Source organism: Burkholderia territorii, from assembly GCF_001718335.1.
Classification (GTDB): Bacteria; Pseudomonadota; Gammaproteobacteria; order Burkholderiales; family Burkholderiaceae; genus Burkholderia; species Burkholderia territorii.
This window is the reverse complement of the sequence record NZ_CP013366.1, coordinates 2,618,533-3,070,497: the sequence shown is the minus strand read 5'-3', so window position 1 is coordinate 3,070,497 and position 451,965 is coordinate 2,618,533. Positions and strand designations below refer to the sequence as shown.

At 66.7% G+C, this 451,965-nt stretch carries 416 protein-coding genes, 3 tRNA genes, 2 pseudogenes and 1 riboswitch (2 of these 422 cut by a window edge); of the genes and pseudogenes, 230 read left to right on the top strand and 191 right to left on the bottom strand.

The window, feature by feature from the left end:
• Positions 1–1,553 carry the 3' portion of a phosphoenolpyruvate--protein phosphotransferase gene (gene ptsP, locus WS51_RS24670; RefSeq protein WP_069230037.1) on the top strand. The gene continues 220 nt to the left of window position 1, outside the view, so only the last 1,553 of its 1,773 coding nucleotides appear in the window; its start codon lies beyond the left edge, outside the window; its stop codon occupies positions 1,551–1,553.
• An 82-nt stretch (positions 1,554–1,635) separates the two neighbouring features.
• Here the strand turns inward: ptsP (WS51_RS24670) and WS51_RS24665 are convergent, their stop codons facing one another.
• The 3 genes from WS51_RS24665 to gpmA form a co-directional block, all read right to left on the bottom strand.
• Positions 1,636–2,388, bottom strand: coding sequence for a HesA/MoeB/ThiF family protein (locus WS51_RS24665; RefSeq protein WP_059451514.1), 753 nt, complete (start codon positions 2,386–2,388; stop codon positions 1,636–1,638).
• A 112-nt stretch (positions 2,389–2,500) separates the two neighbouring features.
• A complete protein-coding gene (locus tag WS51_RS24660) occupies positions 2,501–4,042 on the bottom strand; it encodes a S41 family peptidase (RefSeq protein WP_059451513.1) in 1,542 nt (513 codons plus the stop codon).
• 252 nt (positions 4,043–4,294) lie between these two features.
• Positions 4,295–5,041, bottom strand: coding sequence for a 2,3-diphosphoglycerate-dependent phosphoglycerate mutase (gene gpmA, locus WS51_RS24655; protein ID WP_059507804.1), 747 nt, complete (start codon positions 5,039–5,041; stop codon positions 4,295–4,297).
• A gap of 136 nt (positions 5,042–5,177) precedes the next feature.
• On the opposite strand from gpmA, the gene WS51_RS24650 reads away from it, so the two are divergent.
• The 5 genes from WS51_RS24650 to WS51_RS24630 all read left to right on the top strand — a co-directional run bounded on the left by WS51_RS24650 (position 5,178) and on the right by WS51_RS24630 (position 8,115).
• On the top strand, positions 5,178–5,600 hold the full coding sequence (locus WS51_RS24650) for a rhodanese-like domain-containing protein (RefSeq protein ID WP_040142128.1): 423 nt from the start codon (positions 5,178–5,180) through the stop codon (positions 5,598–5,600).
• Positions 5,597–5,857, top strand: coding sequence for a glutaredoxin 3 (gene grxC, locus WS51_RS24645; protein WP_059451510.1), 261 nt, complete (start codon positions 5,597–5,599; stop codon positions 5,855–5,857). Before WS51_RS24650 ends, grxC begins: the two co-directional genes overlap by 4 nt.
• 106 nt (positions 5,858–5,963) lie before the next feature.
• The gene (gene secB, locus WS51_RS24640) at positions 5,964–6,455 is read left to right on the top strand and encodes a protein-export chaperone SecB (protein ID WP_059451509.1); all 492 of its coding nucleotides are present in this window, start codon (positions 5,964–5,966) and stop codon (positions 6,453–6,455) included.
• Between the two features lie 26 nt (positions 6,456–6,481).
• Positions 6,482–7,480 carry an NAD(P)H-dependent glycerol-3-phosphate dehydrogenase gene (locus WS51_RS24635; protein WP_059507803.1) on the top strand — a complete coding sequence of 333 codons (999 nt, stop codon included), beginning with the start codon at positions 6,482–6,484 and terminating at the stop codon, positions 7,478–7,480.
• Positions 7,481–7,590: 110 nt separating this feature from the next.
• Entirely contained in the window at positions 7,591–8,115 is a 525-nt protein-coding gene (locus tag WS51_RS24630) for an O-acetyl-ADP-ribose deacetylase (protein WP_059451507.1), read from the top strand.
• Positions 8,116–8,147: 32 nt separating this feature from the next.
• Here the strand turns inward: WS51_RS24630 and trmL are convergent, their stop codons facing one another.
• Both trmL and WS51_RS24620 read right to left on the bottom strand, forming a co-directional pair.
• A complete protein-coding gene (trmL, locus tag WS51_RS24625; RefSeq protein ID WP_069229884.1) occupies positions 8,148–8,618 on the bottom strand; it encodes a tRNA (uridine(34)/cytosine(34)/5-carboxymethylaminomethyluridine(34)-2'-O)-methyltransferase TrmL in 471 nt (156 codons plus the stop codon).
• Positions 8,619–8,725: 107 nt separating this feature from the next.
• Positions 8,726–9,538, bottom strand: a complete 813-nt coding sequence (locus WS51_RS24620; RefSeq protein ID WP_060329840.1) for a ComF family protein — start codon at positions 9,536–9,538, stop codon at positions 8,726–8,728.
• Positions 9,539–9,621: 83 nt separating this feature from the next.
• Here WS51_RS24620 and WS51_RS24615 point away from each other — a divergent pair, with 83 nt between their 5' ends.
• The 8 genes from WS51_RS24615 to WS51_RS24585 all read left to right on the top strand — a co-directional run bounded on the left by WS51_RS24615 (position 9,622) and on the right by WS51_RS24585 (position 16,674).
• Positions 9,622–10,587, top strand: coding sequence for a methyltransferase domain-containing protein (locus WS51_RS24615; protein WP_059507800.1), 966 nt, complete (start codon positions 9,622–9,624; stop codon positions 10,585–10,587).
• Positions 10,588–10,782: 195 nt separating this feature from the next.
• Positions 10,783–11,307 (top strand): DUF2244 domain-containing protein, encoded by a 525-nt coding sequence (locus tag WS51_RS24610; protein WP_059544961.1) that lies wholly within the window; start codon positions 10,783–10,785, stop codon positions 11,305–11,307.
• Between the two features lie 56 nt (positions 11,308–11,363).
• A complete protein-coding gene (gene coxB / locus WS51_RS24605; protein WP_059544963.1) occupies positions 11,364–12,947 on the top strand; it encodes a cytochrome c oxidase subunit II in 1,584 nt (527 codons plus the stop codon).
• Between the two features lie 43 nt (positions 12,948–12,990).
• Positions 12,991–14,598 (top strand): cytochrome c oxidase subunit I, encoded by a 1,608-nt coding sequence (gene ctaD, locus WS51_RS24600; protein WP_059451501.1) that lies wholly within the window; start codon positions 12,991–12,993, stop codon positions 14,596–14,598.
• Positions 14,599–14,678: 80 nt separating this feature from the next.
• Entirely contained in the window at positions 14,679–14,819 is a 141-nt protein-coding gene (locus WS51_RS32645; RefSeq protein ID WP_006760728.1) for a cytochrome oxidase small assembly protein, read from the top strand.
• 35 nt (positions 14,820–14,854) lie between these two features.
• Positions 14,855–15,463, top strand: a complete 609-nt coding sequence (locus tag WS51_RS24595) for a cytochrome c oxidase assembly protein (protein ID WP_059507798.1) — start codon at positions 14,855–14,857, stop codon at positions 15,461–15,463.
• 13 nt (positions 15,464–15,476) lie between these two features.
• Entirely contained in the window at positions 15,477–15,677 is a 201-nt protein-coding gene (locus tag WS51_RS24590; protein WP_059451499.1) for a DUF2970 domain-containing protein, read from the top strand.
• A 139-nt stretch (positions 15,678–15,816) separates the two neighbouring features.
• Positions 15,817–16,674, top strand: a complete 858-nt coding sequence (locus WS51_RS24585; RefSeq protein WP_059451498.1) for a cytochrome c oxidase subunit 3 — start codon at positions 15,817–15,819, stop codon at positions 16,672–16,674.
• 204 nt (positions 16,675–16,878) lie between these two features.
• Here the strand turns inward: WS51_RS24585 and WS51_RS24580 are convergent, their stop codons facing one another.
• Positions 16,879–17,088 carry a twin transmembrane helix small protein gene (locus WS51_RS24580; protein WP_059451497.1) on the bottom strand — a complete coding sequence of 70 codons (210 nt, stop codon included), beginning with the start codon at positions 17,086–17,088 and terminating at the stop codon, positions 16,879–16,881.
• Positions 17,089–17,172: 84 nt separating this feature from the next.
• Here WS51_RS24580 and WS51_RS24575 point away from each other — a divergent pair, with 84 nt between their 5' ends.
• Genes WS51_RS24575 through WS51_RS24555 form a run of 5 tightly spaced genes read left to right on the top strand, consistent with a single transcriptional unit; the run spans position 17,173 to position 21,255 of the window.
• A complete protein-coding gene (locus tag WS51_RS24575; protein WP_059507882.1) occupies positions 17,173–17,883 on the top strand; it encodes an SURF1 family protein in 711 nt (236 codons plus the stop codon).
• 60 nt (positions 17,884–17,943) lie between these two features.
• Entirely contained in the window at positions 17,944–18,570 is a 627-nt protein-coding gene (locus WS51_RS24570; protein ID WP_059451496.1) for an SCO family protein, read from the top strand.
• A 25-nt stretch (positions 18,571–18,595) separates the two neighbouring features.
• Positions 18,596–19,708: a COX15/CtaA family protein gene (locus WS51_RS24565; RefSeq protein WP_069229883.1), complete on the top strand. Its 1,113-nt coding sequence runs from the start codon at positions 18,596–18,598 to the stop codon at positions 19,706–19,708.
• Between the two features lie 8 nt (positions 19,709–19,716).
• Positions 19,717–20,619: a heme o synthase gene (gene cyoE / locus WS51_RS24560; protein WP_069229882.1), complete on the top strand. Its 903-nt coding sequence runs from the start codon at positions 19,717–19,719 to the stop codon at positions 20,617–20,619.
• Positions 20,620–20,637: 18 nt separating this feature from the next.
• A complete protein-coding gene (locus WS51_RS24555; RefSeq protein WP_059464455.1) occupies positions 20,638–21,255 on the top strand; it encodes an SCO family protein in 618 nt (205 codons plus the stop codon).
• 151 nt (positions 21,256–21,406) lie between these two features.
• On the opposite strand, the gene WS51_RS24550 is transcribed toward WS51_RS24555, so the two are convergent.
• Entirely contained in the window at positions 21,407–21,697 is a 291-nt protein-coding gene (locus tag WS51_RS24550; RefSeq protein ID WP_044848209.1) for a YciI family protein, read from the bottom strand.
• A 200-nt stretch (positions 21,698–21,897) separates the two neighbouring features.
• Between WS51_RS24550 and WS51_RS24545 the strand changes: the two genes are divergently transcribed.
• Positions 21,898–23,466 (top strand): methyl-accepting chemotaxis protein, encoded by a 1,569-nt coding sequence (locus WS51_RS24545; RefSeq protein WP_069229881.1) that lies wholly within the window; start codon positions 21,898–21,900, stop codon positions 23,464–23,466.
• A 175-nt stretch (positions 23,467–23,641) separates the two neighbouring features.
• A complete protein-coding gene (locus WS51_RS24540; protein WP_059451490.1) occupies positions 23,642–24,457 on the top strand; it encodes a MetQ/NlpA family ABC transporter substrate-binding protein in 816 nt (271 codons plus the stop codon).
• Between the two features lie 111 nt (positions 24,458–24,568).
• On the opposite strand, the gene WS51_RS24535 is transcribed toward WS51_RS24540, so the two are convergent.
• Positions 24,569–24,877, bottom strand: coding sequence for a VF_A0006 family four-cysteine protein (locus tag WS51_RS24535; protein ID WP_059451489.1), 309 nt, complete (start codon positions 24,875–24,877; stop codon positions 24,569–24,571).
• A gap of 345 nt (positions 24,878–25,222) precedes the next feature.
• Between WS51_RS24535 and WS51_RS24530 the strand changes: the two genes are divergently transcribed.
• The 11 genes from WS51_RS24530 to nagE all read left to right on the top strand — a co-directional run bounded on the left by WS51_RS24530 (position 25,223) and on the right by nagE (position 41,428).
• Positions 25,223–26,188 carry an ABC transporter substrate-binding protein gene (locus WS51_RS24530; protein ID WP_059451488.1) on the top strand — a complete coding sequence of 322 codons (966 nt, stop codon included), beginning with the start codon at positions 25,223–25,225 and terminating at the stop codon, positions 26,186–26,188.
• A gap of 139 nt (positions 26,189–26,327) precedes the next feature.
• Positions 26,328–27,224 carry an ABC transporter permease gene (locus WS51_RS24525; RefSeq protein WP_059451487.1) on the top strand — a complete coding sequence of 299 codons (897 nt, stop codon included), beginning with the start codon at positions 26,328–26,330 and terminating at the stop codon, positions 27,222–27,224.
• Between the two features lies 1 nt (position 27,225).
• On the top strand, positions 27,226–28,020 hold the full coding sequence (locus tag WS51_RS24520) for an ABC transporter ATP-binding protein (protein ID WP_069229880.1): 795 nt from the start codon (positions 27,226–27,228) through the stop codon (positions 28,018–28,020).
• Between the two features lie 285 nt (positions 28,021–28,305).
• A complete protein-coding gene (gene imuA, locus WS51_RS24515) occupies positions 28,306–29,013 on the top strand; it encodes a translesion DNA synthesis-associated protein ImuA (RefSeq protein WP_069229879.1) in 708 nt (235 codons plus the stop codon).
• Complete coding sequence (locus WS51_RS24510; protein ID WP_059451484.1) at positions 28,946–30,451, top strand: Y-family DNA polymerase; 1,506 nt, start codon at positions 28,946–28,948, stop codon at positions 30,449–30,451. Before imuA ends, WS51_RS24510 begins: the two co-directional genes overlap by 68 nt.
• A 6-nt stretch (positions 30,452–30,457) precedes the next feature.
• The gene (locus WS51_RS24505) at positions 30,458–33,673 is read left to right on the top strand and encodes an error-prone DNA polymerase (protein WP_069229878.1); all 3,216 of its coding nucleotides are present in this window, start codon (positions 30,458–30,460) and stop codon (positions 33,671–33,673) included.
• Between the two features lie 353 nt (positions 33,674–34,026).
• Positions 34,027–34,761, top strand: a complete 735-nt coding sequence (locus tag WS51_RS24500; RefSeq protein WP_059507792.1) for a GntR family transcriptional regulator — start codon at positions 34,027–34,029, stop codon at positions 34,759–34,761.
• A gap of 115 nt (positions 34,762–34,876) precedes the next feature.
• The gene (gene nagA, locus WS51_RS24495) at positions 34,877–35,980 is read left to right on the top strand and encodes an N-acetylglucosamine-6-phosphate deacetylase (protein ID WP_069229877.1); all 1,104 of its coding nucleotides are present in this window, start codon (positions 34,877–34,879) and stop codon (positions 35,978–35,980) included.
• Positions 35,973–36,980, top strand: a complete 1,008-nt coding sequence (locus WS51_RS24490; protein WP_059451480.1) for an SIS domain-containing protein — start codon at positions 35,973–35,975, stop codon at positions 36,978–36,980. The genes nagA and WS51_RS24490 overlap by 8 nt, the downstream gene beginning before the upstream one ends.
• Positions 36,981–36,995: 15 nt before the next feature.
• Positions 36,996–39,578, top strand: coding sequence for a phosphoenolpyruvate--protein phosphotransferase (gene ptsP / locus WS51_RS24485; RefSeq protein ID WP_069229876.1), 2,583 nt, complete (start codon positions 36,996–36,998; stop codon positions 39,576–39,578).
• An 86-nt stretch (positions 39,579–39,664) separates the two neighbouring features.
• Complete coding sequence (nagE, locus tag WS51_RS24480) at positions 39,665–41,428, top strand: N-acetylglucosamine-specific PTS transporter subunit IIBC (RefSeq protein WP_059507789.1); 1,764 nt, start codon at positions 39,665–39,667, stop codon at positions 41,426–41,428.
• A 202-nt stretch (positions 41,429–41,630) separates the two neighbouring features.
• Here the strand turns inward: nagE and WS51_RS24475 are convergent, their stop codons facing one another.
• The 6 genes from WS51_RS24475 to rpoH form a co-directional block, all read right to left on the bottom strand.
• A complete protein-coding gene (locus WS51_RS24475; protein WP_069229875.1) occupies positions 41,631–44,114 on the bottom strand; it encodes a family 20 glycosylhydrolase in 2,484 nt (827 codons plus the stop codon).
• Between the two features lie 556 nt (positions 44,115–44,670).
• A complete protein-coding gene (cydX, locus tag WS51_RS24470; RefSeq protein ID WP_069229874.1) occupies positions 44,671–44,793 on the bottom strand; it encodes a cytochrome bd-I oxidase subunit CydX in 123 nt (40 codons plus the stop codon).
• Between the two features lie 55 nt (positions 44,794–44,848).
• Complete coding sequence (cydB, locus tag WS51_RS24465; protein WP_059451476.1) at positions 44,849–45,985, bottom strand: cytochrome d ubiquinol oxidase subunit II; 1,137 nt, start codon at positions 45,983–45,985, stop codon at positions 44,849–44,851.
• 31 nt (positions 45,986–46,016) lie between these two features.
• Positions 46,017–47,597 (bottom strand): cytochrome ubiquinol oxidase subunit I, encoded by a 1,581-nt coding sequence (locus tag WS51_RS24460; RefSeq protein WP_059451475.1) that lies wholly within the window; start codon positions 47,595–47,597, stop codon positions 46,017–46,019.
• The gene (gene cydP / locus WS51_RS24455; protein WP_059507786.1) at positions 47,587–47,865 is read right to left on the bottom strand and encodes a cytochrome oxidase putative small subunit CydP; all 279 of its coding nucleotides are present in this window, start codon (positions 47,863–47,865) and stop codon (positions 47,587–47,589) included. Before cydP ends, WS51_RS24460 begins: the two co-directional genes overlap by 11 nt.
• Before the next feature lie 327 nt (positions 47,866–48,192).
• On the bottom strand, positions 48,193–49,128 hold the full coding sequence (rpoH, locus tag WS51_RS24450) for an RNA polymerase sigma factor RpoH (protein ID WP_059451473.1): 936 nt from the start codon (positions 49,126–49,128) through the stop codon (positions 48,193–48,195).
• Between the two features lie 360 nt (positions 49,129–49,488).
• Between rpoH and WS51_RS24445 the strand changes: the two genes are divergently transcribed.
• Both WS51_RS24445 and WS51_RS24440 read left to right on the top strand, forming a co-directional pair.
• Positions 49,489–50,058 carry an acyloxyacyl hydrolase gene (locus WS51_RS24445; RefSeq protein ID WP_059507785.1) on the top strand — a complete coding sequence of 190 codons (570 nt, stop codon included), beginning with the start codon at positions 49,489–49,491 and terminating at the stop codon, positions 50,056–50,058.
• Positions 50,059–50,103: 45 nt separating this feature from the next.
• Positions 50,104–50,487 carry a nuclear transport factor 2 family protein gene (locus WS51_RS24440; protein ID WP_059451471.1) on the top strand — a complete coding sequence of 128 codons (384 nt, stop codon included), beginning with the start codon at positions 50,104–50,106 and terminating at the stop codon, positions 50,485–50,487.
• 143 nt (positions 50,488–50,630) lie between these two features.
• On the opposite strand, the gene leuA is transcribed toward WS51_RS24440, so the two are convergent.
• Positions 50,631–52,277 carry a 2-isopropylmalate synthase gene (gene leuA / locus WS51_RS24435; protein WP_060258525.1) on the bottom strand — a complete coding sequence of 549 codons (1,647 nt, stop codon included), beginning with the start codon at positions 52,275–52,277 and terminating at the stop codon, positions 50,631–50,633.
• Between the two features lie 395 nt (positions 52,278–52,672).
• Complete coding sequence (gene ybiB / locus WS51_RS24430) at positions 52,673–53,647, bottom strand: DNA-binding protein YbiB (protein WP_059507783.1); 975 nt, start codon at positions 53,645–53,647, stop codon at positions 52,673–52,675.
• Positions 53,648–53,815: 168 nt separating this feature from the next.
• Here ybiB and maiA point away from each other — a divergent pair, with 168 nt between their 5' ends.
• The gene (maiA, locus tag WS51_RS24425) at positions 53,816–54,460 is read left to right on the top strand and encodes a maleylacetoacetate isomerase (RefSeq protein ID WP_059790989.1); all 645 of its coding nucleotides are present in this window, start codon (positions 53,816–53,818) and stop codon (positions 54,458–54,460) included.
• A gap of 96 nt (positions 54,461–54,556) precedes the next feature.
• Here the strand turns inward: maiA and ftsY are convergent, their stop codons facing one another.
• Complete coding sequence (gene ftsY / locus WS51_RS24420) at positions 54,557–55,717, bottom strand: signal recognition particle-docking protein FtsY (RefSeq protein WP_059544985.1); 1,161 nt, start codon at positions 55,715–55,717, stop codon at positions 54,557–54,559.
• A 202-nt stretch (positions 55,718–55,919) separates the two neighbouring features.
• Between ftsY and rsmD the strand changes: the two genes are divergently transcribed.
• The 3 genes from rsmD (at position 55,920) to WS51_RS24405 (ending at position 57,466) form a co-directional block, all read left to right on the top strand.
• Complete coding sequence (rsmD, locus tag WS51_RS24415) at positions 55,920–56,534, top strand: 16S rRNA (guanine(966)-N(2))-methyltransferase RsmD (RefSeq protein ID WP_059544987.1); 615 nt, start codon at positions 55,920–55,922, stop codon at positions 56,532–56,534.
• A 111-nt stretch (positions 56,535–56,645) separates the two neighbouring features.
• Positions 56,646–57,143: a pantetheine-phosphate adenylyltransferase gene (gene coaD / locus WS51_RS24410; RefSeq protein ID WP_059451465.1), complete on the top strand. Its 498-nt coding sequence runs from the start codon at positions 56,646–56,648 to the stop codon at positions 57,141–57,143.
• Between the two features lie 59 nt (positions 57,144–57,202).
• Positions 57,203–57,466, top strand: a complete 264-nt coding sequence (locus WS51_RS24405; RefSeq protein WP_069229873.1) for a YfhL family 4Fe-4S dicluster ferredoxin — start codon at positions 57,203–57,205, stop codon at positions 57,464–57,466.
• 83 nt (positions 57,467–57,549) lie between these two features.
• On the opposite strand, the gene hisC is transcribed toward WS51_RS24405, so the two are convergent.
• The 8 genes from hisC to WS51_RS24365 all read right to left on the bottom strand — a co-directional run bounded on the left by hisC (position 57,550) and on the right by WS51_RS24365 (position 64,727).
• The gene (hisC, locus tag WS51_RS24400; protein ID WP_059790987.1) at positions 57,550–58,617 is read right to left on the bottom strand and encodes a histidinol-phosphate transaminase; all 1,068 of its coding nucleotides are present in this window, start codon (positions 58,615–58,617) and stop codon (positions 57,550–57,552) included.
• A gap of 130 nt (positions 58,618–58,747) precedes the next feature.
• Positions 58,748–59,347 carry an aminoacyl-tRNA hydrolase gene (pth, locus tag WS51_RS24395; protein ID WP_059451462.1) on the bottom strand — a complete coding sequence of 200 codons (600 nt, stop codon included), beginning with the start codon at positions 59,345–59,347 and terminating at the stop codon, positions 58,748–58,750.
• Positions 59,348–59,467: 120 nt separating this feature from the next.
• Positions 59,468–60,076, bottom strand: coding sequence for a 50S ribosomal protein L25/general stress protein Ctc (locus WS51_RS24390; protein ID WP_059451461.1), 609 nt, complete (start codon positions 60,074–60,076; stop codon positions 59,468–59,470).
• Positions 60,077–60,238: 162 nt separating this feature from the next.
• Positions 60,239–61,201 carry a ribose-phosphate pyrophosphokinase gene (locus WS51_RS24385; protein ID WP_040142028.1) on the bottom strand — a complete coding sequence of 321 codons (963 nt, stop codon included), beginning with the start codon at positions 61,199–61,201 and terminating at the stop codon, positions 60,239–60,241.
• Positions 61,202–61,245: 44 nt separating this feature from the next.
• Positions 61,246–61,322, bottom strand: a tRNA-Gln gene (locus WS51_RS24380).
• 53 nt (positions 61,323–61,375) lie between these two features.
• On the bottom strand, positions 61,376–62,257 hold the full coding sequence (gene ispE, locus WS51_RS24375) for a 4-(cytidine 5'-diphospho)-2-C-methyl-D-erythritol kinase (RefSeq protein WP_069229872.1): 882 nt from the start codon (positions 62,255–62,257) through the stop codon (positions 61,376–61,378).
• 26 nt (positions 62,258–62,283) lie between these two features.
• Positions 62,284–62,904, bottom strand: a complete 621-nt coding sequence (lolB, locus tag WS51_RS24370; protein WP_059451459.1) for a lipoprotein insertase outer membrane protein LolB — start codon at positions 62,902–62,904, stop codon at positions 62,284–62,286.
• Entirely contained in the window at positions 62,904–64,727 is a 1,824-nt protein-coding gene (locus tag WS51_RS24365) for a tetratricopeptide repeat protein (protein ID WP_059507775.1), read from the bottom strand. Before WS51_RS24365 ends, lolB begins: the two co-directional genes overlap by 1 nt.
• An 86-nt stretch (positions 64,728–64,813) precedes the next feature.
• Between WS51_RS24365 and mutM the strand changes: the two genes are divergently transcribed.
• Together mutM and mutY are read left to right on the top strand one after the other, a co-directional pair.
• Positions 64,814–65,641, top strand: coding sequence for a bifunctional DNA-formamidopyrimidine glycosylase/DNA-(apurinic or apyrimidinic site) lyase (mutM, locus tag WS51_RS24360; protein WP_059451457.1), 828 nt, complete (start codon positions 64,814–64,816; stop codon positions 65,639–65,641).
• Between the two features lie 37 nt (positions 65,642–65,678).
• Entirely contained in the window at positions 65,679–66,785 is a 1,107-nt protein-coding gene (gene mutY / locus WS51_RS24355) for an A/G-specific adenine glycosylase (RefSeq protein WP_069229871.1), read from the top strand.
• 120 nt (positions 66,786–66,905) lie between these two features.
• On the opposite strand, the gene WS51_RS24350 is transcribed toward mutY, so the two are convergent.
• From WS51_RS24350 to kdsD, 11 genes are all read right to left on the bottom strand, one after another.
• Complete coding sequence (locus WS51_RS24350) at positions 66,906–67,541, bottom strand: LON peptidase substrate-binding domain-containing protein (RefSeq protein WP_059451455.1); 636 nt, start codon at positions 67,539–67,541, stop codon at positions 66,906–66,908.
• A gap of 26 nt (positions 67,542–67,567) precedes the next feature.
• Positions 67,568–68,476 (bottom strand): RNase adapter RapZ, encoded by a 909-nt coding sequence (gene rapZ / locus WS51_RS24345; RefSeq protein ID WP_059451454.1) that lies wholly within the window; start codon positions 68,474–68,476, stop codon positions 67,568–67,570.
• Positions 68,477–68,551: 75 nt separating this feature from the next.
• Positions 68,552–69,520, bottom strand: a complete 969-nt coding sequence (gene hprK / locus WS51_RS24340) for an HPr(Ser) kinase/phosphatase (protein ID WP_006483133.1) — start codon at positions 69,518–69,520, stop codon at positions 68,552–68,554.
• 119 nt (positions 69,521–69,639) lie between these two features.
• A complete protein-coding gene (locus WS51_RS24335; RefSeq protein ID WP_059598834.1) occupies positions 69,640–70,179 on the bottom strand; it encodes a PTS sugar transporter subunit IIA in 540 nt (179 codons plus the stop codon).
• A 169-nt stretch (positions 70,180–70,348) separates the two neighbouring features.
• Positions 70,349–70,708, bottom strand: a complete 360-nt coding sequence (hpf, locus tag WS51_RS24330) for a ribosome hibernation-promoting factor, HPF/YfiA family (RefSeq protein WP_006477786.1) — start codon at positions 70,706–70,708, stop codon at positions 70,349–70,351.
• A gap of 159 nt (positions 70,709–70,867) precedes the next feature.
• Positions 70,868–72,373 carry an RNA polymerase factor sigma-54 gene (locus WS51_RS24325; RefSeq protein WP_059451453.1) on the bottom strand — a complete coding sequence of 502 codons (1,506 nt, stop codon included), beginning with the start codon at positions 72,371–72,373 and terminating at the stop codon, positions 70,868–70,870.
• Between the two features lie 167 nt (positions 72,374–72,540).
• Positions 72,541–73,317 (bottom strand): LPS export ABC transporter ATP-binding protein, encoded by a 777-nt coding sequence (gene lptB, locus WS51_RS24320; RefSeq protein WP_044847462.1) that lies wholly within the window; start codon positions 73,315–73,317, stop codon positions 72,541–72,543.
• Positions 73,314–73,979: a lipopolysaccharide transport periplasmic protein LptA gene (gene lptA, locus WS51_RS24315; protein ID WP_059507771.1), complete on the bottom strand. Its 666-nt coding sequence runs from the start codon at positions 73,977–73,979 to the stop codon at positions 73,314–73,316. Before lptA ends, lptB begins: the two co-directional genes overlap by 4 nt.
• Positions 73,980–73,999: 20 nt before the next feature.
• Positions 74,000–74,614 carry an LPS export ABC transporter periplasmic protein LptC gene (gene lptC / locus WS51_RS24310; RefSeq protein ID WP_059451451.1) on the bottom strand — a complete coding sequence of 205 codons (615 nt, stop codon included), beginning with the start codon at positions 74,612–74,614 and terminating at the stop codon, positions 74,000–74,002.
• Between the two features lie 3 nt (positions 74,615–74,617).
• Positions 74,618–75,154, bottom strand: coding sequence for a KdsC family phosphatase (locus tag WS51_RS24305; RefSeq protein ID WP_059451450.1), 537 nt, complete (start codon positions 75,152–75,154; stop codon positions 74,618–74,620).
• Positions 75,154–76,137: an arabinose 5-phosphate isomerase KdsD gene (gene kdsD, locus WS51_RS24300; RefSeq protein WP_059451449.1), complete on the bottom strand. Its 984-nt coding sequence runs from the start codon at positions 76,135–76,137 to the stop codon at positions 75,154–75,156. The genes WS51_RS24305 and kdsD overlap by 1 nt, the downstream gene beginning before the upstream one ends.
• A gap of 125 nt (positions 76,138–76,262) precedes the next feature.
• Here kdsD and WS51_RS24295 point away from each other — a divergent pair, with 125 nt between their 5' ends.
• The 5 genes from WS51_RS24295 to purU all read left to right on the top strand — a co-directional run bounded on the left by WS51_RS24295 (position 76,263) and on the right by purU (position 81,407).
• Positions 76,263–78,269 carry a monovalent cation:proton antiporter family protein gene (locus WS51_RS24295; protein WP_059451609.1) on the top strand — a complete coding sequence of 669 codons (2,007 nt, stop codon included), beginning with the start codon at positions 76,263–76,265 and terminating at the stop codon, positions 78,267–78,269.
• Positions 78,270–78,347: 78 nt separating this feature from the next.
• Positions 78,348–78,914, top strand: a complete 567-nt coding sequence (locus tag WS51_RS24290) for an adenine phosphoribosyltransferase (protein ID WP_059545000.1) — start codon at positions 78,348–78,350, stop codon at positions 78,912–78,914.
• A 43-nt stretch (positions 78,915–78,957) separates the two neighbouring features.
• On the top strand, positions 78,958–79,572 hold the full coding sequence (locus tag WS51_RS24285) for a LysE family translocator (RefSeq protein ID WP_059451447.1): 615 nt from the start codon (positions 78,958–78,960) through the stop codon (positions 79,570–79,572).
• A gap of 4 nt (positions 79,573–79,576) precedes the next feature.
• Positions 79,577–80,434, top strand: a complete 858-nt coding sequence (locus WS51_RS24280) for an NUDIX hydrolase (RefSeq protein ID WP_059451446.1) — start codon at positions 79,577–79,579, stop codon at positions 80,432–80,434.
• 88 nt (positions 80,435–80,522) lie between these two features.
• Positions 80,523–81,407 (top strand): formyltetrahydrofolate deformylase, encoded by an 885-nt coding sequence (gene purU / locus WS51_RS24275; protein WP_059451445.1) that lies wholly within the window; start codon positions 80,523–80,525, stop codon positions 81,405–81,407.
• 89 nt (positions 81,408–81,496) lie between these two features.
• On the opposite strand, the gene WS51_RS24270 is transcribed toward purU, so the two are convergent.
• Together WS51_RS24270 and uvrA are read right to left on the bottom strand one after the other, a co-directional pair.
• A complete protein-coding gene (locus WS51_RS24270; protein ID WP_059451444.1) occupies positions 81,497–82,579 on the bottom strand; it encodes an AI-2E family transporter in 1,083 nt (360 codons plus the stop codon).
• A gap of 257 nt (positions 82,580–82,836) precedes the next feature.
• Positions 82,837–85,722: an excinuclease ABC subunit UvrA gene (gene uvrA, locus WS51_RS24265; protein ID WP_069229870.1), complete on the bottom strand. Its 2,886-nt coding sequence runs from the start codon at positions 85,720–85,722 to the stop codon at positions 82,837–82,839.
• A gap of 275 nt (positions 85,723–85,997) precedes the next feature.
• On the opposite strand from uvrA, the gene WS51_RS24260 reads away from it, so the two are divergent.
• The 9 genes from WS51_RS24260 (at position 85,998) to WS51_RS24215 (ending at position 93,788) form a co-directional block, all read left to right on the top strand.
• Positions 85,998–87,185, top strand: a complete 1,188-nt coding sequence (locus tag WS51_RS24260; RefSeq protein WP_059451442.1) for an MFS transporter — start codon at positions 85,998–86,000, stop codon at positions 87,183–87,185.
• Positions 87,186–87,287: 102 nt separating this feature from the next.
• Positions 87,288–87,839, top strand: coding sequence for a single-stranded DNA-binding protein (locus WS51_RS24255; protein ID WP_059507767.1), 552 nt, complete (start codon positions 87,288–87,290; stop codon positions 87,837–87,839).
• A gap of 113 nt (positions 87,840–87,952) precedes the next feature.
• The gene (mug, locus tag WS51_RS24250; protein WP_060023084.1) at positions 87,953–88,504 is read left to right on the top strand and encodes a G/U mismatch-specific DNA glycosylase; all 552 of its coding nucleotides are present in this window, start codon (positions 87,953–87,955) and stop codon (positions 88,502–88,504) included.
• Positions 88,491–89,114 carry a DNA-3-methyladenine glycosylase gene (locus WS51_RS24245; protein WP_059790969.1) on the top strand — a complete coding sequence of 208 codons (624 nt, stop codon included), beginning with the start codon at positions 88,491–88,493 and terminating at the stop codon, positions 89,112–89,114. The genes mug and WS51_RS24245 overlap by 14 nt, the downstream gene beginning before the upstream one ends.
• Before the next feature lie 71 nt (positions 89,115–89,185).
• A complete protein-coding gene (locus WS51_RS24240) occupies positions 89,186–89,950 on the top strand; it encodes a ParA family protein (protein ID WP_059545010.1) in 765 nt (254 codons plus the stop codon).
• A gap of 455 nt (positions 89,951–90,405) precedes the next feature.
• Positions 90,406–90,987, top strand: coding sequence for a TIGR01841 family phasin (gene phaP / locus WS51_RS24235; RefSeq protein ID WP_059507763.1), 582 nt, complete (start codon positions 90,406–90,408; stop codon positions 90,985–90,987).
• Positions 90,988–91,251: 264 nt separating this feature from the next.
• The gene (locus tag WS51_RS24225; protein WP_069230036.1) at positions 91,252–92,433 is read left to right on the top strand and encodes an acetyl-CoA C-acetyltransferase; all 1,182 of its coding nucleotides are present in this window, start codon (positions 91,252–91,254) and stop codon (positions 92,431–92,433) included.
• 212 nt (positions 92,434–92,645) lie between these two features.
• Complete coding sequence (phbB, locus tag WS51_RS24220; protein WP_059447902.1) at positions 92,646–93,389, top strand: acetoacetyl-CoA reductase; 744 nt, start codon at positions 92,646–92,648, stop codon at positions 93,387–93,389.
• 198 nt (positions 93,390–93,587) lie between these two features.
• Complete coding sequence (locus WS51_RS24215; RefSeq protein WP_059948651.1) at positions 93,588–93,788, top strand: hypothetical protein; 201 nt, start codon at positions 93,588–93,590, stop codon at positions 93,786–93,788.
• A 67-nt stretch (positions 93,789–93,855) separates the two neighbouring features.
• On the opposite strand, the gene WS51_RS24210 is transcribed toward WS51_RS24215, so the two are convergent.
• From WS51_RS24210 to WS51_RS24165, 10 genes are all read right to left on the bottom strand, one after another.
• On the bottom strand, positions 93,856–94,149 hold the full coding sequence (locus WS51_RS24210; protein ID WP_059506862.1) for a hypothetical protein: 294 nt from the start codon (positions 94,147–94,149) through the stop codon (positions 93,856–93,858).
• A gap of 22 nt (positions 94,150–94,171) precedes the next feature.
• Complete coding sequence (locus WS51_RS24205; protein ID WP_059799495.1) at positions 94,172–94,708, bottom strand: hotdog family protein; 537 nt, start codon at positions 94,706–94,708, stop codon at positions 94,172–94,174.
• A complete protein-coding gene (locus tag WS51_RS24200) occupies positions 94,705–95,523 on the bottom strand; it encodes a beta-ketoacyl synthase chain length factor (RefSeq protein ID WP_069229868.1) in 819 nt (272 codons plus the stop codon). The genes WS51_RS24205 and WS51_RS24200 overlap by 4 nt, the downstream gene beginning before the upstream one ends.
• Positions 95,520–96,743, bottom strand: a complete 1,224-nt coding sequence (locus tag WS51_RS24195; protein ID WP_059846909.1) for a beta-ketoacyl-[acyl-carrier-protein] synthase family protein — start codon at positions 96,741–96,743, stop codon at positions 95,520–95,522. Before WS51_RS24195 ends, WS51_RS24200 begins: the two co-directional genes overlap by 4 nt.
• Positions 96,744–96,806: 63 nt before the next feature.
• On the bottom strand, positions 96,807–97,694 hold the full coding sequence (locus tag WS51_RS24190; protein ID WP_069229867.1) for a polysaccharide deacetylase family protein: 888 nt from the start codon (positions 97,692–97,694) through the stop codon (positions 96,807–96,809).
• Positions 97,691–100,171, bottom strand: coding sequence for an MMPL family transporter (locus WS51_RS24185; protein ID WP_069229866.1), 2,481 nt, complete (start codon positions 100,169–100,171; stop codon positions 97,691–97,693). The genes WS51_RS24190 and WS51_RS24185 overlap by 4 nt, the downstream gene beginning before the upstream one ends.
• Positions 100,171–100,818, bottom strand: a complete 648-nt coding sequence (locus tag WS51_RS24180; protein ID WP_059790068.1) for an outer membrane lipoprotein carrier protein LolA — start codon at positions 100,816–100,818, stop codon at positions 100,171–100,173. The genes WS51_RS24185 and WS51_RS24180 overlap by 1 nt, the downstream gene beginning before the upstream one ends.
• Positions 100,815–101,789, bottom strand: a complete 975-nt coding sequence (locus WS51_RS24175) for an LpxL/LpxP family acyltransferase (protein WP_069229865.1) — start codon at positions 101,787–101,789, stop codon at positions 100,815–100,817. Before WS51_RS24175 ends, WS51_RS24180 begins: the two co-directional genes overlap by 4 nt.
• Positions 101,786–103,528 (bottom strand): AMP-binding protein, encoded by a 1,743-nt coding sequence (locus tag WS51_RS24170; protein WP_069229864.1) that lies wholly within the window; start codon positions 103,526–103,528, stop codon positions 101,786–101,788. The genes WS51_RS24175 and WS51_RS24170 overlap by 4 nt, the downstream gene beginning before the upstream one ends.
• A 65-nt stretch (positions 103,529–103,593) precedes the next feature.
• On the bottom strand, positions 103,594–104,238 hold the full coding sequence (locus WS51_RS24165; protein WP_059447891.1) for a COG4648 family protein: 645 nt from the start codon (positions 104,236–104,238) through the stop codon (positions 103,594–103,596).
• A gap of 587 nt (positions 104,239–104,825) precedes the next feature.
• Here WS51_RS24165 and WS51_RS24160 point away from each other — a divergent pair.
• The 5 genes from WS51_RS24160 to loiP all read left to right on the top strand — a co-directional run bounded on the left by WS51_RS24160 (position 104,826) and on the right by loiP (position 109,138).
• Positions 104,826–105,086 carry a phosphopantetheine-binding protein gene (locus tag WS51_RS24160; protein WP_059447890.1) on the top strand — a complete coding sequence of 87 codons (261 nt, stop codon included), beginning with the start codon at positions 104,826–104,828 and terminating at the stop codon, positions 105,084–105,086.
• Between the two features lie 113 nt (positions 105,087–105,199).
• The gene (fabG, locus tag WS51_RS24155; RefSeq protein ID WP_059790059.1) at positions 105,200–105,916 is read left to right on the top strand and encodes a 3-oxoacyl-ACP reductase FabG; all 717 of its coding nucleotides are present in this window, start codon (positions 105,200–105,202) and stop codon (positions 105,914–105,916) included.
• A gap of 97 nt (positions 105,917–106,013) precedes the next feature.
• On the top strand, positions 106,014–107,303 hold the full coding sequence (locus WS51_RS24150; protein ID WP_069229863.1) for a chorismate transformation FkbO/Hyg5 family protein: 1,290 nt from the start codon (positions 106,014–106,016) through the stop codon (positions 107,301–107,303).
• A 116-nt stretch (positions 107,304–107,419) separates the two neighbouring features.
• Positions 107,420–108,226: a glycosyltransferase family 2 protein gene (locus WS51_RS24145; protein WP_059506851.1), complete on the top strand. Its 807-nt coding sequence runs from the start codon at positions 107,420–107,422 to the stop codon at positions 108,224–108,226.
• 150 nt (positions 108,227–108,376) lie between these two features.
• The gene (gene loiP, locus WS51_RS24140) at positions 108,377–109,138 is read left to right on the top strand and encodes a metalloprotease LoiP (protein ID WP_069229862.1); all 762 of its coding nucleotides are present in this window, start codon (positions 108,377–108,379) and stop codon (positions 109,136–109,138) included.
• Between the two features lie 118 nt (positions 109,139–109,256).
• On the opposite strand, the pseudogene WS51_RS32925 reads toward loiP, so the two are convergent.
• Positions 109,257–109,409 (bottom strand): annotated as a pseudogene (locus WS51_RS32925) (L-lactate permease); the annotation flags it as partial.
• 125 nt (positions 109,410–109,534) lie between these two features.
• On the opposite strand from WS51_RS32925, the gene WS51_RS24135 reads away from it, so the two are divergent.
• The 4 genes from WS51_RS24135 to WS51_RS24120 all read left to right on the top strand — a co-directional run bounded on the left by WS51_RS24135 (position 109,535) and on the right by WS51_RS24120 (position 114,069).
• Entirely contained in the window at positions 109,535–111,160 is a 1,626-nt protein-coding gene (locus WS51_RS24135; RefSeq protein WP_059868422.1) for a phospholipase D family protein, read from the top strand.
• 251 nt (positions 111,161–111,411) lie between these two features.
• Positions 111,412–112,185: a class II aldolase/adducin family protein gene (locus tag WS51_RS24130; RefSeq protein ID WP_059790079.1), complete on the top strand. Its 774-nt coding sequence runs from the start codon at positions 111,412–111,414 to the stop codon at positions 112,183–112,185.
• A gap of 361 nt (positions 112,186–112,546) precedes the next feature.
• The gene (locus WS51_RS24125) at positions 112,547–112,981 is read left to right on the top strand and encodes a CHRD domain-containing protein (RefSeq protein ID WP_059545341.1); all 435 of its coding nucleotides are present in this window, start codon (positions 112,547–112,549) and stop codon (positions 112,979–112,981) included.
• 125 nt (positions 112,982–113,106) lie between these two features.
• A complete protein-coding gene (locus WS51_RS24120) occupies positions 113,107–114,069 on the top strand; it encodes an alpha/beta hydrolase (protein WP_059799485.1) in 963 nt (320 codons plus the stop codon).
• Here WS51_RS24120 and WS51_RS24115 read toward each other — a convergent pair.
• Complete coding sequence (locus tag WS51_RS24115; RefSeq protein ID WP_069229861.1) at positions 114,039–114,881, bottom strand: EcsC family protein; 843 nt, start codon at positions 114,879–114,881, stop codon at positions 114,039–114,041. The two genes, WS51_RS24120 and WS51_RS24115, sit on opposite strands and share 31 nt — an antisense overlap.
• A gap of 108 nt (positions 114,882–114,989) precedes the next feature.
• On the opposite strand from WS51_RS24115, the gene WS51_RS24110 reads away from it, so the two are divergent.
• Together WS51_RS24110 and WS51_RS24105 are read left to right on the top strand one after the other, a co-directional pair.
• Entirely contained in the window at positions 114,990–116,585 is a 1,596-nt protein-coding gene (locus tag WS51_RS24110; protein WP_060120621.1) for an MDR family MFS transporter, read from the top strand.
• A gap of 34 nt (positions 116,586–116,619) precedes the next feature.
• Entirely contained in the window at positions 116,620–117,066 is a 447-nt protein-coding gene (locus WS51_RS24105) for a MarR family winged helix-turn-helix transcriptional regulator (protein WP_059447877.1), read from the top strand.
• Positions 117,067–117,186: 120 nt separating this feature from the next.
• On the opposite strand, the gene WS51_RS24100 is transcribed toward WS51_RS24105, so the two are convergent.
• On the bottom strand, positions 117,187–117,768 hold the full coding sequence (locus WS51_RS24100) for a DJ-1/PfpI family protein (RefSeq protein WP_057926569.1): 582 nt from the start codon (positions 117,766–117,768) through the stop codon (positions 117,187–117,189).
• A 161-nt stretch (positions 117,769–117,929) separates the two neighbouring features.
• Positions 117,930–119,210: an amino acid deaminase gene (locus WS51_RS24095; RefSeq protein WP_059447876.1), complete on the bottom strand. Its 1,281-nt coding sequence runs from the start codon at positions 119,208–119,210 to the stop codon at positions 117,930–117,932.
• Positions 119,211–119,330: 120 nt separating this feature from the next.
• On the opposite strand from WS51_RS24095, the gene WS51_RS24090 reads away from it, so the two are divergent.
• The 3 genes from WS51_RS24090 to WS51_RS24080 all read left to right on the top strand — a co-directional run bounded on the left by WS51_RS24090 (position 119,331) and on the right by WS51_RS24080 (position 122,260).
• Positions 119,331–120,266 carry a MurR/RpiR family transcriptional regulator gene (locus tag WS51_RS24090; protein ID WP_059447914.1) on the top strand — a complete coding sequence of 312 codons (936 nt, stop codon included), beginning with the start codon at positions 119,331–119,333 and terminating at the stop codon, positions 120,264–120,266.
• A gap of 2 nt (positions 120,267–120,268) precedes the next feature.
• On the top strand, positions 120,269–121,750 hold the full coding sequence (locus WS51_RS24085; RefSeq protein WP_059545345.1) for an N-acyl-D-amino-acid deacylase family protein: 1,482 nt from the start codon (positions 120,269–120,271) through the stop codon (positions 121,748–121,750).
• 123 nt (positions 121,751–121,873) lie between these two features.
• Positions 121,874–122,260 carry a RidA family protein gene (locus tag WS51_RS24080; RefSeq protein WP_009691931.1) on the top strand — a complete coding sequence of 129 codons (387 nt, stop codon included), beginning with the start codon at positions 121,874–121,876 and terminating at the stop codon, positions 122,258–122,260.
• An 84-nt stretch (positions 122,261–122,344) separates the two neighbouring features.
• On the opposite strand, the gene queF is transcribed toward WS51_RS24080, so the two are convergent.
• Complete coding sequence (gene queF, locus WS51_RS24075) at positions 122,345–123,169, bottom strand: NADPH-dependent 7-cyano-7-deazaguanine reductase QueF (protein WP_059447874.1); 825 nt, start codon at positions 123,167–123,169, stop codon at positions 122,345–122,347.
• Between the two features lie 12 nt (positions 123,170–123,181).
• Positions 123,182–124,705: a threonine ammonia-lyase, biosynthetic gene (gene ilvA, locus WS51_RS24070; RefSeq protein WP_059506843.1), complete on the bottom strand. Its 1,524-nt coding sequence runs from the start codon at positions 124,703–124,705 to the stop codon at positions 123,182–123,184.
• A gap of 575 nt (positions 124,706–125,280) precedes the next feature.
• Between ilvA and WS51_RS24065 the strand changes: the two genes are divergently transcribed.
• From WS51_RS24065 to WS51_RS23980, 18 genes are all read left to right on the top strand, one after another.
• The gene (locus WS51_RS24065; protein ID WP_060023406.1) at positions 125,281–129,297 is read left to right on the top strand and encodes a DUF3683 domain-containing protein; all 4,017 of its coding nucleotides are present in this window, start codon (positions 125,281–125,283) and stop codon (positions 129,295–129,297) included.
• An 87-nt stretch (positions 129,298–129,384) separates the two neighbouring features.
• Positions 129,385–129,828: an HIT family protein gene (locus WS51_RS24060; RefSeq protein WP_059447871.1), complete on the top strand. Its 444-nt coding sequence runs from the start codon at positions 129,385–129,387 to the stop codon at positions 129,826–129,828.
• Complete coding sequence (locus WS51_RS24055; protein ID WP_011886002.1) at positions 129,825–130,238, top strand: gamma-butyrobetaine hydroxylase family protein; 414 nt, start codon at positions 129,825–129,827, stop codon at positions 130,236–130,238. The genes WS51_RS24060 and WS51_RS24055 overlap by 4 nt, the downstream gene beginning before the upstream one ends.
• Positions 130,239–130,290: 52 nt before the next feature.
• A complete protein-coding gene (ubiE, locus tag WS51_RS24050; protein WP_044846838.1) occupies positions 130,291–131,022 on the top strand; it encodes a bifunctional demethylmenaquinone methyltransferase/2-methoxy-6-polyprenyl-1,4-benzoquinol methylase UbiE in 732 nt (243 codons plus the stop codon).
• Positions 131,023–131,063: 41 nt separating this feature from the next.
• Positions 131,064–132,095: a Tim44 domain-containing protein gene (locus tag WS51_RS24045; RefSeq protein WP_059846890.1), complete on the top strand. Its 1,032-nt coding sequence runs from the start codon at positions 131,064–131,066 to the stop codon at positions 132,093–132,095.
• A 163-nt stretch (positions 132,096–132,258) separates the two neighbouring features.
• The gene (locus WS51_RS24040) at positions 132,259–132,885 is read left to right on the top strand and encodes a ubiquinone biosynthesis accessory factor UbiJ (RefSeq protein ID WP_069229860.1); all 627 of its coding nucleotides are present in this window, start codon (positions 132,259–132,261) and stop codon (positions 132,883–132,885) included.
• Between the two features lie 12 nt (positions 132,886–132,897).
• The gene (ubiB, locus tag WS51_RS24035; protein ID WP_059447867.1) at positions 132,898–134,475 is read left to right on the top strand and encodes a ubiquinone biosynthesis regulatory protein kinase UbiB; all 1,578 of its coding nucleotides are present in this window, start codon (positions 132,898–132,900) and stop codon (positions 134,473–134,475) included.
• A gap of 17 nt (positions 134,476–134,492) precedes the next feature.
• Complete coding sequence (locus tag WS51_RS24030) at positions 134,493–135,119, top strand: class I SAM-dependent methyltransferase (RefSeq protein WP_069229859.1); 627 nt, start codon at positions 134,493–134,495, stop codon at positions 135,117–135,119.
• A 95-nt stretch (positions 135,120–135,214) separates the two neighbouring features.
• Positions 135,215–135,541, top strand: a complete 327-nt coding sequence (locus tag WS51_RS24025) for an FmdB family zinc ribbon protein (RefSeq protein ID WP_059506837.1) — start codon at positions 135,215–135,217, stop codon at positions 135,539–135,541.
• Between the two features lie 61 nt (positions 135,542–135,602).
• Positions 135,603–136,253, top strand: coding sequence for a DUF502 domain-containing protein (locus WS51_RS24020; RefSeq protein ID WP_059447864.1), 651 nt, complete (start codon positions 135,603–135,605; stop codon positions 136,251–136,253).
• A gap of 67 nt (positions 136,254–136,320) precedes the next feature.
• A complete protein-coding gene (gene aspS, locus WS51_RS24015) occupies positions 136,321–138,123 on the top strand; it encodes an aspartate--tRNA ligase (RefSeq protein ID WP_059447863.1) in 1,803 nt (600 codons plus the stop codon).
• A 156-nt stretch (positions 138,124–138,279) separates the two neighbouring features.
• Entirely contained in the window at positions 138,280–138,774 is a 495-nt protein-coding gene (nudB, locus tag WS51_RS24010; protein ID WP_059447862.1) for a dihydroneopterin triphosphate diphosphatase, read from the top strand.
• A complete protein-coding gene (clsB, locus tag WS51_RS24005; protein WP_059447861.1) occupies positions 138,771–140,045 on the top strand; it encodes a cardiolipin synthase ClsB in 1,275 nt (424 codons plus the stop codon). Before nudB ends, clsB begins: the two co-directional genes overlap by 4 nt.
• Positions 140,046–140,244: 199 nt before the next feature.
• Positions 140,245–140,844, top strand: a complete 600-nt coding sequence (locus tag WS51_RS24000) for a TetR/AcrR family transcriptional regulator (RefSeq protein ID WP_006751498.1) — start codon at positions 140,245–140,247, stop codon at positions 140,842–140,844.
• Between the two features lie 57 nt (positions 140,845–140,901).
• Complete coding sequence (locus tag WS51_RS23995) at positions 140,902–142,689, top strand: acyl-CoA dehydrogenase C-terminal domain-containing protein (RefSeq protein ID WP_059447860.1); 1,788 nt, start codon at positions 140,902–140,904, stop codon at positions 142,687–142,689.
• A 113-nt stretch (positions 142,690–142,802) separates the two neighbouring features.
• On the top strand, positions 142,803–145,238 hold the full coding sequence (locus tag WS51_RS23990) for a 3-hydroxyacyl-CoA dehydrogenase/enoyl-CoA hydratase family protein (protein WP_059545355.1): 2,436 nt from the start codon (positions 142,803–142,805) through the stop codon (positions 145,236–145,238).
• A 70-nt stretch (positions 145,239–145,308) separates the two neighbouring features.
• Complete coding sequence (locus WS51_RS23985) at positions 145,309–146,508, top strand: acetyl-CoA C-acyltransferase (RefSeq protein WP_069229858.1); 1,200 nt, start codon at positions 145,309–145,311, stop codon at positions 146,506–146,508.
• A 90-nt stretch (positions 146,509–146,598) separates the two neighbouring features.
• Positions 146,599–147,366, top strand: coding sequence for an enoyl-CoA hydratase (locus tag WS51_RS23980; protein ID WP_059447857.1), 768 nt, complete (start codon positions 146,599–146,601; stop codon positions 147,364–147,366).
• Between the two features lie 21 nt (positions 147,367–147,387).
• Here WS51_RS23980 and fdhD read toward each other — a convergent pair whose 3' ends face one another.
• Positions 147,388–148,218, bottom strand: coding sequence for a formate dehydrogenase accessory sulfurtransferase FdhD (gene fdhD / locus WS51_RS23975; protein ID WP_167358003.1), 831 nt, complete (start codon positions 148,216–148,218; stop codon positions 147,388–147,390).
• A gap of 114 nt (positions 148,219–148,332) precedes the next feature.
• Between fdhD and WS51_RS23970 the strand changes: the two genes are divergently transcribed.
• Positions 148,333–148,815, top strand: coding sequence for a nitrate reductase associated protein (locus WS51_RS23970; RefSeq protein ID WP_059447856.1), 483 nt, complete (start codon positions 148,333–148,335; stop codon positions 148,813–148,815).
• 28 nt (positions 148,816–148,843) lie between these two features.
• Here WS51_RS23970 and WS51_RS23965 read toward each other — a convergent pair whose 3' ends face one another.
• Complete coding sequence (locus WS51_RS23965; protein WP_006485741.1) at positions 148,844–149,239, bottom strand: acyl-CoA thioesterase; 396 nt, start codon at positions 149,237–149,239, stop codon at positions 148,844–148,846.
• Positions 149,240–149,414: 175 nt separating this feature from the next.
• Here WS51_RS23965 and WS51_RS23960 point away from each other — a divergent pair, with 175 nt between their 5' ends.
• Positions 149,415–151,286 carry an ABCB family ABC transporter ATP-binding protein/permease gene (locus WS51_RS23960; protein WP_069229857.1) on the top strand — a complete coding sequence of 624 codons (1,872 nt, stop codon included), beginning with the start codon at positions 149,415–149,417 and terminating at the stop codon, positions 151,284–151,286.
• Between the two features lie 220 nt (positions 151,287–151,506).
• Here WS51_RS23960 and murU read toward each other — a convergent pair whose 3' ends face one another.
• Together murU and WS51_RS23950 are read right to left on the bottom strand one after the other, a co-directional pair.
• Entirely contained in the window at positions 151,507–152,229 is a 723-nt protein-coding gene (gene murU, locus WS51_RS23955) for an N-acetylmuramate alpha-1-phosphate uridylyltransferase MurU (RefSeq protein ID WP_059506833.1), read from the bottom strand.
• 22 nt (positions 152,230–152,251) lie between these two features.
• On the bottom strand, positions 152,252–153,301 hold the full coding sequence (locus tag WS51_RS23950; RefSeq protein WP_059447853.1) for an aminoglycoside phosphotransferase family protein: 1,050 nt from the start codon (positions 153,299–153,301) through the stop codon (positions 152,252–152,254).
• A gap of 223 nt (positions 153,302–153,524) precedes the next feature.
• On the opposite strand from WS51_RS23950, the gene WS51_RS23945 reads away from it, so the two are divergent.
• Genes WS51_RS23945 through rsmA form a run of 4 tightly spaced genes read left to right on the top strand, consistent with a single transcriptional unit; the run spans position 153,525 to position 159,182 of the window.
• On the top strand, positions 153,525–155,885 hold the full coding sequence (locus tag WS51_RS23945) for an LPS-assembly protein LptD (RefSeq protein WP_069229856.1): 2,361 nt from the start codon (positions 153,525–153,527) through the stop codon (positions 155,883–155,885).
• 51 nt (positions 155,886–155,936) lie between these two features.
• Entirely contained in the window at positions 155,937–157,295 is a 1,359-nt protein-coding gene (locus WS51_RS23940) for a peptidylprolyl isomerase (protein WP_059447851.1), read from the top strand.
• 11 nt (positions 157,296–157,306) lie between these two features.
• On the top strand, positions 157,307–158,296 hold the full coding sequence (gene pdxA / locus WS51_RS23935) for a 4-hydroxythreonine-4-phosphate dehydrogenase PdxA (protein WP_059948706.1): 990 nt from the start codon (positions 157,307–157,309) through the stop codon (positions 158,294–158,296).
• Between the two features lie 55 nt (positions 158,297–158,351).
• Entirely contained in the window at positions 158,352–159,182 is an 831-nt protein-coding gene (rsmA, locus tag WS51_RS23930) for a 16S rRNA (adenine(1518)-N(6)/adenine(1519)-N(6))-dimethyltransferase RsmA (RefSeq protein WP_069229855.1), read from the top strand.
• Positions 159,183–159,305: 123 nt separating this feature from the next.
• On the opposite strand, the gene WS51_RS23925 is transcribed toward rsmA, so the two are convergent.
• Positions 159,306–160,241 carry a DMT family transporter gene (locus tag WS51_RS23925; RefSeq protein ID WP_059506828.1) on the bottom strand — a complete coding sequence of 312 codons (936 nt, stop codon included), beginning with the start codon at positions 160,239–160,241 and terminating at the stop codon, positions 159,306–159,308.
• Positions 160,242–160,607: 366 nt separating this feature from the next.
• Here WS51_RS23925 and gloA point away from each other — a divergent pair, with 366 nt between their 5' ends.
• Positions 160,608–160,997 carry a lactoylglutathione lyase gene (gene gloA, locus WS51_RS23920; RefSeq protein WP_059447847.1) on the top strand — a complete coding sequence of 130 codons (390 nt, stop codon included), beginning with the start codon at positions 160,608–160,610 and terminating at the stop codon, positions 160,995–160,997.
• Between the two features lie 108 nt (positions 160,998–161,105).
• Here gloA and WS51_RS23915 read toward each other — a convergent pair whose 3' ends face one another.
• From WS51_RS23915 to glyQ, 5 genes are read right to left on the bottom strand one after another with little or no spacing between them, the layout of a single operon-like run.
• Positions 161,106–162,023, bottom strand: a complete 918-nt coding sequence (locus WS51_RS23915; protein ID WP_059506867.1) for a M48 family metallopeptidase — start codon at positions 162,021–162,023, stop codon at positions 161,106–161,108.
• A gap of 46 nt (positions 162,024–162,069) precedes the next feature.
• Entirely contained in the window at positions 162,070–162,834 is a 765-nt protein-coding gene (locus WS51_RS23910; protein ID WP_059447846.1) for a lysophospholipid acyltransferase family protein, read from the bottom strand.
• A gap of 43 nt (positions 162,835–162,877) precedes the next feature.
• Positions 162,878–163,441, bottom strand: a complete 564-nt coding sequence (gene gmhB / locus WS51_RS23905; protein ID WP_059447845.1) for a D-glycero-beta-D-manno-heptose 1,7-bisphosphate 7-phosphatase — start codon at positions 163,439–163,441, stop codon at positions 162,878–162,880.
• A gap of 10 nt (positions 163,442–163,451) precedes the next feature.
• Positions 163,452–165,551, bottom strand: coding sequence for a glycine--tRNA ligase subunit beta (gene glyS / locus WS51_RS23900; RefSeq protein WP_059545368.1), 2,100 nt, complete (start codon positions 165,549–165,551; stop codon positions 163,452–163,454).
• Positions 165,552–165,573: 22 nt separating this feature from the next.
• Positions 165,574–166,578: a glycine--tRNA ligase subunit alpha gene (glyQ, locus tag WS51_RS23895; RefSeq protein ID WP_080294533.1), complete on the bottom strand. Its 1,005-nt coding sequence runs from the start codon at positions 166,576–166,578 to the stop codon at positions 165,574–165,576.
• A 345-nt stretch (positions 166,579–166,923) separates the two neighbouring features.
• Here glyQ and WS51_RS23890 point away from each other — a divergent pair, with 345 nt between their 5' ends.
• Positions 166,924–168,549 carry a tetratricopeptide repeat protein gene (locus WS51_RS23890; protein ID WP_059790034.1) on the top strand — a complete coding sequence of 542 codons (1,626 nt, stop codon included), beginning with the start codon at positions 166,924–166,926 and terminating at the stop codon, positions 168,547–168,549.
• Between the two features lie 383 nt (positions 168,550–168,932).
• Here WS51_RS23890 and WS51_RS31450 read toward each other — a convergent pair whose 3' ends face one another.
• Together WS51_RS31450 and WS51_RS32920 are read right to left on the bottom strand one after the other, a co-directional pair.
• The gene (locus WS51_RS31450) at positions 168,933–169,562 is read right to left on the bottom strand and encodes a type VI secretion system amidase effector protein Tae4 (RefSeq protein WP_081053874.1); all 630 of its coding nucleotides are present in this window, start codon (positions 169,560–169,562) and stop codon (positions 168,933–168,935) included.
• The gene (locus WS51_RS32920) at positions 169,562–170,155 is read right to left on the bottom strand and encodes a PAAR domain-containing protein (protein ID WP_236872376.1); all 594 of its coding nucleotides are present in this window, start codon (positions 170,153–170,155) and stop codon (positions 169,562–169,564) included. The genes WS51_RS31450 and WS51_RS32920 overlap by 1 nt, the downstream gene beginning before the upstream one ends.
• 60 nt (positions 170,156–170,215) lie before the next feature.
• On the opposite strand from WS51_RS32920, the gene WS51_RS32210 reads away from it, so the two are divergent.
• The gene (locus WS51_RS32210; RefSeq protein ID WP_155773611.1) at positions 170,216–170,593 is read left to right on the top strand and encodes a hypothetical protein; all 378 of its coding nucleotides are present in this window, start codon (positions 170,216–170,218) and stop codon (positions 170,591–170,593) included.
• On the opposite strand, the gene lnt is transcribed toward WS51_RS32210, so the two are convergent.
• The 8 genes from lnt to WS51_RS23850 form a co-directional block, all read right to left on the bottom strand.
• A complete protein-coding gene (lnt, locus tag WS51_RS23880; RefSeq protein ID WP_069229854.1) occupies positions 170,559–172,220 on the bottom strand; it encodes an apolipoprotein N-acyltransferase in 1,662 nt (553 codons plus the stop codon). The two genes, WS51_RS32210 and lnt, sit on opposite strands and share 35 nt — an antisense overlap.
• 52 nt (positions 172,221–172,272) lie before the next feature.
• Positions 172,273–173,160 carry an HlyC/CorC family transporter gene (locus WS51_RS23875; RefSeq protein WP_059447841.1) on the bottom strand — a complete coding sequence of 296 codons (888 nt, stop codon included), beginning with the start codon at positions 173,158–173,160 and terminating at the stop codon, positions 172,273–172,275.
• A 285-nt stretch (positions 173,161–173,445) separates the two neighbouring features.
• Positions 173,446–173,595, bottom strand: a complete 150-nt coding sequence (locus WS51_RS32640) for a hypothetical protein (protein ID WP_167358002.1) — start codon at positions 173,593–173,595, stop codon at positions 173,446–173,448.
• 52 nt (positions 173,596–173,647) lie between these two features.
• Positions 173,648–174,280, bottom strand: coding sequence for a gamma-glutamylcyclotransferase (locus WS51_RS23870; RefSeq protein ID WP_059447840.1), 633 nt, complete (start codon positions 174,278–174,280; stop codon positions 173,648–173,650).
• 19 nt (positions 174,281–174,299) lie between these two features.
• The gene (gene ybeY / locus WS51_RS23865; protein ID WP_059773177.1) at positions 174,300–175,085 is read right to left on the bottom strand and encodes an rRNA maturation RNase YbeY; all 786 of its coding nucleotides are present in this window, start codon (positions 175,083–175,085) and stop codon (positions 174,300–174,302) included.
• Between the two features lie 152 nt (positions 175,086–175,237).
• On the bottom strand, positions 175,238–176,284 hold the full coding sequence (locus WS51_RS23860) for a PhoH family protein (protein WP_059447839.1): 1,047 nt from the start codon (positions 176,282–176,284) through the stop codon (positions 175,238–175,240).
• 33 nt (positions 176,285–176,317) lie between these two features.
• Complete coding sequence (miaB, locus tag WS51_RS23855) at positions 176,318–177,691, bottom strand: tRNA (N6-isopentenyl adenosine(37)-C2)-methylthiotransferase MiaB (protein ID WP_059506823.1); 1,374 nt, start codon at positions 177,689–177,691, stop codon at positions 176,318–176,320.
• 273 nt (positions 177,692–177,964) lie between these two features.
• Entirely contained in the window at positions 177,965–178,897 is a 933-nt protein-coding gene (locus WS51_RS23850; protein ID WP_069229853.1) for a LysR family transcriptional regulator, read from the bottom strand.
• 148 nt (positions 178,898–179,045) lie between these two features.
• On the opposite strand from WS51_RS23850, the gene WS51_RS23845 reads away from it, so the two are divergent.
• The 3 genes from WS51_RS23845 (at position 179,046) to ribB (ending at position 182,283) form a co-directional block, all read left to right on the top strand.
• Entirely contained in the window at positions 179,046–180,221 is a 1,176-nt protein-coding gene (locus WS51_RS23845; protein WP_059773122.1) for an MFS transporter, read from the top strand.
• 212 nt (positions 180,222–180,433) lie between these two features.
• Complete coding sequence (locus WS51_RS23840) at positions 180,434–181,117, top strand: helix-turn-helix domain-containing protein (RefSeq protein WP_069229852.1); 684 nt, start codon at positions 180,434–180,436, stop codon at positions 181,115–181,117.
• Between the two features lie 188 nt (positions 181,118–181,305).
• Positions 181,306–181,454: riboswitch (FMN riboswitch) on the top strand.
• A gap of 118 nt (positions 181,455–181,572) precedes the next feature.
• Complete coding sequence (ribB, locus tag WS51_RS23835; protein ID WP_059447834.1) at positions 181,573–182,283, top strand: 3,4-dihydroxy-2-butanone-4-phosphate synthase; 711 nt, start codon at positions 181,573–181,575, stop codon at positions 182,281–182,283.
• Positions 182,284–182,388: 105 nt separating this feature from the next.
• Here ribB and WS51_RS23830 read toward each other — a convergent pair whose 3' ends face one another.
• From WS51_RS23830 to glpD, 4 genes are all read right to left on the bottom strand, one after another.
• The gene (locus WS51_RS23830; RefSeq protein ID WP_059447910.1) at positions 182,389–183,075 is read right to left on the bottom strand and encodes an HAD family hydrolase; all 687 of its coding nucleotides are present in this window, start codon (positions 183,073–183,075) and stop codon (positions 182,389–182,391) included.
• Positions 183,076–183,490: 415 nt separating this feature from the next.
• Complete coding sequence (locus WS51_RS23825) at positions 183,491–184,207, bottom strand: MIP/aquaporin family protein (protein WP_059447833.1); 717 nt, start codon at positions 184,205–184,207, stop codon at positions 183,491–183,493.
• 90 nt (positions 184,208–184,297) lie between these two features.
• The gene (glpK, locus tag WS51_RS23820; RefSeq protein ID WP_059447832.1) at positions 184,298–185,800 is read right to left on the bottom strand and encodes a glycerol kinase GlpK; all 1,503 of its coding nucleotides are present in this window, start codon (positions 185,798–185,800) and stop codon (positions 184,298–184,300) included.
• 105 nt (positions 185,801–185,905) lie between these two features.
• The gene (gene glpD, locus WS51_RS23815) at positions 185,906–187,429 is read right to left on the bottom strand and encodes a glycerol-3-phosphate dehydrogenase (protein WP_069229851.1); all 1,524 of its coding nucleotides are present in this window, start codon (positions 187,427–187,429) and stop codon (positions 185,906–185,908) included.
• 162 nt (positions 187,430–187,591) lie between these two features.
• Here glpD and WS51_RS23810 point away from each other — a divergent pair, with 162 nt between their 5' ends.
• Positions 187,592–187,960 (top strand): hypothetical protein, encoded by a 369-nt coding sequence (locus WS51_RS23810; RefSeq protein ID WP_059506817.1) that lies wholly within the window; start codon positions 187,592–187,594, stop codon positions 187,958–187,960.
• An 88-nt stretch (positions 187,961–188,048) separates the two neighbouring features.
• Here the strand turns inward: WS51_RS23810 and WS51_RS23805 are convergent, their stop codons facing one another.
• A complete protein-coding gene (locus tag WS51_RS23805) occupies positions 188,049–188,246 on the bottom strand; it encodes a hypothetical protein (RefSeq protein ID WP_040144790.1) in 198 nt (65 codons plus the stop codon).
• Positions 188,247–188,548: 302 nt separating this feature from the next.
• Positions 188,549–189,328, bottom strand: a complete 780-nt coding sequence (locus WS51_RS23800) for a DeoR/GlpR family DNA-binding transcription regulator (RefSeq protein WP_044846783.1) — start codon at positions 189,326–189,328, stop codon at positions 188,549–188,551.
• A 223-nt stretch (positions 189,329–189,551) separates the two neighbouring features.
• Here WS51_RS23800 and WS51_RS23795 point away from each other — a divergent pair, with 223 nt between their 5' ends.
• The 3 genes from WS51_RS23795 to WS51_RS23785 all read left to right on the top strand — a co-directional run bounded on the left by WS51_RS23795 (position 189,552) and on the right by WS51_RS23785 (position 192,928).
• The gene (locus WS51_RS23795; RefSeq protein WP_069229850.1) at positions 189,552–191,192 is read left to right on the top strand and encodes a gamma-glutamyltransferase family protein; all 1,641 of its coding nucleotides are present in this window, start codon (positions 189,552–189,554) and stop codon (positions 191,190–191,192) included.
• Positions 191,193–191,510: 318 nt separating this feature from the next.
• Positions 191,511–192,338, top strand: coding sequence for a ferritin-like domain-containing protein (locus WS51_RS23790; protein WP_059447828.1), 828 nt, complete (start codon positions 191,511–191,513; stop codon positions 192,336–192,338).
• Positions 192,339–192,418: 80 nt separating this feature from the next.
• Positions 192,419–192,928 carry a hypothetical protein gene (locus WS51_RS23785; RefSeq protein ID WP_059545381.1) on the top strand — a complete coding sequence of 170 codons (510 nt, stop codon included), beginning with the start codon at positions 192,419–192,421 and terminating at the stop codon, positions 192,926–192,928.
• Here the strand turns inward: WS51_RS23785 and WS51_RS23780 are convergent.
• The 3 genes from WS51_RS23780 to WS51_RS23770 all read right to left on the bottom strand — a co-directional run bounded on the left by WS51_RS23780 (position 192,922) and on the right by WS51_RS23770 (position 196,584).
• Positions 192,922–194,373, bottom strand: coding sequence for a DEAD/DEAH box helicase (locus WS51_RS23780; protein WP_069229849.1), 1,452 nt, complete (start codon positions 194,371–194,373; stop codon positions 192,922–192,924). The two genes, WS51_RS23785 and WS51_RS23780, sit on opposite strands and share 7 nt — an antisense overlap.
• Before the next feature lie 128 nt (positions 194,374–194,501).
• Positions 194,502–195,800 carry a c-type cytochrome gene (locus tag WS51_RS23775; RefSeq protein WP_059506813.1) on the bottom strand — a complete coding sequence of 433 codons (1,299 nt, stop codon included), beginning with the start codon at positions 195,798–195,800 and terminating at the stop codon, positions 194,502–194,504.
• A gap of 19 nt (positions 195,801–195,819) precedes the next feature.
• Positions 195,820–196,584, bottom strand: coding sequence for a c-type cytochrome (locus WS51_RS23770; RefSeq protein WP_059447825.1), 765 nt, complete (start codon positions 196,582–196,584; stop codon positions 195,820–195,822).
• Positions 196,585–196,961: 377 nt separating this feature from the next.
• Here WS51_RS23770 and WS51_RS23765 point away from each other — a divergent pair, with 377 nt between their 5' ends.
• The gene (locus WS51_RS23765; RefSeq protein ID WP_069229848.1) at positions 196,962–197,894 is read left to right on the top strand and encodes a CopD family protein; all 933 of its coding nucleotides are present in this window, start codon (positions 196,962–196,964) and stop codon (positions 197,892–197,894) included.
• 141 nt (positions 197,895–198,035) lie between these two features.
• On the opposite strand, the gene dgoD is transcribed toward WS51_RS23765, so the two are convergent.
• On the bottom strand, positions 198,036–199,184 hold the full coding sequence (gene dgoD / locus WS51_RS23760) for a galactonate dehydratase (protein WP_059447823.1): 1,149 nt from the start codon (positions 199,182–199,184) through the stop codon (positions 198,036–198,038).
• A 119-nt stretch (positions 199,185–199,303) separates the two neighbouring features.
• Between dgoD and WS51_RS23755 the strand changes: the two genes are divergently transcribed.
• The gene (locus tag WS51_RS23755; RefSeq protein WP_230944281.1) at positions 199,304–200,023 is read left to right on the top strand and encodes a FadR/GntR family transcriptional regulator; all 720 of its coding nucleotides are present in this window, start codon (positions 199,304–199,306) and stop codon (positions 200,021–200,023) included.
• Between the two features lie 21 nt (positions 200,024–200,044).
• Here WS51_RS23755 and WS51_RS23750 read toward each other — a convergent pair whose 3' ends face one another.
• Positions 200,045–200,290 carry a DUF1272 domain-containing protein gene (locus WS51_RS23750; protein WP_059799465.1) on the bottom strand — a complete coding sequence of 82 codons (246 nt, stop codon included), beginning with the start codon at positions 200,288–200,290 and terminating at the stop codon, positions 200,045–200,047.
• A 140-nt stretch (positions 200,291–200,430) separates the two neighbouring features.
• Positions 200,431–203,538, bottom strand: coding sequence for a biosynthetic peptidoglycan transglycosylase (locus tag WS51_RS23745; protein ID WP_069229847.1), 3,108 nt, complete (start codon positions 203,536–203,538; stop codon positions 200,431–200,433).
• A 396-nt stretch (positions 203,539–203,934) separates the two neighbouring features.
• Between WS51_RS23745 and WS51_RS23740 the strand changes: the two genes are divergently transcribed.
• Together WS51_RS23740 and WS51_RS23735 are read left to right on the top strand one after the other, a co-directional pair.
• A complete protein-coding gene (locus WS51_RS23740) occupies positions 203,935–204,327 on the top strand; it encodes an MAPEG family protein (RefSeq protein WP_059447820.1) in 393 nt (130 codons plus the stop codon).
• Positions 204,328–204,582: 255 nt separating this feature from the next.
• A complete protein-coding gene (locus tag WS51_RS23735; protein ID WP_059506811.1) occupies positions 204,583–204,867 on the top strand; it encodes a PAAR domain-containing protein in 285 nt (94 codons plus the stop codon).
• 9 nt (positions 204,868–204,876) lie between these two features.
• On the opposite strand, the gene WS51_RS23730 is transcribed toward WS51_RS23735, so the two are convergent.
• Entirely contained in the window at positions 204,877–205,188 is a 312-nt protein-coding gene (locus WS51_RS23730; RefSeq protein ID WP_059447818.1) for a cupin domain-containing protein, read from the bottom strand.
• Positions 205,189–205,283: 95 nt separating this feature from the next.
• The gene (locus tag WS51_RS23725; RefSeq protein WP_059506810.1) at positions 205,284–205,967 is read right to left on the bottom strand and encodes a DJ-1/PfpI family protein; all 684 of its coding nucleotides are present in this window, start codon (positions 205,965–205,967) and stop codon (positions 205,284–205,286) included.
• A 116-nt stretch (positions 205,968–206,083) separates the two neighbouring features.
• Between WS51_RS23725 and WS51_RS23720 the strand changes: the two genes are divergently transcribed.
• Together WS51_RS23720 and WS51_RS23715 are read left to right on the top strand one after the other, a co-directional pair.
• Complete coding sequence (locus WS51_RS23720; RefSeq protein WP_059506809.1) at positions 206,084–207,052, top strand: GlxA family transcriptional regulator; 969 nt, start codon at positions 206,084–206,086, stop codon at positions 207,050–207,052.
• A 216-nt stretch (positions 207,053–207,268) separates the two neighbouring features.
• The gene (locus WS51_RS23715) at positions 207,269–208,243 is read left to right on the top strand and encodes a LysR family transcriptional regulator (protein WP_069229846.1); all 975 of its coding nucleotides are present in this window, start codon (positions 207,269–207,271) and stop codon (positions 208,241–208,243) included.
• Positions 208,244–208,352: 109 nt separating this feature from the next.
• On the opposite strand, the gene WS51_RS23710 is transcribed toward WS51_RS23715, so the two are convergent.
• From WS51_RS23710 to WS51_RS23695, 4 genes are all read right to left on the bottom strand, one after another.
• A tRNA-Met gene (locus WS51_RS23710) sits at positions 208,353–208,429 on the bottom strand.
• A 122-nt stretch (positions 208,430–208,551) separates the two neighbouring features.
• A complete protein-coding gene (locus WS51_RS23705; protein ID WP_059447796.1) occupies positions 208,552–210,210 on the bottom strand; it encodes an MFS transporter in 1,659 nt (552 codons plus the stop codon).
• A 223-nt stretch (positions 210,211–210,433) separates the two neighbouring features.
• The gene (locus tag WS51_RS23700; RefSeq protein ID WP_069229845.1) at positions 210,434–211,987 is read right to left on the bottom strand and encodes a sensor histidine kinase; all 1,554 of its coding nucleotides are present in this window, start codon (positions 211,985–211,987) and stop codon (positions 210,434–210,436) included.
• A gap of 17 nt (positions 211,988–212,004) precedes the next feature.
• Positions 212,005–212,739 (bottom strand): response regulator transcription factor, encoded by a 735-nt coding sequence (locus tag WS51_RS23695; protein ID WP_059447794.1) that lies wholly within the window; start codon positions 212,737–212,739, stop codon positions 212,005–212,007.
• Positions 212,740–212,928: 189 nt separating this feature from the next.
• Here WS51_RS23695 and recA point away from each other — a divergent pair, with 189 nt between their 5' ends.
• From recA to WS51_RS23650, 10 genes are all read left to right on the top strand, one after another.
• The gene (recA, locus tag WS51_RS23690; protein WP_059447793.1) at positions 212,929–214,002 is read left to right on the top strand and encodes a recombinase RecA; all 1,074 of its coding nucleotides are present in this window, start codon (positions 212,929–212,931) and stop codon (positions 214,000–214,002) included.
• A complete protein-coding gene (gene recX, locus WS51_RS23685) occupies positions 214,002–214,871 on the top strand; it encodes a recombination regulator RecX (RefSeq protein ID WP_069229844.1) in 870 nt (289 codons plus the stop codon). The genes recA and recX overlap by 1 nt, the downstream gene beginning before the upstream one ends.
• Before the next feature lie 146 nt (positions 214,872–215,017).
• Positions 215,018–215,626: a DUF2889 domain-containing protein gene (locus tag WS51_RS23680; RefSeq protein ID WP_059447791.1), complete on the top strand. Its 609-nt coding sequence runs from the start codon at positions 215,018–215,020 to the stop codon at positions 215,624–215,626.
• 68 nt (positions 215,627–215,694) lie between these two features.
• Positions 215,695–216,861, top strand: coding sequence for an ADP-forming succinate--CoA ligase subunit beta (gene sucC / locus WS51_RS23675; protein WP_059447790.1), 1,167 nt, complete (start codon positions 215,695–215,697; stop codon positions 216,859–216,861).
• Positions 216,862–216,928: 67 nt separating this feature from the next.
• Complete coding sequence (sucD, locus tag WS51_RS23670) at positions 216,929–217,810, top strand: succinate--CoA ligase subunit alpha (protein ID WP_010090788.1); 882 nt, start codon at positions 216,929–216,931, stop codon at positions 217,808–217,810.
• Between the two features lie 158 nt (positions 217,811–217,968).
• Complete coding sequence (locus tag WS51_RS23665; protein WP_059447789.1) at positions 217,969–218,673, top strand: TerC family protein; 705 nt, start codon at positions 217,969–217,971, stop codon at positions 218,671–218,673.
• A gap of 98 nt (positions 218,674–218,771) precedes the next feature.
• Positions 218,772–219,368: a pilin gene (locus tag WS51_RS23660; protein ID WP_059846856.1), complete on the top strand. Its 597-nt coding sequence runs from the start codon at positions 218,772–218,774 to the stop codon at positions 219,366–219,368.
• A 153-nt stretch (positions 219,369–219,521) separates the two neighbouring features.
• The gene (locus WS51_RS23655) at positions 219,522–221,300 is read left to right on the top strand and encodes a PglL family O-oligosaccharyltransferase (RefSeq protein WP_059545395.1); all 1,779 of its coding nucleotides are present in this window, start codon (positions 219,522–219,524) and stop codon (positions 221,298–221,300) included.
• Positions 221,301–221,407: 107 nt separating this feature from the next.
• Positions 221,408–221,710: a hypothetical protein gene (locus tag WS51_RS32710; RefSeq protein WP_208606680.1), complete on the top strand. Its 303-nt coding sequence runs from the start codon at positions 221,408–221,410 to the stop codon at positions 221,708–221,710.
• Positions 221,707–222,057, top strand: coding sequence for a TonB family protein (locus WS51_RS23650; RefSeq protein WP_059506799.1), 351 nt, complete (start codon positions 221,707–221,709; stop codon positions 222,055–222,057). Before WS51_RS32710 ends, WS51_RS23650 begins: the two co-directional genes overlap by 4 nt.
• A 131-nt stretch (positions 222,058–222,188) precedes the next feature.
• Here the strand turns inward: WS51_RS23650 and WS51_RS23645 are convergent, their stop codons facing one another.
• The 4 genes from WS51_RS23645 to moaC all read right to left on the bottom strand — a co-directional run bounded on the left by WS51_RS23645 (position 222,189) and on the right by moaC (position 227,796).
• Positions 222,189–223,364: a WD40/YVTN/BNR-like repeat-containing protein gene (locus WS51_RS23645; RefSeq protein WP_069229843.1), complete on the bottom strand. Its 1,176-nt coding sequence runs from the start codon at positions 223,362–223,364 to the stop codon at positions 222,189–222,191.
• Positions 223,365–223,443: 79 nt separating this feature from the next.
• The gene (locus tag WS51_RS23640; RefSeq protein ID WP_059773152.1) at positions 223,444–224,424 is read right to left on the bottom strand and encodes a hypothetical protein; all 981 of its coding nucleotides are present in this window, start codon (positions 224,422–224,424) and stop codon (positions 223,444–223,446) included.
• Entirely contained in the window at positions 224,417–227,104 is a 2,688-nt protein-coding gene (locus WS51_RS23635) for a type VI secretion system Vgr family protein (RefSeq protein WP_069229842.1), read from the bottom strand. The genes WS51_RS23640 and WS51_RS23635 overlap by 8 nt, the downstream gene beginning before the upstream one ends.
• Positions 227,105–227,307: 203 nt before the next feature.
• Positions 227,308–227,796: a cyclic pyranopterin monophosphate synthase MoaC gene (gene moaC / locus WS51_RS23630; protein WP_059447783.1), complete on the bottom strand. Its 489-nt coding sequence runs from the start codon at positions 227,794–227,796 to the stop codon at positions 227,308–227,310.
• A 282-nt stretch (positions 227,797–228,078) separates the two neighbouring features.
• Between moaC and WS51_RS23625 the strand changes: the two genes are divergently transcribed.
• Entirely contained in the window at positions 228,079–229,773 is a 1,695-nt protein-coding gene (locus tag WS51_RS23625) for a M48 family metalloprotease (RefSeq protein WP_069229841.1), read from the top strand.
• 30 nt (positions 229,774–229,803) lie between these two features.
• Here the strand turns inward: WS51_RS23625 and WS51_RS23620 are convergent, their stop codons facing one another.
• The 6 genes from WS51_RS23620 to WS51_RS23595 form a co-directional block, all read right to left on the bottom strand.
• Complete coding sequence (locus WS51_RS23620) at positions 229,804–230,409, bottom strand: DUF2946 family protein (RefSeq protein ID WP_069229840.1); 606 nt, start codon at positions 230,407–230,409, stop codon at positions 229,804–229,806.
• Positions 230,402–231,439: a hydrolase gene (locus WS51_RS23615; protein ID WP_069229839.1), complete on the bottom strand. Its 1,038-nt coding sequence runs from the start codon at positions 231,437–231,439 to the stop codon at positions 230,402–230,404. Before WS51_RS23615 ends, WS51_RS23620 begins: the two co-directional genes overlap by 8 nt.
• A 33-nt stretch (positions 231,440–231,472) precedes the next feature.
• Positions 231,473–231,919: a nuclear transport factor 2 family protein gene (locus WS51_RS23610; protein WP_006749968.1), complete on the bottom strand. Its 447-nt coding sequence runs from the start codon at positions 231,917–231,919 to the stop codon at positions 231,473–231,475.
• 115 nt (positions 231,920–232,034) lie between these two features.
• Positions 232,035–233,072, bottom strand: coding sequence for a lipopolysaccharide heptosyltransferase II (waaF, locus tag WS51_RS23605; RefSeq protein ID WP_059465704.1), 1,038 nt, complete (start codon positions 233,070–233,072; stop codon positions 232,035–232,037).
• A 137-nt stretch (positions 233,073–233,209) separates the two neighbouring features.
• Positions 233,210–233,404 carry a zinc-finger domain-containing protein gene (locus WS51_RS23600; protein WP_006749970.1) on the bottom strand — a complete coding sequence of 65 codons (195 nt, stop codon included), beginning with the start codon at positions 233,402–233,404 and terminating at the stop codon, positions 233,210–233,212.
• A gap of 50 nt (positions 233,405–233,454) precedes the next feature.
• The gene (locus tag WS51_RS23595) at positions 233,455–234,378 is read right to left on the bottom strand and encodes a branched-chain amino acid transaminase (RefSeq protein ID WP_059447778.1); all 924 of its coding nucleotides are present in this window, start codon (positions 234,376–234,378) and stop codon (positions 233,455–233,457) included.
• A gap of 205 nt (positions 234,379–234,583) precedes the next feature.
• Here WS51_RS23595 and WS51_RS23590 point away from each other — a divergent pair, with 205 nt between their 5' ends.
• From WS51_RS23590 to WS51_RS23580, 3 genes are all read left to right on the top strand, one after another.
• The gene (locus WS51_RS23590) at positions 234,584–235,339 is read left to right on the top strand and encodes an AzlC family ABC transporter permease (protein ID WP_059447777.1); all 756 of its coding nucleotides are present in this window, start codon (positions 234,584–234,586) and stop codon (positions 235,337–235,339) included.
• Positions 235,336–235,659, top strand: a complete 324-nt coding sequence (locus tag WS51_RS23585; protein WP_059447776.1) for an AzlD domain-containing protein — start codon at positions 235,336–235,338, stop codon at positions 235,657–235,659. The genes WS51_RS23590 and WS51_RS23585 overlap by 4 nt, the downstream gene beginning before the upstream one ends.
• 281 nt (positions 235,660–235,940) lie before the next feature.
• Positions 235,941–237,137 carry a phosphoglycerate kinase gene (locus WS51_RS23580; RefSeq protein ID WP_059792112.1) on the top strand — a complete coding sequence of 399 codons (1,197 nt, stop codon included), beginning with the start codon at positions 235,941–235,943 and terminating at the stop codon, positions 237,135–237,137.
• A 157-nt stretch (positions 237,138–237,294) separates the two neighbouring features.
• On the opposite strand, the gene WS51_RS33045 is transcribed toward WS51_RS23580, so the two are convergent.
• Positions 237,295–237,423, bottom strand: coding sequence for a hypothetical protein (locus WS51_RS33045; RefSeq protein ID WP_257785637.1), 129 nt, complete (start codon positions 237,421–237,423; stop codon positions 237,295–237,297).
• Between WS51_RS33045 and pyk the strand changes: the two genes are divergently transcribed.
• From pyk to WS51_RS23550, 6 genes are all read left to right on the top strand, one after another.
• Positions 237,422–238,858: a pyruvate kinase gene (gene pyk, locus WS51_RS23575; protein ID WP_059447904.1), complete on the top strand. Its 1,437-nt coding sequence runs from the start codon at positions 237,422–237,424 to the stop codon at positions 238,856–238,858. The two genes, WS51_RS33045 and pyk, sit on opposite strands and share 2 nt — an antisense overlap.
• A 311-nt stretch (positions 238,859–239,169) precedes the next feature.
• Entirely contained in the window at positions 239,170–240,234 is a 1,065-nt protein-coding gene (gene fba / locus WS51_RS23570) for a class II fructose-bisphosphate aldolase (protein WP_059447775.1), read from the top strand.
• A gap of 234 nt (positions 240,235–240,468) precedes the next feature.
• Complete coding sequence (locus WS51_RS23565; RefSeq protein WP_059447774.1) at positions 240,469–241,359, top strand: phosphoribosylaminoimidazolesuccinocarboxamide synthase; 891 nt, start codon at positions 240,469–240,471, stop codon at positions 241,357–241,359.
• A gap of 15 nt (positions 241,360–241,374) precedes the next feature.
• Positions 241,375–241,896, top strand: a complete 522-nt coding sequence (purE, locus tag WS51_RS23560; RefSeq protein ID WP_059447773.1) for a 5-(carboxyamino)imidazole ribonucleotide mutase — start codon at positions 241,375–241,377, stop codon at positions 241,894–241,896.
• An 87-nt stretch (positions 241,897–241,983) separates the two neighbouring features.
• Entirely contained in the window at positions 241,984–243,177 is a 1,194-nt protein-coding gene (locus tag WS51_RS23555) for a 5-(carboxyamino)imidazole ribonucleotide synthase (RefSeq protein ID WP_069229838.1), read from the top strand.
• An 11-nt stretch (positions 243,178–243,188) separates the two neighbouring features.
• On the top strand, positions 243,189–244,217 hold the full coding sequence (locus WS51_RS23550) for an L-threonylcarbamoyladenylate synthase (protein WP_059447771.1): 1,029 nt from the start codon (positions 243,189–243,191) through the stop codon (positions 244,215–244,217).
• A gap of 123 nt (positions 244,218–244,340) precedes the next feature.
• On the opposite strand, the gene WS51_RS23545 is transcribed toward WS51_RS23550, so the two are convergent.
• The 3 genes from WS51_RS23545 to dacB form a co-directional block, all read right to left on the bottom strand.
• Entirely contained in the window at positions 244,341–245,480 is a 1,140-nt protein-coding gene (locus tag WS51_RS23545) for an SGNH/GDSL hydrolase family protein (RefSeq protein ID WP_059545410.1), read from the bottom strand.
• 94 nt (positions 245,481–245,574) lie between these two features.
• Positions 245,575–246,489, bottom strand: coding sequence for a sterol desaturase family protein (locus tag WS51_RS23540; protein ID WP_059447769.1), 915 nt, complete (start codon positions 246,487–246,489; stop codon positions 245,575–245,577).
• 344 nt (positions 246,490–246,833) lie between these two features.
• The gene (gene dacB / locus WS51_RS23535) at positions 246,834–248,366 is read right to left on the bottom strand and encodes a D-alanyl-D-alanine carboxypeptidase/D-alanyl-D-alanine endopeptidase (RefSeq protein WP_059506788.1); all 1,533 of its coding nucleotides are present in this window, start codon (positions 248,364–248,366) and stop codon (positions 246,834–246,836) included.
• Between the two features lie 182 nt (positions 248,367–248,548).
• On the opposite strand from dacB, the gene WS51_RS23530 reads away from it, so the two are divergent.
• The 6 genes from WS51_RS23530 (at position 248,549) to WS51_RS23505 (ending at position 253,912) form a co-directional block, all read left to right on the top strand.
• Entirely contained in the window at positions 248,549–249,211 is a 663-nt protein-coding gene (locus WS51_RS23530) for a response regulator (RefSeq protein ID WP_040141750.1), read from the top strand.
• Between the two features lie 3 nt (positions 249,212–249,214).
• Complete coding sequence (locus WS51_RS23525) at positions 249,215–250,561, top strand: ATP-binding protein (protein ID WP_059447767.1); 1,347 nt, start codon at positions 249,215–249,217, stop codon at positions 250,559–250,561.
• A gap of 100 nt (positions 250,562–250,661) precedes the next feature.
• On the top strand, positions 250,662–252,146 hold the full coding sequence (locus WS51_RS23520) for a DegQ family serine endoprotease (RefSeq protein WP_059447766.1): 1,485 nt from the start codon (positions 250,662–250,664) through the stop codon (positions 252,144–252,146).
• Between the two features lie 93 nt (positions 252,147–252,239).
• Complete coding sequence (locus WS51_RS23515; RefSeq protein WP_069229837.1) at positions 252,240–252,677, top strand: carboxypeptidase-like regulatory domain-containing protein; 438 nt, start codon at positions 252,240–252,242, stop codon at positions 252,675–252,677.
• Between the two features lie 136 nt (positions 252,678–252,813).
• Entirely contained in the window at positions 252,814–253,173 is a 360-nt protein-coding gene (locus tag WS51_RS23510) for a DUF427 domain-containing protein (RefSeq protein WP_059506785.1), read from the top strand.
• Between the two features lie 28 nt (positions 253,174–253,201).
• The gene (locus WS51_RS23505; RefSeq protein ID WP_059447763.1) at positions 253,202–253,912 is read left to right on the top strand and encodes a CoxG family protein; all 711 of its coding nucleotides are present in this window, start codon (positions 253,202–253,204) and stop codon (positions 253,910–253,912) included.
• A gap of 57 nt (positions 253,913–253,969) precedes the next feature.
• Here the strand turns inward: WS51_RS23505 and WS51_RS23500 are convergent, their stop codons facing one another.
• Positions 253,970–254,971 (bottom strand): helix-turn-helix domain-containing protein, encoded by a 1,002-nt coding sequence (locus WS51_RS23500; RefSeq protein ID WP_069229836.1) that lies wholly within the window; start codon positions 254,969–254,971, stop codon positions 253,970–253,972.
• Between the two features lie 152 nt (positions 254,972–255,123).
• Here WS51_RS23500 and WS51_RS23495 point away from each other — a divergent pair, with 152 nt between their 5' ends.
• Positions 255,124–255,777 (top strand): cysteine hydrolase family protein, encoded by a 654-nt coding sequence (locus tag WS51_RS23495; RefSeq protein ID WP_059773179.1) that lies wholly within the window; start codon positions 255,124–255,126, stop codon positions 255,775–255,777.
• A gap of 126 nt (positions 255,778–255,903) precedes the next feature.
• Here the strand turns inward: WS51_RS23495 and WS51_RS23490 are convergent, their stop codons facing one another.
• The gene (locus WS51_RS23490) at positions 255,904–256,545 is read right to left on the bottom strand and encodes a TetR family transcriptional regulator (protein ID WP_059447760.1); all 642 of its coding nucleotides are present in this window, start codon (positions 256,543–256,545) and stop codon (positions 255,904–255,906) included.
• Positions 256,546–256,943: 398 nt separating this feature from the next.
• Here WS51_RS23490 and WS51_RS23485 point away from each other — a divergent pair, with 398 nt between their 5' ends.
• The 3 genes from WS51_RS23485 to WS51_RS23475 are packed head-to-tail and all read left to right on the top strand — an operon-like array spanning position 256,944 to position 262,960.
• A complete protein-coding gene (locus WS51_RS23485; RefSeq protein WP_059506783.1) occupies positions 256,944–258,221 on the top strand; it encodes an efflux RND transporter periplasmic adaptor subunit in 1,278 nt (425 codons plus the stop codon).
• A 15-nt stretch (positions 258,222–258,236) separates the two neighbouring features.
• The gene (gene bpeB, locus WS51_RS23480; RefSeq protein ID WP_059506782.1) at positions 258,237–261,437 is read left to right on the top strand and encodes an efflux RND transporter permease BpeB; all 3,201 of its coding nucleotides are present in this window, start codon (positions 258,237–258,239) and stop codon (positions 261,435–261,437) included.
• Positions 261,437–262,960: an efflux transporter outer membrane subunit gene (locus WS51_RS23475; protein ID WP_069229835.1), complete on the top strand. Its 1,524-nt coding sequence runs from the start codon at positions 261,437–261,439 to the stop codon at positions 262,958–262,960. The genes bpeB and WS51_RS23475 overlap by 1 nt, the downstream gene beginning before the upstream one ends.
• A 263-nt stretch (positions 262,961–263,223) precedes the next feature.
• Here the strand turns inward: WS51_RS23475 and WS51_RS23470 are convergent, their stop codons facing one another.
• Positions 263,224–264,600, bottom strand: a complete 1,377-nt coding sequence (locus WS51_RS23470; protein ID WP_059540568.1) for a nucleobase:cation symporter-2 family protein — start codon at positions 264,598–264,600, stop codon at positions 263,224–263,226.
• 448 nt (positions 264,601–265,048) lie between these two features.
• On the opposite strand from WS51_RS23470, the gene WS51_RS23465 reads away from it, so the two are divergent.
• Positions 265,049–266,485 (top strand): xylulokinase, encoded by a 1,437-nt coding sequence (locus WS51_RS23465; protein WP_069229834.1) that lies wholly within the window; start codon positions 265,049–265,051, stop codon positions 266,483–266,485.
• Between the two features lie 245 nt (positions 266,486–266,730).
• Positions 266,731–267,579, top strand: coding sequence for an S-formylglutathione hydrolase (fghA, locus tag WS51_RS23460; protein WP_069229833.1), 849 nt, complete (start codon positions 266,731–266,733; stop codon positions 267,577–267,579).
• 28 nt (positions 267,580–267,607) lie between these two features.
• Here fghA and WS51_RS23455 read toward each other — a convergent pair whose 3' ends face one another.
• The 5 genes from WS51_RS23455 to WS51_RS23435 form a co-directional block, all read right to left on the bottom strand.
• Positions 267,608–267,886, bottom strand: a complete 279-nt coding sequence (locus WS51_RS23455) for a hypothetical protein (protein ID WP_069229832.1) — start codon at positions 267,884–267,886, stop codon at positions 267,608–267,610.
• A 91-nt stretch (positions 267,887–267,977) separates the two neighbouring features.
• Positions 267,978–268,763, bottom strand: a complete 786-nt coding sequence (locus WS51_RS23450; RefSeq protein ID WP_059769571.1) for a metal ABC transporter permease — start codon at positions 268,761–268,763, stop codon at positions 267,978–267,980.
• The gene (locus tag WS51_RS23445; RefSeq protein ID WP_059506429.1) at positions 268,756–269,646 is read right to left on the bottom strand and encodes an ABC transporter ATP-binding protein; all 891 of its coding nucleotides are present in this window, start codon (positions 269,644–269,646) and stop codon (positions 268,756–268,758) included. The genes WS51_RS23450 and WS51_RS23445 overlap by 8 nt, the downstream gene beginning before the upstream one ends.
• A 13-nt stretch (positions 269,647–269,659) precedes the next feature.
• Entirely contained in the window at positions 269,660–270,574 is a 915-nt protein-coding gene (locus WS51_RS23440) for a metal ABC transporter solute-binding protein, Zn/Mn family (RefSeq protein WP_059450087.1), read from the bottom strand.
• Between the two features lie 49 nt (positions 270,575–270,623).
• Positions 270,624–271,085 carry a Fur family transcriptional regulator gene (locus WS51_RS23435; protein WP_059450086.1) on the bottom strand — a complete coding sequence of 154 codons (462 nt, stop codon included), beginning with the start codon at positions 271,083–271,085 and terminating at the stop codon, positions 270,624–270,626.
• A 328-nt stretch (positions 271,086–271,413) separates the two neighbouring features.
• Here WS51_RS23435 and WS51_RS23430 point away from each other — a divergent pair, with 328 nt between their 5' ends.
• From WS51_RS23430 to WS51_RS23395, 8 genes are all read left to right on the top strand, one after another.
• The gene (locus WS51_RS23430; RefSeq protein ID WP_059450085.1) at positions 271,414–272,190 is read left to right on the top strand and encodes an L-iditol 2-dehydrogenase; all 777 of its coding nucleotides are present in this window, start codon (positions 271,414–271,416) and stop codon (positions 272,188–272,190) included.
• Positions 272,191–272,259: 69 nt separating this feature from the next.
• Complete coding sequence (locus WS51_RS23425) at positions 272,260–273,216, top strand: sugar kinase (RefSeq protein WP_059792207.1); 957 nt, start codon at positions 272,260–272,262, stop codon at positions 273,214–273,216.
• Positions 273,204–274,556 (top strand): D-tagatose-bisphosphate aldolase, class II, non-catalytic subunit, encoded by a 1,353-nt coding sequence (locus WS51_RS23420; RefSeq protein ID WP_060256938.1) that lies wholly within the window; start codon positions 273,204–273,206, stop codon positions 274,554–274,556. The genes WS51_RS23425 and WS51_RS23420 overlap by 13 nt, the downstream gene beginning before the upstream one ends.
• Positions 274,557–274,659: 103 nt before the next feature.
• Positions 274,660–275,985: an ABC transporter substrate-binding protein gene (locus WS51_RS23415; protein WP_059798885.1), complete on the top strand. Its 1,326-nt coding sequence runs from the start codon at positions 274,660–274,662 to the stop codon at positions 275,983–275,985.
• Positions 275,986–276,095: 110 nt separating this feature from the next.
• The gene (locus WS51_RS23410; RefSeq protein WP_059450082.1) at positions 276,096–277,043 is read left to right on the top strand and encodes a carbohydrate ABC transporter permease; all 948 of its coding nucleotides are present in this window, start codon (positions 276,096–276,098) and stop codon (positions 277,041–277,043) included.
• Positions 277,040–277,891, top strand: coding sequence for a carbohydrate ABC transporter permease (locus WS51_RS23405; protein WP_059450081.1), 852 nt, complete (start codon positions 277,040–277,042; stop codon positions 277,889–277,891). The genes WS51_RS23410 and WS51_RS23405 overlap by 4 nt, the downstream gene beginning before the upstream one ends.
• A complete protein-coding gene (locus tag WS51_RS23400; protein ID WP_059506435.1) occupies positions 277,888–278,631 on the top strand; it encodes an HAD family hydrolase in 744 nt (247 codons plus the stop codon). Before WS51_RS23405 ends, WS51_RS23400 begins: the two co-directional genes overlap by 4 nt.
• Positions 278,632–278,691: 60 nt before the next feature.
• Positions 278,692–279,801: an ABC transporter ATP-binding protein gene (locus WS51_RS23395; RefSeq protein WP_069229831.1), complete on the top strand. Its 1,110-nt coding sequence runs from the start codon at positions 278,692–278,694 to the stop codon at positions 279,799–279,801.
• A gap of 123 nt (positions 279,802–279,924) precedes the next feature.
• Here WS51_RS23395 and WS51_RS23390 read toward each other — a convergent pair whose 3' ends face one another.
• The 4 genes from WS51_RS23390 to WS51_RS23375 all read right to left on the bottom strand — a co-directional run bounded on the left by WS51_RS23390 (position 279,925) and on the right by WS51_RS23375 (position 285,066).
• A complete protein-coding gene (locus WS51_RS23390; protein WP_174905683.1) occupies positions 279,925–280,932 on the bottom strand; it encodes a sugar-binding transcriptional regulator in 1,008 nt (335 codons plus the stop codon).
• A 39-nt stretch (positions 280,933–280,971) separates the two neighbouring features.
• The gene (gene xylB / locus WS51_RS23385) at positions 280,972–282,453 is read right to left on the bottom strand and encodes a xylulokinase (protein WP_069229830.1); all 1,482 of its coding nucleotides are present in this window, start codon (positions 282,451–282,453) and stop codon (positions 280,972–280,974) included.
• A 127-nt stretch (positions 282,454–282,580) separates the two neighbouring features.
• On the bottom strand, positions 282,581–283,975 hold the full coding sequence (gene dalD / locus WS51_RS23380; protein ID WP_059540589.1) for a D-arabinitol 4-dehydrogenase: 1,395 nt from the start codon (positions 283,973–283,975) through the stop codon (positions 282,581–282,583).
• Positions 283,976–284,154: 179 nt separating this feature from the next.
• Entirely contained in the window at positions 284,155–285,066 is a 912-nt protein-coding gene (locus WS51_RS23375; protein WP_059506444.1) for a LysR family transcriptional regulator, read from the bottom strand.
• 99 nt (positions 285,067–285,165) lie between these two features.
• Between WS51_RS23375 and mdlC the strand changes: the two genes are divergently transcribed.
• The 4 genes from mdlC to WS51_RS23355 all read left to right on the top strand — a co-directional run bounded on the left by mdlC (position 285,166) and on the right by WS51_RS23355 (position 290,884).
• Positions 285,166–286,782 (top strand): benzoylformate decarboxylase, encoded by a 1,617-nt coding sequence (gene mdlC, locus WS51_RS23370; RefSeq protein ID WP_069229829.1) that lies wholly within the window; start codon positions 285,166–285,168, stop codon positions 286,780–286,782.
• Positions 286,783–286,812: 30 nt separating this feature from the next.
• Positions 286,813–288,264 (top strand): aldehyde dehydrogenase, encoded by a 1,452-nt coding sequence (locus WS51_RS23365; protein ID WP_069229828.1) that lies wholly within the window; start codon positions 286,813–286,815, stop codon positions 288,262–288,264.
• Positions 288,265–288,277: 13 nt separating this feature from the next.
• Positions 288,278–289,222 carry a ketopantoate reductase family protein gene (locus tag WS51_RS23360; protein WP_059798890.1) on the top strand — a complete coding sequence of 315 codons (945 nt, stop codon included), beginning with the start codon at positions 288,278–288,280 and terminating at the stop codon, positions 289,220–289,222.
• Positions 289,223–289,486: 264 nt separating this feature from the next.
• The gene (locus WS51_RS23355; RefSeq protein WP_059540597.1) at positions 289,487–290,884 is read left to right on the top strand and encodes an MFS transporter; all 1,398 of its coding nucleotides are present in this window, start codon (positions 289,487–289,489) and stop codon (positions 290,882–290,884) included.
• 28 nt (positions 290,885–290,912) lie between these two features.
• Here WS51_RS23355 and kynA read toward each other — a convergent pair whose 3' ends face one another.
• The 3 genes from kynA to kynB all read right to left on the bottom strand — a co-directional run bounded on the left by kynA (position 290,913) and on the right by kynB (position 293,865).
• Positions 290,913–291,839, bottom strand: coding sequence for a tryptophan 2,3-dioxygenase (gene kynA / locus WS51_RS23350; protein WP_059450068.1), 927 nt, complete (start codon positions 291,837–291,839; stop codon positions 290,913–290,915).
• Positions 291,840–291,929: 90 nt separating this feature from the next.
• The gene (kynU, locus tag WS51_RS23345) at positions 291,930–293,183 is read right to left on the bottom strand and encodes a kynureninase (protein ID WP_059450067.1); all 1,254 of its coding nucleotides are present in this window, start codon (positions 293,181–293,183) and stop codon (positions 291,930–291,932) included.
• Positions 293,184–293,223: 40 nt separating this feature from the next.
• Positions 293,224–293,865, bottom strand: a complete 642-nt coding sequence (kynB, locus tag WS51_RS23340) for an arylformamidase (RefSeq protein WP_059450066.1) — start codon at positions 293,863–293,865, stop codon at positions 293,224–293,226.
• Between the two features lie 130 nt (positions 293,866–293,995).
• Between kynB and WS51_RS23335 the strand changes: the two genes are divergently transcribed.
• A complete protein-coding gene (locus tag WS51_RS23335) occupies positions 293,996–294,496 on the top strand; it encodes an Lrp/AsnC family transcriptional regulator (RefSeq protein WP_044844460.1) in 501 nt (166 codons plus the stop codon).
• Here the strand turns inward: WS51_RS23335 and WS51_RS23330 are convergent.
• From WS51_RS23330 to WS51_RS23320, 3 genes are all read right to left on the bottom strand, one after another.
• A complete protein-coding gene (locus WS51_RS23330; protein ID WP_059450139.1) occupies positions 294,483–294,992 on the bottom strand; it encodes a flavin reductase family protein in 510 nt (169 codons plus the stop codon). The genes WS51_RS23335 and WS51_RS23330 overlap by 14 nt on opposite strands.
• 280 nt (positions 294,993–295,272) lie before the next feature.
• Complete coding sequence (locus WS51_RS23325) at positions 295,273–295,938, bottom strand: hypothetical protein (protein ID WP_059506457.1); 666 nt, start codon at positions 295,936–295,938, stop codon at positions 295,273–295,275.
• Positions 295,935–297,341, bottom strand: a complete 1,407-nt coding sequence (locus WS51_RS23320; protein ID WP_069229827.1) for a selenium-binding protein SBP56-related protein — start codon at positions 297,339–297,341, stop codon at positions 295,935–295,937. The genes WS51_RS23325 and WS51_RS23320 overlap by 4 nt, the downstream gene beginning before the upstream one ends.
• A gap of 539 nt (positions 297,342–297,880) precedes the next feature.
• Here WS51_RS23320 and msrA point away from each other — a divergent pair.
• On the top strand, positions 297,881–298,441 hold the full coding sequence (gene msrA, locus WS51_RS23315) for a peptide-methionine (S)-S-oxide reductase MsrA (RefSeq protein WP_059540604.1): 561 nt from the start codon (positions 297,881–297,883) through the stop codon (positions 298,439–298,441).
• 40 nt (positions 298,442–298,481) lie between these two features.
• Here msrA and WS51_RS23310 read toward each other — a convergent pair whose 3' ends face one another.
• The 3 genes from WS51_RS23310 to pdxH all read right to left on the bottom strand — a co-directional run bounded on the left by WS51_RS23310 (position 298,482) and on the right by pdxH (position 301,799).
• A complete protein-coding gene (locus tag WS51_RS23310) occupies positions 298,482–299,780 on the bottom strand; it encodes a DUF72 domain-containing protein (protein ID WP_069229826.1) in 1,299 nt (432 codons plus the stop codon).
• 23 nt (positions 299,781–299,803) lie between these two features.
• Entirely contained in the window at positions 299,804–301,024 is a 1,221-nt protein-coding gene (locus tag WS51_RS23305) for an SAM-dependent methyltransferase (protein ID WP_059506465.1), read from the bottom strand.
• Between the two features lie 130 nt (positions 301,025–301,154).
• Positions 301,155–301,799 (bottom strand): pyridoxamine 5'-phosphate oxidase, encoded by a 645-nt coding sequence (gene pdxH / locus WS51_RS23300; RefSeq protein WP_059450060.1) that lies wholly within the window; start codon positions 301,797–301,799, stop codon positions 301,155–301,157.
• 129 nt (positions 301,800–301,928) lie between these two features.
• On the opposite strand from pdxH, the gene tcdA reads away from it, so the two are divergent.
• Positions 301,929–302,786: a tRNA cyclic N6-threonylcarbamoyladenosine(37) synthase TcdA gene (gene tcdA, locus WS51_RS23295; RefSeq protein ID WP_059450059.1), complete on the top strand. Its 858-nt coding sequence runs from the start codon at positions 301,929–301,931 to the stop codon at positions 302,784–302,786.
• A 101-nt stretch (positions 302,787–302,887) separates the two neighbouring features.
• Here the strand turns inward: tcdA and trxA are convergent, their stop codons facing one another.
• Positions 302,888–303,736, bottom strand: coding sequence for a thioredoxin (gene trxA / locus WS51_RS23290; protein WP_059506467.1), 849 nt, complete (start codon positions 303,734–303,736; stop codon positions 302,888–302,890).
• A 52-nt stretch (positions 303,737–303,788) separates the two neighbouring features.
• The gene (locus tag WS51_RS23285) at positions 303,789–304,670 is read right to left on the bottom strand and encodes a pirin family protein (RefSeq protein WP_059450057.1); all 882 of its coding nucleotides are present in this window, start codon (positions 304,668–304,670) and stop codon (positions 303,789–303,791) included.
• A gap of 253 nt (positions 304,671–304,923) precedes the next feature.
• Here WS51_RS23285 and WS51_RS23280 point away from each other — a divergent pair, with 253 nt between their 5' ends.
• Positions 304,924–305,802 carry an EamA family transporter gene (locus WS51_RS23280; RefSeq protein WP_208606690.1) on the top strand — a complete coding sequence of 293 codons (879 nt, stop codon included), beginning with the start codon at positions 304,924–304,926 and terminating at the stop codon, positions 305,800–305,802.
• A gap of 42 nt (positions 305,803–305,844) precedes the next feature.
• On the opposite strand, the gene WS51_RS23275 is transcribed toward WS51_RS23280, so the two are convergent.
• Both WS51_RS23275 and tsaE read right to left on the bottom strand, forming a co-directional pair.
• Positions 305,845–307,371 (bottom strand): N-acetylmuramoyl-L-alanine amidase, encoded by a 1,527-nt coding sequence (locus tag WS51_RS23275; protein WP_059769606.1) that lies wholly within the window; start codon positions 307,369–307,371, stop codon positions 305,845–305,847.
• Positions 307,353–307,904 carry a tRNA (adenosine(37)-N6)-threonylcarbamoyltransferase complex ATPase subunit type 1 TsaE gene (gene tsaE / locus WS51_RS23270; protein ID WP_059450054.1) on the bottom strand — a complete coding sequence of 184 codons (552 nt, stop codon included), beginning with the start codon at positions 307,902–307,904 and terminating at the stop codon, positions 307,353–307,355. Before tsaE ends, WS51_RS23275 begins: the two co-directional genes overlap by 19 nt.
• A gap of 17 nt (positions 307,905–307,921) precedes the next feature.
• On the opposite strand from tsaE, the gene queG reads away from it, so the two are divergent.
• From queG to xerD, 3 genes are all read left to right on the top strand, one after another.
• A complete protein-coding gene (gene queG, locus WS51_RS23265; protein WP_059450053.1) occupies positions 307,922–309,157 on the top strand; it encodes a tRNA epoxyqueuosine(34) reductase QueG in 1,236 nt (411 codons plus the stop codon).
• Between the two features lie 63 nt (positions 309,158–309,220).
• Positions 309,221–309,688, top strand: a complete 468-nt coding sequence (locus WS51_RS23260; RefSeq protein WP_059506504.1) for a methylated-DNA--[protein]-cysteine S-methyltransferase — start codon at positions 309,221–309,223, stop codon at positions 309,686–309,688.
• On the top strand, positions 309,688–310,650 hold the full coding sequence (gene xerD, locus WS51_RS23255; protein WP_069229824.1) for a site-specific tyrosine recombinase XerD: 963 nt from the start codon (positions 309,688–309,690) through the stop codon (positions 310,648–310,650). Before WS51_RS23260 ends, xerD begins: the two co-directional genes overlap by 1 nt.
• Before the next feature lie 25 nt (positions 310,651–310,675).
• On the opposite strand, the gene WS51_RS23250 is transcribed toward xerD, so the two are convergent.
• Positions 310,676–312,238 (bottom strand): class I adenylate-forming enzyme family protein, encoded by a 1,563-nt coding sequence (locus tag WS51_RS23250; protein WP_069229823.1) that lies wholly within the window; start codon positions 312,236–312,238, stop codon positions 310,676–310,678.
• A gap of 292 nt (positions 312,239–312,530) precedes the next feature.
• Between WS51_RS23250 and ybaK the strand changes: the two genes are divergently transcribed.
• Positions 312,531–313,022, top strand: coding sequence for a Cys-tRNA(Pro) deacylase (ybaK, locus tag WS51_RS23245; RefSeq protein WP_044848566.1), 492 nt, complete (start codon positions 312,531–312,533; stop codon positions 313,020–313,022).
• Positions 313,023–313,187: 165 nt separating this feature from the next.
• Positions 313,188–313,826 carry a glycerol-3-phosphate 1-O-acyltransferase PlsY gene (plsY, locus tag WS51_RS23240; RefSeq protein ID WP_059450050.1) on the top strand — a complete coding sequence of 213 codons (639 nt, stop codon included), beginning with the start codon at positions 313,188–313,190 and terminating at the stop codon, positions 313,824–313,826.
• Positions 313,827–313,919: 93 nt separating this feature from the next.
• On the opposite strand, the gene WS51_RS23235 is transcribed toward plsY, so the two are convergent.
• Complete coding sequence (locus WS51_RS23235; protein WP_040141621.1) at positions 313,920–314,405, bottom strand: YajQ family cyclic di-GMP-binding protein; 486 nt, start codon at positions 314,403–314,405, stop codon at positions 313,920–313,922.
• A 136-nt stretch (positions 314,406–314,541) separates the two neighbouring features.
• Between WS51_RS23235 and murB the strand changes: the two genes are divergently transcribed.
• Positions 314,542–315,591 (top strand): UDP-N-acetylmuramate dehydrogenase, encoded by a 1,050-nt coding sequence (gene murB, locus WS51_RS23230; RefSeq protein ID WP_059769613.1) that lies wholly within the window; start codon positions 314,542–314,544, stop codon positions 315,589–315,591.
• Positions 315,592–315,709: 118 nt separating this feature from the next.
• Here the strand turns inward: murB and argF are convergent, their stop codons facing one another.
• On the bottom strand, positions 315,710–316,639 hold the full coding sequence (gene argF / locus WS51_RS23225) for an ornithine carbamoyltransferase (RefSeq protein ID WP_014896237.1): 930 nt from the start codon (positions 316,637–316,639) through the stop codon (positions 315,710–315,712).
• Positions 316,640–317,053: 414 nt separating this feature from the next.
• On the opposite strand from argF, the gene WS51_RS23220 reads away from it, so the two are divergent.
• The gene (locus tag WS51_RS23220; protein ID WP_006762342.1) at positions 317,054–317,374 is read left to right on the top strand and encodes a DUF3579 domain-containing protein; all 321 of its coding nucleotides are present in this window, start codon (positions 317,054–317,056) and stop codon (positions 317,372–317,374) included.
• Between the two features lie 147 nt (positions 317,375–317,521).
• Here the strand turns inward: WS51_RS23220 and rpsT are convergent, their stop codons facing one another.
• Entirely contained in the window at positions 317,522–317,794 is a 273-nt protein-coding gene (gene rpsT, locus WS51_RS23215; protein ID WP_006482211.1) for a 30S ribosomal protein S20, read from the bottom strand.
• A gap of 304 nt (positions 317,795–318,098) precedes the next feature.
• Here rpsT and murJ point away from each other — a divergent pair, with 304 nt between their 5' ends.
• On the top strand, positions 318,099–319,649 hold the full coding sequence (gene murJ, locus WS51_RS23210; RefSeq protein WP_059540624.1) for a murein biosynthesis integral membrane protein MurJ: 1,551 nt from the start codon (positions 318,099–318,101) through the stop codon (positions 319,647–319,649).
• Positions 319,650–319,657: 8 nt separating this feature from the next.
• Positions 319,658–320,500 (top strand): SirB1 family protein, encoded by an 843-nt coding sequence (locus WS51_RS23205; RefSeq protein ID WP_069230035.1) that lies wholly within the window; start codon positions 319,658–319,660, stop codon positions 320,498–320,500.
• A 78-nt stretch (positions 320,501–320,578) separates the two neighbouring features.
• Here WS51_RS23205 and WS51_RS23200 read toward each other — a convergent pair whose 3' ends face one another.
• The 5 genes from WS51_RS23200 to lpxK all read right to left on the bottom strand — a co-directional run bounded on the left by WS51_RS23200 (position 320,579) and on the right by lpxK (position 324,554).
• Positions 320,579–321,337 (bottom strand): SDR family NAD(P)-dependent oxidoreductase, encoded by a 759-nt coding sequence (locus WS51_RS23200; RefSeq protein WP_059792158.1) that lies wholly within the window; start codon positions 321,335–321,337, stop codon positions 320,579–320,581.
• A 219-nt stretch (positions 321,338–321,556) separates the two neighbouring features.
• Positions 321,557–322,219, bottom strand: a complete 663-nt coding sequence (gene adk / locus WS51_RS23195) for an adenylate kinase (protein WP_059450046.1) — start codon at positions 322,217–322,219, stop codon at positions 321,557–321,559.
• 209 nt (positions 322,220–322,428) lie between these two features.
• Positions 322,429–323,220: a 3-deoxy-manno-octulosonate cytidylyltransferase gene (gene kdsB / locus WS51_RS23190; RefSeq protein WP_059450045.1), complete on the bottom strand. Its 792-nt coding sequence runs from the start codon at positions 323,218–323,220 to the stop codon at positions 322,429–322,431.
• Positions 323,221–323,341: 121 nt separating this feature from the next.
• Positions 323,342–323,545, bottom strand: a complete 204-nt coding sequence (locus tag WS51_RS23185) for a Trm112 family protein (protein WP_006750935.1) — start codon at positions 323,543–323,545, stop codon at positions 323,342–323,344.
• A complete protein-coding gene (lpxK, locus tag WS51_RS23180) occupies positions 323,526–324,554 on the bottom strand; it encodes a tetraacyldisaccharide 4'-kinase (protein WP_059450044.1) in 1,029 nt (342 codons plus the stop codon). Before lpxK ends, WS51_RS23185 begins: the two co-directional genes overlap by 20 nt.
• 451 nt (positions 324,555–325,005) lie before the next feature.
• On the opposite strand from lpxK, the gene xseA reads away from it, so the two are divergent.
• Positions 325,006–326,388, top strand: a complete 1,383-nt coding sequence (gene xseA / locus WS51_RS23175; protein ID WP_069229822.1) for an exodeoxyribonuclease VII large subunit — start codon at positions 325,006–325,008, stop codon at positions 326,386–326,388.
• Between the two features lie 252 nt (positions 326,389–326,640).
• Positions 326,641–327,219, top strand: a complete 579-nt coding sequence (sodB, locus tag WS51_RS23170; protein ID WP_014723511.1) for a superoxide dismutase [Fe] — start codon at positions 326,641–326,643, stop codon at positions 327,217–327,219.
• Between the two features lie 114 nt (positions 327,220–327,333).
• Here the strand turns inward: sodB and chrA are convergent, their stop codons facing one another.
• Together chrA and WS51_RS23160 are read right to left on the bottom strand one after the other, a co-directional pair.
• Positions 327,334–328,545, bottom strand: a complete 1,212-nt coding sequence (gene chrA, locus WS51_RS23165; RefSeq protein WP_069230034.1) for a chromate efflux transporter — start codon at positions 328,543–328,545, stop codon at positions 327,334–327,336.
• Between the two features lie 100 nt (positions 328,546–328,645).
• The gene (locus WS51_RS23160) at positions 328,646–329,353 is read right to left on the bottom strand and encodes a Crp/Fnr family transcriptional regulator (RefSeq protein ID WP_059450042.1); all 708 of its coding nucleotides are present in this window, start codon (positions 329,351–329,353) and stop codon (positions 328,646–328,648) included.
• A gap of 81 nt (positions 329,354–329,434) precedes the next feature.
• Here WS51_RS23160 and WS51_RS23155 point away from each other — a divergent pair, with 81 nt between their 5' ends.
• Both WS51_RS23155 and WS51_RS23150 read left to right on the top strand, forming a co-directional pair.
• Positions 329,435–329,959 (top strand): Mpo1 family 2-hydroxy fatty acid dioxygenase, encoded by a 525-nt coding sequence (locus WS51_RS23155; protein WP_059769621.1) that lies wholly within the window; start codon positions 329,435–329,437, stop codon positions 329,957–329,959.
• A gap of 222 nt (positions 329,960–330,181) precedes the next feature.
• A complete protein-coding gene (locus tag WS51_RS23150; RefSeq protein WP_059540635.1) occupies positions 330,182–330,796 on the top strand; it encodes a methyltransferase domain-containing protein in 615 nt (204 codons plus the stop codon).
• Positions 330,797–330,811: 15 nt separating this feature from the next.
• On the opposite strand, the gene WS51_RS23145 is transcribed toward WS51_RS23150, so the two are convergent.
• Together WS51_RS23145 and mdtD are read right to left on the bottom strand one after the other, a co-directional pair.
• The gene (locus tag WS51_RS23145; RefSeq protein WP_059506494.1) at positions 330,812–332,086 is read right to left on the bottom strand and encodes an EAL domain-containing protein; all 1,275 of its coding nucleotides are present in this window, start codon (positions 332,084–332,086) and stop codon (positions 330,812–330,814) included.
• Positions 332,087–332,266: 180 nt separating this feature from the next.
• Entirely contained in the window at positions 332,267–333,706 is a 1,440-nt protein-coding gene (gene mdtD / locus WS51_RS23140; RefSeq protein ID WP_059450038.1) for a multidrug transporter subunit MdtD, read from the bottom strand.
• Positions 333,707–333,905: 199 nt separating this feature from the next.
• Between mdtD and WS51_RS23135 the strand changes: the two genes are divergently transcribed.
• The gene (locus tag WS51_RS23135) at positions 333,906–334,229 is read left to right on the top strand and encodes a DUF2917 domain-containing protein (RefSeq protein ID WP_059506496.1); all 324 of its coding nucleotides are present in this window, start codon (positions 333,906–333,908) and stop codon (positions 334,227–334,229) included.
• Here the strand turns inward: WS51_RS23135 and WS51_RS23130 are convergent.
• Entirely contained in the window at positions 334,202–335,434 is a 1,233-nt protein-coding gene (locus tag WS51_RS23130; protein ID WP_059506498.1) for a citrate/2-methylcitrate synthase, read from the bottom strand. The genes WS51_RS23135 and WS51_RS23130 overlap by 28 nt on opposite strands.
• 138 nt (positions 335,435–335,572) lie before the next feature.
• On the opposite strand from WS51_RS23130, the gene WS51_RS23125 reads away from it, so the two are divergent.
• Positions 335,573–336,964, top strand: coding sequence for a CoA transferase (locus WS51_RS23125; RefSeq protein WP_069229821.1), 1,392 nt, complete (start codon positions 335,573–335,575; stop codon positions 336,962–336,964).
• 21 nt (positions 336,965–336,985) lie between these two features.
• On the opposite strand, the gene WS51_RS23120 is transcribed toward WS51_RS23125, so the two are convergent.
• On the bottom strand, positions 336,986–337,732 hold the full coding sequence (locus tag WS51_RS23120) for a GntR family transcriptional regulator (protein WP_059450135.1): 747 nt from the start codon (positions 337,730–337,732) through the stop codon (positions 336,986–336,988).
• A 168-nt stretch (positions 337,733–337,900) separates the two neighbouring features.
• Between WS51_RS23120 and WS51_RS23115 the strand changes: the two genes are divergently transcribed.
• The gene (locus WS51_RS23115; protein WP_059798906.1) at positions 337,901–338,746 is read left to right on the top strand and encodes an aldo/keto reductase; all 846 of its coding nucleotides are present in this window, start codon (positions 337,901–337,903) and stop codon (positions 338,744–338,746) included.
• Between the two features lie 25 nt (positions 338,747–338,771).
• On the opposite strand, the gene WS51_RS32915 is transcribed toward WS51_RS23115, so the two are convergent.
• Together WS51_RS32915 and WS51_RS23105 are read right to left on the bottom strand one after the other, a co-directional pair.
• The gene (locus WS51_RS32915; protein WP_081333599.1) at positions 338,772–340,316 is read right to left on the bottom strand and encodes a hypothetical protein; all 1,545 of its coding nucleotides are present in this window, start codon (positions 340,314–340,316) and stop codon (positions 338,772–338,774) included.
• A gap of 289 nt (positions 340,317–340,605) precedes the next feature.
• On the bottom strand, positions 340,606–341,616 hold the full coding sequence (locus WS51_RS23105; RefSeq protein ID WP_069229819.1) for a HoxN/HupN/NixA family nickel/cobalt transporter: 1,011 nt from the start codon (positions 341,614–341,616) through the stop codon (positions 340,606–340,608).
• Here WS51_RS23105 and WS51_RS32630 point away from each other — a divergent pair.
• Complete coding sequence (locus WS51_RS32630) at positions 341,606–341,812, top strand: hypothetical protein (RefSeq protein ID WP_167357977.1); 207 nt, start codon at positions 341,606–341,608, stop codon at positions 341,810–341,812. The two genes, WS51_RS23105 and WS51_RS32630, sit on opposite strands and share 11 nt — an antisense overlap.
• Here WS51_RS32630 and fusA read toward each other — a convergent pair.
• The 4 genes from fusA to WS51_RS23090 all read right to left on the bottom strand — a co-directional run bounded on the left by fusA (position 341,793) and on the right by WS51_RS23090 (position 345,867).
• On the bottom strand, positions 341,793–343,904 hold the full coding sequence (gene fusA / locus WS51_RS23100; protein WP_059508155.1) for an elongation factor G: 2,112 nt from the start codon (positions 343,902–343,904) through the stop codon (positions 341,793–341,795). The two genes, WS51_RS32630 and fusA, sit on opposite strands and share 20 nt — an antisense overlap.
• A 229-nt stretch (positions 343,905–344,133) precedes the next feature.
• Positions 344,134–344,634 (bottom strand): DUF192 domain-containing protein, encoded by a 501-nt coding sequence (locus tag WS51_RS23095; RefSeq protein WP_059465624.1) that lies wholly within the window; start codon positions 344,632–344,634, stop codon positions 344,134–344,136.
• 160 nt (positions 344,635–344,794) lie between these two features.
• Positions 344,795–345,007: a hypothetical protein gene (locus WS51_RS31410; protein WP_006398520.1), complete on the bottom strand. Its 213-nt coding sequence runs from the start codon at positions 345,005–345,007 to the stop codon at positions 344,795–344,797.
• 281 nt (positions 345,008–345,288) lie between these two features.
• Positions 345,289–345,867 carry a pseudouridine synthase gene (locus WS51_RS23090; protein WP_069229818.1) on the bottom strand — a complete coding sequence of 193 codons (579 nt, stop codon included), beginning with the start codon at positions 345,865–345,867 and terminating at the stop codon, positions 345,289–345,291.
• A gap of 275 nt (positions 345,868–346,142) precedes the next feature.
• On the opposite strand from WS51_RS23090, the gene icd reads away from it, so the two are divergent.
• Both icd and WS51_RS23075 read left to right on the top strand, forming a co-directional pair.
• On the top strand, positions 346,143–347,399 hold the full coding sequence (gene icd, locus WS51_RS23080; RefSeq protein ID WP_044845581.1) for an NADP-dependent isocitrate dehydrogenase: 1,257 nt from the start codon (positions 346,143–346,145) through the stop codon (positions 347,397–347,399).
• A gap of 280 nt (positions 347,400–347,679) precedes the next feature.
• Positions 347,680–349,908, top strand: a complete 2,229-nt coding sequence (locus WS51_RS23075; protein ID WP_059508157.1) for an NADP-dependent isocitrate dehydrogenase — start codon at positions 347,680–347,682, stop codon at positions 349,906–349,908.
• Between the two features lie 129 nt (positions 349,909–350,037).
• Here the strand turns inward: WS51_RS23075 and WS51_RS23070 are convergent, their stop codons facing one another.
• Positions 350,038–350,262: a hypothetical protein gene (locus WS51_RS23070; protein ID WP_059450923.1), complete on the bottom strand. Its 225-nt coding sequence runs from the start codon at positions 350,260–350,262 to the stop codon at positions 350,038–350,040.
• Between the two features lie 193 nt (positions 350,263–350,455).
• Positions 350,456–350,986 carry a hypothetical protein gene (locus WS51_RS32190; RefSeq protein ID WP_167358001.1) on the bottom strand — a complete coding sequence of 177 codons (531 nt, stop codon included), beginning with the start codon at positions 350,984–350,986 and terminating at the stop codon, positions 350,456–350,458.
• On the opposite strand from WS51_RS32190, the gene WS51_RS23065 reads away from it, so the two are divergent.
• A complete protein-coding gene (locus tag WS51_RS23065; RefSeq protein WP_059508158.1) occupies positions 350,960–352,558 on the top strand; it encodes a multicopper oxidase family protein in 1,599 nt (532 codons plus the stop codon). The two genes, WS51_RS32190 and WS51_RS23065, sit on opposite strands and share 27 nt — an antisense overlap.
• Before the next feature lie 177 nt (positions 352,559–352,735).
• Here the strand turns inward: WS51_RS23065 and WS51_RS23060 are convergent, their stop codons facing one another.
• Complete coding sequence (locus WS51_RS23060) at positions 352,736–352,939, bottom strand: cold-shock protein (RefSeq protein WP_004196460.1); 204 nt, start codon at positions 352,937–352,939, stop codon at positions 352,736–352,738.
• A gap of 548 nt (positions 352,940–353,487) precedes the next feature.
• Here WS51_RS23060 and clpS point away from each other — a divergent pair.
• From clpS to WS51_RS23040, 4 genes are all read left to right on the top strand, one after another.
• A complete protein-coding gene (gene clpS, locus WS51_RS23055; RefSeq protein ID WP_006398529.1) occupies positions 353,488–353,802 on the top strand; it encodes an ATP-dependent Clp protease adapter ClpS in 315 nt (104 codons plus the stop codon).
• Complete coding sequence (gene clpA, locus WS51_RS23050) at positions 353,799–356,099, top strand: ATP-dependent Clp protease ATP-binding subunit ClpA (protein ID WP_059450925.1); 2,301 nt, start codon at positions 353,799–353,801, stop codon at positions 356,097–356,099. Before clpS ends, clpA begins: the two co-directional genes overlap by 4 nt.
• A gap of 103 nt (positions 356,100–356,202) precedes the next feature.
• A complete protein-coding gene (locus tag WS51_RS23045) occupies positions 356,203–357,582 on the top strand; it encodes an amino acid permease (protein WP_069230033.1) in 1,380 nt (459 codons plus the stop codon).
• 142 nt (positions 357,583–357,724) lie between these two features.
• On the top strand, positions 357,725–358,495 hold the full coding sequence (locus tag WS51_RS23040; RefSeq protein WP_059450927.1) for a COG4705 family protein: 771 nt from the start codon (positions 357,725–357,727) through the stop codon (positions 358,493–358,495).
• 52 nt (positions 358,496–358,547) lie between these two features.
• Here the strand turns inward: WS51_RS23040 and dut are convergent, their stop codons facing one another.
• The 5 genes from dut to WS51_RS23015 all read right to left on the bottom strand — a co-directional run bounded on the left by dut (position 358,548) and on the right by WS51_RS23015 (position 364,764).
• The gene (dut, locus tag WS51_RS23035) at positions 358,548–358,994 is read right to left on the bottom strand and encodes a dUTP diphosphatase (RefSeq protein WP_059450928.1); all 447 of its coding nucleotides are present in this window, start codon (positions 358,992–358,994) and stop codon (positions 358,548–358,550) included.
• A 55-nt stretch (positions 358,995–359,049) separates the two neighbouring features.
• A complete protein-coding gene (gene coaBC, locus WS51_RS23030) occupies positions 359,050–360,261 on the bottom strand; it encodes a bifunctional phosphopantothenoylcysteine decarboxylase/phosphopantothenate--cysteine ligase CoaBC (RefSeq protein ID WP_059769635.1) in 1,212 nt (403 codons plus the stop codon).
• A 67-nt stretch (positions 360,262–360,328) separates the two neighbouring features.
• A complete protein-coding gene (lspA, locus tag WS51_RS23025) occupies positions 360,329–360,829 on the bottom strand; it encodes a signal peptidase II (RefSeq protein ID WP_059508161.1) in 501 nt (166 codons plus the stop codon).
• 2 nt (positions 360,830–360,831) lie between these two features.
• Positions 360,832–363,669: an isoleucine--tRNA ligase gene (gene ileS, locus WS51_RS23020; RefSeq protein ID WP_069229817.1), complete on the bottom strand. Its 2,838-nt coding sequence runs from the start codon at positions 363,667–363,669 to the stop codon at positions 360,832–360,834.
• Positions 363,670–363,771: 102 nt separating this feature from the next.
• The gene (locus WS51_RS23015) at positions 363,772–364,764 is read right to left on the bottom strand and encodes a bifunctional riboflavin kinase/FAD synthetase (RefSeq protein WP_059450932.1); all 993 of its coding nucleotides are present in this window, start codon (positions 364,762–364,764) and stop codon (positions 363,772–363,774) included.
• A 122-nt stretch (positions 364,765–364,886) separates the two neighbouring features.
• Between WS51_RS23015 and purN the strand changes: the two genes are divergently transcribed.
• From purN to nadC, 6 genes are all read left to right on the top strand, one after another.
• Positions 364,887–365,549, top strand: a complete 663-nt coding sequence (gene purN, locus WS51_RS23010; RefSeq protein WP_059450933.1) for a phosphoribosylglycinamide formyltransferase — start codon at positions 364,887–364,889, stop codon at positions 365,547–365,549.
• Complete coding sequence (locus WS51_RS23005) at positions 365,546–366,808, top strand: RsmB/NOP family class I SAM-dependent RNA methyltransferase (RefSeq protein WP_059450934.1); 1,263 nt, start codon at positions 365,546–365,548, stop codon at positions 366,806–366,808. The genes purN and WS51_RS23005 overlap by 4 nt, the downstream gene beginning before the upstream one ends.
• 18 nt (positions 366,809–366,826) lie before the next feature.
• Positions 366,827–368,212: a mechanosensitive ion channel family protein gene (locus tag WS51_RS23000; RefSeq protein ID WP_069229816.1), complete on the top strand. Its 1,386-nt coding sequence runs from the start codon at positions 366,827–366,829 to the stop codon at positions 368,210–368,212.
• Between the two features lie 210 nt (positions 368,213–368,422).
• Positions 368,423–369,619, top strand: a complete 1,197-nt coding sequence (locus tag WS51_RS22995) for a DesA family fatty acid desaturase (RefSeq protein WP_059450936.1) — start codon at positions 368,423–368,425, stop codon at positions 369,617–369,619.
• A gap of 401 nt (positions 369,620–370,020) precedes the next feature.
• On the top strand, positions 370,021–371,157 hold the full coding sequence (gene nadA / locus WS51_RS22990; protein ID WP_059451029.1) for a quinolinate synthase NadA: 1,137 nt from the start codon (positions 370,021–370,023) through the stop codon (positions 371,155–371,157).
• Positions 371,154–372,035 (top strand): carboxylating nicotinate-nucleotide diphosphorylase, encoded by an 882-nt coding sequence (nadC, locus tag WS51_RS22985; protein ID WP_060272984.1) that lies wholly within the window; start codon positions 371,154–371,156, stop codon positions 372,033–372,035. Before nadA ends, nadC begins: the two co-directional genes overlap by 4 nt.
• A 91-nt stretch (positions 372,036–372,126) precedes the next feature.
• Here nadC and nadB read toward each other — a convergent pair whose 3' ends face one another.
• The 4 genes from nadB to radC form a co-directional block, all read right to left on the bottom strand.
• Entirely contained in the window at positions 372,127–373,713 is a 1,587-nt protein-coding gene (nadB, locus tag WS51_RS22980; protein WP_059450938.1) for an L-aspartate oxidase, read from the bottom strand.
• A gap of 160 nt (positions 373,714–373,873) precedes the next feature.
• Positions 373,874–374,041, bottom strand: a complete 168-nt coding sequence (gene rpmG / locus WS51_RS22975) for a 50S ribosomal protein L33 (protein ID WP_006478046.1) — start codon at positions 374,039–374,041, stop codon at positions 373,874–373,876.
• A gap of 17 nt (positions 374,042–374,058) precedes the next feature.
• Entirely contained in the window at positions 374,059–374,292 is a 234-nt protein-coding gene (gene rpmB, locus WS51_RS22970; protein WP_004186391.1) for a 50S ribosomal protein L28, read from the bottom strand.
• A 238-nt stretch (positions 374,293–374,530) separates the two neighbouring features.
• The gene (radC, locus tag WS51_RS22965; protein WP_059508219.1) at positions 374,531–375,310 is read right to left on the bottom strand and encodes a RadC family protein; all 780 of its coding nucleotides are present in this window, start codon (positions 375,308–375,310) and stop codon (positions 374,531–374,533) included.
• A 136-nt stretch (positions 375,311–375,446) separates the two neighbouring features.
• On the opposite strand from radC, the gene WS51_RS22960 reads away from it, so the two are divergent.
• From WS51_RS22960 to WS51_RS22925, 8 genes are all read left to right on the top strand, one after another.
• On the top strand, positions 375,447–375,902 hold the full coding sequence (locus WS51_RS22960) for an FKBP-type peptidyl-prolyl cis-trans isomerase (RefSeq protein WP_059450939.1): 456 nt from the start codon (positions 375,447–375,449) through the stop codon (positions 375,900–375,902).
• A gap of 2 nt (positions 375,903–375,904) precedes the next feature.
• A complete protein-coding gene (gene ispH / locus WS51_RS22955; protein WP_057926066.1) occupies positions 375,905–376,885 on the top strand; it encodes a 4-hydroxy-3-methylbut-2-enyl diphosphate reductase in 981 nt (326 codons plus the stop codon).
• Positions 376,886–377,155: 270 nt separating this feature from the next.
• A complete protein-coding gene (locus WS51_RS22950) occupies positions 377,156–377,992 on the top strand; it encodes a type 1 periplasmic-binding domain-containing protein (protein WP_081060584.1) in 837 nt (278 codons plus the stop codon).
• 211 nt (positions 377,993–378,203) lie between these two features.
• Positions 378,204–379,154, top strand: a complete 951-nt coding sequence (locus WS51_RS22945; protein ID WP_059450941.1) for a branched-chain amino acid ABC transporter permease — start codon at positions 378,204–378,206, stop codon at positions 379,152–379,154.
• Between the two features lie 19 nt (positions 379,155–379,173).
• Positions 379,174–380,343, top strand: coding sequence for an ABC transporter permease subunit (locus WS51_RS22940; protein ID WP_059450942.1), 1,170 nt, complete (start codon positions 379,174–379,176; stop codon positions 380,341–380,343).
• Positions 380,344–380,367: 24 nt separating this feature from the next.
• Entirely contained in the window at positions 380,368–381,144 is a 777-nt protein-coding gene (locus tag WS51_RS22935) for an ABC transporter ATP-binding protein (protein WP_011352945.1), read from the top strand.
• Positions 381,144–381,860, top strand: a complete 717-nt coding sequence (locus WS51_RS22930; RefSeq protein WP_059508166.1) for an ABC transporter ATP-binding protein — start codon at positions 381,144–381,146, stop codon at positions 381,858–381,860. The genes WS51_RS22935 and WS51_RS22930 overlap by 1 nt, the downstream gene beginning before the upstream one ends.
• 358 nt (positions 381,861–382,218) lie before the next feature.
• Positions 382,219–382,890 (top strand): DUF2278 family protein, encoded by a 672-nt coding sequence (locus WS51_RS22925; RefSeq protein WP_059945329.1) that lies wholly within the window; start codon positions 382,219–382,221, stop codon positions 382,888–382,890.
• Between the two features lie 21 nt (positions 382,891–382,911).
• On the opposite strand, the gene WS51_RS22920 is transcribed toward WS51_RS22925, so the two are convergent.
• From WS51_RS22920 to WS51_RS22910, 3 genes are all read right to left on the bottom strand, one after another.
• Positions 382,912–383,367 (bottom strand): GNAT family acetyltransferase, encoded by a 456-nt coding sequence (locus tag WS51_RS22920; RefSeq protein ID WP_059450945.1) that lies wholly within the window; start codon positions 383,365–383,367, stop codon positions 382,912–382,914.
• Between the two features lie 13 nt (positions 383,368–383,380).
• Positions 383,381–384,565, bottom strand: coding sequence for an acetylornithine transaminase (locus WS51_RS22915; protein ID WP_069229815.1), 1,185 nt, complete (start codon positions 384,563–384,565; stop codon positions 383,381–383,383).
• A gap of 294 nt (positions 384,566–384,859) precedes the next feature.
• Positions 384,860–385,891: a CDP-6-deoxy-delta-3,4-glucoseen reductase gene (locus WS51_RS22910; RefSeq protein ID WP_059450947.1), complete on the bottom strand. Its 1,032-nt coding sequence runs from the start codon at positions 385,889–385,891 to the stop codon at positions 384,860–384,862.
• Between the two features lie 105 nt (positions 385,892–385,996).
• Here WS51_RS22910 and WS51_RS22905 point away from each other — a divergent pair, with 105 nt between their 5' ends.
• Positions 385,997–387,031, top strand: a complete 1,035-nt coding sequence (locus WS51_RS22905) for a Rossmann-fold NAD(P)-binding domain-containing protein (protein WP_059508169.1) — start codon at positions 385,997–385,999, stop codon at positions 387,029–387,031.
• On the opposite strand, the gene WS51_RS22900 is transcribed toward WS51_RS22905, so the two are convergent.
• A complete protein-coding gene (locus tag WS51_RS22900) occupies positions 387,014–387,202 on the bottom strand; it encodes a hypothetical protein (protein ID WP_059450949.1) in 189 nt (62 codons plus the stop codon). The two genes, WS51_RS22905 and WS51_RS22900, sit on opposite strands and share 18 nt — an antisense overlap.
• 105 nt (positions 387,203–387,307) lie before the next feature.
• Positions 387,308–388,024: a pseudouridine synthase gene (locus WS51_RS22895; protein WP_060296121.1), complete on the bottom strand. Its 717-nt coding sequence runs from the start codon at positions 388,022–388,024 to the stop codon at positions 387,308–387,310.
• A gap of 195 nt (positions 388,025–388,219) precedes the next feature.
• Between WS51_RS22895 and WS51_RS22890 the strand changes: the two genes are divergently transcribed.
• From WS51_RS22890 to WS51_RS22880, 3 genes are all read left to right on the top strand, one after another.
• Positions 388,220–388,720, top strand: coding sequence for a DinB family protein (locus WS51_RS22890; protein ID WP_069229814.1), 501 nt, complete (start codon positions 388,220–388,222; stop codon positions 388,718–388,720).
• A 193-nt stretch (positions 388,721–388,913) separates the two neighbouring features.
• Entirely contained in the window at positions 388,914–389,687 is a 774-nt protein-coding gene (locus WS51_RS22885; RefSeq protein WP_059450952.1) for an SDR family oxidoreductase, read from the top strand.
• Positions 389,688–389,864: 177 nt separating this feature from the next.
• Positions 389,865–390,797 (top strand): LysR family transcriptional regulator, encoded by a 933-nt coding sequence (locus WS51_RS22880; protein ID WP_069229813.1) that lies wholly within the window; start codon positions 389,865–389,867, stop codon positions 390,795–390,797.
• 125 nt (positions 390,798–390,922) lie between these two features.
• On the opposite strand, the gene WS51_RS22875 is transcribed toward WS51_RS22880, so the two are convergent.
• Positions 390,923–391,813, bottom strand: a complete 891-nt coding sequence (locus tag WS51_RS22875; RefSeq protein WP_069230032.1) for a LysR family transcriptional regulator — start codon at positions 391,811–391,813, stop codon at positions 390,923–390,925.
• A gap of 106 nt (positions 391,814–391,919) precedes the next feature.
• Here WS51_RS22875 and WS51_RS22870 point away from each other — a divergent pair, with 106 nt between their 5' ends.
• On the top strand, positions 391,920–392,810 hold the full coding sequence (locus WS51_RS22870) for an alpha/beta fold hydrolase (protein ID WP_069229812.1): 891 nt from the start codon (positions 391,920–391,922) through the stop codon (positions 392,808–392,810).
• Between the two features lie 39 nt (positions 392,811–392,849).
• On the opposite strand, the gene WS51_RS32625 is transcribed toward WS51_RS22870, so the two are convergent.
• Positions 392,850–393,017 (bottom strand): hypothetical protein, encoded by a 168-nt coding sequence (locus tag WS51_RS32625; protein WP_167358000.1) that lies wholly within the window; start codon positions 393,015–393,017, stop codon positions 392,850–392,852.
• A 950-nt stretch (positions 393,018–393,967) separates the two neighbouring features.
• Positions 393,968–394,885, bottom strand: a complete 918-nt coding sequence (locus WS51_RS22865; RefSeq protein WP_059450955.1) for a LysR family transcriptional regulator — start codon at positions 394,883–394,885, stop codon at positions 393,968–393,970.
• Positions 394,886–395,045: 160 nt separating this feature from the next.
• Here WS51_RS22865 and WS51_RS22860 point away from each other — a divergent pair, with 160 nt between their 5' ends.
• From WS51_RS22860 to WS51_RS22840, 5 genes and pseudogenes are all read left to right on the top strand, one after another.
• Positions 395,046–395,987: a hydroxymethylglutaryl-CoA lyase gene (locus WS51_RS22860; RefSeq protein WP_059450956.1), complete on the top strand. Its 942-nt coding sequence runs from the start codon at positions 395,046–395,048 to the stop codon at positions 395,985–395,987.
• 8 nt (positions 395,988–395,995) lie between these two features.
• Positions 395,996–397,147 carry a CaiB/BaiF CoA transferase family protein gene (locus WS51_RS22855; RefSeq protein WP_059450957.1) on the top strand — a complete coding sequence of 384 codons (1,152 nt, stop codon included), beginning with the start codon at positions 395,996–395,998 and terminating at the stop codon, positions 397,145–397,147.
• A 112-nt stretch (positions 397,148–397,259) separates the two neighbouring features.
• Positions 397,260–398,336: a 4-hydroxyphenylpyruvate dioxygenase gene (gene hppD / locus WS51_RS22850; protein ID WP_059450958.1), complete on the top strand. Its 1,077-nt coding sequence runs from the start codon at positions 397,260–397,262 to the stop codon at positions 398,334–398,336.
• An 84-nt stretch (positions 398,337–398,420) separates the two neighbouring features.
• Positions 398,421–399,863 carry an MFS transporter gene (locus WS51_RS22845; protein WP_059450959.1) on the top strand — a complete coding sequence of 481 codons (1,443 nt, stop codon included), beginning with the start codon at positions 398,421–398,423 and terminating at the stop codon, positions 399,861–399,863.
• Between the two features lie 248 nt (positions 399,864–400,111).
• Positions 400,112–400,510 (top strand): annotated as a pseudogene (locus WS51_RS22840) (fumarylacetoacetate hydrolase family protein); the annotation flags it as partial.
• Positions 400,511–400,601: 91 nt separating this feature from the next.
• Here the strand turns inward: WS51_RS22840 and WS51_RS22835 are convergent.
• Positions 400,602–401,039 (bottom strand): winged helix-turn-helix transcriptional regulator, encoded by a 438-nt coding sequence (locus WS51_RS22835; RefSeq protein WP_059450961.1) that lies wholly within the window; start codon positions 401,037–401,039, stop codon positions 400,602–400,604.
• Positions 401,040–401,133: 94 nt separating this feature from the next.
• Between WS51_RS22835 and WS51_RS22830 the strand changes: the two genes are divergently transcribed.
• The gene (locus WS51_RS22830) at positions 401,134–401,949 is read left to right on the top strand and encodes an oxidoreductase (protein ID WP_069230031.1); all 816 of its coding nucleotides are present in this window, start codon (positions 401,134–401,136) and stop codon (positions 401,947–401,949) included.
• A 244-nt stretch (positions 401,950–402,193) separates the two neighbouring features.
• Here the strand turns inward: WS51_RS22830 and WS51_RS22825 are convergent, their stop codons facing one another.
• Positions 402,194–402,769, bottom strand: coding sequence for a recombinase family protein (locus tag WS51_RS22825; RefSeq protein WP_069229811.1), 576 nt, complete (start codon positions 402,767–402,769; stop codon positions 402,194–402,196).
• 550 nt (positions 402,770–403,319) lie between these two features.
• On the opposite strand from WS51_RS22825, the gene WS51_RS31395 reads away from it, so the two are divergent.
• From WS51_RS31395 to WS51_RS22795, 9 genes are all read left to right on the top strand, one after another.
• Positions 403,320–405,998: a type I restriction endonuclease gene (locus tag WS51_RS31395; RefSeq protein WP_081333597.1), complete on the top strand. Its 2,679-nt coding sequence runs from the start codon at positions 403,320–403,322 to the stop codon at positions 405,996–405,998.
• Between the two features lie 591 nt (positions 405,999–406,589).
• Entirely contained in the window at positions 406,590–406,781 is a 192-nt protein-coding gene (locus WS51_RS31390) for a helix-turn-helix transcriptional regulator (protein WP_009964270.1), read from the top strand.
• A complete protein-coding gene (locus WS51_RS22820; protein WP_069229810.1) occupies positions 406,778–407,302 on the top strand; it encodes a hypothetical protein in 525 nt (174 codons plus the stop codon). The genes WS51_RS31390 and WS51_RS22820 overlap by 4 nt, the downstream gene beginning before the upstream one ends.
• 327 nt (positions 407,303–407,629) lie before the next feature.
• On the top strand, positions 407,630–407,806 hold the full coding sequence (locus tag WS51_RS32185) for a hypothetical protein (protein ID WP_155773607.1): 177 nt from the start codon (positions 407,630–407,632) through the stop codon (positions 407,804–407,806).
• Positions 407,799–408,101 carry a hypothetical protein gene (locus WS51_RS22815; RefSeq protein WP_069229809.1) on the top strand — a complete coding sequence of 101 codons (303 nt, stop codon included), beginning with the start codon at positions 407,799–407,801 and terminating at the stop codon, positions 408,099–408,101. Before WS51_RS32185 ends, WS51_RS22815 begins: the two co-directional genes overlap by 8 nt.
• Positions 408,094–408,306: a hypothetical protein gene (locus WS51_RS22810; protein WP_059656041.1), complete on the top strand. Its 213-nt coding sequence runs from the start codon at positions 408,094–408,096 to the stop codon at positions 408,304–408,306. Before WS51_RS22815 ends, WS51_RS22810 begins: the two co-directional genes overlap by 8 nt.
• Positions 408,299–408,646 (top strand): hypothetical protein, encoded by a 348-nt coding sequence (locus WS51_RS22805; protein ID WP_014722320.1) that lies wholly within the window; start codon positions 408,299–408,301, stop codon positions 408,644–408,646. The genes WS51_RS22810 and WS51_RS22805 overlap by 8 nt, the downstream gene beginning before the upstream one ends.
• Before the next feature lie 9 nt (positions 408,647–408,655).
• Positions 408,656–408,982 carry a hypothetical protein gene (locus tag WS51_RS22800; protein WP_069229808.1) on the top strand — a complete coding sequence of 109 codons (327 nt, stop codon included), beginning with the start codon at positions 408,656–408,658 and terminating at the stop codon, positions 408,980–408,982.
• A gap of 127 nt (positions 408,983–409,109) precedes the next feature.
• Positions 409,110–411,974 (top strand): DUF927 domain-containing protein, encoded by a 2,865-nt coding sequence (locus WS51_RS22795; RefSeq protein WP_069229807.1) that lies wholly within the window; start codon positions 409,110–409,112, stop codon positions 411,972–411,974.
• 610 nt (positions 411,975–412,584) lie between these two features.
• On the opposite strand, the gene WS51_RS22790 is transcribed toward WS51_RS22795, so the two are convergent.
• A complete protein-coding gene (locus tag WS51_RS22790; RefSeq protein ID WP_069229806.1) occupies positions 412,585–413,799 on the bottom strand; it encodes a tyrosine-type recombinase/integrase in 1,215 nt (404 codons plus the stop codon).
• Positions 413,800–414,180: 381 nt separating this feature from the next.
• Between WS51_RS22790 and WS51_RS22785 the strand changes: the two genes are divergently transcribed.
• Both WS51_RS22785 and WS51_RS22780 read left to right on the top strand, forming a co-directional pair.
• Positions 414,181–415,458, top strand: coding sequence for a tyrosine-type recombinase/integrase (locus WS51_RS22785; protein WP_060304629.1), 1,278 nt, complete (start codon positions 414,181–414,183; stop codon positions 415,456–415,458).
• A 625-nt stretch (positions 415,459–416,083) separates the two neighbouring features.
• Positions 416,084–416,797 (top strand): hypothetical protein, encoded by a 714-nt coding sequence (locus WS51_RS22780; protein WP_069229805.1) that lies wholly within the window; start codon positions 416,084–416,086, stop codon positions 416,795–416,797.
• 130 nt (positions 416,798–416,927) lie between these two features.
• Here the strand turns inward: WS51_RS22780 and WS51_RS33240 are convergent, their stop codons facing one another.
• From WS51_RS33240 to WS51_RS22770, 3 genes are read right to left on the bottom strand one after another with little or no spacing between them, the layout of a single operon-like run.
• Complete coding sequence (locus WS51_RS33240; protein ID WP_081085726.1) at positions 416,928–417,278, bottom strand: ubiquitination-like system serine protease family protein; 351 nt, start codon at positions 417,276–417,278, stop codon at positions 416,928–416,930.
• A gap of 3 nt (positions 417,279–417,281) precedes the next feature.
• The gene (locus WS51_RS22775) at positions 417,282–418,688 is read right to left on the bottom strand and encodes a ThiF family adenylyltransferase (RefSeq protein ID WP_060304623.1); all 1,407 of its coding nucleotides are present in this window, start codon (positions 418,686–418,688) and stop codon (positions 417,282–417,284) included.
• On the bottom strand, positions 418,685–419,431 hold the full coding sequence (locus WS51_RS22770; protein WP_060304620.1) for a multiubiquitin domain-containing protein: 747 nt from the start codon (positions 419,429–419,431) through the stop codon (positions 418,685–418,687). The genes WS51_RS22775 and WS51_RS22770 overlap by 4 nt, the downstream gene beginning before the upstream one ends.
• Positions 419,432–419,585: 154 nt before the next feature.
• Here WS51_RS22770 and WS51_RS22765 point away from each other — a divergent pair, with 154 nt between their 5' ends.
• Positions 419,586–419,921, top strand: coding sequence for a helix-turn-helix domain-containing protein (locus tag WS51_RS22765; RefSeq protein WP_060304617.1), 336 nt, complete (start codon positions 419,586–419,588; stop codon positions 419,919–419,921).
• A gap of 175 nt (positions 419,922–420,096) precedes the next feature.
• Positions 420,097–420,486 (top strand): ImmA/IrrE family metallo-endopeptidase, encoded by a 390-nt coding sequence (locus WS51_RS22760; RefSeq protein WP_230964609.1) that lies wholly within the window; start codon positions 420,097–420,099, stop codon positions 420,484–420,486.
• 167 nt (positions 420,487–420,653) lie between these two features.
• Here WS51_RS22760 and WS51_RS22755 read toward each other — a convergent pair whose 3' ends face one another.
• The 5 genes from WS51_RS22755 to WS51_RS32910 all read right to left on the bottom strand — a co-directional run bounded on the left by WS51_RS22755 (position 420,654) and on the right by WS51_RS32910 (position 430,273).
• Entirely contained in the window at positions 420,654–423,767 is a 3,114-nt protein-coding gene (locus tag WS51_RS22755; RefSeq protein WP_069229804.1) for a type I restriction endonuclease subunit R, read from the bottom strand.
• Positions 423,768–423,822: 55 nt separating this feature from the next.
• Positions 423,823–424,755: a DUF5655 domain-containing protein gene (locus WS51_RS22750; RefSeq protein WP_060304608.1), complete on the bottom strand. Its 933-nt coding sequence runs from the start codon at positions 424,753–424,755 to the stop codon at positions 423,823–423,825.
• Positions 424,752–426,098 carry a restriction endonuclease subunit S gene (locus tag WS51_RS31370; protein ID WP_081085725.1) on the bottom strand — a complete coding sequence of 449 codons (1,347 nt, stop codon included), beginning with the start codon at positions 426,096–426,098 and terminating at the stop codon, positions 424,752–424,754. Before WS51_RS31370 ends, WS51_RS22750 begins: the two co-directional genes overlap by 4 nt.
• Positions 426,095–427,936, bottom strand: a complete 1,842-nt coding sequence (locus WS51_RS22735; RefSeq protein ID WP_060304601.1) for a type I restriction-modification system subunit M — start codon at positions 427,934–427,936, stop codon at positions 426,095–426,097. The genes WS51_RS31370 and WS51_RS22735 overlap by 4 nt, the downstream gene beginning before the upstream one ends.
• A gap of 468 nt (positions 427,937–428,404) precedes the next feature.
• Positions 428,405–430,273: a site-specific integrase gene (locus WS51_RS32910; protein WP_236872375.1), complete on the bottom strand. Its 1,869-nt coding sequence runs from the start codon at positions 430,271–430,273 to the stop codon at positions 428,405–428,407.
• Between the two features lie 285 nt (positions 430,274–430,558).
• Between WS51_RS32910 and WS51_RS22725 the strand changes: the two genes are divergently transcribed.
• From WS51_RS22725 to WS51_RS31360, 7 genes are all read left to right on the top strand, one after another.
• Positions 430,559–431,440: an SMODS domain-containing nucleotidyltransferase gene (locus WS51_RS22725; protein WP_060304598.1), complete on the top strand. Its 882-nt coding sequence runs from the start codon at positions 430,559–430,561 to the stop codon at positions 431,438–431,440.
• Complete coding sequence (locus WS51_RS22720) at positions 431,418–432,005, top strand: SLATT domain-containing protein (protein WP_060304596.1); 588 nt, start codon at positions 431,418–431,420, stop codon at positions 432,003–432,005. The genes WS51_RS22725 and WS51_RS22720 overlap by 23 nt, the downstream gene beginning before the upstream one ends.
• 676 nt (positions 432,006–432,681) lie before the next feature.
• Positions 432,682–435,234 (top strand): type VI secretion system Vgr family protein, encoded by a 2,553-nt coding sequence (locus WS51_RS22715; protein ID WP_060304592.1) that lies wholly within the window; start codon positions 432,682–432,684, stop codon positions 435,232–435,234.
• 10 nt (positions 435,235–435,244) lie between these two features.
• Positions 435,245–436,048: a DUF4123 domain-containing protein gene (locus WS51_RS22710; protein ID WP_060304589.1), complete on the top strand. Its 804-nt coding sequence runs from the start codon at positions 435,245–435,247 to the stop codon at positions 436,046–436,048.
• Between the two features lie 30 nt (positions 436,049–436,078).
• Positions 436,079–438,655 (top strand): T6SS effector BTH_I2691 family protein, encoded by a 2,577-nt coding sequence (locus WS51_RS22705; RefSeq protein ID WP_060304586.1) that lies wholly within the window; start codon positions 436,079–436,081, stop codon positions 438,653–438,655.
• A 12-nt stretch (positions 438,656–438,667) separates the two neighbouring features.
• Positions 438,668–439,636 carry a DUF6708 domain-containing protein gene (locus WS51_RS32700; protein WP_060304584.1) on the top strand — a complete coding sequence of 323 codons (969 nt, stop codon included), beginning with the start codon at positions 438,668–438,670 and terminating at the stop codon, positions 439,634–439,636.
• Positions 439,633–439,917 (top strand): PAAR domain-containing protein, encoded by a 285-nt coding sequence (locus tag WS51_RS31360; RefSeq protein ID WP_081085724.1) that lies wholly within the window; start codon positions 439,633–439,635, stop codon positions 439,915–439,917. The genes WS51_RS32700 and WS51_RS31360 overlap by 4 nt, the downstream gene beginning before the upstream one ends.
• A 50-nt stretch (positions 439,918–439,967) precedes the next feature.
• Here WS51_RS31360 and WS51_RS22695 read toward each other — a convergent pair whose 3' ends face one another.
• From WS51_RS22695 to WS51_RS22665, 8 genes are all read right to left on the bottom strand, one after another.
• Entirely contained in the window at positions 439,968–440,474 is a 507-nt protein-coding gene (locus WS51_RS22695) for a protein-tyrosine phosphatase family protein (protein WP_060304580.1), read from the bottom strand.
• Between the two features lie 10 nt (positions 440,475–440,484).
• The gene (locus WS51_RS22690; protein WP_236872374.1) at positions 440,485–441,018 is read right to left on the bottom strand and encodes an HAD domain-containing protein; all 534 of its coding nucleotides are present in this window, start codon (positions 441,016–441,018) and stop codon (positions 440,485–440,487) included.
• A gap of 13 nt (positions 441,019–441,031) precedes the next feature.
• On the bottom strand, positions 441,032–441,439 hold the full coding sequence (locus WS51_RS32180; protein ID WP_060304574.1) for a hypothetical protein: 408 nt from the start codon (positions 441,437–441,439) through the stop codon (positions 441,032–441,034).
• A 1,224-nt stretch (positions 441,440–442,663) separates the two neighbouring features.
• Positions 442,664–443,491 (bottom strand): replication protein C, IncQ-type, encoded by an 828-nt coding sequence (gene repC, locus WS51_RS22685; protein WP_063808378.1) that lies wholly within the window; start codon positions 443,489–443,491, stop codon positions 442,664–442,666.
• Positions 443,488–443,682, bottom strand: a complete 195-nt coding sequence (locus WS51_RS22680) for a helix-turn-helix transcriptional regulator (protein WP_060304570.1) — start codon at positions 443,680–443,682, stop codon at positions 443,488–443,490. The genes repC and WS51_RS22680 overlap by 4 nt, the downstream gene beginning before the upstream one ends.
• Positions 443,683–444,047: 365 nt before the next feature.
• Positions 444,048–444,132 (bottom strand) — tRNA-Leu (locus WS51_RS22675).
• Between the two features lie 94 nt (positions 444,133–444,226).
• Positions 444,227–445,384, bottom strand: a complete 1,158-nt coding sequence (locus WS51_RS22670) for an ABC transporter substrate-binding protein (RefSeq protein ID WP_059508177.1) — start codon at positions 445,382–445,384, stop codon at positions 444,227–444,229.
• Positions 445,385–445,448: 64 nt separating this feature from the next.
• Positions 445,449–446,390, bottom strand: coding sequence for a CysB family HTH-type transcriptional regulator (locus WS51_RS22665; RefSeq protein WP_009689198.1), 942 nt, complete (start codon positions 446,388–446,390; stop codon positions 445,449–445,451).
• A 216-nt stretch (positions 446,391–446,606) separates the two neighbouring features.
• Here WS51_RS22665 and WS51_RS22660 point away from each other — a divergent pair, with 216 nt between their 5' ends.
• The 5 genes from WS51_RS22660 to WS51_RS22640 all read left to right on the top strand — a co-directional run.
• The gene (locus WS51_RS22660) at positions 446,607–448,286 is read left to right on the top strand and encodes a nitrite/sulfite reductase (protein WP_059508179.1); all 1,680 of its coding nucleotides are present in this window, start codon (positions 446,607–446,609) and stop codon (positions 448,284–448,286) included.
• Between the two features lie 25 nt (positions 448,287–448,311).
• A complete protein-coding gene (locus WS51_RS22655) occupies positions 448,312–448,854 on the top strand; it encodes a DUF934 domain-containing protein (protein WP_059450971.1) in 543 nt (180 codons plus the stop codon).
• Complete coding sequence (locus WS51_RS22650) at positions 448,851–449,594, top strand: phosphoadenylyl-sulfate reductase (RefSeq protein ID WP_059508181.1); 744 nt, start codon at positions 448,851–448,853, stop codon at positions 449,592–449,594. Before WS51_RS22655 ends, WS51_RS22650 begins: the two co-directional genes overlap by 4 nt.
• A gap of 75 nt (positions 449,595–449,669) precedes the next feature.
• Positions 449,670–450,632 (top strand): sulfate adenylyltransferase subunit CysD, encoded by a 963-nt coding sequence (cysD, locus tag WS51_RS22645; protein WP_059450973.1) that lies wholly within the window; start codon positions 449,670–449,672, stop codon positions 450,630–450,632.
• Between the two features lie 22 nt (positions 450,633–450,654).
• Positions 450,655–451,965, top strand: partial view of a sulfate adenylyltransferase subunit 1 gene (locus tag WS51_RS22640; protein WP_059450974.1) — the 5' portion only. The gene runs 6 nt beyond the window's last position; only the first 1,311 of its 1,317 coding nucleotides appear in the window; the start codon lies at positions 450,655–450,657; its stop codon lies off the right edge, out of view.

Below are 451,965 nucleotides of genomic sequence, written 5' to 3'. Positions count from 1 at the left end.
CGTTCATCGACGTCCACGCGATGATCCTGGGCGACGCGATGCTCGTGCAGGAGACCATCGACCTGATCCGCACGCGGCGCTACAACGTCGAATGGGCGCTGACCGAGCAGCTCGAGCTGCTCACGCGCCACTTCGACGACATCGAGGACGAATACCTGCGCGAGCGCAAGGCCGACATCGAGCAGGTGGTCGAGCGCGTGCTGAAGGCGCTCGCCGGTGCGCCGTCGGCGTCGCAGGCGCTCGATCGCGCGGCCGCGCATGGCCAGAACGAGATGATCGTCGTCGCGCACGACATCGCGCCGGCCGACATGATGCAGTTCAAGTCGCAGTCGTTCCAGGCGTTCGTCACCGATCTCGGCGGCCGCACGTCGCACACGGCGATCGTCGCGCGCAGTCTCGGCATTCCGGCGGCGGTCGGCGTCCAGCATGCGAGCTCGCTGATCCGGCAGGACGACCTGATCATCGTCGACGGCGACCAGGGGATCGTGATCGTCGATCCCGCGCCGATCGTCCTGGAGGAATATTCGTACCGCCAGTCCGAGAAGCTGCTCGAGCAACGCAAGCTGCAGCGCCTGAAGTTCTCGCCGACGCAAACCCTGTGCGGCACGAAGATCGAGCTGTACGCGAACATCGAGCTGCCCGACGACGCGAAGGCGGCGGTCGCGGCCGGCGCGGTCGGCGTCGGGCTGTTCCGCTCCGAGTTCCTGTTCATGCATCAGAAGGAGATGCCGGAGGAGGAGGAGCAGTTCGCCGCGTACAAGCGCGCGGTCGAATGGATGAAGGGTATGCCGGTGACGATCCGCACGATCGACGTCGGCGCGGACAAGCCGCTCGAGGCGCTCGACGAAGGCTATGAGACGGCGCCGAACCCGGCGCTCGGCTTGCGCGCGATCCGCTGGAGCCTGTCCGAGCCGCAGATGTTCCTCACTCAGCTGCGCGCGATCCTGCGCGCGTCCGCGTTCGGCCAGGTGAAGATCCTGATTCCGATGCTCGCACACGCGCAGGAGATCGACCAGACGCTCGACCTGATCCGCGAGGCGAAGCGCCAGCTCGACGACGCGGGGCTCGCTTACGATCCGAACGTGCGCATCGGCGCGATGATCGAGATTCCGGCCGCGGCGATCGCATTGCCGCTGTTCCTGAAGCGCTTCGATTTCCTGTCGATCGGCACGAACGACCTGATCCAGTACACGCTCGCGATCGATCGCGCGGACAACGCGGTCGCGCACCTGTACGACCCGCTGCATCCGGCGGTGCTGCACCTGATCGCCTATACGCTGCGCGAAGCGAAGCGGGCGGGGGTGTCGGTGTCGGTGTGCGGGGAGATGGCGGGCGACCCGGCGCTCACGCGTCTGTTGCTGGGAATGGGCCTCACCGAGTTCTCGATGCATCCGAGCCAGCTGCTGGTCGTGAAGCAGGAGATCCTGCGTGCGCACCTGAAGGCGCTCGAGAAACCCACGGCCGACGTGCTGGCCGCATTCGAGCCGGAGGAAGTGCAGGCGGCGCTCAAGCGCCTGGCGGTCGCCGAGCCGCGCGCGGACGCAGCCGCCTAGGCAGCACGGGCCGCGCCGCGGCAGTTTCGCGAAGGTTGCGAAACGTCACGCATGCGCGCCCGGCGCATGCATGCTGCGCGCGTCAGTGCCGGCCCTGGCACACGGGGCAGTCGGCCTGGCGCGCGATCTTCATCGTCGTCCATTCCATCCGCAGCGAGTCGAGCATCATCAGGCGGCCGTTGAGCGTCGTGCCGATCGCGCCGATCACGCGCAGCGCCTCGGCGGCCTGCATCGCACCGATGATGCCGACCGTCGGCGCGAACACGCCCATCGTCGCGCACGCGACTTCCTCGAACGGTTGATCCTCCGGAAACACGCATGCATAGCAGGGCGCGGCCGGGTCGCGGAAGTCGAACGTACTGATCTGGCCGTCGAAGCGCAGCGCGGCGCCCGACACGAGCGGCACGCCGTGCGCGACGCACGCGCGATTGATCGCATGGCGCGTCGCGAAGTTGTCGGTGCAGTCGAGCACGACGGTCGCACGCGGCACATGTTCGTCCAGCCACGCATCGTCCGCGCGCGCCGCGACGGCATGCACGGTCACTTCGGGGTTCAGCTGCGCGAGCGTGTCGCGCCCCGATTCGACCTTGCTGCGGCCGACCGATGCGCTCACGTGGAGGATCTGCCGCTGCAGGTTCGTGAGGTCGACCGTGTCGGCGTCGACCAGCGTGATCGTGCCGACGCCCGATGCCGCGAGATACATCGCGGCAGGCGAGCCGAGCCCGCCGGCGCCGACGACGATCGCATGCGCGTCGAGAAAGCGCTGCTGCGCCTCGATGCCGATTTCGTCGACGAGGATGTGGCGGGAGTAGCGAAGGAGTTGATCGTCGTTCATGGGGAAGTCGTGAGCGGGGCGCAAGCGTGGGCGTATCGATCCATTCTAGGCGCACATGAAAAACGGGCCATCGCGGTCTTCCCGCGATGGCCCGTCGGATGCCGGCCGGCGCTTACTGCGGCGCCGACGCGGCCTTCGGTGCGGCCGCCTTCGCGCCCGACGCCTTCGCGGCGGACGCGGCCTTCGCTGCCGGGCTCTTCGCCGTGCTCTCGGCGAGCAGCGACTTCGACTCCTGCACCGGCTTGCCCTCGAGCTTGTTGAGCGCCTGCTGCATCATGAAGTCGTCGGTGCTGCCGAACTCGATCGGCTTGCGATCGCGGTCCTTCTGGCGCTGCTCCGGCGTCTTCTTGTCGTTCTGCTCCTCGAGGACGCGCAGCTGATCCATCCGGCGCTGCTCGCGCTCTTCCTGTTCCTTCTTCTCGTTCGGATCCTGCGTGTTCGCGAGGTGGTTCGTGTAGTCGACTTCGCGCGTCACGAGCACGTCGTCCGGATCGCCGTCCGCGTACTGATCGACCGGCACGTCGGGTGTGATGCCCTTGTTCTGGATCGAACGGCCGCTCGGCGTGTAATAGTAGGCCGTCGTCAGGCGCAGCGCGGTGTCCGCCGTCATCGGACGGACCGTCTGCACCGAGCCCTTGCCGAACGTCGTCTTGCCCATGATCTGCGCGCGCTTCGAATCCTGCAGCGCGCCGGCGACGATTTCCGACGCGGACGCCGAATACGCGTTCGTCAGCACGACCATCGGCACGGTCTTGAAGATCGGCGGCAGGCTCTTCAGCGGATCGCCGTCGAAGGACGGCAGGCGGTAGTTGTCGTAGGTATCGCGGTAGACCTGCTTCGAATCCGGAATCTGGCCGTTGGTCGACACGACGACGGAGTCGGGCGGCAGGAACGCGCCGGCGACGCCGACCGCGCTCTGCAGCAGGCCGCCGCCGTTGTTGCGCAGGTCGAGGATCAGGCCCTTCAGGTTCGGCTGCTGGCGTGCGATGTCCTGCAGCTTCGCGGCGAGATCGGGCGTCGTGCGCTCCTGGAAGCTCGTGATCCGGATGTAGGCGTAGCCCGGGTCGAGCAGCTTCATCTTCACGCTCTGGACCCGGATGATCGCGCGCGTGACCGTGACCGGGAACGTGCGGTCGTCGCTCTTGCGGAAGATCGTCAGCGTGACCTTGGTGCCCGGCTCGCCGCGCATCTGCTTGACGGCCTTGTCGAGCGTCATGCCGCGCACCGGCTTGTCGTTGATGCGGGTGATCAGGTCGCCCGGACGAATGCCGGCGCGGAACGCGGGCGTGTCTTCGATCGGGGAGATCACCTTGACGAGGCCGTCTTCCTGCGAGATCTCGATGCCGAGACCGGCGAAGCGACCCTTGGTCTGCTCCTGCAGTTCGTCATAGTCGGTCTTGTCGAGGAACGACGAATGCGGGTCGAGGCTCGATACCATGCCCTTGATCGCCGCCGTCAGCAGCTTCTTGTCGTCGACCGGCTCGACGTACTCGCGCTTGATCTGGCCGAACACCTCCGCGAACAGGCGGAGCTGGTCGAGGGGAAGCGGCGCCGTGGCGGTCTGCTCGGCCGATGCCGAAACCTGCAGCGTGGCGAATACGCCCGTGGCGAGGCCCGCGGCAATCAGGCCGATGTTCTTCAATTTCATTCGCATAGAGAGTCTGGTGCGGTCGGGAAGCGCGTGGCGGTAGCGGGGATGTAGCGGACAAGTATAACTGTTCGTCCGATTGCTCAGTGGAACGGTGCGAAATGGCCCCGGAGCCCTGGTTCCCGGCGGGGTGCCGCCGCGCGCGCAGCGGATTCGAAAGCCGATTCGACAGCACCGGGGCCGCGAAGGTTCGCGCCGCACGGCGGCGGCGCGGGCCGGGCAGCGCCGCGCGCGGCGGCATGCCCGGCCTCGCGGGGTTCAGCCCGCCTTGCCCTGCTTCGCGACGGCGGCCTGCGCCTTCGCGATCGCGTCCTGATCGCCCAGGTAGTAGTGCTGGATCGGCTTCAGGTTTTCGTCGAGTTCGTACACGAGCGGCACGCCGTTCGGGATGTTCAGGCCGACGATGTCGCTGTCCGAGATGCCGTCGAGGTACTTGATCAGCGCGCGCAGCGAGTTGCCGTGAGCGGCGATCAGCACCTGCTTGCCCGCACGGATGGCCGGCGCGATCGATTCGTTCCACAGCGGCAGCACGCGCGCGACCGTGTCCTTCAGGCACTCGGTGAGCGGCAGTTGCTCGCGCGGCACCTTCGCGTAGCGCGGGTCGTTGAACGGCGCGCGTTCGTCGGTCGGCTCGAGCGCCGGCGGCGGCGTGTCGTAGCTGCGGCGCCACACGAGCACCTGGTCGTCGCCGAACTTGGCGGCCGTTTCCGCCTTGTTCAGGCCCGACAGCGCGCCGTAGTGGCGCTCGTTCAGACGCCACGAATGGACGACCGGCAGATACATCAGGTCCATCTTGTCCTGCACGTGCCACAGCGTGCGGATCGCGCGCTTGAGCACCGACGTGTACGCGATGTCGAACGTGTAGCCAGCCTCCTTGAGCAGTTCGCCGGCCTGGTAGGCCTCGTTGCGACCCTGTTCGGTCAGGTCGACGTCGACCCAGCCGGTGAAGCGGTTTTCCTTGTTCCACGTCGATTCGCCGTGGCGGATGAGAACGAGTTTGTACATGGATCTTGCGGTCGGTAGTGATAGGGAAGCGGGGCGCGTCGCGCGGCACCCGTTCCGGGTCCGCCATCGCGCAAGACGGTTATTTTATAATGGCGGGATTGTCCTTTTCCGATTTCTCTTTTTCCGGCGGCTTTCCGTGACGTTCTTTACCAATTACACGAACCTGGCCCTTATCGCGATCCTGCTGGTTTCCGGCGGCCTGCTCGCATGGCCGGCGCTGCGCCGCGGCCGCGGCGGCCTGTCGGCCGCGGAGGCCACGCAGCTCATCAATCGCCGCAACGCGGTCGTGATCGACCTGCGCGCGCCGTCCGACTTCGCCGCCGGCCACCTGCCGTCCGCGCGCCAGGTCGCCGCCGGCGAGATCGGCGCGAAAATTGCGCAGGTCGCGAAGAACAAGAGCACGCCCGTGCTGCTCGTCTGCCAGAATGGCCAGCAGTCGCAGAAGGCGGCGCGCGAGGTCGAGGCGGCGGGCTATGCCGAGGTGCACGTGCTCGAGGGCGGCGTCGCCGCCTGGCAGCAGGCCGGGATGCCGGTCGTCAAACAAGGAGTGGCGAAGTGAGCAAGGTTTTGATGTACAGCACGCAGGTGTGTCCGTATTGCATTCAGGCCGAGCGCCTGCTGAAGCTGCGCGGCGTCGAGCAGATCGAAAAGGTGCTGATCGACCGCGATCCGGCTCGCCGTGAGGAAATGATGGCCCGCACGGGCCGTCGCACGGTGCCGCAGATCTACATCGGCGACACGCACGTCGGCGGTTACGACGATCTGTCGAAGCTCGACCGCGAAGGCGGGCTCTTGCCGCTTCTGCAAGCGGCCTGATTAGGGCAGAATGGCCGCCGGTCGCGCCGCGGCTCGAGCGCGCAGGATTCAACCGAGGCGGCCGGCGTGAAGCCGGCCGCCCCGTCACCACTTTTAGGGAAACACCATGTCCGACGTCGAAAACCAACCGTTCTTCAACATCCAGCGCGTCTACCTGAAGGATATGTCGCTCGAGCAGCCGAATTCGCCGGCAATCTTCCTCGAGCAGGACATGCCGTCGGTTGAAGTCGAAGTCGACGTCAAGGCCGAGCGTCTCGCGGAAAGCGTGTTCGAGGTCGTCGTGTCCGGTACCGTCACCGCGAAGGTGAAGGACAAGGTCGCGTTCCTGATCGAAGCGAAGCAGGCCGGCATTTTCGACATTCGCAACATTCCCGACGAACAGCTCGATCCGCTCGTGGGCATCGCGTGCCCGACGATCCTGTTCCCGTACCTGCGTTCGAACATCGCCGACGCGATCACGCGCGCGGGCTTCCCGCCGATCCACCTGGCGGAAATCAACTTCCAGGCGCTGTACGAGCAGCGTCTCGCGCAGCTCCAGCAGCAAGCCGGTGCGGCAGGCGCGGCGAATGGCGCGCCGAACGGCACGACGCTGAACTGACGTTTCACTCCGGACCGGTGCTGGGTATGAAAGTAGCCGTTCTCGGCGCCGGTGCCTGGGGCACCGCGCTCGCGGGCCATCTGGCCGCGCGGCACGATACGCTTCTCTGGGCGCGCGACGCCGCGCTGATCGCCGGGCTGCAGGCCCGGCATGAAAATTCCCGCTATCTGGACGGCATCGCGCTGCCCGATGCGCTGCGCTACGACGCCGATCTCGGCGCCGCGCTCGCGCACGGCGCCGCGCATGATGCGCTGTGCGTGATCGCCGCGCCGGTGGCCGGATTGCGCACGCTGTTCGGCGCGATGCGCGACGCAGGCTGCGTGCCTGCGCACATCGTGTGGGTCTGCAAGGGCTTCGAGGCCGACACGCATCTGCTGCCGCACCAGGTGATCGCGGCCGAATTGCCGGAGCAGCACAGCAACGGCGTGCTGTCGGGGCCGAGCTTCGCCCGCGAGGTCGGGCTCGCGCTGCCCGTCGCGCTGACGGTCGCAAGCACCTCCGCCGAGTGCCGCGAGCGCACGCTTGCCGCGTTCCATCACGGCGCGATGCGGATCTACACGGGCGACGACGTGGTCGGCGTCGAGGTCGGCGGCGCGGTGAAGAACGTGCTGGCGATCGCGACAGGCATCTCCGACGGCCTCGGGCTCGGGCTGAACGCGCGCGCCGCGCTGGTCACGCGCGGCCTCGCCGAAATGTCGCGCCTCGGCGTCGCGCTCGGCGGCCGCGCGGAAACCTTCACGGGCCTCACGGGCCTCGGCGACCTGATCCTCACCGCGACAGGCGACCTGTCGCGCAATCGCACGGTCGGGCTGCAACTGGCGGCCGGCCGCTCGCTGAACGACATCCTCGGCGCGCTCGGCCATGTGGCCGAGGGCGTGCGCTGCGCGCAGGCCGTGCTCGCGCTCGCGCGCAAGCAGGGTATCGAAATGCCGATCACCGAGGCCGTATGCGGCGTGCTGTTCGACGGCGTCGCCCCGCGCGATGCGGTCAGCGGCCTGCTGCGGCGCGACGCGCGCGCCGAATAAGCCAGCACCGACGAATTCCACCGATTCTGGCGGCCGAGCGCGCTCGCGCAACGCGGCCGGCGCCAAAGCGCGCTACGCTTGAACAGTCTCCGGCGTATCGGGAGGGTGTCATGCTGCAGATTGGTTCGACCACGTTCGACGCGCAACTCGTCGACATCACGACGCTCGACGTCGACGCGATCGTCAACGCCGCGAACGGTTCGCTGCTCGGCGGAGGCGGGGTCGACGGCGCGATCCATCGCGCGGCCGGCCCGGGCCTCTTGGCCGAGTGCCGCACGCTCGGCGGCTGCGAGACCGGCGACGCGAAGCTCACGCGCGGCCACCGGCTGCCCGCGAAGTACGTGATTCATGCGGTCGGCCCGGTATGGCACGGCGGCGGTCGCGGCGAACCCGAGTTGCTCGCGGCATGCTACCGGCGCGCGATCGAGCTGGCCGAGGAGGTTGCGGCGACGTCGATCGCATTCCCGGCAATCAGTTGCGGCGTGTATCGCTATCCGCCCGAGGAGGCCGTCGACATCGCCGTCGGCACGGTGGCCGAAATGCTGCCGCAGGCGCCGAATCTCGCACGCGTGGTATTCGCGTGCTTTTCATCCGACATCTACGACTTGTATCGCGCGCGGCTCGCGCGCAACTAGTGCTGCGCGGCCGGGTGGTGCTGGCGCGCGCGTCAGGCGCCGCCTTCGAAGCCTGCCTGGCGCCACGCCTCGAACACGACCACGGCCACGGTGTTCGACAGATTCAGGCTGCGGTTGCCCGGCCGCATCGGCAGGCGCACGCGCTGTTCGTTCGGGAAGCGCTCGAGCAATTCGGCCGGCAGGCCGCGCGTCTCGGAGCCGAACACGAACCAGTCGCCGGGCACGAATGCATGGTCGTGGAAGCGGCCCGAGCCGCGGGTCGTGAACGCGAACATTCGCGCGGGATCCGGTGCTTCGCTGGCGACGAATGCACCCCAGTCGGCGTGCACGCGCATTTCGGCGTACTCGTGATAGTCGAGGCCCGCGCGGCGCATCTTCGCGTCGTCGAGTGGAAAGCCGAGCGGCTCGATCAGATGCAGGCGCGCGCCGGTGTTGGCGCACAGGCGGATCACGTTGCCGGTGTTCGGCGGAATTTCAGGGGCGACGAGGACGACGTTGAACATGGTTGAGTCTGGCTGGGCCGGCCGGGGCGGAGCAGTGTGCATTCCGTCCCGGCCGGCCGGTTCGTGACGGCCGGCGCCGCTTGAGGGCGGGCGGCCTCTCTAACTAATTAATCCCTGGCGGTGCGCAGCGCAACCAGATTCGTCACGCGCGCGGCACCCGCCGTCTTCAATGCATTCGCGGCGGCCGCGAGCGTCGCACCGGACGTCATCACGTCGTCGACGAGCGCCACGTGGCGGCCGGTGAGATCGCCCGCCACCGAGAACGCCGCGTGCACGTTGTCGCGCCGCGCACGTCGGTCGAGCCGCGACTGCGGCGCGGTCTCGGCCACGCGGGCAAGCAGTGCCGCGTCGGCGCGCACGCCGAGCCGGCGGGCGAGCGGGCGCGCGATCGCCCACGCCTGGTTGTAGCCGCGCGCGACGAGCCGGCCGCGCGACAGCGGCACCGGCGCGATCACGTCGAAGCCGCCGGCGGCGCGCATCGCGTCCGTGTCGTCGACGCGCTGCGCGAGCCGAGCCGCGAATTCCGCCCCGAGCGCGAGCCGCGCGTGAAACTTCAGGCCGCGCGCGAGCCCGTCGAGCGGCGCGCGGTAATCGGCGAGCGCGAGCGTCGCATCGAACGGCGGCGGAGCCGCGCGGCATGCGTCACACCGGTACGTGGACGCGGACCCCGCGCCACCGCGCCGGCCGCGCGCACCGCGCGGCATCGTCTGCCCGGCGCCCAGCGGCATCGCGCACACATCGCAGCGCAGCCGCGCTTCGTTCCAGTACGCGGCATCGCAGTCGCTGCAAATCACCGTGTGTGACAAATTGCCGCACAGGGCGCACCGATTGGGCAACGCGAGCGCGACGACGCGCGCTGCCAGCGCACGAACCTGCGACAAAACGACGCGCATCGGGCGCGGGGCGAGACGGCTATCCATCGCGAACACTCCTGGCGTCCCCGTCTCGCTGAAGGCAGCGAGGCGAGCGAGTATACTTCGGGCTCTTCGCCAGTGTGCCCGACATGTCCCCAGCTTCGACTTCAACCGGCCGTCCGGCCAATGACGCCCGGCGTTTGCGGCGGATCTTCGATCGCCGCGCCGCCGCGTTCGACGCGGTCGCGTTCCTGCCGCGCGAGATCGCGCAGCGGATGAACGAGCGCCTCGAATACATCAAGGTGAGCCCCGCGGCCGTGCTCGACGCGGGCTGCGGTCCGGGCGACGACCTGCCGGCGTTGCGCGCACGCTTTCCCGAAGCGCCGGTGTTCGGCGTCGACCTGTCCGGCGCGATGCTCGCGCGGGCGGGTGAGCGCGAGGTCGAGCAGACGAGCTGGCGCCGCTGGCTGCCCGCGTCGCTCGGCCGGGCGCTGGGCCAGCGCGGCCCGCGCGTCGCGCAGGCCGACTTCTCGACGCTGCCGTTCGCGGCCGGCGCGTTCGACCTGATCTGGTCGAATCTCGCGCTGCACTGGCATTCCCGTCCCGATACGGTGTTCCCCGAATGGCAGCGCGTGCTGCGCGTGAATGGCCTGCTGATGTTCAGCACGCTCGGCCCCGACACGCTGCGCGAGTTGCGCGCGGCCTGCGCGGACGCCGAAGCGGCGCTCGGCATCGCTTCCCCCGCCGCGCGCGTCGTCGACTTCGTCGACATGCACGATCTCGGCGACATGCTCGTCGAGAGCGGCTTCGAGATCCCGGTGATGGACCAGGAAGTGCTGACCGTCACGTACAAGACCCCCGATTCCCTGCTCGCCGACGTGCGCCGCTGGGGCGCCTATCCGTTCGAGCGCGCAGTGCCCCAGCATGCGGGGCGGCGCTTTCGCGCGGCGCTCGGCGACGCGCTGGACGCGCGCCGGCGCGCGGACGGCACGATTCCGCTGACGTTCGAAGTGATCTACGGCCACGCGTGGAAGGCCGTGCCGCGCACGACCGCCGAGGGGCACGGGATCGTGCGCATCGAAGATATCGGAAAGGGGCGTCCGAAGAATCGGTAAAGCGGTAAAGAGGGGTTTTGTTATGTCTGAAATTAGCGGCGCAAAGCGGGGCCGAATTGATGTGAAAAACGGCCGGGAAGCTTGTGGCGCTTGGCTCGCGGGCCGATAGCCGCTTGCTTGTGGATGCCATTGAACCCGCCTATAATGCGTCAGCTTGTCGTCCCGGGGTCCCCGCAATACGGGCCGGCGAGTCCGATGCAGGCATGCATCGCATGCCATTCGCGTGAGGCGGCGATGGAAGCAGCGAGGGTTTTGGCGGAGACGACGAACGGTGAGCCGGTCCTCGAAGACTGGCTCATGAAACGCAACTGTTCGGTGTCGCCGCGCCAGTTCGTGCTGTTTTACGCGTCGCTCGCGAGCTTCTCGCTGGTGATCGCGGCATTGCTGATGTGGCGGGGGGCCTGGCTCGTCATGCCCTTCACTGGAATCGAATTGCTGGCGGTAGGCGTCGCGTTTGCGGTCTATGCCCGTCATGCGATCGATTACGAGCGCATCAGGCTGTTTCCGCATCGGCTCGTGATCGAGCGGATGGATGCGGAGCGGTTCACGCAGATCGAATTCAACCCGCGCTGGGTGCGGGTCGAGCCGGGTGCGACGCCACGCGATCCGATTCGACTGGTATCGCGCGGGCAGACCGTCGTAATCGGGCAGCATCTCGCGCAGCACAAGCGTGCGCAGTTCGCCGACGAACTGCGCGTGTCGCTCAGGCGCTGCGGCTGACGAAGCGCGGGCATCGGCCGAAACGGGCCGGCGGCTCGCGACGGGGGAGGGTTTGAATGGAAATTTTGGGTAAGGATGCTATGAAAACAATCAAGCGAGCCCTCACGGGCGTGCTGGCATGCAGCGGATTGCTCTTTGCCGGCGCTGCTCTGGCGGTCGGTGATAGCCCGGGCGGCCCCCGCGTCAACGAGATCAACTTTCAGCCGCCGGTCACGAAAATCGCCGAGGAGCTCTACGATCTCCACACGATGATGCTGATCCTGTGTACGGTGATCTTCGTCGGCGTGTTCGGCGTGATGTTCTATTCGATCTTCGCGCACCGCAAATCCAAGGGCCACAAGGCCGCCAATTTCCATGAAAGCACGACCGTCGAAATCATCTGGACGATCGTGCCGTTCATCATCGTCGTGCTGATGGCGCTGCCGGCCACGAAGGCCGTCGTCGCGATGAAGGACACGACCAACGCCGATCTCACGATCAAGGTCACCGGCTACCAGTGGAAGTGGGGCTACGACTACGTGAAGGGCCCGGGCGAGGGCATCAGCTTCCTGTCGACGCTCACCACCCCGCGTGACGAAGTGATGGGCAAGAAGGCGATCAGCGACACCTATCTGCAGGAAGTCGACAACCCGCTCGTCGTGCCGGTCAACAAGAAGATCCGCATCATCACGACCGCGAACGACGTCGTTCACTCGTGGTACGTGCCCGCGTTCGGCGTGAAGCAGGATGCGATCCCCGGCTTCGTGCGCGACACGTGGTTCAAGGCCGACAAGGTCGGCACGTTCCGCGGCTTCTGTACCGAACTGTGCGGCAAGGAACACGCGTTCATGCCGGTGGTGGTCGAAGTGCTGTCGGACGACGACTACGCGAAGTGGGTGAGCGCGCAGAAGGCGAAGCTGGCGAGCGCGTCGGTCGATCCGAACAAGGTTTACACGATGGCCGAACTCGTCGCGCACGGCGAGGAAGTCTACAAGGCGAACTGCGCGGCCTGCCACCAGGTGAACGGCAAGGGCCTCGGCGCATTCCCGGCGATGGACGGCAGCCAGATCGTGAACGGCCCGATCGCCGGTCACGTCGAGCGCGTGCTGCACGGCAAGGGTGCAATGCCGTCGTGGGCGTCGCTGTCGGACCTCGACATCGCATCGGTCATCACGTACGAGCGCAATTCGTGGGGCAACCACAAGAACGACCTGCTGCAGCCGAAGCAAGTGGCTGACGCGCGCAACGGCAAGATGCCGGAAGACGCGGCAGGTGCAGCGGCCCCGGCCGAAGCGGCTTCGGCGCCGGCGCAAGCCGCGTCGGGCGCGGAACCGGCGGCGGCATCGGCTGCGCTGTCGACGATCTACTTCGAGACGGGCAAGAGCGTGCTGCCGGCCGACGCGAAAGCGGCGATCGCCGCAGCGGCCGACTATGCGAAGGCACATCCGGACGCGAAGCTCGCGCTGTCGGGTTTCACCGACAAGACGGGCTCGGCCGACGCGAACGCCGAACTCGCCAAGCATCGCGCGCAGGCCGTGCGCGACGCGCTGAAGGCAGCAGGCGTGGCGGAAGACCACATTATTCTCAAAAAGCCGGAAACGATCACGGGCGGGGCTGACGCCAAGGAAGCCCGGCGGGTCGAGATCGGGCCGGCGGCTTGACGTGTCGCTGAGTTAGTCGACGTATTCGCATTAGGAGATTCTCATGTCTAGCATCGGGCACGACGTAGCCGCGGACCACGCGCACGACGACCACGCGCACGAAGCCCCGCACGGCTGGCGTCGCTGGCTGTTCGCCACCAACCACAAGGACATCGGTACGCTGTACCTGCTGTTCTCGTTCATCATGTTCCTGTCGGGCGGCGTGATGGCACTCGGCATCCGTGCCGAGCTGTTCGAGCCGGGCCTGCAGATCATGCGTCCGGAGTTCTTCAACGAACTCACGACGATGCACGGCCTGATCATGGTGTTCGGCGCGATCATGCCGGCGTTCGTCGGCTTCGCGAACTGGATGATTCCGCTGCAGATCGGCGCGTCCGACATGGCGTTCGCGCGGATGAACAACTTCAGCTTCTGGCTGCTGCCGGTCGCGGCCGTGCTGCTGGTCGGTTCGTTCTTCGCGCCGGGCGGCGCGACGGCCGCCGGCTGGACGCTGTACGCACCGCTGTCGACGCAGATGGGCCCGGGCATGGACTTCGCGATCTTCGCGGTCCACATCATGGGCGCTTCGTCGATCATGGGCGGGATCAACATCGTCGTGACGATCCTGAACATGCGCGCACCGGGCATGACGCTGATGAAGATGCCGATGTTCGCATGGACCTGGCTGATCACCGCGTACCTGCTGATCGCCGTGATGCCGGTCCTGGCGGGCGCGATCACGATGGTGCTGTTCGATCGCCACTTCGGCACGTCGTTCTTCAACGCGGCAGGCGGCGGCGACCCGGTGATGTACCAGCACATCTTCTGGTTCTTCGGCCACCCCGAGGTGTACATCATGATTCTGCCGGCGTTCGGGATCGTGTCGCAGGTGATCCCGGCGTTCGCACGCAAGACGCTGTTCGGCTACAGCTCGATGGTGTACGCGACGGCTTCGATCGCGATCCTGTCGTTCATGGTCTGGGCGCACCACATGTTCGCAACGGGCATGCCGGTCACCGGCCAGCTGTTCTTCATGTACGCGACGATGCTGATCGCGGTGCCGACGGGCGTGAAGGTGTTCAACTGGCTCGCGACGATGTGGCGCGGCTCGATGACGTTCGAAACCCCGATGCTGTTCGCGATCGGCTTCCTGTTCGTGTTCACGTTCGGCGGCCTGACGGGTCTGATGCTGGCGATGGCGCCGCTCGACATCCAGTACCACGGCACCTACTTCGTGGTCGCGCACTTCCACTACGTGCTGGTGGCCGGGTCGCTGTTCGCGCTGTTCGCGGGCTGGTACTACTGGGCGCCGAAGTGGACGGGCTGGATGTACAACGAGACGCGCGGCAAGATCCACTTCTGGGCGTCGATGATCTTCTTCAACCTGACGTTCTTCCCGATGCACTTCGTCGGTCTCGCGGGCATGCCGCGCCGCTATGCGGACTACCCGGCGCAGTTCACGGACTTCAACCAGGTGGCGACGATCGGCGCATTCGGCTTCGGCCTCGCGCAGGTGTACTTCCTGTTCGCGGTCGCGCTGCCGGCCTACCGTGGCGGCGGCGAGCTGGAAAAGGCGTCGGACAAGCCGTGGGATGGCGCGACGGGCCTCGAGTGGACGGTGCCGAGCCCGGCTCCGTTCCATACGTTCGAGCAACCGCCGCACGTCGAATAAGTTTCGCCCGGCGTTCCGCCGCTGCCTGCCGCGCAGGCAGGCGCGGCGGGCGCCGAACTGAAGTCTCAGCAAAGTTCCAGATGAACCGGAATCCACAAGAAAGACGAACGCCCGAGCAGATTCGCGCGGGCAACAAGCGGCTCGGCCTCATCCTGCTCGTCATCGCCGCCGTTTTTTTCGTGGGTGTCGTGATCAAGCAGTGGTGGCTGTCCACTCACTGATGCAGTAACTGACGCAGTAGCGAGGAAGTAGTCGTATGTCGAAGCCGGAAGAGGGCGCCGTCGATCGCGCGTTCAATCGTTCGATGCTGATGAAGCTCTTCGTCGTGGCCGGACTGATGTTCGGCTTCGGCTTCGCGCTGATTCCGATGTATCGCGCGATTTGCCAGATCACCGGCATCAACAACCTGGTGCAGCGCGACGTCAGCGAACGCGAGGCGAAGAACACGCAGGTCGACTACAGCCGCACGGTGTCGGTCGAGTTCGATGCGAATGCGCGCGGCCCGCTCGGGTTCAAGCCCGAGCACAACAGCCTCGACGTGCATCCCGGCGAGCTGACGACGATCGTGTACGACGTGACCAACGGGCAGGGCCGGCCGATGGTGGCGCAGGCGATTCCGAGCTACGCGCCGAAGCAGGCAACGGAATTCTTCAAGAAGATCGAGTGTTTTTGCTTCACGCAACAGACGCTGGCAGCGAACGAGTCGCGCAAGATGCCGGTGGTGTTCGTGATCGATCCGAAGCTGCCGAAGGACGTGAAGACGATCACGTTGTCGTACACGTTCTTCGAACTGAACACGCCGGCCGCGCCGGCGCCGGCGCCGCGCAAGACGGCGGCGCAGGGCGCGGCGAAGCCGGACGCATGACGGAGACGGAGCGGTGACGGAGACCAAGCGGAGCGGGACGTTCGGCCAGGCATTGCGAGCGGTGTTGTGGTCGTTCTTCGGGGTGCGCAAGCGGCGCGACCTGGAGGCCGATGCGACGCAGCTCAATCCGCTGCACGTGCTGATCGTCGCGTTGATCGCGGCCGGCATGTTCATCGGCGTGCTGATCCTGATCGTGCGTGCGGTCGTGGGTTGAGGCCCGCGGCCACGAAAGAATGCAGTGCGTGGCGCCCGGGCGCCGCGTGCGGGAAAGCGCGGCGGCGGCACGCGCCGTGCAAGAAATAAAGCCGGAGCGGTTTCCGGTACACAAATTGGACTGAAGTGGAGAATCAAGCATGAGCGGTCAAAACCAGACCCCGTACTATTTCGTGCCGCATCCGTCGCAGCATCCGATCAGCGCGGCCATCGGCCTGCTGGTCATGCTCGCGTCGGTGGCGCTGTGGATCAACGGTCACGACTGGGCTCCGTACACGGCGCTGCTTGGCCTGCTGTGGTTGCTCTTCACGCTGTATCACTGGTTCGGCGACGCGATCGCCGAGTCCGAAGGCGGTCATTACGGCAAGAACGTCGACAAGTCGTACCGCTGGAGCATGAGCTGGTTCATCTTCTCCGAAGTCATGTTCTTCGGCGCATTCTTCGGCGCGCTGTTCTATGCGCGCGAAATCGCGCTGCACCAGCTCGGCAGCCTCGACTACAAGCTGATTTGGCCGGACTTCTCCGCCGTGTGGCCGAACGAAGGCCCCGCCGCGCTCGCCGGTCACTTCAAGACGATGGGCCCGTGGCCGGTGCCGACGCTGAACACCGCATTCCTGCTGGCGTCGGGCGCGACGCTGACGGTGTCGCACCACGCGCTGCGCGACGATCACCGCAAGAAGGCGATCGCGTGGCTGGCCGCGACGCTCGTGCTCGGTGTCTGCTTCCTGTTCATGCAGGGCTTCGAGTACTACCACGCGTACAACGAACTGAACCTGACGCTGAACTCGGGCGTGTACGGCTCGACGTTCTTCCTGCTGACGGGCTTCCACGGCTTCCACGTGTTCCTCGGCGGCACGATGCTCGCGGTGGTGCTGGTGCGGATGATCCGCGGCCACTTCAAGCCCGATCACCACTTCGCATTCGAAGGCGCCGCGTGGTACTGGCACTTCGTCGACGTCGTCTGGCTCGGCCTGTACGTCGTCGTCTACTGGCTGTAAATGCAGGAACGGCCCGCGCAGCGATGCGCGGGCCGTTTTCATTGGCAAGGACGGGGCAGCGGCTGGTTGCCTGCGCCCGACGCCAGCCCGGCGCCGCCGCGACTCAGTCAGGCGGCGCTTTTGCTTGGTGGCGCCGTTGTGCGGCGAAATGTCACAGCGGGCGCGGAGGTGACAGCGGTCGCGGCGACCGCGGGCACGGATGCATCAACGCCCGATCGGCAGGCCGGTCGAATGAATCCAGCCCATCCAGTTCGCGAACAGGATGAACACGAACAGCGAGATCGACAGCCCGACGCGGGTGGCGAGCGACCACACCATGCGCTTCGTATGGCCGCGGTCTTGCATCATGAAGTAGAGCGCCGAGCCCATGCTGGCGACGATGAGGACGAAGGCGATGGGAACGAGGATGTGCATGACGCGTACCGGACGACGGCAATTCGAAAGGAAGAGGATAATTATCGCACTTCGCTTTCGCGAATGCGCCTCGCGGGTGGCCCGATGAAGATCCGGTTGCTGCCTGCGCTGCTGATACTCGCCGTCGTCGCGGTCACGATTCGCCTCGGATTCTGGCAGCGCGACCGTGCGCACCAGAAGGAAGCGCTGCAGGCGAGCATCGTGCGCTACGAGCACGCGGCGCCCGTCGACATCGGTGCGCAGCCGATTCCGCTCGCATCGATCGAGTTCCATCGCGTGCGGGCGAAGGGCCGCTTCCTGCCGGAGCAAGCGGTGTTCCTCGACAATCGGCCGTATAACGACCAGCCGGGTTTCTACGTCGTGATGCCGTTTAAACTCACGGACGGCGGCGTCGTGCTGGTGAACCGGGGCTGGCTGCCGCGCAATATCGCCGATCGCACGGCGATCGAGCCGTTCTCGACACCGGAAGGCGACATCGAGATCGAAGGTATCGCACGCGCCGATGCGTCACGCGCGTTCGAGCTTGGCGAAGGCGGCTCGGCCGCGCACCAGAAGATCCGGCAGAACCTGGACGTCGCCGCGTATGCGAAGGAAACGGGGCTGCCGCTGCAGCCGTTCGTGATCCAGCAGACGAGCGACGACGGCGACAAACTCGTGCGCGACTGGCCGGCGGCGACGACCGGCGTCGAGCGCAATTACGGTTACATGTTTCAGTGGTGGGCCATGGCGGCGGCCGCGCTCGGTTTCGGCCTGTACGCCGCGCGGCGTGCGGCGAAGAAGTCGGCCGGCGCGTGAGTGCCATGCCAGGACGCGGCGCAAGCGCCGCGGGTTCGTTTCGAGAGGTCTGATTTGTCCATGCAATCTTCCCGTCAGGGTTCGGCCGCAACGCCGATCTCGCCCGCGGCCCGCAAGCGCGGCCGCTGGATGCTCGTGCTGCTGGGTCTCGTGTGCGCAGCACCGATCATCGCGTCGTACTTCACCTATTACGTGATCAAGCCGAAGGGCGGCTCGACCAACTATGGCACGCTGATCGAGCCGCAGCGGCCGATTCCGGCCGACCTGCAGGTGACCGACGAAACCGGCAACACGGTGCCGCTGTCGTCGCTGCGCGGCGTGTGGCTGTTCGTGATGACCGACCGCAGCGCGTGCGACGACGCCTGCGCGCAAAAGCTCTACTTCATGCGCCAGATCCGCGTCACGCAGGCGGGCGAGCGGCACCGGATCACGATGGTATGGCTGCGCAGCGATGCGGGCGCGGTCCCGCCGAAGGTGCTGGAGGCGTACCCGGACACGCGTCGGCTCGTCGCCGATCCGGCTGCGGTCGCCGCGTGGCTGCCGGCCGACGCCGGCACGAAGGACACCGACCACATCTACATGGTCGATCCGAACGGCAACCTGATGATGCGTTTCCCGAAGAACCCGAACCCCAGCAAGATCAAGACGGACGTCACGAAACTGCTGAAGTGGTCGAGCATCGGCTAAGGCGAGACGGCGAGGCAACCATTCGATGTCGTATCTACTGCAACTCGGCCTGATCGGCCTCTGCATCGCGCTGCTGCCGCTGTCGTACGTGTGGGTGAAGGCCGACGACGACAAGTTCCGCAAGCTGGTGTGGATCACCACGTTCCTGACCCTCGACCTCGTGATGTTCGGCGGCTTCACGCGGCTGACCGATTCGGGCCTCGGCTGCCCGGACTGGCCCGGCTGCTACGGCACGTCGTCGCCGTTCATCGCGCACGCGGCGATCACGGCCGCCCATCAGGCGATGCCGACCGGCCCCGTCAGCATGACGAAGGCGTGGATCGAGATGATCCACCGCTATTTCGCGATGGCGATCGGCGTGCTGATCATCGCGCAGGTCGTGATCGCGTGGTCCGCGCGGCTGCGCCGCCGCCCGCTGCACGTGTCGCCGTGGTGGCCGACGAGCCTGCTGCTGCTGATCGTCGTGCAGGGCGTGTTCGGCGCGTGGACGGTCACGATGAAGCTGCAGCCGGTGATCGTCACGACCCACCTGCTGCTCGGCCTCACGCTGCTCGGCACGCTCGGCTGGCTCGCGGCGCGGCAAACGCCGCTGCCGTCGCATGACCCGGAGGCCGGCCGCTACCGCGCGGCCGCGCTCGCGGCGCTCGCGCTGCTGGTCGTGCAGATCGCGCTTGGCGGCTGGGTGAGCACGAACTATGCGGTGCTCGCCTGCACCGACTTCCCGACCTGCAACGGCCAGTGGATCCCGCCGATGAACTTCGAGCAGGGCTTCCATCTGTGGCGCGCGCTCGGCATGACGAAGGATGGCGACGCGATCACGCAGGACGCGCTGGTCGCGATTCACTGGACCCACCGCACGTTCGCGTTCGTCGTCGTCGCGTACCTGGTCGCGTTCGCGCTGAAGATGCGCCGCTTCGAGTCGCTGCGCCGGCCCGCGAACGGCGTGCTGCTGATCGTCCTGCTGCAGTTCCTGACGGGCCTGACCAACATCGTGCTGCAGTGGCCGCTGCCGGTCGCCGTCGCGCACAACGGCGGCGCCGCGATCCTGCTGCTGCTCGTCGTCATGTTAAACTTTCGCATCCTTTCAAGCCGCCCCGGCCGTGTCGTGCAGCCCGCGCGCGACGCCGCCCCGGCGTGACCGTCCCCATGCAAAGCACCCTTTCCCAATCGCCCGGTAACCGGTTCTCGCAGTACATGGCGTTGACGAAGCCGCGTGTCACGCAGCTCGCGGTGTTCTGCGCGGTGATCGGCATGTTTCTCGCGACGCCGGGCATGGTGCCGTGGCATGTGCTGATCGGCGGCACCGTCGGCATCTGGCTGCTGGCCGGCGCCGCGTTCGCGATCAACTGCCTCGTCGAACAGAAGATCGACGCGATGATGCGCCGCACCGCATGGCGTCCGTCCGCGCGCGGCGAGATCACGACCCCGCAGATCCTGCTGTTCTCGGCCGTGCTCGGCAGCATCGGCGCATGGACGCTCTATACGTTCACGAACCCGCTGACGATGTGGCTGACGATCGCGACGTTCGTCGGCTACGCGGTGGTCTACACGCTGTTGCTGAAGCCGATGACGCCGCAGAACATCGTGATCGGCGGCGCGTCGGGCGCGATGCCGCCGGCGCTCGGCTGGGCAGCAGTCACCGGCGCGGTGCCGGGCGACGCATGGATCCTCGTGCTGATCATCTTCGTATGGACGCCGCCGCATTTCTGGGTGCTCGCGCTCTATCGCCGCAAGGACTACGAGAACGCGGGGCTGCCGATGCTGCCCGTCACGCACGGCGAGAAGTACACGCGGCTGCACATCCTGCTGTACACGGTGATCCTGTTCGCGGTCGCGCTGATGCCGTTCATCTCGGGGATGAGCGGCGCCGTCTACCTGACGAGCGCGGTGCTGCTCGGCGCGGTGTTCCTCGCGTATGCATGGAAGATCTATCGCGACTATTCGGACGCACTCGCCCGCAAGGCCTTCCGTTATTCGATCGTCTACCTGTCGCTGCTGTTCGCCGCGCTGCTCGTCGATCACTATGCACGCCCGCTGCTCGGCGTGTAACCGCACGGTTTGAACGCAATGCTCCATTCATGGTTCGGGCGCCGCGCGCGCCAAGGCTGGATGCTCGCGTGCGCATTCGCGGCAGCCACGCTGCTCGCCGGCTGCGACAACGCGCCGAAATTCCAGAATCTCGACATCACCGGCAACACGCAGTTCGGCAGCGATTTCTCGCTGCCCGACACGACCGGCAAGGTGCGCACGCTCGCCGATTTCAAGGGCCGTGCGGTCGTGATGTTCTTCGGCTATACGCACTGTCCGGACGTGTGTCCGACGACGATGGCCGAATTGTCCGAAGCACTGAAGCAGCTCGGGCCCGATGCCGCGAAGCGCGTGCAGGTGCTGTTCGTCACCGTCGATCCGGAGCGCGACACGCCCGCGCTGCTCGGCCAGTACGTGCCGGCGTTCAACCCGTCGTTCATCGGCCTGCGGCCGGCCGATGAAGCGCAGCTCAAGAAGGTCACGAAGGATTTCCGCGTGTATTACGCGAAGGTGCCCGGCAAGACGCCCGGCAGCTACACGATGGATCACACCGCCGCGAGCTACGTGTTCGATCGCGACGGCAAGCTGCGTCTGTTCGTGCGCGACGGTCAGGGCCCCGGCCCGTGGGTGCACGACCTGAAGCTGCTGGTCGACTGAGCGGCGCGCGCGGCATGCTCGTCCGGGCGTTCGCCCGGCGAAGCGCGTGACGGCCGCGACGCGCCGTCACGCATTCCTCCCGTTTCCCCTCGATCCGCATTCGCCGCCTCGGTAGGCGGCGTGCGTGCGCGCATTCGCGCGCCGGCGCGCGTTACGGCAGCGCCGGCACGTTGAAGCCCTGCGCGGCACGCGTGATGCGGAATTCCGTCACGCGGTACGTCGCAAGGCCTTCGGTCACGAACGGATCGGTCTCGAGGATCGCGTCCAGTTCGTCGCGGTCGATGCGGGCCGCGAGAATCACGCCGCCTTCGCGCGGCACCTTCGGCCCCGCGGCGATGAAGATGCCGCGCTCGAACAGCGGCTGCAGATACGCACGGTGGCGTTCGAGTGCATCGTCGATGCGCTCGAGCGACGCGTTGTAGTGGATGTCGATGACGTACATGGATGGCCCTGGAATATCGCCGGCGCGTCGTGTGCCGGTCAGCCGGTCTTTTTAGCACAGCGGCCGCGTCGTGTCGTGCCGGCCGTCGTGCGTGTATTCAAGTTGTAAGTCTCGTTGCCGTAATTACGGGGGCAACCGTTTGCGCGCGACCGGCCGTTCGCGCGCATCGCGGGCATCGAATTTCACAACAAGGCACGCAGATGAGCAGAATGAGTTTGAACCGCAAGCTGTGGCTCGCGCTTGCGCTGGTATGGATCGGCTTGCTCGGCGTCGGCGCATGGAGCGCATACGAGACACGCGCGACGATGCTCGCCGAACGCAAGGCAGGCATCGCCAACCTGGTCGAGTCGGCGGCCGGTATCGTCAACGCGTATCACGCGCTCGCGCAGAGCGGCTCGCTGCCCGAGGCCGACGCGAAGCGCGACGCGCTCGCGAGCCTGGCCGCGATGCGCTACGGCGAGTCGGGATATGTGTTCGTGATGGATTCGAAACCCGTCGTGCTGATGCATCCGACGCTGCCGAAGCTGGTCGGCACGCAGGTCGGCGACTATCTCGACCCGGACGGCAAGCCGCTGTTCGTCACGATCCTGAACGCCGCGAAAACGACCGGCAGCGGCTTCGCCGAATATCGCGGGCGGCTGCCGCACAGCGAGACCGCCGTGCCGAAGATCAGCTACGTCACGCGCTTCGCGCCCTGGGACTGGAACATCTCGAGCGGCGTGTTCCTGAAGGACATCGATACCGTCTACTACCGGACGCTGTTCGGCCACCTTGCGGTCGTGCTCGTGATCGGCTTCGTGATCAGCGCGGCGATGCTCGTGATCATCCGCAACGTGCGCGGCAGCCTCGGCGGCGAGCCGGACGAAGCGGCCGCGCTGGCCACGCGCATCGCGCAGGGCGACCTCACGCGGCCGGTGCCGGTGCGTGCGGGCGACGACACGAGCATGATGGCGGCGATGCGCGACATGCAGGCGCGCCTGCAGGCGACGATCGGCGGGATCCGCCAGTCGGCCGAGTCGATCGCGTCGGCGAGCCGCCAGATCGCGTCCGGCAACGACGACCTGTCGCAACGCACCGAGGAGCAGGCCGCGTCGCTCGAGGAAACGGCCGCGAGCATGGAGCAGCTCACCGCGACGGTGAAGCAGAACGCCGACAATGCGCGGCAGGCGAGCGGGCTCGCGAACAATGCCTCGGAGATCGCGCGGGCCGGCAACGATGTCGTCGGTCGCGTGATCGGCACGATGGGCGAGATCGACGACAGCTCGCGCAAGATCGCCGACATCATCGGCGTGATCGAGGGCATCGCGTTCCAGACCAACATCCTCGCGTTGAATGCGGCGGTCGAGGCCGCGCGGGCCGGCGAGCAGGGGCGTGGCTTCGCGGTGGTCGCGGGCGAGGTGCGCTCGCTCGCGCAGCGCAGCGCGACGGCCGCGAAGGAGATCCGCGAACTGATCGTCGATTCGGTCGAGCGCGTGCGCAACGGCTCGACGCTGGTCGGCCAGGCCGGCACGACGATGGGCGAGATCCTGCAGGCGGTCGCGCGCGTGACCGACATCATGGGCGAGATCGCGGCGGCGTCCGAAGAGCAGGCGAGCGGCATCACGCAGGTCGGGCGCGCGGTCACGCAGATGGACCAGGTCACGCAGCAGAACGCGGCGCTCGTCGAGGAGGCCGCCGCGGCCGCCGCGTCGTTGCAGGAGCAGGCCGGCCGGCTGCGCGAAGCGATCGGCGCGTTCCGGGTGCCCGATGCCGGCGCCCGTGCGCACTGAACGCAACTAACGGCCGAATCATGCGCGTTCCGCCGGCACTGCCGCGGTGCATACCCATATGAGCGGGATGTATTTCACTTCCGGCCGATCCTGTGACACCATTTGCCCCTTTCCTGCGAGTCGGGGCTTACCCGTATCGCGCCCCATTTTCAGTTAGCAAGAAAGCGAGAAACAAATGAAGCGTCGCAGTCTCCTGAAGGTATTTTCCGTGCTGGCCACCGGTGCCGCGCTGACGCTGTCGGCCGCCGCGCACGCCGACGACAAGGTCATCAAGGTCGGCACGGTCGCCGGCCCGGATGCGCAGGTGTGGCAGGTGGTGCAGAAGGTCGCGAAGGAGAAGGAAGGCCTGAACGTGAAGGTCATCGAGTTCAACGACTACGTGCAGCCGAACGCGGCGCTCGATGCGGGCGACCTCGACGCGAACAGCTTCCAGCACCAGCCTTACCTCGACAGCCAGGTGAAGCAGCGCGGCTACAAGATCGTCAGCGCGGGCCTGACCTACATCTCGCCGATCGGCGTGTATTCGAAGAAGTTCAAGGCGCTGAAGGACCTGCCGCAAGGCGCGAAGCTCGCGGTGCCGAACGATCCGTCGAACGAGAACCGCGCGCTGCTGCTGCTGCAGACGCAAGGCGTGATCAAGCTGAAGGCCGGCGCCGGCACGGGCGGCAACAACGCGACGGTGCTCGACATCGCCGAGAACCCGAAGAAGCTGAAGATCTCCGAGCTCGACGCCGCGCAACTGCCGCGCGTGCTGTCGGACGTCGACGCCGCCGTGATCAACACGAACTACGCGCTCGCCGCGAACCTGCAGCCGACCAAGGACGCGATCGCGCTCGAATCGCTGACGAGCCCGTATGCGAACCTGATCGCCGTGCGCGCGAAGGACAAGGACCAGCCGTGGGTGAAGAAGCTGGTCAAGGCGTACCAGTCGCCGGAAGTGAAGGAGTTCATCAACAAGCAGTTCAAGGGCTCGATGGTCGCGTCGTTCTGAGCGCCGCTCACCGGTCGGACCGCTGAAACGAAAGGGCCTGCATCGTGCAGGCCCTTTTTTCATGTGCGCGGCCGGCATGCGACCGCGCGGCGTCTGGTGTTCGACGTCGGCTCACATCTCGCCGCGCCGCGAGCAGATCGCCATGATCTGCTGGATCGCGTAGTTGTCGCGCACGCCCGGCAGCGATTGCACGACGCACTCGTGATAGCGTCGCTCGCGCGGCAGCAGCATCGCGTTGTTGCGGTACAGCGCGTCGCACGAGCGCTGGATCAGCTGCGCGGCCGCGCTGTTGCGGCTCTCGCGCAACGCGCCCAGCATGCAGTCGTCGTATTGCGCGCTGCCGTCGGTCAGCGCGAATGCCGCACCTGGCAGCGCCAGCGCGACGGCCGCGCACGCGATTGCACGGATGCCACGTTTCATGTGCTCTCCGATCGTGTGGATTGGGTCGGCGGACAGCATAACGTAAAGCTGTAAACGCGGCTGACGCGTTGCGCGGGAAGCGGCCCGGAGTGCCGACGGCCGCGCTTGCCGGGCGTTTCGCGGCAGCACGGCGGCGCGTGTGGCGGCCGTCCGACCGAAAGCATGGAGTCAGGCGGTGGTCTGCGGAAATGGTATCCTCGAGCGTTCGCCGCCGCGCGCCTTCCCGGGGCCGCGCGGGGCCGCTGCCGCCCGAGCCGTCACCCGGCTGCGCGCGCACCGGCACCTGCATGACGGCGGCGGGAATCCATCATCCAGAACCGACACAAATACGGGGGAGACTCACCCATGAAGCGTTTCAAGACTTTCGCGATCCGTTCGATCACGGCCGGCGTCGCCGCATTCGCGCTGGCAGGCGCCGCGCACGCACAGACGGTCAAGGTGCTGTCGATCGTCGACCACCCGGCGCTCGATGCGATCCGCGACGGCGTGCGCGCCGAACTGAAGGCGCAAGGCTACGGCGACGACAAGCTCAAGTGGGAATACCAGAGCGCGCAGGGCAACACGGGCACGGCCGCGCAGATCGCGCGCAAGTTCGTCGGCGACCAGCCCGACGTGATCGTCGCGATCGCGACGCCGGCCGCGCAGGCGGTCGTCGCTTCGACCAAGAGCGTGCCGGTCGTCTATTCGGGGGTGACCGATCCGGTCGCCGCGCAGCTCGTGAAGGGCTGGGGCCCGTCGGGAACCAACGTGACGGGCGTGTCCGACAAGCTGCCGCTCGACCGCCAGGTCGCGCTGATCAAGCGCGTCGTGCCGAAGGCGAAGACGGTCGGCATGGTCTACAACCCGGGCGAGGCGAACTCGGTCGTGGTCGTGAAGGAGCTCAAGGAGCTCCTCGCGAAGCAGGGGATGACGCTGAAGGAAGCGGCCGCGCCGCGCACCGTCGACATCGGCCCGGCCGCGAAGAGCCTGATCGGCAAGGTCGACGTGATCTACACGAACACCGACAACAACGTCGTGTCCGCGTACGAAGCGCTCGTGAAGGTCGCCAACGAAGCGAAGATCCCGCTCGTCGCCGGCGATACCGACAGCGTGAAGCGCGGCGGCATCGCGGCGCTCGGCATCAACTACGGCGATCTCGGCCGGCAGACCGGCAAGGTCGTCGCGCGCATCCTGAAGGGCGAGAAGCCGGGTGCGATCGCGTCGGAAACGAGCAGCAACCTCGAATTGTTCGCGAACACGGGCGCGGCCGCGAAGCAGGGCGTGACGCTGTCGCCGGATCTGCTCAAGGAAGCGAAGACGGTCATCAAGTAAGCCGCGGCCCGACCGCCGCGCTTGCAGGCCCGATCCGGGCCTGAACGAAACCATCGGACGGGCGGCCTCCACCCGGGGCCGCCCGTCCGCTTCGCCCGGCCGTACACGCGAGGCCGGGAAGCAACAGGATTTCCCCATCATGTCTCTGTTCTCGTTTCTGGGCGCGCTGGAGATCGGCCTGATCTTCAGTCTCGTCGCCCTCGGGGTGCTGATTTCATTCCGCATCCTCAACTTCCCCGACCTGACCGTCGACGGCAGCTTTCCGCTCGGCGGCGCCGTCGCCGCGACGCTGATCTCCGCCGGCCACGACCCGTTCACGTCGACGGTGCTCGCGATCGTCGCGGGCGCGCTGGCCGGCTTCGTCACCGGCTGGCTCAACGTGCGCCTGAAGATCATGGACCTGCTCGCCAGCATCCTGATGATGATCGCGCTCTACTCGGTGAACCTGCGGATCATGGGCCGCCCGAACGTGCCGCTCATCACCGAGCCGACGCTCTTCACCGTGCTGCAGCCCGACTGGATGCCCGACTACGTGCTGCGCCCGGCGCTGCTCGCGATCGTCGTGGTGGTCGCGAAGCTCGGCCTCGACTGGTTCTTCTCGTCGCAGCTCGGCCTTGCGATGCGCGCGACCGGCGCGAACCCGCGGATGGCGCGCGCGCAGGGCATCGCGACGGGCCGCGCGACGCTCGCCGGGATGGCGCTGTCGAACGCGCTCGTCGCGCTCGCCGGTGCGCTGTTCGCGCAGACGCAGGGCGGCGCCGACATCTCGATGGGGATCGGCACGATCGTCATCGGGCTGGCCGCGGTGATCATCGGCGAGACGCTGTTGCCCGCGCGCCGGCTCGTGCTGACGACGCTCGCCGTCGTGCTCGGCGCGATCGTCTACCGCTTCTTCATCGCGCTCGCGCTGAACAGCGAGTTCATCGGCCTGAAGGCGCAGGACCTGAACCTCGTGACGGCCGCGCTCGTCACGATCGCGCTGGTGCTGCCGGCGACGCGCAAGAAGCTGTTCGCGCGCAAGAACGGAGGGGCATGACATGTTGTCCGCACAAGACCTGAAACTCACGTTCAATCCCGGCACGCCGATCGAGACGCGTGCGCTGCGCGGGCTCTCGCTCGAGATTCCGGACGGCCAGTTCGTCGCGGTGATCGGCTCGAACGGCGCGGGCAAGTCGACCTTCCTCAACGCGGTCAGCGGCGACCAGCGCGTCGATTCGGGACGCATCGCGATCGACGGCACGGACGTCACGCGTCAGCCCGCGTGGAATCGCGCGCACCTCGTCGCGCGCGTGTTCCAGGATCCGATGGCCGGCACCTGCGAGGCGCTGACGATCGAGGAGAACATGGCGCTCGCGATGGCGCGCGGTGCCCGGCGCGGCTTTCGCGCGGCGCTCGACCGGCCGTCGCGCGAGCTGTTCCGCGACAAGCTGCGTCTGCTGAACCTCGGGCTGGAAAACCGGCTGACCGACCGGATCGGGCTGCTGTCGGGCGGCCAGCGGCAGGCGGTGAGCCTGTTGATGGCGTCGCTGCGGCCGTCGCGGATCCTGCTGCTGGACGAGCACACGGCCGCGCTCGACCCGAAGACGGCCGCGTTCGTGCTCGAGCTGACGGCGCGCATCGTCGCCGAGAGCAAGCTGACGACGATGATGGTCACGCACAGCATGCGGCAGGCGCTCGACTACGGCGACCGCACGGTGATGCTGCACCAGGGGCAGGTCGTGCTCGACGTGTCGGGCGACCAGCGCCGCGGGCTCGACGTGCCGGACTTGCTGCAGATGTTCGAGAAGGTGCGGCACGAGCAGCTCGACGACGACGCGCTGCTGCTCGGTTGACGCGCGGCGGGCGGACCGGCGCGGTGCGGGGTGTTGTATCGTGCCGGCTCGCCTGCCGGGCGGCGGCATGTCGGCCCGGCGTGTCGGCCCGACGATTCGGGCCGGGCGGCGATGAAGCGGGTTCGGCCGACACGATCCGGCCCGCCCGCTCGGTGTGGCGTAACATGACGGCCGCACCGGTTTTCCCGTCGTTTTTCCTCTGACGAAACCCCCGTTTCACCTCGGGACTGTGCGGCGTACGCGCATTGCCATATACTGTATATCCATACAGTTGTGGGTGGCGTCATGCTCGCATCCTCCATTTCCCCCGAATCCCTTCATCCGTCGCTCTGGCGCGGCTCGCAGCTCGCGCGCGGCGGTTCGCGCACGATCGACACGGGTTTCGCGCCGCTATCGGCCGAGCTGCCGGGCGGCGGCTGGCCGGTCGGCGGGCTCGTCGAGCTGCTGGCCGCGCAGCCGGGTTGCGGCGAGATGCGGCTGCTCGCGCCCGCGCTCGCGCGTACCGTGAGCGCGCGGCGGCCGCTCGCGCTCGTCGCGCCGCCGCACGCGCCGCATGCGACCGCGCTCTCCAGTCTCGGCGTGCCGGCCGACGCACTGCTGTGGCTGCGCGCCGGCAGTCGCACGGATGCCTTGTGGGCCGCCGAGCAGGCGCTCAAGGCGGGCTGCTGCGGCGCGCTGCTGCTCTGGCAGGACGCGCGGCCCGACGCGCTGCGCCGCCTGCATCTCGCGGCCGCGCGCACCGGCGACACGCTGTTCGTGATGCTGCGCCCGCTGTCGGCCGCACGGCAGCCGTCGCCGGCCGTGCTGCGCGTCGCGCTGCATCCGGTGCCGGGCGGCGTGTCGCTCGACATCGTCAAGCGTCGCGGGCCCGCGCGCAGCGAGCCGCTCGCGCTCGATTTGCCGTCGCCCATCGTGGAGAGCCGCTATGCGCGTCTTGCTCGGCATCCATCTGCCGCGCCTGCCGCTCGACGTGTGCGCCCCGCCGCCGTCTGACGCAGCGGCCGGCGAGGCGAGCGAGGCCGGCGATGCAGGCTGCGCGGTGCTCGAGCAAGGTGTCGTGCTGATTGCCGATGCGCCCGCGCGCCGGCAGGGCGTGCGCGCGGGCATGAAGCGCGGCGGCGTGCTGACGCTCGCGCCCGACACGCGGCTCGTCGAACGCGATCCCGCCCGCGAGGCCGATGCGCTGCGCGCGGTCGCGCTCGCGTTGCTGCGTTTCTCGCCGTGCGTCGCGCTCGACGACGAAGCGACGCTGATCGTCGACGTCGGCCCGAGCCTGCGCCTGTTCGGCGGGCTGCCGTCGCTGTGCCGCCAGGTGCGCGCAACGCTCGCGGCGCTCGGCTATGCGGCGCGCCTGTCCGCCGCGCCGACCGGGCGCGGCGCGTGGCTGCTCGCGCGCACGTCGGCGCGTGCGCGCATTCGGCGTCGCGTGGCCGCACCGGCTTCGCTCGTCCGCACGCTCGATCGGCTGCCGTGCGTGCTGCTGCCCGACGCGCGCCCGTATGCGGGCTGGTTCGACGGCCTCGGCTGCCGCACGCTCGCCGATCTGCGCGGCCTGCCGCGCGCGGGGCTGCAGCGGCGCTGCGGTCCGGCGCTGCTCGCCGCGCTCGATCGCGCGTACGGCGATGCGGTCGAGCCGCTCGCGTGGATGGCGGTGCCGCCCGTGTTCGACGTGCGGCTCGAATTGCCGGAGCGCGTCGAATACGCGCAAGCCGTGCTGTTCGCCGCGCGGCGGCTCGTCGTGCAGCTCTGCGGGTGGCTCGCCGCGCGACAGCTGTCGCTGGCCGCGATGACGTTCGATCTCGAGCACGAGCGAGGCCGCCAGGCCGTGCCGCCGACGCCGCTCGAACTCGCGTTCGCCGCGCCGGTGCGCGACGAAGCTCACTTCATGCGGCTGCTCGGCGAGCGGCTCGCGCGCGTCGAATTGCCGGCCGCGGTGATCGCGGTGCGGCTGAAGGCCACGCGCGTCGAATCGGTCGCGCCGCCGGCCGACGATCTTTTTCCCGAACCGGGCGGCACGAAAGAGACGCGCGCGCGCCTGCTCGAACTGCTGGTCGCGCGGCTCGGCGCGGACAACGTGCTGCGCGCGGCGCCCGTCGCCGATTACCGTCCGGAGGCCGCGAACCGCTGGCTGCCGCTCGATGCGCAAGCGGGCAAGCCGGCCGGCGGGCCGCCTGCCGTGCCGCCGCGTCCCGCGTGGCTGCTGGCCGAGCCGCAGCCGCTCCTGATGCGCGCGAACCGGCCGGTGTTCCATACGCCGCTCAGGATGATGTCGTCGGCCGAGCGGATCGAAGCCGGGTGGTTCGACGGGCAATTGACCGCACGCGATTACTACGTTGCCCAGGACGAAGCCGGTGCGTGCTATTGGGTGTTCAGGGAGCGAGCGGGGAGCGAGGCCGAACCGCACTGGTTCTTGCACGGGCTGTTCGGGTGAACGAAGATGGTTGCGCAATTCAGTTTGTTGCCCGATTACGCGGAGTTGTTCTGCCGCTCGAACTTTTCGTTCCTGCATGGCGCGTCGCATGCGGACGAACTGGTCGAGCGCGCGGCCGAACTCGGCTACCGCGGGATCGCGATCACCGACGAATGCTCGCTCGCCGGCGCGCCGCGCATGCATGTCGCCGCGCAGGCGCACGGGCTGCCGCTCGTCATCGGTTCGTATTTCGACGTCACGCCGGATGACGTCGCACCGGGCCACGATCCGGGCCCCGGTGCATTCGGCCTCGTGCTGCTCGCGCAGAACCGCGAGGGTTACGGCAATCTTTCCGAGCTGATTTCGTGGCGGCGCATGGCCGCGCCGAAGGGCAGCTATACGTTGACGTCGCGGATGCTGTCGGCACCGCCCGCGGAGTTTGCGCACCTGCGCGGCATGCCCGACTGCTTCGCGATTCTGGTGCCCGCGTATCCGGTGCGTGCCGACGTGCTCGATGCGCAGGTCGCATGGTTTCGCGCGACTTTCGGCGAACGCGCGCGGCTCGGGCTCGTGCAGTTGCAGCGCGCGCTCGACGGTGCGCAGCGCGAGGAGATTCGCGCGGCCGGCGAGCGGCGCGGCGTGCGTATCGTCGCGCTCGGCGACGTGACGATGCACCGGCGCTCGTGCAAGGCATTGCAGGATGTGATGACGGCGATCCGGGTCGGGATGCCGGTTGCCGAGTGCGGGTATGCGCTGGCGCCGAATGCGGAGCAGCACCTGCGTTCGCGGCAGCGGATCGGACAGTTGTATGCGCCGGACGAGATCGCGCAGACCTGCGCGATTCTCGACGCGTGCGATTTCGACCTCGGCTCGCTGCGCTACGAGTATCCCGACGAGATCGTGCCGCACGGGCTGACGCCGACGCGCTATCTGGAACAGGAAACCTTCGCGGGCGCGGCCGTGCGTTATCCGCAAGGCATTCCGCAGAAGGTCAAAAAGCAGATCCGCCATGAACTCGGCCTGATCGCGCGGCTGAGCTACGAACCGTTCTTCCTGACCGTCTACGACATCGTCAAATACGCACGCAGCCAGAACATCCTGTGCCAGGGCCGCGGCTCGGCCGCGAACTCGGTCGTCTGCTACTGCCTCGGCATCACCGAGGTCGATCCCGACCAGAGCACGATGCTGTTCGAGCGCTTCATCAGCGAGGAGCGCGGCGAGCCGCCGGACATCGACGTCGACTTCGAGCATCAGCGCCGGGAAGAGGTCATTCAGCATATCTACGAAAAATACGGCAAGGAGCGCGCCGCACTCGCGGCGGCCGTCTCGACGTATCGTCCGCGCGGCGTGCTGCGCGAAACCGGCAAGGCGCTCGGCGTCGATCCGATGCTGGTCGATCGTGTCGCGAAGGGGCATCGCTGGTTCGACGGCAGCCGCGATCTGCTGCAGCAATTCTCGTCGACCGGGCTCGATCCGGCCACGCCGATCATTCGCACGTGGGCCGAACTCGCCGCGCGCCTGCTCAACTTTCCGCGCCACCTGTCGCAGCATTCGGGCGGCTTCGTGATCAGCCGCGGCAAGCTCACGCGGCTCGTGCCGGTCGAGAACGCGGCGATGGACGGGCGGCGCGTGATCCAGTGGGACAAGGACGATCTCGAGGCGCTCGGGCTGATGAAGGTCGACGTGCTCGCGCTCGGCATGCTGTCGGCGCTGCATCGCGCGTTCGACATGCGCACCGCGTGGCGCGGGCCGCAGGAAGACGGCCAGCCGTTCACGCTGAAGGACATTCCGCAGGATGACGAACCAACCTACGACATGATCTGCCGCGCCGATACGGTCGGCGTGTTCCAGATCGAGTCGCGTGCGCAGATGTCGATGCTGCCGCGGTTGAGGCCGCGCAACTATTACGATCTCGTCGTCCAGGTGTCGATCGTGCGGCCCGGGCCGATCCAGGGCGGGGCCGTGCATCCGTATCTGAAGCGGCGCAGGATCGTGGCCGGCGAGGAAGAGGGCGAAGTCACGTATCCGAGCGACGCGCTCAAGGAAGTGCTCGTTCGCACGCTCGGCGTGCCGATCTTCCAGGAACAGGTGATGCAGATCGCGATCGTCGCGGCGGGCTTCACACCCGGCGAGGCCGACGAACTGCGCCGCGCGATGGCCGCGTGGAAGCGCAAGGGCAACCTCGAGAAGTATCACGACAAGATCATCGACGGCATGCTCGAGCGCGGCTACACGCGCGAGTTCGCCGAGCAGATCTTCGAGCAGATCAAGGGCTTCGGCGAATACGGCTTCCCCGAGAGCCACGCGGCCAGCTTCGCGAAACTCGCGTACGCGAGCAGCTGGCTCAAATGCCACGAACCCGCGATCTTCGTCGCATCGCTGCTGAACAGCCAGCCGATGGGCTTCTACGCGCCCGCGCAGCTCGTGCAGGACGCGAAGCGCCACGGCGTGAAGGTCTTTCCGGCCGACGTCACGCGAAGCGGCTGGGAAGCGTCGCTCGAAGCGTTGCCCGGCCAGCCGCCGCCGCACGGGCAGCCCGCGGTGCGGCTCGGCCTGTCGCTCGTGCGCGGCCTCGGCGAGGCCGCCGCGCGGCGCATCGAGGCCGCGCGCGCGGCGGGCCCGTTCGAGAGCGTCGACGCGCTCGCGCGCCGCGCGCAGCTCGAACGGCGCGATCTCGAAGCGCTCGCCGCCGCGAACGCGCTCGCGACGCTCGCCGGCCATCGGCGCGATGCATTGTGGCAGGCCGTCGCCGCGGCACCGGAGCGCGACCTGCTCGCCGCCGCGCCGATCGACGAAACGGAGCAGCCGGTGCTCGGCGCGCCGTCGGAAGCCGACGACATCCTCGCCGACTATCACACCACCGGCCTCACGCTGAACCGCCACCCGGTCGCGCTGCTGCGGCCCGCGCTGCGCGCGCAGCGGCTGTCGTCCGCTGCCGAGTTGCGCGATCGCCCCGACGGCCGGCTCGCGCGCGCATGCGGGCTCGTGATCGCGCGGCAGATGCCGGGTACCGCGAAGGGCGTGATGTTCATGACGCTCGAGGACGAGACGGGCTGCGTGAACGTGATCGTGCGGCCCGAGCTGCTCGCGCGGCAGCGCCGCGAAACGCTCGACTCGCGACTGCTCGCGGCATCGGGCGTGTGGCAGGTCGTCAGCGACGTGAGGCACCTCGTCGCGCAGCATTTCGAGGATCTGACGCCGTTGCTCGGCGGCCTGCGCACGTCGAGCCGCGAGTTTCACTGACGCGGCGCGCCGACACGCCGCCGACCCGCCGCCGACCCGCCGCCGGCATGTCACCCGCGCACCGTCGCCGGATGCATACCAGTCGATCGAATTGGTTCTATTCCGGTATCGTTTCCTGCCTCCCAAGCCAGGCAAATACGCCACGGGAACTGTCCCCTTGCATACCAATCCGGGTAAATCCCTATCCGGCATTTCCTTGTAAACAAAGGCTTTACAGGAACTAAAACGCTTGCCGGACAAGGCTTCTGGCGATTTCCAAGCCGCTAATACCAGTTCGTTGACTGGTATTATGGTGGTTATATAATGCGTTCACTTTCGACGGTCCGAGATCGTCGTCCGACACCCGGAGGCACATGGAAACCGGCTGGCCCGAACTGGCACCCGATCCCCTCGACGACACGCCGCTGTATCTGCAGCTCGCCCGCAATCTGGCGAGCGCGATCCACGCCGGCGCGTGGCGGGCCGGCGAGGCGCTGCCGTCGGAGCGGCTGCTGTCGGGGTCGGTCGGCGTGTCGCGTATCACGGCGCGCCGTGCACTCGCGCTGCTGGTCGAGCAGGGATTGATCAAGCGGGCGCGCGGCGCGGGCAGCTTCATCACGCCGCGCGTTGCCGATCCGCTGTCGCGTCTCGTCGGCTTCACCGCGAAGATGCAGCAGCGCGGTTTCGTGCCCGATTCGGTGTGGCTGTCGCGCACGCTGCGCACCGCGAGTCGCGACGAGATCACGCGTCTCGGTCTCGCGCCGGGCGCGACGGTCGCGCGGCTCGAGCGGCTGCGCCGCGCGGACGGCATCGTGATGGCCGTCGAGCATTCGACGCTGCCGGCCGCGGTCGTGCCCGATCCGCAGGCGCTCGGCGCGTCGCTGTACGAATACCTCGACGCGCGCGGAATGACGGTCGTGCGCGCGCTGCAGCACTTTCGCGCGGCGAATGCGACGCACGAGATCGCGAAGTGGATGTCGGTGAAGCCGGGCTCGGCCCTGCTCGTGATCACGCGCATCGGCTACGGAGTCGACCAGCGCGCGATCGAAGTGTCCGAAACGTATTGCCGCGACGACTACTACGACTTCGTCGCCGAACTGAAACGCTGACGCGCGAGACTGCCCGCGCGCCCCGCGCAGCACGGCGCACCGAAGCACCGAAGCACAACGGAATTGCAAATCGCGACGCGGATGTCCGCGTCACCAGATCATCCAGAGAAACCTCATGCTGACTGGAAACATCCTGACCCCCGACGGCTGGATTCACGGCTCGCTCGACAGCGAGAACGGCCGCATCACCACGCTCCACGGCACGCCCGCCGATCCCGCGAAGAACGACGCGCCGTACATCCTGCCCGGCTTCATCGACCTGCACGTGCACGGCGGCGGCGGCGCCGACGTGATGGAAGGCGGCGACGCGATCGAGACGATCGCGCGCACGCACGCGCAATTCGGCACGACGAGCCTGCTCGCGACGACGATGACCGCGCCGCGCGACGAACTGATGGAGGTCGTCGCGAATCTCGGCATCGTCGCGCGCACCCGCACGCCCGGTGGCGCGCGCGTGCTCGGCGTGCATCTCGAAGGGCCGTACATCAATCCGGGCAAGCTCGGCGCGCAGCCGGACGCGGCCGTGTCGGCCGTGCTCGACGAAGTGTTGAAGTACCTGTCGATCGCGCCGATCCGCGTCGTCACGCTCGCGCCGGAAATCGCCGGCCACATCGAGATCATCGGCGAGATGGCCGCGCGCGGCGTGCGCGTGCAGCTCGGTCACTCGCTCGCGACCTACGACGACGCCGTCGCCGCGCTCAAGCACGGCGCGTGCGGCTTCACGCACCTGTTCAACGCGATGTCGCCGCTGCATCACCGCAACCCGGGCCTGGTGGGCGCCGCGCTCGCGCACGCCGAGTACGCGGAAATCATCCCCGATCTGCTGCACGTGCACCCGGGCGCGATTCGTGCGGCGCTTCGCGCGATTCCGCGCCTGTACGTCGTGACCGACAGCACGTCGGCCACCGGCATGCCCGACGGCGAATACCGGCTCGGCAGCCAGCACGTGACGAAGTGCCTCGGCGGCGTGCGGCTCGCCGACGGCACGCTCGCCGGCTCCACGCTGACGATGGACCAGGCGTTGCGCAACCTCGTGTCGCTCGGCCTGCCGATCGCCGACGTGTCGAACCGGATGTCGCGCTACGCGGCCGACTACCTCGGCATCGCCGATCGCGGCCGCATCGAGCGCGGCGCGTGGGCCGACCTCGCCGTGTTCGATCGCGAACTGAACCTCACCGCGACTTACGTCGAAGGAGAATCGATTGTCGAATATGCTTAAGGAAGCGCGCGAGTCCGCCCAGGTCGTCGCCGCGCAACTCGCCGACACCGCGCGCGTCGAAGCGCTCGCCGGCCAATTGCTCGATCACCCGCCGGCCGTCGCGCTGACGGTCGCGCGCGGCAGCTCGGATCACGCCGCCAGCTATTTCGCGAGCCTGACGATGAGCCGCCTCGGCGTGCCCGTCGCGTCGCTGCCGATGTCCGTCGCGACGCTGCAGCAAGCGCCGCTGAAGGTGCAGGACCAGCTCGCGATCGCGTTTTCCCAGTCGGGCAAGAGCCCCGATCTCGTCAACACGATGGCCGCGCTGCGCGAAGCCGGCGCGCGCACCGTCGCCGCCGTCAACGTGCTGCCGTCGCCGCTCGCCGACGCGTGCGAGCACCAGCTGCCGCTGCTGGCCGGCCCCGAACTGTCGGTCGCCGCGACCAAGAGCTACATCGCGATGCTGTCGCTGTCCGCGCAGATCGTCGCGCACTGGCAGCGCGACGCCGCGCTGCTCGCCGCACTGCGCGGCCTGCCCGACGTGCTCGCGCAGGCCGGCCGGCTCGACTGGTCGCCGGCCGTCGCCGCGCTCGCGGGCGTGGAGCGAATGATCGTGATCGGCCGGGGGCTCGGCCTTGCGATCGCGCAGGAAGCCGCGCTGAAACTGAAGGAAACGTCGGGCATCCAGGCCGAGGCATTCTCGAGCGCTGAAGTCCGTCACGGCCCGATGGAGCTGATCGACCGCGACTACCCGCTGCTCGTGTTCGCGCCGCCGGGCCCGGAGCAGGCCGGGCTGCTGCAGCTCGCGCAGGACATGCGCGCACGCGGCGCGGCCGTGCTGCTCGCGGCGCCCGCCGGCACGCCCGGCGCGACCTTGCCGCTCGCGCAGTCCGCCCATTCGGCGCTCGATCCGATCGCCGCCATTCTTTCGTTCTACGTGATGGCAGCGGATCTCGCCGCCGCGCGCGGCCGCAATCCCGACACGCCGCGCCATCTGAACAAAGTCACCGAAACGCACTGATAGCCGAGACAGCCGATGAGACGCGCCGAGGAGTCCCAGTTGAAGAGTTCCGCCCATGATCCGATCGTCCTGCTCAGCCCGTTGACCGGGCCGATCGTCGCACTGGCCGACGTGCCCGATCCGGTGTTCTCCGGCGGGATGTTCGGCGACGGCATCGGCATCGACCCGCTCGCGGGCAAGCTCGTCGCGCCGTGCGCCGGCGTCGTGTCGCATCTCGCGCGCACCGGCCATGCGGTGACTATCACGACGCCGCAAGGCGCGGAAGTGCTGCTGCACATCGGCATCGACACCGTCGAGCTGAACGGGCAGGGCTTTACCGCGCGCGTCGAAGCCGGCGCGCGTGTCGCGGCGGGCGATTTGCTGATCGAGTTCGACCAGGACGCGGTCGCACGCAGCGCGCACTCGCTGGTCTCGGTGATCGCGATCGCGAATTCCGACGCGTTCGACGTCGTCGAGCGCGCGAGCGGTTTCGCGACGGCCGGCGAGACTCCGCTGCTGACGCTGCGCGGCAAAGGCGACGCCGCCGCGCAGGCGGCGCAGGCCGGCGCGGCGGCGATGAACGAAGTGCGCCGCGAGGTCGTGCTGACGCAGCCCGGCGGCCTGCATGCACGCCCGGCGGCGCGGGCGCGCGAAGCCGCACACGGGTTCGATGCCCACGTCGACGTGCATTTCGACGGCCGCAAGGCGTCGATTGCAAGCGTGGTCGGTCTGCTCGGCCTCGGCGCCGGCGAAGGCGCGACGATCGAACTGGTCGGTCGCGGCGCGCACGCGCAGCAAGCGGTCGAAGCGGTCGAGCGCGAGCTGCTGCGCGAAGCGCACGGCGAGGTCGAGGAAAAGCCGGCGCGGCTCCGGTCGCCCGCCCCGCAGCCGATCGTGCGCAACGCCGGCGCAACGCTCGATCCGAACACGATCGCGGGCGTGTGCGCGGCGCCCGGCATCGCGGTCGGTACGCTGGTGCGTCTCGACGATGCGGACATCGTGCCGCCCGAACAGGCGAGCGGCACGCCCGCGTCGGAAAGCCGCCGGCTCGACCAGGCGCTGACGGCGGTCGACGCCGAACTCGGCGACACGGTGCGCAACGCATCGGCGCGCGGCGCGGTCGGCGAGGCGGGGATCTTCGCGGTGCATCGCGTGCTGCTCGAAGACCCGACGCTGGTCGACGCCGCGCGCGACCAGATCAGCCTCGGCAAGAGCGCGGGCTTCGCATGGCGCGCGACGATCCGCGCGCAGATCGACACGCTGTCGAAACTCGACGACGCACTGCTCGCCGAACGCGCGGCGGATCTCCGCGACATCGAAAAGCGCGTGCTGCGCGCGCTCGGCCATACGAGCGGCGCCGCGCGCACGTTGCCCGACGAGGCCGTGCTCGCCGCCGAGGAGTTCACGCCGTCGGATCTTGCTTCGCTCGATCGCGAGCGCGTGACCGCGCTCGTGATGGCGCGCGGCGGGGCGACGTCGCATGCGGCGATCATCGCGCGCCAGCTCGGCATTCCGGCGCTTGTCGCGGTCGGCGACGCGCTCTATGCGATTCCGGACGGCACGCAGGTCGTCGTCGATGCGAGCGCGGGCCGCCTCGAACACGCGCCGACCGCGCTCGACGTCGAACGCGCGCGCCACGAACGCCAGCGGCTGGACGGCGTGCGCGAAGCGAACCGGCAACTGGCCGGCGCCGCCGCCGCGACCACCGACGGCCGCGCGATCGAGGTCGCCGCGAACATCGCGACGCTCGACGACGCGAACACCGCGGTCGACAACGGCGCGGATGCGGTCGGCCTGCTGCGCACCGAGCTGATGTTCATCCACCGCCAGGCCGCGCCGAGCGTCGTCGAACACCAGCAGAGCTACCAGTCGATCGTCGACGCGCTGCAGGGCCGCACCGCGATCATCCGCACGCTCGACGTCGGCGCCGACAAGGAAGTCGACTATCTGACGCTGCCGCCCGAACCGAATCCGGCGCTCGGCCTGCGCGGCATTCGCCTCGCGCAGGTGCGCCCCGACCTGCTCGACGATCAGCTGCAGGGCCTGCTCGCGGTGAAGCCGTTCGGCGCGGTGCGGATCCTGCTGCCGATGGTGACCGATGCGGGCGAGCTCGTGCGGCTGCGCGCGCGTATCGACGAATTCGCGCGTGCGCAGGGCCGCACCGAGCCGATCGAAGTCGGCGTGATGATCGAGGTGCCGTCGGCGGCGCTGCTCGCCGACCAGCTCGCGCAGCACGCCGATTTCCTGTCGATCGGCACCAACGACCTGACGCAATACACGCTCGCGATGGACCGCTGCCAGGCCGATCTCGCCGCGCAGTCCGACGGCCTGCATCCGGCCGTGCTGCGCCTGATCGACATCGCGGTGCGCGGCGCGGCGAAGCACGGCAAGTGGGTGGGCGTGTGCGGCGCGCTCGGCGGCGATCCGCTCGCGGTGCCGATCCTCGTCGGCCTCGGCGTGACCGAACTGTCGGTCGATCCGGTGTCGGTGCCGGGCATCAAGGCGCGCGTGCGCCGTCTCGATTACCAGCTGTGTCGCCAGCGTGCGCAGGATCTGCTCGCACTCGACTCGGCACAGGCGGTAAGGGCAGCAAGCCGCGAGGTCTGGCCGCTCGACTGAACGTCGACGGCGGGCGCGCGAGCGTTTCACCACGCAAGCAATTAGGTCAACGACGATTAATGACGCGACATGGATTGGAGGACTGAATGGACGGGAATCCGTTTCTGAAGATACAGGGCCTGGGCCGCGCGCTGATGCTGCCGATCGCGGTGTTGCCGGTCGCCGGCATCCTGCTGCGGCTCGGACAGCCGGACGTGTTCAACATCAAGATGATCGCCGACGCCGGCGGCGCGATCTTCGACAACCTGCCGCTGCTGTTCGCGATCGGCGTGGCGGTCGGCTTCGCGAAGGACAACAACGGCGTGGCGGCACTCGCGGGCGCGATCGGTTACCTGATCGAAACCGCGATCATGAAGGATATCGATCCCAAGCTGAACATGGGCGTGCTGTCCGGGATCATCGCGGGCGTGGTCGCGGGCCTGCTGTACAACCGCTACAAGGACATCAAGCTGCCCGACTACCTCGCGTTCTTCGGCGGCAAGCGGTTCGTGCCGATCATCACCGGGCTCGCGTGCGTGATACTCGGCATCGTGTTCGGTTACGTGTGGCAGCCGATCCAGCATGCGATCGACGCGGCCGGCCAGTGGCTGACGACGGCGGGCGCGATCGGTGCGTTCGTGTTCGGCTTCCTGAACCGCCTGCTGCTCGTCACGGGCCTGCATCACATCATCAACTCCCTCGCATGGTTCGTGTTCGGCAACTTCACGCCGCCGGCCGGCGGCGAGCTCGTGCACGGCGACCTGCACCGCTTCTTCGCGGGCGATCCGACCGCGGGCACCTTCATGGCCGGCTTCTTCCCGATCATGATGTTCGGCCTGCCGGCCGCGTGTCTCGCAATGCTGCACGAAGCGCCGAAGGAGCGCCGCGCGATGGTCGGCGGCCTGCTGTTCTCGATGGCGCTCACGTCGTTCCTGACCGGCGTGACCGAGCCGATCGAATTCAGCTTCATGTTCCTCGCGCCGGTGCTGTACGTGATCCACGCGGTGCTCACGGGGCTGTCGCTCGCGATCTGCCAGATCCTCGGCGTGAAGCTCGGCTTCACGTTCTCGGCCGGCGCGATCGACTACGTGCTGAACTACGGGCTGTCGACGAAGGGCTGGATCGCGGTGCCGCTCGGTATCGCATATGGCGTCGCGTATTACGGGCTGTTCCGCTTCTTCATCCGGAAGTTCAACATGGCGACGCCGGGCCGCGAGCCGGCCTCGGCCGATGCGGCGGCCCAGTCGTACGCATCGGGCGGCTTCGTCGCGCCGGCGGCTGGTGCCGCAGCGGCAGCACCGCGTGCGCAGCGCTACATCGCCGCGCTCGGCGGCGCCGGCAACCTGAGCGTCGTGGATGCCTGCACGACACGCCTGCGCCTGACCGTCGTCGATCCGGAGAAGGTGTCGGAGCCAGAACTGAAGTCGATCGGCGCGCGCGGCGTGCTCAAGCGGGGCGGCAACAGCGTGCAGGTGATCATCGGGCCGGAGGCAGACATCATTGCCGACGAGATGCGCGCGGCGATCGGCAGCGGCGCTGCCGGTGCCGCCGTGGCGGCCACGGCCGCCGCCGCCGAGCCGGTCACCGGCGCGGCGGCCGGCCCGCTCGATCCCGATCCGCTGCGCTGGCTCGCGGTGTTCGGCGGCGCGACCAACGTCGCCTCGCTCGACGCGATCGCGACCACGCGCCTGCGCGTCGTCGTGCGCGACGCATCGGCGGTCGATCGCGATCGGCTCGGCGCGCTCGATGTCGCATGGGTGTCGCCGGACACGTTCCACATCGTCTGCGGCAATGCGGCGGCACGCTATGCCGAACAGCTCGGCGCGCGCCTGACGTCGACGGGCGGCGGCGCGGCGCCGCAACCGGCCTGATCCGGCACGCTGCACCGACGCAGGCCCGACGCGCGTGGCGCGTTCGGGCCGCCGGTCGGTAAAACGAAAACGGCTTGCGATGCGTCGCAAGCCGTTTTTTCTTGGGCGGGGCCGGTGCGCGAGCATTCGTCCGCATCGCGCACCGCCTGCATGGATCGGCAACCGCTCACTCAAGTGCCCGGTTGCTCGGGCACTACACCGTTCACGGGTTCGTCAGCGTGAAGGTCGGCTTCCGGTAGCCGATGCCGGCCCGATCGAGCTTCGGCAATTCGCGCTGCGTGAGCAGCGTCGCGAAGCCGGCCCAGTCGCGCTGCAGGGCAGCCTGGTCGACGTGATGCGTGTCGCCGCGCTTGAACCGCACGCCGGCCGCATACGGCAGCTCCCAGTCGGCCCGGTGCCACGCGCGTTCGGCGAGCGCGAGCAGCCGCGGATAAGTCATGTATTCGAGGAAGGTGTCGTTGCGCATCACCTCGCCCCACGCCTGCCCCTGAATGCCTTCGATACGCGGCGCCGGGCCCGTGCCGGTCACCTCGAACGCGTTGCCGTCACGGTCGCCCATCACTTCGGCGTTCTGCGGCAGGTTCTCCGGCGCGAACGAGAACACCTTGTACTCGTCCGTCGCGTGCGAGCCCCAGTAGTAGCCGCGCTCGCGCGGGTTCAGCGTGTACGGGAAGTCGAAGTACAGGTAGTCGGGCAGCGCGAGCACCGTCAGGTAGCCCTTGCCGCTCAGGTCGCGCGCGCTGTCCGACGCACCCCAGAAGATCGTGTCCCACAGCGACACCATCACGTGACGCGTGCTGAAGTCCTGCGGCCCGTTCGCATGCTTGATGCCGTCCTGCCACGCGGCCATCGTGTCGATCCCGTTCGCGGCGACCGCCGCGCTCACCTGTTTCGCGAAACGCGTCGGCAACTCGTCGGTCGACTTGATCTCCCCGCGCTGGAGCAGCGCCATGCATGCGGGCGAACGCGCCCACGGCTTGTCCTGCGCGGCGAGATCGATGCGCCCCTTGTTCGGGTCGGTGCCGTTCAGCGGCTGGAAGCCCCCGCCGAGGAAGATGTTCTTCGCTTCGTCGCCGCCGTAGTGCCAGGTGTGCAGCGGCGCTTGCGCGTCCGCATGCATCGCCGCGATTTCGCGGATCACCTTCGATGCGAAATTGAGCGCGCCCGGCACGCACGGGTTCAGGTCGCTGCGCCGGTCGTAGAACTGCACGGTCGTCAGGTTCGTCGTGTCTTGCGGATCGAGCAGCCGGTACGCGTTCGCTTCCTGCTCGCGGCCGGCCGCGTGCAGCCGCCGGTAACGCGCCTCCATCGTCACGACGGCCGCGCGCGCATGCGCGGGCATGTCGATCTCGGGGATGATCGTGACGAAGCGGGCCGCCGCGTAGCGAACGAGCGCCACGTAGTCGTCGCGCGTCAGGTAGCCGCCGCCCGAGCGGTTGTCCGGCCCGGAGCCGAGTTGCGGCAGCAGGCAGCGCGTCTCGCTCGGGTCGTGACAGCGGCGCGAGCCGATTTCGGTCAGCTCCGGCAGGCCGGGAATCTCGATGCGCCAGCCTTCGTCATCGGACAGATGCAGATGCAGGCGATTCAGCTTGTACGCGCTCATCTGGTCGACCAGGCGGCGCAGCGTCGCCGGATGCTTGAAGTTGCGCGCGAGGTCGACGTGCATCCCGCGATGCGTGAAGCGCGGCGCATCCTCGACGAGCATCGCCGGGATCGGGCCGCCGCCGGCGGGCGCGAGCGAGTAGAGCGTCTGCACGCCGTAGTAGAGACCCGCGCGATCGTAGCCTTCGATCAGCACGCCGCGCGGCCCGATCGCGAGCCGGTAGCCGCCCGGTACCGCAATGTCGGCCGGCAGCCGGCGCGGTGCGACGGCGCCGCGAACCGGCACGCGCGTGCCGTCGAGCCCGAGCGTCGACGCCCGTTCGCGCAGCGCCGCGACCTGCGCATCGGGCAGGTCCGGCAGCGCGAGCTCGACGCCGCGCAGCTCGAGCGTGCCGGGCAGCGGCTGCTCGCGCTTCACGCTCGGCAGCGCGCGGCTCGCGTCGGGGCGTGCCGCCACGGGCGGCGCGTTGCCGGTCGAATTGTTCTGCGCGTCGGCCGGCAGCGATTCGACGTAGCGGAGCTCGTCGTCGGTGTCGTTGTAGCGCAGTACGGCGGGCGGCGCGCCGTCGACGACGACATACGGGCGCGGAATCACGTCGCTGTAACGCAGCAGCCAGTATTCGGCGACGAACGGCAGTTCGATGCGTTCGCCGGGGGCAAGCCGCATCGAGCCCGGCTGCGGCGTCAGTTCGTACAGGTCGCCGGTGAGCCGCCGCAGCGCGAAGCCCGGGCGATCGATCCGCAGCAGCCGGCGGATACTGTGCAGGTACAGCTTCCAGCCGCCGTCGGTAATCGTCTGGTGACCGCGGTTCTGCAGGATCAGGCGGCCGGTCGCGCAGGCCGCCCCGTCGGCGCCCAGATCGGCGCACGGCACGCCGGCCGAGGCCGCGTGATTGTTGTCGACGGCGACGCGCAGCGCGAGACCGTTCGACAGCAGCGTCGCCAGATCGGCTGGCTGCGTGGCCGGCCGGGCCGCGCCAGCGGTCGCGCCAGCGGACATCAGAACGGGCTCGGCGCAACTCGCGGCGGGTAGCAGCGCGGCGATCAGCAAGCCGGTCAACAGGGAAGGAAACGTGCTTTTCATTCGAACTCCTGAGAAAAAATGGGCGTAGCGGCGTCGTTGGCGCGACGTCGCTGCGGTCGGGTCTTTCAATGGAGCTGCGGGACATACCCGCGCACGGGGCGATGCGGCCGCACCGCGCGCATTCGGCACGCACGAGCGTGCGTTACGGAACGGGAGGCGGACACGCGTGCCGATCGGCTCGGCAAGGTGGCTTGCGCGTGCTCATCGGCGACGCACGGCAATCGTTGCGACACCGCCGCGGCCGCGGCAGGCTGCGTTCGGCCGGCCGCGCATGATCGCAACGGCGGCCGCCGCCGCACACGCGTGCCAACCGGGCGCGCGAGCGCGCGCCACACACGGGATTCGCATGTCTCCCCCACCAGATGGATTCGGCCTGTCGGCGGCCGTGTCCAACGATCTTATGAAACCTTTGATTGGTATTCAAGTGGTATCAATCTGGCGCTAAATTGGCATCGAGGAATCGCCGGTGCGCCGGTGGCCCGGACGAAAAAAAACCTCGCGTGACGCGAGGTTCGTTCCGATCGGCAACGGCGGCGCAAGCCGCCATCCGCGCCGCTCAGTCGCAACGTGCGCGCACCGGCGCTTCCTGCGGCTTCTGCCGTGCTTCGAGCCACATCGCATTGACGATGCCGAACGACAGCGCGACGCCGATACCGAGAATCCAGCTGAAATACCACATGATCCGACTCCTTGTGAAACGGTGGGCGAGGCGCGCGCGGGCGCCCCGGCCGGGTTCAGTACATCGAGTGCTTGTTCTCTTCGAGCGACTGATGCGTGACCTTGCCGCGCATCACGCGATACACCCAGCCCGTATAGAGCAGCACGATCGGCAGGAACACGATCACCGCGAACAGCATCACCTGCAGCGTCATGTGGCTCGATGTCGAATCCCACACGGTCAGGCTGCTGCGCGGGTCGAGCGACGACGGCATGATGAACGGGAACATCGAGAAGCCCGCGGTCAGGATCACGCCGGCGATCATCAGGCCGGTGCAGAAGAACGCCGTCTTTTCCTGCTTCGAGCCCGCGAGCAGCAGCGCGAGCAGGCCGCCCGCGATCCCGACGACGGGGGCTGCCATCATCCACGGATATTCGCCGTAATTCGCGAGCCAGAGGCCCGAGCCGGCGGCGACGTCCTTGAGCAGCGGGTTCGCGACCGTATCGTTCGGCGCGGCGTGCGTGACGTGGAAGCCGCCGATGGTCGACGCAATCAGCACGCCGGCCAGCACGAACAGCACGACCGCGAGGAGCGCCGACACACGCAGCGCGACCGACGCGCGGCGTGCGATCGCGCCGTCGGTCTTCATCTTGATGAACGCGGCACCGTGCGCGACCAGCATCGTGAGGCTGACGAGCCCGCAGAGCAGCGCGAACGGGTTCAGCAGTGCCCAGAAGCCGCCGTAGTAGGTCACGCGCAGGTCGCCGTCGAACTTGAACGGCACGCCCTGCAGCAGGTTGCCGAACGCGACGCCGAACACCAGCGCCGGCACGAAGCCGCCGACGAACAGGCCCCAGTCCCAGCCCGCGCGCCAGCGCGGGTCGGGCCGCTTGCTGCGATAGTCGAAGCCGACCGGCCGGAAGAACAGCGCGAACAGCACGAGCAGCATCGCGAAGTAGAAGCCGGAGAACGACGCGGCATAGACCAGCGGCCACGCGGCGAACATCGCGCCGCCGGCCGTGATCAGCCACACCTGGTTGCCTTCCCACGTCGCGCCGACCGTGTTGACGATGATGCGGCGTTCCTCGTCGGTCTTGCCGAGGAACGGCAGCAGCGCTGTCGCGCCCATGTCGAAGCCGTCGGTGACGGCGAAGCCGATCAGCAGCACGCCGACGAGCAGCCACCAGATCAGCTTGAGAGTTGCGTAGTCCATAGCGATTCCTTGTTCCGTTGCGAGGGCGTGCTCAAACCGCGGCACGCTCGCCTGCTGCGGCGAGTTCGTGGTGATAGCGGCCGGTATGCAGCGACGACGGGCCGAGTCGCGCGTACTTGAACATCAGCGTGATCTCGATGACGAACAGCGCGGTATAGAACAGGATGAAGCCGGCGAGACTCAGGTACAGGTCGCTCGGCTGCAGGCTCGACGCGGACAGGTGCGTCGGCAGGATGCCGGCGATGGTCCACGGCTGACGGCCGAGTTCGGCGACCACCCAGCCGAATTCCGCGGCGAGCCACGGCAGCGGGATCGCCCACACCGCATAGCGGAGGAACCAGCGGCGGTTGTCCTGCAGCAACTGGCGGCGCGCGCAGAACCAGAACGCGGCGACGAAGGTCGCGAGGAACAGGAAGCCGAGGAACACCATGATCCGGAACGAGAAGAACACGGGCGCGACCGGCGGGATCGTCTTCTTCGCGGCGGCCTTGATCTGCTCGGGCGTTGCGTCGATCACGTTCGGCGTGAACTGCTTGAGCATCAGCCCGTAGCCGAGATACTGCTTGTGCTGGTCGAACAGTGCACGGGTCGCGGCGCTCGTGTCGCCTTCCTTGATCTTCTGCAGCGCGCCGTACGCGACCATCCCGCTCTGGATGTGCTCTTCGCTATGCTTCGCGAGTTCGCGCAGGCCGATCACCGGTTCGTCGATCGAGCGCGTGGCGATCAGGCCGAGCGCGTACGGGATCTTGATCGCGTAGTCGGTGCGCTGCTCCTCCTGGTTCGGGATGCCGATCAGCGTGAACGAAGCGGGCGCCGGTTGCGTTTCCCATTCGGACTCGATCGCGGCGAGCTTCATCTTCTGCACTTCGCCGGTCGTGTAGCCGGATTCGTCCCCGAGCACGATCACGCAGAGCGTCGCCGCGAGGCCGAAGCCGGCCGCGACCGCGAACGAGCGCAGCGCGAAGTCGACGTCGCGCTTCTTCAGCAGATACCACGACGACACGCCGAGCACGAACATCGCGGCCGTCACGTAGCCGGCCGACACCGTGTGCACGAACTTCACCTGCGCGACCGGGTTGAACAGCACATCGAACAGGCTCGTCAACTCCATGCGCATCGTCTGGTAGTTGAACTCGGCGCCGACCGGATTGTTCATCCAGCCGTTCGCGACGAGGATCCACAGCGCGGACAGGTTCGAGCCCAGCGCGACGAGGAACGTGACGATCAGGTGCTTGACCTTCGACAGGCGGTTCCAGCCGAAGAAGAACAGGCCGACGAACGTCGACTCGAGGAAGAACGCCATCAGGCCTTCGACCGCGAGCGGCACGCCGAAGATATCGCCGACGTAGTGCGAGTAGTACGACCAGTTCGTGCCGAACTGGAATTCGAGCGTGATGCCGGTCGTCACGCCCATCGCAAAGTTGATCCCGAACAGCTTGCCCCAGAACTGGGTCATGTCCTTGTAGACCTGTTTGCCGGTCATCACGTAAACCGCTTCCATGATGACGAGCAGCCAGGACAGGCCGAGCGTCAGCGGCACGAACAGGAAGTGGTAGAGCGCCGTGATGCCGAACTGCAGACGCGACAGATCGACGACTTCGCTACTTATCATGGTGGTCTCCCTCGGTGGATGCAGGCGCCGGCACCGAGAGCAGCTTCTCGGCGACGGCGGCAGGCGGCAGCGACATATGCTCAGCCTGCGGATGATTGAAGAATGCGTATTTGAGCGACATCAAGAGAATCAGCTTGACGATCAGCACCAGCGTGATGTCGCGGGCGAGGGTTGGTCCGCGAGCCCACGCGGCAATGCGCGCGCGCCAGCCGATCGTGCCGGCGGCCTGCGGGGGAGGCGGCGCGGGCTCTTTATTGATCGAGATCAAGGCGATTATCCTGAATCGATTTACATCGGTTTTGGGGCGACTCTACGTCGGATTCATGACGGCAGTTAAGCTGTTTTAATCCTTTTAAGCCGACGTGCCAATTTTAAAATGCCGGCTTTCCGATGCCGAGTGCTGCGCTGCGGCAGACCGTCGCGAAGAGCATGTCGAAACTTGAGGCAGATCAAGGTTATGCGGAAGGTCGCGGAATTCGCGCGAACCCGATCAATAAGGTCGATTAACAAGAGACGATCGAGGCCGAACGACGGACGAAAAAAAACCGCTGCCGGTCGGGCAGCGGTTTTGGGTAAAGCGCTCTAAATCGCGAACTCAGGCGTATTCGGCGAGTGCGGTGCGCATCTTCTTCATCGCGCTCGCTTCGATCTGGCGGATGCGTTCCGCCGATACGCCGAACTCGGCCGCGAGATCGTGCAGCGTCGAGCCGCCCGAGCCGTCGTCGTCGACGTTCAGCCAGCGCGCCTCGATGATCCGGCGGCTGCGCGCATCCAGCGCGTCGAGCGCCTGCGCGATGCCGTCCGTCTGCAGCATGTCGCGCTGACGCGCGGCGAGCACGGCGGTCGGCTCGTTGTGCGAATCGGCCAGGTAGGCGATCGGTGCGTACGACTCCTCGCCGTCTTCGACCTGGCCCTCGAGCGCGATGTCGCCGCCCGACAGACGCGTTTCCATTTCCGTCACGTCTTCGCGCTTGACGTTGAGTTCCTGCGCGAGGCCGTCGATTTCCTCGGGCGTCATCGCCTGCATGCTCTTCTTGTGGCTGCGCAGGTTGAAGAACAGCTTGCGCTGCGCCTTCGTCGTCGCGACCTTCACCATCCGCCAGTTGCGCAGGATGTACTCGTGGATCTCGGCCTTGATCCAGTGGATCGCATACGACACCAGGCGCACGTTTTGCGCCGGGTCGAAACGTTTCACGGCCTTCATCAGGCCGATGTTGCCTTCCTGGATCAGGTCGCCGTGCGGCAGGCCGTAGCCGAGGTAGTTGCGCGCGATCGACACGACGAGCCGCAGGTGCGACAGCACGAGGCGGCGTGCCGCGTCGAGGTTGTTGTGTTCGCGGAATTCGGTCGCGTACTGGCGTTCCTCTTCGGCGGTCAGCAGCGGGATCCGGTTGACGGCCTGGATGTACGCGTCGATGTTGCCAAGCTGGCCCGGCAACATCGATTGGGTCGCGAGCGCCAGCGAGCCTGCCGATTCGGCCTTGGCCGGCGTCGGGCTCAGCGTGTTCGGAAGGGTCAGGGCATGGCTCACTAAAAACTCCTTTGGAATCAGGGACAAACCCGTGGTCTCGGATGAGATTCCGGGGTCCATCTTAGCACTCCCGTAATCCGAGTGCTAAATCCTTAGAGGGGGTGCGGGCATCGAAGTTCCCGGTTCTCTATCGGGATCGTTGAATCGATAGTCTAATTTGCGACAGGGCTGGCCGGCGGAAGTTCCGTAAGCCGTTGTTTCACATGGTAATCAGTAGACGGTTTCGATTTTTGTAGTTTTGGAAGCAAACAATTTCGCTTCGTGATGCCGATCGGAAAAGTCCTTTACCATACCATTCAGTTCGCTCGGGCCCGGCCGTTGCGGCGAGGCTCCATTCAACCCACAAAGTTGGAGTGTCTGATGAACAATAAGAAGAATTGTCGCCCCCGTAGCCGGCTTGCGCTGCATGCGCTGCTGGCGGCGTCGCTGCTGGGCGGATCCGGTGCCGCGTTCGCCGATCGATGGGGGATCCAGGCGGGCGGCGGGTTTTCGGATCGCCACGGGATCGACAAGGCCGATCTCGGCGTCGTGTGGGATCCGGGCTGGAACTGGTGGGAAATCGGCGGCTGGCACTTCGCGTTCGTGATGGAAGGCCACGCCAGCTACTGGCACACGGGCGGCAATGTTCACGGCAGCATCGGCGAATTCGGCGCGACGCCGATGTTCCGCTTCATCAAGAGCGCCGGCCAGGTGCGTCCGTTCGTCGAGGCCGGCGCCGGCATCCGCTTCCTGACTTCCCCGACGATCTCCGACAAGCTGTCGCTTGCGACGTCGTTCCAGTTCGTGGACGTCGTCGGCGTCGGCGCGCAGTTCGGAGAACGGCAACAGTACCAGCTCGGCTACCGTTTTCAACATGTGTCTAACGCGGGTATCAAAGAGCCGAATCCTGGTATAAATTTCCACCAGTTCTACGTGCAGTACAACTTCTGATCCGCACGCCCGCGCATGGCGGGCGCGTTGCCGAGGAGTCAGGCGATGGCGAAGGTGGTCGATGCGATTCGCGCGCTCGAGCGCGATCGGTTCCGGGCGATGGTCGACGGGGACGGCGAGGCGCTCGATGCGCAATTGTCGGACAAGGTGTTCTTCGTGCACACCAACGGCAAACGCGAAACCAAGCAGCAGTTCATCGACGCCATCGTCGGCGGCCGCCGTCGCTATCGCCAGATCGAAATCCAGTCGCAAGACCTGCTGCCCGTCGGCGACGCAACCTGCGTCGTCACCGGGCGCGCACTGATCGAGATGGAAACCAACAACGGCGGGCTGGTGTTTCCGATCGCCTATACCGCCGTCCATACGCACGAGCAGGGGCAGTGGCGCCTGCTGGCGTGGCAGGCGACGCGGTGCGCGACCGAGACATGAGCGCGCGTCGCGCTCCTTTTCATGTCCCGACCGAAGCGGCCTCCTGGGCCGCTTTTCATTGCCCGTGCGGCGCGGATTGCGCGGCGCACGGGCGGTCACGCACCGCTCGCTGACGTTCGAACACTGAAACGAAAACCCGCCGGTCAGGCCGCCGCACGGCGGTCGGCGCACTGCCAGGCCGAGCGGTTGATTGCGCTGACGAGCGCATCGAGCGCGGCGCTGGCCGCGTCGGCATGCACGCCGACGCCGTGCCGCAGCGGCGCATCGCCGACCCGGCAGCCGACCGATACCGCGATTCGTCCGTCCGCCGTGCGCGTGTGTTCGCACGAGGCGACGTCGATCGTCGCGCCGGCTGCCGTCGCGAAGGCCGCGGCAGTGCGTTGCACGACGTCTTCGGGCGTCGCGCCGGCGGGCGGCGTGCCCGCGATGTCGCGGTTCTGCCAGCGCGCGGTGTCGCCGTGGCGCGCGGCCGGGCCGTCGGTCTCGAAGAATTCGCGGGCGAACAGCGCGCAGATCGCGTCGCCGGTCACTTCCTCGCCCGACGCATCGGCGAGCGTCTGCACCGCGTGGCTGAATTCGATCTGCACGCGCCGCGTCGGCGTAAAGCCCATCCCGCGCTCGAGCAGGAACGTCGCGCCGCCCTTGCCGGACTGGCTGTTCACGCGAATGACCGCGTCATAGCTGCGGCCGAGGTCGGCCGGATCGATCGGCAGGTACGGCACTTCCCATACCGCGTCGGGGCGCTGCTGCGCGAAGCCCTTGCGGATCGCATCCTGGTGCGAGCCCGAGAACGCGGTGAATACGAGGTCGCCCGCGTACGGATGACGCGGATGCACCGGAATCTGATTGCAGCGTTCGACCACGCGGCGCACCGCGTCGATGTCGGAGAAATCGAGGCCCGGATCGATGCCCTGCGTATAGAGATTCAGCGCGAGCGTGACGAGATCGACGTTCCCGGTGCGCTCGCCGTTGCCGAACAGGCAGCCTTCGATGCGGTCGGCGCCCGCGAGCAGCGCGAGCTCGGCGGCCGCGACCGCGGTGCCGCGATCGTTGTGCGGATGCACGGACAACACGATGCTGTCGCGATACGCGAGGTTGCGGTCCATCCACTCGATCTGGTCGGCGAACACGTTCGGGCTCGCGGCTTCGACGGTCGCCGGCAGGTTGACGATCATCTTGTGGTCGCGGGTCGGCCGCCACGCCTGCGCGACCGCGTCGCACACTTCGCGCGCGAACGTCAGCTCGGTCATGCTGAAGGTTTCCGGCGAGTACTGGTAGGTCCAGTGCGTGTCCGGGCGGGCCGCCGCGTGTTCCTTGATGAGTCGCGTGCCGTCGACCGCGAGCGCCTTCACGTCGTCCTTCGACATCCCGAACACGATGCGCCGGAACGACGGGCAGATCGCGTTGTACAGGTGCACGATCGCACGCGGCACGCCTTCGAGCGCATCGAAGGTGCGCGCGATCAGGTCTTCGCGCGACTGCACGAGCACTTCGATCGTCACGTCGTCCGGAATGCGCTTGTCGTCGATCAGCTTGCGGACGAAATCGAAGTCGGTTTGCGACGCCGACGGAAAACCGACTTCGATCTCCTTGAAACCGATCGCGACCAGCATGTCGAAGAATTCCAGCTTCTGCTCGATGCTCATCGGCTCGATCAGCGACTGGTTGCCGTCGCGCAGGTCGGTGCTCATCCAGACCGGCGCACGCTCGATGGTGCGGGTCGGCCATCGGCGGCCGTTGATGCGGACGGGTTCGAACGGACGGTACTTGTCTTGCGGGTTGCGCTTCATCTTCTGGACCTCGGGTCTCAAGTCGCGAGCGAAGACGGGCGGCATGGGCGACGGGTGGCGCTGCCTCGCACCGTGGCGCGGCAAATGCGCAACGGATGCGGATGATCTTCGCGAATCGGCCGACGGATAGACGGACGAATGCTGACGACTTCGGGTTGTAAAAACTGCGAGAAGGGTGCTGCGAGGAACTGCAGGGAGGGACCGTGCGGACAGCACACGGCGCTAAGACAGCCTTAGGCTAGTCGTAGCGATAGCGACCGCGCTAGGCGGCCGGAGGTAATTCGGAGGGTGTTCGGAAAGGAACGCATGGCGACAACTCTATGCCAGGATGCGTGCGCGTGTCAAATGGTCGGTTCAAAGCCCGGCGCGACGCCGTGCCGGGCCGGGATGCACGGTCACGGTGCGAGCCGGGCGATCCGCACGATCGTCGCGACTTGCCGCGCAAGCGTGTCGGGTACCGGAATTTCGCCGCGCAGCACGGCGTCCGTCCACGCGGCCGTGGTTGCCGCGTCGCGCGATTCCGGCAGCGCGACGGGCGGCGCGTCGCTCGACGAGCGCTCGGGATCGATCAGCGTGTCGCACACGCCGTCGTGCAGCCAGTCGACCTGCACCTGGCGTCGCGTGTCGGCCACCGCCTCGCCTTCGGTGCCGCGCGCGAGCAGCGCGCCGCCGAGCGCGGCGTCCGGATGATCGCGGAACAGTTGCGCGAGGCTGTCGCGGTACGGCGGATGCGTGTAGTTCACGAGCCGCAGCCCGGCCGGCGCGAACGGCTGCAGGATCTTCACGAGCGTGTGCGTCGAGTTGCGCACGCCGAGCACGCCGCGCAGCGACAGCAGGCGCGCGATGCGCGGCGCCAGCGCATCGATCGGCGCGAACGCGACGCGGCGTTCCGCGAGCGTGTCCTCGATCGCGTCGTGCGATGTCGACGGCGCGATCGACAGCGCCGAGAAGATCTCCGCGCTCGTCACGCGGCCCGGATCGCGCTCGACGCCGTGCACGAGCACCGGCACGCCTTCACGCGCGAGCAATAGCGCGAGCAACGGCACCAGGTTCGGCTGCTTGCGCGCGCCGTTGTAGCTCGGGATCGACACGGGGCGGAACGCGGCGTCCTGCACGCGCACCGGTTCGAACGATGCCTGCGCGGCGGCGAGCATCGCGGCCAGTTCGTCGGCGCTTTCGCCCTTCAGGCGATAGGCGATCAGGATCGCGCCGAGCTCGACGTCCGACACGCGCGCGTCGAGCATCGCGCGATAGAGCTCGAACGTGTCTTCGGCGGACAGCGCGCGTGCGCCGTGCGGGCCGCGGCCGATTTCCTTGATGAAGCGGGCGCAAGGGAACGGCGAGGCTGCGGAATCGTGGGGAGCGGTCATCGGGGCGCGCGGTGAGCGGTGGGGAATGCCCCGAGTATCGCACGGGCGCGGCTCGCCCAAGCACGGCTGCGCGCGCCGACGCGGCGCGGCGCGCTAAACTCGGGTTCCCGGCGGGGTCGCGTGCGCCGCGGCGCCGTTGCCGGCCGAATACGAACAGAGAGACATCCCATGAAGCTCTACAGCTATTTCCGCAGTTCCGCGTCGTACCGCGTGCGGATCGCCCTGAACCTGAAGCAGTTGCCGTACGACACGGTGCCCGTGCACATGCTGCGCGACGGCGGCGAGCAATTGAAGGACGCGTACCGCGCGTTGAATCCGGATGCGGTCGTGCCGACGCTGATCGACGGCGACGCCACGCTGCAGCAATCGCTCGCGATCATCGAATATCTCGAGGAAACGCATCCCGAACCGGCGCTGTTGCCGAAGCAGCCCGTCGATCGCGCGTATGTGCGGGCGATCGCGCTGCAGATTGCGTGCGAGATCCATCCGCTCAACAACCTGCGCGTGCTCAAATACCTGAAGCACACGCTGAATGTGCCCGAGGAAGCGAAGAACGACTGGTATCGGCACTGGATCGAGGCGGGTTTCGCGTCGCTCGAGACGCGCCTCGCGAACGATCCGCGCACCGGCAAGCTCTGCTTCGGCGACACGCCGACGCTCGCCGATATCTGCATCGTGCCGCAGGTGTTCAACGCGAACCGTTTCTCGATTGACACGACCCGTTTTCCGACGCTCCATCGGATCGCCGAACATGCGTCGACGCTCGACGCGTTCAAGGCCGCCGAGCCAGGCGTGCAGCCCGATGCCGAGTGACGCCGCGACGGCGCAAGCGGCCGGCTGAACGGCTGGCCGGCCACGCATGAAAAAGGGCGCCCGAAGGCGCCCCGTCGCGGTACGGGCCGGCTGCGTTCAGCCGAGCAGCGCGTCCGCGAATTCCACTGCGCTGAACGGCTGCAGGTCTTCGACCTTCTCGCCGACGCCGATGAAGTAGACGGGCACCGGGCGCTGCCGCGCGATCGCGGCGAGAATGCCGCCCTTCGCGGTGCCGTCGAGCTTCGTGACGATCAGGCCCGTGAGGCCCAGCGCATCGTCGAATGCCTTCACCTGCGTGAGCGCGTTCTGGCCCGTGTTCGCATCGATCACGAGCAGCACCTCGTGCGGTGCGCCGTCGTGCGCCTTCGAGATCACGCGCTTCACCTTCTTCAGCTCTTCCATCAGGTGCAGCTGCGTCGGCAGGCGGCCGGCCGTGTCGGCCATCATCACGTCGATCTTGCGCGCGCGCGCGGCGCTGACCGCGTCGAAGATCACCGCGGCCGGGTCGCCGCTTTCCTGCTGGACGACCGTCACGTTGTTGCGCTCGCCCCAGACGGCCAGCTGTTCGCGCGCGGCCGCGCGGAACGTGTCGCCCGCGGCCAGCAGCACCGACTGGTCGAAGCTCTGCAGGTGCTTCGCGAGCTTGCCGATGCTGGTCGTCTTGCCGGCGCCGTTCACGCCCGTGATCATCATCACGAGCGGCTGCGCGCGGCCGAGCATCAGCGATTTCTCGAGTGGCTTGAGCAGCTCGACGAGCAAGTCGTGCAGTGCGCTCTTCACCTGTTGCGGATCGGTCAGCCGGCCCGCGCGCACCTTCTCGCGCAGCGCGCCGAGCAGGTATTCGGTCGCATCGACGCCGGCGTCGGACATCAGGAGCGCGGCTTCGAGCTCTTCGTACAGGTCGTCGTCGATCTTCGTGTTGACGAACACGCCGGTGATGCTCGAGCCCGTCTTCGCGAGGCCGGACTTCAGGCGCGCGAGCCACGATTTCTTCGCGGCGGCGTCCTGCGTCGGCGGCGGAACGATCTCGACCGCTTCGACGACTTCGTCGCTGCCGTCGTTGGTCGGCGTGACCGTCATCACGACGGCCGGCGCGGCCGGCTGCGCTTGCGCGGGCGCCTGCGGCGCTTCGATCGGCTGGTGCGCGTCGGCGGCGGGCGCGTCGGACGGTTCGTCCGGTTGCGGCGCATCGATCGATTGCGATTCCGCGGAGTCGGGCTCCTGTGTTTTCTTGAATCGTTTGAAGAAGCTGAACATGGTCTGACGTCGGGAAGAGGGCGGGGCGCCGCCAGGGCGGAGCGCCGGAGGGGCCGTCATGCGTGCGCACGGCGGCCGAAACCGTGCATTTTATCAGCGCGGCGACGCACTCGCGTCAGCCGGTGCCGCCGCTGTGGTAACGTGCGCCTGTTTGGCGGTGCGCCCTCCTGCGCACCCGGTCCTCCGTCGTCGATATTTCCGTATGTCCCGTTCCTCTTCCGGCCGCCCGACGGCCTCCCCTGGCCGCGGCAAGCCGCACACGATCCGCATCATCGGCGGTGACTGGAAGCGCACGCCGCTCGCCGTGCTCGATCTCGACGGCCTGCGGCCGACGCCCGATCGCGTGCGCGAGACGCTGTTCAACTGGCTCGGCCAGGATCTCGAAGGCCGGCGCTGCCTCGACCTGTTTGCGGGCACCGGCGCGCTCGGTTTCGAGGCTGCGTCGCGCGGCGCGACGAGCGTCGTGATGGTCGAACGCCACCCGCGCGCGGCGCAACAACTGCGCGCGATCAAGGACAAGCTCGGCGCGCGCTCGGTCGAGGTCGCGGAAGCCGACGCGCTGCGGCTCGCGGCCGGGCTGACCCCGGGCGCGTTCGACGTCGTGTTCCTTGATCCGCCGTTCGGTGAGCCGGCCGTGCTCGATCGCGCGATCGCGCTGGCGGCGCCGCTCGTCGCGCCGGACGGCGCGCTATACGTGGAGACCGGTGCGGAACTCGACCCGGCCGCGCACGAAGCGCTGGCTGGTTGGCAGGTGGTGAAGCACGGCAAGGCAGGCGCGGTTCACTATCATTTGCTGCGGCGCGAAAATGATGAATAATGCGCGTTCCATACGAGGCGGCGCACCGCAAAGGCGACGCATGCCCATCTCGGCAGCGGCGTGCGCATCGCACGGCTGCCACCCCGTTTGCGTGATGACAGGAGGAGCGACATGGTAGTCGCCGTGTATCCCGGTACGTTCGATCCGCTGACGCGCGGGCACGAAGACCTCGTGCGGCGTGCGTCGAGCATTTTTGATACGCTGGTGGTCGGTGTGGCCGACAGCCGCGCGAAGAAGCCGTTTTTCTCGCTGGAAGAACGTCTGAAGATTGCGAACGAGGTGCTCGGTCATTATCCGAACGTGAAGGTGATGGGCTTCAAGGGCCTGTTGAAGGACTTCGTCCGCACCAACGACGCACGCGTGATCGTGCGCGGCCTGCGTGCCGTGTCCGATTTCGAATATGAGTTCCAGATGGCGGGGATGAACCGCTATCTGCTGCCCGACGTCGAGACGATGTTCATGACGCCGTCCGACCAGTATCAGTTCATCTCGGGGACGATCGTGCGCGAAATCGCGCAGTTGGGCGGCGATGTCAGCAAGTTCGTGTTCCCGTCCGTCGAGAAGTGGCTGACCGAGAAAGTCGCCGCGATGGGAGGCCCTGCCGCGTGACGCGGCGCCGGCCGGTTTCGATGCGAAGCCGGCCGACGGCCTGAAGAAGTGAGATCAGTATGTCTTTGATGATTACCGACGAGTGCATCAATTGCGACGTGTGCGAGCCCGAGTGCCCGAACGGCGCGATTTCGATGGGCCCGGATATCTACGTGATCGACCCGAACAAGTGCACCGAGTGCGTCGGCCATTTCGACGAGCCGCAGTGCCAGCAGGTGTGTCCGGTCGAATGCATTCCGCGCGATCCGCAGCATGAAGAATCGCACGCGCAGTTGATGGCGAAGTATCACGCGTTGATCGCCGCCAAGGGCGACGACGCGTAGTGACCGCGTGACGACGCGCGCCGCTCGCGTCGTCACGGATTGCCCGGCCGGCGCCGCGTGGCGCCGGTTCCTTCCCCTTCGAGTCAGCCGATCAGGTCGCGCAATGCCGCGACGAGCGCGTCGCATTCGGCGTCGGTGCCGACGGTGATGCGCAAATGCTGGTCGATGCGCGGCGCCCGGAAGTGCCGTACGAAAATTTCCCGATCCTTCAGCTTCGCCGCGATCGTGCCCGCATCGTGCGCGGGATGACGCGCGAACACGAAATTCGCGGCCGACGGCACGACGTCGAAACCGAGTGACTCGAGCGCGTGCGTGAGCCGCGCGCGGCTGTCGATCACGCGCCGGCAGGTCGCATCGAAGTAGTCGGTGTCTTCGTATGCCGCTTGCGCGGCGACCTGCGCGAGCCGGTCGAGCGGATACGAATTGAAGCTGTCCTTCACACGATTCAATGCGTCGATCAACGCCGCATCGCCGAACGCGAAGCCGACGCGCATGCCCGCCAGCGAGCGCGCCTTCGACGTCGTGTGCACGACGAGGAGGTTCGGATGGCGGTCGATCAGCGTGATCGCCGATTGCGCGCCGAAATCGACGTACGCCTCGTCGATCAACACGACCGACGACGGGTTCGCGGCCGCGATCCGCTCGATGTCCGCGAGCGGCAACGCGCGCCCGGTCGGCGCGTTCGGGTTCGGAAACAGCACGCCGCCCGCATCGTCGAGATAGTCTTCGACCCGGATCGAGAAGTCGTCCGCGAGCGGCACGATTGCGGTCTCTACGCCGTACAGGCGCGCATAGGTCGGGTAGAAGCTGTACGAGATGTCGGGAAAGCGCAGCGGCCGGTCATGCTTGAGCAGCGCCTGGAATGCGTGTGCGAGCACCTCGTCGGAGCCGTTGCCGACGAAGACCTGCCCGGGCTTGATCCGATGATGCGCGGCGACCGTCTCGCGCAGTGCACGCGCGAGCGGGTCGGGATAGCGGCGCAGCGTGTCGCCGGTGTCGCCGAGTTCGCGGGTGATCGCCGCGACGACGCGCGGCGAGGGCGGATAGGGATTCTCGTTGGTGTTCAGCTTGACGGGATGTGCGAGCGCGGGCTGTTCGCCCGGCACGTAAGGCACGAGTTGCTGAACGACGTCGCTCCAGTAACGGCTCACCGCTTGGCTCCTGACGGGCAAAAACGACCAGATTACCGCATGTGGCGGTTGCGGTGCGTGATCGCGCACGAAGCAGTCGCCGCCCGGCGCCGCCGGACGGCACGTTGCACCATGCCGGTGCGATGCGGATTCAGTTGCGATGCAGCTGCATCGTCGCGCGGTCGAGTTCGCCCTTGACGACCATCGGCATCACGGCGAGCGCGCGCTCGATCGATGCGTCGATCACGTCCTGCTCCTCGCGGCGCGGCGGCTTCAGCACGAAGTTCGCGACGTCGGGCTTCGCGCCGGCGCGCGCGCCTTCCGGGATCAGATCGCGCGGATGGCCGATGCCGATGCGCAGGCGCCAATACTGCTGCGACGACAGATGCGCGGTGATGTCCTTCAGGCCGTTGTGGCCGCCGCTGCCGCCGCCGAGCTTCAGCTTCACCGTGCCGGGCGGCAGATCGAGTTCGTCGTGGGCGACGAGGATCTGGTCGGGCAGGATCTTGAAGAAACTCGCGAGCGCGACGACCGACTGGCCGGAGCGGTTCATGTAGGTTTGCGGCTCGAGCAGGTGCACTTCCTCGCCGTGCAGGCGCGCTTTCGCGTAAAAGCCATGGAAGCGGCGCTCGTCGCGCAGCGTCGCGCCGGCTTCGCGGGCGAGCTGGTCGATCAGCCAGAAGCCGGCGTTGTGGCGCGTCGCGGTGTATTCCGCCCCGGGATTGCCGAGGCCGACGATCAGTTTGATCATGACGTTTCGTAGGCGGCAGCGCCCGCCTGGGCGCAGAAAAAGAAAAACCCGCCGGGCAAGCCGCGGCGGGTTGCGTCGACCGTTTCTCGAAACGGATCGATCGGGCGCGTAGGCGGCCGCTTAGGCAGCCGGCGTTTCGCCTTCGCCTGCTGCGTCCGACACGGCGCCAGCCGGGACCGTCGCCGATGCGATGACCGGGTTTTCCGCGTCGACGTGCGCGACCAGCGTCACGCCCTTCGGCAGTGCGATGTCCTTCGCGTGCAGCGACTGACCTGCTTCGATCTTCGACAGATCGACTTCGAGGAATTCCGGCAGAGCCGACGGCAGGCACTCGACTTCGATTTCCGTCGCGACGTGCGAGACGATTGCGCTCGACAGCTTCACTGCCGGGCTGACTTCAGCGTTCAGGAAGTGCAGCGGCACCTTCGTGTGCAGCTTCTTCTTCGCGTCGACGCGCTGGAAGTCCACGTGCAGCACGAGTTGCTTGAACGGGTGGTATTGCACGTCGCGCAGCAGAACCTGTTGCGACTGGCCAGCGATTTCCAGGTCGAGGATCGACGAGTGGAAGGCTTCCTTCTTCAGTGCGTGCCACAGCGCGTTGTGATCCAGTTCGATCTTTTGCGGGGCTGCTTCGCCACCGTAGACGATACCCGTGGTCTTACCGGCGTTGCGCAGGCGGCGGCTCGCACCCGTACCTTGCTGTTGGCGCTCGAAAGCGACGACTTTCATGTGATTCTCCATTAGCTGCCCGCGACCAGGCAGTAAAACGGGGCCGGCGAAATGGCGGCCCCCGATGAAACGGACGGGGCTTCGTCTATCCCGTCCGATTGTGCAAAAAGCGAAGCGTTGCCGCTTCGCTTTCCGCGCATGCTATATCGTGTCGTTCCGCGATCAGGATTCCGCGAACAGCGACATCACCGAGTCGCCGCGGCGAATCCGCGAGAACGTTTCGGCCAGCAGGCTCGCGCTCGTCAGCGAGCGGATCTTCGAGCAGGCCAGCGATTCGGCCGACAGCGGGATCGTATCGGTGACGACCAGCTCGTCGAGTGCCGATGCGGCGATACGCTCGGCGGCGCCACCCGACAGCACCGGGTGCGTCGCGTACGCGAACACCTGCTTCGCACCGCGATCCTTCAGCACTTGCGCTGCCTTGCAGAGCGTGCCGGCCGTGTCGACCATGTCGTCCATGATCACGCAGGTGCGGCCTTCGACTTCACCGATGATGTTCATCACTTCGGCGACGTTCGCCTTCGGACGACGCTTGTCGATGATCGCGAGATCGCAGTTGAGCTGCTTCGCGAGTGCCCGGGCACGGACCACGCCGCCGACGTCCGGCGACACGACGAGCAGATCCGAGTAGTTCTGCTTGCGCAGGTCGCCCAGCAGGATCGGCGTTGCGTAGATGTTGTCGACCGGGATGTCGAAGAAGCCTTGAATCTGGTCGGCGTGCAGATCCATCGTGATGATCCGCTCGACGCCGGCGATTTCCAGCATGTTCGCGATGACCTTCGCCGAGATCGCGACGCGCGCCGAACGCGGGCGGCGGTCCTGGCGGGCATAGCCGAAGTAGGGGATGGCTGCGGTGATCCGGCCGGCGGACGCGCGCTTGAGCGCGTCGACCATGATCATCAGTTCCATCAGGTTGTCGTTCGTCGGCGCGCACGTGGATTGCAGGACGAAGACGTCCTTGCCGCGCACGTTTTCCTGGATCTCGACCTGGATCTCGCCGTCGGAGAAACGGCTGACCATTGCTTTGCCGAGGGGAATTCCAAGGATATTGACGACTTCCTGGGCGAGCGCGGGATTCGCGTTGCCAGTAAAGACCATCAGGCCATCATGGCTGTGGCTGCTCATCGTGCACCTGCTTCAGGCTTAGGCGGGAAATGCGGGAAAATTTTTGGCAGGGGAGGAAGGACTCGAACCCTCGCATGCCGGAATCAAAATCCGGTGCCTTGACCAACTTGGCGACTCCCCTACACTCAACTGATAACTTCACCGGACTTGTAGGCCATCCGATAAAGCGAAACTTCATGACGCGAAAGCGAAGAGCGGATGCTCGTTCAGACTCTCGGCAACTGCACCGTTCCAACCGGTGGGCAGCTTGGCTTGCGCCGCTTCTGCCTCGTGCCTGCTATGAAACGCTGCAAACACGCTTGCTCCGGAGCCGGTCATCCTCGCGGGGGTCACATTATACAACCATTTGACCACCTGCGCAACTTCCGCGTACTTACTTGTCACAACTTGCTGCATGTCGTTCCGGCCGAAGCTGTCTGGCCATCCCGCATCGCTGTTTTGCTGTGCAAGAAAGTCCGTAATTGTGACTCGCTTCGTATCTCTTGTCAACAACTCGTCTGAAAAAATTTCAGCGGTTGGGACATGAACTCGCGGCGTTACGACCAAGAACCAGCGAGTCGGCAATTCTACCTCAGCTAATTCTTCTCCGATACCCTCTGCGAACGCATTTTTTCCAAACACGAAAAACGGGACGTCCGCGCCGAGTTTCACTGCGAGCGACTGCAGTTCCGCGCGCGGCAGATCGAGCTGCCACAGACGGTTCAGCGCGAGCAGCGTCGTCGCCGCGTCGGAGCTGCCGCCGCCGAGGCCCGCGCCCATCGGCAGGCGCTTGTCGATCTCGATGTCGACGCCGGCCGTGGTGCCCGTGTGCGTTTTCAGCAGGTTGGCCGCGCGCACGACGAGGTCGCATTCCTCGGGCACGCCAGGCACGTCGGTGACGCGTGCGACGCGACCGTCGTCGCGCAGCGTGAAGTGCAGCGTATCGCCCCAGTTCAGCAACTGGAACACGCTCTGCAGATCGTGATAGCCGTTCGGTCGACGGCCGGTGATGTGCAGGAACAGGTTGAGTTTCGCGGGCGCAAGGCAGTTGCGCAGCGAGCGGGTCGAATCGGTCATGCGTATGTCGGGGCTAGGTTGCGTGCTTACTGGTCGAGCACGAGCTTGATGTCGAGCGGCGGCGTCGCGCGCACGAGGTTCACGCGTTTGACGCCCGTGGCCGGTGCGTCCGCGTAGGCAAGATAGTCGATCGTCCAGCCGTCCTGGCGGATCTGTTTCACGTGCGTCGTGTCCGCCGGGTCGCGCACCGTCTGCGCGGGCGTGGCGGGCGCGGGCGTCGGCAGCAGCCAATAGCGCAGACCGGCCAGCGGCAGCGAGAAGCCGAGCGTGTTCTGCATCAGCTCGCCGACGTCCGTCGCGTATTGCGGCTGGCGGTTCGGCAGTTCGAGCGATGCGGCCTGCGGCGTCGATTTCACGACGGCGAGCGTCTGGCCGAGCGGGCTGCGCAGTTCGAGCGATACGTCGTCGCCGTGCTCCTGCCAGTCGAAGTTGCCGTACACGTTTTGCGGTCGGCCGAGGCGGTCGCTGTACTGCACCGCGAAGCGGCCGTGATACGCATGTGTCGCGGCCGTCTGCAGCACGGCGCCCGACGGCGCATTCGCCGACGGCGGCGTGCTCGCGCAGCCGGCGAGCGCGAGCGCGGCGCCGGCCGCGGCCAGCGTGCGCAGCGCGCGGGAAGACGGAGAAGGCATCGGGAACATCCGCATCACAGGCCGTTGACCTGCAGGCGCTTGAGCGTCTGCACGAGCGTGTCGTTGTCGGGTTCGAGCTTCTGCGCGGCACGCCACGCGACACGCGCGTCGTCCTGCGCGCCGCTCTTCCACAGCACTTCGCCGAGGTGCGCGCCGATCTCGGCGTTCGGCTGCAGCTCGTACGCGCGCCGCAGCACCTTCGCCGCGCCGGCCGTGTCGCCCATCCGGTACTTCACCCAGCCGAGGCTGTCCATGATGTAGGCGTCGTTCGGCGCGAGCGACAGTGCCTTGTCGATCAGCTTGCTGGCCTCGGGCAGGCGCTGGTTGCGGTCGGCCAGCGAATAGCCGAGCGCGTTGTACGCCTGCGGGTTGTCGGGCTGCGTGCGGATCAGTTCGCGCAGCTGCTTTTCCATCGCCGCATAGTGGCCGGTTTTCTCGGCCGCCATTGCGTAGTCGTAGCGCAGGTCCGGGTCGTCCGGGAAGTCCTGGACTGCCTGTGCGAGCCGCGCCTCGGCTTCCGGATAGCGCTTCGCGGTGAACAGGATCGATGCATCGGTGCGTGCAACCACGGCCGCATCGCGCGGGTCGCTGATCGGCAGGTCGTCGAGCACCTTGCGCGCTTCGTCGGTCTTGCCCTGTTTCTGCAGCAGCTGCGCGCGCGTGATCTGGGCGGGCAGGTAGTGCTGGCTCGTCTGGTCGACCTTGTCGAGCCATTGCGACGCCTGCGCGTCGTTGCCCTGCTCGATCGCGATCTGCGCGAGGTAGATGTAGCCCTGGCCGACGTCGAGGTTCGGCTGCTTGTCGCCGAGCTGCACGTACTGTTTCAGGTATGCGCTCGCGTCGTCGAGCTTCTTCTGCTGGATCTTGATCAGCGCGAGCGCCATCAACGGTGTCGGATCCTTCGCGTCGAGCTTGCGCATCGTCTCGAACTGCTTTTGCGCGTCGTCGAGACGGTCGTCGGCGAGATAGAGCTGCGACAGCGCGAGCCGTGCATCGCGCGACTTCGGATTCTGCTGAACATATTTCTCGAACGACGCGATGCCCGTCGCGCGCTCGGCGGGGCCCATCTGCGACAGCATCAGCGCCGCCGGCAGATAGTCGGGGCGGATCTGCAGCGCCTGCTTCAGCGACTGCGCCGCGCCTTCCTTGTCGTCGACCGCGAGTTGCTGCCGCGCGATCGCGAGCTGCGCCTCGGGGCGGTTCATGTCGTTCTTCAACATGTCCTTCAGCACCGCGAGGCCGCCGACGCGGTCGGAGCCGCGCACCAGCAGTGCCTGCAGCGCGAGGATCGCGGGGCCGCGCGTCTCGCCGGTCGCGCGGGCCAGTTCGCGCGCGAGCATCGGCTGCGCGTCGGCCGGCTTGCCGGCGAGCACGAGCAGCGCGGCGTCGACTTGCGAAGCGCGGTTCGAATCGGGCGCGTACTGGCGCCACAGATTGGCCGCGGACAGCGCATCGGCCGGACTTTGCGCGCCGAGCGCGATCTCGGTCGCACGCTGCGCCATGCGCGGATCGCGCGTGTCGCGGGCGAGCGCGAGGTAGGTCTGGTAGGCCGGCGCCGGCTGGTTGCGCTGAAGTGCCACCTCGGCGGCCAGCACCTGGTAGACGATCTGGCTCGTCAGCGGGACTCCGGGGAGATCCTTCTTCTCGTCCGGCATGACGTGCTCGAACGCGCCCTGCGGCTCCGCGTCGTCCGATGCCGGATCCTGCGCGTGAGCCGGGAAGGCGGTGAGGGTCCACGCGGCGAACAGCGCGGCGCCGAGCGCACGGCGGACCGGGAAGGCGCGCGCGCCGCGCGCGGCGGCGGGGCGCTTCAGAAGCAGCTTCGAGGGCAAGGTCATGGAAATCCGTTCGATGTTTCAACCGATTGTAACGCGCTCGCTACAATACACGCACGATCGTAAATCCAGCTTAAGACCCGCAGAACATGCCAGAGTTGCCAGAAGTCGAAGTCACGCGCCGGGGCATCGCGCCCTTTGTCGCGGGCCGCCGCGTCGAGCGTGTCGACGTCCGTACCGCGATGCTGCGCTGGCCCGTGCCGGCGGGGCTTGCCGAGCAATTGCGCGCGCGCGAGGTGCTCGCCGTCGAGCGTCGCGGCAAGTATCTGCTGTTCGAGGTCGACGCAGGCTGGTTCATCGTTCACCTGGGGATGACGGGCACGCTGCGCGTGCTGCCCGCGGCCGGCGTGCCGGTCGCCGCGAAACACGACCACATCGACTGGATCTTCGACGAATTCGTGCTGCGGTTCCGCGATCCGCGTCGTTTCGGCGCGGTGCTGTGGCACCCGCGCGAAGCGGGCGACGTGCATGCGCATCCGCTGCTCGCGAGCCTCGGCGTGGAGCCGTTCTCGCCGGCGTTTACCGGCGCGCTGCTGCACGCGCGCACGCGCGGCCGCACGGTGTCGGTCAAGCAGGCGCTGCTGGCGGGCGACATGGTCGTCGGCGTCGGCAACATCTATGCATCGGAGAGCCTGTTTCGCGCGGGCATTCGGCCGACGACCGCCGCCGGCAAGGTATCGCTGCCGCGCTACGAGCGGCTGGCCGACGCGGTGCGCGCGACGCTCGCCGATGCGATCGAGCGCGGCGGCAGCACGCTGCGCGATTTCGTCGGCAGTAACGGCGAAAGCGGCTACTTCCAGCTCGACTGCTTCGTCTATGACCGGGCGGGGCTGCCTTGCCGCACCTGCGGCACGCCGATTCGCCAGATCGTGCAGGGCCAGCGCTCGACCTATTTCTGCCCGACCTGCCAGCGTTGAGTCGCGCGTTGCAACCTCTTTCCAAAGATTCGAACACTTGAAGCCGCCCCGCATTGCTCCCTCTCCGTTCCCCGTCACACCGCTGCATCGCACGTTCGCCACGCGCCTGATCGCGTGGCAGCGCGTGCACGGCCGCCACGACCTGCCGTGGCAGAACACCCGCGATCCCTACCGGATCTGGCTGTCGGAAATCATGCTGCAGCAGACGCAGGTCTCGACCGTCGTCCCGTATTACACGCGCTTTCTCGAACGCTTTCCCGACGTCGTCGCGCTCGCGGCCGCGCCGTCGGACGACGTGATGGCGCTGTGGGCCGGGCTCGGCTACTACTCGCGCGCGCGCAACCTGCATCGCTGTGCACAGGTGGTCGTTGCCGAGCATGGCGGCGTGTTTCCGTCGACGCCGGAAGGGCTCGCTGAACTGCCGGGTATCGGCCGTTCGACGGCAGCGGCGATTGCGTCGTTCGCGTACGGCGCGCGCGCGACGATCCTCGACGGCAACGTGAAGCGCGTGCTCGCGCGGGTGTTTGGCGTCGAAGGCTTTCCGGGCGAGAAGCGCGTCGAGAACGACATGTGGGCGCTGGCGGAATCGCTGCTGCCGGATGCCGCGAACGCGGCCGACGTGAGCGCGTATACGCAGGGGCTGATGGATCTCGGCGCGACGCTTTGCGTGCGCGGCAAGCCGGATTGCGCGCGCTGCCCGTTCGCGGGCGACTGCGTCGCGCAATCGACGGGGCGTCAGCGCGAACTGCCGGCCGCGCGGCCGAAGAAGGCCGTGCCGACGCGCAAGACCTGGATGCTCGTGCTGCGCGACGGCGACGCCGTGTTGCTCGAGCGGCGTCCGCCGGCCGGCATCTGGGGCGGCCTCTGGTGCCTGCCGCAGGCGGACGGCGACGCGGCACTCGCGGAACTCGCACGCGGCTTCGGCGGTGGCGGGCCGGTGCCGCTCGCGCCGTTCACGCACACGTTCACGCATTTTCGGCTCGAGATCGAGCCGCGGCTGAGCGATGTGGCGAACGGCGGGCCGCCGCTCGCGCACGCGCAGGACGCCGAGACCGCGTGGGTGCCGTTGGCCGGGCTCGATGCGTACGGCGTGCCGGCGCCCGTGCGCAAGCTGCTCGATGCGTTGAGCGGGCCGCTGCTGTAGAGAAAGAAGGAAGGGGAAGGGCGCGGCGCGGACCGCGCTTACCGAAGCGCCGGATCGCCGCGCTCATCTTGCCCGCGAGGATGATTCACTCTGCGCGCTGCTGCGATGTGCGGCCGCGGCTTACAGCCATCCGTGCCGGTCGAGCACGTGGTGCACGGCATCGATCCGCGCGCCGACGTCAGGAAATTCCATCAATTTCTGCCGCGCACGCAGGTCGAGCGGCAGCAGTTCAGCGAGGCGGTTCGATACCCAGCTCGGGTCGTCGAGGCGGAACGGTTCGCAAAACGGCATCTTGTCCGGTTCGGATTTCTTCAGCGCGTCGATGATGCGCTCCAGCACCTCGGCGCACGAGCCGAATTGCGCGAGCGCCTGTTCGCCTTCGAGCGGGATGTCGTCGGGTAGCGGTTCCGCGATCCCGACCAGCAGCCCGTTGCCTTCGACGCGATAGGACAGCAGCTCGAATCGCTGCGTACCGATCGCCTGCAGGTACAGCATGCCGAATTCGCCGGTGTCGCACTCGGTGATGCGCGCCATGCAGCCGATCGTCTCGGGCACCGACACGGCGCCGTCCTGCGCGACTTCGGGGCCGCTCTTCAACAGGCACACGCCGAACGGCGCATCGTCGCGCAGGCATGCGCGCGCCATGTCGAGATAGCGCGCCTCGAACACCTTGAGCGGCAGCCAGCCACCGGGGAACAGCACCGTGTGCAGCGGAAACAGCGGCAGGTCGATCAGGGTGGTCGATAGCGTGGACATGGCGCACCGGCAAGAGGGCGGTGTCGCTAAGGTCGTTCGACCTCGGTGACGAGCCGCGACGACGCGTCGACATCCACGGGCGCGTCACGATGCCGCACGATCACGTTCGCATCGTGCGCGAGGCGCGCGGCGAGCGTTTCCGCGATGAACACCGAGCGATGCTGACCGCCCGTGCAGCCGATGGCGACGGTCAGGTAGCTGCGGTTGTCTTCGCGAAAGTGCGGCAGCCATTTCGTCAGGAACGCATGGATGTCGTCGATCATCTGGTGGACGATCGGCAGTGCGTCCAGAAAGGCGATGACCGGCTGGTCCAGCCCGGTGAGCGGGCGCAGCTCATGGTCGTAGTACGGATTCGGCAGCGCGCGCACGTCGAACATCAGGTCGGCATCGAGCGGCACGCCGCGCTTGAAGCCGAACGACTCGAACATCACCATCAGGTCGTTGTTCTTCTGGTCGATGAAGCGCTTGACCCACGTGCGTAGAACGTTCGCGCGCAGCGTGCTCGTATCGATCTGATGGCCGAATTCGGCGAGCGGTGCCACGAGCTCGCGCTCGCGCTCGATCGCTTCCTCGAGCGACGACAGCAGCCCGACGTTCGCGTCGTGCGACGGCGAGCCCGACAGCGGATGGCGCCGGCGCGTTTCGGAGAAGCGCTGGATCAGCGCCTGCGTGCTCGCGTTGAGGAACAGCACGCGGACATCGTGCTCGAGCGACAGCGCGCGGATCAGGCCGGGCATTTCGTCCAGCGACGCGCTCGAACGCGCGTCGATCGCGACCGCAAGCCGGTGCTGGCCGCCGTCGGCCAGGTAGCGGGCGAGTTCGGGAAGCACGTGCGGCGGCAGGTTGTCGACGCAGTAGTAGCCTGCGTCTTCGAGCGCGTTCAGCGCGACGGACTTGCCTGAGCCGGAGATGCCGGTGATGAGGACGATGCGCATGGGAAGCAGAGAATCCTGACGTTTCATCATAGCACCGGCTCGACGCGTCGGCGCTTCGAGGCCGGCGCCGGGGCGTTACACGAGCTTGCCGGGGAACTGGCTGTCGGGATCCTGCATCGCGAGCCGTTGCCGATCCATGAAATCCCGCAACGTGTCGATGCCGCGCAACTGCAGGATCGTGTTCCGCACGGCCGCCTCGACGAGCACCGCGAGGTTGCGGCCGGCCGCCACCTGGATCGTGACCTTGCTGATCGGCAGGCCGAGCACGTCGACCGTCTGGCTTTCCAGCGGCAGCCGCTGGAATTCGCCGTCCGGGCGGCGCACGAGTTGGACGATCAGCTTCAGCTTCATTTTCCGGCGCACCGCGGTTTCACCGAAGATCGTCTTGATGTCGAGCAGACCGAGGCCGCGCACTTCGAGCAGGTTCTGCAGCAGCGGCGGGCAACGCCCTTCGACGAAATCGGGGCCAAGTCGGACGAAGTCGACGGCATCGTCGGCGACGAGGCCGTGGCCGCGGCTGATGAGTTCGAGGCCGAGTTCGCTCTTGCCGAGGCCGGAGTCGCCGGTGAGCAGCACGCCCATCCCGAGGATGTCGAGGAACACGCCATGCAGCGTCGCGCGCGGCGCCAAGATGCGCGACATGTAGAGCCGCAGGCTGTCGATCACCGCGGCGGCCGACATCGGCGTCGTGAACAGCGGCGTGGACGAGCGCGTGCAGCGCAGCACGAGTTCCGGCGGCGCCGCGGCACCGCCGGCGACGACGAGGAACGGAGGCTCGAGGGCAATCAGCTCGGCCATGTGGCGTGAACGGTCTTCGTCGGTCTGCCGCTGGTAGTAGTCGATTTCGGCTTCGCCGAGCACCTGGATCCGGTTCGGGTGGATCAGGTTCAGGTGGCCGACGAGGTCGGCGCTCGACGTTGCGTTGCCGACGGTGTCGGCCGAAAAACCGCGCTCCCAGCCTTCATGCCCCGTCAGCCAGCTCAGCTTCAGCGTGGCCGCGTTGTCGTCGAAGATGCTCTGGGCGTTGATGCTGGACGTATCCATGACTCTCGTCACTCCAATGGGCCGGTGTGCAGGCGCGCGGCGACGGACGTCGCCATGCCGGGCGGCCCTGGACGGCGGCGCGTGCCGCGTCGTACCGGAAAAATTCCGCCCGGATCAACTCAAGGTTGCCACTGAGTGAGCAGGCGATGCAACTCGGCGATATCCGTTTCGTTGTGCAGACGCTCGCGCGCGTCGCGATCGGACAGCAGTTGCGCGATTTCCGACAGGATTTCGAGGTGCTGCTGGGTAGCTTGCTCGGGAACGAGCAGGAAAATCAGGAGACCGACGGGCTGGCCGTCGGGCGCTTCGAACGGGATCGCGTCGGCCAGCCGCACGAACGCGGCGAGCGGGTGCTTGAGCCCCTTGATGCGCCCGTGCGGAATCGCGACGCCTTCGCCGAGCCCGGTCGAGCCGAGGCGCTCGCGCGCGAACAGGTTGTCCGTGACGGTGCTGCGGGCGATGCCGTTCTGATTCTCGAAGATCAGCCCGGCTTGTTCGAAGACGCGTTTCTTGCTGGTGACGGAGAGGTCGATGACGACGTTCTCTATGGGCAGGATTTTGGCTAGGCGATTCATGTTGGCAGGCGATTGGGCGGCCTGGGGTCTCCTTGCGGCGGCAGACTGATTTTCCATGTTCGGCGATATCAAGGCGTTCGGCATCGGAAACCTGCGAGGCAGCTACCGCACCCAACGCCCCCCGGCGATAACCGGGACATTATAGAGCACAGCCGCGTGCATGGCGCGGCATGGACGGACCGGTCGCACCACTGCCGCTCGGACACAAAAAAAACGCCCGGCGAACCGGGCGGCGTGTGTATTGCGGTGAACGTTATTGCGGCGGCAGTTCGATCTGGTCGATCGACGGCTGCAGCTTGATCGGGTCGTGCGCATGCGTCTGCAGACGCTCCATGTGCTTGACGACCTGGCGATCCAGCTTGTCGATCAGCAGATCGATTGCAGCGTACAGGTTGCCGTTTGCGCTTTCGACGAAGATGTCCTTGCCCTTCAGATGCAGGTTGATTTCCGCGCGCTGCTGCTTGTCCTTTTCCTTGTGATTGTCGACCGAGAGGATCACAGTGCCATCGATCACCTGATCGCTATGCCGTAGCACCCGGTCCAGCTTGGTGATCACGTATTCGCGAATTGCAGGCGTGACTTCGAGATGATGTCCACTGATCTTCAGGTTCATAGTGCTTCTCCAAGCGAGTGACCACCCGGCCGCATCGAGGCGGCGCTCCGGTCGACTTGCTCCTGCCGCAGGTCGCGGCAAATTCGCGGACAAGTCGCCCGGCCTGTTCCCCGTATGCGCGGTGGCCGGAACACGCCTGCCGCCGGGCAGGCAGCAGGCTTAAAGAGACTTGCGCAGATTCACTGCCGGGATTTTGAGGGCTTCGCGATACTTGGCAACCGTGCGGCGCGCGACCACGAATCCCTGTTCTGCCAGCAGCTCGGCAATGCGGCTGTCCGAAAGTGGCGATTTTGGGTCTTCAGCTCCTATCAGTTGCTTGATCAGGGCTCGGATGGCGGTCGACGATGCGGCGCCTCCGGTGTCGGTCGAAACGTGTGATCCGAAGAAGTACTTAAATTCAAGCGTCCCGAACGGGGTCAGCATGTACTTGCCGGTTGTCACACGGCTGACAGTCGACTCGTGTAGGCCCAGCGTATCAGCTATTTCCCGCAAAACCAAGGGGCGCATGGCAATTTCACCGTGCGCAAAGAAATTCTTCTGACGCTCGACAATAGCCTGCGCGACACGCAGGATCGTGTCGAATCGCTGCTGGATGTTCTTGATCAGCCAGCGTGCTTCCTGGAGCTGCTGTTTCAGCGATCCGGCCGACGGATCGCCGCGGCTGTTGCGCAGGATGTTCGCGTACAGGTTGTTGATCCGCAGGCGCGGCATCACTTCCGGATTGAGTTCCGCGAGCCAGCCCTGGCCGGCCTTTTTCACGATGATGTCGGGCACGACGTAGTCGGCCTCGGCCTTGCCGTATGCGGCGCCGGGGAACGGCTCCAGCGAACGGATCAGCGCGTGCGCGTCGCGCAGCGCGTCGTCGCTCGCCTTCAGATGCTTGCGCAGCCGCGTGAAATCGCGCGCGGCGAGCAACTCGAGATGCTGCGACACGATCTCCAGCGCGAGCGTGCGGGTGGGGGACGGATCGAGTCGCAGCAGCTGCAGCTTCAGGCATTCGGACGCCGAGCGGGCCCCGACCCCGGGCGGATCGAAACTGTGCAGCAGCGCAAGCGCCGCGTTCAGTTCGTCGCAGTCGATTTCCAGTTCCGGCGGCAGGTCGGCGAGGACTTCGTCGAGGGAGGCGGTCAGGTAGCCGTCGTCGTCGAGCGATTCGATCAGGAACATCACGAGCGCGCGATCGCGCGGGCCGGCCTGCGTGACGCGCAATTGCGCGGACAGGTGGTCGCGCAGCGACGTCGCGGCTTCCTGAACCTGCAGCGGCGGGAGGTCGTCGTCGTCCGACGCGCCGCTCGAGCGGCCGAACTCGTCGAGATTCCATTGCGGGCCGTCGCCGGCGTCGCCCGAGGCGTAGCCGTCGTATTCGTCGGCAGCGGCCGGCTCGTCGCGCTCGGCGCGATCGCCCGACTGGCTGCTGCCGTTCACGGCGCCCGGCTCGGCGTTCTGGCCGGCAGGCGTCTGCGCGATCAGCGACCCGTCCGCCGCGACACGCAGCGGGCTCGCGATCCATTCGTCATCGTTCTCGAGCAGCGGATTCTGCGCGACGGCCATCGCGACTTCCTGCTGCAGTTCGAGCGTCGACAGCTGCAGGAGCCGGATCGACTGCTGCAGTTGCGGTGTCAGTGCCAGGTGTTGCGACAGGCGGAGTTGAAGGCTGGCTTTCATGGCAGAGAGGGAGTCATACCGGCAGTTTGCCACGACCCAAGCGCCTTGAGCCATCCGCGATTACGCGCGGCGCGGCGCATGGCCGCAGGCAGGGCCGCCTTGCGGGGCATGCGGGCGCGCCCCCGCGCGGCGACGCCGGCGCCCGGGGCGGCCAGCCAACGGAGGCGTTACATGCGGAAGTGTTCGCCGAGGTACACGCGGCGCACGCTTTCGTTTTCGATGATTTCGCTCGGCGCGCCGGCGGCGAGCACCGAACCGTCGCTGATGATGTATGCGTGGTCGCAGATGCCGAGCGTTTCGCGGACGTTGTGATCGGTAATCAACACGCCGATGTTGCGCTGCTTCAGGAACTTGACGATCTTCTGGATCTCGAGCACCGCGATCGGGTCGACGCCGGCGAACGGCTCGTCGAGCAGGATGAAGTTCGGGTTGGTCGCCAGCGCCCGCGCGATTTCGACGCGACGGCGTTCGCCGCCCGACAGCGACAGCGCCGGGTTCTCGCGCAGGTGGCCGATCTGCAGCTCGTCGAGCAGCGCCTCGGTGCGCGATGCGATTGCGTCCTTCGACAGCCGCTTGCCGTCTTCGCCGTGCTGAAGTTCGAGCACCGCGCGGATGTTTTCCTCGACGGTCAGCTTGCGGAACACCGACGCTTCCTGCGGCAGGTACGACAGGCCGAGCGACGCACGCTTGTGGATCGGCAACAGGCTGATCGAGCTGCCGTTCAGCGAGATCTCGCCCGCATCGGTCGGCACGAGGCCGACGATCATGTAGAACGACGTCGTCTTGCCGGCGCCGTTCGGGCCGAGCAGGCCGACGACTTCGCCGCTCTTCACGTCGAGCGACACGTCCTTGACGACCGTGCGCGAGCCGTAGCGCTTCTTCAGATTGCGGACGACGAGCGAGCTGGTCGTGCCGGCCGGCTGGCGGTTCGGGAGCGCGTTCATTGGCCCGGCGCTCCCTGGATCGTGGTCGACGGCGACAGTTTCGCCGGCGCGCCGTTCAGCGGCCCGGGGCCGCCGTTCTTCGGCGACAGCATCGCGCGCACGCGGCCGTTCGGGTTGCCCGGCGCGGCGACGTCCTTGCCGCCCTTCGCGGTGTAGAAGTCGCGCTGGCCGTCGTACGTGATCACGCTGCCGTGCACGGTGTCGGCGACCGTCGACGTGCCCTGCAGGCGGCGCACGGTCGCGGCGGTCGTCAGCGTCGTCAGGTCCTGCTTGCCGTCGTAGTCGATGCGCTCGGCGTCGCCGTCGATGTATTCGTCGAGACCTTCGCGCTTCTGGCGGAACGTCGCGTGCTTCTTGCCGCTGCCGAACGACGTCGCGTACTGATAGCCTTCGGGATCCTGGCGCACTTCGACGCGGTCGCCCTTGATGATGATCGTGCCTTTCGTGATCACGACGTTGCCGGTCGCGACCGTCACCTGCTTCAGGTCGTCATAGGTCAGGTTGTCCGCCTCGACGTTGATCGGCTTGTTCTGGTCGGCCTTCTCGGCATGGGCGAGCGGCGCCAGCCCGACGAGCGGGAGCGCCACGAGCGTCGCGGCGAGCGCGGCGCGGACGGCGCGCGCAGCGCCGCCGGAATTCTGTCGAGGGAACGGTTCGTTCATGCAGTCACGTGAGGGATGCGTCACCTGGATTGACCTTTCGAGCCGCCGGACGTGTCCGCCGCGGCGATCGTGCCGCGCACGTTGCCGTAAAGCTCGATGACCCGGGTGACGTTGTTGTACTTCATGCCGTCGGTCGCGTTGACGAGCGACAGGCCGCGCTGAAGTTTAACCGGCTTTTCGGTCTGGATCACATCGTCATTGACGAAGATCCGGAAATGCTGGGAATCGGCCTGCATCTGCGGATCGCCGCCGCCGGCCACGCGCAGGATGCGCGCGTCGTCGTACAAATCGACGATCGACACGTCGCCGTTGACGGTGCCGCGCTTCGCGGTGGTCGTCACGACCGGCTTGCCGGGCTGGAACGCGCGCATGGCCGGATCGGTCAGGTCGCTGTTTTCGGTGTCTTCGTAATGGATCAGCTTCGCGGCCGTCAGCCGGTACTGCGTCGTGCCCGTCTGGTCGAGCTCGGTGACCGAGAAGTTGTCCGCGAAATAGTCGGGCGTGTGGCGCTTCGGCTGCACGGTGCCCTCGCCGGGCGGCGGCAGCGTCGCCTGCAGCAGCCACCACGTGATCCCCGCGAGCGCGGCGACCGCGACGAGCGGCAGCAACTGGGTCCAGCGGAAATGCGTGTTCATCCGTCAGGCTCCGCAGGCAGCCGCGAGCAGCGCGTCGTAGCGGCGCTGCGCGCGCAGGATCGCGTCGCAGACTTCGCGCACCGCGCCATGGCCGCCGCGGGCCTCGGCCACCCAGTGCGCGCGGGCGATCACCTCGGGATGCGCGTTGGCCGGTGCCGTCGCGAAGCCGCAGCGGAGCATCACCGGCAGGTCGGGCCAGTCGTCGCCCATGTAGCCGCAGGCGTCGGCGGTGATGCCGAGCGACGCGATCAGGTCGCCGAACACGGCGAGCTTGTCCTCGACGCCCTGGAACAGATGCGCGATCTTCATTTCCTTCGCGCGCGCCGCGACGATGTCCGAGCGGCGGCCGGTGATGATCGCGGTTGCGATGCCGGCTTCGCCGAGCAGCTTCACGCCGTGGCCGTCGAGCGAATTGAACGACTTCATCGCGTCGCCGGCGGCGGTAAACAGCAGGCCGCCGTCGGTCAGCACGCCGTCGACGTCGAAAATCATCAGCTTCACGCGGCTCGCGCGTTCGGCCGCAGTCAACGCTGCGCTCATCAGATCACCTTCTTCGAAAACAGGTCGTGCATGTTCAGCGCGCCGATCAGCACGCCGTCGGCATCGACCACCAGCATCTGGTTGATCCGGTGGCGCTCCATCAGTTCCACGGCTTCGACCGCGAGGTGGTCGGGGCCGATCGTGCGCGGTTCGCGCGTCATCACGTCGACGATCGGCAGCGTGCGGAAATCGCCGTCGCGCGCGAGCACGCGGCGCAGGTCGCCGTCGGTGAAGATGCCGGCCACGCGGCCGTCGGCGCCGACCACGGCGGTCATGCCCAGCCGCTTCGCGGTGATCTGGAACAGCGCGTCCGACAGCGTTGCGTCGAGCCCGACGCGCGGAATGTCGTCGCCCGAGCGCATCACGTCGCGCACATGGGTGAGCAGGCGCCGGCCGAGCGCGCCGCCCGGGTGCGAGCGCGCGAAATCCTCGGAGCCGAAGCCGCGCGCGTCGAGCACCGCGACGGCGAGCGCGTCGCCGAGCGCGAGCGCGGCGGTCGTGCTCGCGGTGGGAGCGAGGTTCAGCGGGCAGGCTTCCTTCGAGACCGCGGCGTTCAGGTTCACGTCGGCGAGCGTGCCGAGGCTCGATTCCGCACGGCCCGTGATCGCGATCAGCTTCGCGCCGATCCGCTTTACGAGCGGCAGGATCGCGACGAGCTCTTCCGACTCGCCGGAATACGAGATGCCGATGAAGACGTCGTCCGACGTGACCATGCCGAGGTCGCCGTGGCTGGCCTCGGCCGGGTGGACGAAGAAGGCCGGCGTGCCGGTGCTCGCGAGCGTGGCCGCGATCTTGCGGGCGATATGCCCCGATTTGCCGATGCCGGAGACCACGACGCGGCCGCGGCAGCCGAGCAGCAGCGCGACGGCCTGGACGAAGTCGCCGTCGAGCTGGTCGCGCAGCGCGCGCACGGCGTCCGCCTCGATGTCGAGCACGTCGCGGGCGAGCGCGAGCGCCCGGTCATCATTGATTTTCGCTATCATGCGCGGAGTATAGCAAAGGCGTTTGTTCGCCGCGCCGCGCCTTCGGACTTGTCCGATGTCGCTTGCCCACCGCCACCACCCGCGCCCGCATTGCCGTGGCACCGACGAACGAGGACGCTTCGCCCGTGATTTCCCCGCTCGAAATGACCCTGCTGCTGCTGCTGGCCTCGGTGGTGGGCGTCGTCGTATTTCGCTCGTTGAACCTGCCGCCGATGCTCGGCTACCTGACCGTCGGCATCCTGGTCGGCCCGCACGCGTTCGGCGTCGCCGCGGATCTGGAGCGGGCCGAGCATCTCGCGGAATTCGGCGTCGTGTTCCTGATGTTCTCGATCGGCCTCGAATTCTCGCTCGCGAAGCTGAGGGCGATGCAGCGGCTCGTGTTCGGGCTCGGGCTGCTGCAGGTAGTCGCCACGCTCGTGCTCGCGCTCGCGCTGGGCCTGCTGTTCGAGCGCTGGGTACACATCACGTGGCAGGGCTGCATCGCGCTCGGCGGCGCGCTCGCGATGTCTTCGACGGCGATCGTGTCGAAGATGCTCGCCGAGCGGCTCGAGATCGAGACCGAGCACGGCCGCAACATCTTCGGCGTGCTGCTGTTCCAGGATCTGGCCGTGGTGCCGCTGCTGATCGTGATCGCCGCGTTCGGCGCCGAGTCGTCGAAGGATCTCGCGCTCACGCTCGGTTTCGCGGCGGTCAAGATCGTGATCGCGCTGGCGCTGCTGCTGATCGTCGGGCAGCGTTTCATGACGCGCTGGCTCAACGTCGTCGCGCGGCGCCGCTCGCAGGAGCTGTTCGTGCTGAACCTGCTGCTCGTCACGCTCGGCGCCGCGTTCATCACCGACCGCTTCGGGCTGTCGCTCGCGCTCGGCGCGTTCATCGCGGGGATGCTGATCTCCGAGACGCCGTTCCGCCATCAGGTGGAAGAGGACATCAAGCCGTTCCGCGACGTGCTGCTCGGCCTGTTCTTCGTGACGACGGGGATGCTGCTCGACCCGCGCGTGATCTGGGAGCATCCGCTGATCGTGCTCGGCTTCTTCGTCGGGCAGATCCTGTTCAAGGCGACGATGATCGCGGGGCTCGCGCGGCTGTTCGGCGCGACGCCGGGCGTCGCGATGCGCACCGGCATCGGCCTCGCGCAGGCCGGCGAATTCGGCTTCGTGCTGCTGAACCTGATCCTCGACCGGCATCTCGTCGATTCGACGCTGCTGCAGGCGATCCTCGCGTCGATGCTGCTGTCGATGCTCGCCGCGCCGTTCCTGATCCAGAACGCCGACCGGATCGTGATGCGGCTGTCGTCGACGGAATGGATGCAGCAGTCGCTGCAGATGACGCGGATCGCGACGCAAAGCCTCAAGCAGCGCGGCCACGTGATCATCTGCGGCTACGGTCGCGCGGGGCAGAACCTGGCACGCATGCTCGAGCAGGAAGGCATTTCGTACGTCGCGCTGGACCTCGATCCCGATCGCGTGAGCGCGGCGGCGACGGCCGGCGAATCGGTCGTGTTCGGTGACGCCGCGCGCCGCGAGTCGTTGCTCGCGGCCGGCATTCATCGCGCGGCGGCCGTCGCGATCACGTACGCAAATACGCCGTCGGCGCTGCGCGTGCTGCATCACGTGCACGAACTGGAGCCGACGCTGCCGGCGATCGTGCGCACGGTCGACGACGCCGATCTCGAGAAGCTGCTGGCGGCCGGCGCGACCGAGGTGATTCCGGAGATCGTCGAGGGCAGCCTGATGCTCGCGTCGCACACGCTGGTGCTGGTCGGCGTGCCGATGCGCAAGGTCGTGCGGCGCGTCGAGGAGATGCGCGACGAGCGCTACAGCCTGCTGCGCGGCTATTTCCACGGCGCGGACGATGCGGACGACGACGATCACGAGCAGGTGCGGCTACAATCGGTGCCGGTCGATGCGCGCGCGGACGCGGTCGGGCGCTCGCTGGAGGAGCTCGGGCTGTATGCGCTCGGGCTGGAAGTCACGGCGATCCGCCGGCACGGCATCCGCGGCGTCGAACCCGATCCGCAGACCAAGCTGCGCGCAAGCGACATCGTCGTGCTGCGCGGGCTTCCCGAAGCGCTCGCGCTCGCGGAGGAGCGGCTGTCGCGGCATCGGCGCGAGCCGCCGGCCGCAGTCGCGTGAGTCGCGATTCGATAACCTGACCCGTATTTACTCGAAACGGTGCCCGATCTTCGCGCACCGTTTTTTTCGGAGAGTTTCATGCCGCATTCGTCGTCGGGCGCACCGCTCGATCCGGTCGCCTTCATTCACAGCCAGATCCGCACCGTGCCCGACTGGCCGCAGCCGGGCGTGATGTTCCGCGACATCACGACGCTGCTGCAGAGCCCGAAGGCGCTGCGCATCCTCGTCGACCTGTTCGTCGAACGCTATGTCGATGCGAAGCTCGACTACGTCGCGGGGCTCGATGCGCGCGGCTTCATCATCGCGCCGATCGTCGCGTACGAATTGAGCGTCGGCTTCGTGCCGATCCGCAAGGTCGGCAAGCTGCCGTACAAGACGCGCTCGGAGTCGTACGACCTCGAATACGGCAGCGCGACCGTCGAGATCCACGAAGACGCGTGCCGCCCCGGCGACCGCGTGATTATCATGGACGACCTGATCGCGACCGGCGGCACGATGATGGCGGGGCGCAACCTGCTGCAGCGGCTCGGCGCGGTCGTCGTCGAAGGCGCGGCGATCATCGATCTGCCGGATCTCGGCGGCTCGACGCTGCTGCGCGACGCGGGGCTGCCCGTCTATACCGTCACCGAATTCGCCGGCCACTGAACCCACCGAACCATTGGACGCCGGCCCACGCCGCGAGGTCAAGATGCCCAACTTCATGCTGTTTCTCGCCACGTCGATCGCGATCACGTTCGCGCCGGGGCCCGACAACCTGCAGGTGCTCGCGCGCGGCATCTCGCAGGGCCGTGCGGCCGGCTTCGTCGCCGCGCTCGGCTTCACGGCCGGGATCCTGTTCCATACGACGCTCGCGGCGCTCGGCGTCGCGGCCGTGCTGCGCTCGTCGCCGGTCGCGTTCCAGACGCTGAAGCTCGCGGGCGCCGCGTACCTCGTGTGGATCGGCATCAAGGCGTTGCGCAGCCAGGGTCTCGCGAACGCGCACGAGCGGCCGCCGCAGCCGCTTGGCGCGATCTTCCGGCAGAGCGTGATCGGCAACCTGATGAACCCGAAGGTCACGCTGTTCTTCGTCGTGTTCCTGCCGCAGTTCGTCGATCCGCACGGTGTGCAGGGCGTGACGCTGCAGATGTTCGAGCTCGGCGCACTGTTCATGCTGCAGACGGCCGTGGTGTTCTCGCTGTTCGGCGTCGGCGCGGGCGCGATCGGCACATGGCTGAAGCGTCGCCCGAAGGCCGGCGTGTGGCTCGACCGGATCGCCGGCGCGACCTTCATCGCGATCGGCATCCGGGTCGCACTGAAGGATTGAGCCGATGACCTTTCCGTGCATCGCGGCCGCGCGCCGCTTCGATCCGGCCGCGCACCTGCGTTTCGAGATCGCCGGCGAGCAGGTCGGCTGGGTGCGCCGCCAGGACGTCGCGAAGCTCGCGCGCTGGCCCGACGTGTTCGAGCTGACCGACGCGCGCGTCGTGCTGTCGGCGCGTTACGACACGGTCGACGCGCGCAGCATGGCGCTCGCGAGCGCGATCGGCGCGCTGGCGGCCGAAGGCGCGATTCCGGGCTGGCGCGACGAGATCTACGCGATCCGCAACCGCTTCGACGATCCGCCGCTCGCGTATATCGAACGCGCCGCATCGCGCTTCTTCGGCACGCAGACCTATGCGGTGCATCTGAACGGCATCGTAGAATATGCGGTTGCGCCGGGCGAGCCGGCCGTGCCGCGGATGTGGCTCGGCCGGCGCAGCGCGACCAAGGCCACCGATCCCGGCATGCTCGACAACGTCGTCGCGGGCGGCATCGGCTGGGGCCTGGGCGTTCACGAGACGCTCGCGAAGGAATGCTGGGAAGAGGCCGGCATGCCGGCCGAGCTGGCGGCGCGCGCGATCGCGGGCCGCGCGGTGCAGGTGCTGTGCTCGCTGCCGGAAGGCACGCAGTCCGAACTGATCTTCGTGTACGACCTGCCGCTGCCGCGCGACTTCGCGCCGCACAACCAGGACGGCGAAGTGGCCGAGCACCTGCTGGCCGGCGTGCCCGAGGTGATCGGCTGGCTGCGCGAAGGCCGCGCGACGATGGATGCGAGCCTCGCGATGCTCGACACGCTGCTGCGCCATCGCTGGCTTTCGGCGGCCGACGCGGCGGGCATCGACGCGCTGTTCGCGCCGGCCGCGTGACGCGCGGCATGCCGGCGCGGGCCGGGGCCCGGGCGCGGCCGAACGAACGGCCCATTTGACGAATACCGAAACGAAGGGAGTAGCGGTCATGTCGACCGATCACAGCTTTATCTTGAAACTGTCGTGCCCCGACCGGCACGGCATCGTCCACGCGGTCTCGGGCTTCCTGTTCGAGCGCGCCAACAACATCCTCGATTCGGCGCAGTTCGGCGACAGCCGCACCGGCGAGTTCTTCATGCGCGTGCACTTCGTGCAGGACGGCGACGGCGCGGATGCCGCGGCGGCGCTCGACACGCTTCGCCAGGAATTCGCGCCGCTCGCCGAGCAGTTCGCGATGCGCTGGGAGATGCACGACGCGGCCGTGAAGCCGCGCGTCGTGATCATGGTCTCGAAGATCGGCCACTGCCTGAACGACCTGCTGTTCCGCTACCGCACCGGCCAGCTGCCGATCGAGATCCCGGCGATCGTGTCGAACCACAAGGAGTTCTACCAGCTCGCCGCGAGCTACAACATCCCGTTCCATCACTTTCCGCTCGTCGGCGGCTCGTCCGATGCGGCGAAGGCCGCGCAGGAAGCGCGCGTGCTCGAAGTGATCGACGAGCACCAGGCCGACCTCGTCGTGCTCGCGCGCTACATGCAGATCCTGTCGCCGAACATGTGCGAGCAGCTCGCCGGCCGGGCGATCAACATCCACCATTCGTTCCTGCCGAGCTTCAAGGGCGCGAAGCCGTACTACCAGGCGTTCGACCGCGGCGTGAAGCTGATCGGCGCGACCGCGCACTACGTGACGACCGACCTCGACGAAGGCCCGATCATCGAGCAGGAAGTCGAGCGGGTCGACCACAGCATGACGCCCGACCAGCTCACCGCGATCGGCCGCGACGTCGAGTGCGTGACGCTCGCGCGCGCGGTGAAGTGGCACGTCGAGCACCGGATCGTGCTGAACGGGACGAAGACGGTCGTGTTCCGCTGACCGGCCGTTGCCGCAAACGAAAACGCCGCGCTCTTCACGAGACGCGGCGTTTTTTTATCGAGTGATCGGTGACTCGGCCTGCGCGGCCGTCAGATCAGCCGCAGCATGTACAGCTCGCGCTTCAGATACGCATAGAAGATCGGCGCGGCGATCACGCCCGGCAGCCCGAATGCGGCTTCCATGATCAGCATCGCGAGCAGCAGCTCCCATGCGCGCGACTCGATCTGGCCGCCGATGATCTTCGCGTTCAGGAAGTACTCGAACTTGTGGATCACGACGAGGAACGCGAGCGACGCGATCGCGGTGCCCATGCTGACCGACAGCGACACCGCGACGATCAGCGTGTTCGAGATCAGGTTGCCGATCACCGGCAGCAGGCCGACGATGAACGTGACGAGCACGAGCGTCTTCGACAGCGGCAGCCGCTGGTGGAAGATCGGCAGCGCGACGAGCAGGTAGATGCCGGTGAAGATCGCGTTGATCGCCGAGATCTTGATCTGCGCGAACACGATCCGGCGGAACGATTCGGCGAAGCGCGACACGCGCGTGACGAGCGCGGTCGACAGCGGCCGGCGCACCTTGCCGTGCTCGACGCCGATCGCGATCATCGCGCCGATGATCATCCCGAACAGCACGTGGCCGAAGCCGCGCGCGACGCTCTTGCCGCCTTGCTGGAGCTGGTCCATGTGCGAATGCATCAGCAGCGCCGCCTTGGCCTTCATCTGTTCGACGTCGACCGGCAGCACGTTTGCGATCCAGGACGGCGTGCGGGCGCGGGTCTGCTCGACGATCTGCATCAGCTGGTCGAGCAGGCTCTGCAGGTTCGGCACCGTGTGCTCGAAGTGCTCGATGATGCCGATCGTCAGGCCCGTGAGGCCGCCGACGATCGCCACCGACAGCAGCACGACGGCGACCCAGCGCGCGCGCATGCTCGTGGTGTGGCGTTCGACCACCGGCGCGATCGTGTGGATCAGTTGATAGACCAGCATGCCGGCCAGCAGCCCGCCCAGCAGCTTGAGCTCGATGACGAGCACCATCGCGACGAGGGCGAACAGGTAGCTGCCGATCTCGATCGCCGACAGCTTCGGCAGGCTGAAGTCGCTCGTCAGCCGCACGCTGCGCAGGTGCGGCTCGCGGTTCTGCGCGTCGCGCGACTCTTGTTGCTTCTCCATCATGGATTCCTGTCGTTCGGGTGTCGTGCCGCGCGGTGGGCGGCAGGACGGTGGCCGCCCGGCGCCGCACCGGATTGGTGCGGATGGCGAACCTTACGACCGTAAAGTATAGCTGCCATTATGGTCCGCCACGGGGCTGTTTGGCTCGTGGTGTATACGCAGAAGGGAAAACCGCAGAAGGGAAAACGAGGAGGCCGGCGCCGCCGCGGGCGCCGGGCGCGCGCGGCCGGCAGCCGCGCGCGGGAACGGAAAGTGTGTCAGCCGGCCGCCGCCTTGCGGGTCGGGCGCTTGAGCAGCGGCGCCAGATACTTGCCGGTGAAGCTTGCCTTGGTCTTCGCGACCTGCTCGGGCGTGCCCTGCGCGATGATCTGCCCGCCGCCGGCACCGCCTTCGGGCCCGAGGTCGATCACCCAGTCGGCCGTCTTGATCACGTCGAGGTTGTGCTCGATGATCACGACGGTGTTGCCCTGGTCGCGCAGCCGGTGGATCACTTCGAGCAGCAGCGCGATGTCGTGGAAGTGCAGGCCGGTGGTCGGCTCGTCGAGGATGTACAGCGTGCGGCCCGTGTCGCGCTTCGACAGCTCCAGCGACAGCTTCACGCGCTGCGCCTCGCCGCCCGACAGCGTCGTGGCCGACTGGCCGAGGCGGATGTAGCCGAGGCCGACGTCGAGCAGCGTCTTCAGCTTGCGCGCGATGACCGGCACCGCGCTGAAGAATTCGTACGCATGCTCGACCGTCATGTCGAGCACTTCGCTGATGTTCTTGCCCTTGTACTGCACTTCGAGCGTCTCACGGTTGTAGCGCTTGCCGTGGCACACGTCGCACGGCACGTAGACGTCCGGCAGGAAGTGCATCTCGACCTTCAGCACGCCGTCGCCCTGGCACGACTCGCAGCGGCCGCCCTTCACGTTGAACGAGAAGCGGCCCGGATCGTAGCCGCGCTCCTTCGCGGTCGGCACACCCGAGAACAGCTCGCGGATCGGCGTGAACAGGCCCGTATAGGTGGCCGGGTTCGAGCGCGGCGTGCGGCCGATCGGCGACTGGTCGACGTTGATCACCTTGTCGAAGTGCTCGAGGCCCTCGATCGCCTCGTGCGGCGCCGGCTCCGCCGACGAGCCGTACAGGTGGCGCGCGACCGCGTGGTACAGCGTGTCGTTGATCAGCGTCGACTTGCCGGAACCCGACACGCCGGTGATGCAGGTCAACAGGCCGACCGGCAGCTCGAGATCGACGTGCTTCAGGTTGTTGCCGTGCGCGTCGACGATGCGCAGCATCCGCTCCGGATCGGGCGCGATGCGCTCGTCCGGGTACTCGATCGTGCGCTTGCCGACCAGATACTGGCCCGTCAGCGACTGCGGGTTCGCCTGCACCTGCTTCGGCGTGCCTTCGGCGACCACCACGCCGCCGTGCTCGCCCGCGCCGGGGCCCATGTCGACGACGTAGTCGGCCGTGCGGATCATGTCCTCGTCGTGCTCGACGACGATCACCGAGTTGCCGAGGTCGCGCAGATGCTTGAGCGTCGCGATCAGGCGGTCGTTGTCGCGCTGGTGCAGGCCGATCGACGGCTCGTCGAGCACGTACATCACGCCGGTCAGGCCCGAGCCGATCTGCGATGCCAGCCGGATCCGCTGCGCCTCGCCGCCGGACAGCGTCTCGGCGCTGCGCTCGAGCGACAGGTAGTCGAGGCCGACGTTGTTCAGGAAGGTCAGGCGCGCGACGATTTCCTTGATCACCTTGTCGGCGATCTCGCGCTTCGCGCCGTCGAGCGACAGGCCGTCGAAATAGCCGAGCGCATCGCGCAGCGGCCAGCTGCTGATCTCATAGATGCCGCGCGCGTAGTCGCCGGTGCCGACCCGCACGTGGCGCGCCTCGCGGCGCAGCCGCGTGCCGTCGCACGACGGGCACGGCTGGTTGTTCTGGTATTTCGCGAGTTCCTCGCGTACGGCGACCGAATCGGTTTCGCGATAGCGGCGCTCGAGGTTCGGGATGATCCCTTCGAACACGTGCTCGCGGATCGTCGTGCGGCCGCGCTCGTTGATATACGAGAACGGGATCGTCTGCTTGCCCGAGCCGAACAGCAGCACCTTGCGGATCTTCTCCGGCAGGTCTTCGAATGCGGCGTCGATGTCGAATTCGTAGAACGCCGCCAAGCTCTGCAGCATCTGGAAGTAGAACTGGTTGCGGCGATCCCAGCCTTTCACGGCGCCGGCCGCGAGCGACAGCGACGGGTGCGCGACGACCCGCTTCGGATCGAAGAACGTGATCTGGCCAAGGCCGTCGCATTCCGGGCACGCGCCCATCGGGTTGTTGAACGAGAACAGGCGCGGCTCGAGCTCCTGCAGCGAGTACGAGCAGATCGGGCACGCGAACTTCGAGCTGAACAGGTGCTCGCGGTCGGTGTCCATCTCCAGCGCGATCGCGCGGCCGTCGGCGAGGCGCAGCGCGGTCTCGAACGATTCGGCGAGGCGCTGCTTCATGTCCGGGCGCACCTTCAGGCGGTCGACGACGACGTCGATCGTGTGCTTGTCGTTCTTCTTGAGCTTCGGCAGCGACTCGACCTCGAAGATCTTCGCGACACCCTCGTTCGCCGTGCCGCCGCCCGAGCGCACGCGAAAGCGGACGAAACCCTGCGCCTGCATGTCCTCGAACAGCTCGGCGTGCTCGCCCTTGCGGTTCGCGACGACGGGTGCGAGGATCATCAGCTTGGTTTCCTCGGGCAGCGCAAGCGCCGCGTCGACCATCTGCGACACGCTCTGCGCCTCGAGCGGGATGTCGTGGTCCGGGCAATACGGCGTGCCGACACGTGCGAACAAAAGTCGCAGGTAGTCGTGGATTTCGGTGACCGTGCCGACGGTCGAACGCGGGTTGTGGGACGTCGCCTTCTGCTCGATCGAGATCGCGGGCGACAACCCCTCGATCAGGTCGACGTCGGGTTTCTCCATCAACTGCAGGAACTGGCGGGCGTACGCGGACAGGCTTTCGACGTAGCGGCGCTGGCCTTCGGCATAAAGGGTGTCGAACGCGAGCGACGACTTGCCCGACCCGGACAACCCGGTAATCACGACCAGCTTGTGGCGCGGCAGGTCGAGATTGACGTTTTTCAGGTTGTGGGTGCGTGCCCCACGGATACGGATCTGTTCCATGAACCTGGCGAAAATGGAGGGAACCAAACCTGCTACTATAACGGCTTTTCGAGGCCGTCGTTGGGGGCCCCCAGCCTTTGCAGCAGCTGGCAGCAAGGCGATTCCACGCCAGGGAAGCGGCTGCGCCGCACGGCTCGAGGCGGCCCGCAGGCAGCCTGCGTGACGGCCCGGAAAGTGGTCCCGGAACGTGCCCGCCAGGCCTGCCGGGCCAGTGGCCCTGATCTTCCGCCGCCCGCCGCCGGGCGGACATTCCGATCATTCGAAATTCATTCCCGATGTCCAATCCGTCCGCCACGTCTTCCCGCATGAGCGCGCCCGAACTGCGCGCGACCACGTCGCTCGCGGCGATCTTCGCGCTGCGCATGCTCGGCCTGTTCATGATCATGCCGGTGTTCTCGGTCTACGCGAAAACCATCCCGGGCGGCGACAACGTGCTGCTCGTCGGCATCGCACTCGGGGCCTACGGCGTCACGCAGTCGCTGCTCTACATCTTCTACGGGTGGGCGTCGGACAAGTTCGGCCGCAAGCCCGTGATCGCCACCGGCCTCCTGATCTTCGCGCTCGGCAGCTTCGTCGCCGCGTTCGCGCACGACATCACGTGGATCATCGTCGGCCGCGTGATCCAGGGCATGGGCGCCGTGTCGTCCGCGGTGCTCGCGTTCATTGCCGACCTGACTTCCGAGCAGAACCGCACGAAGGCGATGGCGATGGTCGGCGGCTCGATCGGCGTGTCGTTCGCGGTCGCGATCGTCGGCGCGCCGATCGTATTCCACTGGGTCGGGATGAGCGGTCTGTTCGCGATCGTCGGCGTGCTGTCGATCCTCGCGATCGGCGTCGTGATGTGGATCGTGCCGGATGCGGCGAAGCCCGTGCACGTGCCGGCGCCGTTCGGCGAGGTGCTGCACAACGGCGAACTGCTGCGCCTGAATTTCGGCGTGCTCGTGCTGCATGCGACGCAGACTGCGCTGTTTCTCGTCGTGCCGCGCCTGCTCGTCGACGGCGGGCTGCCGGTCGCCGCGCACTGGAAGGTCTACCTGCCGGTGATGGGGCTCGCGTTCGTGATGATGGTCCCGGCGATCATCGTCGCGGAAAAACGGGGCAAGATGAAGCCGGTGCTGCTCGGCGGCATTCTGGCTATCCTGATCGGCCAATTGTTGCTCGGCAGCGCACCGCATACCATCCTGATTGTGGCGGCGATTCTTTTCGTGTACTTCCTCGGCTTCAACATCCTGGAAGCATCGCAGCCGTCGCTCGTGTCGAAGCTCGCGCCGGGTTCGCGCAAGGGCGCGGCCACGGGCGTCTACAACACCACGCAATCGATCGGGCTCGCGCTCGGCGGCATCGTGGGCGGCTGGCTGCTGAAGCACGGCGGCGCGAACACCGTCTTCTATGCATGCTCGGGGCTCGTGGCGGCGTGGCTTATAATCGCGGCCAGCATGAAAGCGCCGCCGCGCAAGGCCTGAACCTTTTTTCGGGCAGGCACCGGCGGCGCTCGCCGGCTTGCCCGGCGGGCCGCCGCGACGACATTCGCGGGCGGCCCGGCATCGAATCTACTGGAGAAACACATGGCATCCGTCAACAAGGTCATCCTCGTCGGCAACCTCGGCGCCGATCCTGAAGTCCGTTACCTGCCGAGCGGCGACGCGGTTGCGAACATCCGCCTCGCGACGACCGACCGCTACAAGGACAAGGCGAGCGGCGATTTCAAGGAAATGACCGAGTGGCACCGCGTCGCGTTTTTCGGCCGTCTCGCCGAAATCGTCAGCGAATACCTGAAGAAGGGTTCGTCGGTCTATATCGAAGGCCGTATCCGCACGCGCAAGTGGCAGGGCCAGGACGGCCAGGATCGCTATTCGACCGAAATCGTCGCCGACCAGATGCAGATGCTGGGCGGCCGCGGCGGTTCGGGCGGCGGCGGTGGCGGCGGTGACGAAGGCGGTTACGGCGGCGGCTACGGTGGTGGCGGCGGCGGTCGCGGCGGCGAGCAGATGGAACGCGGCGGTGGCGGCGGCCGTGCCGGCGGTGCGCCGCGCGGCGGTGCAGGCGGCGCTCAGAGCCGTCCGAGCGCGCCGGCAGGCGGCGGTTTCGACGAGATGGACGACGATATTCCGTTCTGACGGCACGTCGCCATCCCGCACCGGAATGGGCCCGAATGTCCGAGTCAAGCCAGTCGCTTGGCACGGACCTTCGGGTCTTTTTTCGTTTACGCTCCACGCCCCGGAGGCCGATCGTGGCTGATGCGCTACCCGACCTCATCGCGCCGCGGCTCGACGTGCTGTTCTGCGGGCTCAACCCCGGCATGACCGCCGCCGCGACAGGGCATCACTTCGCGGGCAGGAACAACCGCTTCTGGCGCGTGCTGCATCTTGCCGGCTTCACCCCGGACGAAATCGCGCCGACGGACGACCGGACGATCCTCGCGTACGGATGCGGGCTGACCGCGGTGGTGCCGCGGCCGACCGCGAGCGCCGATCAGTTGTCGCACGCGGAATTCGTCGCGCAGGCGGCCGTCTTCGAGCAGAAGATCGTGCATTACGCGCCGCGCTTCGTCGCGTTCCTGGGCAAGGCGGCTTACGCCGCGCTCTCCGGGCAACGCGAGATCGCATGGGGCAGGCAGGCCGAGCGCATGCAGCACGCGGTCGTGTGGATCCTGCCGAACCCGAGCGGCAGGAACCGCGCATTCGGCATCGACGAACTGGTCGACGCGTATCGCCAGCTACGAGAAGCGGCGCACGCCGGTTCCGGCCGCCAGCAGCGCGGGGCGTCCGATGCCGCGCAATAAGCCCGTGCCTGACTGGCCCGGCACGCTGCTGCCGCGCTCGTTCTTCGATCGCGCGGCCCCCGAAGTCGCGCCGCAATTGCTGAACAAGATACTCGCAGCGGCGGACGGCCGCGCCGGCCGGATCGTCGAAGTGGAGGCCTACGCGGGTGCGATCGATCCTGCCGCGCATACCTACCGAGGCAAAACGCCGCGCAATGCGACGATGTTCGGGCCACCCGGGCACATGTACGTCTATTTCACCTATGGCATGCACTGGTGCTGCAATTGCGTGTGCGGCCCGCAAGGCACCGGCACGGGCGTGTTGATTCGTGCGCTGGAACCGTTGCACGGGCTCGAACGGATGCGCGCGGCGCGGCCGCCGCTGACGCGCGATCGCGATCTGTGCCGGGGGCCCGCACGGTTGACCCAGGCACTCGGTATCACGGGCGCGCAGGACGGCGTCGATCTGGTCGCCGGGCTTGAAGGTTTCGCGATCGTGGACGACGGCATGGCGCCGCCCGCGAACCTGGCGGGCGGGCCGCGCGTCGGCATTCGCGTCGGCCAGGACCTCCCGTGGCGATGGAGCGTGCCCGGCAATCGTCACGTGTCGGGACCCGTGCCCACTATCTGATGCATGTCACGCGGCCGCCACGATTGTCCGGCTAAGCTCATCGTTTCGACGTATCGATCGAAGGAGACACCATGCGGCGGGTCGTGTTCAACCAGAAGGGCGGTGTGGGCAAGTCGACGATCGTCTGCAACCTGGCGGCGATCAGCGCGAGCGAAGGACTGCGCACGCTCGTCATCGACCTCGATGCGCAGGCGAATTCCACGCGCTACCTGCTCGGCGAGCGCGCGAGCGACGCCCGCCCCGGCGCAGCGGAATTCTTCGAGACTGCGCTGACGTTCAACTTCCGGCCGGTCGACGTCGCATCGTTCATCCATCCGACGCCGTTCGACGGGCTCGACGTGATGCCCGCGCATCCGGATCTCGACACGCTGCACGGCAAGCTCGAGTCGCGCTACAAGATCTACAAGCTGCGCGATGCGCTCAACGAGCTCGACGCCTACGATGCCGTCTACATCGACACGCCGCCCGCGCTGAACTTCTACACGCGCTCGGCGCTGATCGCGGTCGAACGCTGCCTGATTCCGTTCGACTGCGACGACTTCTCGCGCCGCGCGCTGTACACGCTGCTCGAAAACGTGAAGGAAATCCAGCAGGACCACAACGCGGCGCTGGAGGTCGAAGGAATCGTCATCAATCAGTTCCAGCCGCGCGCGAGCCTGCCGCAGCGCCTGGTCGACGAACTCGTCGAGGAGGGGCTGCCGGTGCTGGCGTCGCGGCTGTCGGCATCGGTGAAGATTCGCGAGTCGCATCAGCAGTCGAAGCCGGTGATCCATCTCGAGCCGGCGCACAAGCTCGCGCAGGAGTTTCGCGCGCTGCATCGGGAATTGATCGGATGAGATCCCGGTGAACGTGTTCGTTAATTGCTCTGATTATTGAAATCGTTATTAATAATCCTGGTAACGATTCCGGAATAAATCTGGAAAAACGATTACATCGGAAAATCGATCCGTCTTCAATGGCTACCTTTTTTCTAATAACGGAAATAATGACGTGGTAAATGTTGCGGATGGCCGCGTCGGGTTATGCTGTAAAAAAGTAAAAGCCACTGCCGGACAACGTGTTGCAGCGTGGCCCCATTGTGGGGCTATGCGATTGAGAAACGGTCATTTCATCGGATAAGGGTTTTCACCTAGTATTGATTCCACATAATCGACAATTAATCAATCTAGAATGGCCTTTCTCAAGCGGTCGCGGTCAATGACATCCGCGGTCATGAATAAGGAAGCGGACTTCGATCCGGCTTCCATTTTCTTTACGTCGTCTCTCGCATTTGCCAACAGGAGCGTGCCCGATGTCCGTATTTGCCCCCGAAAAATTCGCCGCCGATTATCAGTCCGGCATCGCTGCGTGGTTCGCGATTGCCCGTCCGGCCATCAAGGGCTTTGAAGCCGTCGTCGAACTCAACCTGCAAGTGGCCAAGACGGCGCTCGAGGAGTACGAGGACAAGCTGAAGAACGCGTTCAACTCGGGCAACCCGGCTGCAGGCTTCGCGCAGCAGGTCGCCGTCCCGCAGGAGGCCGCAGGCAAGGCGGTCGCGTACGGCCGCCATCTGTTCGATATTGCGGTGTCGACGCAGGCCGAATGGGCGAAGGTCGCCCAGGCTCAGTACGAACAGAACGACAAGCGCGTGAAGGAAGTGGTCGGCGAACTCACGAAGCACGCGCCGGCGGGCTCGGGCGCCGTGGTCGCCGCGCTGAATTCGGCACTGTCGGCGGCGAGCGCCGCGGCCGACTCCGTGCGTGCCGCGACGGGGCAGGCGATCGAGGCCGCGCAGAGCGGCTTCGACGCGGTCAGCGAAACGACGGCCCGCGGTGCCAAGCAGACCGCCGCCGCCGCTCGCAAGGAAGCCGCTTCGCGCGAATCGGCTGCATGAGCGCGTGTCGCGCGCAGGCGCGACATTGACCGAGCGGCGCCGGCAGGCGCCGGCCGCCGCGTGTGCCGCGCGGCGTTCGGCGTATGCCCGGTTCGCCGCATCGTGCCCGGACACCGGACACGGCCGGGGCGGCCGGATGCGCGGCGCGCACGAGTGCGCGAACGTGCAGCCGCGTCGCCGGCCGCACGGCGCTCACGCGCCGCCGCCGCGCCGTACCGGCACGCAATGCGCATCGACCCACTGATTTCAATGCAGGAAGAGAACATGACGGACGTAGTGATCGTATCGGCCGCGCGGACCGCGGTCGGCAAATTCGGCGGCTCGCTCGCGAAGGTCGCGGCACCGGAGCTGGGCGCGACGGTGATTCGCGCGGTGCTGGAGCGTGCGGGCGTGAAGCCCGAGCAGGTGAGCGAAGTGATCATGGGGCAGGTGCTGACGGCGGGCTCGGGACAGAACCCGGCGCGCCAGTCGCTGATCAAGGCGGGCCTGCCGAGCGCGGTGCCGGGCATGACGATCAACAAGGTGTGCGGCTCGGGCCTGAAGGCGGTGATGCTGGCGGCGAACGCGATCATGGCGGGCGACGCGGACATCGTGATCGCGGGCGGCCAGGAGAACATGAGCGCGGCGCCGCACGTGCTGCCGGGCTCGCGCGACGGGTTCCGGATGGGCGATGCGAAGCTGGTCGACACGATGATCGTCGACGGCCTGTGGGACGTGTACAACCAGTACCACATGGGCATCACGGCGGAGAACGTCGCGAAGGAATACGGGATCACGCGCGAGGAGCAGGACGCGTTCGCGGCGCTGTCGCAGAACAAGGCGGAAGCCGCGCAGAAGGCGGGCCGCTTCGCCGACGAGATCGTGCCGGTGTCGATTCCGCAGCGCAAGGGCGAGCCGCTGCAGTTCGCGACCGACGAGTTCGTGCGTCACGGCGTGACGGCGGAATCGCTGGCGGGGCTCAAGCCGGCGTTCGCGAAGGACGGCTCGGTGACGGCGGCGAACGCGTCGGGGCTGAACGACGGCGCGGCGGCGGTGCTGGTGATGTCGGCGCAGAAGGCGGCGGCGCTGGGGCTGACGCCGCTTGCGCGGATCAAGGCATACGCGAACGCGGGCGTGGATCCGAGCGTGATGGGCATGGGTCCGGTGCCGGCGTCGCGCCGCTGCCTGGAGCGTGCGGGCTGGACGCCGGGCGACCTGGACCTGATGGAAATCAACGAGGCATTCGCGGCGCAGGCGCTGGCGGTGCACAAGCAGATGGGCTGGGACACGTCGAAGGTGAACGTGAACGGCGGGGCGATCGCGATCGGTCACCCGATCGGCGCATCGGGCTGCCGGATCCTGGTGACGCTGCTGCACGAGATGGTCAAGCGCGATGCGAAGCGCGGGCTGGCGTCGCTGTGCATCGGCGGCGGGATGGGCGTCGCGCTCGCGGTCGAGCGCGGTTGAGCAGGGTCTGACGATATGCACGCGCGCGGCGCCGGCCAGCGCCGCAAGCGTGCGCGGCAATCTTCGCGCGGAACAAGCAGCCAACAACATGCGTGATGTTCCGGTGCGCCGTGCCTGCGTTGCAGGCGCCGGCGCATCGCAGCGGTGGGGTGGCAGCATGTGCCATGCCGTCGCCCCGCATCATTGACTACTTTTTGTCGGTAACTCATAGGATGACTAAGCGAATTGCAGTTGTGACAGGTGGGATGGGCGGTCTCGGCGAAGCGATCAGCATCCGGTTGAACGATGCCGGGCACCGGGTCGTCGTCACGTATTCGCCGAACAACACCGGTGCCGATCGCTGGCTGACCGAGATGCACGCGGCCGGCCGCGAATTCCACGCGTATCCGGTGGACGTGGCCGACCACGATTCGTGTCAGCAATGCATCGAGAAGATCGTCCGGGACGTCGGCCCGGTCGACATCCTCGTGAACAATGCGGGCATCACGCGCGACATGACGCTGCGCAAGCTCGACAAGGTCAACTGGGATGCGGTGATCCGCACCAATCTCGATTCCGTGTTCAACATGACGAAGCCGGTCTGCGACGGGATGGTCGAGCGCGGCTGGGGACGCATCGTCAACATCGCGTCGGTCAACGGCTCGAAGGGCTCGGTCGGCCAGACCAACTACGCGGCCGCGAAGGCCGGCATGCACGGCTTCACGAAATCGCTCGCGCTCGAGATCGCGCGCAAGGGCGTGACGGTGAATACGGTATCGCCGGGCTATCTCGCGACGAAGATGGTGACGGCGATTCCGCAGGACATCCTCGATACGAAGATCCTCCCGCAGATTCCGGTGGGACGGCTCGGTCAACCCGAGGAAGTCGCGGCGCTGGTCGCGTTTCTGTGCTCGGAGGACGCCGGCTTCGTGACGGGCTCGAACATCGCGATCAACGGCGGTCAGCACATGCATTGACGCGCGACTGGCCCGGGCGGCGTTCGCATGCGCGTCCGGGCCGCGCTCCCGCTGTATCCAGCGCCGGGCGGCGCGCCAGGCGCGCGGTGACGGATCGCGGACTCACGTTCGCCGCGCAGGCGGCGGGCCGTGCGTGCCCGCGTTCCTGCACTGCGTCGCGGCACGCGCGCCGCATCGGCCTCGCATTCCGGAGGAGGCATGGGTGATACCTGGATGGGATTCGCGATCGGCGGCTCGGCACTGGCCGTCGCGCTGACGATGGCGATCGCGCTTCACTGGCTCGAGCGGCGCCGTGCGCGGCTGCTGCGCAACTTCGATCATCGCGATTGCTGGTTCTTCGCGTACGGCAAGTGCCTCGCGCGCAGGCAGGCGCGCCGTACGCGCGGCGGCGCGCGCTGACGGCGACGCTGCGGCACCGGCGTATCCCGCGCATGCGTGTGCTTGTGCGTGCGCGGGACGCCCGCGCTCAGTCGCTGCTTTTCGCGGAGCCTTCGCCCGAATCGTTCTTGTGGAAGATCCGCTTCGTCGTGCGCTTGGTGGCGTCCCAGCCCTCGCGCGACGCATGCGCGATGCCGTGGCCGACCGTCTTCGCCGCACTCGCGGTCGCATGGCCGAAGCTGCGCGCGGCCTCGCCGGTCTTGTGCGCGGCTTCCTTCGAATCGCGCTTGATGTCCTGCTTCACTTCCGACATGTCCGCGTGCGCGATCGGGCAGATCAGCGCGAGAACGAACGCGGTGCAAATGAACTGACGTGCTTTCACGACCTGGTTTCCTTGGGGCTGTTTATCGAATGTCCGCGCGGCCGGCAGGCGGCGGAACGAGGACGCCGGCCGCAGATGCGTCGAGCATCACCACGGCCCGGCCGCCGAGCAGCACGCGCTCGCCGCAGCGCAGCGTGAAGCCGTACAGCACGGAGCGGTCGTCGCCGCCGATGCGCTCGGCATCGACGATCAGCGGCAGCTCGAACGTGTCGAGCCGATCGACGAATGCGTCGACGTTGCGCACGCTCGCCAGATAGCCGGCGCGCGGCCGTGCGAATTCCGTCTGCGCGCATTGCGTACTGAGCAGCGCGCCGTGCACGGCCATCGCCTGCGCCGCGTATTCGATGCCGCAGACCGATGCGAGCCGGCCGTGCGAGCGAAGCGGGTTGCGCGGATCGCGATGGCTCGTCGCGCTGCAGCGGATCCGCGCGGCATCCCATGCTTCGACGCGATCGAGCAGGCACATCGCGCCGTCGTGCGGAATGTGCGCGGCGATCCATGCGCGATCGAGCGTCGCCGCCGTCGGCTCGGGCACGAGCGTCGATACGGGCGTCGTCATTGCGCGCCCTCCGCTGCGGTAGCCGGCAGCGCGATATCGACCTGCACGCGCGTATCGTCGAGATAGTCGAGCACGACGCTCGTCGAGCGTCGCGTCGCGAGCGCATCGAGCAAAGGCAGTGCGCGCGCGGCCGGATTGCCGGTGCGCAGCGCGTCGAGTTCGGGATTCGCGAGCGTCGTTGCAGGCGCGTCGGTGAGCTGCACGTCAATGCGCGCGAGCGTGCGTTCGCTCGCGTCGGGTGCGAACACCAGCGCGACGCCGAATGCGTCGACGATCGGCCGCACCGCGCGCAGCGGCTCCGGATAGTCGGTGTCGTAGGCGTTCAGCAGGCTCGGCACGCGATCGACCGCGACCTGGCACAGGCTCTCGAGCAGGCCCGCGGCAAAACTGCCGTCGTGCGCGCACACCACGTTCGACGTTGCCATCGCGCGGGTCGCGATGCTCCAGTAGCCGGCCGGCGCGTTGTGCACGGAGTTGTGAAAGCGCGTCGGCGACAGATGGCGATCGTCGCTGGCGAGGGTCTCGCAGATCGCGTGGCAGTTCTGGCCGTCGCCGCCGGACGCGCTGAACACGGTCGCGAGCGTGGCCGCATCGCGTCCGCTCGCCGCTGCCGCCTCGAGGCCGACCGCAAGCGCAACGCGCACGACGGGGCCGGTGCGGCGGCGCTCCGCCGGCGGCAGGCCGGCGGGCGGCGGCAGCACGGTGCGTGCGCTCGCATAGGCCGCACGGCCCGCGAGCACGTCGGCCGCGTGCGGCCAGTCGTTCAGTCCCGGCCCGACGAGACCGACGCTTTCGATGAAGGCCGTGAGCGTCATGTCGGCTCCCCGCGACTGGCATGCCCGGCGCGGCCGAGGATCAGGCTGCAGTTCGTGCCGCCGAAGCCGAACGAATTCGACAGGACCGCACGCACGCGCGCGTCGCGGCTCGCGAGCACGTAGTCGGCGGCCAGCGCCGGGTCGGGATGCGTCGTATTCACACCTGCCGGCACGAACTGTTCGCGCAGCGCGAGCGCGGCGACGACCGCTTCGAGCGCGCCGGCCGCACCGAGCGTATGACCGGTTGCGCCCTTCGTCGAGCTGCATGGCGTGCGCGCGAGCAGCGCGCCCACGGCGCGACTTTCGGCGGCATCGTTGCTCGGCGTCGCGGTGCCGTGCAGGTTCACGTAGTCGATGTCGCCTGCGGCGAGGCCGGCCGATGCGAGTGCCTGTTCGATCGCGATGCGTGCGCCGAGCCCTTCCGGATGCGGCGACGACATGTGATGCGCATCGCTCGATTCGCCGATGCCGAGCAGCAGGATCGCGTCGTCGTCGGGCGCGGCACGTGTATCCGGCATGCGTTCGAGCAGCGCGAACGCAGCCGCCTCGCCGATCGAGATGCCGTCGCGCGCGACGTCGAACGGCCGGCACGGCCTGCGCGACAGCAGCTCGAGCGAATTGAAGCCGTACAGCGTCGTCAGGCACAACGAATCGACGCCGCCGACGACGGCCGCGTCGATCAGCCCGGCTTCGATCATCCGGCGCGCGGAGCCGAACACCTTCGCACCGGACGAACACGCGGACGAGATCGCCATGGCCGGCCCGCGCAGCGCGAAATACGCGCGCACGAACGCGGCCGCCGAATACGGGTTGTGCGTGTGTGCATAGCGGAACGCCGCGGGCAGCGCGCCGCTTGCCGGATCGCGTTGCTGGTACGCACGTTCGGTCTCGAGGATGCCGGACGTGCTCGTGCCGATGAACACGCCGACGCGCGCGGCGCCATGGCGCGACACGGCCGCCGCGACGCGCGCGTCGAAGCCGTCCTGGACGAGGCCGAGTTGCGCGAGGCGGTTGTTGCGGCAGTCGAAGTCGGCGAGATCCGGGCGCACGGGGTGCGCATCGACGCCGTCCACGGCGCCGATCCAGGTATCGAGATCCGCGCGTTCGAAGTCGCACGGCGCGAGCCCGCCGCGTGCGTTGCGCAGCGCGTCGAGCGTCGCCTCGAGGCCGCTGCCGATGCAGCTGGTGGCGGTGAAGTGCGAGAGCAGGAGAGGTTTCACGAGGGTCGTATCCGGTAGCCGGAACGGGCGCCGCAGCGAGGCTGGCGGGCGCGCCGGGCGTGGTCAGATTTTATCAAACGGGCATGCCGGCGTGCCCGGCTGGCCGGGCGGTTCGGGCGCGAGCGCGGCGCGCAGCGTGGTCCACTGCAGCTGCGCATCGGCGGCCGCGCGAACCAGCGCGGGGAGCACGTCGAGCACGACCGGTTCGCCGCGCGCGTCGCGCGCCGCATGGCCGTCGTGCACGAGCAGGATGTCGCGCGGCGCGAGACCGTCGAGCAGGCGGCGCGTGACGATGGCCGCGTCGCGCGCGCGCGTGTCGAAGCCGCGCCGTGTCCAGCTGGCGAGCTGCAGCCCGAGCTCGCACAGCACCGGCTCGAGAAACGGATTGCGCAGGCCGGCCGGCGCGCGGAAGAAGCGCGGACGCGTGCCGGCGATTTCGGTCAGCGTCTGCTGCGCGGCCGCGATTTCGCGCCGCAGCGCGGCGGGCCCGGACAACGAGAACGTATGCCGGTGCCGCTGGCTGTGGTTTTCCACCGCATGGCCGCGCGCGACGATCGCTTCGATCCATCGCGGATGGCGGCGCGCGAGATCGCCGATGCAGAAGAACGTCGCGCGCGCATCGTAACGATCGAGCAGGTCGAGCACGCGCGGCGTGACGTCGGGGTCGGGGCCGTCGTCGATCGTCAGCGCGATACGGCGGCCGGCGCCGGCCGGCAGGCGCGTCCAGTTCGGCCCCAGCAGCGCGCTGCGCGGCCACAGGCCGGCGGCGGTCAGCGCGAGATGCGACGCGACCACGCCGCCTGCGGCCCACGGCCACGCGGCCGGCTGCGCGACGACGGCCGCGAGCGCGCCCGCATGCAGCGCGGCCGTGCCCGCGATCAGCGGCGTCGGCTTCCAGCGGCGCGCGTCGGTGCCGGGCTGTCGCGGCGGAACGGATGACGGCGCGTTCATCCGCGGGCTCCTGTCAGATCGGAAAGTGTGCGGCGCGTCGCCGCGCCACGCGGCGCGAGAATCGCAGCGAATGCGAGCGCGAGCATCGCGCCGGGGCCGACGGTCAGCCCGAAGGTTTCGAGCAGCGGCACGCGCGACAGCGCAAGCAGGCCGAAGCCGGCGACCGTCGCGAGGTTCGCGATCAGCAGCGACACGAGCGTGTACGGCGTGACCGGTTGCGCATCGTCGCGCTTGCAGAAGAACAGCGCATAGTTCGAGCCGACCGCGACGATCAGCAGCATTCCGACGAGATGCAGGATGGTCAGCGGCACGCCGGCGAGCGCGAAGCCGGCCGTCACGACCAGCACGGCCGCGATCAGCGGCGCGAGCGCGCGCACGGCGCGGCGCGGCGAGCGCAGCGCGATCAACAGCAGCACGGCGATCGCCGCGAAACCCGCGAGCGACAGGTGCAGATCCTCGCGCACGTAGTTCACGTACAGGCCGTTGGCCTCGGCCTTCATGTCGACGAACAGCGCATCCGGCACGCCGGCGCGCGCGACGGCCGCGCGGATCGGCGCGGCATCGAGCGCCGGTGCCGCCGCCGAAGCCGCGCGTGCGGCATCCGGCGCGCGCAGCGGCAGCATCGCGCTCCAGCGGCCCGCACGCTCGGTCAGCAGCGCGTCGACGGCGAGCGCCATCGACGTGCCGCGCAGGTCCGCACGCGTGAGCAACGGCGCGTGACGCGCGGCCTCGACATCGACGATGAACGGCGCGAACAGCTCGGGTTTGACCGACACGGGCTGGTTCGCGACGGCCTCGCGCATTCTCGCGGCGAGCACGTCGGCATCCGGCAGGCTCGCCTGGCGCGCGCGCTGCGTGGCATTACTCGGCAGATAGCGCGCGGGACTCTCGAAGCCCGCGAGCGTGCCGCGATCGACGAGCGGCTGCAATTGCGCGGCCACCCGTTCCGCGCGTTCGAGTGCGGCCTGTTCGGTCGGCGCGGAAATCACGACGAGATAGCGTACGTCCGGTGCGCCGACATCGGCGCGCAGGCGCGCGTCGAGGGTCTGCGCGCGGGCGGGCACGGGGCTCAGCGCCGCAAGCTCGCGGCTCCACAGGCGGTCGTGATGCCACACGAGCGTCGCGCACGCGGCGAGCACGAGCACGCCGAGCGGCCAGCGCAGTCGCGGCGCCGCAGCGGCCGCGCGCGCGAGCACCGCGCCGATGCGCGACACGTCGCGAATCGCAACGTGCTCGCCGCGCAGGTGAGGCAGCACGAAGCGCGTGACGAGCGCGGCGGCCGTCAGGCCGGCGATCGAGTACAGCCCGAGCTGCACGAGGCCCGGAAAGCCGGAGAACAGCATCGACGCGAAACCGCACACGGACGTCAGCACGCCGAGGCGGATCGTCGGCCAGTATGCGGCGACCCACGCGCGTGTCGCATCGGCGGGCCGCGCGGTGCCGCGCGAGCCGGCCTGCGCCGACTGCACGAAAAGATAGATCGAGTAGTCGACCGCTTCGCCGATCAGCGTCGTGCCGAAACCGAGCGTCAGCCCGTGGACCGTGCCGAACGCGATGCCGACCGCCGCGATGCCGGCCGCGATGCCCGTCAGCACCGGCAGCAGCCCTAGCGCGAGCGTGCGCGGCGAACGGTACAGCGTCAGCAGCAGCGCGACGATCAGCACGACGCTCGCCGTCGACAGCCGTTCGACGTCGTGCCGGATCGTGTCGCGCGTGTCGACCGAGAACACGCCGGGGCCGGTCATCGCGAGCGTGTATGCGGCGCCGTTCGGCAGCGTTCGCGTCGCGGCGGCGAACGCGTGGCGCACCGCATCGATCGCACGCGCCTGCGCGTCGGTGTCGGCGCCGGCGGCGGCCGTCTGCACGACCAGCACCGCGCGCGTGCCGTCGCGCGACGCCCATACGCCGTCGCGCATCGCGGGCTGCGCGCCGCTGTCGAGCCGGTCGATGAGCGCGGTCACTTCGCCGGTCGGGTCGCGCGGCAACATCGCCTTCGCGACGAGGCCGGCCGACGAGCTCAGCAGGTCGAGGCTGTCGCCGAGCGCCTGGTGCAGGCCGTCCGCGCTGAAGCGTTGCGGCGAGACGGCCGGGCTCAGCAGGTAGCGATGGTCGAACACGAATTGCCGGTCGCGCGCGTCGTCGACGGCTTCGCCGTTGTTGACCGCCGAGAATTGCCGGTCGGCGCGCAGCGTGCCGGCGACGCGCCGCGACAGCGCGGCGCGCGTGGCCGCATCGCCGCCGTCGATCGCGACGAGGATCATCCGCGACACGATGCCGTCGCGCAATTGATCGACGAGCACGCGCTGGCCGGCGCTCGGCGCGCTCGGCAGGAACGCGGACAGGTCGGCCGTGAAGTTCGCGCGGGCGATCGCGATCCCGCACGCGACGAGCGCGAGCAGCCACGCGAGCACGGCGCGTTGCCGCCACGCAGGCGTGCGGTGCGCGACGGGGGCGCTTGGCCGGGTACGTTCGTCCATCACTTCGCTGGCACGGGTTGCAGGCGCATCGTCGAATGATCGCCGTCGGCCTGCTGGATCGCGACGCTGCGCAACACGTCGCGCGAGCCCTCGAGCGTGATCGTGCTGACGACCTTCAGCATCCGCGAATCGAGCGGTGTGAGCATCAGCGTCCAGTCGTCGCCGCGGCCGGCGAGCGCGACCTTGTAGACCTGCTCGAGCGCATAGCGATTGCCCGCGAGCGTCGCGCGGATGCTGTCGATGAACGCGCCGAGCTCCGGATAGCGCGCAAGCGCGAGCGTGTACTTGCGGTTGTTGCGCTCGACGGTGAGCATGTCGCCGTCGACGACGAGATGCTCGGGCTTCGGGCTGAGCGTGTGTTTCTCGAGGTGATCCGGCGCGACGAACACGAGCTCGCCCGACGATTCGAGCGGTTGCGCGGCGATCGACAGCGTCTTCGTCTCGGTGAACGTCGCGCGCCCGGACTTGTGCTGCGCGAGCGTCGACATCAGCCGGTCCAGGGTCCACGACGCCGAACCGGTGTCGGCCGCGTGCGCTGGCAACGCGAGCGCGACGGCGGCCGTGATGGCGAACCTGCGCGCCGAGCGGCGCAGCGCGCGCGCGCCCGGCAGCGGAAACGGCAACGTGAAGCGGCGAGCTGCGGTCATGCGTCGGAATCCCTCGTGGCGGGCAGGCCGGCGCACGCGCGCGCATCGTCGCGGTGCGCGGCGGCGGTGCCGGTCTGCCAGAAATCGAAATAGTTGAACCAGTTGTACGGCGCCGCGCGGCAATACTTGTCGAGCAGCGCGACGTAGCGCGCGAGCGCCGCGTCGACGGCCGCCGCGCGCGTGTCGCGGCGCACGTCGGAGAAATCGGCGAGCGTCTCGAAGTGCACGTCGTAGCGGTTGCCGTCGCGATAGAGGCCCGTCATGAACAGCACCGGGCGCCGCAGCATCGCGGCCATGTACAGCGGCCCGAGCGGGAACGCGGCCGGTGCGCCGAGCAGCGGCAACCGCCGCAGCGACGTGGCCGCATCGTCGAGCAGCGTGCGGTCGGCGAGCATGCCGACCATGCAATTCGCGTCGAGGCGTTCGCGCACCTTCAGCATCGAGTCGACCTGCCCGAGCGGAATCACTTCCGGTTTCGCGGCCGGATTCACGGCGGCGAGCGTCGCGTTGATCTTGCGCGCGTTCTCTTCGAACATCGTGACGACGACCCGCAGGTCCGCACGCGTGCGGCCGATCGCGCGCACGACTTCGAAGCTGCCGAGGTGCGCGCCCATCAGGAATACGCCGCGCCCGGCGGCGAGTGCGTCGTCGACGCGCGTTTCGCCATGCAGCCGGATGTCGAACAGATCGAAGCGTCCGTTCATCAGGTAGATGCGGTCGTGGATCGTCGCCGCGAACGTGAACACGTGCCGGTACACGTCGCGCCAGCGGGCGGGACGGCCGAGCACGCGGCGCAGATAGTCGCGCGACGCCGCGCAGGCGGCCGGCGAGAACAGCACGAAATAGGCCGCGATGGCGTGCAGCACGACGCGCGACGGCCGCCGGCCGAGCCGCAGCGAGATCCACGTCATCGCACGCAGCAACGCCGCGTTGCTGCGCTCCTGGCGCTCGGCCCATGCGGTGCGCTTCATGGTTGTGCACCGTCCTGCGCGGCAGCCGGCGCGGACAGCACACCGGTGGCGACGTCGCGCGCGCCGGCGCGCAACGTGAAGCGGATCGGGCCGCCCGCTGCCGCATCGAACGCGAGATCGAGCGGCTCGCCGGGCGCGACCGGGCTCAGGAATTTCGCGGAAGCCAGCCGCCACGTGTGCAGCGGGCGGTTCAGCGATGCGCCGAGTGCCGCGATCGCGTGATCGAGCAGCACGACGCCCGGCACGATCGGATGACCGGGGAAATGACCGGGCAGCGCAGGGTGGTCGGCGGGTATCGTGAACGCAAGCGGCGCATCCGCAACGACGGGCTCGGTCGCGTTGGCTGTCGCGGTGCGCGCGTGCCGTGCGACGAGCGCGGCGAGCACGTCGCGCGGCAGCTTGCCCGTTTCGTTGCGCGGCAATGCGTCGACGAACACGAGCGGACGCGGCATGAATGCGGGATCGATTCGTTCGCGCAGCGCGCGCTGCAGGTCGGCCGCGGCGAGCGTCGGCGCGACCACGAGCGCGACGAGCCGCGTGACCGGTTCGCGGGTCGCATCGGCACCGGCCGGCGCGGCGTCGTCCGGCATGAAGAACACGCCGTCCACGACGCCGGCGATCGCGTTCAACTGGTGATTCAGATAGGTGAGCGACGTGCGCTTGCCGGCGATGTTGACGAGGTCCGCCTTGCGGCCGTGCAGCAGGACCCGGCCGTCGCCGAGCAGCTCGAGCGCGTCGCCCATCGGCACGGGAGTTTCGACGTGGCCGCCCGACGCCCACACGGTCGGGCCGCTGTCGTCGCCTGCGTCATGTGCTGCGCGGGCGTCGAGACGGATGCCGGGGAAGAGCTGCCACGTCGCGCCTTGCGACGTGCGGCGGGTCGCGATCTGGCCGGTCTCGGTGCTGCCGTAGATCTCGACGAGCGGCGCATCGAGCGCGGCCTCGGCTTCGCACGCGAGCTTCTCCGACAGCGGCGCGGTGGCCGACAGCACGAGCGCGGCAGGCGGCAGCGCGTGGCCGGCCGACAGCAGCGCGCGCAGGTGAATCGGCGACGTGACCAGCACGCGCGGCTGCGGGATCGCGGCGAGTTCGTCGCGAATGTCGACCGGGTAGAACGGCTGGCGGTTGCTGAACGCGAGGCCGCCGATCAGCGCGAGCAGCACCGTCGATTCGAAGCCGTACATGTGCTGCGCGGGCACGGTGCCGATCAGCGTGGCCGCGCGGCCGTCGAGCAGGCCGAGGCGGTCGGCCGCCGCGCGCACGCAGCCGACCAGGAAGCCCCAGGTCTTGCGATGCGGCACCGGCGCGCCGGTCGAACCGGACGTGAACACGTACGCCATGATCCGCGACGCGTCGATCAGCGGCACCTCGCACGGCGCGTCATCCGCGAGGTCGCCGGGCGCGGCGTCCGGATACGCGAAGCGCGGCAGGTCGATCGCGCAGTCCGGCGCGTCGTGCAGGCAGAACGCGTCCGGCGCGAACGACGCGAGTTGGCGCACCATCTCCGGCGTGTGCGTCGACGGCAGCAGGCTGATCCTGCCGGCGACGAGCGCCGCGCACAGGCTGACCGCGAAGCGGTAGCGATCGCGGCACACGTTGAACACGTGGCCGCCGGCGGGCAGCGCGGCGGCCACGCGCGCGACGTCGGCGACGAACGCGCGCACGCTGACGGGCGCACCGTCGCGCCAGGCAATCGTCTGATCCGGCGAGGAATGAAACACCAGCGGGTAAGTCGGCATAAATCGTCTGAAGCGGGAGACGGTCACCGGCGCGGCCGTGATGCGGCGCCGCGCCGGTCATGAATTCATCGTGACGGCTGCGTCGACGCACGATATGCGCGCACCGCGTCGACCATTCGCGGCCGCGCGTCATGCGGCAGTGCGAAGCGCCGGCACGCATGCTCGGCGGCGAACATCGCGGCGACGAGCGGCAGCGACAGGTAGTTCGCGAACGTCGACCACGTGACGATCGGCGCGGTCGCGAACAGCAGCGTCGACACGGCGGCGATCGCGACGAAGAACAGCGTCCATGCGAGCGTGATGCGTCGCGTGTAGCGTGCGACGGCCGGCGTGATCGTGCCGTGGATCATCGTCGCGAAGCGCGTGCACAGCGGCACCTGGCCGGCGGCGAGCGTGCGGCCGAACAGCAGCGCCATCGCGAGGTTGAAGCTCGCGTGTTCCAGATACAGGCCCCATTCGAAATGGCGCGCGAGCGCGGTGCGCCCGATCCACAGCGCGACGGCGGCCAGCAGCCATGCGGGCACCAGCCAGCCACGCCGCGGCGAGCGCCATGCCGCGCCGAGCGCAAGCAGCAGCGGTGGCACGAGCGCCATCGCGAGGCCGAAGCCGTGCGCGCCGGGCGTGGCGGCCGCGTAGTGCGCGCCGATCTGGTACGCCGCCACTGCGGCGAGCGCGCCGACGCCGCGCGCGATGCCGAGCGGCGAGCTCATCGCTGCACTCCGCGCACGCAACGCATGCGTGCATTGCCGCCGTTGTTCGCGGCACGGCGGCGAACGGGCGGGCAAACCGGGGCGAGGCGAACGGAAGGGCGCGGCATGGTTGCTGGAAACATCGGGTGAATCGAGGCCGGACGCATTCGCCGGGCCATCAAACATCATATGAATGGCGGCCGCGACGCATGTCCCGGCCGACTGTCGGGCACGCACATTTTAGGGCCGCGGGGCGGCGGTTCGCGCGCGGCGCGCGCGGGTTTTGTAACCGAATGTATGGCAGCGCACTGAACCTTTCGCGGCGGCGATTCATATCCGCCCGAAGCGGCTCAAGCATCTGCTGCGATCGGGTCCCGAAACCGGGTGCGGCGGGGGCCTTCAGTCTGTAACCATTCCGCGTATACGTGCCGATACCCGTTCGTCTAGAATCCGCGTAACTTTTACACACGACCCCCGATAACGCAGGCGGGGAGCCGGCAGACGCCGGAGGGACGGAGATTTGCGCGGGCTTCGCACGCGCCGGTCGCGCACGACGATTGCCGTTTCCGGGCGCCTCCCGCTGCCATGGCCGCCTGCCCGCAAGCATGATGAACGCACTCGAACAAGAGCTCGCCACGCTGATCATCGGCGAACTGAATCTCGAAGACGTCCCGCTCGAAACGGTGACGGCCGAGACCCCGCTGTATGGCGAAGGCTTCGGGCTCGACTCCATCGACATCCTGGAAATCGCGCTGCTGATTTCGAAGAAGTACGGCTTCGAGCTGCGATCGGACAATCCCGACAACCAGAAGATCTTCGCGACGCTCGGCGCGCTTGCCGGGTACGTCGCCGCGCATCGCACGAAGTGACGGCGGCGCGCACGGGCGCGACGCGGCACGAAGACGATGACGGCATGGCGACGGTGGCCGCACGAACCGCCGGCACGGCGATCGAGAGGAAACGCGATGAACGGAGCAATGCGATGCGTGCGCTCGTAACGGGTGGCAGCGGCGCACTCGGGCAGGCGATCTGCACGGCGCTCGCGCAGGCCGGCCACGAAGTCTGGGTGCACGCGAACCGGAATCTCGCGCAGGCGGAGGCGATCGCGCAGTACATCGTCGCGGCCGGCGGCATCGCGCATGCGATTGCATTCGACGTGACCGACGCCGATGCGACGCTCGCCGCGCTCGCGCCGTTCATCGACGACGCGCCGGTGCAGATCCTCGTGAACAACGCGGGCATTCACGACGACGCGCCGATGGCCGGCATGTCGCGCCGGCAGTGGCACAGCGTGATCGACGTGACGCTCAACGGGTTTTTCAACGTGACGCAGCCGTTGCTGCTGCCGATGATTCGCACGCGGCGCGGCCGGATCGTCAACATCGCGTCGGTCGCGGGCGTGACCGGCAATCGCGGGCAGGTGAACTACGCGGCCGCGAAGGCGGGGCTGATCGGCGCGACGAAGTCGCTGTCGCTGGAGCTCGCGTCGCGCGGCATCACGGTGAATGCGGTCGCGCCCGGCATCATCGAATCGCCGATGGCGGACCCTGCGTTTCCCGTCGAACGGATCAGGCAGCTCGTGCCGGCGCAACGCGCGGGCCGGCCCGATGAAGTCGCGGCGATGGTCGCATATCTGGTATCCGACGCGGCCGCTTATGTGACGGGGCAGGTGCTGTCCGTCAACGGCGGGCTCGCATGACGATGCGCACGGCGTCGGCCTGACGCGACGCAACGGCGCGCAACGCGGTGCGTGGCCACGATGGCGCGCATCCGCATCGCATAGTGAGGAAATCGAAGTGTCAGTGCATCCAGTCGACGCCGAACGGCGAGCGTCTTCCGTGCCGTCCGCCCCGGCCGTGCTCGCGCGCGAACCCGTGGCGGGCGCGGCGGCCGCATCGCACGCGGGCATGTCGTCGGCAGCGAACGGCGGCGACCGTGCGTTGCGGCTCGTCCGGATCGATCATGCGCGGCTGGCTGCACTGCTGGACGCCGGGCAGCAACGGGCAGACGCATTCGACCGCGCGTTTCCCGGCGCGCTCGGGGCGGTCTGCATCGGCGCGGCCGGCGCGCCGGCCGACGCGATGGCCCGCATGCTCGCCGCCGCCGCGCCCGACCTGCCGCTCGCACCGGTGCGGATGGCGCTGCTCGACGCCGGCGGCCACGCAGGCGCGGGCGCGGTCTGCGAAATCTGGCAGTGCGACGCGCACGACCTGCGCAGCGAGCGACGCGGCGCGCTGCAGTATCGCTACAGCGAAACGGCGGGGCTCGCGTTCGGCAGCATCGTCGTGCAGGAACAGGCGGAAGCGATCGATGCCGATCGCGATGGCGGCACGCCGCTCGAGCGCGCCACATACGATGCGTACCGCACGCTGTTCGACGTGCTCGATATGCTCGGCATTGCACATGCGCTGCGAATCTGGAACACCGTGCCCGCAATCAACGCGCTGCAGTTCGGGATCGAGCGCTATCGTCAGTTCAATATCGGCAGGCAGCGCGCGTTCGACGCGTGCCGCCGCGCACTGACGGGCAGCGTGCCGGCGGCCTGCGCGCTCGGCTCGATCGCGCCGGTCACGGGCGACGCGCCGCCTGCCGCGCCGCTCGCGATCCATTTCATCGCGAGCCGCACGCCGGCCGATCCGGTCGAGAACCCGCGTCAGGTCAGCGCGTATCACTATCCGGCGGAATACGGGCCGCGTGCGCCGACGTTCGCGCGCGCGGCCGCGTGGCCTGCCGACGAAGCGTCGCCGCTGCTGTTCGTATCGGGCACCGCGAGCATCGTCGGGCATCGCACCGTGCATCGCGGCGACGTCGTCGCGCAAACGCGCGAGACGATCTCGAACCTGGCCGCCGTGCTCGAGCAGGCCGCGCGGCAGGGGCACGGCGCTTTCACGCTGGCCGACCTGAGCTACCGCGTGTACGTGCGCGACGCCGGCGATGCCGCGGCGCTCGCCGCGATCGAACGCGCGCTGCGCGAAGCGGCGGGCGCCGCCGTACGGCTGCTGTTCGTCCACGCGGACGTGTGCCGCGACGATCTGCTGGTCGAGATCGACGCGAGCGCCGGCCATCCGCTGGAGCACCTGTCGTGAAGCGCGCGGGCCTGTCGTTGCGCGAACCGTCGCCCGGCGTCGACCAGTCCGGTCCGCGCTCGTCGGCCGGTCATACACTTTTGTCAGGATCCTTGTCTTCGCAATCGGCCGTTCCCATGTCCAAGCTGCACGCCTCGTCGACCCATCTCGTACTGATTCCGAGCTACAACCCAGGCGTCAAGGTCGACACGACCGTGCGCAACGCCCGCGCGCAGTGGAATCCGGTGTGGGTCGTCGTCGACGGCAGCACCGACGGCAGCGCCGAGCGGCTGCAGGCGATGGCCGAGCGCGACCCCGGGCTCCGCGTGATCGTGCTGCCGGAGAACCGCGGCAAGGGCGCCGCGGTGTTGGCCGGGCTCGACGCGGCGGCCGCGAGCGGCTTCACGCACGTGCTGACGATGGACTCCGACGGCCAGCACCCGGCCGACCTGATTCCCGAGTTCATGGCCGCGTCGCAGGCGGCGCCGGACGCGATGGTGCTGGGCCTGCCGAAGTTCGACGCGAGCGCGCCGCAGCTGCGCGTGCAGGGCCGTCGGCTGTCGAACGGATGGGCCGACCTCGAGACGCTGTGGGCCGGGATCGGCGATTCGCTGTACGGCTTTCGCGTGTATCCGGTCGCGCCGCTCGCCGCGATCATGCATCGCCAGCCGTGGATGCGCGGCTTCGACTTCGACCCGGAAGCCGCCGTGCGGCTATGCTGGGCCGGGGTGCGGCCGATCCGCATCGACGCGCCGGTGCGCTACTTCGGCGCGCACGAGGGCGGCGTGTCGCATTTCCACTACGGCCGCGACAACGCGCTGCTCGTGTGGATGCACCTGCGGCTCTTCGCCGGTTTCGTGGTGCGACTGCCGATGCTGGTCGCACGGCGGCTCACGCGCCGCTCGCATGCCGCGCTCAGCCGATCGTCCGGCCGCGGCGATTGAGGGCCGGATTGTCGTCAATTCGTTGATCGATCGCGTCGTTCATTCCGGATCGTTCGGTAATCAAGTTGTCATTCGATGTAAACATCTGGTAATTTTCTGCCGGATTATGCAAAATCGCCGCTCTCAAATACAACTACCGAGGGATCCGGGATGCATATCAAGAAAGCGGCGGCAGCGTGTGGCATGGCGTTCCTGTTGAGCGCATGCGGCGGGGTGCAGAATCTCGACGCGAACAGCCTGACGTCGGCGGGGACCAGCCTGGTCAAGGCGGCGACGCTGTCGGACAGCGACATCGCGGCGCTGTCGAACGACTCTTGCAAGGCGAGCGACGCCGAATCGAAGATCGCCGCGCCGAACAGCGCGTATTCGAAGCGCCTGGCGAAGGTGATGAAGGGCTTCGGCGACATGACGCTGAACGGCCAGAAGATCAACTACAAGGTCTACATGACCAAGGACGTCAACGCGTGGGCGATGGGCAACGGCTGCGTGCGCGTGTACAGCGGCCTGATGGACATGATGAACGACGACGAACTGCGCGGCGTGATCGGTCATGAAATGGGCCACGTCGCGCTGGGTCACTCGAAGAAGGCGATGCAGACCGCCTACGCGGTCAGCGCGGCGCGCACCGCGGCGGGCGCGGCGTCGCCGGGCGTCGCGGCGCTGACGAGCTCGCAGCTCGGCGACATCACCGAGAAGTTCATCAACGCGCAGTTCTCGCAGACGCAGGAAAGCGCGGCCGACGACTACTCGTTCGATCTGCTGAAGCAGAAGAACATGAACCAGAAGGGCCTCGTCACCGCGTTCCAGAAGCTTGCGCAACTCGATGGCGGCAAGAGCTCGATGATGAGCTCGCACCCGTCGTCGGCGAGCCGTGCGCAGCACATCCAGGATCGCATCGCGAAGGGCAACTGATCGCCGTCCGGTGCGCCGGCCGCGTCCGGCGCGCTGGATAACGAAAGACCCCCACGCTCTTGCGGGCGTGGGGGTTTCGTTTTTCGGCGAACGGGGAAACGGCCGCGCCGCTCGCTTGTGGCACCATCCCGGGCAGCACGCAGGCCTGCCCGAGCGTGATCGGGCCGACGATCATCGCGAACAGCAGGCTGCGGCGAACCGTGAAGCGAAACAGCCCCGATTCGTTGCCGACGAGGCCGGTCGTCGCGCATGCCACCGCGATCGCCAGCGGCGCGCATGCGCGAGCCGCGCGATTGACCGGTTCATCGGGCGCCCACTAGAATCGGTTGGAACCACCGGTCAGCCGCACGTCGCGGCGATTGCGGATTCAACGATCCGCCTGTCGAGGAAGTTTCCGTGCTCACGTCCCTGATCCGGCGCGCGCCGGCCGCGCTGTCGTGGCGCGTCGCCTGCCGCGCGGCCCGCGCGCTCGCCGTCTGCGCGCTGCTGTCTTCGGTCGCCGCTTGCGCGACGCATCCGCCCGCCACCACACTCGATCGCTCCGTCTCGCATGCACTCCCGGCCGATACCGCGACGCCGCTGCGCAACGCGCTGGCCGCGCCGCAAGCCGCGCATCCGGGGCAATCGGGCTTCCGGCTGTTGTCCGACGGCGCGACCGCGCTGCAGATGCGCATCGCGCTTGCGCGCGCGGCGACGAAGACGCTCGACATGCAGTACTACATCGCGACCGAGGACACGACCGGCAAGCTGCTGCTCGCCGCGGCGCTGTATGCGGCCGACCGCGGCGTCCGGGTGCGGATGCTGGTCGACGACCTGAATTTCCGCGACATCGACCGCGTGATGGCCGCGCTGAACACACACCCGAAGATCGAGATTCGCGTGTTCAACCCGTTCGGCGCGTCGCACTACGGGATGGTCGAGCGCACGGCCAACTCGCTGACGCGGATCGACAGCTTCACGCGACGGATGCACAACAAGGCGATGATCGCGGACAACCAGATCGCGATCGTCGGCGGCCGCAACCTCGGCGACGAATATTTCAGCGCGAGCCCGACACTGCAGTTCCGCGATCTCGACGTGCTCGCCGCCGGGCCCGTGACGAACGACATCTCGAGGAGCTTCGACGACTACTGGGCGAGCGCGAGCAGCTATCCGCTGCGGGTGCTGAATCATCAGACGTTCGATCCGAAGGATCTCGACGCGATGCGCGACGAACTGCGCGACCACTGGCGCAAGAACGCCGATCCGTACAACGCGAAGCCGCTGAACGCGACGCCGCTCGCGCAGCAGATCGCGCGTGACGAGCTCGAGCTCGTGTGGGCGCCGGCCGAGTTCAAGGTCGACGCGCCGGACAAGATCGTGCGGCCGACCGATACGTACGTCAGTCCGCCGATGCAGCGCCTCGTCGAGCTGATGCGCGGCGCACAGCAGGAATTCCTCGCGTTCTCGCCGTACTTCGTGCCGCACGACGCGGGCGTGAAGATCCTCGGCGACACGGCCGCGCGCGGCGTGCGCGTCGCGATCCTGACCAATTCGCTCGCCGCGACCGACGCGGTCGCCGTACAAGCCGGCTACGCGCCGTACCGCGTGCCGCTGCTGCGGCGCGGCATCGAACTGTACGAATTCAAGGCGCGGCCGAACCCGCCGAGCGCGGGCCTGTTCGGTTCGCGCTCGCGCGCGAGCCTGCATGCGAAGGCGTACGTGATCGACCGCAAGGTCCTGGTGATCGGGTCGCTGAATCTCGATCCGCGCTCCGCGCACCTGAATACCGAACTCGCACTCGTAATCCACAGTCCGACGATCGCGCAGCAGGCCGCGGCGATCTTCGCGCGCGTGACGCAGCCGGACGAAAGCTATCGCGTGAGCCTCGCGACGCCGGCGGGCGGCGGCCCGGCCGAACTCGAGTGGACCGGCACCGACGACGGCGCGCCGGCGACCTATCACGTCGATCCGCATGCCGGGCTGATGCGCAACCTGATGACCGGATTCTTCATGCTGCTGCCGGTCGACGACCAGTTGTAAGGGCCGGAACGACTCGGGCCAAACCCGCGATACCGGTGCGCGGGGAAAGATGATATGGTTGTGCGCGCAACGATATTCGCATCGTGACGGGTGCCGCGGCACGGCTCGCGCAAGGCGGGCCGCAGCGGTGCCGAACGACGCGTCGCACGCGCGTGCGCCGGACGCAACCGCGCGCCGCGTGCACCGCCAGGAGACGAGGGACGACGCGCGAGCCGCCCGCGCGGCCGCGCCGCCCGCAACCGGAGTGCCCCATGCAACGTGTACCGAACCAGCCGTTCACGCGTCCTGCCCGCTTCTCCGAAGCCGAATGGCAGGCGCGCGTGCAGCTCGCGGCCGCCTACCGGATCTTCGACCATCTCGGCTGGACCGAGCTGATCTACAACCATATCTCGCTGCGCGTGCCGGGCGAGGACGGCCATTTCCTGATCAATCCGTTCGGGCTCCATTACCGCGAGGTATGCGCGTCGAACCTCGTGAAGATCGACATCGACGGCAACGTGATCGGCCATTCCGACTGGCCGATCAATCCGGCGGGCTTCACGTTCCACAGCGCGATCCATGCGGCGCTGCCCGACGCGCACTGCGTGATGCACGTGCATACGACGCCGACGATGGCCGTGTGCTGCTCGCGCGAAGGCCTGTCGTTCTCGAATTTCTATTCGGCGCAGTTGTACGGGAAGGTCGCGTATCACGATTTCGAGGGCATTACCGTGCATCTCGAGGAAGGCAGGCGCATCGTCGAGAGCGCCGGCGGGCGGCCCGTGCTGCTGCTGCGCAACCACGGGCCCGTGACGATCGGCGCGACGCTCGCGCAGACCTTCTCGTTGATGTGGCTGCTCAATCGTGCATGCGAAGTGCAGGTCGCGACCCGCGCGATCGGCGACGCACTGCCGATCGCGCCGCCGGTGCTCGAGGGCTGCGTGCGCGATTCGCTGAACTTCGATCCGAAGCACGGCGCGGGGCAGGATGCATTCGACGCGTTGCAGCGCATCGTCGACCGGATCGATCCGGGTTATCGCGCGTGAGGCGGGGCGCTGGCGCGACGTCGAACGCGATCGCGGCGGCCGCAATTGATTCGTGATGCTTGATGGCCCGCGAAGCGCAGCTTCGCTCGACGCCGCGGGCATGCCGCCCGGGCACGCGCAAAAAAAACGCGGCCGGGTGGCCGCGTGAATACTCGCAGACTCCTTCGGACGAAGGAAACAAGCAACTGTGAGACGAAGTGTAGCGAAAGGCCGCACGCGGATTCAGGGCTTGCGCTGCAAAGGTCTCTTCCAGGTTCCGTCAGGCTGGCGCGCGACGCCCCGGTGCCGGATCGGCGGCGATCGACTACCATCATGGAGCGCCCCCGTCCGGGGGGCGTACCCAGTCGTACAAGGAGGATTCATGCCGAAGCTGCGTTTGCTCCAGATGGCTTTGCTCGCGGGCGTGCTGGTCGCCGGCAGCGCCGCCGCCGAAACGGTGCGCCTGACAGCCAACCTGCAGCCGTCGAGCGAAGTGCCGCCCACCGCGACCAAGGGCGCCGGCGCCGTCGATGCGACCTACGACACGGCCACCCACATGTTGCGGTGGACGGTGACTTACGAACACCTCACGGGGCCGGCCACCGCCGCGCATTTCCACGGGCCCGCGCCGGTCGGCCAGAACGCCGGCGTGCAGGTACCGATTCCGAAGGACGCGCTCGAGAGCCCGATCAAGGGTTCCAGGGAGCTCACCGACTCGCAGGTCACCGACCTGATGGCCGGCAAGTGGTACTTCAACGTGCACACGAAGGAGCATCCGTCCGGCGAGATCCGCGGCCAGATGATGCCGGCGAGCTGACGCTGAAGCCGACGCTAGCCGGGGCCGGCGAACCGCCCGCCGGCGTTTGATATAGAGGCTCCCGTCGAGCGGCGCGGCGACGATCGCACGTACCATCGTCACACTGTGATGACGGAGTGGATTCGATGAGTTGGCAAAGCAAGTTCGCGTGCTGGCTGCTGCGCTGGCAGTTTCGTCCCGAGACCACGCGCCCGGTGCTCGATCCTGCACGCGCGCGGCGCTTTACCGACCTGAGAATGATCGTGCCGCGTCGCCCGCCGTCGGGCTACCGGCTACGCGAATGCTACGGGCCCGGCGACGCGCCGCTGCGCGGCGAATGGCTCGAACGCGCCGACGCGCTCGCCGCTCGCGGGCCCGGCCGCACGCTGCTGTACTTCCACGGCGGCGGCTACTACTTCTGTTCGACGAAGACCCATCGGCCGCTCGTGTTCGGCCTCACGAAGCGCGCGGGCGTGCGCTCGTTCTCGCTCGACTACCGGCTCGCGCCCGAGAACCGCTTCCCGGCCGCGCTCGACGACGCGCTGGCCGCCTACCGGCAACTGCTCGCGCTCGGTACGCCGCCCGAGTCGATCGTGTTCGGCGGCGATTCGGCGGGCGGCGGCCTCGCCCTCGCGACGCTCGTCGCGCTGCGCGATCGCGGCGAACCGCTGCCGGCCGGCGCGATCCTGTTCTCGCCGTGGACCGACCTGGCCGGCACCGGCGGCACGATGCGCAGCAACGACGGGCTCGATCCGATGTTCGCGGCCGCGGCATTGCCGAAGGCGGCGAAGCTGTATCTGGGAGACGAATCGGCGACGCATCCGTACGCGTCGCCGCTCTATGCGGACTTGACCGGGCTGCCGCCGCTTTTCATCCAGGCAGGCAGCACCGAGGTGCTCCTCGACGATTCACGCCGCGTCGCCGACAACGCGAAGGCGGCCGGCGTGCCGGTGGAGATCGAGGTGTGGCCGGACATGCCGCACGTGTGGCAACTGTACGCGCCGATGGTGCCGGAGTCGCGCGACGCGCTCGACCGCGCGGCCGCATTCCTGCGCCGCGTCGCGGTCGAGCGGGCGGTTCAGCGCGTGGGCGAGCCGTCGATCGCCTGATAAGCGGCCTTCACGGCGACCGGGCCGTACTTGCGCTCGAGCCGGCGCACGGTGAAGTGGCCGTGCGCCATCTGCTGGAAGTGGTCGATGAACAGCGTGTTGACGGTCGCGCCGAGCACCGCGCCGATCGCCGGGATCGACTTCGCGGCCATCTGCTCGGTGACCTGTACCGAGAAGCGCGATGCCACCGTCTGCACCAGCTTGAACACCGCCGCCGAGCTGTGCGCGGCGATCCCTTTCGTCGTGATGTCCGACGATGCCTTCGAAATCGCCTGCGCGAGCGCGCCGCGCAGCACGAAATAGCCGAGATCGGCGTTCTCCTCGCGCTTGTCCGCGTTGCCGCCCATGCCGAGCACGGCCAGGCACTGCAACTGCGTATCCACCGAGCCGAGATCCTCGCCCTCGCTGCGCGCGATGTCGCACACCGAGCGGAAGATCAGCGTGGTCGTCACCGGCAGCTCCACCGGCAGCGCGAGGAAACCGAATGCGCCGCCCGCCGCGCCGGTCGTCGCGACCGCGAGCTTGTGCAGCAGATTGCTCGGCTTGTCCGGCTCGGCGTCGGGCGTCTGCGGCTTGCCGAGCGTGCGCAGCGCGATGTTCAGGCACTTGCGCAGCGCCAGCTGCGTCGCGTCGTTGATCTTGCCGGTCGCGAAGTCGGGCAGCCGCGCGATCATCTTCTCGACCGGCGCGCCCAGCACGCCCGTCAGCTTCATCGTCAGCGACGGGCTCTCCAGTACCTGCTTCGCGCGCCGCAGCGCGTCCAGATCCTGCTCCGACAGCGTCGCCGCGGGCGTGATTGAAATCGGTTCCATCTTTCTCCTTTGCGGCGGGTATCGGCCCCGGCCGTCGCCAGCCTAGATTACTCCGGCGTGCTAGAATTTTGAGATTGTTTGACTCGTCAAAAGTTGCATCAACAAAAAATGGCCGTCCATACTGCCGCCCACCATTCGAGCGGGCAAGTCCTGCCGTTCCGCGAATCGCTGCTGGCGATGATCGGGATCTCGTTTGTGACCATGCTCGTCGCGCTCGACCAGACGGTCGTCGGCACCGCGTTGCCGACCATCGTCGCCGAGTTGAGAGGCTTCGACCTGTACGCGTGGGTCGCGACTTCGTATCTGCTCAGTTCCGTGATCACCGTGCCGATCTTCGGCCGGCTTGGCGACTATTACGGGCGCAAGCCGTTCGTGATCGCGTCGATCGTCGTGTTCACCGGCGCGTCGGTGCTGTGCGGGATGGCCAACGACATGCTGTTCCTGGTGCTCGCGCGCGGCCTGCAGGGCATCGGCGGCGGGATGCTGGTCGGCACCGCGTTCGCGTGCATTCCCGACCTGTTCCCCGATTCCGTCGTGCGGCTGCGCTGGCAGGTGTTGATGAGCTCCGCGTTCGGCATCGCGAACGCGGTCGGACCGTCGCTCGGCGGGATCCTGACCCAGTCGTTCGGCTGGCGCTCGGTGTTCTACGTCAACCTGCCGGTCGGCCTGCTGTCGCTGTTCTTCGTGTGGCGCTACCTGCCGCACCTGCGCCATGTCGAGCACGACCGCAAGATGCGGCTCGACTGGCCCGGCGCGCTGCTGATCGCGCTGTCGCTCGGCGCGCTGCAACTGTTCGTCGAGTGGCTGCCGAAGTACGGCGTGACGAGCTGGGCGTCGCTGCTGCTGGTCGTCGCGGTCGGTGCCGGCATCGGCTTGTGGCATTGGGAAAAACGCTGCGCGCAGCCGATCCTGCCGTTCGACATGTTCGGCAACCGCGCGCTGTCGGCGCTGTTCGTGCTCGCGATCCTCGCCGGCTTCTCGATGTTCTCGCTGCTGTTCTACGCGCCACTGCTGTTCCAGGGCGGCTTCGGGATGTCGCCGAAGGAGGCCGGGCTCGTGATCACGCCGCTCGTCGTGTTCATCACGATCGGCAGCATCATGAACGGCCGCGTCGTCACGCGCATCCGCAATCCGAATGCGATGCTGCACGTCGGGTTCATACTGTTCGCGATCGCGTGCGCGGGCATCGTCGTGTCGACGCACACGACGCCGACCTGGGCGCTGATGGCGCTGATGGTCGCCGGCGGCATCGGCCTAGGCTTCGTGCTGCCGAACCTCACCGTGTTCGCGCAGCAGACGGCCGGCCGCGAGCACCTCGGCATCGCGACGGCATTGCTGCAGTCGCTGCGGATGGTCGGCGGGATGATCGGCACCGCGCTGACCGGCACGCTGGTCAACCAGATGTATTCGAGCGGCGTGCGCAATGCGCTGTCGGGCGATCATGCGCTGCAGTGGCATGCGCGGCTCGCCGATCCGCAGATCCTGATCGACCGCGCGGCGCAAGGCGGTCTCGTCGCGGAGCTGACGCGCGCCGGGCATAATGGCGCGCTGCTGCTGGAAGCGGCCCGTGAATCGCTGGTCGGCGCGATTCACCTGGGCGTCGCGATGGCGGCCGTGGTCGCCGTGGTGTCGGTATGGCAGTGTCGCCGCGTGCCGCCGATCGCGCTGCGGCGCAAGATCGAACCGCATGTCGCGGCCGATTGAACGATTCACCGATTGAACGGGTAGGCATCAGCGCATGGAAGAACAGGACCGCGTCGCGATCTTGCAGCAATTCGGACGCACGTATCGCGCGTTCATGAGCGCGTTCGAAACGCACGTGGGGCAGCCGATGCCGCGCTGGCGCATCATGGTCGCGCTGCACACGATGGGCGGCCATGCGTCGCAGAAGAAGCTCGTGGAAGTGCTGCGCATCGATCCGGGCGCGCTCACGCGCCAGCTGAAGTCGCTCGATGCGCTCGGCTGGATCGAGCGCGCGTCCGACGCGCGCGACAACCGCGTGACCAACGTCACGCTGACCGAAGACGGCCGCGCCGCGTTCGCCGCGTGCCTGCCGCGCCGCAAGGCGTTCCTCGACCAGACGATGGCGCAACTGCCGGACGACGTGCTGACTGCGCTGTCGGGTGCGCTGGCGATGCTGGAGTCGCGGATCGCGGAAGCCGGCTCGACGCCGACGCCGCACTGAAGGGCAGCGCGGCAGGCGGCCCGACGGGTGCATCCCTCGGCCGCCAGGCGCCGGCAGGGCATCCGGGTCCTGAGAACCCGCCGCCGGCCGGCGTTTCACTTCATTTCATCCCGCTTCGGTTTACAGCTCGATACGCGTGCCCAGCAGCGCGAGGAACTGCGCGAGCCATGCCGGATGCGCGGGCCACGCGGGCGCGGTGACGAACGGCGCGTCGGTCACGGCCGCATCGACCGGGATGTCCGCGTACTCGCCGCCCGCGAGCTTCACTTCCGGCGCGCAGGCCGGGTAGGCCGAGATGCGCTTGCCGCGGATCACGTCGGCGGCCGCGAGCAGCTGCGCCGCATGGCAGATCGCGGCGATCGGCTTGCCGGCTTCGGCGAACGCGCGCACCAGCGCGATCACCTTCGCATCGAGACGCAGGTATTCGGGCGCGCGGCCGCCCGCGATCGCGAGCGCGTCGTAACCGGACGCATCGACGTCGTCGAACGTCGCGTTCAGCGTGAAGTTGTGGCCGGGCTTTTCGGTGTAGGTCTGATCGCCCTCGAAATCGTGGATCGCGGTCTTGACCTTGTCGCCCGCGCGCTTGCCCGGGCAGACTGCATCGACGTGATGGCCGACGGCCTGCAGCGCCTGGAACGGCACCATCGTTTCGTAGTCTTCGGCGAAATCGCCGGTCAGGAACAGGATCTTCTTCGCGGCCATGGCTTTCTCCATTGAACAGCGTTGGGGGCCTGTTCGCGCCGCGTGCGGCAGACGGCGCTGCGGCGGCGAAGCGGCCCCGAGGACGAAAGCGCAGTGTACTCCGGCCGCTTGAAGCGCGCGTGACGGCCGCCCCGCGCGGCGGCGGGGCGGTGCGCGGGTTGTCAGAAGAAGGTTTCGACGACTTCCGTCACGCGGAACTGCGGATCGAGGACGAGCAGCTGGCGCCACTTGTCGAACGTCAGGCACGGGTGCGAGATGTCGAACGCGACCATGTCGCCGACCTTCACGTCCGCACCCGGCGGGATCTGCAGGTACGCATGCTGGTCCATCATTCCGGTCACGGCCCAGCCTTCGCTCGCGGCGACATCGCGCGGCGCGTCGTCGCGCCCCGGGCGGAAGTGGCGCGCCGGCTCGGGCAGGCCCGCGTCGAACGCCGCGTCGCGCTTGCCGAGCGCGACGATCGCGCGATCCGGCTCCGGCACCGATTGCACGTACGCCCACAGCTGCAGCGCCGGAAGCAGCCCTTCGCCCATCCTGCGGGCGGTCGGGTTGCGCGCGAACACGTCGGTCTGCGCCTTCTTGTAGATGCCGACGTCGTGCGTCAGGTAGCAGCCCGGGCGCAGCACGACTTCCGCGAAACCGGCGTCGGACGCCTTCGCGAATTCCTCCGCGACCACGTCGTACCACGCCGAGCCCGCGCCCGACAGGATCGCCGGCGTGCGCGCGAAACGGCCGGCTTCGGCCAGCGCTCGCGTGAGCGCGACCGCGTCCTGCAGGAACGCGCGGATCTCGCCTTCCTCCTTCAGCACGCCTTCGTAGAGTTCGATGCCGGCCAGCTTCAGCGTGTCCGGATAGCGCGCGATCGCATCGAGCACGGCCTCGCGTTGCGCGGCGTCGCGCACGCCCGCGCGACCGCCCGGCACGCCGAGCTCGATCAGCACGTTCAGCGTCCGTTTCGCTTCGCCGAAGAAGCGGCCGAGCTGGTCGACGCCGTCGGCCGAATCGACGAGGCAGAAGAATTCGAACTCGGGATCGGACAGCAACTGGGCGATGATCGCCATGTTCTGCCGGCCGACCAGCTGATTCGCGAGCAGCACGCGCCGCACGCCGCCGTGATACGCGGCCTGCGTCTGGTGCGCGGTCGCGAGCGTGATGCCCCATGCGCCGGCGTCGAGCTGGCGGCGGAACAGTTGCGGCGCCATCGTCGTCTTGCCGTGCGGTGCGAACTGCACGCCGTATTGCTGGACGAACGCCTGCATCCAGTTCAGATTGTGTTCGATGCGATCCGCATACAGCACGGCGGCCGGCAGGCTGACGTCTTCCGCGAGCAGGTTCCACTCGAGGCGGCCCGCGTCGTCGAGCGGCACGCTCGCGCTCGGCAGGTTGCCGAGGCCCTTGCCCAACGGATTGATTGTCGGTTCCTGATAGTTTGTAACTTTCATGTCATCCCGCTCCATCATCACTATGCATTGCACTGAAGTTGACATGGAAATGGTACAGAAAGTAGCATCGACGCGGTAATGTTATTTAGTAACATGAGCCGCCACACGCCCTTTCAGCAGATGAATTCGCCAGCTACCCCGTCCGCTCCGTTCGCGGCCGAGCCTTCGGCTTCGGTCGCCCAGCCGGTCCTCGACATCGTCGCGCGGATCGCCGAATGCGCGCCGGACCTGCGCGAGGCCGAACGCAAGGTCGCCGCCTTCATCCTCGCCGATCTCGCGCGCGCCGCGCGGGCGAGCATCGGCGCGCTCGCGCGCGACGCGGGCGTCAGCGTCGCCACCGTCACGCGTTTCGCGAAGGCCGTCGGCTGCCGCGACGTGCGCGAACTGAAAGTGCTCGTCGCGCAGGCGGCGGCGGTCGGCCAGCGCTTCCTGGTGCCGGCCGACGCGCATCCCGAACAAGACGCGAGCCCCGCATCGGTCGTCTACGACGAGATCCGCGTGGCGCTCGCGCACAACCACCAGTTGCTACGCAATACGTCGTTCGATGCGGCGGCCGACCTGCTCGCCGGTGCGAAGATGATCTACGTGTACGGGCAGGGCGGCGGCTCGACCGCGCTCGCCGATGAACTGCGCTTCCGGCTCGTGCGCTTCGGCCGGCCGGTGGCGAGCTACCAGGACAGCCTGCTGCAGCGGATGGTGGCGGCGACGCTGTCGCGCGACGCCGTGGTCGTCGCGCTGTCGGTGAGCGGGCGCGTGCCCGAACTGCTCGAAAGCTGCCGGCTCGCGAAGCGCTACGGCGCGAAGCTGATCGCGATCACCGCGCCGGCGTCGCCGCTCGCGAAGCTGGCCGATCATCTGATTCCGGTGGTCGCGTTCGAAACCGATTTCATTTACAAGCCGTCGACGTCGCGCTACGCGATGATGATGGCGATCGACGTGCTCGTCACCGGGGTCGCATTGCGGCTCGGCGATGCGGGCCGAGAATCGCTGCGCCGCATCAAGCATGCGCTCGATGCGCACCGCGGCGGCGGAGACCGTCAACCGGTAGGAGACTGACCATGCATTCGCATCCCGAAGCCGCCGATACGCTGATCGTCGGCGCGCAGCTGTACGACGGCACCGGCGCGCCGCCCGTCACGCGCGACGTCGCGATTCGCAACGGCGTGATCGCGGCGATCGGCAACCTGTCGAACTGGCTTGCCGAGACCGTCGTCGATGCGAACGGCCGCGCGCTCGCGCCGGGCTTCGTCGACGTGCACACGCACGACGACACGCACGTGATCCGCGCACCCGAAATGCTGCCGAAGATCTCGCAGGGCGTGACGACGGTGATCGTCGGCAACTGCGGGATCAGCGCGTCGCCGGTGACGCTCGCGGGCGATCCGCCCGACCCGATGAACCTGCTCGGCGATCGCGCCGCGTTCCGCTACCCGACCTTCGCCGCGTATGTCGCGGCCGTCAACGACGCGCGGCCGGCCGTGAACGTCGCGGCGCTCGTCGGGCACACGGCGCTGCGCAACAACCAGATGGACCGCCTCGACCGCGCGGCGACCGACGGCGAAATCGCCGGAATGCGCACGCAGCTCGAGGAGGCGCTCGCGAACGGCGCGCTCGGGCTGTCGTCGGGCCTCGCATATGGCTCCGCGTTCGCGGCGCCGGCCGAGGAAGTGATGGCGCTCGCCGAGCCGCTCGCGAACGCGGGCGCGCTGTACACGACGCACATGCGCACCGAGTTCGACGCGATCCTCGACGCGATGGACGAAGCGTACCGCGTCGGCCGTCACGCGCGGGTGCCGGTCGTGATCTCGCACCTGAAATGCGCGGGCCCGTCGAACTGGGGGCGCAGCACCGAAGTGCTTGCGTCGCTCGACGGTGCGCGCCGCTACCAGCCGGTCGGCTGCGACTGCTATCCGTACAGCCGCAGCTCGTCGACGCTCGACCTGAAGCAGGTGACGGGCGACATCGACATCACGATCACATGGTCGCAGCCGCATCCGGAAGTCGCGGGCAAGCTGCTGAAGGCGATCGCGGCCGACTGGGGCGTGACCGAGCAGGAGGCCGCGCAGCGCATCCGTCCGGCCGGCGCCGTGTACCACAACATGTCCGAGGACGACGTGCGGCGGATCCTGTCGCATCCGGCGACGATGGTCGGCTCGGACGGCCTGCCGAACGATCCGCTGCCGCACCCGCGGCTCTGGGGCGCGTTTCCGCGCGTGCTCGGCCATTACGTGCGCGACACGAACCTGCTGCCGCTCGAGGAAGCGATCCGCAAGATGACGTCGCTGTCCGCGCGCCGCTTCGGGATTGCGCGGCGCGGCGAAGTGCATGTCGGCTACCACGCGGATCTCGTGCTGTTCGATCCGGCGCGCGTGATCGATGCCGCGACGTTCGAGCAGCCGCAGCAGCCCGCGCACGGGATCGACGCGGTGTGGGTGAACGGTGTGCTGACCTACGAGAACGGCCAGCCGACCGGCGCGCGCGCCGGCGGTTTCGTCGCGCGCGGCGAGCGCGTGCCGGCGAGTGCCGAAGCCGCGTTCTGAGCGCGGCCCCGATCCGATTTGCCGCGTGCGCCATGTCGGCGCGCGCATCCGCAACCGTGCGTTGCATGGAACCGGCACTGGCGCTTGCATGCCGATGCCGGTCGACAACCAAGGAGTGAAACGATGAAGCGATATGGCGTGGGCGAAGCGAAGGGTACGGGCGGCCAGGTGATGCCGTTTGCACGCGCGGTCGAGGCCGACGGCTGGCTGTATGTGTCGGGCCAGACGCCGATGGTGAACGGCGAGGTCGTCGAAGGCGGGATCGTCACGCAGTCGAAGCAGGCGATCGAGAACGTGATCGCGATCCTGAAGGAAGCCGGCTACGGCCTCGAACACGTCGTGCGCTGCGGCGTGTGGCTCGACGACGCACGCGATTTCGCGTCGTTCAACAGGGTGTTCGTGTCGTACTTCGGCGAGCATCCGCCGGCACGCGCGTGCGTGCAGTCGAGCATGGTGATCGACTGCAAGGTCGAGGTCGATTGCATCGCTTACAAGGCGCCGGCGAAGTAACGCGCCCGCGCAGTCCGCTGCGCACAGTGAAACAGCCCCGCGGGCGCGAGCCGGCGGGGCTGTTTCGTTTCCGGCGGGCCGGTGTTACTGCCGCGCGGTCCGCGCGTTGTCCGGCATCGGCTGGTTGTAGTTCGTGCGGAACGGATTGATGTCGAGGCCGCCGCGACGTGTATAGCGCGCATACACGGCAAGCTTCACCGGTTTGCACGCATGCAGGATGTCGAGGAAGATGCGCTCGACGCACTGCTCGTGAAAGCCCGTGTGATTGCGGAACGAGATGATGTAGCGCAGCAGCCCCGCGTGATCGATCTGCGGCCCGACGTAGTGAATCTGCACGCTGCCCCAGTCGGGCTGGCCGGTGACCGGGCAGTTCGAGCGCAGCAGGTCGGACACCAGCGTCTCCTCGACGGGCGCTTCGTCCTCGGCGGCCGACAGCAGCGACGGATCGGGTTCGTACACGTCGGTGTCGAGGTCGAGCCGGTCGAGCGACAACCCGTCGAGCTCTTCCATCTGCAGCTTGCCGAAATCGTGCGGCGACACCAGCTGCACCGACACGCTCGCGCCGCACGCGGCGGACACGTCGCGCTTGAGCACGTCGCGCACCGCGTCGACCGAGTCGAACTTCGATTGCGCGAACGAGCCGAGATACAGCTTGAACGACTTCGATTCGACGATGTTCGGCGATTCGGCCGGCACGAAGAACGTCGCGACCGCGAGCTGCGGCTTGCCGCGCGCGTTGAGCCACGACAGCTCGTAAGCGTTCCAGATGTCGGTGCCGAAGAACGGCAGCGCCGACGTGATGCCGAGCTGTTCGCGCGAGCCGGCGCGCGGGATCGGGAACAGCAGCGACGCGTCGTACTGCGCAGCGTAGACGGTCGCCTTGCCCAGCGGGGAATGTTCGGGATTCATTGCACGAAGCCTTTACGACAGGAAGAGGCGGTAAGCCGGATTGGCGCTCTCTTCGACATACGGATAGCCGAGCGCCGCGAGGAAGCGTTCGAATTCGGCGCGATCGGCCTGCGGCACCTGCAGCCCGACGAGAATCGAGCTGTAGTCCGCGCCCTGGTTGCGGTAGTGGAACAGGCTGATGTTCCAGTCCGGCGCCATCGACGACAGGAACTTCATCAGCGCGCCCGGCCGCTCCGGGAATTCGAAGCGGAACAGGCGTTCGTCCAGCGCGAGCGGCGAGCGCCCGCCCACCATGTAGCGGATGTGTTCCTTCGACAGCTCGTCGTGCGTCAGGTCGACGGTCTTGAAACCGTGCGACTCGAAATTCGCGGCGATCTCGGCCGATTCGCCGCGTCGCCTGATCTGCACGCCGACGAAGATGTGCGCGGACTTTTCGTCGGCGATACGGTAGTTGAACTCGGTCACGTTGCGATCGCCGACGAGCGAGCAGAACCGCTTGAAGCTGCCGCGCTCCTCGGGGATCGTGACGGCGAACACGGCTTCGCGCGCCTCGCCGACTTCCGCGCGTTCGGCGACGAAGCGCATCCGGTCGAAGTTCATGTTCGCGCCGGACGTGACCGCGACGAGCGTCTGGTTCTCGATGCCTTCGCGTTCCGCGTAGCGTTTCGCGCCCGCGACCGCGAGCGCGCCGGACGGCTCGAGCACGCTGCGCGTGTCCTGGAACACGTCCTTGATCGCCGCGCACAGCGCGTCGGTGTCGACCGTCAGCACGCCGTCGAGGAACTCGCTGCAGAGCCGGAAGGTTTCCTCGCCGACGAGTTTCACCGCGGTGCCGTCCGCGAACAGGCCGACCTCGCTCAGCTCGACGCGCGCGCCCTTCTGCAGCGACTGCGCCATCGCGCACGAATCCTCGGCCTGCACGCCGAACACCTTGATTTCCGGCCGCACCGCCTTGACGTAGGCCGCCACGCCGGCCGCGAGCCCGCCGCCGCCGATCGGCACGAAGATCGCGTGAATCGGCCCCTGGTGCTGACGCAGGATTTCCATCGCGATCGTGCCCTGGCCGGCGATCACGTAAGGATCGTCGAACGGGTGGACGAACGTGAGGTCGCGCTCCGCCTGCACCTTGACCGCGTGCGCGTACGCATCGCTGTACGACTCGCCTGCCTGGATCACCTCGACGCTCGGGCCGCCGTGCGCACGTACCGCGTCGACCTTCACCTGCGGCGTCGTCACGGGCACGACGATCACGGCCTTGATGCCCATTCGTGCCGCCGAGAACGCGACGCCCTGCGCATGATTGCCGGCCGATGCCGTAATCACCCCGCGCGCGAGCGCGTCGGCCGGAATGTGCGCCATCTTGTTGTACGCGCCGCGCAGCTTGAACGAGAACACCGGCTGGTTGTCCTCGCGCTTCAGGTAGACGGGGTTGCGCAGTCGGGCCGACAGGTTGCGGGCGGGTTCGAGTTCCGTCTCGAGCGCGACGTCGTAGACGCGCGCGGTGAGGATTTTCTTCAGGTAATCGTGGGTGGCCATGGGCGCTCGCGTGCGGTGCGGAAGCAGACGGTAAAGGATCAATGATAGCGCCAAGGGTCCGTCCGCACGCAAGCGGCATGCCGGGTGCACGGGCGCGCAAGCACGGCGGCGGGCGGGTTTGCCGCGCGGAGCGTCCCTTTTTACCGATTTAACTGCATGGTTACCGACCGGACGGACGGCGAATGCCGGCGCGAAAGCGCGCCGACGCAGGCCCGGCGCGGGTTGCGGCGAAAGCCCCACGACCTGTCCGGCGTCTCACGGGCGGGCCGATCATGGGTTAGAATTCCGTTTTGAATCAAGGATCGGAAGATGCAGAGGCACCCTCGGATCGCCCCGTTGAAGCCGACGCCGCGCGCAGCCAGCCCCGCGGCGGAGCGGCATGCGCGCCGCGCGCGATCGTGCTGATGGCTCCGAGTGCCGCCAGGCTTTGCCGGCCGGAAACGGTGAGTCCAGACCCGCTCCCGCCCGATGCGAGATAGTCGCGCGCCTGGCACCAGAACAGATTTCCCCAAGATTGCGCCCACGCGCTTGCCGACGCCCGTGCACGGTGTATCGGCCCTCCGAGTCGTCCGAACATGAACGCACCACAAGTTTTCGATCCGCATGGCGCGGCCGCCGCCGTCGCCGCCGACCCCGCGCCCCGTCTGCGCGAGATTCCTTACAACTACACGTCCTTCTCCGACCGCGAGATCGTGATTCGCCTGCTCGGCGAGGAGGCGTGGTCGGTGCTCGACGAGCTGCGCGCCGAACGCCGCACGGGCCGCTCGGCACGGATGCTGTACGAAGTGCTCGGCGACATCTGGGTCGTGCGCCGCAACCCGTACCTGCAGGACGACCTGCTCGACAACCCGAAGCGCCGCGCGCTGCTGATCGAGGCGCTGAACCACCGCCTCACCGAGATCGGCAAGCGCCGTCGCGCCGATCTGACCGAGCATCGCGACGACGCGGGCCGTGAACGTGCCGGCCGCGTCGAGATGCTCGAGGCCGCCGCGCAGCGCGCGGTCGACGAGTTCGCCGACGAATTCGACAAGATGGCCGACCTGCGCCGCCGCGCGACCAAGGCGCTCGGCCGCTGCACGCAGAAGGACAACATCCGCTTCGACGGGCTGTCGCGCGTGTCGCACGTGACCGACGCGACCGACTGGCGCGTCGAATACCCGTTCGTCGTGCTGACCCCCGATACCGAAGCCGAGATCGCGGGCCTGATCAAGGCGTGCTTCGAGCTCGGCCTGACAGTGATCCCGCGCGGCGGCGGCACCGGCTACACGGGCGGCGCGGTGCCGCTCACGCCGTTCTCCGCCGTGATCAACACCGAGAAGCTCGAACAGCTCGGCGCGGTCGAGCTCACCGAGCTGCCGGGCGTCGCGCACAAGGTGCCGACGATCTTCTCCGGCGCGGGCGTCGTCACGCGCCGCGTGACGGAGGCGGCCGAAGCGGCCGGCTACGTGTTCGCGGTCGATCCGACCTCGCTCGACGCATCGTGCATCGGCGGCAACGTCGCGATGAACGCCGGCGGCAAGAAGGCCGTGCTGTGGGGCACCGCGCTCGACAACCTGGCCTGGTGGCGGATGGTCGATCCGGACGGCAACTGGCTCGAAGTCACGCGCCACGAGCACAACCAGGGCAAGATCCACGACATCGCGGTCGCGCGTTTCGAGCTGAAGTGGTTCGACGGCGCGTACGCGCCGGGCGAGAAGCTGCTGAAGACGGAGATGCTCGAGATCGAAGGCCGCCGGTTCCGCAAGGAAGGCCTCGGCAAGGACGTCACCGACAAGTTCCTCGCCGGCCTGCCGGGCGTGCAGAAGGAAGGCTGCGACGGGCTGATCACGTCCGCGCGATGGGTGCTGCACAAGATGCCCGCGCACACGCGCACCGTCTGTCTCGAATTCTTCGGCCAGGCGCGCGAGGCGATCCCGAGCATCGTCGAGATCAAGGACTACCTGTTCGAAACATCGAAGCAGGGCGGCGCGATCCTCGCGGGCCTCGAGCACCTCGACGAGCGCTACCTGCGCGCGGTCGGCTACGCGACCAAGAGCAAGCGCAACGCATTCCCGAAGATGGTGCTGATCGGCGACATCGTCGGCGACGACGCCGATGCGGTCGCGCACGCGACGTCCGAAGTGGTGCGGATGGCGAACGGCAAGAGCGGCGAAGGCTTCGTCGCGATCAGCGCGGAGGCGCGCAAGCGCTTCTGGCTCGACCGCAGCCGCACGGCCGCGATCGCGAAGCACACCAACGCGTTCAAGATCAACGAAGACGTCGTCATTCCGCTGAACCGGATGGGCGAGTACACCGACGGCATCGAGCGGATCAACATCGAGCTGTCGCTGAAGAACAAGCTGCAACTCGTCGACGCGCTCGAGGCGTTCTTCCGCGCCGGCAACCTGCCGCTCGGCAAGACCGACGACGCGAACGAAATCCCGAGCGCCGAGCTGCTCGAGGACCGCGTGCAGCAGGCGCTGGAGCTGCTCAAGCGCGTGCGCGCGCGCTGGGAATTCGTGCGCGACCGGCTCGACCAGCCGCTGCGCGAGGCGCAGCACTACCTCGTGCAGCTCGGCTACGAGGCGCTCGCCGAGAAGTTCGCGGATCGCGCCGACGAACAGCCGGGCGCGACCGTGTTCCACGTCACGCAGGACCGCACGGTCCGCATCTCGTGGAAGCAGGAGATCCGCGCGGAGCTGCGCGCGATCTTCAACGGCGGCGCGTTCAAGCAGATCCTCGACGAAGCGCAGGCGATCCACAAGCGCGTGCTGCGCGGCCGCGTGTTCGTCGCACTGCACATGCACGCGGGCGACGGCAACGTCCACACCAACATCCCGGTCAACTCCGACAACTACGAGATGCTGCAGGACGCGCACGCGGCGGTCGCGCGCATCATGAAGCTCGCACGCTCGCTCGACGGCGTGATCTCCGGCGAACACGGGATCGGCATCACGAAGCTCGAGTTCCTGACCGACGACGAGATCGCCGAATTCCGCGCGTACAAGCAGCGCGTCGACCCGAACGGCCGCTTCAACAAGGGCAAGCTGCTCGACGGCGCCGACCTGCGCAATGCCTACACGCCGAGCTTCGGGCTGATGGGCTACGAGTCGCTGATCATGCAGCAGTCCGACATCGGCGCGATCGCCGATTCGGTGAAGGACTGCCTGCGCTGCGGCAAGTGCAAGCCGGTGTGCGCGACGCACGTGCCGCGCGCGAACCTGCTGTACAGCCCGCGCAACAAGATCCTCGCGACCTCGCTGCTGGTCGAGGCGTTCCTGTACGAGGAGCAGACGCGCCGCGGCGTGTCGATCAAGCACTGGGACGAGTTCAACGACGTGGCCGACCACTGCACGGTGTGCCACAAGTGCGCGACGCCGTGCCCGGTGAAGATCGACTTCGGCGACGTGACGATGAACATGCGCAACCTGTTGCGCAAGATGGGCAAGAAGAAGTTCAACGCCGGCAATGCGGCGGGCATGTTCTTCCTGAACGCGACCAATCCGCAGACGATCAACGCCGCGCGCACCGTGATGATGGGCGTCGGCTACAAGGTGCAGCGCTTCGCGAACGACATGCTGAAGAAGGTCGTGACGAAGCAGACCCAGCACCCGCCCGCGACCACCGGCAAGCCGCCCGCCGTCGAGCAGGTGATCCACTTCGTCAACAAGAAGATGCCGGGCAACCTGCCGAAGAAGACGGCGCGCGCGCTGCTCGACATCGAGGACAACAAGATCGTGCCGATCATCCGCAACCCGAAGTCGACGACCGTCGATTCGGAAGCGGTGTTCTACTTCCCGGGCTGCGGCTCCGAGCGGCTGTTCTCGCAGGTCGGGCTCGCCACGCAGGCGATGCTGTGGGAGGCGGGCGTGCAGACCGTGCTGCCGCCGGGCTACCTGTGCTGCGGCTATCCGCAGCGCGGCTCGGGCCAGTACGACAAGGCCGAGAAGATCGTCACCGACAACCGCGTGCTGTTCCACCGGGTCGCGAACACGCTGAACTACCTCGACATCAAGACGGTGGTCGTGTCGTGCGGTACCTGCTACGACCAGCTCGCAGGCTACGAATTCGACAAGATCTTCCCGGGCTGCCGGATCATCGACATCCACGAGTTCCTGCTCGAGAAGGGGATGAAGCTCGATGGCGTCACGGGCACCCGCTACATGTATCACGACCCGTGCCATACGCCGATCAAGACGATCGACCCGGTGAAGCTCGTCAACGAGCTGATGGGCACGGAGAAGGACGGCTACAGGATCGAGAAGAACGACCGCTGCTGCGGCGAATCGGGCACGCTGGCGGTCACGCGTCCGGACGTGTCCACGCAGGTCCGCTTCCGCAAGGAAGAGGAAATCCGCAAGGGCGCGGCGAAGCTGCGCGCGATTCCCGTGGTGGCCGGCGACGCGCCGGCACCGGCCGCGAACGGCCCGGACGTGAAGATCCTGACGAGCTGCCCGTCGTGCCTGCAGGGCCTGTCGCGCTACAACGAGGACGCGAACCTCGAGGCCGACTACATCGTGGTCGAGATCGCGCGCCAGGTGCTCGGCGAGAACTGGATGGCCGACTATGTCGCACGCGCGAACAATGGCGGGATCGAGCGCGTGCTGGTCTAATGCGGGCATGACGCCCGCCCGGCCGGGCCAGGAATGAGAGCGGGCGCCGGTGCGGCAGCGCCGGCGCCCGTGCACATGGGAGCGACGATGGAATGCGTGTTTTGCCGTGAAGACGGCGGCGAGGTGCTCTGGCAGGACGATGCGCTGCGCGTCGTGCTGGCGACGGGCGAGCACGACTACCCGGGTTTCTGCCGGGTGATCTGGGGCGCGCACGTGGCCGAGTTCTCCGATCTCGGCGAGCCCGAAAGGGCACATTTGATGCGCGTGGTGTACGCGGTGGAGCGGGCCGTGCGCCGCGTGATGCAGCCGAACAAGGTGAATCTCGCGAGCCTCGGCAACATGGTGCCGCACGTGCACTGGCACGTGATCCCGCGCTTCTCCAACGACGCCCATTTCCCGCAGCCCGTGTGGGCGCCGCGCCAGCGCAGCGTGTCCGAGGCGCTGTTGCGCTCGCGCGCGGCGCAGGCTTCGCTGCTGCACAATGCGGTGCGCGAGGAAATTCAACAGATGACCGATTCGAGGCAGCCATGAGCGGTTTGACTTCCACGACGCCGATTCCGTCCGGCGTCGTCGTGCACGCGGTGTCGCGCGTGCTCGAATTGCAGTACCCGAACGGCGAGAGCTACCGGATTCCGTTCGAGCTGATGCGCGTCTACTCGCCGTCGGCCGAGGTGCGCGGCCACGGGCCGGGCCAGGAGACGCTGCAGACGGGCAAGCGCGAGGTGACGATCACCGCGCTCGAGGGCGTGGGCAACTACGCGCTGCAGCCGACGTTCTCCGATGGCCATTCGACCGGCATCTACTCGTGGGATCTGCTGTACGAACTGGCGACGCAGCAGGACGCGCTGTGGCGCGACTATTTCGACAAACTGAAGGCGGCGGGCGTCGAGCGCGACGCGCCGATGCAGGCGGCCCCCGCGCCGCACGGCCACTGCCACTGAAATCGACGGCGCCCGCTCGGCGCCGTCTTGCCATTTACTGAGGATCAACGCGATGAGCAAAACCCACTTCGGCTTCGAAAGCGTCGAGGAAACCGAAAAAGCGAAGAAAGTGGCGGGCGTGTTCCATTCGGTCGCGAGCAACTACGATCTGATGAACGACCTGATGTCGGCCGGCATGCACCGCGCGTGGAAGGCGTTCACGATCGCGCAGGCGAACGTGCGCCCCGGCTTCAAGGTGCTCGACATCGCGGCCGGCACGGGCGACCTGACCAAGGCGTTCGCGAAGGCAGCGGGCCCGACGGGCGAGGTCTGGCACACCGACATCAACGAATCGATGCTGCGCGTCGGCCGCGACCGGCTGCTCGACAAGGGCATCGTGACGCCGTCGCTGCTGTGCGACGCCGAGAAAATTCCGTTTCCCGACAACTACTTCGATGTGGTCACGGTCGCGTTCGGGCTGCGCAACATGACGCACAAGGACGCCGCGCTCGCCGAGATGCGCCGCGTGGCGAAGCCGGGCGGCCGCGTGATGGTGCTCGAATTCTCGAAAGTCTGGGATCCGCTGAAAAAAGCGTACGATCTGTATTCTTTCAAAGTATTACCGTGGCTTGGCGACAAGTTCGCGAAAGATGCTGAAAGTTATCGGTATCTTGCTGAATCTATCCGGATGCACCCCGATCAGGACACGCTGAAGACGATGATGGAACAAGCGGGCCTCGACGCCGTCAAATATTACAATTTGTCAGGTGGCGTGGTAGCGTTACACCTAGGAACCAAGTACTAAGGGGTTCTTTCCATACATTCGCCTTACATCTGGAGAAGCTGATGTCCGAATCGCGTTCGCTGTTCAACCGTAGCAAGCCGTCGAAGCCGTGGGCTCGACGGGTCGGCACGCTGCTGATGGTCGGCCTGCTCACGGCCGGCACGTTCGCATCGCTCGACGCCGAAGCCAAGCGCATGGGCGGCGGGCGCAGCATCGGCCGTCAAAACTCCACCGTCACGCAGCGCCAGGCCACGCCGCCCGCGCAGCAGCCGATGCAGCAGGCCGCGCCGGCGCAGGCGCAGCGCGCGAACCCGGCCGCACCGGCGCCGGCCGCGCAGCCCAACCGTTCGCGCTGGCTCGGGCCGATCGCCGGTCTCGCGGCCGGTCTCGGCATCGCGGCGCTGCTGTCGCACTTCGGCCTCGGCGGCGCATTCGCGAGCATGATGGCGAACGTCATCGTGATCGCGCTGCTCGCGATGGTCGGCATCTGGCTGATCCGCAAGTTCATGAACCGCCGCCGTCCGCACGAGCCGGCGTACTCGGTGGGCGGTTCGGCATCGTCGTCGGGCGGCTATTCGCAGAGCCCGTCGTTCCAGCAGGGCGCCGGCAGCAGCTATGCGGGCAGCGGCAGCAGCTATGCGAACGAAGCGCAAGGCGTGTTCGGTGGCGGCGCGGCTGCCTCGGGCGCGGCCGGCGCGATGGCCGCTGCACCGCTGCAGGTGCCGGCCGGCTTCGACACCGAAGCGTTCCTGCGCAGCGCGAAGGTCTACTTCGTGCGGCTGCAGGCAGCCTGGGATCAAGGCAACCTGGCCGACATTCGCGAGTTCACGACGCCGGAAATGTTCGCCGAGATCAAGATCGACCTCGACTCGCGCGGCAACGAGGCGAACCAGACCGATGTCGTGCAGCTCGACGCGGAACTGGTCGCGATCGAGGATCGCGGCATCGAGCAGTCGGCGAGCGTGCGTTTCCACGGGCTGATCCGCGAATCGGCGAATGCGTCGGCGGCGCCGTTCGACGAGGTGTGGAACCTGTCGAAGTCGGGCAGCCAGGGCTGGTTGCTCGCGGGTATCCAGCAGATCAACACGCACTGAGCGTGACCGGCGGCCGGCTTGCCGGCTGCCCGGGCGACGGCCGCCGCGCTGCGACCGCTTGCCGCCCGGGTGTGCGGTTGGCCGCGGTCTGCCGACGATCCGACGTTACAATAGAAACCCGCGTGGGCGCCCGGCCTGCGCGGGTTTTTTCTTTCCCAGCCCGATGACCTTTGCCGCCAAGCCTTTTGCTGCTGCTGTCAATCACCTGCTCGCGCGCGAATCGTGGGCGCGCGATCGCCTGATTCCCTATGCGGGCAAGACCGCCCGGCTCGACGTGCCGCCCGTCACGCTCACGCTGCTCGTGCAGCCCGACGGTTATCTTTCCGCGGTGGAAGCGCACGATGCGCAACACGTCGACGTGTCGATCGCCCTCGCGGGCGACACCGTCGCCGCATTCCTGCAGGGTGGCCAGGCGGCCGTGATGAAGCACGTGAAGATCGACGGCGACGCGGAGTTCGCGACGCAAATCGCGAAGCTGGCCGAGCATCTGCGCTGGGAACCCGAGGAAGATCTCGCGAAGCTGGTCGGCGACGCGGCGGCGCACCGGATCGCGACGGTCGTGCGCGACGCCGGCGCGCGCGCGCGCCGCACCGGCCGCAACGTGCTCGATTCCGTCGCCGAGTACTGGCTCGACGAGAACCCGCAAGTCGTCCGTCGCAAGGTGCTCGGCGGCTTCGACGCCGAACTGGCGCGGGCGCGCGATGCGCTCGCGCGGGTCGAGAAACGGGTCGAGCGACTCGAACAAAAAATCGGCGCGCGCACGGGCTCCGGCCCGCGCGGCGCGCACTGAGGGCCGCAGGGCATGCGCATTTTCCGTTTCATCAAGATTGTCTACACCGTCATCCGCTTTGGCCTCGACGAAGTGATGCTGTCGCGGATCGACGACCGGCGCGTGAAGCTGCTGCTGCGGATCACGACGATCGGCCGCCGCTATTCCGATCCGCCCGCCGTGCGGCTGCGTCACGCGCTCGAAAGCCTCGGCCCGATCTTCGTGAAGTTCGGGCAGGTGCTGTCGACGCGCCGCGATCTGCTGTCGGTCGATTTCGCGAACGAACTCGCGAAACTGCAGGACCAGGTGCCGCCGTTCGATTCGGCGGTCGCGATCGCGATCATCGAGAAGTCGCTCGGCGCGCCGGTCGACGAACTGTTCGACGAATTCGAGCGCGAGCCGGTCGCGAGCGCGTCGATCGCGCAGGTGCATTTCGCGAAGTTGAAGCAGGGCCAGCATGCGGGCAAGGCCGTCGCGGTCAAGGTGCTGCGCCCCAACATGCTGCCGGTGATCGATTCGGACCTCGCGCTGATGCGCGACATCGCGACGTGGACGGAGCGCATGTGGGCGGACGGCCGGCGCCTGAAGCCGCGGGAAGTCGTCGCCGAATTCGACAAGTACCTGCACGACGAGCTGGACCTGATGCGCGAGGCCGCGAACGGCAGCCAGCTGCGCCGCAACTTTGCCGGCCTCGATCTGCTGCTCGTGCCCGAGATGTTCTGGGATTTCTCGACGTCGCAGGTGCTCGTGATGGAGCGCATGACCGGCGTGCCGATCAGCCAGGTCGAGACGCTGCGCTCGGCCGGCGTCGACATCAAGAAGCTCGCGCGCGAAGGCGTCGAGATCTTCTTCACGCAGGTGTTCCGCGACGGGTTCTTTCATGCGGACATGCACCCGGGCAACATCCAGGTGAGCCTCGATCCGAACACGTTCGGCCGCTATATCGCGCTCGATTTCGGGATCGTCGGCGCGTTGTCGGATTTCGACAAGAACTACCTCGCTCAGAACTTCCTCGCGTTCTTCAAGCGCGATTACCACCGCGTCGCGACGCTGCATCTGGAATCGGGCTGGGTGCCGCCCGAGACGCGCGTCGAGGAGCTCGAAAGCGCGATCCGCGCGGTGTGCGAGCCTTATTTCGACCGCGCGCTGAAGGATATCTCGCTCGGCCAGGTGCTGATGCGCCTGTTCTCGACGTCGCGCCGCTTCAACGTCGAGATCCAGCCGCAGCTCGTGCTGCTGCAGAAGACGATGCTCAACGTCGAAGGGCTCGGCCGTTCGCTCGACCCCGAGCTCGACCTGTGGAAAACGGCGAAACCGTATCTCGAGCGCTGGATGACCGAGCAGATCGGCCTGCGCGGCTGGTACGAGCGCTTCAAGGTCGAGGCGCCGCAGTGGAGCAAGACGCTGCCGCAACTGCCGCGCCTGATCCACCACGCGATGGCGGCGCGCCACGACGCGCCGCGTGCGGCGAGCGAAGATCTGATGCGTCAGATTCTCGTCGAGCAGAAGCGGACGAACCGGCTGCTGCAGGCATTGCTGATCTTCGGTCTTGCCGTCGGCGTCGGGGCGCTTGCCGCGCGCGTGCTGCTCGCGCTCGCGTCCGGCGCATGACCGAAAGGAGCCGAGCGATGTCCGAACCCCGACAACCGTCCGCACCGAGCGCCGCCGATTTCGCGACACGCGACCCCGGCAATGCCGCGTTCTGGGACGAGCGCTTCGCGCGCGGCGTCACGCCCTGGGAGTTCGGCGGCGTGCCCGACGGGTTTCGCGCGTTCGCGCAGCGGCGCGAGCCGTGCGCGGTGCTGATTCCCGGCTGCGGCAGCGCGCGGGAAGCCGGCTGGCTCGCGCAGGCCGGCTGGCCGGTGCGTGCGATCGACTTCTCGGCGCAGGCGGTGGCGGCCGCGAAGGCGCAGCTCGGCGCGCATGCGGACGTCGTCGAGCAGGCCGATTTCTTCGCGTACCGGCCGCCGTTCGACGTGCAGTGGGTGTACGAGCGCGCGTTTCTGTGCGCGCTGCCGCCGAGCCTGCGCGCGGGCTATGCGGTGCGGATGGCCGAATTGCTGCCGGCCGGAGCGTTGCTGGCCGGGTATTTTTTCGTGACGACGAAACCGAAGGGGCCGCCGTTCGGCATCGAGCGGGCGGAACTCGATGCGCTGCTCGCGCCGCACTTCGAACTGGTCGAGGATCTGCCGGTGACCGATTCGCTGGCCGTGTTCGAGGGGCACGAGCGCTGGCTTACGTGGCGCCGCCGCTGAAGGCCGGGCGTCGCAGCCGTTGCCGGAGTGCGCCGGGGTTTCGGCTATAATTCAAGGTTTTGCAAGCCGTTTCCAGTTTCTGCGGGAAAAATATCATGCCGATCTACGCCTATCGATGCGAAGCGTGCGGTTTCGCGAAGGACGTGCTCCAGAAGATGAGCGACGCGCCGCTGTCGCAGTGCCCCGAATGCGGGAAGGACACTTTTCGCAAGCAGGTGACCGCCGCCGGTTTTCAGCTGAAGGGCTCCGGCTGGTATGTCACCGATTTCCGCGGCGGCTCGGGCGGCACCAGCGCGCCGGCGACGGCATCCGGCGACGCGGCGGCAGCGCCGGCGGCAGCCGCACCCGCTGCCGCGAGCTCCGAAAGTACGACGACGAGCGCCGCGCCCGCCCCGGCTGCGACGCCCGCCGCCGGCAGTTGACCGTCGCGGCCCGGTCGGGCCGCGACCAACCCGCGCTTCCGGCGCGGTTCATTGACGGCAGATGATGAAAAAGACGACCCTGAAAACGGTGTTCCTGACCGGCCTGCTGGTTCTCGTTCCGCTCGCGATCACGCTGTGGGTGCTCGGCCTCATCATCGGCACGATGGACCAGACGCTGCTGCTGTTGCCCGAATCGTGGCAACCGGAGCGGATGCTCGGCTTCCATCTGCCGGGGATCGGCGCGGTGCTGACGCTCGCGTTCATCTTCGTCGTCGGGCTGGCCACGCAGAATTTCATCGGCCAGAAGCTCGTCACGTGGTGGAACGCGGTCGTGCGTCACATCCCGGTCGTCGGGCCGATCTACACGAGCGTCAAGCAGGTATCCGACACGCTGCTGTCGAGCAGCGGCAACGCGTTCCGCAAGGCGCTGCTGATCGAATACCCGCGGCGCGGCTCGTATACGATCGCGTTCCTGACGGGCGCGCCCGGCGGCGACGTGGTCAACCATCTGACGGAAGAGTACGTGAGCGTGTACGTGCCCACGACGCCGAACCCGACGTCGGGCTTCTTCCTGATGCTGCCGAAGAGCGAAGTCATCGAACTCGACATGTCGGTCGATGCCGCGCTCAAGTACATCGTCTCGATGGGCGTCGTGGCGCCTCCCGCGCCGATTCCGGCGCCCGCCCGCCGTCCCGTCGAGCCGCCGCTGTAAGTAAAGAATCATCGCCCGGGCCGCGCGTTGCGGCACCCGTTGATCAAACCGAACGAAAGCAAACATCATGTCGATGCGTACTGAATACTGCGGTCTCGTGACCGAACACCTGCTGGGCCAAACCGTGTCGCTGTGCGGCTGGGTGCAGCGCCGCCGCGATCACGGCGGTGTGATCTTCATCGACCTGCGCGATCGTGAAGGCCTCGTGCAGGTGGTGTGCGACCCGGATCGTGCCGAAATGTTCGCGACCGCCGAAGGCGTGCGCAACGAGTTCTGCGTGCAGATCAAGGGTCTCGTGCGCAACCGTCCGGAAGGCACGGTCAACGCCGGCCTGAAGAGCGGCAAGATCGAAGTGCTGTGCCATGAGCTGATCGTGCTGAACGCGTCGATCACGCCGCCGTTCCAGCTCGACGACGACAACCTGTCGGAAACGACGCGCCTCACGCACCGCGTGCTCGACCTGCGCCGTCCGCAGATGCAGCACAACCTGCGCCTGCGCTACCGCGTCGCGATCGAGGCACGCAAGTACCTCGACGAGCAGGGCTTCATCGACATCGAAACGCCGATGCTGACGAAGAGCACGCCGGAAGGCGCGCGCGACTACCTCGTGCCGTCGCGCGTGAACGCGGGCCAGTTCTTCGCGCTGCCGCAGTCGCCGCAGCTGTTCAAGCAGCTGCTGATGGTCGCGAACTTCGACCGTTACTACCAGATCACCAAGTGCTTCCGCGACGAAGACCTCCGCGCCGACCGTCAGCCGGAATTCACGCAGATCGACTGCGAGACGTCGTTCCTCGGCGAGCAGGAAATCCGCGATCTGTTCGAAGACATGATCCGTCACATCTTCAAGAAGACGATCGACGTCGAACTCGACGCGAAATTCCCGGTGATGCCGTACTCGGAAGCGATGGCGCGTTTCGGTTCGGACAAGCCGGACCTGCGCGTGCAGCTCGAATTCACCGAGCTGACCGACGCGATGAAGGACGTCGACTTCAAGGTGTTCAGCACGCCGGCCAACGCGAAGGACGGCCGTGTCGCGGCGCTGCGCGTGCCGAAGGGCGGCGAGCTGTCGCGCGGCGACATCGACGGTTACACGGAATTCGTGCGCATCTACGGCGCGAAGGGCCTCGCATGGATCAAGGTCAACGAGAAGGCGAAGGGTCGCGACGGCCTGCAAAGCCCGATCGTCAAGAACCTGCACGACGCGTCGATCGCGGCGATCCTCGAGCGCACCGGTGCTGAAGACGGCGACATCATCTTCTTCGCGGCCGACCGCGCGAAGGTCGTCAACGACAGCCTGGGCGCACTGCGCCTGAAGATCGGCCATTCCGAATTCGGCAAGGCGAACGGTCTCGTGCAGGCTGGCTGGAAGCCGCTGTGGGTCGTCGACTTCCCGATGTTCGAATACGACGACGAAGACGCGCGCTACGTTGCCGCGCACCACCCGTTCACCAGCCCGAAGGACGAGCACCTCGAGTACCTCGAGACGGATCCGGGCCGCTGCCTCGCGAAGGCGTACGACATGGTCCTGAACGGCTGGGAAATCGGCGGCGGTTCGGTGCGTATCCACCGTGAGGAAGTGCAGAGCAAGGTGTTCCGCGCGCTGAAGATCGGTGCGGAAGAGGCGCAGCTCAAGTTCGGCTTCCTGCTGGACGCGCTGCAGTACGGCGCGCCGCCGCACGGCGGTATCGCATTCGGCCTCGACCGCATCGTCACGATGATGGCCGGTGCCGACTCGATCCGCGACGTGATCGCGTTCCCGAAGACGCAGCGTGCGCAGGATCTTCTCACGCAGGCACCGAGCCCGGTCGACGAGCGTCAGCTGCGCGAGCTGCACATTCGTCTGCGCCAGCCGGAACAGCCGAAGGCGTAACGCGTGTCACAGGTCGTGTGCGCGGTGACGCGTGCACGACATCCAGCGAAAAAGGCGCCGTAGTGCGCCTTTTTCGTTTTTTGCGGTACAGTCGCAGCACTTGCCGTACGTTCCGGCACAGGCCCGGCGCCCGGCCCTGTGCCGCATGAAACAAAGATGACGAAGCCGCCGAAAATCCCCGAATCCGTTCTCGTCGTGATCTACACGCCCGAACTCGACGTGCTGGTGATCAAGCGTGCCGACCAGCCCGATTTCTGGCAATCGGTGACCGGATCGAAGGACGCGCTCGACGAGCCGCTCGCGCTCACGGCCGCGCGCGAAGTCGCCGAGGAAACCGGCATCTCGGTCGGTACGCACGACGTGCCGGCCAGCGCGCTGGTCGACTGGCACCACCGGATCGAATACAGCATCTATCCGCAATACCTGCATCGCTATGCACCGGGCGTCACGCGCAACGTCGAGCACTGGTTCGGTCTGTGCGTGCCGCGCCGCGTCGACGTGACGCTGTCGCCGCGCGAACACGTCGACCATGCGTGGCTGCCGTACCGCGAAGCGGCCGCGCGGTGCTTCTCGCCGTCGAACGCCGAAGCGATCCTGCAATTGCCCGTGCGCGTGTCGCTCGCGCGGGCGCCGCACGGCTCGTCCGCATGAATGCGGAAACCCGCAAGCGCTTCGCGCAGTTGCGGCAGATGTTCCTGCAGGAGCGCGGCTCCGCGTCGCGGCTCGCGTTCACCGCCGGCAACACGGTGCGGCTCTGCGAGACCGGCGCCGAATTCTTCCACGCGCTGATCGAACGGATCGATGCGGCGCGCGAGCAGGTGATGCTCGAAACCTACATCTTCTGCGACGACGCGGCCGGCCGCCCGGTGTCGGATGCGCTGATCCGCGCGGCGCAGCGTGGCGTGCGCGTGCGCGTGATCACCGACGGCGTCGGCACCGCGCGCCTGCCGCTGTTCGATACGTGGGCCGGTGCAGGCGTCGAGCACTGCATCTACAACCGCTACCTGTTCGGCCGTTTCGGCTTCTCGCGCACGCACCGCAAGCTCGCGGTGATCGATCACGCGGTCGCGTTCTGCGGCGGCATCAACATCGTCGACGACTACGCGCAGGGCAGCGCGACGCTGCCGTTTCCGCGCTGGGATTTCGCGGTCGAGATGGCCGGGCCGGTGGTGTCGGACGTGCGTGCCGCGTTCGAACTGCAGTGGCATCGCATCCAGTTCGGCCACAAGCCATATGCCCAGTACGCGGCCGGGCTGCACGGCGGCGAAGCGTTCCCGGACATGTTCCGGCGCTGGATGCGCAGCCACCGGTGGATCAAGGCCGGTGCGCTGCGGGTCGTGACGGAGCCGAGCGTCGCGTTCGTCGCGCGCGACAATGTCGTGAACCGCCGCGCGATCGAGAAGGCGTATCTCGCCGCGATCGGCCAAGCGCGCCAGCGAATCCTGCTCGCGAATCCGTATTTCATGCCGGGCCGCAAGCTGCGCCGCGCGCTGACGGGCGCCGCACGCCGCGGCGTCGACGTGCGGGTCCTGATCGGCCGCAACGAGTTCACGGCGCTCGATACGGCGGTGCCGTTCCTGTATCACGCGCTGCTGCGCGCGGGCGTGCGCGTGGCGGAATACGACAAGACGATCCTGCACGGCAAGGTGGCGGTGATCGACGACAACTGGGCGACCGTCGGCTCGTCGAACCTGGACGCGCTGAGCCTGATGCTGAACAATGAGGCGAACGTCGTGCTGGTGCGCTACGATGCAATCACCAACGAACTGCGCGATGCGATCGCGGCCGCGTTCTCCGAAGGCCGCGAAATCGACGCCGCCCGGTATGCCGCGCGGCCGCGCATCGAGCGCATGCTGAACTGGCTCGCGTACAACACGTACCGCATCGTGATGAAGGCGCTGACGGTCGGCGGTTACGACTGACTCCGACTAAGCATTCGCTTCAAAAATCCGTCCGCACGTTCGTGCGGAAAAGCCGCTCAGGTCCCGCCGGAATCGCGCAAAATAGCGGCTCGGTTAGACACCGGTTTCTAATAATTTCCTTGTTTCGCGAGCGGCCGCACTCAATAATAGTACGGCCGTTCGATTTTATTCGAACCCCCGAACGGTTACAGAAATAGCTATGCGAAAAGGCGAACAGACGCGTGCCGCGATACTCGAAGCTGCTTTGGACCTCGCCAGCCGTGACGGGCTGGAGGGGCTGACGATCGGCCTGCTGGCCGAGCGCATGCAGATGAGCAAGAGTGGCGTGTTCGCGCACTTCGGATCGCGCGAGGACCTGCAGGTCGAGGTCGTGCGCGAGTATCACCATCGTTTCGAGAACGAGGTGTTCTTTCCGAGCCTGCGCGAGCCGCGAGGCTTGCCGCGCCTTCGGGCGATGCTGGCCCGCTGGACGGAGAAGCGCATCCAGGAGGTGACGACGGGATGCATCTACATCAGCGGTGCCGTCGAGTACGACGACCGGCCTGACAGCCCCGTGCGCGAGCAGCTGATCGCGAGCGTGACGGCCTGGCGTGCCGCGATGCTGCGTGCCATTTCGCAGGCGAAGGAAGAAGGCCATCTGCGTGCGGATACGGATCCGGACCTGATGCTCTTCGAGTTGTACAGCTTCACGCTCGGCCTGCATCACGACGCACGATTTCTGCATTCGCCGGATGCCGTGCGCCTCACGTGGGCCGCGCTGGAAAAGACGATCGTTTCGTATCAGAGCGAGAGCCGTTAGCGGCGCGTGATCCGCCCGCCAGGAGCTCGAGCCGTTTGCCCACCTTTGGAGAGAGTCATGGGACAGTACGCCGCGCCGCTGCGCGACATGCAATTCGTGTTGCACGAGCTTCTGAACGTCGAAGCCGAGGTCAAGCAAATGCCGCGGCATGCGGACCTCGACGCCGACACGATCAACCAGGTCCTCGAGGAAGCGGGCAAGTTCTGCTCCGAGGTACTGTTCCCGCTGAACCAGGTCGGCGACCGCGAAGGTTGCACGTATGAAGGCGACGGCGTCGTGAAGACGCCGACCGGGTTCAAGGAAGCGTATCAGCAATACGTCGAGGCCGGCTGGCCGGCGCTCGGCTGCGATCCGGACTACGGCGGCCAGGGCCTGCCCGCGTTCGTGAACAACGCGCTCTACGAAATGCTGAACTCGGCGAACCAGGCATGGACGATGTATCCGGGCCTGTCGCACGGCGCATACGAATGCCTGCACGCGCACGGCGCGCCGGAACTGCAGCAGCGCTACCTGCCGAAGCTCGTGTCGGGCGAATGGACGGGCACGATGTGCCTGACCGAGCCGCACTGCGGCACCGACCTCGGCATCCTGCGCACCAAGGCCGAACCGAACGGCGACGGCTCGTACTCGATCAGCGGCACGAAGATCTTCATCTCGAGCGGCGAGCACGACATGTCGAAGAACATCATCCACCTCGTGCTCGCGCGCCTGCCGGACGCACCGCAAGGCACGAAGGGGATCTCGCTGTTCATCGTGCCGAAATTCATTCCGGACGCATCGGGCGAGCCGGGCGAGCGCAACGGCATCAAGTGCGGCTCGATCGAACACAAGATGGGCATCCACGGCAACTCGACGTGCGTGATGAACCTCGACAACGCGACGGGCTGGATGGTCGGCGAGCCGAACAAGGGCTTGAACGCGATGTTCGTGATGATGAACGCCGCGCGTCTGGGTGTCGGCATGCAGGGCCTGGGCCTGACGGAAGTCGCGTACCAGAACTCGCTGACGTACGCGAAGGAGCGCCTGCAGATGCGTTCGCTGACGGGCCCGAAGGCACCGGACAAGCCGGCCGACCCGATCATCGTGCATCCGGACGTGCGCCGCATGCTGCTCACGCAAAAGGCCTACGCGGAAGGCGCGCGCGCGTTCACGTACTGGTCCGCGCTGCAGATCGACAAGGAGCTGTCGCACGCCGACGAAGCGGTGCGCAAGGAAGCGGCCGACCTCGTCGCGCTGCTCACGCCGATCATCAAGGCATTCCTGACCGACAACGCGTTCGAGTCGACCAACCATGCGATGCAGATCTACGGCGGCCACGGCTTCATCTCCGAGTGGGGCATGGAGCAGTACGTGCGCGACGCGCGGATCAACATGATCTACGAAGGCACGAACTCGATCCAGTCGCTCGACCTGCTGGGCCGCAAGGTGCTGGGCGACATGGGCGCGAAGCTGAAGAAGTTCGGCAAGCTCGTCACCGAATTCGCGGAAGCCGAAGGCGTGAAGCCGGAGATGGCCGAGTTCATCAATCCGCTCGCCGACATCGGCGACAAGGTGCAGAAGCTGACGATGGAAATCGGCATGAAGGCGATGCAGAACCCGGACGAAGTCGGCGCCGCGGCCGTGCCGTACCTGCGCACCGTCGGCCATCTGGTGTTCTCGTACTTCTGGGCGCGCATGGCGCGCATCGCGCTCGACAAGGAAGCGTCGGGCGATCCGTTCTACAAGTCGAAGCTCGCGACGGCCCGCTTCTATTTCGCGCGCCTGCTGCCCGAGACGGCGGCGACGATCCGCGCCGCGCGCGCCGGCTCGAAGACGCTGATGGAAGTCGACGAATCGCTGTTCTGACGCGAGTCCGGGCGGCGCGCGCCGCGCGCCGCCCGAACGCAACGGTTCCTGGTACTCACTTCGCCGTGCAGCCCTCACAACCCGTGCTGCACGACATTATCCGGAGACATCCCGTGAGCAATTTCCTGATTCGCAAGGTCGCCGTGCTGGGCGCCGGCGTGATGGGCGCGCAGATCGCCGCGCACCTCGTCAACGCGCGCGTGCCGGTGCTGCTGTTCGACCTGCCGGCCAAGGAAGGCCCGAAAAACGCGATCGCGCTGAAGGCGATCGAGAACCTGAAGAAGCTGTCGCCCGCGCCGTTCGGCGTGAAGGACGACGCGAAATACCTCGAAGCCGCGAACTACGAGGACGACATCGCGAAGCTCGCCGAGTGCGACGTCGTGATCGAGGCGATCGCCGAGCGGATGGACTGGAAGCACGACCTGTACAAGAAGGTCGCGCCGCACATCGCGCCGAATGCGATCTTCGCGACCAACACGTCGGGCCTGTCGATCACGAAGCTGTCCGAAGGTTTCTCGGACGAGCTGAAGGCGCGCTTCTGCGGCGTGCACTTCTTCAACCCGCCGCGCTACATGCACCTGGTCGAGCTGATCCCGACCGCGCATACGCGTCCGGAAATCCTCGACCAGCTCGAGACCTTCCTGACGAGCGTCGTCGGCAAGGGCGTCGTGCGCGCGAAGGACACGCCGAACTTCATCGCGAACCGCGTCGGCATCTTCTCGATCCTGGCCGTGATCACCGAGGCCGCGAAGTTCGGCCTGCGCTTCGACGAAGTCGACGACCTGACGGGCAGCCGCCTCGGCCGCGCGAAGTCGGCGACGTTCCGCACCGCGGACGTGGTCGGCCTCGACACGATGGCGCACGTGATCAAGACGATGCAGGACAACCTCGCCGACGATCCGTTCTTCCCGGTCTACCAGACGCCCGCCGTGCTCGCCGAACTGGTGAAGCAGGGCGCGCTCGGCCAGAAGACGGGCGGCGGCTTCTACAAGAAGGAAGGCAAGGCGATCAAGGTGCTCGACGCGAAGACGGGCACCTACGTCGATTCGGGCGCGAAGGCGGACGAAACCGTCGGCCGCATCCTGAAGCGCCCGCCGGCGGAGCGCCTGAAGTTGCTGCGTGAAACGGACCATCCGCACGCGCAATTCCTGTGGTCGATCTTCCGCGACGTGTTCCACTACATCGGCGTGCACCTCGAGTCGATCGCCGACAACGCGCGCGACGTCGACCTCGCGATCCGCTGGGGCTTCGGCTGGAACGAAGGCCCGTTCGAAGGCTGGCAGGCCGCCGGCTGGAAGCAGGTCGCCGAGTGGGTGCAGGAAGACATCGCGGCCGGCAAGGCCCTCGCGAACGTGCCGCTGCCGTCGTGGGTCCTCGAAGGCCCGGTCGCCGAGAAGGGCGGCGTGCACACGGCCGAAGGCTCGTGGGCGCCGGCGTCGAAGCGCTTCGTGCCGCGTTCCGATCTCGCCGTCTATCGCAAGCAGGTGTTCCGCGCGCCGCTCTTCGGCGAAGCGGGCGCCGATCCGAAGACGTACGGCAAGACGCTGTTCGAAACCGACGCGGTGCGTGCGTGGGTCGACGATCGTGCGGGTGAAGACGACGTCGTGATCGTGTCGTTCAAGTCGAAGATGAACACGATCGGGCCGAGCGTGATCGACGGCCTCGTGCAGGCGATCGAGCTCGCGGAGAAGGATTACAAGGGCGTGGTGATCTGGCAACCGACGTCGCTGAAGCTCGGCACGCCGGGCGGCCCGTTCTCGGCCGGCGCGAACCTCGAGGAGGCGATGCCCGCGTTCATGATGGGCGGTGCGAAGGGCATCGAGCCGTTCGTGAAGAAGTTCCAGGAAGGCATGCTGCGCGTGAAGTACGCGAACGTGCCGGTCGTTGCGGCCGTGTCGGGCATCGCGCTCGGCGGCGGGTGCGAGCTGATGCTGCACAGCGCGAAGCGCGTCGTGCACGTCGAGAGCTACATCGGTCTGGTCGAAGTGGGCGTCGGCCTCGTGCCGGCGGGCGGCGGCCTGAAGGAAGCGGCGCTGCGCGCGGCGGATGCGGCGACGGCCGCGAACGCGACGACCGACATCCTGAAGTTCGTCACGAAGTCGTTCGAGAACGCGGCGATGGCGAAGGTATCGTCGTCGGCGCACGATGCGCGCGCGATGGGCTACCTGAAGCCGTCCGACACGATCGTCTTCAACGTGTTCGAGCTGCTCGATACCGCGAAGAAGGAAGCGCGTGCGCTCGCCGACACCGGCTATCGCGCGCCGCTGCGCGCGAAGGACGTGCCGGTGGCGGGCCGCTCCGCGATCGCGACGATCAAGGCATCGCTCGTCAACATGCGTGACGGCCGCTTCATCAGCGACCACGACTTCCTGATCGCGAGCCGCATCGCGGAAGCCGTGTGCGGCGGCGACGTCGAAGCCGGCAGCCTGGTCGACGAGCAGTGGCTGCTCGCGCTCGAGCGCCGCGCGTTCGTCGAGCTGCTCGGCACGCAGAAGACGCAGGAACGGATCATGGGCATGTTGCAGACCGGCAAGCCGGTGCGTAACTGAGCGAGCGGACAACTTTGCACGGGACCGGAGCGCGCTTCGAAGGCTGCGCTTCGTCCGACAGGAGTTTGAAATGAGCAAACAATTGCAAGACGCATACATCGTCGCCGCCAGCCGCACGCCGATCGGCAAGGCTCCGCGCGGTGTCTTCAAGAACACGCGCCCGGACGAACTGCTGGTTCACGCGATCAAGTCGGCGGTCGCGCAGGTGCCCGGCCTCGACACGAAGGTGATCGAGGACGCGATCATCGGCTGCGCGATTCCCGAAGCCGAGCAGGGCCTGAACGTCGCGCGCATGGGCGCGCTGCTCGCGGGCCTGCCGCAGACGGTCGGCGGCGTGACGGTCAACCGCTTCTGCGCGTCGGGCATCACGGCGCTGGCGATGGCGGCGGACCGCATCCGTGTCGGCGAATCGGACGCGCTGCTCGCGGGCGGCTGCGAATCGATGAGCATGGTGCCGATGATGGGCAACAAGCCGTCGATGTCGCCGCACATCTTCGATCGCAGCGAGGATTTCGGCATTGCCTACGGGATGGGCCTGACGGCCGAGCGCGTCGCCGAGCAGTGGAAGGTGAGCCGCGAAGACCAGGATGCATTCTCGGTCGAGTCGCACCGCAAGGCGCTCGCCGCGCAGCAGGCCGGCGAGTTCGGCGACGAAATCGCCGCGTACACGATCACCGAGCGTTTCCCGAACCTCTCGACCGGCGAAGTCGACGTGAAGACGCGCGAGATCAAGCTGGACGAAGGTCCGCGCGCGGATACGTCGCTCGAAGGCCTCGCGAAGCTGCGCACGGTGTTCGCGAACAAGGGCTCGGTGACGGCCGGCAACAGCTCGCAGACGTCGGACGGCGCGGGCGCGCTGCTGGTCGTGTCGGAGAAGGTGCTCAAGGAATTCAACCTGACGCCGCTCGCGCGCTTCGTGAGTTTCGCGGTGCGCGGCGTGCCGCCGGAAATCATGGGCATCGGCCCGAAGGAAGCGATCCCGGCCGCGCTGAAGGCCGCCGGCCTGAAGCAGGACGATCTCGACTGGATCGAGCTGAACGAGGCATTCGCCGCGCAGTCGCTGGCGGTGATCCGCGATCTCGGCCTCGACCCGTCGAAGGTCAACCCGGTCGGCGGCGCGATCGCGCTTGGCCACCCGCTCGGCGCGACCGGCGCGATCCGCGCGGCGACCGTCGTGCACGGCCTGCGCCGGCGCAACCTGAAGTACGGGATGGTCACGATGTGCGTCGGCACCGGCATGGGTGCGGCGGGCATCATCGAACGCCTGTAAGCGGAGCGCGACAGTAGCGATCACGGTGCGCGAGCCACGAGCTTGCGCACCGTTTTTCATTCCGGAAGAAGAAAGTCAAAGGAGACGGTTGTGGCCGAAATTCAAGTGGAGCGCGCCGACGGCGTGATGACGATCACGATCGCCCGCCCGGCGAAGAAGAACGCGCTGACGGCGGCGATGTACCAGACGATGGCCGATGCGCTCGCCGACGCGCAGGAGGACAAGGCGGTCCGCGTGATCCTGCTGCGCGGCAGCGACGGCAACTTCAGCGCGGGCAACGATCTCGAGGATTTCCTGAAGTCGCCGCCGAAGGACGAGAACGCGTCGGTATTCCAGTTTCTCGCACGCATCAGCGGCGCGGCCAAGCCGATCGTCGCCGCGGTGCCGGGCATCGCCGTCGGCGTCGGCGTGACGATGCTGCTGCACTGCGATCTCGTCTATGCGGCCGACACCGCCGCGTTCTCGCTGCCGTTCGCGCAGCTCGGGCTGTGCCCGGAAGCCGCATCGAGCGTGCTGCTGCCGCGTCTGGCCGGCCATCAGGTCGCCGCCGAGAAGCTGCTGCTCGGCGAAGCGTTCGACGCGCTGGAAGCGCACCGCATCGGCATCGTCAACCGGGTGCTGCCGGCCGCCGAGCTCGACGCATTCGCGGCGAAGCAGGCCGCGAAACTCGCGGCGCTGCCGGCGTCGTCGCTGCGCGTCACGAAGGCGCTGTTGAAGGAGACGGGCGGGGTGGGCGTTGCCGAGCGGATGAAGGAGGAGGCCGGCCACTTCTCCGCGATGCTGCGTGCGCCGGAAGCACGCGAGGCGATGACCGCGTTCTTCGAGAAGCGCAAGCCGGATTTCCGTCAGTTCGACTGACGCCGCGATCGGACGGCCGGCTCAGGCCGTGCCGTAATCGACGTGGCCGGTTTCGCGGCAGAAACTGACCAGCCGCAGGCCGGCCGCCTTCGCGATCTCGATCGCGAGCGACGACGGCGCGGAGATCGTCGCGACCATCGGGATGCCGACCCGCGCCGACTTGCGCACCAGCTCGTAGCTCGCGCGGCTCGACAGGAACACGAAGCCGTCGGTTGCGTCCGCACGCGCGAGCACGAGCGAGCCGATCAGCTTGTCGAGCGCGTTGTGGCGGCCGACATCCTCGAACGCCATCCGGATCGCGCCCGTTGCGTCGCACCATGCGGCCGCGTGCAGGCCGCCGGTGAGACGCGTGAGCGCCTGGTGCACCGGCAGCGCATGGGCCGCGCGCGCGAGCGCATCGGGCGCGAGGCGCGCGAGGAAACCGGTGTCGGGCACGCGCTCGGGCGCGAGATCGAGCAGGTCGATGCTCTCGATGCCGCACACGCCGCAGCCGGTCCGGCCCGCGAGCGCGCGGCGGCGGTCCTTCAGCGCGGCGAACGCCTGCTGGACGACCTCCAGATGCACTTCCGCGTGCGGCAGCGGCGCGTCGGCGTGCAGGATCACCTCGATGTCCTTGATGTCGCTGCCGCGCTCGACGATCCCTTCCGAGATCGCGAAGCCGACCGCGAACGCCTCGAGGTCGCGCGGCGTGCACATCATCACCGCGTGCGAGATGCCGTTGAAGACCAGCGCGACCGGCCATTCCTGGCCGACGTAGTCGTGCGCGGTTTCGACGGCGCCGCCGCGCGTGCGGCGCACGGACAGCTCGATCGCGCCGCGCGGTTCTTCTGTTTCAGTCGGATTCACGAGCACTCCCGTTGATTCGATGCATGTGCGGCGACGATCGCGTGCGCCGCTTGCGCGCAGAGGTTCTAAAATACCTCAGGCAGGCCGGCCGCGCCGGCATCCGCCACTCAGGTAACGACCATGGGACTCAGCGACGCTCCGCTGCTATTCGATTTCGAACACGATTCGTCGGAAAACCTGACGTACATCCCGATGATCGTGCGTTTCAATCTCGACCGTTTCGGTCTGCGCATTTCCCTGGAGCAATGGCAGTTGCTGCCGCTCGAGGACCGCAAGCTGCTCGCGCGCTTTCCGGCCGACGACGACACCGCGATCGAGCCCAATTTCGATCACGCGCTGTTCGAAATGCTGCGCACGCACGCCGATCTCGAACCGTCGTGGTTCCAGCCGGACGAGCAGCCGAGCTGGCGCGTGACCGACTCGGTGCCCGACGCGCTCGTGCAGCAGAGCGCGCTGGCCGGGCTGCCGGCGCCCGCGCTCGCGCAGTGGCAGCGGCTCGCGCCGTTCCAGCGCTACGTGCTGATGAAGCTGTCGCGCAAGCCGACGCTCAATCACGACTTCGTGCCCGCGATGCGCGAATTCGGGTTGACGGCCACCCACTGACGGGCCGCGCGCGGCGCCGCGGCGTGGATCAGAGCGGCGGCAGTTGCCGCGGCTTGCGGTCGGGGCCGGTCGCGACGTAGGTGAGCGTTGCTTCGGTGACCTTCACGACTTCGCCCATCAGGCGCATGCGCTGCGCGTACACCTCGACGTCGACCGTGATCGACGTGTTGCCGGTGCGCATGATGGTGGCGTAGAAGCTCAGCAGATCGCCGACGAACACCGGCTGCTTGAACACGAACGAATTGACCGCGACCGTCGCGACGCGGCCGTTCGCGCGCTGGCTCGCAGGGATCGAGCCGGCGATGTCGACCTGCGACATGATCCAGCCGCCGAACACGTCGCCGTGGACGTTCGCGTCGTGCGGTTGCGGGACGACGCGCAGCGCGGGCTGTTTTTGCGGAAGTTCGAGGGTCGAATCGGTCATGGCGGAGGCTTTCATCCTGTAATAAGTGCGCCGCCACGCGCAGCCCGGCCGGCGAGGGCGCCGGCAGCGGCGCGTAGCGGCTTCTGCGACAATACAACGTTCGCAAATTGTACGAGAAAGCGGGCGAGCCGGCCGTCGCAGCAACGCGTGCCGCACCGCCGCCGATCCTTCCCCCATGCGCCGATATTCCGCTTCCGGCGAGCCCGCGCCGGCTCCGACCGGGCCTCGCAACGACTGGCAGACCATCCGGTCGCTGCTGCCGTACCTGACCACCTACAAATGGCGCGTCGCGCTCGCGCTCGGCTGCCTGATCGGCGCGAAGGTCGCGAACCTCGGCGTGCCGGTCGTGATGAAGCGCATCGTCGATCACTTGTCGGCCGTGCAGCAACTCACCGCGCTCGGGCGCGCGGAGCAATCGGCCGGCATCGTGCTCGCGGGCGGCGTCGGCCTGCTCGTCGTCGCGTATGCGCTCGTACGGCTGTCGACGTCGCTCTTTACCGAGCTGCGCGAAATCCTGTTCTCGAAGGTCACCGAGAGCGCGGTGCGCCAGCTCGCGCTGCAGGTGTTCCGGCATCTGCACGGGCTGTCGCTGCGCTACCATCTCGAGCGCCAGACGGGCGGCATGTCGCGCGACATCGAGCGCGGCACGCGCGGCATTCAGCAACTGATTTCCTATTCGCTGTACAGCATCCTGCCGACGCTCGTCGAGGTCGGCCTCGTGCTCGGCTTCTTCGTCGTGAAGTACGACGCGTACTACGCGTATGTGACGTTCGCGGCGCTCGTCACGTACATCGTGTTTACCGTGAAGGTCACCAACTGGCGCACGCACTTTCGCCGCACGATGAACGAACTGGATTCGCGCGCGAACTCGCGGGCGATCGATTCGCTGATCAACTACGAGACGGTGAAGTACTTCGGCAACGAGGAGTGGGAGGCGCAGCGCTACGACGAGAACCTGAAGCGCTACCGCAAGGCGGCGATCCGCTCGCAGAATTCGCTGTCGCTGCTGAACTTCGGCCAGCAGGCGATCATCGGCACCGGGCTCGTGTTCATCCTGTGGCGCGCGACGCAGGGCGTGCTGGCCGGCAAGCTGACGCTCGGCGATCTCGTGCTGATCAACACATTCATGCTGCAGCTGTACATCCCGCTGAACTTTCTCGGCGTCGTGTATCGCGAGCTGAAGCAGAGCCTGACCGACATGGACCGGATGTTCGGGCTGCTGTCGGCTGCGAAGGAAGTCGCGGACGCGCCCGACGCGCGGCCGCTCGCGGTCGCCGGCGCGCAGGTTCGCTTCGAGCACGTGAACTTCGCGTACGAAGCGTCGCGGCAGATCCTGCACGACGTGACCTTCACGATCGACGCGGGCACGACGACCGCCGTGGTCGGTCACAGCGGGTCGGGCAAGTCGACGCTGTCGCGCCTGCTGTTCCGCTTCTACGATCTGGACCGGCAGACGGGCGGCGCAATCCGGATCGACGGCCAGGACATTCGCGACGTCACGCAGGACTCGCTGCGCGCATCGATCGGGATCGTGCCGCAGGACACCGTGCTGTTCAACGATTCGATCTACTACAACATCGCCTACGGCCGGCCCACCGCGACCCGCGACGAAGTGATCGCGGCCGCGCGCGCCGCGCACATCCACGACTTCATCGAGAGCTTGCCGAAGGGCTATGACACGCCGGTCGGCGAGCGCGGGCTGAAACTGTCGGGCGGCGAAAAGCAGCGCGTCGCGATCGCGCGCACGCTGTTGAAGGATCCGCCGGTGCTGCTGTTCGACGAGGCGACGTCGGCGCTCGATTCGCGCTCGGAGCGCGCGATCCAGCACGAACTCGACCAGATCGCGCGGCACCGCACGACGCTCGTGATCGCGCATCGTCTGTCGACGGTCGTGCATGCGCAGCAGATTCTCGTGATGGATCACGGGCGCATCGTCGAGCGCGGCACGCATGATGAACTCGTGCGCGCGGACGGGCTGTATGCGCAGATGTGGGCGCTGCAGCAGCAGCGCGCGGCGGCGGGCGGGGAGGCGGCCGAGGCCGCGTGAATGCGTGCGTCGATGCCGTGCGGCGCGGCGCGGGAACGGCCGTTTCGCCGGCGATTCGCGATCGGGCGGCGTTGGGCCGTCACGACCGGATGATCGCGCGTCGCGACCGCCACACTATTTCGATGGTCGCCTGACGCCGATCGACCGGGCAATCATCGCCCTTTCCGGCCTTTGGCAGCCGCCGCGTCGCCGGATGGCCCGGCAGCCAGCCGCGAAAGGATCAGCGTGCTGCGGCGCGCAGCCGCGCGTCGAGCTCGCCGAGCTGCGCCGGCGTGCCGACGTTTTCCCAGATGCCTTCGTACAACTCGCCGCTCGCGCGGCCGGCCTCGATGGTCGCCTTGAAGTACGGCGTGAGCGGACGGTGGGTGCCCGGCACGATGTCGCGGAACATCCGCGTGTCGTACACGCCGATGCTGCCGAACGTGACGCGCGGGGCGCCGGCGAGCGCGAGCCGGCCGTCGTCGCAAAGCACGAAATCGCCGTCCGGATGGAACGGCGGGTTCGGCACCATCACGAGATGCATCCCCGGCGCGTCGAGCGCGGCCATCCGCGCGGCCCGGGCGGCGAGCGTCCGGTAGTCGAATGCGCAGTACACGTCGCCCGCGACCGCCGCGAACACCGTCGGACGGCCGTCGCGCTCGAGCAGCGGCAGCGCCTTCGCGATGCCGCCGGCGGTTTCCAGCGCGTCGCCTTCGGCCGAGTACGCGAGCCGCACGCCCCAGCGCGAGCCGTCGCCGAGGGTCGCCTCGAGCTGCTCGCCGAGCCATGCGTGGTTGATCACGATCGTTTCGATGCCCGCGCGCGCGAGTGCCTCGATCTGCCAGACGATCAGCGGCTTGCCGCCGGCTTCGAGCAGCGGCTTCGGGCGGGTGTCGGTCAACGGGCGCATCCGTTCGCCGCGCCCGGCGGCGAAGATCATCGCCGTGGTCAGGGTAGTGCTCATGTTCGGCTGAATGTGAGGGCGGTCAGAACGTATAGCCGACGTCGGCCGCGCCTTTGCCCTCGAGCTCGTCGAGCAGCTTCGCGAACGGCACGAGCGGGCGGTAGCGCAGCGCGACCTTGCGCGCATAGGCGAGGAAGCGCGGCAGGTCGTTCAGGTAATGCGGCTTGCCGTCGCGGTAGTTGATGCGCGCGAACAGGCCGAGGATCTTGATGTGGCGCTGCAGTCCCATCCACTCGAGCTGGCGGTAGAACTCGCCGAAGTCCGGATCGACCGGCAGGCCGGCCTTCTTCGCCTTTTCCCAGTAGTACGCGAAGCAGTCGAGCTCGAACTCCTCGTCCCAGCTGATGAACGCGTCGCGCAGCAGCGACACGACGTCGTATGTGAGCGGCCCGTACACGGCGTCCTGGAAGTCGAGCACGCCGGGGTTCGGCTCGCAGACCATCAGGTTGCGCGGCATGAAGTCGCGCAGCATGAAGCCCTGCGGCTGCGCATGGGCGCTCGCGACCAGCAGCGCGAAGGTGCGTTCGAGCGTGCCGCGCATCGCGTCGGTGACGGGCTTGCCCAGGTGCCGGCCGACGAACCATTCGGGCAGCAGCTCCATCTCGCGGCGCAGGAATGCCTCGTCGAACGGCGGCAGCACGTCGGGTTTCGAGCTCAGCTGGAAGCGGATCAGCGCGTCGAGCGCGTCGCGCATCAACGGGCGCGCCGCAACCGGATCGGCCGGATCGAGCACCGAGATGTACGATGTGCGGCCGAGGTCGGTCACGAGCATGAAGCCCGCGTCGAAATCGTGGGCCAGCACGTCGGGCACGTGATCGCCGGCCGCGGCGAGCAACTGCGCGACCTGAACGAATTCGCGACATTTCTCGGGGGGCGGCGCGTCGACCGCGATCAGCGAGCCGCCGGGGCGCGTGGCCGACGCGACCCGGAAATAGCGGCGGAAACTGGCGTCCGACGACGCGGGCGCGAGGGTCGACAGGTCGAGGGCGAAGCGCTCGGCGAGCGGGCGCAGCCACGCGGTCAGTGCGTCGAGGCGGGCGTCGGGCTGGGATGCGGCGGATGGGGGTGTCATGAAACTCGGCGGAGGGGGGAACGTCTTGCCATATAATACCCCACGACTTTTTTGACGCGCCCCGCGTCAGCTTGCGCCGTGCAGGCCCGCCGCCTGTCGCGCCGTCCGCCCGATCGCCTCCCCGGTTTGCGCTCAGCCGCAGTCGCGGTGCGACGGCGCGGCTCGCCGCGCGCGAATGTGCCGTGCCGGTGCGGTTGACAAGGGGCGATTCGCCAAACGATAGATGCCGCCCAAACCGCTATTCCCGAATGTCTTCCCCGGTGACGGGGCGCCGCGCAAACGGCGGCTCGCGCTCGCGCTCCTGGCCGTGCCCGGCCTCGTGCCGGCCGTGTCGCACGCGCAGCTGTCGGGCGCAGCCGCGCAGCCGCAGCCGCTCGACTCGCCGTGGGACCTGCGTCTCGCCCCGCAACTCGAGAATCATCCGCTGAAGGACGGCGCGAAGCCGGCCACCTTCGTGATCGCCGACCATACGAGCGGCACGGCCGATCAGGACCTGGCCGCGAAGGGTTCGGCCGAGCTGCGTCGCGGCGATGCGGTCGTGAAGGCCGACGCGATCCACTACGATCAGGATACCGACATGGCCGACGCGTACGGCCAGGTCAAGGTGGTCAACGGCGGCACGTCGTTCGCGGGCCCTGAGGCGCATCTGAAGGTCGAGGCGAACCAGGGCTTCATGACGGCGCCGAAGTACCACTTCAACGTGACGGGCGGGTCCGGCAGCGCGGAGCGCGTCGACCTGCTCGACAGCGAGCGCTCGGTGTTCGTCAACGGCACCTACACGGCGTGCCAGTGCGCGACGGACCCGGCGTGGTACATCAAGGGCAGCCGCTTCGACTTCGACACGGGCGCCGACGAAGGCACCGCGCGCAACGGCGTGCTGTTCTTCCAGGGCGTGCCGATCTTCGCGAGCCCGTGGATGACGTTCCCGCTGTCGGGCGAGCGCCGTAGCGGCTTGCTGCCGCCGACGTTCTCGATGAACTCGAGCAACGGGTTCGAGCTGTCGCTGCCGTACTACTTCAACATCGCGCCCAACCGCGACCTGACGATCACGCCGCACATCATTTCGCGGCGCGGCGTGCAGACGGAAGCGACGTTCCGCTACCTGTCGCCGTCGTATTCGGGCACGTTTACGGCCAATTACCTGCCGGACGACCGGCTCGCGCACCGCAACCGCTACGCGATCTACTGGCAGCACCAGCAGAACTTCGGCGGCGGTTTCGGCGGCTACGTCTACTACAACAAGGTCTCGGACAATACGTATCCCGAAGACCTTGGGTCGATGAACCAGTTCGTCAACGGGACGCAGACGCTGTACCAGCAGGAAGCCGGCCTCACGTACAACAACGGCCCGTGGTCGGTGCTCGCGCGCTATCAGCACTGGCAGACGCTGCCGCCGTCGATCGCGCCGTACAGCCGCGAGCCGCAGTTGAACGTGAAGTACACGAAGTACAACGTCGGGGGCTTCGACTTCGGCGCCGAAGCCGACTATTCGCGCTTCCGCATCACGACCGCCGATTCGACCGAAGGCGACCGGATCGCCTTCAATCCGTATATCGCGTACGGCGTGTACGGCCCCGGCTATTTCGTCGTGCCGAAGGTGCAGTATCACTTCGCTTCGTACGACCTGAACCATCTGTCGTCGAGCACGCCGAACAACCCGAAGCGCTTCACCGAGTCGATCCCGACCGTGAGCTTCGACTCGGGCCTGATCTTCGACCGCTCGGTGCGCCTGTTCGGCCAGGACTTCATCCAGACCCTCGAGCCGCGCCTGTACTACGTGTACACGCCGTATCGCGACCAGTCGAACGCACCGCTGTTCGACACCGCGGAATCGGACTTCGGCCTCGCGGAGATCTACCAGCCGAACACGTTCGTCGGCAACGACCGGATCGCCGACGCGAACCGGATCACGGCCGGGCTGACGTCGCGCTTCATCGACCCGCGCACGGGCGACGAGCGCGCGCGCTTCGTGGTCGCGCAGCAGTATTATTTCGCCGATCAGCGCGTGACGCTGAACTCGGGGCAATCGGCCGTGCAGGCCCGCCACTCGGACCTGATCGTCGGCGCGGCGCTGAAACTGGGCTCCGGCTTCATGTCGGAGACGGCGTTCCAGTACAACCAGAACAACAACCAGCTCGTGAAGTCGAGCGTCGGTTTCGGGTTCAGCCCGGGCGAGCGCAAGGTGATCAACGTCGGCTATCGCTACACGCGCGCGAACACCACGCTCGACGGCCAGCCGATCAACCAGTTCCTGGTATCCGCGCAGTGGCCGCTCACGCGTCGCCTGTACGCGATCGGCCGTTTCAATTACGACCTCGCGGGCGATCGCGTGGTCGACGGTCTGCTCGGCTTACAATACGACGCGGATTGCTGGGCGCTCGGGGTCGGCGTGCAGCGATTTGCGAACGGCATCAACTCGTCGGGACAGCAGAACTCGTCGACGCGATTCATGATGCAGCTGACGCTCAAGGGCTTGTCGACGATCGACAACGGCCTCGTGGCCGCATTCCGCGCCGGGGTGCCGGGCTACACGCCGCTGCCGTCCTCGCCGCCGCCGATGTCCCGCTTCAGCAACTACGAGTAACGCCGGCTTGTCTGCACCGGTCAGCACGATTTCAATGGAGTTCCAGTGGCAATGAAGAAAACCCTTCGTTTCGCGGCAGTCGTGTCCAGCCTTGCCGCCGCCGCCGCGCTGCTCGCCGCCGCGCCGGCCTCGGCGCAGGCGCTCGGGTCGCAAGGTGCGCAGCTCGCCGACGAAGTCGTCGCGGTCGTCAACAACGACGTGATCACGGGCCGCGAACTCGACCAGCGCGTCGGCCTGATCGCGCGCCGGCTGCAGCAGCAGAACGCACCCGTGCCGCCGGCCGATCAGTTGCGCGCGCAGGTGCTGAACCAGATGGTGCTCGAACGCATCCAGGTGCAGAAGGCCAAGGACGACGGGATCCGCATCGACGACGCGACCGTGCAGTCCACGCTGCAGCGCCTCGCGCAGGCGAACGGGATGACGCTCGACCAGTACCGCGCGCGGATCGTCGCGCAAGGCGTGCCCTGGAGCGTGTTCACGAGCGACGCGCGTACCGAGCTGATGCTGTCGAAGCTGCGCGAGCGCGAGGTGGACGGCAAGATCACCGTGTCGGACGCCGAGGTCGCGAACTACATCGCGAGCCAGCGCGGGCCGAACGCGTCGCAGCAGCAGGACCTGCGCTTCCAGCACATCTTCATCAAGGCACCGACCAACGCGCCGCAGGCCGAGATCGAAGCCGCGCAGAAGAAGGCCGAAGCGCTGCTGCAGCAGGCCACGTCGGGCGCCGACTTCGAGAAGCTCGCGAAGAGCAACTCGGAAGCGAACGACGCGAAGAAGGGCGGCGATCTCGGCTTCAAGGCACCGTCCGCGTTGCCGGCCGACGTCGTCGAGGCTGCATCGAAGCTGCGCCCGGGGCAGGTCAACCCGACGCTGATCCGCGTGCCGGACGGCTTCGAGATCGTGCGTCTCGTCGACCGCCGCCAGAGCCAGGGCGCGACCGCCGCGGCACCGAAGATCGTCCAGACGCACGTGCGCCACATCCTGTTGCGTGTCGGCGAAGGCAAGTCGGAAGGCCAGGCGCGCCAGCAGCTGCAGGACATCCGCCGCCAGGTCGAGGCGGGCGGCGATTTCGCGAAATTCGCGCGCACCTACTCGCAGGACGGTTCGGCGTCGCAGGGCGGCGATCTCGGCTGGATCAGCCCGGGCGAGACCGTGCCCGAATTCGAGCGCGCGATGAACAACCTGCAGGACGGCCAGATCAGCCAGCCGATTCGTACCGAGTACGGCTACCACCTGATTCAGGTGATGGAGCGCCGCGAGGCGGAAGGCTCGGTGCAACAGCAGATGGATATCGCGCGCCAGGCGATCGGCCAGCGCAAGGCCGAGCAGGCGTACGCCGACTGGCTGCGCGAACTGCGCGATTCGTCGTACGTGCAGTACAAGATCGGCGGCGTCGGCCCGGCGAACTGAGCGAGCTTCACATGACGGCATCCGCGCTGCAGATCGCGATCACGACCGGCGAACCCGCGGGTGTCGGCCCGGAGCTGACCGTGCAGGCGTTGCAGGATGCCGCGCGGCGCTGGCCGGGCGCGCATTTCACCGTGCTCGGCGACGCCGCGCTGCTCGACGCGCGCGCGGCGGCCGTCGGTGCCGACCGAGCGGTGCTCGCCGGCGGCGGGCCGGTGTCGGTCGAGCATCATCCGCTTGCCGTGCCCGCGCGGGCCGGCACGCTCGACGCGGCCAACGGCCGCTACGTGCTCGCGCTGCTCGATGCCGCGATCGACGGCGCGATGGCGGGCCGCTTCGACGCGATCGTCACCGCGCCGCTGCAGAAGAGCACGATCAACGATGCCGGCGTGCCGTTTACCGGCCATACCGAATACCTTGCGGAACGCACGCACACACCGCGCGTCGTGATGATGCTGGCGGGCACGGGCGTGCGGCCGCTGCGCGTGGCGCTCGCGACCACGCACTTGCCGCTGAAGGACGTGTCGGCCGCCCTGACGATCGACGGGCTCGTCGAGACGCTGGCGATCGTCGATCGCGACCTGCGGCGCGACTTCGGCCTCGCATCGCCACGCATCCTCGTGACCGGGCTCAACCCGCACGCGGGCGAGAACGGCTATCTCGGGCGCGAGGAGATCGACGTGATCGCGCCGGCGCTCGCGCGCGCGCAAGCGCAGCGCATCGACGCGCGCGGCCCGTATCCGGCCGACACGCTGTTCCAGCCGCGCTATCTCGAGAATGCGGATTGCGTGCTCGCGATGTTCCACGATCAGGGCTTGCCCGTGCTGAAGTATGCGACCTTCGGCGAGGGCATCAACGTCACGCTCGGGCTGCCGATCATTCGCACGTCGGTCGATCACGGCACCGCGCTCGATCTCGCCGGCACGGGCCGCGCAGATCCGGGCAGCATGGTCGCCGCGCTCGACACGGCCGTTACGATGGCGCGCCATCGCCGCGCGGCCTGACGCGCACGGGCCCGGGCCTGACCTCATTCGTCGTATTTTTCGTTTTTCTCAGTCGATGTCGAACAGCAGACAGCACCAAGGCCACTTCGCGCGCAAGCGCTTCGGGCAGAACTTCCTCGTCGATCACGGCGTGATCGACTCGATCGTTGCGACGATCGGCCCCGCGCGCGGCCAGCGCATGGTCGAGATCGGCCCCGGCCTCGGCGCGCTGACCGAGCCGCTGATCGCGCGTCTCGCAACGCCCGAGTCGCCGCTGCATGCGGTCGAGCTCGACCGCGACCTGATCGGGCGCCTGCAGCAGCGCTTCGGCGCACTGCTGGAGTTGCACGCGGGCGACGCGCTCGCGTTCGACTTCGGCTCGCTCGCGGCACCTGGCGACAAGCCGTCGCTGCGCATCGTCGGCAACCTGCCGTACAACATTTCCAGCCCGCTGCTGTTTCATCTGATGACGTTCGCCCACGTGGTCATCGACCAGCATTTCATGCTGCAGAACGAGGTCGTCGAACGGATGGTCGCCGAGCCGGGCACGAAGGCGTTCTCGCGGCTGTCGGTGATGCTGCAGTACCGCTTCGTGATGGACAAGATGCTCGACGTGCCGCCGGAGTCGTTCCAGCCGCCGCCGAAGGTCGATTCGGCGATCGTCCGGATGATTCCGTACGAGCCGCACGAACTGCCGGACGTGGATCCCGTGCTGCTCGGCGAAGTGGTCACCGCGGCGTTCTCGCAACGTCGGAAGATGCTGCGCAACACGCTCGGCGACTATCGCGAGTCGATCGATTTCGACGGGCTCGGCTTCGACCTCGCGCGACGTGCGGAGGATGTGAGCGTGGCCGAATACGTCGGCGTCGCGCAGGCGCTTGCGAAGGTGCGCAAGCCCGCGGAGTAACCGGACCACGCGGGCCGCGCGCGCGCGGTGCGCGCCGGCCCGAGATTCACGAGGCTGCCCCGATGGGCAGCCTTTTTGTTTGCCGCGCCATGCTCGCCGAGGCCGGAGCGCGGCCTGGCGGCGTTACGCGCGCCCGCGCGGCGGCGCGTTGACGAGCGCGATTCCGGTCAGCACCAGCGCGGCCGCGGACATGAAGCGCCAGCCGACCGATTCGCCGAGCAGCAGCACGCCGAACGCGACGCCGAACAACGGCGACAGGAACGTGAACACCGACAGCCGCGACGCGCTGTAGCGCGTCAGCAACCAGAACCACGACAGATAGCTGACGAACGCGACGATCACCGACTGGTACGCGAGGCTCGCGAGCGCGATCGGCGTGACCTGCGCGAACGACATCTGGCCGAGCAGTGCGGCGAGCGCGATCAGCACGACGGCCGACACCGCGAGCTGGTAGAACAGCGTCTTGCTTGCGCTGGCACGCGCGAGCGACGTCGAGCGCACGACGACCGTCGTCGCGGCCCACATCGCGCCGCCGAGGATGCCGAGCGCGTCGCCGGCCAGCCCGGCCAAGACCGATGCGCCGGGTGTGCGCGGCTTGAGGAAGCCGTCCGCGAATGCAAGCGCGATACCGGCGAACGCGAGGCCGACGCCGGCCCACTGGACGCGCTGCAGCCGCTCGCCCGGCGCGAACAGGTGCAGGCCGAGCGCGGTGAAGCACGGTGCCGTGTACAGGAAGATCGCCATGTGCGACGCGCTCGTCAGTGTCAGCCCGAAGAACACGCAGACGAACTCGCCGGCGAACAGCGCACCGGCCGCGATACCCGCGCCGAGCGTGCCGTCCGCGCGGAACAGCGGTGTGCCGCGCGAGCGCGCCCAGCACCAAAGCAGGAGCGCGGCGATCACCGAGCGCAGCCCGGCCTGAAACATCGGCGGGATCGCCGCGTTCGTGCTCTTGATCGCGACCTGCTGGAAGCCCCAGATCGCGCAGAGCAGCAGCATCACGCCGATGGCGCGCGTGTCGAGCGTGCGGCGCGCGGGCGTGCCGGCGAGCGCGGTCATCGGCGGACCTCCGCGATGCGGCGGCAACGGGGCACGGACATGGGCAGCGGCGGACGGATGTCGCGTCCGGCGCGCTCGATTCGGCGGTTTCGCACGGCAGGGTGTGGCTGAAAGAGAAGGTGGTCGCGTTCGAGCGGCGGACGGGATGCCCGCTTTTGGTGCGAGGTGGGACGATGTTACCCGATCGGCGGACTTGCCGGGGCCGTCGGGCACCCGTGACGACTGGCGCCGCACGCGCATCACGCATCGCGCACGCCGTGCGGATGCCCGCTAGCGGCCATGGCGGCGCACGGGGCGCCGGCGGCGGGATTCACGCGACTCCGGTAGAATTTCCGCTTCTGGAAAGTCCCCACAGGAGTACAACACATGCGTTTGCTGCATACGATGCTGCGAGTCGGCGATCTCGACCGCTCGATCAAGTTCTATACCGAATTGCTCGGCATGAAGCTGCTGCGTCGCGAGGATTATCCGGAAGGCAAGTTCACGCTCGCGTTCGTCGGGTATGAGGCGGAAAGCACGGGCACCGTGATCGAGCTCACCCATAACTGGGATACGCCGTCCTACGATCTCGGCAACGGTTTCGGCCATCTGGCGCTGGAAGTCGACGACGCGTACGCGGCCTGCGACCGGATCAAGGCGCAAGGCGGCAAGGTGACCCGCGAGGCGGGCCCGATGAAGCACGGCACGACCGTGATCGCATTCGTCGAGGATCCGGACGGCTACAAGATCGAGTTCATCCAGAAGAAGGCGCACTGAGCGCGCAATGAACGGCGCGCGACGCACGACAGGCGTCGCGGGCAACGAAAACGGGCGATGCGGAGGAATCCGCATCGCCCGTTCGTATTTTTGGTTTGATCGATCGCGTTACAGCGCCGGCAGCAGCTCGGGCGGGTGATGCTTGAGCGTGTGACGCGCTTCGCGGAATTCCGGGAAGATCGATTCGACGGTCTGCCAGAAGGCCGGGCTGTGATTCATTTCGCGCAGATGCGACAGCTCGTGCGCGACGACGTAGTCGATGATCGACATCGGGAAGTGAATCAGCCGCCAGTTCAGCCGGATCTTGCCGTCGCTCGAGCAGCTGCCCCAGCGCGTCGCGGCCGACGACAGCGCAACCATCGAATACGTGACGCCGAGCTTTTGCGCGTAGACGACGAGGCGTTCGCCGAAGATCCGCTTCGCTTCGCCCTGGAGCCAGCCCTGCACGCGATCCTTGATCTGCTGCATGTCGGCTTGCGCGGGCAACGGCAGCGACAGGCGCTGCGCATCGGCGTCGAATGCGAGCGCACCGGCGCCGAGCGCGATCGTGATCGTCTTGCCGAGATACGGAAGTTGCGCGCCGTCGCGCCAGTCGATCTGCGGCAGCGCGCGCTGCTCGGTGCGGGTCTTCCACTCCGCGAGCTTTGCGAAGATCCAGCGTTGCTTCTCGGCGATGGCGGCTTCGATATCGGCGAGCGTGACCCAGCGCGGCGCGGTGATAGACAGCCCGCTGCCGTCGATCGTGAATCCGATCGTGCGGCGCGCGGAGCGCTTCAGCCGATATTCGAGCACACGGCTGTCGATTGCGAGCGTGCGGACGCGGGAGCGATCGGGCGCGGGGCCAGGATCGAGCGGCGCGGCGGGCATCGCGGGCGCCGCAGCCGCTTCAGGCGGCGACGGCGGTGCGGCGGGCACCGGCGACGCCGGCGGCGCCGACGATGCGGCCGGCCCGTCGAAGAGCGGCAGGTCCATCTGGCGATGATCGAGGGCCACGACGGCAGGCCGTGGCCGCGGACGCTTTTTCATCAGTTCGCTTCGTTTCGTCGTTCGCAACGGCTGCAATCCGGGTGACTCAGACGCGCGCGGCATCGCGCGCGCCGGCATTGCCCGGCTGGCGATAGGCATCGGGATCGATGCGGCGCATTTCCGCTTCGATCCATGCTTCGACCTGCGAGTTCAATACGTCGGGCGTCTTGCCGTCGACCGGAATCGGCTTGCCGATCGACACGGTGACGACGCCCGGGAATTTCGTGAACGAATTGCGCGGCCACACGTGACCGGCATTGTGCGCGATCGGCACGACCGGCGTGCCGGTTTCGATCGCGAAGCGCGCGCCGCCCGTCTTGTACTTGCCCTGCTTGCCGACCGGCGTGCGCGTGCCTTCCGGAAACATGATCATCCACGCGCCTTCGGACAGGCGCTTTTTGCCCTGGCGGATCACCGACGCGAACGCGTTCTTGCCTTCCTTGCGGTTGATGTTGACCATGTGCAGCAGCCCGAGCGCCCAGCCGAAGAACGGCACGTACAGCAGTTCGCGCTTGAACACGTAGCAGAGCGGCTTGGGCATCAGCGCCGGAAACGCGAGCGTCTCCCACGCGGACTGGTGCTTCGACAGCAGCACGGCCGGGCCGTCGGGCAGGTTTTCCATCCCTTCGATCCGGTAGCGGATGCCGTTCAGCCAGCGTACGACCCACAGCGTCGACTTGCACCAGCCGGCCGCCATCCAGTAACGCGCGTCGGGACGCATGAACGGGAACGCGATGAAGCACGCGGTGGCGTAAGGCACCGTGTACACGATGAAGTAGATCAGCAGCAGCAGGGAGCGGACGAAGCGCATCGGCGTGAGTCTGACAGTAGGGAGGATGCGCGCGGCGGCCGCATCACTCGTGTTCGTGTGAAAGGAAGTCGAGCGCGAACGCGCGCAGGTCGTCGTGGACCTTCGTGCCGGCCGGCAGATTGCCCGCGGCGAGCGTTTTCTTGCCCTTGCCGGTCAGCACGAGGTGCGGCTGGAAGCCGACCGCGACGCCGGCCTGCAGGTCGCGCAGGGAATCGCCGACGGCCGGCGTGTGACCGGGATCGGCCTCAAAGCGCTCGGCGATCATCTGCATCATGCCGGGTTTCGGCTTGCGGCACTCGCAGTGGTCTTCCGACACGTGCGGACAGAAGAACACCGCGTCGATGCGTGCGCCGACGGCGGCCGCCGCGCGATGCATCTTCAGGTGCATCGCGTTGAGCGCGGCCATGTCGAACAGCCCGCGGCCGATGCCGGACTGGTTGGTCGCGACGACCACGCGGTAGCCCGCGTGGTTGAGTCGTGCGATCGCCTCGAGGCTGCCGGGCAGCGCGATCCACTCGTCGGGCGTCTTGATGAACGCATCCGAATCGACGTTGATCACGCCGTCCCGGTCGAGGACGACGAGCTTGCGGTTGGGGCTGGTCGGCATCGTTCGGCCCTTATGCGGCGAGCTTCGAGATGTCGGCGACGCAGTTCATCTGCTGATGCAGCGCGGCGAGCAGCGCAAGGCGGTTCGCGCGCAGCGCGGGATCCTCGGCGTTGACCATCACGTCGTTGAAGAACGTGTCGACCGGCGCGCGCAGCGCGGCGAGCGCCGACAGCGCGCCCGTGTATGCCCGCGCCTCGAGCTGCGACTGCACGTGCGGCGTCACGGCCGCGAGCTGTTCGTGCAGCGCCTTTTCGGCGGCCTCGACGAGCAGCGTCGGCTGCACCGCGCCGTTCGCGCCGCCTTCCGATTTCTTCAGGATGTTCGTGATCCGCTTGTTCGCGGCCGCGAGCGCTTCGGCTTCCGCGAGGCGCGTGAACTCGCGCACCGCGTCGAGGCGCGCGACGAGATCGTCGACGCGCGTCGGGTTCAGGCTCAGCACCGCATCGACTTCGCCGGCCGTGTAGCCGCGTTCGCGCAGCAGGCCGCGCAGGCGATCCATGAAGAATGCGAAGATCGCGTCGGTCGATTCCGCGACGCCCGGCACGCCCTCGAAACGCGCATGGGCCGTGCGCAGCAGCGACACGAGATCGAGCGGCAGTTGCTTCTCGACGAGCAGGCGCAGCACGCCGAGCGCGTGACGGCGCAGCGCGAACGGATCTTTCTCGCCGGTCGGCGCGAGGCCGATGCCCCAGATGCCGACGATCGTCTCGAGCTTGTCGGCCAGCGCGACGGCGGTGGACACCGGCGTGGTCGGCAGCGCATCGCCGGAGAAACGCGGCTGGTAGTGCTCGGCGCATGCGAGCGCGACGTCGTCGGGCTCGCCGTCGTGGCGCGCGTAGTACGTGCCCATCGTGCCCTGCAGCTCCGGGAACTCGCCGACCATGTCGGTCAGCAGGTCGGCCTTCGCGAGGCGCGCGGCGCGCTTCGCGTGCGCGGCGTCGGCGCCGATCGCGGGCGCGATCTCGCCGGCCAGCGCTTCGAGGCGCTCGACGCGCGCGAGCGCCGAACCGAGCTTGTTGTGATAGACGACGTTCGCGAGCAGCGGCACGCGTTCGGCGAGCGGCTTCTTCTTGTCCTGCTCGAAGAAGAACTTCGCATCTGCCAGGCGCGGGCGCACGACGCGCTCGTTGCCTTCGACGATTTCCTCGGGCGTCTTCGTCTCGATGTTCGACACGATCAGGAAGCGCGAGCGCAGCTTGCCGGCGATGTCGGTCAGCGCGAAGTATTTCTGGTTCGTCTGCATCGTGAGGATCAGGCATTCCTGCGGAACCTGCAGGAATTCGTCCTCGAAGCGGCACGGATAGACGACCGGCCATTCGACCAGCGACGTCACTTCGTCGAGCAGCGCTTCGGGCATCACGACGGTGTCGCCGTTCGCGTGCTCGTTCAGCTGCGTGCGGATCGTTTCGCGGCGATCGGCGAAGTGCGCGATCACGCGGCCCTTGTCGCGCAGCGTGTCGGCATACGCGCGCGCATGCTGGATCGCGACGAGGCCGTCGGACAGGAAGCGGTGGCCGAGCGTGGTGTCGCCGGCATCGACGCCGAACGCGGTGACGGGCACGATGCGATCGTCGTGCAGCACCGTCAGGCGATGCACCGGGCGCACGAACTTCACGTCGGTGCCGTCCGGACGCTGGTAGGTCATGACCTTCGGGATCGGCAGCTTCTCGAGCGTTTCGTCGAGCGCGGCCTGCAGGCCGTCGGCGAGGGTCGCGCCGGCCGCCGAGTAGTTGACGAAGAACGCTTCGGCCTTGCCGTCCTGCGCGCGCTCGAGATCGGCGATCGTCAGGTTCGGATGGCCGAGCGCCGCGAGTTTCTTCGCGAGCGGGGCGGTCGGCTTGCCGTCGGCGTCGAGCGCGACGGACACGGGCAGGACCTTTTCGCGGACCTGCTTTTCAGGTGCGACGGCGCGCACGTTCTGCACGACGACCGCGAGGCGGCGCGGCGTGGCATAACGTTCGAATACGAGTTCGCCTTCGACGAGGTCGCGCGCCGCGAGGCGTTGTGCGAGACCTTCGGCGAATGCGTCGCCGAGGCGCGCGAGGGCCTTCGGCGGCAGCTCTTCGGTCAGCAGTTCGACGAGCAGGGGGGCGGGATGATTGTGCGTCATGTGTGGAATAAATCTCGTCTCGTCAGTCCTGATCGATCTTGCGTTCGACCTTGAGCGGCGGCGCCCAGGCCGGCTGGGCGGCATCCTGGGCGTCGGTGGTGAGGCCCGGCACGCCCGGCGGGTTGCCGAGCATCGGGAAGCCGAGCTTCTCGCGCGAGTCGTAGTAGGCCTGCGCGACGAGACGCGACAGCGCGCGGATGCGGCCGATGTACGCCGCACGCTCGGTAACCGAGATCGCGCCGCGCGCGTCGAGCAGGTTGAACGTGTGGCCGGCCTTCAGCACGAGCTCGTACGCGGGCAGCGCGAGCTGCGCGTCGATCATCTTCTTCGCTTCCGCCTCGTAGCTGTTGAAGAACGTGAACAGCAGGTCGACGTTCGCATGCTCGAAGTTGTAGGTCGACTGCTCGACTTCGTTCTGGTGGTAGACGTCGCCGTACGACAGGCGGCGCAGCTCCGGGCCGTTCGGGCCTTGCTCTTCCCACTCGGTCCATACGAGGTCGTACACGTTCTCGACCTTCTGCAGATACATCGCGAGGCGCTCGAGGCCGTACGTGATCTCGCCGAGCACCGGCTTGCAGTCGAGGCCGCCGACCTGCTGGAAATACGTGAACTGCGTGACTTCCATCCCGTTCAGCCACACTTCCCAGCCGAGGCCCCACGCGCCGAGCGTCGGGTTCTCCCAGTCGTCCTCGACGAAGCGCACGTCGTTCTGCTTCAGGTCGAAGCCGAGCGCTTCCAGCGAGCCGAGGTACAGGTCGAGGATGTTTTCAGGCGCCGGCTTGAGCACGACCTGGTACTGGTAGTAATGCTGCAGGCGGTTCGGGTTCTCGCCGTAGCGGCCGTCCTTCGGGCGGCGCGACGGCTGCACGTAAGCGGCGCGCCACGGCTCGGGGCCGACCGCGCGCAGGAACGTGTGAACGTGCGACGTGCCCGCGCCGACTTCCATGTCGATGGGCTGGAGCAGGGCGCAACCCTGCTTGTCCCAGTAGGACTGCAGCGTCAGGATGATTTGCTGAAACGTAAGCATGAAGAGCCTTCGTGGCGCTGGCGCTCCGTTGCGGGCGGCGCTCCGGGCGGGGCCCGGAGGGTCGGCTCGCGCGGCGGCGCGGCTTGTTAGTGTGCTGAAACGTGCAATTTTACCGGATCGGCGGGCGGATGCGGCCGGAACGCGGACGAAGGGGCCGCCGGCGCTGTTCCGGCGAGCCGGGCGCAGGCCGTGCGCGGGTTGCCGGCATGCGCGGCGCGCTCGCGCGGGCGACGTGGCGATGCGCATGTTGCGCCGCGTGCCGCGCCGCCTCGCGCGGGCGTTAAGATGCGCGTATCGCGGTGCGCGCGACACCTGCCGCGCGACCGATTTTCCACTCCGGGCCGCATGGACGATTCGAACGACCTCCTCATTCCGTTGATGCCGCCGCTGCTCGCGCTGCTCGGGCAGGCCGCCGACGCGCAAGCGCGCGGCGAGCACGACGCGCACGCACTCTGGCTCGCCGCCGCCGGCCATCTGCACGCGGTCGACATGGCCGCGCTCTCGCAACTCACCGTGACGCTCGTCGCGCGGCAGCGCACGGCCGACGCGCTCGCGCTGGCCGAGTGCGCGGCACGCATCCATGCGGACGCCGGCGCCCGTTTCAATCTCGGCTACGCGTTGCAGATGCTCGGCCGGCACGCGGATGCCGTCGCGCCGTACCGCGCCGCCTATGCGCTCGATCCGCGCTTGCCGTCGCTGCGCAACAACCTGGCGATCGCGCTGCGGCTGTCGGGTGGCGATCGCCGCGAGGAAATCGCGCTGCTCGCAGCGGCCGTGGAAGCCGACCCGCACGACGTGCAGGCATGGATCAACCTGATCGTCGCGCGGCTCGCGGCGCTCGACCTCGACGGCGCGCTGGCCGCTGCGGCGCGGCTCGCGGAGATCGCGCCCGACAATGCGCTCGCATTGAACAACATCGCGATGGCGATGAAGGAGGCGCAGCGCTGGGACGACGCCGAGCGCTACGCGGCGCGTGCGTGCGAGCTGGCGCCCGACGACGCGTCGTTTCGTTTCAATCTCGCGATCATCCAGCTCGTGCGCGGCAACTACGCGGCCGGCTGGCGCGGCCACGAGGCGCGCTGGGACGGCGCAGGCGAGCTGCGCGGCCGCCGCCCGGTGCTGCCCGGCCCGCGCTGGCAGGGCGAGCCGCTCGCGGGCAAGACGCTGCTCGTCTGGGGCGAGCAGGGGCTCGGCGACGTGCTGCAGTTCGCGCGCTTCGTCGCGCCGCTCGCCGAGCGCGTGCACCGCGAGGGCGGCCGGCTCGCGTGGAACACGTTCCCGCAAGTGGGCACGCTGATGCGGCGCAGCCTCGGTTCATGCGCGGATGCGTTCAGTGCGGGCGGCGGCGCCGACGAGCTGCCTGCCTTCGACTATGAAGTGCCGCTCATCGGCCTGCCGCTGATGCTCGGGATGGAGACGTCGACGCTCGGCGCGTCGGTGCCGTACCTGCACGCCGATTCGCGCGCGCGCGACGCATGGCGGGCGCGGCTCGCGGGCGACGGCCGGCTGAAGGTCGGGCTCGTGTGGACGGGCAGCGCGCAGCACCAGCGCAATCCGTTCCGGCGCGTCGGGCTCGAACGCTATGCCGATGCGTTTCGCGGTATCGACGGCGTCGCGTTCCATTCGCTGCAGCCCGGCGCGGACGCGGATGTCGCCGCGGCGCGCGCGGCCGGTTTCCCGATCGAGGACTTCACTGCCGAACTGAAGAGTTTCGACGATACGGCCGCGTTCATCGGCGCGCTGGATCTGGTGATCACGGTGTGCACGTCGGTTGCGCACCTGTCGGGCGCGCTCGGCGCGCGCACGTGGGTGCTGCTCGACGTGAATCCGCACTGGCCGTGGCTGCTCGAGCGCACCGACAGCCCGTGGTATCCGACCGCGACGCTGTACCGGCAGCCGACGTTCGGGGATTGGGCGACGGTGATGGACGCGGTGGCGCGGGATTTGCGCGGTCTGGCCGCGCACGCGTAGCGGGGGCTGACGGCAACGTGATCTCGCTCCCGTTTTGCGCAGAATGCATCATGGCTGCTTCTAAAAAAAGCGAGCGACGTAAGCTTCAAGATAAAGCACGCTTGCGAGCAAGGTCCCGATGCCGAGCGAGATGGCCCATTTCCGTCGCGACCAGCGCCTATAGGCAACTGCATTGACGAGGCCAAAGAGTAAAGCCGGGGCAAGCAAATAGGAAAGAAGAATTGCCCCTTCCCACCACGGGATCGCACATTTGTCGAGCTCGCGGCAGCCACGTGATGCATCGTTCTGGATGTCAGGCCATTTTATGCGGCTGTATATGTAAAGGAAAAAACAGCTCAATATCAGGCCGTAGAGGGTTCCGAGCAGAGATACTACGAATCGCCTCACCTGATTTCCCAAAATAGAATCGACTTTGATTTGCCGAGATCTGAATAACTGATGGCTGGTAGAACGCTCGTGCCTTGTCGGAATGATGATATTCCAATATAGCGTCCGATCGTCGAGAGGCTGCTCCAGAAGCTGTTAATTGGCATCCGTGATCCGTTCCACAGGTCAATATGCCCGCCGCTTGCATTTGCCGGAATTTCGCCCTCGCGCGTCCAGTAACTGTCAAACATGACGATGCCGGTGCGGCCTTTGATCCTCGACTCCCAATCTGGCCCAGTGATGTTTTCGGTTCTTCCCAGACCGGCAAAAGGCTGGAGCGCCAACCATGCTGCAAGTTCGTTGGCCCGCGTAGCCGTTGCTTTTCCGTTCAACAGGATTCGCCCGATGCTCGGCTGCCCGCTACGCGGCTTGACGAGTTTCGAGGAAAACGACTTCATTTCGATGCCGGCGCGATGAAAGGCGACGCTCACTCGAATGGCGCACTGATTGGAGTACGCGGGATTGTCATAGGGATTGCCCCGTGGATAGACGTCCCATAGTTCCTTGAATGTGACCGCACGCAGTTGTACTACCCTTACCGAATTGGGTGTCGTGTTCGTTCTGACCGTTGTTGGGCCATTTGGCATTACGTCCAATCCTTATGTGACAGAGCGTCTTCGCCCCAATAGATTGTGTAGTTGTCGGCGGCGCCGGAATGGATGCGCGGCAACTGGCCGTTAGTGTTGACGCGACCGCTATAGGTGCGGCCGTCGCTCATTTCGATCAGATACGGATAGTTTTGCCGGAGTGTTGTGCATATGCCGGCTCGCACCTGTTCGTCGCAGGTTGCCGAAATATTCGACTGCGTCCCCGTCGACATCTTGGCGACCGTGGTGCCTGCTGCCGGGGTGCTGCTTCCTCCGGGCAGCGTCGCCGCTTCCGGTGACGTGAAGATCATCTTCATGCCGCGCTCGGCATGGAAAACGGGTGGCGGATTGCACCCGCAGACATTGATGTCGCCGCTCAGCGCCCACGGTTTTCCGTTTGGCGCGGTACCGGGCCGGCGTGGTCCTTTTGGCGCGACAAACCCTTCCCGCTTGCATGCCGCGCAGTATGTTTTCATGTAAAGCGTCGCGATATTCACCCGTGGTGGCGGGTTGGAGCACGTCACATTGTCGAGACCCTCGGTGATCACCGCGTTTCCGGCTCGGTCGCCCTTGGCAAGAAAGTAGCGAATCATGGTGCCTCGCTACTGCGCTCGGGGGCCGCGATATGGCTGACGTCGGCAATGGCGAGCCCGATGACCTCCCGGCTGCCGGTAGCGAAGGCCGCTCCATGGCCGCGCTCTGTACGTGATCTGACGGTCGTAGCGCGACCGATCGGTGTTTTCCGCTTGTGGCTCATCCGGGTCTCCTTTCTCGACAAATGGGCGAGGATCATTCCGCACAAATTTGCGCGAACGAGAAAAGAGGATCAATCAGATGAATCCGAAACTTATGCGGATTGCCGTTTTGTGGGTAAAACGCTGCTGCAGATGATTCTGTTCGGCGGGGTTCGTGAATATCGGTTGACCAAATCGGCATGCCGACTACGCGGCGAGCGTCATGCCGCCGCGCATTGCCTGTCACACAGCCGATACGAGTTCAGTCGCGTCGCCGCAGCCCCGGCCCGAACGTGAACCCGAACGCAAGCAGGATCAACGACACCGCAAGCACGATGTTGTTGCCGCTCGTCACGTACGGCGTGAAGCCGCTCGTGCCTTCGATACGCACGTCGAGCGAGCCGACCGTGAACGGCTTCAACTGGCCGAGCACGCGGCCGTGCGCGTCGATCGCGGCTGTCATCCCCGTGTTGGTCGAGCGCAGCATCGGCCGCCCCGTTTCGAGCGCGCGCATCCGCGCGATCTGCAGATGCTGGTCGAGCGCGATCGTATCGCCGAACCACGCGAGGTTCGTCACGTTGACGAGCACACCGGGCGGCTGCGGGTTGTCGCGGATCGTCGCGGTGATTTCCTCGCCGAACAAGTCCTCGTAGCAGATGTCGGCCATCACCGGCTGGTTGTGCACGAGGAACGGCTTCTGCACCGGCGCGCCGCGCGCGAAGTCGCCGAGCGGCATCTTCATCAGGTCGACGAACCACCGGAAGCCCCACGGGATGAATTCGCCGAAGGGCACGAGATGATGCTTGTCGTAGTGATAGATGTCGCGCGAATGCGGCGTCACGCCGTAGAGGCTGTTCGTGTAATCGACGTAGTGGCCGTCCGGCGTCACCGACGCCCCCACCGCGCCGAACAGCACGGCCGAGCCCGTCGTGTCGCTGAACTTGCGGATCGCGACGGCGAACGGCTCGGGCAGCTCCTGGATCATCACCGCGATCGCGGTCTCCGGCGTGACGATCAGGTCGGCGGGCTTCTCGACGATCATCTGCGTGTACATCTTGATCGCCGCGTCGATGCCTTCCTGTTCGAACTTGATGTCCTGCTTCACGTTGCCTTGCAACAGCCGCACTGTGAGCGGCGCGTTCGCGGGCACGGTCCAGGTGGCCTGCGACAGCCCGATGCCGGCCGCGACGAGCGCGACGGCGATGCCGGCCGGCGCGACGACGCGCACGCGTGCAGTGCCGGCGCCGCCGGATCCGGATGCGGGCGACCGGCGCGCGGCGACGAGCGCCTGCACGACCAGCGCCGCGAACAGCGCGAGCACCCACGCGATCCCGTAGACACCGACGACCGGCGCGAAGCCCGCGAACGGGCCGTCGACTTGCGGATAGCCGCTCGCGAGCCACGGGAAGCCGGTAAAGACGGTGCCGCGCAGCCATTCGCCGAGCGCCCATGCGCTCGCGAACGCGAATGCACCGTGCCAGGTCGGCGAGAACGGCCGCGGATCGGCTTCGCGGCGGTGCCATGCATGGCCCGCGCAGAACGACCAGAGCGCGGCCGAGAACGCCGGGTACAGCGACAGATAGAGCGAGAACAACACCAGCGCGCCGCCCGCGAGCGGCGCGGCCATCTCGCCGTACACGTGCATGCTGATGTACAGCCACCAGATGCCGGTGATGAAGTTGCCGAAGCCGAACGCGCCGCCGGTGAGCGCGGCGCCGCGCCAGCTCGACGTGCGTGTCAGCTGCGCGAAAAACCAGACGAATACGGCGAGCTGCAGCCAGCCGCCGTGCGGAGTCGGTGCGAAGCTGAGCGTATTGGCCGCGCCGGCGAGCAGTGCGGCCGGATAGTGCCAGCGCGGCAGCGTGCGGCCGGGGGCCGGCGCGAAAAGGCCGCCAGCCGGGCGGGACGGGATCGGATCGTCCATGTGAAGCGAAAGAGGGCGAGCGGTTGAAGGAGACGCGGCCGGCGCGAGACGGTCAGTCCTCGTGCGAGGTTTCGGCGCGACGGCTCGCGAGCGGATTGCGGCGCACCAGCAGCACGTGGACCTGGCGCGCATCGCCGCGCTGGATCTCGAACACGAGATTGCCGAGCTGCAGCTTCTCGCCGCGATGCGGCACGCGGCCGAAGTGATGGGTGATCAGGCCGCCGATCGTGTCGACCTCGTCGTCGGGGAAGTCGGTGCCGAACGTCTCGTTGAACTGTTCGATCTCGGTGAGCGCGCGCACGCGGTAGCGGCCGTCCGGCCCCGAGATGATGTTGCCGGCTTCCTCGTCGAAGTCGTATTCGTCCTCGATGTCGCCGACGATCTGTTCGAGCACGTCCTCGATCGTGATCAGGCCCGCGACGCCGCCGTATTCGTCGACGACGATCGCAAGGTGGTTGCGGTTCACGCGGAAGTCATGCAGCAGCACGTTCAGGCGCTTCGATTCGGGAATGAACACGGCGGGGCGCAGCATCCCGCGCACGTCGAATTCCTCTTCGGCATAGAAGCGCAGCAGATCTTTCGCGAGCAGCACGCCGATCACGTTGTCGCGGTTCTCCTCGTACACCGGGTAGCGCGAGTGTGCTTTCTCGAGGACGAACGGGATGAAATCTTCGGGCTTGTCGGCGATGTTGATCGCGTCCATCTGTGCGCGCGGCACCATGATGTCGCGCGCGCACAGGTCGGACACCTGGAACACGCCTTCGATCATCGACAGCGAATCGGCGTCGATCAGATTGCGTTCGTGGGCGTCCTGGAGGATTTCCAGCAGCTCGGTCCGGGATTCCGGTTCGGGCGAGATGAAGTCGGTCAGGCGCTCGAGCAGCGAGCGCTTTTCTTGCGGTTTGTCGGTGAGCTTACGACTGGGATACGAATCGTTCATGGTGGTGCGCCCGGGTCATGCCGGAGCGCGCGGTCACGGAGTAGGCAAGGATACACCAAGGGCATGGCGCGGCCGTGTCACACCGGCCGTCCGGCCAGGGGCACGCGGCGCGCGAGCCCCGCTCGGGAACGGCCGCGCCGGGCGCGGCGCGGTCCGTCGTCTCCATCCTATCTCAGAAAGAGGCGGCGGGGCAGCGGCGGCAAAAATGCGCGCGGCGACTGGCCGGCGGGTCAGTCGGCGTCAGCGGCATTTCGTCGCGTACGGGCTGGACCGACGTTCGGACCCTCAAAAACGCATGCCAGCGGAACAGCCGCCCGCTGCCGCGCCGTTGGTCGCGGCGCCGCCGCAGCCGAAGATGCCGCAGCCGGACAGCGCGACGCTCGCGGCGACGAGCAATGCGGCGAGCGTGATGCGCGATGTGCGTGACGGTTTCATGGGTGCAGTGCCTCCTTCGCATGCATGGGCGGTGCGGCCCGCGAGTCGAGCCTCACCGGCATCGCGCGAGCAGCCCTTCCAGCGCGCGATCGGGGATGCCGCTCGCGCGCAACGCGTCGACGGTGCGGCTCACGTAGTCGAGTGTCGTGCCGTAGCGGCCGGCCGCGCAGCTGAACACTTCCTTGACGACGGAGTCGGTCAGCTTGCCGGTGTAAGTGGGCACGTCGCGGCGCATCACGAACGCAAGCGCGTTCACGCGTTCGCCGGTCTCGAGCGAGCACGGCAGCCACGCGGGCCGGTACGAGCCCATCGGCATTTCGCGTTTCCACAACGTCTCGAGATGCGGCCGCGCGGTCGGGCCCGCGAGCCGGAATGCGATGCCCGAACACGAGCCGCCGCGATCGAGCGCGAGCACGAGGCCCGGACGTTCGGGCGTGCCGCGGTTCACGCGCGACCACAGGTAGAGCCCGCGATGGTAGCCGTGCACCTTGCCGCGCACGGCGGCGACGGTCGGCAACCCCGGGTTCCAGATCAGCGAGCCATAGCCGAACAGCCAGAGATCCTGCTGCCCGTCCCAGTCGCGCATCGTGTGCGCGAGCGACGCGGCGAGCTCGTCTTCCGTCAGCAGCCGTCCCTCGCCGATCGACGGCGGGTAGGCGGGCGGCAGCATCGCGGCATGGTGCATGGTGCGGACGGCTTTACTGTTACCGGTACGGGTTCGGAAAGCCCAGTTTAGCGAGGATGTCGATTTCGAGCGCCTCCATCGCGGCGGCGTCCTCGTCGCTCGTCTCGTGATCGTAGCCCTGCGCGTGCAGCGCGCCGTGCACCAGCAGGTGCGCGTAGTGGGCCGCGAGCGGCTTGCCCTGTTCGTGCGCTTCCTTCTCGACGACCGGGCAGCACAGCACGAGGTCGCCGATCACGGTGCCGTCCGGCGCCGGATCGTACGCGAAGGTCAGTACGTTGGTCGGGTAGTCCTTGTGGCGGTAGCCGGCGTTCAGCGTACGGCCTTCTTCCTCGCCGACGAAGCGCACGGTGAGCTGCGCGCTCGCGAACAGCGCCGGCTCGATCCATTCGGCGATCAGCTTGCGCTTGGGCAACGTCTTGCGGACGTCGCCGGTGATTTCGTCGCCGTACTGCACGGACAGGTCGAGCTCCAGCTCGCGCACTTCGTCCGCCATCTCCGCGATTTCCTCGTCGCGCGGCGCGGGTTCGGCACCCACGTGCAGCGTCACGCTGTCGTAGTGCTCGGGCTGCAGCGCGAGCTTTGCGCGCATCGCCGGATCGTTGTGCTGCGCGACGATCGCGACGGCCGCCTCGCCGGAACTGCCCGACAGGTCGAACATCAGGCTGCGGCCGTCGGGGAAGTCGATTCGAAGCCCTTGCGCGTTGACGGCGCGGGCCTTGCCCTTCGCATCGAACAGCGAGAGACGGGGGGAATCGGGCGCGGCGGACTGGTCGCGCCCGGACTTGCGAGAACGGGAAGATTTCATGACGGGTGCGGCGATTGGAACGCGTTGAGGATACACCAAACGGCCGATCGCGCCCGAATTCGAACCGGCCGCGCGCAGGCGAAAAAAAGCCCGGCGCGCCGTCGGGCGGGCCGGGCCGTCGGCCGGTGCGGCGCGCGGGCGCCGCCGGCTCGTCATGCGTCCTTGTGCTGCGCGTGGAAGTCGTCGTACGCCTCGACGATGCGCGCGACGAGCGGATGCCGCACGACATCGGCGCTCGTGAAGCGCGTGAGCGCGATGCCGCGCACGCCACCGAGCACCTGCTGCGCCTCGACGAGGCCGCTCTTGTGCCCGCGCGGCAGGTCGACCTGGCTCGTGTCGCCGGTGACGACGGCCTTCGAGCCGAAGCCGATACGCGTGAGGAACATCTTCATCTGCTCGGGCGTCGTGTTCTGCGCCTCGTCGAGGATGATGAACGCGTGGTTCAGCGTGCGGCCGCGCATGTACGCGAGCGGCGCGATCTCGATCATCTGGCGCTCGAACATCTTCGCGGTCTTGTCGAAGCCGAGCAGGTCGTACAGCGCGTCGTACAGCGGCCGCAGGTACGGGTCGACCTTCTGCGCGAGATCGCCCGGCAGGAAGCCGAGCCGCTCGCCGGCTTCGACGGCCGGGCGCGTCAGCACGATCCGCTTGACCTGGTCGCGCTCCAGTGCGTCGACCGCGCACGCGACCGCGAGGTAGGTCTTGCCGGTGCCGGCCGGCCCGATGCCGAACGTCACGTCGTGCTGCAGGATCTGCTTCAGGTATTCGCGCTGCGCGGGCGTGCGGCCGCGCAGGTCGGCGCGCCGCGTATAGAGCTTCGGCGCGGGCTCTTCGTCCGGCATGTCCGCGTCGAGCTGCACGACGGGCTCGTCGAACGGATGGTCGGGGTCGCCGCGAAAGCGCACGTCGATCGCGTCCTGGCGGCCGTTGCCGGACGTGTGGCGCACTTCGACCAGCGCAAGCTGGATATCGTCGACCGACAGCGGATCGCGCGCGCGGTTGTAGAAGTTCTCGAGCGCCGCGAGCGCGAGCTTCGCGCCGCGCCCGCGGATCGTGATCCGGTGGCCGCGCCGCGCGAGCGTGACGTCGAGCGCCTGTTCGATCTGCCGCAGGTTCTCGTCGAGCGGGCCGCAGAGGTTGGCGAGGCGCGCGTTGTCGTCGCGCGGCGCGGTGAATTCCAGTGCTTGGACGGTCTTCAAAGTAGCGTCGGGCTCCTGTTGAGCGTCAGTCGGTCAATGGGTGGCGGCGCTCGCGTCGTCGCTCACGAGCAGGAGCTCGCCGCGCAACGAGTGCGGGTACGCATGGTTGATCTTCACGTCGATCATCTGGCCGATCAGGCGCGGGTGCGACGCAAGCGGCGCCGGGAAATTCACGACCCGGTTGTTCTCGGTGCGGCCCGACAGTTCGTTCGGATCCTTGCGCGACGGCCCCTCGACGAGGATCCGCTCGACCTTCCCGACCATCGACTGGCTGATGCGCGCGACGTTTTCCTCGATGGTCGCCTGCAGATGTTGCAGGCGTTTGAGCTTGACCTCGCGCGGCGTGTCGTCGTGCAGGTTCGCGGCCGGCGTGCCGGGGCGCGGGCTGTAGATGAACGAGAAGCTGGTGTCGTAGCTCATCTCGTGCACGAGCGCCATCATCTTGTCGAAATCTTCCTCGGTCTCGCCGGGGAAGCCGACGATCATGTCGGTCGACAGCGACAGGTCCGGGCGGATCGCGCGCAGCTTGCGGATCACCGACTTGTATTCGAGCACGGTGTAGCCGCGCTTCATCGCCATCAGGATGCGGTCGGAGCCGTGCTGGACCGGCAGGTGCAGGTGGCTCACGAGCTTGGGCACCTTCGCGTAGGTGTCGATCAGGCGCTGCGTGAATTCCTTCGGGTGCGACGTCGTGTAGCGGATCCGCTCGATGCCGGGGATGTCGGCGACGTATTCGATCAGCGTCGCGAAATCGGCGATCTCGGTCGAACCGGCCGTCAGCGCGCCGCGATACGCGTTCACGTTCTGGCCGAGCAGCGTGACTTCGCGCACGCCCTGATCGGCGAGGCCGGCCACTTCGGTCAGCACGTCGTCGAGCGGACGCGATACTTCGTCGCCGCGCGTGTACGGCACGACGCAGTAGCTGCAGTACTTCGAGCAGCCTTCCATGATCGACACGAACGCGCTCGGCCCCTCGACGCGCGCGGGCGGCAGATGGTCGAACTTCTCGATCTCGGGGAACGTGATGTCGACCTGCGCGCGGCCGCTTGCGCGGCGCGCATCGATCATCTGCGGCAGGCGGTGCAAGGTCTGCGGGCCGAACACGAGGTCGACGTACGGGGCGCGCGACACGATCGACGCGCCTTCCTGGCTCGCGACGCAGCCGCCGACGCCGATCAGCAGGCCCGGCTTCGCTTCCTTCAGCTCGCGCACGCGGCCGAGGTCGGAGAACACCTTTTCCTGCGCCTTCTCACGCACCGAGCACGTGTTGAACAGGATGATGTCCGCGTCTTCCGGGGTATCGGTCTTCTCGAGGCCTTCGGCCGCATTGAGCACGTCCACCATCTTGTCCGAGTCGTACTCGTTCATCTGGCAGCCGAAGGTCTTTACGTAAACTTTCTTGGTCATGGGGATTCGCCGTTCGCAGTGGTTGACCTGGGGGCGTCGTCAAGGGTGAATCGGGACGGCTGCTGCCGGTGCAGCGGCTCGGGCCGGTGCCGCGTGGCGGACCGGGCGCGCGGTGCGCGTCGTGCGAGCCTGTCGCGAATACGCGCGAACGCCTGAAAAGCCGTCGGGAAAGCCTTCCATTATAGCTTTACGCGCTGTTCCGGGCGGCATGCGGGTTGCAGCCGCGCGACGCCAGCGTGGCGCTCCGACCCCCATATGGCGACTACGCAGCCGTCAGCGGCAAGCATTCAGCAGGTCGTCGAGCGCCGCTTCCTCGCGCGCGAAGCGTTCGGCGAGAAAGTCGAGCAGCACGCGCACGCGCGGCGCCATGTAGCGCTTGCCGTGATAGAGCGCGTGCAGCGGCGCGTCCTGGTGGCGCCACTCGGGCAGGAGCACGCGCAGCCGGCCGGCGCGCACGTCGTCGGCGATGTCCCACAGCGACTTCAGCGCGATGCCGTGGCCGCGCAGCGTCCATTCGCGGGTAAGGCCGCCGTCGTTGGTTTCGAACGCGGTCGACACCGGCACCGTGTGAGTCTGCACCTCGTCGCCGCGCTTGAAGCGCCACGTGTTCATCGGGCCCGACGCGATCGTGATCACGTTGCAGGGAAAGCGGGCCAGATCGTGCGGGTCGGTCGGCATGCCGTGGCGCTCGACGAACGACGGCGCCGCGCACAGCACGCGCCGGTTCGCGGCGAGGCGGCGTGCGATCAGCGCGCCGTCGGGCGGGGCGGCGAAGCGGATCGCGAGGTCGATTTCGTCCTGCCACAGGTTCGACGACGAATCGGACGCCGTCAGCGAGAACGTGACGCCCGGATGCAGCGTGGTGAATTCGTCGAGCCAGTCGAGCAGCTGATTGCGGCCGAAATCGGACGTCGACGACAGCCGCACCTTGCCGGCCACCACGTTGCGGCCTTCCTGCAGCAGCGCGTGCGCGTCGTCGAGTGCCTGCAGCGCCTGCCGGCAGCAGTTGAGGTAGAGCCGGCCCTCGTCGGTGAGGCGCAGTTGCCGCGTCGAGCGTTCGAACAGCCGCGTCGCGATCTTCGCCTCCAGCTTCGCGAGGCGCGCGCTCGCGGCGGCCGGCGTGAGGTTCAGCTTGCGCCCCGCCGCCGACAGGCTGCCCAGTTCCGCCGCTTCCACGAACAGCCGGATGTCACCCAGTCGATCCATCGGATTTTCCAGAAATTTTTGAAAATGGTTCAAAGGCCACGCCAATTATCAAAGATAGGCGTATTCGGGACAATGCGCGCACATCCCGCCTTTTTGTGCGGTGCGGTACGGACCGGTTTGCGCGTCCGCCGCCTTTTCGGAGAACGTCATGCCCATTCCGCTCCTGGCGCTTGCGATCAGCGCCTTCGCCATCGGCACCACCGAATTCATCATCATGGGACTGCTGCCCGAAGTCGCGCACGACCTCGCCGTGTCGCTGCCGTCGGCCGGCCTGCTGGTCACCGGCTATGCGCTCGGCGTCGCGGTCGGCGCGCCGCTGCTCGCGGTGCTGACCAGCCGCATGCCGCGCAAGGCCGCGCTGCAGTTGCTGATGGCGATCTTCATCGTCGGCAACGTGCTGTGCGCGACCGCGTCCGGCTACGCGATGCTGATGGTTGCGCGGGTCGTCACGTCGTTCGCGCACGGCTCGTTCTTCGGGATCGGCGCGGTGGTCGCCGCGTCGCTCGTGCCGGCCGACAAGCGTGCGAGCGCGATCGCGCTGATGTTCACCGGCCTCACGCTGTCGAACGTGCTCGGCGTGCCGTTCGGCACGTTCGTCGGCCAGTTGCTCGGCTGGCGCGCGTCGTTCTGGATCGTCGCCGCGCTCGGCGTGCTGTCGCTCGGCGGCGTCGCGCTGCTGGTGCCGAACCGCCACGACAGCGGGCCCGTCGGCCTCGGCCATGAAGTGCGCGTGCTGAAGGAGCCGCAGGTATGGCTCGCGCTCCTGATGACCGTGCTCGGCTTCGGCGGCGTATTCGTCGTGTTCACGTACATCGCGCCGATCCTCGAAACCGTCACCGGCTATTCGCCGCGTGCGGTCGCATTGATCCTCGTGCTGTTCGGCGCGGGGCTGACGGTCGGCAATACGCTCGGCGGCAGGCTGGCCGATCGCAAGCTGATGCCGTCGCTGATCGCGATCCTGGTCGCACTGATGGCCGTGATGGCCGTGTTCGCGAAGACGAGCCACCTGCCGGTCGCGGCCGCGGTGACCGTGTTCGTCTGGGGAATCGCCGCGTTCGCGACGGTGCCGCCGCTGCAGGCGCGCGTGGTCGAAAAGGCCGCGAGCGCGCCGCATCTCGCGTCGACGCTGAACATCGGCGCGTTCAACGTCGGCAATGCGGGCGGCGCGTGGCTCGGCGGCCTTGCGCTGTCGCACGGCTTCGCGCTCGACGCGTTGCCGTGGGTCGCCGTCGCGGTGACGTTCGCGGCGCTCGTCGTCACGTGGCTCGCGATGCGGCTCGATGCGCGCGCACCGGCGCGCGGCGCGGCACCGGCCGCGCATTGAGCGGCGCGTCGGGCGGCGGGGCGCCGACGCGATGACGGCGCGCAAAGGTTCGCGAGAAACGCATTCCTCCGCGATGCTGATAACGGTGTGAAGATAACTTCGTTTGCCGGGTCGGGGCCCGGTGATAGCGTCTCGATACGCGCCGTTCGTGGCGCAACCCGATTCCGGCTTACCCCATTCGCAGGGCCGCACGGCGGCCCGGAGGCCATGCTATGTCTTCACCCCTGTCGCTGGTGCGCGACGTGTCTTCCTTCGAGTCCGGCAATGCCGCCGACGCGCGGACGTCCGCGTCGCTCGACGTCCTCGAGCAGGTCGTCGGCGTGAATCTCGCGCGCCTGCGCGCCGAGCGGCAGTTGTCGCTCGATGCGCTCGCGCGGCTGTCCGGCGTGTCGCGCGCGATGCTCGCGCAGATCGAATCCGCGCGCAGCGTGCCGTCGATCAAGGTGCTCTGCAAGATCGCCGCGGCGCTGAAGGTATCGGTCGCCGCATTCCTGCGCCGCCATGCGGTGAACGGCTTCGAGCACCTGGCGGCCGAGCGCGCGGCGCGCGTCGTCAGCTCGAACGGCCGCTTCTCGGCGCGCGCGCTGTATCCGGAAGGCGAGCCCGCCGCGGCCGAATTCCACGAGCTGCGGATCGCGCCGCTGCACACGGAACCCGGCACGCGCCGTGCGCCGGGCACGACGGTCAACCTGGTCGTCAGCGAGGGCACGCTCGAAGTCAGCGTGCACGATCGCCGACAGTTGCTCGCGACCGGCGATGCGATCGTGTTCGATGCCGATCAGCCGTACAGCCTGCGCAATCCCGGCGACAGCGAGGCGCGCGCGTTCCGCGTGACGGTGAGCCCCGAGGTGCCGCCGCGCTGGCACGTGCCCGACGCCGCGCACGCGGCCGGCTGAGCGCGCGAGGGCGCCACGCCGCCGGCGCGGGTTCCGCTGGCCGCGGGCGCGAAGGCCGGATGCCGGCCGTTCGGACGATGCCGTTAGACAGCGTCGTCGGTAAGGTTTTAGGTGTAGTGCGCTGCGCGGTGCGCGCAGCTGATGTATGCTTGGCCCGCCGGTCACGGGTAGATCCCGGCCGGCAATCAGTGCGTCTTCAGGGCGGGGCGAAATTCCCCACCGGCGGTAGGCTGGCGAAAGCCGGCGAGCCCGCGAGCGCCCGCGCATCCGCGCGGGGTCAGCAGATCTGGTCGAATGCCAGAGCCGACGGTCACAGTCCGGATGAGAGAAGATGTGCAGATAGTCATGTCCGTCAGGGCCGCTTTGCCATGCGTGCGAAGCGGGTTGTCGTTCTGTCTGTTTGCAATGCCCTGAAACGTTTTTCGCCCAAATCATCATTGCGAGGAGCGTTTCACATGTCCTTCATGTCCGTTTCGTCGGCACCCGCCGACGCCTTTGCCGATCTCCCGTTGCTCGATTCCGAACCGGTGCCGCCGCGCATCGCCGCCGCGCTCGACGCGTTGCGCGCGGGCCGCGCGGTCGTGTTGCAGGACGATCACGACCGCGAAAACGAGGCCGACCTGATCGTCGCCGCCGAGCGCATCACGCCCGAGACGATGGCGCTGCTGATCCGCGAGTGCAGCGGCATCGTGTGCCTGTGCCTGACCGACGACAAGGTCCGCGCGCTCGAGCTGCCGCCGATGGTGCAGACCAACGAGAGCCGCAACGGCACCGCGTTCACCGTGTCGATCGAGGCGCGCGAAGGCGTGCATACCGGCGTGTCCGCGGCCGACCGCGTGACGACCATTCGCGCGGCGATCGCCGACGATGCGAAGCCGTACGACATCGTGCGGCCCGGCCACGTGTTTCCGTTGCGTGCGCAACCGGGCGGCGTGCTGGCGCGGCGCGGTCACACCGAAGGGACGGTCGATCTGTCGATCCTCGCCGGCCTGAAGCCGGCCGGCGTGCTGTGCGAGCTGATGAATCCGGACGGCACGATGACGCGCGGCGACGACGTCGAGCACTTCGCGCGTCGGCACGGGCTGCCCATGCTGACGATCGCGGAACTGGTCGAGTTCCGCCAGGCGCTGGCAGCCGCGCGCGAGCGCTGCTGCGAACCGGCCTGAGTATCGTTCGGGCGGGCGCGGTTCGAGCGGGCGCGTCGATGCGCCCGCGATACGGCGTGCGCATCGCGCCGCACGCCGGTCGCGCCGGTTCGGCGCGGACGTCCGTCAGGACTGCACGTCGCCGAATTCGCCGCGCAGGCCGGCCGCGACGAGCGCCGGCAGTTCATCCATCCTTCGCATGATTCGCGTGATGCCCATCGCGCGCAGCGCGTCCGCGTAGTTGTCGGGGATGTGGCTCGCGCCGACGAACGCGATCGTCTTCATGCCCGCCGCGCGCGCGGCGTTCAGGCCCGACACGCTGTCCTCGACGACGATGCAGCGCGCCGGCTCGACGCCGAGCGTCTGCGCGGCGTGCAGGTACACGTCCGGGTAAGGTTTCGGTCGCGCGACCTGCTCGGAGCTGAACACGCGATCGCCGAAGATTTCGGTGAGCGACGCGCGCTTGAGCGAGCTGCGCACGCGCACGAGCCGGCTGTTCGATACCACCGCCGCCGGCAGGCCCACCTTCAGCAGCGCATCGCGCACGCCGGTGATTGGCGCGAGCGATTGGGCGAGACCGGTCTCGATGTTGCGCTCGACGGTCTCGATGAAGTTCTCGGGCATCCGGATGCCGAAATGCGCTTCGAGCCCGGCGAGAAAGCGCGACGTCTGCTGGCCGAAGGCGGACTTCGCGGCGTCTTCGAAATCGAGGTGAGGGAAGGTGGCGGACAGCGTTTCGAACAGCACGCGGTCGGCAATGACTTCGCTGTCGACGAGGACGCCGTCGCAGTCGCAGATAAGGTGATCGAGCATGATGGTGAAGAAGCGGAGTGTCGGCGACGCCGAGCATCCCGCCATGATACGTGCTTTCGCGGTGGCGCCGCGCTACCCGGGACGGCTGGATGCCGGGAGGAATCGTGCAGGCCGGTCGAGCGCGAAATCGACGCGACGCCGGATGCGTTCGCGCTCGCGAACGTGAAGCTGAAGTCGCGGGTGTCGGCCGTGGACGGTCGCCAGCGGCGGTGTGCGGTGCCGGCGCAGCAGCGGCCGTGGGCCGGGGGAAGGCGTTCGCGAACGTGAAGCTGAAGTCGCGGGTGTCGGCCGTGGGCGGTCCCCAGCGGCGGTGTGCGGTGCCGGCGCAGCGACGACCGGGGGGAGGGGATCGGCGCTCGAGCGCGCGGCAGCCGTGGCCGCACGCTCGAGCCCGCATTCTCGAATGAAACGGCGCTCAGGCCATCGCGTGCAGACGCAGATACAGGCCGGCCGCCGCGGCGCCGCCGAGCAGCGGGCCGACCACCGGCACCCATGCGTAGCGCCAGTCGCTGTCGCGCTTGCCGGGGATCGGCAGCAGCGCATGCATCAGGCGCGGCGACAGGTCGCGCGCCGGGCTCATCGCGTAGCCGGTCGGGCCGCCGAGCGAGATGCCGATGCCGAGCACGAGCAGGCCGACGGGCAGTGCGTCGAGCGCGCCGAGGCCGACCTGCGGCGACGCCAGATACAGCACGCCGAGAATCAGCACGAACGTGCAGATCGCTTCGGTCAGCACGTTGTGCGTCGTGCTGCGGATCGCGGGCGCCGTGCAGAACACGGCGAGCTTCAGGTCGGCATCGGCTTCCTTCGCGAAGTGCTGGCGATACGCGAGCCACACGAGCAGCGCGCCGGCCATCCCGCCGAGCATCTGCGCGACGATGTAGCCGCCGACCTTCGACCACGCGAACTTGCCCGCGAGCGCAAGGCTGATCGTGACGATCGGGTTCAGGTGCGCGCCGCTGAACGACGCGGTCACGTAGACGGCGACGAAAACCGCCATCGCCCAGCCCATCACGATCACGATGAGGTCCGCGCCTTTGCCCTTGGTCTTCGCAAGCAGCACGTTCGCGACCGCGCCGTTGCCGAGCAGCACGAGGATCGCGGTGCCGATGAATTCAGCAATATAAGGTGACATGTTGTCTCTCGTAGAGGACGGCGGACTCGCGCGCCGCGCGGTCCGCCGGTGTTGTTTTATTTCGTTCGGATTGCTTCCGGCTGCTTCGGGTTACTGCGTGTCGTCGGCCCACGCCTTGGCGGCGCGCACCGCGCGTTGCCAGCCGGCCATGCAGCGTTCGACCTGCTCCTTGGGCATCGACGGCGAGAAGCGGCGATCGAGCTGCCACTGGCTGCGCACTTCGTCGAGGTTCTTCCAGTAGCCGATCGCGAGACCGGCGAGGTAGGCCGCGCCCAACGCGGTCGTCTCGGTGATCTGCGGACGCACCGCGTCGACGCCGAGCAGGTCCGCCTGGAACTGCATCAACAGATTGTTCGCGCTCGCGCCGCCGTCGACGCGCAGCTCGCCGATGCTGATGCCGGAGTCGGCTTCCATCGCGGCCAGCACGTCGAGCGACTGGTAAGCGATCGCGTCGAGCGCCGCGCGCGCGAGGTGCGCGGACGTCGTGCCGCGCGTGACGCCGAACACCGAACCGCGCGCCCGTGCATTCCAGTGCGGCGCGCCGAGGCCCGCGAATGCCGGCACGAGATAGACGCCGTCGGTGTGCGGCACGCTCGCGGCGAGCGCTTCGATCTCGGCGGCGGTCTTGATGATGCCGACGCCGTCGCGCAGCCATTGCACGACCGCGCCCGCGATGAAGATGCTGCCTTCGAGCGCGTACTGCACGTCGTCGCCGATCTGCCAGGCGATCGTCGTGACGAGGTTGTTCTTCGACTCGATCGGCTTGTTGCCGGTGTTCATCATCAGGAAGCAGCCGGTGCCGTACGTGTTCTTCACCATGCCCGACGTCGTGCACATCTGCCCGAACAGCGCCGCGTGCTGGTCGCCGGCGATGCCCGCGAGCGGAATCTTCGACGCGAACACCGTGGTTTTCGTGTGGCCGTAGATTTCCGACGACGCCTTCACTTCCGGCAGCATGCTGCGCGGAATGTCGAGCAGCTCGAGCAGCTCGCTGTCCCATTCGCGCGTGTGGATGTTGAACAGCATCGTGCGCGACGCGTTGGTCACGTCGGTCACGTGCAGTTCGTGCTTCGTGAAGTTCCACACGAGCCAGCTGTCGACGGTGCCGAACGCGAGCTTGCCCTGGCGCGCCTTGTCGCGCGCGCCCGGCACGTTGTCGAGGATCCAGCGGATCTTGGTCGCGGAGAAGTACGAGTCGATCGGCAGGCCGGTCTTCGCGCGCACCTTCGCTTCGAGGCCCTGCTTCTTCAGCGAATCGCAGAAGTCGGCGGTGCGGCGGTCCTGCCACACGATCGCGTTGTAGACGGGCTGGCCCGTCTCGCGATCCCAGACGATCGTCGTCTCGCGCTGGTTGGTGATGCCGATCGCGGCGATCGACGTGCCGTTCAGGCCCGTGCGCGTGACGGCTTCGGCGGCGACGCCCGCCTGCGTCGACCAGATTTCCTGCGGGTCGTGCTCGACCCAGCCGGGTTGCGGGTAGATCTGTTCGAACTCCTTCTGGGCGATCGATACGATGTTGCCCTGACGATCGAACAGCATCGCGCGGGAGCTGGTCGTGCCCTGGTCGAGCGCGAGGATGTACTGATCCTGCATGTCTCTCATCTCCATCCGTGGATTGGCGTAGTTGTGATGCGCGCCGCATGTTACGCGGCGCGTCGGTGAATCAACGTCGGTCAAGCAACTGCAACTGCAAACGAATCACGCGTGCGGCGCGTGCGCGGCGGCGAACCATGCGTCGAGCGCGGCCGTCACCGCGTCGAGCGTGCCGGGCGCTGCGTGCAGCCCGAGCTTCGAGCGGCGCCACAGCACGTCCTGCGCGCAGGTCGCCCATTCGACGTCGCGCAGGTAACGCAGTTCGGCATCGTGGATGCCCGGCGCGACTTCAGCGCCGAGCTCGGCGAGCGAGGTCGCGCCGTCGATCACGCGTTCCGCGCGCGTGCCGTACGCGCGCGCATAGCGGCGCGCGAGTGCGGCGGGCAGCCACGGGTGGCGCTTCGCGAATGCGTCGGCGAACGTGTCGAACTTCGCGTTCGCGATGTCGCCGCCGGGCAGCGGCGCGCCGGCCGTCCAGGTTTTCGCATCGCGGCCGAGCGCGTGGCACAGCAGGTCGCCGGCTTCTTCCGCGAGCTTGCGGAAGGTCGTGATCTTGCCGCCGAACACCGACAGCAGCGGCGCGCCGGCCCCGTCGTCCATCTCGAGGCGGTAGTCGCGCGTGACGGCCGATGCGTTCGCGGCGTTTTCGTCCTCGAGCAGCGGGCGCACGCCCGAATAGGTCCAGTGCACGTCGGCCGGCGAGATCTTGCGCTTGAAGTAGCGGTTGATCGAATCGCACAGATACTGCGTCTCGTCGCGATCGATCGCGACCTTCGCGGGATCGTTCGTGTATTCGACGTCGGTCGTGCCGATCAGCGTGAAATCGTGCTCGTACGGAATCGCGAAGATGATCCGCTTGTCCGGGTTCTGGAAGATGTATGCGTGATCGTGATCGAACAGGCGGCGCGTGACGATGTGGCTGCCCTTCACGAGCCGCACGCTGTGTTGCGCGCCGCGGCCGAGCGCGCCGTGCAGCACTTCGCCGACCCACGGGCCCGCCGCGTTCGCGACCGCGCGCGCATGCACGACGCGCATCGAGCCGTCCGCGTGCCGCAGCCGTGCTTCCCATTCGTCGCCGCGTCGTTCCGCCGACACGAGCTTCGTGCGCGTCAGGATCTCGGCGCCGCGCTCCTTCGCATCGAGCGCGTTCAGCACGACGAGGCGTGCGTCGTCGACCCAGCCGTCCGAATACACGAAGCCGCGCTTGATCGAGTCGATCAGCGGTGCGCCGGCCGCATGGCGGCGCATGTCGATGCCGCGCGAGCCGGGCAGCAGTTCGCGCTTCGCGAGGTGATCGTAGAGGAACAGGCCGATGCGGATCAGCCAGGCCGGCCGCAGGTTCGGCATGTGCGGCATCACGAAGCGCAGCGGCCACATGATGTGCGGCGCCGCGCGCAGCAGCGTTTCACGCTCCTGAAGCGCTTTGCGCACGAGGCCGAATTCGTTGTATTCGAGGTAGCGCAGGCCGCCGTGAATCAGCTTCGTGCTGGACGACGACGTGTGCGACGCGAGGTCGTCCTGCTCGCAGAGCAGCACCGACAGGCCGCGGCCGGCCGCATCGCGCGCGATGCCCGCGCCGTTGATGCCGCCGCCGACGACGAGCAGATCGTAGCGATTCGGTTGGGTCACCTGCTGTCCTTATCGTCTGAGGGAAATGGGCGAACACGAAATGTTCGAATTCGAAATTTAACGAACGAAATCGAAAAAGTAAAGTTCGAAAAAGCGGGGCCAGTAGCGCGCGGCGCGATCCCGGACGATACTGACGGAATCGACCGTTTCGCGAGGTGAATCATGCGTATTGGGATGTGGGCCGGTGCGTGCGCCGTCGTTCTGGCAGGGTGCAGCGCCGGCATGCCGCCGCTGGCCGGGAACTGGCGCGCGCCGTCGTTCGTCGACCTGGAGACGTCGTGCGGCGGCGCCGCGCGCGACTGGGGCGCGGACGCGCAGCCGGTCTATTCGACGCTTTACGACGCGTACGTGGCGAAACGGTATCGCGGGCTGACGCAGGAGAACTATTGTGCGTTCGTAAACGAACTTTCGGCGCACTACGCGGCACCGGACGCGGCGGGGCGCGCCGGATGGATCGCGTATTTCAACGGCGCACGCGCGCAGGCCATCAGCTGGCGGGCCGCGGTCGATCCGACGCTGCGCGGCGGCTGACGCGGGAAAGCTGCGGGAGGCGGGAAAACCGGAAAAGGCGGCACGGCCGGAAATCCGGCCGGGCGCTCAGGTCAGCAACAGCGGAGCTTTACGAATAGCGGTATTTGATGGATCGCAGCGCGGCGTCGCCGGTCTCGGTCACGCAGTATTTGCGTCCCGATCCCAGCCCTTCCAGCCGAACGAGCTGCTGTTCGAGCAGCGCGTCGAGTTCATCCCGATCCATGTCGCCCTGGTCAGGGGCGTCCTTCACAAGCAGTAGCGTGGCGAATTCATGCGGACTCAGCATCGTTCTCTCCATGGCAATCGGTCTGCCCGCGCGATCGGCGCGAACGCCGGTGCGCGATACCCCGCGGGGTATGGCTTGGGGGGAAAGCTGTATTCGCCGGCCTTGGGATTCGCACACGCCTTGGCACGGGCGTAACGGGCGAACGGGCCGGGGAACTGGAGTCTAGTCGAACGCGCGGGCAACGACAAATCGTGCCCCGTTAATTTTCAGTTTGACAGGCAGGTGTGCCGCAAGCGGTTCAGTCGGCACGCCAACTTCTTGATTTCACTTGAAGTTTCAGGTGCGGTGCAGCAACGCAAACATCATTCCGCGACATACACCTGGGTGCCCGCGTTCGCCACCGCGTCGGCCATCTCCGGCGGCAGCGGCTTGTCGGTGAAGAGCGCATGCACCTGGCTCAGGTGCCCTTGACGCACCAGCGCCGGGCGGCCGACCTTCGAATGATCGGCGACGAGGTAGACCGTGCGCGCATGCTGCATGATCGCCTCGGCCACGCGCACCTCGCGCGTGTCGAAGTCGCGCAGCGTGCCGTCGGCCTCGATCGCCGACGTGCCGATGATCGCGTAGTCGACCTTGAACTGGCGGATGAAGTCGATCGCGAGTTCGCCGACGATGCCCTTGTCCCACGGCCGCACGATGCCGCCCGTGATCAGCACCTCGCAGTCGGGGTAGCCGCTCATCATCGACGCGACGTTCAGGTTGTTCGTGATCACGTGAAGGCCGTGATGGCGGTTCAGCGCGCGGGCGACTTCCTCGGTCGTCGTGCCGAGATTGATGAACAGCGATGCCTGGTCGGGGATGTGCGACGCGGCGAGTGCCGCGATGCGCCGCTTCTCGTCGTGGAACATCCGCTGGCGCGCGGTGTACGACACGTTCTCCGAGCTGGTCGGCAGGCTCGCGCCGCCGTGGTAGCGGCGCAGCAGGTTCAGGTCGGCGAGCCAGTTCACGTCGCGGCGGATCGTCTGCGGCGTGACCGCGAAGTGCGCGGCGAGATCGTCGACGGTCACGAAGCCGTCGCGCTGCACCCATTCGAGCAGTTCCTGCTGGCGCGCGTTGAGGGTGAGGCGGGGATCTCGGGTCATGGCTCGGCGGTCGGGTCGTGAGGCGGAGCGGGTATTGTAAGGGCGCGAAGGGCATTCGACCGGCCTGCGGCATATCGCGGTCCGCAATTCATGCGCGAAGCACATGGATTCATGTCACAAATGAATTTGTGCGATCGCTCGGATCGCGCTGCAATGGCGGACTGTCCGCGCGCGCCGGTGGTGCGCGCGGCGCGTTCATTGAGCTTTCGACGAGGTGGAACCGATGACTGGCTTCAACTGGCACAACCCGTATCCGACGACCCGCATTCCGGTGTTCGCGCGCAACGTCGTGTCGACATCGCACCCGCTCGCGGCGCAGGCCGGGCTGCGGATGCTGTGGAAGGGCGGCAATGCCGTCGATGCGGCGCTGGCCGCCGCCGCCGCGATCACGGTGGTCGAGCCGGTGTCGTGCGGGCTCGGCGGCGATGCATTTGCGCTCGTGTGGGACGGCGCGCGGTTGTCCGGGCTGAATGCGTCGGGCGTCGCGCCGGCGGCGTGGAACCCGGACTACTTCCGCCGGCGCCACGGCGAGGACGCGCGCGGCATCGCGAACAAGCCGACGCGCGGCTGGGACACCGTCACGGTGCCGGGCGTGATCGCCGGCTGGGAAGCGCTGCACGCGAAGTTCGGTTTGCTGCCGTTCGCGGACCTGCTCGAGCCGGCGATCGAGATCGCCGAGCGCGGCTATTCGGTGCCGCCGATCGTCGCGCACAAGTGGGCGGCCGCGGTGCCCGAGCTGCAGGGACTGCCGGGTTTCGCCGATACCTTCATGCCGCGCGGGCGCGCGCCGCTCGTCGGCGAGCGCATGTGCCTGCCCGGTCACGCGCGCACGCTGCGCGCCCTCGCGAAGGACGGCCCGCGCGCGTTCTACGAGGGTGCGCTCGCCGGGCGGATCGCGGCCTTCGCGCGCGACGGCGGCGGCGCGCTGACCGAGGCCGACCTGAGCGCGTACCGGCCGGAATGGGTCGAGCCGATCGGCAAGCGCTTCGGCCGGCACACGATTCACGAGATTCCGCCGAACGGGCAGGGCATCGCCGCGCTGATCGCGCTCGGGATCGCCGAGCATGCGGGCGTGGCCGAATGGCCGGTCGATTCGGCCGACTCGCAGCACCTGCAGATCGAGGCGATGAAGCTCGCGTTCGCGGACGTCTATCGCTACGTCGCCGATCCGCGCGCGATGGACGTGACGCCCGCGCAGATGCTCGACGACGCGTATCTCGCGGAACGCGCGAAGCTGATCGATCGCGCGCGCGCGACGCACTTCGCTGCCGGCCGGCCGCATTCGGGCGGCACGATCTATCTGTCGGCGGCGGACGAGCGCGGGATGATGGTGAGCTTCATTCAGTCGAACTACATGGGTTTCGGTTCGGGGCTCGTCGTGCCGGGTACGGGCATTGCGTTGCAGAACCGCGGGCACGGCTTCTCGATGGACCCGGCGTCGCCGAACGTCGTCGCGGGCGGCAAGCGGCCGTTCCATACAATCATTCCGGCGTTCGTCACCGAGGAAGTCGACGGGCGCACCGAGGCCGTGATGAGCTTCGGCGTGATGGGCGGCGACATGCAGCCGCAGGGCCACCTGCAGACCGTCGTGCGGATGCTCGGCTACGGGCAGCAGCCGCAGGCCGCCTGCGACGCGCCGCGCTGGAAGGTCAATCGCGACTTCACGCTCGACGTCGAGTCGACGATGAATCGCGACACGGTCGACGCGCTCGCCGCGCGCGGCCACACGATCAAGTCGATCGACGATCCTTACATGGATTTCGGCTCGGGACAGTTCGTGTGGCGCCTTGACCGCGACGATCCCGAGTGCGGGTACGTGGCCGCGAGCGACGGCCGTCGCGACGGCCTCGCGGCCGGTTTCTGACGGAACGCTTCCAGTCTCGGTCTCGCGCTCGACGGGCGGCCGCGTGGCTGCCCGTCCTGCTTCATGCGGGGCATCTCGTCGAACGCGCGCAGCCGGTTCGAGCAACCCGTCTAACGAACCGCAACATGCGCGGCGGAACTGCGCCCGTCGGGTATGGTCAGTGCTTTGAAGCACGAACATAAAAGTCCGGCTAAGATGCCTGAATGGTTCGGCCGGACCAACTCACTAAAAACGCAAGCAAAACGTCGCCTGCGGGCGCGCCGGGCCTGTGCCGAAGATCGGGCCGGCCGGCCGCGCGACGACTGGGAGCGCACCACCATGCCTACTGAAACGACGCATGTCATGCCGTGGCGTATCGAGGACATCGACCTGAACCGGATCGATCGTCAGCGCGCCGCCGCGAACGAGGATCTGCTGCTGTTGCTGTGCGCGTCGTCGTTCATCGAGAGCGGCTCGGATCTCTACACGAGCAATCTGAGCGAGTTCTTCAACGACGATCCGGAAGTGTCCGCGTGGCTCAACAATGCATGGGAGCACGAGGAACTGCAGCACGGGCGCGCGCTGAAGGCGTACATCGCGCATGTATGGCCCGAGTTCGACTGGGATACCGCGTTCGCGAATTTCTTCGCCGAATATTCGAAGACGTGCTCGGTCGAAGCGTTCGAAAAGACCCGCGCGCTCGAGATGGTCGCGCGCTGCGTCGTCGAGACGGGCACCGCCACGCTCTATCGCGCGATCAACGAATGCTCGGACGAGCCCGTGCTGAAGGAAATCACCGACAACATCCGCACGGACGAAGTGCGTCACTACAAGCACTTCTTCAAGTTCTTCAAGAAGTACAACAAGCTCGAAGGCAACGGCCGGCTCGCGGTGCTCGGCGCGTTGATGCGCCGCGTGCTGGAAATCAAGAACGAGGATTCCGAGATCGCGCTGCGCCACGTGTTCGCGGTCCGCTACCCGGAGCGGGTCGGCGACGACCAATACAACCGCGAGCGCGCCGCGCGCATCAGCTCGCTCGTGCGGCGCAACCTGTCGGCCGACATGTGCGTGAAGATGCTGCTCAAACCGCTCGACCTTCCCGCGAAGATCCAGCCGAGCGTCCACTATCCGCTGACGAAGATTACGCGGCACGTGTTCATGCGCTGAGTGTCATCGGGTGCCACCGCGGGCCCGGCGGCGCGCGTATGCTTCGGCATCATCGTCCGCTTTTCACCGGGGCCGCCATCATGACCGATACCCATCGCCACGCGCTCGAACAATGGACGTTCGACGCGTGGCCGCCGGCCGTCGTTTCGCTGTTCGACGGCACGGCACTTGAACGCCATGCCGACTTCGCCGCATCGCTGATCGTCGCGACCGACGATGGCCAGTTGCGCACGACGCTGCTCAGCGTCGGCGAGATCCATGCACGCGACGCGCGCACGCTGCTGCTCGCGCTCTGGCCGCAATCGCGTGCGGCGCGCGCGCTGGCGCAACGGCGCACGGCCGCGTTGACGCTTGTCGCGGACGGCGCATTCTTTCAGGCACAACTAAGGATCGACCCGCTCGAAGGAGATTTCGGCGGGCTGGCCGGGTTCGCTGCGACGATCGCGCATGGCGATGCGCAGCGGGTCGGCTATGCGCGTCTCGCGACGGGTGTCACGTTCGCGCTGGAAGGGCAGGCGCGCGCCGAGGTGCTCGCGCGCTGGCAGCGCCAGGTCGAGCACCTGCGGCGCGCGGCCGCGCGGCTTCAGTGACCGCGCTGGCCGCTGCGCGACGAACGGTTGCGGTTCGCATGCGCGGCATTGCCGTTCGCGGGACGCGCGCCATTGCCGCCTGACGGGCGCGCACCGCCGCTGGCGTTGCCGCTCGCGCTGCCGCCCGTGCGCGGCTTGGCCGCCTTCGCGGCCTTCGGCTGCGCATTGCCGTCGCGCTTCGCGGCCGGCTGCCCGGAACCGCCCGCGCGCGGCTGGCGATTGCCGCCGCCGCCACCGCCGCCACCGTTGCCGCCACGCGGTTGCTGCCCGCGGCGTTGCTGGATCGGCTCGGGCTTCGCGTTCGGATCGGGTTCGAAGCCCGCGATCACTTCCTGCGGAATCTCGCGCTTGATCAGCCGCTCGATGTCGCGCAGCAGTTGCTTCTCGTCGACGCACACGAGCGACACGGCTTCGCCCGTCGCGCCCGCGCGGCCCGTGCGGCCGATCCGGTGCACGTAATCTTCCGGCACGTTCGGCAGGTCGAAGTTGACGACGTGCGGCAACTGGTCGATGTCGATCCCGCGCGCGGCGATGTCGGTCGCGACGAGCACCTGCAGCGTGCTGTTCTTGAATTCCGCGAGCGCGCGCGTGCGCGCCGACTGGCTCTTGTTGCCGTGGATCGCCATCGCGCTGATGCCGTCCTTCGTCAACTGTTCCGCGAGCCGGTTCGCGCCGTGCTTGGTGCGCGTGAACACGAGCACCTGGAACCAGTTGTGCTCGCGGATCAGATGCGTGAGCAGTTCGCGCTTGCGGTCGCGGTCGACCGGGTGGATCTTCTGCGCGACGGTCTCGGCGGTCGTGTTGCGGCGCGCGACCTCGATCAGTGCCGGCGAGTCGAGCAGGCTGTCGGCGAGCGACTTGATCTCGTCGGAGAAGGTGGCCGAGAACAGCAGGTTCTGGCGCTGCGGCGGCAGCTTCGCGAGCACGCGCTTGATGTCGTGGATGAAGCCCATGTCGAGCATCCGGTCGGCTTCGTCGAGCACGAGGATGTCGAGATCCGACAGGTCGATCGTCTTCTGCTGCATGTGGTCGAGCAGACGCCCGGGCGTCGCGACGACGATGTCGACGCCGCGCTTGAGCGCATCGATCTGCGGATTGATGCTGACGCCGCCGAACATCACGGTCGAGCGCAGCTTCAGGTATTTGCTGTACGCACGCACGCTTTCCTCGACCTGGGCGGCGAGTTCGCGCGTCGGCGTGAGGATCAGCGCGCGCACCGCGCGTTTCGCGCCGCGATGTTCGGCGTAGAACGTGTGCAGGCGCTGCAGGATCGGCAGCGTGAAGCCGGCGGTCTTGCCGGTGCCGGTCTGCGCGCCGGCGAGCAGGTCGCCGCCGCCGAGGACGGCGGGGATCGCCTGCTGCTGGATGGGAGTCGGCGACGTGTAGCCGAGCTCGTTGACCGCCTTGACCAGCGGTTCGGCCAGGCCGAGAGATTCGAAAGACATAGATACCACTCTTGAGTTTTATGATCGGCGACGCCTCGCGCGGCCCGCGCGGGGAACGGCGTCGCAAAAAGCAAAGGGGCGCGGCTGCGGTTTCCCGCAGCCGCGCCCCCGTTTGTGTCGCGCGTTATTTAGTCAAGCGGCGCGGAACGCAGGTCGCTCACCTGTTGCGGCGAGATCGGCGTACCGTTGTTGCCCCACGACATCCGGATATACGTGACGACCGCCGCGACTTCCTGGTTCGACAGCGACTGCGCGAACGGCGGCATCCCGTACGGACGCGGATTCTTGAACGTGCTCGGCGGATAGCCGCCGTTCAGGACCATGCGGATCGGGTTGACCGCCGATTCCATCACGATCGAATGGTTGCCCGCGAGCGGCGGATATGCCGGCGGCTTGCCCGCGCCGGTTTCGGCGTGGCAGGTCGCGCAGTTGTCCGCGTAGATCTTCTTGCCCTGATCGAACAGCGCGTTGCCGAATTGCTTCGACGGCTCGTACTGCATGTTTTTCGGCGCTTCAGCCTTCTGCGGGATCGACTTCAGGTACGTCGACATCGCGCGCGTATCCTCGTCGCTCATGTACTGCAGGCTGTTGTGCACGACGTCGGCCATCGGGCCGAACACCGCGCCCTTGTTCGACACGCCGGCTTGCAGCAGGTCCGACAGCTCCTGCACGTGCCAGTCGCCGAGGCCGAGTTCCTTGTCGTTCGTCAGCGACGGCGCATACCAGTTCTGCAGCGGAATCAGGCCGCCCGCGAAGGCTGCCGAATTCACCGGGCCGCCCATCATGTTGATCGACGTGTGGCACATCGAGCAGTGGCCGAGGCCTTCGACGAGGTACGCGCCGCGGTTCCATTCGACCGACTTGGTCGGATCCGGCTTGTATTCGCCTTCCTTGAAGAACAGCGTGCGCCAGCCGATCAGCAGGTTGCGGTTGTTGAACGGGAACTTCAGTTCGTGCGGACGGCTCGGCACCGATACCGGCGGGACCGAACGCAGGTACGCGTAGATCGCGTCCGAGTCGGCGCGCGTGACCTTCGTGTAGCTTGCGAACGGGAAGCCCGGGTAGAGCAGGCTGCCATCCTTCGAACGGCCGGTGTGCATCGCGCGGTAGAAGTCGTCCGACGTCCACTTGCCGATGCCGTCCTTGTCGTCCGGCGTGATGTTCGGCGTGTACATCGTGCCGAACGGCGTCGCCATCGGCAGGCCGCCCGCGAACGACTTGCCGCCGCGCACGGTGTGGCACGCGATACAGTCGCCGACGCGTGCGAGGTATTCGCCCTTCTTGATCAGCGCGGCCTGGTCGGCCGGCGTGGCCGCGACGGCGGCATTGCCGTGCAGCGTGTCGCTGGCCGGCCACAGGACCGGCACGAGGGCGGCAGCCGCGACGATCGCGACGGCCGAGAGTGCAAACAGGGACTTGCGTTTCATTGTGTCTGTCTCCCTTGCCTTATTGCGGTTCGCTGCCGCAGGCGAGCGGAGTCTTCATCGAACGCGCCGGGGCCGGCACGGGGTTGGCGGGCGCCGGTTGCGCGGCGAGCCATGCGGTCACGGCCGTCACGTCTTCGTCCGACAGCTTCGACGCGATTTCATGCATGCAATCCGGTGCCTTCGCGTGGCGGTTGCCCGAGCGCCATGCGCCGAGCTGTGCGCTCAGGTAGTCGGCGTGCAGGCCGACGAGGCCCGGGATTGCCGGCTGCATGCCGGTCAGCCCCGCGCCGTGGCAGGCCACGCAGGCCGGCAGCTTGCGCGACGGATCGCCTTGCGTGACGAGCTGCTTGCCGCGCGCGAGCGTGGCAGCCGGCAGCGTCGGCTTGGCCGGCGTCGGGTACGGCGGGCGCTCGGCCGAGAAGTGCTCGGCGATTTCCTTCAGGTAATCGTCGTTCAGGTACGTCAGCAGATAGTTCATCGGCGGGTACTTGCGCCGGCCGTCACGGAAGTTGACGAGCTGGTTGTACAGGTACTCGGCGGGCTTGCCGGCAAGCCGCGGGAAATAGTCGTTGTCCGTGCCCTGGCCGTGGACGCCGTGGCATGCGGTACAGCCGCGCACGCGCTCGGCCATCGTATCGGGTGCCTTGAGCGGCGCCTGCTGGGCGTGCGCTTGCTCCGTGGGCTTGGTCTGCGCTTGGGCAGCGCTCATAAGGCCCGCGCCACCGATCAGGAGAACGGCAAGCAACGGACGGAAGAGGCGTCTTGAAGACACACGAGACTCCATGTTTATTCGTCGGGGACCTGTCCGGGCTACGATCGGCTCGGCGCATGGACGGCAGGACAGCCGGGCTGCTGCGACGCGGCATTCTATCATCGATGGGTAATGACGGCTATTTGGCGAAAGGACATCGGTTCCTGTCTGTTTGCGACTTGCGACAATTTGACGCGCTTTGTGCGCCGATCGTGTGAACCGGCGTGCGCTTTGACCATCGAAGACCGTACACTCGCGGGTCGCGCGGCGCCGCCTCCGCCGCAGACCCAGTCATTTCCCACGTTTCCGGATTCATCGATGACGTTCCCTATCGTGCCGTTGCCATCTTTCCGCTGTCGTTCCACTTGCCGCCGCGCCGCGGGCCGGCCGTTCCCGGGAGGGCGCGCACGATGAGGATCGACAGCTTGTGGATCGGGCAGGTCGCGTTGGCGGCGCTGGTGGACGCGACGTTCGCGATGGCCGTCGGCTCGGCGTTGCTCAAGGCATGGCTCGGCAAGGACGGTGCGCGGCCGGTCGTCGCGCCGTCGCATCCTGCATGGCTGCGCGCGCAACATTCGCTGGTCGCGGCGGCGCTGGCGCTCGTGCTCGCCGATCTCGGCTGGCTGGTGTACGAAGCCGCATCGATGAGCGGTGCGGGGCTCGGCGGCGCGTTCGCCGCGATTCCCGTGATGCTCGCGCAGACGCACACGGGCTTCGCATGGAGCGTCGCGTTCGGCGGCGCCGTCGTGCTCGCGATCGTCGCGCTGGCAAAGCCGGAGGGCCCGGTCGCGCACGCGGTGCTGTGGCTCGCGGTGATCGTGATCGCGGCCGGCAAGGCATCGCTCGGCCATGCGGCCGACACCGGCCCGCTGTCCGCGGCGGTCGGCGTGCAGACGCTGCACCTGCTCGCCACCGCGGTGTGGGGCGGCCTCGTGCTCGCGGGCGGGCTCGCGGTGCTGCCGGTGCTCGGCTCGTCGGTCGCGCGCGGCGCGCTGATTCGGATCGGCCAGCAATTGTCGCGTACGTCGGTGATCGCGGTCGTGTTCGTGCTCGGCACGGGCGTGCTCAATGCGCTGCGCGGGCTCGGCGGCTCGCTCGCGCCGCTCGACGGCAGCACGTGGGGGCGCGTGCTTTTGCTCAAGCTGCTGCTCGTCGCGCTCGCGCTCGTGCTCGGCGGCCTGAACCGCTTCTCCGCGCTGCCGCGCCTGCGTCGCACCGCGTCGACCGAAGACGCGCACACGTTCCGCAACATCCTGCATCTCGAGGCGCTGACGATGATCGGCGTGTTCGTCGCGGCCGCGGTGCTGTCGTTCAGCGTGCCGGGGTTCGCCGCGCTCGGCTGACGGGCGGGCGGCGGCGCGGTGCCGGGCCGGTTGCCCGCGCGTCACGTGCCGCAGATGCGCGAACGGCCGCCTGTCGGGCGGCCGTCTCGAAGCCGTTGCGCGGCATGCGCGCCGCGCAACGCACTTCCCCTCACTTCCTCATCACCATTCGGCGACGCTGCCGTCCGCGTGACGCCACACCGGGTTGCGCCAGCGATGTCCCGTCTTCGCCATCTCGCGCACCTTCTCCTCGTTGACGTCGATGCCGAGCCCCGGGCCCTGCGGGATCGCGACGAAGCCGTCCTCGTAGCGGAACACCTCGGGGTTGCGCAGGTAGTCGAGCAGGTCGTTGCCCTGGTTGTAGTGGATGCCGAGGCTCTGTTCCTGGATGAACGCGTTGTAGCTGACCGCATCGAGCTGCAGGCACGCGGCCAGCGCGATCGGCCCGAGCGGGCAGTGCAATGCGAGCGCGACGTCGTAGCTTTCCGCGAGCGTCGCGATCTTGCGGCACTCCGTGATGCCGCCCGCGTGCGATGCATCGGGCTGGATGATGTCGACGTAGCCGCCCGCGAGGATGTGCTTGAAGTCCCAGCGCGAATAGAGCCGCTCGCCGAGCGCGATCGGCGTGTTGGTCTGGTTGACGATGTCGCGCAGCGCCTCGGCGTTCTCCGATAGCACCGGCTCCTCGATGAACATCAGCTTGTACGGATCGAGCTCCTTCGCGAGGACCTTCGCCATCGGCTTGTGCACGCGGCCGTGGAAGTCGACGCCGATACCGACGTGCGGGCCGACCGCGTCGCGCACCGCCGCGACGTTCGCGATCACCTGCTCGACCTTGTCGTAGGTGTCGACGATCTGCAGCTCCTCGGAGCCGTTCATCTTCACGGCCTTGAAGCCGCGCTCGACCACCGCGCGCGCGTTGTTCGCGACGTCGCTCGGCCGGTCGCCGCCGATCCACGAATACACCTTGATGCGCTCGCGCACCTGGCCGCCGAGCAGCGCGTGCACGGGCACGCCGTGATGCTTGCCCTTGATGTCCCACAACGCCTGGTCGACGCCCGCGATCGCGCTCATCGTGATCGGACCGCCGCGGTAGAAGCCGGCGCGGTACATCACCTGCCAGTGATCCTCGATCAGCAGCGGATCCTTGCCGACGAGGTAGTCGGCGAGTTCGTGCACCGCGGCCTCGACCGTGTGCGCGCGGCCCTCGACGACCGGTTCGCCCCAGCCGACGATCCCTTCGTCGGTTTCGATCTTGAGGAACAGCCAGCGCGGCGGGACGACGAAGGTTTCGAGGCGGGTGATTTTCATGTCGCGAGTCTCCAGGAGTGGCCGGCGCGGACGTGCGGATGCGGCGCCGGTCGAATACGTGACGGTTATCCTAGCGTAGCCCGATAAAAAATAGTATTAATAGCACTATTGTGCAGATAGTGGGCAGCCGCGGCGTTGCCCGTCACCGGAGAACGATCATTCAACGCGACCTGCATGGACAGACGGCCTTCCGGCTGGCGACGGCGATCCTGCGCGGCGACTATCCGCCCGAGTCGTTGCTGCCGCGCGAGCCGGACCTGATGGAGATGTTCGGCGTGAGCCGCACGGTGCTGCGCGAGGCGCTGCGCACGCTGACGTCGAAGGGGCTGGTCGAATCGCGGCCGAAGGTCGGCACGCGCGTGCGCCCGCGCCGCGCATGGAACCTGCTCGACGCCGACCTGCTCGACTGGTACGCGCGCGTCGCGCCGCCGCTCGCGTTCGCGCTGAAGCTGCAGGAGATGCGCGAGATGATCGAGCCGCATGCGGCCGCGCTGGCCGCGCGCACGCACGGGCCGGACGCCTTCGCCGCGATCGAGGACGCCGTGCGCGCGATGGCCGCCGCGCGCAACGTCGACGAATGGGTGCGCGCGGACCTGCGCTTTCACCTGAGCGTGCTGGAGGCCGGCGGCAACGAGCTGCTGGTGCCGCTCGGGGCGCTGATCGACCGCACGCTCGAGGCTCAGCTGCATCTGAACGCGCGTCGCGCGCATGTGTTCAATGCATCGCTCGCCGAGCACACGGCCGTCAGCGATGCGATCCGCGTGCGCGACGAGAACGGCGCGCGCCGCGCGATGGCGTCGCTGCTTGCCATCACGCGCGCGCGAATCGAGATGTCCTGACGGGAAGGGCGGTGCAGGCGGTCAGTGGTTCGCGCAGCCGCCCGGTTTCAGCACGCGTTGCGTCGACGCCGGATACTTCGCGAGCAGGCCCGCCGGGCGGCGCGGCCGCGCGACCAGATCGCCGCCGCAGTTCGGGCAGCGACCCTTCAGCACGTTGTCGGCGCAGCTCGCGCAGAACGTGCATTCGAAGGTGCAGATGCGTGCGTCGGGCGAATCGGGCGGCAGGTCCTTGTCGCAGCATTCGCAGCCGGGGCGCAGTTCGAGCATGGCGGTTTTCCTCTTGGTCGGAACGGATCGGAAGGGCGCTGCGGCACGATGCGCGCGGCGCGGTGCGCGTTACTGTACGCGCTTGGATCGTCCGCGCCAATGTGTGCGGCCGGAGCGTCGCCCGAGCGTGCGGGCTGCCGTCACGAAGGCTCGACCGGGGCGGCCTGCGGCGCCGGCGTTTCCGCCTGCGGCGCGGGGCCTGCCGTGCGCGTGCCGGCCGTGACGGGGCGCTCGATCAGCGGCGCGAGCGCCGGCGCCATCGACTTCAGCAACTGCACCGCCATCGCGCTTGTGAAGTCGTAGCGTGCCGCGTATGGCTCGTGCGCGGTCGCCGTCAGCACGCCGAAGAACCGGTCGCCCAGCACGAACACGAACGTGCCGCTGCGATTGACCTTGCGCGATTCGATCAACCGCGCGCCGCGCGCGTAGACGTTGAAGCGCTGGTCGCCCGTCCCGGTCTTGCCGTACACGTCGAGCGTCTTGCCGTCGGGCAGCGTGAAGCCGCCCGCGAGACGCCGTGCGGTGCCGTTGAGCACGACGTCGCGCAGCAGCGTGCGCGCGACGTTGACGATCTCGGGCGACAGCATCGGTTGCGGCTGCGCGGCGGCGCGCACGAAACGCGTTTCGTACGGCGTGCCTTTCGCGAAGTCGAGGCGCGTGATCGTCTCGGTCGGCGCCTTCTGGCCGCCGTTGGCGATCAGGCCGATCAGTTTCGCGAGCGCGTCGGGCTGGTCGCCCGACGCGCCGATCGCGGCCGCGTACGACGGCGTGACTTCCGCGAACGGGTAGCCGAGCGCACGCCACGCTTTCGTGATCTCCCCGTATGCGCGCAGCTCGACCATATGGCGAATGCGCCGGTCCTGGGTTGCGTGGTAGCGCGTCTTGTACAGCCACGAGTACGTGTAGAAGCGCGCGTCGCGGCTGTCGCGCTGAACGTCACCGAGCGGCGCGTCCGGATGCGCGCGCAGGTAGTTGAGCGTCCACAGCGCGAGCGGGTGGACGCTCGCGATATAGCCGCGATCGTTCAGGTTGAACCGTTCGATCGCATATTTCGCGTAGAGTGCGGCGAGATCGTCGTCCGACAGCGTCGCGGCCGGCGTGCCCTTCAGTTGCGCGCGCATCTGCGCACTGAACCACGCGAGCGATTCGTTCGGCGCGACGCTGCGCAGCACCGTCGCGATCTTCGGCGGCGACTTGCGCACGTCCTTCAGCATCAGCGCGAGCGCGTCGTCGGGTGCCTTGCCCGCATAGCGCGTGTAGTAGCGCTTCACGTAGACCTTGCTCTCGCCGTCGACGAACTGCTCGAGATAATGCTTGCGCTGCTCCGGATCGCCGAGCCACGACGACGACGGGCCGGCCGCCTGCAGCATCTCGTAATGGACGATGTCGCGCATCAGCCGCACGAACACGAGGTTGACCGAGTGCTCGAACGCCGCATGCAGCGTCAGGATGCGGCTGTTGTCCGACTTCTCGAAGTTGGAGAACACCTGCGCGCCGCCGCCCGTGTAGAACACGTCGGGGCTCGCCGAATACTTGCGTTCGACCGCCGCGTCGAGCATCGCCCGCAGCGAGCGATCGCGCGTATGCGACAGGTAATCGAGCGCCCAGCGCGACAGCCCGTCGATCGGATCGGGCTTCACCTTCGCGAGTTGCGCGTTCGACAGGTTGCCGTAGCGCGCATGCAGGTCGGAGACGATCTGCAGGTAGGTGATCAGCGTGCGCAGCTTCGCGGTCGAGCCGAGGTTGATGCGGCCGCCGCGGTTCACGTCGAACGGCTGGTTCACGCTGTCGGTCTGCACGCGCAGCATGTTTGCGCCGTTGCGGTGTTCGTACAGCGTGAAGCTGTACGTGAGATGCGACGGGTCGTCCTTCGGCGCGAGCATCTCGAAGCCATACAGGCCGGCGGCCTGCGCGCCGTCGCGGGTCGACGCCCGCGCGAGCCGTTCGGCGACCGCCTGCTGCACGCCGTTGTCGAGCGTGCTGGTGGCTTCCAGGTCCAGTTGGTCGAGCTGGTAGAGGTCGCTCATCCCGAGTGCCGACAGCAACGAAGCACGCGCGGACGACACGGCCTTGCGCGACACGAACGACTGCACGCGCGCGGCCGCCGGCGGCGCGCTGCGCTCGATCTGCGCGGCGAGCGCAGCATCGCGCAGCGCGGGCGAGATCACGCCGCCGTTCGACAGCAGCCGCAGGTAGCTGTCGGTCAGCTTCTGCAATGCCGGATAGCCGCGATTCAGGAAGTACGACGGCGCGCGCTGCGCGATGATCAGCGACAGCACCTCGCGGAAAGTCTTGCCCTGTTCGTCGACGTTGTCGCCGGTCGTCGGCGCGGACAGGATCCGGTTCACGTCGTTGAAGTCGCGGCCGTACCACGCGGCGAGACCGTCGCCGATGCCCGTGATTTCGCCTACGTGCGGCCGCGCGGCGAGCGGCACCGAGTTCAGGTAGCGCACCAGGATCGCGCGCCGCGCGAGCATCGTCTGCGGGCCGTTGAGATAAGCGAGCACCGACGCCGACGCAATCTGCCGCAGCTTCTCCGGCGGCGTCGCGGTGCGACCGTCGGGCGAGTGGCGGAACTTCTCGATCTGCGTGGCGAGCGTGCTGCCGCCCGGGCGCGCCTGGTGATGGTTGACGACGTGCAGCGCCTGGTCGGCGAGCGCGCGGCTGAAGCGGCCCCAGTCGATCGCCGGGTTGCGGTTCGGCTGGTTCGCGTCGAGCAGGTAGCGATCCTCGATGAACAACAGCGAATCCGCGACCACACGCGGCACCGTGTCGAAGTCGGCATAGACGCGCTGCGGGAACACGGTCGCGAACAGCGGCGAGCCGGTCGAGTCGAACAGCATCAGCCCGGCCTGGTCTTTCTCTTCGTAAGGCAGGAACAGGCCGTGATCGGCGAGCGACAGCATGCGTTGCGAATCGCGCGCCTGCTTGCCGACGACGAAGCCGCGCGCGAGCAGGCGCTGCTGGAACGCGGGAATCATCGAATAGCCGAGGCGCTGGTCGTACGGCCCGTTGGCAGGGAAGCGGATATGGTCGCTTGCGCCGGTCTCGACGGTGTAGCCGACGTCGCGCGTGAGCTCGGACAGGTAGTGCGCCTGCAGGCGCGACGTCTCGATCTCGGTCATCACGAGCCGCGCGAGGATCGCGATCGCGATCACCAGCGCGGCCAGCAAGGACCACTTGATCCACGTCCAGACCGAGGCACTCCCGGTCACGCGCGGCAGGATGCGATTCAGCGGCCGATTCATGGCGGCGTCTCCCTGAAGGCGCAGGCTCCAGCCGCACCTCATTAAGGATTAGTGTAGTCCTCCGCAGCGGGCTGCCAAGGGTGGTTCATTACCGAGATGCGTCGACGCAACGCGCATGCCTGTGACATGCGGCAAGCGGCGTTGCGGCGCGGTGCGCATGGCGTCTTGGCGTAACGTTTGCGCGTGCCGTTTGAGTCCCGGACACGACGGCCGCTGGCGGCGCCGGCGGTCCACGCACCGGCGTCGTGCATTGCCGTGTCGGGCGCAAAACGGGTCAGATCCGGCTGCGATCCACCGCCACATGAGGAAGCTGCGGGTTTCCGCGATAGCCGGCGGCTGCGGCTGCAGGTACGATCGCCGGATGTGCGGCGCACGTCCGCTTTCATCGGGGTTTCCATGTCGATCCATCCCGTCGCGCTCGTTTGTACGGCGGTCCTGGGATTGCTGCTGTTCGGGCTTGGCCTGGTCGTGTCCGTCACGCGCTTTCGGCACACCACCGGTTCCGGGTGTGCGTCCGATCCGACCGACGGGTTGCACAAGGTCGTGCGCGCGCACGGCAACACGGCCGAATACGCGCCGTTTCTCGCGGTGCTGTTTCTCTATTTCGGCGCGCACGACCCGTCGCGCGCGATCGTGTCGTTGATCGTCGCGGCAACCGCGTGCCGCTGTCTGCTCGTGATCGGGCTGCTCGCATGGCCGACGATGGGCAGGCCGAACCCGTTGCGCTTTATCGGCGCGCTCGGCACGTATCTGTGCGGCGCCGCGCTTTGCGTCGCGCTGTTCGTTTGAGCACGCCAGCCGACACGGTCGGGAACGCCTCCTTCATCCGCTCGCGTATCCGTCGACTTCCATGACGACCTTCGGCGCGCACGACACGGCGTCGGCGTGCAACGACAGCGCGAACGCCGCGCCGAACACCGTGCATTCGACGATCGGCCGCGCGGTGATATCCTCGCGAAACGCCCGCGACCGACGGGCGGATACCGACTGCCCGCGCACGGCCCGACGCCGTGTTGCGCGGCGTTTCCGAGGGAGAGCCGAACCATGAGCCGCAAATTCATCCTGAAGGGCGATACGACCGATCACGGCGGCGTCGTGCTCGACGGCATCGCCAATTCGTCATTCGACGGCCGCGAACTCGCGTATCTCGGTGCGCCGGTGTTCTGCGCCGCATGCAAGAGCCAGGGCGTGATCGTGTCCGACGGCGGCGAGCGGACGATGACCGTGATGGGCAAGGTCGTCGCGCTCGAACACGACCTGTGCCAATGCCTGTGCACGCCGCAGCCGAAGCTGATCCCGTCGCAGGGCACGGGCACCATCTCGGGCTGACGCCCGTCGTCAGTCGCTGCCTTCGGTCTCGATCACGAGGATGCGCGCTTCGCCGAGCGGGTGCGCGACGTGTTCGGTGCCGATCGTCGCGTGGAATACGTCTCCCGTTTCGAGCACCGTCGCGTGCTCGATGCCTGCCGAGCGGTAGCGCATCTCGACGCGGCCGTCGAGCACCGCGAAAACTTCCTCGCCATCGTTCACGTGCCACCTGTATGGCCGATCGGTCCAGTGCAGGCGGACCGTGATGCCGTTCAGGTTCGCGATGTCGAGCGCGCCCCACGGGCGTTGCGCGGTGAATGCGGTGCTGCGGATGATCTTCATCGGTCGATCTCGGTGCGTCGATGCGAATGCCATGAAACTCGGGCAGACGGCGTAGCCTGGTGGCTCGCCCGCCCTCGGTTTGCGCGTGCTCGTCTTCAGTGCGACATCGCGCGCAAGGCCGCGTCGATCGTCTGCCGGCGCTTCTCCAGTCCTGCCGCCGTGCGTTCGGTCACGCGCTTCAGTACCGACGCCGGCGCGGTATCCGGCGAGCCCGCATCGAACGGCGGCGCGGGCGCGTATTCGAGCGCGAGCTGGATCGACTGTGCCTCTTCGTCGCCGGCCAGTTCGGCGGCGATTGTCAACGCGAAGTCGATGCCGGCCGTCACGCCGCCGCCGGTGATCAGGTTGCCGTCGCGCACCACTCGCTCGTGCACGGGCACGGCCCCGAGCGGCGCGAGCAGCGAATGAAACGCCCAGTGCGTCGTTGCACGGCGTCCGCGCAGCAGGCCGGCCACGCCGAGCAGCAGCGCCCCCGTGCAGACCGACGTGACGTAGCGCGCGGCGGCCGCGCGCCGTTGCACGAACGCGATCGTTTCGGCGTCGAGCAGCAGGTCGTTGATGCCGATCCCGCCGGGCACGCAGATGACGTCGAGCGGCGGGCAATCGTCGAACGTGCAGGTCGGCGCGAGCGCGAGACCGCTGCTCGACACGACGGTGTCGCGCGATTTCCAGACCAGATGGACAGTCGCGTCGGGCAACGACGCGAGCACGTCGTGCGGGCCGGTGAGATCGAGTTGCTGGACGCCCGGAAACACGAGAAGGCCGATATGCAGGGTCATGCGAATGCTCCGAAGGGAAGGGGATGCGCCGCGGCCGGCGCACGATGGACAGATCGATTCTAGGCGCGTAGTGTTTGGCGAAATTGCCATATCACCCACGTTTTCAGCCAATCGCCATGCCTGCCGCTCCACGTTCGATCGTCGTCCTCGCGTTTCCCCGCGCGCAATTGCTCGACGTGACCGGGCCGCTGCAGGTGTTCGCATCCGTCAACGAACTCGCGCTGGAGCGCGGGCGGCCCGCGCCGTATGCACCGCGCGTCGTCGCCGCCGAGGCTGGGCCGGTCGAGACGTCCTCCGGCGTCGTGGTGATGGCCGATTCGCTGCGCTCGGCCGGGCGGCCCGACACGGTGATCGTGGCCGGCGGCAAGGGCGTGCACGCCGCTTCGCGCGATGCGCGGACGGTGCGCTGGGTCCGGCAGCAGGCGCAGCGCGCGCGACGTGTCGCGTCGGTCTGCACCGGCGCGTTCCTGCTCGCCGAGGCCGGCCTGCTCGACGGGCGGCGCGCGGTCACGCACTGGGCGCGCTGCGACGAATTCGCGGCGCGCTATCCGAACGTGCGCGTCGAGGCCGATCCGATCTTCATCCGCGAAGGCGCGCTGTGGACCTCGGCCGGCGTGACGGCCGGCATCGATCTCGCGCTCGCGCTGGTCGAGGAGGATCTCGGGCGGGCGATCGCGCTCGACGCCGCACGCGAGCTCGTCGTGTTCCTGAAGCGGCCGGGCGGGCAGGCGCAGTTCAGCGCGATGCTGTCGATGCAGCGCACCGACGACCGTTTCGGCGAACTCCACGCATGGATCGCCGAGCACCTGACGGCCGACCTGTCGGTGCCGGCGCTCGCCGAGCGCGTCAGCATGAGCGAGCGCAGCTTCGTGCGCCACTACCGCGCGGACACCGGCCGCACGCCCGCGCGCGCGGTCGAGCAGATTCGCGTCGAGGCCGCGCAGCGTCTGCTCGGCGAAACCGAGTGGCCCGTCAAGCGGATCGCCTCGCGGTGCGGCTTCGGCTCGGAAGAGACGCTGCGGCGCAGTTTCGTGCGTGTGCTCGGTGTGTCGCCGCAGGGTTATCGCGAGCGGTTCGTGCGGTGATGGGCAGGTGAGCGGCGAACGGCGAACGGCGAACGGCGAACGGCGAATGCGCTGCCGCCGGGGCGGAGCCGTCGCATCCGGAGCTGCATGAATCCGCGTCACTTTCCAGTCCGAAATGCCGCGACTATTCAGAAGTTGAGAACAATAGCCTGGGGCTTGTGCCGCGTGGGTGGCGCGCTCTATTCTGTCCCGTTGGCGATTCGAAGGGGGCGCAGCATGGACCGCATCCAGGCAATGGAAGTTTTCACCCGCGTGGTCGACGCAAACAGCTTCACGCGCGCGGCCGAGACGCTCGCGATGCCGCGCGCGTCGGTGACCACCATCATCCAGAATCTCGAGGCGCTGCTCGGCGTGCGCCTGATGCACCGGACGACGCGCCGGCTGTCGCTGACGCCGGAAGGCGCCGCGTATTACGAGCACTGCATGAAGATCATCTCGGAAATCGCTGAGGCCGACGCGAGTTTCCAGACCGGCAACCGCAACCCGAGCGGCGTGCTGCGCGTTCACATGCCGAGTTCGCTCGGGCGGCGCGTCGTGTTGCCGGCGCTGTCGATTTTCCGGCAGCGCTATCCGGACATCACGCTCGATCTCGGCTTGTCGGACCGCTACGTGGATCCGGTCGAGGAGGGCATCGACTGCATGATCCGGGTCGGGCCGCTCGAGGATTCGTCGATGGTCGCGCGACGAATCGGCATGCTCAAGCGCGTGACCTGCGCGTCGCCCGACTATCTTGCGCGCCACGGCGAGCCTCAGGAGATCGCCGACCTGGCCGACCATCATGCGGTGAATTTCCGCGCAAGCCACGGCGCGCGGGCGGTTCCGTGGGTGTTCATGATCGAGGGCAAGCCGGTCGAAGTGCGGATGAACGGCAGCGTCACCGTCAACGATTCGGATGCGTACGTGACATGCGGGCTCGAAGGGTTCGGGATGATCCAGCCGACGCTGTTCATGGTGCTGCCGAACCTGCGCGACGGCTCGCTGGTCGAGGTGCTGCCCGACTGCAATCCGAAGCCCAAGCCGATCTCGATCGTGTATCCGCACAATCGGCATCTGTCGCAGAAGGTGCGCGTGTTCGCGGACTGGATCGCGGAGCTGTTCGAATCGACGCCGGCGCTGGAGGGCGGGGAGAACTGGCGGGGGAAGGTGCGGGCGGAAGTGCCCGATGCGCAGCGCGGGGCGGTGGTGGCTTAGGGCGCTGGCCGCACGTGCTTGATGGACAGGCGACGCGCGAAGGCGCGCACGCCGGGGCGATGCAATGAAAAAAGCCGCTGATCCTTGCGGAACAGCGGCTTTTCGCATTTGGTGGCGAATCAGGGACTCGAACCCCGGACCTGCGGATTATGATTCCGTCGCTCTAACCGACTGAGCTAATTCGCCGAAGACTTGAATTATGTAGATATGCCGCCGGGCTGTCAACACCTTTTTTCGGGAAAGTGAAAAAAGGTGCCGGTAGCCCGTGCCGGCACGGGTCGCGGGCGAGGTGCCGCCCGCCGCGCGCGTCAATCCTGCGCGTAGATATTCGAGTTCTTCGTGTCCTTGACGAACAGCAGACCGATCACGAACGTGACCAGCGCGATCACGATCGGATACCAGAGCCCCGAATAGATGTCGCCCTTCGCCGCGACGATCGCGAACGCGGTTGCCGGCAGGAAGCCGCCGAACCAGCCGTTGCCGATGTGATACGGCAGCGACATCGACGTGTAGCGAATGCGCGTCGGGAACATCTCGACCAGCATCGCCGCGATCGGGCCGTAGACCATCGTCACGTAGATCACGAGGATCGTCAGGATCACGATCGTCATCGGCCAGTTGAGCTGCGACGGGTCGGCCTTCGCCGGGTAGCCGGCCGCCTTCAGCGTCGACGCGAGCGTCTTGTCGAACGCCGCGCCCTGCGCCTTCGCGTCGGCCGCCTTGCCGTCATACGCGGGGATCACCGTGTCGCCGACCTTGATCTGCGCGGTCGTGCCAGCCGGCGCCGCGACGTTCTCGTAGTTCAGGCCGGCCTTCGCGAGCGCGCTCTTCACGATGTCGCACGAGCTCGTGAACTTCGACGTGCCCACCGGGTTGAACTGGAACGAGCAGGTGGCCGGATCGGCGAGGACCGTGATCGGCGCCTTCTGCGTCGCGAGTTCGAGCTGCGGGTTCGCGTAGTGCGTGAGTGCCTTGAACAGCGGGAAGTAGGTGAGTGCCGCGATCAGGCAGCCCGCGAGAATGATCGGCTTGCGGCCGATCTTGTCCGACAGCGAACCGAAGAACAGGAAGAACGGCGTGCCGATCAGCAGCGCGATCGCGATCAGGATGTTCGCGCTGGCACCGTCGACCTTCAGCGTCTGCGTCAGGAAGAACAGGGCGTAGAACTGGCCCGTGTACCACACGACGGCCTGGCCGGCGGTCAGGCCGACGAGCGCGAGGATCACGATCTTCAGGTTCTTCCACTGGCCGAACGCTTCGGTCAGCGGCGCCTTCGACGTCTTGCCTTCCGCCTTGATGCGCAGGAACACCGGCGATTCGTTCAGTTGCAGCCGGATCCACACCGACACCGCGAGCAGCAGGATCGACGCGACGAACGGCACGCGCCAGCCCCAGCTGCCGAACGCTTCCTCGCCGATGAACGTGCGCACGCCGAGGATCACGAGCAGCGACAGGAACAGGCCGAGCGTCGCGGTCGTCTGGATCCACGCGGTGTAGAAGCCGCGACGGTTCGCCGGCGCATGCTCGGCGACGTAGGTCGCCGCGCCGCCGTACTCGCCGCCGAGCGCGAGGCCCTGCAGCAGCCGCATCGCGATGAAGATCACGGGTGCCGCGATGCCGATCGATGCGTAGCCGGGCAGGAAGCCGACCACGAAGGTCGAGATGCCCATGATCACGATCGTCACGAGGAACGTGTGCTTGCGGCCGACGAGGTCGCCGAGCCGGCCGAACACGATCGCGCCGAACGGCCGCACCGCGAAGCCGGCCGCGAAGCCGAGCAGCGTGAAGATGAACGCGGCGGTCGGATTGACTCCGGAGAAGAAGCTCTTGCTGATGTAGGCCGCGAGTGATCCGGCCAGGTAAAAGTCGTACCACTCGAACACGGTGCCGAGCGACGACGCGAAGATCACCTTCTTCTCTTCGCCCGTCATCGGCGAGTGCGAAATTTGCTCGCCTAACGTTGCCATGAATCGTCTCCAAGTCCCTTGATATAAATGTGCGGCCGCCTTGGGAGGGCGGGCCTGTCGACGATTATTGGCACGGAAACTTACGGCGCACTGACTCGCGGGCACAAAACGACTGCGCGTTAACCCGTGTCGAATCGACCGTTTCGCATCCCGATCGTGTCGCAATCGGAAGGAAAACGCCGGTTTCGACGCGATCGCGGCGCGCGGCACGGACCCGCGCGTATCAGGATTGGTTCGGTGCGGTGTCCGACAGCGGCAGCGTGATGCGCACGAGCGTGCCCGCGAGGCGCGGTTCGCTCTGATAGACGTGATCGTCGAGCATCAGCGTGCCGCCGTGCTGCGCCGCGATCTCGCGGACGATCGCGAGCCCGAGGCCGCTGCCGTCGCCTTCGCGGCCGAGGATCCGGTAGAAGCGTTCGACCACGCGGTCGCGTTCCGCGGCCGGAATGCCGGGCCCGGTGTCCTCGACCTCGAGATGCACGCGCCGCGCCGCATGCTCGGCCCGCACGCGCACGGTGATGCGGCCGCCTTCGGGCGTGTAGCGGATTGCGTTGTCGACCAGGTTGCCGAGCATCTCGCGCAGCATCACGGGATTGCCGTCGACCTCGAGCGGCGCGTCGTCCTCCGGGCCTTCGTAGCCGAGGTCCATGCGCTTCGCGAGCGCGGCCTGCACCCAGTCGCGCACCGTGCGGCGCGCAAGCGCGGCAATCTCGACCGGCTCGAACGTCAGCCCGCTCGCGCGGTTCTCGGCGCGCGCGAGCGCCAGCAGTTGCGTGACGAGCCGCGCGGCCTGCTCGGAGCTCGTCGCGATCTGTTCGAGCGAACGCTGCACGTCGGGCGGCACGGGATGGCGCAACGCGAACTCGGCCTGCGTGCGCAGCCCGGCGAGCGGCGTCTTCATCTGATGCGCGGCGTCGGCGATGAAGCGCTTCTGCAGCGCCATGTTCTGTTCGAGGCGCGCGAGCAGGTCGTTGAACGACGTGACGAGCGGCTCGATCTCGGGCGGCGCGCGCTGCGCCTCGACGGGCGACAGGTCGTCGGGCCGGCGTGCGCGAATGTGCGCCTGCAGCGCATTGAGCGGCGCGAGCCCGCGCGACAGCCCGAACCAGACGAGCAGGATCGCGAGCGGCAGGATCACGAACTGCGGCAGGATCACGCCCTTGATGATGTCGTTCGCGAGCGCGTTGCGCTTGTCGAGCGTCTCGCCGACCTGCACGAGCACGGGCTGCGTGCCGTTCGACTCCGGCAGCGCGACCGTCGTATACGCGACGCGCACGTCGTTGCCGCGCAGCAGGTCGTCGCGAAATGCGACGACGCCCGGCGGCGGACGGTCCTCGTCGCGCGGCAGCGGCATGTCGGCTTCGCCCGCGACCAGTTCGCCGCGCGTGCCGAGCACCTGGAAGTAGACGCTGTCGACGTTGTCCGCGCGCAGGAAGTCGCGCGTCTGCTGCGGCAGCGTCAGCTCGGCGACGCCGTTGACCGGATGGATCTGCCGCGCGAGCACGTACGCGTTGGTCTCGAGCGCGCGGTCGAACGGGCTGTTCGCGATCGTCTTCGCGACGAGGTAGGTGACGGCGATGCTCATCGGCCACAGCAGCAGGAGCGGCGCGAGCATCCAGTCGAGGATTTCGCCGAACAGCGAGCGCGGACGCGCGGCCTCGGGCGTGTCGGTTTCGTCTGGCGGCGCGAACGGGTTCTCGTAGCGCGCGTCGCGCGCGGCGTCGGCGGCGGACGGTTGATCGCCGGTCGGATGGCGGGAACGGGCCGGCGTGGCCATCGCGGCGACGGCCGGGTTCAGCGCAGCGGCGTGCCGGCGGCCGCGGACGGGGGCGCGGCCGCGGGCGAGTCGGCCGGCGCCGCGGGCGCGGCTTTCTCGAGGCAGTAGCCGAGGCCGCGCACGGTCGAAATCCGCACGCCGCTCGGCTCGATCTTCTTGCGCAGCCGGTGCACGTACACTTCGATCGCGTTGTTGCTGACTTCCTCGCCCCATTCGCACAGATGGTCGACGAGCTGTTCCTTCGACACGAGCCGGCCGATGCGCTGCAGCAGCACTTCGAGCAGCCCGAGCTCGCGCGCCGACAAGTCGAGCACGCGCTCGTTCGCATACGCGATACGGCCGACCTGGTCGAACGCGAGCGAGCCGTGGCGCACGACGGTCGGGCCGCCGCCCGCGCCGCGCCGGGTCAGCGCACGCACGCGTGCCTCGAGCTCGTTGAGCGCGAACGGCTTGGCCATGTAGTCGTCCGCGCCGAGGTCGAGCCCTTTCACGCGCTCGTCGACGCTGTCGGCGGCGGTCAGGATCAGCACGGGGAGATTGGAATTGCGCGCGCGCAGGCGCTTGAGCACGTCGAGCCCGGACATCCTGGGCAGCCCGAGATCGAGGATCAGCAGGTCGAAGGACTGCATCGACAGCGCGGTATCGGCCTCGACGCCGCTCTTCACGTGGTCGACGGCATAGCCCGATTGGCGGAGTGACCGGGTGAGGCCGTCCGCGAGTATGCTGTCGTCTTCGGCGATGAGAATTCGCATGTTGCTGACCGATGGCCGGCGGGCGCTCACGCGTGCGCGGCTGTCTCCGAAGTTATCCGTGTACAACGCAGCCTGCATTGCGGGCTTGCATAAAACACTGTTTTTTTATACAGTGTCTGCATTCGTGGGCAGCGCTTGAAAGCGGGCGCGCCTCTGACAGACGCTGCTCATCATAGCAAAGGACGATTCATGGAAGATAGCAAGAAGGGCTCCGGGATGACCGCCGAGAAGAGCAAGGCGCTGGCGGCCGCACTCGCGCAGATCGAAAAGCAGTTCGGCAAGGGATCGATCATGCGGATGGGCGACGGCGAAGCGAAGGAAGACATCCAGGTCGTCTCCACGGGCTCGCTGGGTCTCGATATCGCGCTCGGCGTCGGCGGCTTGCCGCGTGGCCGGGTGGTCGAGATCTACGGTCCGGAATCGTCCGGTAAAACCACGCTCACGCTGCAGGTCATCGCCGAACTGCAGAAGCTGGGCGGCACGGCAGCCTTCATCGACGCCGAGCACGCGCTCGACGTCCAGTATGCGGCGAAGCTCGGCGTGAACGTGCCGGAGCTGCTGATCTCGCAGCCGGACACCGGCGAGCAGGCGCTCGAAATCACCGACGCGCTGGTGCGCTCGGGCTCGATCGACATGATCGTCATCGACTCGGTCGCGGCGCTCGTGCCGAAGGCGGAAATCGAAGGCGAGATGGGCGATTCGCTGCCGGGCCTGCAGGCTCGCCTGATGTCGCAGGCACTGCGCAAGCTGACGGGCACGATCAAACGCACGAACTGCCTCGTGATCTTCATCAACCAGATCCGGATGAAGATCGGCGTGATGTTCGGCAACCCGGAAACCACGACGGGCGGCAACGCGCTGAAGTTCTACTCGTCGGTGCGTCTGGATATCCGCCGGATCGGTTCGATCAAGAAGAACGACGAGGTGATCGGCAACGAAACCCGCGTGAAGGTCGTCAAGAACAAGGTGTCGCCGCCGTTCCGCGAAGCGATCTTCGACATCCTGTACGGCGAAGGCATTTCGCGCCAGGGCGAGATCATCGATCTCGGCGTGCAGGCGAAGATCGTCGACAAGGCGGGCGCCTGGTACAGCTACAACGGCGAGAAGATCGGCCAGGGCAAGGACAACGCGCGTGAATTCCTGCGCGAGAATCCGGAAATCGCACGCGAGATCGAAAACCGCATTCGCGAATCGCTCGGCGTTGCCGCCATGCCGGATGGTGCAGGGCTCGACGAAGCCGAGGCGATGGACGAAGAAGAGTGATGGTCGGGCGCCGAGGTCAGGCTGGCGAACCGGAACCGAGCGACGCGCCCGACACGGCGGGTCGCTCCGGCCGGCAAGCCGAATCCTCGGGGGCCCACCGGCGGAGCGCGGGCAGCGATGCCGCGAGCCGCACCGCGACGAGGGCATCCGAGGATGCCCTCGTTTCGTTTGAGATCACCGCGCCGGTCGATCCGTTCGACGACGACGAATCGTTCGACGCGCACGACCGGTCGCGCCGTCGCGTGTCCGGTGTCAATTTCCCGGGCGCGCGCGCGGCCGATGCCTCTGCGTCGGCCAAGGAAGATGTGTATACGCGCAGCAGCCAGCATCCGCGTCGCACGCGCCGTGCGCCCGGTGGTTCCGCGGGCGCTGCGTCCGGCGACGAATCCGGCGCCGCCGAGCGCAAGTCGTCGAAACCGCCGCGTTCGCTGAAGGGCCGCGCGCTCGGCTATTTGTCCCGGCGCGAGTACAGCCGGGCCGAACTCGCGCGCAAGCTCGCACCGTACGTCGGTGAGGACGAATCCGTCGAGTCGGTGCTCGATGCACTGGAAAAGGAAGGCTGGCTGTCCGACGCACGCTTTGCCGAGAGCCTCGTGCATCGCCGTGCGTCGCGCGTCGGCGTCGCGCGCATCGTCAGCGAGCTGAAGCGTCATGCGGTCGGCGACACGCTCGTCGAGGAAGTGAATGCGCAATTGCGCGAGACCGAATGGGCCCGCGCGCAGGCCGTCTGGCGCAAGAAATTCGGTGCACTGCCGCAAACACCCGCCGAGCGCGCGAAGCAGGCGCGCTTCCTTGCCGCGCGCGGCTTCTCGAGCTCGACCATCGTGAAGTTGCTGAAAGTCGGCGACGATTTCCCGATCGACGACTGACCGGTTCGGTCGCGCGCGCTGCGCGCGATTTTGCTGCAATGCAACCGTTTCCCGACAGGCGGGAATACCCGCCTTCGCGGCCGGATGCCTCGAATACCCAATATGCTAAAATCCACGGGTTTTCCTCTTCGGCCTCAACCTCCAGCATGCCGCTATCCGAGCCCGTGCCCCGTCAGTTGCGACATCGACGCGCAATCCGAGCGGAAGCCTACGAGCGCGGCGACGGCTTGTGGGACATCGAAGCCTGCCTGACCGACCACAAGCCGCGCGATGTCGCGCTTGCGTCGGGCATCCGGCCCCAGGGCCTGCCGATCCACGAACTCTGGCTGCGCGTGACCATCGATCGTGACCTCAATGTCGTCGACGCCGAAGCGTCGTCGGAGTGGGTTCCCTATCCCGGTCACTGTCAATCCGCCCCTCCCGCCTATCGGGCCCTCATCGGGCTCAATCTCTTCCGCAATTTCCGCCGCAACGCGAACCGGCTGCTCGCCGGCGTCGAAGGCTGCTCCCATCTCACCGAACTGTGCGCCGTGCTGCCCACGGCAGCGATCCAGGCGTTCGCCGGTGATGTGTGGAACGTGCGCGAGGAGGGCGGCGAAGGGCCGGATCACGACGGCGAGCACGCCGAACCGCCTTTTCAGCTCGGCCGCTGCCGCGCGTTGCGGTTCGACGGCGAAGTCGTGCGGCAGTACTACCCGCGGTGGTATGGGCCGATTCGGCCGGATCTGCCCGGTGAAGGCAGCACGAAGGAATGAACGGAAATCATTCGAAGAAGCGTCTTAAGCGACATTTCATCCAACTCTCAGACTGAAGGGAATCACGCATGAAGATTCACGAGTACCAGGGTAAGGAAATCCTGCGGAAATTCGGAGTCGCGGTACCGCGCGGCAAGCCGGCGTTCTCGGTTGAAGAGGCCGTCAAGGTGGCAGAAGAGCTGGGCGGCCCGGTGTGGGTCGTGAAGGCTCAGATTCACGCGGGTGGCCGTGGCAAGGGCGGCGGCGTGAAGGTGGCGAAGTCGATCGAGCAGGTTCGCGAATACGCGAACCAGATCCTCGGCATGCAGCTCGTCACGCACCAGACCGGTCCGGAAGGCCAGAAGGTCAACCGTCTGCTGATCGAAGAAGGCGCCGACATCAAGCAGGAACTGTATGTCAGCCTCGTCGTCGACCGCGTGTCGCAAAAGATCGTTCTGATGGGTTCGAGCGAAGGCGGCATGGACATCGAGGAAGTTGCCGAAAAGCACCCGGAACTGATCCACAAGGTCATCGTCGAGCCGTCGACGGGCCTGCTCGACGCACAGGCCGACGACCTCGCCGCGAAGATCGGCGTGCCGGCTGCCTCGATCCCGCAAGCGCGTGCGATCCTGCAAGGCCTGTACAAGGCATTCTGGGAAACCGACGCATCGCTGGCGGAAATCAACCCGCTGAACGTCTCGGGCGACGGCAAGGTCATCGCACTCGACGCGAAGTTCAACTTCGACTCGAACGCGCTGTTCCGCCACCCGGAAATCGTCGCATACCGCGACCTGGACGAAGAAGATCCGGCTGAAATCGAAGCGTCGAAGTTCGACCTCGCGTACATCTCGCTCGACGGCAACATCGGCTGTCTCGTGAACGGCGCAGGCCTCGCGATGGCGACGATGGACACGATCAAGCTGTTCGGCGGCGAGCCGGCGAACTTCCTGGACGTCGGCGGCGGCGCGACGACCGAGAAGGTCACCGAAGCGTTCAAGCTGATGCTGAAGAACCCGGGCCTGAAGGCGATCCTCGTGAACATCTTCGGCGGCATCATGCGCTGCGACGTGATCGCGGAAGGCGTGATCGCCGGTTCGAAGGCCGTGAACCTGAACGTGCCGCTCGTCGTGCGCATGAAGGGCACGAACGAGGACCTCGGCAAGAAGATGCTGGCCGATTCGGGCCTGCCGATCATCTCGGCGGACAGCATGGAAGAGGCTGCGCAGAAGGTTGTCGCGGCTGCCGCAGGCAAGTAAGCGCGCTAATGAACACGCATGGCGGCGCGCTTCGCACGCGACGCCAATCGAACAGAGGTCAAAATACATGTCGATTCTGATCAACAAGGACACGAAGGTCATCACGCAGGGCATTACCGGCAAGACCGGTCAGTTCCATACGCGCGCCTGCCGTGAATATGCAAACGGCCGCGAAGCATTCGTCGCGGGCGTGAACCCGAAGAAGGCCGGCGAAGACTTCGAAGGCATTCCGATCTACGCGAGCGTCAAGGAAGCGAAGGCGGAAACCGGCGCGACCGTGTCGGTCATCTACGTTCCGCCGGCAGGCGCTGCCGCAGCGATCTGGGAAGCGGTCGAAGCCGACCTGGATCTCGCGATCTGCATCACGGAAGGCATCCCCGTGCGCGACATGATCGAAGTGAAGGACCGCATGCGTCGCGAAGGCCGCAAGACGCTGCTGCTCGGGCCGAACTGCCCGGGCACGATCACGCCGGACGAACTGAAGATCGGCATCATGCCGGGTCACATCCACCGCAAGGGCCGCATCGGCGTCGTGTCGCGTTCGGGCACGCTGACGTATGAAGCCGTTGCTCAGCTGACGGCACTGGGCCTCGGCCAGTCGTCGGCAGTCGGCATCGGCGGCGACCCGATCAACGGTCTGAAGCACATCGACGTGATGAAGATGTTCAACGACGATCCGGATACGGATGCGGTCGTGATGATCGGCGAAATCGGCGGTCCGGACGAAGCCAACGCCGCTCAGTGGATCAAGGACAACATGAAGAAGCCGGTGGTCGGCTTCATCGCGGGCGTCACGGCGCCTCCGGGCAAGCGCATGGGCCACGCCGGCGCGCTGATCTCGGGCGGTGCGGATACGGCCGAAGCGAAGCTGGAAATCATGGAAGCGTGCGGCATCACCGTCACGCGCAACCCGTCGGAAATGGGCCGTCTGCTCAAGAAGGCGCTGTAATTTCCCCGCGGTTTCGTCCTGCAAAAAACGCCGGCCTTGCCGGCGTTTTTTGTTATGCTCGCGCAATGAATTTGTAAGCACCGGGCATGCGCGATGGCCGTCCCGGTGTTCATCCGGGCACCGAGTCCTGCAACCGCTCCCTCCATCCGATACCGCTCATGCTTGAATTCCTGACGTCGCTCCACTGGGGCGCCGTGTTCCAGATCGTCATCATCGACATCCTTCTCGGCGGCGACAACGCGGTCGTGATCGCGCTCGCGTGCCGCAACCTGCCGGCCAATCAGCGGCTGCGCGGCGTCGTGTGGGGCACGGCCGGCGCGATTCTGCTGCGGGTCGCGCTGATCGCGTTCGCGGTCGTGCTGCTCGACGTGCCGTTCCTGAAGTTCGGCGGCGGCTTGCTGCTGCTGTGGATCGGCATCAAGCTGATGGCGCCGGACGCCGATGCGCACGACAACGTGAAGCCGGCCGACCGGCTGTGGGACGCGGTGAAGACGATCGTGATCGCCGATGCCGTGATGAGCCTCGACAACGTGATCGCGATCGCCGGTGCGGCCGAGCAGGCCGATCCGGCGCACCGGCTGGCGCTGGTGATCTTCGGGCTCGTCGTCAGCGTGCCGATCATCGTATGGGGCAGCACGCTGGTGTTGAAGCTGCTCGATCGGTTCCCGGTCGTCGTGGCGCTCGGCGCCGGGCTGCTCGGCTGGATCGCCGGCGGGCTGATGGTGCACGACCCGGTCGGCGACCGCTGGCCGGCGCTCGATACGCCGGAGGCGATCTACGGAGCGAGTATCGCCGGCGCGCTGTTCGTCGTCGCCGCCGGTTATGCGCTGCGGCGCCGTCGCGGTGCCTCGCACGCGCATTGACGTCTGGCCGTCCGGCCGACTGCCGGGGCCGCGGCCCGCTGGCTACGATCGAAACGCCTGCCTGATTCGGCAGGCGTTTTTCGTTTCCGGAGCCAGTCATGTTCGAAGCCTTTTCCGTTTCCCTGTTCCGGCGCATCGCCGCCGATCTGCGACGCGCGCGCCGGCCGGTGCCGCGTTGGCGGCCACACGGCTTCACGCTGATCGAATTGATGATCGTGCTTGCGATCGTCGGCGTGGTCGCGGCCTACGCGATTCCCGCGTACCAGGATTACCTGGCGCGATCGCGCGTCGGCGAGGGGCTCGCGCTCGCGTCGTCCGCGCGGCTCGCGGTTGCCGACAACGCTTCGAGCGGCGCGAGTCTCGACGGCGGTTACAGCCCGCCGGCCGCGACCCGCAACGTCGAATCCGTCACGATCGACGGCGACACCGGCCAGATTACGGTGGCGTTCACCGCCCGCGTCGCCGCGGCCGGCGCGAATACGCTCGTCCTGGTGCCGTCCGCCCCGGACAAGGCCGACACGCCGACCGCACGCGTGCCGCTCAAAAAGGGCGCGATGCAGGCGGGCGCGATCGCCTGGGAATGCTTTGCGGCCGGCAAGTCCGCGTCGTCGCTTCCGGCGCCGGGTGCGGGCCCGTTGCCGGCCGAAGCCGCGACGTTGCCGGCGCAATACGCACCGGCGGAGTGCCGAGCGTAGTGTCGGGGGGCCGCAGCCGCGTGCGTGGGGCGGCGCCCGCCATGCCCGTGGGCCGGCTGCGCCCGCTCCACCGGCTGGGTGATGGCACGACGGGCCCGCACAGAGGGGGGAAAGTTTTGTATAGTGCGCCGGTTGCTGACATCCGGTTCGCTCATGCCTTCTACTTTTTCCCGTTCGTTGCCGCTCGTTGCACTGGCTGTCGCCCTGATCGTGCCGTACTCGATCACGAATCACACGTATCCGATCCCGACCTTCTATTCCGAGTTCGCCGCGCTCGTGCTGTATCTGCTGGTCGGTCTCTCCGTCGTGCTGCTTGCACGCACGGGGCGCCCGGCAGCGCCGTTCGCCGCGCCGGCCGCGTTCGTCGCGCCGCTCGGGTTCGCGGCGGTGCTGATCGCGCAGGTCGCGCTGATGCCGTTGAAGGTGCCGTCGATGAACTGGCTGGCGGTCGGCTATCTGGCTGCCGCGCTGGTCGCGATGCAGGCCGGCTACACGCTCGCGCGCGAGGGGCTTGCGGAGGCCGCCGCGCAAATGATGTCCGGCGCGTTGTTGCTCGGCGGGATGCTCGCGGTCGCGAGCCAGATCGTGCAGCTGTTCCATCTCGAATCCGCGGTGTCGCCGTTCGTGGTGGTGTACAACATCGCTGTCGATCGCCGTCCGTACGGCAACATGGCGCAGGCGAACCACCTGGCCACCTACATCGCGTTCGCGCTCGCAAGCGCGATGTATCTGGTGCAGACGCGCCGGCTCGCGGTATGGGCGTGGCTTGCGCTGTCGATCGCGCTGTCGGTCGGGCTCGCGCTGACGGTGTCGCGCGGCCCGTGGCTGCAGGTCGCGGTGCTCGTCGTCGCGGGCTTCTGGATGGCATGGCTCGAGTCGCGCCGTGCGCCGGGCAACCGCCGTGCGTGGGTGATGCCGGTCGCGCTCGCGGTGACCTTCGTCGCGGTGAACGTCGCGGTGCGCTGGGCCAACGTGCATTTCCATCTGGGGCTCGCCGAGTCGGCGGCCGAGCGGATGCGCGATGCGGGGCAGATTGCGCCTCGCCTCGCGCTGTGGAAGTACGGGCTCGCGATGTTCCGCGAGCATCCGGTACTGGGCGTCGGCTGGGGCGAGTTCCCGTCGCACCAGTTCGCACTCGTGCGCACGCTCGGCGGTGTCGAGATCGCGAACAACTCGCACGACATCTTCATCGACCTGCTCGCGAAGTCCGGCCTCGTCGGTCTCGGCGTGCTCGTCGTCGCCCTCGTGATGTGGTTCGTGCGCGCGGTGCGCGCGCCGCAGTCGAGCACGCGCGTGTTCGGCCTCGCGCTGATCGGCATCCTGTTGATGCATGCGCTCGTCGAATACCCGCAGCAGTACATGTTCTTCCTGCTGCCGGCGATGTTCGTGATCGGCCTGCTCGACGTGAAGCCGCTGCGCCTCCTGCCGGGCCGAGCGGCGTTCGGGCTGTTCGCGGTGTTGTCGATCGGCGGCGTGCTGGCGGCGGTCCCCGTGCTGCGCGACTACCAGCGCGCGGAAGTGCTGTATTACGGCAGCGATCCGGCCGCGCAGTACCGCGATGCGCCGTCGCTCCTGTTCGGTGCGTGGGGCGATTACGGAGCGGCCACGTTGCTGACGATCTCGCCGGACAACCTGCCGCTCAAGCTCGTCGCGCATGAGCGTGCGATCGCGCTGCTGCCCGGCGAGACGGTGCTGCGCCGTTATGCGGCGCTGCAGGCGCTGGCCGGTCGCGAAGCCGATGCCCTCGATACGGTCGCGCGCCTGCATGTGTTCGCGAAGGAGTTGAAGGACTGGCCGCAGCAGCTCGCGGCGCTGTACAAGCTGTGCGACCAGCAGCCGGCGCTGAAGGCGTTCAAGGCGGCCGTCGTCGCGAAGTACGGGGAAGTCCCTGCCGACGCCGAAGACGACGATACGGACGACGACTCGGAGTGACGCCGGGAGGCGCCGGGCGGGGAATCCCGGCGCTGGTTCGAACACGGTGAGGCACGCGCATGGCGGCGGCCCGGGACGGTGGCGCGATTGCTTCTCGTGGAGAAGGGATGCCCGCCGAACCTGATGCGATTCGCGTCAACCATTGTCAAATCGCCGCCACGCACGAGGCGGCGCGTGCACAATGCGCGAAAGCGTTCGGATGCAAGGTCGCCCGCGCGAACGCAGCCCTGGATTTGCGTGAACCCGCGGAGCAGGACCGCGACCGGGCAGCCATCCGTCGCGCGGTCGTCGCGGGGCGCCCCTCCGCCGGCCGTGGTGTGGGGCAATGCATGCGATGCTGCCGGACGATGTCCACCGGCGCGGCGCTTGTCCGGAACGGAACAGTACTGAAGAACGATATTCGACCATGACCCTTCGCTCGACCATCCTGATCCTGCCTGCCGTCGCCGTGCTGTCGTCCGGCTGCGCGATGCTGTCGTCGTCGCAGGAAAGCAAGCTGACCTGCCACATTCCACGCGCGGTCTATCCCGAAACCGCGAAGCCGCTCACGCGCTCCGTCACCGTGCTCGTGCGCGCGCTGATGACGACGTCGGGCGAAGCGCAGAACGTGACCGTGACGACGAGCAGCCGCAATGCGGCGGCGGACCGCGCGGCCGTCGACGCGATGACGCACGCGACCTGCGCGCAGACGGGCGCCACCGCGAATCCGTTTCTGCTCACGCAACCGTTCGTGTTCGAGCCGCGACGGGGCGAATGATGCGCGGAACCGTGGCCGCCGACGTGCGTGCGGTCAAGGTCGTCAGGCACGACAGAAGATCGCTGCGGCACGCTACCGTGACGGTCGCGCGGCCGCATTGAGGTCCGGCCGCCGAGGCGGCCGGCGCGCGATCAGAACGTCCGCTTCTTCAACGTATAGCCATGCAGCCAGTACAGCGTGTTGGTTTGCGCGTCGAAGTAGCCGCCCTGTGCGGTCTTGTCGGTCGTTTTATTCCACGTTTTGCCGGCGTCGGTGCTGCTGAACGTGAGGTCGATCGGTGCGCCGCCGCCGGTGCCGCCGCTTCCTGAGTTCGGATCGGTTGCATAGACGAGCAGGAGGCCGTTGCGACCGATGCTCATGCTGTCGAGCGTGAGCTTCTCGTCGAACGTGCGCAGTTGCTGTACCGCCTCGGGATGGTTGTTCGTCCACGTGGAAATGGCGCCTGTCCGGTGGCCGTTGTCGCGGCCCTCGCCGTTTTGCGGTTTGTCGAGATGTGATAGCGCGTACAGAGAGTAATGTGGTCCCGGTTCAGGCGTGGTGTCGAGCGCTGTGATGACCTGGTCTGGCACCACGACCTCGTTCACGAACGCGTGCTGCCCCCAGTCGAGCCGATCGACCACGCTGTGGCCCGGTGCTTCTGCCGTCGGTGCGACATAGTAGGCGATCCGCAGAACACCGTCCGGGCCGAGGCTGATGGCATTGAATTCCTGGCGCGTTTCACTGCCAGCGTGTGCATCGGCCGGCACGTCGATCGCCTGCCACGTGTTTCCGCCGTCCGAGGTTCGCCATATGCGGGGGCCCCAGCCTGCCGCGTAGCCCCGCTGCGGATCGAGAAAGAGCAGGCGGCCGATGTTCTGGTTTTCGGGCCACTGGAGTTGCGACCATGTTTGGCCGCCATTACTGGATTTCCACACCTTGGTGATTTGCGGCGCATCGCCGCCTTGCGCCTCGGGGGCCTTGTAGTTCATCCACGATGTGCTGATGAACTGAACGGTCCAGTCCGGCGAGTACCACCAGGCGGCTTCCTGGCCGACCTGCTGGAAATGGCGCTTCATCCCGCCGTCGATGGTGCCGCGGAAGAAACTGATCGTCATGCGGTTCAGCAACTCGCCCGTGTCGTTCATCCATGCTTCGGTCGGCTCGGGCCGCTGCGGCTCGTTCGATTCGACCCGGGGCTTGAACGTCACTTCGGGGTTGGCAAGCTTGACGCTCATCACGTCATTGCCCCTGATGCGGAAGTTGCCGCCGCCATAGGGCGTGTCGTCCCGCATGAAGCTTGTCGAAATCGTCTCCCAGCCCGTCGTCATATTTACGTACCCGTATGTTGCAATGGCCAGGGCAACGAGGCCACCGGCGATCCATGTCCAGCGCTTGAGTTTTCGCATGTCACTTTTTCAGCAAACGTTCGAGCGCGCGGTTAACTTCGTCGGCCGCTTCCGAACTCCACTCGCGTGCTTTGTCGGCGGCATCCGAACCCCACTCGCGTGCTTTATTGGCTGCGTCCGAGCCCCATTCGCGCGCCTTGTCAACCGCATCCTTGCTCCATTCGCGTGCTTTCGCCTTCGCGACGGGAATGCCTGCGTCGATTGCCTGTTTGCGCGTGCGCGCGTCGGCCCATTCCTCTATGTTCGGTCGCCTGCCGATCTTGACGAGGTCGGAGACCGGTAGGCCGGCCAGCCCTCCATCCAGATATGCCAATGGGTGAGTGACAAAGGCGAAGGTCTTGAACGTCTCTCCGTCTTTGTCCAGTTCCAGTTCGTATCGCTTCACCTGCATCGAGAGCTTGCCGTTTCCCGGTTTCGCGCTTTTGAATGCGATCTGGTTTCCCTGCATGTTCTGATACAGCCCGATTTCGATGTATTTCTGAAGCCACCATCGCGCGCTATCGAGCCATTGCTTCCCCTTTGCCGTGAGGGTGGGATAGAGATTGGCGCCGTAATCCGAGCAATAGTAGTAGCCGTAACTCACATAGTAATCGGGCGGTTTATGCCCGCATCCAATATGGCGCATCATGAAATTGCCGTGGCGCGACCAGTCCGAATCGGTACTTTTCGGTTTGATCAGTTCCTCTCGCCGATGCAGCAGTTCATGGACGACTTTCTTGTCTTTCCACGGATCCCATGATGTCGCGAATTTCTTCACGGTTTCCCATGCGCTCGACACGCTGACCTTCTCGACCGTTGCCCAGTACTCGCCGTGAAGCGGCAGGTAGTAGAACGGGCAAGTACCAATGATGGAATCCGCCGCCGGCGTGACATGCTTGTCACAGATCTGGATCGCCACTTTCGGCCGATCCTTGTACCCGGTCGGCGTCAGCATCCCGGCGCCGGTACCCAGCACGTTGTCCTTCTGTTGCACGTCAGCCATTCGATTTCCCTAAAAACTTGACGACGACGTCATGCGGCACGTGGCTCTGCGTGAGTCCCGTCTCGCCGGCCGCGTTGGTGACACCTTCCGAGATCAGCGTGCCGTTCGAGAACATCTGGTATCGCGTATTCGCGACCGGAATGTCGGTGCCGGCCCAGTGCGCGATGAACGCCTGGTCGTAGTTGCCGCTCGAGTTCGGCAGCGTCGGCAGGGTTTGCGACAGGTGCGTGGGGCCGTCGAACACGTGCTGCGCTCCCTTGATGTCGATCTTGCCGGGCGCGTGCACTTCGATGTTGCCGTCCGCGATGCGGATGTAGGCGCCGCCGGACGTCAGCAGGATCTCCTTCGCTGCCGCGCCTTCGATCGACTGCGTAGCCGCCAGCAGTTTCAGCGCCTTTTGCGCCGTCAGTTCGATGTTGTCCGCGTGCGCCTGGATTTCCACCTTGCCCTTGCCGGCGAACAGCTTCATGCCCGCGTTCTGCGCGAACAGGCTGATCCGGTCGAGGACGCTCGCGATGAGCGACTTCCCGGCAGCGACGTGCAGGCTTTGTCCGCTGACGAGGTTGACGTGCTGGTCCGCGGCGAACTGCACGGATTGTTGCGTCGACAGCGCGATGCCGGCCGGGCTGCCGAACAGCATCACCGGCTCCTTGAATGCATTGGCGCTTCCGGTTCCGCCGCCACCGGTTCGCCCGCCCGACGCGCTGCCGCTCACGCTGTTCTGCGTCGCGTCGCTGAACTGCTTCAGCGCCGAATGACCGGCGTCGAGCGACTCGCCCTGATGCTGCGTGCTGAGTTCCGACATCGCTTCCATCAGGCCTTCCGCCCTGACGAGCTGCTGTTGCGTTTCCTTCACGTCGAGCGGCTGGCTCGCCGGCTGTTTCGGATGCGTCGTGACGTACAGGCCGCGGTTCGCGCGGACCGCGCCGAATGCATCGGAGCGCAGGTCGAAGCCGCTGCCGAGATAGCCGCCGCGGTCGTTGCCGGTATGGTCGATCAGGTAGCCGAGGTGCAGGTGCGTGTTGGCCTGGCTGCTGTACAGATGCACGCGGTTCTGCGATGTTGCATCGTCGAGCACCAGCTGGTTGTAGCCCGCGCCTGAATATTCCCTGGATCGGTATCCGGACAGGATCCCGTTACTGTGCCATTGCGGACGCGTCGCGCCGTTGTACACCTTTCCGACGACGATTGGACGATCGCAGTCGCCACCGAGGAAATCGACCAGCACTTCCTCGCCGCTGCGATGCGGATGAACGGCGCCATAGCCATTGCCCGAATCCGACGCGGCGGCGCGCAGCCAGCACGAAGCCTTCTCGTCGCCGTCATTGAGACGATCCCAGTGGAATCGGACCTTGATGCGGTTGAGTTCGTCGGTGTGGACTTCCTCGCCCTGCGGCGCGACGACGATCGCCGATTGCAGATGCATCGGCGGCTTCGGATGCTCGAACGGGCTGCGGAAGGGCACGGTCGTGCGCTGCGCTTCGATGCTGACCTGGAAAATGCCTTCGCTGCCGTCCGGATGCCGGACGTGCGGCAGGTCCGTGCCGCCAGCCCGCACCAGTTCGTCGATTTCGGCCTCCAGGTTGTGCGGGAACCTGGCCTGGCGATCGGCGACGGGCAGGTTGTTGACAATGCGCCAGACCGTCTCGATCACGGCGAAGCGGCGCTGGCCGACATCGTCCTTGTCGTGTTCCGGGTGATCGGCGAGTTCGAACGTGCGACCCGCGTCCATGCGCCGGACGCCGCCCACGCCGTGAAAACGCTTCGCAAGCGACTCTTGCTGCTCCATCCAGATCTTCGACAGATGATCGCCACGAGACTGTTCGGCGTACGTGTAGGCGCCGGTGTATTCGTAGACTTCGAGCTGCTGCGGCAGGTCGCCCTGGTTCGCGATCGTCGGCGTGTGGGTTGCCTTCGGATTCGACGCAGTGGGCGGCTGCTTGTAGTCGAACGTGCGCGTCGTGCGCTCGACACTGCGCAGCGTGCGCGTGCCGGAGAACTGGACGAGCGTGTCGGCCTCGTCGCGCGCGCCGGCGTGATGAAAGCGCACGGTCTGCGGCGACAGCGCGGGCAGCGCGTCGATCGTGTCGACGACGACGAGCTTGTGCGACTTGCCGTCTTGCGCCTGCTCCCAGAAGCCGTACAGGCCTTCCGATTCCAGCAGGCGATGCACGAAGTTCCAGTCGTCCTCGTATTGCATGCAGAACGATCGGGGCGGCAGCGGCCGGTAGAGCCTGAACTCGAAGCAGCCCCTGGCTTGCGGATGCTGGTTCAGCACGTCGGCGATGATCTCGTCGGCCGGCTTGTCCTGCCAGATGCGCTGGTCGCGGCGGAACTTCAGGAAATGCAGGAATGACGCGAAGACGATCTGGTAGTGCGTGAGGCCGCTGTCCGACCCGAGCCGGCGTGCCGCGTGCACGTATCCGTGGTGCGGTGCGTACGACCGGTCGGCCTGCTGGATCCGCAGCGTGACGGGTTGGGCGATCAGTTTCTTGAGCGCGATGTCGTCGGATACCGACACGGCATCGACGGTGAACTCGAAATGACGCCCGAGCCGCGATCGTCCCTTGACGCGATGGGGCAGCAGGACGTCAGGGCCGAGCGGCGTCTCCAGCTTGACGAGTCGTTCGTCCTGGATTGGCCCTGCCTGCAGTGCGTTTCTCAATGCTTGCGAATTCATCACCCGTGCTCGATTTTTTTGTGCTGGGTCGCACGCTCTCCCGTGCGGAATCCGGTAATTGTATGAGAAAAACGACAGTTATCTCGAATTTGCCTTTCAACGATATTTCAAGGATGGTCAGAGCGTCGGCGTGGCGGGGCAGGGCACGCACGCCGACCGGTCGGGCATGGTCGTGCAAGCCGGATCGACCGGCTCTGCGCCGCTCAATCCGCCGCGTCCTCCGCCTTCCAGTCCCCCGACTTCCCGCCGCGCTTCTCCCTGACGCTCACGTCGGTGATCACCATCCCGCGATCCACGGCCTTGCACATGTCGTACACGGTCAACAACCCGACCTGCACGGCGGTCAGCGCTTCCATCTCGACGCCGGTACGCCCGAACGTCTCGACCTGCGCGACGCAGTGCACGCCCGGCAGTGCGTCGTCGAGCTCGAAGTCGACGGCCACGCGCGTCAGCGCGAGCGGGTGACACAGCGGAATGAGCTCGGCCGTGCGCTTCGCGCCCTGGATCGCCGCGATGCGCGCGACGCCGAGCACGTCGCCTTTCTTCGCCTTGCCGTCGCGGATCAGCGCGAACGTCGCCGGCAGCATCCGGATCGTGCCGCGCGCGATCGCGATGCGTTGCGTTTCCTCTTTGCCGCCGACGTCGACCATGTGTGCGTGGCCGGCGGCGTCGAAATGGGTGAGTCCTGACATGTCTTGCTCCAGTGGAACGGAGTACGCGCGCGAGCGCGTCCCTCGCTCCTGCTTCGCGATCGGCCGGGGCGCCGAATCCCGTCTTCGCACCCGATCCGATCCAACGTTTCAACGGGCGCCTATCATAGCAGTGGCGTTCGCGGCACCGAGCGCGCAGATGGCGCATATGCCGCGCGGGACAGTCGCGCTGTCGCCGGTACAATGCCCCGAATATTCAGACCAGACAGACCAAACGCCGCGATGCGCGCCCGGCGCGCGGGACGGCGTCGCTTTCATCCTGCCATGCGTGTCAAACAGTTGGTTGCCGTGCTGCTGTCGGCGTCGCTCGTGCTGCCGCCGAGCGGGCATGCGCAGCGCGCGTCCGCGCCGCCGCTCGAGCCGGCGGCCGGCGCTTCGCCGTCGATTTCCACGGTGCCGTCCGGCATCGCGACCGGCGTATTCGGCACTTACGGCGGCGCGGAGAGCCGGTTTTCCGGCGCCGACGGCGCGTCCGCACCCGTCGCGAGCCTGCGCGCACCGCTGCGCGCGCTGGAGCTGCCCGACCTCGGCGACGGTTCAGGCGGTTCGCTCACGCCGCAGGCCGAGCGCCGTCTCGGCGAGCGCGTGATGCGAGAGGTGCGGCGCGACCCGGACTATCTCGACGACTGGCTCGCGCGCGACTACCTGAACGCGATCGCGAAGCGGCTCGCGGCCGCGGCGGCGGCGCGCTACATCGGCGGCTACATGCCGGACTTCGAACTGTTCCCGGTGCGCGATCCGCAGATCAACGCGTTCTCGATGCCGGGCGGCTTCATCGGCATCAACAGCGGGCTGGTCGTCACGACGCAGACGGAATCGGAACTGGCGTCGGTGGTCGGCCATGAAATGGGCCACGTGCTGCAGCGGCACATTGCACGCATGATCGGCGCGAACGAGAAGACGGGCTACACGGCGCTCGCGACGATGCTGCTCGGCGTGCTGGCGGGCGTGCTCGCGCGAAGCGGCGATCTCGGCAGCGCGATCGCGATGGGCGGGCAGGCGTACGCGGTCGACAACCAGCTGCGCTTCTCGCGCTCGGCGGAGCGCGAGGCCGATCGCGTCGGCTTCCAGCTGCTCGCCGGCGCCGGCTACGACCCGTACGGCATGCCGGGCTTCTTCGAGCGGCTCGAGCGCGCATCGATGGGCGACGCGGGCGTGCCGGCCTATGCGCGTACGCACCCGCTGACGGGCGAACGGATCGCCGACATGGAGGATCGCGCACGCCGCGCGCCATATCGGCAGCCGCGCCAGTCGGCGGAATACGGCTTCGTGCGCGCCCGGCTGCGCGTTCTGCAGAATCGCGCGCCGAACGACATCGCGGCCGAGGCGCGCCGGATGCAGCTCGAGCTCGACGATCGCACCGCGCCGAACGTCGCGGCGAACGAGTACGGGATCGCGCTCGCGAACACGCTGCTCGGCCAGTACGACGCGGCCGACAAGGCGCTCGCGTCGGCCCGCGCCGCGTTCGACGCGCGCGAGCGGCGCGCGGACGATCCGGAGACGAGTTCGCCGAGCCTCGATGTGCTCGCCGCCGACATCGCGCGCCGCGCGGGCGGGACCGACGACGCGGTGCGGCTCGCGGCGCTCGCGCAGCGGCGCTGGCCCGCGTCGCACGCGGCGATCGTCGCGCACCTGCAGGCGTTGATCGCCGCGCGCCGCTTCGCCGAAGCGCAGACGCTCGCGCGCAAGGAGGCGCAAGCGGATCCCGAGCAGCCGGACTGGTGGGACTATCTCGCGAAGGCGAGCGACGGCCGGGGCGACGTGCTCGCGCGGCGCCGCGCGCTCGCGGAGAAGCTGGCGCTCGACGGCGCGTGGCCGTCGGCGATACGCCAGCTGAAGGAGGCGCGCGACGCGAAGGACGTGTCGTTCTACGACCAGTCGATCATCGGCGCGCGGCTGCTGGAGTTCGAGGCGCGCTACAAGGAAGAGCGCGAAGACGAGAAGAACGGCCGCGGATAACGACCGTCAGGCGAGCGGGGAGCGTGCGTGTCAGCCTTCGACGGGACCGTTGCGGCCATCCGATGCGTCGCGCTGCGCCCGCTGCGCGGGACTCGCGACGAAGCCGAACGTCGCCGGAACGTCGGCGCGGGCGAGATTGCCGAGCGCCAGCGTATGCCCGTCGCGCCAGCGCAGCACGGGCGGCGTCGCGTCGAAGTCCGCGTGATCGGCGAACAGGCCGAGGTCGTGGTCGTGCAGCGCCGCGATGCGCGGCGGCGAGCCGGCCGCGCGAAACAGCACGCCACCCGCATCGTCGAGCCACGCGGCGTCCGGCTCGAACGGCGCGCCGGTCTGGTCGGTCAGCGCAAGTTGGCCGTCGCGTTCGGCCAGTCGCACGACCCACGGCGTATAGGCGAGCTCGACGTACACGCGCTGCGGCCCGTTCTGGAAGAACCACTGGCCGTGCGCGTCGCAGTCGTAGTTGCGTCCGATGAACGCGTTCAGTGCCGCATGCCGCACCGGCGAGCCGAGCTCGCCGGCGGCTTGCGCGGCGTCGTCGCGCAGCCGCCACTGGCCGCGCCGGTCGAGCAGCAGCCAGCCGGTGCAGTGCGGCACGTTCGGCCACTTGGCGAGGGCCTGCCTGACGATGTCATCCATGGTCGACGAATTTCGAGCAATAGCCGAACACGCGCGCCGACAGCCAGTCGAGGCGCCCGGGGAACGGCCCGGTCATGAATCCCGCGTGGCCGCCGTGCGCGGGCTGGTCGAGCTCGATGGCCGGCGACACGTCGGCGGCGCTCGGCAGCGCGGATTCGGGCAGGAAAGGATCGTTGCGGGCGTTGAGAATCAGCGTCGGCACGTCGATCGCGGGCAGCAGCGGGCGCGTCGTGGCCTGGGTCCAGTAGTCGTCGGCGTTTGCGAAACCGTGCAGCGGCGCGGTCACGACTTCGTCGAAGTCGCGCATCGTCACGGCCCGCAGCATCGCGTCGCGGTCGAACAGCCCCGGATACTGATCGAGCTTCGCGAGCGCCTTGCGCTTCAGCGTCTTCAGGAAGCTGCGCGTATAGACCATCGCGAAACCCTGCGACAGCGCGCGGCCGCCCGCGTGCACGTCGATCGGCGTCGAGATCGCGGCGGCCGCGTGCACGATCGACGTGTCGCTGCGATGCTCGCCGAGCCAGCGCAGCAGCACGTTGCCGCCGAGCGACACGCCGGCCGCGACGATCGGCCCGCGATGCTGCGCGGCGAGCCGGCGCAGGATCCAGTCGACTTCGGCGCTGTCGGCGAGATGGTAGAAGCGCGGCTGGCGGTTGAGCTCGCCGCTGCAACTGCGAAAGTGCGGGACGACCGCGTGCCAGCCCTTCGCGCGCGCGGCGGCCATCATCGCCAGCGCGTAGTGCGAGCCGGAAGAGCCTTCGAGGCCGTGGAACAGCACGAACAGCGGCGCGTCGGGCGGCGGCGCGGCGCTGTCGAGATGCGCGACCCAGTCGAGATCGATGAAGTCGTGGTCGGGGGTTTCCCATCGCTCTCGTCGGTACGCGACCGCCGGACGCCGTGCGAACAGCGCAGGCACGATGGTTTGGGCATGGCTGTTCGGCAGCCAGCGCGGTGCGCGATAGCGCAATGAATCGTTGTCGGGGGCCGGGGCCCCCGTCAGCGGCGAGGTGGGCGGAGAAGCCGTACTCATGATCGCCCCGCTAATGCGTTGCTTCGTTCTTCGTCAGTGCAGCGGACCCTGCCCGTGACGGATCTTCGCGGCGAATTGTCCGGCCGCTTGTTCGGGAATCGGGCTCGCGTGGATGTGCGCGATGCGCCACTCGCCGCGTTCGTGGATCATCACGTACGTGGCGAAAACCATGTCCGGTTCGGCCGTCAGGTCGGCCTGCTGGTGCGCTTCGGCGATCGTGTAGACGACGGTGCCGAGACTGTCGTACACGCGGATGTCGAGCGGCTCGATCGTCACGGGGCGCGTCGCGAGGCGGTTCGCCAGCCCGCTGCGGATCTGGTCGAGGCCGTGCAGATGCTCGCCGTCGGCCCAGACGCAGCTGGCGAAGTCCTCGTCGATCCACAACCCCAGCAACGCGTCGAGATTGGCATCGGCGACGGCCTGGTAGTAAGCGTTCAGCGTATCGGCAGCGGCTTCGAAGAGGCGGGCAAAACGTGGCATCGGGGTTATCTCTCGCGCGCGTCGCGCGCCGTATTAAGCACGGCGGCCCGGGTGGAGCCGCCGTACACCGGTGAATCGGATTGCCCGGCGCGTCGTGCGACGCTGCCGGCCAGGGTCAGCGCTGCCCGACGAGCATGCCGCGCAAATCGCCGAATACCTGCTCGGGACCGAGTTCGCGCAGGCAGTTCAGATGGCCGAGCGGGCACTCGCGTTGGAAGCAGGGACTGCATTCGAGATGCAGCCATTGTACCTTCGCCAGCTCCGACAGCGGAGGGGTGTGGCGCGGATCCGTCGACCCGTACAGCGCGACGAGCGGGCGGCGCAACGCGGCCGCGACGTGCATCAGCCCCGAATCGTTGGTCACGACCGCGTTCGCGCGCGCGATGAGCGCGCACGCCTCGGACAGCGACGTCTGCCCGCACAGATTGCGCACGTTCGGCGCGTGGTCGGCGATCGCCTGCGCGGCGGCGGCATCCTTCTGCGAGCCGAGCGCGACGATCTGCGTGTACGGGAACGACTGGTGGACGATCGTCGCGAGCGTCGCGAAATGCTCGGGCGGCCAGCGCTTGGCCGGCCCGTATTCCGCGCCGGGGCAGAACACGACGAGCGGCTTGCGCGTATCGAGATTGAAACGTGCGGACACGCGCGCCGTCTCGTTCAGGTCGGCGTCGAGGCGCGGCGCGGGCAACGTCTTCATCGACTCGGGCAGCTTCGCGCCCGGCGCATACGCGAGGGCCGCGTAGTGGGTCGTCATCGGCGCACGCTCGGCCGACTTGTCGGGGTTCGCGTGCCGCACGTTCAACAGCCCGTAGCGGTGCTCGCCCGTGTAGCCGATGCGCAGCGGGATGTTCGCGAGCCACGGGATCACCGCGGACTTCAGCGAATTCGGCAGCACGTAGGCCGCGTCGTAGCCGACGTCGCGCAGGTCGGTCGCGAGCTGCCAGCGGCGCAGCAGCTGCAGCTTGCCGTGCGCGAGGTCGGTCGCGTAGACATCGTGGATCTCGGGCATCCGCTCGAGCACGGGCGCGACCCAGGTGGGCGCGACGGCATCGATCGCGATGCGGGGATGGAGCTTCTTCAGCAGCGCAAAAAGCGGCTGCGCCATCAATGCGTCACCGATCCAGTTCGGTGCGATAACCAGCGCTCGACGCATCAGGTCGACTTCCGATGTCGTAATGAAGCACGGCGCGCATGCGCCGCGTTCGGGTTGTCAGAACAGGAAAAGGGCGGCGCGCCGGGGTTCCGGCTGCGCCGCCTCGCGTGCGGCGGGCCCAAGGGCCCGGTCGCGGCTCAGTGGCCCTTGACCACCTCGCCGTCGCGCAGCTTGTAGCGCGTGCCGCAGTACGGGCAGCGTGCCTCGCCGTGCGACACGTCGATGAACACGCGCGGGTGCGCACTCCAGCGCGCCATGGCGGGGTTCGGGCAGTAGGCGGGGAGATCCTTGGCCGTCAGCTCGACCAGCGGCATTTCCTTGATTTCACTCATGAGACTTTCTCTTATCACTCTTTTGTGGGGCGGTCGGTGGCGCAGCGCGCTCAGACCTTCGTCAGCCAGTGCGCGTACTTCGCGTTCTTGCCCGACACGATATCGAAAAATGCCGACTGGAGCTTTTCCGTGACCGGGCCGCGCGCGCCGCTGCCGATCGTGCGGTTGTCGAGCTCGCGGATCGGCGTGACTTCGGCGGCCGTGCCCGTGAAGAACGCTTCGTCGGCCGTGTAGACCTCGTCGCGCGTGATGCGCTTCTCGATCACCTCGATGCCGGCGTCCTTCGCGAGCGTGATGATCGTGTCGCGCGTGATGCCGTCGAGGCACGACGAAAGATCCGGCGTGTACAGCTTGCCGTTGTTCACGAGGAAGAAGTTCTCGCCGGAGCCCTCCGACACGTAGCCGTCGACGTCGAGCAGCAGCGCTTCGTCGTAGCCGTCGGCGGTCGCTTCCTGGTTCGCGAGGATCGAGTTCACGTACCAGCCCGACGCCTTCGCGCGCACCATGGACACGTTCACGTGGTGGCGCGTGAACGACGACGTCTTCACGCGGATGCCCTTCGCGAGGCCGTCCTCGCCGAGGTACGCGCCCCACGGCCATGCGGCGATCGCGACGTGGATCGTGTTGCCCTTGGCCGACACGCCGAGCTTTTCCGAGCCGACCCAGATGATCGGGCGCAGGTAGCACGACTCGAGCTTGTTCTCGCGCACGACTTCGAGCTGCGCGGCTTCGAGCGTTTCCCGGTCGAACGGCACGTCCATCTGGAAGATCTTCGCCGAATTCAGCAGACGTTTGGTGTGCTCGCGCAGACGGAAGATCGCGGTGCTGCCGTCGGCCGTCTTGTACGCACGCACGCCCTCGAAGACGCCCATGCCGTAGTGCAGCGTATGGGTCAGGACGTGGATCTTGGCGTCGCGCCAGTCGATCAGCTTGCCGTCCATCCAGATCTTGCCGTCGCGGTCGGCCATTGACATAGGATTCTCCTGGGAAGCGGTTGTACAGCGGGTTGTGTGCAGCATTGAGCCGGAAAGACGTTTATTTTAGCGTCATTTGAAGGCGATCCGGTCGGTCGGCAAGGTGCCGGCGCTATAATCGCCCGGTACCGATTCCAATAACGACGGGTCGTACCGGCAGGAGGCGCCGGCGGCCCGGCGAACTGCCCGCCGCGGCCCGCTTCCCATGCTCGCTCGATTGTCCGCCACCGACCGCTTCGCGCTGATCCAGGGCGCGCGCGACTATTCCCCGACACTGATGGCGATCCTGTCCTGGGGGCTCGTGACCGGGGTCGCGATGAGCAAGTCGGTGATGACGCTGGGGCAGGCGAGCGCGATGTCGATCTTCGTCTACGCGGGCTCGTCGCAGCTCGCGGTGCTGCCGCTGCTCGTCGCGAAGCTGCCGATCTGGACGATCCTGCTTACGGCCGCGATGGTCAACCTGCGCTTCGTGATCTTCAGCGCGGGGCTTGCTCCCCATTTTTCCTACCTGCCGCTGTGGCGGCGCCTCGCGATCGGCTATTTCAACGGCGACGTGATCTACCTGCTGTTCCAGAAACAGGGCTTTGCTTACGGCCACGTGCCGGGCAAGGAGGCGTATTTCTGGGGGATGGCGCTCGCGAGCTGGGCGTCGTGGCAGGTGTCGTCGCTCGCCGGCATCCTGCTCGCGAGCCTTTTTCCCGCGAGCTGGGGGCTGGAGCTGGCCGGCACGCTCGCGCTGCTGCCGATCATCGTGTCGGCGGTCGCGAACCGCTCGACGGTCGCGGCCGTTGCCGTCGCGGGCATCGTGTCGCTGATCGCGTTCGACCTGCCGTACCGGCTCGCGCTGCCGATCGCGGTGCTGGCCGCGCTCGCGGCCGGCTGCATGGCCGATTTCTTCGTCGAACGCGCCGACTGGCGCCGCATCCGCACCGAAACCGTCCACGAGAAGGAAGTCGAATGAGCGCGACGGAAATCTGGATCGTGATCGTCGGGATGACGATCGTCACCGCCGTCACGCGCGCGCTGTTCCTGATCGGCGGCGAACGCACCGTGCTGCCCGAGCGCGCGCAGCGCGCGTTGCGCTACGCGCCGGCCGCCGCGCTCGTCGCGGTCGTGCTGCCCGACCTGCTCGAAACGCCGGCCGGGCTGTCGTTCGCGCTGTCCAACCATCCGTTCTATGCCGCGCTCGCCGGCCTCGGCTGGTTCTTGTGGCGGCGCAGCATGCTCGGCACGATCGTCGTCGGCATGCTCGTCTTCACCGTGCTGCGACTGATCTTCTGACGAATCGCCGTGCCGGCGCACCGGGCGCCGGCCGCTCGCGCGCATGGATTGCTGCATTGCGGGAAAAGGTCGGTGGCCGCGCGCGATCCCAAATAGGCGGAATTCGCCGCCGCACGGGTCAGTCTGCCGGATGGATCGGCTAGAATGCCCGTTCGAGATTTTTTACCCGTGCGCGTCATGCGAACCGCCAGCCACGGCCGCATCCGGCGCCCTTTCGCGGCAGCCCGCGCACGTCCAGCGTGAAACCCCCTTTCCCCATCCACTACTTCAATCTGTTCAACATGAGCCAAGTCAAGCGTCTTACCGACCTGATCGCCGCCGGCCAGCTCGCCGGCAAGCGGGTGTTCATCCGCGCCGACCTGAACGTTCCGCAGGACGATCACGGCAACATCACCGAAGACACGCGCGTGCGCGCGTCCGTGCCGGCCATCAAGGCCGCGCTCGACGCCGGCGCGGCCGTGATGGTCACGTCGCACCTCGGCCGTCCGACCGAAGGCGAATTCAAGCCGGAAGACTCGCTCGCGCCGGTCGCGAAGCGCCTCGCCGAGCTGCTCGGCCGCGACGTGCCGCTCGTGTCGAACTGGGTCGACAACGGCGTGAACGTCGCGCCGGGCCAGGTCGTGCTGCTCGAGAACTGCCGCGTGAACAAGGGCGAGAAGAAGAATTCGGACGAGCTCGCGCAGAAGATGGCGAAGCTCTGCGACGTCTACGTCAACGATGCGTTCGGCACCGCGCACCGCGCGGAAGCGACCACCCACGGGATCGCGAAGTACGCGCCCGTCGCGTGCGCGGGTCCGCTGCTGGCCGCCGAACTCGACGCGCTCGGCAAGGCGCTCGGCAACCCGGCCCGCCCGCTGGTCGCGATCGTCGCCGGCTCGAAGGTGTCGACCAAGCTGACGATTCTGAAGTCGCTCGCCGGCAAGGTCGACCAGCTGATCGTCGGCGGCGGCATCGCGAACACGTTCATGCTCGCGGCCGGCCTGTCGATCGGCAAGTCGCTCGCGGAAGCCGATCTCGTCGCCGAGGCGAAGGCGATCATCGACGAGGCGCGCGAGCGCGGCGCGTCGGTGCCGATCCCGACCGACGTCGTGACGGCCAAGGAATTCTCGCCGACGGCCGCGGCCACGGTGAAGCAGGTCGCCGACATCGAAGCGGACGACATGATCCTCGACATCGGCCCGGACACCGCCCGCGCGCTCGCCAGCCAGCTCGAGAAGGCCGGCACGATCGTGTGGAACGGCCCGGTCGGCGTGTTCGAGTTCGACCAGTTCGGCAACGGCACCAAGACGCTCGCCGAAGCGATCGCCAAATCGTCCGCGTTCTCGATCGCGGGCGGCGGCGACACGCTCGCGGCCATCGCGAAGTACGGCATCCACGACCAGGTCAGCTACATCTCGACGGGCGGCGGCGCCTTCCTCGAGTTCCTCGAAGGGAAGAAGCTGCCGGCAGTGGAAGTGCTCGAAACGCGGGCGGCCTGAGCGTGGCGGCGCGCGCAGGGGTGACGAGGGCCGCGCGCTCCGCGAAGGCGGAGCAGCCGGCCGGCGCGGGCAAGCGCAAACGCGCGCCCGCGCGGGCGAACTCGACCCCGCGCGCACCGGCGGCCGCCGGCGACGCGGCCGTGCAGCACCACGAGATTCAGAACAAAGCGATGCCGGACGCAAGCACCGGCACGCCCCCCGGAACGGCCGCCGCTGGGCCCGCCGATTCCGGCTCTCGCAGCGTTTCACCCAGCGCATCCACCTTGATCCAGATGAGGAGTTTCATGCAGCGCGCCACCAAGATAGTCGCCACGATCGGCCCGGCTTCCAGTTCGCCGGAGATTCTGCTGCAGATGATGCAGGCGGGCCTCGACGTCGTGCGGCTCAACTTTTCGCACGGCACGGCCGACGATCACCGCCAGCGCGCCGAGATGGTGCGCGAGGCCGCCCGCAAGGTCGGCCGCGAGATCGCGATCATGGCCGACCTCCAGGGCCCGAAGATCCGCGTCGGCAAGTTCGAGAACGGCAAGACGACGCTCGTGCCGGGCCAGGCCTTCATCCTCGACGCGGGCTGCGAACTCGGCAACGACGAGCGCGTCGGCCTCGACTACAAGGAGCTGCCGCGCGACCTGAAGCCGGGCGACCTGCTGCTGCTGAACGACGGCCTGATCGTGCTGACCGTCGAGCGCGTGCTCGGTGACGAGATCCACACGATCGTCAAGGTGGGCGGCGAGCTGTCGAACAACAAGGGCATCAACCGCCAGGGCGGTGGCCTGTCGGCGCCCGCGCTGACCGCGAAGGACATGGAGGACATCCGCACGGCGATGTCGCTCGGCGCGGATCTCGTCGCGGTGTCGTTCCCGAAGAACGCAACGGACATGGAAATGGCGCGCCAGCTCGCGAACATCGCGGGCGCGCCTTACGGCATCAAGCCGAAGATGATCGCGAAGATCGAGCGCGCCGAAGCGATTCCGGCGCTGCAGAGCATTCTCGACGCGTCCGACGGCATCATGGTCGCGCGCGGCGACCTCGCGGTCGAAGTCGGCAACGCGGCCGTGCCGGCGCTGCAGAAGCGCATGATCCGGATGGCGCGCGAGTCGAACAAGCTCGTGATCACCGCGACGCAGATGATGGAATCGATGATCCACGCGCCGGTGCCGACCCGCGCGGAAGTGTCCGACGTCGCGAACGCGGTGCTCGACGGCACCGATGCGGTGATGCTGTCGGCCGAGACGGCCGCCGGCAAGTACCCGGTCGTCACGATCGAGACGATGGCGGCCGTGTGCGTCGAGGCGGAAAAGTCCGAGCACGTCGAGCTGGACAAGGATTTCCTCGACCGCACGTTCACGCGGATCGACCAGTCGATCGCGATGGGCGCGCTGTTTACCGCATATCACCTCGGTGCCAAGGCGATCGTCGCGCTGACCGAATCGGGCGCGACCGCGCTGTGGATGTCGCGTCACTACACGCACGTGCCGATCTTCGCGCTGACGCCGCGCGTCGGCAGCGAGCGCACGATGGCGCTGTACCGCAACGTGACGCCGCTGCACGTCGACTTCAACAGCGACCGCGACTCGGCGCTGCAGGCCGCGCTCGAGATCGTCGTCAAGCAGGGCTACGTGCAGCACGGCGACATGGTCGTGCTCACCGTCGGCGAGCCGATGGGGCAGGCGGGCGGCACCAACACGCTGAAGATCGTGCGGGTCGGCGAGCATTACTGAGCGCCGGCACGCGCCGGGGCGGCCGGTTGGCCGTCCACCGGCCGCCGGAGCCGATCCGGCACCGTTTTTTTTGACGAAAGCCGCGCGGGGTCCGATGCCCCGCGCGGCTTTTTTTCTGTTTTTTGGCCCGATTGTGCCGTGCGAAGGTAACAAATTGCGAGTACGCGCCACCGGCCGGTCGGAATCGGAGGCGCTTCGCGATAAAATGCGGCTATTCGACGCTCAGCCGCGCCGCGCCGTCCCGGCTCACAAGGGAGCGAGCGCCGCTCCGGCGTCAGGGCGCACCGGTTTTCATTCCAAGGAGTTCCACAATGCCTCTCGTATCAATGCGTCAATTGCTGGACCACGCGGCAGAGCACGGTTACGGCCTGCCGGCCTTCAACGTGAACAACCTGGAGCAGGTCCAGGCGATCATGGCGGCGGCGGATCAGGTCGGCGCGCCCGTGATCATGCAGGCATCGGCCGGCGCGCGTAAGTACGCGGGCGAGCCGTTCCTGCGTCACCTGATCGAAGCGGCGGTCGAGTCGTATCCGCACATCCCGGTCGTGATGCACCAGGACCACGGCCAGTCGCCGGCCGTCTGCATGGCCGCGATCCGCAGCGGCTTCACCAGCGTGATGATGGACGGTTCGCTCGAAGCCGACGGCAAGACGGTCGCCTCGTACGAATACAACGTCGACGTGTCGCGCAAGGTCGTCGAGATGGCGCACTCGATCGGCGTGACGGTCGAGGCCGAACTCGGCGTGCTCGGCTCGCTCGAGACGATGAAGGGCGACAAGGAAGACGGCCACGGCGCGGAAGGCACGATGACCCGCGAGCAGCTGCTGACCGATCCGGAGCAGGCCGCCGACTTCGTGAAGCTCACGCAGTGCGACGCGCTCGCGATCGCGATCGGTACGTCGCACGGCGCGTACAAGTTCTCGAAGAAGCCGACGGGCGACATCCTGTCGATCCAGCGCATCAAGGAAATCCACGCACGCATCCCGAACACGCACCTCGTGATGCACGGTTCGTCGTCGGTGCCGCAGGAGCTCCTCGCCGAGATCCGCGAGTTCGGCGGCGACATGAAGGAAACCTACGGCGTGCCGGTCGAGGAAATCCAGGAAGGCATCAAGCACGGCGTGCGCAAGATCAACATCGACACCGACCTGCGCCTCGCGATCACCGGCGCGATCCGCCGCTACATGTTCGAGAACCCGGGCAAGTTCGACCCGCGCGACTACCTGAAGCCCGCGCGCGAAGCGGCGAAGAAGGTGTGCGTCGACCGTTACCTCGCGTTCGGCTGCGAAGGCCAGGCCGCGAAGATCAAGCCGGTCTCGCTCGACAAGATCGCCGAGCAGTACAAGTCCGGCGCGCTTGCGCAGGTCGTGCGCTGAGACTGTAGTACGATTGCCCCGCCCGGTCCTGCCGCCGGGGCGAGGCTGGCCGCCGCGGCGCCGGATTCGGTCCGGGCCCCGGGGCGGCCGCTCCATCCGGCCGAACGAGGGCCGGCCGGCAGCCGGCGAGCCTGAGCGCCCGCCGGCGCGCCGACGCATTGCAAGACCGCCGTTCCCGCCTGCCGCGGGGAACGGCGTTTCCCTTTTGTTTGGCTCCTTATCTGCGAAAAGACGATGTCTACCCTTTACGAATCCACGCTCCGCTCGCTGCCGCTCCTCGGTCGCGGCAAGGTCCGCGACAACTACGCGGTCGGCAACGACAAGCTCCTGATCGTCACGACGGATCGCCTGTCGGCATTCGACGTGATCATGGGCGAGCCGATTCCGAACAAGGGCCGCGTGCTGAACCAGATGGCGAACTTCTGGTTCGACAAGCTCGCGCACATCGTGCCGAACCACCTGACCGGCGACGCGCCGGAATCGGTCGTCGCGGCTGACGAAGTCGAGCAGGTGAAGGGCCGCGCGGCCGTCGTCAAGCGCCTCGAGCCGATCATGATCGAGGCGGTCGTGCGCGGCTACCTGGCCGGCAGCGGCTGGAAGGAATACCAGCAGTCGGGCGCCGTGTGCGGCGTGAAGCTGCCGGAAGGGCTGCAGAACGCGCAGAAGCTGCCCGAGCCGATCTTCACGCCGGCCGCGAAGGCCGAGCTCGGCGAGCACGACGAGAACATCACGTTCGAGGAAACCGAGCGCCGCATCGGCACCGAGCTGGCCGCGACGATCCGCGACATCTCGATCCGCCTGTACAAGGAAGCGGCCGACTACGCGGCGACGCGCGGCATCATCATCGCCGACACGAAGTTCGAATTCGGCCTCGACAACCACGGCAAGCTGTACCTGATGGACGAAGTGCTGACCGCCGACTCGTCGCGCTTCTGGCCGGCCGACCAGTACCAGGTCGGCACCAACCCGCCGTCGTTCGACAAGCAGTTCGTGCGCGACTGGCTCGAGGCGCAGCCGTGGGGCAAGACCGCGCCGGCACCGGCACTGCCGGCCGACGTCGTCGAGAAGACGGCCGCGAAGTACCAGGAAGCGCTCGAGCGCATCACCGGCCAGCCGCTCGCCTGAAGGAAGGAACGCACAATGAGTGAAGTCCAGACTGCCCACACGCACAGCGCGCCGCTCGTCGGCGTGCTGATGGGTTCGAGTTCCGACTGGGACGTGATGAAGAACGCGGTCGCTATCCTGCAGGAATTCGGCGTGCCGTACGAAGCGAAGGTCGTGTCCGCGCACCGGATGCCCGACGAGATGTTCGACTATGCGGAGAAGGCGCGCGAGCGCGGGCTGCGCGCGATCATCGCGGGCGCGGGCGGCGCCGCGCACCTGCCCGGCATGCTGGCCGCAAAGACCACGGTGCCGGTGCTCGGCGTGCCGGTCGCGAGCAAGTACCTGAAGGGCGTCGATTCGCTGCACTCGATCGTGCAGATGCCGAAGGGCGTGCCGGTCGCGACGTTCGCGATCGGCGAGGCCGGCGCCGCGAATGCCGCGCTGTTCGCGGTGTCGATCCTGTCCGGCACGTCGGTCGACTACGCGAACCGTCTCGCCGCGTTCCGCGTGCGCCAGAACGAAGCCGCGCACGCGATGGTGCTGCCGCCGCTCGAATGACGGTGCACCGGCGGGCGCACGGCGATTCGGCGGCCGCCCGATTTTCCCCACTGCGGCGGGCGTTGCCCGTCGCGACCGACCACTGACATGACCGCAACTCCTGATTCCGTTTCCCCGATCCTGCCCGGCGCGTGGCTGGGCATGGTCGGCGGTGGCCAGCTCGGCCGCATGTTCTGCTTTGCCGCCCAGTCGATGGGCTATCGCGTCGCCGTGCTCGATCCCGATCCGACGAGCCCCGCCGGCGCGGTCGCCGACCGTCACCTGCGCGCGGCCTACGACGACGAAGCCGCGCTCGCCGAACTGGCCGGGCTGTGCGATGCCGTGTCGACGGAATTCGAGAACGTGCCGGCCGCGAGCCTCGATTTCCTCGCGCGCACGACGTTCGTCGCGCCGGCCGGCCGCTGCGTCGCGGTCGCGCAGGACCGGATCGCGGAGAAGCGTTTCATCGAGGCGTCGGGCGTGCCGGTCGCACCGCACGTCGTGATCGAATCGGCGCAGGCGCTCGCCGCGCTCGGCGACGCCGCGCTCGACGCGGTGCTGCCGGGCATCCTGAAGACGGCGCGCCTCGGTTACGACGGCAAGGGCCAGGTGCGCGTGAGCACCGCGCGGGAAGCGCGCGACGCGCATGCGTCGCTCGGCGGCGTGCCGTGCGTGCTCGAGAAGCGCCTGCCGCTGAAATACGAAGTGTCCGCATTGATCGCGCGCGGCGCGGACGGCCGCTCGGCCGCATTTCCGCTCGCGCAGAACGTGCATCACAACGGCATCCTCGCGCTGACCGTCGTGCCGGCGCCGGCCGCCGACGCCGCGCGCGTCGAGGAGGCGCAGCAGGCAGCCGTGCGGATCGCCGACACGCTCGGCTACGTCGGCGTGCTGTGCGTCGAATTCTTCGTGCTGGAAGACGGCTCGTTCGTCGCGAACGAGATGGCGCCGCGCCCGCACAATTCCGGCCATTACACGGTCGACGCGTGCGCCACGAGCCAGTTCGAGCAGCAGGTGCGCACGATGACGCGCATGCCGCTCGGCAACCCGCACCAGCATTCGCCGGCCGCGATGCTGAACATCCTCGGCGACGTGTGGTTCCCCAACGGGGCGGCCGAGGCCGTCACGCCGCCGTGGGACACGGTCGCCGCGATGCCGGCCGCGCACCTGCACCTGTACGGCAAGGAAGAGGCGCGCGTCGGCCGCAAGATGGGCCACGTCAACTTCACGGCGCCGACGCGCGACGAAGCCGTCGCCGCCGCCAACGCGTGCGCGCAACTGCTGCGCGTGCCGCTCGACTGAGGCGCCAGCCGATGTCCATCGATCTCCCGAAGTCGGTGACGCCCGCGCAGATCGACGCGGCCGCCGCGCTGCTCGACGCCGGCCAACTCGTCGCGTTCCCGACCGAAACCGTCTACGGGCTCGGCGGCGATGCGGCGAATCCCGAGGCCGTCGCGCGCATCTACGCGGCGAAAGGGCGCCCGGCGAACCATCCGGTGATCGTGCATCTGCCGCCCGGCGGCGATCCCGCTTACTGGGCCGAAGAACTGCCCGCCGATGCGCAGGCGTTGATCGATGCATTCTGGCCGGGCCCGCTGACGCTGATCCTGAAGCGCCATGCACGCATACCGGACGCCGTGAGCGGCGGCCAGGATTCGGTCGGCCTGCGCTGTCCGTCGCATCCGGTCGCGCAGGCGCTACTGGCCGCGTTCAGCGCGCGGCGGGGCGGCCATGGCGGCGTCGCCGCGCCGTCCGCGAACCGCTTCGGGCACGTGAGCCCGACCACCGCACAGCACGTGCGCGACGAATTCGGCGACACCGTACACGTGCTCGACGGCGGCCCGTCCGAGGTCGGCATCGAATCGACGATTCTCGACCTGTCGCGCGGTTTCCCCGCGCTGCTGCGCCCGGGCCACGTGACGCCGCAGCAGATTGCCGACGTGCTCGGCCGCGCGCCGCGCCTGCCGGACGGCAGCGATGCGACCGCGCCGCGCGCGTCCGGTACGCTGAAGGCGCATTACGCGCCGCGCACGCCGCTCGCGTTGCTGCCGTTCGACTCGCTCGAGCCGCTGCTCGCGGCCGCGCAGACGGACGGCGAACGTGTCGCGCTCGTCGCACGCGCATCGCGCGCGGGACGCTGGGCCCAGGCCGACGGCGTGCATTTCGTCGCGGCGCCGGAAGATCCGCAGGCGTATGCGCGCGACCTGTACGGCATGCTGCGCGCGCTCGATCGTGCGCAGGTCGCACGTATCCTCGTCGAGAAACTGCCCGAGACCGTCGAGTGGATCGCGGTCAACGATCGTCTCGGCCGCGCGGCAGCGGCGTTCGAAGCGCGCGACTGACGTAGCCGCTTTCATCCGGCGAGCCAGCGAAGAGCCGGCAAAAGACCAGCAAAGAACCAGCAAAAAAACGCCTGACCGGCGCGAACCGGTCAGGCGTTTTCGTTTGTGCGCGTGGCCGGCGGCTTACTTGCCGACGCCGGACTTCGCGATCTGCTGCTCGACGTATTGCGCGAACAACGCGTGCAGGCGCGTGGTCGGGTGGACCGTATCGGCGAACATGTACGTCTGGTCCGCGTTGGCGGTCGTGTAGGTCTGCGGCGAGCAGAACAGCGACGAGCCGAACGCGGTCGCGTTCGCGACGCCGTACTGCGTGGCGGCCTGGACCATCGCCTTCAGGTTGCACGCCGTATCGGTATTCGACACGCTGAAGCCGTTCGCCTGGTAGTTGGCCGCGATGCCGTCCTGCCACGTAAACGCGTCGACCACTGCGTATTTCGTCGTGTCGACCTTCAGTGCGGCCAGCGTGCCGACCAGCGTCTTGTTGAAGAGGCCCGACAGTTGCGTGAACGCGGCCTGCGTGCCGCCTTGCAGCGCGAGCGGCGTGCCGCCGATGTCCGGCACGGTCGCGACGAACACGTGCGTTGCACCGGCCGCGACGATCTGCTGGACGATGCCACCGAGCTGCTGGGCGGCGAGGCCGATCGCCTGCGCGGCCGCGAGTTGCGCGGCCGGCGTGTTGCCTTGCGCCTGCGCGACCTGCGCCTGATAGAAGATGTCGTTCGCGCCACCGTTGATCAGCACGATCTGACCGGCGTTGAAGCTGCCGTGCTGCGACAGGTACTGCTTGACCTGATCGGCGATCGGCGTCGTCGTCGCCTGTGCATAGTCCGAGTTCGCGACGCTGGCGTCCGCGTGGCCGATGCCCGGTTGCAGCGTCACGCGCGAGCCGCCCTGCGCGTAGCCGAGGCCGCCCGTGGCCTGCAGCGGAATGCCGAAGCCGCCCTGGTTCGCGGGTTGCAGCGTGTCGCCGTAGTACTGCGCGACGTCCTGCGTCCACACCTGGCCCGGGTTGGTCGTGAAGCGGCCGCCGCCGAAACCGAGCTTGATCTGCGAGTAGGTGCCGACGTCCGACAGGCTGTCGCCGAACGACACGATCTGCATCTTCACGCCGGACGGCGGCGTGTTCGACGCGCTGCTGCTGTTGTTGTCGTCGCCGCCGCCGCACGCGGCGAGCAGCGCGAGCGCGGCGCCCGCGATCGCGACCTGCGCGGTGCGCAACAGGCGTTGACGGTGGCGCGTCGGGATTTGTCGTTGTGACTGCATCGTTCGATCTCCTCGTAGATATGGCCCGATGTGTTTCTCATCTGCCGCGCGCCGGCTCGGATCCGGGCTGCGCGGCGGCCGTTGGCTGAAACGGTTATTGGTCGCGTACGGCCGCAAGCGGCGCGGTGCGCGGATCGTGATTCGCGGCCTCGGCGATCTGCGCATGATAAGCGCTCGCCCATTCGGGCGGGCCGAAAATCGCACGCAGCTTGTTGCGCCATCCTTGGACGCGTAACGCGTCGGCCGCCATCGACACCCACTCGTGAAAGGTCGCGACGAGCGGGTTGTTCGAGCCCAGCGGCTCGACGATTCCGTATTGCGGCGGATCGTCGGGCGACTCCTCGACGTAGCTGCCGAACAGGCGGTCCCAGATCACGAGCACACCTGCGTAATTGCGGTCGATGTAGCGCGGGTTGCGCGCATGGTGCGCGCGATGGATCGACGGCGTGTTGAGCACGTATTCGAGCCAGCCGAGCTTGCCGATCGCCTGCGTGTGCACGAAGAACTGGAACGCGAGGTTGATCAGCACGATGCCGACGATCTGCTGCGGCGGAAAACCGAGGAACGCGAGCGGCAGCCAGAACGCCCACATGCCCGCGACGGGATACATGAGGCTCTGCCGGAACGCGGTCGAGAAATTCATCCGCTCGGACGAGTGATGCACGACGTGCGCCGCCCACAGCCAGCGCACGCGATGGCTCGCGCGATGGAACACGTAGTAGAGGAAGTCCTGGCCGACGAACAGCACGGCGAACGACAGCCAGCCGTCGTGCCACGTGAACAGCCGGAAATGTGCGTAGCAGTACGCATAAACGGGGATCACGAACAGCCACGCGAGCTTGTCGGCGCCCTGGTGCATCAGGGCGAGCACCGCGTTGCACAGCGTGTCGCGCCACGCATAAACATGGTCCTGCGCGCGCGTGCGGGCGAGGTGCCAGGCTTCCCACGCGATGCAGAGCAGGAAGACGGGTGCCAGCGCGAGCAGAAGCAATTCGACGTCGAATCGCATGGGCGTGTCTCCTCCTTTCCCCTGCAAGCCGTGAGGCCGGGCGTACGGCCCGTTGTAGATATCGGTCAGGCCAACAGCCTACGCAATCGCCACGCGCTAGGCGAGGGGGCAGCGTAGAGGGTTCCCTCTGAGGACAGGGTTTCTACGGAAGTCATGCGCAACGGGGCCGCGCGGTGCGGCCCCGTTTTATGGTCGGCGCCAGCGGGCGATGGAACGTTGGCGGGCGGCCGATGCCGTTTCAAACCGTGCCGGCGAGATTCCGGTGCCGTGCGCGGCCCGGCGGATGCTGCCGTGGCGCGATCGACGCAGGCCGGTGGCGAAGCGCTGGGGCGCCGCGTGCGGCGTCAGTGCGCGCCCGCGTAGATCCATTCGAGCAGGGTGTCGTGCGCGGCGCGCGCGGCTTCCGCGTGATCGTCGTTGATGAAACTGACGACGATGTAGCTCTGGCCGTCGGCACCGGCGACGTAGCCCGCGATCGCGCGCACGTCGCGCAGCGTGCCGGTCTTGATGTGCGCGTTGCCGAGCACGCCGGCGTTGGTCAGGCGGTTCTTCATCGTGCCGTCGATGCCGGCGATCGGCAGCGAATCGATGAACGCCTGCGCGACCGGGCTTGCGTTCGCGGCCTGCAGCAGCGCGGCGAGCGACTGCGCGCTCACGTGCTCGTCGCGCGACAGGCCCGAGCCGTTCTCGAGCTCGAGGTCGGGCATCGCGATCCCGCTCTTCTGCAGGAACGCGCGAATCGCGCGACTCGACTGCTCGGGTGTCGCGGGCGGCTTGCCGGCAACCGCGCCGATCGTCAGGAACAGGTTGCGCGCCATCACGTTGTTGCTGAACTTGTTGATGTCGTAGACGATGCTGCCGAGCACGGGGCTGTGATGGACGGCGAGCGGGCGCGCGGAGGTCGGCACCTTGCCTTCGCTGACGGGGCCCGCGATCGTGCCGCCGTCCTGCTGCCACAGCGCGAGGAAGCCGCGCGCGAAGAACGTCGTGTGATCGAGGATCGCCAGGTTGGTCGTGCGCGCGCCGCAGCGCAGCGGGTAGTCGCCGACGAACGACGCGGTCATGATCCCGCCGCCGGCCGACAGCGTCGGACGCGCGGCCGCGGCGGCCGCGCCGCACGACCCCGTGCCTTCGTACAGCTGATTGTCGATCGACAGGTTCGCGAGCGGCGGCAGCACGTCGACGGCGACCTTGCCGTCGTCGCCCGGCGTGACCGTGAACGACACGGCCTTGAACGCGTACAGCAGCGGATCGGGGCCGACGTTGTACGGCGCGCTCGCGTCGTCGTCGAACGACGGCAGGTCGCGCGTCGACGCGGCGAAATAGCTCTTGTCGAGCACGAGGCCGCCGGCCACGCGCTTGATGCCCGCCTTGCGCAGCTTGTCGACGAGGTCGATCAGTTCCTCCGGCACGAGCTTCGGATCGCCGGTGCCCTTGATGTACAGGTTGCCCTGCAGCGTGCCGTCCGGATCGACCGGGCCGTCCGCATACGCCGTGGTGCGCCAGCGGTAGTCGGGGCCGAGGATCGACAGGCCCGAGAAGGTCGTGACGAGCTTCATCGTCGACGCCGGCATCATCGGCCGGTTCGCATTCCATGCGATCAGCGGCTCGGGGTCGCCGACGCGCTCGACGACGACGCTCATCGCCGATGCCGGCACCTTCGCGCGCTGCAGCGCGACGAGCACCGACGCCGGCAGGCCGGCCGCCCGCGCGGCGGGCGACACGACGGCGGTCTTGCGCGCTTCCTTGTGGGACTTCTTGCGGGCCTGCGCGGACGGTGCGAACGCAAGGGCCGTGCAGGTGGCGACGACGGCGGCCGCGCGCAGAAGCGGGCGGGCGCGGGGGGCGAACCGGGTGGAAAGATCGGAAATCGGCATGGGCGAATACGGGAAAAGCACGGAATTCGGGCGGGGCGCGCGCGGCGCCGGAGCGCACATTGTAGAGACAAGTGCGGACATGTCCGTTGAATCCGCCTTTCTATTGCATTGCACCGGGCGCACGCGATTCGCGGCGCTACAATGATCGCCATGTTTGACTCGCCCGATGGGTTCCAGCTCCGATGCGGATTCTGCTTGTTGAAGACGATCGCATGATTGCCGAGGGCGTGCGCAAGGCGTTGCGCGCCGACGGCTTCGCGGTCGACTGGGTACAGGACGGCGACGCCGCGCTCACGGCGCTCGGCGGCGAGACGTACGACCTGCTGCTGCTCGACCTCGGCCTGCCCAAGCGCGACGGCATCGACGTGCTGCGCACGCTGCGCGCGCGCGGGCTGTCGCTGCCGGTGCTGATCGTCACCGCGCGCGATGCGGTCGCCGATCGCGTGAAGGGCCTCGACGCGGGCGCCGACGACTACCTCGTCAAGCCGTTCGACCTCGACGAACTGGGTGCGCGGATGCGCGCGCTGATTCGCCGCCAGGCAGGGCGCAGCGAGTCGCTGATCCGTCACGGCGCGCTGACGCTCGACCCGGCTTCGCACCAGGTGACGCTCGACGGCGCGCCCGTCGCGCTGTCCGCGCGCGAGTTCGCGCTGCTCGAGGCGCTGCTCGCGCGGCCCGGCGCGGTGCTGTCGAAGAGCCAGCTCGAGGAAAAGATGTACGGCTGGGGCGAGGAGATCGGCAGCAACACGGTCGAGGTCTACATCCACGCGCTGCGCAAGAAGCTCGGCTCGGATCTGATCCGCAACGTGCGCGGGCTCGGCTACATGGTCGTCAAGGAAAGCTGACGCGTGAGGTCGATTCGTCATCAATTGCTGATCTGGCTGCTCGCGATCGTCGTCGCGGGCGTGGGCGCCGCGGGCTGGCTCATCTACCGGCAGGCGCTCGCCGAGGCGAACGAGCTGTTCGACTACCAGCTGCAGGAAATCGCGGCGGCGCTGCCGTCCGAGCCGTTCTCGCAGGTGTTCGGTTCGCGCACCAACGGCGACGAAGGCATCGTGATCCAGATCTGGAACCGCAACGGCGTGCTGATGTACTTCTCGCATCCGCGCGCGCCGATCGCGCCGCGCGCGGAGCTCGGCTTCTCGACCGAGCGCACCGATCGCGGTGAATGGCGCGTGTACGGCGCGATCGTCGGCGACAACGTCGTGCAGCTCGCGCAGCCGCTGTCGGTGCGCAACCGGCTCGCGGCGAACGTGGCGCTGCGCACGCTGTGGCCGTTGATCGTGCTGCTGCCGTTCCTCGGCGCGGCGGTGTGGATGATCGTCGGGCGCGGGCTCGCGCCGCTCGGCCGCGTGACGCACGCGGTCGAGGCGCGCCGGCCCGAAGCGCTCGATCCGTTGCCCGATGCGCGCCTGCCGCTCGAGGTGCAGCCGCTCGTGCGCGCGCTGAACGGGCTGCTCGCGCGGCTGTCGGCGGCGCTCGATACGCAGAAGGCCTTCGTCGCCGATGCCGCGCACGAGCTGCGCACGCCGCTCGCGGCCGTGCAGATCCAGGCGCAGCTCGTCGCGCGCGCGAAGGACGACACGTCGCGCCGCGAGGCGCTCGCCGATCTGCAGGACGGCGTCACGCGCGCGACGCGCCTCGCCGAGCAGTTGCTCGCGCTGGCGCGCGCCGAACCGGACGGCGCGACGATGCGCGAGCCGGTCGACCTGCAGGCGCTGCTGGTCGAATGCGTGGCCGCGTATGCACCGCTCGCGCAACGGCACAGCATCGATCTCGGCTTCGAGGACAGCCACGCGGCGACCGTCGTCGCGGACGTCGGCGCGCTGCGCGTGATGTTCGGCAACCTGCTCGACAACGCGGTGAAGTACACGCCGGACGGCGGCCGCATCGACGTGTCGCTGACGCGCGACGCGGCCGGCCGCATCTGCGTGCAGATCGGCGACAGCGGCCCCGGCATCCCGGCCGACGAGCGCGAGCGCGTGTTCGACCGCTTCTACCGCGACAGCTCCGCGCGCGCGCGCGCCGACGTGTCGGGCAGCGGGCTCGGGCTGGCGATCGTCAAGCGCGTCGCGGCGCAGCAGGGCGCGACGGTAACGCTCGGCGACGCGGCCGCGGGCGGCCTGCTCGTGAGCGTCGTGTTCCGCGACGCCGAGACGCCGGCGCCCGTGCCGGAGGCGTCCGAATCGGTATGACGAACGGCGCGGGCGACGGCCTAAGCCTCGTTTAAGGTTGATTAAGCCTCCTTTAAGTCAGGGTCGATACGCTGCGTCCTAACAACGAGGAGGTCCTACGATGAACACCCGATTCCTTGCGCGCGGCGCCGTCGCGGTCGCCGTGGCGGCCGCCCTGTCCGCCGGCTACGTCGCGGGCACCCGCCGTGCCGATCCGCAGATCATCACGCCCGCGCAGGCCGCGGCGCTGATGCCGGCCGAAGCCGCGGCGAAGACCGGCATTCCCGATTTCTCCGGGCTGGTCGAAACCTATGGCCCGGCGGTCGTGAACATCAGCGCGAAGCACGTCGTGAAGCAGGTGTCGCGGCGCGTGCCGCAGCCGCAGCTGCCGATGGATCCGAGCGATCCGTTCTACCAGTTCTTCAAGCACTTCTACGGCCAGGTGCCGGGCATGGGCGGCGACACCCAGCCGGACGACCAGCCGAGCGCGAGCCTCGGTTCGGGATTCATCGTCAGCGCGGACGGGTACATCCTCACCAACGCGCACGTGATCGACGGCGCGAACGTCGTCACGGTCAAGCTGACCGACAAGCGCGAGTACAAGGCGAAGGTCGTCGGCTCCGACAAGCAGTCCGACGTCGCGGTGCTGAAGATCGACGCGAGCGGCCTGCCGACCGTGAAGATCGGCGACCCGGCGCAGAGCAAGGTCGGCCAGTGGGTCGTCGCGATCGGTTCGCCGTACGGCTTCGACAACACGGTCACGTCCGGCATCATCAGCGCGAAATCGCGCGCGCTGCCCGACGAGAACTACACGCCGTTCATCCAGACCGACGTGCCGGTCAATCCCGGCAACTCGGGCGGCCCGCTGTTCAACCTGCAGGGCGAGGTGATCGGCATCAACTCGATGATCTACTCGCAGACGGGCGGCTTCCAGGGGCTGTCGTTCGCGATTCCGATCAACGAGGCGATCAAGGTCAAGGACGAGCTCGTGAAGACGGGCCACGTGAGCCGCGGCCGCCTCGGCGTCGCCGTGCAGGGGCTGAACCAGACGCTCGCCAGCTCGTTCGGCCTGCAGAAGCCGGACGGCGCGCTCGTCAGTTCGGTCGACCCGAACGGCCCGGCCGCGAAAGCGGGCTTGCAGCCGGGCGACGTGATCCTCTCGGTCAACGGTTCGCCGGTTGCCGACTCCACGTCGCTGCCCGCGCAGATCGCGAACCTCAAGCCGGGCTCGAAGGCCGATCTGCAGGTGTGGCGCGACAAGGCGAAGAAGTCGATCACCGTGACGCTCGGCGCGATGACCGACGCGAAGCTGGCATCGAACGACGGCGGCCCCGTCGAGCAAGGGCGTCTGGGTGTCGCGGTGCGTCCGCTGACGCCGCAGGAGCGCAGCGCCACCAACCTGTCGCACGGGCTGATCGTGCAGCAGGCGGGCGGCCCGGCAGCCAGCGCGGGCATCCAGCCCGGCGACGTGATCCTCGCGGTGAACGGTCGCCCGGTCACGAGCCCCGAGCAGCTGCGCGACGCGGTCAAGGGGGCAGGCAACAGTCTTGCTCTCCTGATCCAGCGCGATAATGCACAGATCTTCGTGCCGGTCGACCTGAGCTGACCGGTGGTCGCTGCGGGCCGGCTGCGCCGGCCCGGGCGGGCGCCGCCGGCGGTCGGCCCGCGGTGCTGTGTTCCGACCCGAAAGGAGGGAGCCATGCAATATCTACGCAACGTGTCCCGATTTGCCGTCGCCGCGGTGCTGGCCGCCGGCTTCGCCGTCGCCGCGCCCGGCGCGTACGCACAATCGGACGGCCTGCCGGCGGCGAGCCAGCAGGGCGATGTCAGCTACGTGTCGGGCGGCATCGGCAAGGATCAATCGACGGCATTCGAGCGCAACGAAGCGGCGTGGCCGCTCGCGCTGCGTTTCACCGGCAAGGGCGGCGAATATCTGGCCGACGTCCATGTGCGGATTGTCGACGGCAAGGGCACCGAGCTGCTGGCGACGGACGCGCGCGGCCCGTACATGCTCGTGAAGCTGCCGCCCGGGCGCTACACCGTGCATGCGTCGTACCAGGGAAGCGACGAATCGCGCGCGGTCACGGTCGGCGCGAAGGGCGGCGCGAAGGCCGCGTTCCAGTGGAGTGCGCAGTAGCGCATCGCGCGGGCGCGGCCAGGCCGCGCAATCGGATGCGGTTTCGCCCATAATGAGAGCCACGGCACCTGTGCCGTGGCTTTTTCGTTTCCTGCGCCCGGCCTGCCCGCCGGGGCCGCCGACCGGAGGAGAAACGATGTCCGACGCTGCCGACCCTCGCCTCGAAATCGTGCCGAACCGCCATCGCGTGCGCGTGATCCATCGCGGCATCACGTATGCCGATTCGCACGGTGCGCTGACCGTGCGGGAGACGGGCCTGCCGGACATCCATTACCTGCCGCGCGGCGACGTCAACATGCACCGGCTCGTGAAGTCGAGCGTCACGTCGGTTTGTCCGCTGAGGGGCCGTGCCGTGTATTTCAACCTGCAGACCGAAGACGGCGTGATCGAGAACGCCGCATGGAGTTACGAGGAACCTGGGGAGACGGCGTTCGCGCTCGCGCACTACGTCGCCTTCGACGTCGCGCGGGTCGACAGTCTCATCGAGACGTCCTGATGCGGCGCGCGTTCATCGGGGAGGCATCATGGAACTGAACGACGCGTTACGCGTGCCGCTCGCGCCGGCCGTCGTGCGGGAAGCATTCGAGGACCTCGCCTTGCTGCGGGCGAGCTTCGACCATTGCGAATCGTTCGTGGAGCACCCGCACGGCGAATTCGCGCTGACCATCACGGTGCCGCTCGGGCCGCTGCGTGCGCGCTACGACGTGCGTGCGCATTCGGCGAGCGAGCAGGGCGACGCGGAAGGCCAGCCGCGCCGCCTGCTGAACTTCAAGGCGCGGGCCGACGGCCTCGGCGCGCTGCGCGGGCAGGTCGAGCTGGTGCTGAGGGCGGACGATGACGACGCGGCCGCGACGCGCATCGAATACGTGGTGTGGGCGACCGCGAGCGGGCCGCTCGCCGAACTGCCGGCACGGCAGATCGAGAATGCGCTGCATGAGTGGACCGACGATTTCTTCCGCGAATTCTGCGCGGTCGTGCAGGCGAAGCACGGTCTCGTGCCGAATCGCGCGCGTTCGAGCCCGCACCGTCGCCAGCATGTGTTTCTGCGGCCCGCGTCGCTGCTGGCCGCGGCGAAGCGCCCGCTGCCGCCGCACCTCGGCGGTGCGCTGAGCGGCCGCGTCGCGAGCGCCGTGCATCATCGCGAATCCGGGCCGCTGCCCGTCTGGGCGTGGGCGGCGATCGTCGTGTTCGTCGCGCTGCTGCTGTACGCGGCGCGCTGGATCAACGGCGCCTGAGCGGCTCGTCGGCGTGCCCGGGCGTCACCCGGCCGCGCACCGGCGACGCGACGGCCATCAGCCCCGCGCGTCGGCCCCGGCGCCGCGAAATTCCCTCCGATACGCCGATGGCGACGTGCCGAGCGCTCCCGCGAAATGCTGGCGCAGCGACACGCTCGAGCCGTAGCCGGCCGCCTGCGCGATCGCATCGATCGAATGCCCGGTGGTTTCCAGCAGATGCTGCGCGCGCGCGAGCCGCTCGGCCTGCAGCCACGCGGTGACGGTCGTGCCGGTCGCCTGGCGGAAGTGGCGCGTGAACGTGCGCCGGCTCATCAGCACGCGCTGGGCGAGCGAATCCACGCTGTGCGCGATGTCGAGATGCGCGCGTACCCAGTCGAGCAGGCCGGCGAGCCGCTCGTCGCGCGGATGCGCGGCAACCGGCTGCGGTACGTATTGCGCCTGTCCGCCCTGGCGGTGCGGCGGAATCACGAGACGGCGCGCGATCTGGTTCGCGGCGTCCGAGCCGAAGCGCCGGCGCACGACGTGCAGGCAGCAGTCGAGCCCGGCGGCCGTGCCGGCCGACGTCATCAGGTTGCCGTCGTCGACGTACAGCACGTCGGGATCGAGGTTCACGCGCGGAAAGCGCTGCGCGAAGTCGTCGGCCCACGCCCAGTGCGTCGTGGCCGGGCGCCCGTCGAGCAGCCCGGCCGCCGCGAGCACGTACGCGCCGAGGCACAGGCCGACGACCTGCGCGCCGCGCGCGGCGGCCGCGCGTACGGCATCGACCAGCACGTCGGGCGGTGCTTCGTCGGGATCGCGCCATGACGGCACGATGACGATGTCCGCGTCGTCGAGCGCATCGAGCCCGTAAGGCGCGGTGATCGTGAAGCCGCCCGTCGTCGACAGCGGGCCGCGCTCGGCCGAGCACACGCGAAACTCGAACACCGGCATCGCGGCCACATCGCGTTCCTTGCCGAACACGACGGACGGCACCGACAGGTGAAACGGACTGATGCCGTCGTACGCGATCACGGCGACGACGGTCGGGACAGCGGCAACGGACGACGCAGCGGCGCGCATGATGGGCTCCCGAATGGCGATGGCCCGATTCTATCGAAGAATGGCTATCGGGCCACTGTCCGTCCGCGCGGCGAGATCCGACAATGCATCGCATCGCGCTGCTGGCCGCCCCGTTCCGGAGCGGGGCGGCGCTGCCGAAACCGGAGCCTGCCATGTCGAATGCCAAATTGCCTTCTGCTTCCCGCCGTGCGCTGATCGTGATCGATGTCCAGAACGAATATGTGACGGGCAACCTGCCGATCGAATATCCGCCCGTCGACGTGTCGCTGGCGAACATCGGTCGCGCGATCGATGCCGCGCATGCGGCCGGCGTGCCCGTGATCGTCGTCCAGCACGTCGCGCCGGCCGGTGCGCCGATCTTTGCGCCGGGCACGGACGGTGTCGCGCTGCATCCGGTCGTCGCCGACCGGCCGTATGCGCACCTGATCGTAAAGGCGCAGGCCAGTTCGTTCGCCGGCACCGATCTCGCCGCATGGCTCGACGCGCACGGCATCGACACGCTCACGGTCGCCGGCTACATGACGCACAACTGCAACGCGTCGACCGTCTATCACGCGGCGCATGCGGGGCTCGCCGTCGAGTATCTGGCGGACGCGACGGGCGCGTTGCCGTACGAGAACGAAGCGGGTGCGGTGAGTGCCGAAGAGATTCACCGCGCGTACACGGTGGTGTTTCAGTCGAATTTCGCGGCCGTGATGTCGACCGATGCGTGGATCGCGGGACTCGGCGGCGCGGCGATGCCGGCGCGCGACTCGGTGGCCGCGTCGAACCGGCGAGCCCGCGCGCAACGCGCGAAGGCGGCCTGAAAGAACCGGGGGTAACAGGGGAACCGGGTGCGTCGGGGCAAGCGCGGCGCTGCCGTCCGCGCGTGGCCTCATCGGCCGACCGGCGATGGCCCGGCGCGCGGTATGCGCCGGCGCAGCGGCCGTTGGTCAGTCGCCCGTCTTCAGCATCGCCGGGCTGTAGCGCATCATGTCGAAGCAGCCGTCGACGAGCTGTTCCGCGTGCTGCTCGGCGTCGATCTCGTCGGGCAGCATCAGCATGTCGCGCACGAAACCGCTGACGAGCGTGTGCAGCATCAGCGTCGCGCGCCATGTGTCGAGCCGCTCGGGCAGCAGCTTGAGCCGCACGGCACCCGCGAGATCGGCATCGATCGCATGCAGCGCCTCGCTCATCCCCGCGCGATTGCGCTGCAGCAGCGGCTCCATGTCCGCGACGTACTCGCACTTCATGAACAGGATGCTGAACACGCGCCGCAACTGCGAGTCGCGCTGCACGCCGAGCAGGCACCAGATCACGATCTTGCGGATCTTCTCCAGCGGATTGCCGCCGGGCGCGTCGAGCGGCATCCGCTTGAGCTCGTCGATCGGCAGGAACACGCGATCGAACATCGCGTCGAACAGCTCGCTCTTGTTCGCGAAATGCCAGTAGATCGCGCCGCGCGTCACGCCGGCGTGCTGGGCGATGTCCGCGAGCGACGTGTGCGACACGCCCTTCTCGAAGAACACGTGCTCGGCGGCGTCGAGAATGCGGTTGCGCGTCTCGAGCGCCTCCTCCTTGGTGCGTCTGACCATGTGCAGGCCTGAATGAATCTGTCGTGGATGAATATAGGGTCCGTAACCCTCGTCGCCGACGTGCGGACGGGCTATGCTTGCGACTGGAAATAATTCGTAAGACTTGGCGGTCGGCGATGGGCGGGCGGGCTTTTTACATACATTCGTGAATGTATATACAATACCACCCTACGATCGAATGACCAAAGTGGCAATCAGTTAATATCCCACTCTGCTGATTCCCGCCAAAGTACCAGTCCGCAGTTCGCGGCATCTCGTCGGCATGGAGGTCTCGTGCCGACTTGCTGTATCCAGCAGTCCAGTAATTCAGGTGTTCGATCTGCGCCGCGAGGCGCATCCGTGTTGCGCTCCCGTCGGGTGCTGCACTTATTCCATTGGTTACACACAGAGGTCGCTCCATGCGCGTCGAACGGGTTCCATACCGCTTGATCACTGTCGCGGCAGCCGCGGTTTTCCTGGCTGCATGCGGAAAAAAAGAATCGGCACCTCCGCCGCAAACGCCGGAAGTCGGCGTCGTCACCGTCCAGCCGCAAGCCGTTCCGGTCTTCAGCGAGCTGCCGGGGCGCACCAGCGCATTCCTGGTCGCGCAGGTCCGCGCACGGGTCGACGGCATCGTGCTGCGCCGTGAATTCACCGAAGGCACCGACGTCAAGGCTGGCCAGCGTCTGTACAAGATCGATCCGGCGCCGTACATCGCGGCATTGAACAGCGCGAAGGCGACGCTCGCGAAGGCGCAGGCGAACCTCGCCACGCAGAACGCGCTCGTCGCGCGCTACAAGGTGCTCGTGGCCGCGAACGCGGTCAGCAAGCAGGACTACGACAACGCGGTGGCCGCCCAGGGGCAGGCCGCGGCGGACGTCGCGGCCGGCAAGGCGGCGGTCGACACCGCGCAGATCAACCTCGGCTACACGGACGTGGTCTCGCCGATCACGGGCCGCGTCGGCATTTCGCAAGTGACGCCGGGCGCTTACGTGCAGGCGAGCCAGGCGACGCTGATGTCGACGGTGCAGCAGCTCGACCCCGTGTACGTGGACCTCACGCAATCGAGCCTCGAGGGGCTGAAGCTGCGCCAGGACGTGCAGAGCGGCCGTCTGAAGACGAGCGGCCCGGGCGCGGCGAAGGTGTCGCTGATCCTCGAGGACGGCAAGACCTATTCGGAAGCCGGCAAGCTGCAGTTCTCCGACGTGACGGTCGACCAGGCAACCGGCTCGGTGACGATCCGCGCGGTCTTCCCGAACCCGGGCCGTGTGCTGCTGCCGGGGATGTTCGTGCGCGCGCGGATCGAGGAAGGCGTGAACGAGAACGCGTTCCTCGTGCCGCAGATCGGCGTCACGCATGACCAGAAGGGCCAGGCGATCGCGATGGTGGTGAACGCGAACAACAAGGTCGAGCCGCGTCCGCTGAAGACGGCGGGCATGCGCGGTCAGGACTGGATCGTCGAAGGCGGTCTGCAGGCGGGCGACCACGTGATCGTGCAGGGCGGCGAGAAGGTGCGTCCGGGCGCGACCGTGAAGTCGGTGGAGGCACAACTCGCACCGGCGCCCGGTGCCGCATCGGGTGCCGCCGCTGCCACCGCCGCACCGGCTGCCGCCGGTTCCGGCGCCGCCGCCGCGTCCGGTGCCGCTGCATCGGGCGCCGCGCCGGCGAGTGCCGCCGCTGCTTCGAGCGCGCAATAACAGGGAGCCTGTTTCATGGCAAAGTTTTTTATCGATCGCCCGATCTTCGCGTGGGTGATCGCCATCATCCTGATGCTGGCCGGGGTCGCGGCGATCTTCACGCTGCCGATCGCGCAGTATCCGACGATCGCGCCGCCATCGATCCAGATCACCGCGAACTACCCGGGCGCTTCCGCGAAGACGGTGGAAGACACGGTGACGCAGGTGATCGAGCAGCAGATGAGCGGTCTCGACAACTTCCTGTACATGTCGTCGACCAGTGACGACTCGGGCAACGCGACGATCACGCTGACGTTCGCGCCGGGCACCAACGCCGACATCGCGCAGGTCCAGGTGCAGAACAAGCTGTCGCTCGCGACGCCGGTTCTGCCGCAGGTCGTGCAGCAGCTCGGTCTGTCGGTGACGAAGTCGAGCAGCAGCTTCCTGCTGGTGCTCGCCTTCAACTCCGAAGACGGCAGCATGAACAAGTACGACCTCGCGAACTTCGTGGCGTCGCACGTGAAGGATCCGATCAGCCGGCTGAACGGCGTCGGTACCGTCACGCTGTTCGGTTCGCAGTACGCGATGCGGATCTGGCTCGACCCGACCCGCCTGACGAACTACGGCCTCACGCCGGTCGACGTGAGCTCGGCGATCACCGCGCAGAACGTGCAGATCGCGGGCGGCCAGATCGGCGGCACGCCGGCCAAGCCGGGCACCGTGCTGCAGGCGACGATCACCGAATCGACGCTGCTGCAGACGCCCGAGCAGTTCGGCAACATCCTGCTGAAGGTCAACCAGGACGGCTCGCAGGTTCGCCTGAAGGACGTCGCGCAGATCGGCCTCGGCGGCGAAAACTACAACTTCGACACGAAGTACAACGGTCAGCCGACCGCGGCACTCGGTATCCAGCTCGCGACCAACGCGAACGCGCTCGCGACCGCGAAGGCCGTGCGCGCGAAGATCGACGAGCTCGCACCGTTCTTCCCGCACGGCCTCGTCGTGAAGTATCCGTACGACACGACGCCGTTCGTGAAGCTGTCGATCGAGGAAGTGGTCAAGACGCTGCTCGAAGGTATCGTGCTCGTGTTCCTCGTGATGTATCTGTTCCTGCAGAACCTGCGGGCGACGATCATCCCGACGATCGCGGTGCCGGTGGTGCTGCTCGGCACGTTCGCGATCATGTCGCTCGTGGGCTTCTCGATCAACACGCTGTCGATGTTCGGCCTCGTGCTCGCAATCGGCCTGCTGGTCGACGATGCGATCGTGGTGGTCGAGAACGTCGAACGCGTGATGGCGGAAGAGGGCCTGTCGCCGAAGGAGGCGACGCGCAAGGCGATGGGCCAGATCACCGGCGCACTCGTCGGCGTGGCGCTCGTGCTGTCGGCGGTGTTCGTGCCGGTCGCGTTCTCCGGCGGTTCGGTCGGCGCGATCTATCGTCAGTTCTCGCTGACGATCGTGTCGGCGATGGTGCTGTCGGTGCTGGTCGCGTTGATTCTGACGCCCGCACTGTGCGCGACGATCCTCAAGCCGATCCCGCAAGGCCATCACGAAGAGAAGAAGGGCTTCTTCGGCTGGTTCAACCGCACGTTCAACAACAGCCGCGACAAGTACCACGTCGGCGTGCACCACGTGATCAAGCGCTCGGGCCGCTGGCTCATCATCTATCTCGTCGTGATCGTCGCGGTCGGGCTGCTGTTCGTGCGCCTGCCGAAGTCGTTCCTGCCGGATGAAGACCAGGGCCTGATGTTCGTGATCGTGCAGACGCCGTCGGGCTCGACGCAGGAAACGACCGCGAAGACGCTCGCGAACATCTCCGACTACCTGCTGACGGACGAGAAGGAAATCGTCGAATCGGCGTTCACGGTCAACGGCTTCAGCTTCGCGGGCCGCGGCCAGAACTCCGGTCTCGTGTTCGTGAAGCTGAAGGACTATTCGCAGCGTCAGCATGCGAACCAGAAGGTCCAGGCGCTGATCGGGCGGATGTTCGGTCGCTACGCGGGCTACAAGGACGCCGTCGTGATCCCGTTCAACCCGCCGTCGATTCCCGAACTCGGTACGGCCGCGGGCTTCGACTTCGAGCTGACGGACAACGCCGGTCTCGGCCACGACGCGCTGATGGCCGCGCGTAACCAGTTGCTCGGGATGGCCGCGAAGGATCCGACGCTGCAGGGCGTGCGCCCGAACGGCCTGAACGATACGCCGCAGTACAAGGTCGACATCGACCGCGAGAAGGCGAATGCGCTCGGCGTGACGGCGGATGCGATCGACCAGACGTTCTCGATCGCGTGGGCGTCGAAGTACGTGAACAACTTCCTCGACACCGACGGCCGGATCAAGAAGGTGTACGTGCAGGCCGACGCGCCGTTCCGGATGACGCCGGAGGACATGAACATCTGGTACGTGCGCAACGGCTCGGGCGGGATGGTGCCGTTCAGCGCGTTCGCGACCGGTCACTGGACGTACGGTTCGCCGAAGCTCGAGCGCTACAACGGCGTGTCGGCGATGGAAATCCAGGGTCAGGCCGCGCCGGGCAAGTCGACCGGCCAGGCGATGACGGCGATGGAAGGGCTCGCGAAGAAGCTGCCGGTCGGTATCGGCTATTCGTGGACGGGCCTGTCGTTCCAGGAAATCCAGTCCGGTTCGCAGGCGCCGATCCTCTATGCGATCTCGATCCTCGTCGTGTTCCTGTGTCTCGCGGCGCTGTATGAAAGCTGGTCGATCCCGTTCTCGGTGATCATGGTGGTGCCGCTCGGCGTGATCGGCGCACTGCTCGCGGCGACGATGCGCGGCCTCGAGAACGACGTGTTCTTCCAGGTCGGCCTGCTGACCACCGTGGGCTTGTCCGCGAAGAACGCGATCCTGATCGTGGAGTTCGCGCGCGAACTGCAGATGACGGAGAAGATGGGCCCGATCGAGGCCGCGCTGGAAGCGGCGCGCCTGCGGCTGCGTCCGATCCTGATGACGTCGCTCGCGTTCATTCTCGGCGTGATGCCGCTCGCGATCAGCAACGGCGCGGGTTCGGCGAGCCAGCACGCAATCGGTACGGGCGTGATCGGCGGGATGATCACGGCGACGTTCCTCGCGATCTTCATGATCCCGATGTTCTTCGTGAAGATCCGCGCGATCTTCAGCGGCGAGAAGGAAGACGTCGACGAGGCGCTGCGCCTGGCTCAGGAGCACTCGCACCACGAAGAGAAGCCGGGCAACGGCGACGAAGGCAACAAGGGACAGTGATGATGCAAAAACACGCTTTGACTGCAATCGCGGTCGCGCTCCTTGCCACGGGCTGCACGCTGGCGCCGCATTACACGCGGCCCGATGCGCCCGTCGCGCAGGCGTACCCGGCCGGCGGCGTCTATGCGACGCAGCCGGGCGCTGCCGGCGCGCGCAGCGCGAACGGCCAGGCGGCGACCGCCATCGGCTGGCGCGAATTCTTCGTCGATCCGCGCCTGCAGCGGCTGATCGAGATCGCGCTGAAGAACAACCGCGACCTGCGCGTGTCGGTGCTGAACATCGAGGCGGCGCGCGCGCAGTACCAGATCACGCGCGCGGGCCTGTTCCCGACGCTCGACGGCACGGGCACGGGCAACATCCAGCGCGTGCCGCAGGGCCTGTCGCAGACCGGTGCGCCGTATATCTCGCGCGCCTACAACGTCGGCGTTTCGGCGTCGTGGGAACTCGACCTGTTCGGTCGCGTGCAGAGCCTGAAGGACCAGGCGCTCGCGCAATACCTGTCGACGTCGTATGCGCGGCAGGCTGCCGAGATCTCGCTCGTGTCGCAGGTCGCGGACCAGTACCTGACGCTGCTGTCCACCGACGACCTGCTGAAGGTCACGGAGAACACGCTGAAGACGGCACAGGCGTCGTACGACCTGACGAAGCTGCAGTTCGACAACGGCACGGGCTCCGAGCTCGAGCTGCGTCAGGCGCAGACGGTCGTCGAGACGGCGCTCGCGAACCAGCAGGCTCAGGCGCGTGCGCGTGCGCAGGCACTGAACGCGCTGGTGCTGCTGATCGGCGAGCCGCTGCCGGACGACCTGCCGCCCGGCATGCCGCTCGATGCGCAGAACCTGCTGACGGACGTGCCGGCCGGTCTGCCGTCGGACCTGCTGACGCGTCGGCCGGACGTGATGCAGGCCGAGCAGACGCTGCTGGCCGCGAACGCGAACATCGGCGCGGCACGCGCGGCGTTCTTCCCGCGTATCTCGCTGACGGGCGCGTTCGGCACCGGCAGCCCGACGCTCGGCGGGCTGTTCAAGGCCGGCACGGCGGCGTGGTCGTTCGCGCCGCAGATCACGATGCCGATCTTCGAAGGCGGGCAGAACATCGCGAACCTGAATCTCGCGAACGTGCAGAAGCGCATCGAGATCGCCAACTACGAGAAGGCGATCCAGTCGGCGTTCCGCGAAGTGTCGGACGGGCTGGCTGCACGCGGCACGTACGACCAGCAGATCGCCGCGCTCGAGCGCAACGAGCACGCGCAGCAGCGTCGCTTCGACCTGTCGGACCTGCGCTACAAGAACGGCGTCGACAGCTACCTGTCGGTGCTGACCGCGCAAACCGATCTGTACTCGGCGCAGCAATCGCTGATCAGCGCGCGCCTGGCGCGCTGGACGAACCTGGTCACGCTGTACCGCGCACTGGGCGGCGGCTGGATCCAGCGTGCAGGGGAGACGCCGCGCGCGCCGGACGAAACGGCCGACTACGACAAGGCGGCCGCGCCGGCACCGGCGTCGGCAGCAGCGACGAACGGGTAAGCACGAAGATGGGCAGGCGCGGGCGACCGCGCCGGTCCGTCGAGGTCGCGGTACCCGCGATACGACAACGCCACGGACGAAAGTCCGTGGCGTTTTTTTGCGCCGGTTCGATTGGCAGCGCCCCGCGGATCGTCATCACCGGGCGTCGGCGCGATCGTCGCCCGATCGCTTGCCACGAAGCAAAACGCCACGGCAAGCCGTGGCGTCTTTCTTCTACCTGCGACCTTGTTGCGCCGCACGCCGGCGCATCCGGCGCGGATCGGTCAATGATGCACGTCGGCCGGGCGTCCGTCGAAGTCGTGCCCCGCGCGGCGGATTTCGCAACGCGCGTCCTTCTCGCCCTTCACGCCGTTGAACACGATGTTCAGGATCACCGAGGTGGCCGACGCGAGCAGGATGCCGCTGTGCAGGATCGGGGCGAGCGCGGGCGGCAGCTTCGAGAAGAAGTGCGGCGACACGACCGGCACGAGGCCCATCCCGACGCTGACGGCGACGATGAACAGGTTGTGCGAGTTGTTCACGAAGTCGACCTTCGACAGCACCTTGATGCCGTTCGCGGCCACCATCCCGAACATCACGATGCCCGCGCCGCCGAGCACGAACGGCGGCACCGATGCGACGACTTGCGCCATCTTGGGGAACAGGCCGAGCAGCACGAGGATCACGCCGCCCGTCGCGCAGACGAACCGGCTCTTCACGCCCGTCACGCCGATCAGGCCGACGTTCTGCGAGAACGACGTATGCGGGAACGAGTTGAAGATGCCGCCGATCAGCGTGCCGAGGCCGTCGACGCGCAGGCCGCGCACGAGGCGCTCCTGGTTGACGGGACGATCGACCATGTCGCCGACCGCGAGGAACATGCCGGTCGATTCGATGAACGTGACGAACATCACGGTGACCATCGTCGCGATAGACAGCGGGTCGAAGTGCGGCAGGCCGAAGTGGAACGGCATCACGAAGCCGACCCAGGGTGCGTGCGCGACGCCGTCGGTATTGACGCGGCCGATCGCGAACGCGATCACGAAGCCGGCGACGATGCCGAGCAGCACCGAGATGTTCGCGATGAAGCCGCGCCCGTACTTGTTGATCAGCAGGATCAGCGTGAGCACGAGCAGCGACAGGCCGAGATAGACGGGGCTGCCGTATTCCGGATTGCCGACGCCGCCCGCTGCCCAGTTGATCCCGACTTCCATCAGCGACAGCCCGATCACCGCGATCACGGTGCCGACGACGACCGGCGGGAAGAACCGCAACAGCTTGCCGATCATCGGCGCGAGCACGATGCCGATGATGCCGGCCGCGATGGTCGAGCCGAAGATGTCGAGAATGCCGAGGCCGGGGTTGGTGCCGATCGCGATCATCGGGCCGACGGCCGCGAACGTGCAGCCCATGATCACGGGCAGGCGGATGCCGAAGATCCACAGGCCGAGCGTCTGGATCAGCGTGGCGATGCCGCACGAAAACAGATCGGCGCTGATCAGGAACGCGATCTGGTCTTTCGGCAGCTTCAGCGCGCCGCCGACGATAAGCGGCACGGCGACGGCGCCGGCGTACATGACGAGGACGTGCTGCAGACCAAGCGTTACAAGCTTGCCGGTCGGCAACACCTCATCGCACGGATGGACCGTGTTCGATTGCATCTGTCTCACTCCATGATCTTGTTTTCGAGGTGATACGAAGTTATGCGGAATGCAAACTCGCAACAAGAGCGCTGGGTTCTATTCCGTTCTTTGCTGGTTCGATATGCCATTTCGGCATGAAGCAGGGTGTCGATCATCGGGAAACGCCGCTGGAGTGAGGTTTCCCGGTTTTATAGCCCTCCAAAATAGTGCGGGCCCCCATGTCAAATATCGGCGGCTTTATGGTGTGTATCGCGCGCTCGGCATAGTGGAAAAAACGACCGAAGGAAAATCGCGCCGGGTTAACCCGCTGGCGGCCGTTTTGGCGCGCAGCGTGCGGCCAGGGGGCACCGGTTGCGCGCAGCCGTGTTTTCGCGCCGCCGCGGCGTGAAAAGCGCCGCGCAAATCGGGCCGCATCTCGCGATCCCGCTATCATCGATATCCGTTCACTCGAATACGCCAAACCGTCATGCGCCTGCTCGGAATCGACCTCGGTACCGGCTCCGTCAAACTCGTCACGCTCGATGCCGATGGCGTCGAACGCTCGGTTGCGAGCGAACCTTATGCATTGTCGTCGCCGCAGCCCGGCTGGGCGGAAATCGCCCCCGACGTATGGTGGCAAGCGCTCGTGCGTGCCGCGGCGCGGCTGCCGGCCGGCGAGCGCGCGCAGGTCGCGGCGATCGGCTTCTCCGGCCAGATGCATGGCGTCGTGCTGATCGACGCGGCCGGGCAGCCGGTGCGGCCCGCGCTGTTGTGGCCCGACACGCGCGCGGTGCGTGAAGCGGACGCGGCCGACTGGCCGATGGCGCCGAATCCGGTCGCGCCCGGCATGGCGGGCCCGCTGTTGCGCTGGCTGGCCGCACACGAGCCGCAGGCGTTGACGCGCGCCCGCTGGGCTGTGCAGCCGAAGGACTGGCTGCGCGTCGCGCTGGGCGGCGAGGTCGCGGCCGATCCGAGCGACGCCTGCGCGACGACGCTCGCGACGCCGGACGGTGCGTGGGATACGGCGCTGATCGCTGCGCTGGGCTTGCCCGTCGACCGGTTCGCCCCGCTGCGGGCGTCGGGCGCCCGCTGCGGCGTGCTCGATGCGAAGGCAGCGGCGGCACTCGGGTTGCCGGCCGGCGTGCCGCTCGCGACGGGCGCGGCCGATACCGCGTGCGCGGCGCTCGGCAGCGGGCTCGTCGCGGCCGGCGATGCGCTGTTGACCACCGGCAGCGGCGGCCAGATCGTCGTGCTCGCGGACGTATTGCCGCCCGCACGGCACGGGCTGCATCGTTACCGCACGGCGGCGGGCGGCGGCTATTACACGATGGCCGCGATGCAGAACGTCGGCCTCGCACTCGAAGCCGTGCGCGGCTGGCTCGGCTATCCGGGGTGGCCGGATGCGTACGACGATGCGTTCGCGCGGCCGGCGTCGGAGCGGCTCTGCTTCCTGCCGTACCTGACGGGCGAGCGTTCGCCGTGGATGAATCCGGACGCACGCGGAGGGTGGCTCGGTCTCGGGCTCGGCGACACGCGCGGCGCGATGATGCGCGCCGCGTTCGAGGGCGTCGCATTCGCGTTGCGCGCGGGGCTCGACGCGATCCGCGATGCGAACCGGGCCGATCCGGTGACGACGCTGCGCCTCGCCGGTGGCGGCTCGGTGGATCCGCGCTGGCGCCAGTTGCTCGCGGATGCGCTCGGCGCGTCGCTCGACGCGGTCGATTGCCCGAACGCCGCGACGCGCGGCGCCGCGTTGCTCGCGGGCGTCGCGATCGGACACTGGCGCGAAGATGCGCTGCACACGCTGGCGCCAGCCGCGTCGCCGGTGGCCGCGCCGCACGACGACGGCGCGTTGGACGCACGCCATGCGCGTTTCGTCGATCTGTATGCGCGAACGGATGCGTGGTTCACGGCCGGCGTTTAAACTCGGGCCCTTGTCCGGTCGCGACAGCGGTGACGCATCGCGGCAAGCCGGCGGCTGTTTCCCGCACGCGACGGGCGGCGGGATGGTGAATCATGACGGGCACGCTTCGGTATCGCCGTGCCGTATCGCGCGGGGTCGGCCCGACCCGCACGCGCGGCTGCTTGCGACGCTCCACGGCGACGCCGACCGATGAACACGGGCGAATCGATTCGCCCGATCGTGCTGTATCGAACGGAAGGGAACCCATGCTCGAACTCGTTTCTTCGCATGCTTGCCACGGTGGCGAGCAACGCTTCTATCGCCACGATTCGAAGGCGATCGGCCTGTCGATGAAGTTCTCGGTGTACCTGCCGCCGCAGGCCGCGCATGGCCGCGTGCCGGCGCTGTTCTATCTCGCGGGGCTCACGTGCACCGAGGAGACGTTCGCGATCAAGGGCGGCGCGCAGCAATACGCGGCGCAGCACGGCCTCGCGCTCGTGATGCCCGATACGAGCCCGCGCGGCGCGGGCGTGCCGGGTGAGACCGATGCGTGGGATTTCGGCGTCGGCGCGGGCTTCTACGTCGACGCGACGCAAGCGCCGTGGTCCGCGCATTACCGGATGGAGTCGTACGTGACGGGCGAGCTGCGCGAGCTCGTCGCGGCCGAACTGCCGATCGACGGTGCGCGGCTCGGGATCTTCGGCCACTCGATGGGCGGGCACGGCGCGCTGACGCTCGCGCTGCGCCACCCCGACCTGTACCGGTCAGTGTCGGCGTTCGCGCCGATTGCCGCGCCGACGCGTTGCCCGTGGGGCGAGAAGGCGTTCTCGGGCTACCTCGGCGACGATCGCGAAGCGTGGAAGCAGCATGACGCAAGCGAACTCGTCGCGCGCGCGGATGCGCCGAAGTTCGCGGACGGCATCCTCGTCGACCAGGGCCTCGCCGACCAGTTTCTTGCGAACCAACTGAACCCGGACGTGTTCGAAGCCGCGTGCGCGAAGGCCGGTCAGCCGCTGACGCTGCGCCGCCATGCGAGTTACGACCACGGGTACTACTTCATCTCGACGTTCATCGCCGATCACATCGCGCATCATGCGCGGGTGTTGTCGCGTTAGTGCGGCAAGCCGGCCGCGCCATCCTGCGTCAGCGGGTGGCGTGGCGCTTCCGGTTTCGCAGCATGCGCAACGCGAGCCATGTCGCCGGTATCACGATTGCAAGCGCCATCAGCCGGTGCGCGACGATGACGAGATCATCGCCGGCCTCGCCGTCCCGGAAGCCGGGAACGTGAGTGAAGAGCCAAGCCCACGCGTGCTCGGGAATCGGGAGTGCGAATGATTCGTGAGTAAGGCACAGCCTCGCGAGCGACACGGATGCCACGAGCACCCATGCGATGACTGCGGCTCGGTACGCGACTCGCTTCATTTGACGGCAATCGTGCCGTATGCCTGCACGGAGGAACCGGGGATCGGAACCGGCTTCTGCGTGATCAGCAAGTCTCTCGACCGACCGACGATCACGTGCGTCGCCGCAACAGGCTCATGCCATACACGAACGCCGACAGCGCGGTAATCCAGAAGCTCGTCGGCCAGTCGGTGTGATACGCGAGCGCGATGCCGGCCCACGCTTCGAACAGCGCGAACAGCGCGGCGAGCAGCACGCCGGTCGACAGCCGCGTCGATACGTTCTGCGCGGCCGCGGCCGGCCCGACCAGCAGCGTGAACACGAGCAGCACGCCGACGATCTGCGTCGCCGCGGCCACCGCCAGCGCGCACACCGCGAGGAACAGCATCGACACGGTGCGCAGCGACACGCCCTTGGCTTCGGCCAGTTCGGGCTGCAGCGACGCGAACAGCAGCGGACGCGCGATCAGCGCGAGCGCGACGAGGCTCACCACGCCGATGCCGGCCAGCACCGCGAGCGTGTCGTGGCTGACCGCGAGTACGTTGCCGAACAGCAGAGCCGTGACCTGCGTCGCGAACGACGTGAAGAAGTGCAGGAACAGCAGGCCGAAACCGAGCGCGCCCGACAGGATCACGCCGATCGCGACGTCACGGCCCGCGAGCCGCTCGCCGAGCGCGCCCATGCCGATCCCGGCCGCCAGCGTGAAACCGACCATCCCCCAGATCGGCGACATGCCGAGCAGCACCGCGCCCGTCGCGCCGGTGAAGCCGACGTGCGACAGCGCGTGGCCGGCGAAGGTTTGTCCGCGCAGCACCAGGAAGTAGCCGACGATGCCCGCGAGCACCGCGACGATCCCTGACGCGGCGAACGCGTTGATCATGAAGTCGTATTCAAACATCGTGCGAATGCCCGGAATGAGCGTGTCCGTGGTGGTGATGGCCGTGGCCGCCGCCACCGCCGTGCGCGTGGCCGTCGTCGTCCTCGTGTTCGTGATCGTGCTTTTCGATTTCGACGTCGCCCGACATCACGAAGATCTTGCCGTTCACGCGCATCACGTCGATGGGCGAGCCGTAGAGCCGCGACAGCACGGGCTTGGTGATCACCTCGTCGACGGTGCCGAGCGCCGCGACGCCGTTGCCGAGATACAGCACGCGATCGAGCGCGTTCAGCAGCGGATTCAGTTCGTGCGCGGAAAACAGCACGGTGATGCCGAGCTCGCGCTGCACGTTGCGCACGAGTTCGACGACGCCGCGCTGGTGGTTCGGGTCGAGGCTGATCAGCGGCTCGTCGAGCAGCAGCAGCTTCGGGCTGCCGAGCAGGCACTGCGCGAGCAGCAGTCGCTGCCGCTCGCCACCCGACAGCTCCGACAACGGCCGGCGCGCGAGCGTCGCGCCGCCGACGAGATCGAGCACGCGATCGACGTCGCGCCGCGTCGCGGCGTTCGTGTGCGGCAGCCCCCAGCGATGGCCGTCGGCGGCCATCGCGACGAAGTCGTAACCGCGCATCCGGCGATTCGCGAGCCCGCTCCTGATTTGTGGCATGTAGCCGATCGACGCGTTGCCGCGCACGACCGGCATGCCGCCGACCGACAGTGTGCCGCCCGTGACGGGCACGAGGCCGAGCACCGCGCGCATCAGCGTCGTCTTGCCGGCGCCGTTCGGCCCGAGCACGCCGACGAATTCGCCCGGTTCGATCGAGAAACTCACATCGCGCAGGATCGTGCGTCCGCCCAGTTCGAGCGTGACGCCATCGAGTGCGAGTGCGTGGGGAGTGGCGGTCATGTCGTTGCGCGGGTCATTTCTTGCTGGCGGAAAGCGCGGCCGCGAGCGCATCGAGCTGACCGGCCATCCATTGCTGGAAGGTCTTGCCGGCCGGCTGCGTCTCGGTGACGCTCACGCTCGGCACGCCGCCTTCGCGCGCGATCTTCAGCAGGCGCTTGGTCATCGGCGCTTCGGCCTGGCTGTTGTAGATCAGCACGCGCACCTGCTTCTTGCGCAGGTCGTTCTCGAACGCGGCGACGTCCTGCGCGCTGGCTTCGGTGTCGTTCATCGTCGCGAGCTGGAAGCGCTGATTGCGCATGTCGAGGCCGATCGCGTCGGACATGTAGCCGAACACCGGCTCGGTGGCCGTCACCGGCACGCCCTTGTATTGCGCGCGCAACGCGGCGACCTTGTCGTCGATGGGCTTCAGCGACGCGACGAACTTCTGCAGGTTCGCATCGTAGTCGGCCTTGTTCGCCGGGTCGGCGCGGCCGAGCTCGGCCGCGATCGCGCGCGCGGCGGCCGGCATGGTGGCCGGGTCGTACCACAGGTGCGGGTTGTCGCCGGCCTTCTTGCCGACGAGATCCGCAACGACGATCGTCGCGCGCTTCGCCTGCTTCGATGCGCCGAGCAGCTTGACCATCCACGGATCGTAGTCCGCGCCGTTGTAGATCACGACCTGCGCGTGCTGCAGCGCGCGCGCCGTCTTCGGGCTCGCCTCGAACAGGTGCGGATCCTGGTCGGGATTGCTGAGGATGCTGGTCACCGCGACGTGGCGGCCGCCGATCTGCGACACGACGTCGCCATAGAAATTCTCCGCGGCGACGACGTTGACGGTCGCCGCCTGCGCGAACGCAGGGGCGGCGATCGACAGCGCGGCGAGCGCGGCGGCGAACAGACGGGCAAGCGGCAGGGCGCGCCGCGGCGCGCGCTTCAGGAACATGGACATGAAACTCCTCATTGGAAGGGGCGGCGCCATGCGCCGCGCGGGTGCGGTATCAGCGTGGCGCGGGCTTGCCCTTGCAGTGCCCGCACAGGCCGTTCAGCTCGACGACCTGGTGATGGACTTCGAACCCGTGCGCGGGCGCGCTCGCGGACAGCTGTTTCGCGAGGTCGCTGCCGGGAATCTCGACGGTCTCGCCGCACGCGTCGCAGATCAGGAACTGGCCTTCGTGCGGCACGCCGATCTCGCAGCACGCGAAGAACGCGTTCTTCGATTCGATCCGATGGATGAAGCCGTGCTCGACGAGAAAATCCAGCGCGCGATAGACGGTCGTCGGCGGCACGCGGCCGCGCTGCGGTTCCAGCTCGGCGAGCAGGTCGTACGCGCCGATCGGGCGCTGCGCGGCCAGCACGCGCTCGTAGACCTGGCGGCGCAGCGGCGTCCACGCGAGCCCGTGCTCGGCGGCGAATGCGTCGGCCCGGGACAGCCGGGCATCGATGGGCGATGAAGTGGCCATGGCGTGAAGCAGGCGATGTAACGAAGTATCGCGATGATATAACGTATCTTTCCGGCGTGCAGCGCGAATTCGTCCCGCGCACCGGCTCCGTCCCCTTCATCGCCGTTTTCAGCCGCGCCGCACCCGGCGCGCCGCCCTTTGCCGGGCGTGGTTCTCCGCCCGATGCCCGGCGTCGCCGTTGCGCAGTGCATCATCGAAAGCCGCCGTGCCGCCTTGACACCGTGAATCGCGTATCCGATCATTCGACCAACAACAGAGCAATTGATCGGTCAGCGAGCGTTCGCTCACCTCGCGACCTTCGTACAGCAGAACGAACCGGAGACAACCAGTGAGACTGGAAGACAAGGTCGCGATCCTGACGGGCGCGGCAAGCGGCATCGGCGAAGCGGTCGCGCAACGCTATCTGGACGAAGGCGCGCGCTGCGTGCTGGTCGACGTGAAGCCCGCGGGCGGGTCGCTCGCCCGGCTGATCGAGGCGAACCCGGGCCGCGCCGTGGCCGTCACCGCCGACGTCACGCGCCGCGACGACATCGAGCGCATCGTCGCGACCGCCGTCGAGCGCTTCGGCGGCGTCGACATCCTGTTCAACAACGCGGCGCTGTTCGACATGCGCCCGCTCCTCGACGAATCCTGGGACGTGTTCGACCGGCTGTTCGCGGTTAACGTGAAAGGCTTGTTCTTCCTGATGCAGGCCGTCGCGCAGCGGATGGTCGAGCAGGGCCGCGGCGGCAAGATCGTCAACATGTCGTCGCAGGCCGGGCGTCGCGGCGAGGCGCTCGTTTCGCACTACTGCGCGACCAAGGCCGCGGTGATCAGCTACACGCAATCGGCCGCGCTCGCACTCGCGCCGCACCGGATCAACGTGAACGGCATCGCGCCGGGCGTGGTCGACACGCCGATGTGGGAGCAGGTCGATGCGCTGTTCGCGCGCTACGAGAACCGGCCGCTCGGCGAGAAGAAGCGGCTCGTGGGCGAAGCCGTGCCGCTCGGCCGGATGGGCGTGCCGGGCGACCTGACGGGCGCCGCGCTGTTTCTCGCGTCGGCCGATGCCGATTACATTACCGCCCAGACGCTGAACGTCGACGGCGGCAACTGGATGAGCTGACATGGCGCCGCTCGCACCCGCAACCCGGGCGCGCGCGCCGCGCGCGGCCGCCGCACGAGGGCACGCATGATGGCCGAGATCGTCGTCGCCGGCGAACTGCTGGCGGAATTCGTCGCCGCCGAGCGCGGGCAGGGCTTCGATGCGCCGGGGCTGTTCGCGGGTCCGTTTCCGAGCGGTGCGCCGGCGATCTTCGCCGACCAGGCCGCGCGGCTCGGCGCGCGCGTCGCGTATGCGGGGTGCGTGGGCCGCGATGCGTTCGGCGACGCGATCGTCGCGCGGCTCGAGCGCGACGGCGTCGACGTCACGCGCATTCGCCGCGTCGCGCGTCCGACCGGCACCGCGTTCGTCGCCTATCGCGACGACGGCTCGCGCAGCTTCGTGTTCAGCCTGTCGACCAGCGCGGCCGCGTGCGTCGACGCATCCGACGTCGACACCGCGATGTTCGACGGCTGCCGCTACTTCCACGTGATGGGCTCGTCGCTGACGAGCGAATCGGCGATCGCGGCGGTCCAGCGCGGCGTGATCGAGGCGGCACGCGTCGGCGCGAAGGTGTCGTTCGACCCGAACGTGCGGCCCGAGATGCTGAGCTTCCGGCCGATGCGCGCGGCGCTCGACACGATGCTCGCCGCTTGCCACCTGTTTCTGCCGAGCGAGGCCGACCTGCCGTTCTTCTGCGGGCCGCAGCCGGCCGAGCGCGCGATCGCGGGGTTGCTCGCCACGCATCCGCTGCTCGAGCGCGTCGTGCTCAAGCGCGGCGCGGCCGGCAGCGCCGCGTTCGATCGTGCGAGCCGGGTGGACGCACCGGCCTGGCCGGTCGACGAACTCGATCCGACCGGCGCCGGCGACTGCTTCGGCGGCACGCTGGTCGCGGGCCTCGTCGCCGGCCTGCCGATCGATGTCGCGCTGCGCCGCGCGAACGCGGCCGGTGCGATCGCGGTCACGCGGCGCGGCCCGATGGAGGGCAACAGCAGCGCGGCCGAAATCGACCGCTTCCTGACCGAACGAGGTATCGCATGTCCGGCCTGACGCCCGTCGCCGAGCGCCCGCGCAACGCGCACGCCGGCACCGTGCTGCGAATGATCTTCGACGCGAACCGCGCGGACGCGCAGCGCGGCATCTATTCGATCTGCAGCGCGCACCGGCTCGTGCTGGAGGCCGCGTGCGAGGCCGCGCGTGCGGACGGCTCGCCGCTCCTGATCGAGGCGACCTGCAACCAGGTGAATCACCTCGGCGGCTACACGGGCATGACGCCCGCCGATTTCCGGCGCGACGTCGATGCGATCGCGCAGCGCTGCGGGCTCGCGCCGTCGGCGCTCGTGCTGGGCGGCGACCATCTGGGCCCGAACCCGTGGCGGCACCGTCGCGCGGCCGATGCGATGCGCGAAGCGGTCGCGATGGTCGCCGCGTACGTCGAAGCCGGGTTCGAAAAGATCCACCTCGACGCCAGCATGGCATGCGCGGACGATCCGGAGCGGCTCGACGACCGGACGATCGCCGCGCGCGCGGCCGAGCTGTGCCGCGCGGCCGAGGACGCGGCGGCGCGCGCAGGCGTTGCCCCCGTCTACGTGATCGGCACCGAGGTGCCCACGCCGGGCGGCGAAGTGGCCGGTGACACGGGTAGCGACGCGATCGCGCGGATCGCGGTCACGCGCAGCGACAGCATCGCCGCGACGCTGGACGCGCATCGCAGCGCCTTCACGGCGGCCGGGCTCGACGACGCATGGACACGCGTGGTCGCGATCGTCGCGCAGCCGGGCGTCGATTTCGACGATCGCCACGTGCTCGACTACGACAGCGCGAAGGCCGCGTCGCTCGGTGCGAGCATCCTGCGCACGCCGGGCCTCGTGTTCGAAGCGCATTCGACCGACTACCAGACCGAAGGCGCGCTCGCCGCGCTCGTGCGCGATCACTTCGCGGTGCTGAAGGTCGGGCCCGCGCTGACCTTCGCGCTGCGCGAGGCGCTGTTCGCGCTCACTTTCATCGAGGACGCGCTGATCGACGACGTCGCGCAGCGCTCGCGGTTGCGCGACGTCGTCGACGCCGCGATGCGCGCGCAACCCGAGCACTGGGCGCCGTATTACCGCGGCGACGAGGCCGCGCAGCGGCTCGCGCGCCAGTTCAGCTACAGCGACCGGATCCGCTACTACTGGCTGCAGCCGGCCGTCGCGGCGGCGGTCGAGCAGCTGTTCGACAACCTCGCGCGGCAGCCGGTGCCCGAGACGCTCGTCGCGCAGTGGCTGCCGGACGTGTACGCGGCGTGCCGCGCGGGCGGCCTCGCGAGAGAGCCGCGCGCATGGGTGCGCCACCGGATACGCGACGTGATCGCGCACTACGCGCGCGCGTGCGGGATGCAGCGGCCGGCGTGACGGGCCGCGAACGAAGCGAGGCAACACGAAACACGCAATTCGCAATACCCAATACGCAGTACGCAACATCGCCGACAGTTCGAACAATCACAGGAGACATGCCATGCAACGAAAGATGCTCGATGCCGCCGCACGCTGCTTCGCCACGGCCGCGCTCGCGACGGCCGCGTGCGCGGCGTCCGCCGGCACGCTGACGATCGCGACGCTGAACAACCCGGACATGATCGAGTTGAAGAAGCTGTCGCCGGCGTTCGAGAAGGCGAACCCGGACATCAAGCTGAACTGGGTGATCCTCGAGGAAAACGTGCTGCGCCAGCGCGCGACGACCGACATCACGACCGGCAGCGGCCAGTTCGACGTGATGGCGATCGGCACGTACGAGACGCCGCAGTGGGGCAAGCGCGGCTGGCTCGCGCCGATGACGGGCCTGCCCGCCGACTACGACCTGAACGACATCGTGAAGACCGCGCGCGACAGCCTGTCGTACAACGGCCAGCTGTACGCGCTGCCGTTCTACGTCGAAAGCTCGATGACGTTCTACCGCAAGGACCTGTTCGCGGCGAAAGGGCTGAAGATGCCCGACCAGCCGACCTACGACCAGATCGCCGAATTCGCGGACAAGCTCACCGACAAGGCGAAGGGCACCTATGGCATCTGCCTGCGCGGCAAGGCCGGGTGGGGCGAGAACATGGCGTACGTGTCGACGGTCGTGAACACGTTCGGCGGGCGCTGGTTCGACGAGAACTGGAACGCGCAGCTGACGTCGCCGGAATGGAAGAAGGCGATCGGCTTCTACGTGAACCTGCTGAAGAAGGACGGCCCGCCCGGAGCGAGCTCGAACGGCTTCAACGAGAACCTGACGCTGACCGCGTCGGGCAAGTGCGCGATGTGGATCGATGCGACCGTCGCGGCCGGGATGCTCTACAACAAGCAGCAGTCGCAGGTCGCCGACAAGATCGGCTTCGCGGCCGCGCCGGTCGCCGTCACGCCGAAGGGTTCGCACTGGCTGTGGGCGTGGGCGCTGGCCGTGCCGAAGACGTCGAAGCAGCAGGACGCCGCGCGCAAGTTCATCGCGTGGGCGACGTCGAAGCAGTACATCGAGATGGTCGGCAAGGACGAGGGCTGGGCGTCGGTGCCGCCGGGTACGCGCGCATCGACCTACCAGCGCCCCGAGTACAAGGCCGCCGCGCCGTTCTCCGACTTCGTGCTGAAGGCGATCGAGACGGCCGACCCGAACGACCCGTCGCTGAAGAAGGTGCCGTACACGGGCGTGCAGTACGTCGGGATTCCTGAATTCCAGTCGTTCGGCACGGTGGTCGGGCAGGCGATCGCGGGCGCGGTGGCCGGCCAGATGTCGGTCGACCAGGCGCTCGCCGCCGGGCAGGCCGCCGCCGACCGCGCGGTGCGTCAGGCCGGCTACAGGAAGTAACGCGGGGAGTCACGCGGCCCGCGTCGCGCCGTCGCGCGCGGCACGGGCCGAAGAAGCAGCAAGGCGGGCCGGCCGTTTTCGCCCGCGCGTCAACCGGAGGAACTCCGATCATGCGTCATTTACGTCTTCCCCTGAGCCACGCGCCGTCCGTCGGCGACGCGTCGTCGCCGCCGGGCGCGCCGCGCCGCGCACGCGGCGGCGCGAGCTGGCTCGTGTCGCCGTCCGTCGCGGTGCTGCTGCTGTGGATGTCGATTCCGCTCGCGATGACGATCTGGTATTCGTTCTCGCGCTACAACCTGCTGAATCCGGACGTGAAGGGCTTTGCCGGGTTCGACAACTACCGCTTCCTCGCGACCGATCCGTCGTTCCTGCCCGCGATCGGGCACACGCTCGTACTGATCGGCGCGGTGCTCGCGATCACCGTGGTCGGCGGCGTGCTGATGGCCGTGCTGTTCGACCGCAAGTTCTACGGGCAGGGCGTAGCGCGCCTGCTCGTGATCGCGCCGTTCTTCGTGATGCCGACGGTCGCCGCGCTGATCTGGAAGAACATGATCCTGCATCCGGTGTACGGGCTCGTCGCGAACGCGATGCGCGCGCTCGGGATGACGCCGATCGACTGGTTCGCCGACTACCCGCTGACCGCCGTGATCATCATCGTCGCGTGGCAGTGGCTGCCGTTCGCATTCCTGATCCTGTTTACGGCGATCCAGTCGCTCGACCAGGAGCAGAAGGAAGCCGCGCGCATCGACGGTGCGGGCCCGATCGCGATGTTCTTCTACATCACGCTGCCGCACCTGAAGCGCGCGATCGCCGTCGTCGTGATGATGGAGACGATCTTCCTGCTGTCGATCTTCGCGGAGATCTACACGACGACGGGCGGCGGCCCCGGCAACGCGACGACCAACCTGTCGTACCTGATCTACGCGCTCGGCCTGCAGCAGTTCGACGTCGGCCTCGCATCCGCGGGCGGGATCATCGCCGTCGTGGTCGCGAACGTCGTGTCGTTCTTCCTGGTGCGGATGCTCGCGCGCAACCTGAAGGGGGAGTACGAGAAATGAGCGACCTGACTTTCGAAGGGCGGCGCGCCTCGGCTCCGCTCGACCTCGTGCGGCGTGCGCTGCCGGGCGCGCTCGCGTGGCTCCTCGCGCTGCTGCTGTTCTTCCCGATCTTCTGGATGGCGATCACCGCGTTCAAGACCGAGCAGCAGGCGTACGCGTCGACGCTGTTCTTCATGCCGACGCTCGACAGCTTCCGCGAGGTGTTCGCGCGCAGCAACTACTTCGCGTTCGCGTGGAACTCGGTGCTGATCTCGGCCGGCGTCACGGTGATCTCGCTGCTGCTCGCGGTGCCGGCGGCCTACGCGATGGCGTTCTTCCCGAACCACCGCACGCAGAAAGTGCTGCTGTGGATGCTGTCGACGAAGATGATGCCGTCGGTCGGCGTGCTCGTGCCGATCTACCTGTTGTGGAAGAACGCGGGGCTGCTCGACACCGTGTCGGGCCTCGTGATCGTGTACACGTTGATCAACCTGCCGATCGCGGTGTGGATGACCTTCACCTACTTCAACGAAATCCCGAAGGACATCCTCGAGGCCGGGCGCATCGACGGCGCGTCGACGTGGCAGGAGATCGTCTACCTGCTGATGCCGATGGCGCTGCCGGGGCTCGCGTCCACCGCGCTGCTGCTCGTGATCCTGTCGTGGAACGAGGCGTTCTGGAGCATCAACCTGTCGAGCTCGAACGCCGCGCCGCTGACCGTGTTCATCGCGTCGTACTCGAGCCCTGAAGGCCTGTTCTGGGCGAAGCTGTCCGCCGCTTCGCTGCTCGCGGTCGCGCCGATCCTGATCGTCGGCTGGCTGTCGCAGAAGCAGCTGGTGCGCGGGCTCACGTTCGGGGCGGTTAAATGAGCGCGGCCGGCAAAGGCGCGGCCAGCAAAGGCGCGGCCGGCAATGGCCCGTTCGGTCACGGGACGAACGTGCTGATCTGCGATTGCGACGGCGTGCTGATCGACAGCGAGGCCGTTGCCGCCGACGTGATCGTGCGCGAGCTGGACGCGCGCTGGCCGGGCGTCGACGCGCGCCCGGCGGTGATGCCGCTGCTCGGGCTGCGCATCGAGCGCGTGCTGGCCGGCGCGAGCGAGGCGGTCGGCCGCACGCTGAGCGCCGACGACGTCGACGCGATCCGCCGCGCGGTCGAAGCGGCGGCCGTGAACGCGCCGATGGTCGACGGCATCGACACGGCACTCGCCGCGATCGGCATGACGACCGCATGCGCGAGCAACAGCTACCGCGCATACGTCGAGGCGGCGCTTGCACGCACCGGCCTCGCGCGCTTCTTCGGCGACCGGCTGTTCTGCGCGGACGCCGTCGCGAGGCCGAAGCCGGCACCCGACGTGTATCTCGCGGCCGCCCGCGCGCTCGGCGCGGTGCCCGCACAATGCCTCGTCGTCGAGGACAGCGTGACCGGCATCACCGCGGCCGCCGCGGCCGGCATGACCGTGCTCGGCTTCGTCGGCGGCGGGCATGCGTCGGCCGCGCAGATCGACGCGCTGCGCGGGATCGGCGCGCGTCACGTATTCGACGACATGCACGAGCTGCCCGGCTACGTCGCGCGCTGGCAGGCGACCGGCGCCGTGCTGCCGAACTAGCAACCACGAACGATCGCGCCGCGTCGCACGCGGCGCATCATGAACGAACGGAGACAGATCATGGCAAGCGTGCTCCTGCGCAACATCGCGAAGCGCTACGACGACACCGAAGTGCTGCGCAACGTGAACCTCGACATCGCCGACGGCGAATTCGTCGTGTTCGTCGGGCCGAGCGGCTGCGGCAAATCCACGCTGATGCGGATGATCGCCGGGCTCGAGGACATCTCGAGCGGCGACCTGCTGATCGACGGCGCGAAGGTCAACGACGTGCCGAGCGCGAAGCGCGGCATCGCGATGGTGTTCCAGTCGTATGCGCTGTACCCGCACATGACGCTGTACGACAACATGGCGTTCGGCCTGAAGCTCGCCGGAGCGAAGAAGCCCGAGATCGACCAGGCGGTGAAGCAGGCCGCGAAGATCCTGCACATCGATCACCTGCTCGACCGCAAGCCGAAGCAGCTGTCGGGCGGCCAGCGCCAGCGCGTCGCGATCGGCCGCGCGATCACGCGCAAGCCGAAGGTGTTCCTGTTCGACGAGCCGTTGTCGAACCTCGACGCGGCGCTGCGCGTGAAGATGCGGCTGGAATTCGCGCGGCTGCACGACGAGCTCAAGACGACGATGATCTACGTGACCCACGACCAGGTCGAGGCGATGACGCTCGCCGACAAGATCGTCGTGCTGTCGGGCGGCGAGGTGCAACAGGTCGGCACGCCGAACGCGCTGTACCACGCGCCGGCCAACCAGTTCGTCGCCGGCTTCATCGGCTCGCCGAAGATGAACTTCCTGACGGGCACGGTGGAGTCGGCCGATGCGACGGGCGTGCTGGTGCGTTTCGGCAGCGGCGAGACGCAGCTCGTCGCCGTCGACGCGGCGGGCCTGCAGCGCGGCGCGGCCGTGACCGTCGGCGTGCGGCCCGAACATCTGCTGGTGGGACAGGCGACGGACGGTGTCGCCGCACGGACGATGGCTGTCGAATCGCTCGGCGATGCCGCGTATCTGTACGCGGAGTCGGCCGTCGCGCCGGACGGGCTGATCGCGCGGATTCCGCCGCTCGACACGTATCGCACCGGCGAGACGCTGCACGTGCATGCGCAGCCCGAGCACTGCCACCTGTTCGACGAACGCGGGCAGGCGCTGCGTCGGCTGAGCCCGCACGCGAAGGCGGCGTGACGGGCGCGGGAACGATGCCGGCGGCGCTCGTCGCGCTGCTGGCGGCGGCCCGGATCGGCGCCAGCAGCGCACGCCGGCACGCGTTTGCCGCGCGTCGCGCGGCCGCGTGAGCGTTCGGCGGCGTCAGCCCGCCTTCGCGTCGAGTGCCGCGCGCGCGCAGGTTTCGTCGGTGACGAGCCCCGACAGCCAGCCGCCGCGCAGCGCCGCGATCACGGCGTCGCGCTTCTTCGGGCCGCCGGCGAACGCGATCGTCGGGCGTTTCGGCGGCGTGTCGAGCGACACGCTCGTCACGCGCGCGCTGGTCGACACGTCGACCAGCTTGCCCTGCGCATCGATCGGCACGCCGAGCAGTTCGGCGACCGCACCGAGCGCGGTCATCTCGTCGCGTTCCTGTTCGGTAATGAAGCCGTCCTCGTAGAGCGGACAGTGCGGGCCGATGTTGCCGATCCCGACGAACGCGACGTCGGCCTGCGCCGACAACGCGTCGACGATCCGGTACAGCCGGTGATTGCACCATTGCGCGCGCTCGGCATCGCTGTCGGCGAACAGCGGCGCGGGCAGCAGGAAGTGCTTGCCGCCGGTTTTCTCGGAGATGTACTGCGCGACGTCGTAGCGGTTCGACGAGCCGTCGGCCGCGATCGCGCCGACCATCGACACGAGCCGGTGCTGCGGCCGCTCGATCTGCGCGATCTGCGCGACCGCGGCCTTCAGCGTCCGGCCGCTGCTCACGGCAATCACCATCGGCCGCGTTTCGTTCAGGTAGCGCTCCATCACCTGCGCGCCGGCGACCGCGAGCTTGCGGTCGATCGCTTCGGGCGCGTCCGCATCGACGGGCACGACCTCGCACATCGCGAGCCCGTAGCGCTTCGACAGCTGCGCGCCGAGCTCGAGACAGTCGGCGAGCCGATGATCGACGCGCACGCGGATCAGGTTCTTCTCGACGGCGAACGCGACGAGGCGTTGCGCGACCGGGCGCGACACCTGCAGCTTCTCGGCGATTTCGTTCTGCGTGTCGCCCGCGACGTAGTAGAGCCACGCGGCACGCGTGGCGAGATCGAGTTTTTCTGAGGACTTGGACACGATAGCGGTTCGGTTCGGATCGGGGTCGGCCGTCGGGCGGCGCAACGGCATCCACTGTAACGCATGCCGGACGTGCGGCCGCGGCGGTGCTTACACGAGTCGCGCGCGCGACGGTTCGTAAAGCGGGCGCACGTGGCGGTACAGCGCGCGGAACGCGTCGAGGCGCTCGCGCAGCCGCGCATGACGGCCGGCGTCGGGCGCGTATTCGGCGCGCACCGGCGGCTTGGTCAGCACCGCATGCGGATCGCCGCCGACGGCGAGCCAGCCCAGGCGTGCGGCGCCGAGCGCCGCGCCGGTTTCGCCGCCGCCGTGCTGGCAGGTGCGCACATTCAACGCGTCGGCGATCAGCTGCGCCCAGAACGCGCTGCGCGCGCCGCCGCCGATCAGCGACAGACGGTCGGTTTCGACGCCGGCCGCGTGCAGCGCGTCGAGGCCGTCCGCGAGGCCGAGCGTCACGCCTTCGAGCACCGCGTAGCCGAGGTGCGCGCGTTCGGTCGCATGCGTCATCCCGAAGAACACGCCCTGCGCGTACGGATCGTTGTGCGGCGTGCGCTCGCCGGACAGGTAGGGGAGGAACAGCGGCGCCGTCGCGAGCGCGTCCGCATCGAGCGCCTCGATTTCGGCGAGCAGCGCCGGCTCGTCGGTGCCCGTCAGCTTGCAGACCCAGCGCAGGCAGCTCGCCGCCGACAGCACGACGCTCATCAGTTGCCAGCGATCGGGAATCGCGTGGCAGAACGCATGCACGGCCGATGCGGAGTTCGGCATGAAGCGGTCGCCGACCACGCTGAGCACGCCCGACGTGCCGAGCGACACGAAGCCGTCGCCCGCGTGGATCGCGCCGATGCCCAGCGCGCTCGTCGCGTTGTCGCCGCCGCCGCCGGCCACCACGACGGCCTCCGACAGCCCGAGCTCGCGCGCGAGATCCGCGCGCAGCGTGCCGGACGGCGCGTTGCCTTCGACGATGCGCGGCATCTGCGCGCGCGTCATGTCGCACGCGGCGAGCAGCGCGTCGGACCAGTCGCGGCGCGCGACGTCGAGCCACAGCGTGCCGGCCGCGTCGGACGGGTCCGACACCTTCGCGCCGGTCAGACGGAAGCGCAGGTAGTCCTTCGGCATCAGCACGCACGCGGTCGCCGCGAACACGTCCCGCTCGTGCTTGGCGACCCACAGCAGTTTCGGCGCGGTGAAGCCGGGCATCGCCAGGTTGCCGGCCAGCGCGTGCAGATCGGGCGCGCGTTCGGTGAGCAGCGCGCATTCGTCGGCGCTGCGCATGTCGTTCCACAGAATCGCGGGGCGCAGCACGCGGTCGTCGCGACCGAGCAGCACCGCGCCGTGCATCTGGCCCGACAGGCCGATCCCGCGCACCTGCGCGAATGCCTGCGGATGCCGCTCGCGCAGCGCCGCGAGCGCGGCGAGCGTGCCTCGCCACCAGTCGTCCGGATGCTGCTCCGCCCAGCGCGGGTGCGGCCGCGACACGCTGAACGGCGTGCCCGCGGTGCCGATCACCGTGCCGTCCGGGGCAAGCAGCAGCACCTTCACTTCCGAGGTGCCGAGGTCGATGCCGAGATACATGAGCGATCCGTTGCGTCAGTGAGGAGCCGCTACTTTAGCCGCACGTGCGCGGCCATGCCAACGCAGGTTCGCCCGGATGCGCGACCGCCCGCGGGCGGCCGGCTGGCAGGCCGCGGAGCGCCGCGCGTCAGCGCTGCGCGAGCCATGCGTCCACGCGTGCGAGCCCCGCACGCAGCGCTTCGAACAGCGCCGCGTTGCCGGCGAGCGAGCCCCAGAGCGCGCGGCTCGCGCACAACGCGGCGACCGGGTCGTCGGCTTCGACGATCGCGCGCGCGACGCCGTCGTCCATCACGCCGTCCTGGTATGCATACGGCAGCAAGCCGCGCGCCCAGCGTTCGAGAAAGCGCAGGAACAGCGCCGGCAGCACGGCGGTGGCGACCGGCGCCGCGCCGCGCGTGAGCGATTCGGCGAGCGTCGGCGCGATGAAGCCGGGAAGCTTGGAGAAGCCGTCGGCCGCGACGCGCTGGTTCGTGTCGAGCACGTACGGGTTGCCGAAGCGTTCGAGCACGACGTCGCGGTAGCGTCCGAGATCGAGCGGGCTCGGGCTCAGGCACGGGATCACGTCCTGCGTCACGTAGTCGTGCGCGAACCGGCGGATCGCCGCGTCGTGCGTGCCCTCGTGGATGTACGTGTAGCCCGCGAGCGTGCCGGCCCACGCGATGCAGCTGTGCGTGGCGTTGAGGATGCGGATCTTCGCTTCCTCGTACGGGTGCACGTCGTCGACCAGCTCCGCGCCGGCCAGCTCCCAGCGCGGCCGGCCGGCCGCGAAGCGATCCTCGATCACCCACTGGATGAACGATTCGCCCATCACCGGGCAGGCATCGTCGACGCCGGTGGCCGCGCGCACGCGGTCGCGCACGTCGGCGGTCGGGCGCGGCGTGATGCGGTCGACCATCGCGCTCGGTGTCGCGACGTTCGCATCGAACCATGCAAGCAGTCCGTCTTCGCCGCGCCGTTCGAGGAATTCACGCATGCCCGCGCGAAAGCGCGCGCCGTTGTTGCGCAGGTTGTCGCAGCTCTGCAGCGTGAGCGGGCCCGCGCCGCGCTTCACGCGTTCGGCGAGCAGCGCCGCGAGCGCGCCGTACAGCGTCGTGCGCGCGCCCTGCAGATCGGCCGCGAGATCGGCGTTCGCGAGGTCGAGCCGGTTGTGTTCGTCGAGGTAGTAGCCGCCTTCGGTCACGGTAAACGACACGATCCGGCAGGCCGGGTCGGCGCCCGCGTCGATCAACGCGGCGAGGTCGATCGACCACGGCAGCACGCGCGAGATCGCGCGGATCGTTTCGTACGCGCGCTCGCCCTGCGGCGTGACGGTTTCGAGCGTGTACGCGCCGTGCTGCGCGGCGAGCGCGTCCATCGTCGCGCGCATGTCGTCGCGGATGTTGCCGACGGTCAGCGACCAGCGCTCGTCGGCCGGCACGGCCGCGTTCACGCGATGCAGATACCACGCCTGGTGCGCGCGGTGGAACGAGCCCGCGCCGATGTGCAGCAGCACGGGCGCGCGGGCGGGGGACGATTCGCTCATCCGGTGTCTCCTGTTCGTGCCAGTCTTTCCTGTCGAATATGAATACGATCATTTGCTCTTTGTGTGAGCGAATGATCGTATTCGGGCGAGCGAAAGTCAAGGCGGGGACACGGCATTTCGATGGTGCGTTGCGGCGTTGCGGGGGCAGCGGGCAAGCCGCGCCCGGCCGAGGAAAGGCGTCAGCGCTGCTCGCGCGTGAGCGCGACGAGTTCGTCGAGCAGCTTGCCCGCCGGTCCCGGCAGGATGCCGTGTCGGCGCCGGAATGCCGTGAGCGTGCGCACCGCGACGACCTCGCGCACCGGCAGCGTGTCGATCGTTCCGGCGCGCTGTTCGGCGCCGTACATCGGCTCGGCCATCCAGCTGAGGAAGCCGGCATGCGCGACGAGGCTCTTGAGCGTCGTAACGGAGCGCGTTTCGACCGCGATGTCGGGAAGGGCAAGCCCGTGTGCGTCGAAGGTCGCGCGCATGTGGTCGAACGGCGCGGTGCCGCGCGGCGGAATCGCCCAGCGCGCGTGCAGCGTGTCGGCGAGCGTCGGTGCGCGGCCGAGCATGCGCAGCGGATGGTGCGGCGCCGCAACGATATGGCTGCGATCTTCCCAGCGGCACTCCGGAATCGCGACGATCTCGTCGGTGTCGGGCCCGTGCGCGGACAGCGCGAGATCGATCTCGTGCTTGTTCAGCCCTTGCGCGAGCCGATCCCACACGCCTTCGAGAATCTCGACGCGCAGGTTCGGCCAGCGGTCGAGCACGCGGCCGACCGCGACCGGCAGCACGAGGCTCGCGATGCTGCCCACCGTGCCGACCTTGATCGTGCCTTTCGCGAAGCCGCGCATCGCGTCGAGTTCCTCGCGTGCGTGCTCGGCCTCGTGCTGCAGCAGCGTCGCGTGCGGCAGCAGCGCCTCGCCGAACGCCGTCAGCTGCACGCCTTTCGAATGGCGCTCGAACAGCGGCGCGCCGACCTGGTCCTCGAGCCGCTTCAGGATCCGGCTCAGCGCCGGCTGGGTCACGTGCAGCGCGTCGGCCGCGCGGCCGAGGCTGCCGCACGCGACGATGGTCGTGAAGGCGCGCAATTGTCGGAGATCGAAAGTCATGCCGATCCGTAATGGCTTTTCGCAAAAAATACAGTATCGGTGAATGACTCGCGCTTCGATACTGTGGAAACCGCCAAGCCACCGAGGAGACGCCCGAGCATGACCGGCAACCCGTCCCATTCCGCCGCACCGGCCGCCCAGATCACCGTCCGCGATGCCGTCATCGATCTGTTTCGCCAGTTCGGCATCGATCGCGTGTTCGGCAATCCCGGCTCCACCGAGCTCCCGATGTTCCGCGATTTCCCCGCCGATTTCCGCTACGTGCTCGGCCTGCAGGAGGCCGTCGTGGTCGGGATGGCGGACGGTCATGCGCAAGCCACCGGCAACGCGGCGGTCGTCAACCTGCATTCGGCGGCCGGCGTCGGCAACGCGATGGGCAACCTGTTCACTGCATACAGGAATCGCACGCCGCTGATCGTCACCGCGGGCCAGCAGGCGCGCGCGATTTTGCCGTTCGATCCGTTCCTCGGCGCGACGCAGGCCGCCGAGCTGCCGAAGCCGTACGTGAAATGGAGCATCGAGCCCGCGCGCGCGCAGGACGTGCCGGCCGCGATCGCGCGCGCGTACCGGATCGCGATGCAGGAGCCGCGCGGGCCGGTGTTCGTGTCGATTCCGGTCGACGACTGGGATCAGCCGGCCGAGTTGCTGCCGCGACGCGCGGTCAGCAGCGTCGTGCGGCCCGATCCCGATGCGCTCGCGCGGCTCGGCGACGCGCTCGATGCGGCACGGCGCCCCGCGCTGGTGGTCGGTGCGGCCGTCGATCGGGCCGGCGCGTGGGACGACGTCGTGCGGCTTGCCGAGCGGCACCGCGCCAGCGTGTACGTCGCGCCGATGTCGGGACGCTGCAGCTTTCCCGAGGATCACCCGCTGTTCGCCGGCTTCCTGCCCGCGATCCGCGAGAAGATCGTCGCGCGGCTCGACGGGCACGACCTCGTGTTCGCGTTCGGCGCGCCCGCATTCACCTATCACATCGAGGGCAGCGGCCCGCACGTGCCGCCGGGCGCGATGCTCGTGCAGCTCGTCGACGATCCCGGCGTCGCCGCATGGACACCGTCGGGCGACGCGGTCGTCGGCAACCTGCGGCTCGCGGCACGCGACCTGCTCGCGAGGCCGGCGCCGCCCGAGCGGCCGATGCCCGCGCCGCGGCCGCCGCGCCCGCGCGCCGAAGCGCCGGCCGCCGGCGCGCGGATGTCGGTCGCCTTCGCGCTGCAGACGCTCGCGGACGTGCGCGACGCGCACGACATCGTCGTCGAGGAAGCGCCGAGTGCGCGGCCGGTGATGCAGGCGCACCTGCCGTTCACGCGCAGCGGCACGTTCTACACGATGGACAGCGGCGGGCTCGGCTACGGGATGCCGGCCGCGGTCGGCGTCGCGCTCGCGCGGCCGGGGCGGCGCGTGATCGGCCTGATCGGCGACGGATCGAGCCTCTATTCGATCCAGGCATTGTGGAGTGCCGCGCAACTGAAGCTGCCGATCACGTTCGTGATCCTGAACAATCGGCGCTACGCGGCGCTGCAGGATTTCGCGCCCGTGTTCGGCTTCGGCCCCGACGATCCGGTGCAGGGCACCGATCTGCCGGACCTGGATTTCGTCGCGCTCGCGCAAGGGATGGGATGCCGCGGCATCCGTGTCGCCGATGCCACGCGCCTGCATGACACGCTGACGGATGCGCTGCGGGCCGGTACGCCCGTCGTCGTCGACGTCGAGGTTGCCTGACGCGCGTGCGCGCGTCGTTTCGGAGAATCCATGCAAACCGTATCGATGCTGATCGGCGGCGAACGCCGCCATTCGTCCAGCGGCGCGACCTTCGTGCGCCGCAACCCCCTCGACGGCGAAGTCGCGTCAAGCGCGCCTGCCTGCACGCTCGACGATGCGCGCGCGGCGGCCGACGCGGCCGCCCGCGCATTTCCCGAATGGGCCGCGCTCGGCCCGGGCGCGCGCCGCACGCTGCTGCTGAAGGCTGCCGCCGCGCTCGAAGCGAAGCACGACCAGTTCGTCGCCGCGATGGCCGCCGAGACCGGCGCGTCGGCGCTGTGGGCGGGCTTCAACGTGCACCTGGCCGCGAGCGGGCTCGTCGAGGCCGCGTCGCTGACCACGCAGGTCGGCGGCGAACTGATCCCGTCCGACGTGCCCGGTTCGCTCGCGATGGGCGTGCGGCAGCCGGCCGGCGTGGTGCTCGGCATCGCGCCGTGGAACGCGCCGGTGATCCTCGCGACGCGTGCGCTCGCGCTGCCGCTCGCATGCGGCAACTCGGTCGTGCTCAAGGGCTCCGAGCTGTGCCCCGTCACGCACGGGCTGATCGTCGAGGCGCTGCAGGAGGCCGGCTTGCCGGCGGGCGTCGTCAACTTCGTGACGAACGCGCCCGAGGACGCGGGTGCCGTCGTCGACGCACTGATCGCGCATCCGGCCGTGCGTCGCGTGAATTTCACCGGCTCGACGCGCGTCGGGCGGATCGTCGCCGAAGCATGCGCGCGTCATCTGAAGCCGTCGGTGCTCGAACTCGGCGGCAAGGCGCCGTTCGTCGTGCTCGACGATGCGGATCTCGACGCGGCGGTCGCAGCGGCCGCATTCGGCGCGTTCGCGAATTCCGGGCAGATCTGCATGTCGACCGAGCGGATCGTCGTCGATGCATCGATCGCCGACGCGTTCGTCGCGAAGCTCGCGGCCAAGGCCGCGTCGCTGCCGCTCGGCGATCCGCGCCAAGGGCCGGTCGTGCTCGGTTCGCTGATCGACATGAAGGCCGTCGAGCGCTGCAACGCGCTGATCGACGATGCGCTCGCAAACGGTGCGACGCTGCTGTGCGGCGGCAAGTCGGACAGCACGCTGTTTCCCGCGACGCTGCTCGATCACGTGACGCCCGCGATGCGGATCTACGCGGAGGAATCGTTCGGGCCGGTGAAGGGCATCGTGCGGGTCGACGGCGAGGCCGCGGCGATCCGCTGCGCGAACGACAACGCGTTCGGGCTGGCATCGGCCGTGTTCAGCCGCGACGTCGCGCGCGCGATGCGGGTCGCGGCGCGCATCGAATCGGGCATCTGCCACGTGAACGGTCCGACCGTGCACGACGAGGCGCAAATGCCGTTCGGCGGCGTGAAGGACAGCGGCTTCGGCCACTTCGGCGGAAAGGCCGGCATCGCCGCGTTCACGGATCTGCGCTGGATCACCGTGCAGACCGCGCCGCGCCACTATCCGTTCTGAGAGGCCGCCGACGATGAAGATCGCGATTCTCGGCGCCGGCGCCATGGGCTCGCTGTTCGGCGCGCGACTGGCCGAGCACGGCGAGGCCGTCACGCTGATCGACGTGAACGATGCGCATCTCGATGCGATCCGGCGCGACGGACTGCGCGTCGACGACGATCGCGGCGAACGCCGCGTCCACGCGTTGCAGGCCGTCCGGCCGGAAACGGCGAATGCGCAGGCGAGCGCATCGCCCGACATGCCGTTCGATCTGCTGATCGTCTTCACGAAATCGCTGCACACGCGTGCGGCGCTCGAAGGCGTGCGCGCATTGCTGACGTCGCGTACTTGCGTGCTGACGCTGCAGAACGGCCTCGGCAACGTCGAGACGCTGAACGCGTTCGTGCCGCTCGAACGGATTCTGGTCGGCGTCACGACCTGGCCGGCCGATTTCGCCGGCGCAGCGCACGTGCGCTCGCACGGTGCCGGCACGATTCGCATGATGACGGCAGACGGCGCGGCGCGCCCGTTTGCGGCGGCCGTGGCCGATACGTTCTCGCGTGCCGGCCTCGCGTGTTCGCTCGATGCCGACGTGTGGGCCGCGATCTGGGAAAAGGTCGCGTTCAATGCGGCGCTCAACACGCTGTGCGCGGCGACGGGTTGCACGGTCGACCAGCTCGGCCGCGTGCCCGACGGCCCGCGGCTCGCACTCGCGATCGCGGCGGAGACGGCCGCCGTCGCGCACGCGAAAGGCATCGCGGTGGACGGCGAGCGCATCGCGCGCAACGTCGAGCACGCGATCCACGCGCATCGCGGCCATCGGCCGTCGATGCTGCAGGACGTGCTCGCGGGCCGCCGCACCGAGATCGACGCGATCAGCGGCAGCGTCGTCGCGGCCGCGCGCGAGACGGGTATCGCGGTTCCGCATACCGATACGCTGCTCGCGCTCGTCAGGCTGATCGACGCGCGCGGCGGCTAAGCGTCGCGCCGGCGGCGGGCCACGGCCGCATGACGATACGGGCGCGCCGCATGCAGGCGATGCGGCCGGATCGGAGATGGACGGGACAGGACGCGGGGCCGGCAACGGTGCATGAACGCCGGCCGGCCACGCAGCACGAGATCCGGGCACGCGCCGGTGCGCCAGCCCGGCAACAGGAGACGCCATGAAGGCCATCGAATGCCGTTGTCTTGCCGCGCGCCGTGCGCGCACCTTGCCGCCGACGCGTGCCGAACGGGAGGCCGCGTGAGCACGCGCGACGAATTGCAGCCGCCACCGGTCGACATCGGCACGACGCTCGACGACGGACCGTTCACGACGATGCAGCGTTGCGTGGTGCTGCTCGCCGCGCTCGCGATCGTGCTCGACGGCTTCGACGGCCAGTTGATCGGGTTCGCGATTCCGGTGCTGATCCGCGAATGGGGCATCACGCGCGGTGCGTTCGCGCCGGCGGTGGCCGCCGGGCTGATCGGGATGGGCATCGGCAGCGCGTGCGCGGGTATCGTCGCGGACCGTTTCGGGCGCCGCCAGGCCGTGATCGGCAGCGTGTTCCTGTTCGGCATTGCCACCTGCGCGATCGGCTTCGCGCCGGATGTCGCCACAATCGCGATGCTGCGCTTCTGCGCGGGGCTCGGGATCGGCGGCGCGTTGCCCACGGCCACGACGATGACGGCCGAATACACGCCCGCGCGGCGCCGCACGATGATGGTTACGGCGACGATTGTCTGCGTGCCGCTCGGCGGGATGCTGGCCGGGTTGTTCGCGCACGAGGTGCTGCCGCGCTACGGCTGGCGCGGGCTGTTCTTCGCGGGCGGCGCGCTGCCGCTCGTGCTCGGCTTCGTGCTTGTGCGCGCGCTGCCCGAATCGCCGCGCTTTCTGGCGCGGCGCCCCGCACGCTGGCCGGAACTCGGCGCATTGCTCGCGCGCATGCAGCGGCCGGTCGCGCCCGGCACCGCGTTCACCGATCTTCGCGACGCACGCGCGCCCGGCGCACGCGGCGGGTTCGGCGCGTTGTTCGCCGGCGGCCAGGCACGCGACACGATCGCGCTGTGGTGCGCGTTCTTCATGTGCCTGCTCGCGGTGTATGCGGCGTTCAGCTGGCTGCCGACGATGCTGGCCGCGAGCGGGCTGAGCGTGTCGGTCGCGGGCTCGGGACTCACCGCGTACAACCTCGGCGGCGTGATCGGTGCGCTGCTGTGCGCGTGGGCGATCGCGCATGCGGGTTCGCGCTGGCCGCTCGCGCTGTGCAGCATCGGCGGCGCGGCGAGCGCGGTGTGGCTGCTGGGTGTCGATGCGGGGCGCCACACGGGCTGGCTGATCGTCGGGCTCGGCGTGCACGGCCTGTTCGTCAACGCGGTGCAGTCGACGATGTATGCGCTGTGCGCGTACATCTACCCGACGGCGGTGCGCGCGACCGGCACCGCGAGCGCGCTCGCGTTCGGCCGGCTCGGCGCGATCCTCAGCGCGTTCGCGGGCGCGCTCGTCATCACAGCGGGCGGCGCGACGGCGTACCTGACGATGCTGGCCGTCGCGATGAGCGTGGTATGCGTCGCGCTGCTCGCGATGCGGCGGCACATTCCGCGGCTCACGCGCGAACGCGCGTTGCCGGGCGAAGGGGAGGAGCTGGCCCGCACGTCGTCGTGACGCGCGGGTCGCATGACACGCGCGTCCGTTACAGCGTGGTGCGCACGTGCCAGAGCTCGGGGAACAGCACGACGTCGAGCATCTTGCGCAGATACGGCGCGCCGCTCGTGCCGCCCGTGCCCTGCTTGAAGCCGATGATGCGCTCGACCGTCGTCACGTGACGGAACCGCCACTGGCGGAACGCGTCCTCGAGATCGACGAGTTCCTCGGCCATCTCGTAGAGCTCCCAGTGCTGCTGCGGGTGACGGTAGACCTCGAGCCACGCGGCCTCGACGGTTTCGTCGTGCCGCATCGGCTGCGTCCAGTCGCGCTCGAGCCGCTCGGGCGCGATCGGGAAGCCGCGCCGCGCGAGCAGGCGCACGACTTCGTCATAGAACGACGGCGCCTCGAGCGTCGCGCGCACCTGTTCGAGGATGTCCGGCCGGTGCGCATGCGGCTGCAGCATCTGGACGTTCTTGTTGCCGAGCAGGAACTCGAGCTGCCGATACTGATACGACTGGAAGCCCGACGACTGGCCGAGGTACGGCCGCATCGCCGAATACTCGGACGGCGTCATCGTCGACAGCACGTTCCACGCCTGCACGAGCTGCTCGAGAATGCGCGACACGCGCGCGAGCATCTTGAACGCGGGCGGCAGCGCGTCGCCGCGCACCGCATCGAGTGCGCCGCGCAATTCGAACAGCGCGAGCTTCATCCACAGCTCGCTCGTCTGATGCTGGATGATGAACAGCATCTCGTTGTGATCGGGCGACAGCGGATGCTGCGCGTCGAGGATCGAATTCAGCGACAGGTAGTCGCCGTAGCTCATCGACTTCGAGAAATCGAGCTGCGCGTTGTGCCAGCCGGCTTCGCCCGACGCATCGCCGGGCACGTGCGGGGCTTCGTGCGCCGGGTGGGCCGCGCGTGCGCCCGAGAACGGGCAGCCCGCCGGCGCATCGTCGCCGGGTGGCTGCATATGACCAGAATTCACGACTTTCTCCAGAATTGAATGACGGGGCGCGGCGCGCCATGCGCATGTCGGCGCGGCACGCCGGGCAAGAACCGGTCAGGTCACCGCGCCGCGCTCGGCGAACTCGGGTGCCTTCCACGCATCGGTGGCCAGGATGTCGCGCAGCGTCTCGACGGCATCCCACACGTCGACGAAGCGCGTGTAGAGCGGCGTGAAGCCGAAGCGCAGCACGTAAGGCTCGCGGTAGTCGCCGATCACGCCGCGCGCGATCAGCGCCTGCATCACCTCGTAGCCGTGCGGATGCTCGAAGCTCGCCTGCGAGCCGCGCTGGTGATGCGCGCGCGGCGTGACGAGCTTCAGCGACAGGCCCGCGCAGCGCGCCTCGACGAGCGCGATGAACGCGTCCGTCAGCGCGAGCGACTTGCGGCGGATCGCGTGCATGTCGGTCTGCAGGAACACGTCGAGCCCGCATTCGACCATCGACATCGACACGATCGGCTGCGTGCCGCAGAGGAAGCGCGCGATGCCCGGATCGGGCGCGAAGCCTGGCTGCATCGCGAACGGCGCACGGTGGCCCCACCAGCCCGACAGCGGCTGCGAGAAGTGCGCGTGATGGCGGTGCGGCACCCACACGAATGCGGGCGAGCCGGGGCCGCCGTTCAGGTACTTGTACGTGCAGCCGACCGCGCCGTCCGCGTGCGCGCCGTTCAGGTCGACCGGCACCGCGCCTGCCGAATGCGCGAGATCCCACAGCATCAGCGCGCCCGCGTCGTGCACGAGCTGCGTGACGGCCGGCATGTCGTGCATGTAGCCGGTGCGGTAGTTCACGTGCGTGATCATCGCGACGGCCGTGTCGGCGCCGAGCGCGCCGGGCAGGTCCGCCGGATCGTCGATCAGGCGCAGCTCGTAGCCGCCGCCGAGCTGTTCGATCAGGCCTTGCGCGATGTACAGGTCGGTCGGGAAGTTCGAGCGCTCCGACACGATCACGCGGCGCTCCGGCGCGCGCTCGGCCTGGTGGCGCACCATCGCCGACAGCAGCTTGAACAGGTTGATCGAGATCGTGTCGGTCACGACGGTCTCGCCGGGCGCGCCGCCGATCAGCGTCGCGAGCTTGTCGCCGAGGCGGCGCGGCAGCGCGAACCAGCCGGCGGTGTTCCAGCTGCGGATCAGGCCTTCGCCCCATTCGGCGCCGATCACCTGTTGCGCGCGGGCGGCCGACGCGCGCGGCTGCGCGCCGAGCGAGTTGCCGTCGAGATAGATCACGCCGTCGGGCAGCGCGAACTGGTCGCGCAGCGGGGCGAGCGGGTCGTCGCGGTCGAGGGCGAGCGCGTCTTCACGGGTCTTGATCATGATGTCGGGTCAGTGGTTCTCGGTTCAGTGGTTCGGTGAATCAGGCGGAGCGGCCGGGCAGTGCGCGCAGCACCGCGCGCACGGGGCTCGCGTCGAGCGTCGCGAGCTTCAGCGGCAGCGCGATGAGTTCGTAGTCACCGGGCGGCACGTCGTCGAGCACGATTCCCTCGAGGATCGCCATCCGGTGCGCGCGCACGCGGTGATGCGCATCCATCGTCTTCGATTCCTGCGGGTCGAGCGACGGCGTGTCGATGCCGATCAGCTTCACGCCGCGCGCGGCGAGCAGGTCGACGGTCTCGGGCGCGACCGCGCAGAAGCCGCTGTCCCATTGCTCGACGCTGGCGCGCGCATAGGTGCGCAGCAGCACGCGCGCCGGCACGGCGTCGAGCGCGGCCTCGATGTCGGCCGGGCGCACGACCGGCGACGCGCCGATGCAGTGAATCACGCGGCACGGGCCGAGATACGTATCGAGCGGCACCGCGCCGATCGGCGCGCCGTCGGCGTCGTAGTGGAGCGGCGCGTCGCAGTGCGCGCCCGTGTGCGGCGACAGCGTCAGGCGCGCGACGTTGACCGGCGAGCCGGCCTCCATCCGCCAGACGCGTTCGACGGAAACCGGCGTGTCGCCCGGCCACACGGGGGTGGCGGGGCTGACGGGCGGCGAGATGTCCCAGAGTGTGTCCATGGCATGACGAATCGGTGAATCGATCCTTCGAATGATAGGTGGACGCTCGCAGAAAGTGCTTGCGAAATAAACATGGACAATCCGCCCGATTGGCAGATAATTCGAATCAGAGGGAAAACGGGGACCAAAAATGCACGCGATCACGCTCGATGCCACCGACTGCCGGATTCTGGCGGTACTGCAGGAGGAGGGCAGAATCAGCAATCTCGACCTGGCGGAGCGAATCTCGCTGTCGCCGTCCGCCTGCCTGCGCCGCATGCGCCTGCTCGAGGAGCAGGGCGTGATCGAGCACTATCGCGCATGCCTGAGCCGCGAGAAGCTCGGCTTCGAGCTCGAGGCGTTCGTGCAGGTGTCGATGCGCAACGAAGAAAATCAATGGCACGAGCGCTTCGCGGAAGCGCTGCGCGAATGGCCGGAGGTGGTCGGCGCGTTCGTCGTGACGGGCGAGAGCCACTATCTGCTGCGGGTGCTCGCGCACAACCTCAAGCACTACTCGGATTTCGTGCTGAACCGGCTCTACAAGGCGCCGGGCGTGATGGACATCCGTTCGAACATCGTGTTGCAGACGCTGAAGGACGAAGCGGGCGCGCCGGTCGGGCTGGCCCGCATGGGGGCGATCAAAGCGGTGTGAGGCCGTGGAAGCCGCCGCCGTGGAACACGAGCGGCGCTGCGGCATCCGATGCGGTCCGCACGCCGCAGCGTTCCACTTCGCCGACGAAGATCACATGGTCGCCTTCGTCGTAGCGGCTGCGGTTGTGACATTCGAACCACGCGAGCGCGCCGTCGAGCACCGGCATGCCCGAGTTGCCGGCCGCGTGTGCGATCCCTTCGAAGCGGTCGCCCTTGTAGGTCGAGAAGCGCTTGCACAGGTCGAGCTGCGACGCCGCGAGCACGTTCACCACGTAATGGCTGTTGTTGCGGAACACCGGGGTCGATGCCGATTTGTGCGCGAGGCTCCACAGCACGAGCGGCGGGTCGAGCGACACCGAGTTGAACGAGCTCGCGGTGATGCCGATCAGTTGCCCGGACGGCGCACGCGTCGTGATGACCGTGACGCCGGTCGCGAACTGGCCGAGCGCCTGGCGAAAGGCGGCCGAATCGAAATCCGGCGGGGTGGCGTGGTTCATCGGGCGGCCATCCGGAACGAAACGGACGGGCGCGGCGCGCGGCGAATGCGGGGGGCGCGGCGGACGAAAGGCGGCAAGGCCGGGGCGGTCGGTCGGGAAGTGGTGCGCATGGCGCGATTTTAGCGGAATCGCGACCGCCGGGCCCGTGCGGACGGCATATCGCGGGGCGAGCGTGAGGTAGCGAACACTGTCGCGCGGCGCCGGCGTCGTGCTGGAGCGGGGGTTCCGCGCCTTTCGTTGGGACGCCATCGGCGGGCGCCCTTCGCGAGCGAGCCGGGCGCTATCGCGCCGCCGCCAGCCCGAACGACACCGCACCCGTCAGGATCAGGCTGGACGCCCACACCGCATCGAGATTGAACCAGCTCCGCGCGACGAACTTCAGCCCGAGATAGCGGTACACGAGCCATGCGAGCACGCCGCCTGCGCCGATCATCGCGGCTGCGTGCACGGCCGCGACGACGAGCGCCATCCCGAGATGCGCATCGACCAGCGCGGCCGCCGCGCGGTGGCCGGCGTCGCGGTCGAGTCCGCAGAGCCCCAGATAGATCGGCACCAGCATCAGTCCCGCGCCGTGTGCGAGCGCCACCGCGAACGACCACAGTCCGAGCCGCGCGGGCGCAATCCGCGCGAGCGCACGCGGGTGTCGCCGCCGGATCAGCAGCACCGCGCCGAAGCCGATCACGAGCGCGCTCGCGCCGATCCGGATCGCCGGCTGCCACGCCAGCAGCACGGCAAGCAGACCGAACGGCAGCATCACCATGAACACCGCCAGCGCATGGCCGAGCGCGAGATAGCCGAGCGCCGCGACGAGTGCGCCGCCGCGGCGCGTCATCAGCGCGTTCGACACCGCGAGCGGCCAGCCCATCGCCGGATTGAGCCCGTGATAGACGCCGCTCGCCAGGACGGCCGCCCACAGCGCGAGCGGCGCGGAGAAGGCGGTGTTCAACGCCTGACCGACGGATAGCAGAACGAGTCGGTCGAGCAGTCGCCGCCTTCGAGCCGGATCTGATGGGCGCGATAGCCGTCGGGGAAGTCGACCCAGTAATCGTCGGCGAGCGTCAGCCCGCCATCCGGCCCCGCGTGCGCGAGCACCTGCGCGGCCGGCACGCCGTCCGGATAGAACTGGTCGTCCCACGTCGAGTAGAGCGAGTTGGTCCAGTACACGCGGCGCCCGTCGCGGCTGATCTCGACCATCTGCGGGCCGCCGGCGAACGCGCGGCCGTTCGTGTGCGGCGCGCGGCGCACGATTCCGCCGATGCGCACCGATCCCGCGAGCACCGGACGATACGGATCCGACACGTCGTACTGGCGTATCTCGCCGGTGCCCCAGCACGACACATACAGAAAACGGTCGTCGAGCGACAGGTCGATGTCGGTGACGAGCGGCGGCACCGCGCCGAAAGCCTTGAGCAGCGGCGGCAGCTCGTCGGCCGCGGCCGGCTCCGGCGGAATCGTCGCCGTCTTCTTCGCATGAAACCGGCCGTCCTCGCGCCACCAGGTCCAGATCGATCCTTCGAGCGTGGTCGTATCGACGACGACGCCGACGAACCCGTATTCGCGTACCGGATCGTGTGCGGGCCGCACCTCGAGCGCCATCTGGTGCTGCGCGCCGAGATCGATCGTCTGCACGTTGCGCCGCGCGCGCAGGTCCCAGAAATGCAGCCGGTGGCCGTAGCGGTTCGCGAGCAGGTCTTCCGGCACGATGCCGTTCTCGAATTGCGGCGGCAGCGCCCATTCGCTCGACACCATGTAATCGCGCGGCAGGTTCCACCAGAAGTCGTAATGCTTATCCTGCGGGCCGCGATCGATCTCCCAGCGGCCGAGGACGTCGAACGTCTCGCAGTCCATGATGAAGATGCCGGGCGCACCGTCGGTGCCGTCCTTGCCGGCGCCGCCGAGCGTGCTCACATAGATGCCTTCGGGGCCGCAATGAACCGTATGCGGCCGCGAATAGCCGGTCTTGGCGAACACTTCGTCGGGCTCGATGATCTTGTGGATGCGCGCCTGCGTCGGGTGCGGCTTCGTGTCGATCACGTAGATCCGCGACGAACGCAGGCCAGGGATGATCAGGAAGCGGCGCTCGAGAAACGCGTGGCCGGTCAGCGGCGACAGCGACGACGAACACGCATTCCAGCCGAAGTGGTGAAATTCGTCGCCGGTGTTCGGCATCGTCACCGTGTGCACGATCTTGCCGTAGGTCGGCGAGCCCGGCTTCACGTCGATCACGGCGAGCGCGTCGGGTCTGGAAAAATCGGGGCTCAGCAACAACGTATAGGCGAACTCCTCCGCCGGCGCCTGCATCGCAAGTTCCGGCGAAGCGTGAAATGTCGGGTCAGGCCGCATGCTCATCGTGGTGCCTCTCTCGGTCGTATCGGATCACGGGCGCACGGCCGTTCGCTGCGAACGTGCGGCTCCGAATGCCCTCGCCGCCGCGCGCGATGGGAGAGCGCGCGGCGCGGTGCATCAGGTCGGGAAAACGGGGAAGCGCGGTGCGTCGGGTCGCCGCGCATTGCATGCACGGCGGTGCGAGGGCGTGAAAGCGGCGGCGCGCGGTGCACCGGCGGTCGGGCCCGCAATGCGGGCGGTTTCTGTCAAGGCGTGCATATCGATGTTCCGGCAGATGATGTGGGCATCAGGGCGGGCAGGCATCGGACGCTGCGTGCAGCCGGACGGTGTGACGTCGCGGCGAAGCGTGCCTAAGTGTAGTCGAGAAACGCGCGGCGGGTCGTGCGCGGCGCGCGTGCCGTTCTGCCGGATTCGCGCGCGAGTGAGATACTTGAACGCTGCCGCTGCGCACCGGGCGACCGGGGCCGCGGCCATATGGATCGGCGGGATCGGCGGCGCCCGTTGCGCGTGCCGGCCGTTGTCATCAACGAGGTAATGATTTCATGGTGAACGAGATGCTTGAAACCGCGACTGTGGGCGGCGGGTGCTTCTGGTGCACGGAGGCCGTGTTTCTCGACGTCGACGGCGTGACGGCCGTCCAGTCGGGCTATGCGGGCGGCCATACGCGCAATCCCGGCTATCGCGACGTCTGCGAAGGCGACACCGGTCACGCGGAGGTCGTGCAGGTGACGTTCGATCCAGCGCGCATCGGTTATCGCGAGATCCTCGAGATCTTCTTCGCGACGCACGATCCGACCCAGTTGAACCGGCAGGGCAACGACGTCGGCACGCAATACCGTTCGGTCGTGTTCACGCATTCGGATACGCAGCGCGACATCGCGCTCGACGTGATCCGCGAGCTGGAGCGCGAGCAGGTGTTCGGGCAGCCGATCGTCACGCAGGTCGTGCCGCTCGACGACAACTACTGGCCGGCCGAGGACTATCACCAGAACTATTACGCGCGCAATCCGGGGCAGGGCTACTGCTCGGTCGTGATCGGGCCGAAGCTCGCGAAATTCCGCCAGAAGTTCTCGCACCGGCTGAAGTCGCTGCGCGGCGCGTAACCGTTTCGCCGGCGCGCGAGCGGCGTGCGCGCCGCGATTCTCAGGCCGCCTCGCTGCGCCAGTGCGCGCACGCGGCGGCGATCTCGCGCGCGAGCGCGAGACACGACAGCGGCGCGGAGCCTTCCGCCTTGTTGTTGATCGTGATGATCACGGGCTGCCCGGCCAGCGCGTAGCGCGCGGCCAGTTCGGCGAGTGCCGAGCGCGTGGCCGGATCCTCGTCGACGAGCTTGTCGAACGGCTCGTATTTCGCCTTTGCCTGCTCGTACTTGAAACCGCCATGCAGGCTCCAGCGCACGATCAGCGGGCCCGGCGCATCGCCGTCGAGCAGCGCGAGCGCGGCCGCCTGGCGCAGCGGGTCGGGCATCCGCGCATGCAGGCCGACGCAGTACCGCACGCCCAGCGCCGCGAGCGCGCGGATGAAGCGCGGCGTGAGCAGGCTCGCGTCGCGGATCTCGATCGCATAGCGCGTGCCGTCGGCGTGCGGCGGCAGCGCCGGCAGCGCCGCGAAGAATGCCGACAACCGATCGATCAGCGCGGCCGGTTCGGCGAGTAGTTGATCGGGCATCGGGGAAAACTGGAACACCAGCACGCCGGCCTTTCTGCCGAGCCCTTCGAGGCACGGCTGCACGAATTCGCGCGTGGCGAGCTGCGCATCGAGAAAGGTAGGGTTCGGGCCCGACGCCTCGCCGCGCCGGCCGCGCACGACCGCGTCGGTGACGGACGCCGGCGCCTTCACGACGAAGCGGAAGTCGTCCGGCACTTGCTGCGCATAGCGCAGGTAGTCGGCCACCGACAGCGGCCCGTAGAACGATCGGTCGAGGCTCACGCTCCTCAGCAGCGGATGTGCGCCATATGCCTCGAGTCCTTCGCGCGACAGCTTGGCCCGCGCGAAATCGCCGTCGTACACGATGCCGTCCCAGCCGGGGAAATACCACGACGACGTGCCGAGCCGCACGTTCGGCGGCAGCGCGGCCGCCGCGTCGGCCACTTCCGCGGAAACCGGTGCGGGCGGCACGCCGCGCCGACGCCGGGCCGGCTTCGTCGGTGCGGCCGGTGGCGACGGTTCGTCCCACAGCAGGCCGGAAGCGCGCGCGGCTTCCGGCTCGGCGCGAGGGCGCGGCGATGCACGGCCGGCTCGGGCAGGCGCCTTTGCCGATCGGGCAGCGTCGGGTTCGTCGGCCGTCGCGGGTTCGCTCGCGCGTGCGGACGCGTCGTCAGCGCGCGCGCCGTCGGGCGACGCGCCGAACAGGTCGAATTGCTCGTCGGCGTGCGACCCGTCCGGTACGTCGCGCTGCTGTCGTTGCGGCGCCGTGTTGCGCCGCGTCCTGCCGTCACCCATGCATGCCCAGCGTGAAGTGCCGCCTAGCGCGGCAGCGTGTGTTCGTACATGTAGCGCCGCGACCACGGCAGCGTTTTCGCGCTGCGTCCGGCCTTGCGGCACACGATCTGGAAGATCGACACGTCGTCGTGTTCGAACGCGTACGCGCAACCGGCGAGATACACGCGCCAGATGCGGAATTTTTCGTCGTCGACCAGCGCGCGAGCCTGTTCCGCCTTCGCTTCGAAGTTCTCGGTCCAGATCTCGAGCGTGCGCGCATAGTGCCGCCGCAGGCTTTCGACGTCAATCGCCTCGAGGCCGCCGCGCTGCGCCGCTTCCAGCGCAAGGCTGATGTGCGGCAGCTCGCCGTCCGGGAACACGTAGCGGTCGATGAATTCGCCGCCGCCGAGCGCCGTTTCGCCGCTTTCGGCGTCGGTCGACGTGATCCCGTGGTTCATCGCGATGCCGTCGTCGGTCAGCAGGTCGTGCACGCGGGAGAAATAGAGCGGCAGGTTCTTGCGGCCGACGTGCTCGAACATCCCGACGCTGGTGATGCGGTCGAACTGCCCGTCGATCTCGCGGTAGTCCTGCAGCCGGATCTCGATCTTGTCCTCGAGCCCGGCGGCTTTCACGCGCGCGGTCGCGAGATCGAACTGGTTCTGCGACAGCGTCACGCCGAGGCACGTCGCGCCGAACTTCTGCGCGGCGCGCAGCACGAGCGCGCCCCAGCCGCAGCCGATGTCGAGCAGCCGCTGGCCGGGCTCGAGCCGGATCTTGGTCAGGATATGGTCGATCTTCTTGATCTGGGCGGTCGCGAGATCCTCGTCGCCGTTCTCGAAGTACGCGCACGAGTACACCATGTTCTCGTCGAGCCAGAGCTGGTAGAACTCGTTGGAGACGTCGTAGTGATACTGGATCGCCTTCTTGTCGGTGCTTTTCGTGTGATTGAAGTAGCGCTTCACGCGCGCGAGCTTGCTGGCGCTGGTGACCGTGCTGCGCGCGAGCGCGTAGCTGATGTTGATGATGTCCGACAGCCGGCCCTCGATGTCGATCTTGCCCTTCACGTACGCCTCGCCGAGATTGTCGAGGCTCGGTTCGAGCAGCAGCGGCAATGCCGACGCGCTGTTGACCTTCAGCGTGACCTGCGGTGCGCTGAAGGTGCCGAAATCGAGTTGATCGCCGTTCCACAGCACGAGTCGCGCCGGTATGTTCGCTTTCGCCCGTACTTCGTCCGCCCACTGTGCCAGCTTCTTTTCCCAGAACATTTGGATTCTCCGTTTGTTCGTTGAATCGAATACAGCCAGGTATCCTGACCGGCGCCCGCCTCTCGCGAGGCGGGCGCCCGGATGCAACACGAGACACGGCCGGCGCGCGCCGGCACCGCGGCAGCCGCGCTTACGGCGACAGGCGCGAAATCGTCCAGCCCGACTCCGCCGCGGCATCGCGCGTATAGAGCAGGCGGTCGTGCAGCCGCGACGGGCGGCCTTGCCAGAACTCGATCGCGTCGGGCACGACGCGATAACCGCCCCAGTGCGGCGGGCGTGGCGGGTTCTCGCCGTAGCGCTCGGCCACGGCCTTTTCGCGCGCTTCGAGCGTCGCGCGGCTGTCGATCACGGCGCTCTGGTCGGATGCCCACGCACCGATGCGCGAGCCGAGCGGGCGCGACGCGAAATAGCGATCGCTTTCGTCGGCGCTGGTTTTCTCGATCCGGCCTTCGATGCGCACCTGGCGCTCGAGCTCGATCCAGTAGAACAGCAGCGCCGCGTGCGGATTGGCGGCGAGATCGCGGCCCTTGCGGCTTTCGTAGTTTGTAAAGAAGACGAACCCGCGTTCGTCGACTCCCTTGATGAGCACGATTCGGGCCGACGGCCGGCCGTCGTCGCCGACGGTGGCGAGCGTCATCGTGTTGGGCTCGGGCAGTTTGGCGGCGAGCGCCTCCTTGAACCAGCGGTCGAACTGGACGAAGGGGTCGGGGGCGGCATCGGCTTCGTCGAGCGAAGCACGCGAATAATTGATGCGGAGATCGGCGAGAGTCGTCATGTTATGCAAACGCTTCAATCTGGGGGGCAGTATAGCGAACGCGCGAGAATCGTGCGTGCACAGGAGCGCGTGCCGGCGGGGAGTTCAGGCAAAATAGAGGGCTGCACGACTTACGTTTTCCTTGCTGCCATGCCCGCTGCCGACGCTGCCCCGCACAGTTCCTCTGATCTTACCCCGAGCCCGACAATCCAGCTTGACGTGGATCGCGAGCGCCGCTTCGGCGGCATCGCGCGGTTGTACGGCGCACCCGCGCTCGCGGCGTTCGAGCGCGCGCACGTCGCCGTGATCGGCATCGGCGGCGTCGGGTCATGGACGGCCGAGGCGCTCGCGCGCAGCGCGATCGGCACGCTGACGCTGATCGATCTGGACAACGTCGCGGAAAGCAATACGAACCGGCAGATCCACGCGCTCGACGGCAATTACGGCAAGCCGAAGGTCGACGCGATGGCCGAGCGGATCGCGCTGATCGATCCCGCTTGCCGTGTGAACCGGATCGAGGATTTCGCGGAACCGGACAACTTCGACGCGCTGCTCGGCGGCGGTTTCGACTACGTGGTCGATGCGATCGACAGCGTGCGCACGAAGGTCGCGCTGATTGCATGGTGCGTCGCGAAAGGGCAGCCGCTCGTCACGGTCGGCGGCGCGGGCGGGCAGCTCGACCCGACGCGCATCCGCATCGACGATCTCGCGCTGACGATCCAGGATCCGCTGCTGTCGAAGGTGCGCGCGCAGCTGCGCAAGCAGCACGGCTTTCCGCGCGGACCGAAGGCGCGCTTCAAGGTCAGCGCCGTGTATTCGGACGAGCCGCTGATTTATCCGGAAGCCGCCGCGTGCGACATCGAGGACGGCGCGGAGCCGTCCGCCGCCGCGCATGTCGCGGGGCTCAACTGCGCGGGGTTCGGTTCGAGCGTATGCGTGACCGCGAGCTTCGGCTTCGCGGCCGCCGCGCATGCGCTGCGGGCAATCGCGGCGCGCGCCGCAGGCTGAGCGGCAAACCGGCCGCCGCGCAACGCAATGTCGCGGCGCGGCGGGGCCGCCGCGCGCGGCACGCGATTCGGCCAGGCCATTGCGGCCCGGCCGGTCGTTTCTCAGTTGAGCGCCATGCTCAGCTTGCGCCGCCATGCGGCGACGAGTTCGGGGCGATCGCCCGCCAGCTCGAACACCGAGATCATCGTGCGGCGGCCGAGGTCGTCGCCATACGCGCGGTCGCGCAACACGATTTCCAGCAACTGCTCGAGCGCCCCCTCGTATGCGCGTCGCGCGATCAGGCTCTGCGCGAGGTCGAAGCGCGCGTCGAGATCGGCAGGGTTGGCCGCGATGCGCGCTTCGAGCGCGTCGGTCGGCGGCAGGTCGGCCGTCGCGTCGAGCGCATCGAAACGGGTCTTGATCGCCTGATAGCGCGGATCGGCACCCTGCACCGTCTGCGGCGACAGGCGCTCGGCCTCCGCGCGGGCGGCATCCACGTCGTTGTTCGCGAGCAGCAGTTCGATCAGGTCGAGCCGCGCATCGTCGAAACCCGGGTTCAGCGCAAGCGCCGCCTCGAGGTGAGCGATCGCGTCGTCGTGGCGCGACTCGGCGATCGCGTCTTGCGCGGCGCGGCGCTCGGCTTCGTCGGGCGCCGGCAACAGCCGGTCGAGGAACGCGCGCAACTGGCCTTCCGGCAGCACGCCGATGAACTGGTCCACGGGGCGTCCGTCGGCGAACGCAATCACGTGCGGAATACTGCGCGTCTGGAAGTGCGCGGCGAGTTCCTGGTTCTCGTCGACGTTCACCTTCACGAGCTTCCAGCGGCCTTCGTAGTCGGCTTCGAGCTTTTCGAGCAGCGGGCCGAGCGTCTTGCAGGGGCCGCACCACGGCGCCCAGAAGTCGACCAGCACGGGCGTGTCCAGCGACGCCTCGATGACGTCTTTCTCGAAAGTGGCAAGCGTGGTGTCCATGTCGTTCTCTTCCGTTCGAATGTCGTCAGGATGGGGGCGGCGTGCCCCTTTTTCAACGCGGCTTCGATGCGGGCAGCGGAATCCACTCGGTTTCGCCGGGCACCTTGCCCATTTCCTGGTTCGTCCACGCCTGTTTCGCGCGCTCGATCGCATCGCGGCTGCTGGCGACGAAGTTCCATTCGATGAAGCGCTCGCCGTCGATCTTCGCGCCGCCGAGCAGCATCGCGCGCGCGCCGTTGCCGCTCGCGAGCGTGACGGTGGCGCCGGGCGCGAGCACGGCCATCTGCTCGGCGGGCACCGGCGTGCCGTCGATCGAGAGGTCGCCGTCGACCACGTAGACCGCGCGCTCCTCGTGCGACCCGTCGAGTTCGACGCGGCCGCCGGCCGCGAATTCGGCGGCGACGTAAAGCGTGCGCGAAAACGTCTTGACGGGCGAGCGCAGGCCGAACGCGTCGCCGGCGATCACCGTCAGCGACACGCCGTTCTCGTCGCGCTTGGGCAGCGTGTCGGCCGCATGATGCTCGAACGACGGCTCGGTCGTTTCGTGGGCGACGGGCAGCGCGACCCAGGTCTGGATCCCGTGCACCGTATGGCCGCTCGCGCGCTGCGCGTCGGGCGTGCGCTCCGAATGGACGATGCCGCGGCCGGCCGTCATCCAGTTCACGTCGCCCGGCACGATTTCCTGCAGCGAGCCGAGGCTGTCGCGGTGCAGGATCGCGCCGTCGAACAGGTAAGTGACGGTGGCGAGCCCGATGTGCGGGTGCGGGCGCACGTCGAGGCCGGTGCCGGCCGGCAGCGTCGCGGGGCCCATGTGATCGAAGAAGATGAACGGGCCGACGAGGCGCGCGGCGAGCGCGGGCAGCGTGCGGCGCACCTGCAGGTTGCCGATGTCGCGGATGTGCGGCTTGAGCAGGGCTTTGATCGAATCGGTCATGGCGAGCCTCGTGGGCAACGGCTGGAATGCCGGTCATTGTACTGGCGGCGCGGTGCAGGCGCGCGCGTGCGGCGCGCGAAGAGGCCCGGGTGCCGCCGGCCACGCGCACGTGCGGGCACGCGTCGTGCGACCGTCATGTGGTCGGATCCGTCGCCGATTCCATGCGTGCCGTGCGGGTATCGGGCCGTGCGGCGAAATTCGGTAGACTGGTCCGCTTTCCGAAAACCATCCGATAACCGAGGAGACGCCGATGATGGCCCCGAAGGACTTGCTGCTCGCGCTGGTCGTGATCCTGGCGTGGGGCGTGAACTTCGTCGTGATCAAGGTCGGCCTGCACGGCATGCCGCCGATGCTGCTCGGTGCGCTGCGCTTCACGCTCGCGGCGGTGCCCGCGGTGTTCTTCGTGCGCCGGCCGCAGATTCCGTGGCGGATGCTGATCCTGTACGGCGCGACGATCCAGCTCGGCCAGTTCGTGTTCCTGTTTACCGGCATGTACGTCGGCATGCCGGCCGGCCTTGCGTCGCTCGTGCTGCAGTCGCAGGCATTCTTCACGCTCGTGTTCGCGATGCTGTTCCTCGGCGAGCGGCTGCGCGTGCAGAACCTGATCGGGCTCGCGATCGCGGCGGGCGGGCTCGTCGTGATCGCGGCGCAGGGCGGCCGCGCGATGACGCTCGCGGGCTTCCTGCTGACCCTCTGCTCGGCCGCGATGTGGGCGTTCGGCAATATCGTCACGAAGAAGGTCGGCCGTGCGAACCTGGTGTCGCTCGTCGTGTGGGCGAGCCTCGTGCCGCCCGTGCCGTTCTTCCTGCTTTCGCTGTGGTTCGAGGGGCCGCGGCGGATCCAGGCCGCGCTGGCCGGGCTCGACGGCGCGTCGATTTTCGCGGTCGTCTATCTCGCGTTCGTCGCGACGCTCGTCGGCTACGGCTTGTGGAGCCGCCTGATGTCGCGCTATCCGGCCGCGCAGGTCGCGCAGTTCTCGCTGCTGGTGCCGATCGTCGGGCTGGCCTCGTCGGCGCTGCTGCTCGACGAGCATCTGACGAACGCGCAACTGATCGGCGCCGCGCTCGTGATGGGCGGGCTCGCGGTGAACGTGTTCGGCGGGAAGCTGGTGCGCCGCTTCGCGGCGTCGTGACGCGCCGGCACGCAGCGCGTGCCGGCGGGGAAGGGCAGGCGGTCAGGCCATCCGGCTCTTCGCGAGCGGCGGATTCGCGGCGAAGTAACGCTTGATGCCGCGGAAGATCGCGTCGGCCATCTCGTCGCGATAGCTGTCGTCGTTGAGCTTGCGTTCCTCGTCAGGGTTGCTGATGAACGCGGTCTCGACGAGGATCGACGGAATGTCGGGCGCCTTCAGCACCGCGAACCCGGCCTGCTCGACCGAGCCCTTGTGCAGCTTGTTGATGCCGCCGACTTCCTTCAGCACGTAGTTGCCGTAGCGCAGCGAATCGCGGATCTGCGCGGTCGTCGACATGTCGAACAGCGCGCGGCTGACTGCCGCGTCCTGGGTCTTGATGTTGATGCCGCCGATCAGGTCGGACGAGTTCTCCTTGTTCGCGAGCCAGCGTGCCGCGGCGCTCGACGCGCCGTGGTCGGACAGCGCGAACACCGACGAGCCGCGCGCGGACGGCGTCGTGAAGGCATCCGCGTGGATCGACACGAACAGGTCGGCGCCGACGCGGCGCGCCTTCTGCACGCGCACGTTCAGCGGCACGAAGAAGTCCGCGTCGCGCGTCATCATCGCGCGCATGTTCGGCGCGCCGTCGATCTTCGCGCGCAGCTTCTTCGCGATATCGAGCGCGATGTGTTTCTCGTACGTGCCGCCGCCGCCGATCGCGCCCGGATCCTCGCCGCCGTGGCCCGGATCGATCGCGACCGTCAGCAGGCGCACGGTGCCGCCCTTGCCCGATTTCGGTGCGGTGAACTTGTAGGTGTCGCCGTCGTCTTCGCTGTCGTCGCGGCGGGCGATGACGGGCGGCGGCTTGACGGCCGGCTTCGCGGGTGTGGAAGGCGTCGCGGCGGCCGGCGGCGTGCGCGGGGTGGCCGGCGTGTTCTGCGCGAAGCGCTGGAAGAATGCGTCGCTGTTGTCGCCCGCGGCCGGAGGCGGCGCGGCCGGGCCGGCGAGCGTGGTCGGCGGCTGCACCTGCTGCGCGCGCGCGCTGTCGTTGAGCGCCTGTTCCTTGCGCTCCGTCTGCGCGATCAGGTCGGTCAGCGGATCGGGCGCGACGGCCGGATACAGGTCGAACACGAGCCGGTACTTGTAGGTGCCGACCGGCGGCAGCGTGAACACCTGCGGCTTCACCGAGCCTTTCAGGTCGAACACCATCCGCACGACGTGCGGTTGATACTGGCCGACGCGCACCGACTGGATCTGCGGATCGTTCGGCGCGATCTTCGACACGAGGTCGCGCAGCGCCTGGTCGAGCTCGAGCCCGTTCAGGTCGACGACGAGCCGGTCGGGACCCTGCAGCAGCTGTTGGCTATTCTGCAGCGGCTGGTCGGATTCGATCGTGACGCGCGTGTAATCGCGCGCGGGCCACACGCGCACGCCGAGCACCGACGATGCGTGCGCGAGCCGCGGCGCGACCAGGCCGAGCACCAGCGTCGACGCGCCCGCGCGCAGGATCTGACGGCGCCGCCAGTTGTGCGTCGCGGTGGCCGCCGATTCGATCGAGCGGAACGGTTTGATCAACATCTTTCGAGACATGCCTTTCCTGAAGCGCTGAACGCCCGGACGGTGAGGGCGCGGCCGTCGCCATCCACGTCGAGCGAGAAAACCAGATCGGGCACGCCGAGCAGGGTGCCTGCCTGTTGCGGCCATTCGACGAGGCAGATCGCGCTGGAATTGAAATATTCGCGAAAGCCCGCGTCGGACCATTCGGCCGGATCGTTGAATCGATACAGATCGAAGTGATAGACCTCTAGTTCCCCATCGTCGCGCGCGAATGCGTATGGCTCGACGAGCGTGTAGGTCGGGCTGCGCACGCGCCCGGCGTAGCCCAGGCCGCGCAGGATCGCGCGCACGAGGGTCGTCTTGCCCGCGCCGAGGTCGCCGATCAGCTGGATCTGCAGCCCGTCGAACGCGTGTGCATGGGCGAGTTCGCTGCGTGCCGCGTCGAGCGCGTGCGCGAAGCGGGTGCCGAAGGCCTCGGTCGCCGCTTCGTCGGCGAGTGCGATCACGCGCTCCGCGAGCGGGACGGGCAGCGTGTCGGCATGAGGCGTATGGGACGTGGCTGGCATTCTCGTAAAATAGTGCGATGAACCGATTACCGGAACTCGCCGCATCCGACAGACCTTCGACGCGTGTCGAAGGCGCGACGCCGTGCGCGCTCGATGATGCGACGTTGACAGCGCTCGCCGCTCGCATCAGGGCGTGGGGGCGCGAATTGGGTTTCGGGGCGATCGGCATCAGCGATACCGATCTCTCGGATGCCGAAGCAGGCCTTGCCGCCTGGCTGGAAGCCGGTTACCACGGCGAAATGGATTATATGGCGAAACACGGGATGAAACGCGCGCGGCCGGCCGAACTTGTGGCCGGTACGCGACGCGTGATTTCCGCGCGGCTCGCGTATCTGCCGGCCGAAACGCTTGCCGCCGACACCCGCGATGCGCCGTCCGGCGCACGCGCGCCGCACGACTGGCGTGCACGCGAGCGCGCGCGCCTGGACGATCCGCAGGCGGCCGTCGTGTCGATCTACGCACGCGGGCGCGACTATCACAAGGTGCTGCGCAACCGGCTGCAGACCCTCGCGGAGCGCATCGAGCGCGAGATCGGCGCATTCGGCTACCGCGTGTTCACCGACTCGGCGCCGGTGCTCGAGGTCGAGCTCGCGCAGAAGGCCGGCGTCGGCTGGCGCGGCAAGCACACGTTGTTGCTGCAGCGCGACGCGGGTTCGCTGTTCTTCCTCGGCGAGATCTATGTCGACGTGCCGCTGCCGACCGATGCGCAAACCGCACCCGACGTCGCGCCCGAGACACCCGGCGCGCACTGCGGCAGTTGCACGCGCTGCATCGATGCATGCCCGACGGGCGCGATCGTCGAACCGTATCGCGTCGACGCGCGCCGTTGCATCTCCTACCTGACGATCGAGCTGAAAGGCAGCATTCCGGAGCCGCTGCGGCCGATGATCGGCAATCGCGTCTACGGCTGCGACGACTGCCAGCTCGTGTGCCCGTGGAACAAGTTCGCGCAGGCCGCGCCCGTCGCCGATTTCGACGTGCGGCACGGGCTCGACCGCGCGACGCTCGTCGAGCTGTTCGGCTGGGATGCCGACGCGTTCGACACGCGGATGCAAGGCAGCGCGATCCGGCGCATCGGTTACGAAAGCTGGCTGCGCAATCTCGCGGTCGGGCTCGGCAACGCATTGCGCGCGCCGGCCGATCGGCTTGCGCCCGATGCACGCGCCGCGATCGTCGCCGCATTGCGCGCGCGCGCCGACGATCCGTCGCCGGTCGTGCGCGAGCATGTCGAATGGGCGCTGCGGGCTGCATGAAGGCGGCGTACAGTGTCGTCGTCGCGCAGCGACGCGGCGCGTCTCACCGGTGAGGAGAAGCACATGTTCAACGCAGTCATCGACGCACCGTTCGGCAAGGTCGGCATCCGCGCGGATGCCGCGGTGGTGCGCGAGATCGTCTATCTGCCCGAGTCGGTGAAGTCGGTCGAGCCGGATTCGCCGCTCGCCACGCGCGTGGTCGAGCAGATCGAACGTTATTTCGAGCGCGCGTCGGCGCGCTTCGACCTGCCGCTGGCGGACGTCGGGAGCGCATTCCAGCATCGCGTGTGGAACGTGATCAGCGACATTCCGCCGGGCACGGTGCTCACCTACGGGCAGGTCGCGAAGCGGATCGGCAGCGCGCCGCGCGCGGTCGGCCAGGCGTGCGGCGCGAACTATTTCCCGCTTGTGATTCCGTGTCATCGCGTCGTGGCGGCAGGCGGTCTCGGCGGTTTCGCGAACCACGACGACAATGGCTATTACCAGAAAGTGAAGCGCTGGCTGCTGGCGCACGAAGGCGTGCCGTACTGATGAGTGAACCCTTGCTTTCCCCCGACCCCGCGTCCGGCGCCGACGGCGACGAAGCCGCGGCATCGCCCGCGCTGCTCGCGAGCCGCGCGTCGATCGACGTGTTCTGCGACGCGCTGTGGCTCGAGCACGGGCTCGCGCGCAACACGCTCGACGCGTACCGGCGCGACCTGATGCTGTTCTCGCAATGGCTGGCCGCGACGCACGGTGCGCCGCTCGACTCGGCCGACGAAGCGATGGTGACCGGTTACATCGCCGCGCGCAGCGACGGCAAGGCGACATCGTCGAACCGGCGGCTGTCGGTATTCCGCCGCTATTACGGCTGGGCCGTGCGCAAGCATCGCGCGAGCGCGGACCCGACTCTGCGGATCACGTCGGCGAAGCAGGCCGCGCGGTTTCCGTCGACACTGTCCGAGGCGCAGGTCGAAGCGCTGCTCGGCGCACCCGACATCGGCACGCCGCTCGGCCTGCGCGACCGTACGATGCTGGAGCTGATGTACGCGAGCGGGTTGCGCGTGAGCGAACTCGTCACGCTGAAGACCGTCGAGGTCGGGCTCAACGAGGGCGTCGTGCGCGTGATGGGCAAGGGTTCGAAGGAACGGCTCGTGCCGTTCGGCGAAGTCGCGCACGGCTGGATCGAGCGCTATCTGCGCGACGCGCGGCCGGCGCTGCTCGGCGCGCGCGCGGCCGACGCACTGTTCGTCACCGGCCGCGGCGACGGCATGACGCGCCAGCAGTTCTGGAACATCATCAAGCGCCACGCGCAGCAGGCCGACGTGCGCGCGCACCTGTCGCCGCATACGCTGCGGCACGCGTTCGCGACGCATCTGCTGAACCACGGCGCCGATCTGCGCGTCGTGCAGCTGCTGCTCGGCCACAGCGACATCTCCACCACGCAGATCTACACGCACGTCGCGCGAGAGCGGCTGAGGACGCTGCACGCGCAACATCACCCGCGCGGCTAGCGCGGCCCGGGCCTGCGCCCTCGCATCACGCGAGTTCGCGCAGCTTGTGCTTGAGCACCTTGCCGGTCGATGCGGCCGGCAGCGCATCGAGCACGCGGATGCGCGCGGGCCGCTTGTAAGGCGCGAGCCGTTGCGCGCACCACGCCTGCAGCGCGGCCTCGGTCGCGCTCGCACCGGGCACCAGCTCGACGAACGCGAGCACTTCCTCGTTGCCCTCGACCGCCCGGCCGACGACCGCCGCCTGCACGACATCCGGATGCGCGTTCAGCACCTGTTCGACTTCGACCGGATACACGTTGAACCCCGAACGGATGATCAGCTCCTTGCTGCGGCCCGCGATCGTCACCGAGCCGTCCGCTTCCTGGCGCGCGAGATCGCCGGTGCTGAGCCAGCCGTCCGGCGATACGGCGGCGCGCGTGGCTTCCGCGTTGCGGTAGTAGCCGAGCATCACGTTCGGCCCGCGCACGCGGATTTCGCCCACTTCACCTTGCGGCACGTCGGCACCGTCCGGTGCGACGATGCGCATCTCGACGCCCGGGATCGGCAGGCCGACCGAGCAGTCCGCACGCGGTGCATCGAGCGGTGTCTGCGTGATCGTCGGGCTGCTCTCGGTCATTCCATAGCCGTTGTGCAGCGGCACGCCGTATACGCGCTCGACGCGCGCCTTCAGGTCGGCGTCGAGCGGCGAGCCGCCCGAATACGCGAAGCGCAGCCGCGGCGCGCGCCACGCGTGCGCATGTGTGTGCAGATGCTCGAGCAGCTTCGCGTGCATCGCGGGCACGCCCTGGAAGATCGTCACGCCTTCGTCGGCGAGCGCCACGCGCACGGCCTCCGGCGAGAAGCGCGGCGCAAGCCGCAGCGTCGCGCCGGCGTACAGGCTGCCGAGGCAGACCGATGCGAGCCCGTACACGTGCGATACGGGCAGCACCGTGTAGACGACGTCGTCCGGCGCCACGCGGCGCAGCGTGCTCGACGTCGCCGCGATGAACAGCAGGTTGCGGTGCGACAGCATCACGCCTTTCGGCGTGCCCGTCGTGCCGGTCGTGTAGATGAGCGCCGCGCATTGCGCAGCGCCATCGGCCGCCACCGGTTCGCCGGGCGCGCTCGCGTCGACGCGGTACGACCACGCGCCGATGTCGACCGGCAGCGTCTCGGCCGGCGTCGCGTCGTGGCGTGCCGCGTGTGCGCGCGCATCGGGCGACGCCTCCGTCGCGAATGCGATCAGCTTCGGCCGCGCGTGCGCGGCGATCGCATCGAGTTCGCCGGCCGACAGCCGCGCGTTCGACACGAGCGCCCATGCGTCGATGCGCGCGGCCGCGAACAGCAGCACGATCTGCGCGACGCTGTTTTCCGCGACGATCATCACGCGATCGCCGCCTTGCACGCCGAGGCCCGCGAGCCGCTCGGCCGCCGCATCGACCGCGCGCGCCAGCTGGCCGTACGACAGGCGGCGCGCATCCTCGATCAGCGCCGGATGCGCGGGGGCTTGCTCGGCCCAGCGGGCCGGCACGTCGGCGATGCGGCCGGGCAACGCGGCGAGCAGTGCCGCGACGTCGAGCGGCGCGGATGAGCGGACAGGCGAGGACATGGCGTCTCCAGAAGAAGGGCCGGGCGGCGGCGCGGCGAGTTTTGCGAACGATCGTGCCACGATGGCGGGCGCGCCACAATCGGCCAATCGGGCAATAGCGCTTCGCGATGTCCGCAATGATGGCGGACGGACGCCGACGCAGATGCGCCCGCGCGAGGCGCGCTCGCCCGCGACACCGGTGCAAAAGGGCCGCGAGTATACCGCCGGCGCGCGGCACGCCGCCGCGAACCCGGGCCGTTGCGATCGTGCATTGACGCGCCGTGCGCCGGTCGTTCGCCATTAAAATGCCGCCATGAGCAAATCCAGACACGTGTCCGAGACACCCGCGACCCAACTGCTGCGCCGCCACGGCGTCGCCTTCGGCGAGCATCCGTACGATTATGTCGAGCACGGCGGCACCGGCGAGTCGGCGCGCCAGCTCGGCGTCGACGAACACAGCGTCGTGAAGACGCTCGTGATGGAGGACGAGCACGCGAAGCCGCTGATCGTGCTGATGCACGGCGACCGCACGGTGTCGACCAAGAACCTCGCGCGGCAGATCGGCGCGAAGCGCGTCGAGCCGTGCAAGCCCGATGTCGCGAACCGCCATTCCGGCTATCTGGTCGGCGGCACGTCGCCGTTCGGCACGCGCAAGACGATGCCGGTGTACGTCGAATCCACCATCCTCGAATTGCCGACGATCTACCTGAACGGCGGCCGCCGCGGCTATCTCGTGAGCCTCGCGCCGGCGGTGCTCACGACGCTGCTCGGTGCGACGCCCGTGCAGTGCGCGAGCGTCGACTGAGGGTTTCACCTTCGTGGCAGCCCGTGCCCGTTCGGTAGAATGGGCGCCGTTTCGGCCGGCCGCCACGCCCCGCCGGCGGTTCGCCGCGACGGCGCCCGCCGCAACCGGCCGGCATGCCGTGCCCGGCCGCCCCTTCACCGATACGTTGAAAGAAGAGTTCTCCGCATGCAGATCCTGCTCGCCGCACTTGTTGCCTACCTGATCGGTTCGGTGTCGTTCGCCGTCGTCGTCAGCGCCGCGATGGGCCTGGCCGATCCCCGTTCGTACGGGTCGAAGAATCCCGGCGCGACCAATGTGCTGCGCAGCGGCAACAAGAAGGCCGCGATCCTGACGCTCGTCGGCGACGCGTTCAAGGGCTGGCTCGCCGTCTGGCTCGCGCGGCACTTCGGGCTGCCCGACGTCGCCGTGGCGTGGGTCGCGATCGCCGTGTTCCTCGGCCACCTGTATCCGGTGTTCTTCCGCTTCCAGGGCGGCAAGGGCGTCGCGACCGCGGCCGGCGTGCTGCTCGCCGTGCATCCGGTGCTCGGCCTCGCGACCGCGCTGACCTGGCTGATCGTCGCGTTCTTCTTCCGCTATTCGTCGCTCGCGGCGCTGGTGGCGGCCGTGTTCGCTCCGGTGTTCGACGTGTTCCTGTTCGGCACCGGCCACAACCCGGTCGCGTGGGCTGTGCTCGCGATGAGCGTGCTGCTCGTATGGCGCCACCGCAGCAACATCTCGAAGCTGCTGGCGGGGCAGGAAAGCCGGATCGGCGACAAGAAGAAGGCGGCGTCCGACGGCGGCGCGCAGGACGGCGGGAAGGCCTGAGGAAAGAAGTGACCGCTGCCACCCGCCGCGGCGCCCCGCGCGCGGGGCCCGGCGGCGCGGCGCGACCGGCGGACTGCCGGTCGAGAGCGTCGATCAGTCGCGGAAGTTGTTGAAGTCGAGCGGGGTGTCGGTCACGTCCTTGCGCAGCATCGCGATCACGCTCTGCAGGTCGTCGCGCTTCGTGCCGGCCACGCGCACCGCGTCGCCCTGGATGCTCGCCTGCACCTTGATCTTGCTGTCTTTCACGAGCCTGACGATCTTCTTCGCGAGGTCGCCCGTCACGCCCTTCTTCACGGTGACGACCTGCTTGACCTTGTCGCCGCCGATCTTCTCGACCTTGCCGTAGTCGAGGAAGCGCACATCGACGTTGCGCTTCGCGAGCTTGCTGATCAGCACGTCCTTGACCTGGCCGAGCTTGAAATCGTCGTCGGCGAACAGCGTGAGCTCGCGCTCCTTCTGCTCGACGCGTGCGTCGGAGCCCTTGAAGTCGAAGCGCGTCGAAATTTCCTTGTTCGACTGCTCGATGGCGTTCTTCACTTCGATCATGTTCGCTTCGGAAACGACGTCGAACGATGGCATGGCATTCTCCCTTGAGATGCGGGCGCCCGGCTCGCGCGCGGGCACTCGCTATAATTGCGGACTGTTTGCCATTTTACCGATGCCCCTCCGTTTGCCCAAGGCCGGCCGTGAGCCCGCCCGGCGGACGTGACCGCGAATGCCGATGCCTCCTGACGATTCCGCCCTGTCGCTGCTCCCCGACCATCCGCTCGCCGCGCACAACACGTTCGGCATCGCCGCGAAGGCGCGCTTCGCCGCGCGCATCACGCAGGCGGCGCAGTTCGAGGCGCTGCACCGCGACCCGCGCGTCGCATCGCTGCCGCAGCTCGTGCTCGGCGGCGGCAGCAACGTCGTGTTCACGCGCGATTTCGACGGCATCGTGCTGCTCGACGAGATCGCCGGCCGCCGCGTCGTGCGCGAGGACGACGACGCGTGGTACGTCGAGGCCGGCGGCGGCGAGACCTGGCACGCATTCGTTGCATGGACGCTCGAGCACGGGATGCCGGGCCTCGAGAATCTCGCGCTGATTCCGGGCACCGTCGGCGCCGCGCCGATCCAGAACATCGGCGCGTACGGCCTCGAGATGAAGACGTATTTCGACTCGCTGGTCGCCGTCGAGCTCGCGACGGGGCGTAGCGAGCGCTTCGATGCCGCGCGCTGCGCGTTCGGCTATCGCGACAGTTTCTTCAAGCGGGAAGGGCGCGGGCGCTTCGCCATCGTCGCGGTGACGTTCCGGCTGCCCAAGCGCTGGACGCCGCGGCTCGGCTACGCGGACGTCACGCGCGAGCTCGACGCACGCGGCATTTCGCCCGACGCGGCAACGCCGCGCGACGTGTTCGACGCGGTCGTCGCGATCCGCCGCGCGAAGCTGCCCGATCCGCTCGTGCTCGGCAACGCGGGCAGTTTCTTCAAGAACCCGGTGATCGACGCCGCGCAGTTCGACGCGCTGCGCGCGCGCGCGCCGGACGTCGTGTCGTATCCGCAGCCCGACGGGCAGGTGAAGCTCGCGGCCGGCTGGCTGATCGACCGTTGCGGCTGGAAGGGGCGCGCGCTCGGCGCGGCGGCCGTGCACGACCGGCAGGCGCTCGTGCTGGTGAATCGCGGCGGCGCGACGGGTGCCGAGGTCCTCGCGCTGGCACGCGCGATCCAGGACGACGTGCGCGAGCGGTTCGGCGTCGAGCTCGAACCCGAGCCGGTGTGCCTGTAACGCGGCCTGGCGGGCCGCGCATTGCATTCGCTTTTGCCCCGTACGAACAAAAAGCGCCGATCGTCGATCGGCGCTTTTTTTGCATGCGGCCGGATGCGGCGGCGCGCGGGTGCTGCGATCAGTGCTTGAGGCGGCCGAGCAGCAGGAATTCCATCAGCGCCTTCTGCACGTGCAGGCGGTTTTCCGCCTCGTCCCACACGACGCTCTGCGGGCCGTCGATCACGCCGGCCGTCACTTCCTCGCCACGGTGCGCGGGCAGGCAGTGCATGAAGAGCGCGTCCGGGTTCGCGTGGCCCATCATTTCCTCGTCGACGCACCAGTCGGCAAATGCCTGCTTGCGCGCTTCGTTCTCGGCTTCGAAGCCCATGCTCGTCCACACGTCGGTCGTCACGAGATCGGCGCCCTTGCACGCTTCGTTCGGGTCGTCGAACACTTCGTAGAACGGTGCGCTGTCCGGCGACACGAGTTTCATGTCGAGCGCGTAGCCCGGCGGCGTCGACAGGCGCAGCTTGAAGCCGAGGATCTGCGCGGCTTCGATCCACGTGTACAGCATGTTGTTCGCATCGCCGACCCACGCGACCGTCTTGCCGGCGATCGGGCCGCGGTGCTCGTAATACGTGAAGATGTCCGCGAGCACCTGGCACGGGTGATATTCGTTGGTCAGGCCGTTGATCACGGGCACGCGGGAGTTTTCCGCGAAGCGCGTGATCACGTCCTGCTCGAACGTGCGGATCATGATGATGTCGACCATCCGCGAAATGACCTGCGCGGAATCCTCGACCGGCTCGCCGCGGCCGAGCTGCGTGTCGCGCGTGCTCATGAACACCGCGTGACCGCCGAGCTGGAAGATGCCGGCTTCGAACGACAGGCGCGTGCGCGTCGAGCTCTTCTCGAAAATCATCGCGAGCGTGCGGTCGTGCAGCGGGTGATAGGTCTCGTAGTTCTTGAACTTGCGCTTCAGGATACCCGTGCGTTCGAGCACGTACTCGTAGTCTTCCAGCGAGAAATCCTTGAACTGCAGGTAGTGACGAATGGTTTTGGCGGTCATGAAACGAAATACGGCGGGTCGAAACCGGCAGCAGGGCCGGACGGCGCCGCCGTCGGGTGTGGATAACTCAAAGCAGCATAAAGGATTTTCTGTGCTTTGACGAGCCGCGCTGAAAACCGGGGGAGGATCGCAGCGTGCGCTCGAGCATGCCGGAAGAGGGCCCGCGAGACGACGCGCGATGTCGCGCTGCGGTATAATTCGAAAGTTTTCTCCAGCCCGGCAGGCAAGCGTTTTCACGCTCTGCCGGACACAAGCGATGCGCTGCACAAATCCGGTGCGGCGCGTCGGCGGCACGCGTCGACTACCTGTTTTTCGGGATATCGGAGCGCATGTGTCGCCGTCCACTCCAGCTTTGTGTTCGCGTATCCAGGCGCCGTCGCCTGGGCATCGCCGGGCCGTCACTTGGGTAACCACATGGCTGAAACCCCTCCGACCGAATTCTTCATCCAGGGCATCACGAAAGACGGGAAAAAGTTTCGCCCGAGCGACTGGTCGGAGCGTCTGGCCGGCGTGATGGCCTGTTTCGGGCCGGGTGCGAGCGGGCCGAATGCGCGCCTGAAATATTCGCTGTACGTGCGTCCGACGATGCTCGGCGATCTGAAATGCGTGATCCTCGATTCCCGGCTGCGCGACATCGAGCCGATGGCGTTCGATTTCGTGCTGAATTTCGCGAAGGACAACAACCTCGTCGTCACCGAGGCGTGCGAGTTGCCGGACTACAACGAGAAGAAGTGAGTTTGGCGGGCGACGGAGCATTCCGCGCCCGCACGTGATGGTCACCCGGCGCGATGCGCGGGCGACGCGCAACAAAAAAGCCCGCCTAGGCGGGCTTTTTTGCGATCGCAGGAAACAGGAACGCCCGCGAGAGCGGGCGCACCGGATTTACGCTGCTGCCTGCAGGCCCTTGACGGCTGCGGCGAGGCGGCTCTTGCTGCGAGCGGCCTTGTTCTTGTGAACGATCTTCTTGTCGGCGATCGTGTCGATCGTCTTCACGGCAGCCTTGAACAGCTCGGCAGCCTTTGCCTGGTCGCCGGCTTCAACAGCCTTGCGGACCGACTTGATCGCGGTACGGAATTTCGAGCGCAGCGCCGAGTTGTGCGAATTTGCCTTCGCGGCTTGGCGGGCGCGCTTGCGTGCTTGTGCGGAGTTAGCCATGACGGTTCCTTATCCTGTCCTGTTTCCAGAGCTTGGAGCCTGACGGCCAAGCGCTGCTTTTCGATCCGTCCCCTGAGAACGATTGCCCAGGGGCGCATAAAAAACGGTGATTTTAACCGAGGCCGAGACATGAAAACGACAGCCGCCGTGCATGTAACAGGCTCAGAAACCGGCGATTATAGCAACAAAATCAAGCGCGTGGCAAGGTCAACGTGACGTCGGCCGGACGGGGGCGCCGGCGGCGCCGGTCCTTTTCGGCATCCGTCCGTGCCGGGACACGCAACGTCCGTATAATAAGCGCCCCATGAATCTATTCCGAGCCCTGCTGACGGTCAGCGGCTTCACGCTGCTGTCGCGCGTGACCGGACTGGCCCGCGAGACGCTGATCGCCCGTGCGTTCGGCGCCAGTCAATACACCGACGCGTTCTACGTCGCCTTCCGCATTCCGAACCTGCTGCGCCGCCTGTCTGCCGAAGGCGCGTTCTCGCAGGCGTTCGTGCCGATCCTCGCCGAGTTCAAGAACCAGCAGGGGCACGATGCGACCAAGGCGCTCGTCGACGCGATGTCGACCGTGCTCGCGTGGGCGCTCGCGCTGCTGTCGGCGCTCGGGATCGCCGGCGCGTCGTGGGTCGTGTTCGCGGTCGCGTCCGGCCTGCATACCGACGGGCAGGCGTTCCCGCTCGCGGTCACGATGACGCGGATCATGTTCCCGTACATCGTGTTCATCTCGCTGACGACGCTCGCGTCCGGCGTGCTGAATACGTACAAGAGCTTCTCGCTGCCGGCGTTCGCGCCGGTGCTGCTCAACGTCGCGTTCATCGCCGCGGCCGTGTTCGTCGCGCCGCACCTGAAGGTGCCGGTCTACGCGCTCGCCTGGGCCGTCATCGTGGGCGGCCTGCTGCAGTTCGTCGTGCAGCTGCCGGGGCTGAAGAAGATCGACATGGTGCCGCTGATCGGCCTCAATCCGATGCGCGCGCTGCGTCATCCCGGCGTGAAGCGCGTGCTCGCGAAGATGGTGCCCGCGACGTTCGCGGTGTCGGTCGCGCAACTGTCGCTGATCATCAATACCAACATCGCGTCGCGGCTCGGGCAGGGTGCCGTGTCGTGGATCAATTACGCCGACCGCCTGATGGAATTCCCGACCGCGCTGCTCGGCGTCGCGCTCGGCACGATCCTGCTGCCGAGCCTGTCGAAGGCGCACGTCGACGCCGATACGCATGAATATTCGGCACTGCTCGACTGGGGGCTGCGCGTCACGTTCCTGCTCGCGGCGCCGAGCGCGCTCGCGCTGTTCTTCTTCGCGACGCCGCTCACCGCGACGCTGTTCAACTACGGGAAGTTCGACGCGCATACGGTCACGATGGTCGCGCGCGCACTCGCGACCTACGGGATCGGCCTCGTCGGCATCATCCTGATCAAGATTCTCGCGCCGGGCTTCTACGCGAAGCAGGACATCAAGACGCCCGTGAAGATCGCGATCGGCGTGCTGGTCGTCACGCAGCTTTCGAACTACGTGTTCGTGCCGCTGATCGGCCACGCGGGCCTCACGCTGAGCATCGGCGTCGGCGCATGCCTGAACTCGCTGCTGCTGTTCCTCGGGCTGCGCAAGCGCGGCATCTATCAGCCGTCGCCGGGCTGGCTGCGCTTCTTCGTGCAGATGATCGGCGCGGCGCTCGTGCTCGCGGGCCTGATGCACTGGTGCGCGATCAGCTTCGACTGGACGGGCATGCGCGCGCAGCCGCTCGATCGCATCGCGCTGATGGCCGCATGCCTGGTGCTGTTCGCTGCACTATATTTCGGTATGTTGTGGGTAATGGGCTTCAAATACGCTTACTTCAGAAGGCGCGCCAAGTGACGACCGCAATGACCCGCGTCCTCGACTACTTCAGCACGCTCGTGGCGGACGACAGCAGTCTGCCCGTCACGGAAACCGCGCTGTCGCTTGCGCAGGACGCGTATCCCGACCTCGACCTGCAGGGCACGCTGGCCGAAATCGACATGCTGGCCGCGCGCCTGCGCCGCCGGCTCGCCGACGATGCGAACCTGAAGGACCGCGTCGCCGCGCTCAACGAGTTCTTCTTCCGCGAACTCGGCTTCGCGTGCAATCACAACGACTACTACGACCCCGATAACAGCCACCTGAACGCGGTGCTGAAGCGGCGGCGCGGGATTCCGATCTCGCTGTCGGTGCTGTACCTGGAGCTCGCCGAGCAGATCGGCGTGCCGGCGCGCGGCGTGTCGTTCCCCGGCCACTTCCTGCTGCGCGTGACGCTGCCGGACGGCGACCTGATCATCGATCCGACCAACGGGCATTCGTTGTCAGAGGCCGAGATGGTCGAGATGCTCGAGCCTTACGTCGCGCGTGCGGCAGGCGCGGTCGACAGCGCGTTGCGCGCGCTGCTGCAGCCGGCCACGAGCCGCGAGATCATCGCGCGGATGCTGCGCAACCTGAAGACGATCTACCTGCAGACGGAACGCTGGCAGCGGCTGCTTGCCGTGCAGCAGCGGCTCGTGATCCTGCTGCCGGAACAGCTCGACGAGGTGCGCGACCGCGGCTTCGCCTATGCGCGGCTCGACTATCTGCGCCCGGCGCTCGAGGATCTCGAGCAGTATCTCGGCGAGCGGCCCGACGCGGACGACGCGACCGTCGTCGAATCGCAGGTCAGCGAGTTGCGGCAGCGGATGCAGCGCGACGGCGAGGACTGAGCCGCACCGGCATCGCCGAAACCCCGAACGTGAAAACGCCCGCATCGCGGGCGTTTTCGTTTGCCGTTGCGTGGCCGCTTACTTCGGCTGCATCCGGATCGCGCCGTCGAGGCGAATCACTTCGCCGTTGAGCATCGGGTTCTCGACGATCTGGCGCACCAGCATCGCGTATTCCTCCGGCTTGCCGAGCCGTGGCGGGAACGGCACCATCGCGCCGAGCGCGTCCTGTACGTCCTTCGGCATGCCGAGCAGCATCGGCGTCTCGAACAGCCCCGGCGCGATCGTCATCACGCGGATGCCGCTGCGCGAAAGGTCGCGTGCGATCGGCAGCGTCATGCCCGCGACGCCGGCTTTCGACGCCGCGTACGCGGCCTGGCCGATCTGTCCGTCGTAGGCCGCGACCGACGCGGTGCTCACGATCACGCCGCGCTCGCCGCCGTCGTTCGGCGTGGTCGCAGCCATCGCGGCGGCCGCGAGCCGGATCATGTTGAAGGTGCCGACGAGGTTCACGTTGATCGTCTTCGCGAACACGTCGAGCGGGTGCGCGCCGTCCTTGCCGACGGTTTTCGCCGCGGGCGCGATGCCCGCGCAGTTCACCAGGCCGCGCAGCGTGCCGGCGCGCGTCGCTGCGTCGACGGCCGCCTGCGCATCGGCCTCGCTCGACACGTCGCAGCGCACGAACAGCCCGCCCAGCTCGCTCGCGAGGGCCGTGCCGGCCGCCTCGTTCAGGTCGGCGAGCACGACCTTGCCGCCGGCGTGCGCGAGCATGCGGGCCGTCCCGGCGCCGAGGCCCGATGCGCCGCCCGTGATCAGAAAGACGTTGCCGCGAATCTCCATCACTGTCTCCTTGGTTGGATCCGATGCCGGCCGCCCGGAGCAAACGCCGGTGCGCCGGTCCACGCGTTCGATCGATTGTACGGGGCGCCGTCGTACGCCGGCCAGTGCGGCCAGGCCCGTGCGAATCGATGTCCGACGAAACCAGGTCCGACGAAACCAGCCGCAGCGGACGAAAAAAAGCCGCCCGGAAAGGGCGGCTTGCGGTGCGCGACGCGCTCGTTACTTCAGTGCGTCGAATGCACGCTCGCGGATTTCATCGACGGTGCCGAGGCCCGAGATCTTGCGATACTGCGGGGCCTTCAGGCCGTTTTCCTCGCCGCGCTGCGCCCAGTCGCCGTAGTACTTGATGAGCGGCTTGGTCTGCGCTTCGTACACTTCGAGACGCTTCTTGACGGTTTCTTCCTTGTCGTCGTCGCGCTGGATCAGCGGCTCGCCCGTCACGTCGTCCACGCCCTCGACCTTCGGCGGGTTGAACTTGACGTGGTACGTGCGGCCCGAAGCCGGGTGCGTGCGGCGGCCGCTCATGCGCTCGATGATCTCCGAGAACGGGACGTCGATCTCGAGCACGTAGTCGATCGCGACACCGGCTTCCTTCATTGCGTCGGCCTGCGCGATCGTGCGCGGGAAGCCGTCGAACAGATAGCCGTTCGCACAATCGGCTTCCTTCAGGCGCTCCTTCACGAGACCGATGATCAGGTCGTCCGTCACGAGCTTGCCTTCGTCCATGAAGCGCTTCGCCTCGATGCCGAGCGGCGTGCCGGCCTTGACGGCCGCGCGCAGCATGTCACCCGTCGAAATCTGAGGGATGCCGAATTTTTCCTTGATGAAGTTTGCCTGGGTGCCCTTTCCCGCGCCGGGCGCGCCCAACAGGATCAAACGCATGGTGATATCTCCAGTATGTAGATTCGTGTGGCGAGACGCAAAAGCGTCGGCGACGGCTGGCGCGGGGCTTGCTTTGCATGCGGCGGACCGGTCTGACGCGGCGCGTCGGCGAAGCGCGACGCGCGGCTGCCGGGGGCTGGCCGTTGCAGGGTCAAGCGAGGACGCGCGGGTCGCGGACGGCTCGCACAATCGCCTGATTATGCCACGGGTTATTTTGAACCCGGCCGAAAAAGGGCCTGCACGCGTGCGAGATCGGCCGGCGTGTCGATGCCGGCTTCGGGTGCATGTTCGGTGATCAGCACCGCGATGCGCTCGCCGTGCCACATCGCGCGCAGCTGTTCGAGCTGCTCGGCCTGCTCGATCGGCGCCTGCGCGAGCGACGGATAAGTGCGCAGGAAACGCGCGCGATACGCGTACAGGCCGATGTGGCGATGGACCGGAAAGGCCGGTGCCGGCATGGCCGCGACGTCGGGCCAGTGCGGCTGGTACGCATCGCGGCTCCACGGAATCGGCGCGCGCGAGAAGTACATCGCGACGTTGCGCGCGTCGAGCGCGACCTTCACGATGTTCGGGTTGAACACGTCGGCGGCGGTGTGGATCGGGTGCGCGGCGGTCGCGATCGCGCAGTCCGGATGCGCGGCGAGGTGCGACGCTACGTCGCGCACGAGCGCCGGATCGATCAGCGGCTCGTCGCCCTGCACGTTGACGACGACGGTGTCGTCGCTCCACCCGAACGTCGCGGCGACTTCCGCGAGCCGGTCGGTGCCGGACGGATGGTCGGCGCGCGTGAGCACCGCTTCGAAGCCGTGCTCGCGGGCCGCGTCGAGCACGCTCTGCGCGTCGGACGCGACGAGTACCTGCTGCGCGCCCGCTTCGCGCGCGCGCTCGGCGACACGGACGACCATCGGCTTGCCGCCGAGATCGGCGAGCGGCTTGTTCGGCAGACGCGTCGACGCGAGCCGGGCAGGAATGACGGCGATGAAGGGCTGCGGATGAGTCATCGGGGCTGGGCGGTGAGAAGAGCGGTGCGGGCGGCGCATCGAAGGCGCGCCGCCCGGGGCAGGGGCCGGCACGCGGGCGCGGCGAACCGCGGCCGGGCGCCGGTGGCAGGGCGGTGCGGCCTCAGCTGCCGGCCGGGCCGGCGGGGTCGACCGGCGTGCCTTCGACGGTCTGGCGCGCTTCGTCGACGAGCATCACGGGGATGCCGTCGCGGATCGGGTAGGCGAGCTTGTCCGCGTTGCAGATCAGCTCCTGCGCGGCGCGGTCATAGTGGAGCGGGCCTTTGCAGATAGGGCACACAAGGATTTCAAGCAGGCGAGCGTCCACGGAGTTTCTCCACAACGAGGGCAATGAGGCGAGGATCGAGCGCGGCTTCGACGGGGACGACCCACAGCCGAGCGTCGCGCCAGGAAGCGCCCAATTTTACTGCATCCTTCTCGGTGATCAGGATCGCATCGACCGCGTCGTCCACGAACGGATTGTCGGCGAACGCGTAGTGATCGGGCAGCGCGCGCGTCGCCGGTGCGAGGCCGGCCGCGCGCAGCGTCGCGAAGAAGCGCTCCGGCGCGCCGATGCCGGCCGCGGCGAGCACGCGCTCGTTCGCGAACTGCGACAGCGGGCGGCGCAGCGACGGCTGGTCGAGGTGCCACGCGGCGCCCGGCGTGAGCGCGAGCGCATAGGTGTCGGGCCACGGCGGCAGCGCGCCGCTGTACGGATCGTTGACGAGCGTCGCGTCGCGGTGGCGCGACAGCGGCTCGCGCAGCGGCCCGGCCGGCAGCAGGAAGCCGTTGCCGCCGAGCCGGTGGTCGAACACGACGAGCTCGACCGTGCGGGCGAGACGGTAGTGTTGCAGGCCGTCGTCGCTGACGATCACGTCGACGTCCGGGTGCGCGGCGCGCAGCGCCTGCGCGGCCGCGACGCGGTCGGGGCACACCCACACGGGCGCGCCGGTGCGGCGCGCGATCAGCAGCGGCTCGTCGCCCGCCGCGCTCGCGCGCGATGCGGGCGTGACGGCGGTGGGCGTCTTCACATTCGCGCCGTAGCCGCGCGACACGACGCCCGGCGTGAACCCGGCCGCGCGCAGCGCGTCGACCAGCGCGATCACGGTCGGCGTCTTGCCGGTGCCGCCGACGGTCACGTTGCCGACCACGACGACGGGCACGCCGACGTCGACCGGTTGCTTCCAGCCCTGGGCGTAGGCCGTGCGGCGCAGCGCCGCGCACAGGCCGAACACGCACGCGAACGGCGTGAGCGCCCAGGCGAGGGCGCCGCGTCGCTGCCATTCGCGTGTGAGACGCGCTTCGAGCCGCGCGAGCGGGCCGCCGGGCGCGCTCATCGGGCCGGATGCGGCGCGTGGTGCGCCGCGGCGTGGGACGGTTTCGTCAAATCGGATTCTCCGTTGCGCGGCGCATGCCGCAAGGTCTTCGGAAGGCGGCACTCTAGCGCGCCGCACGCGCACGCGGCAAGCGCGGCCGGGCGACGCATCCGTCGGGGCCGGATCGGAGAGGGTTGTGGATAACTCTGTGAAAAACTCCCCATCCGTTCGCGCCAAACGCCCGCCGGACGGACATCGAATCGATCCCAAACAAAATCGTAAGGTTTAAAAATATATAAAAATCAAAGCGTTACACGGAATTGTCTGGGTTTTTTCGCGGTTTTCAAATCGTTTTGGCGGACGATTTCCAGAGTGTGGACACATTCAGCGCCGGCGCGGCGCATGCGGCCGGCGCTGGACGCCGCGCGCGTGTCGGACTATCGTGTCGCCGCCAGCATTCTTCCGATCGCCCATGCTTTCCGACTCTCCTTTTTCCGCTCCCGGCGCGACGCGCGGCGGCGACGAAGTGATTCCCGTTTCGGCGCTCAATCGCGCGATTTCGACGATGCTCGAGCGGTCGTTTCCGCTGCTGTGGATCTCGGGCGAAGTGTCGAATTTCACGCGCGCCGCGAGCGGCCACTGGTATTTCTCGATCAAGGACCAGCAGGCGCAGATGCGCTGCGTGATGTTCCGCGGTCGCGCGCAGTACGCGGAATTCACGCCGCGCGAAGGCGACCGGATCGAGGTGCGCGCGGTCGTCACGATGTACGAGCCGCGCGGCGAAGTGCAGCTCAACGTCGAGGCCGTGCGCCGCACGGGCCAGGGGCGTCTGTACGAGGCGTTCCTGCGGCTGAAGGCGCAGCTGGAGGCCGAAGGGCTGTTCGCGCCCGAACGCAAGCGGCCGTTGCCCGCGCACCCGCGCGCGATCGGCATCGTCACGTCGCTGCAGGCCGCCGCGTTGCGCGACGTGCTGACCACGCTCGCGCGCCGCGCGCCGCACATTCCGGTGGTCGTCTACCCGGCGCCCGTGCAGGGTGCCGGTTCCGCGGAAAAGCTGGTCGCGGCCGTGCAGACGGCGAACGCGCGGCGCGAGGTCGACGTGCTGCTCGTCTGTCGCGGCGGCGGATCGATCGAGGATCTGTGGTCGTTCAACGATGAAGCACTCGCGCGGGCGATCGCGGCGAGCGAACTGCCGGTCGTCAGCGGCGTCGGCCACGAAACCGATTTCACGATCGCGGACTTCGCGGCCGACCTGCGCGCGCCGACGCCGACCGGCGCGGCCGAGCTCGCGAGTCCGCAGCGCGCATTGCTGCTGCGCGAAGTGGCCGACCGGCAGCGCGCGCTCGCACGCTGCCTGGAGCGCGGGCTCGAACAGCGTGCGCAGCAGCTCGACTGGCTCGCGCGCCGGCTCGTGAGTCCGGCCGAACGGCTGCGGCGGCAACGCACCCACGTGGAACAACTGGCGGTGCGGCTCGCGTCGGCGGCGTCGCGGCCGGTGCGCGACGCGCGTGCGCGTTTCGCGCTCGCACAATTGCGCTGGCAGCGCGCGCGGCCCGACCCGGCGCCCGCGCGTCAGTCGCTCGCCGCACTGTCGCAACGTCTCGCGGTCGCGCTGCAGCGCCGTCACGAGCGCGATACCGCGCGCGTGTCGGCCTGCGCGGCGCGGCTCGAGGTGCTGAGCCCGCAGCGCACGCTCGAGCGCGGCTACGCGGCCCTGATCGACGCGCAAACGGGCCGCGCGGTGCGCGCGCCGAGTGCGCTGAAGCCGCAGCGCCGGCTCACCGTGCATCTCGCCGAAGGCTCGGCCGACGTGTCGCTTGCCGACGTGCAGCCGCGGCTGACCGACACGATCTGACGACGACGGCGCAGCGCGTAAGCGAAACGAAGGTCGCGCGTCCGGCGCACCGGGTGCACTCCGGCTTGCGCGGGGCGCGGGAACGGATGCTGCGCGTCGCCGTCTCGTCCTGCCGGATGAAGCGCCAGCGGCGATTTTCTGCATACCGCGGATAAATGCCCGTGAGTTTGCGGGGATATTCGGACTCGCCTACAATCGGACGCTCGGCAGCATTCAACACAGCCTCCCTACATACTCAACGAAGGAATCGCCATGGCTCATACGCTCCCGCCGCTCCCGTACGCTGAAGACGCACTCGCGCCGACCATCTCGAAAGAGACGATCGAGTACCACTACGGCAAGCATCACCAGGCATACGTGACGAACCTGAACAATCTGATCCCGGGCACGGAATTCGAAAACCTGCCGCTGGAAGAGATCGTGAAGAAGTCGTCGGGCGGCATCTTCAACAACGCCGCGCAAATCTGGAACCACACGTTCTTCTGGAACAGCCTGTCGCCGAACGGCGGCGGTGCACCGTCGGGTGCACTGGGCGACGCGATCAACGCGAAGTGGGGTTCGTACGACGCATTCAAGGAAGCCTTCACGAAGGCCGCGGTCGGCACGTTCGGTTCCGGCTGGGCATGGCTCGTGAAGAAGGCCGACGGCTCGCTCGACATCGTGTCGACCAGCAACGCCGCCACGCCGCTGACGACGGCCGACAAGCCGCTGCTGACGATCGACGTGTGGGAACACGCGTACTACATCGACTACCGCAACGCACGTCCGAAGTTCGTCGAAGCGTTCTGGAACATCGTGAACTGGGACTTCGCAGCGAAGAACTTCGCGTAAGCCCCGGCATCCCGCACGCCTGCGCGGCGTGCGGCACGCCCCGAAAAAAGCCCTCGTCACGAGGGCTTTTTCATTTTCTCGTCGGGCATGACGCGGTGCGCGGCATTCGCCCGATCACACGATCATCGCCGACCACCAGCCGAGCGCCGCGCTCGCGATCACGACGGCCCACGGCGGCACGCGCCAGCACACGAGCGCGACGAACGCGACGAGCGCGGCCGCGAAGTCGCGCGGCGACACGATCGTGTCGCTCCACACCGGGTGATAGAGCGCGGCCAGCAGCAGCCCGACGACCGCCGCGTTCACGCCCGCGAGCGCGGCCTGCATGCGCGTGCTGCGGCGCAGGCGCTCCCAGAACGGCGCGGTGCCCGCGACGAGCAGGAACGACGGCGCGAAGATCGACATAAGCGCGATCGTCCCGCCGAGCCAGCCATTCGGCGCGTCGCGCAGCGACGCACCGAGGAACGCCGCGAACGTGAAAAGCGGCCCGGGCACGGCCTGCGCGACACCGTAGCCGGCGAGGAACGCCGAGTCGCCGATCCAGCCGGGCGCGACGACGGCCGCCTGCAGCAGCGGCAGCACGACGTGGCCGCCGCCGAACACCAGCGCGCCGGTGCGGAAGAACGCGTCGACGACGGCGAGCGTGTTCGAGTGGAGCGCGCTCGCCGCGACCGGCAGCACGACGATCAGTGCGGCAAACACGACGAGCCACAGCACGCCCGCGCGGTGCGACACGTGCAACGGCAATGGATCGTGGGCGCCGCGTTCGGGCTGCGGCAGCAGCACGAGACCGGCTGCGCCTGCCGCGACGATCACGACCACCTGCAGCCACGCGGCCGGGACGAGCAGCGCGATGCAGGCCGCGATCGCCATCAGCGTCACGCGGCGCGCATCCGGACACAGCGTGCGCGCCATGCCCCACACCGCCTGCGCGACCACCGCGACCGACACGATGCGCAACCCGTGCAGCGCGCCGGCCGCGACCGGCATGCCCGTCGCATGGACGCCGAGCGCGAACAGCATCATCAGCAGCGCGGACGGCAGCGTGAAGCCGAGCCATGCGGCGAACATCCCCGCATAGCCCGCGCGCGACAGGCCGATCGCCATCCCGACCTGGCTGCTCGCCGGCCCCGGCAGAAACTGGCACAGGCCGACGAGATCCGCATAGGCGCGCTCGGTGAGCCAGCCGCGCCGCGTGACGAACGCGTCGCGAAAGTAGCCGAGATGCGCGACCGGGCCGCCGAACGACGTCAGGCCGAGCCGCAGGAAGGCGACGAATACGGGCCACGCATGGCGGGACGGAGCAGTGAGGGTCGACGTGTTCAAGAGCGGATGCGGGACGGGCGAACGATCCGCCACGATAGCGCAACGCCGTGACGGCGGGAATGCGTCGTTGCGGCGTCGGCGCGGCGGCGTCGGCGCGCGGTCAGTGCGTTGCGTCGGGCAGGCCGCTCGCGCGGCGCAGCGCGTCGACGTCGACGAGTTCGATTTCGCCGACGTGAAGCCGCACGACACCGTCGGCCTGCAGCGCCTTCAGCAACTGGTTGGTGGTCTGCCGCGTGAGCGACAGCATCGCCGCGAGCTTTTCCTGCGACAGGCGGATGCGCGTGCGGCCGGCGCTGATTCCGCCGTAGCCGTCCGCGATCATTAACAGCCGCGCGGCAAGCCGCTGCGCGGCCGGCATCACGCTCATCGATTCGACGGTCAGGAAGCTCAGCCGGAGCTTTTGCGCCATCAGCAGCGCGAACTGCCGCCAGTATTGCGGCGTCGCGTCGAGCATCGCGAGCAGCGCGGCCTGCGGGACGTGCAGCAGCAGCGTGTCGTCGAGCGCGATCGCATCGTGCGTGCGCGGCTGGCCGTCGAACAGCGCGATTTCGCCGAACCACGTGACCGGTTCGGCGACCGTCAGCAGCGCTTCCTTGCCCTGCGGATCGACCGCGCCTATGGTGAGGGAACCGCTCAGCACCGCGTACAGCCCGCACGGCGGATCGCCGCGGCGGAACAGCGCCTGGCCGGCAGGCAGCTGCCGCAACGCGGCGCGGGCGAGCAGCGCGTCGCGCAACGCGCGCGGCAGCGCGGCGAACCACGGGTGCGCTTCGATCTGCGGCAGGTACGGGGCGAGCGGCGAGGGCATGGGCACGCGATGTCGGGTAGCCGACAGAGGTTGTCGGGCGTGACGCGCATCATAGCGCTCAATGATCGTTCAGGAGACACCATGAAGACGCTCGAGGATCACCTTTCGCAGTACGCGGCCTACCATCGCGACGCGCGCAATATCGCAACGCACCTGGTCGGCATTCCGATGATCGTGTTCGCGGTCGAGGTGCTGCTGTCGCGGCCCGCGATCGGCGTGCTGGCGGGCGTCGCGCTGTCGCCGGCGCTGCTGCTCGCGGTGGCGTTCGCGGCGTTCTACCTGCGTCTGGACCTGCGCTTCGGGCTCGCGATGACCGCGCTGTTCGCGCTCGGCCTGTGGGCCGCGCAGACGCTCGCGCTGCTGCCGACCGCGCAATGGCTGGGAATCGGCGTCGGCGCGTTCGTGGTCGGCTGGATCGTGCAGTTCGTCGGGCACTGGTTCGAAGGGCGCAAGCCGGCGTTCGTCGACGACCTGGTCGGCCTGATGGTCGGGCCGCTGTTCGTCGTCGCGGAAGTCGCGTTCTTCGCGGGCCTGCGCGGCGACGTGCGCCGCGAAGTCGAGCGGCGCGCGGGCCCGGTCCACGGCGGCGCGCACTCGCATGTCTGACCGGTCGCCGCACCGGTCCGCGTGCGCGGCGCGGGGGCGCTCGGCGGCTGTTCCGGCGGCCTGCTCGCGGCGGCGATGCGCCGCGGGTCGAGCTGCCCGCGCACGCGTATCGCGCGGGCAACGCGAGCGCGGCCTGGAACCGCACGCCACGCCACGCGCGATGCGCAACGGCTAAGATGCGGGATGCGTCGCACGACAGGACGCGTACGCGGAGCAATCGCCATGGTGGATCGTCCGACTCTCGATGCCTACGAAGCCCATGCCGCGCAATACGCGCAGGACTGGCTCGACCAGGCCGCCCCCGACGACATGTATGCGCTGCTCGAGCAGTATTTTTCGCGTGGGCCGACCGCCGACGTCGGCTGCGGCGCGGGGCGCGATACCGCATGGCTCGCGTCGCAAGGATTCGACGTGCGCGGCTACGACGCGAGCGCGGCGCTGCTCGCCGAGGCACGCTTGCGCCACCCGTCGCTGACGTTCGAACTGGCCGCGCTGCCGGCGCTCGCGGGCGTGCCATCCGGTGCGTTTCGAAACGTGTTGTGCGAGACGGTCATCATGCATCTCGACGCGGCGGACGCCGCCGCCGCGGCGGCGCGGCTGGCTGACCTGCTGATGCCCGGCGGCACGTTGTACCTGAGCTGGCGGGTGGCGGGCAGCGGCGCGTTGCGCGACGAGCGCGGCCGCTTGTACACACCGCTCGATTCGGCGCGCATGCACGCGGCGCTCGGCGCGGGCATGCATGTGATCGACGAGCACGAGGTGGTCAGCGCATCGTCCGGCAAGCGCGTGCATCGGCTGATCGCGCGGCGGGCCGCCGACGCCGATGGCGCCGCATGAGCGCGGCGCGCGACGTCACTCGCCGTTGAGCGCGGCTTCCCAGTTGATGTCGACGCACAGCACCTGCATGCCGGTCGCGGCCGGCGCGGCGATCGACGCCGTCACGCACAGGTGCGCTTCGTTGATCGACAGGTACGGCGGTGTCAGGTGCACGCGGCCCGGCGCGCGCATCGCGTGGATGAAGTAGGGGCGGCGCTCCCAGCTCGCGCCTTCCGAATGCAGCAGCGGCCGGAAGCGTTTCGCCCGCTGCGATACGCTGCCGCGCGCGAGCACGTTGTCGCCGATCTGGCGGCCCGATGCATCGAGCAGGAAGCAGCGCGCGGTTTCCGGCAATCCGAGCACGGCGCCGGCCGCGTCGATCAGCGTTTCACCCGCGACGAGCTTGCGGCTCGCTTCCTCCAGCGCGGCGACATACGGCGCGAGACGTTCGGCCTGGGTGCGCTCGCGTTGCGCGACGCGCAGCCGCAACGCGGCCGACAGCGTATCCATGCAGCCGGCAGCGGCCTGCGGTTGCACGGGGTCGACGCTCGGCCCCGCGAAGTATTGACCCTGCACGAAATCGACGTCGCACTCGAGCGCGATCAGCGCGTCGCGCTCGGTCGAGAGCCCGCCCATCAGCACGAGCTGGCCGGATTCGTGCAGCAGCGACACGAGCCCCGGCAGCACGCGCTCGAGATGCGAGTGTTCGCTCGCCTGCGCGAGGATCCCGCGATCGAGCGTGACGATGTCGGGGTGCAGGTGCCACACGCGATCGATGTTCGAGTGCTTCGCGCCGAAGCCGCCGAGCGCGATCAGGAAGCCGGCCTTGCGCAGGCCGTCGACGATCGCCGCATAGCGCGGCGTCTCGCCGCCTGCCTGCTCGGGCACTTCGAGCACCACGCGATGCGGCGGCAGGCCGAGCGCCTTCAGGTTCGCGAGCAGCGCGTCGCCGTAGACGGTGTCCATCAGCGCAGCCGGGTGCAGGCTCAGGAAAAGCCATTCGTCGTGACTGTCGAACGCGTGGAAATTGCCGAGATGCAGCGATTCGGCGAGCCGGCCGAGCTCGAGCAGGTCGCCGCGCCGCGCCGCCTGCGTGAATACCTCGTGCGACGCGACCTGGCGGCTGTCCTCGTCGTGCGCGCGCAGCGACGCGTGGTAGCCGATCGCGCGACGGTGCGACACCGAGAAAACGGGCTGGAACACGCTGAACACGGTGTACGCGCCGTACAGCACGGTGCGCCGCTTTCCGTCGTCGCCTGCGACGGGGCGGGGCGGCTGAAAGCCGGGTGGATCGATGTCGATCATGCTCATGATGTCGGCCGAAGGAAGACTGCCAGTTTACCTACAGAATAGGCGAGCAAGAAGCATGCACGGCATCGCGCCCCGTGCGGCGCCCCGTCGCGCATGCCGGCTGTCGCGCGGTGCAGCGGTGCTGCACCGATATGGTGCGCGGTGCGCCGTCGTGGGTTCCCGGCGCGGCGCACGCGCGCGTCACGCGCGCTCGGACGGATCGGTCTTGTGCTGATCGCGGCCGCGGATCTCGGGCGCGAGCTGCGCGAAGATCCACGCGGACGCGGCCGTGATGATCCCGACGCAGATGAACGTCGCATGGAACGCGGGCAACGTGTTGCTCGGCGTCACCGTGCGCAGCATCCCGGTGAAGGTGGCCAGCAGCGCGCCCGCGACCGTGACGCCGAGGCTCATCGACAGCATCTGCACGAGCGAGAACAGGCTGTTGCCGCTGCTTGCGCCGCCGGTGCCGAGATCCTTCAGCGTCAGCGTGTTCATCGCAGTGAACTGCATCGAATTGAAACCGCCGAACAGCGCGAGATGCACGACCTTCACCCACACGGGCACCGTGTCGCGCATCAGTGCGAAGCTCGCCATCATCACGCCGACCATGATCGTATTCGCGAGCAGCACCTTGCGGTAGCCGTGCTGCGTGATCAGACGGGTGATGATCCGCTTCGAGAACATCCCGGCCGCCGCGACGGGCAGCATCATCAACCCCGCCTCGAATGCCGAATAACCGAGGCTCACCTGCAGCAGCAGCGGAATCAGGTACGGCATCGCGCCGCTGCCGATCCGCGCGAACAGGTTGCCGAGCAGGCCCACGCTGAACGTGTGGATCTTGAACAGTTCGAGCGAGAAGATCGGCTGCGGCGCGCGCACCGCGTACAGCCCGTACGCGACGAAGCATGCGAGGCTCAGGATCAGCAGCACGAGCACGGCCGCGTGCTGCATGCCGAGATCGGCGAGCCCGTCGAGCGACAGCGAGATCGCGACCATCCCGATCGTCAGCAGCAGATAGCCCTTCACGTCGAAGCGGCCGACCGCCGGATTGCGCGCGTCGGGCATCGAGTAGAAGGTCGCGACGCAGCCGGCGACGCCCACCGGCACGTTGATCAGGAAAATCCAGTGCCACGACGCGATCTTCACGAGCCAGCCGCCGAGCGTCGGCCCGATCAGCGGGCCGATCAGCCCGGGAATCGCGACGAACGACAGCGCGGCCAGGTAGCGCTCGGCCGGGAACGTGCGCAGCACGGCGAGCCGCCCGACCGGCAGCAGCATCGCGCCGCCCACCCCCTGCACGACGCGGAACACGACGAGCTGCGACAGCGTATGTGCGTTCGCGCACAGCAACGAACCGAGCGAGAACACCAGGATCGCGCTGAAGAACACGCGCCGCGTGCCGAACGTGTCGGCGAGCCAGCCCGAGACGGGGATCATCACCGCCATCGTCAGCGAGTACGCGATCACGACGGACTGCATTCGCAACGGCGACTCGCCGAGGCTCGCGGCCATCGACGGCAGCGCGGTGTTGACGATCGTCGCGTCGAGCGTCTGCATGAAGAAGCCCGTTGCAACGAGCCAGAGCATCACGGTGAGGTTCTTTTCGCCAGGAGCGGCGGCGGGCGGACGTTGGAACATGGGGACGGACCGGTGGCGCGGGACAGCCGCCATTGTAGGCAAAGCCGCCGTGCCGCGCAGGATCGGCGCAGGTGCGCCGGACGCCCGTCCGTCAGCCGACCGGTACAGTTCAGCCGAAAGTGTCCGCAGGCGTATCTGTCCGTGTGTGGACGCCGTCCGAAATACTGGCGTCATCGAACCACGCGACCCGGAGGCGGCCATGCGAGAACTGCGACTCTACGAGATGGACGGCAACGAGCCGGCCGGGCGGTGGCGGATCGTCGATCGCACCGCGCTGCACGTGGCGCACGGCGATCTGTGGGTGACGATCGAGGGCCGGCCCGACGATCACTGGCTGCGCGCCGGCGAGACGCTGGCGTTGCTGCCGGGCATGCGCGTATGGATCAGCGCGGCGGCGGGCGGGGCGGTGTTCGCGTTCGGCCAGCAGGCGGCGCCGGCCGTCCGGGCTGCGCCAATTGCGTGGCAACGGTTCGCCGCATGGTGCGGCGGCCGTGGTCAGGCAGCCGCGTCGCTGCCGACGTAGCGCGCGCGGGGCCGGATCAGCTTGCCGTCTGCATATTGTTCGAGCGCGTGTGCGATCCAGCCGGCGGTGCGGCCGGCGGCGAACACCGTGAACGCGGCGCCGTCGGGTAGCGCAAGCGTGCGTTCCAGCACCGCCAGCGCGAAATCGATCGCCGGCCGCAGGCCGGTCGCCGCTTCGACGCGCGCGGCGAGGGCACGGGCCAGGCGTAGCGGCGTCCGGTCCGGCAGCGTCGCGTGCAATGCGTCGAGCAACGCGCGTGCGCGCGGGTCGCCGTCGGGATAGAGCGGGTGCGCGAAACCGGACAACACCGTGCGTGCGCCGTCCGCCCGTTCGTCATGCGCGACGCGCAGCGCGAGGTAGCGGTCAAGATCGGGCGCACGCGCCGCTTCGTCGAGCAGCGCGCCCGCGCGGAACGTCTCGCCGCCGTGGCGCGGGCCCGACAGCGCCGCGAGCCCGCCCGCGATCGCGCCGAACAGGTGGGTGCCGGTCGACGCGATGCAGCGCACCGCAAAGGTCGACGGGTTCAGTTCATGGTCGGCGCACAGCACGAGCGCGCGGCGCAGCAGGTCGGCTTCGTCGCGTCGTCGCAGCCGCCACGCGGCGGCGAGCTGCAGATGCACGGGCGCGTCGCCCGGCGCGATGCCGGCCAGCGCCGCCGTCGTCACGCGCAGCAGCAGCGTGGCCGCGTCGAACTGCGCGTCGCGCCCCTGCGCCCAGACGCGCGGCAACGAGGCGGCCGCGGCCGGCAGCAGCACGAGCGTGCGCTCGAGCGGCGCGACATGCGCCCAGCGGCGGGCCCAGTCGTCCCACTGCACGGCATCGAAACCGGTCGACGCGAGCGATGCCGCACCGAGCCGCGCGGGCGGACAATCCCACAGCAGTGCGGCGGTCTCCTCGAGCGTCGCGTCGTTCGCGAGCGCGATCGCATCGGCGCCGCGATAGTGCAGGCGCCCGCCGGCGATCTGCGTGATCCGCGATTCGAGCACGGGCACGCCCCAGTCGAGCGAGCGTTCGGCGACGCCGCCCGCGCGTTTCGCATCGGCGCGACGGCGCGCGAGCAGGCGCACTTCGTTGGCGTCGTAGCGGCGGCGCTTGCTCGCGCCGTCGGGCAGCGAACGTAGCAGGCCGCGGCTCACATACGCGTAAAGGGTGCTCACGCTGACGCCGAGAATGCCGGCGGCTTCCGGCGCGCTGAGGGACGTCATGCCGATCGCTCCTGTCGGGGCGCATGAAGTGCGGCCCGGCTACAACTATTCGTTATGCATTGATTCGCGCAATCAAGATTGATCGCGCCCGTCACGAATTCTAGACTCGAATCCGTCTCCTCAACGGCTCGCTTCCACATGACTCCCGAACTCGCATTGACCCGCTTGTGGCAACTCGCGCACGGCGAACCCGGTGCGCTTGCGCGCGCGGCCGTGGCGGGGCAGGACCCGCTGCTGCCGTCGACGTTTCACGTCGGCACGCTCGCCGCGGCGACGATCGCGGCAGCCGGGCTCGCGGCGGCGGAATGCCATCGGCTGCGCACGGGCATCGCACAGCGCGTCGACGTGTCGATGCGCGATGCGCTCGCCGCCTTCCGCAGCGAACGCTACCTGCGCGTCGATGGCGGCCTGCCGCCCGAGCCGCGCCATCCGGTCACGGGTTTCTACGCCACGCGCGACGGACGCTGGATCCAGCTGCATGCGAACTTTCCGCATCACCTGCACGGGATACTCGACGTGCTCGGATGCGGCCCGGCGCGTGACGACGTTGCCGCGGCGATCCGCACGTGGGACGGGGCGGCGCTCGACACCGCGCTGGCAGACGCCGGCCTGTGCGCCGCATTGATCAGAACTCCAGACGAGTGGGCGGCGCACGAGCAGGCACGCGCGCTGGCGTCGTTGCCTTTGTTCGAGATCGAGCGGATCGGCGACGCGCCGGTCGAGCCGATCGGCCGTGGCGAGCCCGACCAGCCGCTCACGGGTGTGCGCGTGCTCGATCTCACGCGCATCATCGCGGGCCCGGTTGCGGGCCGCACGCTGGCATCGCACGGTGCAGAAACGCTGCTCGTCAACGGTCCGCACCTGCCGAACATCGCATCGCTCGTGATCGACAACGGGCGCGGCAAGCGCTCGACATGGATCGACCTGCGCGAGGCGGCCGGCGTTGCCGCGCTGCGTGCGCTCGCACGCGATGCCGACGTGTTCCTGCAGGCCTATCGTCCCGGCGCGCTGGCGGCACGCGGGTTCTCGCCGCCGGCGCTGGCCGAGCTTCGGCCCGGCATCGTGTGCGTGTCGGTGTCCGCGTACGGGCACGCGGGGCCGTGGTCGATGCGGCGCGGATTCGACAGTCTCGTGCAGTCGGCGAGCGGTATCGCATGGCACGAGCAGCACGCCGCGCACGCGGACGGCCCGCGCCATCTACCGTGCCAGGCGCTCGATCATGCGACGGGTTATCTCGCGGCGTTCGGCGCGATGATCGCGCTCGCGCGCCGCGCAACGGAAGGGGGAAGCTGGCACGTGCGGGTCTCGCTCGCACAGACGGGGCGCTGGCTGCAATCGTTCGGCACGGTGCCGGACGGCCTGCATGCGCCGGACGTCACGTTCGACGACGTGCTCGACCGGATCGACCGGGCCGCGTCGCCGTTCGGCACGATCGATGCCGTGCGTCCGGCCGAACACCTGTCGGCGACGCCGCCGCGGTTCACGCTGCCGCCCGTGCCGCTCGGCACGGACGAGGCGCGCTGGCGATGAGCGCCGGCGGCGCTACGCGTGCTACTTGCGCAGTTCGACGACGAAGTCGTAGTAGTCGTTGCGGCAGTAGGTATCGGTTAGCTCGATCGCGCGCTGGTCGGCCGTGTAGCCGATCCGCGTGATCAGCAGCAGCGCGTCGTGCGGCGCGATGCCCATCTGTTGCGCGATCTCGTCGGTCGCATTGACTGCGCGGAAATGCTGCAGCGCGCGCACGATCGGCGTGCCGCGCGCTTCGAGATAGCTGTACAGCGAACCGCCGATCGCCTGCGGATCCGGAATCAGCGTGGCGGGGAAGGTCGAGTTCTCGACCGCCATCACGATGCCGTCGGCCAGACGCAGACGTTTCAGTCGTGTAACGGATGCGGCCGGCGACAGGCCGAGCTGGATGACTTCGTCGCGATTCGCCGGCTGAATCTCGCGTTCGAGCCACTGCGAGCTCGGCTTGAAGCCTCGGCGCTCGAGCATTTCGCTGAAGCTCGACAGCCGCGACAGCGGATCCTCGTAGCGTGGCTGGATGAAATTGCCGGCGCCCTGCGTGCGACGGATCAGGCCCTGCTCGACGAGCAGCGCGATCGCCTTGCGCGCGGTGATGCGCGACACGCCGAGCGCGTCGGACAGCACGCGTTCGGACGGCAGTGCCTCGCCGGCCGCCCAGCGATTGTCGTGAATCGCGTCGCCGAGCTTGCGGGCGAGCTGCAGGTAGAGCGGCGTATCGTTCTCTGGGTCGGGGCGCAGGTCCTGCCAGCGGTCGTCCGTGGGTGCCTTCATGGAATGGGTATCGATCAGATTGCCGGCCATTCTAAGTCATCATGCGGCGCCGTTATATCCGGTTTTTGCCGCGCAACAGGTGGACGCCGCACCGATTGACTACACTGATGCGTCGTATTCGATGCCACGGCCGCGGGTGCGCGGCCACCAATCCGCAGCGAGGAGCGCATGACAGACACGATTGCCACGGTCGTCCTGCCGGACGGCGAGACGATTCCGAAGCTCGGCATGGGCACTTGGGAAATGGGCGAGCGGGCCGGGCGTCGCGACGAGGAGATCGCCGCGTTGCGCGAGGGTATCGCGCTCGGGATGACGCTGGTCGACACCGCCGAGATGTACGGCGACGGCGCGACCGAGTCGCTCGTCGGCGAAGCGCTGACCGGGCTGCGCGACGACGTGTTTCTCGTCAGCAAGGTCTATCCGCATCATGCGAGCCGGCGTGGCGTCGTCGCCGCATGCGACGCTAGTCTCAAGCGATTGCGTACCGACCGTCTCGACCTGTACCTGCTGCACTGGCGCGGTTCGGTGCCGCTCGAGGAGACGGTCGAGGGATTCGAGGCGCTGAGGCGCGCGGGCAAGATTCGCCATTGGGGTGTCAGCAACTTCGATACGGCGGATATGGCGGAACTCGTCGACGACGCGGGCGGCGGCGCGTGCGCGACCAACCAGATCCTGTACAACATCGCGCGGCGCGGCCCGGAATTCGACCTGCTGCCATGGCTCGCCTCGCACCGGATGCCGGCGATGGCCTACAGCCCGGTCGATCACGGACGCCTGCCGAAGCGTTCGCCGCTCGACGAGATCGCGCGGCAACGCGGGGTGTCGGTGATGCGCGTCGCGCTTGCGTGGGTGCTCTCGCGGCCGGGTGTATTCGCGATTCCGAAGGCGTCGCGGATCGAACACGTCCGCGACAATCGCGCGGCGCTCGATCTCGTGTTGAGCGATGACGAGCGCGCGCAACTCGACGGTTACTTCCACCCGCCGCGCAGCAAGCGCGCGCTCGAAATGCTCTGACCGCACCGGTCAGGCGATGTCCCGGTCAGTGGCCATGGCCACCGGCCGAGCCGCCGTTGCCGCCGGCACCGCCATTGCCGTTGCCGTTGCCGACACCGTTGGCACCGCCATTGCCCGCGCCGCCGCTTCCGTTGCCATTACCGTTGCCGCCGCCGTTGCCGTGGCCACCGGTGCCGGAAGCGCTGCCGCCGCCGTTGCCGCTGCCACCGCCGTTACCGTGACCACCGTTGCCGCCGCCATTGCCGCCGCCGTTGCCGTTACCGTGGCCGCCGTTGCCGCCGCCGTTGCCGCCGCCGTTGCCGCCACCGTTGCCGCCGCCGTTGCCACCGCCGTTGCCACCGCCGTTGCCGCCACCGTTACCGTGGCCACCGTTGCCGTGACCGCCGTTGCCGCCACCGTTGCCACCGCCGTTGCCACCGCCGTTGCTGCCGCCGTTGCTGCCGCCGTTGCCACCTCCGTTGCCGCCGCCGTTGCCACCGCCGTTGCCGCCACCGTTACCGTGGCCACCGTTGCCGTGACCGCCGTTGCCGCCACCGTTGCCACCACCGTTGCCACCGCCATTGCCGCCACCGTTGCCGCCACCGTTGCCGTGACCGCCGTTGCCGCCGCCGTTGCCGCCACCGTTGCCGTGACCGCCGTTGCCGCCGCCATCGCCGCCACCGTTACCGTGACCGCCGTTGCCGCCGCCATCGCCGCCACCGTTACCGTGACCGCCGTTGCCGCCGCCATCGCCGCCACCGTTGCCGTGACCGCCATCACCACCACCATTGCCGCCGCCGTGGCCACCATGGCCACCCGAGGTACCGCCACCCGAAGTACCGCCACCCGAAGTACCGCCACCCGAAGTACCGCCACCGGAAGTACCGCCACCGGAAGTACCGCCACCGGAAGTACCGCCACCGGAAGTACCGCCACCGGAAGTACCGCCACCGGAAGTACCGCCACCGGAAGTACCGCCACCGGAAGTACCGCCACCGGAAGTACCGCCACCGGAAGTACCGCCACCGGAAGTACCGCCACCGGAAGTACCGCCACCGGAAGTACCGCCACCGGAAGTACCGCCACCCGAGGTACCGCCACCCGAAGTGCCACCACCCGAAGTACCGCCACCCGAAGTACCGCCACCCGAAGTACCGCCACCCGAGGTACCGCCACCCGAAGTACCGCCACCTTTACCGTCGTTGCCCGATGCCCCGCCGCTACGACCGGTTCCGCTCGTACCACCGGATGTCGCCCCGGTCGATCCACCGACGCCTGCGGGCCCGACAGCGCCGCTTCCACCGTTCGCGCCGTTACCCGGACTGCTACCGCCGGAGGTACTGCCGGCACCGCTTCCCACAGCGCCTCGGCCGGCATAGATGTGTAGCGCGCAAGCAGCGGAAGCGCAGGACGCCGTGTCCTCGGCGAGCATCATGACGGGGTCTGCGCTGGCAGTCGGGATGGACGCGACGTCGGGAATCGAGTCCTGAGCAATCGCGCAGGAACAGCAGCACGCAAACGCAGCTGCGGCCAGCAGGGTCGTGCGACGGCATCGTCCCGCCGTACGGGATGGTTGATTCGTTCTGCTCATTATTGATCTCCCCGATGCGCGCGATGCCTCGTCACGCGCGACCATCAACGTGTGATGCAGGGGACCAGCAACGATGCATTGTCGTATCGACGGCCGATGCGTGTCGGACCGGCGCCAGAGGCCAGCCGGAACACGAATCGGCACGCGGGCCCGCCGTGCGAATCCCTAACTGCGAGATTCGTGCCACCGGCCGGTCATGCCCGTGGCGCAAGGCGCGTACGAATCGCCCGTCAGCGCGTGATACGTCGTCGTGAGCTTTTTGTTTCCGAAATGAAACGTCTGACTACGTCTATCGCGCCGCCGTGTCGGCAGCGCGCGGCCAGCGATGGCAGAGGATCGACGCGATCCAGGCGACGAGAAACAGCGCGACGATGCCGTAACCGATCGTGCCGAAACGCGCGCCAAGTGCATCGAGCGCATCGCGTACGGGGCCCGTCAGCGACAGCTTGTCGGCGAGCAGGCCGGCGGCTTCGATCCCGCCCACCGCCAGCGCGACGGCCGCCGACAGCAGCGTGATGCTCGCGTTATAGAGCAGCTTGCGCCGCGGATCGTCCATCGCCCAGCCGTACGCATGGATCATCAGCACGTTGTCGGTCGAGTCGATCAGCGTCATGCCGGCGGCGAACAGCGCGGGAAACAGCATGACCGAATGGAGCGGCAGCGCGTGGCTCGCCTGCGCGGCCGCGATCGCGAGCAACGCGATTTCTGTTGCAGTATCGAAACCCAGGCCAAACAGCACGCCGACCGGATACATGTGCCAGCTTTTCGACACGAACCGGAACAGCGGACGCAGCAGCCGCGACACGAGGCGGCTCGCGCGATGCGTGTGCGCGGCGCCGTGAGCCGCGTCCGGCGCGCCGCGATAGCGCCGCCACACGTCGCGCAGGATCACCAGGTTCATGCACGCGAGCACGAGCAGGAAGGTGGCGGACACCGCCGTGCCGATCGTGCCGCCGATCTCGCGGAATGCGTCGAAGCGCTCGCGCAGCGCGAACGCGCTCAGCGCGATGCCGAGCGTCGCGGCGACCACGATCGTCGAGTGGCCGAGCGAGAAGAACAGGCCCACCGTCACCGGACGGTGGCCATCCTGCATCAGCTTGCGCGTCGCGACGTCGATCGCGGCGATGTGATCGGCGTCGACCGCATGACGCAGGCCGAGCCCGTACGCGATCGCCGCGGTGCCGAGCAGCAGCGGATGGTCGCGCAGCACCGCGAGCGCCCACAGCCAGACGGCGACGTTCGCGGCGATCAGGCCGGCATACAGCATCAGCAGGCGGCGCAGGGCAGGGGTGGACGGCATCGGAGTGGTTCCATCGGACGAATCGCAATGCATTGTGGCACGCGCAAAAATGGCCCGGGGTGCCGATCAAAAAGCGGCGTCGGTCACCCGCATCGCCGCGTTCGACGGACGAAAAAAAGCCCGTCCGGAACCGGACGGGCTTGCGGTCGGCGCGCAGCAGCGCGCGCGCGTCGCGCTTACTTCGCTTTCGCGTTGATCACGGCTTCCGACACGTTCGCCGGCGTTTCCGCGTAGTGCTTGAACTCCATCGTGTACGTCGCCCGACCTTGCGTGGCCGAGCGCAGCGACGTCGAATAGCCGAACATCTCGGCAAGCGGCACTTCGGCGCGCACCAGCTTGCCGCCGCCACCCGCGATGTCCTCCATCCCCTGCACGATGCCACGCCGGCTCGACAGGTCGCCCATCACGTTGCCCATGAAGTCCTCGGGCGTCTCGACCTCGACGGCCATCATCGGCTCGAGCAGGACCGGCTTCGCACGGCGCATCGCTTCCTTGAACGCCATCGAGCCGGCCATCCGGAACGCGTTTTCGTTCGAGTCGACGTCGTGGTACGAGCCGAACGTCAGGTGCACCTTGACGTCGACGACCGGGTAGCCCGCGAGCACGCCGCTCTTCAGCGTGTCGATGATGCCCTTGTCGACGGCCGGAATGAATTCGCGCGGAATCACGCCGCCCTTGATCTCATCGAGGAACTCGTAGCCCTTGCCGGGGTTCGGCTCCAGCGTGATCACCGCGTGCCCGTACTGGCCGCGCCCGCCCGACTGCTTGACGAACTTGCCTTCGACATCGGTCGCCGTCGTGCGCACCGTTTCGCGATACGCGACCTGCGGCTTGCCGACAGTCGCCTCCACGCCGAATTCGCGCTTCATCCGGTCGACCAGAATTTCGAGGTGGAGCTCGCCCATCCCCGAGATGATCGTCTGGCCGGATTCCTCGTCGGTCTGCACGCGGAACGACGGATCTTCCTGGGCGAGACGGTTCAGCGCCAGGCCCATCTTTTCCTGATCGGCCTTCGTCTTCGGCTCGACGGCCTGCGAGATCACCGGCTCCGGGAATTCCATCTTCTCGAGGATGATCGGCTTGGCCGGATCGCACAGCGTGTCGCCCGTCGTCGCTTCCTTCAGGCCGACCGCCGCCGCGATGTCGCCCGCGCGCACTTCCTTGATTTCCTTGCGCTCGTTCGCGTGCATCTGCAGGATCCGGCCGAGCCGCTCCTTCTTGTCCTTCGTCGCGTTCAGCACCGTGTCGCCCGATTCGACGACGCCCGAATACACGCGGAAGAAGATCAGCTGGCCGACGAACGGGTCGGTCATGATCTTGAACGCGAGCGACGAGAACGGCTCGTCGTCGCTCGGGTGGCGTTCCGCCGGCTTCTCCGGATCGGCGAAGTCGTGGCCGAGGATCGCGGGCACGTCGACCGGCGACGGCAGGTAGTCGATCACCGCGTCGAGCATCGCCTGCACGCCCTTGTTCTTGAATGCGCTGCCGCACAGCATCGGCACGATCTCGTTGGCGATCGTGCGCTGGCGCAACGCGGCCTTGATCTCGTCCTCGGTCAGCGATTCATGGTCGTGCAGATACTTCTCGAGCAGTTCCTCGCTCGCTTCGGCCGCGGCCTCGACCATCTTCTCGCGCCATTCGTGCGCGAGCTCGACGAGATTTGCCGGGATGTCCTCGTACGTGAACTTCACGCCCTGGCTTTCGTCGTCCCAGACGATCGCCTTCATCTTCACGAGATCGACGACGCCCTGGAAATGCTCTTCCGCGCCGATCGGAATCTGGATCGGCACGGCGACGCCCTTCAGGCGCTCGCCGATCTGCTTCTGCACGCGGAAGAAGTCCGCGCCGATGCGGTCCATCTTGTTGACGAACGCGATGCGCGGCACCTTGTACTTGTTTGCCTGACGCCACACCGTTTCGGACTGCGGCTGCACGCCGCCGACCGAGTCGTAGACCATGCACGCACCGTCGAGCACGCGCATCGAGCGCTCGACCTCGATCGTGAAGTCGACGTGCCCGGGGGTGTCGATGATGTTGATCCGGTGTTCCGGATAGTTGCCGGCCATGCCCTTCCAGAAGGCCGTGGTCGCCGCCGACGTGATCGTGATGCCGCGTTCCTGCTCCTGCTCCATCCAGTCCATCGTGGCCGCGCCGTCGTGCACTTCGCCGATCTTGTGGCTCACGCCGGTGTAAAACAGGATGCGCTCGGTCGTCGTGGTCTTGCCGGCATCGATGTGAGCGCTGATCCCGATATTGCGATAGCGCTCGATGGGGGTTTTGCGGGGCACGTGAACCTCCTGGTGGTTCGGATCGTAAGCGGGCCGGCTGCACCGGCCCGGGCTGGAACAAGCGAGATTTAAAGGATAGCGCTTGTCCGTGGCTTTTGCAGATACGGGCAACGATGGCCGAATCAAGGTTGTCGCTGCCGTCGGCTGGCAAAAAAAGAAGCCGGCGCCCCGCTGGAGAGAGCGGGCGGCCGGCTTCGGTCGACGTGCGGCGGCGCCGCGGCAATGGCTGTTACTGGGCCTTGGGCAGGCCTTCGAGTTTCATGCCCGGCTTGATGCCCTTCGCCGCGAACCAGCCCTTGCTCATTTCGAGCGCGTAGACGCCGTTGTTGCGCGGGCAGTGGTTGTCGGTGGTCTCGGCCTTCATTTCGTCGATGTCGGTGATCGTGCCGTCCGCGCGGATGAACGCGATCGACAGCGGAATCAGCGTGTTCTTCATCCAGAAGCAGTGCACGGCGTTCTCGTTGAACACGAACAGCATGCCTTCGTTCGGCGCGAGCTGCGACCGGTACATCAGCCCCTGTTCGCGGTCGGCGTCGTTCGCGGCGACGGCCGCGTCGATCACGTACATGCCGGCGCGCAGCTTCGCGCGCGGGAACTCGCTCGGCTGCTTGGCGCCGGGCGGCATCTGCGCGTGGGCGGTCTGCATGCCGAGTGCGAGGACGGCAAGCGCGGCGGGAAACACGGCGGCGCGCGCAAGGCGGCCGAGCGACGAGCGCAGGGAGAATCGCACAGCAGGGCTCCTATCGGGAAAACGAGACCCGCATGGTACGCGAAGCGCGCCGGCGGGCACAAAAAAGAAAAAGGCAGATCGCCTTGCGGTGATCTGCCTTTCAACGCCGTAAGAACGGCAAGACTGCGTGTTCTTGACTGCGTTATTACAGCTTGCTTACTTAGTTCGAAGCAGCTGCCGGTGCTTCGGCTTCGCTAGCTGCCTTCTTTGCTGCGTGGTGCTTCTTTGCGTGGTGCTTCTTGGCAGCCTTGTGCTTTGCCGGTGCCGAAGCAGCTGCCGGAGCAGCAGCCGAAGCAGCTTCCGGAGCCGAAGCTTGTGCGAAAGCAGCCGTTGCGAAGAGGCCAGCGACCAGAGCGGCGATCAGTTTGTTCATGTTGTGTTCCTCAGCTTTAGTTAATTAACCAAATGACCCGGCAATAGGAGTCATGTCGTCTAACGGTGCCATCCACCTTTCGGTTGACAGACGCTTCGAGAAATTTCTCATTGCGCTGCGGGCGCCGAATCGTATTCGATAAAAACGTCGCTTTCGTGACGCAAACACGGGTTCGGCTGCCAATGCCGGATAGCTAAGGTTGGCATCTGCGTGGTTTAACGCGCGATCTTCGCAGGCGGTTGACGAAAAAGACGACGAAAAATTCGCGCGTCCGGAATGCGTCATTCGGTGCGTGCGAAACCGTCCCACGGCGCGCGCGGCGGCAGTGCGATTGTTTCGCCGGGTGCAATGCCGAGCGCGAATATGTCGAGCGCGCCGATGCCGACGCGCACGAGACGCAACGTCGGGAAGCCGATCGCGGCAGTCATCCGCCGCACCTGCCGATTCTTGCCCTCGGTGATCGCGAGTTCGATCCACGTGGTCGGAATCGCGGCGCGATAGCGGATCGGCGGATCGCGCGGCCACAGCGCATCGGGCGGTTCGATGAATTCGGCGCGGCACGGGCGCGTCACGTAGTCGCCGAGATCGACGCCGCGCGCGAGCGCCTTCAGGTCGGCCGGGCCGGGCGCGCCGTCGACCTGCGCCCAGTAGCGCTTGACGAGCTTGTGACGCGGCTCGGCGATGCGCGCTTGCAGCGCACCGTCGTCGGTGAGCAGCAGCAGGCCCTCGCTGTCCGCGTCGAGCCGGCCGGCCGGGTAGACGCCGGGTGTTTTTACCCAGTCGCCGAGCGACGGCCGCGTCTCGTGCGCGGAAAACTGGCAAATCGTGCCGAACGGCTTGTTGAGGGCGATCAGGGTCATGGCGGGCGCCCGCCCGGCATGCCCGCGGGGAAGCGGGACGGGGCGGTCTATGGCAAATGGCGGAATCTTAATGCATAATACGGAACGGCAAGTCCTCTGTCTTATATAAGACATAAGGGAAGACTTGATACGCAGCGTCGCGCTTCGTGCCGCCGGCCCCGGTTGGGGCGCTAGAATAGCGCTCGCTGTTGCCGTCACGAGGGTGGCAGGGCCACCTCGCCGCGCGCGCAGTTTCGACCAGCATCACCTGCTCAGCCACGTCACTGGAGTCGATCATGCCGTATCAGCACATCAAGGTTCCGGAGGGCGGTGACAAGATCACCGTCAACAAGGACTTCTCGCTCAACGTTTCCGATCAGCCGATCATTCCCTATATCGAAGGCGACGGCACGGGCTTCGATATCACGCCGGTGATGATCAAGGTCGTCGACGCGGCGGTCGCGCATGCGTACAAGGGCAAGCGCAAGATCCACTGGATGGAGATCTTCGCTGGCGAGAAGGCGACGAAAGTGTACGGTCCGGACGTGTGGCTGCCGGACGAAACGCTGCAGGTGCTGAAGGAATACGTGGTGTCGATCAAGGGGCCGCTCACGACCCCGGTCGGCGGCGGCATCCGTTCGCTGAACGTCGCGCTGCGCCAGGAGCTCGACCTCTACGTGTGCCTGCGCCCGGTCCAGTATTTCAAGGGCGTGCCGTCGCCGGTGCGCGAGCCGCAGAAGATCGACATGGTCATCTTCCGCGAGAACTCGGAAGACATCTACGCGGGCATCGAATGGGCCGCGGGCTCCGAGCAGGCGAAGAAGGTCATCAAGTTCCTGCAGGAAGAAATGGGCGTGAAGAAGATCCGCTTCCCGGAAACCTCGGGGATCGGCGTCAAGCCCGTGTCGACGGAAGGTACCGAGCGTCTCGTGCGCAAGGCGATCCAGTATGCGATCGACAACGATCGCAAGTCGGTCACGCTGGTGCACAAGGGCAACATCATGAAGTTCACGGAAGGCCTGTTCCGTGACGCCGGCTATGCGCTCGCGCAGAAGGAGTTCGGCGGCGAGCTGATCGACGGCGGCCCGTGGATGCGCGTGAAGAATCCGAAGACGGGCAACGAGATCGTCATCAAGGATTCGATCGCCGACGCATTCCTGCAGCAGATCCTGCTGCGTCCGGCCGAGTACGACGTGATCGCGACGCTGAACCTGAACGGCGACTACATCTCCGACGCGCTGGCCGCGCAGGTCGGCGGCATCGGGATCGCGCCAGGCGCGAACCTGTCGGATTCGGTCGCGATGTTCGAGGCGACCCACGGCACGGCACCGAAGTACGCGGGCAAGGATTACGTGAACCCCGGTTCCGAGATCCTGTCGGCGGAAATGATGTTGCGCCACCTCGGCTGGACGGAAGCGGCCGACACGATCATCGCCGCGATGGAGAAGTCGATCCTGCAGAAGCGCGTCACGTACGACTTCGCGCGCCTGATGGAAGGCGCGACGCAGGTGTCGTGCTCCGGCTTCGGCGAAGTGCTGATCGAGAACATGTAAGTCCCGTTCCGGGGCAGGCCGGCGAACCGCCGGCGGCCCCGGCGCCTACTGCCGGCGCCGGGGCATTTCATGAACGGCAGGTTTGTTGGCAGGGCAGCCCGGCATGCGGGCCGCGGCGCCGCGAAGCGGCCCGCATGCCCTGCAAGGTAGAACATGACGGCCTTCGCAACACCACCGCCCGGCTAGCCGGCGCGCCCCTTTCGCGATCGACCCGGTCGCTCCCCGCCGATTACCGTCGGCGCCCCTCAGTCCCAAATTTTCACGTAGCAACGCATCGACCATGTCCACTTCGCCCAAGATCATCTACACCCTCACCGACGAAGCGCCGGCGCTCGCGACCTATTCGCTGCTGCCGATCGTCAAGGCCTTCACGCGCTCGTCGGGCGTCGCCGTCGAAACGCGCGACATCTCGCTCGCCGGCCGCATCATCGCGGCATTCGCCGATGTCCTGCCGCCGGAGCAGAAGGGTTCCGACGATCTGGCCGAACTGGGCCAGCTCACGCTGAAGCCGGAAGCGAACATCATCAAGCTGCCGAACATCAGCGCATCGGTGCCGCAGCTCAAGGCCGCGATCGCCGAACTGCAGGCGCAGGGCTACAAGCTGCCGGCCTATCCGGAGGAGCCGTCGACCGACGAAGAAAAGGCGATCAAGGCCCGCTACGACAAGATCAAGGGCAGCGCGGTGAACCCGGTGCTGCGCGAAGGCAACTCCGACCGTCGCGCGCCGCTGTCGGTCAAGAACTACGCACGCAAGCATCCGCACAAGATGGGCGCATGGAAGCCGACGTCGAAGGCGCATGTTGCGCACATGAGCGAAGGCGACTTCTACGGCAGCGAGAAGTCGGCGCTGATCGCGGATGCCGGCAGCGTGAAGATCGAACTCACGACGGCCGACGGCGTGAAGAAGGTGCTGAAGGAAAAGACGGCCGTGAAGGCCGGTGAAGTCATCGATGCATCGGTGATGAGCCGCAAGGCGCTGCGCAGCTTCATCGAAGCGCAGATCGCCGACGCCAAGGCGCAGGACGTGCTGTTCTCGGTGCACCTGAAGGCGACCATGATGAAGGTCTCGGATCCGATCCTGTTCGGCCACTTCGTGTCGGTGTTCTATCGCGACGCGCTCGCGAAGCACGCGGACGTGCTGGCGCAGGCCGGCTTCAACCCGAACAACGGGATCGGCGACCTGTACGCGCGCCTGAAGGACCTGCCGGCCGACACGCGCGAAGCGATCGAAGCCGACATCAAGGCCGAATACGCGGTGCGTCCGCGCCTCGCGATGGTCAACTCGGACAAGGGCATCACGAACCTGCACGTGCCGAGCGACGTGATCGTCGACGCGTCGATGCCGGCGATGATCCGCGAGTCGGGCTGCATGTGGGGGCCGGACGGCGAACTGTACGACGCGAAGGCCGTGATTCCGGACCGCTGCTACGCGGGCGTCTACCAGGCCGTGATCGAGGACTGCAAGCAGCACGGCGCATTCGACCCGGTCACGATGGGCAGCGTGCCGAACGTCGGCCTGATGGCGCAGGCAGCCGAGGAATACGGTTCGCACGACAAGACGTTCCAGATCCCGGCCGACGGCGTCGTGCGCGTCATCGACGAAGCGGGCAACGTGCTGCTCGAGCACGCGGTCGAGTCGGGCGACATCTGGCGCATGTGCCAGACGAAGGACGCGCCGGTGCAGGACTGGGTCAAGCTCGCGGTGAACCGCGCGCGCGCCACGGGTGCGCCGGCCGTGTTCTGGCTCGATCCGGCACGTGCGCACGACGCGCAGATCATCGCGAAGGTCGAACGCTACCTGAAGGATCACGACACGAACGGCCTCGACATCCGCATCATGACGCCGGTCGAAGCGACGCGCTTCTCGCTCGAGCGCATCCGCGCGGGCAAGGACACGATCTCGGTCACGGGCAACGTGCTGCGTGACTACCTGACCGACCTGTTCCCGATCATGGAACTGGGTACCAGCGCGAAGATGCTGTCGATCGTGCCGTTGATGGCCGGCGGCGGGATGTTCGAAACGGGCGCGGGCGGCTCGGCACCGAAGCACGTGCAGCAGTTCGTCGAGGAAGGTTTCCTGCGCTGGGATTCGCTCGGCGAATTCCTCGCGCTGGCCGCTTCGCTCGAACACCTCGGCAACGCGTACCAGAACCCGAAGGCGCTCGTGCTCGCGAAGACGCTCGACCAGGCGACCGGCAAGTTCCTGGACGAGAACAAGTCGCCCGCGCGCAAGGTCGGCGGCCTCGACAACCGCGGCAGCCACTTCTACCTGTGCCTGTACTGGGCGCAGGCGCTGGCCGAGCAGACCGAGGATGCCGCGCTGAAGGCGCAGTTCGAAGGTGTCGCGAAGTCGTTGTCCGACAACGAAGCGCGCATCCTGGAAGAACTGTCGGCCGCGCAGGGCAACGCACAGGCGATCGGTGGCTACTACCGCCCGAACGTCGACCTGACGAGCCGGGCGATGCGCCCGAGCGCGACGCTGAACGGCATCATCGACGCGGTCGCCTGAAGCAGGTAGCGCTCGCGCGCTCGCCACGGCAGCGGCAGTAGCCGATGCAGCGGGCCTGGCGGCTCGCCGCTGCGCCGAACATGAAAACGCCCCGGTCGCCCGGGGCGTTTTGCGTTGCCGGCGTGCCATTCAGACGTGAACGATTTCCCACTCGGCGATTTCGTGCGGCACTTCGAGCGTGGCCGTATCGAGGTCGGACAGTTGCTCGCAGTCACCGCGGGAGATGTGGTCGGCCGCCACTTCCGGGCACGAAAACGCGCCGAGCACGGCATTGCCGAACGTTGCTTCCCAGCCGCCGTTGCCCGGCAGGATATAGAACGACCCGAGCGCTGAACCAAAGCGAAATCCCTTCATTTCCGTTCTCCCTTTCTGATCACAAGCGATTCTGTTGTGCCGTTCGCCGGCTCGGCCGGCTGTGGCCCGACTGGCTGCTTGCGCCGGATTCCGTATCGAACGTCATGGCGAAGCGTCAGTGCATGGAACAAAGTCTACGTCCGGGGCAGCGTGTGATGGTGCGCGTAGAGTGCTTTCTCGAAACAAAAATACATCACAAAAAACAAAGGCTTATTTCGATCATTTTGTATTGCGGAACGTTTTTCGGCATCGCGAAACAGCGAATTTGTGCCATGCACCACGAATTTTTATAACGCAGGGGCTTGTTCCGCATCGTGAAAAATTGGCCGGTTCGCGCATCGGCGGTGCGCGGCGCGCCGAGCGGTGAAGCGAGCGGCGGGAGCGACGTGCGTCGGCCGCGCGTGACGAAAGCGGATCGCGGAGGCCGTCGGCCCGCCCGATTGCGGCGAGTGTGGTGAGGCGCAGCCACGCCCGGTAACGCGCGACGGCGCTCGGCGATCGCATCTGATTCGTTGGTCCGACGGGCCGCCGTGCGTCGCATCGACGCGCGTCGGCCGTTGCCGCGCTTCGGCATGGGGGCTGCGGTTATGATGACGCCGGCATCTGGATTCGCGTCGCGCACGAGCGCTTTTGCTTGCGAGCCAGCGCGAGTGTCGCGAAGGCCGCGCGACGCTGCATGAATAACGAGGAACGATTGATGATACGGAGAACCTTCCTGTCGCATGCCATCGGCGTCGCGGCGGCATCGCTGTTTGCGCGCACCGCATGGGCGCAGCACGCCGGTCATGCGGGCATGGCGGGCATGGATCAGATGGACGACATGCCGGGGATGTCGGGGATGGCGGAGCACGCGCAGCACGCGAAAGCGGCACCGGCCGCGCTCGCGGCGGCCGATGCGCTGCCGGCCGGCGCGCCGCTCGCGCCGCTGCGCACGCTTGCGAACGAGAGTCGTGAACCCGGCACGTTCCGCGCGACGCTGGTCGCGCAGCCGGTCGCGCGTCCGATGCTGCACGGCGCGCGTCCGACGACGTTCTGGCAGTTCGGTGCGGGCACGCACGGGCCGGTGGTCGGCCCGCTGATCGACGTGCGCGAGGGCGACACGGTCGAGATCCGCTTCGTGAACAAGCTGCCGCAGCCGTCGACGATCCACTGGCACGGCCTGCCGGTGCCGCCCGACCAGGACGGCAACCCGTCCGATCCCGTCGCGCCGGGCGCGTCTCGCGTGTATCGCTTCACGCTGCCGAAGGGCAGTGCCGGCACATACTGGTATCACCCGCATCCGCACATGATGACCGCCGAGCAGGTGTTTCGCGGGCTGGCCGGCCCGTTCGTCGTGCGGGCCGCCGACGATCCGCTCGCCGGCTGGCCCGAGCGCAACCTGTTCGTGTCCGACCTGAAGCTCGCGCGCGACGGCACGATTGCGCCGAACGACATGATGGACTGGATGAATGGCCGCGAAGGCCAGTTCGTGCTGGTCAACGGTGCGCGCCGGCCGCGGATCGACGTCGCGAGCGACGAGCGCTGGCGCGTGTGGAACGCGTGCAGCGCACGCTATCTGCTTGTTGCGTTCGACGACGGCCGTGCGTTCGAGCAGGTCGGCACCGACGGCGGGTTGTTCGATGCGCCGCGCCGCGTGACGTCGCTGCTGCTCGCGCCGGGCGAGCGCGCGGAACTGCTGGTGCGCGCCGGCGATCGCGCGTCACGGGCGGTGCTGCTCGCGGCCGAGTACGACCGCCGCAAGATGGCGATGTCGCATGACGGCGGCCATGGCAGCCTGCCTGCCGATCCTGCATTGCCGCTTGCCGACGTCGCCTTCACGCCGGCCGCCGCACGTGCGCTGCCGGCCACGCTGCGCGCCGTGTCCGCACTCGGCGAGCCGGTTGCGCACAAGGAAGTCGCATTCGGCGAGGAGATGGACATGGATGCGATGATGAACGGCCCCGCGCACGGCCGGCCGGCCGGAATGCGCTTCACGATCAACGGCGCGACCTACGCGCCGCACCATGCGACGCTGACGAGCCGCCGCGGCGACGTCGAACGCTGGACGATTCGCAATGCGACCGACATGGATCATCCGTTCCATGTGCATGGCACGCAATTCCAGGTGATCGAGCGCGCATCGGACGGCACGCGCACGAGCGAACCGTTCCGCGCGTGGCGCGACACCGTGAACGTGCGCAGCGGGGAGACCGTGACGATCCTCGTGATGCAGGACATGCCCGGCGAGCGCATGTTTCACTGCCATATTCTCGAACACGAGGATCTCGGCATGATGGGCACGCTGAAGGTCGTGTAGCGAGTATCGGTACGTTTCACGCGTATGACGGAATTCCATCTGCGTGTGTGACAAGACAATACGTGTCCAATTATCGGGATTGAACGAAAAGGCCGGCCAATCGAATTAACGTGTGGCCGGCCTGAAAAAAAGAAACCCGGCGCGATGCCGGGTTTCTTCGTCTGATATCCGGTGCCTTTACGCGGCCTGGATGTTCGACGCTTGCTTGCCCTTCGGCCCTTGAACGACCTCGAAGCTCACCTTCTGGCCTTCCTTCAGGGTCTTGAAGCCCTGCATGTTGATGGCCGAGAAGTGCGCAAACAGATCTTCACCGCCCTCGTCGGGAGTGATGAAACCGAAGCCCTTCGCGTCGTTGAACCACTTAACGATACCAGTTGCCATTTTCCTACTTCCCCTGTCACACAGTCGCTGCTACTTACCACGAGCACGCTCGAAAAGCTAAACGACCGGAAAACACAGCCGTTCCCCCCTCACAAGCTCACCTTCGGCCTCTTTCAATTCGCCAACCGACGAGTTGAAAAAAGTGCCAGCTTGATTGTTGGCGCTCTTTATTTGAGTGTCAAGCGGAATTTTTAGACGTTTAGAGGGACGTTGTAAAGAACCCATTTTCAGGGTTTCTCCGGCTTTGCTGTGCAGCATGCCGCCAAGCGCGCCGACTTGAAAAGTCGCATAATCGGCTCATATACCAGGCTCGAATGACACGCGATCGAGTCGTCCCGGCTTGTGGGATACTGGATGCGGACGCGACGGTCCGGTGCGGTTTCCCCCTGACGGTTCGTGTTCCGCGCCACGCGTGAAAGCCGGCACCGCAGCCGGCTTTCGTATGGCGCGAAGGCGATCGCGAGTCGTCGGGAACCAGGGAGGGCGCCGGCCGGTCGGTCGGGTAATGGCAGGATTGCGGGCCTGTCCGAGTTGTTTAGAATGGGTGTATGGCGATTATCCCGGACAAGCAGGACAGCACCGTCCTGGAACGCAAGCAGCAGAAGCTCAAGCCGCCTTCGATGTACAAGGTGGTGCTGCTGAACGACGACTTCACGCCGATGGAGTTCGTCGTGATGGTCGTACAGGAGTATTTCAAGAAGGATCGCGAGACGGCCACGCAGATCATGCTGAAGGTCCATCGCGAGGGGCGAGGGGTATGTGGGGTCTATACGCGGGACATCGCGTCGACCAAGGTTGAGCAAGTCGTTACCCATGCGCGGCAGGCCGGGCATCCGCTGCAGTGCGTGATGGAGGAAGCATGATTGCCCAGGAATTGGAAGTCAGCCTGCACATGGCGTTCATGGAAGCACGCCAGGCGCGCCATGAGTTCATTACGGTCGAGCATCTGCTACTGGCCCTGCTGGATAATCCAACGGCAGCCGAGGTGTTGCGCGCGTGTGCGGCCAACATCGAGGACTTGCGTCAGAACCTGCGCAATTTCATCCACGACAACACACCTACCGTCCCGGGCACCGACGATGTCGATACCCAGCCGACGCTCGGTTTCCAGCGCGTGATCCAGCGCGCGATCATGCACGTCCAGTCGACCTCGAACGGCAAGAAGGAAGTCACCGGCGCGAACGTGCTGGTCGCGATCTTCGGCGAGAAGGATTCGCACGCGGTGTATTACCTGCAGCAGCAGGGCGTCACGCGCCTGGACGTCGTGAACTTCATTTCGCACGGCATCGCGAAGACGAACGGCGGCGAAGCCGCGAAGTCGTCCGACGCGAACGCGGAAAGCGAAGACTCGAACGCGCAGAAGGAAACTCCGCTCGCGCAGTTCACGCAGAACCTGAACCAGATGGCGAAGGATGGCCGCATCGATCCGCTGATCGGCCGCGAGCCGGAGGTGGAGCGTGTCGTGCAGGTGCTGTGCCGCCGCCGCAAGAACAATCCGCTGCTCGTCGGCGAGGCGGGCGTCGGCAAAACCGCGATCGCCGAAGGGCTCGCCTATCGCATCACGCGCGGCGAAGTGCCGGACATCCTCGCGAACGCGCAGGTGTATTCGCTCGACATGGGCGCGCTGCTCGCGGGCACCAAGTATCGCGGCGACTTCGAGCAGCGTCTGAAGACGGTGCTCAAGGAGCTGAAGGAACGGCCGCACGCGATCCTGTTCATCGACGAGATCCACACGCTGATCGGCGCGGGCGCCGCGTCGGGCGGCACGCTCGACGCATCGAACCTGCTGAAGCCCGCACTGTCGTCGGGCACGCTCAAGTGCATCGGCGCGACCACGTTCACCGAGTATCGCGGCATCTTCGAAAAGGACGCGGCGCTGTCGCGGCGCTTCCAGAAGGTCGACGTGACGGAGCCGACCGTCGAGCAGACGGTTGCGATCTTGCGCGGGCTGAAGTCGCGCTTCGAGGAGCATCACGGCGTCAAGTATTCGTCGGGTGCGTTGTCGGCCGCGGCCGAGCTGTCGGCTCGCTTCATCACCGACCGCCACCTGCCGGACAAGGCGATCGACGTGATCGACGAGGCAGGTGCCGCGCAGCGCATCCTGCCGAAGTCGAAGCAGAAGAAGACGATCGGCAAGAGCGAGATCGAGGAAATCATCTCGAAGATCGCGCGCGTGCCGGCGCAGAGCGTGTCGCAGGACGATCGCAGCAAGCTGCAGACGCTCGATCGCGACCTGAAGAGCGTCGTGTTCGGCCAGGATCCGGCAATCGATGCACTCGCGGCATCGATCAAGATGGCGCGCGCGGGCCTCGGCAAGATGGACAAGCCGATCGGTGCGTTCCTGTTCTCCGGCCCGACGGGCGTCGGCAAGACCGAAGTGGCGCGCCAGCTCGCGTTCACGCTCGGCATCGAGCTGATCCGCTTCGACATGTCGGAATACATGGAGCGTCACGCGGTGAGCCGGTTGATCGGCGCGCCGCCGGGCTATGTCGGGTTCGACCAGGGCGGCCTGCTGACCGAAGCCGTCACGAAGAAGCCGCATTGCGTGCTGCTGCTCGATGAAATCGAGAAGGCGCATCCGGACATCTTCAACGTGCTGCTGCAGGTGATGGACCACGGCACGCTGACGGACAACAACGGCCGCAAGGCGGATTTCCGCAACGTCATCATCATCATGACGACGAACGCGGGCGCCGAGTCGATGCAGAAGGCGACGATCGGTTTCACGACGCGCCGCGAGACGGGCGACGAGATGACCGACATCAAGCGCCTGTTCACGCCGGAGTTCCGCAACCGTCTGGACGCGATCATCAGCTTCCGCTCGCTCGATGAGGAAATCATCATGCGCGTGGTCGACAAGTTCCTGATCCAGCTCGAAGAGCAATTGCACGAGAAGAAGGTCGACGCGCTCTTCACCGACGCGTTGCGCAAGCATCTCGCAAAGCACGGCTTCGATCCGCTGATGGGCGCGCGGCCGATGCAGCGGCTGATCCAGGACACGATCCGCCGCGCGCTGGCTGACGAGCTGTTGTTCGGCAAGCTGGTGAACGGCGGCCATGTGACGGTCGACGTCGACGAAGGCGACAAGGTGCAGTTGTCGTTCGACAAGCTGGCGAATCCGCCGCACAAGCCGAACGAAGAGACGGTCGAAGTCGAGTAAGCGATAATTCGTTGTTCATGCGAACGGCGCGGGAAGTCTTCCGCGCCGTTTCGTTTTATCTGGCGCCGGTGGCGCGTTGGTGGTGCAGGGGAGTGGCAACGCAGTGACACAACAACAACGGTCGTTCGACAACATCGTCGCGCGCGAACAAGGGTTGCGCCATGCGCTGACGTCGGGGCAGATGGCGATGATCGCGATCGGCGGCGCGATCGGCACGGGGCTCTTCCTCGGCAGCGGGTTCGCGATCGGGCTAGCGGGCCCGAGCGTGCTGGTTTCGTACGCGATCGGCGCGCTGATCGCGCTGCTGCTGATGGGCGCGCTCGCGGAAATGACCGTCGCGCATCCAACGGTCGGCTCGTTCGGCGCGTACGCCGAGCACTACGTCGGCCCGCTCGCGGGCTTTCTCGTGCGCTATGCGTACTGGTTCGCGGTGGTGTTCGCGATCGGCACCGAGATCAGCGCGATCGCCGTCTTCATGAAGTACTGGTTCCCGGCCGTGCCCGGCTGGTACTGGGTGATCGGCTTCTCCGCCCTGCTGATCGCGGTGAACCTCGCGAGCGTCACGCTGTACGGGTCGGTCGAGTACGCGTTTTCGTTGCTGAAGATCGCGGCGATCGTCGTGTTCATCGTGCTCGGCGCGTATCTCGTGTGGTCGGCGCCGGCGGCGTCGGGCATCGGCTTTGCGAACTACACCGCGCACGACGGCTTCATGCCGAAGGGGCCGTGGGGCACCTGGGTCGCGGTGATCGTCGCGATCTTCAGCTACATGAGCATCGAGGCCGTCGCGATCGCGGCCGGCGAGGCGCGCGATCCGCAGCATGCGGTCACGCGCGCGTTCCGCTCGACGGTGTTCCGGCTGGTGCTGTTCTACCTGCTCACGCTGTCGCTGATGCTCGCGATCGTGCCCTGGACGCAGGCCGGCACCGACGAAAGCCCGTTCGTGAAGGTGATGGCCGCGACGCACGTGCCGTATGCGGCCGGCGTGATCAACTTCGTGTTGCTGATCGCGGCGCTGTCGGCGATGAACAGCCAGCTCTACGTGACGACGCGGATGATGTTCAGCCTGTCGCGCGCGCGGCTCGCGCCGGCTGTGTTCGGCCGGCTCGGCAACAACGGCGTGCCGCGTGCGGCGTTGTGGATCTCGACCAGCGGCGTCGCGGTCGCGGCGGTGCTCGTCGCGCTGTCGCCGGATACGGCGTTCACCGTGATGATGGCGATCGCGATGTTCGGCGCGCTGTTCACGTGGCTGATGATCTTCGTCACGCACCTGCGTTTTCGCGCGCGATATCGCGGCCCGGCGCTTGCGTTCCGGATGTGGGGGCACCCGTTCGGCAGCTTGCTCGGTGCCGGCCTCGTCGGCGCGATCCTGCTGACGACGGCCTTTACGCGCGAATTCCGGATGACGATGGTGGTCGGCGTCGTATTCGTCGTGCTGCTGACGCTCGCATACGCGCTGCACTACCGGCACCAGCACGCGCGTTGACGCGTGGCTTCGCTCGGCACGGGCTGCGCGGCGCTGTCGCGCCGCTAAGGTTGCGTTAAGGCGGCGGGGATTACATTCGAACCTGTCCGCGATCCGCGGCTGGCGCATGCCGGCCCGTCGCCCCTCCGTAAAAAGGGTTCGAATGAACAAACTCCCCGAAATCACGCTCGCGTTCTGGATCATGAAGATCTGCGCGACGACGCTCGGCGAGACCGGCGGCGATTTGCTGTCGATGACGCTGAACGTCGGCTATGCACTGAGCTCGATCCTGCTGTTCGGTTTCTTCCTCGTGACGCTGGGCGCACAGCTCAAAACGACGCAGTATCGGCCGGCGATCTACTGGGCGGTGATCGTCGCGACGAGCACCGCCGGCACGACGATGTCCGATTTCATGGACCGCACGCTCGGCCTCGGCTATGCGGCCGGCTCGTCGATTCTCGTCGCGATCCTGCTGGCGATCTTCGCGGTGTGGCGCCTGAGCGGCGAATCGCTGTCGGTCGACCTGATCCGCACGCGCAAGGTCGAACTCCTGTACTGGATCGCGATCCTGTTCTCGAACACGCTGGGCACCGCGCTCGGCGATTTTCTCGCGGACAGCTCGGGTCTCGGCTTCGGCGGCGGCGCATTGCTGATCGGCGGGCTGCTCGCATTGATCGTTCTGGCCCACTATTTCACGCGCATTTCGGGCGTGCTGCTGTTCTGGGCCGCGTTCGTGCTCACGCGGCCGTTCGGGGCGACGGTCGGCGACCTGCTGACGAAACCCGTTGCCAAGGGCGGGCTCGCGCTCGGCACGGTCGGATCGTCGGCGGTGCTGCTCGGCGTGCTCGTCGCGATGGTCATCTACGCGAGCATCGCGCAGGCGCGGCGCCGCGGGCTCGAGCCCGCGCGGATCGCGCAGACAGCCGATCGTTGATCGGTCACGGAAAAGGAAAGGGGCCGTGAGGCCCCTGCTTGCATGGTGCCGTTCAGTGACGGCCGGTGCTGCCGAAGCCGCCCTCGCCGCGATCGCTTTGCGCGAAGTCGTCGACGATGTTGAATTGCGCCTGCACGACCGGCACGATCACGAGCTGCGCAAGCCGCTCGAACGGGTTCAGCACGAACTCGGTCTGGCCGCGGTTCCACGTCGAGATCATCAACTGGCCCTGGTAGTCCGAATCGATCAGGCCGACGAGGTTGCCGAGCACGATGCCGTGCTTGTGGCCGAGGCCCGAGCGCGGCAGGATCATTGCCGCGTAGCCGGGATCCGCGAGGTGGATCGCGAGGCCGGTCGGCACGAGCGTCGTTTCGCCCGGCTGCAGTGTGACGGGCGCGTCGAGACACGCGCGCAGGTCGAGGCCCGCGCTGCCGGTGGTCGCGTAGGCGGGCAGGTAGTCGCGCATGCGCGCGTCGAGAATCTTCAGATCGAGTTTCATGCGGTCGTCGAATCGGTCGGAAAAGGCGCGGCGGCACGGGCCACCGCGCGGGTGATCAGATCAGGCGGTTGTCCGGCAGGCGCTTCGCGATTTCCGCGACGAGCACGTGCGCCAATTCGTCCTTCGGTGCGCGCGGCAGGCGTGTGAGGCCGGCCGCCTCGAACAGCACGACTTCGTTGTCGTCGCGGCCGAACGTCAGCGGGCCGAGATTGCCGACCAGCAGCGGCACGTTCTTGCGCTTGCGCTTCTCGTCGCCATGCACGTCGAGATCGCCGCTTTCGGCCGCGAAGCCGACGCAGAACGGCGGATCGGGCAGTGCCGCGACCGATGCGAGGATGTCCGGGTTTTCGACGAAGGCGAGCGCCGGCATCTTGCGATCGGCCGTCTTCTTCATCTTGTGTTCGGCCGGCTGGGCAACGCGCCAGTCGGCAACCGCGGCCACCGCGATGAAGATGTCGGCATCGGACACCGCGTGCATCACCGCGTCGTACATCTGCTGCGCGGTCTGGACGTCCTGGCGGTACACGCCCCACGGCGTGTCGAGTGCGACCGGCCCGGCGACGAGATGCACGTCGGCGCCGGCCTGCTGCGCGGCGCGCGCGAGCGCGAAGCCCATCTTGCCGCTCGAGCGGTTCGTGAGGCCGCGCACCGGATCGAGCGGCTCGAACGTCGGGCCGGCCGTGATCAGTACGCGACGGTGCGCGAGCACCTTCGGCGCAAAGTGCGCGACGATCGCTTCGTAAATCGCTTCGGGTTCGAGCATGCGGCCGTCGCCGACTTCGCCGCACGCCTGCGCGCCGGAATCGGGGCCGAGCACCGACACGCCGTCGGCGCGCAGTTGCGCGGCATTGCGCTGCGTGGCCGGGTTCTGCCACATCTGGCGGTTCATCGCGGGCACGACGAGCAGCGGACAGTCGCGCGCGACGCACAGCGTCGACAGCAAGTCGTCGGCGAACCCGTGTGCGAGCTTCGCGAGGAAGTCCGTCGACGCGGGCGCGATCACGATCGCGTCGGCTTCGCGCGACAGGTCGATGTGCGCCATGTTGTTGTCGATGCGCGCGTCCCACTGGCTCGTATAGACGGGCCGGCCGGACAGCGCCTGCATCGTGACGGGCGTGATGAACTGCGTCGCGGCGTCGGTCATCACGACCTGCACGGTCGCGCCTGCCTTCGTCAGCAGCCGGGTGAGCTCGGCGATCTTGTAGCAGGCGATGCCGCCCGTCAGGCCGAGAACGAGGTGTTTTCCTGCGAGTTCTGCGTGTGCCAACTCAGGCCTCCAAGGGTCAAACGGAACGGCCGGCGCGAAGCCGGCCGTCGACACCGAGTATGCGCGCTCAGCGCGAGCCGCGCACGCGACGCAGTTCGTCGTAGATCAGCAGCACCGCACCGATCGTGATCGCGGAATCGGCGAGGTTGAACGCCGGGAAGTGCCAGGCGCCGAGGTGGAAATCGAGAAAGTCGATCACGTGGCCGTAGATCAGCCGGTCGATCACGTTACCGAGCGCGCCGCCGAGGATCAGCGCGAGCGACAGGCTGAACAGCCGTTGATGGCCGTGGCGGCGCAGCAGGAAGCAGATCACGAGCGTCGCGCCGACGCCGAGCGCGGTGAACGCCCAGCGCTGCCAGCCGCTCGCGGTCGACAGGAAGCCGAACGCGGCGCCGCGGTTGTACACCAGCACGAGGTTGAAGAACGACGTCAGCGCGTGCTGCGCGCCGTACGCGAACGTTTTCAGGATCGCGATCTTCGACAGCTGGTCGAACAGGATCACGATCAGCGAAATGCCGAGCCAGGGCGCGAGCGCGCCGCTGGCCGGTTTCGACACAGTCTTCGCCATATTCAAGCAGCGCTCCGGTTTTCGCCGTTTTCAAACAGGTTCGAGAAGCAGCGGCCGCACAGCGTCGGATGATCGGCGTGCGCGCCGACGTCCTCGCGATAGTGCCAGCAGCGTTCGCACTTCTCGTACTTCGACGCCGCGACGTCGACGCTTTCCTGCGCTTCGTCGTCGACCTTCACGACCGTTGCCGCCGACGTGATCAGCACGAACTTCAGGTCGTCGCCGAGGCTCGCGAGTGCGTCGTAGCGCGCGCCGCTCGCATGCACGGCCACTTCGGCCTGCAGCGACGAACCGATGCGGTTCGCGGTGCGTGCCTCCTCGAGCGCCTTCGTCACGTTGCCGCGCACTTCGCGCAGCAGCGCCCACTTGTCGATCAGCGCGGCCGCGCCGGCGACTTCCGGATACGTGTAGTAGGTTTCCGTGAACACGGTGTCGCTGGCCGGCTGGAACACCTTCCACGCTTCTTCCGCGGTGAACGACAGGAACGGCGCGAGCACGCGCAGCAGCCCTTGCGTCAGGTGGTACAGCGCCGTCTGCGCGGAGCGGCGTGCGCGCGAGTCGGGCGCGCTCGTGTACAGGCGGTCCTTCAGCACGTCGAGGTAGAAGCCGCCGAGATCTTCCGAGCAATACGTCTGCAGCTTCGCGACGACCGGATGGAACTCGTACTTCTCGTAGTGGCCCAGCAGTTCCACCTGCAGTTGCGTGGAGAACGCGACCGCGTAGCGGTCGATCTCGAGCCATTCGTCGACCGGCACCGCGTGCTGCGAGAAGTCGAAGTCCGACAGGTTCGCGAGCAGGAAGCGCAGCGTGTTGCGGATGCGGCGATAGCCTTCCGTCACGCGCTTCAGGATTTCCTCGGAGATCGCCAGTTCGCCCGAATAGTCGGTCGACGCGATCCACAGGCGGATGATTTCCGCGCCGAGACGGTTCGCGACTTCATGCGGGTCGATGCCGTTGCCGAGCGACTTGCTCATCTTGCGGCCTTCGCCATCGACCGTGAAGCCGTGCGTGAGCAGGCCCTTGTACGGCGCGCGGCCGTCGATCATCGACGCGGTCAGCAGCGACGAGTGGAACCAGCCGCGGTGCTGGTCCGAGCCTTCGAGGTACAGGTCGGCCGGGAACTGCAGCTGATCCTTGTGCGAGCCGCGCAGCACGTGCCAGTGCGTCGTGCCCGAGTCGAACCACACGTCGAGCGTGTCGCGGTTCTTTTCGTACAGGTTCGCGTCGTCGCCGATCAGCTCGCGCGGGTCGAGCGTCTGCCACGCCTCGATGCCCGACTGCTCGACGCGTTTCGCGACTTCCTCGAGCAGCTCGAGCGTGCGCGGGTGCAGCTCGCCGGTTTCCTTGTGCACGAAGAACGCCATCGGCACGCCCCACTGGCGCTGGCGCGACAGCGTCCAGTCCGGGCGGTTCGCGATCATGCTGAACAGGCGCTGCTTGCCCCACGACGGGTAGAACGCGGTCGCCTCGATGCCTTCGAGCGCGGTTTCGCGCAGCGTCTTGCCGCCTTCGCGCGGCGTCACGTCCATGCCGGCGAACCACTGCGACGTCGCGCGGTAGATGATCGGCGTCTTGTGGCGCCAGCAGTGCATGTAGCTGTGCTTGTAGTGCTCGCTGCGCAGCAGCGAGCCGGCCTCGCGCAGCGCGTCGACGACCTTCGGGTTCGCGTCCCAGATCGACAGGCCGCCGAACAGCGGCAGCGATTCGATGTAGCGGCCGTCGCCCATCACCGGGTTGATGATGTCGGAGTCGGTCATCCCGTGCGCCTTGCACGACTGGAAGTCCTCGATGCCGTAGGCGGGCGACGAGTGCACGACGCCGGTACCGGTGTCCGTCGTCACGTAGTCGCCGAGGTAGACGGGCGCGGTGCGCTTGTAGCCGGGGTGGGCCGATGCGAGCGGGTGGTGGAAGCGCAGGTTCGCGAGCTTCACGCCCGGCGTGGTCGCGATGACGCGGCCCGTCAGCTTGAAGTCGGTCATGCAGGCTTCGACGCGTTCTTCCGCGATGATCAGCAGCCCGCGCTCGGTGTCGACCAGCGCGTAGACGATTTCCGGATGGAGGTTCAGCGCCTGGTTGGCGGGGATCGTCCACGGCGTGGTGGTCCAGATCACGATGCCGCCGTCGGCGCGCGGCAGCGCCGGCAGGCCGAACGCCTGCGCGGTCTTTTCCGGTTCCGCGAACGGGAACATCACGTCGATCGTCGGGTCGGTGCGGTCCTTGTACTCGACTTCCGCCTCGGCGAGCGCCGAGCCGCAGTCGAAGCACCAGTTCACCGGCTTCAGCCCGCGATACACGTAGCCCTTCTCGATGATCTTGCCGAGCGCGCGAATCTCTTCCGCCTCGTTCACGAAATTCATCGTCTTGTACGGGTTCGCCCAGTCGCCGAGCACGCCGAGGCGCTTGAAGCCGACCTTCTGCTTCTCGATCTGCTCGGTCGCGTATGCGCGCGCCTTGCTCATCACTTCGGCCGCCGGCAGCGACTTGCCGAACTGCTTCTCGATCTGGATCTCGATCGGCATCCCGTGGCAATCCCAGCCCGGCACGTACGGCGCGTCGAAGCCGGCCATGTTGCGCGACTTGACGACGATGTCCTTCAGGATCTTGTTGACCGCGTGACCGAGGTGGATGTCGCCGTTCGCATACGGGGGGCCGTCGTGCAGGATGAACTTCGGCCGGCCCTTGCTGGCTGCGCGGATCTTCTCGTAGATGCCGCGCTCTTCCCATTCCTTGACCCACTGCGGCTCGCGCTTGGGCAGGTCGCCGCGCATCGGGAACGGCGTGTCGAGCAGGTTGACCGGATACTTGGCCTGCGGTTTCGAATCGGCTTTCTTGTTGCTCATGATGGGATCGCTATCTAAATCGGGGGACGCTCGTGCGTCGTGAATCGGGGATGCGCGCGTGTGGGCGGCGCGACGGGGCGGCGCGCGGCGCCGCCGGCCGGATCAGCTAATTCGGTCGGTCGCCGACGTCGAGAAGCCGGTCGCGCGGCTGCCCGGCGCGCGCTCGCGCTCGATGAAGTACGCGCGCGCGTTCGCGACGTCCAGCGCGATCGCGCGCGACAGCGCCTCGAGATCGTCGAACTTCGCCTCGTCGCGCAGCTTCTTCAGGAATTCGACGCGGATGAGCTTGCCGTACGCGTTGCCGTGCCAGTCGAGCAGATGGACTTCGAGCAGCACGCGGCCGGAATCGTCGACGGTCGGGCGCAGCCCGAGGCTCGCGACGCCCGGCAGCGGGGCAGGGCCGAGGCCGTGCACCTGCACGACGAAGATGCCCTTGAGCGCCGGCCGCTTGTGCGCGATCGGCAGGTTCAGGGTCGGGAAGCCGAGGTCGCGGCCGAGCTTGAGCCCGTGTGCGACGTGGCCGCTGATCGCGTAGCCGTGGCCGAGCGCTTGCGCGGCCGCGTCGAGATCGCCCGCGGTGAGCGCGGCGCGCACGCCCGAGCTGGAGATGCGCGTGCCGTCGCTGCCGGCGACCGTGCCCATCTGCTCGACCTCGAAGCCGTATTGCTCGCCGGCCGCCTTCAGCGTGTCGAAGGTGCCCGCGCGCTTCGCGCCGTAGCAGAAATCGTCGCCGACCATCATCCAGCGCGTGTGCAGCCCGCCGACCAGCGTGCGTTCGACGAACGCCTGCGGCGACTGGCTCGCGAACGTGTGGTTGAAGTGCTCGACGACGACGCGGTCGACCCCGTGTTCGCGCAGCGCCTCCAGCTTGTCGCGCAGCATCGCGATGCGCGGCGGCGCGCCGGCGGGGTTGAAGAATTCACGCGGATGCGGCTCGAAGGTCATCACGCACACGGGCAGGCCGCGCGCGTCCGCTGCCGCGCGCACGCGCGCGAGCAGGGCCTGGTGGCCGCGATGGACACCGTCGAAGTTGCCGATCGTCAGCGCGCACGGCGCGCGGCTCTCGGCGTTGGGCAGGCCGCGGAAGACTTTCACGATAGCGGATGCAGCGTCGGGGAATGGGCGGTGGGATGCCGCAAAGCAGAAGATTATAAACGTTCGGGCGGCCCGGCGGCCGAGAAGGCGGGAAACGCGGGGGCGAATGGTAAAATTCGCGGATGAAAAAACTCGTGATCCTGATTTCCGGTCGCGGCAGCAACATGGAGGCCATCGTCCGCGCGTGCGCGCAGGAACGCTGGCCGGCCGAGGTCGCCGCCGTGATCGCCAACCGGCCCGACGCGGCCGGCCTGGCCTTTGCCGCGTCGCACGGGGTGGCGACCGCGGTGGTCGACCATCGGTCGTTCGACAGCCGCGACAGCTTCGACGCGGCGCTCGCCGCCGAGATCGACCGCTTCGCGCCCGATCTCGTCGTGCTCGCCGGCTTCATGCGCATCCTCACGCCCGAATTCGTCAGACGATACGAGGGCCGGCTGCTGAACATCCACCCGTCGCTGCTGCCGAGCTTCAAGGGCATCCACACGCACCAGCAGGCGCTGGATGCCGGCGTCGCGCTGCATGGCGCGAGCGTGCATTTCGTGATTCCCGAACTCGACAGCGGTGCGATCGTCGCGCAGGGCGCCGTGCCCGTGCGCGCCGGCGACGACGCGGCCGCGCTTGCGCAGCGCGTGCTGACGGTCGAGCACGTGCTGTATCCGCGTGCGGTGCGGTGGTTCGTCGAGGGGCGCCTGCGCCTCGAGAACGGCCGGGCAGTGGTGGCGCCGGAAGAGGCGCGCTGGATTTTCGCGGATCAACCGCATACCGAAACGAGCGAGGGCGTATGAAGCTGCACGGATTCCTGATTGGCCAGACCGAGACCTTGCTCGCCGAGGTGCTGAAGTTCACAGGCCCCGCCGACGCGACGACGAGCCGGTTCTTCCGCGCGCATCCGAAGCTCGGCCATGCCGAGCGCGGCGTGATCGCCGAGGCGGTGTTCGCGGTGCTGCGCCGGAAGATGGAGTTTTCGCACCTTGCCGAAAGCGGCACGGGCAGCCCCGCGCGGCGCCTGACGCTGCTCGGCCTGATGCAGACGCTCGGCCGCAATGCGTTGAAGCCGTTCGTGTCCGACACCGAGGCCGCGTGGCTCGAGCACGTGTCGAAGATCGATCCGGCGAGCCTGCCGGTGCGCGTGCGCACGAACCTGCCGGACTGGATCTACCAGGCGCTGTCGGCCCGTTTCGACGCCGAGGAGCTCGCGCAGCTCGCCGCGGCGCTGAACTATCCGGCGCCGCTCGACCTGCGCGCCAACGTGCAGAAGGCGACGCGCGAACAGGTGATCGATGCGCTGCGCGCGAACGGCATCGATGCGGGCGAGACGCCGTTCGCGCCGCACGGCGTGCGCGTGGTCGGCAAGCCGGCGCTCACGCGCCTGAAGTTGTTCGAGGAAGGCCAGATCGAGGTGCAGGACGAAGGCAGTCAGTTGCTGTGCTCGCTGGTGGCGCCGCGTCGCGGCGAGATGGTCGTCGATTTCTGCGCGGGGGCCGGCGGCAAGACGCTCGCGCTCGGCGCGATGATGCGCTCGACCGGGCGCCTGTATGCGTTCGACGTGTCGGAAAAGCGTCTCGCGAAGCTGAAGCCGCGCCTCGCGCGCAGCGGGCTGTCCAACGTGAATCCGGTGCTGATCGACAGCGAGCACGACGCGAAGATCAAGCGGCTCGCCGGCAAGATCGACCGCGTGCTGGTCGACGCGCCGTGCAGCGGGCTCGGCACGCTGCGCCGCAACCCGGACCTCAAGTGGCGCCAGACGCGCACGTCGATCGAGGAGCTCACGCCGAAGCAGGCGTCGATCCTCGCGAGCGCCGCGCGTCTCGTGAAGAAGGGCGGCCGGCTCGTCTACGCGACCTGCAGCGTGCTCGACGCGGAGAACGAAGCGATCGTCGAGCAGTTCCTGGCCGACCATCCGGACTTCGTGCTGGTGCCCGCGCAGAAGGTGCTGGCCGACCAGCGCATCGCGCTCGAGACCGGCGACTACCTGTCGCTGTGGCCGCACCGCCATGCGACCGACGGCTTCTTCGCCGCGGTCCTCGAACGGCGCGCGCAGTAACGGCAGCCGGGACCAACGATGGAGAATTTGCAGAGCCGCCTGCTGTCGCACCGGCTGGCGTCGGTGATTCGGGATTTCCATCAGCCCGTGATGATCTGGCAGGCGGCGATCCTGGTCGGCGCATTGTGCTTCGCATGGGTTGCCGCGCGCTTCGTTCATGGCCGCATCGATGCGCGGCGCCGGGCGGCCGGCCGCGCGCCCGGCGCAGGCGCGCAAAGCCTGAAGCGTGCGTTGTTTCCGCTGTTCGGCGGCGTTTTCGTGGGGATCGCGCAGCTCGCGTTCGATCCGTTCATGTCGACGTCGCTGCTGTCGCTCGCGCTCGTGCCGCTGTTCGGCATCGGGCTCATCTACGTGCTGTTCTTTTTCGCGCGGCGCGTATTCGCGCGCGACGGGCACACGCATGCGTGGCTGTCGATCGTCGAGAAGATCGTGTCGACCGTCGTGTGGGTCGCGATGGTGCTGACCGTGCTCGGTATCCAGCGCGACGTGCTCGGCTGGCTCGACAGCGTGCAATTCCGCGTCGCGAATGCCCACCTGACTTTGCTGTCGGTGATTTCGGGCGCGCTGTGGGTATGCGTGACGCTGATGGTCGCGATGTGGCTCGGCTCGGTGCTCGAGGATCGCCTCACGCGCGCGACCACGCTCGACGCGAACCTGAAGGTCGTGCTGTCGCGGGTCGGCCGCGCGCTGCTCGTGTTCGCGGCGATCCTGATCGGGCTGTCGCTCGTCGGCATCGATGTGACGGTGCTCGGCGTGTTCGGCGGTGCGGTGGGCGTCGGCCTCGGCTTCGGGCTGCAGAAGATCGCCAGCAACTACGTATCGGGCTTCATCATCCTGCTCGACCGCTCGCTGCGGCTCGGCGACGCGATCAGCGTCGGCGGGCTGCAGGGCGTCGTCACGCAGATTCGCACGCGTTATACGGTCGTGCGCGGCCTCGACGGCAACGAGACGCTGATCCCGAACGAGAAACTGATCACCGACGTCGTGCAGAACCAGTCGTCGTACCTCACGCGCGGCTACGCGAAGGTCGCCGTGCAGATTGCCTATACGAGCGACGTCGAGCAGGCGCTGGCGGTGCTCGCGGAAGCCGCGAACGGCGTGCCGCGCGTGCTCGCGGAGCCGGCGCCGACCCCGTACCTGGTCGGCTTCGGCGCGGACGGGATCGATCTGGAGCTCGGCTTCTGGATCGAGGATGCGGCGAAAGGCACGTCGGGCGTGCGTTCGTCGGTGAACCGCAACATCTGGCGGCTGTTCGCCGAGCATGGAATTTCCATTCCGTTCCCGCAGCGCGAGGTGCGTGTGGTCGGCCTGCCGGACGGCCTGGCCGCGACCGGCGCAGTGGCCGACGGCATGCCCGTGGCGGCGGGCGGCGATGCGATGGACGGGCGCGCGTCGGCCGCGTAGAGGCAACCTCGACGAAGCGGGCGGCCGAAACCGGATCGACAGGCTTTCCCGGTCCGCCGATGGACTGTCCGCGTTGCGTCAAGACAAGAAAATATTCATTTTTTACAAAGACTTGGAACGGTTGAAGTAAAATTCCGGTCTACACGCGGTATGCTTTCATTTTTATGACGTCGGCCTGCGCCGGCATCGCTCTCACCACAGGTAACTGCCTTGTTGAATTCCCTGCTCGATTTTCTTTCCCACGGGCTCCTGCGTTTTTCGTGGTGGCAGGTCGCGTTGTTCGCGCTCGCCGTCACGCACGTCACGATCATCGGCGTGACGGTCTACCTGCACCGCTGCCAGGCGCACCGCGCGCTGGAGCTGCATCCGATCGCAAGTCACTTCTTCCGTGCCTGGTTGTGGATGACGACCGGCATGCTGACCGGCCAGTGGGCCGCGATCCATCGCAAGCACCACGCGAAGTGCGAAACCGAGGAAGATCCGCACAGCCCGCAGACGCGCGGCATCTGGAAGGTGTTCCTCGAAGGCGCCGAGCTGTATCGCGCGGAGGCGAAGAACGAGGAAACGATGCGCAAGTTCAGTCACGGCACGCCGAATGACTGGATCGAGCGCAATCTCTACTCGAAGTACCCGATCCTCGGCGTGAGCCTGATGATGGTGATCGACGTCGCGCTGTTCGGCGTGCTCGGCCTGACCGTGTGGGCCGTGCAGATGGTCTGGATTCCGTTCTGGGCAGCGGGTGTCGTGAACGGTTTCGGCCACTTCTGGGGCTACCGCAACTTCAACTCGGCCGACGCGAGCACGAACCTGTTTCCGTGGGGCATCGTGATCGGCGGCGAAGAGCTGCACAACAACCATCACACGTTCGCGACGTCGGCGAAGCTGTCGAACAAGTGGTACGAATTCGACATCGGCTGGATGTACATCCGCATCATGTCGGCATTCGGTCTCGCGAAGGTGAAGAAGGTTGCGCCGACGCCGCGCCTGAACAAGCCGAAGACGGTGCTCGACCAGGAAACGCTGCAGGCCGTGCTGTCGAACCGCTACGAAGTGATGGCGCGCTACGGCAAGGCCGTGAAGCGCGCGTATCGCCAGGAGCTCGCGCACTTGAAGGAACTCGGTTCGAGCGAGAAGTACCAGCTGATGCGCAGCGCGCGCAAGTGGTTCCACAAGGACGCCGACGGCCTCGACGAGCCGCAGAAGAAGCTGCTGCCCGAGATCTTCGCGAACAGCCAGAAGCTGCATACGTACTTCCAGCTGCGCCAGGATCTGGCCGCGATCTGGGATCGTTCGACCGCGTCGCGCGAACAGCTGCTCGCGCAATTGCAGGATTGGTGCCACCGCGCGGAACAAAGCGGCATCAAGGCGCTGCAGGAATTTGCGACACGCCTGCGTCGCTACGCCTGATTCGAAATCGATTAGAATCTCAGGACGTCACAAACCCCGCGTTGGCGGGGTTTTTTCATTTGGGCGGCCGGTTTTCCAGGGACGACCGGACGCGCCGGAATTCGTGTGAGGTTTGGGGCCGCGCCGACGTTGCGCCCCGGGCAAGCGGAGAGGATCGGCCCGAGCATGCGCTGGAGCGCTGATTCCGGGCTACCGCGAAGCATGGGACAGAGTAGGCGGTAAAGCGCTAACTCTGGTCGACCGCGAAGCATGGGACCAGAGTAAGCGCTAAAGCGCTAACTCTGGTCGACCGCAAAGCATGGGACCAGAGTAAGCGCTGAAGCGCTAACTCTGGTCGACCGCAAAGCATGGGACCAGAGTAAGCGCTGAAGCGCTAACTCTGGTCGACAGGAGATATGGAGATGCAATCGACGATCAAATCCGTCGAGTACGACCGGCCAGTCTCGGCCGGGACCGTCTGCGGCGTGGGCCAGGCATGGGCCAAGGTGCCCGAAGCACCGTCCGCCGAAGAACGCGCCGCGCTGAAGGCACGCATCAAGGCGCTGCTCGCGCGTGAAAAGGCCGTGCTCGTCGCTCACTATTACGTGGATGCCGAGCTGCAGGAGCTGGCCGACGAAACCGGCGGCTGCGTCGCCGATTCGCTCGAAATGGCCCGCTTCGGCCGCGACCACGACGCGCAGACGCTCGTCGTCGCCGGCGTGCGCTTCATGGGCGAAACCGCGAAGATCCTGAGCCCCGGCAAACGCGTTCTGATGCCCGATCTCGACGCGACCTGCTCGCTCGATCTGGGCTGCCCGGTCGACGAATTCTCCGCGTTCTGCGATGCGCATCCCGACCGCACCGTCGTCGTCTATGCGAACACCAGCGCCGCCGTGAAGGCGCGTGCCGACTGGATGGTCACGTCGTCGATCGGCCTCGAGATCGTCGCCGACCTGCACGCGCGCGGCGAGAAGATCATCTGGGCACCCGATCGCCATCTCGGCAGCTACATCCAGAAGAAAACCGGCGCCGACATGCTGTTGTGGCAGGGCTCGTGCCTCGTCCACGACGAATTCAAGGGCATCGAGCTCGACCTGCTGCGCGCCGAGTATCCGGACGCGAAGGTGCTCGTGCATCCCGAGTCGCCGGAAAGCGTCGTCGCGCAGGCGGACGTCGTCGGCTCGACGACGCAGCTGATCGACGCCGCCGTGAAGTTCGACGCGACGCACTTCATCGTCGCGACCGACCTCGGCATTCTGCACAAGATGCAGCTCGCCGCACCCGGCAAGACCTTCATCGCCGCGCCGACGGCCGGCAACAGCGCGACCTGCAAGAGCTGCGCCCATTGCCCGTGGATGGCGATGAACGGCCTCGCGAACCTCGCCGACGTGCTCGAGCGCGGTCACAACGAGATCTTCGTCGATCCCGCGATCGGCGTGCGCGCGCGCGTGCCGATCGACCGGATGCTGGATTTCGCAGCGGCGCACAAGAAGCGCGTGCAGGCGAGCGGCGATCTGCAGCGGGATCAGCAACTGTTCGCGAACGTGGGGGCGGCATGACGAGCGCAGTCTCTCCGCTGTTCGAAGCCGTGCGCGCCCAATACGGCGCGGCATTCGACGAAGCGATCGCGCGCAACGTCGCCGATGCGATCGCCGAAGACGTCGGCACCGGCGACCAGACCGGGCGGCTCGTGCCGGCCGGCGAGCGGCGCCGTGCGCGCATCATCGTGCGCGAGGAAGCGGTGTTGTGCGGCGTGCCGTGGTTCGAGGCCGTCGTCGCGCGCATCGATCCGTCGATCGTCGTGCAGTGGCGGTATCGCGAAGGCGACCGGATGACACCGGATTCGACGGTCTGCGAGCTCGAAGGGCCGGCGCGCGCACTGCTGACGGCCGAGCGCAACGGGCTGAACTTCCTGCAACTGCTGTCGGGCGTCGCGAGCGCGACGCGTCGTTACGTCGATCGCGTCGAAGGCACGCGCGCGAAGATCCTCGATACGCGCAAGACACTGCCGGGCCTGCGGCTCGCGCAGAAGTACGCGGTGCGGGTCGGCGGCGGCGAGAACCAGCGTCTCGCGTTGTACGACGGCATCCTGATCAAGGAAAACCATATCGCGGCGGCCGGCGGTGTCGGCGAAGCGCTCGATGCGGCGTTCGCGCTCGGTGCCGGCGTGCCGGTGCAGATCGAAGTCGAGACGCTCGCGCAACTCGACACGGCGCTCGCGCACGGCGCGCAGTCGGTGCTGCTCGACAACTTCACGCTCGACATGATGCGCGAAGCGGTGCGCGTCGCTTCCGGCAAGGCCGTGCTGGAAGTGTCGGGCGGCGTCAATTTCGATACGGTACGCACGTTCGCGGAGACGGGCGTCGACCGCATCTCGATCGGCGCGCTGACGAAGGACGTGCGCGCGACCGACTATTCGATGCGGATCGTCGATTGACCGGGCGATAGGCCGTCTGACGAAAAAAGCCGCTGGCGCGCAAACGCCAGCGGCTTTTTCGTGGGCCGCACACCCCGGAAGGGCGCGCCGCTCAGCGGCGCGAGCGGGGCGTGAGCACGCTCGGCAGCGCCTTCGGCAGCGTGTGCGGCCAGTCGCGGCTGTAGTGCAGCCCGCGGCTTTCGCGGCGCGAGTACGCGCTCTTCACGATCAGCGTCGCGACGTCGACGAGGTTGCGCAGTTCGAGCAGGTCGCGCGTCACGCGGAAGTTCGCGTAGTACTCGTGGATCTCGTCGCGCAGCAGCGACAACCGGTGCTTCGCGCGCTCGAGACGCTTGTCGGTACGCACGATGCCGACGTAGTTCCACATCAGCCGGCGCAGTTCGTCCCAGTTGTGCGCGACGACGACTTCCTCGTCCGCATCCGACACACGGCTTTCGTCCCATGCGGGTAGCGTGCCCGGCGTTTCTGCGTCGAAGCCGGCCGCCTCGATTGCCTCGGCCGCCGCACGGCCGATCACGAGGCATTCGAGCAGCGAGTTGCTCGCGAGCCGGTTCGCGCCGTGCAGCCCCGTGTACGACGTTTCGCCGACCGCATACAGTCCCGCGAGGTCGGTGCGCCCCGCGAGGTCGGTGACGACGCCGCCGCACGTGTAGTGCGCGGCCGGCACGACCGGGATCGGCTGCTTCGCGATGTCGATGCCGAATTCGAGGCAGCGCGCGTGGATCGTCGGGAAGTGCTCACGCAGGAATGCTTCTGGCTGGTGGCTGATGTCGAGATATACGCAGTCGATCCCGTGCTTCTTGATTTCGAAGTCGATCGCGCGCGCGACGATGTCGCGGGGCGCGAGTTCCGCGCGCGGGTCGTGCGCGGGCATGAAGCGCGTGCCGTCCGGCAGTTTCAGCAGGCCGCCTTCGCCGCGCACGGCTTCCGAAATCAGGAACGATTTCGCGTACGGATGGAACAGGCAGGTCGGATGGAACTGGATGAATTCCATGTTCGACACGCGGCACCCCGCGCGCCATGCCATCGCGATGCCGTCACCGGTCGCGGTGTCGGGATTGGTCGTGTAGAGGTAGACCTTGCCGGCGCCGCCGGTCGCGAGCACCGTGTGCGGCGCCTCGATCGTGATCGTGCGGTCGTTGTCGACGTCGAGCGCATACAGGCCGTGGCAGCGGCGGCCGGGCAGTCCGAGCCGGTCCGACGTGATCAAGTCGATCGCATGATGGTTTTCGAAGAACGTGATGTTCGGATGCTGGCGCGCGCGGTCGGACAGCGTCGCGAGCACCGCATGGCCGGTCGCGTCGGCCGCGTGGATGATGCGGCGGTGACTGTGGCCGCCTTCGCGCGTCAGATGGAAACCGAGCTCGGCCGCGTCGTCCTTCGTGAACGGCACGCCCTGCGAGATCAGCCATTCGATCGCTTCGCGCCCATGCTCGACGATGTAGCGCGTCGCGCCTTCGTCGCACAGCCCGCCGCCGGCGACCAGCGTGTCACCGACGTGGTTCTCGATGCTGTCCGCCGAATCGAGGACGGCCGCGATGCCGCCTTGCGCGTAATCGCTTGCCCCCTCCATCATCGAACGTTTCGCGATCAGCGCGACACGTCGCGTGCTGGCCAGGTTCAGTGCGACCGACAGCCCTGCCAGGCCGCTGCCGACGATCGCCACGTCGAATTTCATGCTGCATCTCCATCGTTACGCTTTGGTTCTTGTGCGTTCCGTCGGCCGTGGCCGCGGAAAGGGGAGAGCATACCGCGTCGGGCCCGTGCGTGCGCGCAAAACAAAAAGCCCCGCATGTGCGGGGCTTTTCGGTCGCCGTCAGGCTTGCAGAAACCGGAGATTACTTGATCTTGGTTTCTTTGTATTCCACATGCTTGCGGACGACGGGATCGAACTTCTTGATCGCCATCTTTTCCGGCATGTTGCGCTTGTTCTTCGTGGTCGTGTAGAAGTGACCCGTACCAGCGGTCGACTCGAGCTTGATCTTGTCGCGTGCGCCTTTTGCCATGATTGTGCTCCTTGGGCTTAGGCTTCGCCGCGTGCGCGCAGGTCAGCGAGCACGGAATCGATGCCGTTCTTGTCGATCAGGCGCAGGCCGGCGTTCGAGACGCGCAGGCGCACCCAGCGGTTTTCGCTCTCCACCCAGAACCGGCGGTTTTGCAGGTTCGGCAGGAAGCGGCGCTTCGTCTTGTTGTTTGCGTGGGAAACGTTGTTGCCGCTCATCGGCGCTTTCCCAGTTACTTGGCATACGCGTGCCATGAGAGCACTCCTAATACGCTAAATTCGGGGTTCGATCGCCGATGAAGGTTCCATCGTGCCGCCACGTGATCCATGGCCGCACTCAGAACGCCAAAGCCTGTACAGACAAGGCCCTTCGATGGCTAGAACTGGTTGGAAAAAAGACAGACGACGATTCTAGCAGAAAAAGTTCAGAAAAATCAAACCCAATTTCGCCTCGTCGTTGCGGCGCACCCGGGGTGGGTCGCCGGGCCACAGTCTACAGCCAACCGGCGCGTGCGAACGAAAATGTATCGTCGCTGCCGACGACGACGTGATCGAGCAGCTTCGCGTCGACGAGCGTAAGCGCTTCGTGCAGCATGCGTGTCAGGCGGCGATCCTCCGCGCTCGGCTGCACCGCGCCGGACGGATGATTGTGCGCGATGATCAGCGCCGCGGCATTGAGCATGAGCGCGCGCCGCACGATTTCGCGCGGGTAGACGACCATCCGCGTCAGCGAGCCGCGCGCGCTCTCTTCCACGTCGATCAGGCCGTGACGGGCATCCAGGTACAGCGTGACGAAAACCTCGTGCGCCCGTGTGCCGATCCTGAGCCGCAGATAATCCTCGACCGCGCCTGGCGAGCCGATCTGCATTCGCTTGCGGGCTTTCTCGGCCAGCGCGCGCCGCACGATCTCGGTCACCGCGATCAGCACCGCCGAGCGGGCGGGGCCGATGCCCGGATGCATGGCGAACGCGTCGGGCTGCGCGTCGAGCATGTCGCGCAGCGAATCGCCGAAACGTGCGAGCAGCGCGCGGGCGCTGGCGAACACGTCGTGGCCGCCGCCGCCCGTGCCGAGCAGCAACGCGACGAGTTCGGCGTCGGTGAGCGCGGCCGGGCCGCGCTCCAGCAACCGCTCGCGCGGCAGATGGGATTTCCAGTTTCGCGGGCGGCGCTTGCGCGACGGCCCGGCTGCGTCGATGCGGCGGGCCGCGGCAACCGTTGTATCGGCCGTGTCGCGACATTCGGTCGCCGCGGCGGCGGGACAGGGGGACAGCATGATCCAGAACTCCATTGGCGGCGGGCATGAGCGCGATGTCGTCGCACTTTCAGCCTTGCGCGCTCAGGTGACTTACAATATTGGCTTTGCGCCGGGCCTTTCGGCCAGTTCGGGCGCCGACGAACACGAGTCATTCATGAGCATCATCGATCTATCCGAAGTGAAGCCCGGTTCCCACGTGACGCTGCATTACCGGCTTGCACTGGCCGACGGCGCCGACATCGTCAACACCTTCTCCGACAAGCCCGCCACGCTGCTGCTCGGCGCCGGCCAACTGGCGCCCTCGCTGGAACAGATTCTGATCGGGCTCAAGGTGGGTGACCATTCGACTTATCAGCTAACGCCCGAGCAAGGGTTCGGTCCCCGCAATCCCGACATGCTCCAGCGCGTGACGTTGTCGACGCTGCGCGAGAACGGGATGGTCGGCGAGGATTTCACGCCGGGCGACCTGATCGAGTTCAACGCGCCGGACGGCGGCCGCTATGCAGGGGTGCTGAAGGAAGTCAGCGAAACCTCGGCGCTGTTCGACTTCAATCATCCGCTCGCGGGCCAAGCGCTCACGTTCGAAGTGAAAATCATCGGAATCCTGTAATCATGAGCACCACCGATACGCTGTCCGGGCAGACCGTCGCCGCCGATGCCGAAATCTTGCTGGCCCAGCCGCGTGGCTTCTGCGCGGGCGTCGATCGCGCGATCGAGATCGTCGAGCGCGCAATCGCGATGCACGGGGCGCCGATCTACGTGCGCCACGAGATCGTCCACAACAAGTACGTGGTCGAGGACCTGAAGAAGAAAGGCGCGATCTTCGTCGAGGAACTCGAGGAAGTGCCGGCCGGCAACACCGTGATCTTCAGTGCGCACGGCGTGTCAAAGGCCGTGCGCGACGAGGCCGACGTGCGCGGGTTGCGCATTTACGACGCAACCTGCCCGCTCGTCACGAAGGTGCACGTCGAAGTGGCGAAGATGCGCCAGGACGGCGTCGACATCGTGATGATCGGCCACAAGGGCCACCCGGAAGTCGAAGGCACGATGGGGCAGGTCGAGCGCGGCATGCATCTCGTCGAAAGCGTCGAGGACGTGCAGAAGCTCGAGCTCGCCGATCCCGAGCGCATCGCGCTCGTCACGCAGACGACGCTGTCCGTCGACGACGCGGCCGAGATCATCGGCGCGCTGAAGGCGAAGTATCCGAAGATTCGCGAACCGAAGAAGCAGGACATCTGCTACGCGACGCAAAACCGCCAGGACGCGGTGAAGTTCATGGCGCCGCAGTGCGACGTCGTGATCGTCGTCGGCAGCCCGAACAGCTCGAACTCGAGCCGTCTGCGCGAAGTGGCGGAGAAGCGCGGCGTGGCCGCATACATGGTCGATGCGCCCGAGCAGATCGATCCGGCATGGGTCGCCGGCAAGCGCCGCATCGGCGTGACGGCCGGCGCATCGGCGCCGGAAGTGCTCGCCCAGGCCGTGATCGCGCGGCTGCGTGAGCTCGGCGTGCGCAACGTCCGCGCCCTCGACGGCATCGAGGAAAACGTGTCGTTTCCGCTGCCGCGCGGGCTGAACTTGCCGCCTGCCGCCTGATTGCCGCATCGCACCCGAGGTACTCCGAAGCGCGCCGCTTGGCGCGCTTTTTTTTGCGCTGCGAAAATGACATCGCAACCATTGTTCACATCAATGGTGCAACCGGGTTGCTATCGATGCGCCCAGCCGTTTCTCAAAATTGGTTGCAATGCAGGAAAACCCCATCGAATCAGGATTATTGGCGTCCTATAAATGGAGTTACAATGCGCCCGTTTTCAGGCCGGAATGGCTTTGAAATCGGGTTTTGGCAAGGCGCGGGAGACCTACTCGATGCATGTGAAGTTGGCTTACGCCATGTCCGTCGCCGCACCGGTTGCAATGCTTGCCGGCTGCAGCAAAAAGAGCGACGACGAGGCGGGCAGGGACGCTGCGGCACGCGCGGTACCGGCAGTCAGCGACATGCGTGCTGCCGGAACCGGTCGTGCGGCGCCGTCGGTGTGCCGCATTGCGCAATGGGACTGTGACAAGGACAACGGGGCACGTTTGGCGATCGAGGAATTCAACGCGCAGGGCTCGAAGATCGGCATGCATTCCGCACGGCACGCAGCACATGTCGGCGGCGCTGCCATCGACCGGGCGACGGGCACGCCGATTGCCCGGCAGCGAGCCGCGCAACGTGATGCGGCAATGACGGGGCGCGCCGAGCGACGGACGCCCGGATTTCGGGGCAACGCAGGCGACGTGCAGATGTCGGCGACCCTTCATTTCGATTCGACGAAACAGCGTATCGCCGCGACCCATCGCGTCGCGGCGGGCGGCCTGCTTCGTTTCGATGATTCCGATGCAGTCCTGACGAAAGTCGGGCGCAGCCTGCACGATGCCGGTTCGGGCGCCGCGCGGGTGGCGACGCACGGCCCGCTTGCCGCGCAGGCGACGGCGTCCGGCATCGGAGCACAAACCCTTGGCGACAACGGCATGTGCGCCGCCAAGGTGGTCGAGCCCGCGGGCGACGCGGCGCGGAACCTGATCTGCCCGGAGGCGGGGTTCGCCCCGGCCCGGACGGAAAAAGGCATGGCGTTCGGGAAACCGGACACCGGCCGTTGCGGCACGCTGCCCTACGACTTCAAGGAGGCCAAGTACACCGTCCTCGATGTCGTGACGATTTAGCGACGGGACTCACGATGGCACCGGAACAGTGCGGTGCCGTTTCTGTATCCGCTCCGGCGGCAGGTCCGGCCGTACAGGCCGGGCGGCGCGCGCCGGGACGATCCACCCTTACCGGTATCGACTAGTACCCGCAGTGTCGCCGAGAAGGCGCGATTCCTCGCTTACCCGCGGGGCGCAACGTCCTCCGGCAGCATGGGCCAAGGAGCTTTAAATGGATATTTTCATCCAGCAGATCCTCAACGGGCTGGTGCTCGGCAGTGTGTACGCCATCATCGCGTTGGGTTACACGATGGTGTACGGCATTCTCGGCATCATCAACTTCGCGCACGGCGACGTGCTGATGATCGGCGCGATGGTCGCCCTGTCGGCGATCACCGTGCTGCAGAACCATTTCCCCGAACTCGGCAACGTCGCGACGCTGACGATCGGCCTTGGCATCGCGGCGGTCGTCTGCGCGTGCGTGGGCTATACGATCGAGCGGGTCGCGTACCGGCCGCTGCGCCGCGCGCCGCGTCTCGCCCCGCTGATCACCGCGATCGGCGTGTCGATCCTGCTGCAGACGGCCGCGATGATCATCTGGTCGCGCAACCCGCTGCCGTTCCCGCAACTGCTGCCGACCGATCCGATCAACGTGATCAAGGCGACCGACACGACGCCCGGCGCCGTGATCTCGGTGACTGAAATCGTGATCATCGCGGTGGCGTTCATCGTGATGGCCGGCCTCCTGCTGCTCGTGCACAAGACCAAGCTCGGCCGCGCAATGCGTGCGATCGCCGAAAGCCCGAACACCGCGAGCCTGATGGGCGTGAACCCGAACTTCGTGATTTCGGCGACGTTCATGATCGGCTCCGCGCTCGCCGCGCTGGCCGGCGTGATGATCGCGTCCGAATACGGCAACGTGCACTTCTACATGGGCTTCATCCCCGGCATGAAGGCGTTCACGGCGGCGGTGCTCGGCGGGATCGGCAACCTCGGCGGCGCGATGGTCGGCGGCGTGGTGCTCGGCCTGATCGAGCAGCTCGGCGCGGGCTACATCGGCAACCTCACGGGCGGCGTATTCGGCAGTAACTACCAGGACGTGTTCGCATTCATCGTGCTGATCATCGTGCTGGTGTTCCGTCCGTCGGGCCTGCTGGGCGAACGTGTCGCGGACCGCGCGTAACGGAAGGGGAGCAAACAACATGACATCCATTCAACCGATCGAATCCTCGACGTCGCTCGTCGAAGAGCGCAACACGACCAAGACGGTCATCATCGGCATCCTGACCGCGGCGTTCGTGATCGCGGCGCCGATCATCATCGGCTCGGCGGGCGGCAACTACTGGGTCCGCGTGCTCGACTTCGCGATGCTGTACGTGATGCTCGCGCTCGGCCTGAACGTGGTGGTCGGCTTCGCCGGCCTGCTCGACCTCGGCTACATCGCGTTCTACGCGGTGGGCGCGTACACGGCGGCACTGCTGAGCTCGCCGCACCTGACCTCGCAGTTCGAGTGGATCGCGGCGCTCGCGCCGAACGGCCTGCACATCCCGTTCCTGATCATCGTGCCGATCGCGATGGCGCTCGCGGCGACCTTCGGGATCCTGCTGGGCGCGCCGACGCTGCGCCTGCGCGGCGACTACCTGGCGATCGTGACGCTCGGCTTCGGTGAAATCGTCCGGATCTTCATGAACAACCTCGACCGTCCGGTGAACATCACCAACGGCCCGAAGGGGATCACGGGCATCGATCCGGTGCACGTCGGCGGCTTCAACCTGTCGCAGACGCATTCGATCTTCGGCTTCCAGCTGCCGTCGGTGTACATGTACTACTACCTGTTCGTGCTCTGCGCGCTGCTGGTGATCTGGGTCTGTACGCGCCTGCAGCACTCGCGTATCGGCCGTGCATGGGCCGCGATCCGCGAAGACGAAATCGCCGCGAAGGCGATGGGCATCAACACCCGTAACGTGAAGCTGCTCGCGTTCGCGATGGGCGCGTCGTTCGGCGGCCTGTCGGGTGCGATGTTCGGTGCGTTCCAGGGCTTCGTGTCGCCCGAGTCGTTCACGTTCTGGGAATCGATCGTCGTGCTCGCGTGCGTGGTGCTCGGCGGCATGGGCCACATCCCCGGCGTGATCCTCGGCGCGGTGCTGCTCGCGATCTTCCCGGAATTCCTGCGCTCGACGATGAGCCCGCTGCAGCACGCGCTGTTCGGCCATGACATCGTCGATACCGAAGTGATCCGTCAGGCGCTGTACGGCCTCGCGATGGTGATCATCATGCTGTATCGCTCGGAAGGCCTGTGGCCGGCGCCGAAGCATGAGGACAAGATCGCGAAACTGGCGAAGCGCAACAGCAAGAAGCCGGTGCGCGCTTAACCAACGGACAAGGGGATATCACACATGAGCGACAAGCAAATCCGACTGTCCGTCAAAGGCGTGAACAAGCGCTTCGGCGGCTTGCAGGCACTGTCCGACGTCGGCCTCGAGATCAAGGAAGGCGAGATCTACGGCCTGATCGGCCCGAACGGCGCCGGCAAGACGACATTCTTCAACGTGATCACGGGCCTGTACACGCCGGACTCCGGCGAGTTCAAGCTCGACGGCACCGAATACAAGCCGACCGCGGTGCACCAGGTCGCGAAGACGGGCATCGCGCGCACGTTCCAGAACATTCGCCTGTTCGGCGGGATGACCGCACTCGAGAACGTGATGGTGGGCCGCCACGTGCGCACCAAGCACGGGCTGCTGGGCGCGGTGTTCCAGACGCCGGCCGAACGCCAGGAAGAGCGCGAGATCAAGGAACGCGCGATCGAGCTGCTCGAATACGTCGGCGTGCTGCAGTACGCCGACTACACGTCCCGCAACCTGTCGTACGGTCACCAGCGCCGGCTGGAAATCGCCCGGGCGCTTGCGACCGACCCGAAGCTGCTCGCGCTCGACGAGCCGGCGGCCGGGATGAACGCGACCGAGAAGGTCGAACTCACGCGCCTGCTCGACAAGATCCGCTCGGACGGCCGCACGATTCTGCTGATCGAGCACGACGTGAAGCTCGTGATGGGATTGTGCAACCGGATGACGGTGCTCGATTACGGCAAGGTGATCGCCGAGGGTCTGCCGCAGGACGTGCAGAAGAATCCGAAGGTGATTGAGGCATATCTCGGCGCAGGGGTGCACTGATGGCAGCGGCAATGTTGAAAATCAAGGGCTTGCAGGTCAACTACGGCGGCATTCAGGCCGTCAAGGGTGTTGACATGGAAGTCCGTCAGGGCGAACTCGTGACGCTGATCGGCGCGAACGGTGCCGGCAAGACCACGACGATGAAGGCGATCACCGGCCTGAAGCCGTACTCGGCGGGCGACATCGAGTACGACGGCAAGTCGATCAAAGGCATCCCGCCGCACGAGCTGCTCAAGCGCGGCCTCGCGATGGTGCCGGAAGGCCGCGGGATCTTCGCGCGGATGTCGATCGTCGAGAACATGCAGATGGGCGCGTACCTGCGCAGCGACAAGGAGCAGATCAAGAAGGACGTCGACCGGATGTTCGGTTTCTTCCCGCGCCTGAAGGAGCGGGCGACGCAGCTCGCGGGCACGCTGTCGGGCGGCGAGCAGCAGATGCTGGCGATGTCGCGCGCGATTCTGTCGAAGCCGAAGTTGCTGCTGCTCGACGAGCCGTCGATGGGCCTGTCGCCGATCATGGTCGAGAAGATCTTCGAAGTGGTGCGCGAGATCTCGAAGGAGGGCATCACGGTGCTGCTGGTCGAGCAGAACGCGCGCCTCGCGCTGCAGGCGGCCGACCGCGGTTACGTGATGGACTCGGGCACGGTCACGATGGAAGGCGACGCGAAGCAGATGCTCGACGATCCGAAGGTGCGGGCCGCGTATCTGGGCGAATAAGCGGGCCGGCGCGGCGCGGCGGCGGATGCCGGCGTGCCGCGCAAGGGCTTTCGAAAAGCTGTCACGGGATGCCGTGGCAGCTTTTTTTTCGTGCGGCGCGCGCGGCGACGAACTGTGCGTGCGGATGCGACTCCATGCATTCGGCGGTGACGCCGACCATGCGGCGCGGGACCCGGAGCGGAGCGTCCGAAACCGGCCGTCCGCAACCGGCCGTCCGCGACCGGCCGTCCGCAACCGGCCGTCCGCAACCGGCCGTCCGCAACCGCTCGTCCGCAACCGGCCGTCCGCAACCGCTCGTCCGCAAACCGACACGCGGGCTGCGTAGCATGGTCGATCCATCGGGACACGGAGGGCACGAATGAGTCTGGACTACGGTTTCGTGAAGGCGAAGGTGACGTCGGTGGCGCGGCTGAAGGGCTCGCCGCACGGCAGCGAAATTCAGTATCACATCCACCTGACGCTCGCATTGCCGACCGGCGACTGGGACGTCGCGATCAACGTCGGCACCAACGACGCGGACGACCTGCTCAACTACAAGCTCGTCTACGATTTCCATCATCCGATCACGGCGACGCTCGCGGCCGCGGCCGAAGGCTACACCGATCTCACCGGACACACCGCGCTGCCCGCGCTCGACTATTTGCGCAGCGACATCCTGAACGAGACGGGCGCATGGCGCGCCAGCGCGGTGATGGACGGCACCGAGAACGCGGAGCCGATTCCGTCGCTGCTGCGGCTCGTCAACGCCGCGCAGTCGCAGGGGCTCGACGTCGTCGTGTTCGGCCGCACGTATTCGGAAGGCAACGGCATCCACGACACGCACATGAACCAGGGCTCGACGGGCCCGAACTACCTGCACCGCGCGGGCGACGACCACAACGATCACAACGACGTCTGGCAGGACGGCGCGCTGATCGTGCGCGTGAGCGACACGCAGTGGGCCGCGTATTTCGCGGCGTTCGAGCAGCAGGCCGTGCCGACCGATGCGCTCGGCAATCCGCTGCCTGACGCGGGGCCGATCACGCGCTGATGGAGGGTGCTGCCGGCGGCGTCAGGCGGCCGGCAGCGTCTTGCCGAACGAGATGCGTTCCTCGACGCGATAGCCGAGTGCCGCATAGAAGCGGCATGCGTCGTCGTTGCCGGGCAGCACCTGCAGATTGACTTTCAGGCAGCCGCGCGCGGCGAGCGCGCGTTCCGCATGCGCGATCAGCGCGCGGCCGATGCCGAGTCGCCGTGCATCGTTCGACACGCCGAACGAGTAGAGCCAGCCGCGATGTCCGTCGAAACCCGCCATCAGTGTGCCGACGACCCGCGCGCCGCTGGTCGCGACGAAGAACAGCTCCGGCTGCGTCGCGAGCTTCAGCTCGATCGATCGCAACGGATCGCGGTGCGGCGGCGCGCCGGGCTCGTCGTACTGCGGGAACGCGTCGCGCCAGACCGCGAGCACGGCATCGGTGTCGGCGCGTTCGAACGGGCGGATAGCGACAGCATCGGCGGCGGCGTCCATCGCGGCGGTCTCCTTAGAGCGTGTCGAGGACCGACCGCAGCATCGCCATCATCTGGTCGATTTCCTCGGTCGTGACGTTCAGCGCGGGCATGAAGCGCAGCAGGTTCGGGCGCGCCGCGTTCAGCAGCAGGCCGTCGGGCTGCATGTCGCGCGCCTTCTCGACGATCTGCGGGCCGATGTCCTTGCCGAGCAGCAGCGCGCGCAGCAACCCTTCGCCGCGCTCCCCCTCGAAGCCGCGCTCCTCCGACAGTTCGAGCAGCCTGCGCTTCAGGTATTCGCCACGCGCACGCACGCCTTCGAGGAAACCGGGCGCGACGAGTTGCGAGATCACCGAATGGCCGACTGCCGTCATCAGCGGGTTGCCGTTGTACGTGCCGCCCTGGTCGCCGGCCTCGAACACCGCGACGTCTGCCTTCGACAGCAGCGCGCCGAGCGGTGCGCCGCCGCCGATGCCCTTCGCGAGCGTCATGATGTCCGGTTCGACGCCGGACAGCTCATACGCGAACAGCGTGCCCGCACGGCCGCAGCCGCTCTGCACTTCGTCGACGATCAGCAGCAGGTCGTGCTGCTTCGTCAGCGCGCGCAGCGCCTGCATGAACTCGCGCGTTGCCGGAATCACGCCGCCTTCGCCCTGGATCGGCTCGAGCATCACCGCGACGGTCTTGTCGGTGATCAGTTTCTCCACCGAGTTGATGTCGTTCAGCTCGGCTTTCGGGAATCCCGGCACCTGCGGTGCGTAGAGCGTGTCCCAGCCCGGCTTGCCGCTGGCCGACATCGTCGCGAGCGTGCGGCCGTGGAAGCTGTGGTCGAACGTGATGATCTCGTACGCGCCGTTCTTGAACTTGCGGCCCCACTTGCGCGCGAGCTTGATCGCGCCTTCGTTCGCTTCCGCGCCGCTGTTCGTGAAGAACACCTTGTCGAACACGCTGTGCTGCGTGAGCAGGCCCGCGAGCTTCGCCATCGGTTCGTTGTAGAACGCGGGCGACGGGTTCAGCAGCTTCTCGGCCTGCGTCTTCAGCGCTTCGACGATGCCGTCGTTGCAGTGGCCGAGGCTGTTGACGGCCCAGCCCTGGATGAAGTCCAGATAGCGCTTGCCCGTGTGATCGTAGAGCCACGAACCCTTGCCGTGCGTAAACACGATGTCGGGGCGGTTCGTGATGTACATCAGCGAGTCGATCGGGTAATCGTTCATGGGCATGGCAGCAGGCTCCAGCGGGCGTTGAAAGGGAAACGGGCAATAAAAAAGCCACGGAAGGCCGTGGCTGGTAGGTCGAACAGCTTGTGCGTAACCGGTGAAGCGGAGGAGGGTTACGCGCGAGTCCGTGACGAGCCGGCGGCATCCGGGCGGAGCGGCGAGCGGCGACGTCGGAGAGCGGACAGGAAGCGGTTCATGTGCGCAAGCATAAGGCATCCCGCGTCCCACTGTAAACCGCCGCGATGCCACGGATGTGACACGGCGGCGCGCAACAGCGAACGCGGGCGCGCCCGGTGCTCAGACCGGATGGGCGAGATCCGCGGCGCTCGTAAACGAGTCCGCGTAGAACTCGTCTGCGGGCAGCGCGTGGTGCTGCGTGAAGTCGCGCTGCGCGGATTCGACCATCACCGGCGCACCGCATGCGTATACCTGGTAGCCCGACAGGTCGGGCAGGTCCTCGATGACCGCGCGATGGACGAAGCCGGTGCGGCCCGTCCACTGGTCGGCGTCGTCCGGCTCGGACAACACCGGCACGTACTTGAAGTTCGGAATCTCGCGCGCCCATTGCTCGGCGAGCTCGCCGAGATAGATGTCCTTCTTGCGGCGCGCGCCCCAGTAGAGCGTCATCGGGCGCGTGATGCCCGTGTGCTTCACGTGTTCGATGATCGCCTTGATCGGTGCGAAGCCGGTGCCCGATGCGAGCAGCACGATCGGCTTGTCGGACTCCTCGCGCAGGAAGAACGTGCCGAGCGGGCCTTCGAAGCGCAGGATGTCGCGCTCCTTCATCGCGCCGAACACGTGGTCGGTGAACTTGCCGCCCGGCATGTGACGGATGTGCAACTCGATCGGACCTTCCTCGTGCGGCGCGTTCGCCATCGAGTAGCTGCGGCGCGAACCGTCCTTCAGGATGAACTCGACGTACTGGCCCGCGAGGTATTGCAGGCGTTCGTTGGCGGGCAACTGCAGCTTCACGACCATCACGTCGTCCGCCTTGCGTTCGAGCGCGGCGATCCGGCACGGCAGCTTCTTCACCTGCACGCCGTCGACGCCGGCGATCTCACGCACGTCGATCTCGAGGTCGCATTGCGCCTTCGAGCAGCAAAGCAGCGCGAGGCCGCGCGTGCGTTCGTCGTTGGACAGTGCCGACGCGGCGTGCGGGCCCTGTTCGATCTGGCCCGACACGATCTGGCCCTTGCAGGAGCCGCACGCGCCGTTCTTGCATCCATACGGCAGATGGACGTTCTGGCGCAGCGCCGCCGCCAGCACGGTTTCGTCCGATTCGACCTGGAACTGCCGGCCGCTTTGCTTGAGAGTAACGTTGAATGCCATAGAACCAAATAGAACAAAATGTGGGGACCGTGCATGTCGGCACGGCAGCTACAATGCAAACCCGTTGCGCGCCGCGCAACGGTGGCTACTGATTTCGCAACCAACATGATCGCGACTCGAATCCTGCGCCGGCCGCGCGCACTGATCGTCGGCTGCGGCGACGTCGGCCTGCGCTGCGTCGCGCAATGGCGCGCCGCCCGCGGCAACCTGCGCATCGTCGCGCTGACGAGCCACCCGGGCCGCTGCGACGAATTGCGCGCGGCAGGCGCAACGCCGATCGTCGGCGACCTCGATCGCCGCGCGACGCTCGGACGTATCGCGGGGCTCGCCCGCACGATCCTGCATCTCGCGCCGCCGCAATCCGACGGCCGGGACGATCGCCGCACCCGCGCACTGATCGCCGCATTGTCCGTGCCTGCGCGGCGACCCTTCGCACCGCCGGTGTCGTCGGTCGGCCGCCTGCGCGCGCTGCGTGCCGCGACCCGACAGGCCGGCGTGCCGGCGCGGGCAGCTATTGTACCCGACGCCCCTCGCGTGCCGACGCTCGTCTACGCGAGCACCACGGGCGTCTACGGCGATTGCGGCGGGGCGCGCATCGCCGAAACGCAGCCGCTGCGCCCCGCGAACGAGCGCGCATTCCGGCGCGTGTCGGCCGAGCGTCAGCTGCGCGCGGCGACGGTGCGCGGCGTGCTGTCCGCGCGCATCGTGCGCATTCCCGGCATCTATGCGGCGAACCGGCTGCCGCTCGCGCGCCTCGAGCGCGGCACGCCGGCGCTCGACGCGGCCGACGACGTCTACACGAACCATATCCATGCGGACGACCTCGCGGCGATCCTGCGACGCGCGGCCGTACGCGGCAAACCGGCGCGCGCCGTGCACGCGTCGGACGACAGCGAACTGCGGATGGGAGAATATTTCGACCGGGTCGCGCAGGCGTTCGGCCTGCCGCTGCCCCCGCGGATCAGCCGCGTGGACGCCGAGCATCGGCTCGAGCCGACGCTCCTGTCGTTCATGCGCGAGTCGCGTCGCCTGTCCAACGCGCGGCTCAAGGCCGAATTGTGCGTGACGTTGCGCTATCCGACCGTAGACGAATTCCTTCAAACGCTCGCGCCGCCCGGCGCGTCAGGTGAGCGCCGGTAACGCCTCGATCAGCAGGAAGCACAGCAACGCACCGATCAGCGCGCCGATCAGGTTCGGATGATATTTGTGCTTCATGTGCATCGTGGCCAGCAGGGCGCCGATCACGATCGCACCCATGATCGCGAAGGCGATCATCACGTACGACAGTTCGAAAGAATGGTTGATGTTCATGATGTCTCCCCTGCATCGCTGCTCGTACAGCTTGTGATTTCAGTATAGCGGGGGATCGTGCGGCCGCGACGCGGTCCGGCACCGAACGATCGTGCGGATTTTCCCTTACAGGGTTTTGACGGGATTGCGCAGCGCTGAAAGGTCGTCTTCCCCGAGCCAGCGCCACGCACCGGGCGCCAGGTCGTCCGGCAGCGCGAAACCGCCGATGCTTTCGCGGTGCAGCGCCTCGACGCGGTTGCTGGCCGCGGCGACCATGCGTTTCACCTGATGATATTTGCCCTCGAGGACGGTCAGCGCGAGCATGTGCGTGTCGCGCGCGTCGGCGGCGACCGCCGCGATCGGCTTCGGCTCGCCGTGCAACTGCACGCCGGCGCGCAGCGCGTTCAGTTGGGCGTCGTCGAGCGGGTGGCGCACGGTCGCGACGTACGTCTTCGGCACTTTGCGCTTCGGCGACGTGTATGCGTGCACGAACTGGCCATCGTCGGACAGCAGCAGCAGGCCCGTCGTGTCCTGGTCGAGGCGGCCGACGCACTGCACGCCGCGGGCGACGAGCGGCGCGGGCAGCAGGCTGAACACGCTCGCGTGGTGTTGCGGCTCGCGCGAGCATTCGTAGCCCGCCGGCTTGTTGAGTGCGAGATACGCGCGGGCGTGGAACGGCCACGCGGTGTCGTCGACCGTGAACACGAGGCCTTCGGTGTCGAACGATGCGTCGGGGTCCGTCGCGCGCGCGCCCGCGACGGTGACGCGGCCCGTTTCGATCAGGCCGCGGCACTGGCGGCGCGAGCCGAAGCCCTGCGTATAGAGAATGCTTTCGAGGTCCATAGCGCGCGCATTCTATCAAGCGGCGCGCCCGCATCGGCACGAACCCGTCCGCGCTGGTAAGCTGCAGGGCGCCGCGCACGACGCGGCGCACGTTCCGGCTTCACGGAAAGGCGGTGTCAGCGTGAAGTTGCGCCACGTCGGCGGCAGGTCCGTGCAACGGCTGCCGCCGTTTCCTTCCGACACGGAGTTTGCCGCATGAGTCCGACGACGCTCGATGCACTCGCCGATTTTCCCCGCCAGCTCGAAGCCCATTTCGCCGCCGTTCCGGACGGCTATGCGCGCTGGACCCCCGCCGACTGGACGGGCATACCGAGCGAGCACTTCTCGCCGCTCGGACAACTCTGCCACGTGCGCGACATCGAGATCGACGGCTACCACGTGCGGTTGAGGCGGATGCTCGCTGAGAATCATCCGCTGCTCGAGTCCGTCGATGGCGATGCGCTCGCGATCAAGCGCCGCTACGACGACGCGCACGCGTCCGATGTGCTGGCGGCGATTCGCGACGCGCGGCGCGAGACGCTCGACGTCGTATCGCGCCTGACGCCCGAGCAATATGCGCGCACCGGCGACTTCGAAGGCTATGGCGTGCTGACCGTGCGCGGACTCCTGCATTATCTGTGCAGCCACGACCAGCAGCATCTGGCCGGCATGCAGTGGCTGCTCGGCAAGATCGACGCGGCGCTTTACGCACGCTGATCCGCGCGCATGCAGCGGCGGCGCGACGTGCCGCCTCGAGCAGATTTCGCCGCCCGCGTCGGTGCGGCAGCCGACCATTCCCCAGGCCTGATTGGATCGCTTTTCTGGATAATCCATCCAGCCCCGCGCGGCTGACCGGCGCGTGCCGCGTGCCTACACTCCTAGCTTCATTCAACGCAAAAAGGAGTCAACCGTGGCTACTCACACGCTCGCAGACAAGGTCGTCCTGATCGCAGGCGGCGCCAAGAATCTCGGCGGGCTGATCGCCCGGGATCTGGCCGGCCACGGCGCGAAGGCGGTGGCGATCCACTACAACAGCGCGGCATCGCAGGCGCAGGCGGAGGAGACGGCCGCCGCCGTGCGCGCAGCCGGCGCGCAAGCCGCGACGTTCCAGGCCGACCTGACGACGGCCGCCGCGGTCGAGAAGCTGTTCGGCGACGCGAAGCAGCGCTTCGGCAAGATCGACATCGCGATCAATACCGTCGGCAAGGTGTTGAAGAAGCCGTTCACCGAAATCTCCGAAGCCGAATACGACGAAATGTTCGCGGTGAACAGCAAGTCGGCATTTTTCTTCATCAAGGAAGCGGGGCGGCACCTCGAGGATCATGGCAAGCTCGTCACGCTCGTGACGTCGCTGCTCGGCGCGTTCACGCCGTTCTATGCGGCCTACGAAGGATCGAAGGCACCGGTCGAGCACTTCACGCGCGCGGCGTCGAAGGAATACGGCGCGCGCGGCATCTCGGTGACGGCGGTCGGGCCGGGCCCGATGGATACGCCGTTCTTCTATCCGGCCGAAGGCGCCGATGCGGTCGCATACCACAAGACGGCGGCGGCGCTCTCGCCGTTCAGCAAGACCGGCCTCACCGACATCGAGGACGTCGTGCCGTTCATCCGCCATCTCGTGACCGACGGCTGGTGGATCACCGGCCAGACGATCCTGATCAACGGCGGCTATACGACCAAGTAACACGCTGTCCGGACGGTCGTCGAGAACGCGCGGCGCTCGCAATGGCGCGTTTGCATGGACAATGGGCGGGTGCGCGGATACAACGCCGCGCGCCCGTTTTCCTTGTGCCGCCGGGCCGGCCGCGACGTGCGGCGCTCGCCGGTGACGATCGTTCGAACCCACGTTTTCCGCCCGCCGATGGACAAGCTGGACCAGGTCAGAATCTTCCTTCAGGTAGCCGAGATGGGCAGCTTCATCAAGGCTGCGCATGCGCTCGACGTGCCGCGCGCGACGGTGTCGGCGGCCGTCCAGCAACTGGAGGCCGCGCTCGGCGCGCGGCTGCTGCATCGCACGACCCGGCAGGTGCAGCTGACGGCCGACGGCGCGCTGCTGCTCGAGCGCGGCCGGCGGCTGCTCGCGGAGGCCGACGACCTCGATCGCCTGTTCCGCCGTCGCGAGCGCGACGTGATCGGGCGCCTGAGTGTCGACGTGCCGAGCCGGATCGCGCGCCGCGTGATCGCGCCCGCGTTGCCGTCGCTGTTCCGCCGCTACCCGAAGCTCCAGCTGTCGCTCGGCTCGACGGACCGCTCGATCGATCTCGTGCAGGAGGGTGTCGACTGCGCGATCCGCGTCGGGCGGCTCGCGGACAGCAGCCTCGTGGTCAGGCCGCTCGGCCGGTTCGCGCTGATCAACTGCGCGAGCCCCGACTATCTGCGCGAATGCGGCGTGCCCGACCATCCGGATGCGCTCGCGCACGGGCACTGGGCGATCGGCTATGCGTCGCCGACGACGGGGCGCGAACTCGCGTGGGAATACTGCATGGACGGCAACCGGCACGCGCTGACGCTGCCGAGCCGCGTGATCGTGAACAACGCGGAGACCTATATCGCGAGCTGCATCGCCGGGCTGGGCCTGATCCAGATTCCGCGCTTCGATGTCCAGCATCTGCTCGACGGCGGCGCGCTCGTCGAGGTGATGCCTGGCTACCGCGCCGCGCCGATGGACGTGTCGGCCGTGTATCCGCATCGTCGGCACCGGTCGCGGCGGCTCAACGCGTTCGTCGACTGGTTCGGCGAGTTGATGGCGGAAGCGTTGAACGACGTCGGCGGCGCGGCCGGCAGCGGCGACTGAAAGCCGCGTCGTTTCCCAGCTCTCAAATCGTTCGCCATTCGCCGGCCGGTGACTCCGAGCGATCGGCATAGGTGCGACGCGGCAGGCGCGGCACGTCCGCTGCGCGCGGCCATCGCGCCGCGCGTTCAGGCGGCGAACCGGCGCGTGCGCCCGGTCGCGCGCACCGCGTCGATCAACGCGGCGCCGGCCCCGCCGGGTTTCGACGCGAATGCGTAGAAGCGCGCGGCCGGCAGCGTCGGCAGTCCGTCTTGCACGCCGCATTCGCGCAGGCCGTCGCGCAACTGGCTGCGTGCGAGCGCCGTGACCGCGAAGCCGGCGAGCGCGGCCGACACGCAGCCGGCCATGCTGCCGCTTTCGAACAGCACGCGAAACGGCCGCAGCGCGGCGGCGAGCGCGGCCACCGCGGCTTCCCGATACACACACGGCTCCGGAAACAGCGCGAGCGGCACGCCGCCGTCGGCGTCGAGGGCCGTATCCGCCGCGAAAGCCCACACCAGCGGTTCCTCCCACAGCGGTTCGCCGGGCGTGTCGACCAGCCGGCATTGCTTGCCGAACACGACATCGAGCCGGCCCAGCGCTTGCTCCCGCAGCAGCGACGCGGTGATGCCGACCTTCAGTTCGATCGACGTGCGCGGATGGCTGTCGCGGAACGTGCGCAGCACCTGCGGCAGCAGCCACGTGCCGGCGAAATCCTCCGACGCGCCGACGCGCAGCGGGCCGTGCGCCGGCGCGCCGCGCAGCCGGGCGCGCACTTCGCGCTCCATGTCGACGATGTTGCGTGCGTACGCATACAGCGTGTCGCCGGCCGGCGTGAGCGCGACGCGGCGCGTGGTGCGCGCGAGCAGCAGCGTGCCGGCCGCCTGCTCGAGCCGCTTGATGTGGCCGCTGACCGCAGATGGCGTCAGCGCGAGACGTTCGGCGGCCGGCGCGAATCCGTGGCGATCGACCACCTCGAGGAAGGTGCGGAGCAGCGTGATGTCGAGCGCGGTCGACGCGGGATCGGTCGGCGGTTCCATCGATGCATTCAACGTGATATTCGAACAATGAATCATGATACTCCGCGAATCGTGATGAGATCGGGATCTACCATCGATCTCAGGACTGAACCTGGAGGAGGGCACGATGACTGTTTATCGGCATGCGATGACCGCGTCGCTCGACGTCGCGTATCTGGAATGGAATCCGCGAGGTGAGCGGGTGGCCGTGTTGCTGCACGGCTGGCCGGACAGCCCGGCCGGGTGGGAAGCCGTGGCGCAAACGCTGAGCCTGCGCGGCTATCGCGTGCTGGCGCCGGCATTGCGCGGCTTTGCGCCGACCCGTTTTCGCGATCCGGCGACCCCGCGTAGCGGCCGGCTCGCGGCGCTCGGCCGCGACCTGCTCGAGTTCGTCGACGCGCTCGGCGTCGAGCGGCCGGTTCTGGTCGGGCACGACTGGGGCGCCCGCGCGGTAGCGAACGCGTGTGGCTTGCGCGACGGGGCGGCGTCGCATCTGGTGATGCTGTCGGTCGGGTACGGCACGAACGATCCGGCTCAGCCGCTGTCGCTGCAGCAGGCGCGCAACTACTGGTACCACTGGTATATGGCGACGCCGCGCGGCGAGCAGGCGTTGCGCGACGATCGCCGCGCGTTCGCGCGCCTGATGTGGGACACATGGTCGCCGGCCGGCTGGTACGACGAACGTGACTTCGACGCGGCCGCCGACGCGTTCGACGGGCCTGACTGGATCGACGTGGTGCTGCATTCGTATCGTTATCGTTGGGGATTCGTCGACGGTGGGGCCGCGTATGCGGAAGACGAAGCGAAACTGACGCCGGCGCCGGTGCTGTCGCTTCCGACGCTGGTGCTGCACGGCGCCGCGGACGCCTGCAATGGGCCCGAGACTTCCGCCGGGCGCGAGCGATTCTTTACCGGCCGCTACGAGCGCGCCGTGCTCGACGGCGTCGGGCATTTTCCGCAGCGCGAGGCACCGCGAGCGGTCGCGGATGCGATCCTGCAGTTCTCCGAGCATGGCTGAGCGCGCGGCGCGTACATTGGGGCGGGGCGGTCGAACCGATCACTCGGCACGGTGCGGAACGTTGTCCGGGAACGGGTAGGGCGCATGCGGCCCGGGCCAGTCAGGCACGGGCGGCTGACGGAGCAGGTCGCATCCGCCGAGCATGATCGACAGCAATGCGACCAGCATGCCTCGGCCAATCCGGCTCGAAATGACGCGCGTGGACATGGGCGGCCTCCGTGCTTGCGTGTCCCGATGCTTGGACCGCTGGCGGAGGGTCGGTGTTGCGCTGCGCGATGCGCACGGGAAAACGGCGCGGGAAAAACAAAAAACCCGCGAAGCGGCGAGCTTGCGCGGGTTTCGACAGATGCAGTGCATGACGCTGCGAAATACTGGTGCCAGGGCCGGAATGAAATAATTCTCTGTGATGACCGTAGTGTAAGGGCATTGCTTGTTGGGTGTTGCTGAGTTGCCCCCAGAGTTGCCCCCCGCGCTTCTGGCAGCCGCAGAATTCATATCGCTCTGCTGCGTGTGCCGTTCGGGCGAGGTCGTTCAGAAGATACCGACGGGCGTATCGGCGTAGGCTCGATCAGTCGAAGGCCCGTGCCGTACGGAGCGTTGCTGTGCCGCCGGAAGCAAAAATATTTGGAGATTTGGAGATAGACGGTTGTATCGGCCTGTAAGCCTTGTCTGGTAAGGCTGTGGTTATCTCCAAGTCTATCTCCAAAGTACACATTTTCTTGGAGATAAAGTTGGAGACAGGCTGCTCAGCCATGGGGTCCGTACGACGACGTTGAGAGTTGCCCCGCCTTCTGGAACGCTGCGCGCAAAGAACGCCCCGCGCGCCCACACCCCCGAGTCGCCGTCACGCTAGAAAGTTACTTTGCAACCGTCGCATCACGTCAGTGATTGGCACGAGCAAGCGCGGCATAATGGCGACAAGATTGGTGATTCGGGGGCTGAGATGTGCAAGTCCAGACCTGATCTCTCAGTCGGAGGCAGATCAGGTCGGAGATTGCCTGGACGTCAACCTCATCAAGGGTCGTGGTCGAGACCCGTATCTGCCATTCGATACGTGACCGACCTAATGTCTCCTAGCGGGGTTGGACCTGCCATTCGAACTTCCTCGGCGCGCGACGCGTTCTCGATAAGCGACGTTGAACGGCGTCGATGTTTTGCTACTCTGCCGCTTTGTCGCCGTTAGCGCGACCCGTCAAATGCTCGACCATGCGCTGGGCAGCCGGCTGAAGCATTTCGAAGCTTTTGAAGCAGACAATGAAGCGCCGCTGCGCCCAAACATCGGTAAGTGGGATGATCCTAACGCCCAACTGAGGCCCATATGCTGTCGAAACCTCCACTGGCACGACGCTAATCCCCAATCCTGCGGCCACCACGCGAAATGCGGCATCAAAACTCGAGACGATCACGCGGAATGAGATTGTGCGGCCGGCCTGTGCTGCGGCAAGTTGAAGCATCTTCTGCACTGCCGTTGCGGGCGGCAACCCAACATGGTCATAGCCGAGCGTCTGGTGGAATGCAACCGTTGGGAGCTCCGCGAGGGGATGGCCCAGAGGAACGGCCAATGCAAGGCGGTCCTGTCGATAAGCGCGATGCTCCAAGCCTTGCAGGTCAACGTTGTCCCAGCACACCCCGATCGATGCCGCGCCTTCGCGCAACTGCCGAATGAGGTCCTGCGACAGCCGCTCCTCGATGTCTACCATGATGTTCTTATTGGTCGGCTCGCGCATGAAGGCCGCGATGTCATCCAATAGTTTTTCCGCGATCGCCGATGCCGACGCACATACGCTGACTCTGCCCTTCAAACCCTCGCCAAACGACGCAATGTCGCTTGCGATGCGGTCCATGGTGAAAAGCACGCTCCGCGCATGCTCCAGCAACGCCATTCCAGCTTGCGTCGGTTCGACACCGCGCCTTGAGCGCGCGAGGATCGGTACACCAAGGTCCGCCTCCAGTTGCGCAATGCGTTTGCTTATCGCCGACGGCTCGATGTGTGCCTCCTTAGCCGCACGCGCGATATTGCGATGATCGCAGACGGCAACGAAAAGCCGCAGCGTCTTCAAATCAAGTTCCCGCAATGCCGTCCCCCGGTGCAGTAGCGCTGGCGATGCGTTGTGGTGTTCCGATCGGGAACGATGGGGCTTCCCAAACGTCGCTTTACGAATAATGTGGAATCTCTAAAGTGTTGTCAAACGTCGGCGACTTGCAAGACCGGCATCGATAACTGGAGACGACAACATGCCCTCATTCCCTTCTACCGTCGCCATTCGCGAAGTCGGCCTGCGCGACGGCCTGCAAAGCATCAAGACGGTCTTGCCGACCGAGCTCAAGCTCAAATGGATCGGCGACGCGTACGCTGCGGGGCAGCGCGAAATTGAAGTCGGCTCGTTCGTGCCTGCGCGCCTTCTTCCGCAACTTGCCGACACTGCAGACCTCGTCGCTTTTGCGAAGACGCTGCCAGGCCTCGTTGTATCGGTGCTCGTGCCGAACCTTAAAGGCGCAGAACGCGCGATCGAAACACAGGCCGACCTGATGCTCATACCGCTTTCTGCGAGCCGCGAACACAGCCTTGCGAACTTGCGCAAGGAACCAGAGGACGTTGTCGCGGAAGTCGCGCGTATTCGAGCGGCGCGCGACGCAGCCGGCTCAAAAACGCTGATCGAAGGCGGTATTGGCACGGCTTTCGGCTGCACGATCCAGGGCAACGTCGAACAGAAAGATGTACTGCGCTACATGCAGGCACTGCTTGATGCCGGCGCGGACCGCGTCAGCATCGCGGACACTGTCGGCTATGCGGGCCCCGCTGCGGTTCGAGACCTATTCGATAAGGCGCGCAACATCGCAGGCGAGCGCCTCTGGTGTGGCCACTTTCACGACACGCGCGGTCTCGCGCTCGCCAACGTCTATGCCGCGCTTGAGACCGGCATCGCTCGATTCGACGCGACGCTCGCTGGCATCGGCGGCTGTCCGCATGCGCCCGGCGCAAGCGGCAATGCTTCCAGCGAAGACCTGGCCTTCATGCTCGCGGATATGGGGATCGAAACCGGCATTGACATTCCTGCCTTGCTGACGCTGCGTGCCAAGGTCGCACAGTGGTTGAAGGGCGAAACGCTTCACGGCGCATTGTGGCTCGCCGGGCTGCCCAAAACCTTCGCCGCTTCCGCTGAGCTTAACGCCTAAGGTCAATCATGAGCACCAACACCAGACTTCCCCTCGATGGGATTCGCGTCATCGAGTTCACGCACATGGTCATGGGACCAACATGCGGCATGATCCTCGCCGATCTCGGTGCTGAAGTAATCAAGATCGAGCCCCCCGGCGGCGACAAAACCCGCAAACTGCCGGGCCTCGGCATTGGTTTCTTCCGCTCATTCAATCGAAACAAGAAGAGCGTTGTGCTCGACATCAACACACCTGAGGGTAAGGAAGCTGCGGTCGAACTCATCGGCACCTGTGACGTGATGCTCGAGAACTTCCGCCCCGGCCTGATGACGAAACTCGGGCTCGACTACGAAACGCTTTGCGCGCGTTATCCGCATCTAATCTACGTTTCTCACAAGGGCTTCCTGCCCGGACCCTATGAGAAACGCCTCGCGCTCGACGAGGTCGTGCAGATGATGGGCGGCCTCTCTTACATGACCGGCCCGGTCGGGCGCCCGCTGCGCGCGGGTACGTCCGTGAACGACATTATGGGCGGTATGTTTGGCGCGATCGGCGTGCTAGCCGCTTTGCGCGAGCGCGACACCACCGGCCGCGGGCAGGAAGTCCAGAGCGCTTTATTTGAGAATTGCGTGTTCTTATGCGCTCAGCATATGCAGCAATACGCTATGACCCGTGAAGCGCCGCCGCCCATGCCAGCACGCGTGTCCGCCTGGAGCGTCTACGACGTTTTTACGCTTGAACAGGGCGAACAGATGTTCATTGGAGCGGTCAGCGACAAGCAGTTCATCACGCTATGCGAAGTCCTCGAACGCCCCGACCTGGCGACCGAACCGAGGTTTGCGAACAACGCTCTGCGCGTTGCAGTGCGGCCGGAATTGCTCAAGCGACTTGGTGAGATTCTGAGGAACCATCGCGCGGAAGAACTCGCGCCGAAACTCGAAGCGGCAGGCATCCCTTACGCGCCCATCGTTCGCCCAGAGCAGTTGCTGGACGACCCGCATTTGAAGGCGAGTGGCGGGCTCGCGCCGATGCAAACAGAAGACGGCAGCATGACCGACGTGGTCCTTTTGCCGATCACGATGGGCGGCCGCCGTCCGGGCGTGCGGCAGGCGCTTGCACGCGTCGGCGAGCATACGCAGGAAGTGCTGTCGCGCTTAAAGAGCAAGGTGAGCGCATGAGTCTTTTCTCCATCAGCGATGCGAAGCCTACTTGCTAATGCGACGGCCTACGCGCGGTGCGCAGAAGCTTTCGGGCTCGAATTTGACCAAATTGCCTAAAGGAGCAGTGAGAGTGGCAGATATTTTCGAAAACCCAATGGGCCTCATGGGCTTCGAGTTTGTTGAATTCGCTTCGCCGACGCCGGGTTTGATTGAGCCTATCTTCGAGAAGATGGGCTTTAAACTGGTCGCGTGTCATCGATCGAAGGACGTGGTGCTGTACCGCCAGGGCGACATCAACTTTATCGTGAACCGCGAGCCCAAGAGTCCCGCCGCTTACTTCGCAGCGGAGCACGGTCCTTCAGCATGCGGCCTTGCATTCCGCGTCAAGGACGCACACGCTGCGTACGCCCGCGCACTCGAACTCGGCGCACAGCCGATCGACATTCCCACAGGACCGATGGAACTGCGGTTGCCCGCTATCAAGGGCATCGGTGGCGCGCCGCTCTATCTCATCGACCGCTACGAAGACGGTGAGTCGATTTACGACATCGACTTCAAGTTTGTCGAAGGCGTCGACAGACATCCCGCTGGCTTCGGTCTCAAACTCGTCGACCATCTTACACACAACGTCTATCGCGGCCGTATGTCTTTCTGGGCCGGATTCTACGAGAGACTCTTCAATTTCCGGGAGATTCGCTACTTCGATATTTCCGGCGAATATACGGGTCTGACTTCGAAAGCCATGACAGCACCGGATGGCAAGATCCGCATCCCGTTGAACGAGGAATCATCCAAGGGCGCGGGACAGATCGAAGAGTTCCTGATGAAGTTCAATGGCGAAGGCATCCAGCACGTCGCGCTTCTGACGAACAACCTGATCGATACGATCGACCAACTGGCGATGGCAGGCATACCGTTGATGAGCCGACCGAGCGAAACATACTACGAGATGCTCGACGAGCGTTTGCCCGGGCACGGTCAGCCAGTCGCCGAACTACAGACTCGCGGCATTCTTCTCGACGGAAACACCGCTGGCGATCGTCCTCGTCTACTGCTTCAGATCTTCTCCGACACCTTGCTCGGGCCGGTGTTTTTCGAGTTTATTCAACGCGAAGGCGACGACGGATTCGGCGAAGGCAATTTCAAGGCGCTGTTCCAGTCGATCGAGCGCGACCAGGTTCGCCGCGGTGTGATCGCACAATCGTAAATCGGCGCACGCCGAGCGCAGGACAAGCGACAGGCACCGCAAAAAGAGTGCCGTCGTACCAGACGAAGTCATCAGGAGACGAACATGCAACCAACCGTTACTGCGGATTCGAACCCGCTCGCCTCGCCGACCATTTCGGTCGGCGTCACACCCGGCGCAGAGATCTCCGCGCGTATGGATCGACTGCCCTCTGCACGCCATTTGTGGGTGCTCGTGGCGCTGATCTCGCTCGGCGGCTTCTTCGAGATCTACGATCTTATTTTCACGGGCTATATCGCGCCGGGAATGGCGAAGAGCGGGCTCCTTCAAACCACGACGCACGCCTTCTTCGGCTTGACGGGCATGGCCGGCTTTATCGCCGCCACGTTCGCGGGCCTCTTCGTTGGCACGTTTGTCCTGGGATGGATGCCGGACCGATATGGCCGCCGAGCCGTCTTCACGGTGTCCCTTCTGTGGTACTCGATCGGCTCGGCCATCATGGCGCTGCAGACGACGCCCGAAGGCGTCATCCTTTGGCGTTTTATCACGGGCATCGGTGTTGGCGTCGAAATTATCACCATCGACAGCTATGTGACGGAGCTGGTGCCACAGCACATGCGCGGCCGTGCGATGGCTTTCAACCAGATGGTCATGTTCGCAGCGGCGCCAGTCGCGGCAATACTCTCGTACTGGCTTGTACCGGAGATCGTATTCGGTATTGACGGCTGGCGCATCGTCGTTCTCGCGGGCTCGGCAGGCGCCGTCGTTGTGTGGTTCATTCGTCGGTCGGTCCCAGAGTCGCCGCGATGGCTCGCGACGCATGGCAAGGTAAGCGCAGCCAGCCAGATCGTCGAGAAGATAGAGGCTATCGTCCAGCGTCAATCTGGACAGCCGCTCCCGGCGCCGCTTCCAGTAATCGAACAACCTGCGCACCGGCGTGCATCATTTGCTGAACTGCTACAGGCGCCGTATCGCTCACGCCTCGTTCTGCTGATCACCTTCAACTTCTGCCAGGCCATCGGCTACTACGGCTTCGCGAACTGGGTGCCGACTCTGCTCATAGGACAGGGCGTCACGGTGACGAAGAGCCTGCTGTACTCGTTTGTGATCGCTTTTGCACTGCCAATCGGACCATTGTTCGCGATGTTCTTCGCCGACAAGGTGCAGCGTAAATATCTGATCGTCGGAGGCGCGCTCGCTGTCATCGTATGCGGTCTCGCGTTTGCTCAGATGAAGTCGGCAGCATCGCTCATTGTCCTTGGCGTTTTGATCAGTCTTGCTGGCCAATTGATTTCTGTCTGCTACCACGCTTATCAAGCTGAGCTGTTTCCGACGGCAGTGCGATGCCGCGCCAATGGCATCGTCTACTCGGCGAGCCGCGTGGGGGCAATGTTGTCGGGCTTCCTTATCGCATACCTGCTGCGCAATTTCGGCGTCGTGGGCGTCTTCACCGGCATCACAGCGACGATGCTGGTCGTGGCGATATCGATCGGCGTCTTCGGTCCTAGAACAAACGGATTGCGACTGGAAGAAATTAACCAATACTGACTCCACTCGCCGCATCAGCCTGTCCTTCTTAGAAAAAGCGAACACGATTGCTCGCACAAGAAACAACAATTGAAAAGGAGACGCCTGAATGAAAAAGGGCTTGATACATACGGCCGCGTTGACGACCACGAGTAGCACCGCGATGGCACAGAGCTCGTGATGCTATGTAGTAACCATGCAGGCCTGGCTCGGGGCAGACTACGTGTGAAGTTCTGACGCCCCGAGCGTGAGTTAGCCGTATCGACGACTCGATGATCCCCGTCGGCTACGACGGGCGTGCGTCGTCGGTGGTCGTGCGCGGCACACCAGTGCGGCGGCCGAACGGGCAGATAAAGCTACCCGATGCTGAACTGCCAATCCTCGGCGTGTGCTGCAAGCTGGACATCGGACGGGTGATGGGTTTCATCGTCGGCGCTCCAAGCAAACTCGGCGCTGCGATCGCGTGCGAAGATGCCGAAGCGCATATCTTCGGCATGGTGCTGCTCAACGACTGGAGCGCACGCGATATCCAGGAGTGGGAATGTGCACCGCTCGGGTCGTTCAACTCGAAGGGCTTCGCTACGACGATCTCGCAATGGATCTTCACGCTCGGCTCGATGCGCTCGAACCCGTTTCGCGCCCAGCAACGCGAACAGGCGCCGCAGCCGCATCGTCCGTTGCCTATACAAATTACCTAGCGGGTTGCTATCTCGTGCGCTTAGCGAAGCCAGCTCGTACTATCGCGCGACTTCAAGGCGATTATTCTGGAGAAATGACTCGTATCGGGCGTGAACCTATCCGGGCGCCTGTATTCTCATCAACAGCCACTGGCCTGATTTCGGTCCCGGCGTCGGCATCGAGGAAACGCACCAGGTCACCGCCACCACGATGCTCGCGGCCCCACGCGCCAATCATAAAGAGCACCGGCAAAACGTCCCGTCCGGCCGCAGTCAGCACATATTCCTCTCGCGGAGGGTTCTCCGAGTAGAGCCGCTTCTCCAGCATGTCTTCCTCGGTCAGCTTCGCGAGCCGGCGAGAAAGGATCGTCGGAGCAATGCCGAGGCTTTTGCGGAACTGGTCAAACCGGGTAAGCCCCGCATGGGCATCCCGCAGGATCAACAGACTCCAGGCGTCGCCGAACACGGCAAGGCTGCGCGCGATCGGGCACGGTTCATCGCAGGGAATTTTCTTGTCCATACTGTTTCGATAGTTACTGTGTTAGCATGGTTAGTATCGATTCGATAGTAACATTTTCGACGATATCTCTCGCGCACCACCTGGAGAATTGATGATGAGCAAGAACGACATACGTGTCGCCATCGTGACCGGGGCTTACTCCGGCATTGGACGGGCCACGGCCTTGGCACTCAGGCAGGCGGGTTACCGTGTATTCGGAACCAGCCGCAAGGCATTTCCCGCAAGCGCCGACGGCATTACGATGCTGACGTGCGACGTGACCGACGACGACTCCGTACAGAATATGGTTGCCGCAGTATTGGGAGCAGCTGGGAGGATCGACCTGCTAGTCAACAACGCAGGCATTGGCTTGTTTGGCGCCGCCGAAGAGTCGTCTGCCGCGCAGGCCCGGGCGCTATTCGACGTAAATGTATTCGGTGTGCTTCGCGTCACCAACGCAGTTCTGCCCGAGATGCGCCGTCAGAAGCGGGGGCGGATCATCAACATGAGTTCCGTGTTGGGTCTGGTCCCGTCGCCCTACAGCGCCCTGTACGCCTCGACGAAGCACGCGGTGGAGGGCTACTCCGAATCGCTGGACCATGAGTTGCGCACGCATGGCATCCGGGTCGTGCTGGTGGAACCTGCCGTGACCCGTACGTCATTCGAGGACAACACGATCAGGCCGGACCGCGAGCTGCCCGTCTACGATTCGGATCGTGCCCGGATTCATGCGCTGTTACCGGCCATGATCGCAGCGGGTGACGCTCCCGAGCGCGTCGCCGCCACGGTGCTCAAAGCCGCGACGGAGATTGTGCCGAAGCGGCGATACGCGGCAGGGAAACACGCCAGTCAGGTGCGTTTTTTGCGCCGCTATCTGCCTGAGTCCTTCCTGGACAAAGCCATTCGTAAGTTCAATCAATTGCCGGCATAAGCGACCGAAGACGACAGAACGTTTCTGCCTGCGGTCCTCGCTGAACGCTTCGCCAGTCATCTATAGAGGTGCGGCAAAGTAAGTTCGCGAGGGCCACTCGGTGGTAAAGCGGACTTTTGAATGACCAATCAGTGGTGTGAGCCAATGACCGAACGTGGCCGAGTTGAGCCAGACAACCTGACACTGTCTGCTTGGTCCGCTGAGCCGGGCTCTAGCAGGGCGTGAGTTGAACGGCGCGCGCCGCTTAGACTGCGTCGCGTACCCGCATGATCGTCTGGCGGCTCGTGCCAAATCGCCGAGCAAGCGCGGCCACGCTTGCCCCAGCGTCCAACTCGCGCAGCACGTCCGCCCGCTGCTCGTTTGACAGGGCGGACGGCCGCCCCATCGCCTTGCCTTCCGCCTTCGCGCGAGCGATACCAGCGTGCGTGCGCTCAATCAACAGATCCCGCTCGAATTCGGCAACCGCGTTCAACACCTGCATCGTCATCCGGCCGGCCGCGCTAGTCAGATCGACGCCGCCCAGGGCGAGACAATGAACCCGGATACCGCGTTCGGCCAATCCCTCGACCGTGGCCCGCACGTCCATCGCATTGCGGCCGAATCGGTCGAGCTTCGTCACGATCAACACGTCGCCTTCTTCCATCTTGACGAGCAACTGCGCAAACCCCGGCCGCTGATCGGCGCTCACGCTCCCCGAAATGCTTTCTGACACAACGCGGCGCTTGTCGACCGAGAAGCCGGCCGCCTCGATCTCTCGTAACTGGTTCGCGGTGGTCTGGTCGGACGTACTGACACGGGCATAGGCAAAGGTTCGGGACATATCGGGCACTCAATCTGTACGAAATGGGAGTCCGAATGTAAGGCAGTGTCCAAAACATTTCAACCCTTATTTACGGACAGGGCAAAATGCCCCTGTCCGCAAGGGATCGGTTTTGAACAGGCGCATTTGATTGGGAGCCGATTGCCTGCTGGTCGGTCGCTGGGATAGACAGGAGGGTGCCACTATTCGAACGACAACAAGCGACCCACCGCAACCTCTCGCCCGACTGCGATCCAAATGCCAAGCTCCAAGGTACAACGACCATTCGCATCGCTGCATCGAACCGCGAGTACTCGGCCAAAACTGGCGATCGTCCAAACAAGATGAAAATAATGGATCACTGCAAATAGACTCGCTCTACACCATGCTCAACCTAGTTAGAAGCTAGCCATTCGGTGGAACAATGCGAGTGATCGCTATATGCTGTGATGCCATCCACAAGCGCTGCCTGACCGGCAGTCGCGAACTGGCCGCACCGCTTGTCCGTTACACGACTCTTCGAACAAGCCTTGGGTTTTGAGATAGGAACGCCTTTCGTCTAGGAACGCATATGTGGCAAATCGAAGGCCTCGCCAATGAGAGTGACGTAGAGCAGAAGTTTCTGTATCGCTTCCTAACTGAGACTGAACCCGTCGGGTTGGGCCTACCGGATGCCGTGATTCAGACAAAGGTCAACCTCCGTCGGTTCGCAATAGGCAAAGGCATCGAGCAGAAGCTCTATTATCCCGACTACATTGTAGTTATGTTCGGCTTACCGCTAGTTGTGGTGGAAGCCAAAGCCCCAAATGAGTCCGTCGCGGAAGGTTACAGGCAAGCGCGCCTTTATGCACACGAACTAAATGGACTGTTCCCACCAGATTTCAATCCGACGCGTTTCATCGTCGCCTCAAATGGCATCGAACTTTGGTATGGTCACGCAGACCATAATGAACCGTTAGCGAAAGCAACGGTTGCAACGCTTGGCACTTATTCGCCAGACATTGCAACTCTGCAAGAGCTCATGTCGTGGAAAAAATTGTCGTCGCTAGCTCGGACGCTATCGGAAACGGTGCGTCCAAATGGCTTTTTCAAGCCGCGTCGAATGATTGGTGGGATTGGACTACAAAATGAAGAGGTTGGAAGAAACTCTTTTGGGGCGACACTCACCGCATCAATTTCCGCCATCTTCAATCCGACCACACGGGCGGAGCGCTCGTTCATTGCAAGGCACGGATATATTGCGTCTCACAGACGCGAAAGGTACATCGATCCGATCGATAAGGTTATTCGTGCCGCACGCCCACCCAGCGAGACAGATGCTCAATTGCTCGAAGATACTTCGAGGCCGAAGGAGTTAATCGGTCGACTCAATAACAAGAATGATCTCGAACACAAAGTATTATTGATAATTGGAAGTGTTGGGTCAGGAAAAACAACATTCATTGATTATCTTCATGAAGTAGCGCTACCCAGAGAGCTCATCAATCAGACGGTCTGGTGCCGGATGGATATGAACTCCGCCCCCGTTTCGGCAATCGAGATTTATGATTGGCTCAGAATTTCCCTTATAGAATCCTGCAAATTATCGTTGCCGAACGAAGATTTCGAGGACATCGAGATATTAAGAAAAATATTCTCTGTAGAAATAAATCGCTTTAACAAGGGGGTTGGAAAGCTCTACGCTCAGGGAACCGACATTTTTAACGTCAAACTCGCGGAACATATCGAGTCAATTCAGCGAGATCGGCATGCGTCAGCCCAAGCACACATGCGCTATTGCTGCGGTGACCGAAGCCGGCTTTGCATAATTGTTCTAGACAACTGTGACAAGAAGACCAGGGATGAACAGTTGTTGATGTTTGAGGTTGCGCAATGGCTGCAACGAGAGTTTCGTGCTCTGGTGATTCTGCCATTACGTGACGAGACTTATGACAATCATCGATTGCAGCCCCCGCTGGACACCGCCTTGAAAGACATGGTATTTCGGATTGAGCCGCCATTATTTCAGAATGTCCTTCTCACCCGGGTAAAGCTGGCGATGAACACCCTTAATCATAATTCTGGCGAGAAACTGCATTTTTTGCTGCCAAACGGAATTCAAGTCGAGTATCCGCGATCAGATCAAGCATACTATTTAACATCGATTATTAAGTCGCTTTTTGAGCACGATCGTTTTGTTCGTAGAATGATCGTCGGTCTTTCAGGTCGCAACATGCGAGACGCGCTCGAAATATTTCTTGAGTTTTGTAACAGCGCCCATATCGGCGAAGATCAAATATTTAAAATACGGCAATCTGAGGGGCGCTATACGCTACCCCTTCATCAAGTCGCGACTGTGTTGATGCGCATGAATCGTCGCTACTACGACAGTGATTATTCTTATGTTAAGAATTTATTTTCCGCAAATCAGGAGGATTCGCGACCAAGTTTCTTCTGTCGCTATATGATCCTGCGATGGCTAAGGGAAAAATTCTCTACATCCGGAACCGATGGACTAAAAGGATATTATCGAAAAGGCGCGGTCAAACAAGAGCTAATGTCTTATGGACTTTCTCCCGACATGCTTGATCGCGAGTTTAATTATCTACTTTCGAGTAGATGCATTCTGGCAGAGCATCTAAGGATTGACTCCGTGACTGATGACGATCTAGTCAGAATTGGGCCCGCTGGTTTTGTACATTTGGACCTTGTCGGAAATGTTAGCTATTTGGCGGCAGTTGCCGAGGACACTTTCTTTTTGGATCGTTTGCAAGCCGAAAAGGTAGTATCCCGTATTCGAGATTCAGCGACCCATCTTCATATCCAGACTGCCGTGGACAACGCATCAGAGCTCGTAGAGCATTTATTGGAAATGCGCAAATCAGTTAATCCGGCGCATGGCACCTTCCTGGCGGAAGACAGGCTATCAGAACTTACGGATATTTCCGATGCCGCAGCTGCGTTGGAGAGAGTCAAGCAAAATTTTTCATGGGACCCATGGTTTGATGCTGATAAGAGGCTTCGTCGGGGATCAACCCATGTGGGAACCGTGGTCAACGTCGTTCAATTTGGATGCTTTGTTGAGCTGCCTGATGGATTACACGGGTTGGTCCATACTTCGAAAATGAACGGGAATCGAGTCAGCGCCGGAGATCGTGTTCAGGTTGAAGTGATTTGGGTCGACGTATTTCAGAAAAAGATGAGTCTCAAAATGCTCGACGTTATACAGGAAGATGCCGGCGACCTTTTTGGACCATCGCTAAATAATTGACATTTTGAGGAACAAAAAGGACAGACAGCGCGACAACTCGCCGGATCGTGAGCGGCCGTATCGCTGATGGGAATGCGCCGTTCGAATGTCCAAGCGACTGCTCGTTTGGATGACTGCTCCTGGCCGAACAGTGACACCATGTATTGCTGTCTTAGATAATCCAAGACAAATCTTTTATGGGGGCAGACCTTTCGATATAATGACGGTACTTGTTGGCACCTAATCGAACACGGCTCTAGGAATCTGTGGGCGATGCAAGGAAAAGGCGGGGAATGCTCAGTCGCTGAGCATATTTCGTCGAGCTGACGAGAGGGTGCCGGGGGATGTGCTACCAACACATCCCGCCGGCGATTTTTTGGCTTGGCTGCCTGTTCCATAATTGGAGGAACCACAAGAGCCACCGCGCCTAGGAAACGCATAGCTCTTGTTAGGACGGATGATACCGCGCGCGCCGCGCCGTGCAAAGTAACTTTGCAAAGTTACTTTGTGCGTCTCCCGCGAACTTCATTGCGCCCGTACTTTGATAGTACGGCGCGGTTTATTGCCGCCGCTATCCTCCTTCTTGCGGAACAGGCCATTTCTAAACAGAAAATGGCTCTTAAGATTCTTCGACTTATTGGTGTGCTGGATTGCGTCGGCGTCAAGAAAACAACGCTGTATCGCTGGATTCGTGAAGGCAAGTTTCCAGCGCCGGTCCAGTTGGGTGCCAGGAGCGTCGGCTGGCGCGCCACAGACGTCCAGCATTGGGTCGAATCCCGTCAGTCCACGCGGGGGCAAGCATGAGCGCGCCCTCCCTTATGATTGACCGCGGCGGCCCGTATGGCCGCGCGATGGGCGCGGCCGTCACGGCGCGCGACGCCGCGTTCGTGCGGTGCCGCGACGCCCGACTCCGCAAGCTCGCAGGAATCCTCGATGACATCGAGGGTTGCTTCTGGAACCGTGGCGACGACACCGGGAAGCTCGTAGCGATCGCCGTCACGCTCGCCTCGACGCTCGCGCTCGAAGCCCCGCGCCTGACGACAAAGCAACTTGGCACCGCCTGCGAGAAGTTCGTCCAGGCGATCGCCGCTGCGGAACAGGAGTCGGCGAACTATCGTCGTCGGCAGTATCGACAGTTGCGGAGAGCCTATCGTGCGCTTTACAACGACATCGACGCGCAGTGCACGGACGGGACGCGCCGCTTGGAAGTTAGCGCCCTGATGCGGGGCGTCGCGCTCGGCCAATCACTGGCGCAGGGCGGTTCGCGACTGGATATCGAACAGCTCAAGCTGGCGACCGCCGTGCTCAAGGGGGAGGCCGCCTGATGCTCGCCCAAAGTCACTTTGTACTGGCAATACACGGCGAGGGGCGTCGCGATTTGCGTCGTCCGGCATCGCGCGGTATCCTGTGCGTGTCGCTGAGACAACAGCGGCCCGGATTGGCGTCCGGCAATCTCCAGAGGCGGATGACCGCCTCAGCGCGGTTTTTTTACGTCCGCACACTAAGCGCCTTCTACGGTCGGGCCTTGGTGGTGGAGCGCTCGCGCTCGCCGGTTTCCTCTGGGTCCGGTACGCCAACGCCGCCATGCGCCCGGCCACCTCAATTGGCGTTGAGGTCCGGGTGGTTCAACCCACCAGAGGAGGTCGCAATCCATGCGCCAGTTCACGCACGCCCATACCGGGCAGCAATCCCACCTCATTCAATCCATCGTCCGCGCAGCACTGCGCGACGCGGCAACCGCCAGCACGTACCAGGACGCGCTCGACGCAACCGGCGCGGCACTGGCCGCGATCGCTGCGCTCGTCCGTGCGGAGGTGCGTCATGGCTGAGCTGCGCTGCAAGATCGGCGATCTGGCGATCGTCACGAAATGCGATGCGCGGTCGCGTATCGGCATGCTGGTCGAGGTGGCATCGGCTCAGCCGACACCCGATCACGATTGGCGCGTGCGGATCTTGGGCGGCCCCGTCTCGGGGTGTAGTGTCTACGGTCGGCGGTCCGGCGAATTCACGCACGCAGCCGTCCACGACTGGAACCTCACGCCAATTCGCGACGAAGCGGAGCTGGATTGCACGATCGACGTCGGGCAACTCCTCGCGTCGATTCTGGAGGTGCGCCATGTCTAAATACCGCCTACCGAACGAAGTCACGATGATCGCCATGTGTGCGGCCCATCAGTTCGCCCAGCTCGAAGCCCTGTTCGATGCTGTCCGTTCGCATCTTGCGGAGGGCACCTACGAGCGAGCGCTTGTGGACATGGGGCAAGGCGTCGCGAGCCGGTATTCGGCCGACATGCGTCGCACTGCGCAGCCGGAGGTGTGCCATGACTGACCAGCGCATCCGAACCGCGGTTATCAACGGCTTCGACAACGCACCGCCGCTGGATACAGGCGCACCGATCGAGCTGCAATTCGCCGTCGACCTGGGTGCGATCTGCGCCGACGCATGGCTCGACCTGAAAGGCGACGTGCGGCTGCACGACTACGCGGCGCATCAAGCCGCTGCGTTCGCGCGCGGCATGGAAGCTGCCATGCAGGACGCGGGCGACGTCGACGCGCACCGCGTGACGATCAGCCGTCAAGCGTTTGCGGCCGGGCTGATGGGGCGCGTGCAGCAGCATCTGTTCGCGGCGCTCGGCCTCGTCACGCGCGAACCGCGCACGACGCACTGAGGGACGGCCATGGCAAAGACGAACAAGAATGCCGTGCGACCGCTCGCGTCACACTTCGTGGCTGAGGTGAACCGCCCCGATCGCAACCGCATCGGCACGCGCATCAGTGACGCGATGGAGCTGCTGGACAGCCTGCATTGGGCGGCTGACAAGGCCATGTCCGATGACGACTACTGGCTTGTGCTGAGCCTGTTCCGCGCGTCCCTTCCGTCGATCGGCGCGGCGCTGGAGGCGGCCAACGACGCTCTTGGCGAGTCGCGGCTCGGCCGCTACGTCTACAGCAACGACGTCACGGCCGGCGGTGCCGTTCTGTCGGTGCCGCGCGCGGCCGGCTGACGTTCCGCCGCTAGGCATCGTCGCATCATTCAATTCTTCGCGCGTCGGGTAGCTGCTTGCCCGATATGGACTACTAATCGGAAGCCTGCCGACGCGCGTCCAGTGGGAACCTATGAGTAACGCACCCATGTCCGAATTCGAGCGGGCGAGAGTCGCGCTCGGCTATGTTCCGCCCGACGACCGCGACACGTGGCGTCAGGTGGGGATGGCGCTCAAGGCCGAGTTTGACGAGGAGGGCTTCGCCCTCTGGAACGAATGGAGCCAAGGCGCGCAGAGCTACAACGCCAAGGACGCGCGCGATGTGTGGAAGTCGTTCAAGGGCGGCAAGATCACCATCAACACGTTGTTTCACCTTGCCAAGCAAGGCGGCTTCGATCCGCGCGCGCATCGGGCCAAGCCGGTCGATCCAGCGGAGCGCGAGCGGCAGAAAGCCGAGCGCGCGGCACGCGAAGCGGCCGAGCTGGCCGAACTGACCGAGAAACAGCACGCCGCGTCTGCGCTCGCTGAATCGATCTGGTCGGCGGCCGAGCCTGCGCCGGCCGATCATCCGTATCTCGTTCGCAAGCGCATCCCGGTCGACGCGCTGCGCGTCTATCGCGGCGGCTTGTGTATCGGCACGGCCGCGTGCGACGGCGCACTCGTCATCCCGGCCCGTGACGCGGACGGGAAGCTGTGGACGCTGGAGTTCGTCCTCACGGACGGCCAGAAACGCTATCTGCCGAACGGCCGCAAGGCGGGCTGCTTCTCGCTGATCGGCGGTCCCCTATCTTCCGCGCCGTCCACGCTGCTGATTGGTGAGGGTTACGCCACATGCGCGACGCTCGCGGCCGCGACCGGCTATCCGGCTGTCGTCGCGTTCGACGCCGGCAACCTGCACGCGGTCGCAACGGCGCTGCGTGGCCAGTATCCGGACGCCCGCATCGTTGTGTGCGCCGATGACGACCACACGACGAAGGGCAATCCGGGCGTGACGAAGGCCCGCGCGGCGGCCGAGGCCGTCGCCGGCATCGTCGCGGTGGCCGACTTCGGTCCGAACCGCCCGGCGAACGGCACCGACTTCAACGACCTGGCTGCGCACGTCGGCCCCGATGCGGTAGCCGCCGCCGTGCGCGCTGCGCTCGCACCGGCCGGCTCGTCGGATGCTGGCAAGGCCAAGGCAGCACTGCCCGCCGCGAAGCCCGCCAAGCGCCCGAAAACGGCCCGCGCGCAGGACGGCAAGTCCCGGTTCGTCGTCGACGACAAGGGCGTGTGGTTTCACGGCTTCAACAATCAGGGCGATCCGCTGCCGCCGCATTGGGTCAGTACGCGGATTGACGTCATTGCGGAGACCCGGAACGAGATGAACAGCGAGTGGGGCTACCTGCTCGAATTCACGGACCGCGACGGTATCCTGAAACGCTGGGCGGTGCCGGCTGGCCTCTTTGCCGGCGACGGCACGGAGCTGCGCCGCATGCTGCTCGATATGGGCGTGAAGCTCGGCGTGACGCAGATCGCCCGCACGCAGATCGCGAACTATGTGCAGATGGCGCAGCCGGACGAGCGCGTGCGCTGCGTGCCGCGCGTTGGCTGGCATCACGGCGCGTTCGTGCTGCCCGATCGCGTCATCGGCACCGGCAAAGAGGCGTTGATCTATCAGGCCGACACGCCGATCCAGAGCCAGTTCAAGGAGCGCGGCACGCTGGACGACTGGCAACGCGAGGTTGCGGCTTACTGCGTCGGCAATAGCCGGCTGCTGTTCTGCGTCGCTACCGCCTTCGCTGGTCCGCTGCTGCACTTCTCTGGGCTTCAGTCGGGCGGCTTTCACCTGCTCGGCACAACGTCCAAGGGCAAGTCGACAGGCGGCGTCATCGCCGCGTCCGTGTTCGGTTCGCCCGACTACGTGCGGAGCTGGAAGGCGACCGACAACGCGCTCGAAGCCGTCGCCACGCAACATAGCGACGCGCTGCTGATCCTCGACGAAATCGGGCAGGTCGAGCCGCGCTTGGTTGGAGACGTGATCTACATGCTCGCGAACGAGTCCGGCAAGGCCCGCGCGTCGCGTAGCGGCTCCGCAAAACCGGTTCTCACGTGGCGGCTGCTGTTCCTGTCGAACGGCGAAAAGAGCGTGTCCGCGTTGATGGCCGAGGGCAACAAGCCGATGAAAGGCGGTATTGAGGTGCGCTTGCCCGCGATCCCGGCCGAGGTCGGCGAAATGGGCGTCGTGGAGAATCTGCACGGCTTCCCGACGCCGGCCGCGCTGATCGAGCATCTAGAGCGGCACGCCGGCAGGCACTACGGCACGGCGGGGCCGGCCTTCATCGAGTGGGCATCGTCGCAGGCCGATGAGCTGGCTGAGCATCTGCGCGTGCGCGTCGACGAGCTGGTCGGGAAATGGGTGCCGGACGGCTCGCATTCGCAGGTCGCACGCGTCGCCAAACGGTTCTGCCTTGTCGCGGTGGCGGGCGAGCTGGCGACGGCGCACGGGCTGACCGGCTGGCCGCAGGGTGAAGCGGTCGAGGCCGCGCGTCGTTGCTTCGAAGGCTGGCTCGAACTGCGCGGCGGCACCGGTAATTCGGACGAAGCGGATGCGGTGCGACAGGTGCTGCACTTCCTCGTCGCACACGGCGACAACCGCTTTGTGTGGATGAACCGGGCGCAGGACGACCATCGACCGAACGCGCCGCACCGTGCGGGCTGGAAACGACTCGTGAAACACGACAAGAGCAGCGTCGCGATTGAGTCGAATCAAGCCTATTACGCGGAGTTCGGCGACAAGATGAGCGCCGAAGACGCGGAAAGCGTCGAGACGGAATACCTGATCGAGTCAACCGTGTTTCGCAAGGAGGTGTGTGCCGGCTACGATCATCGGATCGTCGAGAAGGCTTTGATGAAGCGGGGTGTGCTGATGCCGCGTAGCGATGGGCGTCCGTATCGACAAGAACATATCCCCGGCATGACAAAGCGGCTCATGGTGTATCGCGTCCTGCCGTCCATCTTCTCACTCGAAATCTGAGATCCGCCGCCGTCCGGGAGGGCGGTGGCGGGCATTCCTTTGCGCGGTATTTTTGCGCCCGTGCATCAAAGTTACTTTGAGCGATACGCACCAGACGGAACCGGGCGGGCGTTGGCAGTGACTCTTGCTGTATCCGTAACAATTCAGCCCGATTTATCTCCAGTATCTCCAGCGCTCTCCAAATCGTTTGGAGACACGTGAAGCCTTACCCCATAAGGCTTTCCGGCCGATTTGGGCGTTTATCTCCAACTCTCCAACTCATTTTGCACTGAGCGGACAGGCGTCGACCGTCTGCGTCGACCGTGAAGCTAGACGGGGCGCGGTTATCCGGGATTCGAGGGGCGTCGAAACCGTGTTTTCGAGGGGGGGGCGCGATGCACGCCGATCGGGTATTGTTACGTTGGACGCAAGTGTCGAGGGCGAGCAAGGGACCCTGTAGCGGGGTCAATATGCGGGGGCTCACACCCGCGTCTTTTCTCTACTGACGGCAAACATAGGGGGGGCACATAATAATAAGGGGCCAAATCATCGGCTTACCCTATGCCTAGGCCGTGTCCGTTTTACTGGTGGGAGACGCACGGAAGGGGGTCATACTCGCGGCGGTACGGATCTATCTTGCCGCCGCGATCGGAATGATGTCCGCCCCGGCTTTGAGTTTGTCGAGGTAGTCCGCCCACTGTTGCATCATCGAGCGTCGTGCCTTGATGAATTTTGTTCGGTTGTACGCCCGCCCAAGACTGTCAGGGACGGTATGCGCTAGTTGGTGCTCGATCACTTCCGGCTTTTCCTCCAACTCTTCATGCAGGATCGTCCGTGCCATTGCCCGGAAGCCGTGACCGGTAATCTCGGTGCGAGTGTCGTAGCCGAGCCGACGAAGGGCTGCATTGATAGCGGCCTCGCTCATCGGCCGATTTCGGTCGCGAGCACCAGGGAACACGTAGACGCCTTCGCCAGTCAGGGCGTGAAGCTCGCGCAAAATCGTCACAGCCTGCGCGGCCAGCGGAACAAGGTGATCCGTTTTCGTTTTGTTGACGAAATAGCGCCATTCGCCTTTGTCGAGGTCGAATTGCGCCCATTCTGCCTTCCGCAACTCGCCCGGCCTAACGAACAGCATGGGGGCTAGCTTGAGCGCGCAGAGAACCGGGAACGTGCCCGTGAAGCCGTCGAACGCGCGAAGCATCTCGCCCACTTTCTCCGGCTCGGTGATTGAGGCAAAGTGTGTTGTCTGCGCGGGCGGGATTGCATCTACCAGATCGCGGGCCGGATCGGCCTTGCAGTGCCCCTCTTTGATGCCGTAGCGGAATACCCGGCTAATCTCACTGCGGATGCGATGGGCGGTAAATCTGGCTCCACGCCCGTCTACGCGCTTCAGCACGACCAGTATCTCCGGGGCGTCGATTTCAGCGATAGGGCGCTTGCCGAGCCATGGGAATACATCGTTCTCCATGCGGGCGAGCGTCTTGGCATGCTGCGCTGGCTCCACGGTCGTCTTGCGCTCGTCCATCCAGCCACGGGCGACAACCTCAAACGAATGGGCGGCTGCGAGCAGGCTGGCTCTTTTTTCCGCCTTCTTCGCTTCACCCGGATCGATGCCGGCGGCGAGCTTTTCACGGGCTTCGTCGCGCTTCTTCCGTGCGGTCGCCAATGTAACTTCCGGGTAGACGCCGAGCGAGTAGCGCTTTTCCTTGCCCCCAAATCGGTATTTGAGGCGCCACCACTTGCCCCCGCTCGGGGCGACTTCCAGATAGAGGCCGCCTCCGTCGAACAGGCGCACGGGCTTGTCGGCTGGCTTGGCGTTCCGGATGGCTGTATCGGTTAATGGCACGGGGGCAACTCCTGACGGGTAAGGCAACTTCGGATCGGTTGCCCCCAATGTTGCCCCCGCTTGCCCCCGGCTGTCTACGCACTACACGGCACTTTGCCGGAATGAAAAAACCCGCGAAGCCTTGTGCTGTCGCGGGTTTTGGGACTTCCGGGAATTTCCCGGAACTATGTCATGGTGCCCAGGGCCGGAATCGAACCGGCACGCCTTGCGGCGGGGGATTTTGAGTCCCCGATTTTTGGATTTTATCGGTTGTTGTTGGACAATTAAAAAGTCATAAGCTATTGATTTTAAACTAAACGTAGTCTGATGTTGTCTTCTGTTGTCCGACGCCATTTGGCGATAAACTGTGCACAGGACTGTCAACAGTAGGAGTCGGGGACGGTGAAGAAGGTCGTGCCTTTGCGCGAGGCGGTCGCGCTTATCAAACCGCTGCAGCTCATGACGCTTGAGTCCGTGCCGCCGTGTGGCTCTCTCGCACTGTGGAAATCTGGGCGGGGTGTCTTGTCGTTCTACTGGCGTGTCACGCTGGACGGTCGGACCGACCGGTACGCAATTGGCCTTTACGACTCGTCCGCACCGCCGAAGAGTATCTCTCGCACCGCAAAAGGATTCTCGCTAAACGCTGCCCGCGCGGCGGCGGCAGCCATGGCGGCGAAGCATTACGAAGCACGAAAGGAGGGTGGGTATCGGGCTGTCGTGGCTGGTGAGAAGGCAGTGGAGCAGGCGCGGCGAGATGCAGCTGCAGCGGTGGGATACACGCTCGACAAGCTCTATGGCTTATATGTCGAGCAGCTCGCGAAACGGAATTCGGAGACTGCGAAACAGGCCAGGAATCTATTCGCCAAGAACGTGCGCCTAGCGTTTCCGGGAGTCGCGGAAACGCAGGCGAGCAAGGTTACCAGCGGGCAGATTGCCGATGTGCTCAGGCCACTTTCCTCGGTTGGGAAGCGCAACACTGCGCGTAAGCTGAAGGCTTATCTCAGTTCCGCGTACGAGAGGGCCAAGAATCCCGAGCAGAACGCAACCGTCTCGGAGGAACTGGCGAAGTTCAAGATTAAGTACAACCCGGTCTCCGACGTCGCGGGCGTCAGGCAGTCTCATGGGGCGGACAAGAACCCCTTGATGCCCGATGAGATGAGGAGGTACTGGAGAATCATTGACGTACCAGGCGAAGAGGCAGCGTTGCTTCGCTTGCACCTGATGCTCGGAGGGCAGCGCATCGAGCAATTTGTGCGCATGCGCAACGAACACGTTCAAGACGACCTGATAACGCTGATAGACACGAAAGGCAGGTCGGGGACTAGCAGGCCGATACATTTGCCGCGTATTCCTGTCATTGACGAGGCGCTTAAACAGCTTACGCCAAGCGGAGATTTCGCAATTACAGCTTCTCCCGGACGGCACCTAAGTCCGACGACGGCGCGAGTCTGGGCGAAGCGGGTCGTGGGTGACCAACTGGATGGATTTGAGCTCAAACGTATCCGTTCTGGCGTCGCGACTCTGTTGGCGAAGCTTGGCGTGAGCTCCGAGATACGCAACCACTTGCAATCGCATAACCTCACCGGTGTAGAGCACCGGCACTACAACAAGTACGACTTTTACAAGGAGAAGAAAGCGGCGCTTGAGCGCATGCACAAGTTCCTGGTGTCCGGGCGATGACTTCGTTGTCAATGCGCTCCCCAGGGGAGGCCGTTCACTGTTCGAAGCAGTTTGGGCTTTCGCCTTTGTGGCGCAAGGTATCGGCCCGTCATGCGTTATTACAATCCGGCCGATAAAGAGCTGGTGGCAGCAGTTCAGCAACCGGTGGGTTCGGTCCGGAGCTGGCGCGGTGGCGGCCTGACCACTGGCTTCCCTTTCAGAGGTTGCGATGCGTGGCCTTTGGGCACTCGCCCTCGATGCATCAGTCGAAGCAACCGCGTTTTCTCAAGACTTCTCAGCCAGTTTGAGAACTCTCAAACTGGCTGAGCGTGGCGCCCCCGATATCAAAACAAGATGCGGTGGCATTCCCGCTGCGAGGTCGGTCAAGGTGGTGATGATTGCGGAACAGTGGCGCTTACCGCCCTTCCGCGAACCCAATTTTTCATGGTGGTCACGGTTCTCGGCTCCAGCGGACATTCGGCGCCAGGCAGCGTGACTGTAGCGCCACAGCGGACTGGCTCAATATAGCTTTCGGCCCCCTTAAATTTTGGCGGAAATCGGCTTTAGACGGGCGGCGAGTCCGTCGATAACGGGACAGGAAAGACGTGTTTTTTTCTGTTCCCTCCCAACCGCAGGAGCCGCCGTCATGCCCAAACTGACCCAAGAACATCGCCGTGCCATCTGCTTCCAGGAGGCTGGTCGCGCCATCATTCACGCTCTGGGGGGCGCGCGCGTGTATCGTGTAGCCATTGCCCCGACCGGTAGCAACGCGTGGTGCTATCAACCCCGAAAAGGAGGGGAGGTCGTCGACCGGCTCGGCGTCTGCGAAGCGTCGGACGTGCCGACGGTGACGATGAATATCCATTGGGATGAAGAGGCGCGACGGTACGTCGCCGACCGCGATGGCTTCGAGTGGTACGTGGACCTAACGCGTGGTGTTGCGTTGAAGGGGCAACTGCCGGCGTCGCCGCGCGACCACCAGGAGGAATGGCACCGCTTGGTGCGAGCTCATCTATGCAGCCGGCTGGCCGGCCCGGTGGCCGGGCACGTCTACGCGCAGCGTGCGTTTGAAATGGAGGCAGCCAAGGCCGACGCCGTGTTCGAGCACGACCTGGCGGTTGCCGACGGGATGGCGCAACTGTTGCCGCCGGGCGCCCTCGAGCATCTGGTCAGGGTCACCGACGAGACCTTGCGCACGCCGCCGGTCTGGGCAAGGGTGACGGCGCTCGCGGAGGCGCTAGAGCGTGACGGCGATATCGCCGACCAGCTCAACGACTATCTGCCGGAGCCGTTGAAGGGGTGGCCGGCGGCGCCAGTCATGGCGGCGGAGGGGGCGCCGGTGCTGGGTCGGCGCCGTTGAGACGTAGTAACGAAGGTACCCATCACGCCGGGCACGGCAGTACGGCGGGGCGCGGCGAAATGGGCGCCGCGCGTCGCGTGGCATCCGTGCGCGCAGCTTGGCCAGAAAAGCTGCCGCAGGCCCGCCGTGCTTAGCGTGCCGATTCGCACCACTGAATCACGCCTCTCCTTAACCAGAAATGGGACCGGCATCCGACTGTGCGGTCAACGGAGGGTGAAAGGCTCGGAAGACGTGTGCGTTTCAGCGTCAGGGTCCACCTCGGCCGTTGCCCTTCAATCATCGGCAGCTGGATGGTGTCGCCACACCCACATGGGCAGCGGAGGGCTGCGAGCCAGTAGTGACCACTCTCGCCGACCGCATACAGCTTATGAGCCTGGAGTTCATCAGGTAGGTCGGCAACGACGGCCACTGTGTATCGGCCGCGCCAGCCATCGATATAAGAGAGGGCGCGACTCCAGAGTTGCAACAGCAGATTCGGCATTTTTCAAAGGCCCATAATTCCGAGGAGCGGCTCGTTCGCGCCGAACCCGATGCGTTTCGCGAACGCGGCACACGTCTCGCCGTCATCTTGATAGCTGCTCGCAAGCGGGTCGGACAGGCTGATGCGCCACTGCGCGAATTCCGCATTCGGGTCTACACGGTATGGCGCCAAGCGCGCGAGTAGCTCGTTGACAGCGTACGCTGCAATCAGCATGTTGAGCGAGATAACGGCAGGACGGTCGACCTCTGCACCCTTTACATAGCCAGCCTTCACCATTTCCCTATATCGCTCGGGCTCGTGCCTTTTCATGAAAGCGGCATCGAGGTCCGCCTGGGAGTAAACGCCTCGGCTCATCAGGCTTGAGCCGCCTGGCAGCACCGTATGGACGGCGCCAGTAACTTGGTCGACATTACCCTTACCATCCGCATCGACGCGGACACCCATGTCGATGAGCGGAATCAGGAAGTGCGACGCGATTTTGTTGAGGATATGCCGTCCATCAACCGAGTCGGTGCAGCCGAAAAGAATGTCGCACTCGCCGAGCGCGAGAATCGTATCGCGGTCGCTGATGTCGTTGGGAAGCGGGCATACCTTCGTGCCGAGGTCCATCTCCAGAATTGCTTCGCGAGCCCGTTCGACTTTCAGGCGTTTTTTGTCCGCGTCTGAACCGCGCGCGTTCAGGACGCGATTGAGGTTCTTTCGCTCGAGGTGGTCCGGGTCGACCGGCACCAGTTCGCCCACGCAGTTACGCGCGAGCTGCTCGAGAACGATACTGCCGGTGCCAGAGGCGCCGACCACGCCGATGTGCAGGTGTCGCAATGTGCGATACGTTCCTTCACCAAAGGTCTGGATTAGGCGTGTTGCGTGCTCGGGCGGTTCCGACTCATCGAGGACATGCTCGCCACGGCGGCAGAACTCGAAATCATCCCCGGCGATACGAAACAGGTCGATAGGCTCGCCGAGGATGCCGTCACGGACATGGCGGCCGAGAAGCCGCCCGTCGGGGAGCATCACGACGCTTGCGCGCGTGTCGATGTTGTCAAGGATGTTGTCGACCGCGGAGAAAAAAGACCGGTCGGACTCGTCGTCGTATCGCGAGAATTCCGGATAGCCCCCCGGGTGGCTGTGAAACTTAACCACCGTCAGGTTCTTTTCCATCGCACGGTTTAGCGCGGGAAGCACGGTTTCGACGGACCAAGCGACAGCATCAGGTTCGCGTACGCGGCACGCATCGTACGGAACCAGCACGACTTCGTGCACAAGCAGCTGGCTACGTCGCACGCCCACCACCTGGCCACACAGCGCGATGGCGACCGCCTCCTTCCCGTCGCCGGGAAAGAGGTGTTGGTACAGCTGCGCGCGGTGCTTGCCGGACATGGCCAGCACCGAAAGTCGGTCGTTTGTGGTCATTTCGAGAGCTCCGCGCGCAGGAAATCGTCAACCAGCATCAGGTGCGTTCCCACGTTGTCGATGCCCTGCCGCCACGGACTGTTTGCCGTGCGGTGGCGCGACCAACCCTGCCACGACTTGCCCTCGAAGTCATTGGTCACAAGCGAGCGAATTGGTTTGCCGTCGTTCCGTGCGAGCGCCGGATAGAAATACACCATGTCAATCTGGGTGTCCGGATAGCCGTGGGGAAGAATCACGAACATGTCGACTTTCGCCGGCGTAAATCCGGACGGTGGCTCGAACCCGCGTACCACGATGCGTTTAATTTCAGACTGTGTGACGGCTTCCCACGTATAACCTTTGCCATTGAGGAATTCGACGTCTTCCTCCAGAACCGCAAAGTCCGCGCGGACCGGCCCTTCCCCCTCCTGTACCTCTTTCGGGATGGTCGCGAAGCGCTCCACGCCGCGGGTGGTGAAATCAACGGTCTCGTTCGGCGCGACCGGACGCATCTGCCCGTGGACCTTTTCCGACAGCAGGTAGCCGGCGCTAGTTTTGCCGGCCAGCCCCAGAATCTGCTCGCCGGTCATGTGCGAAACGTCGACGACGTAGTATTGCTTGTCGATACGAATCCGGTACTTGTGTCCGTGGGGAACGGGTTGCTTTTCCCGGACATGGATTTCCACGTCGATGATTTCCTCGCCGTCGCGGCCAGCCGCCCCGACGATGATGGTTTCTTCAATGCGTTGCTCGTTTGCAGACATTTCAAACTCCGTTGCGTCGGATTGACAGGCGCCGTCGGGCGATGTTGACGTTCGGCCGGCTAGGTGCCAGACTCTGTCTTACATGTGAAACAGTCTGGCACGATGTGTTTCTCTAGTCAAACGAAATCTGTTGCATATATAAGACGGGAGAGAAATGGAACATGTGAAAATGGATGTGCTGGCCCAGCACATTCTTCGGCGGAGAGATGGTCGCGGTATTCGAGAGGCAGCCAAGGAGGTTGGCATCAGTCCTGCGACTCTTTCCCGCGTTGAAAACAGGAAGGTTCCTGACCTGGAAACCTTCGGGAAAATTTGTGCGTGGCTGGGCGAGGACCCTGCAACCTTCCTTGGCTTGGTGCAGGCATCCTCATCGGCGCCTCGAGCTCAGGTTCATTTCAAAAAAGAAGTGGCGATACGCCCGGAGAGTGCCAAGGCGCTGAGCGAGATGATTGTTCTCGCTCAGGAGGCACTTCTGAAGGAAGAGGTCTGAGCATACTGTGCAGCGTGGATACAAAGCCTGGTGCGAGCGGTTTTCAGCCGACACTCGCCGCGAGCTTGGTTTGCCCTCGACCGCGCCCTTGGGCGCTCGGCAACTGTCGGCTCATCTGGGAATCCGTGTTTGGACGCCTGACAACGTTCCCGGGTTGTCGCCTGAGACTAGGGCGGTGCTCCTGCGCAATGACGGCACGCCGAGCTGCTGGTCTGCAGTAACGCTCGTCGTCGGCGAAAAAACGCTGGTTATTCTGAACTCGTCGCATTCGCCCGGGCGCCAGGCGAGTGACCTAATGCACGAACTCGCTCATCGCATTCGCAACCATGAACCGGAAGAGATGAGCATCTCCTCCGAAGGCCTGATGTTGTTGAGAGCGTATGACAAGGAGCAGGAGGAGGAGGCTGACTGGTTGGCAGGTGTGCTTCTGCTGCCGCGGGACGCACTTGTTCACATTCGGCGGCAAGGGATGTCTGACGATGACGTCATCGCAGATTACGGTGTGAGCAAGAGGATGTATACCTATCGCGTGTCGATGACCGGCGTCAACCGGCAGTTTCGGTAAGCCGGCCAAATCATCGCGGGCGACGCGGGTCGTCCAGCCTTCGCTGTTCGGCGCAGCCGATATCACGCGGCATCGTCAATTTTGAGACCTCTCAATTTGGCGATACCGCGGGAGTCCGACATTTCCTGGGTGTCGCTGCTGACAATTCTCAGTCAATCTCCCCCGGCTTATGCTTCCGGCCGTGGCGAGGTGCCCGAGCGGGCCCGTAGGGCCTCGTAGAGTTGAGCCGGCCCCAGCAAGATGTCTTTCAGGCCGTCGCGCACGCGCGGCGAGTCGAGCGCCTGCTTGCTCATGGTGGTATGCGCATCGAAGGCGTCGATGATGGCGCGCATCAGCGCATCGGTCAGGTCGGGGGAATTGGCGAACTGCTCTTTGCTGTTGCTCGCGGCTTGCTGCACCAGCAGCTCGTTTTCCAGCAGCTTGCCTTTGAGCACCCCGTTCACGTACACGAGCTGGTCGTCGTCGGTCAGCGCGCCGTCGAATAGGCCGTTGACCTTCTGGATGATTTCATCGAGGAACGCCTTTTCCTTGTCCTGGACCGCGCCGCTGCCGACCGCATCCATAGGCGGCAGCTTCGGCGCTTCACCGTGACCGAGGTTCAGGGGCTGGCGGCCAGTGTTTCTGAGACTGTGGTGCGTCAGCGTAACCTTGGACAGGTCCACGGTGTCGCGCTCACGGCCGAATTCCAGCAGCGGGATGAGGCGCTTGTAGAACAGGAAGCGCTTTTCGATATCGGTATTGCCGTAGTCGAAAATCTGCGACAGGAACGCGTAGAGACGCACGAACGCCCCCATGTCATTCTTGAATAGGACCAGCGCGTCGAGCGTGTCCTTGGCGGCCTGAGCGGCCTTGTCGTCGTGCTGCGCCTCCGCTGCCGCCTTGTCCTGCTGTGCCGCCTTGTAGCGCTTGAGCAGGCGGTCGGCCACCGGCGCGATGGCGGCCTGCAACTGCGCCTGGGTGCCTTTCGGGTCCAGCTCCACCTTGACCACACGGTCAACCTCGAAGTCGTCGTAGTATCCCGCGGCGTCGAGCTTCGCGCGCAGGTCGTAGACGTGATGCGGGTCGGTGGTGGTCTCCAGTTCCGCGGTCTCGTAGTACGTCTTGAACGCCTTCAGGACTTCGCCGGCTTCATTGACGAAGTCGAGGATATAGGTGGTGTCCTTGCCCGGATGGGCCCGATTGAGGCGCGACAGCGTTTGCACCGCCTGGATGCCGCCGAGCATCTTGTCGACGTACATCCCGCACAGCAACGGCTGGTCGAAGCCCGTCTGGAACTTGTTGGCCACCAGCAGCAGGTGATAGTCGGGCTCGGCAAACGCATCGCGGATGTCGCGCCCCTTGAGGCCCGGATTCAACTCCTTGCTCGTCTCGGTCACTGGTGCCGGGTAGCTCTCGGGGTCGTCGATTTCGCCGGAGAACGCAACGAGCACGCCCAGCGGATAGTTCCGCTTTTCGATGTAGGCGCGAATCGCCTTCTGCCAGCGCACCGCCTCCTTGCGGCTCGCTACCACGACCATCGCCTTGGCCTTGCCATCGAGCAGCGGCTGCACGTTCTCGCGGTAGTGTTCGACGACAATCTGCACCTTCTGCGCGATGTTGTACGGATGCAGCCGGACCCACTGCATGATGCCCTTCATCGCGGCGCTGCGCTCGACTTCCTTCTCGTCGTATTCCTGGCCGTCGTGCGCAAGCCTGAACGCGAGCTTGTAGGTCGTGTAGTTCTTGAGCACGTCGAGAATGAAGCCTTCCTCGATAGCCTGGCGCATCGAATACACATGAAACGGTTCCGGCAGGCCGTCCGGTCCCGGCCGGCCGAACAGCTCCAGCGTCTTCTGCTTGGGCGTGGCCGTGAACGCGACATAGGTCAGCCCGTTGGCGCCGGTGCGCGCTTCCATCTGGGCGGCCAGCAGTGCCTCGGTGTCGATTTCACCGCCGTCCTGGAGGTCGGCCCATTCCTCGGCCGACAGCAACTGCTTGAGCTTGGCCGCGGCCTCGCCGGTCTGCGAGCTGTGGGCCTCATCGGCGATGACCGCGAAACGCTTGCCCTCGGTCGCCGCCAGCTCTTGCACGGCCTGCAACGCGAACGGGAACGTCTGGATGGTGCAGACGATGATTTTCTTGCCGTCTTTCAGCGCCTGGCCGAGTTGGGCACTTTTGCTGCCGTGCTCGTTGGTAATGGTGGCCACCACGCCGGTGGTGCGCTCAAAATCGAAGATGGCTTCCTGCAGCTGGGCGTCGAGCACGGTGCGGTCCGACACCACGAGGACGCTGTCGAACAGCTTGCGGTGGTTGTCGTCGTGCAGGTCGGCAAGGAAATGTGCCGTCCAGGCAATCGAATTGGTCTTGCCCGAGCCTGCGGAGTGCTGAATCAGATAACGCTGACCAGGTCCCTGAGCCAGCACATCGGCCACGAGCCTGCGGGTCGCATCGAGCTGGTGGTAGCGCGGAAAGATGACGGCTTTCAGTTGCTTCTTGTCGTCGCGCTTGCAAATCAGGTAGCGATGCAGGATGTCGAGCCAGCTGTCGCGTGCCCAGACCTCTTCCCACAGATAGGCGGTGGCGAAACCATCCTGATTCGGCGCATTGCCCGCTGCACCCTGGTTGCCACGGTTGAACGGCAGGAACTGGGTGGCCGGCCCCGCGAGCCAGGTGGTCATCATGACTTCGGTCTGGCTCACTGCGAAGTGTACGAGGGCACCACCGGGGAAGCTGAGTAGCGGTTCGACTTGCCCGCCCTTGGGCTGCGGGTGCCGGTCGAAGCGGTACTGGTCAACTGCGTCCTGCACGCTCTGGGTGAAATCGGATTTCAGCTCGGCGGTCGCGACTGCGATGCCGTTGACGAACAAGACGAGGTCCAGCGCGTCCTGTGGTTGGCTCGGCGAATGCCGTACCTGACGCACCACGCGCAGTCGATTGGCCGCGTAGTGCTGCTGGATGACCGGGTTGATGGCCAGCGCGGGCTTGAACTGCACGAGCGAAAGCGGCTCTTTCAGGCCCAACATCTCGATGCCCCGGCGCAGCACGTCGAGCGTGCCACGCTCATTCAGGCTCTTGCGGACCCGTTCCGCCAGGCGCTCGTGTAGCGCGGGACCGTGAGTCTTGTTCAGGCGCTGCCAGGTGTCGGACTGGGTGGCTTCAATCCATGCCAGCAGGTCGGGCATGAAGAGCGCATTGGTGCGGTCGTAGTGCGCGGCATCGCCTTCGGCGTAGAGCCATCCATTGGTCGCGAGAGACTGGCAGATTTCGGCTTCGAAGTGATGTTCCTGGTGCAGGTTGCTCATGGATGGCCCCGGTGCATTCGATATTGTTCTTGGGTAAGGCGTGTGGACTGGCCGTTCAGCCTTCGGTGTAACTGCGCTGCAGCAGCGGTTTCGCGCGCTCCAGGTCGGCCTGCGTGCGTAGTGTCAGTTCGACGTCGCCGGTTCCCCAGTGACCGATTTCACTGACGTCGCGGCTGAAACCGTCCTCCAGCGTGACGGATGTCGGGTCGAGCTTCAGCATAACCAGCAGCCGGTTCGGATAAGCAATAACGCAGGCGAAATTCTTCAGGCGCCGGAAGGCCGTGTAGAACTTCAGGCGTTTTTCCTGTACGTCGTCGCCCAGGGTGGTCAGATAGCGGGTTGTCTGCGCGTACAGGTCGCGAATCTCGGTGGACGCGAGGGAAAGCTGCTCGTCCAGCGACTTGTCCTTGCCGCTCGGCTTCAGCTTATCCGGCTCGGCGGGCATATCGGCCGATACAGGCTTAACTGCTGTGGCATCCGGGACGCTCTGGGCGTTGACCAGTTCGAGCAGCAACAGGTCGTCACCGAACAGCTTGTAGCGGAGCAGCTCGATATTCCGCGGAATCTGCTGGACGGCATGTTCGTCGTAGCGCGTGAAATCGGCGGCAATGCAAAGCAGGCGCGTGCCGGTCCACTCGATTTGCTCGGCGACATCCTTGCCGAGCTTTTCCATCACGAGCCACCGGAACTCGGCCTGATGGTCGAGCAGCCAGTCCAGATAGAACAGCCCCTGGTTGATGACGTTCTCGTTGCTGTGACGTTTGTACTCAATGATGACGGGGCACCCATTCTCGTCCAGACCCAGCGAGTCAATCCGACCTCGATGGGTCTTGCCAGTTGCGTATTCGCTGGCGAGGAAGCGGACGCCGAGAAAGGTTGGCATGTTCGCTTCGATGAGGCCTTGCAGCCGCTTTTCCAGCTTCGCGGCCTGGCCCGGTAGCTCGCTCACGGTGCCATTGGAGAGTCGAAAGAGCTGGATGTCGCTCATGCGGCCAGCTCCTCGGGCGCAGCATTGCGTACGTCGATTTTGCCGGTGACGGCGGCGGCAATCAGAGCACTGCGGCGCTCCTTGAGTAGGTCAATGGCCCGTTCGGCCTCATCTTTGAGGCAGTCAAGTTTGTCGATTTCGCGGTCGAGAAATTCGACAATTGCTAATTGTTCATCCTCTGGAGGGAAGGCAATTACGCATTCACCAAGCTCTTCTGCGTTCAGGTGCGGTTGAGCTGCTCTCATCTTTTTAAGGTCAATCTGAAAGTCCTTTAAGTACGAGCTAAGCAAAACATACTTGGCGAAACGTGGTGCACACGAATGCAAGCGAAGCACCATATCGAACCCTGCGATGGAACCCTCATAATCACTTTCGACGAGACCAGAATCTCCCGTATATGCACCGCTTCGAACAACAATAATGTCGCCATTCTTCAGCCAAACAATGCGCTGACGGGGAATGTCCATTGGGTCAACGTACACCAAGCCATCGCGAAATATTTTTCCCGCATGCACGTTTGTTGCACGGATAAGGGGCACCCCTTCCTCTCTGTACTCTGGTGGCTCTCCAATTCCGTATCGAATGCTTCCGACACGTTTAATCGCGCATAGGTGCCAGTGGGTCGGCACCTCCCCCAGCCATGCAACGCTAGAATCCTTCATCGGCGCATCGGGGTTGAGGCCACGGGTGACGGCGTGCGAGATGGTGGCCTGGCGCTTTTCTGCAAGCAGGGTGAGGAGCTTTTCCTGCTCGGCAATAAGTATCTCGATTTTTGCCGTCTCGCATCGGAGAAAGTTGGCTATACCGCGCTGTTCGCGAAGCGGCGGCACCACTACTTGCAGGTCACCTAAGACTCCCATTCCGATGTTCTGTTGCGTACCAAAACTCCAGTTGAGCGCGATGGCTTCCTGGAAATTTGACGAGCGCAAATAGTTCAATGTAAAAAACGGGTCGACAATATTTTGATTGCAGCGAATTGCTGCTAACGGCGACCAGATATTGAATTCCGCTTCGCACTCGACAATTGCTGTAACGCCCGTCGTTGCGCCAGATTTGATGATGTAAATGTCATGGAGTCTTGGTTTATATTTTGAAGAGTAGCGCTGATGGTCTTGGTCAGAGATGTACCCGCGAATCTTTCGAAAATCTATATTGCCGCTTGACACGGCCTCAGCCGAGACGAAGGGGATTCCCTCATCAAGAAACTCTGGTGTTTCATGAGGTCCGTCCGTAATTGGGGTTTCAAGAACGTGTTTGAGCGCTACGACTTGCCAATGGCCCGGAATTTTTCCAAGCCATGGCGTACCGCTATCCTTATATTCTAGGTAACTTGGCAAACTCATTCCGCCAGCTCCTCAAGCATCTTCATGATGTTGGCCGACACCGCCTTCAGTTCTTCGTCAATCGTATGCAGGTCGCGTGGCGGCTCGAACACATAAAAGTGCCGATTGAACGGAATCTCGTAACCGACCTTACTTTTCTCTTCATCAATCCAGGCGTCCGGCGCGTGCGGCAACACTTCCCGCGCAAAAAAGGCATCGATATCTTCGGCGAGCGGCACGTTCTCGGTATCGCGCAACGCGCTGTCCGCTTGCGGCTTGCCCTTCTGCTTGCCCTTGAGCCCAAGCACGACTTTGCCCTGCTCATCACGTAACGGGCGCTCCACGGTAATCGTCGTGTAGCCGAAATCCTGGTTCCGGAAAATCCGCGAGATTGGCACGGACTTTACCTTGCCGCCTTCCGGCACAGCCGGCGCATGGCTGCCTGACGGCACGACCCATTTGCCAGTCTCCGCGCCCTCCGCATCAAACACGGTTGTCATTTCAGCCTCGACGAAATTGCCGAACAGGCGCGTGACGGTCTCGATGTGCTCGTCGGACATCTCCTTGCGCTTGCTGCCCAAGCTCTTGCGCATCTTTTGCCAGAAACTCGACGCATCGATGAGCTGGACGAATCCCTTGCGGGCTTCGGGCTTCCTGTTCGACAGAATCCACACGTAGGTCGCGATACCGGTGTTGTAGAACATGTCGGTCGGGAGACCCACGATGGCTTCCACCAGGTCGTTCTCCAGCACGTAGCGCCGGATTTCGCTCTCACCGCTGCCGGCGCCGCCGGTGAAAAGCGGCGAGCCATTCAGCACGATGCCGAAGCGGCTGCCGCCATCCTGAGCCGGGCGCATCTTGCTGATGAGGTGCAGCAGGAACAGCATCGAACCATCCGACACGCGTGGCAGGCCAGGACCGAAGCGGCCGTCGAAGCCTTTGTGCTCATGCTCGGTGCGGACCGACTTCTCGACCTTCTTCCACTCGACGCCGAATGGCGGATTGGAGAGCATGTAATCGAACTTGCGTCCGCCATGACCGTCGTCCGACAGCGTGTTGCCGGCGACGATGTTCGCAACGTCCTGCCCCTTGATGAGCATGTCTGCCTTGCAGATGGCGTACGACTCGTCGTTCAGTTCCTGCCCGAACATGGTCAGGCGCGCGGCCGGGTTGTGCCGCAGTAAATGTTCGCCAGCCACAGACAGCATGCCGCCCGTCCCGGCCGTCGGGTCGTAGATGGTCCGTACCACCGCGTTGCCCGACTCGAGCACGTCATCGTCCTCGATAAACAGCAGGTTCACCATCAGGCGGATGACCTCGCGCGGGGTGAAGTGCTCCCCGGCCGTCTCGTTCGAGATTTCCGCGAACTTGCGAATCAGCTCCTCGAACACCAGTCCCATCTGGGCGTTGTCCACCACAGCCGGGTGCAGGTCAATATTCGCGAACTTCTCGGTCACCAGGTAGAGCAGGTTGGCCTTCGCGAGTCGTTCCACCTGGGTGTAGAAATCGAAGCGTTCAAAGATGTCGCGCGCAGCGGGCGAGAACGCTTGAATGTACGCGTACAAGTTCTGGCGGATATGGTCCTGGTCACCCAGCAACTTGACCAGGTCGAGCTGGGAGGTGTTGTAGAACTTGGTGTCACCGACGACACGCAACAAAAAGGGCTCAGGATTGAGGCCCATCTTCGTTTTGGCTTCGAATTCGGCGAGCACGGCCGCCTTGGTGGATTCGAGTACGCAATCGAGGCGCCGCAGCACGGTAAATGGCAGGATGACGCGGCCGTACTCGGATTGCTTGTAATCGCCACGCAGCAGGTCCGCAACGGACCAGATGAAAGACGATAGCGCTTGTTGGTTCATTTCGTTGAAAGCCGGTACGTGCTTGTTCGTTTTTTAGGTGCCGAGCGCCAGAGGATGAACCACGGGTTGCGTCATTCCGGCATCGACGGGAAGTGATGTCGATTTTACATTGGGCGCTCGCACGGTGATTCACCGGAGGCTGCCCGCGTCTTCGCGCAATGAGCAGCGCCGCCTGCGAAAAATCTGCCGCACCCCGGGTGACGATGCCCGCAGAGGCGGTTGTCTTAAGCATTCTCAGGGGTTTTGAGAATTCTCAACCCCCTGGAGGTGGTGGAAGCCGACCGAATACCGGGTCTACGGTCGCAGTTTTGGCGGCACCAGAGTGTGGTTGCAGCGTCTCGCGGAGTTGGTCGTGCCTCCACAAGATGTCCTTCAGGCCATCACGCACGGGCTTCGAATCGAGCGCATTCTTGCACTTTGCGGTATGGCGTCGCCACATCCAAGCGGACGGCGCAGAGTCCCGCCACACTACATGCGATTGAACTGGCTCTTGAGCAGTGTGCCCATCCGTTCCGCGCCATCGTTGCTGCGCAGTCCCGCGTAGTGCTTCTCCACGGTTTGGGTCCGGTCGTTCAGTACCAATGCCGCGGTTTTGTAGTCACCGCCGTCTGCCTTCAGGATTGAGGTCGCGACCAGGTGACGGAACGCATGAGCGCTGATGCCGGCGCACCGCGGAAGGTACTTGCCGGTGAGCTCGTAGACGCGTTTGCTCAAGTCGGCCCACGGCACATGGCCTTTCTTGGCACCCCGTTTCCGTGTCAGGAAGACCAAGTCGGTTGGCGCTTGCAGCAGCGTCGGACGGTAAATGAACAGATATCGTTCAATGTCCGGCCACGCGCTTGGCTGCACCATGCAGTCGTAGTTGTGTTCGCCAGCAGCGCCGCGGCAATTCTTGAACTTCGTTTTGGGTATCCGTATCCACCACGATTTATCCAGACGTTGATACAGTTCCCCCGTGTTGTCTGCACACCAGGTGAGGTGAGCGAGATTACGCCGGCGCAATGGATTGCTGGCCAGAGTTTTGACGAGAACCATGTCGCGAGCCCAGATTGCTTCCTTTCTCGGTTGGCCAATGGGACGGTCGGCCCGCATGCGCTGAATCATGTCGACGACCACGTCCATCGGTTGGGGCAATTCAATGAAATGCCTGATGGGTTCGAAGGAGTCCCGGGACACATCGATTTCATTCCGATAGCTCGCGACAAGTTGCCGGGTGAGTTCGAGCTGGCGTTCGCACATCACCTCCCAGTCGAGGTCTTGATACGCGCTTGGCAGGGTGGACTGGAACTCGGGGCGTTGCCACAGATAGCCGAACCGTGGCCGCACGAGTGATGCCACGAACGCGAGAAACTGATTAACGCTTTGATTGCGTTTGCCAATACGCGACCGAGTCCAGTCGAGGAACGCCTCAAGGTAGTCTGGCACGGCAAGCCAAGCGAGCGTCTGAATAGCCTGCTCGGCGAGCCCGATGCCGCCCTGGTGGGAAGGGATGGTTAGCCAGCCGAGGTACGCCGACGTTTTCATCCAGGCGATTCTGGCCGACGCGACCTCCTGCCCCTTGTAGAAGGCCCACCAGTTGGCAGCGGTTTCAGGAGTCAGCGGACACGGTGAAAATCTCCATTGTCCGCGTTCAGTACGCTTGTACGGCGGTACAGCCGCCGTCTTGTAGCGCAGATATTCCATCCATTGCCCGCGTAGTGGCGACTCCTCGGTGGGCTTGTAACGGAATGCGACCTTGGTGAGCTTTCCGATGGTTTCGTTGTATGGGATTGGCGCGGGTGGTCCGCCGACAGCAACCTTGTGGCCGGAGACCTTCATGCCGGAGAGGTTGAGCAGGCTATTGCGCTCCAGCCCGAAATAGGCTTCAAGGCGAAGGATATATCGGGCATTGCTGGCGCGAGGCGTCTTGCCGCGAAGCCATCCCCAGAGCATGCTCTTCGGCACCGCGGCATCTCTCGCGACGCGCGCGACGGACTGGTCGTCCAGAACGCTCTTGAGTGCCTGCATGAAGGGAGTGCCATTGTCCTGGTCGATGGCCACGCGGGTGTCATGCTCAATAACGAACTCCTTCCACGGCCGAAGCGCGGACCGCGTGTTCGTAATGTTTCTGGCGGAGCGCCCGACCGCCTGCAGGGCGGTGACAAAGCGCTCGATAGCCTCGGGATAACGCATGCGCATCTCGTCGCCAATTACGTCATCTTCGGTCAGGCAATTCGCTCGGAGGAAGGCGCGCAGCGCGGAGACGCGGTTCGCGGCAGTTTGCTCGTTGAGATTCTCGAGTTGCACTTTGCGGGCGTGGTCGTCCAGCATGATGCGGTAGGTAAGGGGTACGGCCATACGGCTCCCTGGCGCACGGCCCCTCACGCTGCTCGTCTGCGATGCTGTTAAAGACGATGGAGTGAAATACCTGCAAATCCTATAACTCGATGATTTGTCGAGTTTTTGCGTGGTCATGGCGCTCCCCCCTTTTGGTTGGAGGGCGGCGCAATTGCAGGTACTACTCCGGCGAAAAAGAGGGCTGGCAGAAATCTGCGTCGCGAACCGTATAGCTCAACACGTGGGGCATGTCTGGATATAATTTCTCTGGCTACGGGGAAATCAAAACAGAAGCGCGGGGCGACTATGGGCGAAGGGGAGTGGTTTACGAGCTTCTGCGGCAAGCTCCGAATCGACAAGGGCAAGCGCGAATCCATCGCGTACCGGACCGGCCGCATTGTTGGGCAGCTGAACAGCGACTTGCGGAAGCTGGATTCCAAGTGGGCCAACCGGTTCTATGTCGGCTCTTACGGCCGCTACACGGCCATTCCGAGCGTCAGTGACGTTGACCTCCTGTACGAACTGCCTGCCCACCTGTACAAACAATTCGACGTCTACATGTGGAACGGGCAGTCGTCCCTACTCAACCTCGTCCGGAACTCCATCGGCAACACCTACCCAACCAGCGCGGTCTCCGGGGACGGCCAGGTTGTCGTGATTTCGTTCACAGACAATGTCCGGTTCGAGATTCTGCCGGCATTCGCTAATCAAGGGGGCGGGTACACATTTGCCGATTCCAATCAGGGGGGGAGCTGGAAAACCTGCAAGCCGAAGCAGGAGATGGAGGCATTCGCCAACCGCAATGCTGCGTGCAACGGCAACCTTGGCGAACTTAGCAGGATGGTCCGGGCATGGCGGGACACCAACAACGTCGACCTCAGCGGCATGCTCATCGACACACTGGCCTACCAGTTCATCGGGGCGTGGCAGCATCGAGACAAGTCGTACCTGTATTACGACTTGCTGACGCGTGATTTTTTCCAGTACCTCGCAGGACTTGACCTGAATCAGACGTACTGGCTGGCGCCGGGTAGTGGTTCCTACGTTTACCGGGGGCAGCCGTTTCAGTACAAGGCCCGCTCCGCTGAGTTGCGCGCACGCGAGGCAATCGACTACCAATGGGTGGGCTACAACTGGTCGGCCCGCCAAAAATACCGGGAAATCTATGGCACTGCATTCCCCGAATGACGCGCAGCCGGAGGTGACTGTCGCAACGCTCGAGGGGCAACTCCGGGAGATGTATGGGCGCGCCGCCTACACGCACAAGACGCATGAGAAGATGGCCGACCGGTATTTCACCCGGTACAGGATATTCAAGACGACGGAGATTGTGCTGTCAGCCGCAACGGCATCCAGCCTGCTGTTGGCGGTGCTAGGTGATACGCATCTGGGCACTATGGTCGGTGCAGGACTGTCGGCTGTCCTGCTCGGCTTCACCTTGTATTTCAAGGAAGCTGGGCTCACAGAGAAGGCGCAGAAGCACTCGGAGGTCGCCTCGAATCTGTGGGCGATTCGTGAGGCACTGCTTTCCTTGTTGGTCGACATGAAAGACGGGCGCGACGTCGAGCAGATACGCGGCGAACGTGACCGAATCAACGAGCGGCTCACTCAGATTTACGCTTCGGCGCCACGCACTGATAGGCCTGCCTATCAGGCCGCGCAGAAGGCCCTCAAGGAGGCGGAGGAACTGTTCTTCTCAGATGATGAACTCGACCGCATGCTGCCACGTCAGTTACGAAAGTCTCAGGGCTGATGGGCAAATGTCTTCAGCGTATCGCCCAGCGACAACTAGGAGCATGGCCGAGGTTTCCAGTCTGGGCGCAGTCGCGAGCCATACGACGTTTTTGTGCGAGAGGGACCCTGAGTGTAGCGTCGGAGTGAGTCCATCGCTAAGGGAGGAGTGAGCAACGCGAATCACCCAGTGTGAACCTATTCAAGCACCTATCCGCTTGCCCCGAGATTTACTGGCGCGTTGTCGAGGGTTTCATTTCGGGGCAAGCGTGCCGACGGGGCGGAGGCTGTAATGCTTCGTTAAATTTGGCTAGCCCGTTATTTCTGACAGCTTTTTCCTCTCGGGGCAACGCTTATCAGAAAATCGAGTAACTCAACATGGTTGTGCGGAGGTCGATTTAGGGCGCATTTTGTAGAGTCGCGCATGCTAACGAAGGACGGGAAGCGACCAGCCGTTTCAATCCTGGATGGCGCCGGAGTCGCTCCGCTGCTTGTTTTGGCGTTAATTGAGGTAAAAAATACCAATATTGTCGGGGTGAGGGATTAAGAAACGTCGAGTCGGAAAATGGTGCCGGTTTTCGGGCTGCTGTTTTTACGTTTGTTATCAAATCGGATAGGTCGTTGTGGCAAAATCTCTTTCGACCTTTCGCGCCCCCTCCGATTTATGTTCATTTTTTCCTCCAGAGGAGATATTCGAAATGGGTAGGTTGCCCAATTCGTTGATGCTCGACGCGGGTATCGAGCAGACGAACCGAACGCTCATCCTGGACACTCCCCTCGGGGCGAAAGTACTGTTACCGCAGCGCGCTATCGGCGAATCGCGCATGGGCCGGGATTTCGAGTTCGCAGTCGACGTCGTTTCCCGGGAGCAGGCGCTCCAGTTGAAGACGCTGATGGCGCAACCCGTCACGTTATGGGTGCGTCAGGCCGACGATTCGTACCTTCCGTGGCACGGTTACGTCCATGCGACGCGACGCCTCGGAGCGGATGGGGGACTCGTTTACTACCAGCTTTCGTTCTCGTCGTGGATGCGCTTTCTGCAGTACCGCAAGGACGCGCGCATCTTCCAGGACCTAACGACTGCCGACATCCTGACTGAAGTGTTCAGCGGCCATTCGCAGGCACGCGGTCACTTCCGGCTCGATGTGAAAGACGCGGGCGCGGTTCGCTCGTACTGTACTCAGTACGAAACCGACCACAATTTCGTCCATCGGTTGATGGAGTCGGAGGGATGGTTCACGTATGTCGAGCACGCAGAGGACGGTAAGTCGCATACGGTTGTCGTGACCGACGACCTCTTCAATTGCAAGGCGCTTGCTACCCAGCGAGTACCGTTCTACCGCGGCGACCAAGACGGTCAGGCCGGCACACTCGTCGAATGGAGCGGCGAGCGTACGACGCAAAGCGTCGGATATGCGTTCAGCACGGCGGATTACAAACGTCCAACGCGCGCTTTGCAGCGGGCGGACCGGTCTACGGTCGACCAAGGCGATATCCCGCAGCAGCTGGAAGTCTACGAATACGCGGGCCACTATAGTTTCCCGGTTACCGGCGAATCATACGACCGTGGCGAGCGTGCCATGCGTATTCGCCTTGAAGAGATGGCCGCGCGCAGCAAACGGTTTTTTGGGGTGGGCAGTGTGCCGTGCATGGACGCCGGTCGATGGTTCACGCTCGAAGACCATCCCGAGCACGAAGCAGACAAGCCTGAGGACCGCGAGTTCGCGATTCTCGGCGTGCGTTGGGCTATCCAGAACAATCTGCCGCTGGGCAACAGCCGTCCCTTCCCGGGGAGCCTGCAGCGGCGCTTGTCGCGTCTGCGTGCCGAATACAAGGACCGGCAGGCCGCATTCGTGTCCAAAGACCCGTTAGGTAATGAAAGCTTTGTGCTGGCCGAAATCGAGGTCCAGCGCCGCTCGGTGCCATTCCGCAGCCCGTTCGAGCACAGAAAGCCGGTCATGCACATGCAGACGGCCACTATCGTGGGACCGCCGGGTGAGGAGGTGTACACAGACGAGTTGAACCGGGTGAAGGCGCAGATGCACTGGGACCGTCTGGGTAGCAATAACGAGACGTCATCGTGCTGGATGCGCGTGATACTGCCGCACGCCGGTAAAGGGTTCGGTGGTGTGTTCGTCCCTCGAATCGGGCAGGAAGTAGCCGTCAATTACCTCGACGGGGATTGCGACCGCCCGGTCGTCAGCGGAGTGCTCTTTCACGCTGTCAACACGCCCCATTGGCATTCGAACGGCCTGCTGTCCGGTTTCAAGTCGCAGGAGTACAGCGGGCAGGGTTTCAATCAACTCGTCTTCGACGATTCCACGTCGCAGAACCGGGCGCAGCTTTTCAGCTCGACGGCGAATTCGTATCTGCACATCGGCTATCTCATCGACCACAGCGGCAATACGCGCGGCAACTACCTTGGCGCGGGATTCGAACTGAAGACCGAGGCGTCAGGCGCACTGCGGGCCGGACGCGGGCTCTACGTGTCGACCTACGCCCGCGGCGGTACGTCGAGTCAGCCGCTGGATGTGAAGGAAGCCACGCAACACCTTATCGATTCGAGCGGCGTGATTCAGCATCGCTCACTCGCGGCAGCTGACGGCAAGGCCGAGACCCTGGACGATGCACAGGACGCCATCAAGGACTTCGCTGCGACGACGCAGAGCGACGCGCAGGGCTCTATGGCGGGCGGCAGGACAGCCGGTGGCGGCACCGGAAGCGCTAATGCGTTTTCGCAACCTGTCATGTTGCTTGCGAGCCCAGCTGATATGGGCCTGTCGACGCAGAAGTCGCTCCACGCAGCAGCCACCCAGCACGTCAATCTGGTCAGCGGAGAGAGCACCTACGTTTCGGCGGCCCGGTCGTGGATTGCCAGTATCGGCGAGAAATTGAGCTTCTTCGTGCAGAACGCCGGTATCAAGCTGTTTGCCGGCAAAGGCAAGGTCGAAGTGCAGGCGCAGTCGGACAACATCGAGCTTACGGCAGACAAGACCGTAAAGGTCGTATCCACTTCCGATTCGGTGAACGTTACGGCCCAGAAGGAAATCACCCTCACCGCCGGCGGCGCAACGATTCGTATCGCCGAAGGCAAAATCTTCATCCATGCGCCGGGACTGGTGGAGGTCAAGGGCAGTCCGCTCGTCTTCGATGGCCCGGCGGGCGATAACGCGTCGGCGCAACTCGCACCTTCAAAGTCGTGCGCGCAGCAGTTCGCAGCCGCAGCGCAGGCCGGCTCGGCACTCGTGTAGGGCGGTCGGCATGGTTCACTACGTTATCGTTGAAGTCGTCAACGGAAAGCTTGAGCTGCCCGGCGTGCCGCCGGTCTATGAAGTCGGTGAGTTGGTTCCCGCGGCTCGTCCCGAGCTCGAGGGCGTGGCTCCCGTGCTGTACTGCGCCGAGCATCCCGAGCTGCAATTGCCAGCGTTGAGAGAGCGCGCCGAATCGGACCTGGAGAATGGCTTGCCGCCGGTCGTTTGCGCCATTGTCAAATGTGGCAAGGCAACGGGCCGGCTACAGGAACATTTGGCGGACCGGTTGATACTGCCGGCGCCGACTTCTGGCGATGCGGTCTTCCGCTACTACGACCCGCGCGTGTTTCCGCACCTGCGCCGCATCTTGAAAGCCGAGCAGATGGGCGCGCTTCTGGGGCTGGTTGAAACGTGGACGTACCTCGACCCTATAGGCGACTGGGCGGTGGTCAACGGCGTCACCGAACCGGAAGCCGCTTTCTCCGTTACGGCGGACCAGCACGCGCGAATCGCGCGCATTGAGCTGGTTCAGCGCGCGCTGGACCTGCTTCGGCGCAACGGTACGACGCTTAGCCCAGATATGCCTGCGTTGCTCGACGCACAGTGTGCAAAAGGCGAAGCTCATGGACTTGCCGGCGGGGACCTGCTTGCTTTCGCACTTCACGGCACACTCGTTTCCCCATACTTCGACCGCCACCCTCGTGTGCAAACGGTCTTGCAGGCGCCCCAAAAGAGCCCGTATGCCGAAACGGTCGCGAGCTGGAGCGCAGCAGACTGGGAAACGATTGCGCGCGAAAGCATCCAATATCAATGAGCCCGAGTGGCGGCACGAAAGAGATAAAGAATGGCACTCGACACGAGTTTTGCGAATATTGCCCAGCTCACGCAATCTGCGATGCAGACAAGCTCGCGTGCGCCGAATTCATGCAACATGTGCAAGAAGAAGGGATTGCCGATTCTGCCCGTCCGCTACGGGGCCGTGGCCAATTCGAAGGCTCACAGCTCTGCCGGTGCGATGACCCTCATGGGCGGCAAGTTCGGTGACGGCGTCGTCAGCATTGCGCTCAAGAAGGCGAAGTACACGCTGCGCACTCTGCGCTACGGCTACGTGTATATCTTCTATCCGAAAACACAGCGATGGCAGATATATGCGGTTACAGCGGAAGGATACTTGTACGACTATCCGGTCGGCATCAACCTTGACCGTAGTTTCGAGAAGCCGTTCAGCTGTCATCAACCCGGGCACGCGCAATTGGCCCAATGCATCACCATTGAAGACGCCGAACATGCTGGAACCGTCTATCTGGCGTTCAGCGATGAGCTTTGGACACAGAAAGTCCGCGACACCTACGCGAAGAACTTCATGGGCTGTCGTGACAAGCGGATGCAGAAGTTCGATGCGACTGGCTGGTATAACGGCAGCATGAATCAGCCGCACGCGGATAGCCTGGACCACCTCGAGGGGCTTCTGAGCGAATACAAGGGCGGCCGCCCCGATGCGCTCATCACCGGTTGCTTCCCATACCATGACCGTGCCGGGCAGCAGCCGGCCCTGAAAAAGGCGATGGATTCCATCCTGCCGAACAAGGGACTGTTTTTTGCGTTGTGGGACCCGGTTGGTATCACGCAGGAGCTCAACTTCGAGCAGCGCGTCGCTTTCGGCGCTGCGCTTGCACCGTATGAACACGGCATCTGGGCCGCCAGCGCAATCGACGCGCTGCAAAAAGCGGTCGCAGTATCGGCGAAAGAGGACGTCGAGCGGTTTGCCTACCTGCAAGAAGTCAGTGCCTATAACGGTTCGGGCGCTGGCTCTCTGTTCGATGGTGGCAAGGCGCTGGAGAAACGGCTCAAAAGCATTGATGCGCAGAAGGAGTCTGAGCTTGCAACGGCCGGACCGGAGGCATGGAAGCCCTATACAACCCATTATCGGCAGCAGGCTATCGTCGACTTTCGGCAACAGATGGCGAACGCGATGAAGTCGGAGCAAGCGAGCACGCTTGTACCACTGTCGCAGGACCATCAGGCGTGGCTGTCCAGTTCAGCATTGTTGAATGTTTTCGAGTCCGATTACGAGCCGGGAAGCTGGCGATGCGGGCTGAACTATACCAACACATTTACACGATGCATCGAGGGTTCGGCTGACCGCAAGAATGCCGTCGATGCGCTCGTCAAATGGGCTAACGGCAACGTATCCGATACCCGTAATCCGCTGTTGCGGGCGTTCGTCCTAAACAGCCCGGTGCTGGCTGAGAAGGTCAAGGAGGCGTCCGGCTATCCGTACATGGAACTGAGGGAGTTCGTCGCGAAGCTCATAGAGTCGTACAGCAAGATAGAGGGCGTGGAAGAGTCGAAGGATAAGGGCATCAAAGTTGCTGTTGCGAAGGCGTTAGCATGGCTTCTCCATGAGACGGGTGGGCCCGTGGCCGAAGCTATCAGCGCGAGTGTAGATACGGCGGCGGCCAAAGTGCTTTATGCAACTCTGTGCATGCGGACGAAGCAGTTGTTCGAGTTTAAGGCGGTATATGGTTCGGCAAACCAGTGGGTGAACTACATCGCCCGTCAGATGCAGGAAGTGATGCCGGGCCGGCAGAAAATCAGTGTCCAGGACCTGAAAAAGCAGCTTCAGGACAAAGCCAATGCAGGCGGAGGCGCCGACCCGCAAATTAAGGCGAAGCAGTTCGTGCCAGTCGAAGGCCCGGCGACAGAGGCAGCTGCCCTGGCTGGCGTCAAAGCCAAACCCGGTTTCGAGAAATTGGCCGGTGCGACGTTGACACCCGACGTGGTCGAGACGATTTACATGCCGAAATTTCGGCTCATGACGAAGGGGGAGCCTGGGTTTGCGGGCATCGGGGCGATATTCAGTGCTATCAATCTTCGCTTTGCTCGGGAAGAATTGAAGAAGGCGAATCGGTTCAATCAATCGGAGGCCGGCATCAAGTTCAACAACGCCATTGGTGGACTCGTGGCGAGTGTTGCGCAATATGGTTCGGCTGCAATTGACACCGTCGGAAAGGCTGGGGCTCAGTTGGGTACAGGCTGGCTTCGACTAGAACGTTTCCTCAACGTCGCGGGGAGGTACGGCGGCGCGGTGGTTGGGCTCGTGTCTGCTGCGATTGACATCTATCATGCCGTGCAGGATTTCAAGGAAGGTAATGTGACGATGTTTATCCTGGATGCCGCATCAGCGGTTGTCGGTCTTGCTCTCGCTTACTCTGTCATATTCCTTTCGGCATCCGCTGCAGCGGTCGTGGCCCTGCCGCTTCTGCTTATCGCTGCCCTTATTGGTATCCTCATCAACTACTTCAAGGGTAAGGAAGTGGATGAGTGGCTTGAACGATGTTTTTTTGGGCTGAAAGAGGCTAAAGAGCGGTTCCCCACTCTGGCCGAAGACCAAAAGGCATTTACGGCAATGCTTTCGTGATGGAGAAAAGAGATGGCATTTGACGGACTCTCGTGGTACCGCCTGAACCGGCCGGTCAGCGAGGAGGAGCAGGCTGCCCGCCTCGCAATCGGACAGCCTGCGTCTGACACGGCTAAGGATGAGCGTTCAGTATTCTCGATGAGCGATACTTGCCTAGAGGTCCGAGACGGAAACTATTCGGAGAAGGGCTGGGGGGTCTTTGCGTTTATGTTACCGGGGCTCGGTTCGTTGGCATTCACGGCGGCCCTTCTTTGGATGATGACTCATGTACCTCCTATCTACGAACAGCGGGGACAACTGGGGCTCATTTATGGAGTGCTTGCGTTTTTCTTGTTTGTCGCGCTCGGTTTCTCGGGAATTGGCATTTGGGCATTGACACGCGACTGTTTCAATTACACCTGCAAGCCCGTCCGGTTTAACCGGCGTGACCGGATGATTTACGCATTCAAGCACAATGGCCCTGGCGGGGTTGTATCGGTACCCTGGGATAGCGCCTTCCTGTACGTCGAACGCAAGCCCAGAAGCGGCCCCACGCGCACGGCGCCGCGCGTGGTTCGTTGCCTGGTTCTTGACGACAAGGGGATGGTCAAGGATACATTCTCGATGGGAACGCGAGTTGTCCTGTCGTCCGATGAGGGAAGCGTCGGGGGACAGGAGGTCATGAAAGTCCTCTACCAGGACTTTGAGTTCTACCGGCGATTTATGGAAGAAGGCCCCGCTTCGCTGCCCCCGGTGACCGAGTTCCTGCCGAAGGGAGCCTCCCTGCGCAATTCGCTGAGGTTGAATTTCGACGGCACCTCGGGCCTACTTAAGTCGGGCAATCCGATAGTGTGGCTGGTGGTGGCGGTCGGGGCACTTCCCGCATTCTCTCAATCCCTATTGCATTGGCTCGCCCAACTGACTTGCCGCGAACCGGTATGGCCGGACGATATCGAGCGGGCGTGCAATGCTGCGACGCCGTCCAACGGCCTTACAGCATGAGTCGCCGGTTCATTCGTCAGGGCGATAAGACTGACCGCAACGGGGTTGTGGTTGAGGGTATCGTGGGCACCTCGTTTCAAGGTCAACCTTTCGCATATCTGGGTGCCCCTGTTCTGTGCCCAGCCTGTGGCACGACGGGCGTCATCATAAGCGACGGCTCACCACGTGCAATGACGATGATGGGTAAGCAGGTCGCATTGGAGAACGATTTGTGCCAATGCAAATGTGAGCCACTGCCGAAGCTGGTGGCGTCGCAGACTCTTGGCTCAATAAAGACATGACGGTCCGTCGCTGCCGGTTGCAGGACAACGGGCGTGGTCGTTGAAACGTCTCAACGACGGGCCCGTTGCCGCTCGCGATGAGCTTTACGGTCATTTCCTATCAGCGTGCGAACGACTGAGGGGTTGGCTTGAGAAAGATGTTCGATTTCCGCGCGATAGCCATATAGCTGGTGGAGCGCCAAGGCGATGGCACATGAACGCGAGTAACCTCCTTCGCAGTGGACGACCACCGACACGACTTCGTCAGGCAGGGCCTCAACGAACGCACGAATCGCCTGAGCCTGCCCTGCGGTGAACGCTTCCCCCAGCTTTTCCCGCGCCTTCTCGGAGAGACTCGGACTCAGGAAATCGACGTCCGCGAAGCTCAGGCGAAGCAGATGGGCGAAGCCATCGAGGCTGGCGGGCGGGCGCCCCGGTGCGGTGACCGAGATGATGGCAACCGACGGTAACCGCGGCAGTTTCTCGGCGTCGCGGCGCGACAGCGCAAACACCTGGCGTGCACCGTCCGCCGGTGGCTTGTACAGCTTGCCCAACACCTCCTGCAGTCGCTGGACCATCGGCTGGATGCTAGGAACTCAAGGGTGGATGCACTTCGACTAGCCACTCCCGGATGCGCTGCTGGACTTGCGCGTCGCCAATTCCGCGCTGGGCGTCGAGCAAGACCAGGTGCGAACTCAGGTCGAGGAAATCGGTACTCAGGTGATATGCACCGTAGACTGAGTCGTCAATCGCCAGCCAATTTTTCAGGCGTTTCGCGAACACGTAAGACCTGATGATATAGGTTCGTGCCGACCCGTCCATCAGATACCCAAAGCGCGCCCTGATGCCGCAAGTTGTGTCCACGACCCGTCTGGAGAGCGCACCCGGCAGGTACGAGACGACCTGGTCGAGCGACAGCGTGTCGAGCCAAGATGTCGTCAGGACAATCTGCACGTCCGGATACGGCTCGAGCATCTCCGCCAGAAGCGGCGCATATTCGAACAATGGCTGGCCCGAATCCAGTAATACGTTGCCGTCGGCGTCGAGAACGGCGTGTCCCCGGTGGAGCGTGCCGTCATAGTCGACGAAGAGGGTAGGTGTTGGCTGGTCGAGCACGAGCACGGTGTACCTACTATCACTCACCATAATTGTCGTTCCCGCTATGGCTAGGAAGATTCGAGTCTGGTTTGTGGGATGTGTCGCCGGCTGTGGCGGTCGACAGCAACATGCGGGTACGGTCGACGGTCCAGGCTATCTCGGCATCAGTGAGTTCCCAACCGCTGCGGCGGATAGTCTCGGTGACACACGCTTCAACATTGGACAGCGCCGTCTGCACGGACCATCGCTGCTTCATGATTTCTCGAAACGTTCCGATTTCCATTTGGCGAGCGAAGTCCTCGCACCGCAAATATCGCAACTCGTGGTCGGAAAGGGCCGCGCTACATGTGCTGATTTTGATAAAAACGAACTCTGGCCGTATACGAGGTACGGTGCCAAGGAGGGGGATTCTCGGAAAGTCGTCGGGAACTTGAAGTTGATTCATGAAGGTAACTCCATTGGCATGAAAGGCACGCTATCAATGGCGTTCAACGAGTGTCAACAGGCTTCCGGCGGCTTTTGGCGATATGCAAATTTCGCGTTATACAGAAGCGTTGTTTTTTTGCAGAAAACGATGTGACGAGCGGTTCGGTTGCTGGCGCAACGACAAGGTGAGTGGAATGTACGATGCGGGGGGCGTCGAAATTCTCTCTGCGAAGAATGTCGTGTCAGGCACGAGTGGCGTGCTCAAGCCAACGTCGTAAACAGCTGCTCCGGCCACATGGCTGGCATCAGCGCTCACACGGGCTTCGAGTCATCCACCCCCCCATGGTGTCCAGAGATATGGCGAGACGTAAATCTCGTCGGTTCCGAGGTTTGCCCATCCGCCGCCCGGAAAGCGCTGAAGGCCGATACCTTGGGGCACCAGCGCCTGCAGCCACCGAGGGAGGGCCGCGCGCTCCAGCACCCAGGTGCGGGGCAGTGCATGGTCAGACGCACTTGCCAGCCCCGTTCCGGGGCCGGGGAGCGTGGCTTCGTCCCCACGCCGAGCTTCGGCCACCAGTCGTGCAGAGCCCTCCGGCTTGTGGCCGAACTCGACGCGGCTCCCCCACCAGGTTGACCGCCTGGACCGTGGCTGACGCCCCACTGAGACGGCACCCGGCCGCCTGTCCGCTGTCGCTCCCGGCTTGCGTCCGGGGCGCCGTCTCAGGGGCCCCCTCCACGCGTGGCTCCGCTCAAAATCAAGCACTGCGCCCCTGTGTGATAAGACCCGGGTGCTGTTTGCCGTCTACGTTAATCTGCTCCGACCACCTCAGGGTCTGCGACCTGCATGAGCATTTGTGCGCGCTTCTCTGGGTTGAGGGTGGAGTGCCTTGCGTGTCACACCTCCACTCCTGGCCGCGGGGCCGCAGGCCCTTGTCTGGTGTTCGCGAGAAGATGGCGTGGGGCGGCTCGCGATGGATGAGGGCGAGGCGTACTGCCGGAGGGGAGGGAGCCGCGCAGCGGCGACAGAGCCGCCCGCCGTAACAGCGCACCGCGAGCAAGGCGGCTCCCTTTGATTAAAAAAATACCCTTAAAGAAATCTTTGATTGCCACGTTTGCTGCGGGCCGTGACGCCAAAAACGTCTGCTAAGCGAAGGCAGTTTTGTCAGGTATCCAAACCGTTATGCGTTACCAATTCACCCTGGCAGCGTTACCAATTCCCCCCGGCCCACGTTACCAATTCACCCTAGCTACTCGCGCGACGTGGCCGACCAATGAGGTACGTACCCGGATTCGTCTCGGTTACGGTCCAGCCGATGGCTACCAGCTCTTGCAGTGCCCGGCGTACGGCCATCCTGCGCTTTCGCAGGGCGCTACCGGTCCGAACTCCTGCGTACGCGTATGAACAGAGCGTGTCCAAGCTGACCGGTCGCCTATCCCCTTGGTTGACCCAGTGGAGCCGACCGTGAATGAGATGAGCAACCTCACCGTGAATTCGCCGGACCTCCTTCATGTCCAGCCTCAAGTAGCCTTGGCGTCCGAGGATTGCCGTTGTTCCCAGTGGGCTAATCGAAACGACCAATTCGCCGGTGTGCTTGTCCAGGCGATAGCCACTGACCAACCGGAAAGCCCCCTCGAACTCCGGCCTGCTCACGAGGGCGGTGACATTTGATAGCCGTTGAAGTGACGCCCGCATCTGCCTGCAACCGAAGCCGCCTCGGTCGAAGCCCGCTGTGTCCGCCAAGGAGGCTAGGGTGAATCTGGCCGCTACGGTTCGCTCGTCCTGAGCGTCCCCTTTAAGGTCAAGCGAGGTCCTCAGCGATTGGCCGTCGCGCAGCAACCTCCGGACATTGCGTAGCCCCGCGGTGGCCAAGGCTATTAACCCTTGCAGCACGCGCAAATCGGTGGAGTCCAGCGGTTCAAACCCGACGAAGCGGACGGTGGTATCACCGGCTACGTGCGTGACGTCCAATTTGTCCCTCTTTCGCTCCCCGGGTGCCAAGCTGTGAAAGAGCCCGGGGGCATGGACGATGGGCTGCGCCAGCTTGGCGTGCGTCGGCGCGGTCTGCGTCATGCCACGTTCCCGCCGTTGAGCGATGCAACCAGGCGGTCGATGTCACTGCGCCGCCACGCGGCGATGCGGGGGCCGAGCTTGACCTGGGCCGGGAAGCGGCCAGTTTTGATGCCCTCGTACCACGTCGCACGTGAGACGGGGATGATTTTGAGCACTTCGGGCAGGCGCAGAAGAGAATCTGCAGTAGTCATTGCGCATTTCCATTTCCCCCAGGAGATGAATCCGGAAATGTGACCTCAATATCTCAATGTTCCTCTACCGACGGACTGGGTAGCTCCGCCGACGTCCGGTAGCATCAATTGACGCAAGGGGTGGTATAGAGATGTCGGAGTGCGGTGGCGGGGTGCGCGGCGATGACATTTTTTTATTGCTTCTAGGAAGCAATAGTCATCGCTAATGCTCTCATAGGTTTGAGAGCCGAGACCAGCGCAGAGCATCAATGGCGGGAAAAACTGTGCACAGAACTGTCAACACCTTGAAACTGTGCACGACAAGTTCCGCTTTGCTTTGCCGCTTAGAACCTGCTAATTTCTTGAAAATTAACGGATTTTTTGACTGGTGCCCAGGGCCGGAATCGAACCGGCACGCCTTGCGGCGGGGGATTTTGAGTCCCCTGCGTCTACCAATTTCACCACCTGGGCTTTGATCCTGGCCGCGCATGCGATTGTGCGCGGCGAAACGCGAATTATGGCGGAAAACGGGGCGCCGGGCAAGCTGTCCGGCGCCGTCCGTGCGTTACTGACTCAGGTAGACGAACTGGCCGTGTTTCACGATTCCCATCACGCTCGCGCGTTGATCGAGCCCGACGTGATCCTTGTCGCTGGTGTTGACGACGCCGTTCGGCACGACGAGCTCGTGCGCGCGTTCGAGCTCGCGCCGCAGCGCCGCGCGGAAGGCCGGCGTACCGGGCTGCGCCGCCTTGAGCGCGCGGCCGACCGCGTCGGCGAGGCGCGGGAACACGCCCGCCGCATCGCCCGCGAACTGCGTGACGGTGCCGGCGCCGTATTTCGCCTCGTACGCATCAACGAACGCAAGCGCCGCCTTGCGCGCCGGATGGTCGGCGGGCAGCGTGCGTGCGACGACGACCGGCTGCGTCGGGAACAGCGTCCCGTCGACGTCCTTGCCGCCGAGCTTGATGAATTCAGGCGTCGCGATACCGTGCGTCTGGTAGATGGCGCCCTTGTAGCCGCGCTCGATTAGCGTGCGCTGCGGCAGCACGGCCGGTGTGCCCGAGCCCGCGATCAGGATCGCGTCCGGCTTTGCCGCGATCAGCTTCAGCGACTGGCCGGTGACGCTCGCGTCGGTGCGGTTGAAGCGCTCCGTCGCGATCACGCGGATCTTGCGGACTTCCGCGAAGCGTGTGAATTCATTCAGCCAACTGTCGCCGTAGCTGTCCGCGAAGCCGATGAAGCCGACCGTCTTCACGCCGTGGTTGGCCATGTAGCGCGTCATCACGTCGGCCATCGCGCTGTCGCTCTGCGCCATCTTGAATGCCCAGGTCCGCGCGCCTTCCTGCGGCTCGACGATCGCGCCGGAGCCGACCAGCGTGATCATCGGCGTCTGGGCGGCCGCTACCGCATCGAGCGCCGCGAGCGCGGCCGGCGTGATGTTCGGCCCGACCACGACGTCGACGTGATCCTCGTCGACCAGCTTGCGGATGTTGCGCACGGCGGCGCCCGGGTCGGACGCGTCGTCGAGCACCGTCACCTGCAGCGGCTGCCCGGCGATGGTCTTCGGCCACATCAGGATCGCGTTCTTGCTGGTGATGCCGATCGCGGCCGCGGGGCCGGTCGACGACAGGTCGACGCCGACCTTCAGGTCGGCATGCGCGGCCGCGCAGGCGAGCACGAGAGCGGCGCCTGCGGCGCGGCGCAACAGGGCGGGAAGCGTCATGCGGAGATCTCCGTCGGGCAATAAAAAGGGGCGCGATTTGCGCCCCTGTGTTTATACCTGTCCTTCAAAGCTCGTACGATTCGGATTCGCCCTTGAGCGCCTGTTCGATCAGCTTGCGGTTCAGCGTCGGCGACAGCAGCTCGACGAGCGTATACACATAGCTGCGCAGGTAGGCGCCCTGCTTGAGCGCGACGCGCGTCACGTTGCTGCCGAACAGATGGCCGACCGGAATCAGCCGCAGGTTGCGGTCGCGCTCCGGGTTGAATGCGATGTCGGCCATGATGCCGACGCCGAGGCCGAGCTCGACGTAGGTCTTGATCACGTCGGCGTCGATCGCCTCGAGCACGATGTCCGGCGACAGCCCGCGCAGCGCGAATGCGTGGTTGATCTTCTTGCGGCCGGCGAACGCGTCGTCGTACGTGATCAGCGGATATTGCGCGAGATCGTCCAGCGTGACCGGCTTGCGCTCGAGCAGCGGGTGGTCGGCGGGCACGACCGCCGCGTGATGCCACTGGAAGCAGGGCAACGACACGAGTTCCTTGTAGTCGGCGATCGCCTCGGTCGCGATCGCAAGATCGGCCTGGTCGTGGATCACCATTTCGGCGACCTGCGTCGGGCTGCCCTGCAGGATCGACAGGTGCACCTTCGGGAAGCGCTTCTTGAACTCGGCGATCGCGGCCGGCAGCGAGTAGCGGGCCTGCGTGTGGGTGGCGGCGATCGTCAGGTTGCCCTGATCCTGGGCTGCATAATCTTTTCCGACCCTTTTAAGGCTTTCGACTTCCTGCAGGATCCGCTCGACCGACGCGAGGATGATCCGGCCCGGCTCGGTGAGCGAGCGCACGCGCTTGCCGTGCCGCGTGAAGATCTCCACGCCCAGTTCGTCCTCGAGCTCGATGATCGCCTTCGACACCCCCGGTTGCGACGTGTAGAGCGCCTTGGCGGCCTCGGTGAGGTTGAAATTCTGCCGGACGGCCTCGCGCACGAAGCGAAATTGGTGCAGGTTCATTTATAACCCTTCCGCATATCAACAGAATTTTTTAGTCGTTTGAAATATAAGGCGAGTTTATTACGATTCACCGGAGTTTTTCAAATATGGATATCTGTTTTCGTCATTAGCAATCCAGCCGGGCAGCGGAAGGCCTGCGATGGCGGCGGAATGGAGATCCGGGCGCGACGTGGCTAGGACGTCGCGCGGTCACCACGAAAACCCTGGGGTCCCCGAATGTATCAGTACGACCAGTACGACCAGACGATCGTCGACGAGCGAGTCGCGCAGTACCGCGATCAGGTGCGCCGCCGCCTGTCGGGTGAGTTGAGCGAGGACGAGTTCCGTCCGCTGCGCCTGCAGAACGGCCTGTACATGCAGCGCCACGCGTACATGCACCGCATCGCGATTCCGTACGGCAACCTGCGCAGCGACCAACTGCGCATGCTGGCGCGCATCGCGCGCGAACACGACCGCGGCTACGGCCATTTCTCCACGCGCTCGAACATCCAGTTCAACTGGGTCCAGCTCGAGGAAACGCCCGAGATCCTCGCAAAGCTCGCGTCGGTGCAGATGCACGCGATCCAGACGTCGGGCAACTGCATTCGCAACATCACGGCCGACCAGTTCGCCGGCGTCGCGCAAGACGAGGAGATCGATCCGCGTCCGTGGTCGGAAATCCTGCGCCAGTGGTCGACGTTCCATCCCGAATTTGCATGGCTGCCGCGCAAGTTCAAGATCGCGGTGTCCGGCTCGAAGCACGATCGCGCGGCCGTGCAGATCCACGACCTCGGCGTGTACCTGAAGAAGAACGCGCAGGGCGAAGTGGTGGCCAGCATCCTCGCGGGCGGCGGCCTCGGCCGCACGCCGATCGTCGGCGCGGTGATCAAGGAAGACCTGCCGTGGCAGCACCTGCTGACCTACTGCGAAGCCGTGCTGCGCGTATATAACCGCTACGGCCGCCGCGACAACCTGTACAAGGCGCGTATCAAGATCCTCGTGAAGGCGCTGTCGCCCGCGAAGTTCGCGCAGCAGGTCGAGGAAGAGTGGCAGCACCTGAAGGACGGCCCGTCGACGCTCACGCAGGCGGAAGTCGACCGCGTGTCGCAGTTCTTCAAGCCGCCCGTCTACGAGAAGCTCGCCGACACCGACGCGTCGTTCGAACAGCACCTGCTCGAGAACAAGGCGTTCGCGCGCTGGGTCGAGCGCAACGTCGCGCCGCACAAGGTGCCGGGTTATGCCGCCGTCACGCTGTCGCTGAAGGATCACCGCGTGGCCCCGGGCGACGCGACCGATGCGCAGATGGACCTCGTAGCCGACTGGGCCGACGCATACTCGTTCGGCGAACTGCGCGTGTCGCACGAGCAGAACCTGATTCTCGCGAACGTGAAGAAGCGCGACCTGTTCGCGTTGTGGGAAAAGGCGAAGGCGGCCGGTTTCGCGACGCCGAACATCGGCCTGCTGACCGACATCATCGCGTGCCCGGGCGGCGACTTCTGCTCGCTCGCGAACGCGAAGTCGATCCCGATCGCGCTGGCGATCCAGCAGCGTTTCGACGATCTCGACTACGTGTACGACCTGGGCGACCTGTCGCTGAACATTTCCGGTTGCATGAACTCGTGCGGCCACCATCACGTCGGCAACATCGGCATCCTCGGCGTCGACAAGGACGGCGCCGAGTGGTACCAGGTGTCGCTCGGCGGCGAGCAGGGCACGGGCCGCAACGGCGCGCGCCTCGGCCGCGTGATCGGGCCGTCGTTCTCCGCGGAGGAAGTGCCGGACGTGATCGCGAAGCTGATCGACACGTTCGTCGAGTCGCGCATCGACGGCGAGCGCTTCATCGACACGTACGACCGCATCGGCATCGCGCCGTTCAAGGAGCGCGTGTATGCGGCGCGCCAGGCAGTGAACGCGTAACCAACCGGGTAGAAGGAATTTGCAGATGGCTTCGATTATCAAGAACCGCGCAGTGATCGACGACGCATGGCAGGTCGTGCGCGCGTCGGAAGACGGTGCGCTGCCCACGGTCGACGCGTTGCCGGCCGGCAAGGTGCTGGTGCCGTTCGCGCTGTGGCAGGCCGAGCGCGCGGCGCTCGTCGCCGCGAAGACGAAGGACGAACTCGGCGTGTGGCTCGCGCCGGACAGCGAGCCGGCCGATCTCGTGGCCGACTTCGGCGCGATCTCGCTGATCGCCGTCGATTTCCCGCGCTTCGCGGACGGCCGCGGCTACAGCATTGCGCGCCTGCTGCGCGAGCGTCACGGCTGGACGGGCGAGCTGCGCGCGATCGGCGACGTGCTGCGCGACCAGCTGCTGTACATGTCGCGTTGCGGCTTCGACGCGTTCGCGGTTCGTGCCGACAAGGACATCCGCGACGCGCTGAATGCGTTCGGCGAATTCACGCAGCGTTACCAGGGCGCGTTCGACGAGCCGGCACCGCTGTTCCGCCGCCGCGACGCCGCCGCCGACGCGAAGGTGAGCGCATGAGCACCGCGACCGCACTCACGCCCGAACTCGCCGCGAAGGTCGAGCGCCTCGACGCGCTGCTCGCGCAGATCGGCGCACGCCACGAGAAGGTGAAGTTGGCGAGCAGCCTCGCCGCGGAAGACATGCTGCTCACGCACGCGATCCTCTCGAAGGGCGTGTCGATCGGCATCTTCTCGCTGAACACCGGCCGCCTGCACGCGGAAACGCTGGGCATGATCGACCGCGTGCGCGAGCGCTACGGCTACGAGATCGAGCAGTTTCACCCGCGCCAGGACGCGGTCGACCAGTACGTCGCCGAGCATGGCCTGAACGCGTTCTACGAAAGCGTCGAGCTGCGCAAGTCGTGCTGCCACATCCGCAAGGTCGAGCCGCTGAACCGCGCGCTGGCCGACGTCGGCGCATGGGTCACGGGCCAGCGCCGCGAGCAGTCGGTCACGCGTGCGGAGCTGCACGAGGAAGAGCGGGACGAAGCGCGCGGAATCGCGAAGTACAACCCGCTCGCCGACTGGACGGAAGCCGACGTGTGGGCGTACCTGAAGGCGTTCGACGTGCCGGTCAACCCGCTGCATGCGCGCGGCTACCCGAGCATCGGCTGCGAGCCGTGCACGCGCGCGATCCGCCCCGGCGAGGACAGCCGCGCGGGCCGCTGGTGGTGGGAATCGCGCGACACGAAGGAATGCGGGCTGCACATCACGATCACGCCGATTCCCGCGAATGCCGAAGCCGGCGCCGCGCACTGAAAGCCGACAAGAAACCGAATATTGCGTCGCCCGCGCGAGCGGGCGGCACGAACCCAGAAGAGAAGGACTGAAATCATGAGCACGACGCTCGAGCAATCCGCCTTTGCCCCGCCCACCGGTGCCGACAGCCGCATGGGCCACCTCGACTGGCTCGAAGCCGAGTCGATCCACATCCTGCGCGAACTCGTTGCCGAATGCAGCAAGCCGGCGCTGTTGTTCTCGGGCGGCAAGGACTCGGTCGTCGTGCTGCACCTCGCGCTGAAGGCGTTCGGCCTCGGCGCGAACCGCAAGACGACGCTGCCGTTCCCGCTCGTGCACATCGACACGGGCCACAACTACGAGGAAGTGATCGACTTCCGCGATCGCCGCGCGCAGGAGCTCGGCGCCGAGCTGGTGGTCGGCCACGTCGAGGATTCGATCAAGCGCGGCACGGTCGTGCTGCGCCGCGAAACCGATTCGCGCAACGCCGCGCAGGCCGTCACGCTGCTCGAGACGATCGAACAGCACGGCTACACGGCGCTGATCGGCGGCGCGCGCCGCGACGAAGAGAAGGCACGCGCGAAGGAACGGATCTTCTCGTTCCGCGACGAATTCGGCCAGTGGGATCCGAAGGCGCAGCGCCCGGAATTGTGGAGCCTGTACAACGCACGCCTGCACAACGGCGAGCACCTGCGCGTGTTCCCGATCTCGAACTGGACCGAGCTCGACGTGTGGCAGTACATCGCGCGCGAGAACCTCGAACTGCCGTCGATCTACTACGCGCACCAGCGCGAGATCGTGCGCCGCAACGGCCTGCTCGTGCCGGTCACGCCGCTCACGCCGATGCGTGACGGCGAGACGAGCGAGCTCGCGCAGGTGCGCTTCCGCACGGTCGGCGACATCAGCTGCACGTGCCCGGTCGAGAGCGACGCGGACGACGTCGAGAAGATCATCGCCGAGACGGCGGTGACCGAGATCACCGAACGCGGCGCGACCCGGATGGACGACCAGGCGTCCGAAGCCGCGATGGAACAGCGCAAGAAGCAAGGTTATTTCTGAAGCACACGAGGACATTCACATCATGAGCATCATCGAGAACACCGAAGACCTCGGCGTGTTGCGCTTCATCACCGCGGGCAGCGTCGACGACGGCAAGAGCACGCTGATCGGCCGCCTGCTGTACGACAGCAAGGCCGTGCTGTCCGACCAGCTGTCCGCGCTGTCGCGCGCGAAGAACAAGCGCACGGTCGGCGACGAGATCGACCTCGCGCTGCTGACGGACGGTCTCGAAGCCGAGCGCGAGCAGGGCATCACGATCGACGTCGCGTACCGCTACTTCGCGACCGCGAAGCGCAAGTTCATCATCGCCGATACGCCGGGCCACGAGCAGTACACGCGCAACATGGTGACGGGCGCATCGACCGCGCACGCGGCGATCATTCTGGTCGATGCGACGCGCGTGACGGTCGAGAACGGCGTCGCGCAACTGCTGCCGCAAACGAAGCGCCACAGCGCGATCGTGAAGCTGCTCGCGTTGCAGCACGTGATCGTCGCGATCAACAAGATGGACCTCGTCGACTACAGCGAAGCGCGCTTCAACGAGATCCGCGACGCATACGTCGCGCTCGCGAAGCAGCTCGGCCTGAAGGACGTGCGGTTCGTGCCGGTGTCGGCGCTGAAGGGCGACAACATCGTCGGCGCGAGCGAGCGCATGCCGTGGTACGCGGGCGAGCCGCTGCTCGACGTGCTCGAATCGCTGCCGGTCGAGACGCAGGCGCATGACGCGCTGCGTTTCCCGGTCCAGTGGGTCGCACGCCAGGACGGCAGCTCGGCCGACGATTTCCGCGGCTACATGGGCCGGATCGAATCGGGCGAAGTGAAGGTCGGCGACGAAATCGTCGTGCTGCCGTCGAACCGCACCGCGACGGTCGCCGAGATCATCGCGCCGGTGCCCGGCGGCACCGCGTCGGTTGCGCATGCGTTCGCGGGCCAGACGGTGACGATCCGTCTCGAAGAGGACGTCGACGTGTCGCGCGGCGACATGTTCGTCACGACCGCCGAGACGGTCGCGCCGGCGAAGAAGCTCGAGGCGGACCTGTGCTGGTTCGACGAGACGCCGCTGTCGCCGCAGCGCAAGTACCTGCTGAAGCAGACCACGAGCACGGTGTTCGCGAAGATCGGCGCGGTCAAGGAAGTGCTCGACGTGCATACGCTGTCGCACGCGACCGACCGTCAGGAACTGAAGATGAACGACATCGGCCGCGTGGCGCTGACGCTGCAGAAGCCGATCGTGTGCGACACGTACGACGCGCACCCGGGCACGGGCGCATTCGTGCTGATCGACGAGGCGACGCATCACACGGTCGCCGCCGGCATGATCCGGGCGTTCTCG

What these genes read in the sequence shown, in the direction of transcription:
- WS51_RS24565 (WP_069229883.1), top strand. Translation starts at nt 18,596, where the DNA reads ATGTCGTATCTACTGCAACTCGGCCTGATCGGCCTCTGCATCGCGCTG.
- WS51_RS22655 (WP_059450971.1), top strand. Translation starts at nt 448,312, where the DNA reads ATGGCTTCGATTATCAAGAACCGCGCAGTGATCGACGACGCATGGCAG.
- WS51_RS23590 (WP_059447777.1), top strand. Translation starts at nt 234,584, where the DNA reads ATGCTCGCTCGATTGTCCGCCACCGACCGCTTCGCGCTGATCCAGGGC.
- WS51_RS24325 (WP_059451453.1), bottom strand. Translation starts at nt 72,373, where the DNA reads ATGAAAGCCAGCCTTCAACTCCGCCTGTCGCAACACCTGGCACTGACA.
- WS51_RS22855 (WP_059450957.1), top strand. Translation starts at nt 395,996, where the DNA reads ATGAGCACCAACACCAGACTTCCCCTCGATGGGATTCGCGTCATCGAG.
- WS51_RS24065 (WP_060023406.1), top strand. Translation starts at nt 125,281, where the DNA reads ATGAACGCACCACAAGTTTTCGATCCGCATGGCGCGGCCGCCGCCGTC.
- WS51_RS23520 (WP_059447766.1), top strand. Translation starts at nt 250,662, where the DNA reads ATGAACACCCGATTCCTTGCGCGCGGCGCCGTCGCGGTCGCCGTGGCG.
- WS51_RS23115 (WP_059798906.1), top strand. Translation starts at nt 337,901, where the DNA reads ATGACAGACACGATTGCCACGGTCGTCCTGCCGGACGGCGAGACGATT.
- WS51_RS22705 (WP_060304586.1), top strand. Translation starts at nt 436,079, where the DNA reads ATGGCACTCGACACGAGTTTTGCGAATATTGCCCAGCTCACGCAATCT.
- WS51_RS22735 (WP_060304601.1), bottom strand. Translation starts at nt 427,936, where the DNA reads ATGAACCAACAAGCGCTATCGTCTTTCATCTGGTCCGTTGCGGACCTG.
- maiA (WP_059790989.1), top strand. Translation starts at nt 53,816, where the DNA reads ATGAAGCTCTACAGCTATTTCCGCAGTTCCGCGTCGTACCGCGTGCGG.
- imuA (WP_069229879.1), top strand. Translation starts at nt 28,306, where the DNA reads ATGCTCGCATCCTCCATTTCCCCCGAATCCCTTCATCCGTCGCTCTGG.
- dgoD (WP_059447823.1), bottom strand. Translation starts at nt 199,184, where the DNA reads ATGAAAATCACCCGCCTCGAAACCTTCGTCGTCCCGCCGCGCTGGCTG.
- WS51_RS23130 (WP_059506498.1), bottom strand. Translation starts at nt 335,434, where the DNA reads ATGACGTCCCTCAGCGCGCCGGAAGCCGCCGGCATTCTCGGCGTCAGC.
- WS51_RS24200 (WP_069229868.1), bottom strand. Translation starts at nt 95,523, where the DNA reads ATGACGCTCACGGCCTTCATCGAAAGCGTCGGTCTCGTCGGGCCGGGA.
- glyS (WP_059545368.1), bottom strand. Translation starts at nt 165,551, where the DNA reads ATGACGCACAATCATCCCGCCCCCCTGCTCGTCGAACTGCTGACCGAA.
- WS51_RS24215 (WP_059948651.1), top strand. Translation starts at nt 93,588, where the DNA reads ATGGGTGATACCTGGATGGGATTCGCGATCGGCGGCTCGGCACTGGCC.
- WS51_RS23470 (WP_059540568.1), bottom strand. Translation starts at nt 264,600, where the DNA reads ATGCAATCGAACACGGTCCATCCGTGCGATGAGGTGTTGCCGACCGGC.
- WS51_RS24500 (WP_059507792.1), top strand. Translation starts at nt 34,027, where the DNA reads ATGGAAACCGGCTGGCCCGAACTGGCACCCGATCCCCTCGACGACACG.
- coxB (WP_059544963.1), top strand. Translation starts at nt 11,364, where the DNA reads ATGGAAATTTTGGGTAAGGATGCTATGAAAACAATCAAGCGAGCCCTC.
- ilvA (WP_059506843.1), bottom strand. Translation starts at nt 124,705, where the DNA reads ATGGCCACCCACGATTACCTGAAGAAAATCCTCACCGCGCGCGTCTAC.
- WS51_RS22895 (WP_060296121.1), bottom strand. Translation starts at nt 388,024, where the DNA reads ATGGACCTCGAAAGCATTCTCTATACGCAGGGCTTCGGCTCGCGCCGC.
- WS51_RS23640 (WP_059773152.1), bottom strand. Translation starts at nt 224,424, where the DNA reads ATGGCTGACGTGCAACAGAAGGACAACGTGCTGGGTACCGGCGCCGGG.
- WS51_RS22950 (WP_081060584.1), top strand. Translation starts at nt 377,156, where the DNA reads ATGCATGTGAAGTTGGCTTACGCCATGTCCGTCGCCGCACCGGTTGCA.
- WS51_RS23260 (WP_059506504.1), top strand. Translation starts at nt 309,221, where the DNA reads ATGTTCAACGCAGTCATCGACGCACCGTTCGGCAAGGTCGGCATCCGC.
- phbB (WP_059447902.1), top strand. Translation starts at nt 92,646, where the DNA reads ATGACTAAGCGAATTGCAGTTGTGACAGGTGGGATGGGCGGTCTCGGC.
- WS51_RS23160 (WP_059450042.1), bottom strand. Translation starts at nt 329,353, where the DNA reads ATGCCCTCGCCGCTCGCCCCGTACCTGCCGCAGATCGAAGCGCACCCG.
- WS51_RS23515 (WP_069229837.1), top strand. Translation starts at nt 252,240, where the DNA reads ATGCAATATCTACGCAACGTGTCCCGATTTGCCGTCGCCGCGGTGCTG.
- WS51_RS24535 (WP_059451489.1), bottom strand. Translation starts at nt 24,877, where the DNA reads ATGAAACGTGGCATCCGTGCAATCGCGTGCGCGGCCGTCGCGCTGGCG.
- WS51_RS23960 (WP_069229857.1), top strand. Translation starts at nt 149,415, where the DNA reads ATGCGCCGATATTCCGCTTCCGGCGAGCCCGCGCCGGCTCCGACCGGG.
- WS51_RS31395 (WP_081333597.1), top strand. Translation starts at nt 403,320, where the DNA reads ATGTGGCAAATCGAAGGCCTCGCCAATGAGAGTGACGTAGAGCAGAAG.
- WS51_RS24505 (WP_069229878.1), top strand. Translation starts at nt 30,458, where the DNA reads ATGGTTGCGCAATTCAGTTTGTTGCCCGATTACGCGGAGTTGTTCTGC.
- WS51_RS24390 (WP_059451461.1), bottom strand. Translation starts at nt 60,076, where the DNA reads ATGAAAGTCGTCGCTTTCGAGCGCCAACAGCAAGGTACGGGTGCGAGC.
- WS51_RS23825 (WP_059447833.1), bottom strand. Translation starts at nt 184,207, where the DNA reads ATGTCACCTTATATTGCTGAATTCATCGGCACCGCGATCCTCGTGCTG.
- nadB (WP_059450938.1), bottom strand. Translation starts at nt 373,713, where the DNA reads ATGAAATTCGACGTGGCGATCGTCGGCAGCGGCCTGGCAGGGCTGTCG.
- WS51_RS23890 (WP_059790034.1), top strand. Translation starts at nt 166,924, where the DNA reads ATGGACGATTCGAACGACCTCCTCATTCCGTTGATGCCGCCGCTGCTC.
- WS51_RS23600 (WP_006749970.1), bottom strand. Translation starts at nt 233,404, where the DNA reads ATGAGTGAAATCAAGGAAATGCCGCTGGTCGAGCTGACGGCCAAGGAT.
- WS51_RS22825 (WP_069229811.1), bottom strand. Translation starts at nt 402,769, where the DNA reads ATGTCCCGAACCTTTGCCTATGCCCGTGTCAGTACGTCCGACCAGACC.
- fba (WP_059447775.1), top strand. Translation starts at nt 239,170, where the DNA reads ATGCCTCTCGTATCAATGCGTCAATTGCTGGACCACGCGGCAGAGCAC.
- WS51_RS23625 (WP_069229841.1), top strand. Translation starts at nt 228,079, where the DNA reads ATGCGTGTCAAACAGTTGGTTGCCGTGCTGCTGTCGGCGTCGCTCGTG.
- leuA (WP_060258525.1), bottom strand. Translation starts at nt 52,277, where the DNA reads ATGAAGCGCAACCCGCAAGACAAGTACCGTCCGTTCGAACCCGTCCGC.
- WS51_RS23280 (WP_208606690.1), top strand. Translation starts at nt 304,924, where the DNA reads ATGGCCCCGAAGGACTTGCTGCTCGCGCTGGTCGTGATCCTGGCGTGG.
- WS51_RS23615 (WP_069229839.1), bottom strand. Translation starts at nt 231,439, where the DNA reads ATGAGTACGGCTTCTCCGCCCACCTCGCCGCTGACGGGGGCCCCGGCC.
- pyk (WP_059447904.1), top strand. Translation starts at nt 237,422, where the DNA reads ATGCAGCGCGCCACCAAGATAGTCGCCACGATCGGCCCGGCTTCCAGT.
- WS51_RS23610 (WP_006749968.1), bottom strand. Translation starts at nt 231,919, where the DNA reads ATGCCACGTTTTGCCCGCCTCTTCGAAGCCGCTGCCGATACGCTGAAC.
- WS51_RS23070 (WP_059450923.1), bottom strand. Translation starts at nt 350,262, where the DNA reads ATGAAGGGATTTCGCTTTGGTTCAGCGCTCGGGTCGTTCTATATCCTG.
- cyoE (WP_069229882.1), top strand. Translation starts at nt 19,717, where the DNA reads ATGCAAAGCACCCTTTCCCAATCGCCCGGTAACCGGTTCTCGCAGTAC.
- WS51_RS24510 (WP_059451484.1), top strand. Translation starts at nt 28,946, where the DNA reads ATGCGCGTCTTGCTCGGCATCCATCTGCCGCGCCTGCCGCTCGACGTG.
- WS51_RS23390 (WP_174905683.1), bottom strand. Translation starts at nt 280,932, where the DNA reads ATGCCGTTGCGCCGCCCGACGGCCGACCCCGATCCGAACCGAACCGCT.
- WS51_RS23285 (WP_059450057.1), bottom strand. Translation starts at nt 304,670, where the DNA reads ATGACCGATTCGATCAAAGCCCTGCTCAAGCCGCACATCCGCGACATC.
- WS51_RS32210 (WP_155773611.1), top strand. Translation starts at nt 170,216, where the DNA reads ATGACCTCCCGGCTGCCGGTAGCGAAGGCCGCTCCATGGCCGCGCTCT.
- murU (WP_059506833.1), bottom strand. Translation starts at nt 152,229, where the DNA reads ATGAGCACTACCCTGACCACGGCGATGATCTTCGCCGCCGGGCGCGGC.
- WS51_RS23700 (WP_069229845.1), bottom strand. Translation starts at nt 211,987, where the DNA reads ATGGCCACGCCGGCCCGTTCCCGCCATCCGACCGGCGATCAACCGTCC.
- glyQ (WP_080294533.1), bottom strand. Translation starts at nt 166,578, where the DNA reads ATGCTTACGTTTCAGCAAATCATCCTGACGCTGCAGTCCTACTGGGAC.
- tsaE (WP_059450054.1), bottom strand. Translation starts at nt 307,904, where the DNA reads ATGCCAGCCACGTCCCATACGCCTCATGCCGACACGCTGCCCGTCCCG.
- WS51_RS23330 (WP_059450139.1), bottom strand. Translation starts at nt 294,992, where the DNA reads ATGAACCACGCCACCCCGCCGGATTTCGATTCGGCCGCCTTTCGCCAG.
- xerD (WP_069229824.1), top strand. Translation starts at nt 309,688, where the DNA reads ATGAGTGAACCCTTGCTTTCCCCCGACCCCGCGTCCGGCGCCGACGGC.
- WS51_RS33240 (WP_081085726.1), bottom strand. Translation starts at nt 417,278, where the DNA reads ATGCCGAATCTGCTGTTGCAACTCTGGAGTCGCGCCCTCTCTTATATC.
- WS51_RS24580 (WP_059451497.1), bottom strand. Translation starts at nt 17,088, where the DNA reads ATGCACATCCTCGTTCCCATCGCCTTCGTCCTCATCGTCGCCAGCATG.
- WS51_RS22720 (WP_060304596.1), top strand. Translation starts at nt 431,418, where the DNA reads ATGGCACTGCATTCCCCGAATGACGCGCAGCCGGAGGTGACTGTCGCA.
- WS51_RS32190 (WP_167358001.1), bottom strand. Translation starts at nt 350,986, where the DNA reads ATGCGACAGGAAGGTTCTCCGTATCATCAATCGTTCCTCGTTATTCAT.
- rapZ (WP_059451454.1), bottom strand. Translation starts at nt 68,476, where the DNA reads ATGCGCATCGTCCTCATCACCGGCATCTCCGGCTCAGGCAAGTCCGTC.
- dalD (WP_059540589.1), bottom strand. Translation starts at nt 283,975, where the DNA reads ATGAGCGAATCGTCCCCCGCCCGCGCGCCCGTGCTGCTGCACATCGGC.
- WS51_RS24225 (WP_069230036.1), top strand. Translation starts at nt 91,252, where the DNA reads ATGACGGACGTAGTGATCGTATCGGCCGCGCGGACCGCGGTCGGCAAA.
- WS51_RS24175 (WP_069229865.1), bottom strand. Translation starts at nt 101,789, where the DNA reads ATGAAGCGCACCGCATGGGCCGAGCGCCAGGAGCGCAGCAACGCGGCG.
- WS51_RS23450 (WP_059769571.1), bottom strand. Translation starts at nt 268,763, where the DNA reads ATGTTTGAATACGACTTCATGATCAACGCGTTCGCCGCGTCAGGGATC.
- WS51_RS32625 (WP_167358000.1), bottom strand. Translation starts at nt 393,017, where the DNA reads ATGTCCACGCGCGTCATTTCGAGCCGGATTGGCCGAGGCATGCTGGTC.
- WS51_RS23235 (WP_040141621.1), bottom strand. Translation starts at nt 314,405, where the DNA reads ATGCCATCGTTCGACGTCGTTTCCGAAGCGAACATGATCGAAGTGAAG.
- WS51_RS24180 (WP_059790068.1), bottom strand. Translation starts at nt 100,818, where the DNA reads ATGACCGCAGCTCGCCGCTTCACGTTGCCGTTTCCGCTGCCGGGCGCG.
- sucD (WP_010090788.1), top strand. Translation starts at nt 216,929, where the DNA reads ATGTCGATTCTGATCAACAAGGACACGAAGGTCATCACGCAGGGCATT.
- WS51_RS23275 (WP_059769606.1), bottom strand. Translation starts at nt 307,371, where the DNA reads ATGTCTCGAAAGATGTTGATCAAACCGTTCCGCTCGATCGAATCGGCG.
- WS51_RS22920 (WP_059450945.1), bottom strand. Translation starts at nt 383,367, where the DNA reads ATGGACGCCGCCGCCGATGCTGTCGCTATCCGCCCGTTCGAACGCGCC.
- WS51_RS23965 (WP_006485741.1), bottom strand. Translation starts at nt 149,239, where the DNA reads ATGACCGATTCGACCCTCGAACTTCCGCAAAAACAGCCCGCGCTGCGC.
- WS51_RS23120 (WP_059450135.1), bottom strand. Translation starts at nt 337,732, where the DNA reads ATGAAGGCACCCACGGACGACCGCTGGCAGGACCTGCGCCCCGACCCA.
- WS51_RS24635 (WP_059507803.1), top strand. Translation starts at nt 6,482, where the DNA reads ATGAAAGTAGCCGTTCTCGGCGCCGGTGCCTGGGGCACCGCGCTCGCG.
- WS51_RS24040 (WP_069229860.1), top strand. Translation starts at nt 132,259, where the DNA reads ATGACCTTTGCCGCCAAGCCTTTTGCTGCTGCTGTCAATCACCTGCTC.
- WS51_RS23155 (WP_059769621.1), top strand. Translation starts at nt 329,435, where the DNA reads ATGAAGACGCTCGAGGATCACCTTTCGCAGTACGCGGCCTACCATCGC.
- gmhB (WP_059447845.1), bottom strand. Translation starts at nt 163,441, where the DNA reads ATGCCGACCAGCCCCAACCGCAAGCTCGTCGTCCTCGACCGGGACGGC.
- WS51_RS24615 (WP_059507800.1), top strand. Translation starts at nt 9,622, where the DNA reads ATGTCCCCAGCTTCGACTTCAACCGGCCGTCCGGCCAATGACGCCCGG.
- sodB (WP_014723511.1), top strand. Translation starts at nt 326,641, where the DNA reads ATGGCTCATACGCTCCCGCCGCTCCCGTACGCTGAAGACGCACTCGCG.
- cydB (WP_059451476.1), bottom strand. Translation starts at nt 45,985, where the DNA reads ATGGACTACGCAACTCTCAAGCTGATCTGGTGGCTGCTCGTCGGCGTG.
- pdxA (WP_059948706.1), top strand. Translation starts at nt 157,307, where the DNA reads ATGACGGCATCCGCGCTGCAGATCGCGATCACGACCGGCGAACCCGCG.
- WS51_RS23985 (WP_069229858.1), top strand. Translation starts at nt 145,309, where the DNA reads ATGAGCAAACAATTGCAAGACGCATACATCGTCGCCGCCAGCCGCACG.
- WS51_RS22905 (WP_059508169.1), top strand. Translation starts at nt 385,997, where the DNA reads ATGATCGCGACTCGAATCCTGCGCCGGCCGCGCGCACTGATCGTCGGC.
- WS51_RS23445 (WP_059506429.1), bottom strand. Translation starts at nt 269,646, where the DNA reads ATGACCGCCACTCCCCACGCACTCGCACTCGATGGCGTCACGCTCGAA.
- WS51_RS24255 (WP_059507767.1), top strand. Translation starts at nt 87,288, where the DNA reads ATGGCATCCGTCAACAAGGTCATCCTCGTCGGCAACCTCGGCGCCGAT.
- rpmB (WP_004186391.1), bottom strand. Translation starts at nt 374,292, where the DNA reads ATGGCACGCGTATGCCAAGTAACTGGGAAAGCGCCGATGAGCGGCAAC.
- WS51_RS32180 (WP_060304574.1), bottom strand. Translation starts at nt 441,439, where the DNA reads ATGAATCAACTTCAAGTTCCCGACGACTTTCCGAGAATCCCCCTCCTT.
- WS51_RS24285 (WP_059451447.1), top strand. Translation starts at nt 78,958, where the DNA reads ATGCCCAACTTCATGCTGTTTCTCGCCACGTCGATCGCGATCACGTTC.
- gloA (WP_059447847.1), top strand. Translation starts at nt 160,608, where the DNA reads ATGCGTTTGCTGCATACGATGCTGCGAGTCGGCGATCTCGACCGCTCG.
- WS51_RS23490 (WP_059447760.1), bottom strand. Translation starts at nt 256,545, where the DNA reads ATGGTCAGACGCACCAAGGAGGAGGCGCTCGAGACGCGCAACCGCATT.
- WS51_RS24460 (WP_059451475.1), bottom strand. Translation starts at nt 47,597, where the DNA reads ATGATAAGTAGCGAAGTCGTCGATCTGTCGCGTCTGCAGTTCGGCATC.
- WS51_RS22680 (WP_060304570.1), bottom strand. Translation starts at nt 443,682, where the DNA reads ATGACTACTGCAGATTCTCTTCTGCGCCTGCCCGAAGTGCTCAAAATC.
- kynB (WP_059450066.1), bottom strand. Translation starts at nt 293,865, where the DNA reads ATGGACACACTCTGGGACATCTCGCCGCCCGTCAGCCCCGCCACCCCC.
- lolB (WP_059451459.1), bottom strand. Translation starts at nt 62,904, where the DNA reads ATGCGGATGTTCCCGATGCCTTCTCCGTCTTCCCGCGCGCTGCGCACG.
- WS51_RS24030 (WP_069229859.1), top strand. Translation starts at nt 134,493, where the DNA reads ATGTCCGAACCCCGACAACCGTCCGCACCGAGCGCCGCCGATTTCGCG.
- WS51_RS24530 (WP_059451488.1), top strand. Translation starts at nt 25,223, where the DNA reads ATGAAGCGTTTCAAGACTTTCGCGATCCGTTCGATCACGGCCGGCGTC.
- WS51_RS23420 (WP_060256938.1), top strand. Translation starts at nt 273,204, where the DNA reads ATGTCCGGCCTGACGCCCGTCGCCGAGCGCCCGCGCAACGCGCACGCC.
- argF (WP_014896237.1), bottom strand. Translation starts at nt 316,639, where the DNA reads ATGACCGCCAAAACCATTCGTCACTACCTGCAGTTCAAGGATTTCTCG.
- WS51_RS24100 (WP_057926569.1), bottom strand. Translation starts at nt 117,768, where the DNA reads ATGGCCGCGAAGAAGATCCTGTTCCTGACCGGCGATTTCGCCGAAGAC.
- ybeY (WP_059773177.1), bottom strand. Translation starts at nt 175,085, where the DNA reads ATGAAATCTTCCCGTTCTCGCAAGTCCGGGCGCGACCAGTCCGCCGCG.
- WS51_RS23555 (WP_069229838.1), top strand. Translation starts at nt 241,984, where the DNA reads ATGACCGCAACTCCTGATTCCGTTTCCCCGATCCTGCCCGGCGCGTGG.
- WS51_RS24160 (WP_059447890.1), top strand. Translation starts at nt 104,826, where the DNA reads ATGAACGCACTCGAACAAGAGCTCGCCACGCTGATCATCGGCGAACTG.
- WS51_RS24190 (WP_069229867.1), bottom strand. Translation starts at nt 97,694, where the DNA reads ATGAACGCGCCGTCATCCGTTCCGCCGCGACAGCCCGGCACCGACGCG.
- WS51_RS33045 (WP_257785637.1), bottom strand. Translation starts at nt 237,423, where the DNA reads ATGAAACTCCTCATCTGGATCAAGGTGGATGCGCTGGGTGAAACGCTG.
- ptsP (WP_069229876.1), top strand. Translation starts at nt 36,996, where the DNA reads ATGAGACGCGCCGAGGAGTCCCAGTTGAAGAGTTCCGCCCATGATCCG.
- ubiE (WP_044846838.1), top strand. Translation starts at nt 130,291, where the DNA reads ATGAGCAAAACCCACTTCGGCTTCGAAAGCGTCGAGGAAACCGAAAAA.
- WS51_RS23150 (WP_059540635.1), top strand. Translation starts at nt 330,182, where the DNA reads ATGGTGGATCGTCCGACTCTCGATGCCTACGAAGCCCATGCCGCGCAA.
- WS51_RS22910 (WP_059450947.1), bottom strand. Translation starts at nt 385,891, where the DNA reads ATGGCATTCAACGTTACTCTCAAGCAAAGCGGCCGGCAGTTCCAGGTC.
- WS51_RS23715 (WP_069229846.1), top strand. Translation starts at nt 207,269, where the DNA reads ATGGACCGCATCCAGGCAATGGAAGTTTTCACCCGCGTGGTCGACGCA.
- WS51_RS24205 (WP_059799495.1), bottom strand. Translation starts at nt 94,708, where the DNA reads ATGACGACGCCCGTATCGACGCTCGTGCCCGAGCCGACGGCGGCGACG.
- WS51_RS24305 (WP_059451450.1), bottom strand. Translation starts at nt 75,154, where the DNA reads ATGAGCGCAGCGTTGACTGCGGCCGAACGCGCGAGCCGCGTGAAGCTG.
- WS51_RS23765 (WP_069229848.1), top strand. Translation starts at nt 196,962, where the DNA reads ATGAGGATCGACAGCTTGTGGATCGGGCAGGTCGCGTTGGCGGCGCTG.
- mdtD (WP_059450038.1), bottom strand. Translation starts at nt 333,706, where the DNA reads ATGTTCCAACGTCCGCCCGCCGCCGCTCCTGGCGAAAAGAACCTCACC.
- lptB (WP_044847462.1), bottom strand. Translation starts at nt 73,317, where the DNA reads ATGAACGCGCTCCCGAACCGCCAGCCGGCCGGCACGACCAGCTCGCTC.
- WS51_RS23545 (WP_059545410.1), bottom strand. Translation starts at nt 245,480, where the DNA reads ATGCAGTCACAACGACAAATCCCGACGCGCCACCGTCAACGCCTGTTG.
- WS51_RS22820 (WP_069229810.1), top strand. Translation starts at nt 406,778, where the DNA reads ATGAGCGCGCCCTCCCTTATGATTGACCGCGGCGGCCCGTATGGCCGC.
- fabG (WP_059790059.1), top strand. Translation starts at nt 105,200, where the DNA reads ATGCGTGCGCTCGTAACGGGTGGCAGCGGCGCACTCGGGCAGGCGATC.
- WS51_RS24080 (WP_009691931.1), top strand. Translation starts at nt 121,874, where the DNA reads ATGAAGCGATATGGCGTGGGCGAAGCGAAGGGTACGGGCGGCCAGGTG.
- coaD (WP_059451465.1), top strand. Translation starts at nt 56,646, where the DNA reads ATGGTAGTCGCCGTGTATCCCGGTACGTTCGATCCGCTGACGCGCGGG.
- WS51_RS23000 (WP_069229816.1), top strand. Translation starts at nt 366,827, where the DNA reads ATGGAGAATTTGCAGAGCCGCCTGCTGTCGCACCGGCTGGCGTCGGTG.
- WS51_RS23740 (WP_059447820.1), top strand. Translation starts at nt 203,935, where the DNA reads ATGTCGATCCATCCCGTCGCGCTCGTTTGTACGGCGGTCCTGGGATTG.
- ybiB (WP_059507783.1), bottom strand. Translation starts at nt 53,647, where the DNA reads ATGACCGCTCCCCACGATTCCGCAGCCTCGCCGTTCCCTTGCGCCCGC.
- gpmA (WP_059507804.1), bottom strand. Translation starts at nt 5,041, where the DNA reads ATGTACAAACTCGTTCTCATCCGCCACGGCGAATCGACGTGGAACAAG.
- recA (WP_059447793.1), top strand. Translation starts at nt 212,929, where the DNA reads ATGGAAGATAGCAAGAAGGGCTCCGGGATGACCGCCGAGAAGAGCAAG.
- WS51_RS23950 (WP_059447853.1), bottom strand. Translation starts at nt 153,301, where the DNA reads ATGACACCCCCATCCGCCGCATCCCAGCCCGACGCCCGCCTCGACGCA.
- WS51_RS23425 (WP_059792207.1), top strand. Translation starts at nt 272,260, where the DNA reads ATGGCCGAGATCGTCGTCGCCGGCGAACTGCTGGCGGAATTCGTCGCC.
- WS51_RS22810 (WP_059656041.1), top strand. Translation starts at nt 408,094, where the DNA reads ATGTCTAAATACCGCCTACCGAACGAAGTCACGATGATCGCCATGTGT.
- WS51_RS23925 (WP_059506828.1), bottom strand. Translation starts at nt 160,241, where the DNA reads ATGACCGCGCTCGCCGGCACGCCCGCGCGCCGCACGCTCGACACGCGC.
- nadC (WP_060272984.1), top strand. Translation starts at nt 371,154, where the DNA reads ATGACGAGCGCAGTCTCTCCGCTGTTCGAAGCCGTGCGCGCCCAATAC.
- rsmD (WP_059544987.1), top strand. Translation starts at nt 55,920, where the DNA reads ATGTCCCGTTCCTCTTCCGGCCGCCCGACGGCCTCCCCTGGCCGCGGC.
- WS51_RS24120 (WP_059799485.1), top strand. Translation starts at nt 113,107, where the DNA reads ATGAGTTGGCAAAGCAAGTTCGCGTGCTGGCTGCTGCGCTGGCAGTTT.
- WS51_RS23795 (WP_069229850.1), top strand. Translation starts at nt 189,552, where the DNA reads ATGACTGGCTTCAACTGGCACAACCCGTATCCGACGACCCGCATTCCG.
- WS51_RS23125 (WP_069229821.1), top strand. Translation starts at nt 335,573, where the DNA reads ATGACTCCCGAACTCGCATTGACCCGCTTGTGGCAACTCGCGCACGGC.
- moaC (WP_059447783.1), bottom strand. Translation starts at nt 227,796, where the DNA reads ATGTCAGGACTCACCCATTTCGACGCCGCCGGCCACGCACACATGGTC.
- WS51_RS24475 (WP_069229875.1), bottom strand. Translation starts at nt 44,114, where the DNA reads ATGAAAAGCACGTTTCCTTCCCTGTTGACCGGCTTGCTGATCGCCGCG.
- WS51_RS23400 (WP_059506435.1), top strand. Translation starts at nt 277,888, where the DNA reads ATGAGCGCGGCCGGCAAAGGCGCGGCCAGCAAAGGCGCGGCCGGCAAT.
- WS51_RS23730 (WP_059447818.1), bottom strand. Translation starts at nt 205,188, where the DNA reads ATGAAGATCATCCGCAGCACCGCATTCACCGCGCAACGCCCGTGGGGC.
- pth (WP_059451462.1), bottom strand. Translation starts at nt 59,347, where the DNA reads ATGATCAAACTGATCGTCGGCCTCGGCAATCCCGGGGCGGAATACACC.
- WS51_RS23410 (WP_059450082.1), top strand. Translation starts at nt 276,096, where the DNA reads ATGCGTCATTTACGTCTTCCCCTGAGCCACGCGCCGTCCGTCGGCGAC.
- WS51_RS32710 (WP_208606680.1), top strand. Translation starts at nt 221,408, where the DNA reads ATGCCCGCCGAACCTGATGCGATTCGCGTCAACCATTGTCAAATCGCC.
- dacB (WP_059506788.1), bottom strand. Translation starts at nt 248,366, where the DNA reads ATGCCGATTTCCGATCTTTCCACCCGGTTCGCCCCCCGCGCCCGCCCG.
- WS51_RS22710 (WP_060304589.1), top strand. Translation starts at nt 435,245, where the DNA reads ATGGTTCACTACGTTATCGTTGAAGTCGTCAACGGAAAGCTTGAGCTG.
- WS51_RS23970 (WP_059447856.1), top strand. Translation starts at nt 148,333, where the DNA reads ATGGGACTCAGCGACGCTCCGCTGCTATTCGATTTCGAACACGATTCG.
- cysD (WP_059450973.1), top strand. Translation starts at nt 449,670, where the DNA reads ATGAGCACGACGCTCGAGCAATCCGCCTTTGCCCCGCCCACCGGTGCC.
- WS51_RS24060 (WP_059447871.1), top strand. Translation starts at nt 129,385, where the DNA reads ATGGAATGCGTGTTTTGCCGTGAAGACGGCGGCGAGGTGCTCTGGCAG.
- WS51_RS23360 (WP_059798890.1), top strand. Translation starts at nt 288,278, where the DNA reads ATGAAGATCGCGATTCTCGGCGCCGGCGCCATGGGCTCGCTGTTCGGC.
- trmL (WP_069229884.1), bottom strand. Translation starts at nt 8,618, where the DNA reads ATGTTCAACGTCGTCCTCGTCGCCCCTGAAATTCCGCCGAACACCGGC.
- mutM (WP_059451457.1), top strand. Translation starts at nt 64,814, where the DNA reads ATGCCAGAGTTGCCAGAAGTCGAAGTCACGCGCCGGGGCATCGCGCCC.
- WS51_RS32915 (WP_081333599.1), bottom strand. Translation starts at nt 340,316, where the DNA reads ATGAGCAGAACGAATCAACCATCCCGTACGGCGGGACGATGCCGTCGC.
- WS51_RS23405 (WP_059450081.1), top strand. Translation starts at nt 277,040, where the DNA reads ATGAGCGACCTGACTTTCGAAGGGCGGCGCGCCTCGGCTCCGCTCGAC.
- WS51_RS22830 (WP_069230031.1), top strand. Translation starts at nt 401,134, where the DNA reads ATGAGCAAGAACGACATACGTGTCGCCATCGTGACCGGGGCTTACTCC.
- WS51_RS23060 (WP_004196460.1), bottom strand. Translation starts at nt 352,939, where the DNA reads ATGGCAACTGGTATCGTTAAGTGGTTCAACGACGCGAAGGGCTTCGGT.
- WS51_RS23850 (WP_069229853.1), bottom strand. Translation starts at nt 178,897, where the DNA reads ATGGATCGACTGGGTGACATCCGGCTGTTCGTGGAAGCGGCGGAACTG.
- WS51_RS23775 (WP_059506813.1), bottom strand. Translation starts at nt 195,800, where the DNA reads ATGAAACGCAAGTCCCTGTTTGCACTCTCGGCCGTCGCGATCGTCGCG.
- WS51_RS23145 (WP_059506494.1), bottom strand. Translation starts at nt 332,086, where the DNA reads ATGAGCATGATCGACATCGATCCACCCGGCTTTCAGCCGCCCCGCCCC.
- WS51_RS24550 (WP_044848209.1), bottom strand. Translation starts at nt 21,697, where the DNA reads ATGTACGTCATCGACATCCACTACAACGCGTCGCTCGAGCGCATCGAC.
- WS51_RS23645 (WP_069229843.1), bottom strand. Translation starts at nt 223,364, where the DNA reads ATGACGACGGGCTGGGAGACGATTTCGACAAGCTTCATGCGGGACGAC.
- WS51_RS23435 (WP_059450086.1), bottom strand. Translation starts at nt 271,085, where the DNA reads ATGGCCACTTCATCGCCCATCGATGCCCGGCTGTCCCGGGCCGACGCA.
- WS51_RS22695 (WP_060304580.1), bottom strand. Translation starts at nt 440,474, where the DNA reads ATGGTCCAGCGACTGCAGGAGGTGTTGGGCAAGCTGTACAAGCCACCG.
- WS51_RS22900 (WP_059450949.1), bottom strand. Translation starts at nt 387,202, where the DNA reads ATGAACATCAACCATTCTTTCGAACTGTCGTACGTGATGATCGCCTTC.
- WS51_RS23475 (WP_069229835.1), top strand. Translation starts at nt 261,437, where the DNA reads ATGATGCAAAAACACGCTTTGACTGCAATCGCGGTCGCGCTCCTTGCC.
- WS51_RS23945 (WP_069229856.1), top strand. Translation starts at nt 153,525, where the DNA reads ATGCCGCCCAAACCGCTATTCCCGAATGTCTTCCCCGGTGACGGGGCG.
- WS51_RS22835 (WP_059450961.1), bottom strand. Translation starts at nt 401,039, where the DNA reads ATGGACAAGAAAATTCCCTGCGATGAACCGTGCCCGATCGCGCGCAGC.
- WS51_RS23530 (WP_040141750.1), top strand. Translation starts at nt 248,549, where the DNA reads ATGCGGATTCTGCTTGTTGAAGACGATCGCATGATTGCCGAGGGCGTG.
- WS51_RS24130 (WP_059790079.1), top strand. Translation starts at nt 111,412, where the DNA reads ATGCAACGTGTACCGAACCAGCCGTTCACGCGTCCTGCCCGCTTCTCC.
- msrA (WP_059540604.1), top strand. Translation starts at nt 297,881, where the DNA reads ATGGTGAACGAGATGCTTGAAACCGCGACTGTGGGCGGCGGGTGCTTC.
- loiP (WP_069229862.1), top strand. Translation starts at nt 108,377, where the DNA reads ATGCATATCAAGAAAGCGGCGGCAGCGTGTGGCATGGCGTTCCTGTTG.
- WS51_RS22665 (WP_009689198.1), bottom strand. Translation starts at nt 446,390, where the DNA reads ATGAACCTGCACCAATTTCGCTTCGTGCGCGAGGCCGTCCGGCAGAAT.
- WS51_RS24525 (WP_059451487.1), top strand. Translation starts at nt 26,328, where the DNA reads ATGTCTCTGTTCTCGTTTCTGGGCGCGCTGGAGATCGGCCTGATCTTC.
- murB (WP_059769613.1), top strand. Translation starts at nt 314,542, where the DNA reads ATGCCGATGCCTCCTGACGATTCCGCCCTGTCGCTGCTCCCCGACCAT.
- WS51_RS22890 (WP_069229814.1), top strand. Translation starts at nt 388,220, where the DNA reads ATGAGTCCGACGACGCTCGATGCACTCGCCGATTTTCCCCGCCAGCTC.
- WS51_RS23040 (WP_059450927.1), top strand. Translation starts at nt 357,725, where the DNA reads ATGAACAAACTCCCCGAAATCACGCTCGCGTTCTGGATCATGAAGATC.
- WS51_RS23750 (WP_059799465.1), bottom strand. Translation starts at nt 200,290, where the DNA reads ATGCTCGAACTGCGCCCCGGCTGCGAATGCTGCGACAAGGACCTGCCG.
- rpsT (WP_006482211.1), bottom strand. Translation starts at nt 317,794, where the DNA reads ATGGCTAACTCCGCACAAGCACGCAAGCGCGCCCGCCAAGCCGCGAAG.
- WS51_RS23635 (WP_069229842.1), bottom strand. Translation starts at nt 227,104, where the DNA reads ATGAATTCGCAAGCATTGAGAAACGCACTGCAGGCAGGGCCAATCCAG.
- WS51_RS23940 (WP_059447851.1), top strand. Translation starts at nt 155,937, where the DNA reads ATGAAGAAAACCCTTCGTTTCGCGGCAGTCGTGTCCAGCCTTGCCGCC.
- WS51_RS22750 (WP_060304608.1), bottom strand. Translation starts at nt 424,755, where the DNA reads ATGAGCGACATCCAGCTCTTTCGACTCTCCAATGGCACCGTGAGCGAG.
- tcdA (WP_059450059.1), top strand. Translation starts at nt 301,929, where the DNA reads ATGCCCGCTGCCGACGCTGCCCCGCACAGTTCCTCTGATCTTACCCCG.
- WS51_RS23680 (WP_059447791.1), top strand. Translation starts at nt 215,018, where the DNA reads ATGCCGCTATCCGAGCCCGTGCCCCGTCAGTTGCGACATCGACGCGCA.
- WS51_RS23910 (WP_059447846.1), bottom strand. Translation starts at nt 162,834, where the DNA reads ATGCGCTTCGTCCGCTCCCTGCTGCTGCTGATCTACTTCATCGTGTAC.
- WS51_RS22875 (WP_069230032.1), bottom strand. Translation starts at nt 391,813, where the DNA reads ATGGAACCGCCGACCGATCCCGCGTCGACCGCGCTCGACATCACGCTG.
- WS51_RS23305 (WP_059506465.1), bottom strand. Translation starts at nt 301,024, where the DNA reads ATGTTCTGGGAAAAGAAGCTGGCACAGTGGGCGGACGAAGTACGGGCG.
- secB (WP_059451509.1), top strand. Translation starts at nt 5,964, where the DNA reads ATGTCCGACGTCGAAAACCAACCGTTCTTCAACATCCAGCGCGTCTAC.
- WS51_RS24280 (WP_059451446.1), top strand. Translation starts at nt 79,577, where the DNA reads ATGACCTTTCCGTGCATCGCGGCCGCGCGCCGCTTCGATCCGGCCGCG.
- WS51_RS23205 (WP_069230035.1), top strand. Translation starts at nt 319,658, where the DNA reads ATGACCCGCGTCCTCGACTACTTCAGCACGCTCGTGGCGGACGACAGC.
- WS51_RS23500 (WP_069229836.1), bottom strand. Translation starts at nt 254,971, where the DNA reads ATGCGCGCCGCTGCGTCGTCCGTTGCCGCTGTCCCGACCGTCGTCGCC.
- kynU (WP_059450067.1), bottom strand. Translation starts at nt 293,183, where the DNA reads ATGATCAAGACCCGTGAAGACGCGCTCGCCCTCGACCGCGACGACCCG.
- WS51_RS24520 (WP_069229880.1), top strand. Translation starts at nt 27,226, where the DNA reads ATGTTGTCCGCACAAGACCTGAAACTCACGTTCAATCCCGGCACGCCG.
- WS51_RS24490 (WP_059451480.1), top strand. Translation starts at nt 35,973, where the DNA reads ATGCTTAAGGAAGCGCGCGAGTCCGCCCAGGTCGTCGCCGCGCAACTC.
- kdsD (WP_059451449.1), bottom strand. Translation starts at nt 76,137, where the DNA reads ATGATAGCGAAAATCAATGATGACCGGGCGCTCGCGCTCGCCCGCGAC.
- clsB (WP_059447861.1), top strand. Translation starts at nt 138,771, where the DNA reads ATGAATGCGGAAACCCGCAAGCGCTTCGCGCAGTTGCGGCAGATGTTC.
- purE (WP_059447773.1), top strand. Translation starts at nt 241,375, where the DNA reads ATGAGTGAAGTCCAGACTGCCCACACGCACAGCGCGCCGCTCGTCGGC.
- rsmA (WP_069229855.1), top strand. Translation starts at nt 158,352, where the DNA reads ATGTCGAACAGCAGACAGCACCAAGGCCACTTCGCGCGCAAGCGCTTC.
- WS51_RS23780 (WP_069229849.1), bottom strand. Translation starts at nt 194,373, where the DNA reads ATGTCTTTCGAATCTCTCGGCCTGGCCGAACCGCTGGTCAAGGCGGTC.
- WS51_RS22755 (WP_069229804.1), bottom strand. Translation starts at nt 423,767, where the DNA reads ATGAGCAACCTGCACCAGGAACATCACTTCGAAGCCGAAATCTGCCAG.
- WS51_RS22845 (WP_059450959.1), top strand. Translation starts at nt 398,421, where the DNA reads ATGCAACCAACCGTTACTGCGGATTCGAACCCGCTCGCCTCGCCGACC.
- icd (WP_044845581.1), top strand. Translation starts at nt 346,143, where the DNA reads ATGCCGTATCAGCACATCAAGGTTCCGGAGGGCGGTGACAAGATCACC.
- trxA (WP_059506467.1), bottom strand. Translation starts at nt 303,736, where the DNA reads ATGGACACCACGCTTGCCACTTTCGAGAAAGACGTCATCGAGGCGTCG.
- WS51_RS23090 (WP_069229818.1), bottom strand. Translation starts at nt 345,867, where the DNA reads ATGACCCTGATCGCCCTCAACAAGCCGTTCGGCACGATTTGCCAGTTT.
- dut (WP_059450928.1), bottom strand. Translation starts at nt 358,994, where the DNA reads ATGAAACTCGATCTGAAGATTCTCGACGCGCGCATGCGCGACTACCTG.
- WS51_RS24610 (WP_059544961.1), top strand. Translation starts at nt 10,783, where the DNA reads ATGCAGGCATGCATCGCATGCCATTCGCGTGAGGCGGCGATGGAAGCA.
- WS51_RS23250 (WP_069229823.1), bottom strand. Translation starts at nt 312,238, where the DNA reads ATGTCCTCGCCTGTCCGCTCATCCGCGCCGCTCGACGTCGCGGCACTG.
- waaF (WP_059465704.1), bottom strand. Translation starts at nt 233,072, where the DNA reads ATGCGTCGAGCGCTGGTTATCGCACCGAACTGGATCGGTGACGCATTG.
- WS51_RS22930 (WP_059508166.1), top strand. Translation starts at nt 381,144, where the DNA reads ATGGCAGCGGCAATGTTGAAAATCAAGGGCTTGCAGGTCAACTACGGC.
- WS51_RS23805 (WP_040144790.1), bottom strand. Translation starts at nt 188,246, where the DNA reads ATGCTGAGTCCGCATGAATTCGCCACGCTACTGCTTGTGAAGGACGCC.
- WS51_RS24660 (WP_059451513.1), bottom strand. Translation starts at nt 4,042, where the DNA reads ATGCGAATGAAATTGAAGAACATCGGCCTGATTGCCGCGGGCCTCGCC.
- WS51_RS24545 (WP_069229881.1), top strand. Translation starts at nt 21,898, where the DNA reads ATGAGCAGAATGAGTTTGAACCGCAAGCTGTGGCTCGCGCTTGCGCTG.
- WS51_RS31450 (WP_081053874.1), bottom strand. Translation starts at nt 169,562, where the DNA reads ATGCCAAATGGCCCAACAACGGTCAGAACGAACACGACACCCAATTCG.
- WS51_RS23540 (WP_059447769.1), bottom strand. Translation starts at nt 246,489, where the DNA reads ATGCGATTCGACGTCGAATTGCTTCTGCTCGCGCTGGCACCCGTCTTC.
- WS51_RS23745 (WP_069229847.1), bottom strand. Translation starts at nt 203,538, where the DNA reads ATGAATCGGCCGCTGAATCGCATCCTGCCGCGCGTGACCGGGAGTGCC.
- WS51_RS23065 (WP_059508158.1), top strand. Translation starts at nt 350,960, where the DNA reads ATGATACGGAGAACCTTCCTGTCGCATGCCATCGGCGTCGCGGCGGCA.
- phaP (WP_059507763.1), top strand. Translation starts at nt 90,406, where the DNA reads ATGTCCGTATTTGCCCCCGAAAAATTCGCCGCCGATTATCAGTCCGGC.
- WS51_RS22870 (WP_069229812.1), top strand. Translation starts at nt 391,920, where the DNA reads ATGACTGTTTATCGGCATGCGATGACCGCGTCGCTCGACGTCGCGTAT.
- WS51_RS22860 (WP_059450956.1), top strand. Translation starts at nt 395,046, where the DNA reads ATGCCCTCATTCCCTTCTACCGTCGCCATTCGCGAAGTCGGCCTGCGC.
- WS51_RS24165 (WP_059447891.1), bottom strand. Translation starts at nt 104,238, where the DNA reads ATGAGCTCGCCGCTCGGCATCGCGCGCGGCGTCGGCGCGCTCGCCGCA.
- WS51_RS24595 (WP_059507798.1), top strand. Translation starts at nt 14,855, where the DNA reads ATGTCGAAGCCGGAAGAGGGCGCCGTCGATCGCGCGTTCAATCGTTCG.
- WS51_RS24025 (WP_059506837.1), top strand. Translation starts at nt 135,215, where the DNA reads ATGCCGATCTACGCCTATCGATGCGAAGCGTGCGGTTTCGCGAAGGAC.
- repC (WP_063808378.1), bottom strand. Translation starts at nt 443,491, where the DNA reads ATGACGCAGACCGCGCCGACGCACGCCAAGCTGGCGCAGCCCATCGTC.
- recX (WP_069229844.1), top strand. Translation starts at nt 214,002, where the DNA reads ATGGTCGGGCGCCGAGGTCAGGCTGGCGAACCGGAACCGAGCGACGCG.
- WS51_RS23735 (WP_059506811.1), top strand. Translation starts at nt 204,583, where the DNA reads ATGAGCCGCAAATTCATCCTGAAGGGCGATACGACCGATCACGGCGGC.
- WS51_RS24335 (WP_059598834.1), bottom strand. Translation starts at nt 70,179, where the DNA reads ATGCCGAACGCCTTGATATCGCCGAACATGGAAAATCAGTCTGCCGCC.
- WS51_RS24245 (WP_059790969.1), top strand. Translation starts at nt 88,491, where the DNA reads ATGCCGCGCAATAAGCCCGTGCCTGACTGGCCCGGCACGCTGCTGCCG.
- WS51_RS24115 (WP_069229861.1), bottom strand. Translation starts at nt 114,881, where the DNA reads ATGGAACCGATTTCAATCACGCCCGCGGCGACGCTGTCGGAGCAGGAT.
- WS51_RS23320 (WP_069229827.1), bottom strand. Translation starts at nt 297,341, where the DNA reads ATGAGCATGCGGCCTGACCCGACATTTCACGCTTCGCCGGAACTTGCG.
- ileS (WP_069229817.1), bottom strand. Translation starts at nt 363,669, where the DNA reads ATGAGCAACAAGAAAGCCGATTCGAAACCGCAGGCCAAGTATCCGGTC.
- WS51_RS22960 (WP_059450939.1), top strand. Translation starts at nt 375,447, where the DNA reads ATGAGCATCATCGATCTATCCGAAGTGAAGCCCGGTTCCCACGTGACG.
- lnt (WP_069229854.1), bottom strand. Translation starts at nt 172,220, where the DNA reads ATGGACGATCCGATCCCGTCCCGCCCGGCTGGCGGCCTTTTCGCGCCG.
- WS51_RS32640 (WP_167358002.1), bottom strand. Translation starts at nt 173,595, where the DNA reads ATGAAACCGTCACGCACATCGCGCATCACGCTCGCCGCATTGCTCGTC.
- WS51_RS23585 (WP_059447776.1), top strand. Translation starts at nt 235,336, where the DNA reads ATGAGCGCGACGGAAATCTGGATCGTGATCGTCGGGATGACGATCGTC.
- WS51_RS23915 (WP_059506867.1), bottom strand. Translation starts at nt 162,023, where the DNA reads ATGAAAAAGCGTCCGCGGCCACGGCCTGCCGTCGTGGCCCTCGATCAT.
- WS51_RS22945 (WP_059450941.1), top strand. Translation starts at nt 378,204, where the DNA reads ATGGATATTTTCATCCAGCAGATCCTCAACGGGCTGGTGCTCGGCAGT.
- WS51_RS32700 (WP_060304584.1), top strand. Translation starts at nt 438,668, where the DNA reads ATGGCATTTGACGGACTCTCGTGGTACCGCCTGAACCGGCCGGTCAGC.
- WS51_RS22815 (WP_069229809.1), top strand. Translation starts at nt 407,799, where the DNA reads ATGGCTGAGCTGCGCTGCAAGATCGGCGATCTGGCGATCGTCACGAAA.
- WS51_RS24110 (WP_060120621.1), top strand. Translation starts at nt 114,990, where the DNA reads ATGGCCGTCCATACTGCCGCCCACCATTCGAGCGGGCAAGTCCTGCCG.
- queG (WP_059450053.1), top strand. Translation starts at nt 307,922, where the DNA reads ATGAACCGATTACCGGAACTCGCCGCATCCGACAGACCTTCGACGCGT.
- WS51_RS22715 (WP_060304592.1), top strand. Translation starts at nt 432,682, where the DNA reads ATGGGTAGGTTGCCCAATTCGTTGATGCTCGACGCGGGTATCGAGCAG.
- WS51_RS22935 (WP_011352945.1), top strand. Translation starts at nt 380,368, where the DNA reads ATGAGCGACAAGCAAATCCGACTGTCCGTCAAAGGCGTGAACAAGCGC.
- WS51_RS31390 (WP_009964270.1), top strand. Translation starts at nt 406,590, where the DNA reads ATGGCTCTTAAGATTCTTCGACTTATTGGTGTGCTGGATTGCGTCGGC.
- ctaD (WP_059451501.1), top strand. Translation starts at nt 12,991, where the DNA reads ATGTCTAGCATCGGGCACGACGTAGCCGCGGACCACGCGCACGACGAC.
- clpS (WP_006398529.1), top strand. Translation starts at nt 353,488, where the DNA reads ATGGCGATTATCCCGGACAAGCAGGACAGCACCGTCCTGGAACGCAAG.
- WS51_RS23660 (WP_059846856.1), top strand. Translation starts at nt 218,772, where the DNA reads ATGTTCGAAGCCTTTTCCGTTTCCCTGTTCCGGCGCATCGCCGCCGAT.
- nagE (WP_059507789.1), top strand. Translation starts at nt 39,665, where the DNA reads ATGGACGGGAATCCGTTTCTGAAGATACAGGGCCTGGGCCGCGCGCTG.
- WS51_RS23395 (WP_069229831.1), top strand. Translation starts at nt 278,692, where the DNA reads ATGGCAAGCGTGCTCCTGCGCAACATCGCGAAGCGCTACGACGACACC.
- WS51_RS23200 (WP_059792158.1), bottom strand. Translation starts at nt 321,337, where the DNA reads ATGGAGATTCGCGGCAACGTCTTTCTGATCACGGGCGGCGCATCGGGC.
- WS51_RS23995 (WP_059447860.1), top strand. Translation starts at nt 140,902, where the DNA reads ATGGGACAGTACGCCGCGCCGCTGCGCGACATGCAATTCGTGTTGCAC.
- WS51_RS24405 (WP_069229873.1), top strand. Translation starts at nt 57,203, where the DNA reads ATGTCTTTGATGATTACCGACGAGTGCATCAATTGCGACGTGTGCGAG.
- lpxK (WP_059450044.1), bottom strand. Translation starts at nt 324,554, where the DNA reads ATGAGCGCGCCCGGCGGCCCGCTCGCGCGGCTCGAAGCGCGTCTCACA.
- miaB (WP_059506823.1), bottom strand. Translation starts at nt 177,691, where the DNA reads ATGACCAAGAAAGTTTACGTAAAGACCTTCGGCTGCCAGATGAACGAG.
- nudB (WP_059447862.1), top strand. Translation starts at nt 138,280, where the DNA reads ATGACGAAGCCGCCGAAAATCCCCGAATCCGTTCTCGTCGTGATCTAC.
- WS51_RS22725 (WP_060304598.1), top strand. Translation starts at nt 430,559, where the DNA reads ATGGGCGAAGGGGAGTGGTTTACGAGCTTCTGCGGCAAGCTCCGAATC.
- cydX (WP_069229874.1), bottom strand. Translation starts at nt 44,793, where the DNA reads ATGTGGTATTTCAGCTGGATTCTCGGTATCGGCGTCGCGCTGTCGTTC.
- WS51_RS24665 (WP_059451514.1), bottom strand. Translation starts at nt 2,388, where the DNA reads ATGAACGACGATCAACTCCTTCGCTACTCCCGCCACATCCTCGTCGAC.
- WS51_RS22650 (WP_059508181.1), top strand. Translation starts at nt 448,851, where the DNA reads ATGAGCACCGCGACCGCACTCACGCCCGAACTCGCCGCGAAGGTCGAG.
- WS51_RS24095 (WP_059447876.1), bottom strand. Translation starts at nt 119,210, where the DNA reads ATGAAAGTTACAAACTATCAGGAACCGACAATCAATCCGTTGGGCAAG.
- WS51_RS32185 (WP_155773607.1), top strand. Translation starts at nt 407,630, where the DNA reads ATGCGCCAGTTCACGCACGCCCATACCGGGCAGCAATCCCACCTCATT.
- WS51_RS22775 (WP_060304623.1), bottom strand. Translation starts at nt 418,688, where the DNA reads ATGACCACAAACGACCGACTTTCGGTGCTGGCCATGTCCGGCAAGCAC.
- WS51_RS23220 (WP_006762342.1), top strand. Translation starts at nt 317,054, where the DNA reads ATGGCTGAAACCCCTCCGACCGAATTCTTCATCCAGGGCATCACGAAA.
- WS51_RS22770 (WP_060304620.1), bottom strand. Translation starts at nt 419,431, where the DNA reads ATGTCTGCAAACGAGCAACGCATTGAAGAAACCATCATCGTCGGGGCG.
- WS51_RS24090 (WP_059447914.1), top strand. Translation starts at nt 119,331, where the DNA reads ATGAATTCGCCAGCTACCCCGTCCGCTCCGTTCGCGGCCGAGCCTTCG.
- WS51_RS23375 (WP_059506444.1), bottom strand. Translation starts at nt 285,066, where the DNA reads ATGACTTTCGATCTCCGACAATTGCGCGCCTTCACGACCATCGTCGCG.
- WS51_RS24575 (WP_059507882.1), top strand. Translation starts at nt 17,173, where the DNA reads ATGAAGATCCGGTTGCTGCCTGCGCTGCTGATACTCGCCGTCGTCGCG.
- lptC (WP_059451451.1), bottom strand. Translation starts at nt 74,614, where the DNA reads ATGAACACGCATTTCCGCTGGACCCAGTTGCTGCCGCTCGTCGCGGTC.
- xylB (WP_069229830.1), bottom strand. Translation starts at nt 282,453, where the DNA reads ATGTATCTCGGCATCGACCTCGGCACCTCGGAAGTGAAGGTGCTGCTG.
- WS51_RS23485 (WP_059506783.1), top strand. Translation starts at nt 256,944, where the DNA reads ATGCGCGTCGAACGGGTTCCATACCGCTTGATCACTGTCGCGGCAGCC.
- WS51_RS22915 (WP_069229815.1), bottom strand. Translation starts at nt 384,565, where the DNA reads ATGCCCATGAACGATTACCCGATCGACTCGCTGATGTACATCACGAAC.
- WS51_RS24585 (WP_059451498.1), top strand. Translation starts at nt 15,817, where the DNA reads ATGAGCGGTCAAAACCAGACCCCGTACTATTTCGTGCCGCATCCGTCG.
- WS51_RS24365 (WP_059507775.1), bottom strand. Translation starts at nt 64,727, where the DNA reads ATGACCTTGCCCTCGAAGCTGCTTCTGAAGCGCCCCGCCGCCGCGCGC.
- WS51_RS24620 (WP_060329840.1), bottom strand. Translation starts at nt 9,538, where the DNA reads ATGGATAGCCGTCTCGCCCCGCGCCCGATGCGCGTCGTTTTGTCGCAG.
- WS51_RS23595 (WP_059447778.1), bottom strand. Translation starts at nt 234,378, where the DNA reads ATGTCAATGGCCGACCGCGACGGCAAGATCTGGATGGACGGCAAGCTG.
- mdlC (WP_069229829.1), top strand. Translation starts at nt 285,166, where the DNA reads ATGACCGGCAACCCGTCCCATTCCGCCGCACCGGCCGCCCAGATCACC.
- uvrA (WP_069229870.1), bottom strand. Translation starts at nt 85,722, where the DNA reads ATGGAACAGATCCGTATCCGTGGGGCACGCACCCACAACCTGAAAAAC.
- WS51_RS23075 (WP_059508157.1), top strand. Translation starts at nt 347,680, where the DNA reads ATGTCCACTTCGCCCAAGATCATCTACACCCTCACCGACGAAGCGCCG.
- ybaK (WP_044848566.1), top strand. Translation starts at nt 312,531, where the DNA reads ATGAGCAAATCCAGACACGTGTCCGAGACACCCGCGACCCAACTGCTG.
- WS51_RS22795 (WP_069229807.1), top strand. Translation starts at nt 409,110, where the DNA reads ATGTCCGAATTCGAGCGGGCGAGAGTCGCGCTCGGCTATGTTCCGCCC.
- WS51_RS24105 (WP_059447877.1), top strand. Translation starts at nt 116,620, where the DNA reads ATGGAAGAACAGGACCGCGTCGCGATCTTGCAGCAATTCGGACGCACG.
- WS51_RS24445 (WP_059507785.1), top strand. Translation starts at nt 49,489, where the DNA reads ATGAACAATAAGAAGAATTGTCGCCCCCGTAGCCGGCTTGCGCTGCAT.
- purU (WP_059451445.1), top strand. Translation starts at nt 80,523, where the DNA reads ATGTCGACCGATCACAGCTTTATCTTGAAACTGTCGTGCCCCGACCGG.
- WS51_RS23655 (WP_059545395.1), top strand. Translation starts at nt 219,522, where the DNA reads ATGCCTTCTACTTTTTCCCGTTCGTTGCCGCTCGTTGCACTGGCTGTC.
- kdsB (WP_059450045.1), bottom strand. Translation starts at nt 323,220, where the DNA reads ATGACTCATCCGCAGCCCTTCATCGCCGTCATTCCTGCCCGGCTCGCG.
- WS51_RS23790 (WP_059447828.1), top strand. Translation starts at nt 191,511, where the DNA reads ATGCCTACTGAAACGACGCATGTCATGCCGTGGCGTATCGAGGACATC.
- WS51_RS31370 (WP_081085725.1), bottom strand. Translation starts at nt 426,098, where the DNA reads ATGAGTTTGCCAAGTTACCTAGAATATAAGGATAGCGGTACGCCATGG.
- hpf (WP_006477786.1), bottom strand. Translation starts at nt 70,708, where the DNA reads ATGAACCTGAAGATCAGTGGACATCATCTCGAAGTCACGCCTGCAATT.
- sucC (WP_059447790.1), top strand. Translation starts at nt 215,695, where the DNA reads ATGAAGATTCACGAGTACCAGGGTAAGGAAATCCTGCGGAAATTCGGA.
- WS51_RS23785 (WP_059545381.1), top strand. Translation starts at nt 192,419, where the DNA reads ATGACCGATACCCATCGCCACGCGCTCGAACAATGGACGTTCGACGCG.
- WS51_RS23105 (WP_069229819.1), bottom strand. Translation starts at nt 341,616, where the DNA reads ATGCCGTCCACCCCTGCCCTGCGCCGCCTGCTGATGCTGTATGCCGGC.
- WS51_RS24630 (WP_059451507.1), top strand. Translation starts at nt 7,591, where the DNA reads ATGCTGCAGATTGGTTCGACCACGTTCGACGCGCAACTCGTCGACATC.
- nagA (WP_069229877.1), top strand. Translation starts at nt 34,877, where the DNA reads ATGCTGACTGGAAACATCCTGACCCCCGACGGCTGGATTCACGGCTCG.
- ubiB (WP_059447867.1), top strand. Translation starts at nt 132,898, where the DNA reads ATGCGCATTTTCCGTTTCATCAAGATTGTCTACACCGTCATCCGCTTT.
- aspS (WP_059447863.1), top strand. Translation starts at nt 136,321, where the DNA reads ATGTCGATGCGTACTGAATACTGCGGTCTCGTGACCGAACACCTGCTG.
- WS51_RS23440 (WP_059450087.1), bottom strand. Translation starts at nt 270,574, where the DNA reads ATGTCCATGTTCCTGAAGCGCGCGCCGCGGCGCGCCCTGCCGCTTGCC.
- WS51_RS23455 (WP_069229832.1), bottom strand. Translation starts at nt 267,886, where the DNA reads ATGAAGCGAGTCGCGTACCGAGCCGCAGTCATCGCATGGGTGCTCGTG.
- WS51_RS24185 (WP_069229866.1), bottom strand. Translation starts at nt 100,171, where the DNA reads ATGGACGAACGTACCCGGCCAAGCGCCCCCGTCGCGCACCGCACGCCT.
- kynA (WP_059450068.1), bottom strand. Translation starts at nt 291,839, where the DNA reads ATGCAGCCACCCGGCGACGATGCGCCGGCGGGCTGCCCGTTCTCGGGC.
- WS51_RS23830 (WP_059447910.1), bottom strand. Translation starts at nt 183,075, where the DNA reads ATGCTCGATCACCTTATCTGCGACTGCGACGGCGTCCTCGTCGACAGC.
- WS51_RS23770 (WP_059447825.1), bottom strand. Translation starts at nt 196,584, where the DNA reads ATGGAGTCTCGTGTGTCTTCAAGACGCCTCTTCCGTCCGTTGCTTGCC.
- WS51_RS23365 (WP_069229828.1), top strand. Translation starts at nt 286,813, where the DNA reads ATGCAAACCGTATCGATGCTGATCGGCGGCGAACGCCGCCATTCGTCC.
- WS51_RS23705 (WP_059447796.1), bottom strand. Translation starts at nt 210,210, where the DNA reads ATGGCAACGTTAGGCGAGCAAATTTCGCACTCGCCGATGACGGGCGAA.
- WS51_RS23665 (WP_059447789.1), top strand. Translation starts at nt 217,969, where the DNA reads ATGCTTGAATTCCTGACGTCGCTCCACTGGGGCGCCGTGTTCCAGATC.
- queF (WP_059447874.1), bottom strand. Translation starts at nt 123,169, where the DNA reads ATGAATCCCGAACATTCCCCGCTGGGCAAGGCGACCGTCTACGCTGCG.
- clpA (WP_059450925.1), top strand. Translation starts at nt 353,799, where the DNA reads ATGATTGCCCAGGAATTGGAAGTCAGCCTGCACATGGCGTTCATGGAA.
- radC (WP_059508219.1), bottom strand. Translation starts at nt 375,310, where the DNA reads ATGCTGTCCCCCTGTCCCGCCGCCGCGGCGACCGAATGTCGCGACACG.
- WS51_RS24125 (WP_059545341.1), top strand. Translation starts at nt 112,547, where the DNA reads ATGCCGAAGCTGCGTTTGCTCCAGATGGCTTTGCTCGCGGGCGTGCTG.
- WS51_RS24000 (WP_006751498.1), top strand. Translation starts at nt 140,245, where the DNA reads ATGCGAAAAGGCGAACAGACGCGTGCCGCGATACTCGAAGCTGCTTTG.
- ribB (WP_059447834.1), top strand. Translation starts at nt 181,573, where the DNA reads ATGTCCTTCATGTCCGTTTCGTCGGCACCCGCCGACGCCTTTGCCGAT.
- bpeB (WP_059506782.1), top strand. Translation starts at nt 258,237, where the DNA reads ATGGCAAAGTTTTTTATCGATCGCCCGATCTTCGCGTGGGTGATCGCC.
- WS51_RS24555 (WP_059464455.1), top strand. Translation starts at nt 20,638, where the DNA reads ATGCTCCATTCATGGTTCGGGCGCCGCGCGCGCCAAGGCTGGATGCTC.
- WS51_RS24570 (WP_059451496.1), top strand. Translation starts at nt 17,944, where the DNA reads ATGCAATCTTCCCGTCAGGGTTCGGCCGCAACGCCGATCTCGCCCGCG.
- WS51_RS24145 (WP_059506851.1), top strand. Translation starts at nt 107,420, where the DNA reads ATGTCCAAGCTGCACGCCTCGTCGACCCATCTCGTACTGATTCCGAGC.
- hprK (WP_006483133.1), bottom strand. Translation starts at nt 69,520, where the DNA reads ATGGATACGTCCAGCATCAACGCCCAGAGCATCTTCGACGACAACGCG.
- WS51_RS23510 (WP_059506785.1), top strand. Translation starts at nt 252,814, where the DNA reads ATGTCCGACGCTGCCGACCCTCGCCTCGAAATCGTGCCGAACCGCCAT.
- WS51_RS23840 (WP_069229852.1), top strand. Translation starts at nt 180,434, where the DNA reads ATGTCTTCACCCCTGTCGCTGGTGCGCGACGTGTCTTCCTTCGAGTCC.
- WS51_RS23695 (WP_059447794.1), bottom strand. Translation starts at nt 212,739, where the DNA reads ATGCGAATTCTCATCGCCGAAGACGACAGCATACTCGCGGACGGCCTC.
- WS51_RS23620 (WP_069229840.1), bottom strand. Translation starts at nt 230,409, where the DNA reads ATGGATGACATCGTCAGGCAGGCCCTCGCCAAGTGGCCGAACGTGCCG.
- purN (WP_059450933.1), top strand. Translation starts at nt 364,887, where the DNA reads ATGAAAAAACTCGTGATCCTGATTTCCGGTCGCGGCAGCAACATGGAG.
- WS51_RS23550 (WP_059447771.1), top strand. Translation starts at nt 243,189, where the DNA reads ATGTCCATCGATCTCCCGAAGTCGGTGACGCCCGCGCAGATCGACGCG.
- nadA (WP_059451029.1), top strand. Translation starts at nt 370,021, where the DNA reads ATGCAATCGACGATCAAATCCGTCGAGTACGACCGGCCAGTCTCGGCC.
- WS51_RS23580 (WP_059792112.1), top strand. Translation starts at nt 235,941, where the DNA reads ATGAGCCAAGTCAAGCGTCTTACCGACCTGATCGCCGCCGGCCAGCTC.
- WS51_RS22765 (WP_060304617.1), top strand. Translation starts at nt 419,586, where the DNA reads ATGGAACATGTGAAAATGGATGTGCTGGCCCAGCACATTCTTCGGCGG.
- WS51_RS23310 (WP_069229826.1), bottom strand. Translation starts at nt 299,780, where the DNA reads ATGGGTGACGGCAGGACGCGGCGCAACACGGCGCCGCAACGACAGCAG.
- WS51_RS23810 (WP_059506817.1), top strand. Translation starts at nt 187,592, where the DNA reads ATGCGTATTGGGATGTGGGCCGGTGCGTGCGCCGTCGTTCTGGCAGGG.
- lptA (WP_059507771.1), bottom strand. Translation starts at nt 73,979, where the DNA reads ATGAACGAACCGTTCCCTCGACAGAATTCCGGCGGCGCTGCGCGCGCC.
- WS51_RS23565 (WP_059447774.1), top strand. Translation starts at nt 240,469, where the DNA reads ATGTCTACCCTTTACGAATCCACGCTCCGCTCGCTGCCGCTCCTCGGT.
- WS51_RS23465 (WP_069229834.1), top strand. Translation starts at nt 265,049, where the DNA reads ATGCGCCTGCTCGGAATCGACCTCGGTACCGGCTCCGTCAAACTCGTC.
- WS51_RS22925 (WP_059945329.1), top strand. Translation starts at nt 382,219, where the DNA reads ATGAGTCTGGACTACGGTTTCGTGAAGGCGAAGGTGACGTCGGTGGCG.
- fghA (WP_069229833.1), top strand. Translation starts at nt 266,731, where the DNA reads ATGCTCGAACTCGTTTCTTCGCATGCTTGCCACGGTGGCGAGCAACGC.
- WS51_RS24350 (WP_059451455.1), bottom strand. Translation starts at nt 67,541, where the DNA reads ATGTCCACGCTATCGACCACCCTGATCGACCTGCCGCTGTTTCCGCTG.
- WS51_RS23335 (WP_044844460.1), top strand. Translation starts at nt 293,996, where the DNA reads ATGCACGCGATCACGCTCGATGCCACCGACTGCCGGATTCTGGCGGTA.
- glpK (WP_059447832.1), bottom strand. Translation starts at nt 185,800, where the DNA reads ATGCAGGATCAGTACATCCTCGCGCTCGACCAGGGCACGACCAGCTCC.
- WS51_RS24290 (WP_059545000.1), top strand. Translation starts at nt 78,348, where the DNA reads ATGCCGCATTCGTCGTCGGGCGCACCGCTCGATCCGGTCGCCTTCATT.
- WS51_RS23505 (WP_059447763.1), top strand. Translation starts at nt 253,202, where the DNA reads ATGGAACTGAACGACGCGTTACGCGTGCCGCTCGCGCCGGCCGTCGTG.
- plsY (WP_059450050.1), top strand. Translation starts at nt 313,188, where the DNA reads ATGCAGATCCTGCTCGCCGCACTTGTTGCCTACCTGATCGGTTCGGTG.
- WS51_RS23720 (WP_059506809.1), top strand. Translation starts at nt 206,084, where the DNA reads ATGCCTGCCGCTCCACGTTCGATCGTCGTCCTCGCGTTTCCCCGCGCG.
- WS51_RS22780 (WP_069229805.1), top strand. Translation starts at nt 416,084, where the DNA reads ATGCCCAAACTGACCCAAGAACATCGCCGTGCCATCTGCTTCCAGGAG.
- WS51_RS22805 (WP_014722320.1), top strand. Translation starts at nt 408,299, where the DNA reads ATGACTGACCAGCGCATCCGAACCGCGGTTATCAACGGCTTCGACAAC.
- WS51_RS32910 (WP_236872375.1), bottom strand. Translation starts at nt 430,273, where the DNA reads ATGGCCGTACCCCTTACCTACCGCATCATGCTGGACGACCACGCCCGC.
- WS51_RS24260 (WP_059451442.1), top strand. Translation starts at nt 85,998, where the DNA reads ATGTCCAATCCGTCCGCCACGTCTTCCCGCATGAGCGCGCCCGAACTG.
- WS51_RS24020 (WP_059447864.1), top strand. Translation starts at nt 135,603, where the DNA reads ATGATGAAAAAGACGACCCTGAAAACGGTGTTCCTGACCGGCCTGCTG.
- adk (WP_059450046.1), bottom strand. Translation starts at nt 322,219, where the DNA reads ATGCGTTTGATCCTGTTGGGCGCGCCCGGCGCGGGAAAGGGCACCCAG.
- WS51_RS23135 (WP_059506496.1), top strand. Translation starts at nt 333,906, where the DNA reads ATGCGAGAACTGCGACTCTACGAGATGGACGGCAACGAGCCGGCCGGG.
- WS51_RS24055 (WP_011886002.1), top strand. Translation starts at nt 129,825, where the DNA reads ATGAGCGGTTTGACTTCCACGACGCCGATTCCGTCCGGCGTCGTCGTG.
- ispE (WP_069229872.1), bottom strand. Translation starts at nt 62,257, where the DNA reads ATGACCGATTCGACCCGCTCGCTGCGCAACTGCCTTGCGCCCGCGAAA.
- WS51_RS24170 (WP_069229864.1), bottom strand. Translation starts at nt 103,528, where the DNA reads ATGCCGACTTACCCGCTGGTGTTTCATTCCTCGCCGGATCAGACGATT.
- WS51_RS31360 (WP_081085724.1), top strand. Translation starts at nt 439,633, where the DNA reads ATGAGTCGCCGGTTCATTCGTCAGGGCGATAAGACTGACCGCAACGGG.
- WS51_RS22660 (WP_059508179.1), top strand. Translation starts at nt 446,607, where the DNA reads ATGTATCAGTACGACCAGTACGACCAGACGATCGTCGACGAGCGAGTC.
- WS51_RS31410 (WP_006398520.1), bottom strand. Translation starts at nt 345,007, where the DNA reads ATGAACAAACTGATCGCCGCTCTGGTCGCTGGCCTCTTCGCAACGGCT.
- WS51_RS24385 (WP_040142028.1), bottom strand. Translation starts at nt 61,201, where the DNA reads ATGAGCAGCCACAGCCATGATGGCCTGATGGTCTTTACTGGCAACGCG.
- WS51_RS22940 (WP_059450942.1), top strand. Translation starts at nt 379,174, where the DNA reads ATGACATCCATTCAACCGATCGAATCCTCGACGTCGCTCGTCGAAGAG.
- ispH (WP_057926066.1), top strand. Translation starts at nt 375,905, where the DNA reads ATGAGCACCACCGATACGCTGTCCGGGCAGACCGTCGCCGCCGATGCC.
- WS51_RS23495 (WP_059773179.1), top strand. Translation starts at nt 255,124, where the DNA reads ATGTCGAATGCCAAATTGCCTTCTGCTTCCCGCCGTGCGCTGATCGTG.
- WS51_RS32645 (WP_006760728.1), top strand. Translation starts at nt 14,679, where the DNA reads ATGAACCGGAATCCACAAGAAAGACGAACGCCCGAGCAGATTCGCGCG.
- WS51_RS24540 (WP_059451490.1), top strand. Translation starts at nt 23,642, where the DNA reads ATGAAGCGTCGCAGTCTCCTGAAGGTATTTTCCGTGCTGGCCACCGGT.
- WS51_RS22800 (WP_069229808.1), top strand. Translation starts at nt 408,656, where the DNA reads ATGGCAAAGACGAACAAGAATGCCGTGCGACCGCTCGCGTCACACTTC.
- WS51_RS24045 (WP_059846890.1), top strand. Translation starts at nt 131,064, where the DNA reads ATGTCCGAATCGCGTTCGCTGTTCAACCGTAGCAAGCCGTCGAAGCCG.
- WS51_RS23845 (WP_059773122.1), top strand. Translation starts at nt 179,046, where the DNA reads ATGCCCATTCCGCTCCTGGCGCTTGCGATCAGCGCCTTCGCCATCGGC.
- lspA (WP_059508161.1), bottom strand. Translation starts at nt 360,829, where the DNA reads ATGGCGAAGACTGTGTCGAAACCGGCCAGCGGCGCGCTCGCGCCCTGG.
- WS51_RS23415 (WP_059798885.1), top strand. Translation starts at nt 274,660, where the DNA reads ATGCAACGAAAGATGCTCGATGCCGCCGCACGCTGCTTCGCCACGGCC.
- rpmG (WP_006478046.1), bottom strand. Translation starts at nt 374,041, where the DNA reads ATGGCAAAAGGCGCACGCGACAAGATCAAGCTCGAGTCGACCGCTGGT.
- WS51_RS23005 (WP_059450934.1), top strand. Translation starts at nt 365,546, where the DNA reads ATGAAGCTGCACGGATTCCTGATTGGCCAGACCGAGACCTTGCTCGCC.
- WS51_RS24440 (WP_059451471.1), top strand. Translation starts at nt 50,104, where the DNA reads ATGGCGAAGGTGGTCGATGCGATTCGCGCGCTCGAGCGCGATCGGTTC.
- ftsY (WP_059544985.1), bottom strand. Translation starts at nt 55,717, where the DNA reads ATGTTCAGCTTCTTCAAACGATTCAAGAAAACACAGGAGCCCGACTCC.
- pdxH (WP_059450060.1), bottom strand. Translation starts at nt 301,799, where the DNA reads ATGACGACTCTCGCCGATCTCCGCATCAATTATTCGCGTGCTTCGCTC.
- WS51_RS23650 (WP_059506799.1), top strand. Translation starts at nt 221,707, where the DNA reads ATGACCCTTCGCTCGACCATCCTGATCCTGCCTGCCGTCGCCGTGCTG.
- WS51_RS23875 (WP_059447841.1), bottom strand. Translation starts at nt 173,160, where the DNA reads ATGAACGATTCGTATCCCAGTCGTAAGCTCACCGACAAACCGCAAGAA.
- WS51_RS23725 (WP_059506810.1), bottom strand. Translation starts at nt 205,967, where the DNA reads ATGACCCTGCATATCGGCCTTCTCGTGTTTCCGGGCGTCCAGCAACTC.
- WS51_RS32920 (WP_236872376.1), bottom strand. Translation starts at nt 170,155, where the DNA reads ATGATTCGCTACTTTCTTGCCAAGGGCGACCGAGCCGGAAACGCGGTG.
- WS51_RS24240 (WP_059545010.1), top strand. Translation starts at nt 89,186, where the DNA reads ATGCGGCGGGTCGTGTTCAACCAGAAGGGCGGTGTGGGCAAGTCGACG.
- WS51_RS24085 (WP_059545345.1), top strand. Translation starts at nt 120,269, where the DNA reads ATGCATTCGCATCCCGAAGCCGCCGATACGCTGATCGTCGGCGCGCAG.
- WS51_RS23800 (WP_044846783.1), bottom strand. Translation starts at nt 189,328, where the DNA reads ATGACCCGAGATCCCCGCCTCACCCTCAACGCGCGCCAGCAGGAACTG.
- murJ (WP_059540624.1), top strand. Translation starts at nt 318,099, where the DNA reads ATGAATCTATTCCGAGCCCTGCTGACGGTCAGCGGCTTCACGCTGCTG.
- WS51_RS24270 (WP_059451444.1), bottom strand. Translation starts at nt 82,579, where the DNA reads ATGGAGAAGCAACAAGAGTCGCGCGACGCGCAGAACCGCGAGCCGCAC.
- WS51_RS22880 (WP_069229813.1), top strand. Translation starts at nt 389,865, where the DNA reads ATGGACAAGCTGGACCAGGTCAGAATCTTCCTTCAGGTAGCCGAGATG.
- xseA (WP_069229822.1), top strand. Translation starts at nt 325,006, where the DNA reads ATGCTTTCCGACTCTCCTTTTTCCGCTCCCGGCGCGACGCGCGGCGGC.
- WS51_RS23870 (WP_059447840.1), bottom strand. Translation starts at nt 174,280, where the DNA reads ATGCACCATGCCGCGATGCTGCCGCCCGCCTACCCGCCGTCGATCGGC.
- WS51_RS22670 (WP_059508177.1), bottom strand. Translation starts at nt 445,384, where the DNA reads ATGACGCTTCCCGCCCTGTTGCGCCGCGCCGCAGGCGCCGCTCTCGTG.